Source organism: Halobacteriovorax sp. RT-1-1, assembly GCF_047085455.1.
GTDB lineage: Bacteria > Bdellovibrionota > Bacteriovoracia > Bacteriovoracales > Bacteriovoracaceae > Halobacteriovorax_A.
The window spans coordinates 363,886-825,258 of record NZ_JBKIXZ010000002.1; the positions used below are offsets into that span (position 1 = coordinate 363,886).

Annotated in this window: 438 protein-coding genes, 1 tRNA gene, 1 other RNA gene and 1 pseudogene (2 of these 441 cut by a window edge); 300 read left to right on the forward strand and 141 right to left on the reverse strand. The window is 36.3% G+C overall.

The features are described from left to right. On the forward strand, positions 1–252 hold the 3' portion of the coding sequence (locus ACMAWV_RS12090) for an MATE family efflux transporter (protein ID WP_412470311.1). Its footprint begins 1,164 nt before the window's first position; only the last 252 of its 1,416 coding nucleotides appear in the window; the start codon falls outside the window, past its left edge; it ends in the stop codon at positions 250–252. 88 nt (positions 253–340) lie between these two features. Next, positions 341–1,375 carry a murein L,D-transpeptidase catalytic domain-containing protein gene (locus ACMAWV_RS12095; RefSeq protein ID WP_103217930.1) on the forward strand — a complete coding sequence of 345 codons (1,035 nt, stop codon included), beginning with the start codon at positions 341–343 and terminating at the stop codon, positions 1,373–1,375. Here ACMAWV_RS12095 and ACMAWV_RS12100 read toward each other — a convergent pair. From ACMAWV_RS12100 to ACMAWV_RS12110, 3 genes are all read right to left on the reverse strand, one after another. After that, positions 1,372–2,241 (reverse strand): mechanosensitive ion channel family protein, encoded by an 870-nt coding sequence (locus ACMAWV_RS12100; RefSeq protein WP_158246862.1) that lies wholly within the window; start codon positions 2,239–2,241, stop codon positions 1,372–1,374. The two genes, ACMAWV_RS12095 and ACMAWV_RS12100, sit on opposite strands and share 4 nt — an antisense overlap. 63 nt (positions 2,242–2,304) lie before the next feature. After that, positions 2,305–3,198 carry a patatin-like phospholipase family protein gene (locus tag ACMAWV_RS12105; protein ID WP_103217932.1) on the reverse strand — a complete coding sequence of 298 codons (894 nt, stop codon included), beginning with the start codon at positions 3,196–3,198 and terminating at the stop codon, positions 2,305–2,307. Continuing rightward, complete coding sequence (locus tag ACMAWV_RS12110) at positions 3,173–3,901, reverse strand: hypothetical protein (protein ID WP_412470310.1); 729 nt, start codon at positions 3,899–3,901, stop codon at positions 3,173–3,175. The genes ACMAWV_RS12105 and ACMAWV_RS12110 overlap by 26 nt, the downstream gene beginning before the upstream one ends. Positions 3,902–4,023: 122 nt before the next feature. Between ACMAWV_RS12110 and ACMAWV_RS12115 the strand changes: the two genes are divergently transcribed. Together ACMAWV_RS12115 and ACMAWV_RS12120 are read left to right on the forward strand one after the other, a co-directional pair. Then, entirely contained in the window at positions 4,024–4,476 is a 453-nt protein-coding gene (locus ACMAWV_RS12115) for a PPC domain-containing DNA-binding protein (RefSeq protein WP_103217934.1), read from the forward strand. 3 nt (positions 4,477–4,479) lie between these two features. After that, complete coding sequence (locus ACMAWV_RS12120) at positions 4,480–5,004, forward strand: PepSY domain-containing protein (RefSeq protein ID WP_103217935.1); 525 nt, start codon at positions 4,480–4,482, stop codon at positions 5,002–5,004. A gap of 3 nt (positions 5,005–5,007) precedes the next feature. Here ACMAWV_RS12120 and ACMAWV_RS12125 read toward each other — a convergent pair whose 3' ends face one another. The 3 genes from ACMAWV_RS12125 to ACMAWV_RS12135 form a co-directional block, all read right to left on the reverse strand. Beyond that, positions 5,008–5,562: a hypothetical protein gene (locus tag ACMAWV_RS12125; protein WP_103217936.1), complete on the reverse strand. Its 555-nt coding sequence runs from the start codon at positions 5,560–5,562 to the stop codon at positions 5,008–5,010. A 42-nt stretch (positions 5,563–5,604) separates the two neighbouring features. Next, the gene (locus tag ACMAWV_RS12130) at positions 5,605–5,802 is read right to left on the reverse strand and encodes a YgaP family membrane protein (RefSeq protein WP_103217937.1); all 198 of its coding nucleotides are present in this window, start codon (positions 5,800–5,802) and stop codon (positions 5,605–5,607) included. An 80-nt stretch (positions 5,803–5,882) separates the two neighbouring features. After that, complete coding sequence (locus ACMAWV_RS12135) at positions 5,883–6,485, reverse strand: 2OG-Fe(II) oxygenase (protein WP_103217938.1); 603 nt, start codon at positions 6,483–6,485, stop codon at positions 5,883–5,885. Positions 6,486–6,624: 139 nt separating this feature from the next. Between ACMAWV_RS12135 and ACMAWV_RS12140 the strand changes: the two genes are divergently transcribed. Both ACMAWV_RS12140 and ACMAWV_RS12145 read left to right on the forward strand, forming a co-directional pair. Further along, positions 6,625–7,038: a VOC family protein gene (locus tag ACMAWV_RS12140; RefSeq protein WP_103217939.1), complete on the forward strand. Its 414-nt coding sequence runs from the start codon at positions 6,625–6,627 to the stop codon at positions 7,036–7,038. Between the two features lie 83 nt (positions 7,039–7,121). After that, a complete protein-coding gene (locus ACMAWV_RS12145) occupies positions 7,122–7,493 on the forward strand; it encodes a hypothetical protein (protein WP_392993215.1) in 372 nt (123 codons plus the stop codon). Between the two features lie 12 nt (positions 7,494–7,505). Here ACMAWV_RS12145 and ACMAWV_RS12150 read toward each other — a convergent pair whose 3' ends face one another. After that, positions 7,506–8,816 carry a sensor histidine kinase gene (locus ACMAWV_RS12150; RefSeq protein ID WP_103217941.1) on the reverse strand — a complete coding sequence of 437 codons (1,311 nt, stop codon included), beginning with the start codon at positions 8,814–8,816 and terminating at the stop codon, positions 7,506–7,508. Positions 8,817–9,000: 184 nt separating this feature from the next. Here ACMAWV_RS12150 and ACMAWV_RS12155 point away from each other — a divergent pair, with 184 nt between their 5' ends. From ACMAWV_RS12155 to ACMAWV_RS12180, 6 genes are all read left to right on the forward strand, one after another. Continuing rightward, a complete protein-coding gene (locus tag ACMAWV_RS12155) occupies positions 9,001–9,606 on the forward strand; it encodes a phospholipid scramblase-related protein (RefSeq protein WP_158246863.1) in 606 nt (201 codons plus the stop codon). A gap of 273 nt (positions 9,607–9,879) precedes the next feature. Next, entirely contained in the window at positions 9,880–10,653 is a 774-nt protein-coding gene (locus tag ACMAWV_RS12160; RefSeq protein WP_412470309.1) for a nitroreductase family protein, read from the forward strand. Between the two features lie 57 nt (positions 10,654–10,710). Further along, entirely contained in the window at positions 10,711–11,478 is a 768-nt protein-coding gene (locus ACMAWV_RS12165; protein WP_103217944.1) for an efflux RND transporter periplasmic adaptor subunit, read from the forward strand. Between the two features lie 2 nt (positions 11,479–11,480). After that, positions 11,481–12,722 carry an ABC transporter permease gene (locus ACMAWV_RS12170; RefSeq protein ID WP_103217945.1) on the forward strand — a complete coding sequence of 414 codons (1,242 nt, stop codon included), beginning with the start codon at positions 11,481–11,483 and terminating at the stop codon, positions 12,720–12,722. Continuing rightward, entirely contained in the window at positions 12,722–13,393 is a 672-nt protein-coding gene (locus ACMAWV_RS12175) for an ABC transporter ATP-binding protein (RefSeq protein ID WP_199177540.1), read from the forward strand. The genes ACMAWV_RS12170 and ACMAWV_RS12175 overlap by 1 nt, the downstream gene beginning before the upstream one ends. Positions 13,394–13,462: 69 nt before the next feature. Beyond that, positions 13,463–14,116, forward strand: a complete 654-nt coding sequence (locus ACMAWV_RS12180) for a hypothetical protein (protein ID WP_412463380.1) — start codon at positions 13,463–13,465, stop codon at positions 14,114–14,116. 36 nt (positions 14,117–14,152) lie between these two features. Here ACMAWV_RS12180 and ACMAWV_RS12185 read toward each other — a convergent pair whose 3' ends face one another. Further along, entirely contained in the window at positions 14,153–16,096 is a 1,944-nt protein-coding gene (locus ACMAWV_RS12185; RefSeq protein ID WP_412470308.1) for a methionine--tRNA ligase, read from the reverse strand. A gap of 33 nt (positions 16,097–16,129) precedes the next feature. Next, positions 16,130–16,612 (reverse strand): methylated-DNA--[protein]-cysteine S-methyltransferase, encoded by a 483-nt coding sequence (locus tag ACMAWV_RS12190; protein WP_103217948.1) that lies wholly within the window; start codon positions 16,610–16,612, stop codon positions 16,130–16,132. A 124-nt stretch (positions 16,613–16,736) separates the two neighbouring features. Between ACMAWV_RS12190 and ACMAWV_RS12195 the strand changes: the two genes are divergently transcribed. From ACMAWV_RS12195 to ACMAWV_RS12210, 4 genes are all read left to right on the forward strand, one after another. Then, positions 16,737–17,258, forward strand: coding sequence for a peroxiredoxin (locus tag ACMAWV_RS12195; protein ID WP_103217949.1), 522 nt, complete (start codon positions 16,737–16,739; stop codon positions 17,256–17,258). Between the two features lie 6 nt (positions 17,259–17,264). Beyond that, complete coding sequence (locus tag ACMAWV_RS12200) at positions 17,265–17,852, forward strand: hypothetical protein (RefSeq protein ID WP_412470307.1); 588 nt, start codon at positions 17,265–17,267, stop codon at positions 17,850–17,852. 221 nt (positions 17,853–18,073) lie between these two features. Beyond that, entirely contained in the window at positions 18,074–20,200 is a 2,127-nt protein-coding gene (katG, locus tag ACMAWV_RS12205) for a catalase/peroxidase HPI (protein WP_368667184.1), read from the forward strand. 127 nt (positions 20,201–20,327) lie between these two features. Then, entirely contained in the window at positions 20,328–20,597 is a 270-nt protein-coding gene (locus tag ACMAWV_RS12210) for a cupin domain-containing protein (protein ID WP_412470306.1), read from the forward strand. Here the strand turns inward: ACMAWV_RS12210 and ACMAWV_RS12215 are convergent. The 3 genes from ACMAWV_RS12215 to ACMAWV_RS12225 form a co-directional block, all read right to left on the reverse strand. Further along, positions 20,594–22,537, reverse strand: coding sequence for a hypothetical protein (locus ACMAWV_RS12215; protein WP_412470305.1), 1,944 nt, complete (start codon positions 22,535–22,537; stop codon positions 20,594–20,596). The two genes, ACMAWV_RS12210 and ACMAWV_RS12215, sit on opposite strands and share 4 nt — an antisense overlap. Positions 22,538–22,718: 181 nt before the next feature. Further along, the gene (locus ACMAWV_RS12220) at positions 22,719–23,090 is read right to left on the reverse strand and encodes a hypothetical protein (RefSeq protein WP_103217954.1); all 372 of its coding nucleotides are present in this window, start codon (positions 23,088–23,090) and stop codon (positions 22,719–22,721) included. Positions 23,091–23,105: 15 nt separating this feature from the next. Next, positions 23,106–23,309: a hypothetical protein gene (locus ACMAWV_RS12225; protein ID WP_103217955.1), complete on the reverse strand. Its 204-nt coding sequence runs from the start codon at positions 23,307–23,309 to the stop codon at positions 23,106–23,108. A gap of 199 nt (positions 23,310–23,508) precedes the next feature. On the opposite strand from ACMAWV_RS12225, the gene acnA reads away from it, so the two are divergent. From acnA to ACMAWV_RS12250, 5 genes are all read left to right on the forward strand, one after another. Continuing rightward, on the forward strand, positions 23,509–26,136 hold the full coding sequence (gene acnA / locus ACMAWV_RS12230; RefSeq protein ID WP_412463377.1) for an aconitate hydratase AcnA: 2,628 nt from the start codon (positions 23,509–23,511) through the stop codon (positions 26,134–26,136). Positions 26,137–26,286: 150 nt separating this feature from the next. Next, positions 26,287–27,111, forward strand: coding sequence for a methyltransferase family protein (locus tag ACMAWV_RS12235; protein ID WP_412470304.1), 825 nt, complete (start codon positions 26,287–26,289; stop codon positions 27,109–27,111). Positions 27,112–27,212: 101 nt separating this feature from the next. Then, positions 27,213–27,806: an energy transducer TonB gene (locus tag ACMAWV_RS12240; protein ID WP_392993185.1), complete on the forward strand. Its 594-nt coding sequence runs from the start codon at positions 27,213–27,215 to the stop codon at positions 27,804–27,806. A 79-nt stretch (positions 27,807–27,885) separates the two neighbouring features. Continuing rightward, complete coding sequence (locus ACMAWV_RS12245) at positions 27,886–29,907, forward strand: TonB-dependent receptor domain-containing protein (protein ID WP_412470303.1); 2,022 nt, start codon at positions 27,886–27,888, stop codon at positions 29,905–29,907. Between the two features lie 15 nt (positions 29,908–29,922). Further along, entirely contained in the window at positions 29,923–30,405 is a 483-nt protein-coding gene (locus tag ACMAWV_RS12250; protein ID WP_103217960.1) for a hypothetical protein, read from the forward strand. A 6-nt stretch (positions 30,406–30,411) separates the two neighbouring features. On the opposite strand, the gene fumC is transcribed toward ACMAWV_RS12250, so the two are convergent. After that, positions 30,412–31,800 carry a class II fumarate hydratase gene (fumC, locus tag ACMAWV_RS12255; protein WP_412470415.1) on the reverse strand — a complete coding sequence of 463 codons (1,389 nt, stop codon included), beginning with the start codon at positions 31,798–31,800 and terminating at the stop codon, positions 30,412–30,414. An 81-nt stretch (positions 31,801–31,881) separates the two neighbouring features. After that, positions 31,882–32,682, reverse strand: coding sequence for a TIGR02147 family protein (locus ACMAWV_RS12260; protein ID WP_392993179.1), 801 nt, complete (start codon positions 32,680–32,682; stop codon positions 31,882–31,884). A gap of 111 nt (positions 32,683–32,793) precedes the next feature. On the opposite strand from ACMAWV_RS12260, the gene ACMAWV_RS12265 reads away from it, so the two are divergent. Together ACMAWV_RS12265 and ACMAWV_RS12270 are read left to right on the forward strand one after the other, a co-directional pair. Beyond that, positions 32,794–33,072 (forward strand): hypothetical protein, encoded by a 279-nt coding sequence (locus ACMAWV_RS12265; protein ID WP_392993176.1) that lies wholly within the window; start codon positions 32,794–32,796, stop codon positions 33,070–33,072. Positions 33,073–33,078: 6 nt separating this feature from the next. Further along, a complete protein-coding gene (locus tag ACMAWV_RS12270; protein ID WP_412470302.1) occupies positions 33,079–34,131 on the forward strand; it encodes a hypothetical protein in 1,053 nt (350 codons plus the stop codon). Here ACMAWV_RS12270 and ACMAWV_RS12275 read toward each other — a convergent pair. The 5 genes from ACMAWV_RS12275 to ACMAWV_RS12295 form a co-directional block, all read right to left on the reverse strand. Continuing rightward, a complete protein-coding gene (locus ACMAWV_RS12275; protein ID WP_412470301.1) occupies positions 34,128–35,078 on the reverse strand; it encodes a hypothetical protein in 951 nt (316 codons plus the stop codon). The genes ACMAWV_RS12270 and ACMAWV_RS12275 overlap by 4 nt on opposite strands. A 9-nt stretch (positions 35,079–35,087) precedes the next feature. Beyond that, positions 35,088–35,966, reverse strand: coding sequence for a DUF4423 domain-containing protein (locus tag ACMAWV_RS12280; RefSeq protein ID WP_412470300.1), 879 nt, complete (start codon positions 35,964–35,966; stop codon positions 35,088–35,090). Between the two features lie 40 nt (positions 35,967–36,006). Further along, positions 36,007–36,513, reverse strand: coding sequence for a hypothetical protein (locus ACMAWV_RS12285; protein ID WP_392993165.1), 507 nt, complete (start codon positions 36,511–36,513; stop codon positions 36,007–36,009). Between the two features lie 273 nt (positions 36,514–36,786). Then, positions 36,787–37,758, reverse strand: a complete 972-nt coding sequence (locus ACMAWV_RS12290; protein ID WP_412470299.1) for a cytochrome c peroxidase — start codon at positions 37,756–37,758, stop codon at positions 36,787–36,789. Positions 37,759–37,829: 71 nt separating this feature from the next. Then, positions 37,830–38,363 (reverse strand): hypothetical protein, encoded by a 534-nt coding sequence (locus ACMAWV_RS12295; RefSeq protein WP_412470298.1) that lies wholly within the window; start codon positions 38,361–38,363, stop codon positions 37,830–37,832. A gap of 142 nt (positions 38,364–38,505) precedes the next feature. On the opposite strand from ACMAWV_RS12295, the gene ACMAWV_RS12300 reads away from it, so the two are divergent. The 3 genes from ACMAWV_RS12300 (at position 38,506) to ACMAWV_RS12310 (ending at position 40,339) form a co-directional block, all read left to right on the forward strand. Beyond that, positions 38,506–38,850 carry a rhodanese-like domain-containing protein gene (locus tag ACMAWV_RS12300; protein ID WP_255407616.1) on the forward strand — a complete coding sequence of 115 codons (345 nt, stop codon included), beginning with the start codon at positions 38,506–38,508 and terminating at the stop codon, positions 38,848–38,850. 133 nt (positions 38,851–38,983) lie between these two features. Next, positions 38,984–39,727 carry a helix-turn-helix domain-containing protein gene (locus ACMAWV_RS12305; RefSeq protein WP_412470297.1) on the forward strand — a complete coding sequence of 248 codons (744 nt, stop codon included), beginning with the start codon at positions 38,984–38,986 and terminating at the stop codon, positions 39,725–39,727. Positions 39,728–39,814: 87 nt separating this feature from the next. Next, entirely contained in the window at positions 39,815–40,339 is a 525-nt protein-coding gene (locus ACMAWV_RS12310) for a hypothetical protein (protein WP_412470296.1), read from the forward strand. A 32-nt stretch (positions 40,340–40,371) separates the two neighbouring features. On the opposite strand, the gene ACMAWV_RS12315 is transcribed toward ACMAWV_RS12310, so the two are convergent. After that, complete coding sequence (locus tag ACMAWV_RS12315; protein WP_392993154.1) at positions 40,372–42,765, reverse strand: methyl-accepting chemotaxis protein; 2,394 nt, start codon at positions 42,763–42,765, stop codon at positions 40,372–40,374. Between the two features lie 255 nt (positions 42,766–43,020). Here ACMAWV_RS12315 and ACMAWV_RS12320 point away from each other — a divergent pair, with 255 nt between their 5' ends. From ACMAWV_RS12320 to ACMAWV_RS12345, 6 genes are all read left to right on the forward strand, one after another. After that, a complete protein-coding gene (locus ACMAWV_RS12320; RefSeq protein WP_412470295.1) occupies positions 43,021–43,608 on the forward strand; it encodes a Crp/Fnr family transcriptional regulator in 588 nt (195 codons plus the stop codon). Between the two features lie 54 nt (positions 43,609–43,662). Beyond that, positions 43,663–44,133 (forward strand): DMT family transporter, encoded by a 471-nt coding sequence (locus ACMAWV_RS12325; protein ID WP_158246866.1) that lies wholly within the window; start codon positions 43,663–43,665, stop codon positions 44,131–44,133. Beyond that, positions 44,117–44,866 carry an arylamine N-acetyltransferase family protein gene (locus tag ACMAWV_RS12330; RefSeq protein WP_103217974.1) on the forward strand — a complete coding sequence of 250 codons (750 nt, stop codon included), beginning with the start codon at positions 44,117–44,119 and terminating at the stop codon, positions 44,864–44,866. Before ACMAWV_RS12325 ends, ACMAWV_RS12330 begins: the two co-directional genes overlap by 17 nt. Positions 44,867–44,958: 92 nt before the next feature. Beyond that, complete coding sequence (gene dbpA / locus ACMAWV_RS12335) at positions 44,959–46,338, forward strand: ATP-dependent RNA helicase DbpA (protein ID WP_392993144.1); 1,380 nt, start codon at positions 44,959–44,961, stop codon at positions 46,336–46,338. A 14-nt stretch (positions 46,339–46,352) separates the two neighbouring features. Next, on the forward strand, positions 46,353–46,805 hold the full coding sequence (locus ACMAWV_RS12340) for a YaiI/YqxD family protein (RefSeq protein WP_103217996.1): 453 nt from the start codon (positions 46,353–46,355) through the stop codon (positions 46,803–46,805). 149 nt (positions 46,806–46,954) lie between these two features. Then, positions 46,955–48,244, forward strand: coding sequence for a DEAD/DEAH box helicase (locus ACMAWV_RS12345; RefSeq protein ID WP_103217976.1), 1,290 nt, complete (start codon positions 46,955–46,957; stop codon positions 48,242–48,244). Positions 48,245–48,249: 5 nt separating this feature from the next. Here ACMAWV_RS12345 and ACMAWV_RS12350 read toward each other — a convergent pair whose 3' ends face one another. Then, positions 48,250–48,879, reverse strand: coding sequence for a hypothetical protein (locus ACMAWV_RS12350; RefSeq protein WP_392993139.1), 630 nt, complete (start codon positions 48,877–48,879; stop codon positions 48,250–48,252). Positions 48,880–49,025: 146 nt separating this feature from the next. Between ACMAWV_RS12350 and ACMAWV_RS12355 the strand changes: the two genes are divergently transcribed. Continuing rightward, positions 49,026–49,472 (forward strand): YiiD C-terminal domain-containing protein, encoded by a 447-nt coding sequence (locus tag ACMAWV_RS12355; protein WP_392993137.1) that lies wholly within the window; start codon positions 49,026–49,028, stop codon positions 49,470–49,472. Here the strand turns inward: ACMAWV_RS12355 and ACMAWV_RS12360 are convergent. Then, positions 49,462–50,682 (reverse strand): NAD(P)/FAD-dependent oxidoreductase, encoded by a 1,221-nt coding sequence (locus tag ACMAWV_RS12360; protein ID WP_412463367.1) that lies wholly within the window; start codon positions 50,680–50,682, stop codon positions 49,462–49,464. The two genes, ACMAWV_RS12355 and ACMAWV_RS12360, sit on opposite strands and share 11 nt — an antisense overlap. An 88-nt stretch (positions 50,683–50,770) precedes the next feature. Between ACMAWV_RS12360 and ACMAWV_RS12365 the strand changes: the two genes are divergently transcribed. The 5 genes from ACMAWV_RS12365 (at position 50,771) to ACMAWV_RS12385 (ending at position 54,779) form a co-directional block, all read left to right on the forward strand. Further along, positions 50,771–51,679: a LysR family transcriptional regulator gene (locus ACMAWV_RS12365; protein WP_412470294.1), complete on the forward strand. Its 909-nt coding sequence runs from the start codon at positions 50,771–50,773 to the stop codon at positions 51,677–51,679. Positions 51,680–51,711: 32 nt separating this feature from the next. After that, positions 51,712–52,104: a MepB family protein gene (locus ACMAWV_RS12370; protein WP_412471932.1), complete on the forward strand. Its 393-nt coding sequence runs from the start codon at positions 51,712–51,714 to the stop codon at positions 52,102–52,104. A 16-nt stretch (positions 52,105–52,120) separates the two neighbouring features. Next, positions 52,121–52,966, forward strand: coding sequence for an EamA family transporter (locus ACMAWV_RS12375; protein WP_392993131.1), 846 nt, complete (start codon positions 52,121–52,123; stop codon positions 52,964–52,966). A gap of 62 nt (positions 52,967–53,028) precedes the next feature. Next, positions 53,029–54,291 (forward strand): NCS2 family permease, encoded by a 1,263-nt coding sequence (locus ACMAWV_RS12380; protein ID WP_392993129.1) that lies wholly within the window; start codon positions 53,029–53,031, stop codon positions 54,289–54,291. 56 nt (positions 54,292–54,347) lie between these two features. Continuing rightward, positions 54,348–54,779, forward strand: a complete 432-nt coding sequence (locus ACMAWV_RS12385) for a thioredoxin domain-containing protein (RefSeq protein WP_412470293.1) — start codon at positions 54,348–54,350, stop codon at positions 54,777–54,779. A gap of 5 nt (positions 54,780–54,784) precedes the next feature. On the opposite strand, the gene ACMAWV_RS12390 is transcribed toward ACMAWV_RS12385, so the two are convergent. Continuing rightward, positions 54,785–55,366, reverse strand: a complete 582-nt coding sequence (locus tag ACMAWV_RS12390; RefSeq protein WP_392993128.1) for a TetR family transcriptional regulator — start codon at positions 55,364–55,366, stop codon at positions 54,785–54,787. An 84-nt stretch (positions 55,367–55,450) separates the two neighbouring features. Between ACMAWV_RS12390 and ACMAWV_RS12395 the strand changes: the two genes are divergently transcribed. From ACMAWV_RS12395 to ACMAWV_RS12405, 3 genes are all read left to right on the forward strand, one after another. Next, positions 55,451–55,843, forward strand: a complete 393-nt coding sequence (locus ACMAWV_RS12395) for a hypothetical protein (protein ID WP_412470292.1) — start codon at positions 55,451–55,453, stop codon at positions 55,841–55,843. Beyond that, entirely contained in the window at positions 55,840–56,439 is a 600-nt protein-coding gene (locus tag ACMAWV_RS12400) for a nitroreductase family protein (RefSeq protein WP_392993125.1), read from the forward strand. The genes ACMAWV_RS12395 and ACMAWV_RS12400 overlap by 4 nt, the downstream gene beginning before the upstream one ends. A gap of 321 nt (positions 56,440–56,760) precedes the next feature. Next, positions 56,761–57,579 carry a C1 family peptidase gene (locus ACMAWV_RS12405; RefSeq protein WP_412470291.1) on the forward strand — a complete coding sequence of 273 codons (819 nt, stop codon included), beginning with the start codon at positions 56,761–56,763 and terminating at the stop codon, positions 57,577–57,579. A 2-nt stretch (positions 57,580–57,581) separates the two neighbouring features. Here ACMAWV_RS12405 and ACMAWV_RS12410 read toward each other — a convergent pair whose 3' ends face one another. Then, positions 57,582–58,559 (reverse strand): 2-hydroxyacid dehydrogenase, encoded by a 978-nt coding sequence (locus ACMAWV_RS12410; protein WP_412470290.1) that lies wholly within the window; start codon positions 58,557–58,559, stop codon positions 57,582–57,584. A gap of 91 nt (positions 58,560–58,650) precedes the next feature. On the opposite strand from ACMAWV_RS12410, the gene ACMAWV_RS12415 reads away from it, so the two are divergent. After that, complete coding sequence (locus ACMAWV_RS12415) at positions 58,651–59,178, forward strand: DUF188 domain-containing protein (RefSeq protein WP_412475806.1); 528 nt, start codon at positions 58,651–58,653, stop codon at positions 59,176–59,178. 253 nt (positions 59,179–59,431) lie between these two features. On the opposite strand, the gene ACMAWV_RS12420 is transcribed toward ACMAWV_RS12415, so the two are convergent. Continuing rightward, a complete protein-coding gene (locus tag ACMAWV_RS12420) occupies positions 59,432–60,487 on the reverse strand; it encodes a M4 family metallopeptidase (RefSeq protein WP_412470288.1) in 1,056 nt (351 codons plus the stop codon). Between the two features lie 410 nt (positions 60,488–60,897). Between ACMAWV_RS12420 and ACMAWV_RS12425 the strand changes: the two genes are divergently transcribed. The 3 genes from ACMAWV_RS12425 (at position 60,898) to ACMAWV_RS12435 (ending at position 65,456) form a co-directional block, all read left to right on the forward strand. Continuing rightward, positions 60,898–61,941 (forward strand): S41 family peptidase, encoded by a 1,044-nt coding sequence (locus ACMAWV_RS12425; protein ID WP_412472261.1) that lies wholly within the window; start codon positions 60,898–60,900, stop codon positions 61,939–61,941. Between the two features lie 202 nt (positions 61,942–62,143). Beyond that, positions 62,144–63,067 (forward strand): hypothetical protein, encoded by a 924-nt coding sequence (locus ACMAWV_RS12430; RefSeq protein WP_412470286.1) that lies wholly within the window; start codon positions 62,144–62,146, stop codon positions 63,065–63,067. A 673-nt stretch (positions 63,068–63,740) separates the two neighbouring features. Beyond that, positions 63,741–65,456 carry an amidohydrolase gene (locus ACMAWV_RS12435; protein ID WP_412470285.1) on the forward strand — a complete coding sequence of 572 codons (1,716 nt, stop codon included), beginning with the start codon at positions 63,741–63,743 and terminating at the stop codon, positions 65,454–65,456. A gap of 421 nt (positions 65,457–65,877) precedes the next feature. Here the strand turns inward: ACMAWV_RS12435 and ACMAWV_RS12440 are convergent. After that, positions 65,878–65,954, reverse strand: a tRNA-Asp gene (locus ACMAWV_RS12440). A gap of 180 nt (positions 65,955–66,134) precedes the next feature. Here ACMAWV_RS12440 and ACMAWV_RS12445 point away from each other — a divergent pair. Then, positions 66,135–67,220 carry an SO_0444 family Cu/Zn efflux transporter gene (locus ACMAWV_RS12445; RefSeq protein ID WP_103219178.1) on the forward strand — a complete coding sequence of 362 codons (1,086 nt, stop codon included), beginning with the start codon at positions 66,135–66,137 and terminating at the stop codon, positions 67,218–67,220. A gap of 30 nt (positions 67,221–67,250) precedes the next feature. Here the strand turns inward: ACMAWV_RS12445 and ACMAWV_RS12450 are convergent, their stop codons facing one another. Together ACMAWV_RS12450 and ACMAWV_RS12455 are read right to left on the reverse strand one after the other, a co-directional pair. Then, on the reverse strand, positions 67,251–69,392 hold the full coding sequence (locus ACMAWV_RS12450) for a phospholipase D-like domain-containing protein (protein ID WP_412470284.1): 2,142 nt from the start codon (positions 69,390–69,392) through the stop codon (positions 67,251–67,253). Positions 69,393–69,403: 11 nt separating this feature from the next. Continuing rightward, positions 69,404–70,684 carry a hypothetical protein gene (locus ACMAWV_RS12455; protein WP_103219180.1) on the reverse strand — a complete coding sequence of 427 codons (1,281 nt, stop codon included), beginning with the start codon at positions 70,682–70,684 and terminating at the stop codon, positions 69,404–69,406. A 243-nt stretch (positions 70,685–70,927) separates the two neighbouring features. Between ACMAWV_RS12455 and ACMAWV_RS12460 the strand changes: the two genes are divergently transcribed. Next, complete coding sequence (locus tag ACMAWV_RS12460; RefSeq protein ID WP_103219181.1) at positions 70,928–71,380, forward strand: hypothetical protein; 453 nt, start codon at positions 70,928–70,930, stop codon at positions 71,378–71,380. Between the two features lie 56 nt (positions 71,381–71,436). On the opposite strand, the gene def is transcribed toward ACMAWV_RS12460, so the two are convergent. Next, a complete protein-coding gene (gene def, locus ACMAWV_RS12465; protein WP_103219182.1) occupies positions 71,437–71,949 on the reverse strand; it encodes a peptide deformylase in 513 nt (170 codons plus the stop codon). A gap of 52 nt (positions 71,950–72,001) precedes the next feature. Here def and ACMAWV_RS12470 point away from each other — a divergent pair, with 52 nt between their 5' ends. The 5 genes from ACMAWV_RS12470 to ACMAWV_RS12490 all read left to right on the forward strand — a co-directional run bounded on the left by ACMAWV_RS12470 (position 72,002) and on the right by ACMAWV_RS12490 (position 77,435). Then, positions 72,002–72,478, forward strand: coding sequence for a low molecular weight protein-tyrosine-phosphatase (locus tag ACMAWV_RS12470; RefSeq protein ID WP_103219183.1), 477 nt, complete (start codon positions 72,002–72,004; stop codon positions 72,476–72,478). Beyond that, positions 72,459–72,950 carry a transcription elongation factor GreB gene (gene greB, locus ACMAWV_RS12475; RefSeq protein ID WP_103219184.1) on the forward strand — a complete coding sequence of 164 codons (492 nt, stop codon included), beginning with the start codon at positions 72,459–72,461 and terminating at the stop codon, positions 72,948–72,950. The genes ACMAWV_RS12470 and greB overlap by 20 nt, the downstream gene beginning before the upstream one ends. Position 72,951: 1 nt before the next feature. Beyond that, positions 72,952–73,326: a DUF6165 family protein gene (locus ACMAWV_RS12480; protein WP_103219185.1), complete on the forward strand. Its 375-nt coding sequence runs from the start codon at positions 72,952–72,954 to the stop codon at positions 73,324–73,326. An 18-nt stretch (positions 73,327–73,344) separates the two neighbouring features. Next, on the forward strand, positions 73,345–74,136 hold the full coding sequence (locus ACMAWV_RS12485; RefSeq protein ID WP_103219186.1) for a hypothetical protein: 792 nt from the start codon (positions 73,345–73,347) through the stop codon (positions 74,134–74,136). A gap of 116 nt (positions 74,137–74,252) precedes the next feature. Then, positions 74,253–77,435 carry an efflux RND transporter permease subunit gene (locus ACMAWV_RS12490; protein WP_412470283.1) on the forward strand — a complete coding sequence of 1,061 codons (3,183 nt, stop codon included), beginning with the start codon at positions 74,253–74,255 and terminating at the stop codon, positions 77,433–77,435. On the opposite strand, the gene ACMAWV_RS12495 is transcribed toward ACMAWV_RS12490, so the two are convergent. Continuing rightward, a complete protein-coding gene (locus ACMAWV_RS12495; RefSeq protein WP_146037919.1) occupies positions 77,432–77,950 on the reverse strand; it encodes a hypothetical protein in 519 nt (172 codons plus the stop codon). The genes ACMAWV_RS12490 and ACMAWV_RS12495 overlap by 4 nt on opposite strands. 65 nt (positions 77,951–78,015) lie before the next feature. Between ACMAWV_RS12495 and ACMAWV_RS12500 the strand changes: the two genes are divergently transcribed. After that, entirely contained in the window at positions 78,016–78,981 is a 966-nt protein-coding gene (locus ACMAWV_RS12500; RefSeq protein ID WP_392993097.1) for a KpsF/GutQ family sugar-phosphate isomerase, read from the forward strand. A gap of 2 nt (positions 78,982–78,983) precedes the next feature. On the opposite strand, the gene lnt is transcribed toward ACMAWV_RS12500, so the two are convergent. Then, entirely contained in the window at positions 78,984–80,435 is a 1,452-nt protein-coding gene (gene lnt / locus ACMAWV_RS12505) for an apolipoprotein N-acyltransferase (protein WP_103219190.1), read from the reverse strand. A 63-nt stretch (positions 80,436–80,498) separates the two neighbouring features. Here lnt and ACMAWV_RS12510 point away from each other — a divergent pair, with 63 nt between their 5' ends. After that, complete coding sequence (locus ACMAWV_RS12510) at positions 80,499–81,161, forward strand: hypothetical protein (RefSeq protein WP_146037921.1); 663 nt, start codon at positions 80,499–80,501, stop codon at positions 81,159–81,161. 7 nt (positions 81,162–81,168) lie between these two features. On the opposite strand, the gene ACMAWV_RS12515 is transcribed toward ACMAWV_RS12510, so the two are convergent. Then, positions 81,169–82,308 carry a S8 family serine peptidase gene (locus ACMAWV_RS12515; protein WP_103219192.1) on the reverse strand — a complete coding sequence of 380 codons (1,140 nt, stop codon included), beginning with the start codon at positions 82,306–82,308 and terminating at the stop codon, positions 81,169–81,171. Between the two features lie 290 nt (positions 82,309–82,598). Here ACMAWV_RS12515 and ACMAWV_RS12520 point away from each other — a divergent pair, with 290 nt between their 5' ends. Then, positions 82,599–82,817, forward strand: a complete 219-nt coding sequence (locus ACMAWV_RS12520) for a hypothetical protein (RefSeq protein WP_392993094.1) — start codon at positions 82,599–82,601, stop codon at positions 82,815–82,817. Between the two features lie 52 nt (positions 82,818–82,869). Here the strand turns inward: ACMAWV_RS12520 and ACMAWV_RS12525 are convergent, their stop codons facing one another. The 7 genes from ACMAWV_RS12525 to ruvX form a co-directional block, all read right to left on the reverse strand. Continuing rightward, the gene (locus tag ACMAWV_RS12525; RefSeq protein ID WP_103219194.1) at positions 82,870–83,241 is read right to left on the reverse strand and encodes a TraR/DksA family transcriptional regulator; all 372 of its coding nucleotides are present in this window, start codon (positions 83,239–83,241) and stop codon (positions 82,870–82,872) included. A gap of 340 nt (positions 83,242–83,581) precedes the next feature. After that, positions 83,582–87,154 (reverse strand): hypothetical protein, encoded by a 3,573-nt coding sequence (locus ACMAWV_RS12530; protein WP_412470282.1) that lies wholly within the window; start codon positions 87,152–87,154, stop codon positions 83,582–83,584. 142 nt (positions 87,155–87,296) lie between these two features. Beyond that, positions 87,297–88,814 (reverse strand): hypothetical protein, encoded by a 1,518-nt coding sequence (locus ACMAWV_RS12535; protein WP_412471244.1) that lies wholly within the window; start codon positions 88,812–88,814, stop codon positions 87,297–87,299. A gap of 127 nt (positions 88,815–88,941) precedes the next feature. Next, positions 88,942–89,751 (reverse strand): DUF808 family protein, encoded by an 810-nt coding sequence (locus ACMAWV_RS12540; protein ID WP_146037924.1) that lies wholly within the window; start codon positions 89,749–89,751, stop codon positions 88,942–88,944. Then, positions 89,744–90,841 (reverse strand): FliG C-terminal domain-containing protein, encoded by a 1,098-nt coding sequence (locus ACMAWV_RS12545; RefSeq protein WP_103219198.1) that lies wholly within the window; start codon positions 90,839–90,841, stop codon positions 89,744–89,746. Before ACMAWV_RS12545 ends, ACMAWV_RS12540 begins: the two co-directional genes overlap by 8 nt. Positions 90,842–90,862: 21 nt before the next feature. After that, positions 90,863–91,897 (reverse strand): endolytic transglycosylase MltG, encoded by a 1,035-nt coding sequence (gene mltG / locus ACMAWV_RS12550; protein ID WP_158246950.1) that lies wholly within the window; start codon positions 91,895–91,897, stop codon positions 90,863–90,865. Between the two features lie 41 nt (positions 91,898–91,938). Beyond that, a complete protein-coding gene (gene ruvX, locus ACMAWV_RS12555; protein ID WP_103219200.1) occupies positions 91,939–92,397 on the reverse strand; it encodes a Holliday junction resolvase RuvX in 459 nt (152 codons plus the stop codon). 213 nt (positions 92,398–92,610) lie between these two features. Between ruvX and rho the strand changes: the two genes are divergently transcribed. The 7 genes from rho (at position 92,611) to ACMAWV_RS12590 (ending at position 99,565) form a co-directional block, all read left to right on the forward strand. Further along, complete coding sequence (gene rho / locus ACMAWV_RS12560; RefSeq protein WP_103219201.1) at positions 92,611–93,858, forward strand: transcription termination factor Rho; 1,248 nt, start codon at positions 92,611–92,613, stop codon at positions 93,856–93,858. A gap of 29 nt (positions 93,859–93,887) precedes the next feature. Beyond that, positions 93,888–94,952 carry a peptide chain release factor 1 gene (prfA, locus tag ACMAWV_RS12565; protein ID WP_103219247.1) on the forward strand — a complete coding sequence of 355 codons (1,065 nt, stop codon included), beginning with the start codon at positions 93,888–93,890 and terminating at the stop codon, positions 94,950–94,952. Positions 94,953–94,955: 3 nt separating this feature from the next. After that, positions 94,956–95,840: a N5-glutamine methyltransferase family protein gene (locus tag ACMAWV_RS12570; RefSeq protein ID WP_103219202.1), complete on the forward strand. Its 885-nt coding sequence runs from the start codon at positions 94,956–94,958 to the stop codon at positions 95,838–95,840. Continuing rightward, on the forward strand, positions 95,833–97,083 hold the full coding sequence (gene murA / locus ACMAWV_RS12575; RefSeq protein ID WP_103219203.1) for a UDP-N-acetylglucosamine 1-carboxyvinyltransferase: 1,251 nt from the start codon (positions 95,833–95,835) through the stop codon (positions 97,081–97,083). Before ACMAWV_RS12570 ends, murA begins: the two co-directional genes overlap by 8 nt. 11 nt (positions 97,084–97,094) lie before the next feature. Next, positions 97,095–97,430 (forward strand): HIT domain-containing protein, encoded by a 336-nt coding sequence (locus tag ACMAWV_RS12580; RefSeq protein WP_392993083.1) that lies wholly within the window; start codon positions 97,095–97,097, stop codon positions 97,428–97,430. Between the two features lie 111 nt (positions 97,431–97,541). Then, entirely contained in the window at positions 97,542–98,534 is a 993-nt protein-coding gene (locus tag ACMAWV_RS12585) for a hypothetical protein (RefSeq protein ID WP_412470280.1), read from the forward strand. 8 nt (positions 98,535–98,542) lie between these two features. Beyond that, positions 98,543–99,565: a hypothetical protein gene (locus ACMAWV_RS12590; RefSeq protein WP_412470279.1), complete on the forward strand. Its 1,023-nt coding sequence runs from the start codon at positions 98,543–98,545 to the stop codon at positions 99,563–99,565. A 40-nt stretch (positions 99,566–99,605) separates the two neighbouring features. On the opposite strand, the gene ileS is transcribed toward ACMAWV_RS12590, so the two are convergent. Further along, positions 99,606–102,797, reverse strand: coding sequence for an isoleucine--tRNA ligase (ileS, locus tag ACMAWV_RS12595; protein ID WP_412475805.1), 3,192 nt, complete (start codon positions 102,795–102,797; stop codon positions 99,606–99,608). Between the two features lie 112 nt (positions 102,798–102,909). On the opposite strand from ileS, the gene ACMAWV_RS12600 reads away from it, so the two are divergent. Genes ACMAWV_RS12600 through ACMAWV_RS12615 form a run of 4 tightly spaced genes read left to right on the forward strand, consistent with a single transcriptional unit; the run spans position 102,910 to position 105,719 of the window. Beyond that, entirely contained in the window at positions 102,910–104,349 is a 1,440-nt protein-coding gene (locus tag ACMAWV_RS12600; RefSeq protein ID WP_146037925.1) for a FecR domain-containing protein, read from the forward strand. After that, complete coding sequence (locus ACMAWV_RS12605) at positions 104,327–104,881, forward strand: Maf family protein (protein WP_412463348.1); 555 nt, start codon at positions 104,327–104,329, stop codon at positions 104,879–104,881. The genes ACMAWV_RS12600 and ACMAWV_RS12605 overlap by 23 nt, the downstream gene beginning before the upstream one ends. Next, positions 104,860–105,228 (forward strand): DUF167 domain-containing protein, encoded by a 369-nt coding sequence (locus ACMAWV_RS12610; protein WP_103219209.1) that lies wholly within the window; start codon positions 104,860–104,862, stop codon positions 105,226–105,228. Before ACMAWV_RS12605 ends, ACMAWV_RS12610 begins: the two co-directional genes overlap by 22 nt. Next, positions 105,225–105,719 (forward strand): hypothetical protein, encoded by a 495-nt coding sequence (locus ACMAWV_RS12615; RefSeq protein WP_103219210.1) that lies wholly within the window; start codon positions 105,225–105,227, stop codon positions 105,717–105,719. Before ACMAWV_RS12610 ends, ACMAWV_RS12615 begins: the two co-directional genes overlap by 4 nt. A gap of 26 nt (positions 105,720–105,745) precedes the next feature. On the opposite strand, the gene ACMAWV_RS12620 is transcribed toward ACMAWV_RS12615, so the two are convergent. After that, complete coding sequence (locus ACMAWV_RS12620; RefSeq protein ID WP_103219211.1) at positions 105,746–105,937, reverse strand: hypothetical protein; 192 nt, start codon at positions 105,935–105,937, stop codon at positions 105,746–105,748. Between the two features lie 423 nt (positions 105,938–106,360). Here ACMAWV_RS12620 and ACMAWV_RS12625 point away from each other — a divergent pair, with 423 nt between their 5' ends. From ACMAWV_RS12625 to ACMAWV_RS12645, 5 genes are read left to right on the forward strand one after another with little or no spacing between them, the layout of a single operon-like run. Next, the gene (locus tag ACMAWV_RS12625; RefSeq protein WP_412470278.1) at positions 106,361–107,257 is read left to right on the forward strand and encodes a TRAP transporter TatT component family protein; all 897 of its coding nucleotides are present in this window, start codon (positions 106,361–106,363) and stop codon (positions 107,255–107,257) included. 11 nt (positions 107,258–107,268) lie between these two features. Beyond that, positions 107,269–108,249 (forward strand): TRAP transporter substrate-binding protein DctP, encoded by a 981-nt coding sequence (gene dctP / locus ACMAWV_RS12630; RefSeq protein WP_103219213.1) that lies wholly within the window; start codon positions 107,269–107,271, stop codon positions 108,247–108,249. A 9-nt stretch (positions 108,250–108,258) separates the two neighbouring features. Further along, positions 108,259–108,753: a TRAP transporter small permease gene (locus tag ACMAWV_RS12635; RefSeq protein ID WP_103219214.1), complete on the forward strand. Its 495-nt coding sequence runs from the start codon at positions 108,259–108,261 to the stop codon at positions 108,751–108,753. Next, positions 108,734–109,999 (forward strand): TRAP transporter large permease, encoded by a 1,266-nt coding sequence (locus ACMAWV_RS12640; RefSeq protein WP_103219215.1) that lies wholly within the window; start codon positions 108,734–108,736, stop codon positions 109,997–109,999. The genes ACMAWV_RS12635 and ACMAWV_RS12640 overlap by 20 nt, the downstream gene beginning before the upstream one ends. A gap of 5 nt (positions 110,000–110,004) precedes the next feature. Continuing rightward, positions 110,005–111,468, forward strand: a complete 1,464-nt coding sequence (locus ACMAWV_RS12645) for a hypothetical protein (RefSeq protein ID WP_412470277.1) — start codon at positions 110,005–110,007, stop codon at positions 111,466–111,468. A gap of 172 nt (positions 111,469–111,640) precedes the next feature. Here the strand turns inward: ACMAWV_RS12645 and ACMAWV_RS12650 are convergent, their stop codons facing one another. Both ACMAWV_RS12650 and ACMAWV_RS12655 read right to left on the reverse strand, forming a co-directional pair. Next, entirely contained in the window at positions 111,641–112,273 is a 633-nt protein-coding gene (locus tag ACMAWV_RS12650) for a hypothetical protein (RefSeq protein WP_103219217.1), read from the reverse strand. A 172-nt stretch (positions 112,274–112,445) separates the two neighbouring features. After that, positions 112,446–113,099, reverse strand: coding sequence for a hypothetical protein (locus ACMAWV_RS12655; protein ID WP_103219218.1), 654 nt, complete (start codon positions 113,097–113,099; stop codon positions 112,446–112,448). Between the two features lie 436 nt (positions 113,100–113,535). On the opposite strand from ACMAWV_RS12655, the gene ACMAWV_RS12660 reads away from it, so the two are divergent. Beyond that, a complete protein-coding gene (locus ACMAWV_RS12660; RefSeq protein WP_103219219.1) occupies positions 113,536–114,018 on the forward strand; it encodes a hypothetical protein in 483 nt (160 codons plus the stop codon). 7 nt (positions 114,019–114,025) lie between these two features. On the opposite strand, the gene ACMAWV_RS12665 is transcribed toward ACMAWV_RS12660, so the two are convergent. Further along, complete coding sequence (locus tag ACMAWV_RS12665) at positions 114,026–115,003, reverse strand: DHH family phosphoesterase (protein WP_412470276.1); 978 nt, start codon at positions 115,001–115,003, stop codon at positions 114,026–114,028. Positions 115,004–115,113: 110 nt separating this feature from the next. On the opposite strand from ACMAWV_RS12665, the gene ACMAWV_RS12670 reads away from it, so the two are divergent. The 10 genes from ACMAWV_RS12670 to ACMAWV_RS12715 all read left to right on the forward strand — a co-directional run bounded on the left by ACMAWV_RS12670 (position 115,114) and on the right by ACMAWV_RS12715 (position 123,653). Next, the gene (locus ACMAWV_RS12670) at positions 115,114–116,022 is read left to right on the forward strand and encodes an ABC transporter ATP-binding protein (RefSeq protein ID WP_412470275.1); all 909 of its coding nucleotides are present in this window, start codon (positions 115,114–115,116) and stop codon (positions 116,020–116,022) included. Beyond that, positions 116,015–116,767 (forward strand): ABC transporter permease, encoded by a 753-nt coding sequence (locus ACMAWV_RS12675; RefSeq protein WP_412470274.1) that lies wholly within the window; start codon positions 116,015–116,017, stop codon positions 116,765–116,767. Before ACMAWV_RS12670 ends, ACMAWV_RS12675 begins: the two co-directional genes overlap by 8 nt. After that, entirely contained in the window at positions 116,764–118,275 is a 1,512-nt protein-coding gene (locus ACMAWV_RS12680; protein WP_412470273.1) for a Gldg family protein, read from the forward strand. The genes ACMAWV_RS12675 and ACMAWV_RS12680 overlap by 4 nt, the downstream gene beginning before the upstream one ends. Beyond that, a complete protein-coding gene (locus tag ACMAWV_RS12685) occupies positions 118,275–118,823 on the forward strand; it encodes a hypothetical protein (protein WP_392993055.1) in 549 nt (182 codons plus the stop codon). The genes ACMAWV_RS12680 and ACMAWV_RS12685 overlap by 1 nt, the downstream gene beginning before the upstream one ends. A 47-nt stretch (positions 118,824–118,870) precedes the next feature. Further along, positions 118,871–119,542: a hypothetical protein gene (locus ACMAWV_RS12690; protein WP_103219225.1), complete on the forward strand. Its 672-nt coding sequence runs from the start codon at positions 118,871–118,873 to the stop codon at positions 119,540–119,542. Positions 119,543–119,675: 133 nt separating this feature from the next. Further along, positions 119,676–120,338, forward strand: coding sequence for a thymidine kinase (locus tag ACMAWV_RS12695; protein WP_103219226.1), 663 nt, complete (start codon positions 119,676–119,678; stop codon positions 120,336–120,338). Continuing rightward, a complete protein-coding gene (locus ACMAWV_RS12700; protein WP_103219227.1) occupies positions 120,322–121,137 on the forward strand; it encodes a uracil phosphoribosyltransferase in 816 nt (271 codons plus the stop codon). Before ACMAWV_RS12695 ends, ACMAWV_RS12700 begins: the two co-directional genes overlap by 17 nt. Positions 121,138–121,154: 17 nt before the next feature. Then, on the forward strand, positions 121,155–121,667 hold the full coding sequence (gene hpt / locus ACMAWV_RS12705; protein ID WP_103219228.1) for a hypoxanthine phosphoribosyltransferase: 513 nt from the start codon (positions 121,155–121,157) through the stop codon (positions 121,665–121,667). Further along, positions 121,660–122,682, forward strand: coding sequence for a hypothetical protein (locus ACMAWV_RS12710; protein ID WP_158246952.1), 1,023 nt, complete (start codon positions 121,660–121,662; stop codon positions 122,680–122,682). Before hpt ends, ACMAWV_RS12710 begins: the two co-directional genes overlap by 8 nt. Then, on the forward strand, positions 122,679–123,653 hold the full coding sequence (locus tag ACMAWV_RS12715) for a hypothetical protein (RefSeq protein WP_103219230.1): 975 nt from the start codon (positions 122,679–122,681) through the stop codon (positions 123,651–123,653). The genes ACMAWV_RS12710 and ACMAWV_RS12715 overlap by 4 nt, the downstream gene beginning before the upstream one ends. Here the strand turns inward: ACMAWV_RS12715 and ACMAWV_RS12720 are convergent. Then, a complete protein-coding gene (locus ACMAWV_RS12720; protein WP_392993051.1) occupies positions 123,622–124,131 on the reverse strand; it encodes a hypothetical protein in 510 nt (169 codons plus the stop codon). The two genes, ACMAWV_RS12715 and ACMAWV_RS12720, sit on opposite strands and share 32 nt — an antisense overlap. Positions 124,132–124,154: 23 nt before the next feature. Between ACMAWV_RS12720 and ACMAWV_RS12725 the strand changes: the two genes are divergently transcribed. From ACMAWV_RS12725 to smpB, 5 genes are read left to right on the forward strand one after another with little or no spacing between them, the layout of a single operon-like run. Beyond that, the gene (locus ACMAWV_RS12725; RefSeq protein ID WP_103219232.1) at positions 124,155–125,093 is read left to right on the forward strand and encodes a calcium/sodium antiporter; all 939 of its coding nucleotides are present in this window, start codon (positions 124,155–124,157) and stop codon (positions 125,091–125,093) included. Between the two features lie 51 nt (positions 125,094–125,144). Further along, entirely contained in the window at positions 125,145–126,479 is a 1,335-nt protein-coding gene (locus ACMAWV_RS12730; RefSeq protein ID WP_392993047.1) for an HD domain-containing phosphohydrolase, read from the forward strand. Positions 126,480–126,524: 45 nt separating this feature from the next. Next, positions 126,525–127,607 (forward strand): tRNA (adenosine(37)-N6)-threonylcarbamoyltransferase complex transferase subunit TsaD, encoded by a 1,083-nt coding sequence (tsaD, locus tag ACMAWV_RS12735; RefSeq protein WP_158246953.1) that lies wholly within the window; start codon positions 126,525–126,527, stop codon positions 127,605–127,607. A 2-nt stretch (positions 127,608–127,609) separates the two neighbouring features. Beyond that, positions 127,610–128,416, forward strand: a complete 807-nt coding sequence (rsmA, locus tag ACMAWV_RS12740) for a 16S rRNA (adenine(1518)-N(6)/adenine(1519)-N(6))-dimethyltransferase RsmA (protein WP_412470272.1) — start codon at positions 127,610–127,612, stop codon at positions 128,414–128,416. 3 nt (positions 128,417–128,419) lie between these two features. After that, a complete protein-coding gene (gene smpB / locus ACMAWV_RS12745; RefSeq protein ID WP_103219236.1) occupies positions 128,420–128,869 on the forward strand; it encodes an SsrA-binding protein SmpB in 450 nt (149 codons plus the stop codon). A gap of 24 nt (positions 128,870–128,893) precedes the next feature. Here smpB and ACMAWV_RS12750 read toward each other — a convergent pair whose 3' ends face one another. Genes ACMAWV_RS12750 through pal form a run of 4 tightly spaced genes read right to left on the reverse strand, consistent with a single transcriptional unit; the run spans position 128,894 to position 132,130 of the window. Beyond that, complete coding sequence (locus ACMAWV_RS12750; RefSeq protein WP_412463340.1) at positions 128,894–130,498, reverse strand: multiheme c-type cytochrome; 1,605 nt, start codon at positions 130,496–130,498, stop codon at positions 128,894–128,896. A gap of 8 nt (positions 130,499–130,506) precedes the next feature. Beyond that, complete coding sequence (locus tag ACMAWV_RS12755; RefSeq protein ID WP_103219238.1) at positions 130,507–131,292, reverse strand: tetratricopeptide repeat protein; 786 nt, start codon at positions 131,290–131,292, stop codon at positions 130,507–130,509. A 24-nt stretch (positions 131,293–131,316) separates the two neighbouring features. After that, positions 131,317–131,628 (reverse strand): DUF4398 domain-containing protein, encoded by a 312-nt coding sequence (locus tag ACMAWV_RS12760; RefSeq protein WP_103219239.1) that lies wholly within the window; start codon positions 131,626–131,628, stop codon positions 131,317–131,319. Positions 131,629–131,638: 10 nt separating this feature from the next. Next, positions 131,639–132,130 carry a peptidoglycan-associated lipoprotein Pal gene (gene pal, locus ACMAWV_RS12765; protein WP_103219240.1) on the reverse strand — a complete coding sequence of 164 codons (492 nt, stop codon included), beginning with the start codon at positions 132,128–132,130 and terminating at the stop codon, positions 131,639–131,641. A 520-nt stretch (positions 132,131–132,650) separates the two neighbouring features. Between pal and ACMAWV_RS12770 the strand changes: the two genes are divergently transcribed. Together ACMAWV_RS12770 and ACMAWV_RS12775 are read left to right on the forward strand one after the other, a co-directional pair. Beyond that, the gene (locus tag ACMAWV_RS12770) at positions 132,651–136,325 is read left to right on the forward strand and encodes a hypothetical protein (RefSeq protein ID WP_412470271.1); all 3,675 of its coding nucleotides are present in this window, start codon (positions 132,651–132,653) and stop codon (positions 136,323–136,325) included. Positions 136,326–136,523: 198 nt separating this feature from the next. Beyond that, positions 136,524–140,309, forward strand: coding sequence for a hypothetical protein (locus ACMAWV_RS12775; RefSeq protein ID WP_412470270.1), 3,786 nt, complete (start codon positions 136,524–136,526; stop codon positions 140,307–140,309). A gap of 52 nt (positions 140,310–140,361) precedes the next feature. On the opposite strand, the gene ACMAWV_RS12780 is transcribed toward ACMAWV_RS12775, so the two are convergent. Together ACMAWV_RS12780 and ACMAWV_RS12785 are read right to left on the reverse strand one after the other, a co-directional pair. After that, positions 140,362–141,537 (reverse strand): hypothetical protein, encoded by a 1,176-nt coding sequence (locus ACMAWV_RS12780; protein WP_412470269.1) that lies wholly within the window; start codon positions 141,535–141,537, stop codon positions 140,362–140,364. After that, positions 141,537–142,313 carry a hypothetical protein gene (locus ACMAWV_RS12785; RefSeq protein ID WP_412470268.1) on the reverse strand — a complete coding sequence of 259 codons (777 nt, stop codon included), beginning with the start codon at positions 142,311–142,313 and terminating at the stop codon, positions 141,537–141,539. Before ACMAWV_RS12785 ends, ACMAWV_RS12780 begins: the two co-directional genes overlap by 1 nt. Positions 142,314–142,426: 113 nt before the next feature. Here ACMAWV_RS12785 and ACMAWV_RS12790 point away from each other — a divergent pair, with 113 nt between their 5' ends. The 3 genes from ACMAWV_RS12790 (at position 142,427) to ssrA (ending at position 144,323) form a co-directional block, all read left to right on the forward strand. After that, positions 142,427–143,242 carry a hypothetical protein gene (locus ACMAWV_RS12790; RefSeq protein ID WP_412470267.1) on the forward strand — a complete coding sequence of 272 codons (816 nt, stop codon included), beginning with the start codon at positions 142,427–142,429 and terminating at the stop codon, positions 143,240–143,242. A gap of 10 nt (positions 143,243–143,252) precedes the next feature. After that, on the forward strand, positions 143,253–143,834 hold the full coding sequence (locus ACMAWV_RS12795) for a hypothetical protein (RefSeq protein ID WP_412470266.1): 582 nt from the start codon (positions 143,253–143,255) through the stop codon (positions 143,832–143,834). Between the two features lie 121 nt (positions 143,835–143,955). Then, positions 143,956–144,323: a transfer-messenger RNA gene (gene ssrA / locus ACMAWV_RS12800) on the forward strand. 75 nt (positions 144,324–144,398) lie between these two features. Here the strand turns inward: ssrA and ACMAWV_RS12805 are convergent. From ACMAWV_RS12805 to ACMAWV_RS12835, 7 genes are all read right to left on the reverse strand, one after another. After that, the gene (locus ACMAWV_RS12805; protein WP_412470265.1) at positions 144,399–144,761 is read right to left on the reverse strand and encodes a hypothetical protein; all 363 of its coding nucleotides are present in this window, start codon (positions 144,759–144,761) and stop codon (positions 144,399–144,401) included. After that, complete coding sequence (locus ACMAWV_RS12810; RefSeq protein WP_412470264.1) at positions 144,754–145,230, reverse strand: hypothetical protein; 477 nt, start codon at positions 145,228–145,230, stop codon at positions 144,754–144,756. The genes ACMAWV_RS12805 and ACMAWV_RS12810 overlap by 8 nt, the downstream gene beginning before the upstream one ends. 58 nt (positions 145,231–145,288) lie before the next feature. Continuing rightward, positions 145,289–146,392: a tyrosine-type recombinase/integrase gene (locus ACMAWV_RS12815; protein ID WP_412470263.1), complete on the reverse strand. Its 1,104-nt coding sequence runs from the start codon at positions 146,390–146,392 to the stop codon at positions 145,289–145,291. Positions 146,393–146,509: 117 nt separating this feature from the next. After that, entirely contained in the window at positions 146,510–147,445 is a 936-nt protein-coding gene (locus ACMAWV_RS12820; protein WP_412470262.1) for an ATPase domain-containing protein, read from the reverse strand. Between the two features lie 129 nt (positions 147,446–147,574). Next, positions 147,575–147,883: a helix-turn-helix domain-containing protein gene (locus ACMAWV_RS12825; protein ID WP_412470261.1), complete on the reverse strand. Its 309-nt coding sequence runs from the start codon at positions 147,881–147,883 to the stop codon at positions 147,575–147,577. Continuing rightward, complete coding sequence (locus ACMAWV_RS12830; protein WP_412470260.1) at positions 147,871–148,086, reverse strand: helix-turn-helix domain-containing protein; 216 nt, start codon at positions 148,084–148,086, stop codon at positions 147,871–147,873. The genes ACMAWV_RS12825 and ACMAWV_RS12830 overlap by 13 nt, the downstream gene beginning before the upstream one ends. Positions 148,087–148,188: 102 nt before the next feature. After that, positions 148,189–148,953, reverse strand: a complete 765-nt coding sequence (locus ACMAWV_RS12835) for a hypothetical protein (RefSeq protein ID WP_412470259.1) — start codon at positions 148,951–148,953, stop codon at positions 148,189–148,191. Between the two features lie 178 nt (positions 148,954–149,131). Here ACMAWV_RS12835 and ACMAWV_RS12840 point away from each other — a divergent pair, with 178 nt between their 5' ends. From ACMAWV_RS12840 to ACMAWV_RS12860, 5 genes are all read left to right on the forward strand, one after another. Beyond that, positions 149,132–151,402, forward strand: coding sequence for a P-loop NTPase fold protein (locus ACMAWV_RS12840; RefSeq protein WP_412470258.1), 2,271 nt, complete (start codon positions 149,132–149,134; stop codon positions 151,400–151,402). A 917-nt stretch (positions 151,403–152,319) separates the two neighbouring features. After that, entirely contained in the window at positions 152,320–155,319 is a 3,000-nt protein-coding gene (locus ACMAWV_RS12845; protein WP_412470257.1) for a type I restriction endonuclease subunit R, read from the forward strand. Continuing rightward, entirely contained in the window at positions 155,316–156,938 is a 1,623-nt protein-coding gene (locus tag ACMAWV_RS12850) for a class I SAM-dependent DNA methyltransferase (protein WP_412470256.1), read from the forward strand. Before ACMAWV_RS12845 ends, ACMAWV_RS12850 begins: the two co-directional genes overlap by 4 nt. Then, positions 156,928–158,226 carry a restriction endonuclease subunit S gene (locus tag ACMAWV_RS12855; RefSeq protein WP_412470255.1) on the forward strand — a complete coding sequence of 433 codons (1,299 nt, stop codon included), beginning with the start codon at positions 156,928–156,930 and terminating at the stop codon, positions 158,224–158,226. The genes ACMAWV_RS12850 and ACMAWV_RS12855 overlap by 11 nt, the downstream gene beginning before the upstream one ends. 119 nt (positions 158,227–158,345) lie before the next feature. Continuing rightward, positions 158,346–158,819, forward strand: coding sequence for a thermonuclease family protein (locus tag ACMAWV_RS12860; protein WP_412470254.1), 474 nt, complete (start codon positions 158,346–158,348; stop codon positions 158,817–158,819). Between the two features lie 61 nt (positions 158,820–158,880). Here ACMAWV_RS12860 and ACMAWV_RS12865 read toward each other — a convergent pair whose 3' ends face one another. Next, complete coding sequence (locus tag ACMAWV_RS12865; protein ID WP_392992983.1) at positions 158,881–159,258, reverse strand: hypothetical protein; 378 nt, start codon at positions 159,256–159,258, stop codon at positions 158,881–158,883. 212 nt (positions 159,259–159,470) lie between these two features. Between ACMAWV_RS12865 and ACMAWV_RS12870 the strand changes: the two genes are divergently transcribed. Further along, positions 159,471–159,662, forward strand: coding sequence for a YwbE family protein (locus ACMAWV_RS12870; protein WP_392859120.1), 192 nt, complete (start codon positions 159,471–159,473; stop codon positions 159,660–159,662). Between the two features lie 9 nt (positions 159,663–159,671). Here the strand turns inward: ACMAWV_RS12870 and ACMAWV_RS12875 are convergent, their stop codons facing one another. Then, positions 159,672–160,304 (reverse strand): metallophosphoesterase family protein, encoded by a 633-nt coding sequence (locus ACMAWV_RS12875; RefSeq protein ID WP_412470253.1) that lies wholly within the window; start codon positions 160,302–160,304, stop codon positions 159,672–159,674. 129 nt (positions 160,305–160,433) lie between these two features. On the opposite strand from ACMAWV_RS12875, the gene ACMAWV_RS12880 reads away from it, so the two are divergent. The 4 genes from ACMAWV_RS12880 (at position 160,434) to ACMAWV_RS12895 (ending at position 163,563) form a co-directional block, all read left to right on the forward strand. Continuing rightward, the gene (locus ACMAWV_RS12880; protein ID WP_103218351.1) at positions 160,434–160,754 is read left to right on the forward strand and encodes a hypothetical protein; all 321 of its coding nucleotides are present in this window, start codon (positions 160,434–160,436) and stop codon (positions 160,752–160,754) included. Between the two features lie 3 nt (positions 160,755–160,757). Further along, entirely contained in the window at positions 160,758–161,294 is a 537-nt protein-coding gene (locus ACMAWV_RS12885) for a metalloregulator ArsR/SmtB family transcription factor (RefSeq protein WP_103218350.1), read from the forward strand. A 164-nt stretch (positions 161,295–161,458) separates the two neighbouring features. Further along, positions 161,459–163,078: a C1 family peptidase gene (locus ACMAWV_RS12890; RefSeq protein ID WP_412470252.1), complete on the forward strand. Its 1,620-nt coding sequence runs from the start codon at positions 161,459–161,461 to the stop codon at positions 163,076–163,078. A gap of 158 nt (positions 163,079–163,236) precedes the next feature. Then, on the forward strand, positions 163,237–163,563 hold the full coding sequence (locus ACMAWV_RS12895) for a hypothetical protein (RefSeq protein ID WP_412470251.1): 327 nt from the start codon (positions 163,237–163,239) through the stop codon (positions 163,561–163,563). On the opposite strand, the gene ACMAWV_RS12900 is transcribed toward ACMAWV_RS12895, so the two are convergent. Next, on the reverse strand, positions 163,564–164,367 hold the full coding sequence (locus tag ACMAWV_RS12900) for a TIGR02147 family protein (RefSeq protein ID WP_392859131.1): 804 nt from the start codon (positions 164,365–164,367) through the stop codon (positions 163,564–163,566). It abuts the gene before it with no gap. Positions 164,368–164,530: 163 nt separating this feature from the next. Between ACMAWV_RS12900 and ACMAWV_RS12905 the strand changes: the two genes are divergently transcribed. Together ACMAWV_RS12905 and ACMAWV_RS12910 are read left to right on the forward strand one after the other, a co-directional pair. Beyond that, entirely contained in the window at positions 164,531–165,838 is a 1,308-nt protein-coding gene (locus ACMAWV_RS12905; protein ID WP_412470250.1) for a hypothetical protein, read from the forward strand. A 93-nt stretch (positions 165,839–165,931) separates the two neighbouring features. Then, entirely contained in the window at positions 165,932–166,327 is a 396-nt protein-coding gene (locus ACMAWV_RS12910; protein ID WP_158246897.1) for a DUF3347 domain-containing protein, read from the forward strand. A gap of 20 nt (positions 166,328–166,347) precedes the next feature. Here ACMAWV_RS12910 and ACMAWV_RS12915 read toward each other — a convergent pair whose 3' ends face one another. Then, on the reverse strand, positions 166,348–166,782 hold the full coding sequence (locus tag ACMAWV_RS12915) for a hypothetical protein (protein ID WP_412463305.1): 435 nt from the start codon (positions 166,780–166,782) through the stop codon (positions 166,348–166,350). Positions 166,783–166,914: 132 nt separating this feature from the next. Continuing rightward, the gene (locus ACMAWV_RS12920) at positions 166,915–168,750 is read right to left on the reverse strand and encodes a hypothetical protein (protein ID WP_412463304.1); all 1,836 of its coding nucleotides are present in this window, start codon (positions 168,748–168,750) and stop codon (positions 166,915–166,917) included. Between the two features lie 76 nt (positions 168,751–168,826). On the opposite strand from ACMAWV_RS12920, the gene ACMAWV_RS12925 reads away from it, so the two are divergent. The 6 genes from ACMAWV_RS12925 to ACMAWV_RS12950 all read left to right on the forward strand — a co-directional run bounded on the left by ACMAWV_RS12925 (position 168,827) and on the right by ACMAWV_RS12950 (position 176,086). Then, the gene (locus tag ACMAWV_RS12925) at positions 168,827–169,318 is read left to right on the forward strand and encodes a hypothetical protein (RefSeq protein WP_412470249.1); all 492 of its coding nucleotides are present in this window, start codon (positions 168,827–168,829) and stop codon (positions 169,316–169,318) included. Positions 169,319–169,349: 31 nt separating this feature from the next. Further along, complete coding sequence (locus ACMAWV_RS12930) at positions 169,350–170,195, forward strand: NIF family HAD-type phosphatase (protein ID WP_412470248.1); 846 nt, start codon at positions 169,350–169,352, stop codon at positions 170,193–170,195. A gap of 178 nt (positions 170,196–170,373) precedes the next feature. Further along, positions 170,374–171,255 (forward strand): M14 family metallocarboxypeptidase, encoded by an 882-nt coding sequence (locus tag ACMAWV_RS12935; RefSeq protein ID WP_412470247.1) that lies wholly within the window; start codon positions 170,374–170,376, stop codon positions 171,253–171,255. A 138-nt stretch (positions 171,256–171,393) separates the two neighbouring features. Further along, positions 171,394–171,786: a MarR family winged helix-turn-helix transcriptional regulator gene (locus ACMAWV_RS12940; RefSeq protein WP_412470246.1), complete on the forward strand. Its 393-nt coding sequence runs from the start codon at positions 171,394–171,396 to the stop codon at positions 171,784–171,786. After that, the gene (locus ACMAWV_RS12945; RefSeq protein WP_103218338.1) at positions 171,783–173,012 is read left to right on the forward strand and encodes a TolC family protein; all 1,230 of its coding nucleotides are present in this window, start codon (positions 171,783–171,785) and stop codon (positions 173,010–173,012) included. The genes ACMAWV_RS12940 and ACMAWV_RS12945 overlap by 4 nt, the downstream gene beginning before the upstream one ends. Before the next feature lie 11 nt (positions 173,013–173,023). Further along, positions 173,024–176,086 (forward strand): efflux RND transporter permease subunit, encoded by a 3,063-nt coding sequence (locus ACMAWV_RS12950; RefSeq protein ID WP_412470245.1) that lies wholly within the window; start codon positions 173,024–173,026, stop codon positions 176,084–176,086. A 47-nt stretch (positions 176,087–176,133) separates the two neighbouring features. On the opposite strand, the gene ACMAWV_RS12955 is transcribed toward ACMAWV_RS12950, so the two are convergent. Beyond that, a complete protein-coding gene (locus ACMAWV_RS12955) occupies positions 176,134–177,510 on the reverse strand; it encodes an HD domain-containing protein (protein WP_412470244.1) in 1,377 nt (458 codons plus the stop codon). A 56-nt stretch (positions 177,511–177,566) separates the two neighbouring features. Between ACMAWV_RS12955 and ACMAWV_RS12960 the strand changes: the two genes are divergently transcribed. The 3 genes from ACMAWV_RS12960 (at position 177,567) to ACMAWV_RS12970 (ending at position 183,400) form a co-directional block, all read left to right on the forward strand. Further along, a complete protein-coding gene (locus ACMAWV_RS12960) occupies positions 177,567–178,925 on the forward strand; it encodes a hypothetical protein (protein ID WP_392992954.1) in 1,359 nt (452 codons plus the stop codon). A 275-nt stretch (positions 178,926–179,200) separates the two neighbouring features. Continuing rightward, positions 179,201–180,808 (forward strand): hypothetical protein, encoded by a 1,608-nt coding sequence (locus ACMAWV_RS12965; RefSeq protein ID WP_412470243.1) that lies wholly within the window; start codon positions 179,201–179,203, stop codon positions 180,806–180,808. A gap of 87 nt (positions 180,809–180,895) precedes the next feature. Continuing rightward, positions 180,896–183,400: a cation-translocating P-type ATPase gene (locus ACMAWV_RS12970; RefSeq protein WP_412470242.1), complete on the forward strand. Its 2,505-nt coding sequence runs from the start codon at positions 180,896–180,898 to the stop codon at positions 183,398–183,400. Here the strand turns inward: ACMAWV_RS12970 and ACMAWV_RS12975 are convergent. Next, entirely contained in the window at positions 183,371–183,874 is a 504-nt protein-coding gene (locus ACMAWV_RS12975) for a YgjP-like metallopeptidase domain-containing protein (RefSeq protein ID WP_392992947.1), read from the reverse strand. The two genes, ACMAWV_RS12970 and ACMAWV_RS12975, sit on opposite strands and share 30 nt — an antisense overlap. Before the next feature lie 15 nt (positions 183,875–183,889). Beyond that, positions 183,890–184,414 carry an RNA 2',3'-cyclic phosphodiesterase gene (thpR, locus tag ACMAWV_RS12980; RefSeq protein WP_412470241.1) on the reverse strand — a complete coding sequence of 175 codons (525 nt, stop codon included), beginning with the start codon at positions 184,412–184,414 and terminating at the stop codon, positions 183,890–183,892. A 274-nt stretch (positions 184,415–184,688) separates the two neighbouring features. Between thpR and ACMAWV_RS12985 the strand changes: the two genes are divergently transcribed. The 10 genes from ACMAWV_RS12985 (at position 184,689) to mnhG (ending at position 193,793) form a co-directional block, all read left to right on the forward strand. Continuing rightward, positions 184,689–187,496 carry a G8 domain-containing protein gene (locus tag ACMAWV_RS12985; RefSeq protein WP_412470240.1) on the forward strand — a complete coding sequence of 936 codons (2,808 nt, stop codon included), beginning with the start codon at positions 184,689–184,691 and terminating at the stop codon, positions 187,494–187,496. Beyond that, complete coding sequence (locus ACMAWV_RS12990) at positions 187,496–188,077, forward strand: hypothetical protein (RefSeq protein WP_412470239.1); 582 nt, start codon at positions 187,496–187,498, stop codon at positions 188,075–188,077. Before ACMAWV_RS12985 ends, ACMAWV_RS12990 begins: the two co-directional genes overlap by 1 nt. Positions 188,078–188,226: 149 nt before the next feature. Continuing rightward, positions 188,227–188,445 carry a hypothetical protein gene (locus ACMAWV_RS12995; RefSeq protein WP_392992936.1) on the forward strand — a complete coding sequence of 73 codons (219 nt, stop codon included), beginning with the start codon at positions 188,227–188,229 and terminating at the stop codon, positions 188,443–188,445. Between the two features lie 106 nt (positions 188,446–188,551). Further along, on the forward strand, positions 188,552–190,681 hold the full coding sequence (gene mbhE / locus ACMAWV_RS13000; RefSeq protein WP_412523478.1) for a hydrogen gas-evolving membrane-bound hydrogenase subunit E: 2,130 nt from the start codon (positions 188,552–188,554) through the stop codon (positions 190,679–190,681). Then, positions 190,674–191,099 (forward strand): MnhB domain-containing protein, encoded by a 426-nt coding sequence (locus ACMAWV_RS13005; RefSeq protein WP_412470237.1) that lies wholly within the window; start codon positions 190,674–190,676, stop codon positions 191,097–191,099. The genes mbhE and ACMAWV_RS13005 overlap by 8 nt, the downstream gene beginning before the upstream one ends. Next, a complete protein-coding gene (locus tag ACMAWV_RS13010) occupies positions 191,100–191,411 on the forward strand; it encodes an NADH-quinone oxidoreductase subunit K (protein ID WP_412470236.1) in 312 nt (103 codons plus the stop codon). It begins immediately after the preceding gene. A gap of 86 nt (positions 191,412–191,497) precedes the next feature. Beyond that, positions 191,498–192,886 (forward strand): complex I subunit 5 family protein, encoded by a 1,389-nt coding sequence (locus ACMAWV_RS13015; protein ID WP_412470235.1) that lies wholly within the window; start codon positions 191,498–191,500, stop codon positions 192,884–192,886. A 12-nt stretch (positions 192,887–192,898) separates the two neighbouring features. After that, positions 192,899–193,246 carry a Na+/H+ antiporter subunit E gene (locus tag ACMAWV_RS13020; RefSeq protein ID WP_412470234.1) on the forward strand — a complete coding sequence of 116 codons (348 nt, stop codon included), beginning with the start codon at positions 192,899–192,901 and terminating at the stop codon, positions 193,244–193,246. After that, complete coding sequence (locus ACMAWV_RS13025) at positions 193,243–193,509, forward strand: monovalent cation/H+ antiporter complex subunit F (protein ID WP_103218325.1); 267 nt, start codon at positions 193,243–193,245, stop codon at positions 193,507–193,509. The genes ACMAWV_RS13020 and ACMAWV_RS13025 overlap by 4 nt, the downstream gene beginning before the upstream one ends. Beyond that, positions 193,509–193,793, forward strand: a complete 285-nt coding sequence (gene mnhG, locus ACMAWV_RS13030) for a monovalent cation/H(+) antiporter subunit G (protein WP_103218324.1) — start codon at positions 193,509–193,511, stop codon at positions 193,791–193,793. Before ACMAWV_RS13025 ends, mnhG begins: the two co-directional genes overlap by 1 nt. A gap of 4 nt (positions 193,794–193,797) precedes the next feature. Here the strand turns inward: mnhG and ACMAWV_RS13035 are convergent, their stop codons facing one another. Continuing rightward, positions 193,798–194,811, reverse strand: a complete 1,014-nt coding sequence (locus tag ACMAWV_RS13035; protein WP_412470233.1) for a S8 family serine peptidase — start codon at positions 194,809–194,811, stop codon at positions 193,798–193,800. Between the two features lie 194 nt (positions 194,812–195,005). Here ACMAWV_RS13035 and ACMAWV_RS13040 point away from each other — a divergent pair, with 194 nt between their 5' ends. Beyond that, positions 195,006–195,683, forward strand: coding sequence for a hypothetical protein (locus tag ACMAWV_RS13040; RefSeq protein WP_412470232.1), 678 nt, complete (start codon positions 195,006–195,008; stop codon positions 195,681–195,683). An 80-nt stretch (positions 195,684–195,763) separates the two neighbouring features. Here ACMAWV_RS13040 and ACMAWV_RS13045 read toward each other — a convergent pair whose 3' ends face one another. Beyond that, positions 195,764–196,219 carry a hypothetical protein gene (locus ACMAWV_RS13045; RefSeq protein ID WP_103218321.1) on the reverse strand — a complete coding sequence of 152 codons (456 nt, stop codon included), beginning with the start codon at positions 196,217–196,219 and terminating at the stop codon, positions 195,764–195,766. 416 nt (positions 196,220–196,635) lie between these two features. Here ACMAWV_RS13045 and ACMAWV_RS13050 point away from each other — a divergent pair, with 416 nt between their 5' ends. The 5 genes from ACMAWV_RS13050 to ACMAWV_RS13070 all read left to right on the forward strand — a co-directional run bounded on the left by ACMAWV_RS13050 (position 196,636) and on the right by ACMAWV_RS13070 (position 198,959). Continuing rightward, on the forward strand, positions 196,636–196,908 hold the full coding sequence (locus tag ACMAWV_RS13050) for an RNA recognition motif domain-containing protein (RefSeq protein WP_103218320.1): 273 nt from the start codon (positions 196,636–196,638) through the stop codon (positions 196,906–196,908). Positions 196,909–196,967: 59 nt separating this feature from the next. Continuing rightward, positions 196,968–197,180, forward strand: coding sequence for a hypothetical protein (locus tag ACMAWV_RS13055; RefSeq protein ID WP_103218319.1), 213 nt, complete (start codon positions 196,968–196,970; stop codon positions 197,178–197,180). A gap of 410 nt (positions 197,181–197,590) precedes the next feature. Further along, on the forward strand, positions 197,591–197,860 hold the full coding sequence (locus tag ACMAWV_RS13060) for a PepSY domain-containing protein (RefSeq protein ID WP_103218318.1): 270 nt from the start codon (positions 197,591–197,593) through the stop codon (positions 197,858–197,860). Continuing rightward, positions 197,860–198,282, forward strand: a complete 423-nt coding sequence (locus ACMAWV_RS13065; protein ID WP_103218317.1) for a cytochrome b/b6 domain-containing protein — start codon at positions 197,860–197,862, stop codon at positions 198,280–198,282. The genes ACMAWV_RS13060 and ACMAWV_RS13065 overlap by 1 nt, the downstream gene beginning before the upstream one ends. 176 nt (positions 198,283–198,458) lie before the next feature. Next, positions 198,459–198,959, forward strand: coding sequence for a hypothetical protein (locus ACMAWV_RS13070; RefSeq protein WP_412463289.1), 501 nt, complete (start codon positions 198,459–198,461; stop codon positions 198,957–198,959). 111 nt (positions 198,960–199,070) lie between these two features. On the opposite strand, the gene ACMAWV_RS13075 is transcribed toward ACMAWV_RS13070, so the two are convergent. After that, positions 199,071–199,538 (reverse strand): DUF2938 domain-containing protein, encoded by a 468-nt coding sequence (locus ACMAWV_RS13075; RefSeq protein WP_392992903.1) that lies wholly within the window; start codon positions 199,536–199,538, stop codon positions 199,071–199,073. Between the two features lie 74 nt (positions 199,539–199,612). Here ACMAWV_RS13075 and ACMAWV_RS13080 point away from each other — a divergent pair, with 74 nt between their 5' ends. After that, positions 199,613–199,990: a MerR family DNA-binding protein gene (locus ACMAWV_RS13080; RefSeq protein WP_392992900.1), complete on the forward strand. Its 378-nt coding sequence runs from the start codon at positions 199,613–199,615 to the stop codon at positions 199,988–199,990. Between the two features lie 26 nt (positions 199,991–200,016). Here the strand turns inward: ACMAWV_RS13080 and ACMAWV_RS13085 are convergent, their stop codons facing one another. Next, positions 200,017–201,750, reverse strand: coding sequence for a hypothetical protein (locus ACMAWV_RS13085; RefSeq protein ID WP_412470231.1), 1,734 nt, complete (start codon positions 201,748–201,750; stop codon positions 200,017–200,019). Positions 201,751–201,882: 132 nt separating this feature from the next. On the opposite strand from ACMAWV_RS13085, the gene ACMAWV_RS13090 reads away from it, so the two are divergent. Then, positions 201,883–203,046 carry a lanthionine synthetase C family protein gene (locus tag ACMAWV_RS13090; RefSeq protein ID WP_412470230.1) on the forward strand — a complete coding sequence of 388 codons (1,164 nt, stop codon included), beginning with the start codon at positions 201,883–201,885 and terminating at the stop codon, positions 203,044–203,046. A gap of 14 nt (positions 203,047–203,060) precedes the next feature. After that, entirely contained in the window at positions 203,061–203,681 is a 621-nt protein-coding gene (locus ACMAWV_RS13095) for an HD domain-containing protein (RefSeq protein WP_412470229.1), read from the forward strand. A 13-nt stretch (positions 203,682–203,694) separates the two neighbouring features. Here ACMAWV_RS13095 and ACMAWV_RS13100 read toward each other — a convergent pair whose 3' ends face one another. Next, positions 203,695–204,246 carry a TetR/AcrR family transcriptional regulator gene (locus tag ACMAWV_RS13100; RefSeq protein ID WP_412470228.1) on the reverse strand — a complete coding sequence of 184 codons (552 nt, stop codon included), beginning with the start codon at positions 204,244–204,246 and terminating at the stop codon, positions 203,695–203,697. An 84-nt stretch (positions 204,247–204,330) separates the two neighbouring features. On the opposite strand from ACMAWV_RS13100, the gene ACMAWV_RS13105 reads away from it, so the two are divergent. The 6 genes from ACMAWV_RS13105 to ACMAWV_RS13130 all read left to right on the forward strand — a co-directional run bounded on the left by ACMAWV_RS13105 (position 204,331) and on the right by ACMAWV_RS13130 (position 213,413). Beyond that, on the forward strand, positions 204,331–204,897 hold the full coding sequence (locus ACMAWV_RS13105) for an NAD(P)H-dependent oxidoreductase (RefSeq protein ID WP_412463284.1): 567 nt from the start codon (positions 204,331–204,333) through the stop codon (positions 204,895–204,897). A gap of 92 nt (positions 204,898–204,989) precedes the next feature. After that, positions 204,990–205,988: a hypothetical protein gene (locus ACMAWV_RS13110; RefSeq protein ID WP_412463283.1), complete on the forward strand. Its 999-nt coding sequence runs from the start codon at positions 204,990–204,992 to the stop codon at positions 205,986–205,988. An 18-nt stretch (positions 205,989–206,006) separates the two neighbouring features. Next, positions 206,007–206,663 (forward strand): hypothetical protein, encoded by a 657-nt coding sequence (locus ACMAWV_RS13115; protein WP_103218307.1) that lies wholly within the window; start codon positions 206,007–206,009, stop codon positions 206,661–206,663. Positions 206,664–206,737: 74 nt separating this feature from the next. Next, positions 206,738–207,580, forward strand: a complete 843-nt coding sequence (locus ACMAWV_RS13120; protein ID WP_392992880.1) for a hypothetical protein — start codon at positions 206,738–206,740, stop codon at positions 207,578–207,580. Further along, positions 207,577–209,289 carry an ankyrin repeat domain-containing protein gene (locus tag ACMAWV_RS13125; protein ID WP_412470227.1) on the forward strand — a complete coding sequence of 571 codons (1,713 nt, stop codon included), beginning with the start codon at positions 207,577–207,579 and terminating at the stop codon, positions 209,287–209,289. Before ACMAWV_RS13120 ends, ACMAWV_RS13125 begins: the two co-directional genes overlap by 4 nt. After that, positions 209,286–213,413: a hypothetical protein gene (locus tag ACMAWV_RS13130; RefSeq protein ID WP_412470226.1), complete on the forward strand. Its 4,128-nt coding sequence runs from the start codon at positions 209,286–209,288 to the stop codon at positions 213,411–213,413. The genes ACMAWV_RS13125 and ACMAWV_RS13130 overlap by 4 nt, the downstream gene beginning before the upstream one ends. A 320-nt stretch (positions 213,414–213,733) precedes the next feature. Here ACMAWV_RS13130 and ACMAWV_RS13135 read toward each other — a convergent pair whose 3' ends face one another. Next, positions 213,734–214,633 carry a helix-turn-helix domain-containing protein gene (locus tag ACMAWV_RS13135; RefSeq protein WP_412463280.1) on the reverse strand — a complete coding sequence of 300 codons (900 nt, stop codon included), beginning with the start codon at positions 214,631–214,633 and terminating at the stop codon, positions 213,734–213,736. A 67-nt stretch (positions 214,634–214,700) separates the two neighbouring features. Between ACMAWV_RS13135 and ACMAWV_RS13140 the strand changes: the two genes are divergently transcribed. After that, positions 214,701–215,402, forward strand: a complete 702-nt coding sequence (locus ACMAWV_RS13140; protein ID WP_103218301.1) for a hypothetical protein — start codon at positions 214,701–214,703, stop codon at positions 215,400–215,402. Positions 215,403–215,568: 166 nt separating this feature from the next. Here the strand turns inward: ACMAWV_RS13140 and ACMAWV_RS13145 are convergent, their stop codons facing one another. After that, entirely contained in the window at positions 215,569–216,801 is a 1,233-nt protein-coding gene (locus tag ACMAWV_RS13145) for a hypothetical protein (RefSeq protein WP_412470225.1), read from the reverse strand. A gap of 293 nt (positions 216,802–217,094) precedes the next feature. Here ACMAWV_RS13145 and ACMAWV_RS13150 point away from each other — a divergent pair, with 293 nt between their 5' ends. After that, entirely contained in the window at positions 217,095–218,072 is a 978-nt protein-coding gene (locus ACMAWV_RS13150; RefSeq protein WP_412470224.1) for an SAM-dependent methyltransferase, read from the forward strand. A gap of 10 nt (positions 218,073–218,082) precedes the next feature. Here ACMAWV_RS13150 and ACMAWV_RS13155 read toward each other — a convergent pair whose 3' ends face one another. Further along, positions 218,083–219,048 carry a YeiH family protein gene (locus ACMAWV_RS13155; protein ID WP_412470223.1) on the reverse strand — a complete coding sequence of 322 codons (966 nt, stop codon included), beginning with the start codon at positions 219,046–219,048 and terminating at the stop codon, positions 218,083–218,085. A 45-nt stretch (positions 219,049–219,093) separates the two neighbouring features. Here ACMAWV_RS13155 and ACMAWV_RS13160 point away from each other — a divergent pair, with 45 nt between their 5' ends. From ACMAWV_RS13160 to ACMAWV_RS13180, 5 genes are all read left to right on the forward strand, one after another. Continuing rightward, a complete protein-coding gene (locus tag ACMAWV_RS13160; protein ID WP_392992862.1) occupies positions 219,094–219,597 on the forward strand; it encodes a GrpB family protein in 504 nt (167 codons plus the stop codon). Positions 219,598–219,661: 64 nt separating this feature from the next. Continuing rightward, a complete protein-coding gene (locus tag ACMAWV_RS13165; protein ID WP_392992859.1) occupies positions 219,662–220,990 on the forward strand; it encodes a M23 family metallopeptidase in 1,329 nt (442 codons plus the stop codon). A gap of 37 nt (positions 220,991–221,027) precedes the next feature. Further along, entirely contained in the window at positions 221,028–221,696 is a 669-nt protein-coding gene (locus ACMAWV_RS13170) for a hypothetical protein (RefSeq protein ID WP_412475804.1), read from the forward strand. Between the two features lie 31 nt (positions 221,697–221,727). Beyond that, a complete protein-coding gene (locus ACMAWV_RS13175) occupies positions 221,728–222,267 on the forward strand; it encodes a hypothetical protein (RefSeq protein WP_412470221.1) in 540 nt (179 codons plus the stop codon). A 195-nt stretch (positions 222,268–222,462) separates the two neighbouring features. Beyond that, positions 222,463–223,293, forward strand: a complete 831-nt coding sequence (locus ACMAWV_RS13180; RefSeq protein ID WP_412470220.1) for a hypothetical protein — start codon at positions 222,463–222,465, stop codon at positions 223,291–223,293. A 22-nt stretch (positions 223,294–223,315) separates the two neighbouring features. Here the strand turns inward: ACMAWV_RS13180 and rluF are convergent, their stop codons facing one another. Continuing rightward, positions 223,316–224,203, reverse strand: a complete 888-nt coding sequence (gene rluF, locus ACMAWV_RS13185) for a 23S rRNA pseudouridine(2604) synthase RluF (RefSeq protein ID WP_412470219.1) — start codon at positions 224,201–224,203, stop codon at positions 223,316–223,318. Between the two features lie 119 nt (positions 224,204–224,322). On the opposite strand from rluF, the gene ACMAWV_RS13190 reads away from it, so the two are divergent. After that, positions 224,323–225,489: a hypothetical protein gene (locus ACMAWV_RS13190; RefSeq protein WP_412470218.1), complete on the forward strand. Its 1,167-nt coding sequence runs from the start codon at positions 224,323–224,325 to the stop codon at positions 225,487–225,489. Here the strand turns inward: ACMAWV_RS13190 and ACMAWV_RS13195 are convergent. Then, the gene (locus ACMAWV_RS13195) at positions 225,486–227,114 is read right to left on the reverse strand and encodes an AMP-binding protein (RefSeq protein WP_392992848.1); all 1,629 of its coding nucleotides are present in this window, start codon (positions 227,112–227,114) and stop codon (positions 225,486–225,488) included. The two genes, ACMAWV_RS13190 and ACMAWV_RS13195, sit on opposite strands and share 4 nt — an antisense overlap. 211 nt (positions 227,115–227,325) lie before the next feature. Between ACMAWV_RS13195 and ACMAWV_RS13200 the strand changes: the two genes are divergently transcribed. Further along, positions 227,326–227,658: a hypothetical protein gene (locus ACMAWV_RS13200; protein WP_412463273.1), complete on the forward strand. Its 333-nt coding sequence runs from the start codon at positions 227,326–227,328 to the stop codon at positions 227,656–227,658. 22 nt (positions 227,659–227,680) lie between these two features. Further along, positions 227,681–228,040, forward strand: a complete 360-nt coding sequence (locus ACMAWV_RS13205; RefSeq protein WP_199177551.1) for a nucleotide pyrophosphohydrolase — start codon at positions 227,681–227,683, stop codon at positions 228,038–228,040. A gap of 8 nt (positions 228,041–228,048) precedes the next feature. On the opposite strand, the gene ACMAWV_RS13210 is transcribed toward ACMAWV_RS13205, so the two are convergent. Further along, positions 228,049–228,489: a hypothetical protein gene (locus ACMAWV_RS13210; protein WP_103218288.1), complete on the reverse strand. Its 441-nt coding sequence runs from the start codon at positions 228,487–228,489 to the stop codon at positions 228,049–228,051. Then, positions 228,486–229,274, reverse strand: coding sequence for a hypothetical protein (locus ACMAWV_RS13215; RefSeq protein ID WP_412470217.1), 789 nt, complete (start codon positions 229,272–229,274; stop codon positions 228,486–228,488). Before ACMAWV_RS13215 ends, ACMAWV_RS13210 begins: the two co-directional genes overlap by 4 nt. A gap of 224 nt (positions 229,275–229,498) precedes the next feature. On the opposite strand from ACMAWV_RS13215, the gene ACMAWV_RS13220 reads away from it, so the two are divergent. Continuing rightward, the gene (locus ACMAWV_RS13220; RefSeq protein WP_103218286.1) at positions 229,499–229,990 is read left to right on the forward strand and encodes a hypothetical protein; all 492 of its coding nucleotides are present in this window, start codon (positions 229,499–229,501) and stop codon (positions 229,988–229,990) included. 46 nt (positions 229,991–230,036) lie between these two features. Here the strand turns inward: ACMAWV_RS13220 and rlmF are convergent, their stop codons facing one another. Then, positions 230,037–230,951, reverse strand: coding sequence for a 23S rRNA (adenine(1618)-N(6))-methyltransferase RlmF (rlmF, locus tag ACMAWV_RS13225; protein WP_412470216.1), 915 nt, complete (start codon positions 230,949–230,951; stop codon positions 230,037–230,039). A gap of 163 nt (positions 230,952–231,114) precedes the next feature. On the opposite strand from rlmF, the gene ACMAWV_RS13230 reads away from it, so the two are divergent. From ACMAWV_RS13230 to ACMAWV_RS13240, 3 genes are all read left to right on the forward strand, one after another. Beyond that, entirely contained in the window at positions 231,115–231,543 is a 429-nt protein-coding gene (locus tag ACMAWV_RS13230) for a host attachment protein (RefSeq protein ID WP_103218284.1), read from the forward strand. Between the two features lie 208 nt (positions 231,544–231,751). Next, complete coding sequence (locus ACMAWV_RS13235) at positions 231,752–231,925, forward strand: hypothetical protein (RefSeq protein ID WP_158246892.1); 174 nt, start codon at positions 231,752–231,754, stop codon at positions 231,923–231,925. Between the two features lie 98 nt (positions 231,926–232,023). Continuing rightward, the gene (locus tag ACMAWV_RS13240) at positions 232,024–232,974 is read left to right on the forward strand and encodes a carbon-nitrogen hydrolase family protein (RefSeq protein WP_412475803.1); all 951 of its coding nucleotides are present in this window, start codon (positions 232,024–232,026) and stop codon (positions 232,972–232,974) included. A gap of 30 nt (positions 232,975–233,004) precedes the next feature. Here the strand turns inward: ACMAWV_RS13240 and ACMAWV_RS13245 are convergent, their stop codons facing one another. Further along, positions 233,005–234,477, reverse strand: coding sequence for a carbon starvation protein A (locus ACMAWV_RS13245; protein WP_103218282.1), 1,473 nt, complete (start codon positions 234,475–234,477; stop codon positions 233,005–233,007). 120 nt (positions 234,478–234,597) lie between these two features. On the opposite strand from ACMAWV_RS13245, the gene ACMAWV_RS13250 reads away from it, so the two are divergent. Continuing rightward, a complete protein-coding gene (locus ACMAWV_RS13250; protein WP_103218281.1) occupies positions 234,598–235,203 on the forward strand; it encodes a trimeric intracellular cation channel family protein in 606 nt (201 codons plus the stop codon). A 1-nt stretch (position 235,204) separates the two neighbouring features. Here ACMAWV_RS13250 and ACMAWV_RS13255 read toward each other — a convergent pair whose 3' ends face one another. Next, a complete protein-coding gene (locus ACMAWV_RS13255) occupies positions 235,205–236,047 on the reverse strand; it encodes an MBL fold metallo-hydrolase (protein ID WP_103218280.1) in 843 nt (280 codons plus the stop codon). 78 nt (positions 236,048–236,125) lie between these two features. Between ACMAWV_RS13255 and ACMAWV_RS13260 the strand changes: the two genes are divergently transcribed. Continuing rightward, complete coding sequence (locus ACMAWV_RS13260; RefSeq protein ID WP_103218279.1) at positions 236,126–236,467, forward strand: MerR family transcriptional regulator; 342 nt, start codon at positions 236,126–236,128, stop codon at positions 236,465–236,467. Here the strand turns inward: ACMAWV_RS13260 and ACMAWV_RS13265 are convergent. Beyond that, the gene (locus tag ACMAWV_RS13265) at positions 236,451–236,927 is read right to left on the reverse strand and encodes an RrF2 family transcriptional regulator (protein ID WP_199177549.1); all 477 of its coding nucleotides are present in this window, start codon (positions 236,925–236,927) and stop codon (positions 236,451–236,453) included. The genes ACMAWV_RS13260 and ACMAWV_RS13265 overlap by 17 nt on opposite strands. A 38-nt stretch (positions 236,928–236,965) precedes the next feature. Between ACMAWV_RS13265 and ACMAWV_RS13270 the strand changes: the two genes are divergently transcribed. Both ACMAWV_RS13270 and ACMAWV_RS13275 read left to right on the forward strand, forming a co-directional pair. Beyond that, the gene (locus ACMAWV_RS13270; RefSeq protein ID WP_103218277.1) at positions 236,966–237,331 is read left to right on the forward strand and encodes a group I truncated hemoglobin; all 366 of its coding nucleotides are present in this window, start codon (positions 236,966–236,968) and stop codon (positions 237,329–237,331) included. Between the two features lie 12 nt (positions 237,332–237,343). After that, positions 237,344–238,504 carry an NnrS family protein gene (locus tag ACMAWV_RS13275; protein ID WP_412463470.1) on the forward strand — a complete coding sequence of 387 codons (1,161 nt, stop codon included), beginning with the start codon at positions 237,344–237,346 and terminating at the stop codon, positions 238,502–238,504. On the opposite strand, the gene ACMAWV_RS13280 is transcribed toward ACMAWV_RS13275, so the two are convergent. After that, complete coding sequence (locus ACMAWV_RS13280) at positions 238,501–239,208, reverse strand: TrkA C-terminal domain-containing protein (RefSeq protein ID WP_412470214.1); 708 nt, start codon at positions 239,206–239,208, stop codon at positions 238,501–238,503. The genes ACMAWV_RS13275 and ACMAWV_RS13280 overlap by 4 nt on opposite strands. A gap of 159 nt (positions 239,209–239,367) precedes the next feature. Between ACMAWV_RS13280 and ACMAWV_RS13285 the strand changes: the two genes are divergently transcribed. Further along, positions 239,368–239,826 (forward strand): hypothetical protein, encoded by a 459-nt coding sequence (locus ACMAWV_RS13285; RefSeq protein WP_392992820.1) that lies wholly within the window; start codon positions 239,368–239,370, stop codon positions 239,824–239,826. Positions 239,827–239,840: 14 nt separating this feature from the next. Continuing rightward, a complete protein-coding gene (locus tag ACMAWV_RS13290) occupies positions 239,841–240,671 on the forward strand; it encodes a hypothetical protein (RefSeq protein ID WP_103218273.1) in 831 nt (276 codons plus the stop codon). Here the strand turns inward: ACMAWV_RS13290 and ACMAWV_RS13295 are convergent. Continuing rightward, the gene (locus tag ACMAWV_RS13295; protein WP_103218272.1) at positions 240,664–241,104 is read right to left on the reverse strand and encodes a methylglyoxal synthase; all 441 of its coding nucleotides are present in this window, start codon (positions 241,102–241,104) and stop codon (positions 240,664–240,666) included. The two genes, ACMAWV_RS13290 and ACMAWV_RS13295, sit on opposite strands and share 8 nt — an antisense overlap. 118 nt (positions 241,105–241,222) lie before the next feature. Between ACMAWV_RS13295 and ACMAWV_RS13300 the strand changes: the two genes are divergently transcribed. After that, positions 241,223–241,516: a DUF6172 family protein gene (locus ACMAWV_RS13300; RefSeq protein ID WP_103218271.1), complete on the forward strand. Its 294-nt coding sequence runs from the start codon at positions 241,223–241,225 to the stop codon at positions 241,514–241,516. Positions 241,517–241,582: 66 nt separating this feature from the next. Here ACMAWV_RS13300 and ACMAWV_RS13305 read toward each other — a convergent pair whose 3' ends face one another. The 3 genes from ACMAWV_RS13305 to ACMAWV_RS13315 form a co-directional block, all read right to left on the reverse strand. Beyond that, the gene (locus ACMAWV_RS13305) at positions 241,583–241,936 is read right to left on the reverse strand and encodes a hypothetical protein (RefSeq protein ID WP_412463269.1); all 354 of its coding nucleotides are present in this window, start codon (positions 241,934–241,936) and stop codon (positions 241,583–241,585) included. A gap of 136 nt (positions 241,937–242,072) precedes the next feature. After that, entirely contained in the window at positions 242,073–242,711 is a 639-nt protein-coding gene (locus ACMAWV_RS13310) for a flavin reductase family protein (protein WP_412470213.1), read from the reverse strand. After that, positions 242,705–243,460, reverse strand: a complete 756-nt coding sequence (locus tag ACMAWV_RS13315; RefSeq protein ID WP_412470212.1) for an SDR family NAD(P)-dependent oxidoreductase — start codon at positions 243,458–243,460, stop codon at positions 242,705–242,707. Before ACMAWV_RS13315 ends, ACMAWV_RS13310 begins: the two co-directional genes overlap by 7 nt. Positions 243,461–243,497: 37 nt before the next feature. On the opposite strand from ACMAWV_RS13315, the gene ACMAWV_RS13320 reads away from it, so the two are divergent. Both ACMAWV_RS13320 and ACMAWV_RS13325 read left to right on the forward strand, forming a co-directional pair. Then, the gene (locus tag ACMAWV_RS13320; protein ID WP_158246890.1) at positions 243,498–244,763 is read left to right on the forward strand and encodes an ABC1 kinase family protein; all 1,266 of its coding nucleotides are present in this window, start codon (positions 243,498–243,500) and stop codon (positions 244,761–244,763) included. 313 nt (positions 244,764–245,076) lie between these two features. After that, positions 245,077–252,642, forward strand: coding sequence for a BspA family leucine-rich repeat surface protein (locus ACMAWV_RS13325; protein ID WP_412470211.1), 7,566 nt, complete (start codon positions 245,077–245,079; stop codon positions 252,640–252,642). A gap of 4 nt (positions 252,643–252,646) precedes the next feature. Here the strand turns inward: ACMAWV_RS13325 and ACMAWV_RS13330 are convergent, their stop codons facing one another. Then, positions 252,647–253,519, reverse strand: a complete 873-nt coding sequence (locus ACMAWV_RS13330) for an ArgP/LysG family DNA-binding transcriptional regulator (protein WP_412470210.1) — start codon at positions 253,517–253,519, stop codon at positions 252,647–252,649. A 95-nt stretch (positions 253,520–253,614) separates the two neighbouring features. Here ACMAWV_RS13330 and ACMAWV_RS13335 point away from each other — a divergent pair, with 95 nt between their 5' ends. Continuing rightward, positions 253,615–254,250, forward strand: coding sequence for a LysE/ArgO family amino acid transporter (locus tag ACMAWV_RS13335; protein ID WP_103218264.1), 636 nt, complete (start codon positions 253,615–253,617; stop codon positions 254,248–254,250). A gap of 8 nt (positions 254,251–254,258) precedes the next feature. After that, positions 254,259–254,588 carry a quaternary ammonium compound efflux SMR transporter SugE gene (gene sugE, locus ACMAWV_RS13340; protein WP_103218263.1) on the forward strand — a complete coding sequence of 110 codons (330 nt, stop codon included), beginning with the start codon at positions 254,259–254,261 and terminating at the stop codon, positions 254,586–254,588. On the opposite strand, the gene ACMAWV_RS13345 is transcribed toward sugE, so the two are convergent. Beyond that, positions 254,578–255,564, reverse strand: coding sequence for an LLM class flavin-dependent oxidoreductase (locus ACMAWV_RS13345; protein WP_392992802.1), 987 nt, complete (start codon positions 255,562–255,564; stop codon positions 254,578–254,580). The genes sugE and ACMAWV_RS13345 overlap by 11 nt on opposite strands. After that, positions 255,564–256,625 carry an alkene reductase gene (locus tag ACMAWV_RS13350; RefSeq protein ID WP_412463265.1) on the reverse strand — a complete coding sequence of 354 codons (1,062 nt, stop codon included), beginning with the start codon at positions 256,623–256,625 and terminating at the stop codon, positions 255,564–255,566. The genes ACMAWV_RS13345 and ACMAWV_RS13350 overlap by 1 nt, the downstream gene beginning before the upstream one ends. Before the next feature lie 85 nt (positions 256,626–256,710). On the opposite strand from ACMAWV_RS13350, the gene ACMAWV_RS13355 reads away from it, so the two are divergent. From ACMAWV_RS13355 to ACMAWV_RS13405, 11 genes are all read left to right on the forward strand, one after another. Next, the gene (locus ACMAWV_RS13355) at positions 256,711–257,013 is read left to right on the forward strand and encodes an ArsR/SmtB family transcription factor (protein WP_103218260.1); all 303 of its coding nucleotides are present in this window, start codon (positions 256,711–256,713) and stop codon (positions 257,011–257,013) included. A gap of 151 nt (positions 257,014–257,164) precedes the next feature. Further along, entirely contained in the window at positions 257,165–257,917 is a 753-nt protein-coding gene (locus tag ACMAWV_RS13360; protein ID WP_103218259.1) for a class I SAM-dependent methyltransferase, read from the forward strand. Positions 257,918–257,919: 2 nt separating this feature from the next. Then, on the forward strand, positions 257,920–258,117 hold the full coding sequence (locus tag ACMAWV_RS13365) for a cold-shock protein (RefSeq protein ID WP_103218258.1): 198 nt from the start codon (positions 257,920–257,922) through the stop codon (positions 258,115–258,117). A 166-nt stretch (positions 258,118–258,283) separates the two neighbouring features. Next, positions 258,284–259,111, forward strand: a complete 828-nt coding sequence (locus ACMAWV_RS13370) for an endonuclease (protein ID WP_412470209.1) — start codon at positions 258,284–258,286, stop codon at positions 259,109–259,111. Further along, positions 259,112–259,312: a hypothetical protein gene (locus tag ACMAWV_RS13375; RefSeq protein ID WP_103218256.1), complete on the forward strand. Its 201-nt coding sequence runs from the start codon at positions 259,112–259,114 to the stop codon at positions 259,310–259,312. It abuts the gene before it with no gap. 125 nt (positions 259,313–259,437) lie between these two features. After that, a complete protein-coding gene (locus ACMAWV_RS13380) occupies positions 259,438–260,025 on the forward strand; it encodes a TetR/AcrR family transcriptional regulator (protein WP_103218255.1) in 588 nt (195 codons plus the stop codon). Between the two features lie 20 nt (positions 260,026–260,045). Next, positions 260,046–260,567, forward strand: coding sequence for a GNAT family N-acetyltransferase (locus ACMAWV_RS13385; protein ID WP_146037862.1), 522 nt, complete (start codon positions 260,046–260,048; stop codon positions 260,565–260,567). Between the two features lie 17 nt (positions 260,568–260,584). Further along, positions 260,585–262,237, forward strand: coding sequence for an AMP-binding protein (locus tag ACMAWV_RS13390; RefSeq protein ID WP_412470208.1), 1,653 nt, complete (start codon positions 260,585–260,587; stop codon positions 262,235–262,237). After that, positions 262,206–262,544, forward strand: a complete 339-nt coding sequence (locus ACMAWV_RS13395) for a hypothetical protein (RefSeq protein WP_412470207.1) — start codon at positions 262,206–262,208, stop codon at positions 262,542–262,544. Before ACMAWV_RS13390 ends, ACMAWV_RS13395 begins: the two co-directional genes overlap by 32 nt. Positions 262,545–262,600: 56 nt before the next feature. Then, positions 262,601–263,326 carry a pirin family protein gene (locus ACMAWV_RS13400; RefSeq protein ID WP_412470206.1) on the forward strand — a complete coding sequence of 242 codons (726 nt, stop codon included), beginning with the start codon at positions 262,601–262,603 and terminating at the stop codon, positions 263,324–263,326. Between the two features lie 53 nt (positions 263,327–263,379). After that, the gene (locus ACMAWV_RS13405) at positions 263,380–263,973 is read left to right on the forward strand and encodes a hypothetical protein (RefSeq protein WP_103218250.1); all 594 of its coding nucleotides are present in this window, start codon (positions 263,380–263,382) and stop codon (positions 263,971–263,973) included. A gap of 19 nt (positions 263,974–263,992) precedes the next feature. Here the strand turns inward: ACMAWV_RS13405 and ACMAWV_RS13410 are convergent, their stop codons facing one another. Then, positions 263,993–265,696: a transglutaminase-like domain-containing protein gene (locus ACMAWV_RS13410; protein WP_412470205.1), complete on the reverse strand. Its 1,704-nt coding sequence runs from the start codon at positions 265,694–265,696 to the stop codon at positions 263,993–263,995. A gap of 261 nt (positions 265,697–265,957) precedes the next feature. On the opposite strand from ACMAWV_RS13410, the gene ACMAWV_RS13415 reads away from it, so the two are divergent. The 3 genes from ACMAWV_RS13415 to ACMAWV_RS13425 all read left to right on the forward strand — a co-directional run bounded on the left by ACMAWV_RS13415 (position 265,958) and on the right by ACMAWV_RS13425 (position 268,627). Then, entirely contained in the window at positions 265,958–266,605 is a 648-nt protein-coding gene (locus ACMAWV_RS13415) for a hypothetical protein (RefSeq protein WP_103218248.1), read from the forward strand. Between the two features lie 88 nt (positions 266,606–266,693). After that, entirely contained in the window at positions 266,694–268,271 is a 1,578-nt protein-coding gene (locus tag ACMAWV_RS13420; RefSeq protein WP_412463263.1) for a Na/Pi cotransporter family protein, read from the forward strand. Next, on the forward strand, positions 268,268–268,627 hold the full coding sequence (locus tag ACMAWV_RS13425) for a hypothetical protein (RefSeq protein ID WP_103218246.1): 360 nt from the start codon (positions 268,268–268,270) through the stop codon (positions 268,625–268,627). The genes ACMAWV_RS13420 and ACMAWV_RS13425 overlap by 4 nt, the downstream gene beginning before the upstream one ends. On the opposite strand, the gene ACMAWV_RS13430 is transcribed toward ACMAWV_RS13425, so the two are convergent. Then, positions 268,624–269,499 (reverse strand): LysR family transcriptional regulator, encoded by an 876-nt coding sequence (locus ACMAWV_RS13430; protein WP_412463262.1) that lies wholly within the window; start codon positions 269,497–269,499, stop codon positions 268,624–268,626. The two genes, ACMAWV_RS13425 and ACMAWV_RS13430, sit on opposite strands and share 4 nt — an antisense overlap. A gap of 105 nt (positions 269,500–269,604) precedes the next feature. On the opposite strand from ACMAWV_RS13430, the gene ACMAWV_RS13435 reads away from it, so the two are divergent. Genes ACMAWV_RS13435 through ACMAWV_RS13445 form a run of 3 tightly spaced genes read left to right on the forward strand, consistent with a single transcriptional unit; the run spans position 269,605 to position 271,806 of the window. Next, positions 269,605–270,132, forward strand: coding sequence for a YceI family protein (locus ACMAWV_RS13435; protein ID WP_103218244.1), 528 nt, complete (start codon positions 269,605–269,607; stop codon positions 270,130–270,132). 14 nt (positions 270,133–270,146) lie between these two features. Next, complete coding sequence (ygiD, locus tag ACMAWV_RS13440; RefSeq protein ID WP_103218243.1) at positions 270,147–270,926, forward strand: 4,5-DOPA dioxygenase extradiol; 780 nt, start codon at positions 270,147–270,149, stop codon at positions 270,924–270,926. A 13-nt stretch (positions 270,927–270,939) separates the two neighbouring features. Then, positions 270,940–271,806 carry an SDR family oxidoreductase gene (locus tag ACMAWV_RS13445; protein WP_392992774.1) on the forward strand — a complete coding sequence of 289 codons (867 nt, stop codon included), beginning with the start codon at positions 270,940–270,942 and terminating at the stop codon, positions 271,804–271,806. Here ACMAWV_RS13445 and ACMAWV_RS13450 read toward each other — a convergent pair. Then, entirely contained in the window at positions 271,803–273,011 is a 1,209-nt protein-coding gene (locus ACMAWV_RS13450; protein ID WP_412470204.1) for a PAS domain-containing protein, read from the reverse strand. The genes ACMAWV_RS13445 and ACMAWV_RS13450 overlap by 4 nt on opposite strands. 207 nt (positions 273,012–273,218) lie before the next feature. Here ACMAWV_RS13450 and ACMAWV_RS13455 point away from each other — a divergent pair, with 207 nt between their 5' ends. The 7 genes from ACMAWV_RS13455 (at position 273,219) to ACMAWV_RS13485 (ending at position 280,012) form a co-directional block, all read left to right on the forward strand. After that, entirely contained in the window at positions 273,219–274,409 is a 1,191-nt protein-coding gene (locus ACMAWV_RS13455) for a hypothetical protein (protein ID WP_412470203.1), read from the forward strand. Beyond that, the gene (locus ACMAWV_RS13460) at positions 274,390–275,586 is read left to right on the forward strand and encodes a hypothetical protein (protein WP_412470202.1); all 1,197 of its coding nucleotides are present in this window, start codon (positions 274,390–274,392) and stop codon (positions 275,584–275,586) included. Before ACMAWV_RS13455 ends, ACMAWV_RS13460 begins: the two co-directional genes overlap by 20 nt. A gap of 80 nt (positions 275,587–275,666) precedes the next feature. Further along, positions 275,667–276,179 carry a hypothetical protein gene (locus ACMAWV_RS13465; protein ID WP_103218238.1) on the forward strand — a complete coding sequence of 171 codons (513 nt, stop codon included), beginning with the start codon at positions 275,667–275,669 and terminating at the stop codon, positions 276,177–276,179. Between the two features lie 131 nt (positions 276,180–276,310). Beyond that, complete coding sequence (locus ACMAWV_RS13470; protein ID WP_412470201.1) at positions 276,311–276,778, forward strand: hypothetical protein; 468 nt, start codon at positions 276,311–276,313, stop codon at positions 276,776–276,778. Positions 276,779–276,824: 46 nt separating this feature from the next. Next, a complete protein-coding gene (locus ACMAWV_RS13475) occupies positions 276,825–277,889 on the forward strand; it encodes an AI-2E family transporter (protein ID WP_412463256.1) in 1,065 nt (354 codons plus the stop codon). A 20-nt stretch (positions 277,890–277,909) separates the two neighbouring features. After that, positions 277,910–279,565, forward strand: coding sequence for a Na/Pi cotransporter family protein (locus tag ACMAWV_RS13480; RefSeq protein ID WP_103218235.1), 1,656 nt, complete (start codon positions 277,910–277,912; stop codon positions 279,563–279,565). Between the two features lie 12 nt (positions 279,566–279,577). Beyond that, positions 279,578–280,012, forward strand: coding sequence for an OsmC family protein (locus tag ACMAWV_RS13485; RefSeq protein ID WP_412463255.1), 435 nt, complete (start codon positions 279,578–279,580; stop codon positions 280,010–280,012). A 1-nt stretch (position 280,013) separates the two neighbouring features. Here ACMAWV_RS13485 and ACMAWV_RS13490 read toward each other — a convergent pair whose 3' ends face one another. Further along, on the reverse strand, positions 280,014–281,195 hold the full coding sequence (locus ACMAWV_RS13490) for an FAD-dependent oxidoreductase (protein ID WP_412470200.1): 1,182 nt from the start codon (positions 281,193–281,195) through the stop codon (positions 280,014–280,016). 12 nt (positions 281,196–281,207) lie between these two features. Continuing rightward, entirely contained in the window at positions 281,208–281,720 is a 513-nt protein-coding gene (locus tag ACMAWV_RS13495) for a DUF3365 domain-containing protein (protein ID WP_412470199.1), read from the reverse strand. A 107-nt stretch (positions 281,721–281,827) separates the two neighbouring features. On the opposite strand from ACMAWV_RS13495, the gene yghU reads away from it, so the two are divergent. Then, positions 281,828–282,685, forward strand: a complete 858-nt coding sequence (yghU, locus tag ACMAWV_RS13500) for a glutathione-dependent disulfide-bond oxidoreductase (RefSeq protein ID WP_412470198.1) — start codon at positions 281,828–281,830, stop codon at positions 282,683–282,685. On the opposite strand, the gene ACMAWV_RS13505 is transcribed toward yghU, so the two are convergent. Beyond that, positions 282,682–283,740, reverse strand: a complete 1,059-nt coding sequence (locus ACMAWV_RS13505; protein WP_103218230.1) for a hypothetical protein — start codon at positions 283,738–283,740, stop codon at positions 282,682–282,684. The genes yghU and ACMAWV_RS13505 overlap by 4 nt on opposite strands. 207 nt (positions 283,741–283,947) lie before the next feature. Here ACMAWV_RS13505 and ACMAWV_RS13510 point away from each other — a divergent pair, with 207 nt between their 5' ends. Beyond that, entirely contained in the window at positions 283,948–287,157 is a 3,210-nt protein-coding gene (locus ACMAWV_RS13510) for a hypothetical protein (RefSeq protein ID WP_412470197.1), read from the forward strand. Between the two features lie 16 nt (positions 287,158–287,173). Here ACMAWV_RS13510 and ACMAWV_RS13515 read toward each other — a convergent pair whose 3' ends face one another. Next, entirely contained in the window at positions 287,174–287,953 is a 780-nt protein-coding gene (locus ACMAWV_RS13515) for a hypothetical protein (protein ID WP_412470196.1), read from the reverse strand. 192 nt (positions 287,954–288,145) lie between these two features. Between ACMAWV_RS13515 and egtB the strand changes: the two genes are divergently transcribed. Beyond that, positions 288,146–289,312 carry an ergothioneine biosynthesis protein EgtB gene (egtB, locus tag ACMAWV_RS13520; protein ID WP_412470195.1) on the forward strand — a complete coding sequence of 389 codons (1,167 nt, stop codon included), beginning with the start codon at positions 288,146–288,148 and terminating at the stop codon, positions 289,310–289,312. Continuing rightward, a complete protein-coding gene (egtD, locus tag ACMAWV_RS13525) occupies positions 289,312–290,304 on the forward strand; it encodes an L-histidine N(alpha)-methyltransferase (RefSeq protein ID WP_412475802.1) in 993 nt (330 codons plus the stop codon). The genes egtB and egtD overlap by 1 nt, the downstream gene beginning before the upstream one ends. A 7-nt stretch (positions 290,305–290,311) precedes the next feature. Here egtD and ACMAWV_RS13530 read toward each other — a convergent pair whose 3' ends face one another. Continuing rightward, positions 290,312–290,656 (reverse strand): zinc ribbon domain-containing protein YjdM, encoded by a 345-nt coding sequence (locus ACMAWV_RS13530; RefSeq protein ID WP_103218225.1) that lies wholly within the window; start codon positions 290,654–290,656, stop codon positions 290,312–290,314. Between the two features lie 178 nt (positions 290,657–290,834). Between ACMAWV_RS13530 and rimK the strand changes: the two genes are divergently transcribed. The 6 genes from rimK (at position 290,835) to ACMAWV_RS13560 (ending at position 297,336) form a co-directional block, all read left to right on the forward strand. Beyond that, on the forward strand, positions 290,835–291,728 hold the full coding sequence (rimK, locus tag ACMAWV_RS13535) for a 30S ribosomal protein S6--L-glutamate ligase (protein WP_103218224.1): 894 nt from the start codon (positions 290,835–290,837) through the stop codon (positions 291,726–291,728). After that, positions 291,729–292,754, forward strand: a complete 1,026-nt coding sequence (locus ACMAWV_RS13540; RefSeq protein ID WP_392992743.1) for a succinylglutamate desuccinylase/aspartoacylase family protein — start codon at positions 291,729–291,731, stop codon at positions 292,752–292,754. Between the two features lie 229 nt (positions 292,755–292,983). Next, a complete protein-coding gene (locus ACMAWV_RS13545; protein WP_103218222.1) occupies positions 292,984–294,492 on the forward strand; it encodes a methyl-accepting chemotaxis protein in 1,509 nt (502 codons plus the stop codon). 49 nt (positions 294,493–294,541) lie between these two features. Beyond that, entirely contained in the window at positions 294,542–295,321 is a 780-nt protein-coding gene (locus tag ACMAWV_RS13550) for a CheR family methyltransferase (protein ID WP_412471160.1), read from the forward strand. Between the two features lie 3 nt (positions 295,322–295,324). After that, a complete protein-coding gene (locus ACMAWV_RS13555) occupies positions 295,325–295,822 on the forward strand; it encodes a chemotaxis protein CheD (RefSeq protein ID WP_412470193.1) in 498 nt (165 codons plus the stop codon). Further along, positions 295,819–297,336: a chemotaxis protein CheW gene (locus ACMAWV_RS13560; RefSeq protein ID WP_103218219.1), complete on the forward strand. Its 1,518-nt coding sequence runs from the start codon at positions 295,819–295,821 to the stop codon at positions 297,334–297,336. Before ACMAWV_RS13555 ends, ACMAWV_RS13560 begins: the two co-directional genes overlap by 4 nt. Here the strand turns inward: ACMAWV_RS13560 and ACMAWV_RS13565 are convergent. From ACMAWV_RS13565 to ACMAWV_RS13575, 3 genes are all read right to left on the reverse strand, one after another. Further along, positions 297,333–297,959, reverse strand: a complete 627-nt coding sequence (locus ACMAWV_RS13565) for a TetR/AcrR family transcriptional regulator (RefSeq protein ID WP_412470192.1) — start codon at positions 297,957–297,959, stop codon at positions 297,333–297,335. The genes ACMAWV_RS13560 and ACMAWV_RS13565 overlap by 4 nt on opposite strands. 78 nt (positions 297,960–298,037) lie before the next feature. After that, a complete protein-coding gene (locus tag ACMAWV_RS13570; RefSeq protein ID WP_412470191.1) occupies positions 298,038–298,727 on the reverse strand; it encodes a cupin domain-containing protein in 690 nt (229 codons plus the stop codon). Then, positions 298,724–299,254, reverse strand: coding sequence for a sigma-70 family RNA polymerase sigma factor (locus tag ACMAWV_RS13575; protein WP_158246884.1), 531 nt, complete (start codon positions 299,252–299,254; stop codon positions 298,724–298,726). The genes ACMAWV_RS13570 and ACMAWV_RS13575 overlap by 4 nt, the downstream gene beginning before the upstream one ends. A 355-nt stretch (positions 299,255–299,609) precedes the next feature. Between ACMAWV_RS13575 and ACMAWV_RS13580 the strand changes: the two genes are divergently transcribed. From ACMAWV_RS13580 to ACMAWV_RS13610, 7 genes are read left to right on the forward strand one after another with little or no spacing between them, the layout of a single operon-like run. After that, positions 299,610–300,824, forward strand: coding sequence for a DUF1295 domain-containing protein (locus tag ACMAWV_RS13580; protein ID WP_412470190.1), 1,215 nt, complete (start codon positions 299,610–299,612; stop codon positions 300,822–300,824). Further along, positions 300,824–302,062 carry an NAD(P)/FAD-dependent oxidoreductase gene (locus ACMAWV_RS13585; RefSeq protein WP_412470189.1) on the forward strand — a complete coding sequence of 413 codons (1,239 nt, stop codon included), beginning with the start codon at positions 300,824–300,826 and terminating at the stop codon, positions 302,060–302,062. The genes ACMAWV_RS13580 and ACMAWV_RS13585 overlap by 1 nt, the downstream gene beginning before the upstream one ends. Beyond that, positions 302,059–302,844, forward strand: coding sequence for a DUF1365 domain-containing protein (locus tag ACMAWV_RS13590; protein ID WP_412470188.1), 786 nt, complete (start codon positions 302,059–302,061; stop codon positions 302,842–302,844). The genes ACMAWV_RS13585 and ACMAWV_RS13590 overlap by 4 nt, the downstream gene beginning before the upstream one ends. Positions 302,845–302,846: 2 nt before the next feature. Continuing rightward, on the forward strand, positions 302,847–304,103 hold the full coding sequence (locus ACMAWV_RS13595) for an SAM-dependent methyltransferase (RefSeq protein WP_103218212.1): 1,257 nt from the start codon (positions 302,847–302,849) through the stop codon (positions 304,101–304,103). Between the two features lie 9 nt (positions 304,104–304,112). Continuing rightward, positions 304,113–305,132 carry an SAM-dependent methyltransferase gene (locus tag ACMAWV_RS13600; protein ID WP_103218211.1) on the forward strand — a complete coding sequence of 340 codons (1,020 nt, stop codon included), beginning with the start codon at positions 304,113–304,115 and terminating at the stop codon, positions 305,130–305,132. 21 nt (positions 305,133–305,153) lie between these two features. Beyond that, positions 305,154–305,846, forward strand: a complete 693-nt coding sequence (locus tag ACMAWV_RS13605; protein ID WP_392992714.1) for a fatty acid desaturase — start codon at positions 305,154–305,156, stop codon at positions 305,844–305,846. Continuing rightward, the gene (locus ACMAWV_RS13610) at positions 305,839–306,306 is read left to right on the forward strand and encodes a chalcone isomerase family protein (protein WP_392992712.1); all 468 of its coding nucleotides are present in this window, start codon (positions 305,839–305,841) and stop codon (positions 306,304–306,306) included. The genes ACMAWV_RS13605 and ACMAWV_RS13610 overlap by 8 nt, the downstream gene beginning before the upstream one ends. Here the strand turns inward: ACMAWV_RS13610 and ACMAWV_RS13615 are convergent, their stop codons facing one another. Beyond that, complete coding sequence (locus ACMAWV_RS13615; RefSeq protein WP_412475801.1) at positions 306,307–309,291, reverse strand: hypothetical protein; 2,985 nt, start codon at positions 309,289–309,291, stop codon at positions 306,307–306,309. Between the two features lie 118 nt (positions 309,292–309,409). Here ACMAWV_RS13615 and ACMAWV_RS13620 point away from each other — a divergent pair, with 118 nt between their 5' ends. From ACMAWV_RS13620 to ACMAWV_RS13635, 4 genes are all read left to right on the forward strand, one after another. Beyond that, positions 309,410–310,003 carry a class I SAM-dependent DNA methyltransferase gene (locus tag ACMAWV_RS13620; protein WP_103218207.1) on the forward strand — a complete coding sequence of 198 codons (594 nt, stop codon included), beginning with the start codon at positions 309,410–309,412 and terminating at the stop codon, positions 310,001–310,003. A 5-nt stretch (positions 310,004–310,008) separates the two neighbouring features. Next, a complete protein-coding gene (mtnP, locus tag ACMAWV_RS13625; protein WP_103218206.1) occupies positions 310,009–310,845 on the forward strand; it encodes an S-methyl-5'-thioadenosine phosphorylase in 837 nt (278 codons plus the stop codon). 91 nt (positions 310,846–310,936) lie between these two features. After that, positions 310,937–313,228, forward strand: a complete 2,292-nt coding sequence (locus tag ACMAWV_RS13630; RefSeq protein WP_103218205.1) for a PEP/pyruvate-binding domain-containing protein — start codon at positions 310,937–310,939, stop codon at positions 313,226–313,228. After that, positions 313,182–314,591, forward strand: a complete 1,410-nt coding sequence (locus tag ACMAWV_RS13635) for a PQQ-binding-like beta-propeller repeat protein (protein WP_412470186.1) — start codon at positions 313,182–313,184, stop codon at positions 314,589–314,591. The genes ACMAWV_RS13630 and ACMAWV_RS13635 overlap by 47 nt, the downstream gene beginning before the upstream one ends. A gap of 23 nt (positions 314,592–314,614) precedes the next feature. On the opposite strand, the gene ACMAWV_RS13640 is transcribed toward ACMAWV_RS13635, so the two are convergent. Then, on the reverse strand, positions 314,615–315,118 hold the full coding sequence (locus tag ACMAWV_RS13640; RefSeq protein ID WP_412463238.1) for a hypothetical protein: 504 nt from the start codon (positions 315,116–315,118) through the stop codon (positions 314,615–314,617). A gap of 127 nt (positions 315,119–315,245) precedes the next feature. Beyond that, a complete protein-coding gene (locus tag ACMAWV_RS13645; protein WP_412463237.1) occupies positions 315,246–316,025 on the reverse strand; it encodes a TIGR02147 family protein in 780 nt (259 codons plus the stop codon). 173 nt (positions 316,026–316,198) lie between these two features. On the opposite strand from ACMAWV_RS13645, the gene ACMAWV_RS13650 reads away from it, so the two are divergent. Continuing rightward, the gene (locus ACMAWV_RS13650) at positions 316,199–317,197 is read left to right on the forward strand and encodes a hypothetical protein (RefSeq protein ID WP_412463236.1); all 999 of its coding nucleotides are present in this window, start codon (positions 316,199–316,201) and stop codon (positions 317,195–317,197) included. Here the strand turns inward: ACMAWV_RS13650 and ACMAWV_RS13655 are convergent. Next, a complete protein-coding gene (locus ACMAWV_RS13655) occupies positions 317,194–318,180 on the reverse strand; it encodes a hypothetical protein (protein WP_412470185.1) in 987 nt (328 codons plus the stop codon). The genes ACMAWV_RS13650 and ACMAWV_RS13655 overlap by 4 nt on opposite strands. Positions 318,181–318,264: 84 nt before the next feature. On the opposite strand from ACMAWV_RS13655, the gene ACMAWV_RS13660 reads away from it, so the two are divergent. The 4 genes from ACMAWV_RS13660 to ahpF all read left to right on the forward strand — a co-directional run bounded on the left by ACMAWV_RS13660 (position 318,265) and on the right by ahpF (position 321,879). Then, positions 318,265–318,834 carry a manganese efflux pump MntP family protein gene (locus ACMAWV_RS13660; protein ID WP_412470184.1) on the forward strand — a complete coding sequence of 190 codons (570 nt, stop codon included), beginning with the start codon at positions 318,265–318,267 and terminating at the stop codon, positions 318,832–318,834. Between the two features lie 57 nt (positions 318,835–318,891). After that, positions 318,892–319,518: a carbonic anhydrase gene (locus ACMAWV_RS13665; RefSeq protein ID WP_103218202.1), complete on the forward strand. Its 627-nt coding sequence runs from the start codon at positions 318,892–318,894 to the stop codon at positions 319,516–319,518. A 170-nt stretch (positions 319,519–319,688) separates the two neighbouring features. Next, on the forward strand, positions 319,689–320,255 hold the full coding sequence (gene ahpC / locus ACMAWV_RS13670; RefSeq protein ID WP_103218201.1) for an alkyl hydroperoxide reductase subunit C: 567 nt from the start codon (positions 319,689–319,691) through the stop codon (positions 320,253–320,255). 73 nt (positions 320,256–320,328) lie between these two features. Beyond that, positions 320,329–321,879: an alkyl hydroperoxide reductase subunit F gene (gene ahpF / locus ACMAWV_RS13675; RefSeq protein ID WP_412470183.1), complete on the forward strand. Its 1,551-nt coding sequence runs from the start codon at positions 320,329–320,331 to the stop codon at positions 321,877–321,879. A gap of 100 nt (positions 321,880–321,979) precedes the next feature. Here ahpF and ACMAWV_RS13680 read toward each other — a convergent pair whose 3' ends face one another. Further along, on the reverse strand, positions 321,980–322,507 hold the full coding sequence (locus tag ACMAWV_RS13680) for a hypothetical protein (RefSeq protein WP_103218199.1): 528 nt from the start codon (positions 322,505–322,507) through the stop codon (positions 321,980–321,982). Positions 322,508–322,743: 236 nt separating this feature from the next. Here ACMAWV_RS13680 and ACMAWV_RS13685 point away from each other — a divergent pair, with 236 nt between their 5' ends. Beyond that, a complete protein-coding gene (locus ACMAWV_RS13685; protein WP_412470182.1) occupies positions 322,744–323,706 on the forward strand; it encodes an alpha/beta hydrolase fold domain-containing protein in 963 nt (320 codons plus the stop codon). An 11-nt stretch (positions 323,707–323,717) separates the two neighbouring features. On the opposite strand, the gene ACMAWV_RS13690 is transcribed toward ACMAWV_RS13685, so the two are convergent. Next, entirely contained in the window at positions 323,718–323,903 is a 186-nt protein-coding gene (locus tag ACMAWV_RS13690; RefSeq protein WP_021268045.1) for a hypothetical protein, read from the reverse strand. A 190-nt stretch (positions 323,904–324,093) separates the two neighbouring features. On the opposite strand from ACMAWV_RS13690, the gene ACMAWV_RS13695 reads away from it, so the two are divergent. Next, positions 324,094–324,870 carry a ZIP family metal transporter gene (locus ACMAWV_RS13695; RefSeq protein ID WP_412470181.1) on the forward strand — a complete coding sequence of 259 codons (777 nt, stop codon included), beginning with the start codon at positions 324,094–324,096 and terminating at the stop codon, positions 324,868–324,870. Here the strand turns inward: ACMAWV_RS13695 and hemN are convergent. Continuing rightward, positions 324,865–326,199: an oxygen-independent coproporphyrinogen III oxidase gene (gene hemN, locus ACMAWV_RS13700; protein WP_412470180.1), complete on the reverse strand. Its 1,335-nt coding sequence runs from the start codon at positions 326,197–326,199 to the stop codon at positions 324,865–324,867. The genes ACMAWV_RS13695 and hemN overlap by 6 nt on opposite strands. Positions 326,200–326,419: 220 nt before the next feature. Between hemN and ACMAWV_RS13705 the strand changes: the two genes are divergently transcribed. Further along, a complete protein-coding gene (locus ACMAWV_RS13705) occupies positions 326,420–326,845 on the forward strand; it encodes an OsmC family protein (RefSeq protein ID WP_103218195.1) in 426 nt (141 codons plus the stop codon). Positions 326,846–326,983: 138 nt separating this feature from the next. Then, positions 326,984–328,030, forward strand: a complete 1,047-nt coding sequence (locus ACMAWV_RS13710) for a hypothetical protein (RefSeq protein ID WP_103218194.1) — start codon at positions 326,984–326,986, stop codon at positions 328,028–328,030. A gap of 71 nt (positions 328,031–328,101) precedes the next feature. Here ACMAWV_RS13710 and ACMAWV_RS13715 read toward each other — a convergent pair whose 3' ends face one another. Beyond that, a complete protein-coding gene (locus ACMAWV_RS13715; protein ID WP_412470179.1) occupies positions 328,102–329,115 on the reverse strand; it encodes a hypothetical protein in 1,014 nt (337 codons plus the stop codon). A 324-nt stretch (positions 329,116–329,439) separates the two neighbouring features. On the opposite strand from ACMAWV_RS13715, the gene ACMAWV_RS13720 reads away from it, so the two are divergent. The 4 genes from ACMAWV_RS13720 to ACMAWV_RS13735 all read left to right on the forward strand — a co-directional run bounded on the left by ACMAWV_RS13720 (position 329,440) and on the right by ACMAWV_RS13735 (position 333,080). Further along, positions 329,440–330,636, forward strand: a complete 1,197-nt coding sequence (locus ACMAWV_RS13720) for a sensor histidine kinase (protein ID WP_412471149.1) — start codon at positions 329,440–329,442, stop codon at positions 330,634–330,636. A gap of 38 nt (positions 330,637–330,674) precedes the next feature. Then, complete coding sequence (locus tag ACMAWV_RS13725) at positions 330,675–331,142, forward strand: DUF4442 domain-containing protein (RefSeq protein WP_412470178.1); 468 nt, start codon at positions 330,675–330,677, stop codon at positions 331,140–331,142. Positions 331,143–331,157: 15 nt separating this feature from the next. Continuing rightward, entirely contained in the window at positions 331,158–332,507 is a 1,350-nt protein-coding gene (locus tag ACMAWV_RS13730) for an NAD(P)H-binding protein (protein ID WP_412470177.1), read from the forward strand. 78 nt (positions 332,508–332,585) lie between these two features. Further along, complete coding sequence (locus ACMAWV_RS13735) at positions 332,586–333,080, forward strand: Hsp20/alpha crystallin family protein (protein WP_412470176.1); 495 nt, start codon at positions 332,586–332,588, stop codon at positions 333,078–333,080. A gap of 15 nt (positions 333,081–333,095) precedes the next feature. On the opposite strand, the gene ACMAWV_RS13740 is transcribed toward ACMAWV_RS13735, so the two are convergent. Beyond that, positions 333,096–333,734, reverse strand: coding sequence for a hypothetical protein (locus ACMAWV_RS13740; RefSeq protein WP_412470175.1), 639 nt, complete (start codon positions 333,732–333,734; stop codon positions 333,096–333,098). 33 nt (positions 333,735–333,767) lie between these two features. Next, positions 333,768–334,283 carry a helix-turn-helix transcriptional regulator gene (locus ACMAWV_RS13745; RefSeq protein ID WP_412463223.1) on the reverse strand — a complete coding sequence of 172 codons (516 nt, stop codon included), beginning with the start codon at positions 334,281–334,283 and terminating at the stop codon, positions 333,768–333,770. Between the two features lie 130 nt (positions 334,284–334,413). Here ACMAWV_RS13745 and ACMAWV_RS13750 point away from each other — a divergent pair, with 130 nt between their 5' ends. From ACMAWV_RS13750 to ACMAWV_RS13775, 6 genes are all read left to right on the forward strand, one after another. Continuing rightward, the gene (locus ACMAWV_RS13750; protein ID WP_412470174.1) at positions 334,414–335,472 is read left to right on the forward strand and encodes a type III polyketide synthase; all 1,059 of its coding nucleotides are present in this window, start codon (positions 334,414–334,416) and stop codon (positions 335,470–335,472) included. 56 nt (positions 335,473–335,528) lie between these two features. Then, complete coding sequence (locus tag ACMAWV_RS13755; RefSeq protein ID WP_412470173.1) at positions 335,529–337,490, forward strand: hypothetical protein; 1,962 nt, start codon at positions 335,529–335,531, stop codon at positions 337,488–337,490. Continuing rightward, positions 337,487–338,650, forward strand: coding sequence for an NAD(P)/FAD-dependent oxidoreductase (locus ACMAWV_RS13760; protein ID WP_412470172.1), 1,164 nt, complete (start codon positions 337,487–337,489; stop codon positions 338,648–338,650). The genes ACMAWV_RS13755 and ACMAWV_RS13760 overlap by 4 nt, the downstream gene beginning before the upstream one ends. 7 nt (positions 338,651–338,657) lie before the next feature. Beyond that, positions 338,658–339,227 carry a YceI family protein gene (locus ACMAWV_RS13765; protein ID WP_412470171.1) on the forward strand — a complete coding sequence of 190 codons (570 nt, stop codon included), beginning with the start codon at positions 338,658–338,660 and terminating at the stop codon, positions 339,225–339,227. Between the two features lie 87 nt (positions 339,228–339,314). After that, on the forward strand, positions 339,315–341,201 hold the full coding sequence (locus ACMAWV_RS13770; RefSeq protein WP_412475800.1) for an ATP-binding protein: 1,887 nt from the start codon (positions 339,315–339,317) through the stop codon (positions 341,199–341,201). Between the two features lie 42 nt (positions 341,202–341,243). Beyond that, entirely contained in the window at positions 341,244–343,160 is a 1,917-nt protein-coding gene (locus tag ACMAWV_RS13775) for an ATP-binding protein (RefSeq protein ID WP_412470169.1), read from the forward strand. Between the two features lie 23 nt (positions 343,161–343,183). Here the strand turns inward: ACMAWV_RS13775 and ACMAWV_RS13780 are convergent, their stop codons facing one another. The 3 genes from ACMAWV_RS13780 to ACMAWV_RS13790 are packed head-to-tail and all read right to left on the reverse strand — an operon-like array spanning position 343,184 to position 346,145. Continuing rightward, a complete protein-coding gene (locus ACMAWV_RS13780; RefSeq protein ID WP_412470168.1) occupies positions 343,184–343,699 on the reverse strand; it encodes a hypothetical protein in 516 nt (171 codons plus the stop codon). Further along, positions 343,699–345,063, reverse strand: coding sequence for a di-heme oxidoredictase family protein (locus ACMAWV_RS13785; RefSeq protein ID WP_103218179.1), 1,365 nt, complete (start codon positions 345,061–345,063; stop codon positions 343,699–343,701). The genes ACMAWV_RS13780 and ACMAWV_RS13785 overlap by 1 nt, the downstream gene beginning before the upstream one ends. Then, positions 345,057–346,145 (reverse strand): imelysin family protein, encoded by a 1,089-nt coding sequence (locus tag ACMAWV_RS13790; protein ID WP_103218178.1) that lies wholly within the window; start codon positions 346,143–346,145, stop codon positions 345,057–345,059. The genes ACMAWV_RS13785 and ACMAWV_RS13790 overlap by 7 nt, the downstream gene beginning before the upstream one ends. Positions 346,146–346,281: 136 nt before the next feature. Between ACMAWV_RS13790 and ACMAWV_RS13795 the strand changes: the two genes are divergently transcribed. The 5 genes from ACMAWV_RS13795 to ACMAWV_RS13815 all read left to right on the forward strand — a co-directional run bounded on the left by ACMAWV_RS13795 (position 346,282) and on the right by ACMAWV_RS13815 (position 349,752). Beyond that, complete coding sequence (locus ACMAWV_RS13795; RefSeq protein ID WP_103218177.1) at positions 346,282–347,436, forward strand: hypothetical protein; 1,155 nt, start codon at positions 346,282–346,284, stop codon at positions 347,434–347,436. Between the two features lie 72 nt (positions 347,437–347,508). Next, positions 347,509–348,474, forward strand: a complete 966-nt coding sequence (locus tag ACMAWV_RS13800; protein WP_103218176.1) for a deoxyhypusine synthase family protein — start codon at positions 347,509–347,511, stop codon at positions 348,472–348,474. A 25-nt stretch (positions 348,475–348,499) separates the two neighbouring features. Beyond that, complete coding sequence (locus ACMAWV_RS13805) at positions 348,500–348,856, forward strand: hypothetical protein (RefSeq protein WP_412470167.1); 357 nt, start codon at positions 348,500–348,502, stop codon at positions 348,854–348,856. Then, the gene (locus tag ACMAWV_RS13810; protein WP_412463213.1) at positions 348,853–349,227 is read left to right on the forward strand and encodes a hypothetical protein; all 375 of its coding nucleotides are present in this window, start codon (positions 348,853–348,855) and stop codon (positions 349,225–349,227) included. The genes ACMAWV_RS13805 and ACMAWV_RS13810 overlap by 4 nt, the downstream gene beginning before the upstream one ends. A gap of 18 nt (positions 349,228–349,245) precedes the next feature. After that, positions 349,246–349,752 (forward strand): SRPBCC family protein, encoded by a 507-nt coding sequence (locus tag ACMAWV_RS13815; RefSeq protein ID WP_412470166.1) that lies wholly within the window; start codon positions 349,246–349,248, stop codon positions 349,750–349,752. Here the strand turns inward: ACMAWV_RS13815 and ACMAWV_RS13820 are convergent. After that, positions 349,744–350,481 (reverse strand): sulfite exporter TauE/SafE family protein, encoded by a 738-nt coding sequence (locus tag ACMAWV_RS13820; protein WP_103218172.1) that lies wholly within the window; start codon positions 350,479–350,481, stop codon positions 349,744–349,746. The two genes, ACMAWV_RS13815 and ACMAWV_RS13820, sit on opposite strands and share 9 nt — an antisense overlap. Before the next feature lie 106 nt (positions 350,482–350,587). Here ACMAWV_RS13820 and ACMAWV_RS13825 point away from each other — a divergent pair, with 106 nt between their 5' ends. Beyond that, complete coding sequence (locus tag ACMAWV_RS13825) at positions 350,588–351,454, forward strand: MBL fold metallo-hydrolase (protein WP_103218171.1); 867 nt, start codon at positions 350,588–350,590, stop codon at positions 351,452–351,454. Positions 351,455–351,470: 16 nt separating this feature from the next. Here ACMAWV_RS13825 and ACMAWV_RS13830 read toward each other — a convergent pair whose 3' ends face one another. Continuing rightward, a complete protein-coding gene (locus tag ACMAWV_RS13830) occupies positions 351,471–352,529 on the reverse strand; it encodes a CNNM domain-containing protein (RefSeq protein WP_103218170.1) in 1,059 nt (352 codons plus the stop codon). 183 nt (positions 352,530–352,712) lie between these two features. On the opposite strand from ACMAWV_RS13830, the gene ACMAWV_RS13835 reads away from it, so the two are divergent. Next, positions 352,713–353,162 (forward strand): CBS domain-containing protein, encoded by a 450-nt coding sequence (locus tag ACMAWV_RS13835; RefSeq protein WP_103218169.1) that lies wholly within the window; start codon positions 352,713–352,715, stop codon positions 353,160–353,162. Between the two features lie 31 nt (positions 353,163–353,193). On the opposite strand, the gene ACMAWV_RS13840 is transcribed toward ACMAWV_RS13835, so the two are convergent. Together ACMAWV_RS13840 and ACMAWV_RS13845 are read right to left on the reverse strand one after the other, a co-directional pair. After that, positions 353,194–353,553: a hypothetical protein gene (locus tag ACMAWV_RS13840; protein WP_103218168.1), complete on the reverse strand. Its 360-nt coding sequence runs from the start codon at positions 353,551–353,553 to the stop codon at positions 353,194–353,196. Between the two features lie 33 nt (positions 353,554–353,586). Beyond that, entirely contained in the window at positions 353,587–353,973 is a 387-nt protein-coding gene (locus ACMAWV_RS13845; protein ID WP_392992642.1) for a hypothetical protein, read from the reverse strand. A 99-nt stretch (positions 353,974–354,072) separates the two neighbouring features. On the opposite strand from ACMAWV_RS13845, the gene ACMAWV_RS13850 reads away from it, so the two are divergent. Then, on the forward strand, positions 354,073–354,867 hold the full coding sequence (locus ACMAWV_RS13850; protein WP_103218166.1) for a hypothetical protein: 795 nt from the start codon (positions 354,073–354,075) through the stop codon (positions 354,865–354,867). Here the strand turns inward: ACMAWV_RS13850 and ACMAWV_RS13855 are convergent. From ACMAWV_RS13855 to ACMAWV_RS13875, 5 genes and pseudogenes are all read right to left on the reverse strand, one after another. Beyond that, complete coding sequence (locus tag ACMAWV_RS13855) at positions 354,864–362,117, reverse strand: tandem-95 repeat protein (protein WP_412470165.1); 7,254 nt, start codon at positions 362,115–362,117, stop codon at positions 354,864–354,866. The two genes, ACMAWV_RS13850 and ACMAWV_RS13855, sit on opposite strands and share 4 nt — an antisense overlap. A 355-nt stretch (positions 362,118–362,472) precedes the next feature. Next, positions 362,473–363,525 carry a hypothetical protein gene (locus tag ACMAWV_RS13860; protein WP_412463211.1) on the reverse strand — a complete coding sequence of 351 codons (1,053 nt, stop codon included), beginning with the start codon at positions 363,523–363,525 and terminating at the stop codon, positions 362,473–362,475. A gap of 67 nt (positions 363,526–363,592) precedes the next feature. Continuing rightward, entirely contained in the window at positions 363,593–364,885 is a 1,293-nt protein-coding gene (locus tag ACMAWV_RS13865; RefSeq protein ID WP_412463210.1) for a Na+/H+ antiporter NhaC family protein, read from the reverse strand. Positions 364,886–364,952: 67 nt separating this feature from the next. Next, positions 364,953–365,204 carry a CBS domain-containing protein gene (locus ACMAWV_RS13870; protein WP_393022288.1) on the reverse strand — a complete coding sequence of 84 codons (252 nt, stop codon included), beginning with the start codon at positions 365,202–365,204 and terminating at the stop codon, positions 364,953–364,955. Between the two features lie 87 nt (positions 365,205–365,291). Then, positions 365,292–365,456, reverse strand: a pseudogene (locus ACMAWV_RS13875) (hypothetical protein); the annotation flags it as partial. Between the two features lie 127 nt (positions 365,457–365,583). On the opposite strand from ACMAWV_RS13875, the gene ACMAWV_RS13880 reads away from it, so the two are divergent. From ACMAWV_RS13880 to ACMAWV_RS13935, 12 genes are all read left to right on the forward strand, one after another. Beyond that, entirely contained in the window at positions 365,584–367,566 is a 1,983-nt protein-coding gene (locus tag ACMAWV_RS13880) for a BCCT family transporter (protein ID WP_392993651.1), read from the forward strand. Between the two features lie 142 nt (positions 367,567–367,708). Beyond that, positions 367,709–369,193 (forward strand): hypothetical protein, encoded by a 1,485-nt coding sequence (locus tag ACMAWV_RS13885; RefSeq protein WP_412463209.1) that lies wholly within the window; start codon positions 367,709–367,711, stop codon positions 369,191–369,193. A gap of 139 nt (positions 369,194–369,332) precedes the next feature. After that, complete coding sequence (locus tag ACMAWV_RS13890; protein ID WP_412470164.1) at positions 369,333–375,257, forward strand: tail fiber domain-containing protein; 5,925 nt, start codon at positions 369,333–369,335, stop codon at positions 375,255–375,257. A gap of 149 nt (positions 375,258–375,406) precedes the next feature. Then, positions 375,407–381,562, forward strand: a complete 6,156-nt coding sequence (locus ACMAWV_RS13895) for a tail fiber domain-containing protein (protein ID WP_412470163.1) — start codon at positions 375,407–375,409, stop codon at positions 381,560–381,562. A 145-nt stretch (positions 381,563–381,707) separates the two neighbouring features. After that, entirely contained in the window at positions 381,708–382,124 is a 417-nt protein-coding gene (locus ACMAWV_RS13900) for a hypothetical protein (RefSeq protein ID WP_103218157.1), read from the forward strand. 170 nt (positions 382,125–382,294) lie between these two features. Further along, positions 382,295–382,519: a heavy-metal-associated domain-containing protein gene (locus ACMAWV_RS13905; RefSeq protein ID WP_103218156.1), complete on the forward strand. Its 225-nt coding sequence runs from the start codon at positions 382,295–382,297 to the stop codon at positions 382,517–382,519. An 8-nt stretch (positions 382,520–382,527) separates the two neighbouring features. Beyond that, the gene (locus ACMAWV_RS13910; RefSeq protein WP_103218155.1) at positions 382,528–384,726 is read left to right on the forward strand and encodes a heavy metal translocating P-type ATPase; all 2,199 of its coding nucleotides are present in this window, start codon (positions 382,528–382,530) and stop codon (positions 384,724–384,726) included. Then, positions 384,723–385,004 carry a metal-sensitive transcriptional regulator gene (locus ACMAWV_RS13915; RefSeq protein ID WP_103218154.1) on the forward strand — a complete coding sequence of 94 codons (282 nt, stop codon included), beginning with the start codon at positions 384,723–384,725 and terminating at the stop codon, positions 385,002–385,004. The genes ACMAWV_RS13910 and ACMAWV_RS13915 overlap by 4 nt, the downstream gene beginning before the upstream one ends. 8 nt (positions 385,005–385,012) lie before the next feature. Then, the gene (locus ACMAWV_RS13920; RefSeq protein ID WP_412470162.1) at positions 385,013–386,218 is read left to right on the forward strand and encodes a TolC family protein; all 1,206 of its coding nucleotides are present in this window, start codon (positions 385,013–385,015) and stop codon (positions 386,216–386,218) included. Beyond that, a complete protein-coding gene (locus tag ACMAWV_RS13925) occupies positions 386,211–387,590 on the forward strand; it encodes an efflux RND transporter periplasmic adaptor subunit (protein WP_412470161.1) in 1,380 nt (459 codons plus the stop codon). Before ACMAWV_RS13920 ends, ACMAWV_RS13925 begins: the two co-directional genes overlap by 8 nt. Further along, positions 387,583–390,699, forward strand: coding sequence for an efflux RND transporter permease subunit (locus tag ACMAWV_RS13930; RefSeq protein ID WP_103218151.1), 3,117 nt, complete (start codon positions 387,583–387,585; stop codon positions 390,697–390,699). Before ACMAWV_RS13925 ends, ACMAWV_RS13930 begins: the two co-directional genes overlap by 8 nt. Beyond that, entirely contained in the window at positions 390,692–391,168 is a 477-nt protein-coding gene (locus tag ACMAWV_RS13935) for a hypothetical protein (protein WP_392992611.1), read from the forward strand. The genes ACMAWV_RS13930 and ACMAWV_RS13935 overlap by 8 nt, the downstream gene beginning before the upstream one ends. Here ACMAWV_RS13935 and ACMAWV_RS13940 read toward each other — a convergent pair whose 3' ends face one another. Continuing rightward, positions 391,169–391,681, reverse strand: a complete 513-nt coding sequence (locus ACMAWV_RS13940; RefSeq protein ID WP_103218149.1) for a DUF2391 family protein — start codon at positions 391,679–391,681, stop codon at positions 391,169–391,171. Between the two features lie 77 nt (positions 391,682–391,758). Beyond that, positions 391,759–392,676, reverse strand: a complete 918-nt coding sequence (locus ACMAWV_RS13945; RefSeq protein WP_412470160.1) for a hypothetical protein — start codon at positions 392,674–392,676, stop codon at positions 391,759–391,761. Between the two features lie 238 nt (positions 392,677–392,914). Between ACMAWV_RS13945 and ACMAWV_RS13950 the strand changes: the two genes are divergently transcribed. From ACMAWV_RS13950 to ACMAWV_RS13990, 9 genes are all read left to right on the forward strand, one after another. Beyond that, complete coding sequence (locus ACMAWV_RS13950; protein ID WP_103218147.1) at positions 392,915–393,367, forward strand: ankyrin repeat domain-containing protein; 453 nt, start codon at positions 392,915–392,917, stop codon at positions 393,365–393,367. A 93-nt stretch (positions 393,368–393,460) separates the two neighbouring features. Further along, a complete protein-coding gene (locus ACMAWV_RS13955; RefSeq protein WP_103218146.1) occupies positions 393,461–393,691 on the forward strand; it encodes a hypothetical protein in 231 nt (76 codons plus the stop codon). Between the two features lie 175 nt (positions 393,692–393,866). Continuing rightward, positions 393,867–394,385, forward strand: a complete 519-nt coding sequence (locus ACMAWV_RS13960) for a hypothetical protein (protein ID WP_412470159.1) — start codon at positions 393,867–393,869, stop codon at positions 394,383–394,385. A 71-nt stretch (positions 394,386–394,456) separates the two neighbouring features. Continuing rightward, on the forward strand, positions 394,457–395,740 hold the full coding sequence (locus ACMAWV_RS13965; protein ID WP_412470158.1) for a PepSY-associated TM helix domain-containing protein: 1,284 nt from the start codon (positions 394,457–394,459) through the stop codon (positions 395,738–395,740). Further along, positions 395,737–396,930, forward strand: a complete 1,194-nt coding sequence (locus ACMAWV_RS13970) for a hypothetical protein (RefSeq protein ID WP_412470157.1) — start codon at positions 395,737–395,739, stop codon at positions 396,928–396,930. The genes ACMAWV_RS13965 and ACMAWV_RS13970 overlap by 4 nt, the downstream gene beginning before the upstream one ends. Next, the gene (locus ACMAWV_RS13975) at positions 396,923–399,121 is read left to right on the forward strand and encodes a GNAT family N-acetyltransferase (protein ID WP_412470156.1); all 2,199 of its coding nucleotides are present in this window, start codon (positions 396,923–396,925) and stop codon (positions 399,119–399,121) included. The genes ACMAWV_RS13970 and ACMAWV_RS13975 overlap by 8 nt, the downstream gene beginning before the upstream one ends. Next, positions 399,118–400,842 carry an IucA/IucC family protein gene (locus ACMAWV_RS13980; protein WP_412470155.1) on the forward strand — a complete coding sequence of 575 codons (1,725 nt, stop codon included), beginning with the start codon at positions 399,118–399,120 and terminating at the stop codon, positions 400,840–400,842. The genes ACMAWV_RS13975 and ACMAWV_RS13980 overlap by 4 nt, the downstream gene beginning before the upstream one ends. A gap of 20 nt (positions 400,843–400,862) precedes the next feature. Then, the gene (locus ACMAWV_RS13985; RefSeq protein WP_412463201.1) at positions 400,863–402,134 is read left to right on the forward strand and encodes a lysine N(6)-hydroxylase/L-ornithine N(5)-oxygenase family protein; all 1,272 of its coding nucleotides are present in this window, start codon (positions 400,863–400,865) and stop codon (positions 402,132–402,134) included. Between the two features lie 10 nt (positions 402,135–402,144). Beyond that, positions 402,145–403,095 (forward strand): hypothetical protein, encoded by a 951-nt coding sequence (locus tag ACMAWV_RS13990; protein ID WP_392992595.1) that lies wholly within the window; start codon positions 402,145–402,147, stop codon positions 403,093–403,095. A 32-nt stretch (positions 403,096–403,127) separates the two neighbouring features. Here ACMAWV_RS13990 and ACMAWV_RS13995 read toward each other — a convergent pair whose 3' ends face one another. Both ACMAWV_RS13995 and ACMAWV_RS14000 read right to left on the reverse strand, forming a co-directional pair. Further along, entirely contained in the window at positions 403,128–404,153 is a 1,026-nt protein-coding gene (locus ACMAWV_RS13995) for a succinylglutamate desuccinylase/aspartoacylase family protein (protein WP_103218138.1), read from the reverse strand. 13 nt (positions 404,154–404,166) lie between these two features. After that, entirely contained in the window at positions 404,167–405,603 is a 1,437-nt protein-coding gene (locus ACMAWV_RS14000) for a hypothetical protein (RefSeq protein WP_412463200.1), read from the reverse strand. A gap of 245 nt (positions 405,604–405,848) precedes the next feature. Between ACMAWV_RS14000 and proB the strand changes: the two genes are divergently transcribed. From proB to ACMAWV_RS14065, 13 genes are all read left to right on the forward strand, one after another. Further along, positions 405,849–406,994, forward strand: coding sequence for a glutamate 5-kinase (gene proB, locus ACMAWV_RS14005; RefSeq protein WP_103218136.1), 1,146 nt, complete (start codon positions 405,849–405,851; stop codon positions 406,992–406,994). After that, complete coding sequence (locus ACMAWV_RS14010) at positions 406,978–408,216, forward strand: glutamate-5-semialdehyde dehydrogenase (RefSeq protein ID WP_103218135.1); 1,239 nt, start codon at positions 406,978–406,980, stop codon at positions 408,214–408,216. Before proB ends, ACMAWV_RS14010 begins: the two co-directional genes overlap by 17 nt. Positions 408,217–408,240: 24 nt before the next feature. Continuing rightward, a complete protein-coding gene (locus ACMAWV_RS14015) occupies positions 408,241–409,044 on the forward strand; it encodes a pyrroline-5-carboxylate reductase family protein (RefSeq protein WP_412470154.1) in 804 nt (267 codons plus the stop codon). A gap of 62 nt (positions 409,045–409,106) precedes the next feature. Then, positions 409,107–409,301, forward strand: a complete 195-nt coding sequence (locus tag ACMAWV_RS14020; protein WP_103218133.1) for a hypothetical protein — start codon at positions 409,107–409,109, stop codon at positions 409,299–409,301. Positions 409,302–409,412: 111 nt separating this feature from the next. Continuing rightward, positions 409,413–410,888 (forward strand): sodium/proline symporter, encoded by a 1,476-nt coding sequence (locus ACMAWV_RS14025; RefSeq protein ID WP_103218132.1) that lies wholly within the window; start codon positions 409,413–409,415, stop codon positions 410,886–410,888. 85 nt (positions 410,889–410,973) lie between these two features. Continuing rightward, positions 410,974–411,744 (forward strand): mechanosensitive ion channel family protein, encoded by a 771-nt coding sequence (locus tag ACMAWV_RS14030; RefSeq protein WP_158246879.1) that lies wholly within the window; start codon positions 410,974–410,976, stop codon positions 411,742–411,744. A gap of 185 nt (positions 411,745–411,929) precedes the next feature. Beyond that, positions 411,930–412,907, forward strand: a complete 978-nt coding sequence (locus ACMAWV_RS14035; protein WP_392992586.1) for a LysR family transcriptional regulator — start codon at positions 411,930–411,932, stop codon at positions 412,905–412,907. 61 nt (positions 412,908–412,968) lie between these two features. Next, positions 412,969–414,393 carry a LysM peptidoglycan-binding domain-containing protein gene (locus ACMAWV_RS14040; protein WP_103218129.1) on the forward strand — a complete coding sequence of 475 codons (1,425 nt, stop codon included), beginning with the start codon at positions 412,969–412,971 and terminating at the stop codon, positions 414,391–414,393. A gap of 62 nt (positions 414,394–414,455) precedes the next feature. After that, positions 414,456–414,746, forward strand: a complete 291-nt coding sequence (locus ACMAWV_RS14045) for a hypothetical protein (protein WP_103218128.1) — start codon at positions 414,456–414,458, stop codon at positions 414,744–414,746. 61 nt (positions 414,747–414,807) lie between these two features. Next, positions 414,808–415,863, forward strand: a complete 1,056-nt coding sequence (locus ACMAWV_RS14050) for a hypothetical protein (protein ID WP_103218127.1) — start codon at positions 414,808–414,810, stop codon at positions 415,861–415,863. A 9-nt stretch (positions 415,864–415,872) separates the two neighbouring features. After that, the gene (locus tag ACMAWV_RS14055; RefSeq protein WP_103218126.1) at positions 415,873–416,757 is read left to right on the forward strand and encodes a metal ABC transporter substrate-binding protein; all 885 of its coding nucleotides are present in this window, start codon (positions 415,873–415,875) and stop codon (positions 416,755–416,757) included. Beyond that, a complete protein-coding gene (locus ACMAWV_RS14060; RefSeq protein WP_103218125.1) occupies positions 416,757–417,563 on the forward strand; it encodes a metal ABC transporter permease in 807 nt (268 codons plus the stop codon). Before ACMAWV_RS14055 ends, ACMAWV_RS14060 begins: the two co-directional genes overlap by 1 nt. Positions 417,564–417,770: 207 nt before the next feature. Next, positions 417,771–417,977, forward strand: a complete 207-nt coding sequence (locus tag ACMAWV_RS14065; RefSeq protein WP_103218124.1) for a cold-shock protein — start codon at positions 417,771–417,773, stop codon at positions 417,975–417,977. A gap of 17 nt (positions 417,978–417,994) precedes the next feature. Here ACMAWV_RS14065 and ACMAWV_RS14070 read toward each other — a convergent pair whose 3' ends face one another. Then, a complete protein-coding gene (locus tag ACMAWV_RS14070) occupies positions 417,995–418,399 on the reverse strand; it encodes a hypothetical protein (protein ID WP_103218123.1) in 405 nt (134 codons plus the stop codon). A gap of 108 nt (positions 418,400–418,507) precedes the next feature. Between ACMAWV_RS14070 and ACMAWV_RS14075 the strand changes: the two genes are divergently transcribed. Continuing rightward, positions 418,508–418,675: a hypothetical protein gene (locus tag ACMAWV_RS14075; protein WP_158246878.1), complete on the forward strand. Its 168-nt coding sequence runs from the start codon at positions 418,508–418,510 to the stop codon at positions 418,673–418,675. Positions 418,676–418,683: 8 nt separating this feature from the next. Then, a complete protein-coding gene (locus ACMAWV_RS14080; RefSeq protein ID WP_412470153.1) occupies positions 418,684–420,135 on the forward strand; it encodes a disulfide bond formation protein B in 1,452 nt (483 codons plus the stop codon). A 3-nt stretch (positions 420,136–420,138) separates the two neighbouring features. Here ACMAWV_RS14080 and ACMAWV_RS14085 read toward each other — a convergent pair whose 3' ends face one another. Beyond that, entirely contained in the window at positions 420,139–420,702 is a 564-nt protein-coding gene (locus ACMAWV_RS14085) for a redoxin domain-containing protein (protein ID WP_412470152.1), read from the reverse strand. A 61-nt stretch (positions 420,703–420,763) separates the two neighbouring features. Here ACMAWV_RS14085 and rlmN point away from each other — a divergent pair, with 61 nt between their 5' ends. The 8 genes from rlmN to ACMAWV_RS14125 all read left to right on the forward strand — a co-directional run bounded on the left by rlmN (position 420,764) and on the right by ACMAWV_RS14125 (position 427,637). Then, positions 420,764–421,798, forward strand: a complete 1,035-nt coding sequence (gene rlmN, locus ACMAWV_RS14090; protein ID WP_412470151.1) for a 23S rRNA (adenine(2503)-C(2))-methyltransferase RlmN — start codon at positions 420,764–420,766, stop codon at positions 421,796–421,798. A gap of 96 nt (positions 421,799–421,894) precedes the next feature. Continuing rightward, complete coding sequence (locus tag ACMAWV_RS14095) at positions 421,895–422,827, forward strand: glutathione S-transferase family protein (RefSeq protein ID WP_392992572.1); 933 nt, start codon at positions 421,895–421,897, stop codon at positions 422,825–422,827. Between the two features lie 10 nt (positions 422,828–422,837). Then, positions 422,838–423,704, forward strand: coding sequence for a pirin family protein (locus tag ACMAWV_RS14100; RefSeq protein WP_103218118.1), 867 nt, complete (start codon positions 422,838–422,840; stop codon positions 423,702–423,704). Continuing rightward, positions 423,704–424,906: a multidrug effflux MFS transporter gene (locus ACMAWV_RS14105; RefSeq protein ID WP_199177545.1), complete on the forward strand. Its 1,203-nt coding sequence runs from the start codon at positions 423,704–423,706 to the stop codon at positions 424,904–424,906. The genes ACMAWV_RS14100 and ACMAWV_RS14105 overlap by 1 nt, the downstream gene beginning before the upstream one ends. 36 nt (positions 424,907–424,942) lie before the next feature. Then, positions 424,943–425,716 (forward strand): phosphatase PAP2 family protein, encoded by a 774-nt coding sequence (locus ACMAWV_RS14110; protein ID WP_103218117.1) that lies wholly within the window; start codon positions 424,943–424,945, stop codon positions 425,714–425,716. Next, the gene (locus ACMAWV_RS14115) at positions 425,713–426,639 is read left to right on the forward strand and encodes a hypothetical protein (RefSeq protein ID WP_103218116.1); all 927 of its coding nucleotides are present in this window, start codon (positions 425,713–425,715) and stop codon (positions 426,637–426,639) included. The genes ACMAWV_RS14110 and ACMAWV_RS14115 overlap by 4 nt, the downstream gene beginning before the upstream one ends. Next, a complete protein-coding gene (locus tag ACMAWV_RS14120) occupies positions 426,640–426,861 on the forward strand; it encodes a hypothetical protein (protein ID WP_103218115.1) in 222 nt (73 codons plus the stop codon). It abuts the gene before it with no gap. Then, entirely contained in the window at positions 426,849–427,637 is a 789-nt protein-coding gene (locus ACMAWV_RS14125; protein ID WP_412470150.1) for a hypothetical protein, read from the forward strand. The genes ACMAWV_RS14120 and ACMAWV_RS14125 overlap by 13 nt, the downstream gene beginning before the upstream one ends. Here ACMAWV_RS14125 and ACMAWV_RS14130 read toward each other — a convergent pair. The 8 genes from ACMAWV_RS14130 to ACMAWV_RS14165 form a co-directional block, all read right to left on the reverse strand. Further along, entirely contained in the window at positions 427,615–428,424 is an 810-nt protein-coding gene (locus ACMAWV_RS14130; protein ID WP_412470149.1) for a hypothetical protein, read from the reverse strand. The genes ACMAWV_RS14125 and ACMAWV_RS14130 overlap by 23 nt on opposite strands. A gap of 53 nt (positions 428,425–428,477) precedes the next feature. After that, positions 428,478–430,001, reverse strand: coding sequence for a hypothetical protein (locus ACMAWV_RS14135; protein ID WP_412470148.1), 1,524 nt, complete (start codon positions 429,999–430,001; stop codon positions 428,478–428,480). 143 nt (positions 430,002–430,144) lie between these two features. After that, positions 430,145–430,732 (reverse strand): hypothetical protein, encoded by a 588-nt coding sequence (locus tag ACMAWV_RS14140; protein WP_103218111.1) that lies wholly within the window; start codon positions 430,730–430,732, stop codon positions 430,145–430,147. A gap of 11 nt (positions 430,733–430,743) precedes the next feature. Beyond that, the gene (locus ACMAWV_RS14145) at positions 430,744–431,328 is read right to left on the reverse strand and encodes a hypothetical protein (RefSeq protein WP_103218110.1); all 585 of its coding nucleotides are present in this window, start codon (positions 431,326–431,328) and stop codon (positions 430,744–430,746) included. Positions 431,329–431,343: 15 nt separating this feature from the next. Next, the gene (locus ACMAWV_RS14150) at positions 431,344–432,831 is read right to left on the reverse strand and encodes a DUF4105 domain-containing protein (RefSeq protein ID WP_412470147.1); all 1,488 of its coding nucleotides are present in this window, start codon (positions 432,829–432,831) and stop codon (positions 431,344–431,346) included. Positions 432,832–432,927: 96 nt separating this feature from the next. Beyond that, positions 432,928–433,362, reverse strand: coding sequence for a DUF5522 domain-containing protein (locus ACMAWV_RS14155; RefSeq protein WP_412470146.1), 435 nt, complete (start codon positions 433,360–433,362; stop codon positions 432,928–432,930). Continuing rightward, the gene (locus ACMAWV_RS14160; protein WP_103218107.1) at positions 433,362–434,093 is read right to left on the reverse strand and encodes a YebC/PmpR family DNA-binding transcriptional regulator; all 732 of its coding nucleotides are present in this window, start codon (positions 434,091–434,093) and stop codon (positions 433,362–433,364) included. The genes ACMAWV_RS14155 and ACMAWV_RS14160 overlap by 1 nt, the downstream gene beginning before the upstream one ends. 65 nt (positions 434,094–434,158) lie before the next feature. After that, on the reverse strand, positions 434,159–434,671 hold the full coding sequence (locus tag ACMAWV_RS14165) for a TlpA family protein disulfide reductase (RefSeq protein ID WP_103218106.1): 513 nt from the start codon (positions 434,669–434,671) through the stop codon (positions 434,159–434,161). A 137-nt stretch (positions 434,672–434,808) separates the two neighbouring features. On the opposite strand from ACMAWV_RS14165, the gene ACMAWV_RS14170 reads away from it, so the two are divergent. Both ACMAWV_RS14170 and ACMAWV_RS14175 read left to right on the forward strand, forming a co-directional pair. Then, positions 434,809–435,030: a SlyX family protein gene (locus ACMAWV_RS14170; RefSeq protein WP_103218105.1), complete on the forward strand. Its 222-nt coding sequence runs from the start codon at positions 434,809–434,811 to the stop codon at positions 435,028–435,030. A 6-nt stretch (positions 435,031–435,036) separates the two neighbouring features. Further along, entirely contained in the window at positions 435,037–436,524 is a 1,488-nt protein-coding gene (locus ACMAWV_RS14175; protein WP_412470145.1) for a protein adenylyltransferase SelO, read from the forward strand. Positions 436,525–436,534: 10 nt separating this feature from the next. Here the strand turns inward: ACMAWV_RS14175 and ACMAWV_RS14180 are convergent, their stop codons facing one another. Further along, positions 436,535–436,975: a DUF4430 domain-containing protein gene (locus tag ACMAWV_RS14180; RefSeq protein WP_392992556.1), complete on the reverse strand. Its 441-nt coding sequence runs from the start codon at positions 436,973–436,975 to the stop codon at positions 436,535–436,537. A gap of 80 nt (positions 436,976–437,055) precedes the next feature. On the opposite strand from ACMAWV_RS14180, the gene ACMAWV_RS14185 reads away from it, so the two are divergent. The 7 genes from ACMAWV_RS14185 (at position 437,056) to ACMAWV_RS14215 (ending at position 442,826) form a co-directional block, all read left to right on the forward strand. Continuing rightward, on the forward strand, positions 437,056–438,087 hold the full coding sequence (locus ACMAWV_RS14185) for a serine/threonine protein kinase (protein ID WP_158246876.1): 1,032 nt from the start codon (positions 437,056–437,058) through the stop codon (positions 438,085–438,087). Between the two features lie 73 nt (positions 438,088–438,160). Then, positions 438,161–440,068: an acetate--CoA ligase gene (acs, locus tag ACMAWV_RS14190; RefSeq protein ID WP_412470144.1), complete on the forward strand. Its 1,908-nt coding sequence runs from the start codon at positions 438,161–438,163 to the stop codon at positions 440,066–440,068. A gap of 68 nt (positions 440,069–440,136) precedes the next feature. Beyond that, entirely contained in the window at positions 440,137–441,171 is a 1,035-nt protein-coding gene (locus ACMAWV_RS14195; protein ID WP_412470143.1) for a fatty acid desaturase family protein, read from the forward strand. A 25-nt stretch (positions 441,172–441,196) separates the two neighbouring features. Beyond that, a complete protein-coding gene (locus tag ACMAWV_RS14200; RefSeq protein ID WP_392992550.1) occupies positions 441,197–441,748 on the forward strand; it encodes a hypothetical protein in 552 nt (183 codons plus the stop codon). Then, a complete protein-coding gene (locus ACMAWV_RS14205; protein ID WP_146037858.1) occupies positions 441,738–442,061 on the forward strand; it encodes a hypothetical protein in 324 nt (107 codons plus the stop codon). Before ACMAWV_RS14200 ends, ACMAWV_RS14205 begins: the two co-directional genes overlap by 11 nt. Positions 442,062–442,117: 56 nt before the next feature. Next, complete coding sequence (locus ACMAWV_RS14210; protein ID WP_103218097.1) at positions 442,118–442,297, forward strand: hypothetical protein; 180 nt, start codon at positions 442,118–442,120, stop codon at positions 442,295–442,297. Between the two features lie 124 nt (positions 442,298–442,421). Next, a complete protein-coding gene (locus tag ACMAWV_RS14215) occupies positions 442,422–442,826 on the forward strand; it encodes a hypothetical protein (protein ID WP_412470142.1) in 405 nt (134 codons plus the stop codon). Positions 442,827–442,856: 30 nt separating this feature from the next. Here the strand turns inward: ACMAWV_RS14215 and ACMAWV_RS14220 are convergent, their stop codons facing one another. From ACMAWV_RS14220 to ACMAWV_RS14230, 3 genes are all read right to left on the reverse strand, one after another. After that, on the reverse strand, positions 442,857–443,978 hold the full coding sequence (locus ACMAWV_RS14220) for a lipocalin family protein (RefSeq protein WP_158246875.1): 1,122 nt from the start codon (positions 443,976–443,978) through the stop codon (positions 442,857–442,859). A gap of 125 nt (positions 443,979–444,103) precedes the next feature. Further along, a complete protein-coding gene (locus ACMAWV_RS14225; RefSeq protein ID WP_412463190.1) occupies positions 444,104–444,709 on the reverse strand; it encodes an FKBP-type peptidyl-prolyl cis-trans isomerase in 606 nt (201 codons plus the stop codon). A gap of 83 nt (positions 444,710–444,792) precedes the next feature. Beyond that, a complete protein-coding gene (locus ACMAWV_RS14230) occupies positions 444,793–445,560 on the reverse strand; it encodes a hypothetical protein (RefSeq protein WP_412463189.1) in 768 nt (255 codons plus the stop codon). A gap of 70 nt (positions 445,561–445,630) precedes the next feature. Between ACMAWV_RS14230 and ACMAWV_RS14235 the strand changes: the two genes are divergently transcribed. From ACMAWV_RS14235 to ACMAWV_RS14290, 12 genes are all read left to right on the forward strand, one after another. Beyond that, positions 445,631–446,167: a DUF924 family protein gene (locus ACMAWV_RS14235; protein WP_412470141.1), complete on the forward strand. Its 537-nt coding sequence runs from the start codon at positions 445,631–445,633 to the stop codon at positions 446,165–446,167. A gap of 14 nt (positions 446,168–446,181) precedes the next feature. Next, a complete protein-coding gene (locus tag ACMAWV_RS14240) occupies positions 446,182–446,511 on the forward strand; it encodes a hypothetical protein (RefSeq protein WP_412470140.1) in 330 nt (109 codons plus the stop codon). A 33-nt stretch (positions 446,512–446,544) separates the two neighbouring features. Beyond that, positions 446,545–446,877, forward strand: coding sequence for a hypothetical protein (locus tag ACMAWV_RS14245; RefSeq protein WP_146037857.1), 333 nt, complete (start codon positions 446,545–446,547; stop codon positions 446,875–446,877). 49 nt (positions 446,878–446,926) lie between these two features. Then, entirely contained in the window at positions 446,927–448,150 is a 1,224-nt protein-coding gene (locus ACMAWV_RS14250; protein WP_412470139.1) for a TolC family protein, read from the forward strand. Further along, a complete protein-coding gene (locus ACMAWV_RS14255) occupies positions 448,147–448,620 on the forward strand; it encodes a hypothetical protein (protein WP_412470138.1) in 474 nt (157 codons plus the stop codon). The genes ACMAWV_RS14250 and ACMAWV_RS14255 overlap by 4 nt, the downstream gene beginning before the upstream one ends. A 17-nt stretch (positions 448,621–448,637) precedes the next feature. Then, the gene (locus ACMAWV_RS14260; protein ID WP_412470137.1) at positions 448,638–451,757 is read left to right on the forward strand and encodes an efflux RND transporter permease subunit; all 3,120 of its coding nucleotides are present in this window, start codon (positions 448,638–448,640) and stop codon (positions 451,755–451,757) included. Positions 451,758–451,930: 173 nt separating this feature from the next. Then, a complete protein-coding gene (locus ACMAWV_RS14265) occupies positions 451,931–452,713 on the forward strand; it encodes a hypothetical protein (RefSeq protein ID WP_392992538.1) in 783 nt (260 codons plus the stop codon). A 120-nt stretch (positions 452,714–452,833) separates the two neighbouring features. Continuing rightward, positions 452,834–453,946 carry a hypothetical protein gene (locus ACMAWV_RS14270; RefSeq protein WP_392992536.1) on the forward strand — a complete coding sequence of 371 codons (1,113 nt, stop codon included), beginning with the start codon at positions 452,834–452,836 and terminating at the stop codon, positions 453,944–453,946. Between the two features lie 33 nt (positions 453,947–453,979). Continuing rightward, positions 453,980–454,495, forward strand: a complete 516-nt coding sequence (locus ACMAWV_RS14275; RefSeq protein ID WP_412463184.1) for a hypothetical protein — start codon at positions 453,980–453,982, stop codon at positions 454,493–454,495. 498 nt (positions 454,496–454,993) lie between these two features. Continuing rightward, entirely contained in the window at positions 454,994–455,275 is a 282-nt protein-coding gene (locus ACMAWV_RS14280; RefSeq protein WP_412470136.1) for a hypothetical protein, read from the forward strand. Positions 455,276–455,302: 27 nt separating this feature from the next. Continuing rightward, positions 455,303–461,191 (forward strand): PKD domain-containing protein, encoded by a 5,889-nt coding sequence (locus ACMAWV_RS14285; protein ID WP_412470135.1) that lies wholly within the window; start codon positions 455,303–455,305, stop codon positions 461,189–461,191. Positions 461,192–461,193: 2 nt separating this feature from the next. Continuing rightward, positions 461,194–461,373 carry the 5' portion of a hypothetical protein gene (locus ACMAWV_RS14290; RefSeq protein ID WP_412463180.1) on the forward strand. The gene runs 618 nt beyond the window's last position, so only the first 180 of its 798 coding nucleotides appear in the window; it begins with the start codon at positions 461,194–461,196; the stop codon falls past the right edge of the window.

Sequence of the window (461,373 nt, forward strand, 5' to 3'; positions counted from 1 at the left end):
ATCTCGATGATGGTGGCCATCGTTTCTTTATGGGTCATTCGTTTTCCAATTGCTTATGTTCTTTCAAAGCATACAAGTCTTGGCCAAACAGGAATCTACTTGTCATTTGTTGTAGGTAATATTCTTGGTGCTTCCATTGCGATTTTTATTATTAAACAGAATCGATGGATTAAGAATCTAACGGATCCAATTACTGAAGAAGAGCGAAAGGTAATAGAAGAGACCATTGTTGAAGATGGTGTAATTTCTTGAATTCACTGGAATATAAAGAATAATTGTTAAGTAAGTAACCTAGTCCTCCGATAAGGTATTGAGAGATTTCTTTGAGAGGGGGGAGACGGTGAGAAAGGTTTACTTGATGCTTTGTATGCTGGCCGTACAGGCTTATGCTGATGCCGTTGTTGTAAATACTTACGAGAAAATTTCAACCTCAAACTATGTCGAAGAAGTCACTAATCAAGTTAATAATGTCGTCGATGAAGCAATTGAAGATATGGAAATGGACCCTGTTTCAAATCCTGAAAGTGCCGTCACTTGTAATCCAAATACAGCTATAGATAATCACGCTCCTGAGGCAAAGAGAGTTCTTGAAGAAGGACTTAAGTTAGCAGAAGCTGCCGCAAGAGGAGAGGATTGCCAATTCTATCAAAGATTTATCGATCAGGGTGTTCCTATCGAGGCACTTAAGCAGTCACTTCTTTATTATAAAGAGAATAAGAATAAGTTTAAGAATAAAAATTACATAACTATTGCTGACTACTCTCAGAATTCTAAAAGGAAACGCTTTTTTCTACTTGATATGAAAACTGGTGATGTGAAAAGTTATAAGGTTTCTCATGGTAGTGGAAAAGTTAAAGGAGTTACTTACGCTGATGCAACAATTGCTGATAGTGGTAGAGTGACTAGGGCATCAAATCATGTTGGAAGGTTAGTTCGCTGCCGTGTTCCTGCAAGGGCGAAACCTCAACATGACCAATGGGCGATGACGAGACCAGGCTTTTTTAAGACAGGTGAATTCTATATGTCTAGTAGTCACGACGAAAGAGTAAAAGGTGAGAGAGGATGGCCAACTTTCAAAGCATCTGGAAGAAATTATAACGGTATGCGATTAGATGGTCTTTCAAAAGGTGTAAATGATAAGGCCCGATCGCAAGGTGTTGTGATGCATGAGGCTTATTATAACCGCGGTAATATTATGGGAAGAAGCTTTGGTTGTCCTGCATTCGTACCAGGTGAGGGGCGAGAGATCATGGAGAAAATCAGTAACGGCTCCCTCTATTATTCATATGTTCCTAATGAAGGATGCCGTAGTGATTATAACAAGGCCCTGGGCGATGTTAAGGGTTGGGAAAGAATGTGTACAGGACGTGATTAGCCCTTATTAACATCAAGTGGATTGGAAAACTCAATTGTACGAATTGGAAATGGAATTGAGATACCATTTTGATCGTAGTACTTTTTAATATTAATAACAGCTTGGTGTCGTGCTTTGTAAAAGGCCACTCCTGTCTTGTAGTGAATCCAAACTCTTGCCGTAAGATTAATTGAACTGGCCCCAAATTCTTCAAAGAACACTTCGACTGGAACATTTTCAAGTCTTCCTTCGATTGCCTCTAGTGCTTCTCTAGTAACTTTTTCTACTTTCTCTAAATCATCATGATAAGAGACTCCAACGGAGATATCTACTCGACGTTGTGGGGTACTTGTGTAGTTGATAAAAGGTTTTGTGAACATATCTTTATTTGGAATAAAGACTTCAAGACCTTGATATGTTGTAATCCCCGTCGTTCTTAATTCAATATTTGTAACCTGACCAACGATCTTATCAATTTCGATAATATCTCCAATTTGATAAGGCTCACGAAAAGCAATCAGAACACCTGAAACGAAGTTTGCAGCAATTTCTTGGAAGGCAAAACCTAAGGCCAAACCAATTACCCCGGCCCCTGCAAGAATTGATGTAACGGTTTTTTCAAGACCGATAATTTCTAGTGCTGTAAATATTCCGACGACGATAACGATGACATTTGTCGTTGTTCCAAGAATCTCGTTAACTGATTTTTTATAAGAAACTTTTTGGAGAACTTTCTTAACTAAGTTTCGAAGAGTTTTTCCAAGATAGAAGAAAACAAATAGAGCGACGATAGCAACGATCAAATTAGGAATATTCTTAATAAATGCTTCGTACCAAAAAGTTAACTTTCCAGAAATAAGTGTAAAAACTCTATTTATATCAAACAATGTAAACTCCATTTAAATTATTTCCCTAAATTTTATCGTATTTAAAAGAAATAAAAAAGGAGCTTATTTGATTGAAATCTTTGCAAGCTTTTCTTTATAAAGATTTGAAATGACTTTAGGAACCTTAAATGGAATTGTTTCGATTATAAGCTTCTTAAAAAATTCAATATAACTTGCCCTGCGATACCATGTTAAGCTTGAAAGATTTTGAGTCATTGGCCCGTAGCCTTCATTGATTAACTCTTTAATACACTTTGAATTATCGAGTCTGTTGTATTTACTTAAGTCGAGAGAGAGGATGATGTCAGCATCTTGAATTTGCTCCCTTGTTCTAAGGTCTATTGCAATATCCATAGCATTACTTATGATCGCAAATGTATCATCTGGTTCCTGATATTTTTGTACACCATTCAAATCCACCGCAACGATAATACCCGCGCCCATATCTTCTAGAGGGGAAACCGGAACGTTCTCTGTGATACCTCCATCAACAAGAGTTCTACCATCGATTACTTGAGGAATAAATGCACCGGGAACACAGACAGAAGCACAGAGCGCATCCGCAAGATTACCCTTATAGAAAACAACTTGCTCTCCAGTTGAGATGTCTGTTGTACAAATTGCTAAGGGAATCCTTGCATCTTCAATATTCACATCTCCTAAATCTTTGATGATCATTTCTCGTATGGACTTCGTACTAAAAAATCCTTTTTTTGGTATTGTTAAGCTTATTGTATCTTTATAATTGAGCTTATTGGCCAATGCTAAGAAGTCATCGTAGTTCTTACCAAATGCGTAATAGGAAGCGATTATTGCACCGACACTTGTTCCTGATAAGTAGGAAATAGGAATTCTTTGTTCCTCAAAAGCTTTTAAGACGCCTATATGTGCGATACCTTTTGCAGCACCACCACCAAGAGCAAGACCAATTTTAGTATTTAGAAAGTTCCATCTCATATTCTAATCTTATAGGAATATGAGGGACATCTCCACATAAAATTGTAATACCTCTCTCTTGAAGAAAAGCGGCTTTTTTATCGAGAGAGTGGGAGTATTTAAGGGCGAAAATATTTTTTCTTAAATATTTGTTTAGAAGCTTTCTTGGTGATTTAAGGCCTAGTTTATTGGCATGTTCGATATAGAAGGGAGTCAGAAATGAGCTGCGCCCAAGTGATTCAAGAACATGCTTTAACATACAATTGTAATTTCCATATTTGCTTTTATCAGAGATCTCATTCTCGATATATTCAACCATTCCTAAGTAATCTTCATTTTTTAGTTGTTCGGATAGCTCGGAGCGAAGCTCTTTAATATCGACTGATTCAATATCACTATATTTTAAACGAGGAGCATGTAGCTTTGTTTCAATTTTTGGGGCCTTACTCATTTCGATAAAATCAAGGCAAAGAATTGGAATACCAGCAGTTCTGTATTTATCTAAACTTAGATTTAAGCTCTTTGCATAGATACGTGAGATCTTTTCTGCAAATATTAAGCTATTAGATATTTTCCTGCTTTCTGAATTTGAGATTTTTGAATAGATTTCACGACGTTGGCGATTGTTAGAGATGGCCGCATCGAGATGCTCTTCAAAACATTCCATGGCCATTGAATCTTGGGCCAAGTTTAGGAAAACAAGAATGAAAAGAAGCGCTTTCATGCTCTAGTACTACCACTTGGCCAAATTTGAGTAAAGTGAGCATAGAAGTTTTTCAGGGAGCAACGGGTCGAGACTTTGGTGGTGAAATTGTTATAATTAGTCTGTAAAATCAGGAGCTTACCATGCAATATATCAAGCAAGAAGAATGTTACTTAATTAAATTATATAAGGATGAAGATCTTTTCACATCTCTAGAGGAATTCGCTGCTGCAGAAGAGCTGGGGGCGGGGATGTTAAAAGGCATTGGTGCTCTGAAAGACGTTGAGCTAGGCTTCTACCATCTTGATACTAAAACATATGATCGAAAAGAATTTAGTGGTGATTATGAATTATTAAGTCTTGATGGGAACTTGTCTCATTTGGATGGAAAACCATTCTTTCATATTCATACGGTTTTAGGTGATGAAGATTTTTCTTGTAAAGGCGGACATCTGTTTCGTGCCACTGTTGCGGTTACTACAGAAATCTATTTCTTTCCAATCATGCAAAAAATTGAAAGAAAGATGGATGAAGAAATCGGCTTAAACTTATTATCATTACCACAAGCTTTTTCTCGATGTGGAATTAAAGGATAGAATATGAAATTTAATCGCCCATTTTTTATTAAGATTCACCTATACTTATCGGCCCTCGCTTCGCCGCTACTTTTGATGATGGCCTTTACAGGTGTTTCTTACTTATTAGGTTTTAAAGGAAGTGAAGTTGTTGAACCTATAAAAGTTGTACAACTTTCAAAATCTGAACTTACGAAAGAAAATATTTCAGTTCAATTAAATGAAATCGATGAAAGCTATGACTTTGCCTATGTTAAACAAGTTGGAGATGGTGCAATCACTAGACCAACAACTCGTGACTACTATAAATTCCAAATAAAAGAAGATGGAACACATATCTCTCATGTTAAACCAAATCTTCTAAAAAGATTGATTGAACTACACAAAGGTCATGGCCCACAATTTCTTCGTTATATTGAAAAGATTATTGGGATTTTTTTACTGCTAATTATTTTAAGTGGATTGTACTTAGCTTATACAATGAAAAAGGAAAGAAAGATCGTAGGGATTTTATTTCTTATTGGACTAAGTGTTTACCTTTTTATGTAGAGGTTATTTAATCCATCTTGTGAAGCGCTCGTGATTGCTTAATCTCTTATTTTCTTTTTGGATTTTAAGCTTCACGCGCTCTTGTAAACTCAAATTTTCATAAATTGGAGCTTCTATAACCTTTGTATTGTCTCCAAACTCTAAAGTCTCAAGATCAATATACATAAGCTTATTTTTAGTTATAAAGAAATAGTTAAGTTGCCATTCAAAGTGATAGCCGTATGGAGCGGTCAGTTCATTTAGGCGAATTTGAATTTCGGAAACTTTTTTGGCCAAATCCTCATCAATTTTTTCTTCAACAAGCCTTGCAAGTTTTCCGTTAGGAATGTCATAGAGAATGAGTGAATCGGTTTCTTTTAGTAGGGTAGGAAGTTCAGGAAATTCCTCATTAAATCTTCTCATCAATGGAAGAGCTTCAGGTTCGATTTCATTTTTTAAGAGCACCATATAATTCTCTTTTTCATATTTCATGAAAAAGAAAAACTTACTTCTTTTGTCGATATAAAGTGTAATACCATCAAAGCCCAGCTCTGATTTAATAAGCTCTTTTGGATCCAAAACAATGACCTCTCTTTATGAGAGTATATCATAGTTTATTAGTTAGTGGGCCTTCTTCGATTTACGTGTTGAGAATCCAAGCATTGAATAGCCCGGACAAATTCCAACTGCGCCAGTAATTAGAGGTATCAAACCGATAAGACCCCAATATGTTTTGGGACCGACAAAGACAAGTGAGATTAAAACTAACCCTGCAATAACTCGAATCACTCGATCAGCATTTCCTTCATTCATTTTCATAGATTACTCCTTCATTTTCACTATCATTATAAATTTTTAATCTGTAGCTAGAATGAAGTAATGTTAAAGAATTTTAAGAGTTATGCTCTAAGCCAACCGGTTAAAGAAAGCCTTGGCTTAAATGCTGGGAGAACTTCGTGTGGAAGGTCTTCAGAAAGAAAAATTAAGATTCTTCCAAGCATTGGATTAATGCGAGCAACTTCTTGATCTTGATCGTCGTGATGGTAGATAACGACTTCACCACCATCACCATCATTCATATCACTTAGATAAAGAATAACACTTAAGCGCCTTAGGCCTCTTCCACGGTGTTGATCCACATGCTTGCGATAAAATGCACCTTCATCATAACAAGCAAAGTGGCCTTCATATGAGCGAATACCTAGGTAGAAAATAGGATTAAGTAAATCTTTAAGATCATCGAGAAATTTTAAATATTCTTGTAGTGCCGGTGGATGGTCGGCCATGTCTCCCTCAATCCAAGAAGTGAGGTCTCCACGAATCTTTTCATCTAGGCGCTTTGTTAGCTGTCGTCCAACTTTGGCTTCTTGAAAGTCTCCAATGTGAAAACGTGTCTGGGCCTCGTCCTTTAAAGAACGAGCTAGTTCATTTGAAATAAGCGTATCACTCACGTAGTATCGTTTCTCAGTTAAGGATTCGACTAGCGTTTCAAGCTCTTGCATTAAAATGTTCTCACTAGGCCTAGGGCCTTAAAAGGTGACAGGAAGGATTGGTCACCAAAATAATGGATGAAATCATTTAATCCTAAAGGCTATCTAAGTCAATTTAATTGTTATAACATAAATAGAAATAGGATAAATCATGATCAAGGCACTTTCACATTTAGTCATTACCTCTAAGAATGTTACGAATATTTCGAATTTTTTCACTGATGTCTTTGGTGTTGAAGCGCATTTTGCTAATGAAGACTTTGCTGATTTTGTTCTACCTGACAAAAGCCGTGTGGCCTTTTTTCGTCCAGTAGGTAAAGCTTCTAAGTTCTTTGAATTAGTCGAGAATCCGGCCCAGGTCTCATATGGTGTCACTGTTGAGGATGTTGATGACTTCTACCATAAACTTATGGCGCAAAAGGCTAAGTATGAATTTGAAGTGAGTGGTAAACCAAAAGATCATCCGTGGGGAGAAAAGAGCTTTCTTTTGATTGATCCAGATGGAAATCGTTGGGAAATAACGCAGTCACCCAGTGATGATGGTCATCTCGTAAATATCTCATAATTAGATGAAATCTATATTTTTAATATAATTGATAACTGAACGGCCTCGCGGTAAATAAAGCCTGTGTTTATGTGGAGGTCGTTATGAAATCAGTTGTTGTTCTTTTATCAGTTATTCTTTTAAGCTCGGTCATGGCCTGTCCAGAGTTGAATAATGTTGATCTTGCATCAAGCTATGATCGTGATGAATACACTGAAGTTTACTCTGAGAGACTGCCAAAATTATCAAGAGAGGAATTTGCTAAGTATACAGAATTAGCAGATTTCGAATATGAGTACTGTGCAGACGCCCTAGAGCTTAGAAGAGTAGAGGCGACACAAACTGGCACTGTGTACACAATCGTAGTAACTGTTGAAGATAGCTGCGATGGTGGTAATTCTTATGGAAATATTTTCGATGAGTCTGGAAGTAAGATTCTAGGTAGCATCGGCGATTCGTATATTGCTTGTTTCTAATTTAGAAATAATTCAGCTTGCTTTGGGTATCTTTATCACAAAGCAAGTTGTTTTCTTATTTGGTTCTAAGAATAATTCCCCTTGATGCTTCTCTAAAATCCCTTTTGAAATCGATAGTCCTAATCCCGTTCCTTTCCCAACTTCTTTAGATGTATAGAATGGCTCAAAAATCTTATTTCGAAGATCAAGATTGATTCCGGGGCCAGAATCCATTACATAAACTAAAACGGAATCTTCTGTATTTTTTACGGAGATATCAATCCAAGCAGATTCACTTCCTTCAACGGCATCATAAGCGTTATTTAAAAGATTAATGAAGACTTGAGATAATTGGACTCTATCTACATTTACTTTTATGTTAAAGGCATCGTCGTCGAGATCAAATTTAAGTATAACCCCATGGGCCCTAAACTTCTCTGAACAAATGGCCGTCGCATCAATAATAATATCTCTAAGGGGAATAACTTCTTTTTTTATCTCACCGCTCTCTCGAGAAACAACTTTCAAGCTAGAGATAATGCGAGTAATTCGATCAATTGTATCTAGGATACGATTGATATGAATATCATACGCCTCTTTATTCATCTCACCGATACTTAGAAGTCGCTTGATCTGATAAATTGAGCCGTAAATAACTGTTAAAGGATTATTAATTTCGTGAGCGATTCCACCGGCCATTTCACCAATTGCACTTAGACGAGAACTATAGATAAGATTTTCTTTAGTGCTATTAAGCTTATCCATTGTTTCCTGTAAGGCAATCGACTTATTCACTTCACTTCGATAAGTGCGATCCACAAGACTAAGAAGTCTGTAGAAGAGCAGACTTAACATAATCATAGTCAGAGAATGAATTATGATAAGAGAAGTTTCTGGCTCATCAAGAAGTAAGTAACTTGAAGTAACATAGCTAATAATAGCTAAGAGAGTTATAAGTCCACTATAGATATGTTTACCAGTAACTTCAAAGAAAATATTATTGCTGGCAACGATCATAATGAGGTAGAGATACCAGAACGGTGAAAATGGCCCATCAACGATATAGATTGCAAAAGGACATAGGACACAAATTGCAAAAACTTGTCTGAAGATTTCAATATATAGAGAGTTCTTAACTCGAATACTTATTTGAGAAATTGTGAGATTGAAAATAAGGAAAGCGAAGATTCCAAAGAAGCTATTTAGTCTTTGTGAGATTTGATATTCGTAAACACCCACACAAATTGCAAAGAGCATTGCAAACGGTCCAAGAGTATAATCCATAATTCTCAAGATATCTTTAATACTCTCTGTAGGTCTTTTCGGATTTATTCTTAAATTCATTCTTTTCCTAACTAATTGAAGTCATTATAGATTTACCGCATTAATAAACTGAGTTCAATAATATTTAGATGAATTTGAAGTAATGTAAGGGTAGAGATTCGTACTTTTTCTTGTGAAAGTAACAAGTTAGCACAGAAGTTATGTTAAAATCTGTTCTTAATTTATTAAGAATATGAGGAAAGAAATGGATTTAAATCAGCATAATAAGCTATTGGTACAGCAAGTTAGAGAGAATTGGGAGCTTTTGGGCTATGAAACAAGAAATAAGTATCAATTCTTAGATGAGGCGCAAAACCCTATTGGCTATGCGGCAGAACAACAAAAGGGATTCCTTGGCTTTATCATGCGCCAGTTCCTGGGTCACTGGAGGACTTTTGATCTGCACTTCTTTGACCAAGCTCGTAATGAGTATATGATTGCTAAGCATCCATTTTGCTTCTTTTTTCAGCGTCTTGAAATACAGGATCTGAATGGGCAGTTGATTGGTTCTCTTCAGCAAAGATTTTCTTTAATAACAAAGAAATTTGATGTCTTGGATGCTCAGGGAAATGTCATTATGGAAATGCGCTCACCAATTTGGAAGCCATGGACTTATCCTTTCTATTCTCGAGGGCAAGAGGTTGCACTTGTGTTGAAAAAGTTTTCTGGACTATTTTCAGAGATGTTTACTGATCGAGACAACTTTGCCATTGATTTAAAGAGTCAGACACTAACGGAGCAGGAGAAGAAAATTATTCTCGCGACTTCGATTTTCATTGATCTCGTTTATTTTGAAAGAAAAGCAAAATAAAGAGAGTTCTTGTAAGAAAGAAATTGTTTACGGATAAAGTTGATAATTCTATTTTGTGAAAATGAATTGTCGACTTTGCCGTTATGCAATCTCTATTTCTATCCTTTGGTGGCGCTAGTGCGCCTTTCACACATTATTAGTTAATAATAAATTTCGATCTATTTTTTTAAAAAATTTAAGAGGTAATCATGAAAAAGATTATTTTATGCTTTGTTATATTAGGACAAAGTGATTTTACAAATACGAACTATATTAGAAGAGAGGATTCGTGCCATGAATGACTTTATTCAACAATTACATTCTCATCGTTCAATTAGAAAATTTTCTGATAAGGATATTTCACAAAGTGATTTAGAACTCATTCTAAGTGCAGCAGCAAGCGCATCAAGCTCTGGAAATATGCAATCCTTCTCAGTTGTTGTGACAAAAGATAGAGCAATGAAAGAGAAGATGTACCAGGCCCACTTTGAGCAAAGTATGTTAATGGATGCTCCAATTTTTTTAACATTCTGTGCTGATTTCTATCATATGAGAAGGTGGCTTAAATTAAGTGAGGCGGCCAATAACTTTGATAATTACATGAGCTTTATGATTGCTTCTATTGATGCCATTCTCGCTAGTCAGAATGCGGCATTAGCAGCTGAAAGTCTTGGAATGGGACTCTGTTATATGGGGACAACGTTGGCCAGTGCTGGTGAAATTGGTGAGATCTTAGCGTTGCCTGAGAATGTCGTTCCTGTCGTAGGCTTTGCTCTAGGCTATCCAGATGAGGCACCTGATTTAAGAAAGAGGCTTCCACTTGAATCTCTCGTTCATTATGAGAAATATCATAAATATTCAGATGAAGAAGTGCTAGAAATATATCGAGAAAGAGAAGTCGAGGGGATGAAGCGTTATCGTGACAACCCACGATTAAATCAAATGATTAAAGATGTCGGAGCAAAGAATTTGGCCCAAGTCTATACACAGGCGAAATATACAGAAGAGTCCCATCTTAAATATAGTGAAGATTTAATTGCTTATCTTAAACGTCAAAATTTCTTTTGATATTGGCCACTAGGGTATGCGAAAATAAATAAAAAACGTGTACCCTAGGAGTATTGCTTGAAAAAGATATATATATTTATAATCGTCATTATCTTTGTCGTCTCTGCGATACTTTTAAGAGTTTTCTATTTTAAAAATAATTATGAATTAATCTCCCCTAAAAAGGGTGATGTTGTGGAGGCCATTTATGGCCTCGGACGAGTCGATACAGATAAAGAGTTTAATGTAAAAATTGGAGTCTTATCTCTTGTCGAAAAACTCTATGTAAAAGAAGGCCAAAAAGTTAAAGAAGGTGACCGCCTTGTTAGCTTCGATGGCCGTGTTCTATTTAAAGCACCTTTTGATGGTACGGTTACTCTCGTTGCAAATAAAGAAAAAGAAGTTGTACTTCCACAAGTGACAGTTCTTAGAATGCAAAATCTTAATGAAAAATTTATTGAAGTTTCATTAGAGCAAGAAGCTGCACTGAGAGTTATCCCAAATCAAAAAACAAGAATTATTTTTGAAAGCCAGTCCCAAAGAAAATATGAAGGTTATGTAAAAACAATATATCCAAGGGAAGGAGAGTTCATCACGCGCATCGAGGTGAAGGGGTTGGAGAAAAGTATTCTTCCAGGCATGACTGCGGACGTAGTAATAGAAGTTGGAAAGAAAAAAGGTGTTCTTCTAATACCTGTAAAGGCGATAAGTAACGGAAAGGTTCTTCGTATGCGAGATAAGAAGAGGGAAAAAGTCGAAGTTGTTACAGGAAATAATGATGGAATGTGGGTTGAGGTTATCTCTGGAGATATTAAGCTTTCCGATCTACTTTTTATCAAGAGGTAGTCATGCTGTTCTTGTCGATGAAGCAACTATTTTCTAAAAAGAAGCAAACTCTTCTTATTCTGTTAGGTATTAGTTTCGGTACGATGCTCTACGTTGCTATCTCAGGGATTCAACTAGGACTTAGGCAGTATATCATTAAGGCCCTTTTAAATAATACCGCTCATATCCTGATTTCAGGAAAAGAAGATCTTATTGATCGTCCTCTTGTTAATAAGTGGTTTTATGAAAATAAACAAGTTGATTGGATAACTCCTCCATATGGAAAGAGAAGTGAATCAAAATTAGAAAATTATCAAGGCTGGGCCGATCGTCTTTCTCATCATCCAGATGTCTATGACTTTAGCCCCCGCTTAACAATACAGGTTATGTTAAAGCGTGGTGATCTTACTCACAGTATGGGGCTCATTGGAACAAATGCCAGACGACAAATCAGAATTAGTGATATTCCTGATTACATGGTGGAAGGTGATTTTTCGTCACTTGCCAGTGGAGGAAATAAGATCATTCTTGGTGCCGCTGCTGCTGAAGAAATTGGAGCACGTGTTGGTCAGTATGTAGAGGTCATAGCGGGAAGCCTAACACATAAAAACTCATTTAAAATCGTAGGCCTCTTTTCTTTCGGAGATGATCGAGCAGATAAGTCCATAGCATTCTCTCACCTTGAAGATGTACAAAAACTTAATAAGACACCTGGGCGAGTCTCTGAAATAGCAGTTTCACTATTCGACATGAATAAGTCACAAGAGCTTGCTGATCAGTGGTCTCTATTAAGCCATGATAAAGTTGAAGACTGGAAAGAGTCTAATCCCATGTTTATGGAAATGATAATGATGCAAGATATAGTTCGCTACTTTATTACAATTGCCATTCTCATTGTAGCTGCCTTTGGGGTTTATAATGTTCTAACAATTATGATTAACCAAAAGCGAAAGGAGATCGCTATTCTTCGCTCTATTGGCTATGGCCCCAAACGAATTCTTGAGCTTATTATGTATCAAGGCATATTCCTTGGTGTAAGTGGTGGAGTTGTTGGGCTAATCCTGGGATTCATCATTTGTCGAGCTGTCGAAAGTATTGAGTTAAATATAAATATTGGTGGCGATAATCACTTACTTATGGATTATACACCTTCAACGTATATCATTGCATTTGTTGCGGCCCTTGTTGCTTCACTGGTTGCAAGCTTTCTTCCTGCTCTATCAGCAAGTCGAATGACTCCAATTGATATCATAAGGGGCGAGTAGTGATAAAAGCTGAAAGTATAGTTAAAGAGTTTGGTGATCCTCCACAACGTATTCTTCACAATATCTCCATGGAGATAAATAAGGGAGAGTTTGTTTCTATTTCAGGACGTTCTGGAAGTGGAAAATCAACCCTTCTTTATATTATTAGCTCCCTCGATGAACCAACATTTGGCCATATTTATATTGATGGAAAGAATGTTACTCATATGAGTGTTGATGAAATTCATGAGTTTCGAAATCGCCACATTGGTTTTATTTTTCAATTCCACTACTTACTTCCTGAGCTGACGGCCTTAGAAAATATTCTATTACCTCCTCGAAATCTTGGTCTCTTAAAAAAGTATGAGCCTCGTGCAAATATGCTACTTGAAAAACTCAATATTCCACATACTCGTAATAAGCTTCCAGGGCAACTATCAGGTGGTGAACAGCAACGAGTTGCTATTGCTAGGGCCCTTATTATGGAGCCAAGTTATATTTTTGCGGATGAACCTACGGGGAATCTCGATACGGCAAATGCTGAGATTGTGATGAATATTTTAAAAGAAACTAATAAAGAGAAGGGAACGACAATTGCGCTGGTTACTCACGATCCTGATTATGCTGCTATGGCAGATCGAGAGATTTTCCTTGTTGATGGCCATGTTTCAGATACTTACACCGGTGACTAAGAATTATTCACCCATTAGAAATCTTACCTTATAGCTTATCTCGATCTATTTTTTTGATAAATTTAAGCTATGAAAACACTAAGCCCAAAACTAAAGAAAATTGTTCTAACGGGAGTTCTTTTACTCTCACAACTAAATCAAGCCGCGACATTTATTCAGGCCGAAGAGACTCCTTATAAGTATATTAAGGCAACGGAAATTGTTAATGACCGTTATATCTTCGAAGAATGTCATGGGAATAGAGAAGAGCTTAAATGCCGCAACCTCTTTTCTGATTACAGAACTTTTGCAAGAAGTGACATTAAGAAGATGGCCGATATGAATGGACGCCACGCTCTTTATGCCGCCGGTGCTGATGTCGCAATCTTAGCAGTTTCTGCTTATCTTGGGTTGATTATTGGAGCAAAGGCCACGGCCGCTTACTATATTGGAACAGGTGTGAGTCTTGATGGTGGTGTTGCCGCTGTTGGTGGGTTCTTCTTTGGTGTACCATCGGGAACGGCCGTGGGGACGACATTTGCAGCAGGCCTTGATGAGCTCGATCCATTTGTTCACAGAGATATGTCAATTGCACTTGAGCAAGTTATCGGCGTTGCTGATAGCGACGATCTTGACGATGTGGAAGCAAGACAAATTGATGAAGGGATGATTGTTGAAATTGAAGATATTAATTTTGAACAATTAAAAAATAAAATTAAAACTCAGCTTGAAGATATTGATTAACAAAAAAGGCCTCAAACGAGGCCTTTTCTTTTATCTCTACTCAGCATCAACTGCTGGGAAGTATTCTGCTTGTTCCCCAATCTTGTGATTTTCTGGGAATTCTTTTGCAAGCTCATCAATCGAGTAAACACTCTCAGGAAGATTTAAAGATACGCGAAGCTTCTCCATTGTCTCCGGTGCAAATGGCCTAAGCATTACTAAGATATTTCTTAGAATGTAGAAACAAGAATAAAGAGCATCAGTTCTTTCTTTCTCATCAAAGCGGTCATCGTGAGGCTTGTGTGTATTAAATAGTCCGTTAATAATACGAGCATAGTTTTCAAGGGCACCAAGTGCTTTTGGGTATTCTCCCTTTTCCATGAATTTCGTATACTGTTGAACAATCTTAAGAGTTTCTTTTTCTGTCTTACCAATAAGCTCACCCTTAGGAACCACGCCACCAAATTGCTTATGACAAGCAGAGATTGGTTTTTCAAATGAAGCGTTCATTGGCCCTGCAAGGAATGCATTCTTTGCTTTGAAAACTTCAAAATCAAAGTTTGATGCTTTCTCTGAAAGACTTAGAGTTGATAGGAAGTAGCGAACTTGGTCTGCTGTATATCCCATCTCATCAATTAGCTGATCACCTGTGTAGAAGTTTCCTTTAGACTTACTCATTTTCTCACCATTAATTTGTAGGTGGAAATTAGAGAAGACATCAGTTTGTTGGAATTCACCTTTAACTGCTTGTCTCATTGGGTCTTCTTGAACACCAAACCACATCGCTCCCTGCATAAGAACGTAGAAGAAAACGTTATCAGTTCCAAGGAATTGGAAAACCTTTGCTTCTGGATCAGTCCAAAATTCTTTATGAAGTTCTGGATCAAGTCCTTTCTTTTTAAGGGCAACTTTTGTAAATGAGATCGGTGCAATTAATGACTCTGGCCATACATATAAAGTTTTACCTTCCATACCTGGCTCAATATCTGTCGGAACAGGAATTCCCCATGAAACATCACGAGTAATTGCTCTATGTGCCCAACCATCATTTAGCTCACACTCAATTCCTGCATCTTCAAGAATTTTCTTTCCTGTTGCAAGATCTGCAAGATTTTCAAATTGAACTAGAACTTTTCTTCCTGGAGCATAACGGCTTTTATGAGTTGGAAGAGATTCTTTAATTTCTTTATATGCTGGCTCAGATTTATTTGTGAAAGTTACACATGGATAAACTGTACCAAATGCTTCTTGAAGAATAGGTTTTCTCCAAGTCTTCTGCTTTGTATTTAGCCACTCAATAAGTTGGTCAGTTACTTTCCACATATTTAGATACCAGTGATCAGTATCTCTAAGCTCTGGTGTCGCATCACTTACAGCTGAAACAGGATTCTTTAACTCATGTGGATCGTAGTTTTTGCCACAAACATCACACTCATCACTATATGCTTTAGTATTTGAGCAGTCTGGATTTGGACAATCACCCTGAACATAGCGATCAGGTAGGAACATATTAAGTTTTGGATCAAACCATTGCTGACTTGTTCTCTTATCTAGCATTCCATTAGCGTGCATTTTTCTAAGAAAATCCTGACAAAGTTCTTTATGAGCTTCGTAATTCTCTTCTCTTGAAGTTCCTGTATAAGTATCAAGACCGATTGAGTAGCGCTCCATTGTCTTAGATTGCTTTGCATGAACCTCACTAATGAACTCTTGTGTTGTTTTACCAAGTTTCTTTGCAGCTACTTCACTTGTTGATCCATGATCGTCAGTACCACAAACAAATAGTACGTTATCATCACCAATCAGTAGCCTCATCCAACGCGAGTAAATATCTGCTGGTACGTGGGCACCTGCTAGGTGACCAATGTGAACTGGCCCGTTTGCATATGGCATACCTGCTGTAATAACAGCTTTCTTTGGTCGACTTACACGAGATAGGATTGTTGGAATGTCCTGCTTTGGACGCATGTCTTTTTTGTTTTCTTTTACTTCATTATTCATAGGGAATAATTTAGCATTGCCCTGCGTTTTCGTCTATATAAAGGTACCTTCAAGATTGAGAAGGGCCTCTTTAGTTTGTGCTCCTGCAACGTATCCTGAAAGTTCGCCCGACTTGGCTATGACGCGGTGACAAGGAATTATTAAACAAATTGGATTTTTAGCATTGGCACTACCAACTGCTTGCACAGCGTTGGGGGAACCAACTTTATTTGCAATGTCTGAATAGGTTGTAACTTCACCGTAGGGTATATCAAGAAGCTGGGCCCAAACTTGTTTTTGAAAATCTGTTCCCTTGCTAATACTTAGAGGAATTGAAAACTTCTTACGACTACCTGCAAAGTATTCCTCAAGTTGATCGTGGGCCTCATTGAGATATTTTACAATCCTCTCGTCGTCTTCGTAATGAGGACCATCAAAATCTTGCTCTTGCCAACCCAGGTATGAGACACCGTTTTCATTAGCACAAATATAAATCGTGCCAAATTTTGAATGGAATTCAATTTGTCTATCAGTCATGCCGTGATTATAGCACTATCAAATCTTAAAAAGAACTTATGTTTATGTGATCTGTTTTGAAGTTTATTGCGTATATATAGTTAAGAGAGATAAACTTAACCAATTTTTAATTTCTGGAGGAATTATGAAAGTAATCAGTCGTTTATTTATTGCAATGTGTATCATGTTCTCTTTTGCCCATGGGGAAGAAATTAAATTAGGTCAAAGTGTGCCAGAATTCACAGCAAAGAATCATGAAGGCAAAAACTTTTCAATCGTATCACGCAAAGGAAAGTGGACTGTTCTTTACTTTTACCCAAAGGCGGGGACTCCTGGTTGTACTAAGCAGGCATGTGCCTTTCGCGACAGCATTAAATCAATTAGAAAATTAGGTGCTGAGGTTTATGGGATCAGTATGGACTCTGTAAAAGATCAAGCTGCTTTTCACGAAGAGCATGCTCTGCAATTCGATCTTCTTTCGGATGAAAAAGGTGAAGTGACAAAGAAGTTTGGTGCAAAGATGGCCGTATTTAATATTTCAAAAAGATGGACTTTTATTATTGATCCAAGTTTAAAGATTGTAGCAATTGATCGCGATGTTGATCCAATGTTAGATGCAGATCATGTATCGAAGAAATTAGCTGAACTGCAGAAAACGAAAAAGTAATCATTTATGAGTCAAGCGAGTAGTGCTTTATTATTTTTTCTCGTAAATCACGAAAGGAAATATCCTAATCGTAAATTGGCCGCTGCTATTGAGGCTGCATCAACACATGAAGACTACCTATCTATTTTAAAAACTTTTAACTTCAAAAAAGTTAAAGCAAAGGCCCTCAATGCTCTAATGCATTGGGGGAATAATCAATGGGAGTTTGAACTTCTCGATTATATTCCATCACCATATGAAGTTTTAAAGTTTCAGGCACAGGGGATTCGTCCTGTGACATTAATTGAGCAAGAAAACTTTAAACCGATACTCATGCGTGAAGATTGTTTAGAGTTTTTTCTACATGATCTTGAGCATGGCCATATGTTCTTTCACAATGAAGAATTAAAGAAAATGCAGATCAACTTTTTTAAAAAAGTTGAAGACTCTCTTGAGCGTGGAGAATGGAAAACCTATCTAAAATGTCGAGAATTTAAAGAAAAATTCTTCTACCTCATAAGCGACATGAATAGCCATATTGAGCACTATCGTCACTATCTCAACTCTATGCTTCCTCCGAAAGATATCAATAAATTCGAATACTTGTTTAATTAATTGACCTGTTGCGGTGATAGTTAAGAAAAATTAAGTTTGAGCTTCCATAGTCAAAATCTATCCTGATATAGACAAAATATATTATCTTTACACCTGTCTTTCATCGATACTGATTGCATCGAAAACATAGATTTTCAAAGGAGCCAAATATGAAAAGAAAACTACCTTTGTTAATTGCTGCAGTAACGCTTTTGAGTTGTGCATCGAACTCAAATGATAATATGAAACAGCAATTTGCAAGCGGTGAAGCCAAGCCGAATAACTTTTGGTGGCCTAGCCGAATCGATTTAACACCACTTAGGCAGCACTCTCTCGAGTCAAGTCCATTAGGTCCTAAGTTTAATTATGCAAAAGAATTTAAATCACTAAATCTTTCAGCAGTGAAAAAAGACATCAGAAAAACATTAACAACATCCCAAGATTGGTGGCCAGCAGATTACGGTCACTATGGGCCATTTTTTATTCGTATGGCATGGCACAGTGTTGGAACATATAGATCTCATGATGGTCGCGGAGGCGGCGGTGGTGGTCAACAACGTTTTGAACCACTTAATAGTTGGCCAGATAACGTTTCACTAGACAAGGCCAGGAGATTACTTTGGCCAGTTAAAAAGAAATATGGAAATAAAATTTCATGGGCAGACTTAATGGTTCTTGCTGGTAACGTATCACTTGAAGATATGGGATTTAAAACAATCGGCTTTGCCGGTGGCCGAACAGACGATTGGGAAGCTGATCTTGTTTACTGGGGACCAGAGACTCAGTGGCTTGCTGGTGACAAAAGATATAAAGGTGAGCGCGATCTTGAAAGACCACTTGCCGCAGTACAGATGGGACTAATTTATGTAAACCCTGAAGGGCCAAACGGAAATCCTGATCCATTACTTGCTGCAAAAGATATTCGTGAAACATTTGGAAGAATGGGAATGGATGATGAAGAAACAGTTGCTCTTATCGCTGGTGGACACACTTTTGGTAAGGCACACGGTGCTCATAAACCAGATGACTGTTTAGAAAAAGATCCTGCCGGAGCACCAATTGAGAATCAAGGTTTTGGTTGGAAGAACAAGTGTGGAAAGGGTCACTCAGAAGACACAATTACTTCTGGTCTTGAAGGAGCTTGGAATGCAACACCTACTCAATGGACAACTGGTTACTTAGATAATCTATGGGCATTTGAGTGGAAGCTTACGAAATCTCCAGCGGGTGCACATCAGTGGATTCCAACTGATGAAGGCGCAGCTGATATGGTTCCAGATGCTCACATAAAAGATAAGCGTCACGCACCAATCATGTTCACAACAGATATTGCACTTAAAGAAGATCCTGCATATGCAAAAATCTCTAAGAGCTTTTTAGATGATCCAAAGAAATTTGAATACGCATTTGCTAAAGCATGGTTCAAACTTACTCACCGTGATATGGGGCCACAAGCTCGCTATATTGGTAAGGAAGTTCCAAAAACTTCTTTTAAATGGCAAGATCCAACTCCGAAAGGAAAGAAGATCTCTAATGCAACAGCATCTGCAGTTAAGTCTGATATCTTAAAATCGGGTCTGTCTGTATCAGATCTTGTTAGAACTGCATGGGCCTCAGCTTCTACTTATCGTGGAACTGATATGCGTGGTGGTGCAAATGGTGCACGAATTCGTCTGGCCCCACAAAAAGATTGGGCAATTAATAAGGCCTCAAACGTTGATGCAGTGATTGCTAAGCTTTCAAAAATTAGTAAAAGACATGGAGTTTCTTTAGCTGACACAATTGTTCTTGGGGGAGCTGCTGCAATCGAGAAGGCTTCTGGTAACAAAGTTAAGGTTCCATTCTCTTCAGGGAGAGGGGACGCAACTCAGAGACAAACAGATGTAACATCTTTTGCTTTCTTAGAGCCAAAAGCAGATGCTTTCCGTAACTACTACACAGAAGAGTCTGGAAGAACTCCTATATATATGCTTATTGATAAAGCAAATATGTTAGGTCTAACAGTTCCTGAAATGACAGTTCTTATCGGTGGGATGCGCGCTCTTGATGCAAACGCAGATGGATCTAAAAATGGTGTATTCACAAGTCGTCCTGGAAAACTTACAAATGACTTCTTTGTAAATCTTCTAACGATGGACAATAAGTGGGTTAAATCAAGTACTCCTGGACTATACAATGGTGTGGACAGAAAGTCTGGAAAGGTTAAGTACACTGCGACTCCTGTTGACTTAGTCTTTGGTTCCCATGCTGAGCTAAGAGCTGTCGCTGAAGTTTACGCTGCTAACGATGGTCAAAAGAAATTTATGCAAGACTTCGTTAAGGCTTGGACTAAAGTAATGCAAGCAGATCGTTTTGATTTAAAATACTAATTAGTAATATGCCTGGCCGAGCTTTCTCGGTCAGGTTCTTATGATTCCTCTCTGGAATAGTAAAAATACCGATTATATATTGTTCAGAAAATCTCTCACAAAGTAATGTTAAGCATGGAGAGTCGTCATGTTAGAAACATCATTTGGTCATTTAGTTAAGTTAGATATTAGTCAAGTAAGTGAAGTGAACTTCCTTTCTTTTTCAAAGGGGGGCCGTGCTCATAAGCATCCGCAAAAAGAAGTTGTTTATATTACATCAGGAAGTGGAGCGATTCATATTGAGGGTGAAATTACTAAAGTAAGTAAAGGAGACCTCATCACTATTGATAGAATGAAGTCTCACTATATGGTACCGACAGAAAATGAAGTTTTGGAGTTGATGCTATTTTATAGCTAGAGCCCGTAATACTTACTCATCCAGTAGATTAAAGTGATATCGTAGCCAGGGTTCTCGTCTCTAGCAGCACCTCTTTTTTCATAGCCTACAGTGTATGGTTCTCTTTGCCACATGAATGATCCACCAGGATGGCGATGCCTGATATCAAGTGGGTCTGCGGAAATAGACATGAAACCTTTTCCACCATACTCAGGGTATTGCACAAGTTCAATGTCTTCTAGTGGTGGTTTTACAACACTTACATTTCTTGGAGAGCGTTCTAAGAAGCGTACAAGATTTTCTTGAATTCGTGTGATCTTCTCTTGCGAAACCGCATCAGGATTAAAAGAGTATTCAATTAAATTAAAGAAAGAGTTGTCGTGATTTCCTGTGCTGTACTTAATAACGTTATAGCTTCTAAGCATATCTGCACGGCGCTCTTGGTTCTTTTCAAGTCTAAAGTAATTGTAGAAGTGCATATTAAGTAAGTTGAATTTATAATACTTATTAACATTATCTTTTGCTGTAATATTATGAAAAATATAAGCAGTCTTACTTAATTCAGACATGCGGTTAAGTTCTTGTGTGTATTGTCCAGGAAACATATGTTGTCCAATCAATAACATATTAAGTTGCTGCTCAGGACTTCCAAACCAGACAGTTGGAGCAATTACTTTTGCAGGAGTGATGCTGATTTCACGGTCTTCAGAAATTGTCCAATTATTACGAATAAGATAATCAAGCATCATGCGATAATATGAAGCAGCTTTTGTCTTAATCTCTTCGTCTTCAATAAGATCATAGACGATCGTAAGTCCAAAAATAATTCCTGTGTATTGATCTCTTGTAATACCTTTCTTCTCGTGATGGTTTACCCATTTTTCACCTTTGTAATCGACGATTTCATAATCTAGAGGGTCTCTATTGGCCATCAAAGCACGACCGGCCATGCTGTTAAGGGGTTGTGCAGATCTTGAAAGTAAACCAGTAAACCCATTTACTCCTAATAGATTTCCAATACCATCAAGATTGATTCTAATATTATTTAAGGCTTTTTCATTTTGAGAAACACTATAGCGAAAAGCTTGAGATGCAAGATAGGCACCATTCCAAATCGCAGCATCTGAAAAAGTTCCAAAACCAACTACATTTCCTTTTGTTCCAATACCATTTGGCCCATAAGCATCAAACCAAGAAATATAATCATTTTGATCATAAATTAAATTGAGAACAGTACCATTAATTAAATGTTTTTCTGCTATTTTGTCTTCGATATTTTCAATTGTGTCCTCTAGATCTGAAAAGCTATAAAGTGGAGGAGTTTTTAGGCGTTCAGGAGTTGCTTGTCTAAAGCGCTCATTTAGTACGAATACTGTTTTTAATTGTTCACTACCTTGCGCCAATAATTTATCAAAGGATTTGTTGATTTTCTTTTTTAGAACTTTTTTTGTCGCAACAAGTACTCCGTTTAGAAGTACATTTGAAGCTTTAAGATCAAGTTTTAATTTCTTGTCGATAGTATCAATTGACTTAACTCTGATAACACTATTTTCATCTCTGTCATAATTGATAACGTATTTAAACTTTAGCTCTTTGATATTTAGCTTAATAAGCTTTGTCATGCGAAACCATTTTGTTTTGTATCTTAAACGAGCTCTTAGCTTTAATTTCCATTTATTAGAATCTGGAATACCAACAACAATTTTATTATCCGTAATTTCATAGAATTCTATTGGGAAGTCGAGAATATTTGTTTCAGCAATATTGGCACTCATAAGTTTTAAATTACTGCCAATTTCTTTGTTGTTAAAATTTTCTTTAACTTCTTTATTAATATTGAAAATAATGTCTTCTTTGAATCCATTGAATAATGATTTTAATTCATTATTTAGAGTGCTTTCGTGAGAAAAAGCGAATGAATAACTTTGCGCTAAGATGGCAAGGAATAAAACGTACTTCATACTACTATCCTATGTATTACAAGTTTAATTTATCCCTAAGTCAATTTAGAAATACTATAGTGATTCAATTTATTATTTGCAAATATGATAGATGAATTTTTAGGATGATTCTGTCAAAAGTAAGAAACTTAAGAAAAATTAAGTGATCTGACCAGTTGCCTGGTCAGAATGACATCACTTTCTAGTATTTGATTAGTGTTTTTGTATCCATGATAAACTCACCATCACGATCTGGTGAGTAAACTCTGGCCTTGCCATGAGTATAAATTTCAAGAACAATATCGACTTCGTTGTACTTGTCGATAACTTTATCTTCTACGCAAATTTTTTCAAAACACTCAACTGATTTACCTAGTTCTGAATATGGAAATGAGTATGTACCTGGCCCATGAGTAAGCTCTACCTCAACCATATCTTTTGATTGATCAAAGCTTACAACGTATCCAGACCAACCAAAGACATCCATAACCTTATCATCTTGGCATAGTGATTTATAACATTCACCTGCAAAGATAGGCATAGTGAGCATTAAGGTAAAAATAATTTTTTTCATTTAAACTTCCTTGTTTTATTCTTTTGAAAATGTATCAACAAATTTTTTGATTTCATCAACATGCTCAAGAATGTATTTCGCTTTAGTTAAGCCGAAACTCATTACCGTACCATACTTCTCAAGTTCGTTGCCTTCTTCATCAACTTTATAAATTTTGAATATTTTATTTCCTTTAAACTCTTCTACACCAACATTATGTGGAGGTAAGTCATAGCTCATATTAATCCCTTTATAAAATGTAGTTAATTATTCTTATTCTAACATTTAATTGTAAATTCATTAAACTATAAAAATTTAATATCATAAGTGATTATCCGAAAAGTAAAATATTGAAAAAACCATTTAAACTAATTTGATAACCAAGTTTATCACTAAGATATTTAAATATACTTAATTAAATCTATACCAAGGATTTTTTATGGAAAATAAGATCAAAGAAATTGAAAAAGTTTTAGAATTAAAAAATACAAGCTTATCTTACATAAGTTTAAAGAATCTATGTGAAAAGTATGGCGTAAATATTGAAACACTTCCTCATACAATTAAAATTCTTCTTGAGAATATTGCAAGAAGAGTAGATGGAAAAGATGTTAAACTCACTGATGTTGAAGCTCTCGTAAAATGGGGCAGTGGCTATGATAAAAAAGCCTCTCTTGCTTTTATGCCTGCAAGAGTTCTTATGCAAGACTTCACTGGGGTCCCGGCCGTTGTCGATTTGGCCGCAATGAGAAGTGCAATGGCCAGAGCAGGGGGAGATCCTAAAAAAGTAAATCCATATGTTGGAGTTGATTTAGTTATTGATCACTCTGTCCAAGTTGATAATTTCGGGCATGCTGATTCATATGAAAAGAACTTGGAGCTTGAATATGAGAGAAATGCAGAACGCTATGCTCTTTTAAACTGGGCCCAACAGGCATTTCAAGATTTTCGAGTGGTTCCTCCTGGTATGGGGATTTGCCATCAGGTAAACCTTGAGCACCTTGGTCATGTTGTTCAGAGTAAGAATGGATGGGCGATCCCTGATACTCTAGTGGGGACTGACTCACATACTCCAATGATTAATGGATTGGGTGTACTTGGTTGGGGCGTTGGTGGAATTGAGGCAGAAGCGGCAATGCTTGGACAACCAATGTTCTTACCTGCACCAATTGTTATCGGTATTCGTACAAAAGGGACATTGCCAGCTGGAGCAACTGCTACTGATTTAGTACTAACTCTTACTGAAATGCTTCGTAAACACGGTGTTGTTGGGAAGTTTGTTGAATTTTTCGGAGATGGCCTAAGTAGTTTAAGTATTGCAGATCGAGCCACTCTTTCAAATATGTCACCAGAATTCGGTGCAACTGCAACTTTATTCCCAGTGGATCAAGTGACTCTCGATTACTTAGTTATGACAGGTCGAGGTGATAAAGTAGAGTTGGTTGAAAAGTACACAAAAGAACAAGGCCTATTTAGAAATGATGGAGATAGAGAGCCTCAGTTTACTGAAGTTTTAGACTTAGATTTAAGTAGTGTTGTGCCAAGTCTTGCCGGCCCTAAACTACCTCAGCAGAGAGTTAATCTTAATGATGCTCGTAAATCATTTGATGATAATTTTAAAGTTGGAAAAAATGAGGGAAAAGTTATTAAACATGGTGATGTTGCAATTGCAGCGATAACTAGTTGTACAAATACTTCAAATCCTTCAGTCATGCTTGCCGCAGGGCTTGTTGCAAAGAAGGCAGTTGAAGCAGGTCTTAGTACAAAACCTTGGGTTAAAACTTCTCTTGCTCCTGGTTCTCGTGTTGTTACAAATTATTTAAAAAAGGCAGGGTTACTTCCATATTTAGAGAAACTTGGATTTAACTTAGTAGGGTATGGTTGTACTACATGTATTGGAAACTCTGGGCCACTGCCTGAAGAAGTTTCAAAAGATATTAATGAGAATGAGCTTGCGGTAGTTTCTGTTTTATCAGGTAATCGAAACTTTGAAGGACGAGTTCATAGTCAAATTAAAGCAAGTTACCTGGCCTCACCACCTCTTTGTGTAGCCTATGCTCTGACAGGAACTTTCCTTTGTGACTTATCAACTGAAGCAATAGGGCAAAATAAAGATGGAAAAGATATTTTTCTAAAAGATATTTGGCCGACAGCAAGTGAAATTCAAGACTTGATCGCTTCTTCAGTAAGTTCAGAGCAATACGAGTATGAATACGGACGAATTTTTGCAGGTGATGATAAGTGGAAGAGTATGGCCGTACCAAAAGGTGATCTATTTGAATGGCAAACAAACTCGACATACGTTAGAGAGCCCGACTTCTTTGTAAATTTACCAAAAGATGTAGCACCTCTTAAGAATATCAATGAAGCAAGAGTCATGTGCTTACTTGGAGATTCTATAACGACAGACCATATCTCACCTGCCGGAACAATTGGAAAGGATTCTCCGGCCGGAAAGTATTTAATGGAGCAAGGTGTTTCACAAAAAGACTTTAATAGCTTTGGTTCACGCCGTGGTAATCACGAAGTAATGATTCGTGGAACTTTTGGAAATATTCGATTGAGAAATGATATGGCCCCAGGGACAGAAGGGCCATGGACAACACATCTACCAAGTCGTGAACAGATGAGTATTTATGATGCTTCTAAGCGCTATCAAGAAGATGATATTCCTTTAATTGTCATTGCAGGTAGTGCATATGGCTCGGGAAGTTCTCGAGACTGGGCAGCAAAAGGAACGACATTACTTGGGATAAAGGCCGTCTTAGCTGAAAGTTATGAAAGAATCCACCGCAGTAATCTCGTTTGTATGGGAGTTCTACCGCTGCAGTTTAAAGAAGGTCAAAGTGCTAAAACTTTAAAGATTACTGGTCTAGAAACATTTACGATTAAAGGTATTGAAGAAGGTATCAGTCCACGTAAAGAACTAAGCATAGAAATGAAGCGTGATGATGGAAGTATTGAAGTGTTTGATGTTATTTTAAGAGTCGATGCACAAGCTGAAGTTGACTACTATACTCATGGTGGAATTTTACAAATGGTTCTTAGGGAAATGCAGAGTAAATGATTTTTTAGAAAAACTAATTTTTACTAATTTGACTTAACTTGCTCTGCTATTAGGTGTTTACGTCTATCACGCTGGCCGTTTTGATTCTCTATTTCCGTGTTGTTATTCAATTTATAATGAAGAAACTCACAACAACATAGGAAGGATAATATGACGAACAAAACAGGTGTTTTAACATTCGGAGTGATTAGCTACTTAGTAGGCTTTTCTGCGCTTGTCGGTTGGATTGGTAGTATGCTGGGGCTAATTCCTTTTCAGTATGGAATTGTAAACTATACAACAGACTCTGTGGGAAGTGCCTTTGCAATTGCCATCGGGCTTACTAGTTTATTTGCGATCCAGCATACAGTAATGGCAAGGCAGACATTTAAAAGATTTATTAATCAATATATTCCAGCTGCGGCAGAGAGATCGCTCTATGTTCTGATGTCGGGTATAACACTTCATTGTGCTATTTTATTTTGGCCTAAAAATGGAGTTGTTCTGTGGAATATTGAAAACTCAATTGCCTCGACTCTCATTATGAGTATCGGTGTTGCTGGTTGGGCCTACCTTTTTGTTGCAAGCTTTGCTTTAAATCATTTTGAACTGTTTGGTCTTGAGCAAACTTATAACTATTATCAAGGCAAGCCGCTTCATCGTGTGCCTTTTCAAGAAAGTTGGATGTACAGTTTTGATCGCCACCCAATCATGACAGGTGCACTTATCGGTATGTGGTTTACTCCTCAAATGACAGTTGATCATCTTATGTTTAGCGGAATTTTCTCTGCCTATATTATCGCAGGCGTTTCAGTTGAAGAAAGGGATCTTGTTAGGCAATGGGGGACGCGATACATGGATTATCGAAGTCGTGTAAAAACAATTGTTCCTACTTTTGATATGATTGGGCCAAATGATATCAAGGCCAGTGAGTCTAAACAAAATAAACAAAATAAACAAAAGAAAGGTGAAGATGAAACGAAAAAAGCAGCATAGTAAATAGTGAAGGAGTCTTTGACTCCTTCATGTTTATTGAAAAAACTTCATGAATACGAAAGCATTTGTGAATTTGGTCCTATTTGGTGATAATAAGAGCTATGCGCAGGAATCGTTTTCTCTATTCGACAATTATTTCGATAGGAATTCACGGACTATTGATATTTGGATCAGCTTCGACTTTGAAGCCAGAGTCTTTTAATACGCATTTTTCTACAAATACTGCCCAAGTAATTCAAGTTAGACGTTTGGTGAAGCTGAAGAAGATTACCCAATCACCTAAGAAGACAATTCAAAAGAAGGCCAGATCTAAGCAGGTTGCTAGGCCAATATCAACGAAGCCGCTAGAGCAGTCTCTAGAGAATTCGCCAGTGGTAAATAAAGTCGTTAACACGGGACAGGCCAATGAGAAGGCCAGGTATCTCAAGAGTATTAGAGATCAAATTCTTTCCCAAAAGCGCTATCCAAAAATTGCTAAGATGTTAAAAAAACAAGGAATTGTTGATATTTACTTTGAGGTTTCTTATCCAAGTAATCTTTCAAATATTCAAATTCAAAAGGGGAGTGGCCACGCAATTCTTGATAAATCTGCCCTTGAGACAATAGAGGCACTTGATGAGCTGCCTCAAATGCCAGACTTCCTAAAGTCTGAAATTTTGAAGGTAGCAATACCAATTAAATATGAGTTGTTGTAACACGACTAACGCACTGTAAAAACTAACTTCTTTACTAAAACCATTCCAAAAATCACGTCAAATATGATAGTTTGCCTACATGATAAAAAAGTTTGATGGCCAATACAAGCTAGTCTTTTTAGGCTTTCTCTCAAATTCACTTATCTTTGCGCAAGACGTAAATCGTTTGGAGTCGATATATATTACCGACGAGGCGCAAATCTATGAGGAGGCTCAAAGCACTGCTTTAGGTCTTCAAGATGAAATTACTTCAGACGAGCTTGAAGAGGAAATTGCTCAAAGCATTGATGATGTTTTAAAAAATACCTCTGGTGCTACAACTAAAGGTGGACCACGTGCTATTGGTGAGACTCCGCAGGTTCGTGGCCTTGAGGCCAATAAGCTTTTTGTTAACATTGATGGCGTGAAGCAGACTTTTTATTTTTCGAATCATAATTACTCGCATCTTGCAGTTGATCCAGATAGCATAAAGAAAGTTGATATCTTTAAATCTAATACAGATTATTCTCAAGGAATTAGTCTTGGTGGCGGAATGTCTTTTGCTACGAAAGATGGGCGAGATTATTTAGAGGCCGGTGAGAAGTCTGGAAGTATTGTTAAATACTCATATGAAGAAGCTTCAAATATGAATGCTGAGTCATTGAAAACTTTTGGTTTAATGGATGGTGGTGATTACCTCATAAGCGCTAGCTATAAAGATTCAAATGATCTTAAGCTAAGTGATAAGACAACTCTTAAGAATTCAGCTTTTGAAAATTATAATATTTCTTCAAAGTTCACTTTTGATCTTGGTAAAGGTCAGAAGTTAAAGTTAAGTGGAGAGATTTATGACCTTGAAGATGAGTCGCCATTAAATGCAACTCTTGATCCACCAAGTGATTTAACAACACTTCATGGCAAGACAAGAATCAAACGTGAATCCTTAGGATTAAATTACACAAATAACTCTTACGCAGGAAATCTCTATTATTCTGGCCAGCTTAATAAGCAAGAGCGCGATAGTGATAATCGCCAAGAAGAGCGTAATATTCAAACGCTTGGAGCACGCCTTAAAGATCATATTGAATTTAGAGAAAATCTTAAACTTGTTATTGGTACGGATGCAACGATTGATAAAGTAACTGGAAAAAGCTCTGTAGGTAGTGTTTCTGATTATCCAGATGGACAAATAACTGAAGCCGCTGCATTTGCTCAGCTTAATTATAAGGTAGGTGGACTAACTGTTGCACCTGGGATTCGCTTCAGTGATTATAAACTTGAATCGAAAGATTCTGGTTTTGATGATGTAAAAGATAATAACCTTTCGTCAAAAATTTTATTAAATTACGAGTACAAAGGTTTTAATTTCTTTTCTAACTTTTCTCAGGGCTTTAATTCGCCAGATGTTCAAGAAGTCTATGCAACAGGACTGCACCGCCCGGGAGATGGATTCTTTATTTCAGATAATTACTTTGTGACTAATTTAGACTTAAAGCCTGAAACATCAAATACAATTGAATTTGGAACTGAATTTAAGAAACAACTTTTCTCTGATTTAGATCTTCTGACATTTAGGGCAAGTGGGTATGTATCAAAGGCACACAATTATATTGATCAAGAAATTATCGACTATGCCATTTTTGATGGAAAAAATGGAACGACCCAATTTGTTAACCGAGATAAAGTGACTCTTTATGGTCAAGAGTTTGATCTTAAATATCTTTACGACCAATTTGAGCTTGCCGCAAGTTATTCACGAAGTGTTGGTTGGGATAATTCAAGAAGGATGTGGCTTTCTAATATGCCAGCAAATACTTATACTTTTGGATTTAACTATCACCTTGATCAATACGGTATAAAGCTTGGTTATGATGCACTTATGGCAATGAGGCAAGATCGAGTGAACCCGGCATCACTTGAGAGAACAACGGCAACATCAGGTTATACACTTCACAATGTCTTTGCTTCAAAAGAGTTTGTTTCAGGAGTATTTGAAGGAGTGAAGCTTACGACAAGACTTGATAACTTAAGTGATAAATCATATCGTCGACATGGCTCATATATTAATGAAGTTGGACGAAATTTTAAAATGAGTATTCAATATAAAATAAAGCATTTTTAATAAACGGAGTTTCTAATGAAAACAATTTTAGCCTTTTTAATGGTAACATCAGTATTTGCAACAATCCCTCAAGGGACATATCTTCTTGATCGTATTGAGTGTACGACAGGAGAGACATTAAAGCTTGGTGGTGCCTTTATGAGATATAATGTGACACTTAAAGTTGAAGAAGAGAAAGCTGAAATGACAGCAGTTGCAAAAAGTGCGAAGTGGGCACCGTACTTACTAAATTGTACTCAAGTTAACTCGGGTGACTTTAAATATGTTGGCCCAGGTCAGTATCAAGGTGGACTTGAAATGACTAAAGTTAAATGTAACCTTGGTGTTTGGGAAGGTATTTTAAAGAAGCAACACTTTGGTGTTGAATCAAATGGATCAATCTTTGATTATGAATATAACGACGGAAAGCTTGTCCTAAGTGTTAAAGACACTTTCACAAACTACAAGACATGTCGTGAAGCCGGTGGTTCACCAATTTATCACTATAATAAACAGTAGTATTTTTTATAAAGGTTGTGTCATCTTAGATGGCACAACAAATTTATCAAAATCATCAGCACTTAAAAGCCCTAATTCAATTGCTGATTCCTTAAGAGTAAATCCTTTTTCATGTGCATTCTTTGCAACCTTGGCAGCGTTATCATAACCAATATATTGGTTTAAAGCCGTCACAAGCATTAGAGAATTTCTTAGATGTTTCTCAATATTTTCATGGTTTGGTTCAATTCCAATTGCGCAATTATCATTAAAAGAATCCATTGAATCAGCAAGTAATGTAAGTGAATGGAGAAAGTTATGAATCATAACTGGTTTATAAACATTAAGCTCAAAGTTTCCTTGAGATCCAGCAAAGCCGATTGCAGCATCATTCCCTAGGACTTGTACGCATACCATTGTTAGCGCCTCACATTGTGTGGGGTTTACTTTTCCTGGCATGATAGATGAACCAGGCTCATTAGATGGAATTGAAATTTCTCCAATCCCACAGCGCGGACCACTGGCAAGCCACCTAATATCATTTGCAATTTTCATTAAAGCCGTTGCAAGTCTTCTCATGGCACCAGAACCTGCAACAATCGCATCATGTGCTGCAAGGGATGAAAATTTATTTGGTGCCGTCACAAATTTCTTACCTGATATTATAGTGATTTTTTGTGCTACAAGTTTAGCGTAATCAGGATGTGTATTTAATCCTGTTCCAACTGCCGTTCCACCTAGTGCAAGCTCTCTTAAATTTTCGATAGAATGAAGTATATCTTTCTTTGCTCCTTTAAGCTGAGCTGTGTAACCAGAAAACTCTTGTCCTAAAGTAAGTGGAGTTGCATCCATTAAGTGTGTTCTTCCAATTTTTACGATGTCTTGAAAATCTTCAGATTTAATTTCGAAGGTCTTAATTAAGCGATTGAGTGATGGAATTAATCGTTCTTCGATTTGCTCAATTGCTGCAATATGCATGGCCGTAGGGAAGGTGTCATTTGATGACTGTGACTTGTTGACATCATCATTGGGATGAATTGGAGATTTAGTACCCATGGTACCTCCACTAATTTCAATTGCGCGATTTGAAATAACTTCATTGGTATTCATATTTGTCTGAGTGCCAGAGCCGGTTTGCCAAACAACCAGAGGGAAGTGTTCATCGAGTTTGCCTACAATGACTTCATCCGCTGCCTGTATTATAAGAGTCGCTTTTTCTTTTGAAAGTTTACCGAGTTCTTGGTTCGCAAGAGCGGCACCTTTTTTAAGGATTCCAAATGCTCGTATCATTTCTCGTGTAAAGTGATCTTTACCAATCTTAAAGTTCTCTAATGAACGTTGAGTTTGTGCTCCCCAGTAGCGAGAAGACTCAACTTTTATTTCTCCATTACTATCTGTTTCAATTCTAAAGTCCATCACAATCCCTTCTGTTATTGTTAAGATTTTAGTACAGAAGCATGGCCGGCCATACCTTAAGAAAGGTTAAGTATGGAACTTTTATAACTCAAAAAGGTCTAATGTGAAGACAACAGGGATTTCTTCTCCCGTTTCGTTTAGAACAACTTCAAATTCTTCAAGTAGTTTTAAAACTTTCTCTTTTAGCACTGGTAGATCTTTTCGTGATATACCAAGTAAGCTTGAATAGTGAAGATCATTTTCTCCGACATGATCGACTGACTCCATGGCCTTTTGGCGCCAGTTAACATGATGGCGTGGAAGCATGTCAGAGCCTTGGGGAAGATGGATTCTCGTACTGCCAATGGCAAGTTTTCCATGAGAATCTATCGTGACAAAATTTTTATCGATAAGAAAATCAAGAGCATCTTTAACGACTTTGATATTTAACTTTAAATGAGTCGCTATCTCTTGAGCCCCATTAAATGCAGGAAGTGCTGTTAAGATATGAATTGCAACATAGTACCAGCTTGAGTAGTACTTCATTTGATCTTCAGTAGTTAGTGTATTAGAGGCTTTTATTCGATTCGTAATTTCTTTACGTTTATTTTGTATGTCATTAATTTTTTCTAGAAAATATCTCTCAAGCTCTACACTACCGGCACGATCTTTTTGAACCATAAGAAGAAAATAGTCTTTCTCCTCATCTGTTAATTGGAGATAATTTGAGGTTTTAATTGCATGCTCTAAAGATAAGTGAGAGCGAAATGTGAGTACCTGATTGATAAAGGAGAGCTGGCAATTAAGCTCGTCGCTTAGAGACTTCCTCGTAAAGTTCTTAGACTTTGGGCCAAGACATTCTCTTAAGTATTCTCTGTAATCAGTAAAATCATAAATATTCATATGTTAGTATTTTATAACATAATTAGTAATAAAGTTATAACTTTTATATAGAGTCGTGTCATTTATTTAGATATAAAGCCTTCACAATAATAAATATCAATGGAGGCATAAATGAAAACAGTAACTTATCTATTAATTTCTTTAATTTCACTCTCTGTCGCTGCAACTAGCTCTTCAGATTTAAAGTCACGAGTTCTATTAGATCAGCAATTAATTGAGCAAGAATTTTCAATTAATTTGGACTCAACAACTCTTGAATGTTTCTCTGGGTCTGAGTTTGGACACTGTCTTGTTCAAGGCGATCTTAGGGCCCCTAACTCTAGTTGTGACTTTATGATTTCCGTAAGAGCGTCTTCTTACAATGTGTATACGCTTCAATGTGAAGAGTAATTGTCTATGACACAGACAATGAACGTAATTATTTCAAAAAGTCATGAGTATCACTTAGAAGGTGATAAATTTGGAGATATGATGAAAGGTCTATTTTTAGTAACATCTTTATTCTTAGTTCAATCTGCGTTAGCGGAGCAGGTAAAGTGTATACCGTCTTTAGAAGTTCCTAAGGAGATTAAGAAAGATTTTTATCAGAATTATAAAATTCAAACTCAACGACTTGGTGTCGGAAGCAGTGGTGGTGGTGACAATATTCGCCACTACTTTATTTCTGAAGCTAATGAAATTTTCAATGAGCTAAAAAAACATCCCAAATTGATTAAGGATCTTGTTTCTCTAAATAGCTTAAAGGAAGTCATAGATGTCAAATATATTAAAGTTACTTCAAAAAAGTTAATTGATAATACCGGCTCTATTGTTGATGCCTTTGCAAGTGAAGGTCAGATATCTTTAAATGAAGAAGTTTGGATTAACTATATCGAAAGAAACGATAATGTAAAATGGCTAGTTCTTCATGAGCTTCTTAGAGCAAGTGGAGTTAATGACGATAATTATATAATCTCTAATAAAATCATCGAGCGAGTGCCTGGAATTACTTTTAAAAGTTACTTAGCAAAATGTGGTGATTATAAATTCATATTGAATTCAAGTATTCCTGTTGCTGCTTACGCTGGTGAAAAATATATAAAAATAGATTCTGTTAGTATCCATGATGGGAAAGCAAATATTAGTGTTCACAATAAGAAGTTAACGATAAATGAAAAGTCGTGTGAAAAACAGGCCGTTGAAAACGGTTTAGTTGCACAAATTTTAATTGAGAAAGACAAAATTCAACGAAGCCACAATATTAATCTTGAGACAAATACTTTAACTTGTTTAAAGAAACAGATCTACGGATTTGAAGGTGCATTTACTGGAGTCTGTACAGTAGAAGGAGATTTGAAAGCTCCTAATTCGAATTCGACTTTCTCTTTAAGTGCTTCAATATCAGATGGAACCCCTAGTATTAACTACAATATTTCTGTTATTGATGGTGAAGGGATTGATCCTTTTTAGAATATTAAAACCTTTGCTTGAATCTCTCCATCTTTGAAGGTGAATTCAATTGATAAGTCATTTTGCTTAATTCTCATTTGATTAGTTGGATTCTCACAATAAGTATCTAGCCAAAAGTTCATTCTAAAAATTGACTTTGTCCCATGATAATTTGGCCTTTGCCAGTGACCATTATTTAAATTAAACCCATAAACAACTTCTTCATCTCCACAAGATAATTGCTTGTAGATAAGATTATCTAAACGTTCGACTTTTCCATTGTAGCTGTAACTTAAGTTTGAGCTTATAAAACTTTTTGCATTTGAAAATAGTCGTAGTGTAAGGGGAAGTTCATCGACCTTTATTTCAAATGATTGCCAATTCGAATCCCATTGATTTCTTACCTTAGTACCTAGTTGATCTAGGTAGCTATGACTAATAATCCCAATCTGGTGTCCTAATTCGTGGATAAGAATACTAATCATGGCAGGAATGTCATTAGCTATAATTTCTGACTCTTCAAGATTAATAAATATATGACTTTGTTGACTGAATCCCGTTTTTGCAATACGTGCCGTCATATCAACACTATTATGAAAGAATTCTCCAGCATATTCCTTACTAACAAAAATTAGAGGTCTTTTCATATAGATCTTATTAATAAATAACTGATTGATCTCTCTTAAAATTGCTTCTTCTAGGGCGTCGATTTGGCACTCGTATTTATTTGAGAGGCAATTAAAGATTGCTCTTTGAAGATTGTGGTAGGCAAAACTGAAGTTTTGTTCGATTAGTCCTGATCCATTACCAACGATATCTCCAGAGCCTAGTGCATCCATGATAGGTTTTGATTTTTTATTAAAATTCTTCGTTAAGATATAACTTTGAGAAGGACTTAGCCTTTCAAGTTCTTTTGAAAATATATAATTTGAAAATAGTATTACTGATAAAATTAAGTAACTTTTCATTATTTTTTCCTACTGCTTAACGACTTCCCCAGTATGGGCAAAGAATTGAGTATTTAATTGGTAGAGATTATCTGCTTCATTTGTTGAAAATTTCTCATTGAAGTCTTTTATAAAATCAAATATAAATTTTTTGGCTTCAGATACATCGCTTTGTTTAACTTTCATTGTGACAGATGTAATTTGACGCTCTTCTACTGGTTGTTCTTCGATTGCTTCTAGAGCACGATTAATCATACCGTAGTGATGTCGCTTAATTGCTGAGCTAGGCACATCATTGGTTGTAATAAGACCTTCTTTTTGTACTATCAGGCGGCCATCGTCATTCCTACCAATTGTCTTAGTTTCAAGCATTGTCTCAATAGCGTACTTGATTTGATTGATTGTCGGTTTCTTCCTGAGCTTATGATAGATCCATTCTTCGTCTTCTATAAATGACGGCATTGATATAAGTTGCTTTATTGCCAAAAAATACCAGTCACTAATTGCATTAAACTCTTTGAGGCTAAGAGCGATTGCTTTTCCTCTTGGATTGATTATCGCAATTTTTTCTAGAATCTCTTTTGTATCTTTATTTTTCTTTTGTGCTTTTTCTAGCTGAACAAGAAGCATGAAGTATTGCTTCTCTTTCATATTCATTCCCAAATCTTCACTAAGAGCATTGATCATTTCGAGGCTAGGGGATCTTTGTCCCTTAATGACCATTGTTAAGGAACTTGGCGATCGATAACCAAGTCGATTTGCCCATGTTTTAAGATTATTGGATGTATGAGAGTAGAGGCCATCTGGCATCCCTGCCTTAATGAGGAAGTCACAATAATTTTCAAAGTCGAAAATTGAAACTTTTGGATCTTCAATTTTATGTACTTCTTCCATCTTTGCCCTAATCAAAGAAAGGCCCTCTTAATAAGGGCCTTTAGGTTTTATTTAATTATTCACAAGCTTCAATTGTGTAGTTTTTAGTAAATAGTTTTCTACCCAGTTTATTATCATGTCTTCTACCGTGAAGTGTTTTGTGTACATCGATGTCATATGAAAGTGGGTGAGTATATGAATAAGTTTCATATTCTAGACAGATATCACGTCCATCTCTTCTTCCTTGGAGTGACCATCTTACACATCTTTCTCTTTCTGTAACGATCTCTGCTCTTCCGTAGAAGCTAGTATATGCTGTACAGATACTATCTCTATCGCCACCACGGTGTTGCCACTCAACACATCTCTTAAGCATTTTCTTTGTTCTAATTGTGTCACCATCAATACAACCAAAGAATACTGAGATTGCTCCACCATTATCTAGGTTTAGTGCTGGCTCATTAAAAGTAACTTTCATAAAGTTGTCTTTGATTGTTTCCCATGAATCATTCTCATTAGGCATACCAGCGAATACTGATGTTGTTACGAATAGTGCGGCAATAAACGTGATTAGTTTTTTCATTTAATTCTCCCTATAGTTAGTTTGATTCAGTTGAATCATGTGATTTTGAATCTAAACTAAAAATATGTAGCAGATAAAAGTATGTAAATAAAATTTCACGATAAAGCAAACTATGTTTTCACAAGATGTGAATCTTGTTGTGCAAAGAGATAGTTGAATCTTGAGCCTAAGGAGTTAAGTTGTGGATTATTCAGGCAAGTTAAAATAGTAAAGATTTCGTTCTTTCTACATATGGAAATAAAATAAAGGCGTGATTTCTCACGCCCTATTCAATTACATTTTAGGTAAAGCTTTAGCTTCAAGTGACCCAAGGAAGGCCTTGATACTTTCTCTGTCTTCAGCAGAGATCTCTACACCTAATTGGTGCTTGGCCATAATAGTGATGGCCTCATCAAGAGTCTTTACGCTTCCATCGTGAAAATACGGAGCTGTCTTTGTGATATTTCTTAGAGTAGGTACCTTGAAGAAGAACTTATCATCTTCATTCTTAGTTACTTCAAAACGACCTTCATCTTTAGTCGGATACTCTTCAGCAAGTCCTAGTTTTTGGAACATTCCACCACCAACGTTGGCACCATCATGACATGTTGTACATCCAATCTCGTTAAACTTTTTTAAACCAACTTTTTCTTGGTAGCTAAGAGCTGAATGATCTCCATTTAAGTACTCATCATAGCGACTTGGTGTTAATAGTGTTTTTTCAAAAGCACCAATTGCAACACCAACATTATTAAAGTTGAAAGCTTCTTTATTTCCAAATGCTCTTTCAAAAAGCTCGCGGTACTCTTGTGTATCGATTTTTTTCATCGCATCTGATGCTTGTGCAAGACCATGCTCAACTGGATTTAAAATAGGGCCAAGTGCCTGCTCTTCAACATCTTTCGCTCTACCATCCCAAAACTGTAGGAAGTTTAAAGCTGCATTATAAACAGTAGGAGAGTTACGTCCACCAAGAGTTCCATCGTGACCTGGTGATGTTGGTAGGTTATCAACACCAAATTGATCTAGCTTGTGGCATGAATTACAAGAGATGGTGTCATTAATTGATAACTTCTTTTCAAAGTAAAGTGTCTTACCTAGATGAATAAGATCCTTATTTGATTTTGTATCAATTAGAGAAGCTGGTAGTGGAGCTAGAACTCCATCGATTTCAGTAAGTAATCCTTTGTCATCAAATTGTTTAACCTCTTGCTTGTTACAGCTTACAGCAAGTACGAACATACCTAAAAGCATACACTTTTTCATGTCTTCTCCCTCTTTAAAAATATAGCGTTATCTACTTATTATATAAGATTTATTAAAATCTAAAATAGGAATTATTTCTCATTTAGATATTTAAGAACCTTGTTTTCAAGAGGAGCTTTTGTCAGTCCTGTTCTGCGAGCAAGTTCTGTTGCTTCTTGTTTAGTCATTCCTTCATACTGGTAGAGGTGAGTTAGATACCAAGCTGCTGCACGATTTCCGCTTGAGCAGTGAATATAGATCTTTTTGTCTTTATTAGCATCGATAAGTTTTGATATTTGATAAAGTGAGTTAGCATCAATTTCGCTCTTCTTATTAAAGAATGGGATTTGATGGTATTGAAGATTTAGCATTTTTGCCGTTGCCTCTTCGTTATATCCTTTAAATTCATCTTCTCCTCTTAGGTTTATTACCATTTCATAACCATCTTTTTTGATTTTACTAAGAGTCATTTTCGTCGGTTGCGGAGCAATTGCTAGATTTCCAACAACCTTGGCCTCTTCATAATTCATTACAAGTGGCTCGCTTGTCGAATTACTAGAAGTTGAACAAGCTGTTAAGAAAATTGCCGTAATGATTATTGAAAGAAGTGATGTGATTGATTTCATATATTATTCCTTTTTTTATTTATAATTCACTAATCATACCTCCAAATTATTAAATGATATTTGACCTACATCAAATAATTCTTCAAGATAGTGGAATAGGATGTTTTATATGCAAGAACTTATTCAATTTATACGACACAATATGGTTTTTATTATTATCTCTGCTTTTGTCTTGTGGCGAGTATATCGCTTTTTCAAGTCCAAAAAGGAGGTCGAAAAAATATTGAATTCTAATGATTATCAATTAGTCGATGTTCGTAGTGAAGGTGAGTTTCTCTCTTTTTCAATTCCTAACTCAGTAAATATTCCAATTGATCGACTAGCCTCTGACTATGAAAAGCTTGATAAGAACAAGTCTGTCATTGTTTACTGCGCTTCAGGTGGAAGAAGTGCAATGGCCAAATTACACCTTCAAAGACTCGGCTTTAAGAATGTAGTCAATGCTGGTGGTGTACATGCTTTATCCCGCATTCTACAGCGAAGATAATGGCCGAAAATCGATAATATTTACCCTAAAATACTATTGAAGTACCATATATTGGTACTATTATGATAAGTGTTTAAAATAGTTCTCGCTTGAACTACTTTCTCTTCATTAACTTAATAGCAAGGAGAATGAAATGAGAAATGACGTATTTGTTGCACTAAAAGAAGTAATGAAGGTTCGTAAGGTTAATTATAAGGATCTCGCGGCCCGAATTGATATGTCAGAGTCTGGCCTTAAGAAGCTTATGGCAAGTCAGGATTGTTCTATAAGTAAATTAGATCAAATTTGTGATGTTATTAATATTGATCTAGGAGATCTCTTTGCCATTGCTCAGAATTCAAAAGAACCAACTTTAAAAATCAATGATAAACAAGAAGCTCTATTCTTAAAGAAACCAATTATCTATCACTTCTTTACTGAGCTGCTTTCTGTCGATGGCGATTGGAAGAAAATAGCCTCAAAACATCGACTCGATAAGAATGAATGTCTTTCAATGTTAAGAGATTTAGATAAGGTTAATCTTATTGAATTAGGAGAAAAGGATCGCGTAAAACTCCTGTTTAAATGGAGTGATATCAATATCTCTGCGAAGTTAGGTGCTCTAGTCAGTTTCAATATTGATCGTGCATTCTTCGAGTATGCTCAAGATCAATTTCAAATGGAAGAAAAGACGTCACATGGTTCTAGGGGAAGTTTTTATCTAAAGAAGGAATCAGTATTGGACTATCTTAAGGCCCTGGATGATGTGCAATCGGAATTTGCTAAGAGGTCAAAGAGAGAAGAGCTGCTGTATGGTAAAGAGAATCTTGAAAATATTACTTTCATGACTTATATGGCCACAGACTTTAGAGCAGCGGATTACGTATTCACTAAGTAAATAATTCAAGATCAAAGTTAACTAATGTTATTTAATTTCAAGGTTGCTATATCTCAATAAGTTTATAGAAATCTTTGAGGAGTGAGTATGAGTGGTTTTTTAAATACTATTGGCATAATTGCAATTATTTGCCTTGTTGTTCTGGGGATAGCTGTATTTTCTTCTTTTAAGTATTCAAAAGATGACGATGGTAAGGTTACACTTTCTTTTTTCTGGGGAGCAATTAAAGTTAATGAAAAAGAGCAAAAAGTGAATATCCTAGGGGACTTTATTGCGGTTGACGGTAAGGATGAAAAAGTTAAAGTTGCTGGTATTGTCGATGTTGATGGTAAAGATGAATTGGTAAATATTGATAATGGAAAGATACTTGTAGATGGAAAAGAGAGTGTTATAAAAGTAGAGAAGTCTCTCGTTGTTGAAGTAAAAGAAGATCATGTTATTATTCAAAATAATTTCAATTCTGATATTTTGAAAGTGATTACTTCTTTAAAGAAAAAAGATGATAAAAATTTAAAAGTCGAGGGGAGAGTTGTTGGTGAAGATGATCGCTATCTAATACTTGAGCCTAAGGATGCTTCAAAAATAAATATCAATGTAAAATTTGAGTCTTAATAAAAAAAAACGCCACTTACGTGGCGCCTTTCTTATATAGCATCTTTGAATCTTGAATCATCTGAACTTATTGAGTCAGAGTCAATCAGTTCCAAATTCTTTTTCTTAGAAAATGGCATTTTAATTACTGATGGAGTTACTTTTGACGCTGTCATAGTGCTTGCTCCAGTTTCATTTTCACCAAATACGATCATTTGAATATCTTGAACAATTCTTGAAAGATCGTTTGACTGTTCTTTCAGTTCTGCTGCTTTTGAAGATGATGTGTGGGCAACAGAAGTATTCTGTTGAGTAACCGCATCAAGTTGTTGAACAGCAGTTGTAATTTCGTTAACACCAGCAGATTGCTCTGTTGAAGAAGCTGCAATCTGTCTAACTGAACTATTTACTTCATTGAAGCTTTCTAGGATTTCACTTAGAACAGAGTCACAAGTTTTGATTTCAACTAAACTTTCATCTACTGACTTCTTACCATGCTCGATAATGCCAGACATTTTAGACTTAGAGCTTTCAACTGTACGGTGTACTTGCCCAATACTTCTATCTAGTAGTTCTGTAATTTCTTGTGCTGCTGTACCACTCATTGCTGCAAGAGCACCAACTTCTTCGGCTACGACAGCAAAACCTTTTCCATGTTCCCCGGCTCTGGCCGCTTCAACCGAAGCGTTGAAAGATAGAAGCTTTGTTTGGAACACGATATCGTTGATAACTTTTGTTTTTTCTGAAATTTCATCAATCACTTTAGTGATATTTTGAATTTCAACATTGTTTTCTTCAACACTCTTGATCAGAACTTCGTTATTCTTATGAATATCTTCGATTTTATGTTTTACGCTACTTACATATCTTTTACCTTCTTGAGCCTTTTCCTGACTTTTTTCTGATAGGTCTGAAGTTGTATTAGCATTCTCTGAGTTTCTATCAACCATTGCAGAGATCTCTGTAATTGAAGCCGAAGTCTCTTGTAAGCTGGCCGCTTGTTGCTCTGTTGCTGATGAAAGATCAGATGAACTTTGAGCTAAGGCATTGGCAGAGTTAAGTACATTGTGTGCTCCAATTTTTAACCCCTCAGCAAGCTTAACAAGGCTATTAGAAATTGTTTTAGCAAAAGTCAGGGCAAGTAGTAGAATTGCAATCCCTGAAATTGTAATTAAAGTCATGATAACTTTTCTTACAGTGTAGAGTGAAGATAAAGCTTCATCTTCATCCATTTCACTTAAGATATACCAGTTTAGACCATTTATGTTTAAAGGTTTATATGCACTAATTACATTTACATCTCTATAGTCTTTAAAGATTTCTGCACCAGACTTTCCTGCAATTGCATGATCTGCTCCAAGTGTATCAATCTTAGTTGCAAGCGCTGAAGTCTTCTTAGACTTCATATAATCGATAGCTTCTTTACTTAATCCAACTTCGTGCATTGTCTTAAAAAAGCTAGCTTCATCTTCTACTATTGTTCTAGAGATACTTCTCATAATCTTATCTTTACCGATTATATAAGTTTCTCCAGTATCACCTTGTCCTTGCTCTTTCCACTTTTCACCGCTTGTTAAGATTTGATTAATCTTTGCAACTGGAACTTGGAATACAAGTACTGCGCTAAGTTTGTTATTTTCAAAAATAGGTGCCGAAATAAATTGAGCAGGAGATTCATAACTTGGGTAATACTTTTTGATATCAGTAAAGAATACTTCATCTTTTGATGTCGCATTCATTGCTAAATTGTATGCTTCTGCTAATCCTGAGTCAGAGTAAGGACCAACTTTTAGATTTGTTGCGAAGTCAGCTTCTTTATATACTGAATAAACAACTTCACCCTTTCCCGCATCAATTAAGAAAATATCGTAGTAGCCAAACTTATTTAAGTAAGTACGAAATGCCTGGTGATATCTTTCGTGTGTTTTTGAATAGCTTGTTCCATCATTAAGAGAAATAAGTGCATCCTTTGAACCAAGAGGATTATTATTTGAACTGATGAAAGCATTTTGAAGAAGTAATTCATTCTTGCTCAGTTCTCTGATAATTTCACTAGTCTTATCAAACTCTTTTCCAATATTTGTTTTATTGTATTGTTGCCCAAACTCATTTGCATAAAAAGATGTTAATGAGGATTTTGCAGCATTAAAGTCTGTTCTCGTCTCTATTTCAAATGATTGAAATGAACTTTTGAACTTCCTAGCAGCATCAATCGTTGAAATATTTTGTGCCAATGCAGATGCCTGTCCGGCCATTGTTTTGTAAAGCTCTTCTAGCTGAAAACTTCTTCCCTCGCGGATCGAAACTAACATATTTTCTGCATTTTCATGTAGTGTCTTGTCGACATTACTTAAGACAACAAAAGTAATTGTTAATGAAGGGATGAGCCCGGCCAATAAGAAACCGAGAACTAGTTTTTTATTAAGGGAAAATTTACTTATACTCATTAACTATCCTTTTTCATTAGGCTAAAATAAAATTGTTAACTGAGTTATCGAAAACTTTCTAAATAACTTTATAGTAAATATTGATATTTTTTTTATAGATAAACTTTGTTGAACCCTGGGAGTCTTTTGATAACAGTTAGTTAAAGATTTTTTGAATAAAATTGCTGATTTTAATTATAAAAAAACCCTAATTAAAAATTATTAAGATAGGCAATTATGTTACTCGTGATACGAGTTGGAGATAGAGGACAAACTATGGAAGCTTTAAGTTATTTGAAGAGTGTGATGGATTCGTATCATGAGTTATCGATCGATTGTTGGGGAGAGCTTCAACAAGCATTGCGAATCAAGTCTTTTAAAAAGGGGACTGTTTTAGTCGACTTTGGCGATATTCCAACAAAGTTTTATTTTGTCTACAAAGGGCTTGTTAGGGCCTATTCCATGGGACAAGATGAGGCAGCGAAGGAGATCAATAAGAACTTCTTTGATGAAGGCAGGTTTCCATCTGCTGTCGTTGCAACACTTGATAGGACTCCTTCTGAGATATGTATCGAAACACTTGAGGATTCAACTCTAGTTGAAATAGATCATTCTAAGTATCGTGAACTACTTGAGAAGTATGAAGACCTAAAGTGGTATCACATAAAATATTTAGAAAAACACTGGGTAAAGGAAAAAGAGCCCGTTGAGATATCTTTATTGGATGGGGAAGCAAAGGAGCGCTATCTTTCCTTTATCGCAGAAAATCCTCTATTGGCGAAACGAGTCCCTCTCTATCATTTGGCTTCCAAGCTAGGCATTACACCAACCCAGTTGAGTCGAATCAGAAAAACAATTAATTGATTCTTCTCAACATATGTAAAGGAAATGTTACCTCTATTTTTATATATTAGGGGCATGACAAATTTAGCTTTAGTATTATTATCAATTCTTTCGGGATGTCTTATCCTTTTACAAAGTAGTCTTAATGGGCAACTTTCTAAGTATACGCATAATCCCTTCTTTTCATCGTTTGTGCTTTACTTCTTTAGTGCTGTTTTTATGATGTTCATATTTCTAAGTACACGTCTAAAAATACCTAGCCTAGAAGTTATAAAAGAGGTTCCTCTCTACCTTTGGGGAGCTGGAAGTATTCTGAGTATTGTGGGTCTAACTCTCGTTTATTGGTTAATGCCAATTTTAGGGGTTTCAAAAGTATTAAGTGGTATAATTACAGGACAAATTATTGCTGGAATGATTGTTTCTCATTTCGGTTTTTTTGACTTACCTGTAATTGAAATAAATCGTTACAAAATTCTTGGCGTAGCCTTCTTATTTATAGGTGTATATTTTATCAATTGGAGTGCAATTAATGAAACAGTTAAATAATGAAATTAAAGAGTTTCTTCTAAATAACACATTTAACAACATTGATATTTTAATCAGTGATAGAGAAATTTTAAAACTTGATGATGAGAGTTTAGAAAACAAACTTATTGTGAGAAAGCGTGGAGGTTATTGTTTTGAAAATAATCAATACTTCTACACAAAGTTAAAAAAGAATGGCCTTGAGGTGAAAAGAGTTTTAGGTCGTGTTGTTTACGGTGATACACCTGATGATAAGCCGAGATCTCATCAGGCTACAGTCATAACACATGATGGTAAGTTATACTTAGTGGATGTAGGATTTGGACCATATACACCTGGAGCAGTAATCCCTTTAACTGGTCAGGAAGTCGAGAGCTTCAATAAGCGAACTTATCGAGTTTCTAAAATTAATGATGTTGATTATCAATTAGAAATTAAAAAGGAGGATGGGTTCTTTTCTCTCTATCAATTTAACCTTGCTAATTATAACGATGCTGATTTTAAGGTCGCAAATTACTATACAAATACTCATGATGATTCAAAATTTACGACATCTCTCATCTTGTCTCAACAAATCGAAAATGGAACAAGATTTATCAATAATCTTATCTATTCTGAAATCTATGAAAATGAACGTAAAAGTATTGATATAAACTCAGCAGAGGAGTTATATAAGCTAATTAGTGATTCATTTAACGTTAATATTACAAAAGAAGAATGCTCTTATCTATTCGATATTGTGAGTAATTTTTAATAAGCTAGTATGCCTAAATTGTTTAGGTTGACGGGAAGCTTATAAAAAGAGACTAATGACTTAATAAATATAATAAAAGAGAAATAAACTGTATGAGCAATAGCTTCACTAATTTAAAGATAGATAGCAGATTAAAAAGCAATCTCAAAGATTTAAAGTTTGAGAATATGACACCTATTCAGGAAAAGTCTTTACCAATCATTCTTGAAGGCAAGGATATAATTGCTCAAGCTAAAACAGGTAGCGGGAAAACTGTAGCATTTGGACTTGGTGTCTTAAATACTATTGATGTTAAACAAACAAGACCACAATGTTTAATTTTATGTCCAACAAGAGAATTAGCAGAACAAGTTGCAATGGAGCTAAGGAAACTCGCTCGAGCAATTTCTAACATGAAAGTATTAACAATAACTGGTGGAAGATCAGAGTATCAACAAGAGAAGTCTCTATCTCATGGTGCCCATATTGTGGTAGGAACACCGGGAAGAGTATTGAAGCTTTTAAAAAGAAAAATTCTCGTTCTTGATTTTGTTAAAAATTATGTTCTTGATGAAGCTGACCGTATGCTTGATATGGGCTTTTATGAAGATATCTCGAGAATTTCAGCATTTGTTCCAAAGCAAAGACAGACTTTACTTTTTTCGGCAACATTTCCTGAAGACATCGAAGATTTAAGTAAGAAACTTCAAAACGATGCTATTAGACTTAGTGTTGATGTTGTCCATGAAGAAACAAATATCAAAGAAGAGTTTATTCAACTGGGTTCTCATAAAGATAAAATGGATATGCTTTTTAGAGTTCTTGGAAAGTATCAGTCTAAGCGCTTTATCGTTTTTTGTAAGACAAAGAGAATAACTGATGTTGTTGCTGATGAGCTTTATAAAGCCGGTGTGGCCGTCGAGTCAATTCATGGTGATCTAGACCAAAATGAAAGAACCGCTGTTTTAACGATGTTTTCAAATAAAAGTCTTTCTGGAGTTGCTGCAACTGATGTCGCGGCCAGAGGGATTGACATTAAAGATCTTGATCTTGTTGTTAATTATGATCTCTCTAATGATCCTGAGGTCTATGTTCATCGCATAGGACGTACTGGACGAGCTGGAAATGAAGGAAGGGCCGTTAGTTTCTTTGTTGAACAAGAGATTGATAATTTAGAGAACATAAAAGAGTATCAGTCACGAGATTATGAAATTATTGATCCATCTAATTTTAGTGAAAGCACTGAGTACAATATTAGACCACTTATGGCGACAATCTATATTCATGCAGGGAAAAGAGATAAACTAAGACCTGGTGATATTGTTGGGGCAATCGTCGGTGAGTCTGGAATTGATTCGAAAGAAATTGGTGATATTTCGGTGACTAAGAATATGAGTTATGTTGCTGTAAAAGCTGAGCATATAAAGCATGTCGTTGAAAGTCTTCGAAATGGAAAAATTAAAAAAAGAAAATTTAAGTTAGGAATTCTATGATGAATAAAGAGCTGATGAAGATTTGGGTCGATGCTGATGCCTGTCCTAAAGTTATAAAAGAGGTTTTATTCAAAACATCTATTCGTCTACAAATTCCATTAGTTCTTGTCGCAAACTCTTATATGAATATTCCTCTTCATGAACTTATTACTTTTATAAAAGTTGATAGCGGTGCGGATGTTGCTGATATGTATATTGCTGACAACGCTAAAATTAATGATCTCGTTATTACAGCAGATATTCCTTTAGCTGCAGAGGTCGTAAAAAATGGAACTCTTGCTATAAATCCTAGAGGAGAGCTTTATGATGAAGAAAATGTCGGAGAACGTTTGTCTATGCGTGACTTCATGAAAGAGCTTAGAGATGGTGGTCTTATTACAGGGGGACCTGATGCATTTAGTACTAAGGATAAGGCAAATTTCGCGAACTCGTTAAATAAAATCCTTTCTAAGAAGGGGTTTAAGTAAATATAGTTTACAGAGGGGATTATAAAGGTTGACTTGTATCTCTATTCGGGAGATGAAGAGGGTTGATCTAGATACATTTTAAATATTCGCCTTTGCTAGTATTTGGATTAAGCAATGGCACTAGCGCTTTTTAAGCAAGGATATTTATTATGTCTTCAGTCAAATCTTTTGATTCTTTAAATCTATTACCTGAAATTCTTTCTGCATTAAAAAAGAAAGGTTATACAGCACCAACGCCGATTCAAGCAAATTCAATTCCACACCTATTAGATGGTGGAGATATCTTAGGGATTGCTCAAACGGGAACTGGAAAGACTGCTGCATTCTCTCTTCCTATTTTAAATAATTTAAAAATTAAAAAAATAAAAACAAAACCAGCTCGTATGAGGTGTCTAATCTTAACTCCGACAAGAGAATTAGCATCGCAGATAGAAGAGAATATAAAAGAATACTCTAAAGGATTGGGGATTTCATCCGCAGTTATCTTTGGAGGTGTTAGTCCTAGGCCTCAAGTTCAGAAATTGTCACGTGGAATGGATATTATCGTTGCAACACCAGGCAGACTTCTAGATCTAATGGGTGATGGCCACGTTCGTTTTGAACAACTAGAAACTTTTGTTCTTGATGAAGCCGATCGTATGTTAGATATGGGCTTCATTAGAGACGTTAACAAGATCATTGCTAAACTCCCTGAAAAAAGACAAACTCTCTTATTTTCGGCCACAATGCCTCAGGATATTGTGAACCTTTCTAAGAAATTGCTTGTTAAGCCTAAGAAAGTTGAAGTGACACCTGAGTCGACAACAGTTGAAAAAATTGATCAAAAGATAAATCTTGTTCATAGAACAAATAAGCCGAAGCTTTTAAAGAATATTTTAGAGGATACTACAATTGAGCACGTGCTTGTTTTTACTAAAACTAAGCATGGCGCTAATCGTGTGGTTAAGCATCTGGATCAAGTTGGAATTACGGCCGCTGCAATACATGGCAATAAGTCTCAGGGGGCACGAGAGAAGGCCTTGGGTGGTTTTAGAAAGGGAACTGTTAGGGTGCTTGTTGCTACTGATATTGCTGCTCGTGGAATTGATGTTTCCCATATCACTCATGTTATTAATTATAATCTTCCTGATGATCCTAAGAGTTATGTACATCGTATTGGGAGAACTGCTCGTGCTGGAAGAGAAGGGATTGCTATCTCTTTTTGCGACGATACAGAAACAAAGCTATTAAACGATATTGAAAAAACGATTAACTACAAAATTCCTGTCGACACGAATCATGCTTTTCATGGAGTTGCGGGGCAACCTGACTCACAAGAGGCGCCTAGAGCTCCTAGGACGCCTAGGCTTAGAGCAAAATCTTCTAAAGATAATAACAATAAGCAAAGAAGCGCTAGGCGAAGAAGAGCAAAACAAAAGTCTAAATCATCGTCTCTTTAAGAACACTAAAAACGCGTTAAAAACTCAAAGTAAGTCGCACCATCTAGCATAAAAGTGGTGTAGACTTCTGTGTTTTGACCGATTTTCCCGCCAATTGGGGCAGTATTAATATCTGAGAAATCATAATTCTTATCACCGAATTCCTTAATAACAAAGACGAGTAAACCCGCACCTTGTGAAAGAAATTCTCCAAGTCCATTTTCTTTCGCTACAGCGTAAGCAACTTTAGAAAAGCCTGCATGACACCATTTATTTGAAATATCTCCTTGGTTATGTAAAGCACTACAAGGATCATCATTTTCGATAAAGTAGTCAGACTTAGAATTTGATAAGAAAAGGGCCGATTCACGACTTAGTCCTAGGACTTTAAAATCTTGGGGTCTTTCTTCATTATTCTTTATATATTTTTCAAAAAAGATTGAGGCAGCTCGAGTTGATTGTTCACTGTCTCCAATAACTATATCTTTGTACTTTTCAGAAAGCTCTACATACTCTCTGGCCATTCTAGAATATGAATCTTCTTGCGCCTGCATCATGTTTGGTTTGATGTTAAATCGCATATCACTAATATTTTCAGTGCTCGATAGGGCAGAGAGAGATAGTAAGATACTTAGTGGCATTATCAATTTCTTCATATGTCGTCCTCTTAAATTATTTTGATCATCTTAACTAATTAGTTAGTTTGATGGTGAAAATATGAAAAAATGAGTGCCTGTTCTAAGATTAGACAGACGTGATTTCATATGGTTATACTATGAATTGAGAGTTGGAGGTTATTGATATGAAAAAGATTTCCGAGCAATACAAGCGTGATTTACTGGAGTCGATTCCAGTCGTCTCAGGAATGAAGCTTGAAATTAAGACTGTAGAAGATCAGAAAATCGTACTAAAAGCTCCTTTAAGTAAGAATATTAATTATGAAGGAACTGCATTTGGTGGAAGTATTAATACACTAGCAATTCTTTCTTGCTACCTCTTAACTCATCATACGATGAAAGTTCATAATATTGATTTCAAGTCTCTCGTTATCCAAAATAGTGAGATTGATTATCTTATGCCCGTGGATTCTGACTTTGAGGCCATTGCAGAAATTGATGAAGCTTCAGTAAATAGTTTCATACAATCACTTAAGCGACGCAAAGTCGGCCGCTTAAATGTTCATTCAAAGATTATGGTAGGAGACAGTGTTAGAGCGAGCTTTAAAGGACGCTTTGTTGCTACTTTATAATACGAATTCTTCTCTTATTAGAAAGAAGCGACCACGCCCATTGCATAAAGACCATAACCTTATTTCTAAAGTTGATTAAGAAGAAGATATGGACAAGACTCCACGCAAGCCATGCAATTGGACCTGCTAGCTTAACACCTTTCCATTCTAGTACAGCTTTGTATTTACCTACTGTCGCCATCGATCCTTTATCAAGGTATTTGAAGGCAAAGCGCTTATTTTTTAGTAGTTGCTTGGCAAGATGCTTTCCTTGTTGGGCCGCAACTGGTGCAAGAGAGGGAAGTGGGCTACCGTCTAATGACTGGAAGTTAGCTGCATCTCCTAAAATGAAAATTTCGGGAAAATCTTTTAAACTTAAGTCTTTTTCTACTATTGCACGTCCCATTCTGTCTTGTTCAACACCAAGCTTTGAAATTAACTTTGTTGCGCGATTTCCTGCTGCCCATATGATATTCTTAGATTCAATTTTCTGGCTTTTAGTTTTTATATAATCGTCACCAATTTCTTCAACGACTTCATCTGTTAAAACAATCACACCTAGCTTTTCGAGATAGTTCTTGGCCTTTTCTGAAGTTGGATGGCTATAGCTTGAGAGAATATGTTGACCACCTTCAATTAGATATATCTTTGTTAGTTTTGGATCGAAGTCGTGATATTCGTTAACAAGAGTTTTATAGGCAACTTCTGCAAATGCCCCCGCAAGCTCTACTCCAGTTGGGCCACCACCAATAATAACAATGTTTAACTTCTTTTCTTCTTGATTAAGCTTTATCTCTTCTTTTTCAAATGAGTTAAGGACACGGTCACGAATACTAAGAGCATCAGTTAGAGTCTTTAAGCCAGGGGCACTCTTTTCCCAGTCATCATTGCCAAAGTAGAAAGGTTTTGATCCTGTTGCTACAGCTAGGTAGTCGTATTGATATTCATCACCACTTTTACATTCTATAACTTTTAGATCTTTATCAATTGAGACAACTTCCTGCATGTGTACTTTGATATTTTTAGCATGAGATAAGATTTCACGTATTGGCATTGATATATCTCCTGGAGATAGGGATGCAGATGCTACTTGGTAAAGAAGAGGGTGGAATAAATGATGATTTTTCTTGTCTAGTATCACGACTTCAAAAGAATCTTTATTAGCAAGACCTTTTGCCAGGGCAATTCCTGCAAAGCCAGCTCCAATAATGACCACTTTTATTTTCTTCATGATTTCCCCCTTGTTCTAGTACATTTTAAATTTAATTCAATTTTGCGCTTGAAACAATAAAGCTAATTTGAAATAATTTATTTCTAATATGGAAATAATAGAAAAGACTACATTTGATCGTTTATATGCCCTTCAGGTGGCAACTGTGGTTGCTCGAGAGGGAACATTTACAAAAGCAGCTAAAGTTCTAGGAACATCAGCTTCAAATATAACTAAAGAGATTCAGAAATTAGAGAGTTATCTCGGAGTTGTACTATTTAAAAGAACAACTCGATCTTTTGTTCTTACCGAAGAGGGAATGCTCACTCTTGAGAAGTCTAAAAATCTTTTAGAGGAATTAAATAATCTAGAAGAGCAGTTACATGGAGTTGTTGACTCAGTTAAAGGTGTTATTCGTATTACTGCGCCAACGACAATCGGTCAAAGCTTCTTGGCGTCAATTTTTGCTGAATTTCAGCTTCATTATCCATATGTTGAAATTGATTTGATTTTGACAGATAGAGTACTTGACCCTGTTGAACATAATATCGATTTAAGTATTAGAACGGCATTTCAATTAAAAGATTCAAATCTTTATATGAAAAGAGTTACACAAATCGACCGTGTTATTTGTGCTTCCCCTTACTATATTGATCATTTTAAAAAGCCAACAAACCTTGAATCTTTAAGCAGGCATAACTGCTTGCTATATCTAAGAGGAGATAGCCCTTTTATTTGGAGCTTCAAGAAAGGTCAAAAGATTAGTCATATTCAAGTACAAGGCTCATATAAATCGAATAATTTAATGTCTCTCATAAAGGCTTGTGAGTTAGGAGTTGGGATTCTCAATGTACCTCGTTACTTAGTAGATGAACAAATACAAAGAGGTGAGTTAATTGAATTATTTAAGAGTTGGGAGCTTCCATCTCATAGTCTATTTTTCTTAACCTCTAGAAAACCTTCTAGTTCAAAGAAACTAGAAGTATTAGAAGAGTTTTTATCGGAGAGATTGACATAAAAAAGATAAGTGAAAAACTTGATTCATATATTATTCATGAGGAAGCGCAGGAATATAATGGTTGTTCATATATATATGAAGGAAAGTACTATATTCAACGATCTTCCAAAGTAACACCTAAGAAAGTTGGTCAATTTGTCACATTGTGGAAGAGAGACGAAAGTGGAAAAACAATACCATACCACTTAAATGACCCTCTCGATTATGTTTTGATTATTTGCGATACAGAAAGTGAACAGGGTTACTTCTTATTTCCAAAAGATGCTCTAGTGAAAAAAGGTATTCTCTCTAGTGAATATAAAGAAGGAAAGCGTGGATTTCGTCTTTACCCCAAATGGGATCAACCTACTAGTAAACAGGCTATCAGTTCACAAAAATGGCAACTCGATTATTTCTTTAATGGAACTTTTCAAGGGATTCGTTAGAAGCTAGTATAGCCAAATGAAAAGATTAATACTTGTTACAGTTTTATGGGCATTTTCATTTAGTCTAATAGGGCAATATATTGCTGGTAAGATGGATACCTATCTGGCCATATTTCTAAGACTTTTTTTCGCATTCTTAGTGTTTGTTCCATTTTTAAATTTTAGAAATATTTTTAGAGTAGAATCTCTTAAGACAATGCTCATTGGAATATTGCAAATCGGAGTGATGTACCTCTTTTATTACAATTCCTTTAAGTATCTATCAGTATCAGAAGTAGCACTCTTTACTATTTCAACACCTCTCATTATTTCAATTATTGGAAATATTATTGAGAGACGCTTTATCTTAAGACAGCTCTTCAGTGTTTTCTTAGTTGTTTTTGGTGCGGCCATCATAAAGTGGAGTGAGATCTCAAATGATTATATTATTGGCTTCTTGCTTGTTCAGGGAGCAAATATCTGTTTTGGGCTAGGACAGGTTCTTTATCGCAAGATAATCTCTGAACAAAATCAGATGCAAAAATTTGCACTGTTCTTTTTAGGTGCCCTTATTCCAATCTCATTTGTTTTAATCTCTAGATCAACCTTCGCAAATCTTTCACAAATTACATCCTTGCAGTGGGGAGTCTTGTTGTGGTTAGGCTTTATTGCATCTGGTGTGTGTTACTATCTTTGGAATACTGGTTCTAAGCAAGTTTCATACGGAGAACTCGCTGTTATGAATAATGCAGTTATCCCTGCAGCTATACTTGTTAACGTCTTCTTCTGGGGAGCAAAGATTCAATGGACATCATTTCTACTCGGTGCTTTCATTATAATTTGTGGTATTTTGATTGAAAATAGGAGAACTCAAGATTGTTAATGTAAGAGTTGTGAATATTATTTAAGTTTTTTTGTCCTAAACTGAAATGCTAGAATACATGTATGAAAGCAAATAGTATTCGCACAGAAGTCATAGCAGGAATAACAACCTTCTTAACGATGAGTTATATTATCTTTGTCAATCCGCTCATCTTATCATCAGATGGCACGGGAATGTCTTTTTCTGCTGTTATGACAGGGACTATCCTGGCCAGTTTCGTTGCAACACTTCTTATGGGTCTCATCGCAAAGCTACCTTTTGCCCTTGCTCCTGGAATGGGGCTTAATGCTTTCTTTACTTATACATTAATTCTCGACCAAAAAATTCCCTGGGAGCAAGCCTTGGGCCTGGTCTTTTGGTCAGGTGTTGTCTTTGTTATCTTATCAGTGACGCCATTTAGAGAGAAGTTAGTTAAATCGATTCCAAAGAACTTAAGAATGGCAATGGCCGTTGGGATCGGTATTTTCCTTGCTTTTATTGGACTTAAGAATACCGGTATTATCATTGACCATCCTGTAACACTTGTTCAAACAGCACCGCTTTCAAGTGAGGGGACAGCTGTCATCCTTGGATTTGTTCTAATTATTGCCTTATTTAAGAAGAATATTCCTGGAAGTCTTCTGATAGGGATATTTTTTACTTGGACACTAGGAGCTCTCTTTGGAAAGTCGACTCTTCCTGAAAACTTCTTTGCAACTCCTGACTTTAGCTACTTTATGCAAGCAGATATCTTGGGGGCCTTAAAGATTGCTTATATCCCAAGTATTCTCACTCTTATGATGACTGATCTTTTTGATTCTTTGTCGACTTTTATTGGCGTCGCAGAGACGGCCAATCTTAAAAATGAAAAGGGTGAAATTAAGAATATGAAACAGGCCCTAACTGTTGATGCACTTGCGACTCTCTTTTCTGCATTCTTTGGAACTTCTACGACGACAACCTTTGTCGAAAGTTCCGCTGGTGTCAGTGTCGGTGGCCGCACTGGATTAACATCAGTTATTACAGCGATTTGTTTTCTTCCGTTTCTCTTTCTTGCTCCATTTGCACAGTCCATTCCAAGCTATGCAACGGCCCCTGTTCTTATCTTTGTTGGGATTCTCATGTTTAAGAATATCTCATCAATAAACTTTGAAAAATTTGAAGAAATGATTCCTGCATTCTTATGTATTGTTCTTATTCCACTAAGTTTCTCAATTACAACAGGGATAATGTGGGGATTGTTTGTACATACTATTTTGTATATTGTAGCTGGTCGCATAAAGGACTTAAGTCTAACAGAGTGCTTACTTTCTATTGTTGCCTGTCTATATATAATTTTTCATTGATCTCTATCAAATATTTTTTAAGTTTTTATTGGTATAGTAGGATTAAGGAGTGAAAAATGAAAAAAATTATTATCTGTGAATCATGCGGTGCAATTAATCGAATTGATAAAACAAAACTTTCGGCAAGTGGTGCTGTATGTGGAAAGTGCTCTAAAGATTTGGACACAAGTGCAAAAGTTCAAAGTATTACCTTTGATAAGTTAGAAAAGATCATTCAACACTCTGAGCTTCCTGTCTTTGTTGACGCTTACGCAGATTGGTGTGGCCCGTGTAAAATGTATGGACCAACTTTTACGGAGTTTGCTCAAAAGAATTGGCAGTCTGCAGAGTTTTATAAAATCGATACTGAAAAGAATCCAATGATCTCGGTTAAGTATGGTATTCGTGGCATTCCCACGACTCTAATCTTTAAAGAGGCGAAGTTAGCGCATTCACAAAGTGGTGTTTTACAAGTTGTGCACTTAGATCAAATGCTTTCTAATTTTTAAAATAACTATCTCCAAATGAGCTTAATGAATTTGTCTACTTCTAGTTCAAAATCAAGTCTAGTTTGACTTAAAGAATTAAGCTCCTTCGTATCTAATGTTGCAGGTAATTTAGATGTCTGATAAAGGCCTATGATATATGTATATGTCATGAGAAGATTCTGAGTGGTCTCTTTAATATCACGTTTAAAATGATTAGCAATATTCTTACTTAAATTTAATAAGTCATCTTGGTGGCCCTTTTTAAAAGGGTAGATAATTTCTTTTGTAATATTCTTCTCTAAAATTAGACTTGCTCTGGATAATAATTCTAAGAATTTTGTGTCCTTAGTAAAAGACTTAACAAGCTCTTTAAGGAATGAATCGATACTAGAGGTATTGATGAGTTCATTATTAATATGCTCGAACCACTTCTGATAAAAGTCATAGAGAATATCTAAGTAAACTTCTTCCTTCGTTTTATAGTAGAGGTAGTATGTACCCTTAGCTACTTGGGCCTTGGCCACGATCTGGTTCACGCTAGCAAGTTCAAAATCTGAACTTATAAATAAATCATAAGCACTTGTTTTTATTAATGTTTTCTTATCCATTCTTACCTCTTTTAAAATTTTACTTGATTACTGACCGGTGGTCAATTAAGCTGTGACCACTGGTCATTTTGTAGGAGTGATAAAATGAATTTGAAAAAGCTAAGTAGAAGACTGTTGTATTTTACATTCTTCTATAACTTATTTGGAACAATCTCTTTTGCTTTCCCTGCAGCCTTTAATAATGCTTCCGGGCTTCCTTTTCCACCCCATGCGGTCTATGCAGCATTTGGGGCTGGAAATATTTTTATCTGGTCTTTCGTTTATCTATTTTTGGCCCGTCAAAGAGAATTTAATCGTCCCTTACTATTAGTTGGTGCCATAGGAAAGTTTAACCTTTTCGTTGCTTTGGTATTCGGTTGGTATGCAAAAGAAGTTGGAGGATCAACCCTGGCTCTCGGCTTGGTTGATGTGGCGATGGGAGTCGTTTGGATTAGTTACTTACTAAACTCAAAAAATCAAAAAAAGGAAATGATATGAATTTAATAAAGTATGCACAACAAAGATACTCTGCAAAATTATATGATGAAAGTAAAATGATACCAAAAGAGAAGGTCGATGAATTAAAGTCAGTCCTTCATCTTGCACCTTCATCAATTAATATTCAGCCTTGGAAGTTTACATTTGTTGAAGATAAAAAAGTAAAGTCTGATCTTGCTGATGCCTCACTTTTTAATGCTGATAAAATTAAACAAGCTAGTCTTCTAGTTGTGTTCAGCGTCCCCGAAGATCTTGAAACTTTTGAAGAAATGATTTCTGGAGAAATGCCTGAACGTACACTCGCAATGTACCAAGGTGGCAAAGAACAAATGTCTCCTGAACAGCTTAATGCGTGGTTTACTCGTCAGCTATACATTGCTCTAGGGCAGGCCTTGACTGCGACAGCACAACTTGGTCTAGACTCGACGCCAATGGAGGGGATAGAGGCGGATAAGTACATGGAGATTCTAAAGATGAAAGACTTTAGGCCTGTGGTGGCCCTGGCCGTAGGCTATGCTGCTAGCGATGATTATAATCGTTTAGAAGTTATGCCTAAATCTCGTCGTGCTTTTGAAAAGGTTATTGAGTCGGTATAGGAGTGGTCTAAACGAAGCTCTTAGTTCCATATTTTGGTACTTTGAAATCAGTTGTTCTGCGCTATCTTAATATAGGGTATGGTTTATTCATCATCTAAATCTCATTAGGTGAATATTTGAAGGAGCGTATCATGTTTAACTATTTAGGAACTATCATTATTAAATAATTTCGTAGCCTCCTTAAGCGGAGGCTTTCTTATTTGTACATATTTTCAAACCCTTACAGTTCAACAATATTGTAAAAGTAACTGATTCCTTAGAAGTCATTTGAAGAAGCTCTTCCATTCTATTAAATTCAGCGAGAATAAAGAAGGGAAATTCATGAAAATCATAATCTTAAGCCTATTATTATCTCTTGGTGTTAACGCTGAAATGGTGTCGATTAGACAGTATCAAACTCCAGTTAAAAACCAAAAAGACAGAAATACATGTGCATACTTTGCGGTTACGGCCATGCTTGAGGGTGCCATTAAAAAGAGATTTGATATGGAATTCGATATTTCAGAGCAATTTCAAATCTACTATGGGAAAGAGCACTTTGGAGAGTATCCAAATGCTGAGCATGGGTACACTTACGAGATTGCACGTAATTTTCGCAATCAATACTTCTTTATCGAAGAGGCCCAGCTTCCTTATCAGATGAGTTATTTTGAAAATAATGGCCCTTGCTCGCAATTCGATCCATTTGATGAAAGCGCGCCGTCTTACTGCTTCTCTCATGCTCCAGTCGATACTGGCTCGCTTAAGAGAGTGAAGGTGGATGGGTTAGAAGTTAAAATGGTCACAAATCTGTGGAGCTCTTGGAAATCCAAAACTGATTTATACGAAGATGAGATTAGAAGTGGGAATGGCCTTGTTGCAACAGTTCTCGTTTATTCTCCTCTTTGGGAAAATGCCCATGTGACACTTCCTGATGAAACTTTTGCAAAGTGTGAATCGGGTGAAGTCGCCTGCTATGGCCATGCGATTCACTTTACTGGATACGACAAAGAAAAGAGAATTTTTCAATTTAAAAATAGTTGGTCAAGTGAGTGGGGCGATGAAGGATATGGTTATATGTCTTATGACTATGTCATGAAGCATGCAGTTGATCCCATCTCATTTAGATGGGACCGTTTCTTGGCCGATATCAGAAAATAATATCAAATAAGATATTTAAAATTCTGACTCTCAATTGAATTAATGCTTTCAAATGTTGTCTGTGCAATATTACTTAATGCCTCATGAGTTAAGAAAGCTTGATGAGAAGTAATTAGAACATTTGGAAAAGTCATTAACCTTGCTAGGTCATCATCTTGAAGTACGTCTTGAGAGTGATCGTCAAAGAATAAATTTTCCTCTTCTTCGTAAACATCAAGACCTGCAGCTAAAATCTTCTTTTCTTTCAAGGCTTTTATTAGGGCCTTTGTATCGACAAGCCCACCACGACTTGTGTTGATGAAGACGACACCATCTTGCATCTTCGAAATATTGGCATCATTAATGAGATGATATGAATTTTTATTAAGTGGAATATGAAGTGAGATGATCTTCGATTCTTTTAAAATTTCATCAAATCCAACATACTCAACACCCAGCTTCTCTAACTCAGTGTCTTTTGTTAGGTCAAACGCTAGAACTCGACATCCAAAACCAAGGGCAATCTTACAAAAGGCTTTCCCAATCTTACCCGTACCAATAACTCCAATCGTTTTCTTATAGAGGTCAAAACCAACAAGACCGTCGAGGTTAAAATTACTTTCTCTAACGCGATTATACGCCTTATGAGTTTTTCTATTTAAAGTTAGAATCATTGCCATCGTATGCTCTGCAATGGCCTGAGGAGAGTATTCTGGAACTCTTGTAACAGGGATTTTTTTTGATTTAGCGTATTCCAAATCGACGTTATTAAAACCTGCACATCTTAGTGTGATGAGCTTAATACCAAAATCACTTAGCTGGTCTAGAACTTCTTTACTCACTTTATCATTTGTAAAAATACAAACGACATCATGACCTTTAGCAAGTTGTGCAGTTTCTGGATTAAGTTGCTCTTTGATGAATGTGACATTGTGTCCATTCGCTTGCTTTAATAAATATTCTTTTTCAAAATTGTGGGTACTGAAAACAATTATCTTCATACTTCCTCTCTTAGGCGGTAATAGATTATATCTAGTATATGATACAAATATTGTTAATATTGTAACTTATAATCTTAAAATGAAGTTCTTCATGAAACAAATAATGCTAACACTCTTATCTTTACAAGCATTTGCGCAAGTACCGGCGATTAGACCAAATAACTCTGTTATTATTGAAGATTTTTGTATTTGTAGCGAACAAAAAGATATTCGAGCATCAGCAGGTGAGAGTTGTACTCAAGTATGTCAGAATACTTCTTTTGATATAACAACAATGATTGCTAAAGCTAGCGTAGGAAAAAATATTTCTACCAACCCTGACTTAAGAGATCTTAACGGTTGGTGTTCTCATGATCTTGATAATGGAGCACTTAATCCAGCTTCATGCACATTAGTCGTAACTGATGAAGCAGGGGATCAGTATCGATTACTTCCAAAAACATATAATGGCACGAATTCATTTGAAGTTATTTTAAACGACCTTGCTATTAACCCACGCGGAGAGCTCTATGATGAAGAGAATATTGGAGAGCGCCTTTCAATGAGAGATTTCATGCAAGAGCTGGCCGAGATGGAGTTGCTATTTCATTTTGTGATGACACAGAAAAGAACCTTTTAAAGGATATTGAGAAAACGATTAAGTATCAAATTCCTCAAGATAAGGATCACCCATTTCATGGTGTCGCAGGAGCTCCTACACAACCTCAAAATAATCGACGTCCAGAAAAGAAGAAGCAGGCTTCTTCAAGAAGTGGTGCGAAGTCTAAAGGCAACAAAACGAGTAAGTCGAATAATCAGCAAAGAAGTGCGAGACGCAGACGTGCTGCAAGTAAAGCGAAGTAGATTGAAATAGGTTAGTGGGATTGCTTCTTTTATGGCCCAATATGCTTCCATACAGAAAGCAGGGTTTTAAGTGTTTGCTTATGATTTAAGTCTTGGGCTTCATTTAAATATTTAACTGTTGCCAACTTTATATCCCTGATAGTTGAATTCTTATTAAGATATTTCATGTAAGCATTGAAAAAAACTTCAGTTGCAACCTCATATCCTACACCCTCAAATTCAGCTGTTCCCTCAGACAAGAGATAAAAAGCATTCGTTACTATGCCTGCATTATAATAAACATTAGGGCCATTAGGCTTGTATTCGTCAAAGTTACTTGCTTGACCATTTTGTTCTGGGTTTGAAATATCACGTAAGCAATTACCTTGACCAATATATGCTTCATGTCCTAACCGATAGCAATCTGCACTTGGATTATTTTTAAAGCAAACAAAAACCCCGATAATATCTGCAAATGCTTCATTGAGTGATCCCTGGTCACCTTCGGAAGCAAGTTCTATTGTATTTGCTAACAGCCCATGAGCAAATTCATGGGCAACGATTCCAATACTTGCAGACAAGTGTGTGTGATCTGAAATATCTGAACTCTGCCCGAATGTAATTATATTTTTATCTTTATCCCACCATCTTGCATTATCATTAAATGAGCCTTTTTTTAAAAGCACTGAAATTACTTCCGCGCCTTTATTATCAAAGCTATTAAATCCTAAGTGCTCTTTTACGATTCTTATTGTTTTTATAGTATTAACATGAGTATCTACGAGAGCAGGGTTTGAGAATAAGCAATTTTGTGATTGTACAATTTTTCCTGGTACTCCCCAAAAATCATCAGAGAGGAAATACAATGGATCATTGTTTAGGTTGCCATTGCTGTGACCTGTAGTAGTTGTAACTTTATATTCTTTGGAGTGAAGGTATTGTTGAGCACTATAAATATTTTCAACAACGTCAAACACCTGAATCTGACCACGAGAATCTTTACTATGACATGTGACCATACGGTGATCTTTAAACTGATTAGCAAAGTTATAAGGAAAAGCCTTAAGCGATATGAAAATAGTTACAAGAGCTAATAATTGATACATATGCTCTTATAAGGAATCTAAATATGAGTCGCAACTTATATAGTTATAATTTCAGTGTTTTGTAAAAACTACAGGAGTTCTTAATATAAATATTACAGTACCGAAAGCTTGACCTGCGGTGAGAGCGTAAGCTCTGATCGCTGAGTCTGCATAGGGTTGCGAAAGAATGGAACGAGTGTCAGCTTCGTGAGATTGCAGGGACGCGAAACCGAGATGTAATTACAGTACTTTATGCTAAGTAAATAATTTGATTTATTAAGGAAAGCTGACGAAAAACCGATAATATTTATATGAGATTTTTCATTTTAACATTTTCATTTTTTTCAATATTAGTTTCTTGCTCTTCAACAAATAAGGAAGAGTATTCTTTGGTTTATGATCCATCAAAAAAAGTTAAAGCCCCCCCTATATTGAACAAGGAAAAAATAGATTTAGATGTAAACCTTGTTGAATATATTCTTAAAAATTCCTATTCAGGTTATTTTTTTAAAAATAAAAATAACGTAGAACTAGGAATTAAAAAATTAAAAGAATCTGTTGTAAATATTGAATCGATTAAACCAGGAGATTTTTGTAATGTATTAGGGGAATCATTTTCTCATGTTCAAGATGAGCATTTGACTTTTCAGTTTGGCCCTAGGAAATGTGCGAGAAATACATTCGTTGGAAATGTCGGTAAAAGAATCGATAGTGAAGAGAAGAGACTTTGGACGGTAAAAAAAGTTGTTGAAGGTAATAGTAACGTTCTCGTTATCACTATCTCTTGGTTTGCATCACCCTCTTCAAATAAATGGGATGGGATGCTTAGAGAAATTAAGACGCATTTAGATAAGATCGATTTTGTTGTCGTTGACCTAAGAGGTAATAGTGGAGGAGATGATACTATTGGATATCAGTTAGCAAAATTATTAACTGGTGGCTCTCAGTTTTCTACACCATATGCAAATCAATACAAAGTCGTTACAAGGCCAGGTCTAGAAAGTCGAGCGAACTTATCTTCTTTCTTGGCATATAATGCAGAATCAAAGAAACAAAAAGATTTTTTTTTAGACTTCATAAAAAGAGATAAGCAAAAATATACTAACTATAAAAAAGAGACCGCTATTGTAAATAAAGTGTTACCTAAAGTTGTTAAGGCCAAGGCATTAAAGCCAGTCGTGATTTTACAAGATCGTGCTTGTGCATCTTCATGTGAAAGTACAATAGACTTTTTTGAATATATTGATGATGTAACAAGAGTCGGTGAGAACACAGCTGGTCAGGTTCAATTTGGTAATCTTGGGTTTGTCGTACTTCCTGAAAGTCGCATTCAGATAAATATACCTTCAACATTTAATAGCTATAGAGATAACAGATTTATAGAGTCTATAGGTATAAAGCCCGATGTTAATGTTCCAAAGGGTCAAGATGCATATGACTTTGCGATAACATATATGAAGAATAGACGTAAGTAATAGAATGTACGGTTAGTTATTAGAATTCCCACTATTTACGATTATTTCAATAATCTGATCATCAAAACCATCAGATTCTTATGTATACTTTTTAGACACTTTTACTTTCTCCATAAAAATTCTTCAATAGGACTGTCTCTCGATCAAGATAATCTATAAAATTGATTCGTATTCACATTTTTACTTTGGCCGAGGAGACACTATGAACAAGATTATTATTGGTTTTTCACTACTTTTAACATTACCAAGCATTACAGCTCAAGCAACACCTGTGTTGACATTTGACTCACTAGTAAACCCTGCAAAAGTAAAGCTTGTAGAAGAAAAAGTAACGAACATTTTAACTACGTCATTAGAGCGATCTAAAGTCTTAAAAGAAAACAACGAATCTGATTATAGAGACCTTGTTGAGCATATTAATATGTCATTCAATGGAGAACTTAAGCTTCTTCTAAAAAATAAAATCAAAACTGTATACGAAAGAAGAAAGAATACTTACACAGCAGATGAATCACTAGAAAGTGATGTTGCAGAATTCTTCCAGGAGATTAATGAAATTCATTCAGAAATGTCTGAACTTAGAACTAAGTCTGAAGGAGTTAATGGATGGGAAAAAGATGTCGAGAATAGAACTCACAAGAAAATTGCACAGCTTTGTAAATCTAAAACTTCAAACCTTTGCAATACCTTAGAGAGCCTAATCAGAGGTAGAACATTACATGCAGGTAATAAATGTATTTCGACTTCTCTTTCAAACTGTACTATTGATATTATTAAAGACATTGCTCGTTTAGAAGACAAGCCAGTACGTGAGTACGATAAATCTAAATATATTCCACATAGAAGTATGTATCTTCTTCCGATTAGTTTCTTATCAGAAAATAGCTATATTGATTCTTTAAAAGAAATTCATAGAAATAAGACAGAGATCAAAGTGTCTCATAGTACTTTCTTCAATAACACTATTTCTTATTCAGCTGAGGAAGTAAGTTTCAAGCTTAGTCGTAATGGAGCTTCTAGAGTTATATTTGGAGGCCAATATAGTAAAGTAGAAGATTCATTAGGGTATTTTTATGAACTATACTCTCAAAAAGAAACAACACCGAATATGTCAGCTTCATATTAATCAAGAAAAAGTTATATAGAACTTAAAAACAGTGCTTTAGGGTACTGTTTTTTTGTTTTTACTCGAAAAGAATTTTTATCAAATTCATTAAGAAGAACCCTTTAAAGGGGAGACTAATGATTTTGCCATACTGGCATTTCTTATTTGAAATTTAGTGATATTGAAAATGTTAGTGGGATTGCTTAGTTGGTTACCCTCTCTCGCTCCCATCGTGGTCGCTCATCAGGGTTGCACGGCTTCAATTAGCATACTGCTTTTCTTGTAAGAAAATAGTCATTCAAAAAGTGTTCGTGGGATTGCTTAGTTGGTTACCCGAAAGCTCCCATCGTGGTCGCTTCTGGGTTGAATTGCGTCATCTGCTCCTGCAGATGGCCGCAAACAAAAAAAAAGCCGAGTGGGTTAACTCGGCTTTTAATATCTTAGTCTCCGAAGAGATTAAAACTTGAATGTTACGAAATGAAAATGGCGGGAGCGTAAAGACACGATACCGAGTTAAAATACATATCTTGCAGTTCATTTAGATTTAAATTTAACAAAGAGTATAACAATTTGTGTGGTCATTTTTCTAAAGCTATCTAAGTAGGATAATTTTATGCTATTATTATTCTCAATAGTTTATATTTGTGTGCTCGACAAAATAGCAATTTTTTATAACCTTTGAAAAGGAACTTTTATGAGACTTCTAATTTTAGTTTTCATTGTGTTGTTATCTTCATGTGTGAAAAAAAATAACTTAAATACAAATAAACAAGTATCAATCTTATATGGTGGAGATATTATCACAATGGCCGGTGAGAAGATTGATTATGTTGAGGCACTTGCTCATAGTGATGGAAAGATCTTATATGTAGGAAATAAGGTCGAAGTTCAAGAGAAATATAAAAACGCAAAGATGATAGACTTAAAAGGTGGGACACTAATGCCAGGCTTTATTGAACCTCACTTACATGGTTCATTAGCAGCAGTCTTTCTACAAAATGAAATCATTGCTCCTTATGATTGGGTGATACCATCTGGAGTAAAAAAAGGTGTTGTTGGGCATAAAGCGTATATTAAAAGAATTACGGATTCTATAAAGGCGAATGCTAAAAAAGATAAAATATACTTTATCTGGGGATACCACCAATTATGGCATGGTGATATGTCTCGACAGATTCTAAACAACATTACAAAAGAATATCCCGTTGCTATTTTACATCGTTCATTTCATGAGATTTTCTTAAATGATGCTGCTATAAAAAAACTAGGAATTAAGGAAGAAGACTATAAAGCTAATCCTCAAGTAGAGTGGGGAAGAGGACACTTTTATGAAGGTGGTTGGTTAGCGCTGGTACCTAAAATGGCACCATATCTATTAGAACCTAATAGTTACTTGGCAGGCCTTAGTAATCTATCTAAGCTTCTACTATTAAATGGAGTAACAACTGCTGCAGACCCTGGCTTTCCAAACTCAAACTTTGAACAAGAGCTAAGTCTGCTTATGAAAGAAATGAGTAAGAATCCCCCTTATGATTTCTATCTTATTCCAAATGGTACTCAATTATATTCAATGAAAGGTGGAAACAAAAATACATTAAAGTTCATTGAAACTCTTAGTACAAATCCAGAATATAATAGTACTAATCTGAAGTTTCTTCCAAAGCAGGTAAAGCTCTTTGCAGATGGTGCCATATATTCTCAACTAATGCAGATGAAAGAAAACTATACTGATGGCCATAAAGGTGAATGGATGACTCCACTTGATCTACTTAAAGAACAGATTGAAATGTATTGGAAAAATTCTTACAAAATTCATATGCACTCGAATGGAGACCTTGGTCAGCAACAAGTGATTGATTATGTTAGAATTGCTAAGAAAAAATATCCACGTAATAATCATCGCTTTACACTTCATCACATGGGGTATTTTGATGAAAAGATTGCAAATGATATGTCTGAATTAAATATGGAAGCATCTGTGAATCCTTATTACTTATGGGCCTTAGCAGATAAATACACAGACTATGGTCTAGGAAAAAAAAGAGGTCACAATTTAGTGGCCATGAAGTTATTAATTGACAGAAAAATACCCTTATCTTTTCACTCCGATTTTTCGATGTCACCAGTCGAGCCCTTAACCTTAGCTTGGACAGCAGTCAATCGAGTTACGTCTGAAGGAAGTTCTGTTTCACAAGATCAGAAAATTTCTGTCTTTGATGCTATGAAGGCCATCACGATTACAGCAGCACGAACACTCGATCTTGAAAATGAAATTGGAAGTATTGAAGTAGGTAAAAGAGCAAATTTTACACTTCTAAAAGAGAACCCTTTTAAAGTCAAACCAATAAAGATTAAAGATATTAAAGTTGAAGGTGTGATTTATAATAGTGTCACTTATCTGAATGAATAGCTTATAAAAATGTTATTGAGATTGCTTAGTTGGTTCTCCTGACCTTATGATCAGGATGATCGGTATGTCTGTGAGAGGCTGGAGCCGAAGCAGACCCCCTTCCGGGTCGGTCATGAGTTGTTCGTCGTCATTTTGCCATCGTGGCATCTTTAGTTTGAAATTAAGTGTTATCGAAAATGTGATTGAGGTTTCAGAGTTGGTTACTCGAATCGTCCCATCATCGTGTATACGTATAAATGTAGGTTGGAAATTTTGCGGAGAACCCTCTCTCCCTCGCATCCTGCTCGGTCGTGCAGGGTTGTTCCGCGCAAAATGCCTTCGTGGCATTTTTCGCGTCCAAAAAAAAAGCCGAGTGGGTTAACTCGGCTTTTAATATCTTAGTCTCCGAAGAGATTAAAACTTGAATGTTACGAAATGAAAATGGCGGGAGCGAAGGGACTCGAACCCTCGGCCTTCTGCGTGACAGGCAGACGTTATAACCAACTTAACTACGCCCCCGCATTTCGTAAGACTTAATATAGGGATTTCGGTTTCATTCGTCAATAGAAAAATTTAAAAAAAGTTCAATTTTTTTAGCCTGTCTATAAAATTTGTCTATGGTTGTGTGAAAAAGCCAGTAATAAAGGACGTTTCAGAATAATTCTGCTAAGATTGGTCAACGAAAAAAAGGTAAATTTTATGAGTTTTTTAACGTCACTTTGGAATTATATATTAGTATCGGCTCCGTTTTTAATGTTTGGGCTTCTTGCTGCAGGAGTTATTAAAGCTTTTATCTCTGTTGAGCGCATAAAGAAGGCAATGGGTGGTAAGGGATTAAAGGGAGCGGTAAAAGCCTCTGTCTTAGGTATTCCACTTCCTCTTTGTAGTTGCGCTGTTATTCCTACTGCGGCCACATTAAAAAAGCAGGGGGCTTCAAATTCGGCCACTTCTGCGTTTTTGATTGCAACACCTGAGTCTGGGGTTGATTCAATAGCCATGACTTATGGAATGATGGATATCCCAATGACGATCATCCGCCCAGTCGCTGCTTTTGTGTCGGCGTTTGTTGCTGGTGCTCTTCAATTAGTTTTTAAAACAGATAAAGATGTTGAACAGGTTAGTGGGGAAGTTAAGCCTAGTTGTTGTGGAAGTTCAAAAAAGAAAGATGAAAGTGTTATTGTAAAGCAAAGCTTTGCAAAGAAGGCGCAAGCTTCTGTTCACTTTGGATTTGTTGAGCTTGTTGATGATATGGCCATCTGGCTTGCCTTTGGTATTGTGGCCGGAGCATTCATTGACTTTGCACTTCCTGCTAATTTCTTTGATGGCCTTTCTGGTTGGGGTGGAAGAGGGGCAATTCTACTTGTAGGGATTCCTCTTTATATTTGTGCATCAGCGACGACACCTATTGCAGCTTCTCTTGTAATGAAGGGAATGAGTCCTGGTATGGCATTACTTTTTCTTTTAGTAGGTCCAGCGACGAATATCTCAAATATTTTAGTTATCGGGCAGTATATTGGAAAAAAAGGTGTTGTGATCAACCTTCTTTCAATTGCTCTTGTTGCGCTAGGTTTTTCTTTCTTAACGGACTACCTTTACAGTGCATTTTCATGGCCTCTTAACTTTAATGTTTCTCATCACAATCACGAGACATCAAGCTGGTGGGAAGTTTCATTAGCGGTAGTGTTTACACTTCTACTTCTTCGCTCACTACTATTTGTCGAGCTACCTAAGAGAGTAAAGAAGTATTTTGAAGATAAAGGAAATTCAGGTAGCTGTTGCGGTTAACAGCTACCTGTTTGAATATAGAACTCTTTATTATTTGTGGCGTTTTTCGATATCGTCTTTTGACTTATAGATCATACTTCCAAGAGCATTGATAATTGAAGATGAGCGTTTTCCAAAAGCAACCCCTTGAACATTTGCCTCAAAATTTTCGATATCAAAGATCTCCATCTTTTCTGAGTCATGCCAGTCTCGACTAAAGCGTCTTTCAAAGCTTGCTACTTCTTTCTTATCAAAGATCTGTGCACCAAATTCTCTAAATGAACCTTGGAGAGTATCTGGATTAATATTTGATGAACCACCTAGAACAGTGATTCCATCAATCGATGTAATCTTTCTATGGTTTTCTTGGTGATATTCTTTAGTTGAGCCGTCTGGAAAGTTTGCTGTAATACCATAAGTCTTACGTGCACGTACTTGAATTCCTGCATCAACAAGCTTTTTAACGAATAGGGTATTTGGGAGGCCGTTCATTCCAAAGTTTCCGTTGTGATCGATAACTAGCTTAATATCGAGAAGAGGGTTCTGTCTCTTGGCCTTTACAAGGGCATCGATTACATATGAGTCATATAGGAATAGCTGTTCCATAAAAATATTCTTTTCTGCCTTTGAGATCATATCAACGAGGATATTTCGAACATTCTTAATTGTTCCATCAACATCGGCTTCGGCAAGGCGAATAACGGAGTCACCTTTAATTTCATACTTTTCTTTCTTGATTCGCATATCTTCTAAGATTTGATCTTTTTGAGAGAGGTAGGCACGGTTATCGAAACCTTGTTCTTTATAGTAGAAACCTACTAGCTCTTTTGGGTCTTCCGTAAGTGCCGCTTGAAGATCGCGGTAGTAAGAAGCTTGAACAAGTCCTGCTGCAGCACCTGTTACGTAGATAGCATCATCGTAGTAGTAACCACCACTATGGTCAGTCCAGTTTTTTGAACCAAAATATGCTTGTGCATTTTCAGTGTTTCCATCAACGACAATTACTTTAGAGTGATCAATTTTTGATTCAAAATATGTACTGCCTGACTCAAAATATTTGATCGCTTCAGCAGTTTTTGGGATTAGTTTTGTAATTCCAAAAGGGATACCTGGAGGGTGACGCTGAATATTTGCCTGAAGTAATGAGACACTTTTCTTTAAAATAGGGTCTTTTTCACGACGCTCTTTAATGTATTCAAAGATCGGCATCATCTCATCTAACATATTATAGTTAGTAGCATAGTCGTGTAGTAGGACAACTTTAAAATTAGGGTTTTCTTTAAGCTTCTCTTTCGTTTGATCTAAAAGATACTCTGATAGAGTTGCTCCAAGAGTTCCTCCGAAGAGAAAAATATCGATAAAGATTGAGTCCTTAGAACTTGCAATCATATCACGAATCTTAATGTAAATCGGATCCTGTTGAAAAATGATATTTCCTGTAGGATCTTCAGGTGTTGGCATCTTAATATAATCAGAATCGAAGTCTAGAGTCCCACCTGCAAAGATAACTCTTTGATTCAGCCAATCGATACGCTCTAGCGAACGCTCGTTCTCCGAGACGATTTCTGTTTTATTTGAAGGAACAAAACCAAGCGCTGAAAGAGAGTAGTTATTAATATCACTAAATGTTTCTGAAAAATCAATTGTTGCAATTTCATTCTCTTTAATACTTCCGATTACATCTTTACTGCTTGCGATTTTCATTGCCTGTAGCTTTAATGTTGGAAAATAAGTTGAAATAGAATTTGATGTGATTCCTTTTCTCGTGATCTTTGTAAGAAGCTCTTGTGCAGCTTTTTTATCCTTATCCTTCGTTAGAGGATTATCAATAAAGTCTCTGAGTATAAATAGTTTATAGGCCAGGAAGTAGTAGAGAACCTTACCAAGCTCTTTTTCATTTGGAGAAACTTTTGTCCAGTAAGTAACAGGCATTGCTATTTTATTTGGCAAAACTTCGTCAATATTCTTTAAGAACTTTACTGCTTGTTTCTCTTTCGATTTATCGAGCTCTTTTATCGCATCAAAGAAAGTCGGAGCATGAGCATAGTCACGTTTTCCATAGACTGATTCGTAAGACTCTAGAAATAGTTTCTGTGAGTCGAGACGGTCTTTGATATTAAAGCTTGCTGCAAATGATTGCGTAGCAAGAGTTGAAAGTAGAGCTGTTGTTAATAATTTCTTTGTCGATTTCATTGTCGATCCTATTATTTAATAAATTTCTCTAGATTAAGTTTTTGTACAAGAAAGTCTGTATTTTCTTGTAGAAGAGTTTTTCTGATTGCATCTTTAACATGCATTCTTAAATCAAAATCTCTTGGGTTTGTCGTAATGCGACTCTTGCTCGTAAACTTCTTGTCTTTATGACTGTAAACTAAAGTTTTTAGCTCACCGTTGAAGTTTGTACGGATTGTGCCATTAGAGTAGTCTCCTTGAAATTTGAATTTGGAAGTTCTAATGTCGTTCTTTTTATCAAATACACTAAAAAGTCTTTTGAAGAAGCTATCGTACTTCTTATCAAGGGAAACAATCTCGCCAAAGTGAAAGATCGTTTTAGTTTTCTTAGGAACCAAGCTATCAAGATTGTATTCATAGATTGTATCAACAGTAAGAACTTGTGGTTCTTCATTCTTTGCTTCAAATTCCTGCTCTGTGATATTCAAATATTTTGATTTAAATGAATCTATTTTTAAGTCTGTAGGGTAGTTGATACGATAATACTTACGAAGTCGTACATATCCCTTTATTCCATTCTTTTTTGGATTTGGAATAGGTTGAGATATCTTCCAGTCTGTATCAATTAGCTCTGATGTCAGTGTAATTGCCCCACCGATATATTGATAAATATCGTTAGAAATTGGGATTTGTGTATCTAGGACACGATGTGAGAAATTCTTATTATAAGTTTGGAAAGCTTCATAAAGTGATCCTTGAGTCTCAAGGTTTATAAGTTGATTTGTTTGTAACTCATCCTTATATGAAACAGAGTCTTTATTGTAAGGTGTAAACATAATATCGAACTCAAAATTAGAATCGATAAGCTTATGAACCTTAACTGTATAAACAAAAGTATTGAGGAATTCTTTTGTTAATTCAGGAAGTAGTTCCGATTTTAAAGTCGTCCCTTCCTTATTTCCTTTTTCGATAAGTCTTTTGAATCCAGCACTAAGGCCTTTTTCAATTGCTTCTTTACCGTTTTTTGTGAAGTATTTAGCGCCTTTGTCTGACCAGAAGTCTACAGACATCTTGTAGTCGACATTTCCATTGAAGTCTTCATAGATGACATACTCTTCAAAAGGGAATAGTTGTGGGAACTCTTTGTATTCGCCAGGAACTTTTTGAGACGCTGGAGCTCTTCGTTCATGGATTTTTTCTTTCGAATAGACGTTATCAAACTTAGATGTTGAAAAGAATTGATATGCAACAAATGCATTAACACTAAGTACGCACGCTAAAGCAATAAAACTTTGTTTCTTACCTTCACTCATAGTATGTCTCTCTCATTAGTATTTATCCTTCTTATCTTGTCGGATTTTAAATGCAAAAACTTTACTTTAAATTCGTAATCTCTTGAAAATACTTGATAGAAGTAAAGTCAGACTCTATCACTTGTAAAAATAGCGAGTTGTTTTTTATAAAATCTCGCTCGACATATTACCTTTATTTAAGTTTAGAAAAATCTAGTTGGGCGTTATCGTTATTTACAACCAAAAAAAACATGGAGGAAAAAAATGAAAAAGGTAATTCTAAGTCTACTTCTTGCAACAGGTCTTTCTTTTAATGCGTCTGCAGCAGTTGGTATGTTAACAGGTAACTGCTACATCGCTTATACTGGACTACTGGCAATGAAAGTAGGTGTTGGTTACTCAGTAAAAGCAATCTTCTCAGGTGACCAAAAAGATTGGGCAAAAGCCGCTAAGATTGGTCTTGCTGGATTAATTGTTCTTGATAATGAAGGACTAGCAGAGTTTGGTCCTGTGTATGGAACAATTAAAGGTGTGAGTGCAGATCAAATTGCTATCTACAACTCTGAAGTTGAAGAAGCAAATTTAATCCTTGAAGAAGTTGTTGCTCAAATGGATCGAGACACTTCTGTAGCAGAGACTAAAGAAATTTGGGCACGCTACGAATCATCACTATCTCCTGAAACATTAGATGTAATGCGTGCAATTGTTTCAGAATAATAAATAAAACCTTCTACAAAAAGAAAGGCCCTCTTTATTAAGAGGGCCTTTTTATTTTATAAATTTTCTTCGTAAACGAGCTTTTTTATATCCTTTACATTATCTACGTAAAGTTTCCCATATAGATGGTCGATCTCATGTTGAAAAACTGTTGCTAAAAAGTCTTGTGCTTCAAAAACGACTTCCTCTGCCTTTTCATTTAAATATGTCACACGAATATGATTTGGTCTTTCTACATATCCTCTCAGTCCAGGAACCGAAAGACACCCTTCCCAATATCCATCTTCTTGTTCTGTTAAGAACTCAATTCTTGGATTGAAAATAATGAGCTTTCCACTTGGTGTTGCATCTTCGTATCGTGAATCCTCAGGTACATCAATTATTGTAACTTTCTTAGAAACACCAATTTGGGGAGCAGCAATTCCTATTCCACCTACTGCTAGCATTGAATCATTCATATCTTCTAGAAGTTGCTTTGTCTCTTCACTAAGAATTTCTTCTTTAGTAAAATCTTGTGCTATTTCTCTTAGAACTGGATCTCCCATTGTTCTGATTCTTTGTACTGTCATAATTTTATTCCTTTAAATTTACTTTCACCCTCGATTCTATCATAATTTCGTAATGAAAATCTTATTTGTTTGTCTTGGAAATATATGTCGTTCACCGGCCGCTGATGGGGTACTTCTACATCGTATTCAGGAGCTGGCCTTAGAAGAACAGATTCAGGTTGATTCTGCAGGTACTAGTGCCTATCACGCAGGAGAAGGTGCCGATAGACGTATGCAGGAGCATGCCTTGAAAAGAGGATATAAGCTTCCAAGTATTTCAAGAGGTTTCACAAAAAGAGATTTTGAAGAGTTTGATCTTATCGTTGCTATGGATAAGTCTAATTATCGAAATATTTTAAAACTTGACCCTGAGGAAAATTATAAAAATAAAGTTAAATTATTTTGTAGTTTTTGTAGTGGTCCATATACTTCATATGAAGAAGTACCCGATCCATACTTTGGTGGTGCAAGAGGCTTTGAGGAAGTGATGGACCTCGTTGAAAATGGAGTAGAAGGAATTCTAAGTCAATATGGCAATAAAGAAAGATAATTATATTACTCCCAAAGGCTTTGCAAAGCTTGAAGAAGAGTTAAATTTTTTAATGAAAACTGAAAGACCAGAGATAACTGAAACAGTTAAATGGGCTGCTTCACTTGGAGATCGATCTGAAAATGCTGATTATCAGTATGGAAAGAAGAGGTTGCGTGAGATCGATCGTCGCATTCGCTTTCTAAATACAAGAATCAATGCCGCCTTAATTGTTGATCCTCTCTCTGTCACAACTGATAAGATTCAATTTGGTGCAACGGTTACCTTAGAAGATGAGAATGGAAAAGAGAAGAAATATTCAATTGTAGGCGTCGATGAAGTGGACACGACAAAAGGATATGTCAGTTGGAAGTCTCCAATTGCTAGGGCCATGATTGGAAAAGAAGAAGGTGATGAGGTTATTGTTCAGGCACCAGGGGATGATTTTGAGTACACTATTATAGAAATTAATTATATTGATATTGAGGTATAAGATGATTATTGAATGTCCTGTTTCACTTGGTGAGCTCGTTGATAAGATGACTATCTTAAAAATTAAGACAGAGCGTATAGAAGACAATGAGCGCGTATCTTTGGCACAGGCCGAATATGATGAATTAGCGAAAACTTTGGCCGAACTAAATTTAGAAGGAATAGAATCTTTTATGAGTGAGCTTAAAGAGATTAATGAGAGGCTCTGGGTAATTGAAGATGATATCCGTCTTAAGGAAAAAGAAGCAGACTTTGGTGAGGAGTTTATCTCTCTGGCACGTAGTGTCTATAAAACAAATGATTTAAGATTTAAGGTTAAAAATTCAATCAATATGAGTTACAATTCAGGCATAAAAGAAGTCAAATCATATAAATAAATAACAAAAGAGTATTTAATGTCGAAAATTCCAACGAATTTAAAGTACGAACTTTATGAAAAGTCAGTCCAAAATCACGAAGTTGATATTGAATTTATCAACAAAGAATATAAGAAGATTTTTGGCCGCTCTCCAAGATCTCTACGTGAAGACTTTGGTGGTACAGCTGCAATGGCCTGTGACTGGGTAAAAGAAGGGAAAGATCGTGAAGCTTGGGGTATTGATCTTGATGAAGAGCCACAGGCATATGGAATGGAAAATCACTACTCTCGTTTAACAGAAGAAGAAAAAACACGTATGCATTATATTAATGGAAACGTGCTTGATGATTATGAATTTAAAGCTGACGTTACGGTTGCTTTTAATTTTTCGTATTTCATCTTCAAAGAAAGAAATGTTCTTCTTAATTATTTTAAACAAGTAAAAAAGAATATGGGACCTGAAAGTATCTTTATGGTGGATATCTTTGGTGGTGAAGAATGTCGTCAAGAGCTAGAAGAAGAGACTGAGCACGATGATCACACTTACTACTGGGATTGTGATAGTTACAATCCATTAACAGAGGAAGTTCAGTACTATATTCACTTTAAAACACATAAAGATGGAAAAATGTATCGTAAGGCCTTCTCATATGATTGGAGACATTGGTCAATTGGCGAGATCAAAGACATCATGAAGGATGCTGGATTTGAAAATATCATTACTTTCTGGGAAGGTGAGGATGATGATGGTTCAGGTGATGGTATCTTCTATCGTTCAACTGTTGAAGAGAACTGTGAGTCTTGGGTGACTTATATCATGGCCTACTAACGTATTTTCAATGCCTTAGTTAGTGTAAATTCGACAGAATTTCTTAAAACCTAAATAAATTCACATTTTTAGTGCTACAAGCTACTGTTTTTAAAATCTAAATAGGACAGTAGCTTGTGAAAAAACTAGTTTCATACTTTGTAGGAAATAGCTTTCTAGTAAACTTATTAAGTATCATGATGGTGCTCTTTGGGATTATCTCCCTTGCCCATATGAAACGAGATCTAATTTCAAATTGGTCATCAAAGAGAATTCAAATCACTGCCACATTGACTGGTGCAGGTGCATCTCAAATTGAAAGGTTTTTAACTTACCCAATTGAGCGTGCAATTAAAGGTAGTGCTGGTATCGATAAAATTTGGTCAAACTCGCAACAAGGGTATATGCGTATCAATGTTGATGTGAAAGATGAGTTTGAGGAAATAGGTGATTTAGAGACTCGAATTAAAGATGCTATTGAAACAATCCGTGGAGATCTTCCATCTGAAACTAAAGATATTGTCGTTCGCCATATTAAGCAAACAGATTCTTGGTTTAATTATTATGCAATTTTAAATTTTGAACAAAGTAATGACTTACACCAGAACTGGTTATTGAAAATAGAAGAAGAGCTTGAAAGAGTCGATGGAGTATCAAGAGTCGATACATATGGATATACAAAAGATCTTTATATTAAACTTAATGTCGATAATATGGCCCGCTATAGAATAGCGCCATCAGATGTTTATAATAAGATTAAAGAAACTTTTAGAATTTACCCTTTAGGAAGTATCCGTAAAGGAAGTGATTCTTATTCGATTGAAATTGAAAACTTAAACTACGATATTGAATCACTTAATAATCTTTTGATTCGTTCAAATAATTCAAGCCATACTTTGCGTCTAAGGGACTTAGCAACTCTTGAGTATCGCTTACCTAAAATTAAACGATCTAATTACATAAATGGGAAGCCAGGGATTAACTTTAATATCTTTAAAGATGTTGAAGCCGATTCAATTACACTAAAGGAAAAACTAGAAGAGAAGCTTAAAAAGATTAATGAGCAAGCTCCTGAAGGTGTGAATATCATAAGTGTTGAAGATGGTCCGGCATTCATTGAAAGACAAATTAATGCTCTACAATCAAATGCTCTAATGGGAATCGTTCTTGTTTTGATCACGCTTTGTTTATTTTTAGGTTTTAGAACTGCAATTATGACTTCTCTTGGGATGCCTCTTGCATACTTTTTTACATTTACAGTTCTTGAAACAATGGGGATTTCAATTGATCTAATCTCTGTTGTAGGGATGCTTCTTGTTATTGGGATCCTAGTTGATGATGCTATTATTATCTCTGAACAGTATATGCAAAATCTTGAAAACGGTGCCAGTTCAAAAGATGCGGCCGTAGGTGCTGTTCTTTCGACTTGGAAACCTATTTGTGGAACTGTTGCAACGACACTGATTGCCTTTGCCCCAATTCTTGTTGGGAAGGATTCAATGTCAAATATCTTAATGGCGATTCCTGTTGTGGTTTTCTCGGCGCTTCTTTTAAGTTTATTTGAAAGTTTCTTTATCCTTCCAAACCACTTAAAGCACTTTGTAACAAAAGCAAATGCACATCATGAGTCTAATTACTTCCAGCGCTTTAAAAGAGGGTATCTTAAATTACTCGATGGAGCACTAAGATGGCGCTATATTGTTTTAACAGGTTTCATTGTGGCAATGATTGGCTCAATAATCTTTGCGAGCAAGAATATTAACTTCAATTTCAATTTAAATATTTCTTCTGAAACAGTTGAATTTGTCGGTACTTTGAAAGAATCAAAAAATCTTGAAGACTCATATAAACAACTGACTCCTGTAGAAGAGGTTATGAGTAAGATTGACAAAAATAAGTATAATAACTACCAATTCTCAATTGGACAAAATTATACAAATGGTAAGAAGCAAGAGGGGCCACAGTATTTTAGTTATAGAGTTTCTTTTTCACAGCTTGATAATAATGTTGAGGCCAACAAGAAAGATGTACAAGACTTCCTTAAGGAACAACTTAAAGAGCTTGAGAAAACTGGTAAGTTTGAAAGGCTAGAGGTTAAGATTGCAAAGGGTGGAGATGATGAAAGTCGTGAAAACCTTGTCGAAGTAACAATTCAATCTCTTTCTCCATTTAATGTTGAAGAAGTGACAGAGTATACTAAAAAATCGATTGAGGATTTAAAAATTGAGGGAATTAAATCAGTTGATCTTGATGATTCGCTTTTTAAAGACGCTTGGATTTTTACACCTCATAAAAATGAGATTCAATCACGAGGACTTTCTCTGGCTCAAGTCTCAAGTCAATTAGTTCAGTTCATTAGTAAGAATGAAGTTTATGAGTATACAAGTGGTAATCGAAAGATTCGCTTTTTAACTTATGCAGCTGATGGCGATGATCTAAATTTCGAAGAACTAGGTAACCTTCCTGTCGTTCTGGCAAATGGTGAGATCATAAAGTCATCTGATATTGGAGTTTGGAAAAAAGAAAAGAAGCAATCGACAATTAGGCACTCAAATTTAATGAGAAAAGTTGTTGTTGATCTTCCGTTTGATAAAGAAATTATTAAAAAAGAAGTTCTAATTAAAAAGGTTGATCTACTAACTCAAAAGCTTTCAAAGAAGTATCCAGATTTAATGTTTAATGCACAGGATGCTGATGAGCAGTCGAGAAAGAATAAGAGTTCAATGGTTAAGAAATTTGCTTTTGCTCTTCTTGGTATCTTCTTTATTTTAGCGATTGTTTTAAGAAGTATTATGCAGCCGATCTTAATCTGTTCGGCCATTCCTTTTGGAGTGATAGGTGTTATCTGGGCATTCTACTTCCAAGGACTCGACATTAGTTTAATGGCGATTATTGGTATTATTGGTATGGCCGGAGTTGTTGTAAATGACAGCTTACTTCTTGTTGTTACAATTAATGAGAAAAGAAGTGATTGGTTTAGCTTTCATCGTCCAGAGATTTTAGAAGGGGCAGGAAGTCGTCTAAGAGCGATCATATTAACAAGTATTACAACACTTGGTGGTGTATTCCCAATGGCATATGCAATCGGTGGAGATGCCGGATTTACGAAAGGCCTTGCCATGAGTATGGGGTGGGGACTTCTATTTGCGACAGTTTTAACTCTTGTGGTTCTTCCATGTATGCTTCTTATCCAAAGAGACTTCATGGTTTTCTTTAAGCGCAAAATTTTAAGAATGAATAGAGTAGAAGAAGTTGAAGAAGATATTGATGATGTTGTTATCGTGACAAATAAATTAGAAGAAGAAAGTGTTATTCATTAGAATAACTCTTTCTCTGCTTCTTTCGCTTTTTGTTCTTCAATCTTTTTAATCATTGATTCACGTTTTAGAATTCGTTCAATTCTATAGAGGATAGTTTTCTCTAGAATTCCATCCGAACGTACAAGGCGCCAACCTTGTAGAAAATCTTTTTCAATCATTTGGCGTCGGTAAATTGAAACCTTAGAAACCTCTTGTTTTCCGCGATATCCTTTAATGACATTGATAACTAATTTAAATTGGGCCGCTTTAACCATCTCTTTTGAGCCGAAGGCATCGGAGAAGTTAATTTGACTCGTGTTGTTGATCCAACGTGTTTTTACGACTCCAGCTTCTTGATTTTTTACTGAAATATCATACTGTTGCATGATCTCAAGAACAGCTTGCCATGTCTGGTTAAAATTCGACTTATAAGTTTTTGAAGGTATTTCTGATTCTTCAACTAATTGTTCAAATTGTTCATATGAACTACAACTAAATAGCAGGGAAAAAAGCACTATTATTTTTAACATTTTCATATAATTATAATAACATAGTCGTAGACTCGATCGAGATAGAAAAATTGACACTAAAGGAGATGGTAGTGGAGCATTTTGGTCAGATGAAGGAAGTTTTAAAACTTGAAGCTGATTCAATTCTAAGAGTAATAGATCTTTTAGATGAGAAGATGTGTAACAAACTGACTGGTGTCTTCGAATATCTGCATGCTCATAACGGCCAGATGGTTTTATGTGGCGTTGGTAAGTCAGGCCTTATTGGAGAGAAACTATCTTCTACATTTAGCTCTCTTGGCCTTCGCTCAATTTTTCTTCATCCAACTGAGGCCCTTCACGGAGACCTTGGGAGAGTTAGTGAAAACGATGCCATTATCTTTTTATCAAAATCTGGTACCACAAGTGAGATCTTAAAATTAATACCATTTCTAAGAATAAGAAAAGAGAACCGTATTGCTCTAGTAGGTGATTTAACAAAACAAATTGCACTTGAGTGTGGGATTTCTTTTGATTGCTCGGTAGAGCGCGAAGCCTGTATTAATGATCTTGCCCCAACTACTTCATCAACTGTTGCTCTGGCAATGGGAGATGCCATTGCTGTTGCCTATGAGAAATTTGTGGGTCTATCACGTGAAGGATTTGCTATTAATCACCCTGGTGGGAAATTGGGTAAGTCTCTTACGATGAAAGTAAAAGATTTAATGTGGGTGGCGAAAGAGTGCCCAATCCTTAAACCATCAAATCTTTTAAAAGATGCCGTTCTTGAAATGACGAATAAACCTCTTGGGGCCCTTGCTGTTATTGAGAATAATAGCTTTAGTGGAATTCTTGTCGAAGGTGATATCAGACGCTCGATTGCTAAAAATGCTAATGCACTTGAAACGGCTCTTAGCGAGATTATGACGAAAGAGCCTAAGAAAGTTTCTTCTGATGACCTTGCTATCGATGCCCTAACATCAATGGAGCAAAATAAGATTTATGTACTCCCTGTGATTGATGGAAATGAATTCAAGGGATTCATTCGAATGCATGATCTTCTTAAAGAAGGTTTTTAATTTTAAAGAGAAAAATCTTTTATTTCTTGTTTAAAATTTTCTGTACGAATTAACTCTCGACCATCTTGTTTGATGACGGCCGAGATTCCAGTATTGGTCGCTCTAATAATTGGAAGATTAAATTCCACAGCTCTCCACTTTGCTAAGAATAGGTGCTGCTCTTGTTCTGAGTAAGGCCCATACCATGAATCGTTTGTCACATTGACGATGAAATCAATTTTTTCTCCACGCTTCTTCACTTCTTTAATGTATCTTCCAACATAGCGAGGAAATAGGACTTCATAACAGATGAGTGAAATAAAGTGTTTATCTTTAACTTCAAAGTTTGTGTACTTAGTTCCACTCGCAAAGAATGAGATATTTGTTAAGTAAGGCGCCAGGTATTGGTTAAGTGGCCCAAAAGGTAGTCCTTCTCCAAAAGGAATGAGTACTTGCTTATGATAGACCTGATCAATAATTCCTTCACCTCGAGATAGTACTGTCGCATTATACGTATTCTCTAAGACACTTGGATTTGTTGAAGCAAGATCGTATGTTCCAAAGAAGTAGCTAGCATTACTCTTAATAAAGAGATCCATTAGCTCGTCTGACAACTTTTTACTTTTTTCTGAGAAAACAAATCTAGGATAAGAAGTCTCCGGCCAAATAACCAAATCGATATCTTCAATTCCTTCGGCCAAGCTTAGTCCTTTATAGATATTAATAACTTCTGATGAGGCAAGCTTTATGCCCTGTTCAGATTTAAGCTTTAGGTCATTTCCAATATTTCCTTGAACAATTCGAATCTTAAGATCGTTACTTATATTAGACTTTATTGGGCCTACTCCAAAATTCATCAGTAAAAGTGCAAGGATGATTCCACCTTGAACTCTTGGAAGCTTTTGTTTTTGGTAGAACATAAAAATAAGATGCCCAATGAATAAACTTAAGAAGCTATAGAAGGGAACTCCTAGGAGTCGTGCTGGTTTTAAGAATGGAGATATCTTAAGCCACGGATGGCCAAAAAGAGCTGGGAATTGTTGTGGCGTAAAATATTCAAGAATAACGAAGATTAGCGAATAAAGGATTCCTCCCGCTAATGTATCGATCTTCACATACTTCTTTAAAAAGAAAAAGATAATAAGAAAGAGATAGAATTGTGGCGCAATAATAACCGAAAAGAGCTGCCACAGGATAAAGTTAAATGGAAAAAATAGGTTTCCAAACTCGTTTAGTGTGAATGTTAACCAATAGTATCCTGCAAAATTATAACCCCAACAGAATAAGAAAATATTTATGAGGTTATACTTAAAACGAATTTCACTTTTAAGCCCGTAGAATAAAACGGCCGCACTAAAAAAGATTGTTGGAAAGATTGTGAACTTTCCTATGAATGGAAAATTTAATGCGTAAATGATACCTGCAAGAATATGAAGCACAGGTAGAAAGAATTTATTTTTCAGCAGGCTAGACATACTTTATTGTCGTATATGATTTAACATTTGCCAATACTAAGCTTATGAAATTACAATATTCTTATGGATAGAGAATTCTTAAACGACATACAAAAACATCAACATCTCTTCATGGAAGATAATATTGCACAGGATGTGCAACTTATAACATGTCCTAAGTGCGAAAGTGAAAATATTATTGAAGAACGCTGCCAAGATTGTGACTTCGATTTAACTTTTAATCCATTAGGAGAACCATTAGGGGAGAAGAGCTTCTATACTTTTCGTGAAAAGTATTGGCTGACACTTTCTCCTCTTGAAATGGAAAACCCTGCAATTTTCCAAGGTGATGTGAAGTTTAAGAAATTTATGATTAAAGTGCGTCGCCGTTATAATAATCTTCTTGATTACTTCTATAGTGAGCACTCAAAGACTGATAAGCTGAGAGCGCTTTATCTTCAAGAGTTAGTGGATATCGTTATTGAAATGATGAACTCTGGAGTGAGCGAGCAAGAAATTTGGCAACCATATACGCAAAAGGGTATCGAAGAGGTTTCTCTTTATGAGCGTATTAAGGAAGCAATATCTGAAACACGCGAGCTAAATAATAAGAGTCAAATTGAAAGTTTTCTTGATTATAAGATGATGGGATTTTTTAAGGTGTCTTATTTATTGTATGGAATGCTAGGAGTGATCTTTATTATGGGGACGACCCTTGCGCTTACGTCCTATTTTAGGGCCATCTAGGAATTAATTATTTTCTGATAATTACTTTTGGAGTGTTTGCTACTTCTCTTTTGCTTTCTTTGTAGTTAGCTAGTTGACCATTTGTCTTTGTGTTTAGCTTTTCAGCAAGTTCAACAGCTGCTGTAGCATCAACACGTCCTGAAGACTTAACCTTTCCATTAAAAGTGATCTCTTTCTTTGCAGTGATTGAGATGATCTTCTTAATTTGCTTTGCTGAAAGACCTGGGTATCCAGCTTTTAACATTGCTGCTACTCCAGAAACAAAAGCAGTAGCTTGTGAAGTTCCTGTTAGCAGACCGTTTCTTGAAGTCGGGATAGCAGAGTTGATCTTATATCCTGGTGCAGAAACGTCTACTGTTTGTGCTCCCCAGTTTGAAGAGTTAAGAATCTTCATCGACTGATCGTGAGCAGTTACAGTAATAATATTTGATAACTTGTAGCTTGCTGGGAAGTAAGCAGTATTCTTGTTATCGATATTTTCTTGCTCGTTTCCTGCTGCTGCAACTACGATGATTCCTTTTCTTTCTGCTTTCTTTAGAATTTCAAGTTCTTCTAAATCCGGCTCTGGTCCACCACCTGAGTAGTTAATGATATCAACACCAAGATCAACTGCGTAACGTAGAGCCTTGATTGTTGAGTTTAAGTTGTCCTTACCTGAAGCGTGACGGTTGTAGTACTTCAGTGAAAGAATCTTAACATTTGGAAATACTGACTTAATAATTCCCGAAACGTGAGTTCCGTGACGATTCTTATCGTAAGGAGTATTTACATTATCAGCACCTTTAGAGAAATCTAGTCCAAAATTAGAAATGCTAGCATCTCCTTTAGGTACGTAGATATTATCTTTAAGGAATGGGTGAGTTGGATCAATACCTGTATCAATAACAGCTACAACAACTTCTTTTTGTGTCTTTAATTTTTTAAGTGCACCTGGAAGATTAATTGATCCTTGTGCAAAGTTATTTTTGATACCCCAGCTTGAAAAGCGTGAGTGTAGTACGTCAGTATTTGATGTTTCCTGTTGGTATTCTTTTTTGAAAACACGTTGTCTTAGTTGATCAAATGATAATTTCTGACCTTCACCAGCTCCAAAAGCAAAAGAGCTAGCAATTAAAGTAGAAAGTAGTAGAAAAGATTTTAGTTTCAAAAAGTGCTCCTTAGTAACTCAAACTCACTGTTATAGAATGCACAGCTTGTGCCAACACTATGACAGGATTCTACCTACTTAAGTTGTTCACCTATAGCCCATATGGATACTTTATAGATAGGTGTCAAAATCTTATACACTATTTTAAAAGTGGTGGTAGAAAATAAGGCCAAAAAGCCACCGTGTTCATTACTCCACTAAGTTAAGTTGCCGTAATCATTGTACCAGAATTTGGCATGGGCCGTGCTTAATTATGAACAGAAGAAGAACTTACCATGGAGGGTAATTCAGTGAAAACTATTTGGACATTATCAATCAGTATTTTTGTGTTTGCATATGTCATGATCGTCGCGCCAATTAATAATACGAACTCAAGTACAATAAGTCCTAAAGTGGAAGAAGTACTTAAAACAAATGAACAGGTTAAGAAAGTGCTTAAGAGAGACATATCGAAGTATGTCTATATAAAGAAGGAGACCTTTAGTGTAGACGAGGGGATGGCCCTATAAAAAAAGCCTGCATAAGCAGGCTTTTTTACTAACATTTGGAATATGAAAAAAGCTATACGGCTCTTCGCATGTGTTGTTCTTCACGCTCTCTTTCTTCTGCGTGTGTGATACAAAGATCGGCCCATGGTTGATTTTCAAGCCTTTTCTTACCGATTGGCTCGTCACAATCTTCACAGTGCCCATAAGTACCTTCTTCAATTCGGTGAAGGGCCTCTTCGATTTGTCTTAGCTTAGTCATTGCTCGAGCACGCATATTAAATGTAACCTGTTGGTTAATTACTGCGTTTGCTACATCACCTTCATCAGGTAGATCATCTGTCGACATCTTAAGGTCTTCAGTACTTGTTAGAATACCACCGTTAAGAATCTCAGCTTTAGCGGCCAATAACTTCTTTTTAAAATATTCTAGTCTTTCAGCTTCCATTTAGTCCTCCTCCTTAACGAAGTAAAACAAGCAAAGTTTGTTGGTTAAACTATTACGCGACACTTAATTTTAACCCTGAATTTATTTAGTTCAAAAGTCTTCTTAAAAGTCGGCAATTGTTGCTTTTAATACATATTCAATAGTTGCCCTAAAACCTCAGCCTTTGCTTCGCTCTGAAGCTTCATGGGAACCTATTGTAGGCACTCTTCGTGTTTGGCGGGAAAATAATTAAGTTAATTTCTTTTTACCAGTAATATCGGTAAGTTCTGCCGATAATAAAAAAAGGACGCTGAACGCGTCCTTATTTTTTTCGCCTAAATTTATTGGCATTAAACTATGCTTATCGTTGTTCGAACTCTTCTTGAATCATTGGACGATTTAAATCGACAGCTCCTGTTGTTGAATTCACTAGGAAGTACTTATCAAAAGCCGTTGTCGCCATATCTGCAAGAGCGTAATTCGTCCCATTGGTTAGTATCGCTGTATCAAGAACACCTGCAAATGAAGTAGGGTTAATGAATACGTAATGATTCTTTACTAACATTGCTGAACCAGCATTATTCGTGCTGTGAATATCTGTTGGATTGTGTCCATCTTTATGTCCCACGTAGAGAACATTTTCGAAGCTAACATCAAATGTATTATTTCCTTTATTTGAGAAGAATGCATATGTATTGACTGGCGCAGGATCAGTGAACTTATTGCCAATAAATTCAAGATTCTTAAATGCAAACATTTCTGAGCTAGACATTGAATAATCAATGCGATCAACAAGAAGAGAACCTGTAGGTGAGCCAAATGTATTATTTTTCACACTAATATTTTCAAATACTGGCCCATCTCCGCTATTCTCTGTTGAGTAGGCTCCTGCAACTAGTCCTGTTGCTGTACATCCGATACTACTTTCAATCGTATTATTATCGAATTGAATATTATGAAATTGCGCTCGATCATCACCAGAGTTATTGTAGCGACTAATTCTTCCCATGAGAATTCCGGCATCCCCTGTAGAAGTACAATTAAACTTTACTGTAGAGTTTGCAATTCGGAGATTTTTAATTCGTCCGTGTTCAACATATGGAAAGATACCATTAAACATTTGATTGGCACCAGTGTAGTCATTGTAGAAATTTGAAATAGTGAAGCCATTTCCATCAAGAGAGCCATTGTATGAATTATTAAAGTCTGATAACTGAAGTGATTGTCCACCCATATCAATGTTATTCATTAGTTTAAAACTAAAATTACTTAGGAATAAATTATTCTTAATGAATGTTAAATCACTTGCATTTGAAATAAGGAATGGACTTTCCTCTAATCCTGTTACGATTGCACGACCGTTAGTTGCAAATTTCATAAAACGATTAAATGCTACGTTTAGTTTTGAGTCTCCAGTTGCTGTAAAGTACTGACTTCCAGCAAAAGTCGAAGGAAGAGATTTATTGGCAAGATCATTGAAAGTAAGGCTTATTTCGCCCCCTGGTGTTCCATACTTTAAAGTACTTTGAGCAAGTGCTGTTGTACTATCACTATAGCCATTGTAAACAACATGATTTGCTGTGATTCTGTCTAGGACGTTTGATAGAGTAGAGTCATTGATAAATCCAATGAAGTCGATAATGTGAGAAGTACTCGTTCCCCATCTTGTATAATGGTGTCCATTAACTATAACGAATGTGTTGATGTCTGGCATAACTCCAACAAGAGATCCACTTGAATTTCCAGTAGCATAGCCAAGGTTATTAAAAAGTAGTCCTGAATAATAATTATTATCAAAGTTTGCTGAGGAAAGATTTGTCGTTGATGAAAGTGTCCCTAGGGCACCACCAACACCTTCAAGTCCTGCTGATCCCGCAGCTGCACCTGTGACTGAACTTGTTGCGATATGATTAAGTGCAAAATTTGCAGAAGTTCCATCGAGATTTAGTCTTCCAATTAAGCCTCCAGCGCTTCCATCTGCACTAACGCTTACTCTTGTTGCTGAAGAATAAATTCCAAGTGTGTTACCAGGATTAGTAAAAGCAGCATGACCAATAAACCCACCTGCATTTTTTAATGTCGTATCAATACTTCCTGTTGTAATAGATGAGTGAATCTGAAAAGTTTCAGGATTAAATATCTTTCCAGCAATTCCGCCAGCACCTTGAATCGTACTATATGGAAGATCACTTGAAATTGCTAAGTGAATATTATTTTCACCAAGCTCTAGACGGCCTAGATAGTTTGCGGCCGTTGACTGATGTTGTCCTAGAAGGCCACCAATAATCGCTGGTGCCGCTGAAGTATATGAGTTAGTAAAAACATAACTATTACTATAAGTACTAATATTAGTAAGATTTTCTGAGAAGCCGATTAGGCCACCAACTGATTGTTGTGGATTAGCTGCATCAACTTCGATATTAATATTTCCATTAACATCATAAATTTTAACTTCACGACTATTAGTTGCAGTATCAGTTGAGCCACTTGTTAGGGCACCAATAAGGGAGCCTACGTAAGCACTATCAGAACCAGGAAGTCCCGTACATTTTAAACTAAAGTTACTAAAAGTGATTCTTTCAACTTGTGCGAATACATTCTTTGTTGATGTTCCATCATAGTAAGACTGATTAAATAATCCACCGCACGAGTAACCAAAGCTTGAACCAGGTGGTGTTGTTGATGGATTCGAGTTTGTCATTGAACCTGAGATTATTAATTCATGAAGATTTGAAGAATCGCCTAAGTACTTTGCAAGTGCCGGCCCTGCTGTTAACGAATTAACATTGATATTTAAGTTACTAAGTCCTGACTCAGCGTTAGCAACCGTGCTTCCAATACTATTAAATAATGAGTCAGATGCTCCAATAATATGTGGAAGCTTCTTAAGACTTATAAGAATATCTCCCTCTAATTTTCCACTAAAGTCAGTAGCGCCCGTTGCTGGTGCTGAACCTGCAAAATCAATTGTTCTCGCAACAATATAATTCTCTGAAGGGTAGGAAGCGATATTATTAAATTGATCGGCCGTACAAATAATATTAAATCCTCTTGATCCAGCGCTATCAGCTGCAAATGGAGAGCTTGTTGCCGCTCCTGCAAACGCACAAGAATCAAAGCCTGCAAGTAGAGTAAGACCTGTCGCTGAATCTTCTGTTGCTAGTAGATACTCCTCTGAAGGAAGTCCTGCTGTTCTTGGAATCCTTTTAACTTGAGAGGCTCCAGAGCAAGCAGTATCATAGTAGGCTACAATTTCAACTGGATTATAAAAACCACTATCACTAGTAACAACGTTATAGTCGGCAGTTAGGTCATAGGTGAAAATATCTCCAGCATTTGGTGTTAAGCATTTTGATTCAAGAGTTAAGCTTGGATCGACGACACCTTCAGCATTAATTGAAGGGTAGCGAATCTTAAGTGATTGAGCGTTACTTGGAGCTTCATCGCAGCTTTCTCTTTTTCCTTTCCCAAAAACTTGGACAACCCCGTGACAAGTTTCAACCTTGAACTGATTTCCTGTCGTACTGTCATGAACAACTGTATTAGTTAGTGATGCACAATTGGCCGTTGTCATTACTAGATTCATTGGAGTTTCAGTAGAGTCAACTTGAGTATTAATTTGAGAACAATACTTTGTTCCAACTAGATTCGTTGGAGTCGTTCCTTGGTGCCAACCGATGGCCTTTACATCGTAGTTTCCAAAAGGAAGCTCAATTTCGATTTCAGAAGGGGAGCTTGGATCAAGACCAATTTGAAAAACTTGTTTTGTATCGTTATTTCTTCCAAAGATAAGTACACCACCATCAAAGTTTGAGTTTAAGTCTCCAACTAAGAATTGTGATTTTGAAAAAGTAACTTTTGTGTTTGATGTTTTTACTCCACATGAAGTGAGAAGAAGTGAAACAAGAAATAATCCAAAAATATGACGGTGCATACGGTCCCCAAATTCAATTTAATCCACAAAACTCATCGGTTAAGCAAATCTTAACCTTTAAAGAATTGGGGACAAAAACTTACGGGATTTCAGTTGGTTATGGTTTTAACCTCAATAGTGAATGCCATTTCTTAGTGCCATATTAATAATATGTGTAATTAAAAAGCTGACCATTGGCATTTAAGTCAAAATTTCCTGTACCTGCAGGAGAGCCTGTGATTGTAAGTGTACAAGTCGTATAGGGAGAACATGAAATGTCTCCTGAGATTGATAAGGTGTCTGGTGTTGAATAGATACTAAAATTCACAATTCCATCAGTGTTATTATTAAATGTAATTGTCGTGCTTCCACCTGTTGTAATATCAACATTTGATCCAGGTGCTGGTATGAAATCTGAATCCGGAATCATAACAATAGGGTTTGCCATTACGCTAAAGCGCTTCTCTGGAGAATAGATTAATCTACTTGAAGCGTCATCAAAATACGATCCAATCATTCTAAACTCAAAAGTATCTCCAAGATTAAAATTAGTAGTATTACCGTCGAGAACAACATCTCCTGACGTCGTATCAAATGATATAGGGCCTGAACCGATTGGATATCCACAGGCAACAAAAGTTGAATCATCTGTTCCAGCGACTTTGTACTCACAAGTATAGTTCATCGAGTTGCCAAGATAAGTATCGTTTCCAACATCATATGGGCCACCAACCTGTACTGTCGTTGCAGAGTTTCTTTCAAATGAATAACTCGAATTTGTAAGAGAAAGTTCAAATGGAGTAGGTGGCATAATATAAGTGAAGTAAGTGCCATCGTAGAAGTGACGATCGTTTCCTGCTAGGTCTTTTTCACCGATACTGTTCATGGTCATAAGTGTACCAACTGGCCCGGTAGAGCAGTCAGTTGTTCCACTATCTTTATCTTCATATCCTTCTATTCTAAGAGGTAAGTGGAATCCGCCTGTTAGCCTTACTGGAAGAACCATTCCAACAGAAGCATCAAGAACCATTTTAGCGTAGTCGACTCCATCGAGTAAATTTCCATTAACATTGCTATAGCAAGTATTCATCGATTCATTAAATCTTGATTGAGTATAGATTAGATCCTTATTAATTGGTCCTTCATAGTGAGGAATACCAAATTTAATAGATAGGTCAGTTGAATTAAATCTTATGTATTCACCAACATTACAAGCTGAAGTTTCACAAACAGACATATACTTGGCCGTTTGTAGACCATCAATAAACTCAGCACAAGGGTGACCTATATCAACGACGTTGGCCGGTGCCACAGTATCGACTTGAGTTAGATTGAAAGTAAAAGTTGTCTGCTCTGGGATTGCTGCGTTTTTTACGACTGAACAATAAAGGCTTCCTTCCATCATCTCGCCTGCAGTTGAACCATGCCAACCAAGAATCATAATATTCCAATTTCCATTATCAAATTCGTGATCAAGTGTTGCTTGTGAAAGAGGAACAACATAGAGAAGAGGAGGTTTATCCGCTGGCCCACCAACTGCTAGCATGACCGCACCATTATCAAAGAGTCCTGCTACTTGAGAGAACGCACCTTGAAGCTTTACTTCGACGTTTGAGGACTTTCCTCCACATGAAGTAAGGATAATTGCGAATGATATTAGTAGCATATTGATAATTTTCATAATTCCCTCAGGCAGTTAACTAAATAAATTATCGTCTATAGCTATAATAAACTTTAATTTAGTGTGGACTAAATTTCTCGTGATTCTAGGTGTTTAGTAGGATTCTCATAAAGAGATCTGCCAATAATTAGCGCAAGAACTTCGATTTAATATGCGTGAGGATACTGAAAACGATAAGGGCCGAAAAACCACCAATGACACCTAAGAATAGGTTTTGCAGTATTTCATAGGTATAGAGGTCTAAGTGAAAGCTATGAGCAAAGATTCCGCCAGCTACGAGAAACATTGCAATTGTCCCAACTATTCCAAGTCCTCTCATAATCCAAGGCATTGAACTGACACAAGCGTAGCCAAGTCTCTTATACTCTTTTCTTATAAGGTAGAGCCCAAGATCATCAATTTTAACTAAGACAGCGACAAGTCCATAGATAAGGACAGATGCTAAAAGCCCCACAATTACAAGAGTCATTAGCTGATTTACAAAAGGTCCACTAATGCTATTTTGTGCAATTACGATAATTTCAATTGAAAGAATTAAATCTGTGCGAATCGCTCCTGAAACTTTTTTCTCTTCACTAATTTCGGCCAGGATCTTCTTGCTATCTTGCTTGGTAATCTTTTCGACCACTTTGTGGGCGCCTTCATATGCTAAATAAATTCCACCAATTAGAAGAACGATTTTTAGAGCTGGAGGATAAAAATAGGTAAGGGCAACAACGCCTAAGATGCTGTAGACTTTATTTAAAAGTGAGCCTACAAAAATCTTCCAGACCATTGGAAGCTCCTGATCGGCGTTTACTCCATGGATAACACCTGCATTAACTGCAAGATCATCACTCATTAGAGCACTGGTTTTCTTGATGGCAACTTTAGACATGATGGCCACGTCATCAAATGTTGTTGCAATATCATCGAGAAGAGACAGGAGACTAAACATACTTAACAAATGACTTCGGGCTTAAAACAAGCTCGCCCGAGCGCTCCTTTTCATGAATATACTTTCTTAACTCGTCTTGTGCTTTATTGATTGCTGAAGCTGGCTTTGGTTGATCATACTTCATAAGAAATTCTTCTCTTACACCAGCAGTAACTTCAGAAAGAAGATCATTGATTAATTCTTTAGACGACATTCTTAAAGCACAGGCCATAAGATCAAGACTAAATTGTAAAAAGAACTCACGCTTCATATCGATTGTCATATAGCGAAGGCGATCGATATCTTCTACTGACTCTGAGATATTGATAGCGAGTTGAGGGTTCTTCTCATGTATCTTAGCTAGTTGCTTTTGATAATCATCAGGATTTAGGCCATTGAATAGATTTGTATCAAGACCTTTTAATTTATTTTGTCTCTTTTTAACAAGAGAGCCAATTGAATCATATGTAATTGAGTTTAGCGTTTGTGTGAATTCAACTCCAATGCGTAGGAGGTGAGTTTGAAGTCCTTCTCCTGAAACACGGTAGCGATTAACTGAGGCAATCTTAGCTTCGTGTAGCTCAGGTAATTCCTGATCTGTAATTGAAGTAATAAAAATTGATTTTCCTATTTCGTACTTCGCTTTTCTTTTCGCATCGATAACAAATGCAAGACCTCTTAAAGAGATATCGAGAATAATATCATGTTGAGTTTCATCTTCACCCTCAACTTTGTATGAGATATTTTTGAAGTCTGGATATTTATAATTGAATCTCTCCACACTTCGTCGATCGCGCATACGAACTTCACTAGGAGTCTTGAACGAAAGACCACCATTTTCAAGTTTGAAAATATCTTTTTTGAAAATCATATCCCCAGCAGGATAGTGAAAAAAGACAGGTGAAAGAGGTGCTATTCGAGTATAAAAAGGAGCACTTTCTTTTGTGAGCCTGATAGAGCATTTTTCAATTGTAACTGAGCTGAAAGTTGCAGTGTATTCTTCGCGCATGTCTTCATTGTTTTGCCAAAATTTCAAAACTGCGCCTTCCTCATAAAGTTCAGTAAGCCTCTTGAGGATATATTCCTGATCGAATGATGACCATAGTTTCATAGTTAATTACTTCTTTAAGTTTTATTGTTTTTTATTTAAGTCTCGCCAGCTACGCCCCTTACGGTTCGCTCTGTTCTTTTGCCAGTAATCTACTGCCTGACTGTGTTCTTTGTATGTTTTTGAAAAAACGTGTGTTCCATCATTTTTAGAAACAAAGTAAATATATTCGTGCTTCTTTGGGTTTAGGGCAGCTTTAAGTGCCTCTAGCCCAGGGTTTGCAATTGGCCCAACTGGAAGACCTGAAATCTTATAAGTATTATAAGGAGTTTTCTGTCTTAGGTGCTTTTTGCTGATATTACCTTTATACGACTCCCAAATCCCGTAAATTGTCGTTGGATCTGATTGAAGACGCATTCTCTTTTTTAAACGATTGTGAAAAACACCAGAAATTGTTGGTCTTTCAAATTTTGCACCAGTTTCTTTTTCTACCATTGAAGCAAGAGTTACTAGTTGGTGCTTTGTTAGTCTTACTTTAGAAAAATCAAGTTCTTTCGTTTTATCTTTAAAGTTGTCATACATGCGGTGAATGATTGCACGTGCTTTCATCTTCTCGTGAAATTGATATGTATCAGGGTAAAGGTATCCTTCAACTCGATCAGCTGGAATTCCTAGTGAGTGAACAAATTTCTTATCTTTTGCTTCTTTGATAAATTCATTTTCATCAACAATTTTCTCGTCGGCCAGAACTTTAGCAATTTGGAATAAGTTATATCCTTCTGGAATTGTCACGCGAACAGTTAAACTCTTTCCGCTAATTAAAAGGTCTACTAGCTCATCCATAGTGATCCCTTTTGGGATGATGTAGCGTCCGGCCTTGAAGCTGGTTAGTTTACCCTCGAATTTCACATAGCGGTGAAAGAGGCGAGGAGAGTAGATAATTTTATCTTGGGCAAGACGGTAGTTGATTGTTCCAAAAGTGTCGCCACTATTAATTTGGAATTCAGTCTCTGGACCGTTGTATTGCCAATGATAAATGTTGTAATAAGTGTGGGCCACTAAAAGGCAGATCGATAATGCTGGTGCTAGCACCAAAAATACAAATAAGTTTTTCTTCATCATAATGATAATAGGATATCTTATTTTTATATTTTGTGAAATTAACTTCTTATGAAATCTTCTAAGATGATCACCGCACTAAGCTCATCAATTTTTGTTGGATCAAATTGAAAATTATATTCCGGAGAGTTAAGCATTCTCTCTTTTGCCGACTTAGTCGTAAGTGTTTCATCTTGTTGATAGAACTTTATACTAGGAAATTTCTCAACTAAAGCGTTAAAGATGGCCTTGTGCTCTTTTGTTTTCTCACTCTCATTGCCATCAACATAATAAGGTATTCCCATAACAATAACTTCTACCACTTGATCATCGATCACTTGTTCAAGTTCTGTATAGAAATGTGCAATTCCCTTATTAATGATACGTCCTGCGCCTATTGGGAAAGGCTCACGTCCTGGGCAGAAGAAGCCAAGGCCTATGACTTTTTCACCGTAGTCGATGGAAAGGATGTTGAGACCACGTAATTCTTCAAATTTTGGATAGCTAGAAAACTCATTCATATTAGGTAGTTATGCCCATTTTGGCGCCTCAAGTCAATCTCTAAAGTCAGCTTGACTAGGAAAGGGTGAAGGTTTATGATGAGTTTATCTAATTAAATCAATACCAACCAATTTAATCTTATAAAATCCATGCCATTAATGGATCATTAATAGAGGCAAATTCTAAACCAATCCAATTTTATATATTCAGATATTTCAGGAGTAGTACATTTTATGCATTTAAGTGAATTGAGAGAGATGGAAATCAAAGAGTTAAACAAGATTGCGGAAAAAGCAAAAATTGAAAACTCTGCGGGTATGAAAAAACATGAACTAATCTTTGCTATCCTAAAAGCACATGCAAAAGAGAAGCAGGACATTTTCGGAAACGGTGTTCTTGAAATTTTACCAGATGGTTTCGGTTTCTTAAGGTCTCCAGGCTATAACTACCTTCCTGGTGCCGATGATATTTATGTATCTCCAAGTCAGATTAGAAAATTCGCTCTTAAAAAGGGTGACTCTGTAGAAGGACAAATTCGTCCACCAAAAGACAACGAGAGATACTTTGCTCTTCTAAAGGTTAGCACAATCAATGACCAAACACCTGAAGCGCACAAAAAGACAGTACTATTCGATAACTTAACTCCACTATATCCACAAAAGAAAATCAACCTTGAGTTTAATCCAAGCAATTACTCAACTCGTATGATTGATATGTTCGTACCACAAGGTTTTGGTCAGCGTTGTCTAATCGTTGCACCTCCAAAAGCTGGTAAGACGCATTTACTACAAGAAGTTGCTAACGCAATTACTGAAAATCACCCAGATTCAGTTCTAATCGTTCTTCTAATTGATGAAAGACCGGAAGAAGTAACTGACATGAAGAGAAATGTTAACGCAGAAGTTGTTTCATCAACATTTGATGAGCCAGCAAACCGTCACGTTCAAGTAGCAGAGATGGTTCTTGAAAAAGCGAAGCGTTTAACTGAAGCAGGAAAAGATGTAATCATCCTTCTTGACTCAATTACTCGTCTTGCTCGTGCATATAACACTGTTGTTCCACCGTCTGGAAAGATCCTTTCTGGTGGGGTTGACTCAAATGCTCTACACAGACCAAAGAGATTCTTCGGTGCTGCTAGAAATATTGAAAATGGTGGATCACTTACAATTATCGCAACAGCTCTTGTTGATACAGGTTCAAGAATGGATGAAGTTATCTTTGAAGAATTCAAAGGTACAGGTAACTCTGAAATTCAACTTGATCGTAAGCTTCTTGAAAAGAGAATCTTCCCAGCACTTGATATCAATAAGTCATCGACTCGTAAGGAAGATCTACTTATGGATCAACTTGATCTTCAAAGAACATATGTACTTAGAAAGGTTCTACACCCAATGAGTACAATTGATGCAATGGAGTTCATGCTACAAAGAATTACGAAGACTAAAACTAATGCTGAATTCATGGATTCAATGAATAGCTAAGAAGCAGCTAAAAGGATTTTCAAATGAGCATGTTTGATAAGCTTGATTCAGTTGTACAGCGCTTTGAAGTACTAACTGAAAAAATGGCAGACCCAACATTATATGATAGGCAAGAGGAGTTCAAAAAGATTTCAGCTGAGCGCTCAAATCTTGAAGAAGTTGTTATTGCTTACAAGAAATATAAGCAGATCAAAGAAGATATTGCGGAAGCAAAAGAGATGCTTAAGGAAAATGATCCTGATATGAAGGAGATGGCAAAAGAAGTTCTTGATGAGAACGAGCCATTAATTCCTGAACTTGAAGATGAGTTAAAGATTCTTCTTCTGCCAAAAGACCCATTAGATGATAAGAACGTTATGGTTGAAATTCGTGCCGGTGCTGGTGGGGATGAGGCTTCGATCTTCTCTGGTGATGTTCTAAGAATGTATCAAAACTACGCTCGCTCAGTTGGATGGAAAGTTGAAATTGATTCTCTTTCTGAAAACGATGAGGGGATTAAAGAAGTTATCTTCTCAATCTCTGGTGAGAAAGTTTACTCAAAAATGAAATATGAGTCTGGAGTACATAGAGTTCAACGTGTTCCAAAGACTGAGTCTCAGGGACGTGTTCACACATCAACAATCACTGTTGCAGTTATGCCAGAGACTGAAGATCTTGAGTGGGAACTTGATATGAATGATGTTCGTGTTGAAGTTATGCGCGCATCTGGTTCAGGTGGACAGCACGTTAACACGACAGACTCTGCGGTTCGTATGACTCACATTCCAACAGGAATTGCAGTTTATAACCAGGATCAAAAGTCACAGTTAAAAAATAAAGAGAAGGCGAAGAAGATTCTTGCGGCTCGTATCTTTGATAAAATGCTTCAAGAAAAAAATGCTTCTGAAGCAGCTGAGAGAAAAGGTCTAATTGGTACTGGTGATCGTTCTGAGCGTATTAGAACTTATAACTATCCACAAGGTCGTTTAACTGACCACCGTATTGGCCTGACTCTTTACTCTCTCGATAAAATCGTAGAAGGTGATTTAGCTCCAGTTCTTGATGCTCTTATTGCTCATAACCAAGCTGAACTCTTAAAGGGCCAAGAAGAGTAGTAAATGAGTTTTACAACTCTCGGTGACTACATTAGCTCGTTCTTTAATGAGAATAAAAAATTCTTAGAGGCAAATTACCCTGGAATTACAATTTCTCGCTTAAAGGGTGAGCTAAAAGATTTCTGTCGCATCCTTGAATCTCAATTCGATGACATTTATATTTCTGAAAATAAAGGTGTCATCGAGCAATTCTTAAAAAAAGTCAGGCAGGGGATTCCCCTCGAATATATTAGTAATCGTGCATTCTTTTATCGTTCTTCATTTTACATAAATGAGAATGTTCTTATTCCACGTAGTGAAACTGAAATCATGGTGGAGTGGACTTCTGAATATATTAAAAAAAATAAGCTAAATGATATTTCAATTGCAGATATCGGCACGGGAAGTGGCGCTATTGCCTTAAGTTTAGCAGGTGAGATTGGTGAAATAGAAGCGCGTATTGTGGCCAGTGACATTAGTCCAAAGGCCCTTGAAGTTGCTCGTGCCAATAAATTCTTTCACCGTTACCGTTATCCAAAGACTGTGAAAATAGTCTTTGAAGAGTCTGATTTATTAACTAACCTCAATGAAAATTTTGATATCATCATTAGTAACCCTCCATATATAAAGGAGAGTGCTGACTTAAGTGAAGTGCATGGACAGGTTCATCGTTTTGAGCCACATCTGGCCCTTTACTTAAAAGATGAAGATTACGATAATTGGTTTAAAAATTTCTTCCAACAGGTGGAGGAAAAGCTGAAAGCAGGTGGACTGTTCATAATGGAAGGTAGTGAATTGCATTTAGAACACTTAAAAGATATTTTGAGTGAATATGAATTTACTAATCTCGAGTTGATTAAGGACTACACAGACCGCTACCGTTTTCTAAAAGGAATTAAAAATGGATAAGATTATAGTTAAAGGACCAGCTCGTCTTTCTGGTGAAGTTGAAATTTCTCCTGCAAAGAACGCGTACCTGCCAATTTTAGCAGCAATCCTTTTAACAGATAAGAAAGTAACACTAACGAATCTTCCAAAGCTTCGTGACATCAATACAATGCTTAAGCTTCTTGAAATGATGGGAGTTGAGTGTAATCGTGATGGTAAGAATGTGACTTTCGATGCATCAACTCTAAGTTCTCACGAAGCAACTTATGAGCTTGTTAAAACAATGCGTGCATCAATCTTTGTTCTAGGACCGCTTTTATCACGTCTTGGAAAAGCAAAGGTTTCTCTTCCTGGAGGGTGCGCAATTGGGACACGTCCAATTGATATCCACCTAGATAATCTAGAGAAGATGAATGTAAAAATCGAAATGAAGAATGGTTTTGTTTTTGCTGAAACTGATCATTTAAAAGGCGCACATGTGAAACTTAAGTTTCCATCAGTCGGTGCCACTGAGAATTTAATGATGGCCGGTGTCTTTGCTGATGGTCAGACTATTATTGAAAACGCAGCGATGGAGCCAGAAATTGACGATCTTGCAAACTTCCTAAATACATTAGGTGCAAAAGTTTCAGGTATCGGTACATCTCGTATCGTTGTTGATGGAATTAAAGAATTAAGCGGTGGAACGTACCAAGCAATTGGTGATCGTATTGAAGCTGCTACTTATATTATTGGTGGCCTTATGACAAAGTCAGAGGTTACGGTAAAGAACTTTAATCCTAAGCATCTTTTTAATGTTCTTGAAAACCTTCAAGGCATGGGAGCCAAGCTTGAGATCGGTGATGACTTCGTTAAGACATACCCATCATCACTAAAAGGTTCTAAAGTAATTACTGAGCCATTTCCTGGATTCCCAACTGATGTGCAGGCACAAATGGTTGCACTTTTAACAGTTGTAGAAGGGAACTCTCTTGTAACAGAAAATATTTTTGAAAATCGTTTCATGCACGTACCAGAACTAACTCGTCTTGGTGCAAGTATTGAACAACTTGGTAGCTCTGTCTTTATTGAAGGTGGTAAACCTCTAACAGCTGCACCAGTTATGTGTACAGACCTAAGAGCGTCTGCGGCCCTTGTTCTTGCTGCTCTTTGTGCATATGGTGAAACAAAAATTGATCGTGTCTACCACTTACAACGTGGTTATGAAGACCTACCTGAAAAGCTTAAGAAACTTGGTGCAAGTGTCGAACTCGTAAACGAATAGGGAGAAGCGTAATGAGTGATTGTTTATTTTGCAAAATTCTAAATGGTGAGATTCCTTCAACGAAGGTATTTGAAAATGAAAATGTTTATGCATTTCAAGATATTCAACCGCTAGCAAAAGAGCACTACTTATTTATTCACCGCAATCACTCTAAGAATATTAATGAGATGAACCGCGATGATATGGCCCAAGTTTTTGATGCCATCAAAGAATTCTCTCAATCAAATGAGCTTGAAAAGAATGGCTTCCGCGTAGTCTCAAATATCAACCAACATGGCTGTCAAAGTGTATTTCATACGCATTTTCACGTACTTGGCGGGGAACAGCTTAAAGGTTTTGGGTCTTAAGTCGCTTTTTAGTATTCCAAATTAAAAAACAACTATTTCAAAATAGAAAAAATATCTCCTTTGGATTGATTTTCGCTATAACGGCAAAAATTAATTTTAAGGAGATTTTTTATGCGTTCATTTTTTCTGATTCCCATGATCCTACTTCTTTCATGTGGGAAATCTAACGAAAGAGCATTTTATGGCCAAAATCTTAATCCAAGCTTTAAAGGCCAGTCACTTACTGCAACACAAATTCAATGTGAATCAATAAAAACGAATATTACAGACATGGAAATTACGTGCCCTATGTCTTTTATCAATGAAGATAAACAATTTCTTTTCTCTATTGATATGGACGAGCAAGCTATCGATATGAAGAAGTATCCAGAGCTTGGCGAAGTAGAACTTGAAATTTCAATTAAAGAAATGATTCATGCAAGATTCTACCTTGTATCTAAATATGGAAAAAGACTAAGTGAAGATACTTTATTTGACGGAAGTCGTACTCTTAAGTTTCAAGAGTTAAATCGTGGAGATTTTGCGGCCCATGAAATTTACTTAAAGATTAATAATTATTTTACTGGAGATCGTCCGAAAGTCGTATCACCAGAGGAAGATCTAAATTGTAATACAGGTATTTTTAATATTAATGATGTGAATCTTGCAGATCTTAAAGGTCAGTGTGAAAATTTAAAATTCATTCCTCTTGTAAAGGCCAAGGTTATTATTCCAAAAGTGGAGACTGTTTCGATCAATGGAAGGCTTTCAGCACTTACTACAGCAAATAGTCCAATAAAATTACCAAATCGAGATCTCGTAAATTTTAAATATGTATCAGTAAGTGATTTAGAAGAAGGTGAAGTCGATCCAAGTTTATTTTATCTTGAAAGTATTGACCAATATGGCCTTCACTACTTTTTAAATGATTCAAGTTACTGTGTAACTGTAGGAGTGATGGAAGTTTTTAAAGTTAATATCGACAAGAGCTTACATCGTTTGAACATTAGTCATTATGAAGGTCTTAATATCATAAAAGATAAATCTAGCTATAAAATAAGTCGTCAAAAAAAGTGTTATCCTGTTGAGCCTGTTTTAACTGGATTTGTAGTAGTTAAGGAATAGGGAGAGTTATGAAAGTATTAAGTTTAGTTATGTTATTTGTATTAGTTTCTTGTGGCTCAGGTAGTGACAAAAGTAAAGAAAGTGCTAATCAAGCAATGATCTCAAGCAAATCATTTCTACTTGAATGTAATAAGTTAGAGAGTTCTCTATTTATCGATAGTGAGTGTAATAAGATCGGTATTACAAACCAAAAATTATTTCTATTTAATTTTGATTATTCTAACAATCAAAACATTTATGAAGATGGAGTAGAGAACTTCGTAAATCTTAAAATAAATCTAGGTGAATATGTTATTGAAGGCCGTTTCATATTGATTTCAAAATATGGGAAGGTTTTATCAAATGAAGCTGTTTATAATCAAAACGAAGGAAAACTTTCGTTTTTTGAACTTGAAGAAGGAAATTTTCTTTCACATGAAGTCTATCTGCAGACAAAGTCCCTAATTCTTACTAATGGGGAAAATATTAAATATGATTTAGGAAAATCTTTAAAGTGTGTAACAGGAAAAGTGAATTTTGAAGAGTTTCAAAATTTAGTTCAACCTGACGGATGTGAAAACTTGAGGATGGAAAAAATCTATACTGGTGCTCTTGTTCAAAAAGCTGAGTTTTATGAAGCTGAAGAAACAAGGTTAGTTACACGCGTAATGAAAAATGGAGTGATTTCTAAGCCTAAGAAAGGGCAAGAATTTGTAAGTATTTCAGTTTTATCAAAATATGAGGTGAAGTTATTTAATCATTTCTCTAAAGAAGTGAAAGAATTTTCTGAAGTATATGAAATAGATGAAGAGTCAGGGACACTTTTTATTAAAAAGGAGAAACAGTGTTTAACAACTGGAATCTTGAAATATACAGATCGAGAAGTTAGAACTGGGAAATGGTTTGTCGTAGCAGATGAGATTGTGATGAAAGCTGTTTCGGGAAGTATTGAAGTTCAAGGTACTATTTTAGATGCAAAAGAAGATTATAAACGAAATGAATGTTTTGATCTAAATCCACAACCGATTGGATATATGTTAATTAAAGAATAAAAAAAGCCTCCGTAATGGAGGCTTTCTTTTTATATGCTGATTAAGCTTTAACAATTGTCATTTTTAGATTTTCATCATCAACCTTAAACTCATGCTCAAGTTCCCCTGTGCTAACAGTTAGAGAGTTAGCAAGAGTTTCTTTTGTGATGTAATCAGTATGAGTCGTGATTGCTTTTGCAAGAAGATCAGTAGCTGCAAAAGTTACTTCAATTCTATCTTCAACATTGAAACCAGAATCTTTTCTTGTTCTTTGGATTCTGTTTACAACCTCACGAGCAAGACCTTCAAGGATTAGCTCTTCTGAAAGGTTCGTGTCGATATCAATTGAGATATAACGATTTGATAGGGCCTGAGTACCTTCTTTTGCTTCACGGAAGATTAAGATATCTGAAGGCTCAAATGTTTCTCCAGCAAGTTCTAGGCTTCCTTTTTCTTCAAGCTCATTCAGCTCAGCTGCTCCAAGCTTTGAGATGATCCCCATAAACTTACCAAAATCTTTTCCTAGACGTTTTCCTAGAACAGGAGAATTTGGTTTAGCGTATAGTTTGATGTAGTGGTCTTCATCAGTAGTATACTCAACAGTTTTAACGTTAAGTTCTGACTGGATATATCCTTCAAGCTTCTTGATTTCATCAAGTAAAGCTTGGTCTTTGTGGATTACACTTAGACGAGCAAGTGGAGTCTTAACCTTGATTTGTACTTGATTACGCTTTTGACGTCCAAGAAGAATAATCTGTTGCATTCTATCAACTGCATCTTCAAGGATTGAATTTTTAAGTTCTTTATTAGCAACAGGGTAGTCACAAAGGTGAACTGAAAGATTCTTTTCACTTGAATCAAATTTCTTAAGTTCACTAAAGATATGCTCAGATAAGAATGGCGCAAATGGTGCCATTGCAATTGTAACTTCTTTTAGTGTTGTGAAAAGTGCAGTGTATGCTTGTTTCTTATCTGATGTTAGTCCTTCGCCCCAGAAACGTGATCGGTTAAGGCGAATATACCAATTCGTTAAATCTTCAATGAAGTGGAATAGGGCAGGAACAACGTTGTAAAGTTGGTACTGTGCCATTTCAGCTTCGATATTTTCTTTAAGAGTTTGTAGTTTTGAGATTACCCAATTGTCAGTAATATTGTCGCCACTTTCAGCATGCTCACTTAAATTCCATCCATCAATTGATGCATATGTTTGGAAGAATTTGAAAGAGTTTAGCCATGGTAGAAGGGCACGACGAACCATGTCCTTAACACCTGCATCTGTAAAGCGTTGTTCTTCACCTTTCACAAGTCCTGAGTTGATTAGGTATAGTCTTAGAGCGTCTGATCCGAATTCTTCCATAAGCTCATCTGGAGCAGTGAAGTTTCTTAGAGACTTACTCATTTTCTTTCCATCTTCAGCAAGAACTAAACCATTAACAATTACGTTCTTGAAAGCTGGCTTATCAAATAGCGCAGTTGAAAGGATTGTTAGTGTGTAGAACCAACCACGTGTCTGGTCTAGACCTTCAGCAATAAACTCTGCAGGGAATCCATTTTCAAACATTTCTTGGTTTTCAAATGGGTAGTGAAGTTGAGCATAAGGCATTGATCCTGATTCGAACCAACAGTCGAATACATCAGGAATACGCTTATAAGTTCCAGCTTCACCTTCGATTGTAAATGTCACTTCATCTGTGTACTCACGGTGAAGATCAGTAAGTTCAACTCCTGAAAGCTCTTTAAGCTCTGCAATTGAGCCAAGGCATTTCATATTTCCTGTTTCATCGTTGATCCAAACTGGAAGAGGAGTTCCCCAAACACGTGTACGAGAGACTGCCCAGTCACGAGCGTTCTCAAGCCACTTACCAAAACGACCTGCTTTGATGTGACCAGGTACCCAGTGGATTTGCTCGTTATTTGCAACAAGCTTATCAACGATCTCTTCTACTTTTACATACCACTGTGGGATTGTACGATAGATTAGTGGAGTTCCTGAGCGGTAGCAGAATGGGTAGCTGTGCACTAGGTTTCCGTGATCGTATAATTTTGTATTATCTTTTAGTTCTTTGATGATTTCTTTATCAGCATCTTTTACATAAAGACCTGCATAAGTTGAAACTTCTTTTGTAAATTGACCAGCATCATCGATAGGGCAAACTTCTGCCATCATGCCAGCTTCTTTACAAATTCTATTATCGTCTTCCCCGAATGCCGGTGCTTGGTGAACAATACCAGTACCACTGTCAGTTGTTACGTAGTCGTCATTTAAGATTTTGAAAGCACCTTCAGCTTTGAGATCAGCGAAGAAGTCAAAAAGTGGCTCATAAGTAAGACCTAGAAGTTCGCTTCCTTTGAATGATTCCCCAACAACTTCAAGGTTGCGCTTCTTTGCAAAAGCTTCAACTCTTGCTTCAGCGAAGATGATTGTTACACCACGGTCGTTATCTTTTACACGAACGTAATCAACATCTGGCCCAACACAAAGAGCAAGGTTCGATGGAAGCGTCCATGGAGTTGTCGTCCATGCGGCAACATAATCTGCACCTGCTTTAGCTGGATCATCTAATTTGAAAAGTACAGTTACGGCCGGATCTTGAACGTCACGGTAATCAAGACCTGCTTCAAAGTTTGATAGACCTGTTCCTAGACCAGTTGAGTAAGGAACAACTTTTGTTCCCTTGTAGACCATATTCTTATCCCAAAGAGATTTGAAAACCCACCAACATGATTCCATGAAAGTTGGATCCATTGTCTTATAGTCATTGTCAAAGTCTACCCAACGTCCAAGGCGTGTTACAGTTTTACGCCATTCAGTTGTGTAGCGATCAACAATTGAGCGACACTCTTGGTTGTAACCAGCAACACCAAGTTTCTCTAGTGCTTCGTGTGCAGTCATTTCTAATTTTTTATTAATTTCTTGCTCGATCGGTAGACCGTGAGTATCCCATCCAAATCTTCTTTGAACGTAGCGACCTTTCATTGTCCAATATCTTGGAACGATATCTTTTAGCGTTCCAGCAAGTAGGTGACCGTGGTGAGGAAGACCTGTGGCAAATGGAGGGCCATCGTAGAAAATATATGGCTCTTTCTCTTTTGTTTGTTCTAGTGATTTTTGGAAAATTTCATTCTCTTCCCAAAATTTTAAGACTTCATGTTCTGTGTTAACAAAAGAAAATTGTCCGTTATCCTGACTCATCGTATCAACCTTGTCTGTTATAGTTTTGTGTAAATTAATATTTGGCCCAAAATTTAACATGAAACCCATGATTTTGACAGTTTAGATGGGCCTGAAAGTGGCAATTCTTACCGAAAAACTTGCAAATTTGCGGCACAGTTAGGGCCGGTGGCCGAAATTGTCGATAAAGTTCATGATGCTACGTATTTTATTTATTTTAACCATTACACTTTCAACTTTTGCTAGCTCATCAGAGTTAGAAACAAAGTTTAAGGACGACCGTAAGTCTCTAATCAAATGGGATGAGCTTAAGGCCCAGAAGTGGCTAGACTTTGATGAGTGGAAAGAGGAATTACGCTTCAAAGAAAGCTATCCACTTTGGCGTGATCTTGAAAAAATCTCAGGTATCGATGAAGAGATTGGCCGTGTGATCAAATGTGTGGGGGAGTGTACTCTCTTTCGAAAGCTTGGAAATAATAAAATTGGTTTTCGATCTCTGATAAAAGAAAATGATGATATTGAAACTGGTATCGATAGCTACCTTTGGCTTATGCTCTTTGATGGTACATTGATTCGTATAGCACCTGAAAGTTCAATCTCACTAAAAGAAATGAATATTTTAAAAGACGAAGTATTTTTCAATATTCGTATGAATGTAGGAAATGTTCTTTTGATTTCACGCTCAAAAGAAAAACTTAAAGAGTTGGACCAAAGAGATACTGATTCTGTTTTCTTTCCTCTTCCTATTAATAAAACCAATCCCGTCGTCTTTGATAAAGATGTTTCTATGAATGAGTATCTTTTTGAAGATGGACTACGTTATAAATCTCGTACTCGCTTTATTAATGAGGCGATAGAAAAGAACAATAAAAATGTCATAAGAAAGAGTCGATTCTTTATACAATCTCCATTGTATTCATTTGAAGCCTATTCTCCATCATTTGAAACTTATGTTTCAATTGGTGATGATAGCTACCTTAAATTCAGAGATGATGAACAGTTAGGATACAAAAATGACTTGGCCTCATCTCCAAAAGTAAACTTACGTGGTTATGAAAATGATAGTTTTGAAGAGTTAGAATATGGAAGTTGGTATAAATTTTCTTTCATTAATCGAAATGTTTTTGTCACGAAAGACTCTGAAGTTTTAAGTCAAAATGAATTATTTACGAAGCGAATTTACGGAATCTACTATACTCGTGAAATCTTTTTAGAACGCTACGGAAAGCCATTATTTGCTGAAGGTGATGAGGTTCAGTTAGCCAAAAATTATGGTTTGAGACTTTGGAAAAAAGAAGAATTAGAAAAGCGTCTAAAATTTCTATGGACTCATGTTAGAGAGGTTGAAACGACAAATCTTGCGATCGCTGATCGTTATCGAAAATCTGTTTTAAATCGAGCAAACCGTCGTGATAAAGATGTCCTACGAAAAGATTTTTACACGAAGGCACAAGAAAGTTACTATAAAGTCGGTGCGATGGAGAATTCGAGAAGTTATTTTCCAAAGCTTAATTCAGAAAAACAAGAACTATGGAAGAAGTTAAATGGTATCTACACTGAAATTTATCCTGGCCTCAGGGAGTCCACGTCGAAAGGAACTACTATCTTGGATGAAAGTTCCGATTCAAATTAAGCCTTCAGCTGTTGAAGAAATAACAACTAAAGAACATCCAAAAGATATTGTCGAAGAATTGGCCGAGCTAAAGGGAAGAGATATCTTTACGCAAGAATTTCCAAAAGATGGAAATGTCTTTGTTGTCGCTTCTGATACTCTCGTTGCTATAGGTGATAAAGTTTTAGGAAAACCTAATGATCGCGACCATGCAAGGCAGATGCTACTAGAGTTATCTGGTAAAGAGCACGATGTTTTTACAGCTGTATATATGGCCTATAGAGACAAGGAATATACTTTTTCAAGATGTTCAAAAGTAAAGTTCACAGATATTTCACCGGAAATTTTAGAACTTTATTTAGAAAGTGATGAGGCCCTTGATAAGGCGGGGTCATACGGAATTCAAGGACAAGGTCTACTCTTTGTTGAACATATGAGTGGCTCGTATTCAAATGTTGTAGGTTTTCCTCTAGCTGACTTTATTGCTGAAATGAAAACTTTTCTTGATGAGCTTGGATTTGAGAGCAACAATTGGAGAGAATTATTTCAATAAAAGACTATTTAAAAACACAATGCCTGAACTTCATTACTCTTTCGAATAGTGAAAGTGAATTAATAGTTGAACTTGAAGTTTGGGCAAAGCCTGGTGCAAAAGTTGAAAAGGTGAGTGTTGCGGAAACTGGGCAACTTATCGTTAGCACTCAGGCCCCACCTGAAGATGGAAAGGCCAATGCTGGTATTGAAAAGTTAGTTGCAAAGAAATTCGGCGTAGCAAAAAATCAAGTTCAACTTACTCAAGGACTTCAGTCTAAGTTTAAAAAAATGGCCATAAGCTTCGTCTTTGCGCATAATAAAGATACTGAATATTACTTAGCTAAGATAAAAAAGGCCCTAAATTGAAATCAGTTTTAATGACTCTTTTATTCATACCGACTTTGACTGTCTATGCTCAAGCAGACAAAGGTGAGACTCAATCTGAAAAAGAGATGAGTAAAGTAATGTATGCGAAAATTGAAGAGGTGAAGAATATCCCTCCAAAAGATTACGTAACAAAGACTCAAATCATAAGAAAAGAAATTGATCATTATATTGATCTTAAAAAGGGTGTTTGCTCTGGGGATTACTCGACATTTGTTTTAGATCATAAGGATATCGAGGCCAGTCAGCATAAACTAACTAAAATAGAAAAAGATCTTTGCTACAGAGAGCTTAGAGGCTTTCAAGTTACTTATATCAATAACTTATTCATAGCCAAAAAGAATTATCTCAATCATTTACATGAAGAGAGACTGAAAAAACTGGAAGAGATACGCGAGGAAACACTACGTAGCTTAAAAGCTACGTACGACAAGCAGCTGATTTCTCCTAAGGGAAATCGCAAGAAAAGATAAATAAGAAAAAAGCTGTGGGCCTATTCTTATTCCGCGTCTTCTTGTGTTGCTGTTCTACCAAGAACTGCACGAGTTGGTCTTAAGCTTCTCACTTTTAATAGTGATTTTCTTGGCTTTAGTGAAGCTGACTTACGAATAGTCTTTAGCTTAATTTGACCAATTACGCTGTTGTTCGTGTTAGACGATAATTTTTCGTTAGATGTTTCTTGTGATGACATCTCCATCTCCTTATTAAACGATTAAAGGTTAAAAAATCACTTACCTTAATCGTAATAAGATTCAAGAGACTCCAGAACTTAAATCCGATTAGGTAAGTAGTTCATCTACTCGTAGAAAAACTACTCTCAATGGTCACTCCGTGACAAAGTTTAGTAACTTAAATATATACTCGGCACAAATTAGCAAAAAATTGAGCCTTTCAAAATATTTCCCTAATCATATCACGAGGTTAGAAATGGTGCAACACGGCTATCACTAAGGGATTTGGGCGTCAATGAAAATGCATTAACCACTTGTAATTACTGAATAGATAAGGCAAATTACTACTATATTAATTATAAGGATCGCCTGTGAATTGCAAAAAAATGTTGGCATTGCTGATATTGTTCATAAATCTAGTTTCTTGCTCAAGTATAAAGAAAGTGGCCACTAACCAGATGGGGGATATGATCTTTGAGACATCTGAGGCCGTTTTTACTGAAGATAACTGGGACTTATTTGAATCGACAATTGATAGCAATATTAAATTAGTTGAAAACCTCTACGCCGCTGATCGCGAAAATCCTGAATTCATTGTTACTCTCATAAAAGCATATAGCGGTAAGGCATTTGCCATCGATGAAACTTACTATCTTAAAGATCAACTTAAAGAACTATCAAATTCAAAATACCGAGTTAATGCTCTTGCAAATTACACTCGTGCTCTAAATTATTCTGCGCTATTTTTTGAAGTACGAGGATTTAAAGATTTTGATTTCACTCGCTACATTTCTTCACCAGAAGATTTTAAAAAATTACTTGATGAAAACTTAAGTGATAACGCTACAAATATCGAAGGTGTTTTTTATACAGGACAAACGCTTGCTTCAATCATTAATCTACAAAGAGATAATATGAGGGCCGTCGCTTATCTTCCTCTTGCAAAGGTTATGTACGATTGGTCATGTGAAAAGAATGGAAATTTAGCGCAAGGTGCTTGTGATATTTTCAATGCTTCTTACGCTGCTTCAAGACCTCGTGGACTTGGTGGGGACCCTGTAACTGGTAAGCGCTTATTTGAAGAAGCTATTCAAAAATGGCCAAATAATATGTTAGTTAGACTTTCATTTATTCAGTTTTATGCAGTTCCAATGTTTGAAGAAAATATCTATCGTAATCAGAAATTAGAAATGAATAAATTTCACCGTGAGCAGATGGAGCCAACTTATTGGAGTGGTGGAAAAATTGAAACACCAAAGGTTGATTACAATAACCTTTTTAATTTAATTGCACGTAAGAGATTAAAAATAATTGAAGGCTTAGAAGAAGAGATCTTCTAATTGGAAAAATCATGTCAAAATTTAAAGCATTATTAATTCTACTATTAACGACGAATGTAATGGCCCTAACTTTAAAAGTTGGTGTTCTAACTCCTGAGGGAACGAACTGGGCAAAGAATCTTAAGAAAATGGCAAAGGCCATTAAGAAAGAAACAAATGGTGAAGTAAAAGTGAAGTTCTACTTCGGTGGATCTCAAGGAGATGAACCAGATGTTTTAAGAAAGATTCGCGTTGGACAACTTCACGGTGGAGTTTTTACTGCTAAGACACTTGGTGATATCAATGGTGATGTTCGTGTTGTGGAAATTCCTTTTAACTTTTTTCATGATCGCAAGAAGGCCCTAAAGACACTTGATGATTTAACGCCATTTTTAAATAAGAAAATTAATGAAAGTAATTTCGTTAATCTTGGCTTCTTTGATATTGGGATGGTTTACTTTGTTTCAAAAACAAAGATTTCTTCTATTGATAGTCTAAAAGGTGTAAAAATCTGGTCTTGGGAAGGGGATCCTCTTGTTGAAACTATTCTTGGGGAGATGAAACTTGTTTCGGTACAGCTACCTCTTCCTGATGTTTTGTCTTCTCTTTCAACTGGAATCATTGAAGCAGCTTATGCACCACCTTTAGCGATTCTATCAATGCAGTGGAATACTAAAGTTAAATATCTTATTGATTTCCCTCTTACAATGTCTGTTGGAGCCTTCTTAGTAAATGATAAAGTCTTTAATAAGATCTCTCCTGCAAACCAAAAGAAGGTATTAGCAATTTCTAAGAAGTATATTGATCTTGTTAAGGCGACAAATGAAAAAGACAATCAAGATGCTCTTGATCTGATGAAGGCATCTGGTGTTGAATTTGTTAAATTTAGTGATGCCGATATTAAACGTGGATATGAAGTACGTGAGGCAACAATTAAAAAGTTAAAAGGAAAATTATTTTCTGAAGAAGCATATAATAGACTTGAAAAAAGTTTAAAAGCTCAAAAGAAGTAGAAAGAACTCATGATACGCAAGATAGAAGAAGTTACAGATCTCGTTGTAGGCTGGCTAGTTGTGGCCAATGTTGCTGTTATGCTAGGCTTAAGTGTTTTAGCCATTATCTTTCGTTGGTTTGATATTTCATTTTCTTGGGTTGATCCACTTGTTCGACATCTCGTATTTGCTCTGGCCTTCTTAGGTGCAACACTTGCCAGTGGAAAGTCGAGGCATATTGCAATTGAGATTTTACCAAAATTTTTAGAGAGTGAAGGTAAACACCGTTCTTTATTCATTCTAAATAAGATAACTCAAGTGTGTATTATTGTTGGAACAACTTGGCTTTTTGCTTCAGGTGTTCAGTTCTATAATGTCGAGAAACAATTTGGAAACTTAACTTCACTGGGATTGCACTCTTCTGTTTTAGTCGCAATCATTCCAATTGGCTTCGCCCTGATCTTCATTCGCACGATCTTGGCATTTTTAAATTTTAAGGAAGATTATGAGCCTCATAACAATTAGTATTGCCGCATTTATTTTGGCACTAATTGGAGTGCCACTCTTTGTTGTTCTTGGAAGTCTTGCCCTTGCAGCTTTCTTTCATAATGGAATTGAGCCGTCGGCCGTCTCTGTTGAAATTTACCGTCTCGCATCGGCCCCGACAATTCTAACGATACCTCTTTTTACTTTTGCTGGTTACTTACTTGCTGAATCGAATGCACCAAAAAGACTATTTCGTTTCACGAATGCGCTACTTTCATGGATGCCTGGAGGAGTTGCTATTGTTGGACTCGTTCTTTGTGCTTTCTTTACTGCCTTTACTGGTGCTAGTGGGGTAACGATTGTTGCTTTAGGTGGATTAATTTATCCAATTCTTATGAATCGCGGTCACGATGATAAATTCACGATGGGATTTATTACGACTTCAGGTTCTTTAGGTCTTCTCTTTCCACCAAGCTTACCAATTATTCTCTATGGAATTGTAGCAGGAGTGGATATTGATCAGCTTTTTAAGGCCGGTATTGTTCCAGGAATGCTTCTCATCATTGGTTTAGCAATTTATTCAATCTTAAAGGCTCCGAAGAACCATAGTGAAAGAGGGAAGTTTGATTTGAAAGAGGCGCTTCTTTCTTTAAAGGGCGCAGCGTTTGAATTATTTTTGGCCCCTGCTGTACTTGTCGGAATTTACGGTGGGATTGTAACGGTTACAGAAGCAGCTGCCTTTACTGCGTTTTATATTTTAATGATCGAGTGCTTTGTCTATCGTGATCTAAGCTTTACAAAGGATGTACCTAAAATCGTTGTGGATTCAATGACAATGGTAGGTGCTATTTTAATTATTCTCTGTTGTGCTCTTGGCTTAACTAATTTCTTAGTAGATGAAGAGGTGCCTAATCAACTCTTTGGTGCTTTTAACCACATTCTTACGAACAAGTACGCTTTTCTTGCTTTCTTGAACATCTTCCTTTTAATTGTTGGAAGTTTAATGGATATATTTAGTGCGATAATTGTCGTCGTACCTCTCATCCTTCCATTAGCTCAAGAGTTTGATATTCATCCAATTCACTTGGCCATCGTCTTTTTAACAAATTTAGAGATCGGCTATATAACTCCTCCAGTGGGAATAAACCTCTTTATTAGTTCTATTCGATTTAAGAGACCGATTACTGAACTGTATCGCTCGGCCTTACCTTTTCTTCTTATTTTACTAATTTGTTTGGCCATTATTACCTATGTTCCTGCCCTGAGTCTTATCTGGGTAAAATAAAGAGGATGAATATTTTTAAATACTTACAAATTTTGGCCTTGGGTTTTACTGCCTCGGCCTTAGACGTGAAAAAAGGTGAGTGGGACTTTGAAGTCTATGAAGGACCACTGGACCCTCGATTAGTTATTGATTATCAAAACGATAAACAAGAGTTCCTTGATGAGGTTACAGGACGGACATACTTTAGTGTAATGCTTGAGCCTGCTATCTTTGATTTAACTCAAGAATTTGATCGCTATATCTATCCTAACTTTGCTTGTTCAAAGCATGAGATGACTGAAAATATTGAGTATATGCGCTACCTAGTGCGACTAACAAGTATTGCAAGTCTTTATGAGTTTTACCGTCAATCAAGTATTGCTCTTTATCAGTTAGGTGATGAAAAGAGTTGCGCTCTTAGCTATGATGCAATTTTTAAATCATGTAAGCCGAAGTCTAAAGATATGAAACTCTTTACTAAAAGAGTATCTGACTACTTTCCCGATATCGTTGACTGGGGGAAGTATCCTATTAAGCTCCAAACGGATCGACGTTTTGATTTAGCAAATTACCATCCAACTTTAGTTAAGATTCTTAGCAGTCACTTTGGTGGTGATAGCAAGACTTCTATTATTAACAGCTGCCAATTCGTTAAGAGTGAAATTCAAAGCTTGTGTAGTGAGGAAGATAGCTATTTATCTGCGCTAAATGTTGAAGAGATTAAGAAAGAAATTTTAACGACGAGTGCCTATAAAATTATCAATGCTAGTGGAAAAGGTGAGTCTTGTTTTTCTCGTTATGAAGAGATGACAAAGGATCAAGTTTCTATCGATAAGAAGAGTGCTGAGATTATTCGTACCGCATTAAAGGGTGAGGATGATTTAAAAGTTTTCTGGTTTGGTTCTTTGCGAGAGTTTGATGAGAAGGGAATTACTTTAGTTGAAGAAAAGGTTGTTAAAGAAGAACCTAAAATTGTAGCAAAGGTTGAAGTTAAAGAGCCTAAGGTTATCAAAACGGTTGATATAAAAACAATTAAAATCATTAGAAAACCTAAGCCTGAACCAAAGAAGCCTGAGCCAGTTAAAGAGATTGTTTTTTCTGCGTTTGAAACGGCCGTCTTAAATTATGAGAAGTCTAAGAAACAAACTGAAGTAGCAATGCCTTCTTTTAAAGACGATTATAAATTCTCAAAGAAGACTCTTGAAAGATTTAATGGTTCATTAAGAAGCTATCAAACAAGAAAACAACTTTCTAAAATGAAGAGAGTTGATAACCTTGGAAGCCTTCAGGCCCCAATGAGTTTAACGTTTATTAAGTATCTAATCGATTATAACCTTCATCAAGGTCTTTATAATATGACAAGTATTCTAGGAAATGAATTCTTTGTTATTAACGATCTAGAGGGGAGAACTCGTCCAATTAAGATTGTTCTTGATAATAATGAAGAGACGAAGTTTAGATGGAAGATTTGGGTTACTCAAGCTGAATAAGAAAGGCCCGCTATAAGCGGGCCTTGTTTTTTGTGCTTTAATTTTCCCATTGCTCCTGAGTCGAACCGCTCGGGCTTGAACCCTCGCTCTCGCTCCTATTGTCTAGCTAAAGAGCAGGGGAGCTAGCACCGCAAACAATAGACTGGTCTATGCCAGTCAATTTTGCGGATGCTTAATACTTACGTGATAGCTTCTTAAGTCTCTTCTCGTATGCAGATTTAACTGATAGAGCTAGGAAGAAACCTGCGTTTTCACCATTCTCATCTTGACCAAATAGTGAGATGTTACCAACTCTCTTGTCACCAGCTTTGAATGATTTTGTCCATGCAAATCCGTAAAGGTTAAAGTTTTGTAGTGGTACCCAAATACCAAAAACTTTTGGACCAACATAGAATGCCATGTTTTTAACTTTTTCAACAGTAAATGCTACTGCTGGTAGAGCACCTGCTGCTACACCTGGGATCATACGTCCACCAGGAAGAGTCTTAGGGTCTAGTCTATTTACATCTGATGAGAAAATATCATCAAGTGAAACAGTAAACGTTAGAACTGAACCAGCACCTTCTAGGTTAGGGTTAAGTCCGATAAATGACTTCTTGTACTTTGGTACTTTGTAAGTAGCACCTGCCATAATTGAAACATCTTCAAGTACCATTGAAACGACAACGTTATCTTCAAGTAGATTAACATTCGGTCCATCAACACCTGGGATTTCAACATTTCCTTCTCCACAAGAAACAGAGAAGAAAGAGAAGCTTAGTAGAGCCACGACTGTCAGTAGTCTTTTTCTTAATGTGATTTCCATATCCATACCTCACTAGTTTATAGGAAAAAATTCTCTCGTATGTTCATCTATCGACAGATATGAAGGGGTTCTTAATTTTTTTTGAAGAAAAAAAAAGCCCCTAGATTCCTAGGGGCATTTTTCCTGTATAGAATGTTTTGGTCAGTTATTACAGAATTTTTAAAACTTCTGATTAGTATCTATCAGCAAGTCTTTCAAGTGATCTTTCTTGTGAGCTTGAAACTGTAAGCGCTAAGAAGAAACCACCGTTTTCACCATTTGCATCTTCACCAACAAGTGAAAGGTTACCAACTCTCTTGCTATCAGTATAGAAACGAGTTGTAAGCATTGCACCTGCCATATTAAGGTTATTTACTGGAACCCAAATACCAAAGATTTGTGGACCTACGTAAAAAGCAATATTCTTAATACTTGGTACTGAGAAAGCAACTGCTGGAAGGGCACCACCAGAAACACCTGGAATTGCACGTCCACCTGGTAGAGTAAGTGGATCAAGACGATCAACTTTTCCGCCAAAAATATCATCTAACGATACAGAGAAAGCAAGTAGTGTACCGTTTGATTGAAGGTCTGGTGAAATTTCAACATAAGAATTTGTGTAGTTAGGGATATTGAAACGAGCTCCACCCTCAACAACAACGTTTTCTAAAATAATATCAACTAAGATATCATCACCTAGAAGGACTACTTTTGGTCCATCTACACCTGGAATGTCCATGTTTCTAGAACTGTCCCCCGAACCACATGACGTCGTTAATAGTGACAGGGCCATAAGTGCAGAAGTGATTAAAAGTTTTGATTGCTTAAATACTACAGAATTTTTCATAATTACCTCAAATGACTTTCTATTGATTATTCATTTTCCTTTTAATAGAAGTCTCTTTGAAGGCTTGTGCTCTTTTACAACTAATTGAACTCCACTGACGTACGACAAAGACCACAAATCGTTCTCTCTTCAATTTCGATAAATGCATTATGAAGAAATCAAGAATTTAAACAAGGTGATGTTGATCTGAATTTACTTTTTTTGAAAAAAATGTAAATTTTTTCAGAAATGGTCTTGTTATTTCAAATACTTAGTGGTGCTCTACATGACTTTTTTTGAGGGTGATCGCCTCGGATGGTCGTTTAGAATTTTACTTTCAAAACTGCCGTAGAAAATGGACACTGCCTTTGTAACTAGTCGAAACCTTAATCGAAAAGGTCCATCCCCCGAAATTTTCCACCTAACATCTCAAGTGAGAAAAGGTTAAAATATAGGGGTGAGATTATTAAGTGACAGAACAAATTTACGAACTAATTCAACAACGGCCACTAAGAAAGTAGGGCGTAGTAATGCCGCTGCAGACTTACCTGTTGCTTCAAAATCTACTGGTGGTCAAAGTATCGTTCGACGTGAAAGGCCTTCTGAGCTAAGTAGAGGCGAAATTAAGGCAAAAATAGAAAATCACAAAAGAGAAAAAGAAGAAAAAATGAAGGCCGCAATTGCTGAACATAAAGCTACTAAACAAGGGCAAGCAGTGCAAAAAGCGTCTTCACCTGTAGAGAAAAAAGCGCAGGCCATTAAAGAGGCGACAAAGGCGGAAGTAAAGATCACTCCTGAAGGAGAGCCTTTTGGTGATATCGCAAAGAATGATCCAAAAGATCCAGCTACTCAAGAAAAGCTTAAGGGTGTACTAACAGCAGGGGCATTTAATTTTTCTGATAAAGAAAGAGATGTTCTGGCAAAAATTCTTAATCAGTAGAGTCTACTTACTCAATCATTAATTCAATTTTTTCAATCACCTCAGGAATGACCTTTGCAAGGTTTCCATCAATGATTGTAGCTGCTGAGTGGTTGTGTCCACCACCACCAAGGGCCTGGGCAATCACGCCAACGTCAACTGTTTGATTGACTGAGCGAAATGAGATCTTAACTTTGTCACCAACTTCTCTAAACATACAAGCAACTTCAATACCTTCAAGAATGAGTAGGTGATTGATAAAGCCGTGAGTGTCTTCAGTTTCACAACCAAAGCTTTCAATCTCTTCTTCTGTTAGAGAAATCCAAGCAACCTTGCCATTAGGACTCATTTGACAAGAGGATAGAACCTTTCCTATGAGCTTCATGTATTCAACTTGTTTAACACCGTTGATTTGATTAAATGCTTGAGGAGGAGAAATTCCAGTATCCATAAGTTTTGCAACAATACGATGCGTATTACCTGTTACAGTAGGATAGCGGAATGAGCTTGTGTCGATAATAATTGAAGTATAAAGGGCCAAGGCCATTTTCTTATCAAATTTTACACCAAGCGCCTCAATTAACTCGCCAACTAGTTCTCCTGTTGCTGCCTTTGAAGAATCGACACAGTGGATGGCCGCAATTTCTTTTGGGCAAGGGTGGTGATCGATAAATAGAAGCTCGCTTGATTTTAAAACAAGCTCTTGAACGTTCTTACCAATGCGAGGAAGAGCGTTAGTATCTGTTACGATAAATAAATCAATTTTATCAAAGTAGTCTTTTGAATCATTGTAATTTGTAATCACACCATCTGGATCTAGGTAGCGATAGCGATCGAATAATTTTTCTTCATTAATGCAGATTGCATTCTTCCCAAGGTTTCTTAAGGCCATGCAAAGGGCAATCTCACTTCCGATACCATCGGCGTCTGGAAAGATGTGAGTTGTAATAACAATATTATTAGCTTTTTCAATAAGCTTCTTGAAGCGTTCTACATTTCTGGTCATATTTATCCTAGTCGGCAGAGTTAGGTAAATGATTAAATTTTAAGACTTTTCTTATTGTTTCATTTTTTGCTAGGATTTTAAAGAAGGATTTTTAATTAAGGACTTATGGAATGAGTGACAATAACCTTGTAGAGTTGTCGGACATTAGAAAAACATTTCCTGGTAAAGATGTTCTCAAAGGGGTGAATCTCACAATTGGTCGCAAAGGAGTTTTAGGATTCCTTGGACCAAATGGTGCAGGTAAGTCGACTCTAATGAAAATCATCCTTGAAGAACAGGAGTATACGGGGGGAAGTCTCGTTAAAGATAGCGAACTAACGATTGGCTACCTTCCTGAAGAGCCAGCGCTCTATCGCCATATGTGTGTTAGGCCATTTCTAAAATTCGTCCAAGAAATTTATCAAGTTGAAGAAAATATCTATTCAATCGAAGAAGTTATTGAGAAGTGCGGACTTAAAGAAGTTGCTCATCAAAGAATTGAGAATTTATCTAAAGGTTATAAACAAAAAGTAGGGATTGCTGCTGCAATTTGCCACAATCCAAAGCTTCTTGTGCTAGATGAACCACTTGTTGGGCTTGACCCACATGCCATTATTCAAATTAAGGACGTGATTAAGGATCTTTCAAAAGATCACACGATCTTCATTTCTTCTCATCAGTTAAGTGATCTTGCTTCGATTTGTGATGATATTGCAATCCTTAATGAAGGTATCATTGTTGCTCATGGGCCTATAGGTGATATTGAAAAGCAGCTTGAAGTTGATCAAAGAGTTGAAGTTGAGTTTGAATCAGTTGATGAAAATAAGCTTCAAGGCCTAAAAGAGATGGGAATAAGCTTTATTAAAAAGAATGATATTTATGAGTTTAGCGGACAAACACAAGACAGTGATTTAAGAATTACACTATCTAAATATTTTGCTCAAAATGATTTAGCTATTTTATCGCAGCAAAATATTAAGGTAGGACTTGAGGATATCTTTAAAAAGCTAACAGCAAAAAAGGAGGGAACTCATGAATAAGAAGCTTCCTCTGTTTAAAGGTATTAAGTTGATTTATAAGAAAGAAATTAGCGAAAGCTTTTCTTCTCCAATTATTTATATCTTTGCGGCCATCTCAAATTTTATTATGTCTGCAATCTTTTACAATAATCTACAAATGGCACCGCAATTAACAAATAAGACAATAGTGGACTTTGTTATTGCACCGACATTTTCAGCACTTAATTTTATTCTTCTCTTCTTTGCTCCAATGCTAACGATGGGAGCCTTTGTGAAGGAGAAGAGAGAAAATACTTTTGGGCTTTTAAAGCTTTCAAATTTAACTGACGATTCAATCTTCTTTGCAAAGTATTTTGCAGCTGCAACGAAGCTCGTCTTTATTACTTTACCTATTTTTATACTTCCTCTTTTCTTAGCGCCAAAAGGCTTTAACGACTTTGCCATTTTATTTACAAATATGCTGGGAATTTATGGACTAGGGCTTTGTTACTTAATTGTTGGGCTTAACGCTTCATTATTAAGTCGCTCTTATATTGCATCCATTGTTATTTCATTTGGTGCACTTTTTTCTTTCTTAATTATTTATGCAAGCTCGAATGTTATTGATAATGAAATGATTCAGGCCATGATGAGATACTTTAGTTTTAGCTCACATATCTTCTATTTCGCTAGAGGAGCTGTTTCTAGTTTTGACTTAGTTTATATCCTTTCTTTCGTTGGCTTCTTTAGCTTTATTGGTATTCGAAACTTGGGAGTTAGAAAATGAAGAGAATTACCCTAAGCCTCTGTGCCATTTTTTATCTTATTGCTTGTTTTCTATTTCTTATAATTCCTGAGCATATTTTTTTAGTTGGCGCGACATTTATCATTGCTCTTTGTTTAACTCTTCTAACTTTTTACTTTCATCTTGAAGAAGTTAAAAATTTTGTTAAGAGTACATTTGGAAAAAATCTTCTATCAAACTTTACTGCCTTCTTTCTAATATTTTGTATCCTTGCAGTATTAAACCTAATTGTTTTTAAACGAGGACCAATCTGGGACTTAAGTAAAAGACAATTAAATACTCTTTCTGAACTAACAATTAAAACTGTTAAGAAGATTGATGATAAGGTTGAAATGGTGGTCTTTTCTAATAAAGAATCAAAGAATGCTATTCTTTCACTACTTGAACTTTATAAGAATCAAAATCCTTCACTTGTGACTAAGTTTTATGATCCTGAGTTAAGGCCAGATATGATTGCTCAATATGGAGTGACAGTTTCTCCTTCAATTGTATTAGCAAAACAAGATGGACAAGAACTTAAGAAAGTTGTGGTGACTCGTATTCTTGAGTTAGGAATTACTAATGGTCTCATTCGACTTGAAAGAGATAAGGATCCGACTATTTGTTTTAATTATAATGCGAAATTTCAAGACAGTTCTGATAATGGTTTTACAGGACTATTACATGTTCTTAAGCAGTCGGCTTATCGTTTAAATGTAGTTGATCTTTTAAAAGCAAATGAAATTCCTAAGTCTTGTGATGTCTTTACGATTCTTGAGCCAACAAATGATTTCTCAAAAGAAGAAATCTCAAAACTAGAAAATTACTACTTCGATGGTGGTCGAGTTTTTGCAGCGATTATGCCGAATTTCCACGGAGAAAAGCTGGCAAATATAAAGAAATTCTTTTCGGATAACGGACTTAATATTGCAAATGACATCGTGATGGATCCTGTTAATGGACTTGAGTCATCAAAAGGGACTGCGCCGATTATTTCTCGCTACGATTCTTTAAATATCAATTCAGACTTTACTGAGAGAGTTTTCTTTCCGCTTGTTTCGTCCATAACTTCAACTCTACCACAAGAAGAGAAGGGAAGTTTCCACGCCCTGGCAACCTCGACGCCTGAAGGCTGGGCAGAGAAGAAGATGATTTCTGTTATCGCTGGGGATGTAAAAAAAGATAGTGAGGATATTGAAGGACCTATTGATATGGCCGCGGCCATTACAAGAGATGGAGTTCCTGCAATTGTTGCTATTGGAAACTCTGCCTTTATTTCAAATAAGTTCTTTAGTTATCAAAGTAATTTTAAATATGTATCAAATCTTTATCACTGGTTATCAGGTCAAGGACAACTGACTTCTCTACACTCAGTCGTATTTAAAGAAATTCCACTTTTAGTTTCAGATATTGAAAAGAAAGTGATTTTTTATTTCTCTATTGTTGTTCTGCCTCTTGTTTATCTTGTGATCGCTCTAGTTCTTTACCAGAGAAGGAAGTTTGCAGCTTAATGAAGAATCGTTATCTCTTTGTCATATTAGTTCTTTCTATTTTTGCAGCGTATTTCTTAGTTGAAAAAGATGAGCAAAAGGAAGTTGCCTTAATAACTCAGAAAAGAAATATTCTTAGCTTCTCTACTTATGGAAAGATTAAATCTATTACTGTTGCTGGAAATACAATTGAGATAAAAGAAGCAATTGAAGATAATCTTAACCTTTTCTATGATGAATTACAGAAGCTGAAAGTTGATCGCATCCTTGAAAGTGATGAAGTAGACGAGAATCTTTTAAAATTTGATGGGGCAGAGACTATCACATTTAATTTTACTAGCGGAAAAGCTGTCAGCTTCTTAGTGGGAAAGAAGATTGAATTAAATCAGTCTTTTTATATGGCCGTAATTGATGGACAAAAGTCGACATGGCTTATTGCTCGCTTCGAAACAGCTTTTCCAGCAGATGCTAACGATAAGAATCGCGATCGCTCAAGTATTCCTTATGAGAAATTTCGTGAAGTTTTACAAACACCTAAAGAGTTTTTTTATACTAAACTTAAAGAGTAGGTCATTGCCTAGTTTCAATTTATGAGGAACTCGATTAAAATAGAGACGTGCTAGAAATATATATTCAATACATTAAATTTCTTCTTTATCCGAAACTTGTGAACTCTAATATAGCTCACCACAGGTTAGAGATAGAACGCATCAAAGAAGCGAGGCTTTTTGAGATCGTTAAAGAGGAGAGTGAGCGTGGAGTTAATTTAAAGTTTGCAGACTTCGCTCTAGCTTCATGGCCCTTTGTTTTCATTTATGGCCTATACTCTCTTGCACAAATTCATATTGGAATAAATCTTGCGGGGAAAATGGCCGAAGATGGTTTCTTGCCAGCAATCTTTTCTTCAAGTGAATTTCAACAGAAGCTTTTTCTCTTTTCGACACTTTTTAAAGTCGTCTTCTTTCCACTTTCTGCTTGGGTATTTGTTAAGTTCTGGCGTTTAATTATCACAATGTTTGCAAGTCTATTCGATAAAGACCTAAAGGATATTGAGTTAGAAGATGTGATAGCAGGTGCGTTAGTTGGGAATTTCTTCTTAATCATCCCAATTTTTGGAGATTTTTTAAAATTTATTTCTCAAGTGATCTACTTGTACTTTGGACTGCGTTATAATCTGCAATTCTCATTTGTGCAGAGCTTCTTCATCCTTATGTCTCCGTTATTACTCATCGTGGGCTTCATGCTCTTTATGGTGATGTACCTAACGCTCATGATAAGCTTTATTTAGTCTTTACGCGTTGAGCGCATTGCCTTCCTTTTTTGAAAGAAGATGTAAGTGGCCTAAAACTGGCCCGGCCGTCATAATAGAATTTAGAGACACAACACAAAAAAATATCTGACATTAAGAGGAGTTTAAGTCAATGTACGCAAGTCACGCACACGCAACTGGTGGCATTGAAGTCGTATGCGGCCCAATGTTTTCTGGAAAAACGGAAGAACTTATCCGTCGAGTAACTAGAGCACAAATTGCTCGTCAAAAAGTTCAAATTTTCAAGCCTGTTATTGATGATCGCTATCACAAGACAAATGTCGTAAGTCACTCGTCACGTCATGTGGAAGCTGAGCCTGTCAAAGACGCAGTTGAAATCTTACAGAAGGTTTATGATTCAACTCGTATCGTGGCAATTGATGAGGTTCAATTCTTTGATGCAACAATTATCAAAGTTGTTTCAAAGTTAGCACGTCGTGGTATTCGCGTTATCTGTGCTGGTCTTGATCAAGATTTCAAATCAAAGCCATTTGGTCCAATGCCTGAGCTTTTATGTATTGCTGATGATGTTATGAAGATTCAAGCGATTTGTACTGTTTGTGGCGCACCTGCTTCGAAGTCTTACAGACTACCATCTGACAATAATAAAACAGTATTAGTAGGTGAGGCCGATCTTTACGAAGCTCGTTGTCGTGCTCACTTCGATTACTACGAAGAAGATGAAGATGTTAAGGCATTTTCGATTTCACTTGGAGGCCTAAAAGAGGTAAACTCTAATGGCGAGGTGAAATTGAACAATGAAAACACAATCTAAAAATTCGAACCAATATAAAATTAGTCAAATCGAACATAAGTATGGAGAGAATGTTTTTATTCTCTCCAATCCTCTTGCTGAAAGTTTACTTGCACGCTTCTCAAGCGAAGGTGTTATTCAGCCAGAATTAAATCACTTAATTCATAAACTCTATTTCATTTTATTAGAATCTGTTTTAGGAAACTCGTTTCCTAAAGAAGTCGTGGAAGTGCGCTCTCGTATGGCCGGATTAACAGAGAAGGCCATCTTTAAACAAGAGGTGATAAAAAGGGAACAGCCAGTTCTTTGTGTAGACCTTGCTCGCGCGGGAACTTTTCCAAGTCATATCTGTTTTGAGAATTTAAATTACTTTTTAAATCCTGAACTAATTCGCCAAGACCATTTCTATGTTCAGCGCAAAGTCGATGAGAATGAGCAGGTCATTGGTGTTGATGTTTCGGGCTCAAAAATTGGTGGTGGCCAAGAAAATGCAATTGTTCTGCTTCCTGATCCAATGGGAGCAACTGGTGGCTCAATGTCGTTTGCCGTTGGTCATTATAAAGACAAAGTTAAAGGGCGTGCACTTAAGTATATTTCACTTAATCTTATCGTAACTCCTGAGTATATTAAGAGAATGCAAAAAGATCATCCAGATGTTGAAATCTATGCTCTTAGACTTGATCGTGGGCTATCTCCAGATCATGTTCTTAAAACAATTCCTGGAACACTGTGGGATGAAGAAGTTGGGCTTACTGGAAAGCAATATATTGTTCCGGGCGCAGGTGGCGTTGGGGAAATTTTAAATAATTCATTTGTATAGGAATTGGGGAAGAATTCATGGCAATCGAAACTTATTTTTCTGAAGAGAAAATTAACGAAAGAATCAAAGAGCTTGCAACTAAGATTGATTCAGACTTTCAAGGTGAGGAAGTTGTGATCATTGGCGTGCTTAACGGAGCCTTCGTTTTTGTGGCAGATCTAATTCGCCAAATGAGTTCTCCTGTATATTTTGACTTCATTGGAGCAAGTTCTTACAAAGGGACCGAAAGTACTGGAAAGGTTTCCATTACAAAAGATATTAAAGTCGATATCAAAGATAAGAATGTTATTCTTGTTGAAGATATCGTGGACACAGGTCTTACAATTAGTGAGCTAACGAAAATGTTAAAAGAAAGAGGACCTAAGACAATTAAGCTAGCGACTCTTTTACATAAGAAAGTAAAAACACAACACGAAGTTCAAATTGATTACCTCGGCTTTGAAATTGAGGATAAATTTGTTATCGGCTATGGGCTTGACTTTGATGGCCGCTACCGAGAGCTTCCGTTTATTGGAATTTATAATGGATAATATGATTGCCAAGGCCGAAGGATCGGTTCGCGTTGACCTTCTTGGTGGAACTCTTGATATTGTTCCACTAAATCAGGTCTTAAGACATACAATTACTCTTAATCTTGCAACTTCTCTTAAGGCCAAGGTTAAGGTTGAAGAAATAGAATTTGAGGGTGTTGAGTTTGTTTCAGTAGATTACGATTCGGTAACAAGACACTCTAGCGTAGAATTCACATACGAAGACTTTGATAGTGATACATTTGGAGCTTTATCTTTTCTGGCCCAAATTCTTCATCACTTTAAATTAACTAGTGGTATTCGTTTAACGACAGAGTCTGGTTCTCCTCCGGGGGCAGGCCTTGGTGGTTCGTCTTCTATGGGAGTAACTGTTTATAAGGCCCTGTGTGACTATTGTGGAGTTGAGTTTCATCGCCAAACTGCGATTAATACAGTTCAAAATATTGAGGCCAAGATTTTAAATAAGGGCCCTTGTGGGTATCAGGATTATTATCCTGCTCTTTATGGTGGGGTACTTGCTCTAAAGGCGACAAATAGTTGTATTGAAGTTGAGCAGCTCTACAATGAAGAATTTAAGAGCTTTGTGGAGTCACACTTAACACTTGTGTATTCAGGACAACTTAGACTTTCGGCCATTAATAATTGGCAAGTTTATAAAGACTTCTTTGATAATCAAAATGGTGTAAGAGAAGGGCTTGGAAAAATTCGTGATTTAACTTTTAGCGCATACAATGCAATTCGAAATGGTGAGTACGATGACTTTCTTGGAATGCTTTGCCAAGAGGGTGCGCAAAGAGAAAAGCTATTTTCGGGTATTGTTACAGATGATATGCGAGATATTTATAATAAACTTCGTGAAAAAGACTTGGTTATTGGAATGAAGGTTTGTGGAGCTGGCGGAGGCGGATGTTTCTTACTGGCACATGGCCCTCAGCATAAGTCCCAGGTTTTAAAAGAACTAGCACGTGTAAAAGATATGCAAGTGTTAGAGTTTAGTGTTGAGAAACCGCTATGAATTTAAGCTTCAATCGTGTTGCAGGACTATCAATGAAAGGTGGACGAAGAGATAATTTCTTCTTCTGTCTTCTTGATCATCACGAGGGAAGCGGACGCTGGTTTTTAAAATCAATTCTACATGTAAAAGATGAAGTTCGTGATGAAGACGTTGAAGATGGTGATGATATCCTCAATCAGTGGATAGATAAGTATAATCTTAAGCACGTTATTATCGACTTTCCATTATCGAAGCCTCCTTGTCATAACTGTGACCTTAAGTGTCCAGGTGTTGCAAAATGCCCCGTTGGCGATGTGAAGCAGGTTCGTGAAGATATTGCATCGATCTTAGAGATGGATCGAAAGATGGAAGAGGAAAATCCAAAAGAGTATGAGCGAAGGAGAAATTTTGAAGACCTCACTCATTTTGATCGCGATACATTTGTAAAAGAGTCTAATGATTTCATGCTTTCGAAGTCTTTTAAGAGAAGATTAAAGAAAGGCTTTATTCCTTACTGGAATCGCTCTCTTGATTTTTGGATATGGTGCTCTTATCACGATCAGCTATTAGAGCTCTTCAATACAACTTTTGATTCATTTGGAAATACATCTCTTATGATGCTTTCACGCTTCTCATATATGAAGAGACACTTTCCTGAAGAGTGCCAATTCTATGAAGGACATGTAAACCTCATTCTATTAGAGCTTCTAAAAAGTCGCATTGTCCTTAAAAAAAATATCGTCAATTTAACGGATCTTGATCTTGGAGTTGAGGCACGCCTTGATATCGTTAAAAAGATTGAGAATAAATTGGGAATCTTTATTTACGATAATGATCTTGAAGTTATTGTAAAAAATGTAAGGGCCTTTGACTCATTCTTACTTGCAGTTTGTGGATTGCAAAAAGCAAAGGGACAAGCTCGCAGTATGCCAGATTGGACTCTTCCTCACTTAACAAATTTTATTCTTCCTTCATTTGATCCACGTGCTTAAAGCCTAGTGCATTAAATAAAAGTAAAACCCCTGGAATCATAAACATGGCCACTCTTGGAGTATCAAGATTGAAGAGCGCTATAGAGATCATAAGCACGCCACCTGTCCATGAATAGAGTTTGATATAACTCTGTGCAAACTTTTTATTATAGAGGCGAAAGATATAAATAATTAGGTGAATAATTAAGTAGACACAAATAATTGAGATCACCGTATGGACCATTAATTGGATAACTTGATCTTGAAAGTGAGGATCTTTTATTCCATTTGCAATATTCGGATCAACAAGCCTTAGTGATTGATAAGCAATCTTAAAGCTTTCTCGATAGGTTTGCGGATTTGCGTAAACTAAATAAAGATAAAAAGCGACAAAAGCATCTGCAATCATACATGTCGAAATACTTAGAAATTTGAATTTCTTTTTGCTAAACTTAGAAAAAATATTTTTTAGAAATGAAGAGTTATTTGAATTAGTCATAAGCTAATTATTGGAAATAAAATATGGTTTTACAAGTTGTGTTATTAATTCTTGCTATTGTTATGCTTTACTATGGTGCAGAGTTCGCTCTGGAGTCAGCTGAAAAGATTGGACTTGCTCTAGGGTTATCACCACTTGTTATCGGTTTATTAATTGTGGGCTTTGGGACTTCGCTTCCAGAATTCTTCGTTTCTCAACTTGCAAGTTATCGCGGTGAGCCGGGAATTGCTCTGGGAAATATTGTCGGCTCTAATATTGCCAACCTTTTTCTTATTCTTGGTGTATCTGGATTAATGGGACGTCTTTTCATCTCTGGAACAGAAATCAAGAAACAACTTCTTCTACACCTAGCACTTACAGTAATTCTTGGGATCGTTCTTCTACAAGATCAAATCTACTGGTGGGGAAGTGCTCTACTAATTGGTTTTATGCTTTTCTATCTATGGGACACATTTGCTTCGATGAAAAAAGAACGTGCTCACCTAGGTAATCAAGAACAGCCTCATCACATGGATGAGAAAATAGGGCCAAAAGAAATCATTCACCTTTTTGCTGGCTTTGCCCTTTTATATGGAGGGGGAGAGTTACTGGTTAAAAGTGGAACAGCCGTTGCTCTTGAGTTTGGAATTTCAAATTATGTTATTTCGGCAATCTTCGTCGCCTTTGGTACTTCGTTCCCTGAACTGGTTACGGCAATCATGACAAGTCGTAAGGGAAAGAACTCGGATATCATTACAGGAAATATTATCGGTTCAAATATTTTCAATGCGGCTTTTGTTTTAGGTAGTTTAGTGTTCTATAAAATCAAGATTGCGGAAAACTTTATACCGGAGATGTCCGCTCTACTATTTGCTTCACTATTTTTACTAGCAATCTGTTTTGCAAAAAGGGCCTTCTACCGCATCGCTGGTGGAGTTTTCCTGGCCTGCTATATTGCCATGGTCCTATACTGGGTTCGTTAAAGCACAAAGTTCCTTCTAGTTTATAAACATGGAAGTGTTAAAATAACTCCTATGAGCTTTAACGTACTAGTGGCCGAACCAGATTTTGAACTAAGTGATATTTATGTCTTGGGTATTGAAAATGCATTTCAAGGTGTAAATGTCATTCGTGTTTCAAACTTTCGCGAATTAAAATTAAAGCTTCAATCATCAAAAGATTATAAATTAATTGTCACAGACTATTTTAGAGAAGGTGATGATGATATCTTCTCATTCTATGATTCAATTGATTGTAATATCCCATCTCTTGTCATTACTTCATACACTGAAGCAGAGTTTGTTAACTTTGAAAGAGATGTAACTTATCATAAGAAAAGAGAACATCTACCAAAGCCATTTTCATTTGTTAAATTTGAAAAGCTTCTAACTCAATTAGGTGGTGTTTCTACTTTTGTTCAATCAAGTAGTGCATATAAGAAAATTAATACAGAGTACTTCTTAAGAGGAACTCTGGCCATTTGTGATACATACGTAAAGCTTAGTGACTCTAAATTCGTAAAGGTTATTCACCGCGGAGACACATTTACGATTTCACAAATTGAGAGCTATCTTGATCGCGATATAAACTACCTCTATATCAACAAAGACGATATCGATGAGTACGTTAAGAAAGCAGGAGAGGTTTCATTTTTAAAGTATGATCCTTCAACTCCAGCAGAGCATCTTGATATAGCTCAAAAGTCCATGATGACTCTAAAGCGCCTCGTTGGCCGCTATGGAATTAGCACAGGAACATCTACTGTTGTTGATAGCTATGTTTCAAATATTTCAAAACTTGCGCAGGGAAGTCCAAAACTTCGAAACCTTTTAAAAGAGCGCGAGAATATGACAAATTATCTCTACGATCATTGTTATCTAACAAGCCTCTTTGCCGTTGAAATTTCAAAGCAACTAGAGTGGGGGAAGAAAGATAATATTGAAACTCTTATTCGAACAGCTGTCTTTCATGATCTTCTACTTGAAGATGAGGCCCTTGCTCGTATTTCGTCACAAGAAGAATTACTTAAGGCCGAGCTTACAGATTATGATAAGAACCTTGTCCTTGGGCACGGGCGCTTAATTAGTGAGATGCTTGAGAAGGAAGGGCTGGCAGATCAGAATATGTATGAGATTCTGATTAACCACCACGAAAGGCCAGATGGGTCCGGATTTCCTCGTGGACTTTATGCGAATCAGATTAAGCCACTAACGGCCGTCTTTATTGTTGCCCATGAACTTGCTAAGCAAATTGAGCTTCGAAACTACAATCTCGACGAAAGCCGTACTATTTATCAGTACTTAGCGGATAATTTCGGGCGCGATCACTTTGAAAAAATCATCAAAATTGTCGATAAAATCTTAAAATAATGATAGGGTGCATCTTATTATTTAATCGTAAGAACGGAATATTTCGTGGCCACTAAATATATTTTAGGTATTGAAACAAGTTGTGATGATACATCAGTAGCAGTTCTAAAGGGAGATCCTGATAAGATTTCTCAAGGTGAAGTGCCTGAGGTGTTGGCCTTTGAGCTATTTTCTCAAGAACAAATGCTCGCCCAATGGGGTGGAGTTGTTCCAGAAATTGCCTCTCGAAATCATCTTGAAAAATTAGCACCTCTTATCAAGCAAACAATTGGTAAGGCCGGTGTAAACCTTTCTGATATTGATCTTGTTGGTGTGACGACTTTCCCTGGACTGCTAGGGCCATTACTTACAGGACTTAATGCTGCTAAGACAATTTCTCTTTTAAAGAAAGTTGATCTCTTTGCAGTAAACCATCTCTTTGCTCACCTGGAAGCAATCCACTTAACAGAAAAAGTCTCATATCCATACTTAGGACTTCTCGTAAGTGGAGGCCACAGCCTCTACACACTTGTGAGCGCAAGTGATGAGATTGAAGTTCTTGGCTCAACAATTGATGACGCCGCTGGTGAAGCATATGACAAAGGTGGAAAGCTAATGGGGCTAGGCTATCCTGCTGGTCGCATTATTGATGATCTTGCAAAAGAAGGTGATATTAATCGCTTTGAGTTTCCAATAGGGCTTAAGACATCAAAAGATTGTAACTTAAGCTTCTCTGGTGTGAAGACATCTTTAAGAACCTTCCTCGATAAGAATCCTCAGTATCTTGTAAAGTCGCCAGAAGATATTAATCAAGATACAAAAGATATTTGTGCTTCTTATCAGCATGCTATCGTTTCAGCTCTTAAGCTTAAGCTACGTTATGCACTTGAAGCAGCAAAAGAGAAGGGATTTAATAATCTTCCAATTGTTGTTGGTGGTGGAGTTGCTTGTAATAGCTATCTTAGAAAAGTGCTTCAAGAAAAGTATAAGCAGGTACATTTTGTACAGCCGAAATTTTGTACCGACAATGGTGCAATGATCGCTAATTATGCTTTTAGAAACTATAATAGTCGTATCCAGTATCCTGATACACTAAGTATCGATGCCAGATCACGATTTATTAATAAGAAAGAACATAGGAAGGCCTAATCATGGAAGAATCAAAATCAAAACTACCTTGGGCCAATAAAGAACTCGGTCAGCACTTTTTAAATAATCAAAATATCATTACTAAAATTACAGATGATTATGCAGATGTTGCAAAGAATATCATCGAAGTTGGACCTGGTCCTGGAATCCTAACAAAGCATCTTGCTGCTCATGATGGCAATCTTAACGTTGTTGAAATGGATACTCGTATGATCGAATATCTTGGACCAATCGTTAAAGAAGAAAATATTCTTTTCACAGATGCCCTTGCGCTAGATTTTGATCAATTTATTAGCGATAAGAATATTAGTGACGAGTTATGGCTGGTTTCAAACCTACCATACAATATCTCGACACCACTTCTTTTAAAATTTCTTCAAACACCAGCAATTAAGTATATGACGCTGATGTTTCAAAAAGAAGTTGCTGATAAGGTTTTTGCCTTTGCTTCAAAGAAGAATTTCATGGGGTCTTTAATGGCCCTATCACAAACATATTTTAAGACATCTTTGCTTGTAAAAGCGCCTCCAGGTGCCTTTACACCTCCGCCAAAGGTTGACTCTGCTGTAATTAGCTTTGAGCGCCTGGAGAGTCCAGTGATTCCTCTGTCTGAATTTAGTAAATTTGAGAAATTCTTAAGAGCTGTCTTTCAATTTAAGAGAAAACAGCTTGGAAAAGTTCTTAAAACTTATGCTCCAGCAGATAAGATTGCCGAGGCCCTGGCCAAAATCAATCAGCCTTTGACAGTTAGAGCAGAAGCGCTAAAATTAGATGACCTTCAAAATTTATATAAGTATCTAAATGAGTAAATAATGGGAAAGAAAATAATCGCCAAAAATAAAAGAGCAAAGTTCGACTATCAAATACTTGAACTTTACGAAGCAGGAATGATGTTAGTGGGAACTGAGGTTAAGTCTTTGCGCGCTGGAAAAGTCTCAATTGGTGAGTCCCATATTACAATTGATAAGAACGGCGAAGTTTGGGCCAATAATATCAAAATCCCTGAATACGAATTTGGGAATCAATTCAATCACGAAGAGGCGAGAAAGAGAAAACTTCTTTTAAATGAAAAGGAAATTGCTGAAATCGCTCACCGTGTGAAGGCCGAAAGGCTTACGATTGTTCCAACGATCATCTATTTTAAAGGCTCACGTGTTAAGCTTGAAATTGCTCTTGCAAAAGGGAAGAAGCTTCATGATAAGAGATCTGATCAGCAGAAAAAAGATGTTGAGAAGAAGCTAAGAAAAGGGGACTATCAGTAAGAAACTGAAGTCCCCGTCGTATTTTTAGTGTGTCATTTTTTGATACATTTTATCGAAGTACTCGTCATTTACTCCAGAATAAATTCCATCGCGATCTTTCTTATACCACTCTGGTGATTGGTCACTAGTGTGACAACCAAGACATTTATTCTTAATGGCCGCTTTTGTATGGGCCTTTTTTTGTGTCTCATCTTCAATGGCAAATGGGTGATCTGTTACCATCGAGTGGCAGTTTAGACACTGAACATTAGCAAATGAGTGCTCCACATTGTGTTTCTCATTGGCCTTATCCCATGCAACGCGAATTGATTTTATTTTTTTAGGATCAAGCTTGCGAACAGAAGCAACACCACTAAAGGCCTTTGATACATCCTGCCAGTACTTTTGTTTGTGAGCGTTAAATTTGGCATCACTTGTTTTTAAATCTTTAAAGTGCACGATATCGTTGTGGTTGATATAGCCACCTTCTTCATTCATTCCAAGAGAGTGACACTGCATACAGCTCGTTTTATTCTCTTCTTTGGCAATCATAAGAGTTCCAAAAGAAATCGCGTGAGGTGTCTTGGCCCAGTGATCACCTTGATCTGAGTGACACTCAAGACAGCTTTTTGTATCGGCAAGCTTTTTAATACCACTATCAGCAAAGCTTAGGCTTTTTTGTTCTTTATCGCGAATGCTATCAAGCTCTTGTTTGTGATTATTGATGTAGCTTGTAAAAGGGTTATTTGGAATCCTCTCTCCCAACTGCTCACGCATTTCATGGTAAGAGAATTCTTTTTCAATTTTTTCAGTCCCTGCAGAGAAGGCGACTTCTCCGATATAGTGGTTCTTTGAGAGAACTTGAACGATTTGTGTTGTACCAACGTCAATAGAGTAATTTGTAAAACTTTGTGAGTGTGAACCAATAATCCAATCGATCATCGGGTATGTTTCAGCAAATTTCTTATCGTAATCAAGTCCAGCATGGGACATAAGAACTAGTTTATGGAGTGGATTCTTATCATCAAAGCCAGCTTCTTTAAGCGTTGTTAATGTATTTTTAAAGTTTTTAACTGGATTGATAAATAGATCTCTAAACTCTGATTGCAAGCTTCCGGCCGCCACGATTCCTGTTAGAAAGATTGTGCTCTTTCCAAATTGAATCTTTGCATATTCTTGGTGGGGTAGGGACTTCTTATCAGCAAGGTTTGAAACGAGAACTTTAAAACTTACTTGTGAAAGTACTTCTTTGTAGAAATCAAGTCCAGCAGCTAGATCCTGATCTCCTGGGATTGTGTATTTAAGCCCAAGTTTATCTAATCCTTTTGCAAGTGATAAGGCCGCAAATTTCTGAGACTTTTCAATATGGCCAGGAACAACTGATGAAGGAAAGAGCATATCACCAGTGTCAATATAGAGGTATTGATGATCCTTTTTAAAATCACTCATAAAGCCTGCAACTTGCGGAAGACCTCCTAATGGAAATTGGCGGCATCCACATGGGTGAGTCTCTCCAGAGATCGAGTGAGAGAAGAGGATTGAAAATTTTGGTCCTTCAATTTTTAACTCTTCACTGTCGCGATCCAGGTCAATAATACTTTGACACGAAAGTGCGAAAGTTAAGCTTAGGAGTCCTAAAATTTTTTTCATGCTATTCCTTATTTTTTGTAGCTTGCTAATAACTTTTTAGCAGTAGGGACGTGGCGACTTTTTGGGAATGACTTAAGCATCTCCTCAAGTGTCACAACTGCTTGTTCGGCTTGGCCTTGTCTTTTAAAAGTTCTGGCCAAATAAACTAGTCCATTAGCATTGTAAGCAGACGAAGGCATTGATGTATAAAGAGTTGAAAAGTATGTGACAGCATCGTCATTTCTTTTTTGGATATACGAGATCATTCCTAGATTGTGAATGATACGACCTCTTCTTTTACCTTTGATTTTATTTTCATTATAGAGTTTTTCAAGAATAGGACGAGCTTCGCTGTATTTACCTTTTCCATAAAGAAACATGGCCTGATCATAAGGTGAGCGACTTTTTGCTTTCGCTATCTCTTTTCTTTCAGTTTCTTTTTTTTTTAGGAGTGCTAATACTTCCTTGATGAACTTATCTTGTTCTTCAATCTTAGCTGTAAGCTTTGTTACCTCATCAGTTAAGACAGTATTCTGTTCTTCTAGTTTTAGAAGTTTTTGATCAACTGTTTCTAGCTTTTGATCCTTACCGTTTGTGTACTCTTCAAGTTGTCCTTGAAATTGAAGAACGCTATCTTGTAGCTCTTGTACTTTTGAGAGTGAATCAGCATTAAGCTTTTGATTCTGTTGCATTTGCACAGACATCGTATTGATCTTTTGTTCGCGCTCAATTTGTTCTTGTGTTTTACAAGATGTCATTGAAGCACCCATTAAAATTGTTAATGTAATCGTTGTAAGTAGGGAAGGTTTCTTCATGAGAAATTCTCCGAATAAGATATATTAAATGCTATCGAGAGTTTTCTTACGATATGCCTTGAACTCGGCCTTTTCTGAGAATTGCTTAGATAGAATGGCGTACTTCTTAGCTTTGTTAAAGAATTTTCTCTTGTAGCTTGATTTTGCTTTTAAGTAGTAGAATTCGGCTTTTCGGTAAAGGTTAGGGGCGAGTGTTTGTCCGCCAGCTTCCTTGGCCGCAAGGAAAGCAACCTGTGCATAAGTCATTTCTAACTTCGGGCGTACGGTCGTTAGACCGCAGCTACCCAAAGATAGAAGTAAAATTAAAAATGTGATTTTATTTTTTAATTCTTTCATTTTTTAAAGATTACTTAGCAATAATTACGAAGTTTCCTCTTCTGTTTTGTGACCAAGAATCTTCATTGTGACCAAATGAAATTGGTCTTTCTTTACCGTAAGAAGTAGTAGAGATTCTTGAAGCATCAACACCAAGAGCTACTAGGTAGTTCTTAATTGCACGTGCACGGTTTTCACCAAGTGCCATGTTGTACTCACGTCCACCTCTTTCATCAGCGTGACCTTCTACTTGTACTTCAACAGAAGTATTTCCTTTAAGGAAGTCAGCGTTTGCTTCAAGAGTTGCTTTAGTTGATGAGCTAAGTCCTGATGAATTAAATGCAAAATAAACAGTTCTTAGTGCACCAGCTTTACCTGAATCTGAGTCACCATTCACTTCAAGAGAAGCATTGCTGTAATCAACAGATTCTACAGAAGTTGTGTCATCAGTTTTTGATGATGAACCACATGAAGTCATAACTAGTGCAGAACCTAAAAGTAATAGTGTAAAAAGCTTTTTCATTTGTTCCCCCTTTCCATTTTATGTAGAGATTTTATTGTTATCTGGAAAATAGCTATACCTATAAAGTATATAATAAATTTAGGTGTTTAGATACCGGCAGAAAAGGAGATTTCACTAGAGTAATTTGCTCGGGTTATTAAAAACCCATACTTGATTGACTTTATCTTTTGAAAAATGTCTTTTTCCAAAATAAGGAAATCTTCAAATAATTGCCAAGTATTTAAGTAAAGAAAAAGTAAAGTTTAACAAGAGCTATTTACAATGTGATTCGCTCAAAATAATGTTTATTTGAGGTTATTGAAAAGTCCTTATCTTGTGTGTAAAAGCCTGGCCGCCGTCTTTTCCTGTCTCTGCTTAAGTTGCGGCCAGGCATTTTTCAATCCTCAAATTTATAATTAAATCTCAAGTTGCTTTAATACTCCTCACAAAATTTAGATGCACTGAGACTGTTGGTAATACCAATGGGCGGTTTTTTGTGCATAAAGTTAGTCTTTTGAACTTTTAGAAGAAGGGGAGAAATATGAATACAATTGGAATTAGTAAAAAATTAGTTATTTTATCACTTATGGCCGTTGCTTCACATGCAACATTACCTGATGAAATTGATTATCAAAAGTATTCGAAGCTTTATGATACTTCGAAGGCCCAAAGCCATTCAGCGATGTTTAAAGTAGAAGAGCTAAAAGCTGAAATTATGAAAATCGCTGAGCTTCTTGAAGTTAATACTCACGATGTTGAATTAACTCAGAAAATCGTTGCTGATGCGACTGCTATGATTGATCAATTAAGCGGGGAAAGCGAAATTCTCGAAGTTAACTTAAATGAGCTAGTTAGAGAACAGGGGCAAGTAGAAGAGCTCTTAGTTTCTGTAAAAAAGGAACTGAGTGAAGGTCAAGTCATCATTAGTAATAATGAGGCCATGCTTACATCTCTTAAAAAGAGTGTTGAACTTGAGCAGTCAATTCTAAAAGAAACAATTGCACAACTTGATGCTAATAGTCGTTTAGCTAAAGAGAATGAAGATCAACTTATCTCTTTAAAGGCAAGAGTTACTCTTTTAAGTAAGCAAACTGATAATAAGTCTGTTGAAGTGAAGAGCTTAACGAATGAGTACAGTAGTGTACTTAGTAAAGTCTCTAAGAATAAGAAGCAGCTCGATACTCTTTTACCAAAAGTTAGACCATTAGAATTAGAAATGGAAAAGCTTGATAATTTTGTTGCCCGAAAAAGAGAAATCTTTCGTTCAGCAAAACTTAAGGCCGAAGAAATTAATATCGACTATAACGAGCAAACAAGTAATATTCGTCCTCTTTTAAGAAAGAGAGATACAATTCTTGCAAATCTTAGTGTTGAAAAGAAAGAATATTCTAAAACTCATGTTGCCCTCATTAAGTACCAAGAAATTATGGATACTGTTAAAGAAGAAGCAACTGCTCTTGAAGCTGAGATTGAAAGAATTGAAGCAGATCAAACGATTAAAAAACATGAATTAGAAAAGATCGAAATCGACTTACTACAGTTAGGTGATGATCAGACTTCTCAAAGAAAAGATTTACTAGCTAGAAAGTTACTCGTTGAAGGTGAAATTAAAGCATTAAATGATGATTTCCAAGCTGTTAAAAAGAAACTTTCAGTAGTTGAGTACAGGATTAAAGAAGGCGATTTAAAGCTAATGTTCCTTGAAAAACAATATATTAGTGCTGAGAAGAAACTAAGATATCAAGAGTCACTACTTGTCTCTGTTGATGAGAGGATTATTAGAACTGCTCCACGATTTAAACAAGTCGAAGCTGCTCTAGAAGAAGCTAAGTTAGAGTTAAAACGTTCTCAAGATGATCTTGGTGCATCGATCAATGATTATGAAGAAGTGAAGCATAAACTTACTGTTTTAAATGGTGAGATTAAAGTGCTTAGTGAAGAAGGTGCTGATCTTAGAAAGAAAGAGCTTCTTGCAAAGGATAAGCTAAGAGTTGCTCAAGTGTCTCTTAAAGAACTTAAAGAAGAGCATGTAAATACTCAAAATAAACTCGTTGAAACTGAAGTGAATTCAGGAAAGATCTCAAGAAATCAAACGACTCTTGAATCAAATCGTGACTTACATCAGAAGAAAATTTCAAGTCTTAATGACAAGATTTTTGAAACTAAAAAAATGTCTGAAGATACTGCTAAGAGAACAGAAGAGTTAAATATCATTGTTTCTGAAAAGACTAAGAGAAAATCTGAGCTAACAGATGAAATCATAACAACACGTTCTCGTCTTAGAACAAATTCTTCTGCTATCGTTGAAAATCAAGCGGAACTTAAGGCCGGTCAGGATTTCTTGGCCAAGCTAGAAAAAGAAAGTACAGAACTTCTTATGCGTAAGACTAAGAGTGAAGAAACTCTAATTGTCTCTGAAGCAAGAGCAGAAGAATTAGAGCAAAAAACTCAAGATGCTCGAATTAAGTTTGAAACTCGTCAAAATCTATTCAATGAGTATGTAAGTGAGTCTAAGGTTCTTGGACAAGTTGATGCTATTACTGATGGTGCAAGTATAGGTTCTGAAACAGCATCTGCAGATGCAACAGCGGATGCTAATAAGTACGGTGGTCTAAATGGTCAAAGCGTAGGAGAGTTAGATAGCTACCTTGTTGGTCTTGAAGAAGGACTTGAGCAAGGGAAGACTGATGGCTATGAGCAAGGTGTTAATTCAAAAGAAGATTACGACCTAGGACATAATGAAGGTTATGCAATAGGGCTTCAAAATGCCAAAAATATTGCTATGGAAGAAGACTTTCACACTGCGTTTACGCAAGCAAAAGAGCTTAAGATGTCAGTTCTTCCAGACAGTCATGTTGTTCTTGTTAATAAAGTACAAGAAAAAGCTTTCTTTATGGGTGCTGTGGAAATGCCATATCTTGCTAGCCTTGATGAGAACACATCTGATGATACTCATTCAGATCATGTTCCATTTGATCTTGGAAATTCAAAAGATACTTATGAGGAAGAAGTTACTCGTATCCAAGCTGAAATAGAATCTCTTACAAGTAATATTGAAGAGATCAAAGGAAGTGCTGAATATGTATATACAGCGCCAGCTAAGATTGCAGAAGGTAAGGCAGAGCTTCGTTGTCAAAAAGTATATAAAGCGGTTGCTGAGCTAAGGGCCATTTGTGAATCTTCTTATCATGAGCTTTACGGGCAAGAGTTCCTAGCTTCACATCGAAAGGTATACTTTGAAGAGTACGATCAACTCTTTGTCGATGCCAGAGAAGAAGCGAGAACTAACGATCATGCTGACACTCGTAAGATTGGTTTTGATCGTGGACACCGTTATGGATTTGGTGATGCGATGGTTGAAGGTAAGAACGTGGCCTTCGAAAATGGAAAGAAAGATGGAGCACTTTTAGCTGAAGAGGAAAATCTTGGAGAGCTACGCGAACAAATGGCAATGGAAGGAAAAGAGAAAGGAAACGCTCTTTTTGAAGAACAAGCTGTTGTAAGAGTTGATAAGTCGAGAGGGGCCATTTTAACAAGTGGAGATCCTAGAGGACTTGCTCAAGATAGTAACTTTGGAGTTGGACTTGGACTTGTAAACTTCGGAAAGATGGCAAGTGAGAAAGGCGCTATCTCTGCAAAGGTTATTTCTACAACTGATAACGTTGAAGTTTTCGATAAGAAGGTAAACCTTATTGATCTTCCAGCAGAAACTAAGATGGATCTAAAAGATGTGATTTTTGCGAAAATTGCAAATAATGCTCAACCAGGTTCTGAAGTAATTATGGATATTGAACTTACTTATCCAGGTGATAGCTTAAAAGATAAGTATACTGAAGTGACAACTTTCAAATCTGTTGTTCTTCCTAATCCTGACATTAGATATGCGGTTTCATTCGATGAAACTGTCGAGTACGGGAAGTGTTGGCTAGGATGTAAGTATAAAACTCACGATGTTAAGTTCCAACTTAAGGGAGTACGTGACAATATCCCTGGTGAATTTAATGTTAGATTAGAGGTTCTAGAAGGTGGTAAGTATATAGATTTAAAAGAATCAGCACTTACTCTTGGGGTTCCTGGGCAAGGTAAAATTGAGTCAGGAAAACTTTCTTACAAATTTAAAGAGAAGGCTTCTGGAAAAGAGTTAAAATTCAAATTTGAAGTCCTCTATAAGGGGAGCGTACTGCATACCAAAGTTTTCAATGTTAAAGTAAAGTAATGTCAAAAGGGCCCACTTAGTAAATAGGTGGGCCTTTTTGGCCTTTAGATCCTGTAAATATTTCAAATCACAATGTCATATTCTGATAAAAACTTACAATTGCCTCGATAAATTAATTTCTTTTTGAAGTGCCCTCAACATTCTCAATAGGGAATTATAAAACAATTCTTATCAAAGTGATCAAAAGGAGAGGGAATCATGATGAGATCAATTGCTGAAGTAGCAAAGAAGAGAAATGTTGTTTTATTAGCTGTTATGGCCATGGCCGCCAATGCACATGCGGGACTTCCATCGGGACTTCCAGACGAGATTGATTACCGTACCTATCTTTCCTCATACAACTCAGCTAAGTCTCAAAGTGATGCTGCTAGAATGTCTGCCACTCAAATCAGTGATCTTATCCTTGAAATCGTTGCTAGGCTTGAGGCCAATGGAAGTGAGATCTCAATCTCAAAAAGAGAGATCGAAGAGGCCATCCTTCTTGTTTCTGATTTAAGTACACAAAATATGAATCTTGAAACGACAATTTCAGAGCTAAGCTTTGAAAACCAAGGCCTAGAACAAGAACTTCAAAGACTTGCTGACTCACTAAGCGATGTAAACGGAGAAATTAATCGCACTGAATCTGATCTTTCAGGCCCTCGCAATACGGCCCGCAACCTTAAGCGTGCTCTAGACTCTGTTCTCTCAAGTCTAAGAGCTAATGGAGATCGACTCGATAAAGCACAAAAGAAATTAGACCGCACAAGAGATCAGATCAAATCACTAGAATCAAATATCTCTAAAGCAATAGATGAGCGCGACCGCTTAAATATCAAACTTCCAAAAATCCAAGAAGAAATAAAATCAAAGAAACAAGATCTTGCGCAAGCAACTTCTAAGGTTTCTACTTTTGAGTCACAAGTCGTAAATGCTCGCACAAAACTTCAAACGGCAAATTCTGAAGTTAGTGAAGCACAAGCGCAAGTAACTCAAATCGAAAATAAGATCAGTAAACAAGAACAAGCAGTTAAGCCACTAGTTCAAAAAAGAAGTAATTTACAGTCTCAATTAAGTACTGCTCAAACAGCATTATCTGCTAAAACAAGCGAACTTGAAAAAGCGAAGAGGGAACTTGAGAGTGCAAAGTCACAAATCGATGGACTTAAATCACAAAGAGGTCCTCTTGCTTCTCAAAAGACTAATCTTGATAATAAGAGATCTGTACTAGAAGCTGAAATGGTACAAGTTGAGGAGGCCCTTAAAACTCTAATGGCCGGTGATCGCAACGATCGAGGTAATGCTAATCAAATCAAAAACCTTAGAGAGCGTCGTAAAATTTTAAGAGATAAAATCCAAGAAACAAAAACACGCCTAACTCAAGTGACTACAGAGCTTGAGCAACTTGCTAAAAAGATTGCTAAGGCCGAAAGTACAATCAGTGGTGGTAGCAATCAGATTGCTATCCTTGAGTCTGAAATAAATACGAAAAAGGGTGAGGTTAGAAGTCTTCGCCAAGATATTAAAGATGTTGAAGCTGAGATCGCACAAGCGGCACCTCAGCTTGAAAAGCTAAGGCAAAGACTAGTTGCAGCTCAAAATAGTTTAAATAGTGCAAAGACAGCTCAAGCATCGGCCAAGTCTGATCTTGATAAGGCACAAGCTAAGCTTGCCCTAGTTAAATCTGATATAAAGCGTCTTGAAGTTGATATCGCTTCACTTCAAGATCAAAAGCAAAAAGCATCACAAAGAGTTGCACTCATTGATTCAGATCTAAAGAAATTTAGAAATGAACTAAATCGTGAGAAGAATCAGTTTGATAGTCAGCGCCGTGAAGTTGGCTCACTAAGAAATACTCAAAATGCACTCGTGGCAGAACGTGATTCATATGAAAGAAGACTATCAGTAGTTGAGTCAGACATTAAATTACTTGTTGATCGTCTTGATTCACTTCACGTAACTCGCTTAGAGTTAGAAGAGCAGTCTCAAGCAAGAAGTGAAAGACTTGTTGCCAACCAAAATATCATCGCTGATTCATCACAACGAATCATGCAAAACTCAAGTGTTATCGCTTCGAAAAGATCACAGATGGCAAGTAACGAAGACCGTATCGCAGATCTTGAAGTTGAAAGAAGTCGTCTTCTTGAAGATAAGCTAGTTAAAGAGCAAGAGTTTGCAAGAGCAGACACTGTTGCAAGTGATCTTGAAAATATCACAAATAATAAGTACCAAGCATACCAAGGCCGCAGCAACCTTTATGTTCAATATGAAAGAGATGCAAAAGCTCTTGGAGCATCTCAAGGTGAAGCCGCTGGAGCAACTGCAGGTGAGTACAAGGCAAGTGCTGATGTACAAGAAGATGCAAGTTTCTTTGGGGGTGCCAACGGGAAGAAGCTAGGTGAGTTACGTGGCTACCTTGCGGGACTTGTGGATGGAAAAGAAGATGGTCTTACAAAGGGGTATGAGGCCGGTGTTAATTCTCAAGCAAGCTATGATGAAGGTTTTGCAAAAGGGTATGAAGCTGGTGTTGCAAAAGCTAAGAGCTTAGCAAAGTCACAAGAATTTCCAAAAGGATATGAGCAAGTTAAGAGCGAGACTTTCTCTAATAAACCAACAAATAGAGTGATGTTATCAAATAGTGTTAACGGAAGCCTTTTCTTAGAGAAAGCATTCTCAATGGCACAAGAATTTGTTTCTCCAGCTTTTGAAGCATTAGATTTTGTCGCTCCTGAATACACAGCGACTACTGAATCATTAGGTTCAAGATTTACTTCAAAAGTAGATCAAGAGATCGCCAAAACACAAAGAGAGATCGAGTCATATGAAAATGATAGTGCAAAAACAAAAGCGCTTCCTCAGTATGCCTACACTGCGCCAACTCGTATCGATATCGATGAAGACTTCAAAAATTGCTTTGATGTTTACAAAGGTGTTAATGAGTTCAAGAAAGCGTGTGGTGCTTCTTACGATGCCGCTTATAAAGCTGAATTTAGTGTTAGTCACAAAGATACTTACTTCGCAGGCTACGTGGACTTCTTTGAGAGTTCTCGTGATGAAGCTGCCGCTGGTAATTTTGAAGAAGAAACGCAAAAAGGTTTCGACAAAGCTTACAAGACAGCCTTTGCTGAGGCTCGCCTAGAAGGAGAAGGTGTTGCCTTCAAAAATGGTGTTGCAGATGGTGAGGAAGCTGGATTTGATGAAAATATCCAAGCAGCAAAAGAAGAAATGCTTGCTCTTGGTAAGGCCCAAGCAAAGAAGCTATTTGCTAGTAACGCTGTTGTTCGCCTTAACCAAGCAGCACAAACAAGTGTAAAAACTGAAGATGCAAAAGGTCTAACTCAAGATGGAAAATTCTCTGTAGGTCTTGGGCTTGTAAACTTTGGAAAACTTGCTTCAAACCGCGGTGCGATTAGTGCAAAAGTAGTTGCAGCAACTTCAAATGTTGAAATCGTAAACTCTCGTACAAACTTAAGAGTTCTACCAGCACAAGCACAAATTGAGCTAACAGATGTTATCCAAGCGAAAGTTGCAAATAACGCTCGTCCAGGTTCAGATATCGAAATGAAGATCGAGTTAACTTACCCAGGTGATGAGCTAAGTGGAAGCTACACTGAGATTGCAACATTCAATGCAAATGTTGTCGTTAACCCAGAGGTTCAAGTTGCCCTTGATTTTGAAGATAAGGTTAAGGATCGCAAGTGTGCGCTAGGTCTATTTAACTGTAAGTTTAGAAGCCACGATGTAAAAGTTAAGCTAACAGGTCTACGTGACTTTGTTCCTGGAAGCTACGATGTTGCAATCAGTGTACTAGAAGGGGATAAGTTTGTTGAACTTAAGAAAGGATCAACTAAGGTTGCAGCTCCTGGTCGCGGTGTAACAGCAACTGGTGCCCTAACTTACAAGTTTAAGAAAAAGACAAAAGACGACAAACTTAAGTTTAAAGTCGATGTTTCTTACAAAGGCGAATTACTACAAAGTAAAGTAATCGATGTAAAAGCAAAATAAGAATCAAAGAAATTTATAATTAAAATTAGACCCCTCGTCCAAGGGGTCTTTTTTATTCATTTAGTGGACAATCTTTTTCACTTGCACAATGACTTCTTAACTCATGAAATTGAACAGCAGCATCAGCATTATCATTGTGAGCGATTGTCGCTCCTCCAAGCTCTCCCCAATTTGGAAAGTTGTAGTAAAGGCCGCCATTCTCATTGATTTTAATTCTATTGTGACACATGTGATTTAAAAAAGGTTCGTTGTCGTTGTCTCGTACGCAAAGTTCGATATTTCCATCGACGATTCGATAATCAGAAATTAGGGTTGTATGAGTAAAACCAGCGCTTTCTTTTCTTGTGAAGACAAGTTGTGGCTGTTGGTTATTGTCAATTTTCTTCTTTATATCCTCAAGTAGCTTTTGAGAATCTTCACGCTTCATTGGTGACGTTGACAAAGTTGTCTTTAGGCCTTGAAAAGTCATGGCCTTGTTGGCCCACTCTTTTGACATTTTCGTCGCAAGATATGATTGAAGATCTGGGTGATATGAGAGCTCAAAAAGGTTATTAAAACCAGGGATTTTTCGAACTTTATTATCGGCAATATCATCAATAATCTTCTTGTAGTATTCAAGGGATTCTTTGCGCTCTTTTGAATCTGGAGCAGCATCCAAGTTAGCGCGAGCTTCTTTCTTACTGCCATCAAAGAAGGCAAGGCGATTAAACTTTGATGTTAGAGAAGCATGTCCCCAGCAATACCCCTGAGTCCCTTCAATATCTGATAATGTGATGGAATCGTAATTTCTAAAGGCCATAGAATTATTTAGTTTGCTATTTTCAATTATGGGATCGCGTCTTTTGAAAATATCAAAGTTATTTGGACATAGGGTTTCACATGAGCAAGTCTCACTTGTGCAGCTTCCCCAGCTCTTACACGAACAAACCTGCTGGCGAACTTCTTTAAGGATATTTCCAAAGTCTTCAAAAGCTGTCTCTCTTGTCGGACGCTGACAATCCACTTGTTCAGATGACAGAAGTTGTACATGTTGCTGAAATGAAAGTCTCTTGGTTTCCTCAGCGGTTTTAATTTGATTGTATTGATAATTACTAATGGCCGACTTCGCTCCACGATAAGGAGTTGTGATAAGATTTTTTACCGCCGTAACAGCTCCTAGTCCTGCTTGGTTACACGAGCCGAGAGCTAGTAAAGAAATAAGAAAGAAAGTGGATACCAGTAACTTCATTACTTAATATCCTTAAGAGCAGAGGCTATATGCACCAGAGCAGGAGCTTCTTTCTTTGCTCTTTCAATTAACTCATCTAATCCCTTATGCTTTAGCTTTCCTGATTTTAAATAGCGACAGATCTCCATCGAGACTGCGTAGGAATTTGGAAACTCTTTAAGCATTTGCTCACAGTAGAAGCCATGCTTTTTACCCTTTAGACGTGAAAGAGTGTCGTATTCAAGCTTGGCATTTATATTTGCATGTTCTAGTCCTGAAGGATTTCTAAGAGCTAGGGCCTTTGAGTATTTCTTCTTGGCCATGAGTTCTTTGACATTCTTATCTTTAAAGAATTGGCCATAGAATCCACTTTGAATTTGTTTTGAATTAGAAAAGACATTCTTCCAAAAACGCAGAATCTCGTCTTTATCGGAATCTTTAGAAGAAGCAATCGCTTTTTGATATGACTTAAAATAGCTCTTGGCCTTGGCCTGATCGAATTTATAAAGCGCAAAGAGGTAGGACGTTTCTAACTCTAATGGGTCAACTTTTTTAGGTTTAAGTTTTTGGGCCTTTTCATAGAAGCTTATGGCCTTGTCTAAGTGGCCGTAGGTTTCAAGCTCAAATGCTAAGACGATATAGGCATTAAACTTTTCTTCATTAGTTAGACTTTTTTCAATGCCGTGTTTTTTTATAATTTCTTGGGCACTACTTAATAGGGCAGCATCTAATGCTGAGGCCGTGGCATTAAGTAGCATTAAGAGGAGTAAAAGTATTGAAATTACATATTTCTTCACAGACTTCTTATCGGAATCTGTTCGAATATATTGATAGGGTAAGTACTTGATATGTCATTAGATGTCATAAGTTTTTATTAGGCGATGGGACCAGAATTTGGGAGGATATTCCTATGAAAAAACTAATCCTAATCGCAATTTTAAGTCTTAGCTCTTACGCAAATAACTGCTCAAATCTTGAGGTCATCGCAGACACTTACAAAAGTGATCTTAAGGCCGAGCTTCAAAAGACATTTTATCCCGAAGACGCCGAAGGCCAGGCCAAGTTTCGCACAAGAGTTGGCCAGAAGCTTAACTACCTAAAGGCCCTAAAGCATCAAGTGGATGTGTGCTATCAAGACTATCAAATGAAGGATGAGGTTTATAATTGCAGTCTATCTGCTGATCTTCTAAAGTCACGCCATCCTGGAGGTCTAACGACAAGTTATACTGGAGCGATCTCTACTGATGGTGATTGCATGGCCTATCTCTTTCTTGGGCATACCATGACTCGAAATCGAGAAGGCAAAGTCGTGCTAAAAAACCTTGGTGGGAAATTTGAAATCAACACGCTTTATAAGTGCAGTGGCGCTTATACAACTGAGGAAGATTCATTTCGTAAGATGATCTTATCAGGTGATAATTTCTTTGTGATGGATCAGTACATGATTTATCGCACCGATGTGAAGGTACTTGGCAAAAAGTATGTGACGCAAAACCTTCTTGAGATTAATTATAAAGATTCTGAAATAGTCTTTCATTACGGCGCAGCTGAACTTGCTATATCGACAAAGGATGGAAGTGTCATTCGCACAAACTTCCTGACGATGGATGAGGTGAGTGAGGGACGTTGTGAGACTTCGTATAGTGAAAAGAATAACTCAATCTATCCACGCACAAATATTGACGAAGAGGCGTGGGGATTTAAGTTAGAATACGTGGCATACTGAGATTTATGATATGAGAGCAAAGAAAGTTTTAATCACAGGCTTTGATGCCTTTGGAAATAATCTCATTAATCCAAGCGGCGAAGTGGTTCAAGCAACCACGGCCAATTTCTCACACCTTGAGGTTCACAAATTAATTCTTCCAACAGTTTTTGAAAAGAGCTTGGCCATCTTAAAGAAGGAGGCCTTCTTTTTAAATCCCGACTATATCATCTGCTTTGGCCTTAACGAAAAGGCCCGCGAAATAAACCTCGAAGTTCTGGCCCACAACCTTAACGATGCAAGCATCGCAGATAACGAAGGCAATTGCCCGGTAAACGAAGTGATCTTTGAGGGAGCAGCCGCAACTTATGATTCCACTCTTCCTATAGGGGAGATTGAAGACGCCCTTCTTGCGGCCCAAATTCCCGTGGCCATCTCTCGCGACTGCGGACGCTTCGTGTGCAATCACGTCTTCTATGGCATTCGCCACATTATCGAAGAAAAGAAGATGCGCGCCAAGGCCGGCTTCGTTCATCTTCCAAGCTTTGAGACCATGGGGCTCAGTGATCAGGTTGAGGCGCTTGAAGTGATTTTGGCGGTGGTTAATCACTAAGTGAATCTAATCGCGGAAGCGTTGCGCAAACTATGAACCGTTTTCTTTCCACTTTTGAAATGCTGTGCTATACTGCCGCTTACGTATATTTGTTCCAAATATCCGCAAGTCAAAATCTAATGGGGGTGCCCTGGTTTCGACGGGATGGTTGACAGGTATCCGGGCGTGTCCAGGTTGGTCTCCACGGTCCTGGTAAAAAGGAGTCCACCGTTAATTGCAGACGATTATGCAATGCCAATGGCTGCCTAATTAATTAGGAATAGTCTTGTGAGGCGCTACTGCCAAGAAACAGAATGTAGCAATCCAGTTGAATCTGCTGGTTAACTAGGTTTCGAGCCTGCCGGGGCATCTCGTTAATCACTCACCGGGGTTTGCCGAGGTCACGTATCACGGACAGTCTTGTCTTCCGACGATAAATGAAGACTACACACGTAGGCCGCTATCAAGACGCTATTTCGGACGTGGGTTCGATTCCCACCACCTCCACCACGATCTTCTAACTATTTAATATTATTCAGCTTTTCGTGGTGGTTGCCTTGTCGTGTGGCAACGGTGTGGCAGGGTTTACTCGTCATTTAATATGTCATCTAGAGTCTCGTCCATGTTATATAGTTTTGACTTAACAGTAGAGTAGAGCTCTTTAAATGATTGAATAGCTTCAGGTGAGTCGTACGATGAAGTAGAGTGAGTTACAAATTTTATGTCGGTCTGTTCGTATTTCATAGCATCAACAAGATATTTCACGTCAGACTGATCAGGATAGTAAAACAAAGAATAGTTAGTTGAAGTTATATATGATATGCCCCAGACATATTGTTTGTACTTGAAGAAAATCTCATTATCCGAGTAACCAGAGCCTTCACGTGCATCTTTAATTAAGTCTTTTTTATCAATCATCTTATTAATTACTTTTATAATTTTATCCATTTCTATCTACCTCTGTTCTATCTAATCCATTTACTGTACTGAGACTAAGATGTCTAATTACCTCAAATAACTCATGTCCAATCACTCTCTTTTGTGGTTCTGTTAGAGAGTTGGGATTATTAATATGACTATCAAGTTGTGCAATGAGGTCAGCGCATTTTGTCCTTAATAAGGGGTTACCTTTTAACTGGCCTGATATTTCACTCATTAAGTTTATTATTTCGTTTCTATTGGTTTTAACTTTATTGTCTTCATCTATTTTAAATCTTTCTAAAGAGTGTAGCTTTGCTCTTAGATCACTGAGTGCCACTTGCTGGGTATAGTTTTTAAGAACATTATACAAATTTGTAAATTGCTCTTTTTTTGTAAAAAATAAATATATTACTATACCAGATGCAAAAATAGCCGTTATAAAATTAAGGTACTCTAGCAACGATTTTAAATTTGCTAAGGTTATCAAATTTGACATTATACAAACTCCTTTTCCTGATATATCGGACTATAAAGAAAAGGAGTTTAATAAAAAATCAAAATGAAACAACGTTAGCGGCTTCAATCATAAAATCTTTGTCTAAGTGAGCATAGATCATTGTCGTCTTGATGTCGGAGTGCCCTAATAATTTCTGCAACGTATAGAGGTTTCCTCCATTCATCATAAAGTGACTCGCAAATGTATGCCTTAGATCGTGAAAGCGAATTATTTTTGAAAGGCCCGCAACTCGTTGTGCTTTTTTAAAGTGTCTTTGGTTAATATGGCTGTAGGGTAGAGGTTCGCCATTAGGTGTAGAAAAAACGAACTGCGAATTTCGTGTTTTAAGACGATTTTCGAGTATGGCCCTTACCTTATCATTCATTGGAATGTATCGGCCTTTATGGGTCTTTGTCGTGTTTCTAAGGCCCTCTCTTGTTAGAGAGCGATTGATGCTTATGAAGCCACCATTGAAGTCAACTCTATCCCAACATAAACCACAAATCTCGCCAAGTCTTAGTCCTGTGTTAAGAGTCATCTGATAAAAGTCGAGCAAAGGATTATTTTGATTCTTGTCGATGAATTGTTGTATCTCTTCCTTAGACCAGTATTCAAGTTGTGAAGGGTCTTCCTTTAATTCCTTAAAGCCACGAATAGGGCTTCGAACTAAGTAATCAAGTTTAACCGCTTCATTGATAACAGTTTTTAAAACCATCATCACTTTATTAACTGTTCTATTCTTTTTGCCTTGCTTGAGAACGTAGCTCTCAAGTTTCTTAGCATGGTGATAGTTGATGTGTTTTAATTTCACTTCACCAAGAACAGGAAGGATATACATTTTAAAATTCGACTTATATCCACGAATCGTTTTCTCTGCTTTTCGTCCTATGACGTGTTCTCTAAGCCACATTTCTGCAAACTTTTTAAACGTGATTTCGCCGTCTATGTTTACACCTGTGTCGATAATACGTTGCCTTTCTACGAGCATCTTTGCTCGGAATTGATCAGCATCGTACTTTCGGTAAAAAACTTTTGATATACGCTTGCCGTGAGGCATACGAATATCAACTCGGTACTTTTTTTGTTTTTGAGCGTTTTCGCTCATTTTCGAACACTTTTTGTTCGTTTTAGTACCTTTTTTGTCCTCGTCTAATTTAGCCATTTTTGCTCCTTTTTTGAAAAAAGGATTTGTGGCCTACTGTCGTCCTCATTATTCGAATGTGAAAGAGCACTAGACTTATACCAAATATAGAAAATAAGAAAAGGCCTTTCATACTTTTTACCAACTCTTTTGGAAGCTTTTTGTAGAAAAACGTTGCGATTTGTTGCGAAAAAACAGCTCTTTAGCGATTTTGTTATCTATTTGCTGATCTTTTACATAAAAACCTTCATTTTTGTACTTTTTGTAGCTCAAATCATAGTAGTTACCGATGATATCGCCATCGAGACGTGATTTTAGAATTGATAAGACACGCTTAGATTGATCTTCAAAATGACAAAAGTTATTCAAGGCATACACGAATGAAGGAGAGTTCATAAAAGCTGAATTTGCACGTATATCTTCAATTGTGAGTTCTTTATCAGGTGCAACGGACTTGGCCTGATGGACAACTCCAATTAGTGCAATCTGATATCTTTGTGTTGTAGCACAAAGTGTCTTCATAAAATTCGCTTGAATTTCGGGGGAAGAATCACCAAAAGAGCAAGTTGAGAAATTATCAATATAAGCTAAATCAATCTCATACTCTTTCACAAACTTAAATAGAGAAGCTACCCATGATTGTGGGTCATAAATAGTCGCTTGATCTAAGTCGGATTCATCTATAAGAATAAGCCTACGCATGATGTGATTACGTTCTTCAATAGATTTATACTTAAGAGATAACATTGTATCGAATCGACGTTTTACATCGCCTTTCTCGCCTTCTGAAAGAAAGAGTAGGGTTTTGTAACCATTGACGATATTCTCGCAAGCTAGAGACTGTACAAGAGCTGACTTGCCTTTATTTGTTCTTCCTAAGAAGACATGAGTGTGTCCTCTTTGAAAACCTTTGTGAGCTTTTAAGAAATTGTACTTCGTTTTAAAATCTTCTTTTAATTCTTTTATTTTAATTTGATCGAGACTATGTCTCTTTATTTGTTCTTTTGGTTTTAATACTGCTTCGTCTAGCGAAAATCTTATATCTGAAACAGATATCTTTTTTAATCTTTTCATTTTTTAAATTCCTTTTTAAATAAATATTAATCTTTATGTTTTAGTTTTTTAGGAATGTTCAAAATGAGCACTATATTTATTATCTTATATTTATATAGGCATCATTTTGAACACTATATAGTAGTCATTTTAGCCACTATCTATGTTCGGAATGTTAGGTACTAAGAGCTTATAGTCGCTATTTCCTGTATAAATTGAGCCTTTTTTCCATTCTAGAAAACCATTAACTACAAGTTCTCTAATTAGATTTCTTAGAGTCCTGTGTGTACCAATCTTTAAGTCTTTCATGATCTTTTTCTGACTCGGAAATGACCTTCTCGCATTGCCTGAGTAAGAACGAAACTTAAGGTAAGCATAAAGGCCCATGGCCTTAGCGCTTAGATTCTGACTCTGAAAAATCTCATTTGGGATTTGCGTGAAATTTCTTACCAAAGCCATGACGAATCCTCTTCTTCTGCTTTGATAGTTTTCGAGTCAATCCACTTGATAAGCTCTTCTTGTTTGAAACGTACAAGACGACCGATCTTTACGAATGGAATCTCTTTTCGAAATACCGCTGTACGAAGTCGTGAGACTTTGACTGAGAGGAAGCTAGATGCTTCTTCGATACTTAATAACGCTTTTACTTGTAATTGTGACATTTAAGTCCTCCTTTATATCGTGGCCAACGTCATTGTTGGCTCGTTTATAAAGGTATGACTTAATTAATTGTTCTATAACGGGAGAAACGTGTAAGAGTTTTTTTACACGATTCCTGTGGCCCTTTCTTTAATAATTTCGGTAAGTTGCTTGATGCAGGTTTTTTTGTAGTGATTAAGCTTATTTTCTAAATTTGCTTTATTATCGTAGCTCCACTCGAGCTTTTTTTGGAATAATTGGTCAAAGAAGTATTCATGTGTAATGGCCATATAATCAATATAAGTCGCCCAATAGTTTCTATATTGCTCTTTGAATCGGTCTTTTAAAAACAAATAGAATCTATATTCGAATACGTGTTTGTGCTTATAATTGATTAAATAGAAATGTGATTGCTCTACACCATCTTTGATTCCATCATAGTCATAGCCTGTAGGTGTGCCTGAAATAAGCTGTTCGATAATAGCTTCTTCAATATTTACAGCTCTCATTCGTTCTACCGCATCTTGCGATAGATACTCTTTCATATCTCTTGTCGAAGGATTCTTCATCATTGGTCTACGAAACTTTTGTTTTGAATATAACTTGTTGCTGTATAGTAAGAATATAGATGACCTAAAATATCTTTGAACGTTCTCTGAGAACTTTTTGTCTTTACCAATTAGCCTTTCAATTTTTTCTTCGTATTCCTCTAGTTTCTTTAGATTTGGGAGAAATGTTTGAAGGTAGTCGTATAATTCTTGAGAGTTAATAAGTGTGTCTACTTCTTCTTGAGTGAAGCCGTCGCTAAATAGGTTTCTAATAGAGTTTGGTGGAATGTATAGATTTCCATTTTTATTGATGAAGTCTTGAAATATCTTGTTTGTATTCATTCTTCTAGTTAGCACTCCATTGTTAAAATATCAAAATTATGTAGGATGTAACCTACTGTTAATATGTATTTAAAGTGAATCTTTTCATGTTTTTTTGTTTATCGGTCGATGAGTCTCTCAAATTAATTTATGTTATTTTAATTTCTCTTTGAGGGTTTAGGGATTATTTGGTGTATAAATGGATAAAAAAACAAAGCATATATTTGCCTCAGATCAACCAATAGTTAGTAAAAATGATGACCTGTTAAATAGATCAAAGTTTTCAATCGAATTGTCCAAGTCAATTGCCAGTTGGAATGAAGAAGATAGTCTTGTTCTTGCAATTTATGGAGAATGGGGTGAAGGAAAATCGTCTGTAAAAAATATGGTTAAAGAATACTTCACAAGCGAAGAAAGCTCCAAAGATGTAACCATTTTAGAATTTAATCCATGGCAATGGGGCGACTCTGAGAAAATAACAAATGGATTTTTTAAAGAGTTAGGTAATTGCTTTAAAAACAGTAAAGATAGTAAGGGGCAAGAGCTTGCCGAAAAATTTGATGGATACGTTGAATATTTAAAACTGGGGACAAACTTTTTAGAAAAATTTAAAAAATTATTAAAAGGGGCTTTCGCAACATTAGGAACCGTTGGATTAGTTTCAACAAATATATTAGAGAGCTACAATAAGGAAGTATTTTATGTTTCATCTAGTTTCCTAGTTTTTTACTTATTATTAGATTTTCTTTTTTTATTAGTTAGTACGAAAGCTACTTATCTTAATATTAAGTTTGGATATAGAAAGAATATGTCTCTTGATACTTTAAAGGAAGAAATAAAAGGTGATCTAAAAGAGATGAAATCCACTATTGTGGTTGTATTGGATGATATTGACAGACTGACTAAGACTGAAATTCGTGAACTCTTTAAGCTAGTAAAGGCAAATGCTGACTTTCCGAATATTGTATATTTGGCTCTATTTCAACGAGATATTGTGGAGAAGAGTTTAGATGAAAAGGATGTCTACAGAGGGTTTGATTATTTAAAAAAAATTGTTCAGGTTGGCTTTAGTTTACCAAAAGTATCTAAAAGTACTGTATATTCAGTCTTATTTCAAAAACTGGATGAGTTAATAGATGAAGATTCTATTAATCACCAGTTTGAAGAGGATCGTTGGAATAATATTTTTCAAGAGGGAATTGATTATTATTTTAAAAACCTTAGGGATGTTAATCGATTTATATCAACTTTTACTTTCCAACTTGGCTTATTAAAAACAAAGAAAACTTCTGAGATTAATTTTGTTGATTTAATAGGAATGGAAGTTTTAAGACAATATGAGCCCGAAACATATGAGTTTATTTACACACAAAGAGAAGTATTCACAAAAAGTAGAGATGAGCATTTCGATACTACAAAGAAGTATTTAGAAGCCTTAGTTAGTGGACATTTAGAAAAATGTCATAACCCTGATGTTATAAAAAAATTATTCAGTGTTCTTTTTCCAAATGTTGAATGGTGTTACTCGAATAGAATTGACAATATTAAAAGTGATAGCTTTGTAAATCTTCATGTCAGACATCCAGGGATTTTTGATAGATATTTTATGCTTTATTTATCTGATAAAGATATATCAAAGTCTGAATTTGAATATGTATTATCGATAACAAAAAATAAAGAAGAGTTTTTAAACTATTTAAATTCTCTTATACAGAAGGGACAAGTTCATAATTTTCTTGTTTTATTTGATAATTATAAAGAAGTTGTATCAAAAGCTGATGCTATCCCCTTTATAACTGCACTCTTTGATATTTCGGATGATTTGGAAGATGAAATGTCTGGTATTTTTTACACCTCTTCAATTGGTTACGTTCGAAGGATAATTCATTGGTATTTTATTAAAAGGGACTTTAGTGACGCAAAGAAAAGTATTTTCTTAGAATGCTTAAAATCGACTAGAGGTGTTTTTCTTCCTATTGATGTCATTCATGATCAAATTGTTACTAGAGATGTTAAAAAATATCCAGATCATTATATATTTGAGGAAGATGATTTTGATGAGTTAAAGGGGATTGCAACCTCTATAGTTAGAAGAGAAATGAAGAATGATACATTGTTTAAAAATAAGTTTGTACCGCAAATTTTGTTTATGTGGAAAAAGATTGATGAACACAATAATGTGAAAGAATGGGTAAGTGAAAAAACTCAAGATATAGAATCATTAATTTATTTTCTTGAGAAATTATTGTCCAAGTCTATTTCAAGTAGTGGTGGTAAATCTAAAACAACTTATCGTATTGAAGATTCTTGGCTTGCTGAGTTCTTCGATGATATCTATGTCGTTTATAATCGAATTGGAGAAATATCAGAATACTTAAAAGATGATGCAAACAAAATACTAATTAAAGCATTAATTGAAAGTAAGGATTTATTTGAGAATCCTGATAAGAAAAAGGGGAGGCGCTTATAACTCTTATATTTCAGTAAGGTGTATGAGTTTAAATGTGGCAAGCTGTGTGGCAGGTTTAATTCAAATTTGACAAAATAACTCTATAATACTTCAACTGATAATGTTTTTATTGGTGAGATATTTTTAGGACCGTCGCCATATGCTGTTTTTCGTGTGGCAGATATGTGGCAAAGTAGAATATTGCCCTCCACACTAGAATAATGAAGGAGACAGTAGGCCCAAACCCTTATGTGATTTTGGTTAGTTATTTGATTGTGGTCTAGTTTTGCCACACGTGTTCTGTTGTAATCGTCGATTATTAGCTGTGTTTGGCCGTTCTTGGCAATCCCACCACCTCCACCATGCGCTCGCGCGTTAAGACTCCTAAGGAGTTTTAACGAGCCGCTATCTCCCCAACATTTGGAAGTTTGAGCTACGCCGAGAGGAGTGCATTTATGCACGACGGTTCGGTAATGGAGGTATGGGAAAGGCTTTTGGCTGTTCGTGATGACTCAGCTTTACCGTTGTACATTCGCGACGTTACAACGTCAGCGATGCATGGGCGGAGACCAGCTCTCTTAATGACTCCATTCAAATGTGGCAAATTTGTGGCAGGGTTTTCTTCTTACTTCATTAAAAAATGTCTTAATCGTTAATTTGTTTAGCTTTTTCTTAGTTACATGAAGAACCATTCATCCGTATTTCTAGATACTTCTGGCCCAAAACATATTGTTTTATTAAGTAGTTGATTTTGTTCAACTTTCTTCACTAAGTTGTCGATTAATAGCTAACTCTATTTTTAAAATTGGCTATATGGTGTCAACTAATAGCAGTCGATGCTATTACTTAACAATTATTCCTTATTAAATATAGAATGTTCAAGCAGGTAGTTCTTATACATTGAGAAACTACTTATATATTACGAATAAGAAGGGTAAATGAAATTTAATGAAGATTCTAGAGTCAAGATACCGACGTTATTACATTTAATCAGACTTGGTTATGACTATATATCCTTATCGAAAAGCAAGTGGGATGAAGACACTAATATCTTTACTGATATATTTTACAACAAAATTAAAGAGCTAAATCCAGAATTAAGCGATGAAGATGTAAGCCGTTTATATAGTGAACTTTCATTAAGCTTAGAGAACGAAGATTTAGGTAAAGTGTTTTATGAGAAGCTGACAAGTAAGTCGGGAGTTAAACTCATAGACTTTGAAGACTTTGATAGGAATCAATTCAATGTCGTTACTGAGTTACCTTGTAAAAAAGATGATGAGGAGTTTAGACCAGACATTACTATTCTGGTTAATGGCTTGCCCCTAGTGTTTATAGAAGTTAAAAAACCAAATAATAGAGAAGGGATAATTGCTGAACACAAGAGGATTCATAAACGATTTCAAAATAAGAAATTTAGGAAATTCATAAATATAACTCAGTTAATGATATTTTCAAATAATATGGAGTATGATGATACAACTCCACAAACTATCCAAGGTGCATTTTACTCAACGACCTCCTATGAAAAACCTCCATTTAACTATTTTAGAGAAGAGGAAAATTTTAATTTAGAAGAAGTCTTGAAAAATGTAACTGATGACGAGGAAAACTTCGTTTTGAAAGATACAAATCTAGTTGGAATTAAAAACTCACCAGAATTTGTAACCAATAAAAGTCCAGATAAGCCCACAAATAGAATTTGCACTTCATTACTTAAGAAAGACAGATTGGCGTTTATTCTTCAGTATGCGATTGCATATGTAAAAGAAGCGAGTGGCTTACAGAAACATGTTATGAGATATCCTCAAATGTTTGCTGTAAAAGAGATTGAAAAGAGGATTGAAGAGGGCGAAGACAAAGGAATTATTTGGCATACCCAAGGAAGTGGAAAAACAGCTCTTTCATATTATTCTGTAGGATATCTAAGAGATTACTTTTCTAAAAAAGGAATAGTACCGAAGTTCTATTTTATAGTTGATAGATTAGACCTTCTAAATCAAGCAAGTAAAGAGTTTAGAAAGAGGTCTTTGAGAGTTCATAACATTGATAGTAAAGAAGATTTTGCAAAAGATATCAAATCTAATGAAGCTGTTCACAATGATGATGGCAAGAGTGAGATTACTGTAGTTAATATTCACAAATTTAAAGATGATCCAAGTGTAGTAAAAAATGAGGATTATAACTTGAAGATTCAAAGAATTTTCTTCTTAGATGAAGCACATCGAAGTTATGACCCAAAAGGAAGTTTTTTAGCAAATTTGATGTTGGCAGATAATAGTTCAGTTAAAATTGCTTTGACAGGAACGCCATTACTCGGAAAAGAAGTAAATTCAAGAAAGATTTGGGGTCCGTATTTTCATAAATATTATTATAATCTTTCAATTAAGGATGGATATACACTCAGATTATTGAGAGAGCCAATAGAGAAAGGTTATGTTCTAAAACTTAAAAAAACCTTAGAACAGATTAGGGTTTTAGAAAAAAATATTAAAAATAAACAAGTATACTCTCATCCTAGCTATGTCTCCCCAATGCTTGAATATATTGTAGAAGATTTATCAATGACGAAAGTGAAATTAAATGATAATTCTATTGGAGCAATGGTTGTATGTGACTCTTCAGAACAAGCTAAGGAAATGTTTAAGATATTTAATGAAAAGTATAATGAAAAAGATGGAAGGGTCACAACATCGAAACTTATTCTTCATGATATTGGAACCAAACAAGAACGAGAAGGTTATGTTGAAGACTTCAAAGATGGAAAAATAGACCTTCTTTTCGTCTATAATATGCTACTAACTGGCTTTGATGCTCCTAGGCTGAAGAAATTATATCTTGGGAGAGTTGTAAAATCTCACAACCTTTTACAGACCTTAACAAGAGTAAACAGAACTTATAAAGATTTTAGATATGGTTATGTTGTAGACTTTGCAGATATCAAAAGAGAATTTGATAAAACGAATAGGGCCTACTTTGATGAATTACAATCAGAGTTAGGTGATGAAATGGAACACTATTCAAACCTTTTCAAATCACAAGAAGAAATTGAAGAAGAAATAGATGAGATTAAAAGAGTTCTTTTTCAATTTGATACAACAAACGCTGAAACTTTCTCGGAACAAATTAATCAAATCTCAGATAGAAAAGAGATGCTTAAGATTACTAAAGTTCTAAATAACGCAAAGAGTTTATATAATTTGATTCGTCTCTCTGGTGACACGGAACTTCTGGATAAATTAGACTTTAAAAAATTAACAATATTGGCTCGTGAAGCTAACAATCACTTAGCGATGATTAACGCTAAGGAAGCCTTAGAAAAGAACGTGGATACAACTAATTTATTGAACATCGCATTAGAAGATGTTATCTTTACATTCGCAAAAGTTAAGGAAGAAGAATTAGTTTTAGCTGACCAGCTAAAGGATATCCTCCAAAAAACTCGTGAAGGCCTTGCTGGTAATTTTGACCAAAAAGACCCAGAGTTTGTCTCCCTCAAAGAAGAGCTAGAAAGGCTCTTTAAAAAGAAAAACTTAAATGAAGTTACTAAAGAGGAGATGGAGAAAAACATCCAAGAGCTGGAGAAGATTTATAGCGAGGCTAAAGAGTTAGAAAGAAAAAATCAACTTCTACGAGCAAAATATGAGAATGATGAAAAGTATGCTCGACTACATAAAAGACTAATGGAGAAGCAAATATTAACCAAAGATGAGGTGAAATTATTTGAGGCTCTACATAGTCTAAAAACAGAAGTTGATTCTAAAATACTTCAAAACTCTAGTATGTTGGATAATGAAGGCTTTATTCAACGTATGATTCAAAAGCTCGTTATATCTCAATTCAAGGGGAGATTTGACCTTGATGCAGCTAAGTCTAGGGCTATCAATAATATGATAGTTAAAGAATATTTAGATGAATATAACGGCAGGATTGAATGACAAAGAAATTTGAAATACAAACTAAAGAGTTAATTGATGGTTTAAAAAGTGTTTGTGCCAATTATGGTCTTGGAAATGATGGTAATGAATTTAAAATTATCACTCAGGTCTTTCTCTATAAATTTTTGAATGACAAATTCATTTATGAAGTGAAAAAAAATGATGAAAAAGCTTTAGAGTCAGAAAGTGTTGAGGCGTATATTTCCTCTCTCTCTAAAGATGATTATGAAATGCTTTGTATGCAACTTGGAGAAAGCACTGCGATTCTTAAGCCAGAACAACTTATTTCTAAATTATATCAAAAACAAGATACAAGTGACTTTTCCGACTTGTTTGATAGTACCTTGATGGAGATTGCTAAAAACAATAGCGATATTTTTTCAGTTCTTACAAATGATGGAAAGAAAATAGTTCTTTTTGAGAATATTAGTAAATATGTTACTGATAAAAAAGATGAGTTTTGTAAAGCAGTTATAAATAAACTTACAAATTTTAGCTTCGAACATATCTTTGAAGAAAAGTACGATTTCTTTGCAACAATTTTTGAATATTTAATTAAAGACTATAACTCTAATAGTGGGGGGAAGTACGCAGAGTATTTTACACCACATGCTGTTGCAAAAATAATGGCAAAATGTTTAGTTCAAGATGAAGTCTCAAATGTTACGTGCTATGACCCTTCTGCTGGCTCTGGTACACTTCTGATGAACCTTGCTCACGAGATAGGAGAAGATAAATGCTCTATTTTTTCTCAAGATATTTCTCAAAAATCATCTGGATTATTAAGATTAAACTTAATTCTTAATAATCTAGTTCATTCAATTCATAACATAGTTACAGGGAATACCATTTTAGAACCTTACCATAAAAGTGAAAATGGAAAATTAAAACAGTTTGATTATATAGTTTCAAACCCTCCTTTTAAATTAGACTTTAGTGGATATGTTCATCAACTTGACTCGAAAGAGAATAGTGAGCGATTCTTTGCAGGCTTTCCAAACATCCCAAAGAAAGACAAAGATAAGATGGCAATATATCCATTATTTGTTCAACATGTTATTCACTCTCTCTCTAGTTCTGGTAAAGCAGCAATCGTCGTTCCAACGGGCTTCATAGCTACTCAAAGTAAAATAGAGAAGAAAATAAGAAAGAAACTTGTAGACGAAAAAATGTTAAAGGGTGTTGTAAGTATGCCTAGCAATATTTTTGCCTCTACTGGTACAAATGTATCAATCTTATTTATCGATAAAAATGATAATTCTGACTCAGTGGTTTTGATTGATGCGAGTGAACTAGGAGAAAAAGTTAAGGAAGGGAAAAATCAAAAAACAGTACTTAAAAAAGAAGAGGAAGATAGAATTATAAATTGTTTTAATAATAAAGTTGAAGAGGATGATTTTTCAGCTGTCGTAAACTATTCCGATATGGAACCAAAGGACTACTCTTTTAGTGCAGGCCAATACTTTAAAATTAAAGTTGATTTTGTGGAAATATCAGAGGAAGAATTTCTTGACGAAAATAAAAACAAAATTGAAAAATTAACAGAATTGTTTAGAGAGTCACATTCACTAGATTCAGAAATTTTAAAACAGTTGGGAAAATTAAAGTATGAAAACTGAATGGGGGATAACGAGTCTTGAAGAGATTTTAGATGAGTTGATTGATTATAGAGGAAAAACTCCAAAAAAGCTTGGAGGGGATTGGGGTGAATCTGGGTACAAAGCTATTTCTGCAAACAATGTAAAATTCAGCGGGTTAGTAAATACTGAAACTATTAGATATGTAAATCATGAAATTTATAAAAAATGGATGAAAAGTGAAGTTAGGTGTGGTGATTTATTGTTAACTTCTGAGGCGCCTTCAGGACAAGTAATGTATTGGGACTCCGATGAAAAGATAGTTCTTAGTCAGCGCCTCTATGGATTGCGAATAAAGAAAGATTTTTGCCCAAAATTTATAAAGTATTACTTGCAATCTGCTCTCGGTCAAAAAGAGATTTTTAAAAATAATTCAGGTTCTACTGTTGCTGGAATTTCTGCAAAAACTTTTAAAAATATTATGGTGCGTCATCCTCTGGAGTACAAACATCAAGAAGAAATAGGAGAAATCCTTTATAATATAGATAAAAAGATATCAATAAATAATAGTATTATAGAAGAGTTGGAAGACTCAGTAGAAAACTATTTCCAAAGATGGTTTTTACAATTTGAGTTTCCAAGTGAAAATCAAATGTTTTACAAGAAAGAAGGTGGAGAATTTGTTTTTTGTGAACATTTACATCAAGACATACCTAAAGGCTGGAGCACTGAAGAGTTAAAAGATGTAGTGTCAGATATTATTGACCACAGAGGGAAAACTCCTAAAAAACTCGGTGGAGATTGGACAGATGATGTCGATGGTATCCTTGCTTTGTCTGCAAAGCTAATTAAAGATGGTCGATTAGTTAACATTGAAAAAGCAAACAAAGTAAGCAAAGAACTGTATACAAAATGGATGAAAGAAGAGCTATGTGACGGAGATGTAATTATGACCTCAGAAGCACCTGCTGGAGAATTCTTTTATGTTCATGGTTTTAATAAGTATTGTATGAGTCAAAGAGTTTTTGCTATTAGAGCAAACAAAAAGAAAGTTATGTCGACGTATATGTATTGTCAGTTACGTTTTGGACACACTTTCTCACAAATTCAATCTAATCTAAGTGGTAGTACTGTCGCTGGAATAAGACAAGATGTGTTAAAGAAGTTAAAATTTCTTACTCCTGACTTAAAGGTTCAATCGAGCTTCAATGAGATTGTTTCTCCCAAGCTTGCAACGATTAGAAGCTTAGAAAGAGAGATTTTTCGATTGAATGAAATTCGAGATTGGTTAATTCCCTTTCTAATATACGGCCAGGTATCTAGTAAGTAATATTTTGTAATTTTATTAAACTGGGTTGTAGCAAAATTAATAGCTTGCATCGAGCCCACCACCTCCACCATTCTTCGTATTGGTTAAACAAACTCACAAGTTTAACCGATACACTATGTATGAAATACATAAATATCGCAATTCTTATATCATTTATTCAATTCGTAACGTTTGCAGCATCAGACTGCACCCACGACGCCAATAACTTCCGCTGCGTAAAGTATGTGAAGAATTACGACGCGGACACGGTGACGTTTGATATTCCAAATGTGCATCCGCTGATTGGAAGTCGAATCAATGTGCGAGTGAGTGGGGTGGATACGCCGGAGATTCGAACGAAGAATGCGTGCGAGAAGAGCAAGGGGCGAGATGCGAAGAAGATTGTGACGAATCTTTTAAAGCACGCCAAGCGCATTGATCTAGAGAATGTGCAAAGAGGTAAGTACTTTCGCGTGGTGGCCGATGTGAAAATCGATGGCCAGTCCCTGTCATACTATCTTCTTAAAAATGGCCTTGCCTATGCTTATGATGGCGGCACGAAGAAGAAGGTGGATTGGTGTAAGACGAATCGCGAGATTGCGTCGGAGAACTAGGATGCTGGGACGCATCCCGAAAAGGTTCCAGGAACCATTTACATTTTAGGAACCTTCAAGCTTACAGGTTTATATATTTACTTTCTTTTAAGCATTTTAAGGCACTACCTGCTCTAGATGACCAGCTGACCTTCTTGTAACAAGATTCAAGCTGTCTTGAATTTTCAAATTCTTTATTTTTTATAAATGAAAGGCAATCATTAGCTTCTCCAATTTGAGAGCTCCAACTTTCAGAAATGGCATAACATACTGCCACAGCATTTCGATCAAAGAATCCAACATCTACGATCTCCATGCACTTTTCATAACCGTCACTAGATTGACTTGTCCAAGAGCTATCTTGAGAGTCACAAACGTCATACGTAGACATTGGAGTAAACTCACCAGCAAAGCTTAAAAAGTTTCCAAGGACAAGAAGTGTAACTAATAACATTCTCATTATATTCTCCTATCATCTATGTAATGTTTAATGACAAATATTTGTATTGATTATCCCTACTTTTATGATTAGTTTCATTCATTTTGAAGAATTTTTATAGGCCGTTAGAAAGCTAACACTTAATAACTTTTCCAATAAATTAAGGTTTTTATGTGTACAACCTGTTAAAATCACTTTTAAGGAAGCTAAGGTAAGACTATAAAAGGAATAAAGTGGAAGGCAACGTAAGAGACCATATCGAAATAGGCGAGCGAGTCCGCATAGTACTTAAAAAAGATCAACGAACAGGAAACCTTACTGAAGGTATCGTAAAAGATATTTTAACGAAGTCAGATTATCATCCGCATGGGATCAAGGTTCGTCTTGAAAGCGGAGAGGTTGGACGCGTAAAAGAAATTCTTTAGCATCTCTTGTTAGCTTAACTCCAACGTAATCGGCGGATTGTTGTACTTGTAACTCTCATCCAAGCTACAAGAGTTTACAAATATGATTCCACCAAAAATATCAGTGCCGTAACCTTCGTGGATATGGCCAAAGGCATGCACGCGAGGCTGAACTCGTTGGATAGTTTTGAGCAGGTCTGTGCATCCGACACGTTCGCCATTTGCACATAAGTCCATCACGGCGCGAGGTGGCCCGTGGGTGAGGAGGATATCAGTATCATTTGGGATTAAGTCCCAATGTTTTTGAATCTCAGGACCTCGGTGCCTGTTAAATGCCCAGTCATGAAACCACGGCTGAATCGGTGAGCCCCAGATTTTAAATCCTTCAATTTCAATTCCTGAATCATTTAAGTAGATGATGTCGTTGTCTTTTAAGATTGCTTCGGCCTCTTCCTTTCTTTCATCATCAAAGCAGAAGTCGTGGTTGCCAGCGATGACGATCTTGTGTTTGAAGTCAAGGCCTGCTACAAATTCTGCAAATGCTCTCGTATCTTCCAGCGAGCCACGGCGTGTGAAGTCTCCTGTGTGAAAAAGGATATCCCCTGATTCGAAGGGAACTTCGCCGTGGCGATTATGAGTGTCTGAGAAGAAAGTTAGTTTCATTTAGGTATAATAGCATATGTTTTAATATACTGGTTTTAAATCTAATTTGATAAATATCAAAATAAATATTGACCTTTCTATTTCTTGAGTCTATTTTGACAAGTATCAAAACAGATTCAGGAGGTAAAAATGAATTTTTTGGATGAATTGAAAGAACTTTCAAAGCAGGCATCGAACCTTTCAAGAGGAAAAATCGATATCAACGTTGAAAGAAAGATTAGAGAGAATGTTTTTGAAATTATGGAAGAGCTTTACGGAAATGCTACGACTGCTAATTTCATCAAGACGACAAAACTTATGTACCGTGATTGGTCACAGAGCTATAGCGAAGACATCAGATTTGGACGTGATGAAGATGCAGACAAGGCGATGGTTAAGCTTAGTACATTTGAGTGGATCGTATCTCTTCCATCTGTGCAAGAAATGCGCGCATCCCTTGGCGAAGGTTAAGAGATGAGTCTTGCGAACGTATTTAAAGTTTTAGGTGATGAGGCGAGATTAAGTATTATCAGAAGCCTGGCAGAGAAAGATCTCTATGCAGAAGTTCTTGCAGAAAGACTTTCTCTGTCTCCTGGAACGATTACGCATCACTTGAAAAAGCTTGAAGCTGTAGGACTTATTAAGTCGCGCAAGGAGCAGTACTACAAAGTCTTCTCACTACAAAAGAAGATGCTTGATAAGAATATCCTAAGTTCAATTTTAGAGGTTTCAATTTCAAACGAAGATGAAAATGAAGTTCAATATGAACAGAAGATCATCAAGTCATTTTTTAAAAATGGTGTGCTTAAGTCGATCCCTGTACAACGTAAAAAACGACTCGTTATTTTAAAGCATCTCTTACAAGAATTTAAAAAGGGCCGTGATTACACAGAAGCTGAAGTTAACGAAAGGATTGAAAAGTATAACGAAGACTTTTGTACCATTAGACGTGAGTTTATTGCAGAGAAGCTAATGGAGAGAAAGGCCGGCATCTACCGCGTAAAAGCTTAATGCTGGCCAATTTTTGTACACTCACAATTCTTTCAACACTTTTCCTAACCAACAACCCATAACTAGCTGATTATCCACACCTCAAAAGCCCACTTCTTTGCAAAAACTGGCTTCTGTCTTGCTGTATCTAATTACTGATACAACTCTTTTAAAAGTTTGGAATTATGAAGCACTCATTATTTTTATTCAAAGTTTTGCTCTTGCAGTTATCTGTTTGCAATTTCGCAATAGCGAGTGAGTCTGCAATACCGGCATCACTTGATTTAAGTAGCATTCAGTCTTCAGTTAAAAATCAAGGAAATCGAGGGGCGTGTACATTCTTTAGTGCTACCTCTTTATTAGAAAGTGAAATCATTAAACAGCAAAATATTGAGATAAATATCTCTGAACAATTTTTGATTTATGCTACCAAGAACTATGCTCGTTATGGAGAATTAGAAGAGGGCTCTAGTGTCATTAGGAATCTTTATGCAGCAAAAAAGTATGGGATCACTTTTGAGCAGGATCTACCTTACCAGCAAAGCTGGTTCTCACCGGGGATGCCATGCTCGGAAGACGCCCCTGTTAGATCATCTGGTTATGAATGCTACCACCATAATAGCAGTGTCGATAAAAATAGAATTATCTCATTAGGGAATAATTTAGAAATTATTGACATAGACGATTATGAAAATCAAAGATCTGATCTAATTATTTCATACCTCGCTAAAAATAAACGGCCAGTATCTGTTAATATCGTAATTAATGATGACATCATGCTTAGTTCGAAAAATGGAGAGATCAAATATAATACGAGGCTAAGAGATGAGTGCAATATTTCTAATCATTGTTTTGCTCACTCCATCGTCATTACAGGTTATAACCTAAAAGATAAAACTTTTAAGTTCAAAAATAGCTATGGAAAAAGCTGGGGAAGTAATGGGTATGGAACAATTACCTTTGAGTATATTAATAAACTCTATGGGGCCCCTGAAATTATGGCCGTCGAGCTAAAGAAAAAATTGAAGCTTATTAAGCCGAAAGTGCCAGCAGCTATATCTCCTAAGGTATCAGTGAAGTCAGATATTGATTTTGATGGTAGTGACATAAATATAAAAGTCAATGGAAGGGTAGAGTACTTACCAAAAACACAGTTTAAAATTCAGTTTGCAATTGTAAGAATTGATGAAGCCGGTGAGCCAAAAATCATCACACTTGATGAAAGGTTTGCTACGTTGTTTCACTATGCAACAACAGATGATTCTGGAAATCTAGATTTAGATGAAATTAAAGAAGTAAGTTTTAAAAACGTAAGACATAAACTCAAAAAGCTAAAAGAAGAGCTCTACCTATTCACTCTTGTTAATAAAGTAAGTGATAAAGAAGATGAAAATATTGACTATACCTTTAGTAAGCTCACTTTTCCTGCTTATGTGGAAACATTCAAAGACTGTTCTGAAGCATCAAAAATAGGCCCTAATCCTGACAAGCAAAAATGTTTTGATAAATTTAAGGGCAGCTACACGCTCCAAGAGTGTCTATCTCATGCAACGCTTTTTGATATTATCTATATGGATAAGGTTGCTAGTTGCTTTAAAGAGCTTAAGGGGCAATCTAACTTTTCTCAATGTAGCAGTCTCATTAGATCGATTCCTAAGAGCATGGACAAGTACACTCAACTTGAAAATTGCAAAGACATTTATGAGGGCGAATACACCGTATACGAGTGTAAGAGTGCTGCAAGATTAATGTCTGATGGCTACTATAGAGATCAACAGCTAACGAGATGTGAGCTAGGGTTTTAAAAATGATCTATCGTAAGTTGTTGTAATTATATTGTTTTAAGTGGTTTTTCATAGCTGAGCTTAAGAAAGGCTGATTTTTTTAATTAATTTAATCTATCAGTGCGTCATCTGTTGGTCTATAACTCCTTCAACAAAACAAAAAGAAAAGGAGAATACAAATGAAAAAGACAATGATGATTTTACTTAGTAGCTTAATTCTTTCACTAAACACTTTTGCTTCTACAGAGGTTGAAAACTCAAGACTTGTTAATATCGTTACTCAACTTGAGACGTTTATTGGTGAAGATAGTGAGCTTATGGCCGATTCTCAGATTAAGCTAATCTTTGAAGAGAGTTTAAATAATTTAGATGATTCGAAAGTTATTCTTTCAAATATCCTCGAACTTGATGAGAGATTTGAAGTAACAATGGATGATGAATTCGCCAATAAGTTAGCGATTTTTTCAGCACTACTTCATGAAGTGATGCTAGCGACTAGACCTTAACTAAACTTTAAAGAGATCCATCGTGTAACAGAAGACATCCTCTTGGGTTGTCTTCTTTACTACCTCACGTATCTCTTCAATGGCCTTTACCATGATGCCATTAACCTTTGGTAGATCTTCCTTAGAAAGAGTGATAACAGAGGAATAGTGAAGCTCATCTTCAGTTGCTCGGTCCATACTTTCCATCGCACGCAGACGCCAATTTGAGTGATGTCTTGCAATCATTGGAGAGTTCTTTCCAAGGTGAAAACTTTTTGATGTAAGCTTTATTTTATCACCGTCATTAGTAATAAGCCCCGCATCCAAAAGGAAGTCGATAACCTTTGCCACAGTCTCTGTGGAAATTGAAAAAGTTGCAGCGATCACTTCTCTGTCGTACTGCTTTGTGATTGAGAGGTAGGCGTGGATCGCAAGATAGTGCCAGCTTGAGTAGTATTCGTATTGCTGCTCTTTTGTTAGCTCTTTCTTATCAGTTAGGCGTTTACTGAGATCTTTTGAGTCTTTGACAAGCTCATCTATCTTGAGCTTGTAATAGTCACTTAATCTCTTATTTCCAGCGCGCTGATAATTAACCAGCGTTAAATAGAACTCCGTCTGCTTATTTGATAGAGACAGAAAATCTGCTGTGAGCAGTGCCTGCTCAAGACTAAAGTGAGCATCTTTGTTTAGGACTTGTGAGATATAGGCCGTTTGGCAGGCCAGTTTTTCAGCAAGTCTTGACCTTGTTCCGCGCACCCGTTTTCCAAGCTCTTCAAGAGCATCAATAGTGAAATCTTTGTAATTTTGATAACTGAAAATATCCATAAGTTCTCGTTATTATTGGCTTGTGTTCTCTTCTTCGTAGTATTAGTTAATACTTTAGCATATTTTTAGTTAGCCTTGGCATCGTTGTGTATTTATTAAATACAGGGCCTATAAATTAAACACTTTCCCCTTTGCTAAATTGCTTTTGGTCTATATTGAAACCATGAAGACACAAAAACTTATTTCACTAATTGGACTATGCTTATGCTTGAATCACCAGGCCTTTGGTGTAGAAAGTTTGGATATTAAGCATAAAGTTCATGTGGATTTATCAAAGTATAAGACACTTCTTGATATTAAGAAGTTTAATCTTCATAAGGAAAAGCCTCAGCAACTAGATTTAAATTCTTTTTTAAAAAAGAGTGTGCAGGACAATTCAGATGAGGGTGGCTTTGAGAGTTCTGGTGGAGGAACGATTGTTAAAACAGGAGTCGGTGCACCTATCTTATTAGACATTGCTGTTTATGATCAAAACTTTGTTGATGAATTTAATTATTCTCAAGGTTCATCAGTTGTCTTGAAAAAACATGCCAGTGTTCTTGGTTATGAGAAATTCACTTTTGATCGCATTAAAGAAATGGAAATATATACACTTTTAGAAGAGAGAATCGAGAAGTGGCAAGAGAGTAGTCCTTTGATTACTCATGGGATTAAGTCCGCCCTAAAGGGAGCTGATTGGAGATTTACTCCACATCGAGTTAGAAGCTTTTATGAGGGTGAGATTTTTGAAGGTGCAGTTTTTTATTCTGGAGATAAAGGCGCTTGGATTTCTACTCCTGTTTGGAATAGTGTCGGTGACTTTTCAAAAATAGGGCTTCTTATTCATGAAGCCTTAAGACATATGAGTATTAGCTATGGTGATAAGTTAAGTGAAGAAGTAATCCATGATATCACTTACCGAATTACCCTTACTGAACCTATCGAAGGTGAGACTCTTGATTCTAGGGCCTATTATCATAAAGACTCAATTACGGCGCTACATTATAAGAGTAAGGATAAGCTTGCTCAAAGCAAAGAAAGACTAAGAAATCTTATTTTAGATGAGAGATTAACTAACGATCCTGAGCTCCTTTCTCTTATTCAAAATAGCATCGATAATATTGATAACTCTAGTGTTCTAATGGAGAGCGTAACGGCCCTTGATAAACTTTATGAAGTAACATTTGAAGATAAGAAGGCAAATCTCTTACTTGATCTCTCTAGTGGCATTCACGAAGTCATTACTAGTCAACTTCGTGTAAAAGCTTCAAGGCCTGCCTTAGAGTTAACGGATGCTATTCGATCAATGAACTCAATTATCAGTCTAGAAACAATAAGTGAGAGCTTAATAATTGATTATATTGAAAGTGGTAAGATTCCTTATGAGTTCTATCAAGTGAAGGAGCGCCTTCAATTTTTAAATGAAATTCAGAAACTAAAACAGCGACATAAAAAGCTACTTGAGAGAGGTGCCTTAATTGAAGCTTACTAGTTCTAGAGATAATAAGTATTAATTTGATTTTATAGTTTTTACGATATACCCTAGGGGGGTATGTGTAATATCATGCTACCCATAGGAGAAATTATGAAATTATTTATAGCTTTTATATTATCTTTTAACGTTTTTTGCCATGAGCTAGAATATCAAAATTACCTAAGTCTTCAGAAGTCATTAGTTGAGGGAAATCTCGACCAGGGCCTAAAGTCTTGGAAAACGATGTGTAAGAAAGAACTTGGCCACTATGCTAAAGATTATAAATACGGTGACTGTGATAAGAATATAAAAAGTGTCAGTGCTTTAAGAGATTCATTTAAGCTTCTTTCTGAAATTTACATCAAGAATGGAAAATCACTTGAAAATAGCGACCTGAAGATCGTGAAATGCCCAATGGCAAAGGCCCGTTGGATTCAAAAAGGATCTTCTGTTAAGAATCCATATTACGGAAAGAAGATGCTTACTTGTGGTGAAGTAGAATCATAAGAAGTAAGCATCTAAATTTTTTATAAGTGTATACAACGGTAAGTATCAAAAGTTTGAGACTCGATATCGTAAAGATAGAGTGCTTCCGAATATCTCTTTGTGTAAGCAACGTAGAGTCCACCTGATTGTGGATTTCCACAATAGTAGCGCTTGTCGTGTTCGAGTCGATAAACAGCAGTAGATGCTGAGCTAAATTGTTCAACATCTTTTTGTGCCTCAAGATAGGCGCTTTGAACTTCATCGTAGAATGGAAGATCTGGCGTGAACTCGACACATTTGTATTCTTTTAGATTTCTCAAATCAGTATTGTCGATATAGTAGTAAAGCTTAGAACTTTCTTTGTAATAGATCTTAATGTGAGACTCGTGTTTCCCGCAGTAAAGGGCACCGTCATTAGAGTGATGAAAGGCCATCGCAGAAAGTTGTAGTAATACAGCTAGACTGATTAATTTCATAAAATCTCCTTAATATTTCTACTTTATACACCAAATTCAATATATTGAGTCAGAGATTGTACTTTTAACAAGGTTTGAAAAGGAAGAATCCAGGAACCTCGTTAGAAGTTCCCGGAATTATTAGATCTTATCTTAGTTCTTTTCGATTGAAGATGTCTTAGCGTAGTTAATCGCTGTTGTAAGCAGAAGCCCAACAAAGAATAAGACGCTTAGGCTTGTTTGGTAATTAAAGCCTTCAACTCCAGCGATCTCCATTCCACCAATGGCAAGGATTCCAAAAAGAAGAGCAAATAAAGCGTCTCCTGTGATAAGTCCTGCGGCAGTTAAGATTCCTCGGTGAGTGATCTTTGTCACAGACTTTGTTCCAGAAAGTCTTGCAAGCGATCCCAGAAGAATTCCTGTACCGATATATGAAGGAAGATAGATTCCAACTGCAAAAGCAAGTGAGCTTAGAATAATACCTTTACGCTTTCCGATGATTTCAATGATCACAGCTAATAGTCCAAGGCCTGCTCCGGCAAGTACTGGCATCATTGGAATATCACTTTGAATAAATAGTGATTTTAGAACTGTTGCAAAGAAGGCCGCCTGTGGTGCAGGAAGGGCCTCGCTTCCAAGTGTTCCTGTTTCATGAGCAACGTAAACCGCTAGAGGTACAGAGATTGCACCACCAAGAAGACCAACAAGTTGTCCGATGAAAGAGCTTGAAACCTTAAGGCCATTAAATTGCATTGTCTTATAATCTTGAGATGAGTCATTAGATGCACAGATGGCAACACAAGCTGCAACAATAATTGGAACTAGAAAGTAAACACCTTGGATACCTTCAAGACCAATTGCAAGTCCAACCAAACTTAGAACTAGCATTCCCATAAAAACAGTTCCACTAACAGGTGAAGCAGATGATCCAACTTGAAGTGATAAAAGTGCACCTAGGCCACTTAGGAAAAAGATGAGTAGTAGGGCAACAATTCCAAGTGCAACAAGACCTACGAGTGTTGCTCCTGAATACAGCATCATCGCAATTAGTAAGAATGCACCAAACCCAATCGATGCTAGAAGTTGCTTTCTTACGCTTGCTGGAATTTCTAATTGTTCAGCATCAAAGTCTGCTTCTTTATTAGCTAGAGCATTGCGAGTTTTTCTACCTTCAATAATATAAGCAATTAATGAGTAAACAACTGCAACAACCATAGCTGCTCCACCAACCCAACGAAAAGTTGTTCCTGGCATATTTTGAGCGGCCGACATTCCTTTAACAACTGCATTTAAAAGTCCTCCAAAGAAGATTAGGATTGCAGTAGGAACAGTTAGAAGTGCTCCAATACCAAAGTATAGTGGGTTAATTGGAAGTGGAAGTTTTGTTTCAACGCCACTTAGTGTGAACTTTAGGTCATATATACTTGCCTTTAAAACTTTAATTTGACTTAGGAAGGCCATGACAAATCCAAATGCTAGCCCTGGAATAAGTGAAAATTTTAAAGGTGGTCGTGCCTGAGGATTTTCTGCTGCTGTCTGAATTAGACGGTCACAGGCAACGGCCTCTGGCGCTGGAAGTTTTGGATCAGTTAAGAATCTCTGTGTTGCAAGACCAACAAATCCCCAACCTAGGAAACATCCTGCAGCTGAAGCTAAAATGAGAGATAAAATATCGACTGGTGGAACAGCTACTCCAAGTTCTGCTGCTAAGATTTGAACGATTGGTGCAACAAATGCGACACCTGCTGTTACGGCAACTCCTGCTGAGCCTGTTACTTGGGCCATGGCAAGAAAGCCTTTCATATCGTCTTTAAAGAAGGTACCCATTGCGACCCAGCCAAACAGAACGACGAGGGGACTGATCCCCGGTGTAATTCCAGCCTTTAGTGCTGAAAAGACAAATGCTGATCCGAGAACAAAGGAGATGACGAAGCCGAAGACAATTCCAGCTCTTTTCGATTTTAACGATGGTTCGTTAGCATTACTCATAAACTTTCTCCAGTTATTATTTAGTTATAATTATAGAATTACTTTACTGCTTAGATTTAGCAAGTATTATGTATATATGACGAAAATTGATAAAGAAAAGCTAACAGAAGAAATGAATTCTAAGAATCGTGAATGGCTAATTGAGTCTGATGGTGTTTCAGCTCTCTTCATTCATAATCTCGAAAACTTCGCTTATCGCTACCTTGAAACATCGACTGATAAAGGAATTAAGTGTGTTGTTGATGGTGAGCTCTATCAAGTCAAATCAACTGAGCCTTCAATCATTGAGGCCCTTAAGTGGGATAATCCAGAGCTTAAGAAATCCCTTATCGATTTATGTAAGAAGTATCCAGGAAAAGCTTCTAAAGAGCTTAGAGTTAATCTAAGTTTAGAGACGAAAATGCTAGGGGAGCATAAGAATGAATGCTATGCTCATATCACGTGCTTACTGCCAAATGGAGAGAATTTAATTCTCTTTGAAAAGACAACGTCTATGAGTTTTGATGATCCGATTGAGCTTCGAAATAAGCATGCGGCCCTTCTAGAAGAGGTTTCAGTAATTTTTTAAGTATTTGACTAAAATGGTCGATAAGATATCAGTGAGATATCTTATTTTCATCCTAATATTCATTTCATGCTCTAAAGTTCTTAGGGGCCCAGCTCAGCTAAAGCAGAAGCATATTGTCTTTGATCTGGACCACACGCTCGTGGCCGAAATAGAAGAGGGTGAAACATTTAATCCGAAAAGAACTATTACCATCCAAGGCATTCACTATAGGATTATTCCATACGCCCAGGAACTCATCACTGAGTTATCAAAACGAGAAGATGTTTCAATTTCTTTTTTTAGTGGTGGGAGCGAGGATCGAAATCTTGAATTGTTAAAATCGCTCAAACTTTCAGACGGAAGTGATAAAAGTTTTCATGATATTTCTTATCGCATTCTTTCAAAGCGCCACCTTTTCGATAATAGAAAAAATGTCCCCGAAGATTCTCGCTTTGTTCATAAGTGGAAGAAAGATATCTCCCTTGTAAGTGATGATCTTGATTCAATCATTCTCGTGGATGACCATAAAGACTTCTACTATCAAGGTCAAAAAAACAATACAGCATGGTTAGGAGAGTGGTTTAATAATTTTGAAAGCTATTCAGATGTGGAAGATTACAGGAAAAGAATTGGAGATGCTAAGGGCTTCAGACTTCCTCCATCATATAAAGACTGGTGGATGAATCGCAATAAACTGGCACTTGTTGGAAGCGCCATTAAAGAGGCTTTGGATAACGATGAAGTCTTTGTGGAATCAATGAGAATTCATCTCAAGCATCTAGATGAGCAAAGAGCTGGAAGCCTTGAGAGTTTAAAAGATCGAGTTCATACCTTTGGAATACGTTTTGCGCCGGAGTCTTGTTCCTCGGCGCTTGGAAGTTTTCTTCAAATCCGATAGAAATGATATGTATGCAAGGAATTGGTCATATGAAAATAAGCGAAGTTGCCCAGACAACAAATCCTCGATACGTGTAACCAAAGACAGTTGGTAAAATTCTAATTGAGATTCAAGATATTGAAGAAATAAAAAAATAGTGCCAAAATCTTTTTGTTGTGAAGTTTAGTATGAGGCACTTATGTGGAATGACGAACAAAAGAATATCTGGTTTGAAGAACAAGAGATAAAAAGATCGTATCGAGAAGAAGTCGTAACAAAGATTAAGAATCTAGAAGCTCTCTTTGATATCTCTCAGTATGGAGCACTTCCGTATGATGAGAATAGGTATCCGCTGTTCTTAATAAAAAGCAAGAATTTCTTACCTGAGAATAAAACGATTCTAATTACTGGTGGTGTTCATGGTTATGAAACTAGTGGTGTTCATGGAGCTCTCGCTTTTTTAGAAACACAAGCTTTAAACTACACAAACGATTTTAATATTATCGTTGCTCCATGTATTAGTCCTTGGGGTTATGAAACAATTAATCGTTGGAACCCAATGACCGTCGATCCTAATCGTTCATTCTTCAATGATGGTCCTGCGCCCGAATGCAACCTTTTCATGAAGGCCATTTCTGAATTAAATCTTGAGATTTTTGCTCATTTCGATCTTCATGAGACAACGGATACTGATAATACTGTCTTTAGGCCGGCCCTCGAAAAAAGAGATGGAATACCTCAAGATATTTGGGATATTCCAGATGGTTTCTATCTGGTGGGAGATAGTGAGAATCCAACACCTGAATTTCAAAAAGCAATTATTGAATCTGTTCGTAAAGTTACACATATCGCACCAGCTGATATAAATGGGAATATTATTGGAGAGAAGCTAGAACAAGAGGGTGTGATTAATTATCCTTTGAAGAAGCTTCATCTTTGTGCATCTTTTTCTGATGCAAAATTTTGTACGACAACAGAGGTGTATCCAGATAGCCCAAGGGTTAGTGCTGAAAATTGTGTGGATGCACAAGTGGCCGCAATTATTGGTGGCATGGATTTTTTAGTTAATTCGATTAAATAAGCTGAAATCTTTCTAATGAATTATATTTGAAATCTTAAGATATCTTTGTAGAATACTTAACAAAGTTAAATATTAACAAGGTTACGTATTATTAAAGATTCATTATCTCGTAAATTTATCGAAGTCATCCCATCATCTATGGGCATTATTAGATCGTATATTAAAAGTGCTAGTGAGTCAGAGCTTAGCTTTCCAAAATATCGAATCCTTGCAAGAGTTGATAATGGCACATGTTCAGTAAGTGACCTAGCTGAAGTCATGTGTGTATCTTGTGCGGCCATTTCAAAATTAGTAGATACTTTGGTCAACGATAAATACATATCTCGTGAGACTTGTAAAACAGATCGAAGAATCACGAATCTAAAAATTACATCAAAAGGCAAAAAGAAATTTGAAAAAGTCAGAAGTGCTGCTAGCTGTCGCTTTTTAGAAAACCTAGATGATATTGATTCATCTGAGGTTAAAAAAGTAACAGATGCACTACTGGTAATTGAAAAATTTGTTAAAAATATACAGGAGACTAATTCTTGAAGTTTTATAAAATTGGATTATTGTTTTTTACACTTGTTCCTTGCTTAAGCAGCGCTTCAGTTGAGGATCTTTATTTAAAATCTTTAAAAAAGTCAAAACAAGTTGAAGTATTCGATCTTACAGAGAAGAAGACTATTTCAGACCTTGAAACTGTAGAGTCAACACTTTATCCGTCAGTTGATATTGTAAATACTAACACTTATAGTGAAGAGTATCGCAATGTTACAACTCGTAATAATGAAGTTGATTCAGAAGTTTTCCTTTCTTTAAATCAGAAACTATTTCAAGGTGGAGCTGAGTTTGCTCTATATGACTATAATAAAATTGTACCAAAGCAAGCTAAAGCTCTTACTGATAGAAGTCTTGCAGAGTACTACTCTCAATTCACGTCGCTATTCTTTCAAATGTCTTCCGCTATTGAAGAAAAAGAAAGAGTCGATGCATTATTAGAGAACCTAAGAAAGAGGGTTAGTATTGTTAGAGGTAGAACAAAAATTGGACGAGATCGCAAGGCCGATCTATTTGCTCTAGAGTCCCAACTTCACCGCCTCGAAGCAGGACTTGTACAAAGTAAGGCACAGGTAAAGACTTCGATGACTGATCTTATGAATTTTTCTGGACTCGATAATATTGCTGAAGTGAAAGATAGTGTTGATCCATTGAAGTTAACGCTTTCATTAAATGTCGATCTTGAGAACACACCTGAACTTAAAAGTTTGAAGTATGATTATGAAGCTTCTATTGCAGAAGCAAAGATCGAAAAGGCCGCATATTATCCCCAGGTTGATCTTAGGGCCAATTACAATATTGATAAGAACGAGATTGGAGAGCGTGATTGGGGTGTAAGTCTCAATGTCTCTTTAAACTTATTAGACTTTGGTGAAAGAAAGTCTCGAGTTGTAAGTAAGAGAATCGCTTCACAAATCAACAAGGCCCAAATTGATTTCAGTAGACGTAATACGAAAAATCGTTGGAATGCATTTGTTCAAAATTTTGAATATAAGAAAAATGAATTAAAAACACTTAGAAAAGCATTGTTTCGAAGTCGTGCTTCGTATCAAGAGCAGTTGAAAGATCTTAATAAAGGCCTTGTTACACAGATTGAAGTTATTAGGTCACTAGATGATGTCATTGATCTTGAGAAGTTAGCGATTAGATCGTCTCTTGAAGTTAAGTCTTTATATTATCAAGCGAATGCTTACTTAGGTAATATCCCTAAAAATTAAGAAGGTTATATATGAGTTTATCATCATTATCGATAAGAAATCCTGTATTTGCATGGATGTTAATGTTCTCTCTCATTCTCTTTGGAATCTTAGGATTTAGAGAATTAGGAATTAATGAAAACCCAGATGTTGATTACCCATCAATTTCAATCGCCTACCAATATGAAGGGGCAACTCCAGAAGTTGTGGAAAAAGACGTATTAGAGCCGGCCGAATCTATTCTTGTTTCAATGCAAGGGATTAAAGATATGACATCTACTGCTGGACGTGGGCAAGGGCGAATTGATTTAGAGTTTACACTTGATAAAGATATTGATTTCGCACTTCAGGAAGTTCAAACTCTTCTAGGACGTGCTCAAAGACAGCTTCCTGACGATGTCGAAACTCCAACAGTGACAAAGTCCAACGCAGCTGATGATCCAATTCTCTATTTAGCTCTTGTTTCAGATACTTTGTCTGAAAGAGAACTTAATATTTTGTTTAAAGATGGTGTTATTGATCAGCTGACTACAATCGAGGGGGTCTCTGAAGTTCGTGCTTTTGGTGCGAGAGAGCCTATGATGAGAATTGATGTTATCGCTGATAAGCTAGAAGCGTATCAATTAACTCTCTCTGATATTGTTCTTACACTCCAACGAGAAAGTGTTGAGCTACCTGCTGGTAAGTTTGAAACGGTTTCAAATGAGAAGAGTTTAAGAGTCTTAGGTGAAGGACGAACAGTTGAAGACTTCAAGAATATGATTATTAATCGACGTGGTGGCCAAGCTAATTACGTACCGATAAGACTTTCTGAAGTTGCAAATATTTACGCTGGTGTTGAGAATCGTACGCGTATCTCACGTGTTAACCAAAAACCATCACTATCGATGCCAATTTACAAGCAAAGAGGTGTTAACGCAGTTGATGTTGCGGATAGAGTTAAGGCGAGAGTTGAGGAGATTTCTAAGAACTTGCCTGAAGGGACAAATCTTTCTGTAAACTTCGATAGAACTTCTTTTATTAGGTTATCAATTGATGAACTTCTTCAAAACCTAGTGCTATCAGTCATCTTAACTTCTTTAGTGTGTTGGCTGTTTTTGAACTCAATGTCGGCAACGATAAATATTCTTCTGGCCATTCCTACTGCCATTATTGGAACGTTTTCTTTTATGTACTTAATGGGATTCTCATTAAATACATTCTCACTTCTTGGACTAACCCTAGCAATCGGTATTGTCGTTGATGATGCTATTGTTATGTTGGAAAATATTGTTCGCTACGCCAAGAAGGGACATGATAAGGTACAGGCAGCTTTTAAAGGAAGTCGTGAGATTGCATTTGCTGTTCTTGCCACGACCGCTGTTCTTGTTGCAATCTTTGCACCTATTACACTAATGCCTGGAATTGAAGGAAGGTTCTTTAAAGAGTTTGCTTTAACAATCTGTATTGCTGTATCTCTATCTTCTCTAGAGGCCCTGACTCTAGCACCAATGAGATGTTCACAATTCTTAAATGTTGCTTCAAAAGGAATCTTTGTTCACGTTTGGGTTGATAAGGCCGTAGAGTTTGGAAATAAAGTTTACATGGGAATTCTTAAGTTCGCACTAGGTCATAGAATTAAAGTTCTTCTTGTATCAACAGCACTGATTCTTGTCGCTTTCTTATCTCTTAATCATATCGATAAAGAATTTGCACCTGAGTCTGATCGTAGCTTCATGTTTGTAATTTTCATCGCTCCAGATGGAAAAAGCTTAGATTACACAAATGAGAAAGTTAAAGAGTACGAAGAAATCGTTTCTAAAAATGAAAATATTCAAAGAATGATTGTTGCAGTTGGTGGTGGACGAGGTGCTACTTCTGGAAACCGTGGTTTTGGTGTTTTAATTCTTAAAGACCGCGATCAGAGAAAGCTCACTCAATTTGAAGTTGCAGCTCAGTTGAGAAAAGAATTATCTGTTATAAAAGGTCTAAAGATTATCATTAGAGATCGTATGGGATCTGCCATTGGTGGCCGAAGAGGAAGTCCAATTGAGTTTACAATTACGGGGCCAGATGCCGCAATTCAAGCACAATTATATGAACAACTTGAAAAGGGGATGAAAGAATCTGATCTAATGGTTGGAATTCGCTCCGATGACATCGGACAGCTTCCTGAAGTTCACATTATTCCTGATCGAATTAAAGCACAACAACGTGGTGTTGAAGTTAATACTATTGCAACTGCTCTTAATGTCGGAGTTGCTGGTTCGGCCGCAACAAAGTATACGGAGCGTGGTAGACGTTACGATGTATTTGTTCAATTAGCAGAGGAAGATCGTACACGCGAAAATATCTCGTCACTACTACTTCAAAATAATCGCGGAGAATTTGTAACTCTAAATGATGTTGTAAAGATCGAAGATGCATTTGGACCACAGTCTATTTATCGTGAAAATAGGGCCAGAGGGATTCGAGTTGATGCCAATTTAAAAACTGGTGTTGCTCAAAGTAGGGCAATTGATTATATCAAAGAACTTGGTGAGAAAGTATTGCCAAAGGGTTATTACTTAAAGTTTTCAAAGGATCTAAATGAATCACTCTTTAGTGTTTTAATGATCATGGTTTTAGGACTTGTTATTGCCTATATGGTTCTGGCCAGTCAGTTTAATTCTTTTTCAGATCCACTAACTGTCTTTCTGGCGATACCTTTTGGATTAGCTGGCTCATTCATCGCACTATGGTTGTCTGGAAGTACTCTAAATATCTACTCGATGATTGGTATCTTACTCACAATGGGGATTGTTAAGAAAACTTCTATTCTTATTGTTGAATTTTCAAATCAACTAAGAGATGAAGGCAAAGAGTTAAAGAATGCCATCTTAGAGGCATGTGAAACACGCTTTAGACCTATCATTATGACTACTTTCACAACTCTTGCATCTGCTGTTCCAGCGGCAGTCATTGTGGGAGCGGGCTCTGAAACAAGAAGACCTATGGCCCTAGTTATTATTGGTGGGGTTTTTCTTTCAACTATTTTTACTCTAGTTGTTGTTCCTTGCTTTTATTCACTAATAGCAAGACCTCGAAGAAAAATTTTAGAAGAAGTTGAATCATAAATATAAATACCGGAGGATCTTTTCATGGATCCTCTGGTATATTTTATTTATTTTAGGTCTTTTAAGATAGCAATAAGCTTACGATAACTTTTATTAGTATATTGTTGGTTTAGAAAAGTAATTAATTGTTCATTTGAAAAGTTTTGTCCCTTATCCTTTGTTTCAAAGAAGAAGTTCACAAATGACTCTGAGATCATCATAACTTTTGAAAGAGGGGAGATATCATCTCCTGGATCCATGGCAAAGCCTTCCCCATTTCGTGTACCGTGGTGTTGCAGGATAATCTGATCAACACCATTAGGAAGCTTCTTAAGCTTTGAGACTTGCTCTGCTGCTAGCTTGGCATGCATTAAAATATAATTTAAGTTCTGTTCACTAACATCAAGTTTATATGCAAGATCTTCAACTTCAAATGCATCAGGATGTTCTTTGTAGACTGGTGCTAGGTAAATATCATGAAAGAAGAAAGCGCAGGCCATCTTCTCTTCTTGAGCAGAGTTACCCCACGAAACTTGTTTTAAGATAAACTGACTTACATATGTTGCAAGAATAGAGTGGGTATAAAGATATGATGATTTATTTGCAAGAAGATATGCTAATAATTTTTCAAGTTCACTCGATTCTTCAATAACTTCCTTGATGATTTTTATACAAGTTTGGCTTACTTTTGATACCTCTTCGAGGTTTGCTTCATCGCTTAAGAGTACAGAAGCAAGAGATTCTAATGAGACTTCAACGGCCTTAAGCTTTTCTTCTGGCGTAGCTGTTGTTTTTAAGTGCATGATTAATTGCATCGTTAAAAAGTTGATACACTGAAGTCTTTTTTCTGATCTCACATAGACTTGATCATCTTCTGCACTTATGTCTTTTTCATTAATCTTATCATCCTTTGAATATACTAATTCAAATTCATCTTCATCTTTTTGTTCTTTTCGAAGATAAATATCACAGAAGGCTTGATCAGTTAATTTAAGTAGATCTAGTGGAAGTGGGTAAAAATCTCCAACATCTAATGCAACCATATCTTTTGCCGTAACATTCATTAGCTTTGCTGATGATCTAACGATTGATTTAATATCATATCGATTAGGAATGTAAATAACAGATGGTGGGATTGCGACTGTTGAATTTTGTTCAGTTAAATTATTAAACATAATAATATTAGACTTCAATTTCACAGAAGAAATGAGGTTTAATATTTCATCAGAAATATTTGGGAAATCTTCAAGAAAGTTTGCACAAACAATTAGATTTACGTAATCTCTACGACCTAAGTAGTTTTGAATTTCACTTTTTGTTTTTGCAACGATTACTTTTAAACCGACGTATGCACTTAAGTTCGCAGCATAAACGGAACTTAAGATATTTTCATCAGAAATAATCAAAACTCTAGATCGCATATAATTCCCATCGTAATAATTCATATGTATTATATACTATTATTTAATTTAATTAAGCTAAAGTTGTTAGGAGATCAGAAATGATAAGAGCATTATATATTACTGATGAAGATATCAATAAAGACAATTATCTAAGAAGTAACCTTCCTAAAGAAATCGAGATAGTAAAGGTGAACTCTAAAGATGAGGCTATCGATCAAGTATTGAGTAAAGGTCCATTTCATATTGCTTTAATTGATGTTGAAAATAAGGATATAGAAGCGCTTGATCTAATGACTGCATATAGTGAACTTGTCGATAGTATTGATTTTGTATTCTTTGGAAACTCATCGCTATATGCTGGAAATGTAGAATCCCAACTCGATGAAGAGATGATGGCCGTGGCCCATCACCTTGAATATCCTTTTAATGAAGACGCACTAGAAAATGTGTTTATGGATATCATATTAAAATATAAAAGAATTGAAGAAAGTGCGGCCTTGATTGAAATCGATGAATCTGAATTTGCTCCATTAAAGCTTCGAAGTTTATATTTATTTAAATCAATACCAGCGGATGCATATATTAAATTTTCTTCAAATAAATTTATGAAAGTGATTAAGAAAAATACTCTTATCACTGAAGCTTTAATTCAAAGTTTTGTTAAAAGAAAAGTTAAGTTTGTATATCTCTATAAAAGTGATCAGCTACAAGTTCTAGAAGATGCTATTACAGAGATGTATATTACGCTTGATAAGTATAAGGATACAAAAGTATTGCTTGAGAACCTTATTCGATCAGTTGGTATCATCCATTCGTACTTAAGATGGATTGGTACTGGGGATGCAGTTTTATCTCTAGTTGATAAGGTGATTGAAAAATGTGAGTACGTAATTGAAAAGGAGCCGGATTTATTGGCCCTGCTAGGAAAGTTTCCATTCAGCGCGGGAGACGTTGCTGAAAAGAGCATTCTTACATCACTATTTGGATGTAGTATCCTAGAATCCATCAATTATAAGGCAAGTGGGACAAGATCTAAAATTATACTCAGTGCACTCTTGTGTGATTCAACATTAGAAAATGATGACTTGTGTAAGATAAATTCAGTTAAAGATCCAAATCTAAGAATGTTTTCTGAAGATGAACAGGAAGAGTTTAAGATTCACCCTGTGAGAGAAGGTGAGTTAGCAAGTTTATTTACTAAATACCCAGAGGTTGATTTTATTCTTCATCAGCATCATGAACAGCCTGATGGAAGTGGTTTTCCTGTTGGTCTTCGTGGAAAGAAAATAACTTTAATTTCTGCAATTTTTATTCTTTGTAATGATCTTGCTTCTTATATAATTCAAAGAGGGCTAAAGAGATCTGTTCTTAGAAAGGCCGCAGAGGTATTAGAAGAGAAGTATTCGTACGTTCCCTTTAAAGAACCTTTCAAAATGTTAACGAAAAAATTCTCTTGATAATAAAGGCCTTGATTATGCACAAGTGAGTATCATTTAACTAATGATAGTGTAAGCTTTAGTGCTAACTTTCAAGGCTAATTCTCCCTAATTCTAGTAATCTATAATTGTAAGCTTTTCAGAAACTCAAGTTGATGATTTTGTTCAACTTTTATCGTTTAATACCGAATATATTTCTATGACCACTCGTTAAGGAGCATTGAATCTATAAGTATATTCTTATCATATTTCTACTTACTTTCTCTAGTAGATCATTTGCTGAGACCGGCAGTTGTTTGGCCAATTCTGAAGTGGTCAAAGATAAAATAAGTTACTTAAGAACAAGTGTTATTTGCGCAAACTCTTCATCGTTAAATGATTGTCTTGAACTTGTGCAGTTAAGAGATATTGAGCATTCTCATTTAATTGATGCCGCTATTAAAGAGGATTCAGCTCTTGTTTGCTCTCTACCTGTTACTGGCTATCCTGTTGTTACATCTACTTTTCTTGCTCTTCAAAAATCTTCGATGCAAGTCATCTCAGAAAAACTTGCTCCTAGAAAGTATGTAAATGATGCACTTGATTTTTATCAACATATGCAAGCTCATAAGAAGCGTGTTGTCGAGATGGGAATGAGACTACTTAAGGAATTTCCTGACGAATTTAAAGGCTTGGATGAAAATATTTTAAAGAGTGTTTTGTCCGTACATGATAATGCCAAAGTAAGAACCACTAGTCGCTATAACGGACGTCCTTTTTATGAAGTGCTCTATAATGAAGGATATGGAAAAAAACTAGATCGTAAAATTGTTGATGCTTTAAATAATCAGGATGAAAAATTTGTTAAAGAAGTCTTTGATCAGTTTAATCTTAATGATTCGACACGTGAAAAAATACTACGTATTGAAAAAATCGCAGACTTTGTTGATAGAGGTATGAGTCCTGTTGCAACTGAGGAATTTGGAAGGAAGACAACTCTGGCAAGTCAAAGTGACTTTTTTCTTAAAGATAAGATGGATAGAAATTTAGCGAAGTATCTGGAAGATAATTATCAAGATATCAATAAGGACCTTCATTATAAGAAATTGAGTGTTCTCGAAAAGGCAAAACTTAAGTCTAGGTTAGATGTTAAGCTAAAGTATGGTGAGCTTGTCAATGAAAAGAAAGCTGGGGTGTTTGCAATTAGTAGGGCCGCACTAGCTTCACAAATTAAGAGTCATGCGAAATCTTTAGGAAGTCGAATTGCTGGACTTTTATCTAACACGAAATTTATTAAAGGAGTTACAGGTGTTGATTTAATGTTAACTTCGATAAAGACTGGATGTCAGGAAATCGGTTATCACGACTGGGTACAGGATCCTAATTGTGGGCCATTAATTGGCTTAGGTCCTAATGTAATCAAATTTTTAGATGAGCCTTGGCTGAGACAAGAAATGGCCTTGCAGCATGGCCAGCATATGTGCAGTGTTGTTGATGGCATATATAATGATCTTCAATCAAATCGTGTTAATAGGAAATCATGCCTTAGGGATGGAAAGGTAAAACTTAATGGCCTCGATAAAAGAAATATTCTCGTAACTAGTGAAGATAATAAGATTGATAAAGTCCAGTTTTATGAAAGAAAATACGGACGTATGGGAGTTACGATACCCGTTCTTAGTAATTTAGAATTTGATCCAAATGGGGAAATTGAGAAGGCCTGTTTTAGTGTTCAAAATGGTACAAAGAATCTATGTAAGAATAAATATGAGATAAAGTCTAATAGTTTAAATAATGTTTACAGAAATGCTATTAGCAAAGCTCAGGAATATTTGAAAAAGAACTCTTTTGATATTGCGCGTTCTATTTCTTGTTGTCTTAGAGAAACTCAGGACCCTTCGTTAAAAGCCTTCTGTGCAAATTGAACAGATAAACTTTAGTCCTCTTAAGTATTTTTACGCATGCTACTCTTGCTAGAATATGATCAACTTTAATGATTGGTGAACGTCAGTATGCAAAAGAAAGTCTCATTTAGTAGTTTAGTCGGTCTTACTGGAACACCTAATGGATTAGATGAAAAAGAAGTTAACAAGCAACGTTTAAAGTTTGGACCAAATGAGATTGTCGAACGCATAGGAAATCCATGGATTGATATCATTATTGATACGCTCAAGGACCCTATGGTATGGTTTCTCGTTGGGATATCTGCCGTATTTTATCTTGTTGGTGATTATACTGAGTCTCTCATTCTAATGCTTGCAACACTACCGTTAATCTTTATGGATGCCTTTTTACATTTGCGTACACAAGTCTCAACGGCAGCTCTACGGAGTCAATTATCGTCAAAAGTTATATTAATTCGTAATGGTAAAAAAGTAGAAGTTGATTCATATGAAATTGTACCTGGCGATCTTGTGGTTCTCTCCTCTGAAGGAGCCTACTTGCCTGCAGATGGTTTTTGGGAGGAGACAGATTCACTTCAAGTAGATGAATCTGTACTAACAGGGGAAGCCTTCCCGATAAAGAAAAATCCCATACATTTTGATCCATTTAAAAATACAGCTGATACTTTAGTTGAAACAAATATATTAGGCTTTGCTGGAACACGAGTTTTAGCTGGAAAGGGAAATCTTAGAATACTATCGACTGGTAGGAATACTTCATATGGAGAGATCGTTCAGTCTGTCGCTCAGATCGCTCACGAAAGAACTCCTTTACAGTCTGCGATATTAGAGCTCACACGATTTCTAATATATGCTGCTGTCATGCTCTGTTTTATCATTGCAGCGGTTAGGCTCTACCAAGGTCATGGTTGGCTTGATGCTCTCTTAAGTGCAGCAGTATTGGCGGTTGCTGCTATCCCTGAAGAGTTTCCAGTAGTCTTCTCCTTTTTCTTAGGAGTCGGTGTCTATCGTTTAGCGAAACACAATGCACTTGTTCGAAGAGCGGTATCGGTCGAAAATATTGGTCGAGTCACTCAAATTTGTACGGATAAAACAGGCACGATAACGGTTGGTAATTTAGAGTTGACCCACTTTGTGAATACATCTGATACTTCAGAGTCTCATCTTCTTACAATGGCACTTGCGGCATCTAATAGGCAGGGGGCCGATCCTGTTGATATTGCAATTATTAATGAAGCGAAGAATAGAAATACGACAATACTTAATCGTTTGTCGGTAATTCCTTTTACAGAGGATAGAAAGAGAGAGACGGCATTTATTGAATATGAAAATACCTTAAGGTGTGTCATCAAGGGTGCCCCTGAAATTGTTTTATCTAAATCATCTCTTAATGACGAAGAAAAGAAGATGTGGGGAAAAGAAATTGAGACATTGGCCAAAGGTGGTCACAAGGTCTTGGCCGTTGCAGCTCTTGTGGTTAATGACGAGCTTGTGGAGTCTTGTTTAGAGCCTGAAGAAGGATTTCACTTTTATGGGCTTTTGGCATTTGAAGATCCAGCCCGTCCCGAAGTAAAAGAAGCCTTAAAGTATTGCATGAAAAATGAAATTAAAGTTTTAATGATTACGGGAGATCATCCCGATACCGCCCGCGCAATAGCGAAAGATATTGGCCTAATACAAGAATCAGCTGTCATTATTTCTGCCGAGAGTGAGCCTCATAAACTTGAAGAAGAGTGGTTACAAGATAATCCAGGGTTCTTTAAAGGTGTTGATGTTGTTGCAAGATGTAATCCTGTACAGAAATTTAAGATTGTTGAGAGTCTAAAGAAGGCCGGGGAGCTCGTTGTCGTCACTGGTGATGGAGTAAATGATGTTCCAGCACTTAAGGCCGCTGATATTGGTGTTGCAATGGGGCTTCGTGGGACGAGAAGTGCCAGAGAGGTATCTTCAATCATTTTGAGTGACGATAATTTTAGCACAATTGTAAATGCAATTCGTGAGGGCAAGCAATTATTTGAAAATCTCAGAATGAGTTTTAAATACTTACTACTTATTCATATACCATTTGTTCTATCAGCTGCCTTAATACCGCTACTTGGCTATAAACTTCTTTATTTGCCAATTCATGTAGTATGGCTTGAATTAGTTATTCATCCTACTGCTCTTTTTGCTTTTCAACAAAATATTAATTTAGATACGCAAAAGGATCTTTCACATCGAAGATCATTTTTTAATAAAAAAGAGTTAATGACTATTTTAACATTGGGATTGAGTTTGACTGCAATACTCATTATCTCTTATATTAGTGCGGTCTCTGAGAGTCAAGATGTCGCTCACGGGCGTGCTAAAGCGATGGCACTGCTTTCTCTTTGGAGTGCTGGCATAGTTATAGCATTAACAAAGTGTCGAACAACTGTCGCTAATTTGATCATACTGTGCACAATCTTATTATCTCTCGTTCTCACACAATATAACTTAATGGCAAATGCGTTGCACTTATCTCCACTTCATCTCATGGATTGGATTAGGGTGATTTTCATCGCTTTTGTATTTGTCTTGATTTTATTTCTTTTGGATAGTCCTTTAAAAAAGAACTTCTCCCTGATCAAGTAGCACAAGATAGAGTCTTAAATCGAACTCAACTTGGTGATAGTTTGGTTGCATATATTCACAAAGTTTATAGAATGCTTTGTTATGATCTTTTTCTTTAAAATGGGCAAGTTCGTGTACCACAAGCATTTCGAGCATCTCTTTTGGTGCGTCTTTAAGAACTCGTGAGATTCTCATTTCATGCTTCTTTTTTAACTTTCCTCCGTGGTTTCGACTAATGTAGGTATGTGTACCAAGTGCATCATTTACAAGATCTTTCTGTTTTTCGTAAATAACCTTACTAAGCTGAGGAACATTACGCATATACTTATCTTTAAGCTCATTTGCATATTTATAAAGTAATTTATCAGAATTTATTTCATGCTTGTTTGGATATTTTTTTTGCAGGTAAGATTTGAGATTTCCACTAGCAATGAGGTCTTCAATTTGTTGTTTGATATGTTCTGGATAGTATTTAAAGTACTTCTCAATAGGCATATATACTCCAATTCCTCAAAAAGTTGCTAGAGGAATGTATTCAACACCATTTTTGGTTGAATGACTATGAAATAAAGTAAACTCATTAACTAGAATGTTGAAGTCATGTATTTCTACCGTCTTAAGGAAGCTTCTTATCTCTTCTTCACCAATACCTTTATCCATTCTGCCTATGGTGAGATGAGGAGTGTACTTCATATTATCCAATTTTAAATCTAATGTTTGTAGCTTTTGTTCAATCTGAGTTTGTAGCTTTTCGAGCTGTGGATTATGTTCGACTCCAATCCATAACGGTGTTCCTCTACGGTGCGGATGAAAATACCCTAAAGATTGAAACGTAAGGGGAAAAGGTGAAAACTTAATCGTTACCATTAATTTGTTAATTTGAGCTAATAATGCATCAGAGACTTCACCAATATATTTTAAAGTTAGATGTAAGTTGGCAGCAGGGTAGCGATTGAAATATTGATGTGCAAAGCTTATTTGATCTATATGCTCTTTGATATCTTTAGGTAAATCAATTGCCACAAAAACTCTCATCTCACAACATTCCTAATTTAGTATTAGTTTAAAAAAAGCCTCACAATTTGAATGGTTAAATATACTGAAGTATTACCTATTAAAACATGAACCTACTTTTGTTTGCACATTTTTGTGCATATTACTTTCTTGATTATTTGCTCTATTGCAATATCTAAACTGCTGAAATTACTGTCTTTAATTAAATGTTCTTTAGAAAAGTTAAAATCACTTTTGTTCCACGATTAAAATACCAAAGGATCTATTCTAACTGGTTTTATTATAAGGGAATTAAATGAGAGATTTATTTAGAACGTTTGTGGTTATTAGTTTTGGAATACTAAGTTTAAATAATGTATATGCTGAGATTAAAGGTCATATTGATGCTGTAAAGCTTGTAAATAATAAATTGGTGGTAAGTGGTTGGGCCTGTGATCAGACAGTAAATCAATCCATTAATGTTCATATTTACGCCGGTGATTCATTAAGCAGCAAGAAAATACTTTCAAACTTTAAAGCAAGTAATCCAAGTGAAGCCGCTGTTTCAAATGTTTGCCAAAATACATTTAATAAACATCGTTTTGCTCACGTATTTTCTGACGATCAATGGAAAGCAAATGCTGGAAAGCTTGTTTTTGGATTCGGTATCTCTCTAACTGGTGGAGCGAATCTTCAGATTGGAAAAAGTGGTTACTTTCGAATTCCAACCTATGTTACTGATAGAAAGATTAGTGACTTCTATACAACGAGTGGACAAAATTTAACGATACCAAATGGGATTACTGCTACTCTTGATCGTGATATTAACGTCGGTTTATTGCAAGTTGATGGAGAGTTCAGGTGCCCAGATAATACATCAAGCTATCAAATTATAGCCAAAGGTATTTTAGTGAATGGTAAGTTTATATGTGGAACAAGTTCTAAAAGATTTCAAGGAAATTTAAGAATTGAGCTTGCTGATGGACTAGAGTTAAATAGTGGAAACCACTCAATGGGAAAGAGGGCCTTTGCTGTTCATGGTCAAGGACAATTACACCTGCATGGAGCTTATAAGAATAGTGGAATCATCAAGTTAGCAAGTCACGCTAATCCTGGTGATACATCAATTACACTTTCAACAAATGTTAACTGGAAGAAAAATGATGAGATTATTATTTCTTCGACTTCATTTGATATGAATGAAGCTGAAAGAGTAAAAGTTGTTTCAGTAAATAATAATGTCGTCGTACTTAATCGAGCTCTCTATCACAAACACTGGGGTGTTAATCGTACTCTTAGTCATAGTGGGAAAAGTTGGACGCTTGATAATAGAGCAACTGTTGCAAACCTAACTCGTAATATTTTGATTACTTCATATGGTGGCGGACATGAGTCATCATATCTTGGTGGTCATGTTATGGTGATGGGAAATGCTAAGGCATATGTTGACTCTGTCCAATTTTCAAAATTAGGAAGAATGGGGGAGATGGCAAGATATCCATTCCATTGGCATATGGTTGGAAATGCAAGTGGACAATACATTAAAAACTCGTCTGTAACAGATAGTTATCAAAGATGTATCACCGTTCACGCAACTAACTACGTAAGCGTTATTGGTAATGTTTGTTATAATCACTTCGGACATGGTTACTTTTTAGAAGATGGTAATGAAGTAAAGAATACGCTTAGTCATAATATCGGTCTGGTTTCAAAGAAAGTTCCAGAATCTCGTGCTTTATTAATTTCAGATGTAAGAGGTGTTGCAGCAAGATTTCCTAGTCCATCAACATTTTGGATTTCTAACCCAGATAATACTGTAGCATACAACGTAGCGGCCGGATCTGAAGGTACTGGATTCTGGATGGCTTTTGAAAAAAATAGAATTTGTTCTCCTGACGGATTATGTTCGACTCCGATAACGAATAATACTCTAAGATATGACAATAATACGGCCCACTCAAGTAAGGTTGGTCACACATGGGATGGGGCACCTGATGGGGCCTTAAGAAATAATCCAAATAATCCCGAAGATAGAGAGCTTGTAAGTGCTCATTATGGGCCATCTACTTATCCTGTGTTTAAAAACCTGGTTGCTTTCAAGAATACAGAGAGTGGAATCTATTTTAGAGGAAGGGCCGCTCAATTTGATAATGCTGTACTAGCAGATAATCGTTGGGCAATCTTTACTGCTTACTCTCAGCGTTTTACTAATTCGGCAATTGTTGGGCAATCAGCAAATAACTCTAATAAAGATAAAGGGATTCTCGCAAGTGCTCTACCTGGTAATTCTTTTGTTTCCGGAATCGTTGTCTATGATGGGCCTTTTGAATTAGATAATGTAACTTTCTTTGATTACCCAAATACACAACAAAGTTACAATGGTAAAAATATTACTCCAATTCCAATCACTAATATTGGAGGAGCGAATCGATTTGAAAATAAGGTACGCGGTCTGAAATTTGCCACAACACCTTGGAAAAGATTTTACTATGAAACGAATAATCAAAACTGGATTGATTCACCTTATTCAATGTCGGTTAGAGACCTTGATGGTTCCCTTACTGGCGTTAGTGGTTCAGTCGTTGTTCCTTATAATAGTTTTAATAATAATGGCTGTAGCGCTAGAACGAATTGGAATGCTTACGTTTGTAACTATAATCTTGGTCTTTTTACTTTCCGTTCTGTTAAGGGGAGAAACGGCGTAGAAGATAATAATAAGATCTACTTTACTTTAAAAAGAGGAGCACAAGCTAAGGTTCTAACTTCAATTGCTTCTAGTAATTGGAGTAATAAATTTAATACTATTGTAGGGACAAATGATATTTATCAAGTTGATTTTGAATCGGTTCCTTCTCAAGATAAACAGTTTAAAATTAACTACCAAGCTGAAAGTAATCAGGCCACAAGTGCTGTTGTTCAAATCGTTGGTGGAAATAATTGTGATCTCATTGGAGCAACAAAGTTACAAAGCTTATCTGCCCTAAGAGGCCATAATGGAAATGGGTATTATGTCTCTGCTAATTCTATGTATCTTAGAATGAAAGCTACTATTGTACACCCATGGCATGCTAAAGCTCCACTTAGTAACTCGTTTTATAGAACTATGGATATAACTTGTAGGTAATGATGAAAAAAGTTGCCATCTTTTTTATAATCACATTTTCAGGAGTTATGCTTATCGACACTGATGTTGAAACGGCAAATGTATCAGTTGTTGAAAGAGCTAATGAAGAGGCATTTTCAAATGAAATAATCTTGAGTGATGATCATAATTCTTTCGAAGAAGTAGAAATTGTTAATATTGAAGAAAGGATCGAAAAGATCGAGATAGAAATTTATGAGTCAGATGATCTTTCAAGTGCAATTGCTAATGATCTTAGTAAAACTATTTTAAGTCTAAAAGAAAGTTCTGGAGTCGAGGTTGATACTTTGGATAAGCTTTCAAATGCAGAGAGGGCATATATTATTTTGAAGAATATAGAGCCTGAAGACTTCTACCAATTGTCGTATCAAGACAAGGATATTTTAATGGAAGAGTTTGGTGGACGAGCAGTTCTTAGTGAATATTATTATAAGAATGAAGTTCTCGGTGAAAATTATGATTTACCAAATCCAAATCAAATAAGGCAATTACGTAGTCTCGCACAATCACAGATCATTGATGAAGGGGATTCAACAATGATGGTGTATGAAGGTAATAATTGATCATTTTTTTAGCTCCTCAAAATCACACATTAGTAAAAAAAGTTAAGATTTAGTTTTGAATAAATTAATACAATCTATTGTCAATATATATATTATTGATGTCTAAAAATCCGGTATAGTTATAGGAAGTGTTAACGAAGGAGCATTGCATGAATGTCAATGAAATCATTTTCCTAATTTCATGCCTCGCATTGATTGGAGTGTATATTACGATTGAGAAGTTTATCAAAATAAAATCTTCAAAAAGAGAATATTATACTAATGCAAGTAAATTGAGTGATTCAAAGAATCGTAGCGCAAAGGTTACAACTGATCACTTGGTTGCCATGAAAAAGAAAAGTCAATTATCGGCTAAGAAAAGTGCTTAGAAAAAGAAAGATTCATTTTTTGAGGTCATACTAGATTTTGTATGACCTCATATTTCAAACACACACTCACTGAAAATTAAACTCGTAATTTATACGAAGGATTGTTTTGAAGATACTAGTGGAAGGTATATTTTCGTTTTCAAGTGTGAATAATCTATTTGGTGCTCTTGTCGCCATCATAGGTATAGGTGTCTTTATTTATAGTCTCATCTATATGAAGAGCTTTAGTTCTAAAGATAAGCTAATCTACTATCTTTCTCTAATTCTTTTTTCAATATCGATGTTTGGGATAATATACTCTTCAAATCTCTTATTTCTCTATCTGTTTTGGGAGATGACTAGTGTTACATCCTTTTTTCTTATCGGCCTAAAAAATGAAGATTCGCAAGTTAGAGAAAAAGCAAAATGGGCACTCTATACAACCGTTGGAGGAGGGCTTTTTCTTCTTTTTGGAATATTACTTATTTCTCAAATAGGTGCTGATTTTGGCCTGTCATTTTATGACTCATTTAATTTAACTAAGTTGATGGAATTGAAGAACTTTGAAAATCATATTTATTTCAGAGTCTCTTTAATCGCACTCTTTATAGGTATTTGTTCTAAATCAGCTCTTTTTCCATTCTCTTTTTGGCTTCCTTTGGCCATGGCGGGGCCTACTCCAGTGAGCAGCTTTCTTCATTCTGCAACAATGGTAAAGGCGGGCCTGATCTTAGGATTAAAGGTATTTCCATTATACGCACAAGACTCACTTTGGCAGATGCTCTTTATTAGTGTTGGTGCCATTACAGTTCTTCTTGGTGGTTTTCAGTGCTTACTTCAAAGTAATTTTAAGACAATGCTAGCATATTCTACTATTTGTATTCTTGGTATGTTGGCCATCCTTTTAGGAATTGCTAACGAATATTCAATTATAAGTTTCGTCTTATTAGTTATTGCTCACGCGTTTTATAAAGCAAGTCTCTTTCAATATGTTGGCTATTTTGCAAAGGCCTTAAAAACGATGGAACGAAAAGAGCTCTTAAATGGTGATCGAGTTGGAATATTATCTTTCATTATTGCACTTCTTAGTACCATGAGTATGATTGGATTTCCCTTAAGTATTGGCTTTTATGCAAAGGAGTATATCTATTTAACAAGTATCAAGACATACTTACCTTGGATTATCATTCCTACTTTTTTTATCGGTAATCTATTTATGGGAATACAAGCGGTGAATCTTCTTCGGGTATCGTGGCCTACAAGAAAGAGTTATGTGATAAATTATAAGGGACTCCTTATATCTCCCTTCATTTATTCAGTCTTGGCCCTCGTTATTGCACTAGTACCTAATCTAACTGGTGTCGGCCTTATTGCTGAAAAAGCATTAGGAGAAATTGGTTTAAGAGAGCAAAGTGTTCATATTAAGTTATGGCACGGTATTCAATATCCATATAATCTTGTTCTTTTTCTGAGTGTTTTGACTATTTTAGGTAGTGTTGGAGGAAGTTTCTTTCTCGATAAATACTTTATTAAGCTTGATGAATTTTCAAAGAAGTATTCAGAGTTTAGTCTGTGGCCTCACTTAGAAAAAATACTTTATTTGATTTTGGATTATTTTAAAAAAATGAATTTGTTGATGCAAAATGGAAGTTTTGCACACTATATACGCATAACATTAAGCTTTTTAACCTTACTTACTATTCTTTCTCAATTTGGTATAACAAATTTTGTCTTTCCAAAAATAGAATTTACTCTTTCAAAATTCTTAAGTTTGTCAGGAATTCTAACTGGATTAGTATTTGCATATATAAGTAAGTCAAATCTTAAGGCTATTCTATATTTTGTACTTTCTGGTTTCTTCCTAGTGCTCTTCTTTGGTTATCATAGTGCTGCAGATGTTAGCATGACTCAACTTATGGTTGAGACACTTTCTTTATTTTTTGTTTTCTTCCTTATAAAGGCCGTTCCAATAGATGGACGTGATCTAAGAATCAATATTAAGCCTATAAACTTTATCATTGCTTTTCTTTATGGCTTCTCAATTATGATTTTTTCTCTAACAAAGAAATTGGATTTTGATATGAGTGCTAGTCGCTATTTTTTTGAAAACTCAAAACTTTTGGCAAAAGGAGAAAATGTTGTCAATGTGATTCTCGTGGACTATCGGGCAATGGATACTTTTGGTGAAGTTCTTGTTGTTGCTATCGCTATTGTTGGTGTATTAGCTATTTTTTCTAAAAGAGGTGAGCGTGAATGAAGCACTAATTCGAGGTAGCTTTAAGCTTGTTTGTCCACTTCTGGTCATTTTATCTGTCTTGTTACTTTTAAGAGGACATGATTTGTCAGGTGGAGGATTCATAGGAGGCTTACTTTTATCTTTGGCCATGATTCTGCACTTTATATCCCACCATGACTCAAGACTAAGAAAATGGATTTACGATAATTACACTTATATTATAGGATTTAGCATTTTAGCTCTTGTTTTTATCTTCTCATTTCCTGTTTTTTTAGGAAAGGCACCACTTAGTTCAATGTGGTCAAGTATTCCTTTCCCCATAGCTGGAAAAATTAGTTCTGTTCTTGTTTTTGATACCCTCGTTTATATTATTGTTTCTTTGAGTACAACGATGGCCTATGTGAAGTTTATTAGCTTTTCAAAGGAAAATGGTAACTAGATGACGTTCTTAGTTGGTTGTATATTTTTAATTATCGGTTTTCTTTTTTTATTAAAGAATACTTGGGTCAATAGTATCTTTGCGATTATTACTTTAGGTAATGGTGCTAATCTAATTATCTTCTCAATTGGAAAAGTCGTCTCCCATGGTTATCCATTTGCTAAAGTCGGAGCGAAGTTTGAGTCTAGTATTGCCGATCCATTAACTCAAGCACTCATCTTAACTGCGATTGTTATTTCTTTTGCAACACTTTGCTTTGTCATCTCAGTTATAAAGAAAATCAATGATTCAAGAGAAAAGGGGAAAGCGTAGTGATACATCAGAACTTTTTTATCGTCTTTCTTATACTACCTCTTGTTTCAGCTGCCTTTTCTCTTTTGTTTAAGGAGTCAGACAAATTGATCTTATTCTTTTCAAATTTATTTGCACTTCTATATTTTATAATTTCTGGATTATTCCTTTTTTCATTTAAACAAACATCAACATTTGTAGTAGGAAGCTGGGAAAGTGGAATTGGAATATCTTTAAGTTATGATATTTTTTCAGGAGTTATGATTTTCGTTGTCGGCGCAATATACTTCACTGGTGTGCTTTACGCTTATCCTGGTGTTACTGTTGAGAAAAAAAGCATTTATCATTTCTTGTACAATACACTCTTTCTGGGATTGACTGGTGCCTTTCTTACTCGCGATCTTTTTAATTTATTTGTGTGGTTTGAAATTACGCTAATGAGTAGTTACGTACTTGTTGTCCTTGATTCATCTCGTAAAAGACTTAAAAGCGGTCTTAAGTATATACTCCTAAATTTCATTAGTGGACTTATCTTCTTGATTTCAATTGCACTCATTTATAAGTTTACAAATACATTAGACTTTAAGGTTTTAAGCGAAAGATTGGCACAATTATACGCTAGTGACCCCGGCCTTGTTCGCTCTCTTGCGATCTGTCTCTTTGGTGCTTTTGCAATTAAGTCAGCATTTTTTCCATTATTTTTCTGGCTACCAGAAAGTTATCCAAAACTTTCAGCTGGACTTAGCGGAGTCTTGGCGGGACTTCTGACAAAACTTGGCCTCTATGCAATGATTAGAGTCTTCGGTCAGGTTTTTCCTTCTGATCTTCAACTGTTTTGGACAATTCTAATTTTAGCGATTCTTACTCTTCTTGTCGGTGTATGGTTTGCAGTTGTTCAAAACAAATTAAGAGAGATCTTAAGTTATCATATTATTAGTCAGGTTGGTTTTATTGGAGTAGGTGTAAGTTTTTGTCTTCACCCTGATTTAGCAATAAAGAAGCTTGGTTTCTCTTGTTCTCTTTTTTATATCTTTCATCACATTTTAGTTAAAACAAATCTATTCTTCGTTTCTGGCTTAATAAGAAATTTTGCATATACTGAGAAAATATCAAGGCTTGGAGGTTTACTTAAGACTTCTCCCATTATTGCGATTCTTTTTTTGATTCCTGCTGCTAGCCTGATTGGAATACCACCATTTTCTGGATTTTGGGCGAAACTTGGTCTCTTTAAAATAGCAACTGAGAGCCGTCTTATTTGGATCATTATTCCCATGATTATAGGAAGCTTCTTTACTTTATATAGTATGGTGAAAATATGGAGTGGAGTGTTTTGGGGTGAGTATCATGAGTTTATTGTGTCTTTTCCAAAGGTCTCTATTATTCGATCATATATCTCCTGTATCTTGCTTTGTATTTTTACTTTAATTATTAGTTTTAACCCACTACTAATTTATGAGCTTGCCCTGGAAGTCGGTAAGATCGGACTAATTTATTAACGAGGTTCTCCTATGAGATTATGGTATATCTTAGAATTTATTATTCTCTATTTATGGGATCTTACTCTAGGTGCTCTTAGAGTCGCTCAAGATGTAGTGACACCTCAGAACTTATCAACTCCAGGAATTATCAAATTTCCACTAGAAGTACAGAGTGATTTTGAAATTGCTTTGTTATCAAATCTCATTACTTTCTCTCCTGGGACCATGGTTATTGATTTAGATGCAGATAAAAAACATCTCTTTATTCACATGATGTTTTTAGAAAATGAAGAGGAGGCCATTAAGGAATTCAAAGAAGTTATTGAGAGTCGTGTTTTAAGAATTCTAAGGGGAGCTTCAAATGGAGGAGTTAAATGAGTGTTCTGCTAATGATCTCTATTGGCCTTGTTGTCTTGACCTTCTTTCTTCTCATTCTAGAAGCAAAAAGAGAAAAGGAAGTCCTTGTTAAGGTCCTTGCTTTTGACTTAATTGGAATCTCTGGTGTTAGCCTTTTTCTAATTCTTTATACATTATACGGAGATCTCTTTTTTTATAATATTGCTTTGTTATTTGCTGTCGTTGGCTTTGTAACAGCATTTGTATTTGCAGTTTATTTATCTGATATGAGTAAGGAGAATTAATGATAAATCTTATCGGTGAAGTTTTAATCTTTTTAGGATCTATCTTTGTTTTCCTTGCTGTCGTGGGATTTATGAAAATGCCAGACTTTTATATGAAGCTTCAGGCCGCAAGTAAGGCCAGTGCATTTGGAGCAGGTTTAATCTTGTTAGGAACAGCAATGATATTTGCTAATCTTAATATCGTAATAACTAACTTCTTTCTTTTTATATTCTTATTGATTACGACACCGATTGCAACACATGCAATGGCCTATGCTTATACTAAGAAAAATGAAACTTCATAATTTGTTATTTAAGTGCCTCATAGGCATCTACAATTCCACCAGATACACTCAGGCCTTCAAGGCTTTTTAGTGGACGACTTGTCTTAATTAGTCGCTCTCTCATTGTCCATCTCGACTGTGGCCCATGTGTTGCCAAAACCATGGCCGCAACTGCTGCAACTAGTGGTGTTGAAAAGCTTGTACCACTCGATGGACCATAGGTATTTGATAGGTGTGTTGTTAGAATTTTATCACCAGGTGCAAAGAGGTGAACTGATTGATCTCCATAATTAGAAGACTTTACTCTATTACCATTCTTATCATTTGAGCCCACGACAATAATATTTGAAAATTCCTCTGCATAAGCACCTGGGTATCGATTCGTCGAGTTTTCAACTCCAACATTTCCAGAAGAGGCAATGACGAGAATCCCTTTGTCATTTAGTTCTCTGAGTACTTTCTTAAATGCCGGTGACGTTACTTTAAGCCTCGCAGAAAAGCTTATAATATCAGCTCCTCTCTCCATTGCGTATCTCATTGCCTCTATAAGGTGTGGAAGCTTATCCTTTCTCTTTGCCATAGGCTCTGGTTTTACGATAGGAATGATCTTTATACCTTTTGCAACGCCCTTGATACCGAGGCCATTGTCATGCTTTGCTGCAATGACGCCTGCTACGGCAGTGCCGTGTTTTGTTTGAAAGTCATAATCTCCTGAAAGATCACCATTTTTCTTATTCGCATTATAACCATAATAATCGTCTGTATAGCCGTTATTATCGTCATCAATCCCATTGTTTGGAATTTCCTCTTTATTAATAAGAATACTGTCTTTTAAATCTTCATGATCAATATCAAATCCAGCATCGATAATTGCAATAACGGGTTGATAATTTGACTCGAGAATTTTCCAGGCCTTTTCAATATTTGCACCCTTGTTTTTAGCGTTATATTTCAGATGCCACTGATCTTTTTCTAGTGGGTCATTTGCAAGAGCGGTATTTAATGTGAAAAGAGTAAGAAGAATTGAAATTTTCTTCATTGATATTCCTTGTCGCTTCTAAATTGAATTCAAGCCGATTTATAGTATTTTTAATTACTTGGAACAAGCTAGGTGGTAATAATGACACGCTTTGAAAAGTGCATTATCCTGAAGATTTTACAATTTGGATGTCTTTAATATTAGATCTGCTATAAAGACAAAACTTTCAAGACATTATTTATTTAGGGATTATTATGAGAAAATTATCACTTTCAATTTTATTGCTAGCTCTTGGTCTTAATACTTATGCAATGGACTACAAGAGATATAAAGGTGGATGTGAATTCACTGCTTCTTACCAAGATATCTTTACTTACGAGACTCTTTTTAAGGATAAGAAACTCTCTTTTCGTAATAATTTCGTATACACTAAAACTAGACTAGGGCCTGTTGAAGTTCTTCACTTAGACAGAGGCTTTACTCCTGAGAATGTGGAGCTTCCTCTTGCTGATTATAAATATTTATATCAACGTTTTGTCTATCAAACTGCTCCAAGTCTATATACATTCTTTGCAGGACTTCCTTTAAGTAACTTTAAAAAACCTTACTCAGAGAGTGAAGGCAAGCAGCTATTAGTTTCTCTTATCAAATCACTTGTTGACGAAGAATATAGTGCTCCTTTGGATGATGTCGATTACTTCGAGTCATATGTTGATTTTGATAAGCTATACGCAAGAGATACAGGGATTGATAATTATAGTTATCTTGTTAATGACAGAAATTTTGTTGGCCTAACAACAGATCATACAAAGCGTAGTGTAACGATTCGCTACCAACTTCACTTCTCGCCAAAAGTTCACAACGGTGCATCTTATCACTTATATATGAGATGTTTTGGAGGAGAAGAGATGAAAAGAGTTGTACGACAATAGAAAATAAAGTTATCAAAGAAATTTAGGGAAGCCTTGGCATCAGTACTTAGACTTCCCCAATATGATTAGAATTTATTATTTTATTTGCAAAGGTTTTCTAGCTCTCTCAGCGTTCTCTTCGCTGTCTTTGCACTTGATGAGCTTCTGTACCATAGGATGTAGTGAGAACGTTTCTTTGTATCGACATCACCATCTTCGTATTTTGTGTACGTAACTTCATTTGAATCGAAATAAATTGCTAGTCCGTAGTAACCATAGCCACTGTCTTGTACTTCAGTTCTATATCCGCCATTTCCTAGGTAGATCGTTACTTCTTGTTTTGAAGTCCAGTAATATAACTCTTGTGAGCTTTTAAGTTGAATTACACATACATCAATATCATTCACTGTATTGCTGTAGTTATCGTCATTATTTCTAAAGCCTGTTGGTGTATAATAGTCTAACTGATCGTATAGTTCGTAGAATTGATTATAACTAACAGATGAAAATGAGTTTAAAGAGAATAGTAACGAGAAAATGATAGCTAGTTGTTTCATTAAAAATACCTATGAATTATTGTTAAAATTATTTTTGGTTAACTATCATTCTATTAAAAGTATGTAAATTAATTTTTATTACTTGAGTTATTTTATTATTTTCTAATAATTATCATTTAAGCCTGTGTATTTACACAAAGATTACTCTATTTGCTAATAACGCATTGATAGGCTATACTTATAAAGTCGAGATGTTCTTTATGGCCATGTAGCTGGCAATCACTGAATAATAAATATCTTTTTGACTATAGGATTAATACAAAAATGATCCTAGGTTATTTTCTCTATTAGCAACAGTTTAAATAATTTTATTAAGAAAATGTACTTACACAATCTTGTGTAGCAGGGACAGTAGTCTCTTTATACTCTTAGCATGGATCCTATCTTGTTAAGAGCGATTTACCTTGGAGGTAAAAATGAAATCTAATATTTATGTAGGAAATTTATCATACGATATCGAAAATTCTGATCTTGAAAAGCTTTTTGCTGATGTTGGAAACGTTGTAGCAGTTAATGTTATTAGAGACCAAGAGTCAGGCAGAGCAAGAGGGTTTGGATTTGTTGAAATGGAAACAGCAAGTGATGCTGAAAAGGCGATCAGTAACCTTAACGATAAAAACTTTATGGGAAGATCGTTAATTGTGAACATGGCCAAAACTACAAAGAAAAAATCGCACGATCGCTACTAGTTTCTGAATAAATCGGGCGTCATTTTTTGGCGCCTTTACAATTTTACTAGGAGAAACTTATGATTATAGATTTTGAAAAACATATTGAAAATAAAACTGAAGTATATTCTCACGAATTTGGAGTAGGTAAAGTTATAAGTATATTTAAGCTATATGATGGAGTGTTTGATTATTTTGAGGTTCAATTCGAGAGAAATAATTTCAAAAAATTCTTTATTATGAGAGCAAGTGAAGAGATACGTATTTACTCTAATTCAATTATTTTGTTATAAGCATCTTTATTATACAAGAAGCTAATGTGATTTATCATTAGCTTAAAATATCTTAATTTTTTTTCCAGAATTCATTTATGAACCTTGACTGTATAAAATTATCACTTTAAAATTTTTATAGTTAGGGAGTAGTCAGTTGCCACCCAAAAAGGCAAAAGTTACGTCGACATAATGGGGAAACCCCGGTGTAACTGCAAGAAATTATCTTGTTGACGAGACTAGCACTAGTAATTAATTGTAATTGCTGTGTTGTCTCGTACCCATCTATAGGACTCACTGCAATTCATGTAGTGAGGATAAAATTCAAAAATTTAAATTCAATTTAATCCGAAAACGTCTTCTATATGCCGATATATTATTGGTTTATATAGTTATGTTTTCATTAATATCAATCTAGAAAGGAGTATTAGATGAAAAAATTATTACTATTAGCAACAGTTGGTTTAACTCTTGTTTCATGCTCGTCAAAGAAAACTCAGTGTACAACTGAAGATAAGAGTAAATGGCAAAATGAAGAAGATTTTCAAGCAAAGTTAGTTGCCGAAGGTTACAAAATTAATAAATTTAAAGTAACCGAGGGAAATTGCTACGAGATTTACGGATGGGATAAAGAGCAAAATAAAGTTGAAATTTATTTTAGTCCAATTGATGGATCGATCGTTAAGAAAGAGATGCATTAATGGGTGAGATAAGACTCCCACTTATTTTTAGAGTCTTACATTGGGGGGTGGCCATTGCGGTCATCCTCAATGCTTTTATTCTTGAAGAAGGTAAGCAAGCTCACCGTTATCTCGGCTACATTGCGGTCTCATTCGTCTTGCTAAGATTATTAATTCATAAGAAGAATCCAATCACTCATTATAATCCAAAGGCCAAGTATGTTTATTGGCTGATGTGGACAGCAATCATAGGATTGGCCACGACGGGATTTCTAATGGGACTTGATCGATTCTTTGGAAATGACTTATTAGAGGATATTCACGAAGTATTTTCTAATATTCTTATTTTCCTGTCTCTACTTCATTTAGGGGGAGTATTTTTTGATGCTTACAAGATGAAGAGAAGAACATGGATGGTTATGATAAGTGGGGAAAAAGAGTAGTAGGTAGCATTAAGTTTTAAAAACTTAGTGCTACTTTTTTTAATTTTCTCTTATACTTCATTGAAATCATAATCTCTAGGTATAAAATAATCTTATTGCCGTGATTAATAATAATCATTTTATTTATTTTAATATGAATTATAGATTCTCTCTAGAACCTAACCAAGGAGAGAGAGATGAAGAAGTTATTATTAGGTCTATTAATTGCAGCAACTACTCAAGCAGGCGTTATTCATAGTGACCTTGATTGTCGCGACTCGAGTTTCGCTTATAATAAGATGTCAGTTCTTGAAACTGAAAATAGTCTAAATATTAGTCTAACAGGTGCAACAGTCTTTAAGCTTTTTAATCACTGGGAAGCTCGAGCTCTTACAAGCTTTAGTCTAGATAAGTCTAAATGTCGTTTCAGTGAAGATAGGCTTCTAATCAGTTGTCGAAATATTGAGAATATTACTGTGACACGTACTAATCCACTATTTGGCCAACCTCATGAAACAGATAAGGTTGAAGTCGTTAATCTAAAAAATTTAATGTTTGAAGTTCGCTTTGAAGAACGTGCAAATTACTCTCGATTTGTACTGGAAACACAATACGTAATTGAAGGCTCTGAAGAGGTTACTAGTAACAAAGTTAGTTTCTCTGGTGCTCGAGAAGTTGGTTGTGAAAGAGAATTTTAATACATTCGCACCTATTCAAAGTAATAATTAAACTAGGATAGGTGCGAAATTCGTTCTGTTGAAAAAATCCTGAAAGTGTGTCTGCTCTTGCTTTTAAGCTTCCTGAAATTTTTAAAGAGATAAAGTAAGTCCTGCTAAGTATAAACCTACTCCATATGAGGTATGTGCCATAATGCTCTTTACTCGTGTCTGAAAAGGAGCCGGGGTTAGAGATGCTGCGACGCCAAATCCAAATGCTGGTTGCATGATATAAAAAGGTGCCAGTAATGTAATTAAACCAACGATAAGAGCAGGAATTAATTGAGGGGCAAGAAGCCAATCACTTCCGAAAATTATAATTAAGACAATTGCAAAAAATATTCCGATTAAATAGTGAATACTCCAGCCAATGAGTGATTCATTTGGAGCAGGCTTTGTTTGAATAATTGTTTGGTGGAAAAAAGTACCTTGGGTTATATAATATGCCCAACGGCCAACGAGCTTGTAATCAAGTCCTTTAATATTAAAGGTAATTTTCATCATATATGCCCATAAATCCATAAATAAAGTAGCGAGAATTCCTAGTATTATAATTTTCATAAAATATTCCTTTGTTATATTCACTCTACAAGTTAAAGTTAACTTCAAGTCAATTAGTGTTATCAAGGATTAATATGGATATAAGTGAATTATCAAAAGTTACATCTCTTGCTTCATCTAAGATTCGTTATTACGAGAAGATTGGTCTAATAAAGTCGATAGGTAGACATGGCCTAAAGCGAGTGTTTCCAAAGGGTGTTATTCATAATCTCTCATTTATTTCATTGGCACAATCTTGTGGCCTAAGTCTAGAGGAGATTTCCTCAATGCTTACAGCTAACGGAAAGTTTAAAGTTAGACGTTCACTTTTTACAAAGAAGATTAATGAAATTGATGAGCAGATTGAGAAACTAAAGAAAATGAAGAATAGCCTAGAACACTTGAATAATTGTAAGGAAAAAGATCATTTTGAGTGTGCAAATTTTCAAAAGTTATTGAAGGATGCCTTATAGGAGAAGTACGCGCTAGGCGCGTACTATTAGTAAGCTTCTTTTACAAATCTCTTAAAGACTTCCTGATGTTTTTTTAGATCAAAGTCAGCAGCAACAGAGACGCGAACGATATAGTCTTTGTCGCTCTCTTTTGTCGTCCCTTGAGTTGAGGTTGCAGGAACTGTCCAGTAACAGCCTTTTAATTGGCCGTAGCTTACACAATGCTTACTTTCTTCAGGGATTGCTTCAATCATCATTCGGATAAGTTTGTGGTTAAGTTCACGTTTATGCTCTTCACTAGTCGCTGGAAGGTCTAGTGAGAAAACAGAAGGAGTAAAAGTTGCATCTGCAAGTTCATGCGAAACAAAATTGATCTTTGCCTTTGGAAGATGTTTTTGAATATAGTCAACAAGCCCACGTGTATTTGCGTAGGCCTTAGCGATTCTTTCATTCATACCTGGCATTTCACGAGTTAAAATTTGAAGTTGTAGATTAGTTGCTACGTTATCACAAAGTTTCAGATGATTTTCAATATAGCTCATATACTCAGCAGCACTATCACTTGCAACTGCATAGCCTGCAGTACAAAGGCCACCACTTGGAAATTTTGATCCACTTACATATGAAATAACTTTCACGTCATTTAGGTAGCCGTGATCCCCAAAGAATTTTACATTTGGGCAAAAAGTTTGATCGAGATTGAAAACTGCACCAACTGCAGTTGCTCCATCATCAGTAAATCTTGGCTTCTTAAGAGTTTCACGCAGTTTAATTAAGTCTGGGATTTCAACACGTGGGTTAGTTGGAATCTCACCAATAATATATGGAACACCATCCGCATGAGCAACGTCTGTTAGAATACGCTCAAGCTCTGTTACCATATCTTTTCCACTATCAACTGGAAGGTCAATAATTTCGACGTTATCAATACAAGCAGCTACACGTCTTGCTTGGTCATTTGTTCCACCGTAACAATTCGGCGGTACAATGAACTTAATATCTTTTCCAGGATGGTTTACATTAGCAAAGTGCACTTGTCCCATCATGATTGCATATTGTGCGGATAGACCGCAGTTACTAAATGCAACTTGTGTCTTAGAGTTTGTGATATCTTGAATTGTTTTTGTTAGCTCTGTTGTATCAACAGTATTCATCTCACTTGGACTTTCTCCAAGCATTGCCTTAATAACTGTAAGACAATTTTGCGGAGTCATGGCAATCGATTCACGACGTCTTACGTGTTGAATCTCTTTAATATATGCTTCATCATTACTATTTACAGTTATGATACTTCCTAGCTTTGGATAACGAGCAACATTGATATCAGCTTTTTCACTTCCATCGATTACAATTGTAGTTCCATCAAAATCCTTATCCATTTGTTGTGATTGAATAAAGTCGTACTGATAAACTGATTGAAATAATTCTGATAATGGCCTTTCACTAACGATTAGAGTGCGCTTTCCTAGAAACTTATTTGCGCGAAGAACGGCGAGGATTGGCATTGTTTCAGATGAAAATGAAATAACACTTTCAGCATTAAGTCCCGCTTCTTTTGCAATGGCCCACTCAAGAACACATGAAAGTGGATGACCAAGACGAATATAATCATATGCAGTTGGAAGTTCTTCTAGCTCAACTCCAGCTTCTAATTTTTGAAGAAATTCAACTTTGGCAAGTGACTCATTATAGATATCAAGTCTGTGTGTCGTTAAGCGCAGCCAGTCTGTCGGCATATTATTTACGATTTGCGTTAGTCTTTCTTTTATATTTGTGTCCATATGGAACTCCGTAATTGATTCAATATTTAGTGAGATTCTACGATATAAAATATCAGATGTCGGCCTTTGGCAGAGGATTTTTTTTGAACACAATGTTAAAATTATCCTAATAATACAGTGATAGGGATAATTATGTTGTTTGAACCAACAAAGCACGAAACTTTGATCGATGCTGGATGGAATTTAGAGAAAGTAAACGAAGTTATTGAGTTAATCTTTAATGACACTCTGAGAAATTTTGATGCTAAAAAGTATTGGATTGCAGACAAGAATGAAGATGCGCAAATCGAAAGTAATAAGACGATTTATTATGGCGCTGCAGGTACTGTTTGGGCGTTGAATAAAGTTTCAAAATTTCTTAATCGTGACCTCCCTTTCAATAAAGTAGAATTATTAAATCAAATTCATGAGGACTATCTTCGTCGCCCAGATACTAAAAATGTAGTTCCTTCTCTTTTTCTTGGAGAAGTCGGGATTCTTCTCGTTCAAAACCAGTTTTCTCCTGCAAAAGTAACTCAAGATAAAATATTTGAGTTAGTTGAGTCTAATATCGAAAATGCAACCATTGAGGCCCTATGGGGTGCTCCTGGAACTATGCTTGCAGCTTCTTTTCTTTATCGAGAAACAAAAGAAGAGCGTTGGGCGAAACTCTTCCTAAAAAATGTCGATTTTTTAATTAAAAAACTGAAAGAAGAAGAGGCCAAAGGTGAGCTTGTTTGGGAACAAGATATGTATGGCAAGAAGGTTCGCTATATTGGAGCAGGTCACGGCTACTTTGGAAATATTTTTGGAATCTTAAAAGAGATTAATCTTCTCTCTCAAGGTGATAGGGATTATCTCCTTGCTCACGTTAAAAAAGTTATGAAAGCTGTTAGCAAGGAAGAAGGTGAGATGATGAATTATGAAGTTGTCTATCCACCAATGCCGCAAATAAAGCAGTTAACACAATGGTGTCATGGAGCTCCTGGGGTAGTGACTTCACTTGTAAATTATCCTCGCGATGAATTTGTTGATGATTGCCTTTTAAAATCAGCTGAGGTTATCTGGCAAGCTGGGCCACTTGATAAAGGGGTTTCTCTTTGTCATGGAACAGATGGAAATGGTTATGCTTTCTTACAACTCTATAAAAGAACTGGTGATAAGAAATGGCTTGATCGCGCTCGTTCATTTGCCATGCATGCACTAACTCAAAGAAATGGCCGTGCTACTCTTTTTACAGGAGAGATGGGACTTGCTCTTTATCTTATCGATTGTATCAAAGAGGGAAGTGATTTTCCGTTTCTCGATAGTATTTGATGGGAGAGTATTAGATGTTTAAAAAAGAATTGCTAGATAAGATTAGGTCATACTATGACCACGATGATCCGAGTCACGACTGGTCTCATGTTATTAGAGTTGCAAATTTATGTGAAAAACTTTCTCATGGCCAGGAAGTCAATTTAAGAGTCTTAAATACTTCGGCCTATTTACACGATATTATTAATATTCCTAAAAATAGTGAACATCGTAGTAAGGCCAGCGCTCTTGCTGCACAAAAGGCTAAGTCCTTACTTAGTGAATATAATTATACTGATAATGAAGTAGAGCATATTGCACAAGTTATCTTAGAGCATTCTTATAGTGCCAACTTAAAGGCCAGCTCTATAGAATCTGAAATCTTACAAGATGCGGACAAGCTCGATGCAATGGGTGCAATCGGAGTGATGAGATGGGCCAGTTGTGGAACTAAGATGAAATCTAAGTATTATCATCTTGATGATCCATGGGCTCAAGAGCGCACTTTAGATGATAAGAGCTATTCTCTAGATCATTTTGAAAAAAAGTTGTTAAAACTAAATGATCGTCTTAACACGCAAGCAGGAAAAGAAGAAGGAATGAGAAGGCTTGCTTTCTTTCATGCCTTCTTAGATCAACTTAAATTTGAAATATAATATAGCTATCGGCTTAGATGACATCTTTCAGGATTTTATCAATTTCCTTTTCAGAAAATTCTGCACAATTATCTATGATAAGAAACGAAACGCCGTGGATACAGGCGAGTATTTTCTTTATTTTATAATCATCTTTCTTAAGCGATGTCTTTGTATCGATTGATTCTAAAAGGTATGCATAGAGTTGATCTGTAATGCTTTCAACTTCTTGAAACTCACCCATTGAACAAATTTTCTTAAAATAAATGGCCCTAAAGTGTCCCTCGTTTTCTTTTGCAAAATTAATATAAGCTTTACAGTATTTCAAAAGGCCAGGGGACTTTGAGTTTGAAATAAGATCAAACTCTTCTTTAAGAAGACTTACTCCTTGAAGAGCAAGTTTCACTGCAATTTCATTTCTTGATTTAAAGTGCTTATAAATTGCAGCAGGAGATACTTTACAAGCATTGCTAATATCTCTGATTGAGAAATCGACACTTCCATTCTCTGCAATGATTTGACTTGCATTCAATAGGATTGATTCTTTAAGTGCGCCATGATGATAAGTATCCGATTTTTTTCTCATTTCTTCATTTTGCCTTCTTTTGTCTTGAAAGTAAACAAGTGTTAACTTATATTATGTAAACAAGTGTTAACATTTGAGGAGCATATGAAAAATATATTAGTTATCCAAGGTCATTCTGATTCAACATCTCTCACATATTCTCTTGCTAAGTCTTATCTTGAGGCACAGGAGGCCAAGGGAAATCGTGTGAGCTTAATTGATCTATCTGAAATTGAATTCAATCCTATTTTAGACAAAGGATATAAAGAAATAGTTCCTCTTGAAGATGTGCTTATTTCTGCACAGGCATCAATACAAGAGGCCAGTCATATCGCTATCTTCTACCCAACATGGTGGGGGAGTCTACCTTCCAAATTAAAGGGTTTCTTTGATCGTGTTTTCTTGCCAGGATTTGCCTTTAAGTTTGAGCCAGGGCAGAGCTTTCAAACAAAACTTCTGAGTGGTAAGACTGCGACAATTGTTACGACAATGGATACGCCACCATTTTACTACAAGTATGTTCAAGGGAATTTAGGGCCAAAGCTGCTTAAAAGTTTAATTCTTAGCTTTTCAGGGATAAAAACTAAGAGAACGGTTTTGGTAGGGCCTGTACGCAATTTCGATGATAACAAGACGAGGTCTTGGATTGAGAAAATGAAGTATATTGATTAATCATTATTCACCCTGTGTAAATAATCATGTAACACACAAACTAAAATTTATTCATGCTAACTTTAAGCAATAGTAAACTATTAGGAGTTAGAATGAAGCATTTTTTCGTTTTATCATTAGTCTTACCTTCACTTTTAATTGCATGTAAAGATAAGACAAATAGTCGTATAAATCATGAAAGTAACTCTACAGAAGTCTCTTCTGTTGCGAATACAAGCAAATTCAATTTAGAAAATATTGATATTTTGAAGCGAGTAAAATACGAAGATGTATCGATATCTTACAGTCCTGTAAATCTAGTTAGTGAATTTAGCGAGGGCAATATAATTTTAAAGAATCGTGATACATCCAAGGTTGTTGCACAGTTAAGTGTTTCTGATTTATCTAATATTGAAGAACTAGATATCTCTGGGACTAATCCAGTCTTTAGAAAAAAAGGCTCTAACAAAGAACTTATTCTTGAAGTATTCGATGTAATTGAAGCTGAAAGTATTCTTCGTCATAGCTTTTATGACAGTACACCGAATTCAAAATCATTAGAAAATGGGACAATCATCTTGAAGAGAAGGGATGATAGTGAAAACCTTAAAAACTATGTTGCTCATATTTCAGATGCACCTATTCAGTATCTCGCTGCACGCCGAGTCGGAAATCTCGATCAAAATGGAACCTATGAGTTTTGGTTTGATAATGAATTGAAGATGGTTAGAGAAGTTTCAAGTGACAATATTTCTAGAAAAGAATTTGAAATCATTGAGTCTATTAATATTGATAATGCTCTTAGTGAAAACTTTAAAATCGATTTTAATATTGAAGAATTAGACAAGGATTATAATAAAATTTCGTTTAAAGTAATTAACGAAACTGATAAAGGGGCCTTTGTTACATCAAACCCTATTACAGGATTAAGCCACAAGTGCGTTGAGATGAATTATAAAACCGGGATGATTTCAAAGAGAATCGAAAATGGCGTTTTATATACAATGGCCTTTAAAAAAGGCCTGCACCCAGAGTGTCTAACAAGTAAACATGAAGATAAATCAATATACATTTTTGATAAAGACCTTAACTATATCAAAGTTAAATACTAGTAATTCCAGGAGTTTAGAATGAGAACAACAATAGTAATTGGCATACTACTTGCTTTGTTTAGTAATAACAGCTTTGCCCAAAATTATTGTGATATAAGCCTAAAACAGATGGATGAATTTCTATCAAATAATTCTGGTTTTGCTCCATTTATAGAATATAGCTGTTTAGAAGGTAACCCAAAATATGTAAAGAGTGCTTTATCGATCTTTGCTCAAAACCTTCAAAAGCAATTTGATAAGTTAGAAAATCTTGAAAAGAGTGCGAAAGATTTTAAAAAGTCAAAAATGAAGGAAGCTAAAGAAATTGAAGATATGATGATCATTGATATTGGAAATAACGTCTTTCAAAATAAGAAAAACTTCTATTTCCAAAAGCTAATCAATATTAGCCAAGATATTGCAGTAAAGGAAAGAAACTTCATTAATGAAATTGATAATATGCGAGCAACGGGAGCATTACTTGAAAAATTTGTTCCACACCTAGAAGGTGATGTTGAATTGGTTAAAGCTAAATTCGGATATGACAGCATTGATGAAGTAAAGGAATTGAAAGAGTATCTATTTGACTACGGACAAGACTTAAGAGACACGCCACTTGAAATACAAATGGCACTAGACCAACTAAAGGAAACGCAAAAGCATTTGACGCCAGTATGGGAAAATTTAAAACTATAACTATATTTTTTTGTTTATTAAGCTCTTTTGTTTTTGCAGAAGAGCTTTTTGTAAAACCTAATCAAACAGTCTATTTGAATCTAAAAAAATTTAAGAAAGAAAGTGACTCTGTTTACTCTCTCTACATCAAAAAACTTACTCTAAACAACGAGTCTGTTTTATTCCTTCCAAGAGATCTCTCTAACAAAATAGCAAAAATAACTATTGATGAACTCCATATTCATGGCAAAGGCTATATTGCTCAGTCAGTAAGAAGCAATGTGAATATTGTACGTCATAAGGGAGAAGTTGGATTAAAAGAGTATTTCGAAGATTTAATTCCAAGGGCAGAGAAAGGGAAAGATGGGGAGCGTGTAAATCATGAGCGTGCTAAAAGTGGTGATGGAGATAAAGGCCGTGATGGAAAAGATGGAAAAAATGGTCGAAGCGGAATCAGTGGAATTAAAGAGTTAAATTTAGATATTAATATTGCCTCATTCGGACAGCTTGATGTCGTCTTAGTTGGAGAAAGTGGAGGTCATGGTGGAAATGGATCAGACGGTCAAGGTGGTAGCCATGCAGAGTGTGATAGAAATCGCGGTGCCAACGGTGGACATGGCGGAAATGGTGGACAAGGTGGATTCCCTGGAAGTGTCGGTGCAATAAATATCACATGGCAAAGTGACTTACCTCTTATTACAACAGGACAAATACCATTTGGATTAAATGTAAGACAATACGCGGGACTTGCTGGCAATCCTGGAAATGGTGGTGCAGGTGGCTCTGGTGGTGACTCTGTAAGATGCGGACTGTGGAAACGAAGTGGTGGTAATCCAGGTGAGCCAGGACGAATAGGAACATCTTTAAGAGGTGGTGGTGATTATATCTTTTTTGGCCGAGTTGGAGATGTCTCTATCATCAATAAGGATATGCAATGAGAATGATACCTTTATTAATTTTTCTCTATTCGAACCTTTCTTTTGGAAAATCAATTGCTGTAACTGGAAAGCCAGCAAATAGCGACTTATTCAGATCTGTTTATACTTTAGAGAATCAGGGGACATCAAGCTATTATTGTCGAAATATTTATCTTTATGGTATCGATTATTCATCAGATGGAGAGTTCGTTTATTCCTTAGACGATAAGATTCAAAATAAGTTAATCAATGCTAAGAGCTCAGTTGAAGTTGATCAAGGTTTATCACAAGATCTTATCGATATGGTTGATCTATTTCCAGACTTAACGGTCAGTCATACAAATATGACTTACAGTCATGACTGTGAAGTTAAGAGTGTTCGTATGAATAATATCTTTGTACTTGATGATGGTTCTCAATGTGGGACAGGTCTTTCATTAAAGAAGTATGTTTTAGATAATGGAAATAGGAATTTAATTAGTATTGAAGAAAAGGAAATAAACTTCACTAAAGATAGCATTTATACAAAATTAAATGTAGTTGATGCAATTCTTGTTTTAGATAAGGGAAACTTTCAAGTACTAGATACTAAAGATAATTCTGTTACTCCTGTTTCATTTGATCTAGCGGATCAGTACTTTATTTCTGCTTTTGGGATATCTAAAGATAAGTTTGTCATTGTATCTTATGATAGAGAAGGAATGAAACTAAATCTTGTTATAAAATATAATGATAAATTTGAATCTGTTAAAGAAATTGTAACGAGTGTTGGAACATTAAGATTTAATGAAGCTAACGAAAAATTAATAAATGTAGAAGATTCCAAATATAAACTCTTTAAACAAGCCGAAAGAATCAGTAAAACAATTAGTGTCTATATTAAAGAAGAGATGTCATTTGAGTCTCTTGAAATTTTGATTTCATACCGTTTTCCAAAAACAAGAATGTTACAAACTAGTTATTCTCTAACTGAAAATCAGTTCACTAAGTATAAATATGATGTAAGTGATGTTTTTAGTGATAGTAATATTGGCTTTAAAAAGTATGTATTAGACCTCGGACAGGAGTTTAGAATTTTAAAAGATTTAAATATTAGCTTTGATAAGGTTCAAAATGAGATTTCAGAAGGTATGTATAAAAAAGCTGCACCTTCTAGTCGTGTATTAAGATATGGGGACTACAATATCAGCGCACGTAATGATTCGCTTAAATTATCATTCGATCAAAAGAGTATTGAAGTCGCAGGGACATGTCGTCCACAGCTGATTTTTTCAGATAAGAAGTATCTCTTCAAAAACGCTGACATTAATACTCTTTATCAAGGTAAAACACTATTGACGATGAGAGTGAGAAGTTCAAATTATAGTGAAGCATTAAAGTTAATCGCAAATGGTGCACGAGTCGATGAAAAGGATATTAGAGGAAAGCTTCCAATAGACTACGCGGTCTATAAAAGAGACTTGAAGATGATCAGATTATTACTTGAAAATGGTGCAACACTAAGTAGTTCAAAGTCATTCAATCTCAATGACCAGTTTGAGAGAACATTTGATGACTATGAATATCAGAGTCAAGTTACTCAAAAGGAAAATATTGAATATTTTAGCTATCTTGTAAAGACAGCTTTAGAAAAAGAATATTTTCACTTGAGTAAGAGTGAAAGAAGAATGTTAAAAGATAATATAGCTTCTATCACGGATCTCAATAAAGTCTTAAGTGGTGTTCTATGAGTAAATTATTAATTTTATTTTTATTTTCTCTGAATATTCTTGCTATATCTGATAGTGTTAAAAGTGCTATTGATATTGATAGTGTTGAAAAACTTGCAAAACATAAGTATGAAGAACTATCAAGTAGTTCAAGAGATAGGGCCGGACAAACACCATTAATTTATGCTCTCCATAAAAGAAAACTAAATGTAGCGAAGTATTTAATCACGAGAAAATTAGGTGTTAATGCAAAAGATTATATTAGTAGGTCACCTATAACGATTGCTCTTAGTAAGTTTGATGATCTCGAATTAATTGAACTGTTTATGGCAAATGGTGTTGATCTAAAAGTTAAAGATAAGCATCAGCGTGATATTTTCTATTATCTAGAAAAGAATAGTAATGAATCAATAAAAAAGTTTATTAAGGCCGAGTATAAAAAAATTCAAGATGTTTCAATTAGTCAAATAGATGAGTTGAAGAGTTCTCTTGTTAATGGAGAGTCAAAAAAACTTGAGCAGTACCTAAGTAAGTACCGTACGATTAATATTAAAATAAATAATACTTCTGTTTTAGATTTTCTGATTAAATCAAATTCTCTTAATAAGTGGTCAATGTCTTATCTTGCATCACTTGGTTTGGATGTATTTGAAACAGGATTTATCTATCAGCTTATTATTACAAAAAATTTCGAGGCTTATAAAGAATTATCGAATTATCGTACAAATATCATAAGTGGTCCAAAAGGGGAGAGTCTTCTTGAGATTGCGCTTAAAAATGATGCTCCAGATGATATTTTATTAAATATTATTAAGAAACAAAAAGATCTTAAGATTAAAGATATTGAAGGTAACTCATACCTACATCTAGCAATTATCAAAAATCGTCCATTAATCGTAGATTCTTTGATTAAAAGAGGACTTAAACTTAGCCTTCGTAATAGAAATGGTGATACAGCATTAATGCTTATAATTGATAATTTTGATAATGCTAATGCCGAAAATTATATAAAGGACAATCTTGATTTAATCAATATCCAAAATAATGATGGTACTGATGCTGTTATTAAACTTGCAAAGTATAAGCCTGAGCTATTAAATTCTATTCTAAAAGAATTGAAAGGAAAGTATGATTTCACACATGTGGACAAATTCGGAAACCGTGCCGTTGTCTTAGCAGACGTAACAACTCCACGTGCAAATCCTGCAGAGGTTGGAGCGACTTTAAATGAATTACCTAGAGTTGATTCAGCACAATTAAATACACCTAATCTAAATGCTGATATTAAAACTGTTGACCAAGTTGCTAAGGACTTAAACAGTATCGACTCTTATATCGGCGATCGTTTATTTGACAGATTTGTTAATGATAACGTTGATGCATATATTGCAAAATCAGTATCTAATTTTAAATCACATATCCTAAAATTAAAATCAGTTGAAGATGAAGACTTTTCTTTTGCATTAAAAGAAATTGAAGATCTTAAATCGAATTTGAGAAATACACAGAATTCTTTAAATGCTATAAAACTAAAGAAGATTGAAACAGTCGCATCTTATCAAAAGCTTAAGGCCAGTCTAGATGGTTTTGATAGTGAGGGGTTTAATCGAACGATTAATTCTAGTGTTTCTCAGTTAAAAGGGGAACTCAGTAATATCATCAACTTTGTAAATGATGTTAATTTTGAATTGAAAGAGTTTAGCTCTCATCGTAATGAGCTAGAAGGTGTTCTTAAGCAATTTAAAGAGGGCAAAGATAAAATCTCTCTTGAAATTGATATCGTTAGACAAGAATTTACTCAAACTAAGAAGCAACTTTTAGCTTCTATTGAAGAAACTAAGTTTTACTATAGTGGTGAATTATTATCTCTTGAATCTAATGTACGACATGAAAAAGGTAAGCTAGATCATGCTAAATCAAATCTGGATGAAGATGACAAGCTAATACGACAGGCGAATGCGAACATAGCTTCTGCTGTTTGGAGTAAAGAAGATTATAAGAGAAGAGAAAATCACCCGGGGCATGACCCAAATACTTGCCAGTGGACGACAAAACGTAGGGCAATGGTTAAGCGAATTGAAGAATTAGATAAACAAATTGAAAATTTAAATGAGAAGCGTAGAAGATCAAACCGAATATTTAACGATATGTTAAAGAATTATAATTTTACAAAGAATGAATATGCAAAATTTAAAGCATTTTCTAGTCAGAAAATACAAGAGTTTAGAACAAAAATTAATAATGAAATCAAATTAAAAGAAAATAATGTTAGAAATGAACTTGCTGCTCTTGAATATGGGAGAGACCTAGAGTTTGATGATGTAAGGATAGAAGTCGAAGGCTTAAAGAATGAAATAGAGAAGCGTTTTGGGGATATTTCTAGTGTTGAAAATACTTGGAATAATCTTTATTCTTCTGTGCAGAAACTAAACTCAATAGCATCTTTAAAGGATGCTATGAGGTGTGGGATGTTGGGGTGTGCTCCAAGCATTTTACTTCCTGATAATGGTACTAAGCTCGCAAAAGATTTCAATGATAAAGTTATGTCCCTTTCATTGAAATATGCAAGTTATTCTTCGGTTTATGATTCACAACATACATATCGTTATCAAGTTAATAATCTTGATAAAATGGCGCTTGAAATTGAAAACCTTAAGACACAAGAAGCTTCTTTATTAGATAGTGCCAGAATAATAAGTAATGATATAGTTTTAAAATCAAAAGAATTAAAAGAGATTAAGTCTCCTGATAATCAAGTATTAAATGAGCTAATTTCAATTGAGGAACTAGTTTTTAAGAATCAATTTCTAAAAACGACGGTAGAAGTTAATGCTAGTGAGCGAAGTGAATTAAAAGATGAGTTAGGAATCGATAGAGAGCTCACTGTTGAGTCTTTGATCGTTAAAGAAGAGCATAAATATGCCCCTTTAGTAATAAATTCAATATCTCTTAACTTCGAGAATTTAGAAACGCTTGAATCTTATTCTAAAGAAAATATTCCTTCATTATTAGGTCAGTGGTTCGATATTCTAGCTACAAATATGAAGGACTCTCAGGGTCTTTATACTATTGAAGGTCGTGATTTATTTATTCGTTCTTTAAAGGATAAAGTGACAATTGAAAAGGTAACAGATGGTGAACTTACTTCAGTTAAGATCCTTACTAGCTATGGTGATTTTGTTGTAGATGAATCAGGAATGCCAATTTCTGTAGATGAAGAGGATAAGTCTCCACTAGATTTTGAACTTACTTCAACAGGTATCGTAAGAGAGCGTATTTTAGAAGTAATTTCTAAATTTCGTAAGATCTACCCTGATGCTAAAATGGAAGATTTAAAGCAAAATCAAAATCTTTCAATTATTGTTTCTCTGTTAAAAATGGCCGATCAGATTAACGATGCAAAAAGAGCTGAAGAGATAATTGATGTAATATTTGTTATTGCTAATCCTATTCTTCATGCTGTTCCAGGTGGGCCAGTTGTTGCAAAAAGTCTTGGTATGCTTAAATGTAGTTATGAGTATTTCAACCGCATTCGCTTAGGGATACACACTTCATCTCTTGAAGATGGTACGCGAATCGTTTCATGTTTGAGTGACGTGATATTATCGATTCCTTTTAGTAAACAGTTTAAGGGGCAACTATCAAGTTTTTTTGATGATGTAATCCCATCTAAGCTATTAGTTAATTTAACAAAAACCATTTTTGGAACTGGTGCTGATAAGTTATTTTCAGTTAAATCAATAGAGATTCTTTTTGAAGGCATCTTTGGTTTAGCTGTTTCTGATTTAAATGAAAAACTGTTTGTTGAAAATGGTAATGTGTTTAAGAACATTGTATCTTCTTATCATTTTTACGATAGTGGAGTATCATTCAATGGTGAAACTGAAATAGTGAAGGCCGGACTCAAATTCAAAGCATTAGAAATGTTGTTAACATCCAATTTCAATGGTTCAGTTTATATTATAAATAGAAGTTTGAAGATTCTGAATGTTTGTAATTATAGTAAATCTCAAATAACTGAAAAAGTTTCCGAAAGTCTAGATGTGAAGATTAGTACAGTAGAGTTAAATCCTTCTGTAGTTCTAAATAAAGGTGACAGTTCTTATTTGATAAAAGGAAGTTTATGTCTATTAGTAATCGACTAATTAAAGTTTTGAAAATTATCTTGTATTTGATTGGTTTTTATAACTTCTTCTATTTATCGACATTTGCTAACTTCGTGTGGCCCTATGTTATTGTTTACTTAAGTTTTCACTACATTTTGGGAAAGTATTTGCAGAAAAATGGATCTGCACAGTTCGAAACGATAAGGATTATAAGTACGAATATATTTTATATATTACCAATCATTATCTATTTCTCAATGGAGAATACTGATAAGTCTATTTATGACTTCTTATTCAGTGCAAATTTCTACAAAAATATTTATACAATTATAAAAAGTATGTTTTAGGTAGAACAGAATCTATATGTTCAATAAGAGAAGGTCTCTGTATTGAGAAATTGGCATTTTCATTTCTTTCTTAAAGAAACGCCTAAAGCTCATATCATCTATAAAACCAAGTCTGAAAGAGATTTCTTTTATAGGAATATTTTTTAGAATATATTCTTGAACTTTCTTTAGACGATATTTTTTTAGGCTGTCGCGAAAAGTTATTCCGTACTTCTCATTAAGATGGCGTTGAAAACCTCGAGGTGACATACCCATGTCTTGTGCAATATTTGTTAAGGAAATATCTTCGCCTTTTAGCTTGTCGTATATTGCAAACAAATTATTTAACTCAGGGTTACCATCTCTTTTCTGCTTTGGTATTTGATACTCACGAATCCCTGGCCCTTGGATAATTTCGTTATACTTTCTGGCCGTCTTTTTCCCCAGCTCTTTCTTTATTATTAGGCAAATGACATCAAGGTAACTAAGAACTCCGCCTGCCGTAATAATCTTTCCTGATTCAATGATTGTTCTGTGGGCCTCGACATTAACTTTTGGATACTCTGTTTTTAACTTCTTTTCAAATAGCCAATGTGTTGTTGCTTTTCTTCTATCAAGTGCTCCTGTGGATGCTAGTTTAAGTGCTCCACCACAGCATGCTACTATTTTTGATTTTTCTGATGATATATGGGCACTTATTATTCTAGCTTCCTCTTTTGTGGCCTTTTGAGGCTTGTAGCAAGGGGGAAGGATAAGGTAGTCCGCTACTTTTCCTGCTGTTATTTTTGTGTTCATTTGGTTAGTGATATTAAATATAACCTTATCATTTATATATCTTAGTATTTCAAAGTAATCGATAAAGTTTTGTGTTGTGCTTTTTAAAGAATCTTTACAATCTAGAATATGAATATTTAATGTTGTCGTATTTTGCATAGTTTATGTCATAAGTGACAATGTAGTTTAAGTCAAGACTTAGGTATAGTTTACTTAAGGAGTTACTATGAACACAATTAAACCTCCTCACAAGTGTGGGGTAATCAAGAGCTTAATCAAATATGACTTAAAAGAAACTATTTATCGTAGCAAGATGGCGTTAACGAGAAGAAGTGCGAGCTATATCAATTCCGTTGAGTGGAGTATTCCAAAGAGCGAAAAGGTACAAAATATTATTGCTCTTGCTGATAAGCTCTATGATGGACCGCTCTTCAATCATGGAATAAGAAGTTACGCCTTTGGAAAGATTTTAATGAGTTTAAATGATGAAAAGGTTGATAACGAAGTTTTCTTTATTGGATCGCTTCTGCATGATCTGGGGCTAATCAAGGATTGTACTGGTACGACTTTTGAGCTTGTTGGTGCAGATGATGCATGTGCTCATTGTAAGGATATCTTAACACCAAGGCAGCTTGATATTATTCATGAAATGATTCTTCTTCATGGAGCGATAGGGCATGCAGAGAATAAAAGTAACGAACTTAAATATCTTCACTATGGGGCAGGTGTGGACGTTGCAGATTTGTGGAGTCATCGCTTGAATGAAAAAAATTATTCTGAAGTATATGCTAAGTATCCTTCTCAGGGTCATATTCCGTATATGATTGATCTTCTCAAAAAGAGAATGAACGAAAACCCAAATATGTACCTGTCTACAGTCATCAATTTAGGTTTCTTAGGTAAAATGAAAAGCAAGGAGCGCTCCTAAAAGGGGCGCGGGTACTTTTCGAGATTACGAAGAGTTATATATGCCTTTAAAAGTCATTTGAGGGCCCATATTAGCTAGATTACTAAAGTTTCAATGGATAATTGTCGTGAAATGGGTCGGGATTACGTGTAAGTACCTAAAATTTCCATTTGTACCCGCGCCCTTTTCACAGGGGATTGCTTACCAGTTGGCGAAGTACATCAACGCAATTATTGCTTGTCTCAATGTCCAATCGTTCGCGCTTTATCCACGCCTTTGCATAGCTTGTAACAAAGTTATGATTGAGAAGCTTCCTATAAAGATTGATAGGTGTGTTGGAGTCACTATTTGTGATTATTTTTTGAATTTTCATTTCAAGATTCCAATCAATCTTCATGCCGAGGCTGTCTTTCAAATTTAGAAGTGTCACAAGATCATCAATTGAATCTGTGCGCTCAAGAAATTTCTCCAAAAGATATTTAAAGTCTCCATGGTTGGCAATAAGATATTCGGGTAATTCATTTGGTACGTTCATTAATGAGAGACGATCGATTATCCCTAGTGTCAGGTTATTTGAGTAACCTTTGGGAGGATTTTGAATCGCACCCATAAATTCTTCTGTACTAAGTGAACTTAGACTTTCTAGGAAGAGCTTATCATTATCCAAAATAGTATTTCGTTTATTTTGCATACGTGATTCAATTCTTTTAAAAAGATCTTTAAACTCCTCAGTTAACTTAAATGTCTTTTCATATTTTTCAGCTTGAATCTTTACCGAATCAACTGTGAATGGAAGTTTGTCTTGGCCATCTTTAAATAGTTCATGTGAGTGGGTCCAGTCCATGAGAATCCACCTTCCATCTTGAGGAGAGTAGACGAGCTGCCCGAGGTGGAAATCTTTCACTAATGTGTAGGCTGCAATCGATTCGAAAAAGTCTGGAAGTTTATCTAAGGCCTTTGCAAAATCTTCTGGATTTATCGCTTCTTTGTTTAAGAAGAATGCATCAAGATCAAAAGAATCTTTGAGATTTAATTTTTCAACGAGTAGGTAATTCTCTTTCTCATATGCATAGATCTCAGGAATTGAAACTCCTTGGCTTTCAAGACTCGCATGTCCTAGATAGAAGGCATCGATATAATTCGAATATTTTGAAAACGTGTTAAATGCTCCGTGATATTTTGGAACTCTTAGGGCGTAGATATTATTCCCTGATTTTACTTCATGGATGGTTGTTGTATTTCCAGCACCAAGGATTTTGATAAACTCGACCTTTTCACCATTCATAAGTTCAATGATTTGTCCTGAAGCTAGGTCTTTACCACGGGATTCAATTAGGTCATTAAGACTTATATCAGAGGCAATGCTGGACGTTGCGAAGAAAGTCGCTAGTAGTAAATATCTAAATAGTCTTATAAACATGAGATTTATAGAGCAACTTAAATGCCAACGGTTATGATTTAAGTTGTTATAATCACGAAGGCCGGGGTGTCATTTTCTGTATATTTGAAGAAAGTTTAAACGATCTTTGATTTCAATAATCCCATAGGAAGATTTTTAAAAATAATAAAGACTAGGTTGGGCCGGTAAGGAATATCAGTGAGAACAAGAATAAATATTGGATTGAGTAGTATAAATATATACATAAATGAAATTAGATATGTGATAAGATTGGTCTTTAAATGTATATCATCCGATAAGTGTCCAGGAGACATATGAGTCAGCAACAATTTATTTTTATTTGTACGAACCCAGGTAATGAAATTCTTTTAAAAGAAGAAGTTAAAAACTTCTATCCAGAATTTACCTTTAGCTTTTCAAAGAAGGGCTTTGTTACATTTAAAAATACTGGTGTCGTTTATGACTTAAAAACCATCTCTCAACTACAGCTTACTTTTGCTACACGTTGTGGGATTTTTTATGGAAAGTCGAAACCGGAGACGATCGTTGAAGATGTAAAGAGTAGCGGCCTTGATATCGACAATTTTATGATTCATAGCTTTGCAATTGGCTGCGAAACTGACTTTGATGCTGAGGCGGCTTTTGGACGAGAGGTGAATGCTTACAGTGCTGAAGGAAAGACTGTTATTGATTTAATTAGTCTTGGCCCTGATGAAATTTGGTTTGGTGCCCACTCTGTTGCAAGTGGTTGTACTCGCTATCCTAATTCAATGGTGGAAGTTGATGTTCCTGAGAATACAGTTTCTAAAGGATATTTAAAACTTGCTCAAATTGTAAAACTCTATGCCGTTAAATTATTCAAAGGTGATTTATGGCTAGACTTTGGTTGTGCCCCTGGTGGAGCGTCACAGTTTCTTTTGAATGAAGGCTGCAAGGTTGTGGGAATTGATCCTGCAAAAATTGATCCAAGTTTAGCTAATAATAAAAACTTCTCACATATCAAAAGATCGGTTCAAGACCTTTCTCATGAAGACCTACCAGAAGAGGTTCGTTGGATTCATGCAGATATTAATATAAATCCAAAACAATCCATCAAAGAGGTTTTGCGTCTTGCTAAGAAGTATAACCGCACACTAAAAGGTGTTATTTTCACCGTACAGGTTGTGAAGATGGAATATATTGAGAATATCGAATCGTTTGAAGATCAATTCTATGATTGGGGATTCAACAATATTATTAGCCGCCAAGTTCCATCACATAAGAAAGAGTATATTATCTTAGCTACAAGATAGATCTCCTTTCTTATTTGAAATTTATAATATTAGTCATGATTAAAGTAAGTGTTGAGATTGCTGTGAAACACCAAAGTATCACACCTTGAAGCATAGGCTTAATTCCTGCCTCTTTAATATGATCTAATGTAATACTCGAACCGATATAAAAGAGAGTTAAAACCATAAGCTTTTTTGCTCCGGCGTAAATCATTAGTCCTGGCGACTTTAATTCTGGGATAAAAGTGACAAGTGCTGCTGCCGTGATGAATCCTAAAATAAACCAAGGCTTCTTTGTTTTTGTTTGAACAGATGCACCTTGCTTTTTAAGTTGCATGGCAGTTGTAACACTAAAGATAAGTGCTAATGGAATAATCCAAAGTGCACGAACTAATTTGACAATTGTTCCAACCTCAAGTGCCTGCGGTCCATAACTTAGAGATGCTCCAACAACGGAACTGGTGTCGTGAATCGCCAAAGCCGACCAAAGTCCAAATGATGTCTGATCTATTTTTAATAAGTGACCAACCCATGGAAAAACAAAGAGAGCAACGGCGTTTAATGTAAATACCACGGCCAATGAGACTGTTACCTCATGATTCTTTGCTTTGATAACAGGAGCGACAGCTGCAATTGCACTACCTCCACATATGGCCGTTCCGGAGTTTATTAAAAGTGTTGTATTTAGCGGTGTTTTAAAAAGTTTTCCTAGTAAAGTTCCTACAACAAATACTGCCAGTATACTAAGTGCTGTAAACCCAACTGACTGCAATCCAACTTTTGTCACTACATTCAAATCCATTCCCGCTCCTAGACCAATTACAGCTAGGGCCAATAACTTCTTTACTGCTTTTGTAGTCCATTCTTGAAATGGATTTCCTATAAATAGTGAGAATATGATTCCTGCAAAAAGGGCCGTTGCTGAAGACACCCACGGAGTTAAACATAGGATAGAGAGGACGATGAATAGTAATTTCTTTACGCTTTGATTTTTCATAACTTTACTATCGCACTCTTTTTATGATTATGCTAAGTTCGCTTCATGGAAAATAAGATAGAATTAGTAGAATATAATGATTTTTGGTTAAAAGTATTTGAAAAAGAGAGTCAGTCTCTGGCAAAGCTTTTGAGAAATAATTTAATGGGTTGTGAGCATATTGGCTCGACTGCTATGCCAAAAGTTGTTGCTCGTCCAACCCTTGATATTCTATGTGTTGTCCATACTCTTGATGGCATTGAAATGTTTCGAAATGAATTCAAGGCCCAAGGATTTTCCCTAACTTCAAATGATTCAAAACATTTCTTATTTGAGCGTAAAGCACCTGAAGGCAATAGAGTGCTGACAAGTGTGCGTATTCTTAAGAAAGGTGATGAAAGTATCAGTGATATCTTAGACTTTAGAGATTATTTAAATGCAGAGCCTATGATTGCGACTGAGTATAAGAATGCAAAGTTGAATCTCATACAAAATCACTCAAATGATATTGCTCTTTATGAAGAAATGAAGACAAGATTTATTGAGGCCGTATTATCTAAGATCAGTTAGAAATTATTGAGTTTTTAAGTTAAGAGTTGGTTAAGATTTTTTGGTAAATTCCGATAAGTTTGCTATGCTTATTAGTAAGATGTCGAAATTATTTATTAGCTTAATTCTATTAAGTGGCCTTACTGGCTGCCAACAAGTTTATGTGTCTCAAAATGTAGAAGCATCTAGCTCTACTACTATGATTCCTAAGAGTCCTCTTATTCATACAACTATTGTTAAGAAGGGTGAGATCAAAAGAGGCCAAGGTCTATATCAGGCACTACAAAATATTAATATCGATAATAAGCAGGCCCTTAATCTAATCAATCAACTTAGAGATGAAGTTGAGTTTTCAAAGCTGAAAGTAGGGGATCGATTAGAAGCAACATTCGACGAATACAACAAACTTATTAAATTTTCTTTTGCTCAAAATGACTATGAAACTCACTTGGTTTCTTTAAATGAAGATACTGGTAAGTGGGATTACTCACTAAGTGAGTTAGATACGTATTGGCAACCTCGTATGATCGAGGGACAACTAAACTCTGGCTCAACACTACAAGATGATCTTTTGGCCATGGGGCTAGAAAGATCAGTTGTTAATGAAGTTGTTAACGTTTTACTTTGCAAGGTTAACTTTAGAATGAATGCTCGTGCGGGAGACAATTACAGAGTTCTTCTTAGTGAAAGAAAACATTCTAAAAAAACAGTTCAAACGAAAGTTCTTTTTACTTCTTATAGTGGAGTAAAAGCTGGCAGTCATGAAGCTTATTTCTATGAAGACCAAGAGAAAAGTTCGACTTATACAGCACACTATACACCAAATGGTCAGGCCTTAATTAATTCTGGGCTTCGCTATCCACTTCCAAGACTTCACATTCGTTCAAGCTATGGCTGGCGTATGCACCCTGTAACGGGTAAGCGAGCTATGCACAGAGGAATTGATTTAAGAGGAAGAACTGGAGAGAGGGTTCATGCCGTTGCAGCTGGAAAAGTAATCATGTCTACTTACAATGAATTTGCGGGAAATAAGATTGGGATTAGACACAGAGACGGGTCAACTTCACTTTACTATCACCTTCACCGCCGTAATGTGAAAGTAGGTGCATGGGTTAGGTCTCATGAAGTGATTGGAACAGTAGGAGCTACTGGAAGAGTTACTGGACCACACCTACATTTTGGATTTAAAGATTCGAGAGGTAGATGGCTGAATCCTTTAAATAAAAGAATGATCGCAACTCCTAAGCTTACTGGAGAGCGCCTTGCTAATTTACAAAATCAAGTGAGTAAAATTAAAGGTGTGGTTGCTGATTTACAAATTAGTAAAGAATCAAAATATCTTGTCGCTAATTTAGATAAGATCAAGCGTTTCCCGAGTGCTCTTGATAATTTTAGCTTTTTACCTAAAGAATAAGCTCAACTATTATTAAAGATTGTCGATAAACGTTCATATGCGTTTAAAGCTCTTTGTACTATCAATTCAATCTATAGTTCTTTTTTGCCTTGTTGGCCTAGGTTTTTATTCTTCTAATATTAAAGAAGGCCAACGATCAATAAGCTCTTACTCAACTTCAAGATCAGTTTCTGAAATAAGTTGTTCAAGTGCTCTTCGAACTTTTCTTTCTCCCTTAAATATTGAAGAGAATATTATGCTATGGCATATCTTTAAAGAGCAGGGAGCATCTGTGAACCCAAAGTATCTTTCACATGAAGACTTTGATTCTCTCGCATCAGATCCGGACCATAACTTTAAGCAAACTCAGACGAGTCAGTTAGAGGCCGTAAGTGGTCTTTATGCTCAAGAGAGGGGAATTATTGCTGCAGGAATTGAAAGAGGTCCTGAGGGAACGGAGTTTGTTGATGGTAATGGCATCTTCTGGGATGTCAAAACTCCAATTTCTCCACTTCTAACTCATTCATGGCGCTTTAATATTGAAAATGCTGGCAACAGTATTAAGCATAAGCTTGAGGCCGGAGGCAATATCCACATTCTTGTGGATCTCTCTTATATGAGACAGAGAAATGTAAGTGACCTAAAGAAATGGATTAAAAATAATATCTCTCAAGATCTACAACATAGAATTCGCTATGTTACAGTTCCTGATGCAATTGTTGATTAAAGCTTAGCAATAATTATTACGATAAGTAGGTATGAGATTAATTAAAGCACTTCTCATATTTCAATTTGTATTCTTTGGTCTTGCTGATGAGACCGAAATGAATACATTAACAATTCGCACCTCTAGCGAAAAGAGTAAGACTTATAAGATTAAAAAAATTGTTAAGACTAGGCTTTCAGCAGATAGTGGGCGTGTCATCGTTATAGAAACCTATGGAAAAGATAAATGTGTTATTCCCTTGGATAAGGTTGTGAATACTCCACGACCAAATTATGAAGGCTGTACACATTGCTTTGCCGATGATGCTGAGGTCGAAAATTATTATACTCAAATGTTTTTAAATCGCAGGAATCCTAGGATTACTTGTGATATTACGAATGGGGAAGCAGTTGGATTCAATTTTATTGGTGGAACAACTATTAACGGCGAATCAAAACTTGTTTCTTCTGGCCTTGTTCTAGAGTCTGCAGTTTATTCCGATGGACCATTTCTTCACAAAGAGACGAAACCTAATGCTCTTGAGAGGTTATTGGATGGAACAGCCGATCTTCTTCTCGACGCTGCATTTTAATATATTTTTTTTCTTTTTAAGTTTTATTAGTTCTTATAAGTATTCATGCACATTCATCATTTTAATCTTTAGATAACCTAAAGAATCACGTCTTATTCTGTCTCTTATGCATTTTTAGACGGTTGACAAAGCTTCTTACCGGCCAGTATTGGTGTCATCTATATTTATTTACAGAGAAATTTATCGGAGAGAAAAATGTTTCGTAGCTTATTAACGATTATGATTACTATTGCCTTTGCATCATCTGTTGTTGCACAAACTCAAGTACCAGCTGAGTTTGAAAAGATTAACACTTACAGAGAAATGAAGAATTATGCGCAAAATAACTTCGCCGCAAATACAACGTGTATGGATGAATATCATCAAAGAGTTAGGAAGCTTAGAAAAGATCTACTTATGCAACCAGTGAAGCTTACACTGGGGCTAGTTCAACTTCCAATTGTTGCGACAATCGGTGGATTTGTTCTTGGTGGTATTGCAGATGGTGGTCCAATCACTGAGTTCGGTGAAAAAATTCTAGAACTACTTGATATTGATTTAACAGAGACGATTGACGCTGAAACGGCCCAAAAGATTATGGATGATTTTGGAATTAAGCCAATTGAAGCAATTCAAACTGGAGCTGGTGCAGGGATTGGTGCTATTGGTATTGTTCTTGTATATAACGTTGTAAAGTTTGGTGTTATTAGCTCTAAAATTATTGCTGCTAAGAATGCCGCTAAAATGTCATTTACTGGTTATATTGGCGGTGGAAAGAAGTTTGATAAACTTGTTGCTAAGGTTAATAGAAGAGTAAATCGCGTTCTAAAAAAAGAAGGACTTGAAGAAATTGAGATTGCACCAGAAAGAATCTCTGATCTACTTATTGAGGCAGATCAAAAATCATTGTTTTGTACTGGAGAGCTTAGAAGGTCAAAGAGTGCAAAGAAGTTTGGAGCACCTCTTAGAAAGAGACTTGCAAAGAAGTCTGATATCTATCGATACCTAAAGAATACAATTTTAGCAGAGTACGGAATTACTAAGTAATTTATGCGGGCAAGCACTTGGTTTAGCGACGACGGTGTTTGCCTTTAGCATTTTGCTTGCGCTTCTCTTCACGTTTTGTTGTCTTACCACTGAAGTTAAACTCCTTATCTAAATCTTTAAAGAGTTTGTCATACTTACTTTTTTTCTTTTTCTGTGGCTGTTGCGGTTTCTTAGCAGGAGTTTTTTTAATAGCTTTTGCATCTTCTGATGAAGAACCCTCAATTAATTTGTAGAGAGTCGCAATTTCTCTCTCATTTAACTCACGCCAGTCTCCAACACCAAGGCCATCAAGACCTACATTCATGATACGAACACGATCAAGCTTAGTGACATTGTAGCCAAAGTATTCACACATACGACGAATCTGACGATTTAGCCCCTGAACAAGAGTAATTTTAAAAACCATTAAACTCATTTGTTCAACTTTACATTTCTTCGTCATCGTTCCTAGAATTGGAACACCTGCGCCCATACCATTAATGAAGTTATCATTGATTGGCTTATCAACTGTGACGACATACTCTTTTTCGTGATTATTTCCAGCACGTAAGATTTTGTTAACGATGTCACCGTTATTTGTTAGAAAGATGAGTCCTTGTGAGTCCTTGTCTAGGCGTCCAATAGGAAAGATTCTTTCCACGTGATTAACGTAGTCGACAATATTGTCTTTCTCACTACTTTCAGTTGTTGAGACAATACCGCGAGGCTTATTTAGAGCAATAATAATTTCTTTTTCAGCAACCTTTGGTTTAACGACCTGGCCACGAACTTCAACAATATCTCCTTCATTAACTGTGGCACCGATGTCTGCAAGAACACCGTTGATCTTAACAACTTGCTGTTCAATTAATTCGTCAACTTCACGACGAGAGCAGATACCACTTTGGCTAATGTATTTATTGATTCTCATTGCTGAATAAACCTTATCTAAGTAAATAATTGTGGGCCAATCTATCACATTTTTATGTCATAAATATAGCATCTTGAAATAATTCTCTCTTTTTGTGATCAATATGTTATCAAGAGCTTATGAGTAAAAAGAAAAAGACAACAATGGCATTACAAGGTGTAGGTATTGCACCAAATATTCTTCTCCAACATGTTGAAAATACAGCTCCTTTCTTATTCCAGGGAGAGCTTGATACGACAGGGGACAAACGTGCATTCCTTGAGAAGCTAAGGTTTTATAAGAAGAACCTTAAACAGCTAAATAATATCAATCTAGCAGAATACTTTCATATTTGTATCAGTGCTCACTGGGCAACGGCGGGAACATTTGTTCCTACAGATGTGGATAATCAGATTAGAGAGTCTTTGTGGAAGCATGGGCACATCTCAAAGCATATTGATAAGATGGCCAGGCTTACAATTGAGTCTTGGACTTGGGACTACTCTCAGGTAACGAGTCGCAAGGCCTATAATAACGATAATAATACTGTCATGAGTACCCACGAAGGAACATGGTTAAGTGTTGCTATTGGTGCTTACTGTGCTCTTGTTAAAAATCGTAAGACTGAGCTTGCACAGGAGATGGCCGATATCATCTTAGAAGAGATTAAAAAAGAAGAGCTAATTATGCAAAAGCTTCGTGAGGAAAGAGATCATATCAATTTCCTAAGAGCTGCTCCTCTAATGGCCCATAATTTTGGGGATCTGGACCGAGTGATGGTTCAGTGGAATATGAACCCTGAAGATGCTTTCTATAAGCGTATCTTTAAATTAGGTCATCAACTAAATGAAAATTACGATCCAATTCTTGTGTATACAGGAAAGGTGAATAAAGAGTTTTCTTCAAAAGAAAACCACCGTCACATGGCAATGAGACAGCCTAAGTGTTTAAGAAAATCTTCTAAGTTTTTAATTCCAGTAGGGCCATTTATGGATGACTGGGGAAGAATTCTTGGGGAGAGTGATCTTCTTTCGATGGAAGAGAAGGCCGAGATTGTAACGGCTTTCTATGATGGTTATAAGAGACAAGATGAAGCCTTTGGTTATATTCGCGGGTATAAGAATCTTGTTGATTCTATCGATGGAGGACTTGCTGCTTTAGAGATGTATCTTCCATTTGATCTTGTGGCAGAAATGAAGAAGTCAGAGTTTAGCGAACTCGCTAAATTATCTCGTGAAGAGTTTGAGGCAGACTACAAGAAGCGTCTTGAAGAATTCATCTGCCCCGTAACTAATTTAAAGTTTTAATCTTCACGTCTTTTTAAAAGAAAGCGCTGAATCTTCCCACTTGGAGTTTTTGGAAGTTCGTCAATGAACTCTATTTCACGTGGGTAGGCATGGGCAGCTAGTCCTTTTTTTACAAATTGACTTAATTCATCTTCTAATTCTTTTGACGCGACAAAGCCTTTGTTTAAGACAACAAATGCTTTAACGATTTCAGTTCTTTTTGGATCAGGCTTTCCAATGACGGCCGTCTCTAAAACACAAGGATGCTCAAGAAGAACACTTTCAACATCAAATGGCCCAATTCGATAACCTGATGAAGTGATAACATCATCGTTTCGACCGACATAAGTTATACGTCCATCTTCTGTTTGTTCTGCCGTATCACCAGTTGTGTAAAAACCATTTGCGATGGCCGGTGTATCGGCCTTTAGATAACCTTTAAACCACATAATGGGAGAGTTTGCGATATCAACAGCAATGACTCCTGGAGTATTTGGTGGTGCAACTTTTCCGTTCTCATCAAGAATGACAACGGTATAGCCAGGCATAGCATAGCCCATACTTCCTGGCTTAATTTCATGCTCGAGTTCATGGTGATTATTTACCGTCATTCCAGTTTCAGTTTGGCCGTAGTGATCGTTAATAACAACATCAAGCTTATCTTTAAACCAGTTTATAACTTCTGGGTTAAGAGGTTCTCCTGCACTACTGACAGCTCTTAACTGTCCCTTTATCGCCTTTGATACTTCTTCTCCATTTCCGATTAATAACCTAAAGGCCGTTGGAGAGCCTGCTAAATTTGTTATCTTATATTTTTGAATTACTCTAACTGTACTTTCAGCACTAAACCCACCTTCATAAAAAAGCAGTGCATTTCCATTTACAAGTGGACCAATAACTGAATAATAAAGTCCATAGGCCCAGCCTGGATCGGCCAGGTTCCAAAAGCGATCAGTTGGTTTTAGGTCAACTGCAAGATCCATATATTGCTTAAACGAAGAGAGGGCAAATAGTGGAACAGGTACGGCCTTTGGCAGTCCTGTGGTTCCAGAAGTTGAAAGAAGACAGAAAGTATCTTCGCCCTTTCTCATGACTGGTGCAAAATTTGTACTTTGCTCATCCATGGCCTTCTTAAAATTAATATCGTCTTGTGCCAATTGGTAATCATCAGATCGAACAAGCACACACTTCTTAGGATTCATCGGTAGTTCATCTAATTTTGCACGATTGGTATCATCGGTAAAAACGATTTTGGCCTGACTTGAATTTAGTCTTTGCTCAATTGCCTTCGGACCAAAAGCTGTAAAGAGTGGTTGATAGACAACACCAGCTTTCCACGCACCTAGGATTGTATAAAGAAGCTCTGGAGTTCGTGGCAGAAGTCCTGAAATGACGTCTCCTGGTTTTACTCCTTGGGCCACAAGAAAGTTTGCAAGTCTTGAAGTTTCTTCTTTTAACTTCTTAAATGTGATGACTTCTTCCTCACCATTAACTCCCTCCCAGTAGAGAGCAACCTTATCTGTAGCCGCATAGCGATCACAACACTCGACAGCAGCATTGATTGAGTTATTGATATCTCCATCGAAGAACTTATTAAACTCATTAATGTTGAAACTACTATAGTGATCTACGTATTTTCTTTTCATAACTTCTCCTTAAGGTATTAGTTTAATTATAAGGGGAAATTGATCTGTGTAAAACTTAATATGGTTAAGATGGTTAACTTTAAACTGTATTATTAGGTGTTTAGTGAAGATTTCTCCTTGTTATAAAATTATCTTATTAGATATTACTCATAAATTTATTGTATTTATTAAGTATGATTATCTATCTTACTCTTAACCGAAGGGAGGAGAGATGAAGAATTTTCTACTAATCACACTTACAGTTTTTACGTCTGCAAGTCTGCTCGCAAGTGATGGGAGTATCGCTCGCAAAGATTTTGAGGTTCAAAACTACGCTTGTTACACAGATAGTATCGGGGCGCTAAGCGGTGCTGTGGATATGATTCTACATGATGCTCAGAAATGGTGTGATAGCTTAAATGGAGAGCTAAGCCGCCTGAATAGTAATGATCTAGAGGTCGTTGTTCACAATGAATCGCCATTTCCTGGTGGATGTAGTGGTGATGTTACTGTGAAATCGACATTTACTTGCTTTGCTAATGGGAAAATTACTATAATCGAATAGAAGACTTGAAGAAAAGGCCTATATGAAATCGATTAATGTTGAAAAGATAAACTCTGAAGTAAGTAAATTTATAAGTGAGAGAGATTGGGATCAATTTCACTCAATTAAAAATTTAGCAATGGCACTTAGTGTGGAGACTTCTGAACTTGTGGAAATCTTTCAATGGCTAAAGGAATGCGAATCCAATGATATTGCTTCTAATTCAATTCTAAAAGAAAAGCTAGAGGATGAGATTGCTGATATCTTTGTTTACCTGATGAGAATTGCAATTAAGGCCGATATTGATATTGAAGAGGTGACTCTTAGAAAAATACAAAAGAATGCCAAGAAATATCCAATTGAAAAAGCGAAGGGCTCAGCAAAGAAATATACTGAGCTCTAAGCCTATTTTTATTTTAAGTTTACTTCAAAGTACTTTTTATCTGGATCAATATTTACTTGATCTGTAACTTCATCAATTGTGAAGTATTCATTCACAAGCTTTTTATACTTAGACTTAAAGATAGTAATTGGACCACGACCTTTTAATTCATCAATTAAGTCTTGATTGAATAATTCTTTGTCGTAATTAACTCTAACTTCAGCGTATTTTCCATACATCAGTTTATTAGCATCCTTTTCACTTAAGAAAGGATCAAATTTTGTAACTCGTTTTTGATAGATAACTGTCAGTTCAATCTTATCTTTATTCCTAGAGAGCTTGATGTCTCCGAGCTGAACAGAGTGGTCGAGTTTGTTTAGTGCTACAACTTTAGGGCCACCACCATAGTCTCCACCAGCTAATATAGTCGTTGCTAAACTTGCTAGGATTATCCATTTTAAAACTTTCATAATTCACTCTTTGTAAATGTATCAGTCGTCATATAAGTAAAGACCCTCTTGCCTTTTACATTAGTGCGATACTGCTTCGCTATTTCAGCTTTCTTTATAAATGCTTCTTTATCGATCTCAAGCCATTTCTGATAAGCTTCCTCTGGTAGCGAATCAACATAAAGTCCGATGAAGTTATCACCAGTAATTTCACAGTTTTGGTGTTTAGAATACTTCTGCGATAGAGTTAAGCCGGCCTTCTTAATTATTTCAGCATCTAGCTGCACCCTAGATGTTCCAAGAGCGATCGCTCCATCATCGAGGTATTTAATAGCATTAAGAGAAAACATATTATCAAGAATATGTAGTCCATGCTCTCCGTATTTGAACATGATGAGATCACGAGTAACAGGTGCTGTATCAATTAGAAAGTAAATCTCGCAAAAGACATCATTCTTTAGGATTTCACTTTTAATAACTGCTGAGTAATCAATGTCAGTTTCAGGTAGATCGATTCCATCTTTAAGTACAACTTCTTTGATTGCAGTTGGAAGTAGGGGAAGTAGTTTTGAAGTATTACTTTCTCCAAGAAGGACGCGGTAAATTTTTAGAATTGTAATATGCCCAGGAGTATTCTCTTGGCGACAAATTCTTTGGATCGTCTTTGGATGAATATCAGCACTTTCAGCAAGCTTTCTTTGCCCAATCTTAGCATCCTTGAAGTTCACAAGGTAGCGATTGATATCGGCTTGTACTTGTGCCCTAAGGCCAAGCTTTGAATGGGAAGTAGAAATGCTATTTTGCATGGATATATAACTATCGTTCACTATTCATTTAATCAATAATTGTTGTGAAACTATGAAAATTTTGGACAAAAACATAGGATTTGTCCGTTCTAGGGCCTTGAAATTACGATATTGGACAAATGTCTTTGAAAATTTGGACAAAATTTGAAGAATATATATTTTTTGTCGTGCTTAGTTCAAATTACCCCCATAGAAAACATTGCTAACCAATTCTTGGAGGATTTATGAAAAACTTATTAATCGCACTTACACTAATCGCTGGACTTTCAACTCAAGCAAAAACAATCTCATACGATGTATTCGCAACTGAGAAAACTGTTGAATCTTCTAGAAAAGTAAACGTAAACGTATTTGACTTCAAACTAACTGAAGTTGTTGAATCAAAGAATGTTGTTGTTACTAACTGTAACTCAAATGGTCCAGTTAGAGATAGAGCTCAAACTGGTCTTTGTAGCGAAGTAACTCTTTCAAAAGTTCAAGTTGCTCAAGTTATTCTTAGCTTCAAGCCATTTGGTACAGCTGATCGTCACGGTGAAGTAAATAACGGAAAAAGAACTGAATTTGTAGCTTTCAATATCTCTCTAGATAAGCTATCAAGCTCTGACTTAGAAATCCTATCAAATGCTAAGAGATCTGATCGTAAAGCTCTTGCTCTTGAAATGTTTGAATTTGAAGTTGTTAGAGAAGGTGCTGTTCACACAATCATCCTTCTTTAATACATATGTCCATACCTTGATTTCCCTAAGGTCAAGGTATGGACTTCTAAAATTTCCAAGCAAGAATATGAGCAATCTTGTGTCCATGAATCATTTCAATAACTCGACTATCACTTACACCTTGTCTCTTAAGCTCTTTATTTAAATCAACTAGATTCTCTTTTTGAGAAATAAGAGTCGTAAACCAGTGACATTGTTGCTTAAATTCAACACTTTCTTGAATCATATTTGAGACAAATGCTTTCTCTCCACCTTCACACCAGAGCTCATTTTTTACTCCCCCAAAATTCGATTTTGCCGTGGGGTTATGTCCTTTCTTGATTTTGTTTGCATTCAGATTTTTAAGCTTCTTAGCTCTCTCTTTATCGGCTTCTTCTTGTGATGAATAAAAAGGTGGATTACACATCGTGAAATCAAACTTCTCATCACTTTTAATTAGTTCTTTAAAAATATGTTGAGGTGATTTTTGAAAGCGTGCCTTTATATTCTTTTTTAAAGATGAATTTGCTTTAAGAATTGTATTGGCATGATTTATTGCTTCAGAGCTAATATCACTTCCAACAAATTTCCAACCATAGATACTATTACCAAGAATAGGGTAGATACAACTCGTTCCAGTTCCAATATCAAGTCCTTTTATTTTTGGACCAACTGGAACTTTTCCGTTATTTTCCTCTGCTAAAAGGTCGGCAATATAATGAATATAGTCGACTCGTCCTGGAATAGGCGGTACAAGATTTCCTTGGGGAACACTCCAATTAGTCACTTTATAGTAATGAGCTAAAAGTGCCTGATTAAGACATAAAAGTGCTCCAGCATCCGAGAAGTTTACACTTTGATTTCCGTATTGATTTGCTTTTACATAACTTTCAAGAGTCGGAAAGCTCTTTATTAAAGCATTAAAATCATAGCTCTTATTGTGAAGATTTCTTGGATGTAGTTCTTTGTTATCTGTTTTCATTCAATATTTTTAACATACTTTTAACAGTTTATAAGAAAAAAGAACCTGCTCTGAAATTAGGAACAGTTCACATGGAGTTGTGATAAGAAATATTTACTATTTATTTGTTGGAATTATTTTTGAATTAGGGCGATGATAAAAAAAATATCTCGTGGAGGTAGATATGCATCGATCATGGGTTGTTGTTGCAAGCAAGTCTAATGCACGTATTTATGAGCGAAAAAAAAGAAATACCTTAAAGCTAATTAAATCCCTTGAAAATCCTAGGATTAAATTAAAAGAGGGAGAGGTGAATTCGGACCGCCATGGCTCAATGGCCAATAGTAGTGCTCACGGTTATCAATCTTTTACACCTAAGAAAACAAATAAGCAGCATCGTGAAGAATTATTTGCAAAAGAGATTAATCAGTTCTTAAATCAAAATCATGATAAGCATAATTTTGATGAGCTTGTGATAGTAGCGGAGAACTCTTTTTTAGGAGTGATAAGAAATAACTTGAATAGCAAGTTGAATAAGCAGGTTAGCAATTATTTAAATAAGGACCTCGGAAACTTGCCTGATAGTGAAATTGAAAAAATTATGGCCGCTTAGTGCAGCGTAATGGTTATAAAATTGTAAAACAAAAGGGTCAGGTAATGGCCCTTCTTTTTATTCTCTGATTACCTCGTCTTATCTCTATTTATTGACTTTAGTTATTTTTGTTAAATCTTTTATCGTAGTGTGAAATCTTCGTAAGGTTCCTATATATAAGTGGTTTCAAGTGTTATCTTTTTGAAAGAGACTTAACAAGGGAATAGATATGAAGAAACTTATACTGTGTTGTGCTGTACTTTTATCAATGACTTCTATTGCTTCGCAGGAGAAGGTAAAAGAAGTAAAAAAAGAAAAGGTTAACAAAGATTCATCAAAAGATTGTAAAAGTCACAATAAAGCTGGAATTAAAGAATATCGAAGTGAGTTTTTTGGAAAATAATTTGGAGGTTTAACATCCAAATTTAAGAGAGGTTAAATATCTTTCTATTCAATTATATGTTTAAATTAAAATACTCTGAGAGGTGCTGACTTAAGGAGATGAAAGTGAAAAAACTTGCAATCGTTCAGCTTCCACCTGTATTTTTAAATTTAACAAAATCAATCGAAATAGCTTGTGATTCTATCACTGAAGCAGCTAGAGAAGGCGCTCAGCTAGTCATGTTCCCTGAGGCATATTTACCAGGTTATCCTTCTTGGGTATGGCGGCTTCGACCTGGTGGAGATATGCTGATGTTTAAAGAACTTCACCATGTTCTTTTTAAAAACTCAATTGATCTCTCTAAAAATCAACTATCAGATATTCAAGAAACAGCTAAGAAGAAAAACGTAACCGTTGCAATTGGCTTTAATGAAATTAACTCTGAAGCAAGTGGCTCAACACTATTTAATTCATATGCCATTATTGGCCCAGATGGTGAAATTCTAAATCTACATCGAAAGTTAATTCCAACTAACCCTGAACGCATGGTTTGGGGCTGGGGAGATGCTCGTGGCCTAAATGTTGTGGATACTCCGGCCGGAAAAATTGGAAGCCTCATATGTTGGGAAAATTATATGCCACTTTCTCGCTTTAGTTTATATGCCCAAGGGGTCGAGGTTTACTTGGCCCCAACTTGGGACTGTGGGGAATCTTGGCTTGGAACTCTTAAGCATATAGCTAGAGAGGGAGGCTGCTGGGTCGCAGGATGTTCTACAGCTATTCAATGTTGTGATATTCCTGATGATGTACCTTTTAAAGATGATGTTTTCCCAGAGCCTGATGATTGGTTATCTGATGGTGATGCTGTTTTATTTAAACCATTTGGATGTGCCGTTGCTGGTCCAATGTCACGGGAAAAAGGAATTCTTTATGCAGAATATGATTTAGAGGAAGTTATTGATGCAAGAAGATCTCTTGATATTGGAGGTCATTATTCTCGACCAGACATTTTTAATTTAACAGTAGATAAAAGCAAAATGGATTCATTTCATTTGAAAAAAGCAAGTTAGCATAGGTCCTTTATTAAAGGACCTACGTGATCATACTTGGGCCTTAAGTGAGTATTTTTTACGATGAAAAACGATAAGGATAATTAAGCAAATGATTCCAACTATAACTCCAATTGGCTGGGCCTGCTCTTTTGAAAGATTAACTCCTATAGGAGCAGTCAGAATATATGAAATTGTAACTGCCGTTCCAACAATTGCTGGTAAGCTAACTATCCAGTGTATTGCTTTGCGATCAAATAAATACTTCGTTGCAAGCCAGAGAACACTTGTTGATAAGAGCATATTTGAAAAGGCAAAGTAGCGCCAAATAAGAGAGAAGTCGATTTTTGTCATAAAGTAGGCGACAGTTAGAATTGGTATTGAAACCAATAGTCGATTCCTTATGCTTTGATGAATATTAAATGCATCAATAATCGTTAATCTTAATGAGCGAAATGCAGTATCTCCTGAAGTTATAGGGAAGACTGCAACCGCCAAAACGGCCATAACACCACCAAGAGCACCTAGGTATGTTGAGGAGATCTGTTTCACGACTAGCCCTGGACCACCTTGTGCAATAACGGCCTTTAGTTGTACGTAACCTTCTGGAAACGCAGATATTCCGGCAAGGGCCCAAACACATGCCACAACACCTTCAGCTAACATCGCTCCATAGTAAACTGGCCTTACATATTTTTCATTTCCAAGACATCTTGCAATGATTGGAGCTTGTGTTGAATGAAATCCACTAATTGCACCACAAGTAATTGTCACGAATAAGAGTGGCCATACAGGGGGTCCATTAGGATCTCTGTTTAATAATTCATAGTTAATATGTGAATGCGATATGTATGCAAAGATATTCTCTATTTTTGGTAACATTGGTGCGTGAAGAATTAATGAAATTGCTATCAAGACGGTCATTACAACCATTAATAGACCAAATAATGGATAAAATTTTGTAATAATTTTATCGATAGGAAGTAGTGTCGCTAGTAGATAGTAAGCGAGAATGACTAGTACCCAGAAGTTATTACTGGCAAACATCGTGTCTTTAAAGGCATCGAGATTGCTGATTAGGCCGGCGGGGCTCATGATAAATACAACACCAACAAAGAAGAGGAGCATTGCTGTAAAAAGTAGCATGATCGCTTTGAAGTATGTGTTTAAATAGTGACCTGCTATTTCAGGTAAACTTTTTCCATCCTCCTTAATACTAAGTACTCCCGAGTAGAAGTCATGGACAGAGCCTCCAATGATATTTCCCAATACAATCCAAACGAGTGCGATAGGTCCATAAATAGCACCTAGAATTGGTCCAAAAATAGGGCCAACTCCCGCGATATTTAGAAATTGAATTAGGAACGCCTTTGTAGGTGATACTTCAACATAATCAACACCATCTTCAAATTTTTTAACTGGTGTTAGATTCTGAGAGTCGATACCTGCTTGTTTTTCAACAAATGGGCTATAGAATTTATAAGCAAAAGCAAGCATCAAAAGACAAATGATAAAAATAAGCACTTAACACATCCATGGTTAAAAGTTTTCTTTATTCATTATAACTGGATAATAGTAATTATTTGGTAAATTCTAAAAGTAAATTTTATTGAAATATATGCTAAACTCTTTATAGAGGAAAATATGACAAATGAATTTATCTATATTGACTACCTTGGTACCTTTGCCTTCGCTGTTACAGGTGCTTCAGTTGGTGGAAAATCAAAGCTTGATCTATTTGGAATGCTATTCTTGGCCTTCCTAACTGCTGTTGGGGGAGGTACGGTAAGAGACCTTATTATAGCTGAGCCTGTTTTTTGGACTAAGAACCCAATTTATCTTTATATCATTATCATTGCAACTCTCTCGACTTTTTTCATGAGAAAGTTTTATGAGCGCCAAAGTTCATTACTATTATTTCTGGATACACTAGGACTTGGTTTCTTCGTTGTAATTGGAACTCAAAAGACTTTGCTTTTGGGATTTAATAATGAAACGTCATTATTGATGGGAGTTGTGACTGCAGTGCTAGGAGGGATCTTACGATCGGCATTCAGCGGAGAATTATCAATTCTCTATCAGAAGGAACTATATGCGACAGTAGCTGCGATTTCGTCTGTTGTCTTCATCATTCTTTCTCAAATTGATTTTGATCCTCTATACCCAGCGCTGGCAGTAATGATCACAACATTTGTTTTAAGGTATGGTGCTATTAAATTTGGCTTGAAGCTCCCAACGATGAAAGAATAGCTCAATTCCATTTTGGATAATAGCCAAGTGATTCATGCACGTAGAAGTCGTGTGTTGGTACAATGATGTAGCCTTTTTGTTGCATTAGTTTTACGATCTCAATTTTCTTACGTGCCATCGCCTTGTCTGTATCAACTAACTTAGAAGAAAGATAGGGCTTGTTTTGAAGTGGACTAAGTTGTCTTGTTGTCCAAATAGCATCGCCGACAAAGAAATACTTCTTACCATCTTTAGCATTATTGAGAATAATTCCAAGTGAGCCATGGGTATGTCCAAAAAGAGGTACAATTATGACATTCCTGTCCCCAAATACATCATAGTATTTGTGAAAACTAAGGTATTCTTCTTCTTTCCATTTAAAAGCTTTTGTTTTGATATTTTTAAATTGAGAAGGAAATGTACGATTTGGAGTAGGGTGAATTACTTCATGCATTTCTTCTTCGCTTACAAGTGTTGTAATTTCTGGATAATCGATAAGGCCACTAGCATGGTCCCAATGAGCATGAGAAAGAATAATATTTTCAATCTTATAGTGATCCTTGATTTGATCTTTAATTGAATCAAGCTTATGGTAAGCAAATATAGGCTTTGCCCACCAAGACATATCGAGTGCAAATTGATCATGCACATCATCGCCTAGGCCAGTTTCAAAAAGAATGTACTTACCTTTATTTTCTATGAGAAAACCGGCATGATTCACCATCATTGTTTTAAAAAGACTACCTTCTTCATAAATTAGGGCCTCTAATGTCTTTGCTGTGCCTGTTTGAATAATTGAAAAGCGAGGAGCTTCACTTGCCGCTAGAATATTAAATGCTAATAGTACTGTAAAAAAATATTTCACTTGTTTTCCTTTTTATGATTAGTTTAGATTAGTATAAACCTTAAACCATACTTTAAGGTCAAGCTCTGGAGTAAAAAAATGAAAATAGGTGATTTATCTAAGCAGACGGGAATACCTTCATCGGCCATTCGTTATTATGAAAAGATGGAGCTTCTTGTTCCTAAAAGAGGTGATAATGGCTATCGAGTTTATCCTGTTGAAGCTGTCGAACTTTTAAAACTAATTGTGCAGGCAAAAGAGCTTGGTTTTTCACTTTCTGAAATTAAGTCAATGGCAAAAGTACTCGCCTCTAAAAATCCAAATGGTAGACTTCGAAAACAACTTGAAGAAAAATTAACTCAACTAGATGAGCAAATAAAAGTTATCAGAAAATTTCAAAAGAATATTAGGGGACTGTTAGAGTCTAATTGTCCGCTGTAAAGATTTCGACTAATTTTGCTTTATTAGAAATAAGATCGTCCAATGTGTATTCATTGAGTGCTTCATAGAATTTATTTTGAGCAATTATCAGTGCACTCTTTAACTTACAAGTTGGATTAATTATACAATTTCCTGAATTACCAAAGCACTCAACAAGTGGAGAGTCCTCTTCTAATTGGCGTACTAAGTTTCCAATTACTATTTGGCCAGGTGCAGTGGAAAGCGTGATGCCTCCACCTTTTCCTTTATAGGAGTCAATGATTCCCATTGAGGAAAGATTGTGAACGACTTTCACAAGATGATTTCTTGAGATTTTATACTTGTCGGCTATCTCTGCTACAGTAGAGCGTTCATCGCCCTTTAGAGCGATATATATAAGTACTCGTAAACTATAATCTGTAAAACTGGCCAAACGCATATTAATTTTCCTGTTTACTTTAATACCATTTAAGTCTAGCATACATAATATGTATTTCAGATATATATTAAGGAGATGAAATGACAAAGTTATTTGAAAGAATTGGCGGTAGAGAAGCAGTTAACGCAGCTGTCGATGTTTTTTATAATAAGGTTCTAGCTGATGAGCGCATTAGGCACTTTTTTGAAGGAATCGATATGGCCGCTCAAAGAAGAAAGCAAATTATGTTTTTAACTTATGCCTTTGGTGGTCCAAATACATATGATGGAAAGGGAATGAGAGAAGCTCACGAGGCCCTTGTTGCTCAAGGATTAAATGATGAGCATTTCAATGCCGTTGTTGAAAATCTTGGCGCTACTTTACAAGAGCTGGGTGTGGCAGATGAGCTAATTAAAGAAGCTGCAGCAATTGCTGAGTCGACTAGGGCCGACGTTCTTCTTAAGTAAGCAGAGAGAGTGATGGGATTAAGAGCACTATTTTCAATCAGTTTTAGGCCATTTTTTCTTATGGCCGGATTAATGGCGGCCCTTAATCCCATTATTTGGGTTCTTTCTTATCTTGGGCACATCGATGTACCACTGAACTCGCTTGATACGATATTTTGGCACTCGCATGAAATGCTCTTTGGTTTTTGTGGTGCCTTGATCGCTGGATTTTTGTTAACAGCAAGTGCTAATTGGACTGGTTCTAGGCCTTATCAAGGAAAGTGGTTGGCTTTCTTACTTCTCATTTGGGGCCTTGAAAGGTTGGCCTATTTTATTCCTCTTGGGCCCTCTAGCTTGCTTATTAACTTAAATCTTTTTTTCCCTATATTATTAATAATGCTTTTAGTTAAACTATGGCATTTTCCAAAGCAGAAATTTGTTTTTATTCCTCTACTATTAGGCTTTTCTTTGAGTAGTTTTTTGCACACGTGGGGAAATTTATTTCAAGAAGCTGTCGTGGCAGATTATGGAAGAGACCTTGCGATTGGGCTAATACGTTTTATTATTTTGTTGATCGCTGGAAGGGTAATACCTTTCTTTTCCAGAAGTAAAATATCAAATATTAGTATTGATGTTCCTAATTGGCTAAACCTTCTTAGCTTAGGTTCTGTTTTGATGCTGGCCGTTTTATGGAATCAAGACAATCTTTCATCTATTAACCTCGCAATTCTTATTATTGCTATTGTCTCAAATTGCTTTAGACAATATTTATGGCGTCCTTTAGCAACTATAAGCATTCCGATCCTCTTTATTCTGCACATAGGAATTGCACTAATTAATCTTGAGTTAATTCTACGATTTGTAGGTATTTTTAATATGCGTGTTAATGAGACAAATGCAGCCTTACATTTACTTCTTGCTGGGGGGCTAGCAGTCGTTGCAATAGGGATAATGACACGTGTTTCGCTAGGACATACTGGTCGATCAATTCAAGCAGATACTTGGACGAAGTTATCTTATCTACTAATCATAATTGGTGCACTAACACGTTCGTTAATTCCAATCATATCGTCACAGTATTATTTTACTAGTTTGTATGTGGCCGTATTATTTTGGTGTGGTGGGTTTGCTATTTTTCTTCTTAAGTACTTTAAAATTCTAATAGCACCAAGACCAGATGGAAGAGAGTATTAGCTTGCTTCACGGGTTTCAACAATTTCCTCTTCTCTAACTTTTTCTTCTTTTCGAATTTCTGCTAATTTTTCGATGGCCTCTTTTCGTTCTGTATCACCAATATCAACTGTTCTCGTACTTATCTCACTAAGCATATCTGCTCTTCCGTATAAAATGGCCGTATCACCAGTCGTTATGACATAGTCTTTTGAAGGAAGTCCTAAGTATTCTCCGTTAGCTACTTGCACTCCGAGGACAATAAGTCCCTCTCTCGGAAGTGAGAGCTCTCTTACAGTTTTATTAGCAAACCAGTGATTATCTGAAACATACACTTCTCCAATACCAAAACTATCTCCAAGATGTAGGAGATTTGCGTAATCCACGAGTTCCACATTTGATAGTTTTCCTAAGTAAACTTTAAGTTTCTTATTAAGCCACTTATTAAAGAAATTGCTTTGTGTGATGTATATAATTATTGAAAAAAGAGTGATCGCAACTGCAAAACGACTAAGTCCTTCAACTGTTGTATCGATATTAACAAATGATAAAATAGCGGTTGATATAACAGAGATTATACCTACATTACTAATAGTCATCAGAAAACTGAGAACGCGCCTTCTCAAAGGATGATTAACAAGACTTTCAGACTCACTGGTCGTGTATCCTGTTCCAGTAAGAGCTGACTTTGCCTGAAATCTTGCTACCTCATCACTTAATCCCGTCAATACCAGTATTTTTGTGGCAACTTTCACAATGGTTATTGAAGTAAATAAAATGATCGTTAACGTAAGTAAGGCCAGCATGATAAAACTCCACTTTTCATTATAGAGAAAAAACAGCTAAACTTATCTATAAATGAAGTTAAATATACTTAAGGAAGACTAATGAATCATCGCAATTTAAAATTCTCAATTTTAAGCCTAATTTCTCTTAGCTCGTTTGCCAATTGCCCAGCACTTACTGGTACATGGGAAGGGCTTTGTGATCGAGATGGATCAGTTAAAGTTGAAAAACTCTACATTAAGCAGGAGAGCTGTGAGCACATAAATTTTTATGGGATGGATTATAAGATAGGTAAGCCTTATAGTGAACAATATGAGAATAAATATGAAAAGACATTTAATGTTCACAACCTATACTGGGGCAGAGATGGGCAGAGTCTTTACTTTAATGTCGATCGTGTTCAATGGATGAAAGATCGTAATCAAACTTCCAATGCACAGGGAGTGGGATTTCTTAAAGTCGATGGTGAGGAAATGAGCTATTCAAGAATCTATAGTGGAAGAAGTCGTGATGGCCAGTATTTTAAGAAAACAAGAATGTGTAATTTTACACGAATTTAAAAATGAGAATTTAAATGAATATAAAAGACCTTTTGAATATTGGAAAAGAAATAGAAGCCTTGAGGCCAAGTGAAGAAGACTTTTCAAGAGTATGTACTGATTATCTTTTGAAGTCTAAGTTTGATTTTGAACTTGAAGAGATTGAATCATTTATTGCGCAGTGGAGTTTAGAGCAAGAGACTCTTCCTGAGCAAGTTAATGTTTATAACGGATTTGGTCAGCCACCTGTTACAATCTTCAATAACGGACACTTTGTTGTTGATCTATATTTCTGGCAGACTTTAGATACTTCAATCCATTCACATTCTTTTTGTGGAGCTTTTCAAGTTGTGGCCGGAGAGTCAAGACATGAAGTATTTAAGGTTCATATGAAAGAAGAATTCTTTCCTGATATCTACACAAGTGAAATCGAATGTGTAATCGATGAAACTTTGGTTAAGGGTGATATCCGTGAGATTAAAAGAGGGCTGGAGTTCTCACATCGTGTACTTCACGAGCAAAACCCAACCGTTACCCTTTGTATTCGAACAGTAAATGATAAAACTCCTCAATGGCATCACTTTGATAATGGACTTAGTATTCAAAAACGCTCTGCAGAGGCATGTGATATTAAAAGATTATCAATCTATGATTATCTTCTTACACGCAATCCTCAACAAGGCTTAGCTTATCTAGAAAAACTTATGGATTCATTTACACCAAGTCTTATCATGAATCTTTATGAGCAGCTTTCATATGACCAAATGGGCCTAACTGAAGAAGGTGTTGAAGTCTTCTTTGATAAAGTAGTTGAGCGCTTTGGAGATACTCCTTGGTTTAAGGTGTATATGGACTTTTTTAATTAATTCCTTTTCGTGCTTGATTGTAATTATTGAGCACAGAAAGTTTTCTCTCATATTCAGAGTCCATTAAACTTGAGTTGATGAAATAGTCAGCGCTTGTTTGATTGCAGGCCATTGGGATATTGTAAAGTGTAGCAATTCTTAGCAAGGCCTTGATATCTGGATCGTGTGCCATTGACTCTAATGGGTCCCAAAAGAAAATAAGCATATCAACTTGATCTTCAACAATTGCACTTCCAATTTGAAAGTCTCCGCCAATAGGCCCACTTAGGTACTTATGAATATTAATGCCTAATTTTTCTTCTAAAAGTCTTCCAGTTGTTCCCGTTGCACAAAGATTATGATTAGTTAGTTTATCTTTGTGATCTAAAGTCCATTGGATTAGGTCATTCTTTCTACTATCGTGTGCCACGAGGGCAATTGTTTTTTTCTTCATAGTCTTATTCTATTCCTGTCCTTAATTTAAGTAAAGTGAACTAGGTTGTGATTAATAGGGTGTGTTCCGAGATTTTCCATGCTAAAAGCTTCTATTACATATAAATAGTGAGATTAAAGTGAAGAAAACATTTAAATTAGTGGATGAAAAGCGCTCAGCTGAAAGAGTCGCAGATAAAATTAAATTTGAAGTAAAGAAGTATATTAAAAGAGAGCGTCGAAAAGAGTTGCCTGAAGGTTCTGACTTTTGGGATTTCGACTGTCGTATTGGTGAAAGTGCAGAATCTGCTCAAGCGATTCATGAAAAAGAAATCAACAAAAAGATTGATTTACTCGTAAGTGAAAAAGCTGAGTCATTCTATTTAGAAATTATGGCAAAACAAGCTCGCCGTAATCCTCGTTCAAAAGAATAGATCTAATTAAGTTCCAGGAACCATAATTGGTTCCTGGAGATGTCAGGAGTTTTGCCAAGGGATAAATTACGCGACTTGCGGTCCACGTAAATTACTTGCTAAGCTATTACTAAATCTTTCTCTTTTCCATTTTAATAATTGCTCATCGATTTCCTCCTCTAAAAGGAGAAATGCCTGATATGGGGTATGTGCAACTTTTTTTGCATAGAAGTTTTTCGAATAGGACTTAATACTGAGCTGAGCTATATAATTCGACTCATGCTTCTTAAATTCAAGCTGATAGTGGCCATGATTAGGGCATCGGTCCATAAGCCTATCGAGTCGTGCTTTTATTTTCTGATGCTGTTTATATGTCAGCTCAATACCGAAGTCAGAAAATAAAGGTTTTGAAAAATCACATAAATTAGTTTTCTTTAACATAAAGTCTCCTTGATACGGTTTGTAGTAAAAAAGATTCTTTAGAGGTCGAAAAATTAGTTATTTACCTCTCGTAATAAAAAAATGGTAGCAAAAAAAATAGTGTCAATGCTAGCTAGGAAAATTTTTGTATTTTTCTCTAAAGCCAACTTGGTGGGCGATCGGCCTTTGCATAGCTGAGGCGACCTAGAGCACTCGTCGTAAAGTAAGCATCTAGACCTGACACACAGATTGTAGAGGCTTTATGAATATCGATATGGCCATCTTCCTCAAGGCAATCTTGTGGTAAGTGAACACTTTTAATTTCACCAATTAAAAAATGTGTACCATTTTCCTCGATTTTAATTTCACGCACAAATTTTATCGCCATTTTAATTTTTGCTTCTAAAACAAATGGTGCAAGAAATTTATCTTTGTACTCTTCAGTTAGGCCACAGGCATCAAATTCACTTTGATCTTGAGGATAGCGTGCACTTGTTTGATGGGCCTTTTCTACAATTGTTTCATTAACATGGTTAATCGTAAAAAAGCCATTTTTACGAATATTTTCTAGTGTATCTCTTCTGGCCGTATCAGGTCTAATCACGAGGCCAATAAGAGCTGGAGACGCACCTAGATGAACGACAGAACTGATAATTGAAAGATTAGTTTGTCCTTCATTATTGATTGTACCGACAAGATTTGCTGACTTAAATCCTGATAAAGCATTTATGAATTTTATTCTCTTTCTCTCATCAAAGTTTTTAAAATCAGTATCATTAATTGTTGTCGTTACCATCGAATTTCTCCGCCGTCCCAAGATAGAAACTTTCCAGTTTCACTAAGTTCTCTATTATTAATGGTATTAAGTATATTAGAAGCTGTTTCGTGTGTCTCGTGAATTATGTAGGAAGTTCTACCTATAAATGGTTCGGATAACTTTGTTTTAGTCGTTCCTGGATGAATAGCAAGAACTACACATTTTTTTCTCTTTCTTTCGAATTCGATAGAGATATTTTTTATAAGCATATTCAGTGCCGCTTTTGAAGTTCGGTAGCTGTACCAACCACCAATCTTATTATCTTCGATACTTCCCACTTTTGCTGAAATGCTTGCAAACAGGCTAGGAGTATTACTTAGATTCTTTTCAAAATACTTTCCAATGAGTGGTGTAACCATTGCGTTCACTTGTATAATTCTAATAAAATTCTCAGGATCAAATTCTTTAAGAGATTTTTCTGGATTGAGTTCTTTGTCATGGAGCATTCCGACGCTATTAATTATCAGCTCAAAAGAGCTATCAACAAGTTCTAGGGCCATGTTTTTTATCTGCTCTTCTTTAGTAGGATCTATCTGGTATACATGTAAGTTATTAGGAAATAACTTTTCTAGGCTTAATAAATCTAAGGCACTTTCTCTTTTTCGATAGGTTGCTGTGACGTGCATACCTGAGTAATTCTCTAATAAATTTTGCACTATCCCAAGTCCAATTCCATGACCGGCACCAATTATTAGGGCATGCTTACAGTTATTGAGTCGAAAATACATCCATTCTCCTTTAGTTAATGTTAGAATAAGAATGCTAATGAAGAAAATAAATAAAATAAAAAATAAGTTCATCTCAAGACAAGTAGGGGTTGCAAAACTCGCTTTAAAAATGGGAAAAGACGTTTGGTCTAAACGTAATGAAGATTTAAAAAATAAATTGAGTGGTGGTATTGGTCCTCACGTGGAACTCATTGTAAATGAGCTCGGTGTGATGAAGGGCTCTCTCATGAAAGCTGGTCAATTACTATCGACTTATGCAAGTGCGTTCCTGCCGCCTGAAGCGCAAAAAGTATTAAAGCAGTTAGAGAGTCAGTCTTACTATCTAGAGTGGGAACAAATTAAAGATCAAGTTCCTAAAAGTTTTTTAGAACAACTTGAGATAGAAGAGAAACCAATCGCGGCTGCAAGTCTTGGCCAAGTTCATCTTGCTCACTATAACGGTGTTGATTACGCCATGAAGATTCAGTACAAGGGTGTCAGAAAGGCAATCAAGAATGATGTGAAGGCCCTAAAAATCTTAATGAAGTTACTCAATGTCATACCAAAAGAAGTAGACTTAAAAGAAATCTATAGTGAAATTGAAGAGATGCTCTTTCTTGAAACTGATTATCAAGCAGAGGCTAAGTCTATAAATGAGTTTCGAAAATTATTAAGTGAATACCCGCAATACAAAATACCTGAAGTCTTAGAGGATTTTAGTAATGAGCAGGTTTTAACGATGGAATATCTTGATGGCCATAGCCTAAGAGATCTTGACCAATTAAATCTATCTCAAGAAGATCGAAACGAGCTTGGTAGAGACTTCATGAGACTAATGTTCTTAGAGCTTTTCCAGTTTAAAAAAGTTCAGACAGATGTTCATATGGGTAATTATATTTTATTACCAAATAACCGCTGGGGTTTAATTGATTTTGGTGCTTCAAAAACTCCACCAGACAATTTCTTGAAGGGCTATCAAACTCTAATCATCGCCTGCGCTAATCTTGATCGCGAGTTATTCTTCTCAAACCTCTATGAGATGGAATACCTATCTAAGAATAAAAAAACAAATGAAGACTTCTTCTGGGAGTATGCCAAAATTATAGCTGCACCTTTTCAGGGTGGAGTCTATGATTGGGGTCGCTCCAACGTTGCAGATAAGGTTATGGAAATGGCCCCTCAGCTAATGAAGGAGGTCGCCGTAGGAAATCCTTCAAGACATACCGTTTTTCTAGATCGAAAGATAGGTGGTGTTTTCTTTGTTCTTCACAAACTAGGTGCTCAATTTGATGTACGTGCCCTGCTTGATGAGTGTCTTCTTTAGTTTCAGATAGTTAGGCTCATTTTAAAAAATTTATCAAAGCAAAGAGAATTTGTTCATAATTCAATAAATACTACCGATAAGTTATTTAATTAATTTGCCTTAGGGTGAGTTGGTAGATGTTGATTAATTTAGGGGTTTTCATCATTGCACTTGGCCTAAATTTTAGGCGCGCTTTTTTTTAAGAGAGCGAATGATTTTAATTACTTAGCTACAAAATTAGTTTGATTTTTAGCCTTAAGTTATTATTTTTGTAGTGCACATTAAATTTTCTTTAGCATAGAAAATTTAGTGCAGTAGGTGGGGGATCTTTAAATTGAGGAATAATTCAAGATTATTCAAATTCTCATTTATCGCATCGGCTATTTTCTTAGTTTATTATTTCTCATTTTCATTCAACGAAAATCAATCTGTAAAATCTAAAGAAGAAGTTAATCAAGAAGTAACAAATAACTCAAAGCTTTCCTTAAAGAACGAGCAAAAAAATCAAAGCTATCCATTCAAGGATATCTCTCAATCTTCACAGGATGAATTCAAGAAAGAGCAAGATCGTAATGTGGCCAGTACATTAGTGGCCGAGCAGTATAACGAAGAGGAAAATGTCGGATACTATTCGATTGGACAAAAGCAGGGCGGCTATAGTTCTGCATTAAGTAGTGATCCTGTAAAAAAAGTCTCTTCATCGGATGAACGTTTTTTTGAAACTCCGCCGCAAGATTTTGATTCGCCAAGTTTTGCTCCAAGTAATAAAAATAAAGAAGAGAAAGAACTTGGGATTAAAGTGACAAGTGTCTTCAATCCTTCTGAAGATTCTGAAGCAGACAGTCGTGAAGAAAGTTCAAGTAATTCTTCTGGAAGCTCAAATACTTTTATCGGAAGAGTGAATCTAACTCTTTCAACGAACTCTATTAGTAACTTAAATATTTCAGGAGGAGCTTCTCCTGGTCCTAGTGAAACGCTAACGTTAAAAAATTCAGGAACTGTTAAGAGTGCTGCGCTGATGGCACCAGTTATCGTTGGTGCGGATGCTGAGCATATTGAAGTTATCAATGATAATTGTGAGGGAGTTGTCTTAGCTCCTAATGATACATGTACTTTCGATATAAGGCCTGTTGCCTCAAATAATGGAAGTTATAGTGTTTCAATGTATACAAGTGACTCTAAGGAGAGTTCTGATATTGCCACAGTAAGTGGTACGCTTTCAGGCTTTGTTCCTCCTGTTGTTGATGTTATTGCTGATCAAGGGCCAATTGCGGAAGGAAGTCCAATTGCAACTATTGATGCCGGTGATGGTGGAGACGATTTTGATAGTGGAGGTGAGCCTCTTACTTATACATGTACTTATGACATGATTGCTGACGGAAATGTGAATTCGGGAATTGATTGTACTACGATAGCCGGAGTTTCATTAAATCCTTCTTCTGGTGTTTTCGATTGGACGCCAAATTACTTTCAAAGTGGAAGTTACGAGTTTATGGTTGTCGCCTCAGATGGAAACCTTGTAGATGATGAGATTTTCGTTATAAATGTTGCCAATAATAATCGTGCACCTGTCATTGATAGTATTGCAAACCTAACTGTAAATGAAAATTCGGCAATGACAACGATTGACGTAGCTGATGGTGGGGATGATCTTGATATTGATCTTGAGGCCATCACTTATTCGTGTGAATTTGATACTGTTGTCGATGGAAGTGTTTCAGGGACAAGTTGTTCAACACTTTCTGGGTTTAATCTCGATCCAACGACTGGAATTATTAACTGGACGCCTAGTTTTATCCAGGCCGGTGGTTATGAATTTAAGATCATTGCGAGTGATGGAAGTCTTAGTGATGAAGAGATATTTACAGTCACTGTTAACAATGTGAATCGTGCACCAGTACTGGATACTATCTCAAATATCATAGTTGCTGAAAATAGTGCCATCGCAACAGTTAATGCTGGTGATGGTGGTGATGATTTTGATATTGATCTCGAAACAATTACTTATTCTTGTTCATTTGATACTACAATTGATGAAAGTGTTACTGGAGCTGACTGTTCAACATTAACAGGGATTTCGTTTGATATTAACTCTGGAGAGTTTAACTGGACACCAAGTTACTCTCAATCAGGTGATTATGAATTTAAGATTACGGGAACAGATGGTGGCCTTAGTGATGATGAAATCTTTTCGATTGTTGTAAATGATGTAAATGTTGCTCCTGTATTAGATGCTATTTCAGACATTATCGTAAGTGAAAATAATGCTATCACAACTGTTGATGCGGGAGATGGTGGGGACGATCTCGATTTTGACTTAAATACGATTTCTTATTCGTGTTCATTTGATACGACAATTGATGGAAGTGTTATAGGAGCTGACTGTTCAACATTAACAGGAGTATCGTTTAATTCTGTTACTGGTGAGTTAGATTGGACTCCTAATTTTGACCAAGAGGGGAGTTACGAGTTTAGGATCACGGGAGGTGATGGCAGCTTAAGTGATGATGAAATCTTTGTGGTTACTGTTACAAATACTAATCGTGCTCCTGTGCTTGATGCTATTGCCGATTTTAGTGTCTCTGAAAACTCTGCAATAACTACAGTTGATGCAGGTGATGGAGGCGATGATAGTGATATTGATTTAGATACAATTTCATACACTTGCTTTTATGATACAACAGTTGATGGCAGCGTCGGTGTAACAAGTTGTCTAGGACTTTCCGGGGTAAGTTTTAATTCTACAACAGGAGAACTCAATTGGACTCCTGATTTTACACAAAGTGGATTGTACGAGTTCAGAATCAATGGTAGCGACACAAGTTTAAGTGATGATGAGGTCTTTGTTATCACTGTTAATAATGTTAATCAACCACCGGTTCTTGATAATATTTCAGACTTTAGTGTTGCTGAAAATAGTGCAATAACAACTGTTAATGCAAACGACTCCGGTGATGATTTAGATGGTGACTTTGAGGCCATCTCATACTCATGTCTATATGACACTATTATTGATGGTACGGTATCAATAGGCTCTAACTGTACTTCATTATCAGGTGTTAGTTTTAATGTGGCAACAGGGGAGCTAGACTGGACTCCTGATTATGACCAATCTGGAAATTATGAATTTAGAATTATAGGTAGTGATGGTACGTTAGATGATGATGAAATATTTGTTATCAATGTAACGAATACTAATCGTGCACCAGTCTTAGATTCAATTGGTGATCAAACAGTTGCAGAAAACTCTTCGATAACTACTGTTAATGCTGCCGATGGTGGGGACGATTTAGATGTTGATTTAGATACTATTTCTTATAGCTGTGAGTACGATACTGCTATTAATGGATCTGTATCAAGTGGAACTGATTGTTCTTTACTTACAGGGGTGTCTTTTGTTGCCTCAACTGGGGTTCTCAATTGGACACCTGATTTCTCTCAGTCAGGAACTTATGAGTTTAAGATTGTTGGGAGTGATGGAAGCTTAAGTGATGATGAGATATTTTCAATCACTGTAAACAATGCCAATCGTGCCCCTGTATTAGATAGTATTTCCGATGCATCAGTAAATGAGAATTCAGCTTTAACTACGATTAATGCAGCTGACGGTGCTGATGATTTAGATATTGATTTAGATACAATTACTTATTCATGTACTTTCGATACTACTGTTGATGGAAGTGTCGCAGGTGCCAATTGTTCGACTCTAACAGGTGTTACATTTAATACCTCAACAGGGGAGCTTGATTGGACGCCAAACTATAGTCAAGCCGGAAGCTATGAGTTTCAAGTTAATGGTAGTGATGGAAGCTTAAGTGATAATGAAATATTTGTCGTTACTGTTAATAACGTCAATCAGCCACCTGTCCTAGATAGTATTTCAAATCAATCTATCGCGGAAAACTCTGTGATGACTCCAATTAATGCCGGTGATGGTGGAGACGACTTAGATAATGACTCTGATACGATCTCTTACACATGTATTTATGACACTGTCGTAAATGGTAGCGTCAGTGGTGCAAATTGTGCGTCTCTTACTGGAGCTAGCTTTAATGGTACGACAGGAGTTTTAAATTGGACTCCTAATTATGATCAGTCTGGTTCATATGAGTTTCAAATTACTGGATCAGATGGAAGTTTAAGTGACTCTGAGATTTTTAGTGTCACGGTTACAAATACAAATCGTGCTCCTGTGCTTGATTCTATCGCAGATATCGTTGCTTCTGAAAACTCTGCGATGTCGAGTGTAAATGCTGCTGACGGGGGAGATGATTTAGATGCTGATTTAGATTCTATTTCATATTCATGTACATATGACACAGTTGTTGATGGTGCTGTTGTAAGTGCTACTTCTTGTACATCGTTGTCAGGGGTTTCATTCTCTGCGACGACCGGGGTAATGGATTGGACACCTGATTATACTCAATCTGGTAATTATGAATTTAAAATTGTCGCTAGTGATGGAAGCTTAAGTGATGATGAAATCTTTAGTGTAACAGTTAATAATGTAAATGCTCCTCCTGTTCTTGATGCAATCGCTGATCAAAATAGTGCAATTGAAAATACTCCTATTACAACTGTTAATGCATCAGATGGGGGAGACGATCTTGATCTCGATGGTCAGGCGCTAACTTATTCATGTACATACGATATCAATATTGATGGTAGTGTTTCAGGCTCAAGCTGTACGAGCTTAACAGGAGTCAGCTTTAACACCTCGACAGGTGTTATGGACTGGACACCTGATTTAACTCAAGATGGTGAATACGAATTTAGAATTATCGCTTCTGATGGAAGTCTGACGGATAACGAAATATTTGCAATCGTTGTGGCCGACCTTCCTGGGCCTTCTTATAATGAAACATTTGCTTCGACAGGGGTTACGACGTGGACTCAGTCTGTAACTGATGATGGAAATTGGTCTGTCGATCCTGATACTACTCCAAGCTCTGGAACTGGTCCTAGTTCTCCAACTGATGGTACTTATTATGCTTTCATTGAATCATCGAGTAATTATAATAATACTCATGTCATAGAAAGTCCGGTTTTCAATACGGTTACTGATAAGTATGTGCTTGAATTTGATTGGCATATGTATGGTGCCGCGATGGGAGAGTTAAATTTAGAGTATTCTCTTGATGGTGGAAGTACATGGGAGCCAAGCATTCTTTGGGGCCAATCTGGAGATCAAGGAAATTCATGGTTCTCTGAAAGTATTAATTTATGTGAATCTTTCCCAGGTTCAACAACTACAATGGTTCGCTTTAGAGGAGTGACAGGTAGTACCTATACCTCAGATATGGCCTTAGATAATATTCGACTTACTGCAGGACATCCATGTGATATCCCTCCTGTTATTTCTTCAGTTGCCGATCAAAATTCGTTAATTAGTACAGCAACAAATCCGATTCCATTTACTATTGGTGATGCTGATTCGACGATAACTTGTTCTGGTTCAGTAACTGGAAGTTCTAGTAATACTGCTCTACTTAGTAATGCAAATATTGTTATTGGTGGAACGGCCCCTAACTGTACAGTTACACTAACTCCAAATGCTGGTGTAAAAGATACGAGCGTTGTTACACTTGCTCTTACAGATGGAAACTCGACCGTTTACGAAATATTTAATTATCAAACGGTTGAGCAATTTGACATTTCTCCAGAGGTTTTAAGTAGTCTTGATATTGAACCCGGAGAAATTGGAGATGAGTCTATTTTAACTGTGACGAATAATGGAACGATTTCAACAGGTACAATTCAATCTCCAGTTATTACTGGAGATACAAGTAATTTTGAAGTCGTTGTCGATAATTGTACGGGAATCTCTTTAGGAGCAGGAGCAAGTTGTACAATCAGTGTTCGTGGTGTTGAGACGGCCGCAACAACATACACAGGTAGTTTAACTGTTTCAGATGGAACATATACAACACCTGCTGTTTCACTATCTGGTAAACAAATCAATCCATTTAAGACGACTTGGAGAACGACAGCAGTGAATGAAGTTGTCACTTTACCACTTGTAGCAACTTATAATTATAATTTTACAGTTGATTGGGGTGACGGAACACCTGTTCAGACAATTACATCAGATGCTGATGCAAATAAGGCCCATACTTATGCAAGTGCTGGTGACTATCAAGTGAAGATTGTTGGTACATTTGAGGGAATGGATTTTCTCAATGGTGCTTATACTAATCAACATCAATTAATTTCAGTCGAATCTCTTGGAGAAGTTGGTTGGGTAAGTTTATCTCGAGCATTTTACAATTGTAATCAACTTACGACTTTTGTTGCAGGTACGGCGTCAACTGGAATTACGTCGCTTGAATATACTTTTATGAATAATACGTCTTTAACTTCAGTTGATATGACCGGGCTTGATACAAGTAGTGTTGTAACAATGTCCTATATGTTTAATGGGGCGACAGCTTTGACAACACTTGATTTATCTGGATTTAATACTTCAAATGTTGATTCGATGACACAGGTTTTTTCTAATATGGGGAGTCTGACTAGTTTAAATATTTCTAATTTCGATACAAGTAATGTTTTAAGTTTCATTAGTATGTTTCAGGGAGTTACTAATCTGACTTCTCTTGATCTGTCTCACTTTGATACTTCTAGTGCTCTTTATATGACTGCGATGTTTAAAGACATGAGAAATCTTACGTCTCTTAATATCTCAAATTTTAACACTGCAAGTGTGACGAATATGAAGGAGATGTTTAAGTATGTTCAAAGTTTAACGACTTTAAACCTATCAAATTTTAATACAGGAAATGTAACGAATATGGAGGGGATGTTCTTCCATGTGGATTCTCTCACAACATTAGACTTATCAAGTTTTGATACGAGTAAAGTTACTAATATGAGAGATATGTTTTACTGGAACACTAATATGCTTTCAATGAATCTCTCTTCATTTAATACTGCAAATGTCACTACGATGGAGAGAATGTTTGCAAGTAATACTCTTTTATCTAGTCTTAATGTTTCTAATTTTGACACGACAAAAGTTACGACAATGAAGAGTATGTTCTCTGGTCTTGATACACTAACAACATTAGATCTTTCAAGTTTCAATACTGCCAATGTTACTGATATGTCTTATATGTTTTCATCGGGCATTAGTTTAACTTCGCTAAATATTTCAAGCTTTAATACTTCTAAGGTTAGGTATATGCAGTATCTATTTAGCAATCTCAATTCTCTACCAAGTTTAAGTGTGGCCCACTTTGATACTGCCATTGTTGAAAATATGGATCGAATGTTTAGTGGGATGAGTACTATTACAACTTTAGACCTAAGTATGCTCGATACATCGAATGTTACGAATATGACGGCTACTTTTTCAAATATGACTGCATTAACTTCTTTAAATCTTACAGGCTTCGAAACTAATAGTGTGACGAGAATGGAGAGGATGTTTGATGGCACCTCTTCTTTAGCAACTCTTGATTTGACAAGTTTTGATACTTCTCTCGTTACAACAATGACGTATATGTTTTCTGGTATGGACTCTTTAACAAGTCTTGATATTTCAACATTTGACACTTCATCTGTGACAAATTTTGCTTATATGTTTAGAGATACTATTTTATCAGTTATTGATCTAACGCATTTTAATACTTCAAGTGCAACTAGCTTTGTCGGGATGTTCTATTTCGCTAATGGAGTTTCATCAATTAATATGGCAGGACTTAATACATCAAGTGTAACATCGATGACTTGGATGTTTAGATATGCGGATGTCTTGGCCGTTGATGCAACAGGATGGGATCTTACAAGTGTAGCAAGTAGTACTGATATGTGGACGTCTTCAAATGCTTTTCTTGTTTTAACATGTGACCAAGGAGGCTCGCCTGGTACAGGTGATATCTTCGGAGAGCCTTGTAATTAATTTTCTATAATTTTTGTGCGGCCTTGATTAGCTTCTCATTAAAGAGCTTAATGTGTTCTCTTTGATATTCCCATTGGTGCAGAAAGAGTGAAACACTAAAATTCTTAGATGGATTTAATTGAACGAATTTTCTCTTCTTCATCTCTTTTTCCATATCAATGAAGGGAAGGAGTCCATAGCCGTATCCTCCTAGGATTGCTTTTTTAAAACTTTGAACAGATGGCATTAAGTTTATCTTAGTTAGCTTATCTAATTTGAAATTCTCTTTTAGATAAGTGTGTTGGGCCTTATCATACTTGTCAAAAACTACGAGTGGAGCTTCAGATAGTGTCTTCTTAGTAACTCCTTCGCTAAAATATTCCTTATAAAACTTCTTAGAACAAACTAGCGAGTAGACCATATCTCCTAGATGAGTCGAGGTGTGGTTAGGAAGAGGCTTCTTTTCAGAGCTAATACACATATCAACCTGACCACTCTTTAAATACTTCAATGTATTGTCTTGGTCATCAGCAATAATTTGTAGTGTTAATACTTGTGAGACTTTTGTATCTGTAAGGACATCGAGAAAAAACAAGTCGAGGCTATCTCGGTTCATGGCAATCTTTAAAGTAGGCTTTGCTTTTTTGATATCATCATCTTCTAGAATTTCATTTTCTAAGCTAGTTACTTTCCGAAGTAGGTTTAAATAAGATTTTCCTTTTTCAGTTGCACGGTAGGGCGTCTTTCTAATTAATAATTTTGTTCCTAAAAAAGATTCAAAGTTTTGTATACGTTGCGTAACTGCGGACTGAGAAATTCCAATCGCTTTAGAAGCAAGCTCAAAGCTTTGATATTCAATGACGGCCTGTAAGGCCCTGAGTGCATGGTAATCAATCATTATTTACTCTCATAAGTTTTACTAATTAATAATTAAAAAGATTAATTTAACTTATATCATGATTTGCATTAAATTACGCCTCAGGAGCAGGTATTATGGAATTTTTTACTCAAGGTTTTTTATTGCAGGCAAGTCTTATTCTAGCACTGGGTGCACAGAACCTTTTTCTTATTGATATTGGCACTAAGAAAAAGAATCACTACCTAGCAGCAGCTATTTGTTCAGTGTGTGATATGGCGCTAATTCTATTGGCCGTTCTCGGTGTTTCTGGTGTTCTTGTAAAAACTGTTGAGTTTAAAGTCGGTATCGGACTTCTTGGAGCTTCTTTTCTGCTTTACTATGCGGTAATGAAATTTATTGACTCTGTGAAGGGTGTTAAGGAAGTTGAAGAGAGTAAGAAATTTGCGCTTTCGCGTCGTCTTGTGATTTTAACGACGCTTAGTTTTACCCTGCTTAATCCTCACGTCTATATTGATGCCTTTTTCTTAATTGGTGGATACTCAACACGCTTTAATTTAGTTCAAGATCGTTTTCTTTTTGGACTTGGTGCCGGTGTTTTTTCAATTATATGGTTTTACTTTCTAGTGACTTTTTCTTCTAAGTTCTCTCATATTTTAACTAAAGAGAAGAACTTAAGAATCTCGTCACTTGCTACCGCTATTGTACTGGGCTATCTTGCTCATAAGCTTGGAAGTGAATCTGTAACAGAGTTTATTCAACTACTCTCATAGGAGTTCTTATGGCCTCGACAACTACTGCATGGGTTATTCTTGTTATTGCAGGTCTTCTTGAAGTATGTTGGGCAATTGGACTTAAATATACTGAAGGCTTTACGAAACTGATTCCAAGTATATTCACTCTTGTAACTCTAGCTGCAAGCATGTTCTTACTTGCTAAGGCCAGTCAAACTCTTCCTATTGGAACGGCCTACGGTGTATGGGTTGGAATAGGAGCGCTAGGTGCTGCAATCTTAGGAATAGTTCTCTTCAATGAGCCAATTACTCTTGCACGTACAGCTTTTCTAGCGCTACTGCTTATTTCAATTATTGGTCTAAAACTTACTGCTTAAAAATTTCAGACAGAAGCTTTAGAGATTTTATCTTTTTCTCATTATCGAAAATTGAGGTCACAACCATTAACTCATCTGGACGGTAACGTTCGATAAACTGATCAAGGCCTCTTTTAACAGTTTCTTTGGAACCAACAAAAGAGAAGTGAAGCATATGTTGGGCCATCATCTTCTCGTGCATATCCCAATAGGTATCCATATCTTCAATAGGAGCTTGGAATTTCTTCTTTAATCCACGACGAAGATTGGCAAATGATTGTTTCTGGCTTGTTGAGAGAAATTGTGCTTCCTCATCAGTATCTGCAATGATGATATTCACACCCAACATAACATAGGGTTTGTCTTGTTGAGCCGATGGTTCAAAGCCCGCATGATAAAGAGATAGTGCTTCTTGAATTGCATCAGGGGCAAAGTGCGAAGCAAAGGCATATGGTAATCCAAGGTGTGCAGCAAGCTGTGCTCCAAAAGTACTTGATCCTAGAATCCATAAGGGAACTTGTGATCCTAGCCCAGGAGTGGCGACTATTGGATCGTTTGCACTTTCCATTGAGAGTAGACGCTGAAGCTCAACAATATCTTGTGGGAAATTATTTGAACTTTGAGCTGTTGTTCTTAAAGCCTGCACGGTCATTTGATCAGTTCCTGGAGCGCGGCCAAGACCTAAATCAATACGTCCAGGATAAAGTGCTTCTAGTGTTCCAAACTGCTCAGCAATAACAAGAGGAGAGTGATTTGGAAGCATTATTCCACCAGCTCCAATACGAATTGTTTTTGTTTGACTTGCTAGTAATCCAATAACTACTGAAGTTGCTGCACTTGCGATGGCAGGCATATTGTGGTGCTCGGCCACCCAAATACGATTGTAGCCATATTCTTCTGCTGCTTGCGCGCTACGAACTGAATTATCAAAAGCATCTTTTACTTCCTGGCCTTCATTAACGAAGACCAAGTCTAGTATCGATAGTTTTGGTGTCATCACAGCTCCTTCAATGTCGGGTAATCTGTATAACCAACATGATCAGGTCCATAGAATGTATCAAAGATTGGCTCATTTAATGGTGCATCAATTCTTAGTCTTTCAACTAAGTCTGGGTTTGCAATAAATGGAACACCAAAAGAGATGGCATCAGCAATTTTATCTTCCAATGCTTTTTCAGCTGTTATCTTTGTAAATTTTTGATTGGCAATTAGAACACCATCAAATTTTTCTTTTAACTTTGGGAAGAGACTTTGCTCATCTAGTGGGTCGCGAGTAAATATGAAAGCAATCTTTCTCTTATTTAATTCTTCTACCACATGGCCAAAAAGTTCCAGGGGATTAGAGTCACCCATGTCGTGGCTATCGCAGCGAGGAGCAAGATGAACGCCGACGCGATCAGCGCCCCATACTTCAATGAGTTGGTCTGTAATTTCAAGCAAGAATCTTGTACGGTTTTCAATCGTCCCTCCGTAGATATCGTCTCTCTTATTAGTTGAGTCTTGTAAGAATTGGTCAATTAGGTAGCCATTGGCAGCGTGTACTTCAACTCCGTCAAAGCCAGCTTCCATCGCATTGATGGCCGCTTGACGATAGTCTTTTACAATTGCTTTCACTTCTTCAGTTTCAAGTGCACGAGGTACTTCGTAGTTAGTAATTGGTCGTACTAGTGATACATGTCCCGCAGGCTGGATAGCACTTGGTGCAACAGGCTTTTGCTCATTTAAAAAACTTGAGTGAGAGATCCTTCCCACATGCCAAAGTTGCATATAAATTTTTGAACCTTTTGCGTGAACTGCATCTGTTACTTTACGCCAGCCATCGATTTGATCCTTCGACCAAATTCCTGGTGTATTTGCGTAACCAACGGCAGAGGGTGTAATTGCCGTTGCTTCTGTAAGGATCATTCCTGCATCAGCTCGTTGTTCATAGTATTTCACCATGAGGTCATTAGGAATTCGTTCAGCTCCTGCTCTGGCACGAGTTAGAGGGGCCATAATAATTCTATTTTTTAGCTCAACACTTCCAAGCTTTATCGGTGTAAATAAATTCGTACTCAATTGAGACTCCTTTAGTTTGATGTTTATCAAACAATAGGCCTGCCCTTGATAAAAATCAAGTCCTTTGTTAGAATTTTATCTAACTATGAATGATTGCACACAAATACCATTAGATAAGATCTTTAAATCACTAGGCGATCCCATTCGCATGAGTGTGATAAAGCAGTTAATTGCATATGAAGAAGAGCATGGTCACAAGGAGATTACTTGTGGAGGCTTCGATTATTGCGTAAATAAGGCCACTTTTTCTCATCATATTAAGATTCTTATTGAGGCCCATATCATTTGCCAAAGAACAGAAGGGGTGAAGAAGTACCTATTTCTCAACCCTAATATCAAAAAGTATTACCCTGGCTTGATCGAAACAATTAAAAAAACATGCGAATAAAATACAGTAAGAAGAATCTCGCTTGTATTAGAGCTTTGGACATAGTATCTTGTGTCAAATTAGGTTTCCTATAGTTCACTTCCTTATTTCGGTTCTGTCTATTTTTAATCTTTTATTATTTAGAAACGACAGAATTGCAGGGAATACCTTAGTGAACGAAGTGCTTAATGCAGACTCAGTACCATTGAAAGATCTTATTAAAAATCCGCGTACATTTATGAGAAGCAATAATCATCCTCTGGAGCATGCAAAGGATTTAGACCGAACACTTGGTTTTCGTATTCCAAGAATAGAGGGGAAACTTCTACAAAAATACAAAGCTTATTATAAGCAAAATGATGGAACAAAGGGAAAGCAGCACTTTCAGGGGACACAGACTTGGATTGGACTGCATCCACAAGTTCTACAAACACCGTATAATGATATCTTTGAGGCCCTTTATCTTTTAAAAGACTTTGAAGTAAATAAAGTGGTGGATATTGGTGCAGGTTATGGACGCGTAGGCATTGTGATGAACTCTGTCTTTCCTGAGGCCCGCTTCATTGGATATGAGATTCTTAAACAAAGAGAGAGTGAGGGAAATCGCCTCTTTGAGAGATTAGAATTGCTCAATTGTGAGATTCTCTTAGAAGATGTTTTAGAAGATGACTTTATTTTGCCAAAAGCACAGATCTATTTTATCTATGACTTTAGTGAAATTGAGGATATTTCTAAGATTTTAGACGAGCTTGTGGCCCGTGTTGATGATTACAGCTTTTTTCTGGTAACGAGAGGCGATCGAATCGATTTCTTACTAGAGAGAAAATATAAAAAATTATGGAATGCCAATGGGCGCTTAAGCTCTGGCGAATTAAAAATATATAGTTCTAACGTAGACCTAAAGAAGCTTAAACATAAGGAGTAAGTATGAAAACAGGTAAAGTTAAGTTTTTTAATGATGAGAAAGGTTTTGGATTTATCGTTCCAGACGATGGAAGCAAAGATCTTTTCGTACACATTTCAGCAGTAAACGGTAACACTCTAAGTGAAAATGACGCTGTTGAATTTGAAGTAGGTGAAGGACAAAAAGGTCCTTGTGCTGTTTCAGTAAGCGTTCTTTCTTAATCTTAAGAATGACTCGTCGTACCTTTTAAGAAAGCGAAGAATTTCAGCTTCTTAGAAGGTACACCTTCTTATAAAGTCCATTTATTTATAAGAATCCCTAATACCTCCTATAAGATTTAGTAAATTTTTCATTGTGTTCATGTATTTTAGTAGATACTCTCTTGGCATGAAAATCACACACATCGCAACACTACTTATTTTAATCTCAAGCGCGGCCTTAGGCTCATCTTGTGATCAAGAATTTTTTTACTCAGGACTTTCAACTGCTTCATCTGGATATGTATTTAAGTCACAGCTTTCTTCTCTTTTAAGAAGAACTCATCGTGGTATCTCGTATGATGACCTTCTTAAGGCGTATCGTAGCACTGATCTCGATACTACTTACGATGGTGATCGCACGATAATGGATATGTATTCTGAGAACCCAAACGGAAAAGATCCATATCGCTACCAACCTGGCCGTCGTACTTGTGGCCAGTATAAAGGTGAAGGGGATTGCTACAATCGTGAACACCTATTTCCACAAGGGCTTTTTAACAAGAGACGCCCAATGAAGACAGATATCTTTCATGTTTATCCAACAGATGGAAAGGTAAATGGCCACCGTGGTTCTTACCCATTTGGAGAAGTTGGAAAAGCTTCATGGGTTTCTAAAAATGGTTCTAAGATTGGTACAAGCTCGACAAGTGGATATCGTGGAAGAGTTTTCGAACCTATTGATGAATTTAAAGGTGATATCGCTAGAGCAATGCTTTACTTTGCTGTTCGTTATGAAGCTGAGATTCCTAGGTTTAAAGATAATCCAATGACAAATGGCTCTCGTGAACAAACTTATAGCTCTTGGTTTATTAAGCTTCTTTTGAAGTGGCACAAGCAAGATCCTGTAAGTGAGCACGAAAGAAGAAGAAATGATATCGCATGCGAATATCAAAAGAATCGTAATCCTTTCATTGATCACCCTGAGTGGGCAATGGCCATTTGGGAAGTTCAATAGATGTTTCGAATTCTAATTACAGTTATTCTAACATTTATTTTTCTCGTTCCGTTCTTCTCCACACCAGTTGGAGAAGAACTGTATCTAGAATATCAAGATACGGAACTCTACAGATCAATCTATTGCCAATATGTTGAGTGGTTTGGTGCTGAAGGTTTTGATAAAATTAAGTTTGCTGTAAAGTGCCAACTGCTAAAATAAGTCTATAAAATCAAAAAACTAAAATGTAATTTCAGTAAGTTATATCATTTAACTTGAGTCTACTCGTGTCTTGTGGCATATTTTAGAGTCTACGTCTAGACAAGTTGTCTATAAATGGAGTGGCGGTGAAACAGGACTCAAAAGAGGCCATTTTTGAAGGTGTGTTAGAGCTTCTGAAAGAAGAGGCCATCTTAGATATTTCCGTATCAAAACTTAAAAAACAGACCGGCCTTTCAACTGGAACTTTCTATTATCATTTTCCAAATGGAATAGAAGATATCTATAAATCCTTATTCATTAAACTATCTACTAAGATTAGAAATAAAGCTTTTATTGCGGCCAGTGCGGCCAAGACAGTAGAAGAAACTCTAATTGATTTAGTTAGTGTTTATTTTGACTGGCATGAGTCGAAAGTGAAAGAAAGCGACTTTTTTTGGAAGGCTTCAATGTCTGGCTACCAAGAAATTAGAGAACTTCTAATTAGTGAGTATGAGATTTTATCGACAAAAATTTATGACGTTCTTACCACTCAAGCTGAAGTCGAAAATATTAGAATTGTTGATCGTCGAATACTAGATGCCATGTTATTTGGCGCTGCTAGAGAGCTTGTTTATTCTTGGATAAGACGAGGTAGAGATAAGAAAGAATTTGAAGTCATTAAAGAACAATTTATAAAGACGCTGTATAGAGCATGTGTCATTGAAAGATCTTGAAAAAGACTGTGAGCGAAACTGTGAAGTATAACGAAAAGTTCTTTGAAAAATTTGAGCATCTTGGTGAAAAGTACGTCATTAGAAGTGTCAGTGAAAATGATCAAGAGAAGTTGATTGAAGCATTTAAAATGGCCTCTCACCGAACACTTAATAGTCGTTTTCTTGCGGCCAAGAAAAGCTTATCTAAGAAGGACTTAGAGCTATTTACTTGCCCTGATTATATTAATCACGTTGCCTTAACTGTAATGCAGGAAAGTGAGGACGGCGAAAAGCCTGTAGGTTCTACAAGATTTTATCGTGACTCGGATAATTCTCCGACGGCCGAGTTTGCCGTAACAGTAATAGATAAGTATCACCGAAAAGGCTTTGGTGGGATCTTGATAGATCATTTAATCAAGGCAGCTAAAGAGCGTGATATAAAAGAAATATATGGAACTGCTAGCACTGGAAATCATGCTGTGCTTGGACTGCTAAAGAGTCGCGGTGACGTTGTCGTTGAAACTGAAACAATGGGAATTGTGAATATTAGATTAAAGCTATAAGAAAAAAGGATATATAAATGAATAGAGTATGGTTGGATAATTATCCAAAGAACGCCGCCACAGAAATTAACCCTGATCAATATAATAATATTGTTGAAATGATTGATGAAACTTGTGGAAAGTTTTCGACGAGAAAAGCTTTTATCAATATGAATGCAAGCATGACTTATAGTGAAGTCAAAGAGAAGTCAGAAGCCTTTGCTAATTACCTTATCAATGATTTGAAACTTAAAAAAGGTGATGTCATCATGATTCAGATGCCAAACCTTCTGCAATACCCGGTTGCTCTTTTTGGTGCTTTCAAAGCAGGGCTAATTGTTGTTAATACAAACCCTCTCTACACTACGAGAGAAGTAAAAAAGGTACTTGAAGATAGTGGGGCAAAAGCAATTGTTATCTGTACAAACTTTGTTGCTAATCTTGAAGAGGCCATTGAAGGAAGTCAGATCGAGCATATTATTACGACAGAAATTGGTGATTTTTTTCCATTAGTAAAAAGGAAGCTAACAAATTTTGTTATTAAGCATGTAAAGAAAATGATTCCTACTTATAAAGGTAGTTACTTAACTCTTAATGAAGCAATCGAAAAAGGACAAGGACTGAGTGTAACTTATCCAACAGTGGAAAGAGAGGAAACTGCGCTCTTTCAATATACTGGTGGAACAACGGGGAAAACAAAAGCGGCTATCCTAACTCACCGAAATATTATCGCGAATATGCTACAAATGGATGTTTGGATTAAGGCAGGACTTGGAACAGAGCCTGCAAATATCCTCGCTCCACTACCTATCTATCATGTCTTTACTTTATCAGTTAATATCTTTGGTTTCTTTAAGATGGGTATGACTAACGTTCTTGTAACAAATCCTCGTGATTTAAATTCACTTATCAAAGATGTGTATACACACAAGCCGAAAGTTCTAATTGTTGTCAACACTCTACTGCAAGCGCTACTTGCAAATGAAAATTTCAGAAAACAGAATTTGAGCTTTATTGAGTTTAGTGTTGCAGGTGGAATGGCCCTTAAGCCAGCTGTTAAGCAAGACTGGGAGAAAATTACAAAGACAAGAGTTATTGAAGGATATGGCCTTACTGAAGCATCTCCTGTTGTCAGTTGTAACCCAACAGATGGGACGGATGAAATAGGTTCTATTGGGCTTCCTCTTCCTTCAACTGATATTAAAATCATTGATGCTGATGAGAATGAGTTAGGTTTTAATGAAGAAGGAGAGCTTTGTGTAAAAGGGCCTCAGGTTATGAAAGGGTATTGGAATCAACCAGAGGAAACAAGTAAGACCTTTACTAAAGATGGTTGGCTTAAAACAGGAGACTATGCCACGGTTGATGAAAAAGGTTTCCTAAGAATTTTAGATCGTAAGAAAGACATGATTGTTGTTTCTGGATTTAATGTTTATCCAAATGAAGTTGAAGGAGTTCTATTAGAGCTAGATGGTGTACAGGATGTTGCTGCTATTGGAATTGAAAGTGAAAAGTCAGGACAAGTTGTAAAAGTCTTTATTGTTAAATCAAAAGCAAATTTAACAGAAGAAGATATTAAGGCTTATGCAAAGAAAAATCTTGCTGGCTATAAAGTTCCAAAGCAAATTGCTTTTGTGGACGATTTACCGAAGAATAATGTTGGGAAAGTTCTTCGCCGAGAGCTTCGCTAAGATGTACTCTAGCTCAAGAAGATACCGAAAAAACGATTGGTGGGATCTGGTGGCCGTCATTGACCAAGAACTGGGGAGAGATGATGGCCCACAAACTTACTACTATATTTTTGATGAATTAAAATGGAGAATGGTTGAGTCGATTTCAGAGGGCTCAACCTTCAAAATTAAAAAGAAAGCAAATGAGCTTTATGATCGAATTCAGGTTAGTCAAAAAAATTGGACTAATATAGAACCTGATTTAGTAAAAGAAATCGAATTACTTTTAGAGTTCTTACTTGATCCCCCAACTAAAATTTTAATTTAATTTACCTACATTGAAGTATTGAAGATCGCTATAATAATCAAAATGTAGGAGGAAAGATGACAAACGTACTTCATCGTGCTGATTCACGTGGTCATGCAGAACACGGTTGGCTAAAAAGCAATCATACTTTTAGTTTTGCCGATTACTATGATCCTGAAAGAATCCATTTTGGAGCGCTAAGGGTTATTAATGATGATGTTGTTGCACCTGGAAAAGGCTTTGGAACTCATCCTCACCGTAATATGGAAATTATCTCAGTGCCTTTAAAAGGCGCCCTTCATCATAAAGATACTATTGGAAATGACTTTATCATTAAGAAAGGTGAGATACAGGTTATGTCGGCCGGTTCAGGAATTTCTCATAGCGAGTATAATAACTCTGACAGGGAAGAAGTACACTTCCTACAAATTTGGGTATTGCCTAAAGAGCATAATATAACACCCACTTATTCTCAAAAGTACTTCAAAGAATCAGATCGTAGAGGAGAGTTTCAATTAATTGTCTCTCCTGATGGCCGAAGTAATTCAGTTAGTATTAATCAAAATGCTTTTTTCTCATTAGCTAGTTTAGAGGAAGGTCAAAACTTAACCTATAAAAAGTTTATGGAATCAAATGGTGTTTATATCTTTGTGATTAGTGGTGAAGTTAGAGTAAATGATCTAACTCTTTCTGCTCGAGATGGACTTGGTATCGATCCAGGTAATAATATTGGGATAAGGTCATTTAATGACTCAGAATTTCTTGTTATGGAAGTTCCAATGGATGTGGAAAAATATAACTGAAAATACTGATTTTAATCAGGTTAAACTAATAAAATTGTTTGCTAAAATAAAGTATGAAAAAAGAAAATATCGTACTTCTAGTTCTTATCACTTTAATTTCATTTGCAGGTGTTGCGTATTACGCAAATAACCTAAATGAAGATACACAAGTTGAAAGGTGGGTGTTCTTTGATTTGGGAGATACCATCATCAATACTAAAAAAAGTGGTAATTATCACTATTACGAAGGCTCTCTTGAGTATATTAAATCACTGAAGGATATGGGGATTCATGTTGCCATTATCTCAAATATTCCAGAGTCGTTTGGTGAAACTTACGAACAAAAAATTACGACTTTGAAGGAATATGTAAGAGCACACTGGAATGATTCTGTTGAGTTTGATTGGAGTGTGTTTGAAAAAATCTATATTCCTATGAGTAATGAAGAATTAAAGCCTGCGCCTTATATTTTTAATAAGGCCCTCGATGAGACTGGCCGCTACCCAAGTCTTTATATATCGGAGTCTTTAAAAGAGGTGGATGCGGCAAGACAACTTGGACTTGCTGGTTTTCATTTTAAAGAAGGTAATTTAAACAAGGCTAAGCGTAATATTTATATTCATTTAGATGAGATTATTGATTATATAGATAGTAATAGTCACCTCTAAGAGGTGACTATTATATTTATTAAAAAATGTATTCACCTTCAAATTTGTAAGTCGCTTCTTGATTATCCTTTTTTATATATTTAATACCTAAACTTAAACTATCTTTTAAAACTTTTGTTTGAGCAGAAATGTATGTCGATTTTTGATTTCCTTTTACCCAAAATCCTGTTCGACCATATAGAGGAGCTTTCATTCCTATTTCAAAAGAGTGGCGTCCATCCTCTGAGTATAGTGTAATACTATAGTCTGCAGTTGCACCTTCTTGTCGAATATAGATAATATTTTGAATTCCAACTCCATACTCTTTCATAATTTGTTTTTTGATTTCGTTTTTAATTGTTCCACCAATTACGGCCATCGTGTATTTACCTTCTTCTCTAACGTCTGCTTTCATAATTGAAGCATGGGCCGTAACAATTCCTTTCCAATCAAATCCCAGATAGTCTGAATCAGCATAAAGTGAAGATGAGAACATATTTTGACTGTCACTAAAATCACCTTCTGTTTGGAAATTATCTGCTTTTATCTTTCCATTCCCCACAGTGATACTAACGTGGGATTTTACGTCAGCATAAACATTTCGAAGAATTCCTAAGTCTACTTTTCCTGACTTAAGGCGAGCATCCATTCCAAAATAAATACTCGTACTATCCTTTATAAAATCTCTGTGTTCAAGTTTCTTCTGTTCTCTTTGAATAGCAATTCCCGCATCAAACTTAATTCGATTACCTTGGTTTTTTAACGTTGCAGCAACACCAGATGCTGTTAAGCCGCTTGATGATTCAGCGTAGTAGCTTTTTGCATGAATTGCGCCATTTTCATAATTCATTGAGATAACATCGATATTATCAAACTCTACACCTGGGGCAATCATCTCAACGTCCAGACCTACTGCTTGATTTAATAGGTAACCAACTTCACTTGGTACACGATCAACAGGCTCACCATCAGCGTTAAAGATTCTATAATTTATTCCAAAATCTGCTAGGGTTGTATCTTGTGCTAACCCCTGAGCACTTTGGCTTTCGTTGATTCTTGTTTCACCGTAATTAAAATTGATAATACGATCTTTATTACCAGGGTCTTGTACGACAACAGTAGCGTGACCAACATCTCTTGTATTATATGCAACAACATAGACGTCATCTATATTAAGCTTTTTAAGAACATTTGCTTGAGCTACCGCAATGTCACGACAAACTCCTGCTTTGCTTCCTTCTCTAATTGCTTGGAAAAGATCTTCAGTGGTTACAACACCTTCCTTATCACGTTGAAAATCGTAGTGATTGTTCATAATGGTACCAAGGATATGGGCGAGGTAGATCTTTTGGTTGAAGCTTAAAAGTAGCTTTGCTGAAGAATAGATATTATCCCTTCTCACCTCAGGAGAGCCAATAATTAATCCGGCAACTACATTGGTAAAGTACATTTCACCTTCTTCTTTACCAAATTGTGCCACAGACTCTTTAAAGATATCTGACATGTCCATTTCATTAAAATAGGCACAGTTTTCGCTAAGGCAGCCTACGATGGATTTTACAACAGCTGTTCTTCGCACGGTATCGGTCCAGTACGATTTGGTATTGAATTCGTCTGTTTGAATGAGCGGTCTCGTCTCATACTTTCGTTTATTTACTTCAACACCCGAGCCTTGATAGCCAATGCTAAAATCTGCTTGAGTATTAAAAGATAATAGTAAGCCTAGAAAAAAGAATTTCTTCATTACAAACAACTCCATAGTTTAGTTCAAATGTATAATTTGCAAGGAGGGTGCCATTATTTTTCTCGTATATTCATTTAGTTGGCCTAATTTCGATGTCGAGAAATTAAGCGGCCGTACAATGTTCATTCATTTATTCATAGTAATTCTAGATATATAGAAGAGGTATCTGTAGTGACTCTAAGTGGTTGAAATTCCTTAATGTTCTAAAGAGAATTAGTCGATAAATCTTCAATGAACTTATTCAAGATGGAGGAATATCAAATGAGAAAGATTTCAGTACTTGCCCTTTTTGCACTATTTATTGGTTGTGCAAACTCACCAAAAGACTTTAAGGCCGATGCACTAGGAGATAATGAAGGAGTATTTTTCGGAAAATTCTCCCTGTACTTTGATGGTGCGAAATTTGCAAACACTTGTAACTTGATTTTTACAGATAAGGCGAAGAATGAGGATACTGTCTTAACAACTGATGAGTCTGGATTCTTTGTCGGTAAATTTCAAAAAGGAGATACTTATCTAAGTCAGATTGGTTGTACTTCGGGAATGACGACAAAGATTTATATGTTTGAAGAGAGTAATACAGTGAAGTTTTCAAATGTTGGAAATGGAAAGAAAACTTATGTTGGAAATATCTCAACTTTCTTTTCCTCTGCTGAAGAATATAGTAATCCGGCCAAATATGTTGTTGGTGGACTATTTGCTGGGGCGATTATAGCAGATGAGGCAAAAGAGAATGCTAAGAAAGTTAGATTCGATATTCAAAATGATATTGAAGCTGATGAGATGCAATTTAAAGCAACAATTTTAAAGGCCAGACCTATGAAGACTGTCTTTAAATCGCTTAAGTATCCTAAGAAAAATAGAATGCCAGCAAGTACGGCAACAAAAATCATCAAACTTAATAAGTAATTTGATGGGCTAGGTAACTCGTTTACTGTTATCATTTAAAGATATCACTTTACGTTAGCGTAAATAATACTTAGTAGAGAGTTAGTTAATGAAGGATTTTCAAATTATCTTGGCCGCGACATCGAGTGTAATACTCTTTGTCTTTGGCCTTGAGAACTTTTCCAAAGAAGTTCAAAATATTACTGGAGAGAAATTTAGAAAATTTCTAGGTAGTGCAACAATGTATCCTGTTGTTGGGGTATTAATTGGTGCTATTATTACTGCCTTAATTCAATCGAGTTCTGCAACCTCTGTCATTGCAATCAGTCTTGTAAACGCTGGGGTCATGTCTTTTAAAAATAGTGTTGGAATTATTTTTGGAGCTAATGTCGGAACGACGGTAACGGCACAGCTTGTAGCGTTTAAATTGACTGCCTTTGCACCGATCTTCATTATTTTGGGATTTCTACTTTCATTTACGAGATCACGTTACGCTATTTTTGGTAAAACATTCTTTTACTTTGGTTTTGTTTTCTTTAGTTTAAATTTGATTTCTTCTGCACTTGCTCCACTTCAATCAGATTCTCGATTAATCGAGTTTTTAACACAGGCCCATAATCCTTTACTTGGAGTATTGGTAGGGGCCGTTATTACGGCAATTGTTCAATCTAGTTCGGTGACAACTGGTTTGGCAATCATTTTCACTCAGCAAGGTTTGATGAGTCTCGATAATGCGATTCCCATTTTAATGGGTTCAAATCTAGGAACAACTGTTACTGCGCTTATTTCAATTATCAATATGGATATTTCTGCAAAGAAGACGGCCCTGGCGCACTTCCTTTTCAATTTAGGGGGCGTCTTAATCTTTCTTCCAATTATAATCTTTTGGGGGGATCGATTGCCATTAATGTCAAATATACCAGCTATTGCTCTTGCAAATTTTCATTTAATTTTCAATGTGACGACGAGCTTAATCTTTATTGTCTTCTTAAATCCTTTTTCGAGTCTTATTGATCGTATGTTAGGAGAAGGGCAAATGGACTTTGAACGTATTGAGCTGGGATTAAAAGAAGAAACACAATTTGATGAAATTGAAAAAAATCTGATGGTGGATCTTGAAAAAACTTTTCGATTTGTTCAAGAAAATTACAATTTAGTAACATTGAGTATCGAAACAAATTATCGAGGAATCTATGAAGCCGCAAAGAAGCGTATCGAGTATATGGACTTTCTTAAAGCTGAACTTTTAGGATTCTTTTCTAAGTTTATTTCAAAATGTAACAATGAAGACGAGATTGATCGTATTGTGAATGTAATGGCAATGTATGAGTATATCTTCCAAATGCATGACTCAGTTAAAGATATTGCAGGTGTAAAAGAGTCTATGGACAATAATTATATTGAGCTTAAAAGTGATGTGCTTATGATTGTCCGAGAAATAGCAAGTACGACACTTTCTGTTTTTGAGAATATCACTAGTGAAGACCAAAAGGATAAAGATTTAAAGAAGATCTCACAAGAGTTTCAAAGAGATCTTGAGGGTTTTGGAAAGAAGGTTTTTATTTTAATGGCCAAACCGGAACGTAATGATGCTGGCGCAATTATGCATCTTTTAACTTATTCTCAGCGTCTAAAAGATAAGTTAATGAATTTTCATCATCTTAAAGAAGGACATATTGCTCCATGAGTCTACTAAGGAAACTTGAAGATTTATATCTTGATTCTCTTGTATACTTTGCTTCAAAGAAGAAAGGGATGCTCTTAAAGATTAGGAAGTCTTTGATCGTTCTACGTGATGGCCTAGAAAAAGAAGGTGCTGAAACAAGAGAAATGTTTGTCATATATGGACGATATACTCAGGGGCGGGCTTCTAATGAAGAAATGAAAGAAGCAAATAAGCAATTTCTCGAAATTATCAAAGGCTTAGGAGTCGGTGCATTGCTTGTTCTTCCTTTTGCTCCGTTAACTATTCCCTTTGTTGTAAAACTTGGACAAAGGCTAGGGGTTGATATTATTCCTTCTTCCTTTCGATCTAAAGATTAGCTCTCTAAGCTACGCTTTAGATTCTCATAAAGATAGTCTTTAAATATTTTTACATGCTTTGGCGTATGCTTTGAAGGCTTAGATAGTAGAAATAGAGTTCTTGCAAGGTACTTTAAATCTGGTAAAACTTTGATGAAGCTATTTTCCACAAGCTCCCTCTTACAATAGAAGCTAGGAATCATCGCTGGGCCTTTATTCTTTGCAACGTAATCTTTTAATATGGGGAATGAGTTACTAGCAAATTGTGGAACAACCTCTTTAAAACATGACTTATTTAAAGGATTACCATAAAGATCAGTTAAAATTGCTACAGGATGTTTTTGAAGATCATTTACTTCATTAACCTTTGTCGAAGTTTTTAAATATTGTGCTGAGGCAACGAGTCCGACTTCAATATCACATACTTTCTTTTGTATTAACGATGAATCCTTCAGTTTTCCAATTCGAAGGGCCATATCAAGTTTATGTTCTTTGAAATCCATGAGTATATTAGTGGAGTACAACTCAATTCTTATTCCTGGATACTTATCCATAAATTCGCAGACGATATCTGTAAGTATGAGTTGGGAAAGGTCTTCTGGCGCTGTGATTTTTATGAGTCCTTTCATTTCATTAGTTTGATTTTTAATTTTTAAAACGGAAGCATCTAATGACTCAAGTGGTGTTCTTATTAATTGTAAAAGACTTAAGCCTTTTTCTGTAAGCACAATTCCTCTTGGCCCGCGAATTAATAAAGTCTGTTCAAGTTCATCCTCTAACTTAACGAGATCACGACTTATTTTAGACTTGGGGTGTCCTAGTACTGTTGACGCCTTTGTTAAACTTCCAACTTCTGCAACTTTTTCAAATATCTTAAGTAAATTTAGATCCATAGAGTGTTCCTTATATGGAACATTATATTGCAATATTGTGGTCTTATGCAACACTCCCTTTTTCCCCATAATAGAATACATAACAAAGCAAATCAGGAGAAAATAATGAAAGCTAAATTTATAATTCTAGGACTAATTTTAACTTCTTTTACGGCAATGGCCGATAATATTGACTTAGCTAGAAGCTCTTTTGTGTGGAAAGGAACAAAGATCACAGGTGATTTTCACTCTGGCCCAATTAAAATGAAAAGTGCAAGTTTAGATAATGGAAGAGGTTCTTTTGTCGCAGATATGAGTTCAATTGACGATACAACTCTTAAAGGGGAATGGAAGTCTAAGTTCTTATCGCATATTAAGAGTAGTGACTTCTTTGATGTTGAAAAGTATCCAACAGCAAAGTTGAAGATTGATAAAATTGATAATGGCCATTTATACGGGAAGTTAACAATAAAAGGTAAGACTAATGCCGTTACAGTTCCTGTAACTAAAAAAGGTAAGGTTTACTCTGGTGTATTAGCTTTTGATCGTACAGAGTTTGATATGGTCTATGGTTCTGGAAGTTTTTTTAAGAACCTTGGTGATAAGGTAATTTCAGATACAGTAACTCTCACATTTAAAGTCGTAACAAAGTAATTGAGGGGATAGTCATGACTAAAAAGAGAATACCAACACTATTTTTAGGACATGGCTCTCCTATGAATGCTGTTGCAAGTAATGACTTTACTGAGCAGCTTAGAAGCATAGGAGAGGAACTTCCGAAACCAAGAGCAATACTCATGATATCTGCGCATTGGGAAACTCAAGGTACTTGGGTCACGGCGATGGATAAACCAAAAACAATTCATGATTTCTACGGTTTTCCAAAAGAATTATATGAGATCGAATATCCTGCACCAGGCTCTCAAGAACTTGCCAGAGAAATAGTTGATCTTATTGGTGAAAGCATCAAGCTTGATAATGAAAATTGGGGCCTTGATCATGGCACATGGTCATTATTGAAATTTATGTACCCTAAGGCGGATATTCCAGTTGTTCAGTTGAGTCTGGATATGAGAAAGCCACCTCAGTATCATTTTGATTTAGGTAAGAAGCTTAGCGTTTTAAGAGAAAAAGGTGTTCTGATCATAGGAAGTGGAAATATTGTTCATAACTTAAGAGCAATAAGCTGGAGTCAAGACGCCCAAGTTTCAAATTGGGCAAAAGAATATGATGAGCTTATTAAAGAAAAAATTATTGAAAAAGATTTTGATTATTTAATAAACAAATTTCAAAAAACAGACATTGGTAAAATGAGTGTACCTTCGATTGAACACTACTTACCGCTCTTATATATCATCGGAGCATCAAGTAATGATGATCAGTTGAAATTTGATTTTGAAGGAATTCAAAACGCTTCCATTTCGATGAGAAGCTTTAGCTATAGATAAAAAGGAGAATTATATGATTGCATTAACAGGAGCATCTGGACAACTCGGCCAGTTAGTAATTAAGGCGTTATTAGATGAAGGTGTTAAGGCCAATGAGATTGTTGCAATTGCAAGATCGACAGATAAGTTAAGTGATTATGAAAAACAAGGTGTACAAGTAAGATTTGGGGATTATGAAAAACCAGATACTCTTGATAAGGCACTCGCAGGAGTTGATAAATTACTATTAATATCAGCTAGTGAAGTAGGGAAGCGATTACCTCAACATAAGAATGTAATTGAAGCAGTTAAAAGATCTTCAGTTAAGCATCTTACTTATACAAGTATACTCCACGCTGATAAGTCGCCTTTGGGACTTGCAAAGGAGCATGTTGAAACTGAACAACTTATTAATGAGCTCAATATTGCAACAACTATTCTTCGTAATGGTTGGTATTCTGAAAACTATACAATGGGCCTACCTAATATCATTGAGCACTCTACTGTAATCGGTTGTGCTGGAGATGGAAAACTATCAACTGCTGCACGAGAGGACTATGCTTTAGCGGCAGCAAAGGTATTAACGAGTGAAGGACATTCTGGAAAGGTTTATGAGCTAGCAGGAGATGAGGCCTTTACACTTTCTGAATTTGCAGAGGTCGTAGGAAAAGAATTTGAGCGTGAGATTAAATATCAAAATTTAAGTGAAGTAGAGTTTAAGTCCGCTCTAATGCAGGCCGGACTACCTGAAGGTTTTGCACAGCTCTTGGCCGACTCTGAAAAAGGTGCATCCAATGGAGGCTTATTTGATAATCAAAGACAATTATCAAAGCTCATTGGACGCCCAACGACAACAATCTCAAAATCAATTAGAGATTTTAAAGAAAGTTATCAGTCTTAATTATTTTGACTAGCTAAGGACTCATTCATGCGAGACACCTGATGAACTAGATCGCTTCCGATATCGTTTATCTCTTTTAGTGATTGCTTGAGTGAGTCTTTAAAATTTGTTAGTTGATCGAGTAGACTTGAAAGTTCTCCTGAATTTCGGTTTAACTTTGCCGCTTCAATCTTACCACTTATGCTTACCATCTCTAATCCAATTGATAGCTTCTTCACATCATTACAGACTCTTTTGAATTCACTAAATTCTTTTTGAATATCAATTAGGCTCGATTTAGCGTTCAAATTCTGTTGATTTTGTAAGTGTGCTAAGATTCTCATTTCGTTTTCTTTTTGAATAGGCGAGGGTTTAGTCTCCTTTTCAAAGAAGCTGTAAATTTCTCTTTGCAAAATTGAGTTACAAACGAAGAACTGGCAGTCTTTAACTTTGTCTTGAACGAGCTTTCCCGAAACCATAAACTTATTAATTTCCTCTTGAATCTCTTTTGCAAGATTATCGTATTGTGTTGAGATAGTTGCGATCGAAGCTGCATCTTCTCCAATCTTTGCCGCCTGAAGTTCTAAGTTCATAGGGACAAGCGAAGTCTTTTGATACTCCTCAAAAATACCTTCTGACTGCTCTTGTAAAAACGATCCTGACTTTAAGGCCTTGCGTAAAAGATTCAGTTCCTCAATTGGTTCTTCTCCAAGTGCTTTCTGTCTCGATTCAAGCTCTTGCATAAGCGCCTCAATCATAAAGTTTTCGTAAGACTCAAACCCTAATTCGCCAATCATTTCAAGAAGCTTCTCCTGAGATTGTGCTGGTGTAAGCTTCTTGCGCTTCTCTAGTAGAGTTAGCTCAATGTACTTCTCTTTTACGATCTCAAAGAAATGACTACTAGGCTTTAGTCTTACTGATAGATAGCCATCGTCAATAGGTGAGACGAGGGCATAGACCCAATAATTACTTCCATCCTTGGCCTGATTGTTTACGTAGGCGCCGATCATCTTACCTTTGGCAATAGTGTCCCAAAGAAGTGAGAAAACCCCTCGGGGCATCTCTGGATGTCTTACAACCTTGTGGGGCTTGCCAAGCATTTCCTCCCACTCGTACTGACTGACTCGTTGAAATACTGAATTTCCAGACGCGATAACTCCTCGCTTATCGGTCCTGGAAAAGAATAGTTCATCAAAATCGAAGTTACTCTCTCTCTCCTTCGACATGCGTCCTCCCTTTTCTGAAAAAATGATGAATATTTTCTGTTTAGAATACAAAAACTAAACAAAATATGATCTATGTCATAAATTGTTGAAATTATTGATTTCTTAACGGAGTTATCTTAACTAGTTGGATTAAATTTACAACTAAATAATTAGTGTATAAATTTCACCACTTATTTTCTTTGTTGAGTGTTCAGGGTAGATAGGCATATGCAAAATCGTCTACTTATCCTTATTCTGTCTTTGAATATGAGCTTTCAAGCATGTGGGTTAAATCTCGCAGGGCAAAGTGCGTACTTTGATAAGGAAGATATAGCAAAGGCCCAAGCAGGTCTGAGTTCTCAGGAAATGTCTCTGTTAGGAGAAGTTGATCTTTCTAAGCAGAGTTGCGAGTACGATGTGCTAGAAGAGATTAATCAAGTAGCGAATCATAAACTTTATGAGGCGTTAATATACTTGCGCTCGTCTTCGAAAATGGATGATACACAATATCGTCTATTGCTAAGAACGATGAAGTCATTTGAGAAGTCGAAGAAAGAAAAATTTCTAGTACCTCTTAATCCTATTGTTAAAGATTTTAGATCACAACCTTTTGATAACTTCCAAAGGGCACAAGAGAGAGGACTGTGCTTTAATCTCGCAGCGATGAGTCTTTTTAAAGAACTTGCACAAAAGAAGCCAATCAAATTTTTAAAGAAGGCATATCATGAGGAGCTTATAAGTAAGCGTACATATTGGATGCTAAAAAGACTAGCTCAAGAAGACTATCATCTTGAGCCACAGACGTTGGCCGAGTATTTGAAAGAACAGGCATTTTTAACAAAACAATTTCCCGAACGACTAGATATAAAAGGTACAAACTTTATTTCAAGTCGACGTGATAAGAGTAAGGTTTCTCGAAGAGAGGCATTACTTGCAAAGTACAATCAATTTCAAATTATCTATCTTCGAGGAATGACTCAAAGATTGTTAAATCGACTTAATGCAGATGAAGTTATTATCAATGTGATAATTGATGATGAAAGTGTTGAAGAGATTATTCTTGATCCAATGGAGCAGTATCGATTTGCTGCAAAGATGGTTAGAAAAGAACTTGGAGATCTTCAAATGATGAATTTATTTGAAGGTGTTAATGTTTCCTTTGAGGATATTCTCTCTGCTTCTTATGAAACAGGACTTGTGTCAGGAGATGATTTAACTACTCTTGCACTTGTCGATGATGTTTGGAATCCAGAGCTAACCAAAGCAGAAAAGAGAAAAAGATTTATTAGAAGATATGGAACAATTTTTGTTGCAGCAATTCCTACTACTTTCTACTTTGTGAAGGTATTATCTTTAGTGGGAATTGAGATGTTAACAGAGACAAAACAGGAGCCAGCACGTGATCACTCAATTTTCTAAGTTGCTTCTTGTTTCATTTCTTACAGTAACTACTTTTGCAAGTCACAAGGCCCAGGTTATTACGCGAGATAATGACATGGATCTGATTAAGAAAGAAGTTGAGCTTGATCTAGTTAATGCTCCAATCCTAGAAAACAAAAGTTTTAAAATTGTTTATGGGAAATCAAATGAAGCAATCAATCTTGAGAGTTTAACGGACGAAGTTGAAAAGCTAAGGGCCGCAAGTGTCTTTTATCACTTAACAAAGGCAAAACGTTATTTTCTTAATGTCGTTAAGTCTGATTACGTAAAAGATTTACCTCAACTTATCGTTCGCTTAAATATAACAAATCAATTTAATTCAATTGGTCACTTCGCTCACGATAATTTATCACCTGAATATAATAATGCTCTTTCAATTCCACCTGGAGAGGGTAGAGAAAGGTTTGGGATTAAGCCTTGGAATTATGAAATTTGGTTTCGTCCGGCAAAAGAAATCAACCTTCCACAGGAAGGGTTAAAGAATGACTTTGAACAAACTGCTGCTATCTTTAGTGAGTTTAGGAATCAATCAAGATTAGCAAGTTTTCAAAAATTTATAAGTGACTTATTTTTACTTTCTGGAGATGCTCTTGCGCAGAGTGGTTTAAATATTCTTGGATCGACTGCAATTATTGAAGCTTCTTTTTATGCAATGAAAAAGCTTTACGGACTTCTTCAAGGAAAGAAGTTCTTTTTAGATACAAGCTTTATCCCAGAAGTTGTTTATCATGAGTTTGCTCATGTTGCTTTGAGTGATCATCTTGGCCTTAGTCATTCTTCTCCTGTTAATGAAGGTATGGCAGACTTCTTTGCGGCATCAATCGCTGATAGCGCAACGATTGCTGATAATGTGAAAGATTATGCGAAAAGAGTCCGTGAAAAAGATGCCTTTCGCGATGAAGTTTATAGTGCAGGATTTGAAACAAATGCTTACGCCAATATTGATTTTGTCTTGGGCGTATTATGGCAAGTACGCGAACTTGATAAAGAATCAAGTCATGGTCTTGTTTATGATGTTCGTAAGAATATCACGAGCAGTTCAAATATTAGAGGAGATTTATTGAAGTCGATTCTCAAAGAGTGTCGTAAATCATGTAAGTCACCTTTGAGGGATCGTATAAACCTTCTAAATGCCTATCACGAGATGGGTTTATAAAGTAAGTAGGCTTTTATTAAATTGACAAAATATGTTTAGATAGGGTAGTTACCCATAACGTTATTAATAGGGAGATGTTCATGTTAAGAAAATTAGCTGCTGTAGCACTTGTATGCTTTTCGTTCTCGGCTCTTGCAAATGTTGAAGCTAAAATCGCACCAATCTTTGAAGAAGTTGAGTTTAAATTATCTGTAGAATGGGATCAAAAAGATCAAAACTTCTACAATGAAACTGTTAAATCATTTGAAAAACAATTAGGTGATCTAGCTCAAGAAGGTGTTAAGCCATCTGAAGTTTTAAATTACCTACAAGCAAATATTAAAGATAAGAAAGTTGCTACTGAACTTTCTAATCTTGTTGGTTCAATCAACGTAGAAAATATGACTCTTGAAGAATCAAAGTCACTAATTCAAGATTATGTTGATGGTATGAAAAATACAGGTGCTAACTACTCTGGTTACTATAGCTACGACTATGGACTATACTTTGTAGTGTTTGGTGGTGTTGCATTTTATTACTACTGGTATGCATTTCACTATACTTACTACTATGATTGTTACCGTGATTACTGGGGTAACTACTACTGTTACTAGAATCAAATTCTAATATAATAAAGGCTCCTTTCGGAGCCTTTTCATTTTTAAGCTCTTCCAAACAAATAATCTCTAAGTAAAGTTGTCCAGTATATTACCGATAATAGCCTAATAATTTTAAGGGCCCAAATATGGTTTTGAATTTGAAATCGACAGTTATTGGTTGTGGAACTTCAACACAAAGTGGAAATGATCGCGTATTTAGTTTTGTTGAGTTCAGCGATGGAACTAGAATTGAAAATGTGATTACTTCAGCTTCTATTGCGGAATTCTTCGATAGTGATGAAGAGATAGAGTTAGCATATTTCAAAGTCGGACAGTACTACTATATCGCGAGGGCAAAGGTAGCAAAGGATGTTAAGGTCGCGACAACTACGCCAATTCTCGTAAGTATGATCGTTAATTTCATTTCTATCTTCTTTTGCTTTGGTATTTTATCTTTCATTATTACTTTTATTGTAATTATGTACTTTCTAAAAGATTTCAAAATGGCATTAACTTATGCTGCCATCATAGGCGTTATGCCTGGGGCCTATTATCTTACGAAGTTATTAAAACTATTTATTGAACTCAGACAGTGTCGAGCACTAATAAAGTAGGGGAATTAAAATTGCCTATTAATCAATTCAAACATACAATATTTATATGCAAAATAAATATAATGTAACGTACGTATTCTTCGGTTTTATCTTTCTTTTAGTCTGTTATCTTGTATGGATGATGGCCAAGCAAATGATTGCTCCAATCATCTTTGGCTTTGTTCTGGCTGGAGTATTTAATCCTCTAAATACTAAGATAATTGAAAAATTTAAAGTCTCTGACAATATGGCCGCATCGATAACAAGTTGTTTAATTATTCTACTTGTTCTTATTCCTCTAATCTTCTTATCAATTGCTCTTAGTAAAGAAGCTCTAAGCCTTTATCAAACGATAATGAAGGCAATGTCTCATCATGAAGTTAACGACTTTTTATTTGGTGATGGGCCAGTCGCTGCTCTTATTAAAAGTGTTTCAGATATCACTGGAGTTGATATTGATATGGAACAAGTTAAGACGACAGTATTTGGTACTCTTAAAGGAATATCGGGAACTGTTATTTCGAGTATCAATTCAATTGTAGGAAATATCATCACATTCATTTTTGATCTCGCAATTATGATGATTGTGGTTTTTGGTGTTTTTGTTGAAGGAAAGAGGTTAAAGACATATATATTTGATCTTTCGCCACTTCCATCAGACCAAGAACAAAAAATCCTCGATAAGTTTAATCAAATGAATTATGTAACACTGGTTTGTAATGGTGTTGGTGGAGTGATTCAAGGAGTTCTTGGTGGACTCGCTCTTTGGGTGGCAGGAATTGAATCAGTTGTTCTTTGGACTGTTCTTATGATTTTCTTGGCCTTCGTTCCTTTAGTTGGTATCTCTGTTGTTACGATACCTGCAAGTCTTTATCTCGTCCTTACAGGAAGTCCTACTTCAGGTGTCATCCTTTTTATTTTCACAGCGCTAGTTGGTCTTGTTGTGGAAAATTGGTTTAAGCCAAAATTCATTGGTAACCGTATTCAAATTAATTCAACTTTCGTTCTTCTTTCGATTATAGGAGGAATGGGTGTTTTTGGTATGGGAGGAATCTTCTATGGACCAATTATTGGAATACTATTTCTAACGATTGTTGAAATTTATCACGATCAATATAACGTCGTTTCATAGGCGAAAGGAAGTGGAGAGCAGTGGAAGTTTTTAAACTTATTTATTCTGTCCTTGGTGGGCTTGGTATTTTCTTCTATGGAATGAAGAATATGTCAGAGGCACTACAATCAGTCGCTGGCGACGTCGTTAAAAATACGATTAATAAAATTACAACAAATCGCTTCTCTGCTGTCATCGTTGGAACTCTTGTTACCATCTTTGTTCAAAGTTCATCTGTAACTACTGTTATGACTGTTGGTTTCGTTAATGCTGGTTTAATGAATTTAGGACAGGCCATTGGAGTTATTCTAGGGGCCAATATCGGGACAACAGTTACTGGTTGGATCATTTCAATAAAAGTAGGGAAGTATGGACTTCTCTTTATCGGTCTTGGAATCTTTCCTTTGCTATTTGCTAAAACTAATCGCTATCGCCAAATTGGGCGTATCCTTTTTTCAGTTGGTATGATCTTCTTTGGTTTAAGTATTATGTCCAATGCATTTAAACCACTTAGAACAATGCCTGAATTTTTAAGTATGATTTCATATTTCTCTGAACAGAATTACGGAGCATACTTTGCGTGTATTATTGTCGGCTGTATATTAACTGTCGTAATTCAATCTTCTTCTGCAATGTTGGGTATTACAATAGCCCTAGCTGGATCAGGTGTTATTCAATTTCATACGGCCGCTGCTCTGGTATTAGGGGAAAATATTGGAACAACCATTACCGCTCTTTTAGCGAGTGTTGGGGCTAATATAACCGCCAAAAGGGCAGCTCGAGCTCACGCTATATTTAATCTCTTGGGTGTACTTGTTATCTTTTTATTCTTTCCATTCTATGTTGAATTTATCGATTACTTAGTTCCAGGTGCTGCAAATGCTGTCAATGCAGATGGTGACTTTATCAATGTTGCTGTTCATATTGCTACAGGACATACTATCTTCAATGTCGCGGCCACGATTATTTTTATTCCTTTCTTAACTCAGTTAGCAAATTTTGTGACAAGGATTACTCCTGCTACCGGAGAGAAGGAGCAACACCACCTTGTCATGTTAGGTGATCCAAGCCAAATGGTAACTGCGGCTGCGCTTGCACAAGCACAGGCCGAGGTTAATAAAATGAAAGATATCGTTTCTAGACTTTATGCTTTAGCAGAAGAGATTTATATTAAACAGAACTTTGGCGAAAGGGAGAAGATTGCTCTTAAGGCCAAGGATTATGAGAGAATTACAGACAATATACAAAAAGAAGTTACCATTTTTATCGTTAAACTTATGGTTAATCCTTTAAGTGAAGATGAGTCACGCCGTTCTCAGTCGATGATTAAGGAAGTCGATGAATTAGAGAGTATTGCTGATTATATCGAAAGGCTCATTGCTTATAGTGATCGAGGTGATATATCAAAACTTATGAGAGATGAGGCAAAGAAAGACTTTGATGACTTATTTGTTAATGTAAAGGCATTCTATGATTCAGTCTCAAATCAAATTTCTCTTGATAAGGTTGATTATAGTGTTGCTGAAAGAAAGTCTAAGGAATTAAGAGACCAGGCTGAGCAAATAAGAAAGAAGCACTTAGATCGTGTTTCAAGTGGAGAGTATGATGCACTTGGTGCACTTACTTATTCTGATATGATTGTGGCCCTTCGAAAAATTAGAAGTCATACTGAAAATGCTGCTCAAGCACATGTTTAATTAGGAGTATTTATGGGTACGTATACAACTATTACTAAGGGAAACTCTGAAAGTATCGAGTTAAGCCTTACGGCAGATAAAAAACAGACCATTACAATTACTCCGCCGCCTGAATTTAATGGTGTCGAGAGTGAGTGGAGCCCTGAAGACCTTTTTAGTGCAAGTATCTCTAGTTGCTATATTCTAACATTCAAGTCTTTTGCTTCTTTTAAAAAACTTGCTTTTAATAATATTGAAGTAAAGGCAGATGCTCATCTCGAAAAAGTGGCCAAGGGCTATGAATTTACGAAATGTGATATTCACGTTCATTTAGAAATTTGTTGTGAGTCAGATGTTGATCCTTATTTAGATCTTCTTTACAAGGCCAAGGATAATTGTCTTGTTACAAAGTCAATGAAGTGTGAGTTTACTCTACATCCTAAAATTAAAAACCTTGCAAAGAAGTAACTTACATTCTTCCTTTAAGCATTCCATGCCAGTAAACAATTGGCAAAATATGTGCTTTTAGAAAGTACATGCTCCAGCGAGGCTTTGCTTGATCAAATGGGAAAGTCTCACATGGATTTCCGTCGTAATCAAATTCTGCAAGAATTAGTTGTCCGTAGCCAGTTACAATCGGACATGAGGTATAACCATTATAGCTTGTATTGAAATTAGTTTTATTATTAATGAATTTCACAATATTTTCGACAAGAACTGGAGCCTGCTTTCTTACTGCCGCACCTGTTTTGGCCGTTGGGACATTTGTCGCATCGCCAATCGCAAAAACATTGGAATATTTCTTATGTTGAAACGTATGCTTATCAACATCAATCCAGCCCGTGCTATCAAGTAGATCACTATCCTTTAAGAAGTCTGGCGCTGACATCGGCGGAACAATATGAATAAAAGAATAATCTTTTTCTATCAGTTCATTTGTTTGGAGATCTCTAAAATAGGCCTTGTTATTTTCACCATCTAGTTTTTCTAAATTGATGTGAAAGTGTGTTTTGATATCTCTTTCTTTTATAATCTTTTCAAGTGCAGCTTTATATTTTGGAATTCCAAAAATTGCCTGACCTGGACTTGCAAACTCAATCGTTACATTGTCTCTATTGCCATGTTTACGTACATAGTCTTCAACAAGGTACATGATCTTTTGAGGAGCACCACCACATTTTAGTGGGGAGTTTGGAAAGGTAAATAGCGCGTTGCCATTTTTAAGCGCTTGGAGAAATTTCCAAGTATAATCCACATAGTCATAGCTATAATTTGAACAAACACCTTTCTTTCCGATGGAGTCTTTTAGGCCTTCAATTTCATTCCAATTAATTTGAATTCCTGGTGCAACTACCAGGATATCGTAGTTTAGTGTTCCATGCTCAAGAGTTTCAACTTCCTTCTTATCTGGTCGGATTTGTTGACAACGATCCTTGATCCATTCAACACCATCTGGCATGACTGAAGCAGTTGTACGTCTTGTATCTTCTTTTTTTCCGATACCAGCGCCATTAAGAGTCCAATAAGGTTGGTAGTAATGATACTCAGAAGGTTCAATGACAGAAATAGTATATGAAGGGCTTAATTCATTTCTTAAGCGTGCCGCCATTGTAATACCGGCCGTTCCACCACCAACAATAATAATTTTCATAATTATTTTCTCTTATTTATTTGCTTTAAATGTTGCCCAAAAGTATCCACGAATATCACCGCTCTTATATCCAGTGGCCTTATCACTCGGATAAAGCTGAGTGATCTTTGACTGTACTTCAGGTTTTAGGTTATCTCCATGGCAGTTAAGACAAAGAGGCATTGTTTTGATTGGCATGATAATACCATTCTTATCTGAGTCGATTCTTACAACGGAATATTTCTTCTTATTTTTTCCTGACTCATAACTCATAATTGTGTCATTCATCCAACCCTTTACAGTATTGTTTGGATTTCTATTCTTAAGACTGACACGGCCGACTTCGACTCCGTCTTCATGAAACTTCTTAGTGATCGGCATGGCCTTTGTATTACAAACGGATACAGCGTTAACTGGAGAGACTTTCATTGCTGCTTGAAGCTCTTTCTTAAGTGCCATTGCTGTTTTCTGTATTGCTTGGACGGCTTGCTGCTCAGAGGCAAATAAACTTGATGTAAATAGTAGGGAAATGATTATCTTTTTCATATATATATCCTACCATAAACTCTATTGAGTAAGTTTGATCCTCATCAAGTTTAGATTTTTTTTAACCTTCATGCTTGTTATAATCTAGAAATTACTAGGAGAAGATTATGAATCAAAAATATATACCACCAAAGGTTTGGACATTTACAGAAGGAAATGGGGGACAGTTTGCAAGTATTAATCGCCCAACTGCAGGAGCGCGCTTTGAAAAGGAACTTCCTCAAGGAGAGCATCCGTTTCAACTGTACTCTCTAGGTACACCAAATGGAGTTAAGGTTACGATTATGTTTGAGGAGCTATTAGAGCTTGGAATTAAAGAAGCCGAGTATGATGCTTACTTAATTAATATTGGAGAAGCAGACCAGTTTGGTTCTGACTTTGTTGCTATTAATCCAAACTCTAAGATTCCAGCTTTACTTGATAAGAATAATGGTCAACCAATTCGAGTATTCGAATCAGCATCAATTCTTGTTCACTTGGCAGAAAAGTTTGGACACTTCTTACCAAAGGATCCGGCCAAGAGAGCTGAGGTATTTAATTGGCTTTTTTGGCAAATGGGAAGTGCTCCTTATTTAGGGGGAGGCTTTGGTCATTTCTATGCTTATGCTCCTGAGAAATTTGAGTATCCGATTGATCGATTTGCGATGGAAACAAAAAGACAGCTAGATGTACTTGATAAGCAATTAGAAAATAATAAATACATTGCAGGAGATGAATACTCGATTGCAGATATAGCGATCTTTCCATGGTATGGGGCACTTGTTAAAGGCAAGCTCTATGATGCAGCAGAGTTCTTGTCAGTACATGAATATAAGAATGTTATTCGTTGGGCAGATGAATTGATTAAGAGGCCGGCGGTATTAAGAGGAAGGCTAGTTAATCGAGCTTGGGGAGATGAAGATCAACAAATCCTTGAGCGCCATGGCCAAAGTGACTTTGACGCTAAGGATATTACATATCGTTAGAATTTATAACCAAATCCAAGGCCCAGTCGATTTACTGATAAATCGGTTGGGCCATCCATAAAGTGCATTTTGAAAATTGCATGAGCAAAAATTTTCTTTGTGATATCGCCCATTACATAGGCCATAATCTTGCCTCCAGTAAACTCTTGTTTATCACTTGTGTTAGCGTAACCTATGTCTCGACTTGAAAGTAGTGAGTGAGAGTAGCTAAATTTTGCTAAGAAGTTTCTTCTGTATAACTTAAAGTTTTTTTGTACACCAACAGTTAAAAAGAAGATTTGGTTCTTATCAAATTTAACTTGATCGGCTTCTGTTAATCCATCAAAATTGAAAGTATTAAAACGCTCGAAATCTAGACCAGCATATGCTTCTAGTCCATAGTCTGCAAATTTATACGTACCGTATAGGTTAAAACCAATCTCTGGATCAACTGAAACATTATCAAGATACTGATTTGCAGAAGCAGTATTTAGGTGAGAGTAGTAAAGACTTGCTTGAGCACCATACTTGGCATTCACTTGATATACTGACGTAAGGCCCAGGGAAACGGAAGAGTTTTGCTTGAACTCAACAGATCCTGGTGCACTTTTCTGGTTAAATTCTCCAAGAGAAGTCATGTAAAAAACTGAAAATTTTAGTGGGCCAGAATCGTTTTGTTTTTTAGGTGTTGGTCTATCTGATTTAACGACTCCAAATAACGCCTTAATTTGCTCATCAGTTAAGTTTAGAATATTCATGAACTTATTTATATCAATGAGTTCAATCTCGACATAGAGTCTAAAGCTTTTATCTTTTAAATTATTCCAGTCCTTGATATGCCCATTTTCACGTCTTGTTTTCTTGGCCATGAAATCTTCTTCTTCATAGTTATAAGAATCAATTAGAAGTTGTTCATAGATTGTTTGAAGTTTTTCACTATTCACTGATTGATATGAAAGTCTAAGATATTGATGCTTAGAATTTCTCTTTGATTCCTCTAAGTTTATTGAATCAGCATATAAATAATTAAATGATAAAAAGAAAAGGCAGGTTAGTTTTAAAAATTTTTGTTTCATTAATTCTCACTTTTATTTACTTTAGTTAAATTATTTTAGTTGAAGATAATCCTTCATCCTATAGAGCGATTTCTGCAGTCTATAAAAAGATATCTGATGTAAAAGCTCGTTTTTTCTAAACTTTTTTTATCCCTCATATGATTTTGTTTAAATAACTTAAAAGTATTTACCGATAGTAAAAATATTGAGTTTAAAAAGTGGGGGAGAATGCAAAACATTCTATTATTGTCGGTTATTGTTTTATTGACCAGTTGTTTAAAAGAGTCGGAGGTTAGCTTTAATTTTGGAATTGAAGTAGCGGCACTAGAAGTTATTTTAAGTGACAGTAGTTCTGGTTCAACAACCCATTCAAATATTAATAGTATTGATATGACAAAAAGTGGTGGAGACGATCTAACTCAGTACTGTATTAGTGAAACGCAAACAACTCCTCCAGTCGATACAAGTGCAGGATCATGTGGAGGAGGAAATTGGGTCACAGGATTTCCAGCTTCATTTGCTTTATCAGGTGGTGATGGACTAAAGACTGTCTATATTTTTGGAGCAGATGATTCAAATGCAATTTCTTCTGAATCCGTGACAAAATCAATTACCCTCGATACGACTGATCCGACTGCTGTTTCCGCATTAACACTTGGAGCAGTTCCTGCCAGTTTATCAATGACTCCTACGGTGACATGGACAACGGACTCAACTGATAACTTAGTTCTTGTGGGTTATCAGGTAAGAGTCATTAAAGTTTCAGACTCTTCTGTTGAGCAGGATTGGACTTCTTTCACAAAAGGAGATTCTGTCAGTGGTTTATCTTTAGATGGAGCAGAAGATTATCGAATCGAAATTCGTGCCATAGACGAAGCTGGAAATACAAGTGTTGTGGTCTCTGATACATTTACAACTTTAAATGTTGCAGGTGGGCTTACATTAGGAGCAACAGAGTTCTCTCTGTTATATCAACCAGGAGGAGCAGGGCCTGGTGAGACTGAGTCGATTACACTAACAAACTCAGGCGGAATAACTACTGGTCTATTACAGGCGCCCCTTATTTATGGAAGTTCAGGGAATTTTCAAGTTACAAACGATACTTGTACTGGAACAACTTTAAATCCTGGTGAGACTTGTACTATTGATATGACGATTAATGCTTCTGCGGATGGATATTATTTTGCCAATATTTATATTACAGATGGAGCGATTGTTTCCTCTGAACATCGTGTGCAGGGAATGGCCACAGGCTATAGTGCTGGAAATTTATATTACTTTGGTTCTTGGGATGTTGGTGCGCCTATTGATGTTTATGATCCACAAAAATTTCAATCTCTTTATCCAAATGATCTCAACAAAGTAGTTGGAAATTTAACTTGGTCAAAAATTGTTGGTGGTTCACAACATTCATGTGGAATTACAACTCAGTCTAAGCTCTATTGTTGGGGTGAAGGTTGGTATGGTGAAATTGGTTATGGTGTTGATGAGCCAAAGTATATTCCTCATATTGTTGATGGTGAAAAGACTTGGAAAGATGTTGCTCCTGGATACCGAATCACATGTGGGATTGATGGAAGCGATGATATGTATTGCTGGGGTGATAATACTTATAATCGTTTTGCAGATGGAACGACAACAGACTCTTTTGTACCAAAGCTCATTCCCGGGGGACTAAAGTGGAAGTCAGTTTCAACTCATAGTTTTCATATCTGTGGAATTGATAGCAATGATGATCTTTATTGTTGGGGAAGAAATCACTACGGCCAAATTGGAATGGGAGATAACACGACAGTTATTACTGGACCAACACAAGTCAGCCCAGGAACAAAGTGGAAGTGGGTTGCGGCCGGAGAGTTGTCAACTTGTGCCGTAACAACAGCGGGAGTTGGCTATTGTTGGGGTTATGGAATAAATGATGTTTTAGGAAATGGTGTTACGGCCCATGCTTATTCTCCAACACCTATTAGTGGTGGACTTGTTTTTGATAAAATCGATATGTTCTGGTTTCATGCTTGCGGCCTTACGACTTCAAATGAAATTTACTGCTGGGGTAGTGACTTCGGTGGAGAAGGAACTTTAGGAGATGGCCTTGGGACAACTTCAAGTGTTCCCGTAAAAGTTGCAGGGGCCCAGACATGGGTTGATCTTACAGCAAGAGGGAGGCACTCTTGTGGGATTGATAATACTCAACAAATGTATTGTTGGGGTGAAGGTGAAGATGGAGAAATTGGAGATGGAGATATCCTTAATCGTCTGACACCTACTCAGGTAATTGGTGGGCATAGTTGGGCCTCGGCATCAGGTTCTGATTATATGAGTTGTGGTGTCACAACAAGTGGTGATGGCTACTGCTGGGGACAATACTGGAACTGGGGACAGGCCGGAACCGGAATGGGGAACGCTGGTCTTTTTATGCCTAAGAAAGTTCCTTTGGCAAAAACTTGGAAGTCTATGGCCGCTGGTTATATGCTTTTTTGTGGTATTGATGACTCCGACGATGCGTATTGCATGGGACGAGACCTCGATGGGGCGCTTGGAAACGGCGCAGCTGATACGGCCACTTATTCTCATCCATCGACAATAGTTACAGGTGGTCACAAGTGGGACGCTCTTAGTGTCAATGAGCGCTCAGTTTGTGGTGTAACAACTTCTAACGATGCTTATTGTTGGGGTAATAATAGTTATGGAAATCTTGGAAGTGGAAATACAACAAGCTCCTTCCATGATCCTAACTTAGTTGTTGGTGGTCATAGTTGGAGTAAAGTTTCGGCGGGTTATTATCATACTTGTGGAATGCGTACCGATGGTGCTGTTTACTGCTGGGGAGCAAATCGTTTCGGTGGTCTAGGAAATGGAGTGGCCACTGGAAATACGACTACCCTTACGACAACACCTACTGCTGTCAACGGTGGCCTTATCTTCACTGATATTGGAGTTGGAGATCACTTTACTTGCGGGTTGGCAACAGATAGTAAAATCTATTGCTGGGGACTCGATTCTCAAGGACAGTTAGGAAATGATACATCTTACACAAGCTCTTCTACACCTGTTGAAGTTGTTGGTGGAGCAGTTTGGACGAGTTTATCTGTTGGGGCATCTCACGTGTGCGCTCTTCAGGCCAGTGGTAATGGATATTGTTGGGGTGGTGGTAATAATGGAGCACTTGGGCAAGGGGATTCTTCAAACCGACCTGAGCCTGCAATCATAGCGGGACATTCATGGAATAAGCTCGTTTCTGGCATGTGGCATACTTGTGGGATCGAAAATGTAACAGGAGATTTGTACTGCTTTGGTTATGGTCAAGGTGGGGAGGTCGGAAATTATCCAGACACTTTCTGGGGCACTATTGAAACACCACTACTATACGATCGAGGAATTAAATTCTCAGAGATCTTCTTAGGAGGGTCAGCGACATTTGGAATCGCCGCCCCTTAAAAGATAAAGTGATTAATTAGAATTGATAGTTAAATTCGATTCTGTGGTCACCGTCAGCAATGTCTACTAGGTTACTCCAATTCGCAAAGTAGCGAAGGTTAAAGCGTGAAGTAAACTGGTAGCTTGCTGCAAATTCGTGAAGAAGAATATTATCTTTTCCACCATATGCTGATGACTCATAAAGGTCAGAACCCGCAAGGGCCGCTGCCCAGATAGGGTTATAATTAAACCAAATTTTATCAGTGATCGTAAATTTTCCGTAGAAGCCAACCACACTATTGATACCAATAACAGAGAAGCCACTATCAATTGAGCTATCGTCTTCTACAGTATTCTTTCCAAATTCAACACCAACTCCTGCTAGAGGATAGAGGTTAACAATCCAAAACTTTGGAAGTGCTTGTAGGATAGAGTAGGAAGCATTTCCTGTTCTTTCTGCTAGAAATGATTCTTTAAGACTATAGTTTATATCTAATTGTGAGCCACTACCTGTTTTTATATTTGCGCTAAAATTTCTGAAGCGAAAACTATCAAGTCGATTAGATCTTTTAGATGTACCATCCCATCCAAGTTCTTCTCCAAGAAAACCCTTGAATTCGATAACATTCATCGCTGCTACATTTTGAATGCCTGTATCATAAGAAATTCCAATCTTAGCATTTAAGCCTTTATTTGTTGCGCCAAGACCTGCTTGAGTATAGACCGCTAAAGGATCAGACATATCTTGAACTTCCTTTGCTAGGGCCGATGAGCATAGAAGTAGTGAACTAATTGCAAGTGATAAAATACGTTTCATATCAATTCCTTTATTTCTTTTCTAAATAACAATTATTATTGCTGAGTTCGTTACGCATGCCAAATTATTCTTTAAAAAATTTTAATATTCTTAAGTTTTTATCCAATAGTGCAGAAGGTAAAAATTTATAGTTTTAAAATTTTATGATGTTGTGGAGTAAGTATCGAAGCATTTAGCGATAAATTATTAGATATGATTGAGCGTAAGTCTTGGTGTGTCGAAAAGTATCGACTCACAAGAGATGCCACTTTAAAGACTTGTGTTGGTCTTAAGATCGAGGACTTCACAGTGCAGTCTGCTCCTGAGGTAAGTCCTCCTAAGTGGCATCTTGCTCATACAACTTGGTTTTTTGAGGAATTTATTCTCGTTAAGTATTTATCAAATTATAAAAGATTTAATGCCGATTATAGTCTCTTATTTAATTCATATTATAAGTCTGTAGGCACCCATTGGAAGCAGGAGAGCAGAGGGCTTCTTTCCCGACCTACTGTTCAAGAAATTCTGAGCTATCGAAATTACGTCGATAGAGCAATGCTGTCATTATTAGAGCTGACGGAAAGTATTGATGAAGTCGAATCGTTATTAGAGGTTGGACTTAATCATGAACAACAGCATCAAGAGCTTCTGCTAATGGATATAAAGCATATCTTAAGTTTGGGGCCAATTGATTCAGTCTACTCCCAAAAGCGACTTGAGAACTTTTCCGCAGGCTCATTAAAATGGCGGCACTTTAAAGAAGGGCTCTATACTTTTGGTCAAGATGAAAGTGAATTTTCATACGATAATGAAGGTCCAGCTCATAAAAGGTATCTTACTTCTTTTGCGATTCGTGAAAGTTATATTTCAAATGGAGAGTACTTAGAATTTATTAATTCAGGTGGCTATCAAAACTTTCAATACTGGCTTAGTGACGGATGGGATTGGATAAATGAGCAAAGAATAATTACGCCTCTTTATTGGCGACTTATTGATGGACAGTGGTATGAGTTTTCCTTACACGGCTTAGTGCCATTAGATATGTATGCACCTGTTTCTCATATTAGTTTGTATGAAGCTCAGGCATTTGCAAAATGGGCGGGTCATCGTCTACCAACTGAATTTGAGTTAGAGTTGGCCCTTGGGGATAAGAAATTACCTCTTTGGTGTTGGAGCTCATCTCATTACTCACCGTATCCAGCCTATGAGTCCTATAAAGGGGAGCTAGGTGAGTACAATAGTAAATTTATGTGTAATCAATTTGTTCTTCGTGGAGGATGTTTTGCAACCCCTGAAGAGCATTATCGTAAAACTTATCGTAATTTCTATCGCGCTCATCAGAGATGGATGTTTGCGGGAATTAGGATTGCAAAGGATATATAATGGAAGTGTCTATACTGAGAGAAGTAAGTGAGAATCAAGAATCAGAATTCTTAGAAGAGTTTGCCATTGATGTTTTAACAGGCTTATCTAAGACTGAAAAAAAGCTATCAACTAAATACTTCTATGATGATCGAGGAAGTGACCTTTTTCAAAAGATTACTCAACATGGTGATTATTATTTAACTAGAACAGAATTTGAAATTTTACTTCAATCAGGTTCTAAACTAGCTAGTTTAATAAGTCATGAAGAAATCGACATTATTGAATTAGGAGCAGGTGACGGCCACAAGAGTGAGTTAGTTATCGATGCCTTTTTAAAAGAAGATAGGAAAGTTAATTATTTTCCAATCGACATCTCAGCACAAGCCTTAAAGCAAATGCAGGCCCATATAACTCATAAGTCTAATTTATCTGTACATGGTATTGTTGCAGATTATTTACAGGGGTTAAAATTTTTGAAGCAGAAGTCAAAGCGACGTAAGCTTGTCTTATTTCTCGGCTCTAATATTGGAAACTTTGATAGGGCCCAGAGTGAAAGCTTTCTTAGACAACTTTGGAAGCACCTCGATAATGATGACTATTTATTAATTGGTTTTGATCTAAAGAAAGATGTTGAAAAGCTACATGCTGCTTATAATGACTCAAGTGGATATACTCGTGACTTTAATTTAAATCTATTAGATAGAATTAATCGTGAGCTAGGTGGAAATTTCAATAAAGAGAAATTTCAGCATGTCGGAGTTTTTAATCCGAAGTTAGGAGCAATGGAGAGTTACTTACTTCCAAAAGAGAAGCAGGAAGTTTATATCGAAGAGTTAGAGCACCTCTTTGAATTCGAAGCCTATGAGCCACTACATCTCGAATACTCATTTAAGTACTCGAAAGAAGATATAGAAAGAACGTGTCAGCACACGGGCTTCAAATTAAAAGAACACTTTATTGATAAAGAAGAGTTATTTATCGATTCTCTTTGGCAAGTTGTAAAAAGATAGTCTTATATTAAGCTTTTTTTACAACTGAGCACTTAAGATACATCGAACCATGGCCATCGACTTTACAAGAAATGTCGTGTCCATTTACTGGCTCTTCTAGTAGGCGGATATTCTTTACTTTTGTTCCTGACTTAATCGTACCTTTTCCGGCCTTTAGGTCTTTAACAACTGTTACAGAGTCACCATTTTGTAATTGTGCACCGTTAACATCAACAAATTGAGGAGTACTATCTTCTTCAGAGCTAGCATCCAGACTCCATTCATTGAAGCATTCTGGGCAAATCCATAATTGGCCATCGCTATAAGCGTAAGGTGAGCTACATTTTGGGCATGTTTGATTTTCTTCTGTCATGGCATAAGAGTAATACTTAGAACGTTTATTGTAAATATGACTTATCCCCATCAATAAAAAAGTTATTAAAATTTAATTAAAAATTTATGAATTATGTTGACTTTTATCCTCACTGTTCAGTGATTCTGGACTATATTATATAGGTGCAAGATTAGTTTGCTATTTTTATGGAGCATAAATGAATATTTTGATTTTATCTTCTAATAAGAATCTTTACTCTACAAAGAGACTAGTAGAAGAAGCCAAACTTAGAGGTCACCATGTCGAAGTCGCTCGTCCAGACAAATGTTATATGGATGTGGCAACTGGTTCTCCAATGGTTTACTACCGCAAGAGAAAATTAGACAAGGTTGATATTGTTATTCCAAGAATTGGGGCCAGCGTAAGTGCCTATGGTATGGCGATTGTTCGTCAGTTTGAGATGATGGGAGTGTACTGCTTGAACTCGTCCAATGCAATTGGACGCTCAAGAGATAAATTACGCTCACTCCAAATCCTATCTCAAAAGCATCTACCCCTTCCAAAGACAGGAATGGCAAATAATACTCAACAAACTGAGAGCTTAATCAAGCTTGTTGGTGGAGCGCCAATGGTTGTTAAACTTATTGAAGGCTCTCAAGGTAAAGGTGTTATTTTGGCCGAAACGAAGAAAGCTGCAGAGAGTTTGATTGATGCTTTTAGAATTTTAAAGGCAAATTTTCTTGTTCAAGAATTTATTAAAGATGCAAATGGCGCAGATATTCGTTGTTTTGTTGTTGGAGGCAAGGTTATTGGCACAATGATGAGACAAGCGAAAGAAGGTGAGTTCCGCTCAAATATTCATAGAGGTGGAATTGGATCACCTGTGAAGATTACACCGGAAGAAAGAAAAGTTGCTATTGCTGCCGCAAAGGCAATGAAGCTTAATATGGCCGGGGTTGATATAATTCGTTCTGGTACAGGTCCTAAAATATTAGAGGTTAATTCTTCTCCGGGGCTTGAGGGAATTGAAGGTTGTACGAATAAGAATATTGCCGTTCAAATCATCGATTACGTAGAGAAGAATTATACAAAAGTCATAAAGGATAACTAATTGACGGATCAATTATTTAAATTAAAAGTTGAAGAAGTTGAAATTGGCAGACCAATCGTTGAGTTTGTCAATTTCCCTTCTTTTTACGGGCTTCAAAAAGTAAAAGCTCCTATTTATATCTATCGTGCAACAAAGGAGATCTCTCCCTGTGTTGTAGTCACTGCATGTATGCACGGTGATGAAATCAATGGATTAAGAGCTGCCCAACTTTTAATGAAAGGTAAATTGAAACTTTTAAAAGGGACTTTAATAATCATTCCAGCTGTAAATATTTACGGCTTTTTGAATAAGCAACGATACCTTCCTGATCGTAAGGATCTTAATCGTTGTTTTCCTGGTAAAGCAAAGGGGAGCTTTGGTGCTCGCTTTGCAAATTTTATCTTTAAGCAAATAACGAAGTATGGTGATGTCTTTGTCGATCTCCATTCTGGAGGTCCTGGCCGTTTCAATATTCCACAAATCCGATGTGATTTAGAAACAAAGGGAATGCTAGAGCTTGTTAACAATATTAGTATTCCATTGGTCGTTAATAGCACGCTTAGGGATGGTTCTCTAAGAGAGGCCATTAATGATTTAGGTAGGCCTTGTATTGTCTTTGAAGGTGGAGAAGGCTTACGCATTGATGAAACAATTGCAAAATATGGTGTTAACCTCGTTAAGAGTATTCTTAGTCACTATGGCATGATTAGAACTAAAATGAGTTTTAAAGAAGAAAAATTCATTATTAGAAAAACGAAGTGGATGAGAGCGGCCAAAGGTGGACTATTAATTAATAAGGCCCATCATGGAAAAATTGTAAAAGAAGGCGAGATCGTTGGGGAGTTGCGCCAACTTACAGGTGAGCTTATTAGTCGAATCACAATGGAGCACGATGGAGTTATTTTGGGTATAAGCAAGTCATCTGTTGTTATGGCCGGAGATGCTCTCTACAATATTGGCTTCCTAGGTGAAGAATCGCATGAAGAAATCGACGACCTTCAAGAAGGTGATGGTGAGCTTTCAGACTACTTTGATTTTGAAGTTTAAAAATTATTAGTCGTCGTTCTTAATTCCCATTAAATGTGAAAATGAGTAAGTGAATTGCTCAGGTATAATTTTCTTATGTAATTCTATAGTTTAGATACTTAACTTATTGTTTTTACACATGTCACATAAACAACTTACATTTCGATAAAACTGAGTAGTTTAAAATATATGGAGTCATATAATTTCTTTAATAGAAATAACTTTCTCTATGAGGATGTAGGAGACTTATATGACCATGGCAAAAATAAACCAAGAACTTGATTGTCGAAATGTATTTGAAGGAAGTGGAGCTATTTACGATATGCTAGATAAGCTACCGTTTAATGTTATGTATTGCGGAACTGATTTAGTAATCAAATACATTAATCCAAAAAGTTTTGAGAGTTTAAGGGCCATTGAATCTCTTCTGCCTATTCCTGTTGCAGAAATTATTGGTTCAAAAATCGATGTCTTCCATGAGAATCCTATTCATCAACAAAAGCTTTTAGCAAATCCTAAAAATTTACCAATTAAGACTCAGATTAGAATTGGTGATGAATCACTTGAACTAAATGTTGTTGCTGTTATGGATGGTAATGACTACATAGGTGCGATGGTTACATGGGATATCATTACAGATAAGTTAGTCGCTGATAATCGCAATGCTCAATACAGCTCAATGCTTGATAATATGCCAATCAACGTAATGCTTTCAGATCGAGACTTTAATATCACATATATTAATCCAAAATCGAGACAAACACTTACTTCAATTGAAGGACTACTGCCAATTAAGGTTTCTGAGATTGTTGGAAGTAGTATCGATGTTTTTCATAAGAATCCTGCACACCAAAGAAAAATGTTATCTGATCCATCTAATCTTCCTCATGAAACAAAAATTCATGTTGGAGATGAAATATTAAACTTATTAGTAAGTCCAGTAATGGATATGAATAATACTTACCAGGGAGCAATGGTTACTTGGGATGTTATTACAGAAGATGAAAGAATTAAAAAGGCCATCAATGAACTGGCCAAGGAAATGAAAGATAGCACAGAGGATATTTCGACAAAATCATCGAATGTTGCTGAAGGTGCTGTATCTCTTGGTGCAACAACTGAGGAGATGAACGCTTCAGTTGAAGAGTTAACTGCATCGATTAATTCGATCGCTCAAAACGCTAAATCTGCTAATGAAATTGCCGAGCTTACTTCTACAGAAGCACAAGAGGGAGCGAAGTCAATACATGAAGCTGTTGAAGCAATGGAAATTATAACAAGATCATCGGAAGAGATTAGTGAGATTGTAGAAGTTATTCGTGAAATCGCAAGTCAAACAAATCTTTTAGCATTCAATGCTGCTATTGAAGCGGCAAGAGCTGGAGAGCATGGCGCTGGCTTCTCTGTTGTTGCAGATGAGGTTAGAAAGTTAGCAGAGCGCTCTTCACAAGCAACGAAAGAGATCTCAAAGCTTATTAATGATTCTGTTAAGAAAATTTCTGAGGGGAGTCAAATCTCTAAGAAGGCCGGCGAGGCATTTTCAAAAATTGTCGACGGGGTTAATAATACGAATCACTCAATTGCTGAAATTTCTAGTGCCACGCAAGAACAACTTCTTGCAGCAAAAGAGGTAAGTGAAGCCGTACAACAAGTTGCATCTGAAACAGAAAACTCAGCTGCGGCATCTGAGTCAATTGCCATGGCCACTCGCAGTCTAGCTGATGGTGCAAAAAGACTTAGTGACTTAATCCAAGATTAAGAGAAAGGTTTTGCGAATGATTTACTTAATGGAGCTAAATAGTAATCAAATGGAAAAGATTATTGACCTCGTTCACTTCCATACAGGAATTACTATTTCTCCATCAAAAAAAAGTATGCTGCAAGGTCGAATTAGACAGAGGCTTAAGGCACTGGAGTTAGAAAGTTATGATGATTATATTGCTTATCTACAAACTGATATTAATGAAAAGCAAGAATTCATCAATATTATAACGACTAATGAGACAACATTTTTTAGAACTGAGAAAGTATGGAAATACTTTCAAGAAGAATTTTTGATTAATTGGAAAAATTCTTTACCAGTAAAAATTTGGTCAGCAGCATCTTCTACGGGTGAAGAAGCTTATTCTATTGCGATGTCTTGTGAAGAGCATAAAAAGATTAAGTCTAGCTTTCAATATGAAATCGTTGGGACAGATATTTCGACAAAAGTTTTAAAATATGCCCAAGACGCAAGATATAGTGGTCGAAATATTAATAATTTTAAGGAACGACATACAAAACTCTTTCAAACTTACTTCAATGAAGATGATGAGTTTGCAGAAGTTGTTCCCGAGTTGAAGAAGAATACGTCTTTCTCAAGTCACAATTTATTTTCAATTCCTAAAGGTAATATTGCTCAATTTGATATTGTCTTTTTAAGAAATGTTTTGATTTATTTTAAGCAAGAAGATCAAAAACAAGTAATTAATAATATTTCAAGAGCAATGAAGCCTGGAGCAATTCTAATTCTTGGAGAATCAGAAAGCTTGAACGGACTTTCTAGTGAATTTGAGTATGTGCATCCTCAAACTTATAAAAAGAAGTAGGGTATGAGAAGAAATGAGCGAGAGTATATTCATGTACGTATCGGCGAAATAAAATTCGGTAAAGCTGGAGCTATCTTACAGGCTACTTTGGGTTCATGTTTAGGGATCGCTATCATCGATAAGGTTAAAAGAACATGTGGTCTAGCTCATTGTTTCTTGCCACAAGGAGAAGAATCATCTCCTGAACACCAGCCTGGAAAGTACGTTGTTGATGCAATTCCATACCTTTTAGATAAATTACATCTAAATGAAAGAGCTGAAACAGATTTTGATATCTATCTTGCGGGTGGGGGAAATATGATGGCCCAACTTAAACAAAGAAATGTCGATCATATTGGAAAGTTGAATAAGGCCAAGGCCCTCGAAGTATTAAAAGAAAGAAACCTTCCAATTCGAAAAATTATGGATGGGGAAGAGCTTGCCAGTAAAATTATAATTGATTGTGATAGCTTAGAAATAAAAATGATTCGTATTAACGAGAAGTTGGAAAAGAAGATATGAATGAATTAAAAGAAGTTGAAGTTTTAGATACAATTGAAAAATATGAATCAAATATATTTGCTTCATTTACTTTAATGGGTAATGAGTTTGTTCTTGATATTACTGCAGTTCAAGAAGTTGTCAATTATCCAGAGTCTCTATTTCCAATGCCTCTTGCTCCAGACTATCTAGAGGGGATATTTAACTTAAGAGGGATGATTATCCCGATTTTAAGCTTATCCAAGTTATTAAATCTTTCAGGTGATAATCAGCAAGACTTAACAGCTTCTAAAGTAGCAATTGTTAATGTCCACGGCATTAGTGTTGGAGTTTCTTTCGATTCGACAGGAGAGATCTTAAGAGCTGAGAAGTCAGAAATCAGTATGTTTGAAATTACTGATAGTAGTGATATTACTCAAGTTGTTAAAGGTGCAATTAAAAGAGATATGGGAAAGCGTATTTATCAAATCCTTGAACCATCTCAGATTATTAAGATTAGAAATTTGGCCAGACTTGGGAGCTACGATTCATTCAGACAAGAAGTAGATCGACGACTTAAGGTTCAAAGCCAACATAAAAAATGTATTTCATTTCGAGTTAATGAAGTTCCTTTGGCAATAGAAATTACTTCTATTAATGAGATTATCAATATGCAAGATATTGAACATTCGGCATTTGCATCGAAGCTCTGTTTAGGATTAGTAAATTTGAGAGGAACGACGATTCCTGTGTTAAGTTTTTCTCGCATTCTAGGTCTAGAGTCGACAGATAAAGAAGGGATTGATCAAAAAATCCTAATAATCAAAATCGATAGTGAATACTTTGGTCTTGTCGTTGATTCTCTTGATGCGATTACTTTCTATGATGATGAGGGAGTCATGCCTGTTCCTGTTTTTTCGTCAAAGCGCTCCAATATGTTTCTTGGGGGAATTGAGACTAGTGAAAATGGAATGACTTTCTTAATCGATCATATGGAAATTTTAAATAACAGTGAAATTAAAGAGATTACAAAAAGCCATTCTGAGATTTATAAAGCCTCACATGAGGAAGAAGAAATGAAGAAGGTTGAAATGAAGTTAGAATCATTTGTTACATTTGATTTTGGTTATCATTTCGGACTTGCCGTAAGTGAGGTGCGTGAAATTATTGAAAAACCACAAGATATTCTCACAACTCCAGGTGCTCCTTCACATGTTATTGGAGTCTATAACTTACGTGATCAACTAATTACTATTATTGATGCTCGTCGTATGTATGGAATTAAGGAAGATCGTGAAGAGCAGGTTAGTAAGTCTAAAAAGGTTATTATTTTAGAGGCCGATGAGAGAGGTGAGAATTACGCTCTTTTAGTAGATGAAATTGATAGTATTGTAAAAATCGATATGCTTAACAAAATGAAGATGCCAAGTATATTATCTAAAATCTCAGGTCAACTTGATCAGGATGTTTCTGAAATTATCCGTGATACTAACGGATCAGGTGTTGTGATTTTAAACCATGAAGCAATTATTAGAAGAATTGAAACATCTGTTTAGTAGCGTCTTTCAATAAGGAGTGAATTTCTAATATATGATGTGATAAGAATATCTAGTTCTCTATCAAGTTCAAAATTATGAAACTTATCTGGGCTAAACTCAAGATAGCTTCTTATCACTCCTCTCAAAGAGCTAATGATGATATCGATGGGGAGTTCTGATTTAATCTCAGAGCTTTTATAAAAGTGATTCTCAATAAGGGTTTGAGTTTCACGAGTTACATATATGAATTTTTTCTCAACTTTAGGATGTCTTTTATAGAATAGGATAAGTTTCCTTAGCTCAAGATTTCGTCGATAATTATCTAAAACAAGCTTTAAAAATTTATGAAACTCTGCTTCAATATTCTCTCTTATTGAGTCGTCATTAAAGAAATTTCCATAGGTAAGAAGGTCTTGATCGAGCTGATTGTTGATTAGCTCAACAATGATTTCATCTTTATTTTTAAAGTGATTGTAGACACTTCCAATACTAACTCCGGCCATGCGTGCAATCTTATTTGTCGTTAACTTACATGCTGGGTTATGCTGCAAAAATAGGTCTGTAGCCTGTAGTATACAGTTATGGGTATTGGCCGTGCGAACTTGCTCATGCTTATATTGTGAATTTAGTCTATCTTCCATACTCGTCATAAGAGTATTCTACTTTATCTAAAACAATATTGAAATAAAAACCGTTTAGTGATTTTTAGTTTAGTTCAACTATGAACGCTTTAAGTACCACCAGAGAAGTCGATTTAGCGGCGCAAAAACTCCGTGGAGAAAGTTCAAACGATTTTCAACCCAAGATATTACCAAGCAGCCATCTTCACTTGTTGTCGATGGTTCATGAGTATCAGATTCTTCAAATGTAGAGAAATCTCCAGTTTCAAGCTTGTGGCCATCACTGCTATAGTAACCGTCAAGAACATAGCTATACTCTCTGCCATGGTGACCGTGTTTAGGAATTGTTTCCCCTGGCCCAAGGTAGATAAAGAATAGACCACCGGCCTTGCCTGAAGTAACTTGTGCAACGGCGCTATTTTGTCCGAACTCTTTCCAGTGAATTTCCTTATCGGAAATAAAAGAGAGAGTGTCTGGTAATGTGAAGACCTTATTGTGAAAGCTTATCTTCGAAGGCCCTGGTGCAGGTTTCTTAAGCTTCGGTTCAGAGGCTTCAATACTGTTAAATAAATTATTGAAAATGTCATCACTATCTTCTTGAGTTAATTTGACATGTGAACTTGAGTGAAAGAATTCATCTGCTTGTTTTTCAAGCTCAGAGGCTGCTTGCATACGACATGCTTCACATCCATTTAAATGAGTCTTTACTAGAAGACCTAGTCCGGCATCTAGTTCACCAGATTCATATTTTTTTATTAAATCAATGCCTGGATGATAAAGTTTTCTCACTTTTCCTCCAATATAATCTTTAAGTTTTTAATGGCCAAGCGAATACGGGACTTAACGGTTCCTAGAGGGAGCTTCTCTTGATCGGCATATTCTTTTTGCGTTAATCCTTGTTGGTAAACTCCATTAAGGACTTCCTGTTGTTCACTTGAAAGTTTAGTTATCATTTCTTTTGTATATGCTAGGTGATAGATATCTTCACTATTGTAGTCTTCATCTTCTTGCTGCAGAAGATGTTCATCATCAAAAATATCATCAGCACCAATAATACTTAAGGGGTCACGACTTTGTTTTCTGAGCATATCGTACTTTTGATTTCTCACAATCGCATAAACCCAAGTATTAATATTTCCTTTTTCATTATTGTAAAGTTGGGCATTCTTCCATATTTTAAGCATGACCTCTTGGGCCATGTCGGCAGCTTGCTCCTTAGAAAGTCCTCCCTTAATTCCATATCCAATTATTTTTGGATAATAGAAATCAAAAAGCTTTTTAAAAGCTTCCTTTGATTTCTCATTCGCAATTTGCATAAGCAAATGCTCTATATCGATAAGACTTAACTGCACTTTTTCTGCTCTCCCAATAATAGGAATTATTGTAGCATAATTTATGCACGTGTTACTTAGTAAGTCATTTGCTGCACTAAATGCCTTCATATTACTTGATACGTCAAACTCTCATATTTGGATCACAGCAAAAAAAAAAATAATTATAAGTAGCTAATAATAGTGGCAGAAATGACTTTTTTTTTCAGGAAGTGATCCATTCTCTTTGATCCGCCGTACCTATAAGCATAAGACAAATAAAGGATCGACCGTGTTTGAACTAATCATGCTTATTCTATTTTTAGTGCTTCTATATTTCACGATAGGGTGGTTCATTTCTTTGAATATTAAAATATTCTCATATTTAGACTTTTACTGGAGCTCAAGTTTTCTGATCGTTGTTGGCACACTATTATTTTCTCGACCGCAATTAGCAGAATCGGCCAATGCTCTAATACTATGTCTACTTTATACATTTTGGTCTCTTCGCTTAAGTTCACATTTATTTCAAAGAATTAGAAAAACGGGGGAAGATAGCCGCTATTTAAATTTAAAGAAAAAGTGGAAGGTCATGTATGGTGTCTATCTCTATGGACTCTTTGTCGCAGAGGGCGTTTTAACAGTGATCTTATCGGCTCCTCTGTTTCTTTTAGGGCCAGGGGAGATTACAATTTTTAATCTTGTGGCAATACTTCTTTTTGCTGGCGCTCTTATTGGAGAGCTAATAGCAGATGGCCAACTAAAACGTTTTGTATCCAATAAGGATAATAAAGGTAAAGTTTGTGATATCGGATTATGGAAGTACTCTCGTCATCCGAATTACTTCTTTGAAACATTAATCTGGTTATCGTATGGGATTTATGGACTAGATCTGAGCCGCCCCATCTCTCTTGCCGGCTTCGTCCCATATATTATCATGCTCTACCTAATTACTTGTGTAACAGGGGTTCCTCCAGCGGAGGAGTCGTCATTGAAGACTAAAGGTGAACGTTATCGAGATTATCAATTAAGAACAAATCGCTTCTTAATATGGTTTCCAAAGAAAGTTGTAAAAGTAGCCTTAATCGTTTGTTTAATTGGAGGAGTTACAGTGAAGGAATTAAGAGCGCAAGGTCTAAATACTCAAAATCAACAAGCACAGAGAATTGAAAAGGTATTTAATGAGCTAAGAGCAGATAATATTGATATTCTTGATGGCTTTTATGCCCAAAAAACTCTCTTCATTGACCCAATAGGAGAACATAAAGGGCTTAAAGAGGTAAAGGCTTACTATCAGGGAATTTATCAGGGAGTTGAAGACATTCGTTTCGAATTTTCTGAAATTATTTCAAATGGTAATCATCATGTTGCAGTTTGGAAGATGATTCTAACTACTCCTAATTTGAACTCTGGTAAACCAGTTATCTTACATGGAAACTCTGTTATTAAATTTAATGATGATGGACTAGTTAGTTATCATCGAGACTATTTTGATATGGGTGAATTTATCTATCAGCATATACCAGTACTAGGTTCACTTATAAAGTACATCAAAAATAGGCTAAAGGGGCAGTAATGAGAATTGCAATTATTGGCTCTGGTATTTCTGGGCTTACATGTGCCTATAAACTTTCGAAAAAGAACGATATAACGCTATTTGAGGCCAATGATTATCTTGGTGGTCACACTCATACACATGAAATTGATTATGAAGGAGAAGAGTTTAGAATAGATACCGGCTTTATTGTTTTTAATAAGAAGACTTATCCTAATTTCTTGCGCCTAATGGAAGAGCTTGATGTCGCTTATAAGCCTACAACCATGAGCTTTAGTGTTCATTGCGACAAGACTGGGCTGGAATATAATGGAACGACACTAAATACTTTATTTGCTCAAAGAAGAAATCTCTTTAGACCTTGGTTTTATTCGATGATTAATGGAATTATTGACTTTAATAAGAAGGCCAAGGAATTCTTGTCTAATGATTCTGGCGATATTTCCCTTTCTCATTTCTTTGAAACAAGAGGTGTAAAGAAGAGTGTCATTGAATATTATATCGTACCAATGATGGCCGCCGTGTGGTCGACTGACCCTATTGATGTTTGGCGCTTTCCTGCAAAATTTGTTTTACGTTTCTTTGAAAACCATGGTTTTTTAGAAGTTGATGATAGACCTCAATGGTATGTCATTGATGGTGGCTCAAATTCTTATATAAAGAAAATGCTGGCCCATTTTAAGGATTCAGTAAGGCTAAACACTCCAGTGAAAAGTATTACTCGTGAGCAAGGTCAAGTAATTATTGAAACCAATATAGGACGTGAAAGCTTCGATCAAGTTATCATTGCAACACATTCTGATACAGCATTAAAGTTATTAGCTGATCCTTCAGAGAAAGAAGCTGAGTTACTTTCTGCAATTCCTTATGTTGCGAATCCAACATTCTTGCATACTGACGACAGTTTTCTACCTAAGAGATCTCTTGCAGTAGCGGCATGGAACTATCAATTACCTGTTGAAAAGTCTGTTGGCTCCACTGTGACTTACAATATGAATATTCTACAAGGAATAAATTTTCATAAGAATTTCAATGTTACCTTAAATCCATATCGACCAATTAAGAATGAAGCAATTCTAAAAGAACTAAATTATATGCACCCCTTATTTACTCTCGACGGGATGAGGGCGCAGGCCAAATGGCACGAGATTAGTGGGCATAATCGCACACATTATTGTGGTGCCTATTGGAGAAATGGATTCCATGAAGATGGTGTCTTTAGTGCATTAAGAGTTATCGAGAAATTGGAGGAGTTATGAACTCATGTCTTTATCAAGGCAGTGTCGTGCATTCTCGCTCCTTACCAAAGAAACATTACTTTAAATATAATCTTTTTCTCGTTTATTTAGATCTAGATGAGATTGAAAATTTTTTTTCTATGTCACGCTTTTGGTCATATCTTAAACGTAACCTTTGCTATTTTAAAAGAAGTGACTATCACGGTGATACAAGTAAGGACCTTAAGGACGAAGTATTAAATACTGTTGCAAAACATCTAGGGCGCAACACTGATGGCCCAGTTAGAATGTTGACTAGCCTAAGGTACTTTGGCCATTGCTTTAATCCTGTAACATTCTACTACTGCTTTAATAAGAACAATGAGATTGAAGCGATCATGGCCGAGATTGAAAATACTCCATGGGGTGAAAGGTTTTGCTATGTTGTGGATGCAAGAAAAAGTCTTTCCGTAAATGACATTGAAGCTGCTTTCAAGAAAGAATTTCATGTCTCACCATTTTTTCCAATGTCTCTTGCATATCAGTGGAGTTTTTCTCTTCCTAGTGAAGTTTTGAAAATCAAAATGGATACATTTGATAAGGATGAAAGTGCTTTCTTCGCAAGCATGAATCTTAAGAAAGTACAGGCATCAAAAAAATCTCTCAATAGAATGTTACTAAAATTTCCATTTATGACAGTGAAGGTAGTTTTAGGAATATATTTTCAAGCATTCAAGTTGTGGGTAAAAGGAATTCCTTTTTATGATCACCCAAATCCAGATAGTCGAAGAAGTCTATTTTCACAAGCGAATATAAAGGAGTAGTTATGAAACCAGATATAAAAACAATAGAGAAATCACAATTGCTCAATAAGGATCAAAGGCCAGGTATTCTTCTTAGAACTCTTCGAGATGGGATTATAAAGAAATTGGCCTTACTAGAAAATGTTCGTCTAACGATATATGTTGGCGATGAAAAACATATCCTAGGTCGAGGAGAGCAACGAATTAGTGCTGAAATGATCATTCATGACCAAACTTTCTTCACAGATATTTTTATCAAAGGCTCAATTGGAGCAGCAGAATCCTATATCTTAAAGAAGTGGGATACACCGAATTTAAGTAATGTCATGAGAGCTTTTGCTATTAATAAGACACTTTTAAGTGAAATGGATGCAGGGTTTGTAAACCTTTTAAAGCCAGCTCGTTTTATTGAGTATTGGCAAAACAGAAATACAATTGATGGTTCAAAAAAGAATATTGAGGCCCATTATGATTTACCTGACGAATTATTTAAGCACTTTCTCGATGACTCGATGATGTATTCAAGTGCAATTTTTGCAAATGAAAATTCAACGCTAGAAGAGGCCCAGCAGTATAAGCTTAAAACTATCGGTGAAAGACTCAATATTAGAGCAGGTGATCATATTCTTGAAATTGGTACGGGTTGGGGTGCACTTGCCATTCATCTGGCCCAAGCATATGACTGCCATGTAACAACAACAACGATTTCGGAAAATCAATATATTGAAGCAGAAAGAAGGATTAAAGCAGCAGGTCTTGAGGATCGAATTACACTTTTAAAAAAGGATTATCGTCTCTTAGAAGGTAAGTATGATCGAGTTGTTTCTATTGAGATGATTGAAGCAGTTGGTGAGAAGTTCTTGAACACTTATATTCAAAAAATATCAGATGTATTAAAGGAAGATGGTCTTGCCCTTTTACAAATTATTACGATTAATGACCAAGAATATGATCGTGCAGTGAAAGAATTAGATTTTATTAAGAAATTTATTTTTCCTGGAAGCTTTATACCTTCAATTCATGCGGTCTTAGGTTCTGCAAAGAAAGTAACTGATTTACGTTTATACTCTCAAATTGACTTTGCTCAGGATTATGTACGAACACTTGAAGAATGGCAAAATCGTTTTAATCACGAAACTTATAAAATTCCAAAGCTCGGTGAGGATGAACAATTTAAAAGACTTTGGAACTTTTATTTTTCATATTGCATTGGCGGATTTAGTGAAAGGGCCATTGGTGTTTCTCACTTAGTATTTGGAAAACCACTATACAGATCTTAGGAGGATAAGATGTCTATATTAATGAATGCCGCAGAAAGAGGTTATATACCTGATCCATTAATTAGAATGGGGATTAGAAAGCTCATTAAGCAAAGAAAGGATGAGATTAATAAAAATTTAGAATTTCACAAGTCTGGAATTATAAATGACTTTAATAAATCACTAATTGCCGAGGACGTTGATAAAGCAAATGAACAACATTATGAGCTACCTCCTGAATTTTTTAAATTAGTTCTAGGTGCTAATCTTAAGTACTCAAGTGCATTATTTGATAATGGAATAACATCACTTGATGAGGCAGAGAGTGCGATGCTTGAAAAGTATTGTGAAAGAGCGCAAATTGTCGATGGAATGGACATTCTGGAGCTTGGTTGTGGGTGGGGTTCTCTGAGTCTTTTTCTTGCAAGAAAATTCCCAAACTCAAAAATTACAGCTATCTCAAATTCAAATGGACAAAGAGAGTTTATTGAAGAGCGTATTAAAGAGCGTTCATTAAATAATTTAGAGATTAAAACTTGCGACATAAATGATTTTAATATCGAAAATAAGTTTGATCGAATTGTCTCAATTGAAATGTTCGAACATATGAGAAATTATAATTCGTTATTTAAGAAAGTCGCGTCCTGGCTAAAAGATGACGGAAGATTATTTATCCATATCTTCTGTCATAAAGATGCTTCTTATTTCTTTGAAACACAAGGTGAAGACAATTGGATGGGCCGCTACTTCTTTACTGGTGGTGTTATGCCAAGTTTTGATCTTTTTGAAAAGGTTCAGGATAGCTTTAAATTAGTTGAAAAATGGAAAGTTAATGGCGCTAATTATCAAGAAACTTCTGAGCAGTGGTTTCTGAATATGGAAAAAAAGCGCAGTGAAATTATGAAAGTCATGGCCAATACATACGGTGAAGATCAGGCAAATATTTGGTTTCATCGTTGGAAAATTTTCTTTGCTTCATGCGCGGAGCTTTTTGGTTATGACAATGGTGAAGAGTGGTTTGTAGGACACTTCCTATTTGAAAAGAAGTAGTCGAATTCGACGGAGAAAGTAATGGTTTTTGCAATAAGCTTTTTAGTTATACATTGGTACTTATCGCTGTTTTGTCAGTCTTTCTATTTACATCGCTATATTTCGCATGGCCTTTGTAAGCTAACTCCTGCATGGGATAAGTTTTTCTTAATCTTGACGATTCTCTCGCAAGGTCCAAGCTTTCTTCGTCCACAGCATTACCGTACTTTGCATTTAAATCATCACAAGCATTCAGATGAAATTGGAGACCCGCATTCTCCTGTTGTTAGTAAAAATATTATCTCTATGATGTTACAAACTTATAGAGAGTACATGAGCGCAGAGACACAAGAAGAGAGGTATCCTAGTGTTGTTGCTATTGCCGATTCCGTATTCGTCAGGTTGCTCTTTGTCGTGTTATATGCGCTCATGTATTTATTATTCACTGATTCATATTGGTATCTATTACTTGTTCCTATCCATAGCTTTTTAGGTCCTATTCATGGTGCTATTGTGAACTGGTGTGGTCATAAATATGGGTATCGTAATCATGATCTCGATGATCATTCAAAGAATACACTTATAATTGATTTTCTTATGATGGGGGAGCTGTATCAAAATAATCATCATGCAAACGAGCATAGCTTGAATTTTGCAGATAAGAAATTTGAGTTTGATTTCACTTTTATTGCTCTTAAGTTTTTGAAAAAGGCAAAGGTGGTGAGCTATGAATAGATTAATTAGTAAACTTTTATTGCTTGGAGTTCTTTCCTTGTATGCAAGTGCTGTCAGTAATGATTTACGCTTAGTTGGGAAAGGCGTACTTTCCTATTTTGTTTGGGATGTCTATGAGGTGTCTTATTTAACAAGTGTTGATAAAAAGGTAGAGCTAATAAAGATTAAGTATTTGCGAGACATTGATAAGTCTTTATCTCAAAAGGGGTGGAGAGAATCTTTAAAGAACTACAAAGATGTTGATAAGCAACTTAAGGATCTTGTCGAAAGTAGTGTCGATGTAACAGAAGGGGATATTATATCTATCTATAAGATTAATGGTGACGATGTAATTATTAAAAAAAATGAAAAAGTTATTCTAGAGAAAAAAGATGATAAGAAACTTTATTCATTGGCCCACGCTCCATGGATTGGTGAATATCCTGTGGATTCAGATTTAAAGAGAGACCTCCTAAAGTAATTATATCCAGGCCAAGGCACCTGCACTATAGTTACTCGTATTCTTCTGTGTTTCTCTATCTAGGTCTTTATTTACCTTCTCAACAGAGTCGTTCAATGCTTTTTGGATGAGGAGTTGTTCTTGTCTTGTAAATTCAAGTCGCTCTTTTACACCTATAATAAGATCTATTTTTCCCTTATTGATTTGAGATGGCATTTTAGTAGCTATCGTAAGGTTCTTAAGCTTTGAGTGAGGAATTTTTCCATCTCCAATACCTGTTAAAATCTTTCTAAGATGCTTTTCAACTAATTCACCGTGGACGGCCAAATTTGTACGTTCACTTTGTTTTACACCTGATGGAATAAAGCTTAGTCGATATTGCGATGGATTTTCTTGGGCAGAAAACCGACTAACAAGTGCAATCTCATCCTTAGCTGTTAGTTGTTTTGAAGGTATCATGACACAATCGTCACCACTGCAAGCGTCAAAATATTCAATTTGTCTTTCATCTAAGACATCTTTTACGATTTGGTTAAATTTAGTTTTAATCTGATCAAATGTAGCTGTAACCTGTTGTTCACCTGCTCTCGTTGCTTTAATGATATCCCTAGGGGATTGGTTTTCAGTTCTCAATATATCAAGTGCAACTTGACGTATATTTCTTGCACCCATTCCTGTGATATCACCTGACATGCCACCAAAATTTGCTGTGTTAAGGTTTGCGTTTACTCGTTGCTTTAACCAAAGTCCAGGAGTTAAAGAATCGAGATTTCTGATGTAATTCATAAGATCTTGGCCATCTTGGATTGATAGCTTGCTTCCAAAGCGACGATTGAGTTCATTTGCCAGTGTTTCGCCATGGCCATTTAGTGGACCAGTTATTTTTCTTGCAACCTCAAATACTTCAAGTGTTGGAATATAGTTTTGTGATTGCCCAACCTTCTCAATAAGTCCTACTCTAGATAGTGGATGGTTTGTATTGAGTTTAGTATTGTACTTAGTGATATTCTTAACTTCTTCCTCTATTGTGAATTTTACTTTTTGAAAATTTGCAATCTGTCCTGAACGATCTATTGAGCGACTTCTCTTTGCTGCCTGTCCTGCTTCGTCTGCAGTTTCTCCAATGCCGGCCTGAAACCAACCCCTTATGTTTTCATTTGCTGGTATTCCTTCCATTGTCTTTACCATGTTGGCAAATTCACTATTTGCTTCTTGGTAGACGCTATTTAATTCTTTAGTTAGTTTTGCTTTAATATCACTTGATAGTTCTTTTGGTGCAAATGCAAAACGCATCGACTTGAAGTCCGAATATACTTCAATATCAATATTTGGGTACTTCTTTAAAAGCTCATTTATTTTAGTTGCAACAATAGTTTTATGTGCATTTGTTAGAGCTGTGACAAGACTTTTATCTCCAATCGTATCATTAAGTCTTTTAAGTGCTGAATTTTCAATATCTAAATAGAGAGATGCATTTGTTGCGCTGGCATTTTTAATCCAACGTCCGTTCAGCTCTACTCCTGTAAGGACATAGTTTTCATACTTTGTGATAAAGTCTGTCTTAGATGTTATTTTATAACTTGGGTCATTAAATACAGACTGACGATAGAGGTCTCTTTTCCTTATTCCATTTAAGTCATAATCGATACCTGTGCCTGAAGGAGTGTAGCGAATTGCTTTTGTTGCAACTTTTACGCCGCTACCTACGAGTTCTCCTGTTACTGAAAGAGGGGCAAGTAGAAGGGTGAAATCTCTTTCAAATTTTCGATCTTCATATTGTCTGACGGTTGTTAAACCTGAATTGAATGCTAATGCCGCATCTTCATAACGATTTTGCGCAATACTTATCCCAATCGTTTCGGAAGCAATACCAACTCCAATAATACATCCAACACCGGCCGTGAAGGCACAAATTCCACCGCCTATTAAGGCAGCACCAGCAAGAGCAAGGTCTGTTTTTATCTCATTGAAGTCTTCTTGATCCTTCAAGTCTTGCGAAATATCGCACAAAACTTTCGTCGCACCACGATTTTTTATAAATGAGTTTAGGATATTATCATTTCGAATTAACGTTACATCATCCTCTTTATCTTGTTGTGTAAGCTTATCAATTGATTGTTTCGTTTGCTCACTCAACTTTGAAATTACTTTTGTAACTTCATTAAGTATCTCTTTGTTGTCTTCGTTACCTCTAAGATCGATATGTGCGAGTATTGGGTTTTTTGCTAATTTTTCGTGATATTCACTTTTTAACTGATCACGGTACTTTGACATTTTATTTTTCACTGCTTTAGTGAGTTTATTTTGATGAAAGGACTCACAAGTGTATCGCCCCTTTGAGGGGATAAAGCGATATGAAGTAGGAGATATTTGTTCAATACACTTATTCTTATCAGCATTTTCTTTGAACCAGCTTTGTGTAAAGTGATGTTTTATCGCGTTTGCTTCTTCTTCAATTTTTAATTTCTCGTCTTTAGTAAGAGATTTCAAATCTTTATTTTGAAACTTATGCTTTATTGAAGCATTATAAAGTGTTGGCATCATCCCTTGATAATTAGGTGGTGGAACCATCATGGACATGGTTGCTCTTAGTTTTGGAATTTCCGTTCTAATTGTCTTAAGTATTGTCTCTCTAATCTTAAGACATTCCGGACGAGAATTGTGTAAGCATTCTCTTAGTTTCTCTAAGTATGATTTGTTTCTCTTTAGCTCACTAATGGTATATTCTTTAAGTTCACTTAGAATGTTGTCTTCATAAATACTTCTTTCTATTGCACTTGCAGTCTTAGACAGTGAGGTTAAATTATCAAAGTAATTGATACGTCCATTTTCGCATCCAATATAGTATTCATCGTTATGATTATTTGAAGTGATTCTTTGGCAGGCCGCTATTTCATATTCTTGGTGAGACTCTATGGACGAGCTACTTTGCACTGAAGTATTTATTGAAATAATACCTGTAAATAGCAGTAAGAGCCTCATCCTCATGTCCATATTATCGACCATTTATGTTTTTTTTCTTAGCTTTATCTTAAGGTGAACAGGATGAAAAAATATGACTTTTAACATGTTTTTTGATTAGATATTATAACGTTTAGAAATTAGTCATTTATGGAGAAAAAATATGTCACATTTTAATCATGCGGCCAACACTTGGGACTCTGAAGATAAGATTGCCCTAATGCAAACACTTGCAGAGAAAACTAGAGAACGTCTGAAACTGACTCAAAAAGTTGACCTTCTTGACTTTGGTTGTGGAACTGGTCTCTTTGGTCTTGAGTTCATTGATGATGCAAAAAGTATTACAGGTGTTGATACTTCGACAGGAATGTTAGAGGTATTTGATAAAAAATCGAGTGACTTTGATCATATTAATTCGATTAATATTGATTTAGAAAATCAAGAGCTTGATAAAAAATTTGATCTAATTATTAGCTCAATGACATTTCATCATCTCGATTCGCCAGCAAAAATGACTGCAAAACTTGCTGCCATGTTAAATGAAGGTGGTCAGATGGCCATCGTTGATCTTGAATCAGAAGATGGAAGCTTTCATCCAGACCCTAAAGGGATGGGTGTCAAACATTTCGGATTTTCTAATGATGAAATCGTTTCATGGGCAGATAAAGCAAATCTAAATGTAAAGATCGAAACAATTAATTCACGTACAAAGAACGGTCGTGAGTACAATCAATTCTTAGCAGTGTTTTATAAGTAGGTAATATGAAAATAGGTGTAATTGGTGGAAGTGGTGTTTATGATCTTGACCTTATGGAACAAGTCGAATCATTAAATATTGAAACTCCTTTTGGCATGCCAAGTAGTCATGTTGATCATTTGAGAATCAATGGGAGTGAATTCTACTTTATTACACGCCATGGGAAAGGACATCATATTAGTCCTTCTGATATTAATTATCGTGCAAATATTTACGCGCTAAAATCACTTGGCGTTACACATGTTATTTCTATATCTGCAGTAGGTTCTTTAAAAGAAGAAGTTGCTCCTGGTGACTTCTTTCTTCCTGATCAATTCATTGATTGGACTAAAGGACTACGTAAAAGGTCTTTCTTTGAAAATGGTATTGTGGGGCATGTTTCTGTTGCTGGGCCAATTGAAATGGGGCTTGTTGAGCGAATTAAAACATTAGCAGATAAGATCGAAACAAAATTTCACTTTGGTGGAAGCTATATTTGTATTGAAGGGCCACAATATTCATCACGAGCAGAGTCTGAGCTTTTTCGCAGCTTTGGTGCAAGTGTTATCGGCATGACGAATGTTCCTGAAAGCTATCTTGCAAAGGAAGCAGGGATGGCATACGCAACAGTTGCTCTTGTGACGGACTATGATTGCTGGAAAGATGAGGCATGTTCTCTTGAGGAGATCACAAATGTCATTAATAAGAATGTCTCGAATGTTAAAGAATTGTTAATTCATTTAATACCGAGCTTAGTTAATGATGAAGTTAAGTTTGAGAGATCCAATGAGAATGCCATCGTAACTGAACCGTCTTTTTGGCCTAAGGATTCAACAGATATAATTAAGACGCTAATTTCCTGATTTTTGGCATTTTATGTGACAAAAGGTGACGATTGTCATGTAATGACTGTCTCGTAAACGATATAAATTTATCAAGAAGAGGAAGGCGTTTATGTTGTATTATTTTAAGGATCTCCCTGAAGAGAAGAAAGAAGTTGGCGGCAAGGCCTATATGCTAGCAATGATGGCCCAAATGGGGATTGTTGTTCCTAATGGGATTATCTTAGACGCTCTACCAACCAAAGAAGAATTAGCTGAAATTTTTAGCTTTGCTCGCGATGGAGAATACTCACTTGCTGTCAGAAGTTCAGCAACGGGTGAAGATTCAAAAGAGAATAGTTTTGCAGGTCAAAACTCAACTTTCTTATATGTGAATAACGATACAGATCTTGAGCACGCAATTGAAAATTGTTTCAATTCTATTCATAAAGAGTCCTCAAAAGCTTATCGAAAACATTTTTTAGGATCTGATAAAGAAGTTCCTATGAATGTTGTTGTTCAGCGTATGATTGACCCTTCATATTCAGGTGTCTACTTTTCTAAAGATCCAAGAGGTAAGTATAAAACTTGGATGCTTGAATATATTGATGGAGTCGGTGAGGACCTAGTTTCTGGTAAACGTACTCCAATTATTCTAAGTGAAGAAGATTCACAGAGTGAACATATCACTCAAGATCAAGTAAAAGAGATTGTTGCTTTCGCTAATCTTGTGGAAGATAAATATCAAGATGACTTTGATATTGAATGGGCAATTGATAAAGCAGGTAAGGTTTATCTTTTGCAAGCGAGGCCAATTACTGCCAAGGCTTCAATTACAAATCTTAAAAAACTGGCCCATGATGAACTTGAAAGACTATCTCACTCATTTTCTGATGATACAGTATGGGATGGCCAGACATTTGCAGAATGGACTGTTTCTCCTACGACTTTAACTACTCAGATATGGTCAGAGTCATTTAAAAAAGATCAAGCCTTTGATAAGGCCCTTCGTAAATTAGGCTATGTTGGCTTTAAAGGTAATGAATCCATTATGGATGAAGTCTTTGGACGAAATTATATCAATCTGAGCAAACTTGGGCAGATGTACTTTGGACCTATTCCTTATTCGATTGAACCAATGCCAAGGCCACACTTAAAGTTTCATTTCTCAAAAATAACTCCAAAGGTTCTTTTTAGCACACCACAAACAATGTGGCGTATGCTCAAGGTTGGACTCTCGATTAATACTCATCGTCAGGAAGTTATTGATCAAGCTTCAAAAGAGCTGCTGGAGATTACAACAATTTCAAAGCGACCGAACGATCCTTCAATCTATAAAGACTGGAGTGAGGAAGATATTAATGGCCGTCTTTCTAAAGAGATTACAATTTTCAGTAATCGAACTTTAGAGTGGCCGTACATTTTAATATCGCTAACTGAAACAACAATTCAAACATTGATTTCTCTTCTTAAAAGTATTTATTCTGAGCAAGAAGCAGATCAAATGATTAAGAAGTGGTCTGGAGCGGGAATCAATTCTGAAACATACAATATGGGGCTTTACTTCAAAAAAGCTTGTGCAAAGCCTAATGTCAGACCCCTTTTTCTTGCTCGCTACGGCCATCGTGGACCAGGTGAATTAGATTTAAGTGCTAAGCGCTGGTCAGAAATAGGTGATGATGCATTTTATGATTATCCCTTAGAAAAATATGTACAGGATAAAAACTCTCACTCCTTTATTGATGTTGAAGAAGAAATTATGGGGATGAGGTCTTTTAAGAAGACTCTTATCTTAGAAGAATGGAAAATTTTAAAGCAATTACTTGAGCTTAGAGAGAAGTGGAAGATGGCCATTCTAAGACCTTATGCTCATATACGCTTTCTTGCTCTTGAAAAGGCAAGAAGGATTAATTTAGAAGATGAAAATGATATTTTCTTTCTTACTAAAGAAGAAATATTAAGTTTTGAATCATCAATGCTTGAGCTAATTAAAGAAAGAAAAGAGCGAGCAGCATTATTTAAGAACTTTAATTTTTCAACTGTTACTTCTTTGCAAGAAATTAAGGCCGTCATTGATGGCAAAGAAGATAGTAGCTCAAATGATCTCATTGGTGAGGGGCTCTCTTCTGGTGTTGTTAGAGGAAAGATCGTGGTGGTTAGTAACCCTGCAAGTTGGAAAGAAATTGATTGGCCTCAAAATGCAATTGTTGTGGCCCAGTCAACAGATCCAGGATGGACACCTGTCTTTACTAAGGCAAGTGGAATAATAGTTGAGCGTGGAGGAGTTTTATCTCACTGTGCAATTGTGGCCAGAGAGATGGGAATCCCTGCAGTAAGTGGAATTAAACAGTGTCATTTAAAATTTAAAGGTGGAGAAGATGTTTTCGTTGATGGAAATACTGGATCAATTAAACTCATGCAATAATTTATGTAGTGACTTTAGTTACTCAATTGTTCCTACTGTTTTATTACCTCTTGCTTTCCTAAGTACTGGTATCACTGTCGTTGCAACATTTATTGCAGGTCTTTTTGGTATTAAGTTAAAGGCCGAGGGCCCTAAGAAGTTACTTGAGGTCTTACTAAAACCAAAGATTCTAATCTCTGCTATGATCTTTAACGTTCTTATTTATGGCGGGATGGAAGCATATCAATACTTAAAGCATGGCCCAGTGCCTCTTTTGGTGCAGGAGTTGGTGAATAAAGATACTAGTTTTTCAAAAGCTCCTTTAAAAGCACAGGAAGGAATGATTTGGCAACAAAGTGTCGAAGAAGGAATTTTTGCTTCTGGTGTTGTGGTTGGTGATGAGTTATTTGTTGGCTCAAAAGAGGGAAATCTCTTTGTCATTGATATTAATTCTGGTGCTATTAAAAATAAGATTTTCTTTGGGAAGTTTCTGTCTCCAACTCCAGTCTATTATAAAGGATACCTATATTTTGGAGAAGGTCTTCACGCTTCTCATCATATGAGGGTTTATAAATTTGATCCTACTGCTAAGAAAGTAGTGGGTTCTTTTCAAACTAAAGGTCACACTGAAATTTTTCCTGTTATTACAGAAATTGATGGGAAGGATTACCTCTTTCAATCTGCTGGTGGTGACGGTCTTTATGCAATTGATCCAAATTCAATGGAGCTAATCTGGCAATACAAAGGTGGACACATGGATGCCTTTGTTCTTGTGAAGGATAATGCAGTCTATGTAGCAAGTGGAGTTCCTGAAGAGGATATTGGTAAAGCAAGACCTTATGCTTACAAACTAGATGTAAAGTCTGGAAAGCTTTTATGGAAAGAAGAACTACCACTTTCAAGTTGGTATGGGCCAGTGGCCACAAGAGATAATATCTGCTTTATTCAGGGGGAGCTTCACGTTAAGTCTGAACTAGGTGGACTTGTCTGTTTAAATTCTATTGGCCAACAAGTTAGTTCTATCAGTATCGATTCTCCTGTCATTGGTAAGCCAATTGTTTTTGATGACCTTATTGTCTTTAATGACTTTGATGGAAGAGTCTATGCGTGGAATAGCATTACTTCTAAACTAGAGTGGAAGTACGCCAGTCGTGAGAAGAAAATTGGCTACAACTATTCGTCAGTTAAGTATGACGGTGAAAAGCTTATTTTCTCTGATCGCAAGGGTAAAATTTCTTATCTTAGCCTAAATGACGGGAAAGTGATTAATTCCATTGAGTTTGGGGATGAAAGTGTTTTTGCGGATTCTCTGATTCTCGACCAAGGTCATTTGATCTTTGGAATGAAGGGTAGTATCAAATATTATAAGAATACAGTTAATTAGAAGAGGGCCTTAGAGGCCCTTTTTTATTTGATCTCACATTTTGGAATCGATTTTTTGAAATTTCTAAATACTTTATTACAAATTGATTTTCTGTACTGATTTTTAAATAAGCTTACTTCAGTACTTGTTGTTACTTCCTTAGAGATCACTTTATAATTATTTTTATAAAGCTCCACACTCATACGGCATAAGTGGTCATCTGAGCTTTCACCTCTAAGATCTCCGGAGATGATTTGGTAAGTAGCACGATAAAAGAAAGCTAGGGCCTTTTGATCATTAGCATTTTGATGAACATATGGATGATCATGATAAGTTCCGATGCTCATTTGATCGACAACATTATATCCCTTACTTTCAAAAGCTTGTCTAAATTTATCAAAGTAATCTTTTGGCATATCATAATTTGCAAATGTTCCGTAATAAGGACCTTTTGCCATCACAACATTACAAGTTTCATGTTTGATTTTTCCGGCAGCAAATGATTGGATCGATAGGATTAATGTTGCAATTAAAATTAAAGTTTTCATGTTGTTCTCCTTTTGTTTTTTGCCAATGTAATCGAAAGGAGGACTGCGCTCAATATGAGCAGGGGCCAATGTGTTGACCCTCGATTGTCATCATATAAATACTACAGCTTTTAATAATTTTAAGGAGTTATTTCTTCTTTTTCCCACTGAGCGGAAAAAGTGAAAGACTTAACTGATAGATTGAATCATATTCATTTGTGTCTTCTAGAAAATCACAAAGCTTACGCCTGAAGTCCCTAATCAGCACCTTTGCCTCTTCAATTTTTTTCTTATTAGTTGCCATCATCATTGATGATTGCTCACGAAACTCGGGAGTGACTTCGTCAATGGCAAGCTTTGCAAGATCAAGAATACGACGTTGTGATTCTTTGTTGGCCATATTGATATCTTCATCACTAAGAGCATGAGTAGAGCTTCCTTCCGTAAGATCTAGCCAATCACCATCATCACGAACTTCTAACAACTTTGCTTCAACAAGGTCATCAATTAGGCTTTGTGCATACTCTTCAGTCGTATGGAGCTCTCCCGCAATCCACTTTGCTGTTGGATCGAAGCCTTTAACTTTCATTAGCTCGAGGATAGCGTAATACTGCCAATTCTTAATGACCTCTTGGTGAATCATATCGACACGAGTATATTCTTCTTTTGGATTTTTTAGGCGAAATGACTTTATAACCTCTTTAGATCTTACTTCTTTTTTAATCTTAGAAAGCTCTTCTTCTGTAATTCCCAGTAGTTTAGCTCTTGATTCAATGAAGGCATCCGGAATTTCACGTTTACCATTTAAGTATTTAGAAAGAAGACCTGGGTCCATATCGAGGTAATTAGCAAAGGAGCGCATTGAAAAGCGTTTATTCTTTGATTTCTTTTCTTCAAGTATTTTTGTGAGTAATTCTAAATAATCCATTAGCTATAAGTATGAGGCATCTTTGAAGGAAGTTCCAGATAAAGTTATCGTCACAAAATCTATAATAAAAGTCTGTGAAATCAGTAACTTGGCATTTGCTTAAGATATGGACACCATGGAGATATTTTACATAAGGGCCTAATATTTCTTAGTTGGCCGATATGATTTAGCTTATGAAAATGAAACTTATTATTTTATCGATTCTTCTAACTCAGATGCTTTCTGCTTCAGCAAACGAAAAGGCAAAACAAATTCGTGCAAGTCTAAGGGTTGCAAGGCCTGAGATTAATTTACAAGAAACAAAGATTAATAAGAGCTTTCTATTAAAGAAAAATATCGAAGAAAGAATTCAAGTTTTAGAGATATTAAAAGATCGTCCAGAAGATTTTAATATTGACGAAAATATTCTTGATCAGGCATTGCGCCTTGGAAGAGAAGGAAATGGTGGTGATGATATCGCAGCTGAATTCTTTGAAATTGGAGCGAAGCTTCGTGATCAAATTGAAGGGCAACAGGCACTTCTTTTCTCAAAGCATAGTATCTTTGATGATATCAATCTTGATCTATTGGATTTAATTGTTGAAAAGACGGCAGTCTTCTCTGTGAATTATAAACTTTGCTCAAGGGCCGGTGATTACCGTTGTCGTAATGAGCGTGGCTTTGTTGCAAAGAACTTTCCTGAGACCTTAGAAATTCACGTTAATCAACAGCGTTGGGAGTCACTTAATGATCATGAAAAGTTAAAGATCGTTTTTCATGAATACTTAGGTCTATTAGGGCTTGAAGAAGGAACTTATAATCTAAGCTCTCTTCTCGTTGTCGATGCAAAAGAGCAATCATCTTTCAATAATGTATCTTGTTCTTTTTCATATATTGATCAGTTAAATCGTCTCCACTCAGGTGCCGCTTCTGGTGTAAAGCATAGCATTCTCTCTGGTGGAGTTCCTTTGATGATGGGAAATCATTTCAATTATATGATCTCTTATGTCATCTCAACTGGGTACCTTCGCATTGAATTAAGAGAAGGAAAGCCCTTCGCAAACTCAGTAATGCCTAAGTTTGAAGTAGAACCTATTCTTCCTGAAGTTATCGTTTTTGATGGAGCTGTAGAAGGGCGTAAGTCAATTGAGTTTGATAAAGGTAAACTTGTTATAAGCTGTACTGGTGTTTAATTGTAGAGACAAGACATAAGCTTCTTTAGATTATTCTTTGTCGAGTTCTGTAGTGGCCCAAAATGATTGTATGACCAACCTGCATAGAAGTGAGGAGTGACACATCTTTCACTTGCGCCCTTAAGTTTTCCACCTTCTTGATTTTGTGGATGAGTGAATCTTTTTTCTGAAGTATTTAATTGTACTGAAAATGCTTCAATGACTTTATGAACTCCACAATAAGCATTGAAATGCTGAGTAGTGGAACCGAAAGCATTAATCAACGCATCTTTCTTTTTATTCTTTATCTGACAACTTTCATTTGAATAATAATGATTCCATGAATCTACACAAGGTTTTATATTTCCACCATAGTTTGGCGTGAATTGATAGAGGCCAATATTTAAACGACTCACTTTTGGCTGCCATTTATCGTAATAGAATTTTACCCCTTGAGGTCTTTTGTAATTTTTTGGAGCATATTTCTTTGCGAGTTTCTCACTCGCAGCGAAGTCCGCTGTCGTTAAACTTTCAGTGTAAGCAAGGCAGCCAAAGAATTTTCCCCATAGCTGTTGAAGCTCTTCGCGATCTTCTTGCTCTCTAAGCTCATTATGTTCACGAGCAAAACGATTGGCCAATTCAATCGTCATCTCATCTGGTATATTCTTAATCGTCTTTAATAGAGATTCTTTTGTTACGGGACATAGCGGATGACTTAAAAGTCCGACTCGCTCTTGATCTTCCATCTTTGTAGGCATCTTATAAATACTGCTTACGTGAAGAAACGTTGATCTCTTTGATGATAAGTCCTTTATGAAATAGTGGAGAGTCTCACCAAAGGAGTTTTGGTTTTCTAATTGAGTGTGACACTTATCGATTTGAAACTCAGACTGATTTCGAACTTTAGTTAATTCATTACTTTGAAAGTAAGTATCAACTTCATCAACAAAAGAATTTGTTGCCAACGAGAAGGTTGAGATAAGCAGTGCTATTAATATTTTCATCTATAAGGACAATAGTAAATATTTAACAAATCGAATAGTATTTTAATAATTGCCTGTAATAGCTCTACGTATTATAAAGGTTCTATGATTAATTATTTTGAAGTTATAGTTATTGGGCTTGTTCTGTGTGCCGACTCTTTTTCTGCTGCTGTTGCAATGGGGGCAAGACCTCATAAATTCAGCGATACTCTGAAATTTGCGTTCTCATCTGGTGGTGCTGAAGCTCTTGTTGCTTTCATTGGTGCTATCGCTGGTGCGAAAGTTATTGCTCAATTCGATTATATCGATCATTGGATTTCGTTTGGTCTCTTAACAGCTGTTGCTATACACATGGCCTATGAGGGCTATGAAGAGCTAAGTGGTAAGAATGGTGATGAAGAAGAGAAGCCAAAACAATTCCATAGTCTGTTAAAGGTTATCCTCGTCTCATTTGCCACAAGCCTTGACGCATTTGCTGTTGGGGTGACAATTGGCGCATCGGGTAAAGTTTTAACTCCGTATATTACTTCAATTGGAGTTTGGGCATTTTGTTCGACAATCGTGGGAATGAGCATTGCTAAACGTGCTTCTGATAAGTTAGGGCCAGTTTTTAGCATCATTGCAGCGATAATTTTACAAAGCCTTGCAGTGAAATTCCTGCTAGAAGGGCTATAATTGGCAAATCCAATTTATTCACTTATGATTTTGCAAAAAAAGAAATAGGTGAGTTATATGGATATCAAAAAGATTTTTGAAAATAACAAAGAATGGGTTCAGTCTAAATTAAAGCAAGACGAAAAATACTTCGATAAATTAGGTGCAGGACAAAATCCTAATTTTCTTTATATCGGATGCTCTGACTCTCGTGTTACGGCCGAAGAGGTAATGGGTGCCGGGCCTGGTGAGATCTTCGTTCACAGAAATATCGCCAATATGGTTATCAGTATCGATCTTAATGTAATGAGTGTTCTAAACTATGCTGTTGATCACTTAAAAGTTGATCATATCATTGTTTGTGGGCACTACGGTTGTGGTGGTGTTAAGGCCGCAATGGAAAGCCAAGACCTTGGAATTCTAAATCCATGGCTTAGAAATATTCGCGATGTTTATCGTACTCATAAAAATGAACTTAATGCAATTGAAGATGAAGACAAGCGCTATGAGCGTCTAGTTGAGCTTAATGTTCAAGAGCAATGTATCAATGCTATTAAAACGGCTGCCGTACAAAAAGCGAACCGTGAAAGAGGCCTAAAAGTTTATGGTTGGGTCTTTGATGTTCACTCGGGAGAGCTTAAAGATTTAAATATCGACTTTGAAAAAACTCTAGAAAATATCATGGAAATCTATCATCTAGATTAAACTAATTAAGTTTTAAACGATTACAATTACATATGCACCTGTGTTGCTGCATGGCTTCATAGGTGTCATCTATCAAGCATTAGATAATTAATATTAGATAAAAATCACCTCTGATGGAAGAATCTTATAAGTAGAATATCACTTATTAAAACTTCTAAAGGAGATGAATAGTGCAAACTTTAATTAACACAAAAGTACAAGATTTCAGTGTACAAGCTTACCACAATGAAGAGTTCAAAACTGTTACTGCTAATGATCTAGAAGGAAAATGGTCAATCCTTTTCTTCTATCCAGCAGACTTTACATTTGTATGCCCAACTGAACTTGGTGACATGGCAGATAAGTATGAAGAATTCCAAAAAATGGGTGTAGAGGTTTACTCTGTATCAACTGATACTCACTTCACACACAAAGCTTGGCATGACACTTCAGATACAATCAAGAAAATTAAGTATCCAATGCTAGCTGACCCAACTGGTAAGCTTACAAGAGCATTTGGTGTTCATATCGAAGAAGAAGGTCTTGCTTACAGAGGGACTTTCCTAATCAACCCAGCAGGTGAAATCAAACTTGCTGAAATTCACGACAATGGAATTGGACGTAATGCTGACGAACTAATGAGAAAGGTGCAAGCTGCTCAGTTCATCGCAGCTCACCCTGATGAAGTATGTCCAGCTAAGTGGAAGCCAGGTGCTGAAACACTTAAGCCAGGTTTAGACCTTGTAGGAAAAATCTAAGATTTTTTCTCAACGATATTTTGGGCCCAGGCTTTATTGCTTGGGCCTGTCCTAAAATTTGATTGGAGTAATTATGTTAGATAGTGGAATCATTGAACAATTAAAGTCAGTCTATGCTCAGCTAGAGAGTGAGATTGGTCTTGTCTACAATGAGTCAGCACATGCTAAACAACAAGAGCTTGTTGAGATGCTAGAGAGTATTGCGACGACTTCTCCAAAGGTTGTGGCAAAGTCTAGTGGACAAAATTACGACTATCCACATTTTGAAATTCATGTGAACGGCAAGGCAAATGGAATTAAGTTTTCAGGAATTCCAGGTGGGCATGAGTTTACTTCACTTATCCTTGCTATCTTAAATAGTGATCTTAAAGGAAAGCTTCCTGATGAGATGATTATTAATCGAATTAAAGCACTTAAAGGTGAGATAAGCCTTAAAACATATATTTCACTATCTTGTGAAAATTGTCCTGATATCGTTCAGGCGCTAAATCTAATGGCCATCTTTAAAGAGGACTTCTCTCACGAAATGGTTGATGGAGAGTTTGAGCAAGATGAGATTGCAAGACTTAAGATACAAGGTGTTCCAAGTGTTATTGATGGCGATGATCTCGTACACTCTGGAAAGTCATCACTTGTTGATTTACTTGAAAAGCTAGAAGCACGCTTTGGTAAAGAAGAAGCATCTATTTCAAGTGAAACGAAAGATCTTGGCCTATACGATGTTATCGTTATTGGAGGAGGCCCTGCTGGAGTTTCATCTGCAATCTACTCATCTCGTAAAGGGCTTAAAACGGCCGTTATTACTGATCGCATTGGTGGTCAGATGCAAGATACTAAAGGTATCGAAAACTTTATTTCAATTCCATATACAGAAGGTCCGCACTTATCTGCGGCCCTTAATGAACATATGTCACAGTATGATATTAAAACACTTGAGCATCGCCGCGTTGATAATATTGAAAATGGTGATGTGAAAACATTATTTCTAAATAGTGGAGAAACTGTTCAAACTAAAGCACTTATTATTGCAACAGGTGCTAAATGGCGTGAGCTTGGTGTTGACGGTGAAAAAGAATATATCGGTCGCGGTGTTGCTTATTGCCCACACTGTGATGGGCCTTACTACAAAGGCAAAGACATTAGCGTTATCGGTGGTGGTAACTCTGGTGTTGAAGCGGCGATTGACCTTGCAGGGATTGTGAAGTCTGTTACTCTTTTTGAATTTGCACCTGAGCTTAAAGCTGACTCTGTTCTTATAAAGAAATTAGAATCTCTATCAAATGTTACGATTGTTAAAAATGCTCGTACAGAAAGAGTTGTAGGGGACGGGGAAAAAGTAATTGGTCTAGAGTATGAAGACCGAGCATCAGGTGAGATGAAAAAAGTTGACCTTGATGGTGTCTTTGTTCAGATCGGTCTTGTGCCAAATAGTGGCTTCCTTGGGGATCTTGTTGAAAAGAATAAGTTTGGGGAAATTGTTGTAACTGATAAGTGTCGTACAAGTCAGAAAGGTATTTATGCGGCCGGAGATGTAACAATCGTACCTTATAAACAAATTATTATCGCAATGGGAGAAGGGGCCAAAGCAGGTCTTTCTGCCTTTGAAGATTTAATGCTTGTGTAAACGCAATAACTCTCTCTGCGTTACATAAATAATCTAGAGAAATCTAGGGGGCCCCTCATCTTCTACTCATGCGTGAGGGGCTTTTTAAATTTTAGATTCATTAATCGATTGAAGCACTTACGCTATATCTTCCAAGTAATTCACCCGCTTTATTAAGTAGAAAGTACTTCGTTGTTATGTGCATATTATCCCATTCTCCACCTGTCGACTCGTATTGAAAAAGGTAGAGGTCGCCAACTTTATATGCATTTTTAAAACCTGTTGATGATCCGTACTCACCATCTGGTGAAGTATAGCGTCCACCCATATAGTCTTTTGAGCGAAGTGCCTTTGCCAAAGTGAACTTCATATCAAAGCTTGTATCGTCATGGATATTAATTAGCTCAAGTTCTCCGCCTAGGATCTCAGCAACTTTAAATGTTATTTTCGTGATTTTGAATTCATAACATTTTTGTGCTTCATCACCAGCGCTTAGATCTTGATTACTGTAAATGTCATATAGGTTACAGTCTTTGAATAATTTGTAGTCATTTCTTAGATCATTAAAGTAGCTCTTTAGCTCTGGAGCATTTGCGCTAGCAAAAGCAGGAATTAACATTGATAAAACAATTAGCGATAAAGTTTTCATAGATAAGCTCCTAAGTTACTACTCTACATAGTACAGCGGGTTAAAATTGACAAAACATTGTGTTTTGTAAGTTGTGACACTAGATACAATTTACTTAGTTTTAGGACAATATTTTTGAAATATTAGTGTTTTGTGAGGTTCTGTGAGTCGTGTTGCAGCGAGTCTTAATTCTGGGTTAAAGAGAATTTGGCCATTCTTATCTGTGGCCCCATGGGTATCTCACCGATATTAAACTTATGGGAAATAAGGCATTAAAAAAAGATCACTATCCAATCGATACAGAGTTTCGTTACCAAGAGGATGAAAGTTTTGGTTCCTTTGTTTCAAAAGGTAGTCTTCGAATTCTACAGTTAAGAAAAATTTTTTCTAAAATTATTGAAAAGAAAAAAGAAGACCCAATACCAAATGAAGCAAGCATACCTCGTGCTTTTTATCACGAGTTTGATATTCATTGTATGCAAGTTCAAAATAGAAATCTCTTTCAATTTCGTCCAATAAAAAAAGAATGCCTAAAAACAGTTTTCTATATTCACGGTGGAGCATTTATCTACAATATGAATGTTGGCCAATTTCATTTGTTAACTCAATTGATGAGAAATATTGATATCGAAATCATCGTGCCTGATTACCCGCTCGTTCCTCATGGCAGTGTTTTAGACGCTCTGTCGATGATTAGGGAGTCTTTTGAGAAAACAGCACAAAGAGTAGGGGCCGAAAATATTATTGTCATGGGAGATGCGGCAGGAGGCTGTCTTGCACTTGCACTATGTGAGCAAATGAGAAATGAAGGTAATCCTCTTCCATCTTCGATCATATTACTTTCTCCTTGGCTTGATATTAGTATGAGTAATCCTGAAATTGAGGATATTAATGAGCATGAAATGGTATTGGATCGAAAGGGGATAAGAGAATTAGGTCATATCTTCGCTGAAGATCTTGCAGAGGATGATTATCGTATTAGTCCACTTCGAGGGGAGTTAGATGATCTGCCTGAGATAAATATTTTTACAGGTACTCACGATATTCTTTACCCAGATGCCAAGGAATTAAAGAATCGTCTAAAAGAAGAAAATAGGCCATACCGCTATTTCGAATACCCTAAGATGATGCACGGATTTATTGAAATGCCTCATCTTAGGGAGTCCAGATTCGCTATTAATCAGATTATATCTTTATTAAAAAGTGAGTTTGATCGTTAGGTTAAGTTTTTTTATGAACCACAACCGATACAATCGATAAAACTTTCTGGTGGTTTTACGCCATCAAGCTTCATTTTAATATTGTGAATTCTGCCACGAATATCCATATCTTCCATCATATTTCCAGTAAGTTGTCCTTCTAGAAGTGTGATTTCCGCTAGTAATTCTTCTTTTTGTTGTGGCGTCAATTGACTCATGTGTGCTCCCTGTCGATGTGTGTTGTGTGACTTAAATTATCCATTAGATTGTAAAAATATGCAAATTATCAAGAGCTTATAGTTGATAGTTAATAACTATCAAAGCTTTAGTTTAATCGAATATTGTCTGGCGCAGAATTTCCGTAAAATTAATATATTCTCCTTTAAACAGAGGGGAAGAGGAGAGTTTATGAGTGCAAATTATATGGCCATCTCTGGAGTATTAGTTGCGGGCCTTGCAACAGGAATAGGTGCATTACCTATCTATTTGAAGAAGCATTATTCAAAAGAAATACTTGATATCGCAATGGGCTTTAGTGCAGGAGTCATGCTAGTTGCATCATTTGTTTCACTGATAACCCCTGGTTTGGAAGAGGCAAAGAAACTCTATTCTGCTTCAATGGCAATTCCTATTTTTCTATTAAGTCTATTCTTAGGCTATGTCTTCATCATTTTTGTTCATGATCTAATACCCCATAAACATATTAATAAGAAAAGCGATATGGAGCTTGGTGGCCAAGAGCGCAAACTAAGTCGGGTTATGTTAATCACTTTGGCCATCGCGCTTCATAATATACCTGAGGGCCTTGCTGTTGGAGTGGGCTTCGGTGGTGGAAACCATGCTGGAGGAATGGCGCTTGCTCTGGCCATTGCTTTACAAAATATTCCTGAAGGACTTGTTATTGCTTTTGGAATTTTAAATGAAGGTGCAACTAAGAACCGTGCTTTCTTGATGGCCTTACTTTCTGGCCTTGTAGAACCAGTTGCTGCAGGTGTTGGTTTTTTAGCAACTAGTATATCAACTCAAAGTCTTCCGATTGCACTAGGTTTTGCTGCAGGGACAATGTTATTTGTAATTTGCCAAGAGATGCTACCCGAGCTTTTTAGGCAAGGGCATGAGAGAAATGCAACTCTTGGCGTAATTATTGGTGTGATGACAATGCTTACGATAGATTTCTATCTATAGTGCACGTGAACCACTATTTTGTTTTGATCTCATCAAATGATGATCAAAGATACTCGCAATATTTCTCATAAATGGTCTGCCATCATCAGTGACAATTATTTTATCACTATTTGTAATCAGGCCATCTTCTTCTAGTTCGCAAATTTTACTATTAATGTGTGAAGCATTCTTGAGGCTTTGCCAGTCTTTCTTTGAAACGCTATTTGTCGCAAAGAAATTTTGTAAGATCTCTTCTACAACGATATCTTCTTGCGTGTGGATATGGCCTGTGGAAATGGCAAGCCTTCTCTTACTTATTGATTCGAAATAAGTTTTTACGTTCTTCTCATTTTGTACAAAGCTTTTTGCTGAAGAAGATATTGAAGAGCAACCAAGGCCAATAATTATTGGTGAACTTTTATGAGTATGACCCATAAAGTTTCTTCTTAGTTTTCCTTCCTGCTTTGCTTGATAAAGCTGTGAATTTGATTTTGCAAAGTGATCTAGCCCAATCTCTTTGTAAGAATGATTTTCAAGTAGACCTTTGCCATGTTCATAAAGAGCTCGCTTAAGTGCTCCTTCTGGAAGAGCCTCCTCTGGGATTAACTTTTGATTTTTAATCTTAGATGGAAGGTGGGCATAGCTATAGAATGCAATTTGTAACGGCTTAAGTGAAATGACCTTCTCGATTGTTGCTTCAACTGTATCGAGTGTCTGATAAGGAAGGCCGTAGATTAAATCAAAGTTTATGTCATCAATTCCAATTTCACGACAATAGTCCACAAGCTCTTTTACTTTTTCAAAAGGTTGGATACGCCCAATTGCCTCTTGAACAACTGGATCAAAATCTTGTATTCCCATTGATAATCGACTAAATCCAAGCTTCTTATAAAGGTCTAGTTGCGATTTTGAACAAGTACGTGGGTCTATCTCAATTGAGCCTTTAAACTCTTTAGCATCAATCGACTCCTTTAATTTATCTAATAAAGTAGAAAATGCTTCTTCATTTAAGAAATTAGGTGTTCCGCCACCAAGGTGAATTGACGAGATATTAATATCACCCATTTGTTCGAGATAGAGTTCCCATTCTCTTAAGAGAAAATCAACATATTCAATACCGCGATTTTTATTCTTAGAAATAACTCGATGGCAACCGCAGTAGTAACAAAGTTTTTCACAGAATGGGACATGGATATAGAGTTCTACTCCTTGAGACTTATCGTAACCTTCTTTGAGGTGTTCAAACCACATCTCCTGAGATGGTGCTCCCGTCCAATAGGGCACTGCTGGAAAGCTTGTGTAGCGTGGAACTGGTACATTATATTTTTGAACAAGACTGTCTTTAATCATATTTTTTACTCCTAAGGGCAATATTAGAAGAATATGAGCAAAAAAAAGATGACGTAGCTTAGGTTTTTGCTTGTAGTGCAAGTTGAATCTGTTTTCAATTCTTTCAAGCTTCAAAGATTATGGCCTTGTTTAGTTGTTAAACAAAAATAAGGAATTCTTTAAGGCCACTGCTTCCCAAAAGACTTTAAGATAGCAAGATAACGAGAACATTGGAGTATATATGAGTATTTACAGTACCAACACCCACGGTGAGAGAAATGATGGAAGAATGAAGATTTCTTCTAAAGGTAAACAGAATTTGGAAGCGACAGCTCCTCCTGAATTTAAAGGACCAGAAGGAGAGTGGTCTCCTGAAGATTTATTTTCAGCAAGTATTTCAAGTTGCTACCTCTTAAGCTTTAAGGCCCTGGCCCAGGCGCGAAAAATGGATTGGGATACCCTCGATGTAAAAGCAGATGCCAAGCTCGAAAGAAAAGATGGGAAGCTTACATTCACAACAGTTGAAATTCAACCACACCTTGTTGTTCGCGGTAAGGAAAATGTAGATGATTACTTAAAGTTATTGGAAGAAACTCAGCACAAATGCTTGGTAACTAATTCAATGAATTGTAAATTTACTTTAAATCCAAAAATCAAAGTAGCTTAACCTCGCAGTATCGATAAGTGGGGAATATTCCCCACTTATAGGATGTCTAAATCTTGAACGGCCATGTAAATAAAGCCATTTAGCCTAAGTAGGTTATTGAAATATGGTTAAATGAAAAAAAAATAACAAGGCCAAAATATGAATAAATTATTTAATAAGTTCCTAGCAGTCACCTTGCTGGCAAGCGGAGTGTTTGCCTCCAATCTCGAATTAACTCTTTCAAATGAAATTAAAGTTTTAAATGCGGAATATGGAAATGTTAAAAACTATCCAATCGTTATTTTTGATAAGAGTGAAGTCGTACCAATTCTTAAGGGGCATTCTGAGGAGCAACAAATTAAGCTTCTTAGCGAATATATGATTCAAAAGTTTGGTATTGAACTGGAAAGAAATGAGGCCATCAATCTCATCCCATATTTTGGCGTATTAAATGGCTCTGCTTCAGCTCTACCTTTTATGAAAGGAGGATGGAGTAGGGAATTTAAATTTTGTGCAGTTCTTCCAAATGGAATAATTAATGATTTGCCAAGTGAAGTGAGAAGATCTCTTGGGCATGATGACAGAGTTGATGTTTATAAAGACTTTGACTTCTCAAAAATTGAGCGACTATTCTCCCTTGAAGAACTATATTATTTTTCTCTCTATCATGAGCTTTCACATTGCTTAGATGATATTTATCTTCCAATAAATTATCAATCGCCTCCAAGTGGACATGGTGTCCATGAGTCTGAGTCCTTTGCTGAGGTTAATGCATTATTTCTTTTGGCCCAAAAGAAAGGATTAAAGCGAATTGGAATGAATAGAGCGCTTTTGAGAAAAACATATAGTCAGTATATGGGGCCTTACTTGGCAAGTGATAAGGTGAGTCCTTTTGCTGGTGAAATAGTAAAACAGGGAGGTGGAGTTTATCTGCTTTCACCTGTGTTAATAGCTGCGCAAAGAGAGATTGAAAATTATAATAAAAATGTTTTGAAATATGATCTTAATGAGACTCTGAAGTTATCGGCAACGATTGTAGGACATCATTCAATTAATTCACGTAGCTTTCGTGCTCTCGTAAAGTACTTTGAGGATGGAAAAGAAGACACATTTGAATATTATAAAGGTCTTGCAGATCGTGATCCTGACTTATTCTTAGCTACTTATTATGATTTAATCTATCTCACATCAATTCTTGAAAACTAATACAAATAATTAAGATAAGTACAGCTTTATGATAAAGCTGTACTTTTGAATTTAATAAATGAAATGGGTAGCTATTTTGTTGTTTGGTATCGCTCTTTAATTTCTTCAATTAAGGCGGTATTACTTTGCATCGGTGAAATTTTGTAGGCAGACTTACGAATTCGCATATCCATTTGTGACTCAATTGAGTCTAGAACTATTTCAATCAAATCTTTCTTTAGTTGTTCTTCATTTTCTTTCTTGAAAATATTTGGAAGTATTTCTTCTCCAATATACTGGCGAACTAATGCTAATTCACCGTGTTCTTCGTATAAACCGCGGTTATCATACTTTGTATTTTGGTCTTCAAAAGATCTCAGTTTTGTTAGTTGGTAGGCATCGTCTGTCATTTCATCATAATAAAGAGCATTGAAAATTGCATTGCGATTATTTGTTACAAGCACGGCCACTAAATCAGCAAATAACTCGTTATAAGAAGAAGAAAGGTGGTATTTTTCAAGTTCACTATGATTTTTAATTCTCTCTTCAATGACTTCAATTTGCTTTGTATAGTATTGGACAACATTTCGAGGATTCCCCTCAGCATATGCCTTATGGCGATTCACTTTGAAGCGAGATAGTCTTTCTGCTAGTGCCTTTAGTTTAGGATAAAACTTTTTTCCAATTCTTTCGCCAAAGATTGCGTGAGAATACTCGTGATATAAAATTGCATCAGTACCAATGCTATAAGAATTAAAGACTTGTCCCCATTGGTTAGTAAAGGTTAGATGAAGTGGGATACGAATTGTTTCTCCTATATCAAATGAGGCTCCATTATCGCGGGAGAGAAGTTCTAAGTTTACGACAGGAGAGTCTTCTCTAAGTTTTGCGACTTTAGCTATAGCATTATTGGCCCACTCTACATCTGAACAGTTGATGGAGTCCGATTTTTTCACCTTAAATGCAGAAGATATATAAGTGAAGTCACTTTCGCATTTCAACTCTTCTTGTATTTGGTGAAAGTCTAGTAGCTTTGACTTAATATCAATTGCAAAGACATTAAGGGTTAATAGAGGTGCAATGATTATAGGTGTAATTTTCTTCATATTTATGAATAACACGCTAAATTCAGCTTCTTATCCCAATTGAAAGATTTCCCTGGCCGACTAAATGTCGAACAAAATAATCATTTGTTTAATGTAGTCTAAGTATCTGTTTTTATGAGAATAACAAGCCTGTAAATTTTTACAGCACAATCTTTTTTCTCGAATCTCTTGTATAAATGTAGTAAAGACTAATTGTTTACGTATTGAAATTTAAAGGATTAACTATTGGAAACCCTAATCAATTCCTTTGGGGAATTTAAGTCTCGTGTTGAAGAGAGAAATTATCTTCAAACGTCTTGGCCCAAGGATAGAACATACACGTTATTGTCGTATTTAGTTTGCTGTATTCTGCTGTTATTTGCAGGAATTCTTGCGGACTATCAACGTATCTATACTTTTGGATCAGCAAATATTCTCACATTCTTTAGGGCCTTACTTGTTGTATACGGATTAGGGTTCTTCATCGCTTTTAGAAAGAGTGATTATAATGACAAAATTGAAGTACACTTATTCTTTATAAAATTAGCTTCTGTAGTGATTGTCGCTTTAATGACTTTTATGATTATGGGGACAAGTACCACACTTCTTGCTGGTATTATGATTATGACAACCTCTTTCTATGTCATGCTACCGGGAAGATTAAATGGTATTATTATTAATTGTGTAATTCTCTTTGCTTTATTTGTCATCGTACCTATTTTAAATGAATCAGTTGAATTAAATAAACATTTCTACAAAATCTTTATTCTTCTTTCTCTTAATATCGTTCTCTTCGCATTTCGCTCAATGTTTAATAGAGCTTGGAGATTATTTTATATTTCGAATCGTCGTCTTGAAGAACTTAATAAAACAAAAGATGATGTAATCTCAACAATTGCTCATGATTTAAAAAGTCCATTACAAGTAATTCTTTCTTCAGCATCTCTTGTTTCTAAAAGAAATGAAGAGTTATCTGTTGAGAGAATTAAGCTCTATCAAGATCGTATTATTAAGTCGGCCAAAAAGACAGATGCGCTACTTAAAGATTTACTGGCATGGGCACTCACAAGTAATGAGAGTCTGGGATATAGTCCGAAAGAGTTAAATATAAAAGATACAATTACAAGTGCTGTCGAATTTGCTTATGAATTGGCCCAGACCAAGGATCTTGTAATCGAGGTTGATTTAGAGGATTATATCTTTGATCACGATAGTAATATGATTGAAACTTGTGTGCGCAATATTATCTCAAATGCAATTAAGTTCTCTCCTGAGGGAAAGAGGATTGTTGTTAAGGGTGCAGTTAAAGATGGTTATGCTATCGAGATTTGTGACGAAGGAGAAGGGGTTCCTGATATTGTTATTGATGGAATTCAAAGTGGCCAAACATTTCATGTAAAGACTGGAACAAAAGGTGAGAAAGGTACAGGCGTAGGTTTAAAACTTGTTCATTCTTTTCTTAAAAAGCATGGAGCAGCTCTCTTTATCGAAAATATGCCAAATAGTGGCTCACGCGTGACTTTAAAATTTCCAATGATATAATAAGTACTTTATTATTTAGTTGAATTTTAAGGTGTGGCATGAGTTTTTGGCAAAAAATACCTCCAGAAAAGGCCATTAAATTATTAAATTATTGGCCTCCTTACCTCGGTGCAGGAATTAAAGTTCTATCAATCAACGATGAACGCACGAAGATCTGTGTTCAAATGAAACAAACATTTCTTAATACTAATTATGTTGGAGTTCACTTCGGCGGAAGCTTATACTCTATGTGTGATCCATTCTATATGCTCTTACTAAGTTTTCACCTTGGTAAAGATCATATTATTTGGGATAAAGCTGCTGAGATCGAATTCTTAAGTCCAGGCAAAGATATCGTCAAGGCCGAGTTCGAGATAAAGATGGAAGAAGTGAACAGGATTAAGCAAGAGGCAAGCGAAGCCAGAAAGGCTCTTCCTGTATTTGAAACTTTTATTTACGACAAAGACAATAAGAAAGTAGCCAGAGTAAAGAAAACACTCTACGTACGACGAAAGAGAAATGATTGAAAATAGTTGTTCATTATGAAAATAGCAATTGCCGGGGCCAATGGATTTATTGGTAGGAATCTCATTCAAAAGATTAAGGATAAGCATCTCGTAAGGGCCTTAGGCCGTAGTGAAGTTTATTCTGATGATAAAGTTGAATTCTCTAAGACGGATCTATTCTCTTATCATAGTACAAAAGAAGCTTTAAAAGATATCGATATCGCCATTTATCTTGTTCATTCAATGCTGCCTTCTTCAAGGTTATTTCAAGGAAGCTTTCGAGATACAGACCTGCTCTTGGCAGATAATTTTGCAAAGGCATGCCTACATAATAATGTGAAACATATTATCTATCTCGGTGGTTTAGTACCTACGGGTGAGAGTAGTGAACATCTTAAAAGTCGTCTTGAAGTTGAAGAAGTTTTCAAGTCGACAGGAATTCCCTATACGATCTTACGAGCAGGTATGATCGTTGGCGATGGTGGCTCATCATTTGAAATTTTAAAAAATCTTGTGATAAATTTACCTGCTATGATTTTACCAAAGTGGACTAAGAGTCGCACCCAAGTGGTATTTATCGATGACTTATTAAGAGTTATCACTCAGCTTATTGGCGATGACAGATTTTATAATCGTATTATAAATATCGTTAATGGTGAAGATGTAACCTATGAACAATTAATTCGAAAAACTTCAAAGCGTTTCAGAAAATTCTGTCCAATGATTCCTGTACCGATTAATTACTTAAAATTATCTAAGTGGTGGGTTAGTGTTTTTGGTGAATCAGAAATTGAATTGGTTTCTCCATTAGTTGATAGTTTAAAATGTCATCTACCTAAAGTTGAAATTGACAGTGATATCGATAATTTAATAAAGATTCGAACATATGATCAAATGCTTGATCTAGTAAGAATTGAAAAGACAAAGAGAAAACCTCGTGTAGCACGACGTAAAGAAGAGAGGACTGTTCGTTCAATTCAACGTCTTGATAATCCTAGTCACCTTGAAATGAAAGAGTTAGCAAGTACCTATATAAAGTGGCTTCCGCGTTTTATTAGATTCATTATCTATGTTCACGAAGATAGGGGAAATATTACTTTTAATATTATTTGTATTAGGGCCCCATTGTTAACACTCAAATACATTGAGAATAAATCTAACTTAAGAAGGGCCAAGTTTCATATTATTGGGGGATTGTTAAGTGCATCTACTAATACAGGATGGCTTGAGTTTAGAAGCGTGGCCAATGGTAAGTTTACGCTTGTCTCAATCAATGATTTCCGACCGTCTCTTCCTTGGTATATCTATTGTTACACACAAGCTCCTATTCATCTTATTGTTATGAAGTCCTTTAGTTCTCATTTGAAGCATTTAAAAATATCTTAAGTTTATCCGACTCCTTTACAGTGATAAAATTGGCTCATCTATAAGAGAAGATACACACGAAACTTAAAGGAGATTACCATGATTAGACGTTCGATTGTCCCACGAAAAAGCTCAGCATTTAATTCTGATTTCTTCGGTAGTGCTAATTTTGACAATGAGTTTAGAGATATCATCTCTGGCCTTGAAGATATTTGGCAAGGTCGAGGAAGTGGAAATTCTAATGCCTTTGGAGAGATGAAGGAAACTGAAAGTGCTTACTTACTCAGCATTGATATGCCTGGTGTAAAAAAAGAAGATCTGAATATTCAAGTCGATGATGGCCTAGTTACTATTGAAGCCGAACGTAAGACATTATTTGAAGATGGTGGTGGAGAGACTCGTCGTATCTCGCGCAGCTTAACTGTACCTCATTTCATTAATCGAAGTGAAGTTCAGGCGCAACTTCAAGACGGAATCCTCTATCTCGCTCTACCAAAAAGTGCTGAGAAAAAGGCGCATAAAATTGAAGTTTCCGATGCGACAGAAAATTTTGTTAAGCTATTTGCTGATGAAAAAGAGAAATCATCTCATTAAAAAAAAATGAAAGTGCTAGGCATTGTTGCCTGGCACTTCTTTATCTAGTAAGTAGACAAAAATAGGGTGTTTAGATGTTATATGGACTTCACCGTAGGCTTTATTCGAAAGAGTAAGGCAACTAAGAGTTTTTACTCCTTTATCGTCATTGAGGGGATAATCACAAGCACCACTTATTGTTATTTCTTGTTCTTCAAGACTAAGAATTGAAAAAATACCTTCATGTGTAAAAGAGAAGTTACCGCTTGAATTTGCGATAATTTTCTTTTCAAAATGACACCTTGTTTGGTGTTTTCTTTCTTTTAGAAAGTGGTGGATCGAGCCTAAAGTCACCATTTGATGATCTAGTCTTCCTCCTAAAAATCCAAAGAGCTTTATTTCGGTAATATTATCAGGGATAAGAGTTAATGCGTAAGTTAGATCTGAAAAGTCTTTGTTTTCATCCAACGTTATATCAAGATTATCGCTAGTTGTATTTGAATCATTATCACCAACTGAAAGGTAAGGATGATCGTCACTTGGCCTATGATTTAGGCCACCATCAACGTAAATGATTGGAGAATTAATAATATAGGGCAATGTTAGGGCCATTGGTCCAATAATTACTAATTTATTCGTTTTTGCTAATTCTTCATTAAACTCTGTAAGATTCATGATCACTTGTTCTTGATTATTTTTCTATAGAGATTATAACCTATCAATGATTAAAATATCCTCTAAAAAGAATGCCGATAATTCACTACGTCCACTGAGGTTTGATTTACTATAGATATTAGTGCAGTGTTGCTTAATTGTTTTCTCTGATGTGGATCTAATATCAGCAATCTCTTTTATTGTTAGGCCTTTTAACAATAAAAGTGAGATGTCTTTCTCTGATTTTGTTAATGCCCATTCATTTAATTGATCATTAATTTTTTCAGAGAGACCGCGTGAAAGATCTTGAGTTTTTCGTTTATAACTTTCTAGGTCAGATTTTAACTTTGTAACGTCTGAATTAATTCTTAAGTTTTCTTTTTTTGTAAATAGCCACTTGAACCATAGAACACCAGTTCCGATGAGACCTATGAACATTATGATGCCTTCTTCGATAACGTGCTCATATGTCGAGCCATCACTGATGTCCTCATAAATATCAAAAATAAGAAAAAGAGAGATAAAGAGGAAGAGTAATCCAGTAATTAGGCGTTCACGTTTATTAAGCATAGTTCTAGGACCTTAGTCGTATAAATATTGTATCTATCTGATAATACACATTTTATTTGGAATTAGGACTTTCGTCCAGTTACAAAATTTAAGGTTTTGAACGATTCTTTCTCTACGAAAGGAGGAACAAATGACTCGTATTGTTCACATGGAAACTTATAAACCAGATTACACTTACAAAACAGAAGAGATCATTGAAGCTGCCCAACGCCTGTGGCTGAAGAATGTTGATGAAATGACAAAACGTAAGGCCCTGAAAATATTTAAGGGCTCCAAAATAGATCAGCGTAGTGCGGTTGTCGATCTTGAGACTGTATTTTCAGATATAAGTTTTGAAGAGAAGAATAATATCTATAAAGCCAAAATGGTTGAGTACGGTAAGAGGTTATTGAAACGAACTTTTGAAAGATCTAATATTGATCCAAGTGAAGTTGACTATATCATCACAACTAGTTGCACAGGCTTCATGATCCCTTCAGTTGATGCTTATCTCGTCAATGAATTTGGTTTACGAAAAGATGTCGTTCGTTTGCCAGTAACAGAGATGGGATGTGCAGGAGGAACGTCGGCATTAATTTATGCAGATGAATTCTTAAAGGCCAATCCTGATAAAACAGCACTTGTTTTAACAATGGAAATACCAAGTATCACTTTCCAACTAAATGATCTTGATGCTGCCAATCTTGTTTCAACAGCAATTTTCTCTGACGGTTTTGCTTGTGCTGTCTTAAAAGGTGGCGAAGGTAAAGGTGCTCATATTATCGATACAGATATGTATAACTTTTCTCATGGTGAATACCTGATGGGATTTGAGTTAATTAACTCAGGACTTAAAATTGTTTTAGATAAAGACGTACCTAGTGCAATTGAAGGAAATTTTGAAAATATTTTCTTACCGTTTTTAGAGCGCAATGGCCTAAAGATTGAAGATATAGATAATTATATGTTTCATCCAGGTGGAAAGAAAATCATTCAAATGGTTGAAGACTATATTGGTGATTACAACAAAGATATTTCAGAGTCTAAATGGGTTCTTGAAAATTGTGGAAATATGTCTTCTGCGACAATTCTTCATATCTTTGACAAGGTTACAAGAGAAAGAGTTATTGAAAGTGGGCAGCGTGGTTATATGCTAGCATTCGGCCCTGGCTTTATGGCCCAAAGTATTCTTTTAGAGTGGAGGTCATAATAAAAGCGATCTTTAGGTCTCTATTTATTATCCTATTTCTAGGGGTCTTCGCTGGAATGTTGTTTTATACAAAGGATTTAAAACAAAAGAATCCGGAATCAATCTTCTTAACAGATAAGGGGATAGAACAGTTTAAGGCATTTCAGCAAGATTACCCAGAAGTGGACTCTCTTGTTGTTTACGCAAATGACACTCCAAGTATCGAAGCTTATTCAAGACTTCTAAATTTTGGTAAAAAGCTTGAGGATTTATGTAGTGATGAATGTTACTTTGTTTATCCACATGATCTTACAAAAGAGCGTCGGGAACTGGATGTTGAACTTCAAAAAGGAAAACTAGCGAAAGCTGACCTTATTTCTTCCAATCGAATTGGTTTTCTAATTTTTAATAATGGCGAAAAAAGTCAACTGAAAGAGATCATCAAAAGAGTGGAGGATGAAAAGAACTTCTACTGTGCTGGACATGAGTATACGAATTATCATCTCGATCAATCCTCGGCACTTGTTCAAGAAAAGCTCTTTCCGATTTTATTTACATTTTCATTTTTTCTTTTACTTGTATTTATAAAAGATTTTCTGACAACCTTAATGCTCTTTATCCCATGTATTTTTAGTGCGCTCTTTAGTTTGAGTGTTATTAAATACTTCTTTGTCACAATGAATATGGTGACCTCTATAGTACCGTTAATGACATTTGTGATCATTTTGTCTCTTGGACAGCATATATACTTTTCAGCAAAGAAAGATGGTTCATTATCTGGTGCTTTAAAGCATAAAACTCGTCCAATAGCACTAATGCTTGTTACCACCTTTATAGGATTCCTATCACTTTATGTAAGTGAGATTTATGTTATTCGTATCTTTGGGGTGCTTAGTAGTATCATGATTTTGCTAAGCTCTCTTCTGTCAATCGTTTGGTTACTTAGTGTTGAAAATTTCTTAAAGCTAAAAGAATCGAAGGGGGGAGAATTAAAAAGATATCCAACGAGAAGCTTTTCGGGTCTGAGTTTTATTGTAATTGGCCTTTTATCGATCATCTTAGGAATTTGGGGAGCAGTAAATGTTGCTATCGTAACTGATGCAACTAAGTACTTTCCAAAGGAAACAAATATTGCGAAGAGCTTTAATGATATCTCAACGATAGCTGGAGGAGTACCACTGTTAGAGATTGGTATGGGGGATTTATCATATGAAGCTTTGAAAAATCTTACACAAGTTGAAGATGAGTTAGAGAAAATTAAAGGTGTAAGAGTATTATCTCGAAACCTTGTTGTTAGAAAAATTAATGAAGCCTATAGTGGAAATTATTCTTTACCGGATAATAAATTTGCTTATGTGACACTTTATTCGAAAGCGGCCGAAGGCATTAGAGAAGCTTACCCAATAGATTCTCAATATAAGGTAACTCTTCTTGGAACTCCTTTAAATGTTGATCAATACGAAATCCTATTGAATAAAGTTAAAAGTATTATTGGAGAGAAAACTTATCGCTTAGATGGCCTGTACTACAATTTAATGATTTCTCAAAAAGCAATGGTTCATACTCTTTCAAAGAGCTTTTTGTTAAGTTTGGTTATCATGGCCCTCATTGCTGTTATTTTTTTAAAACAGATAAAGCTTTTTGCCATTTTTATTCTAGTCAATACAATGCCACTTGGTTTGTCGCTAGGTTTTTTGAATATCATGGGGATGTCGTTAAATATTGCAACTGTTATGACTTATAGTGTGGGGCTCGGGATTGTCGTAGACAGTACTTTTCATCTACTACATTTCTTTGACCAAAAACAAGGTGACTTTAGCATTTATGTTGAAACAATCGTTAAGCCTATTCTAACGAGTTCGCTTACTCTTATTATCGCATTCTTATTATTTGGAATTTATGACTTTCTTCCTATTAGAGAGTTTGGGGTGAATTTATCTTTCATCTTGTTTTGTGGAATGATTTTCGATCTCTTTGTTCTGCCAACACTTTACTTAGGTAATGCGTCTCTAAGAGAGATTGTTGAGGAGTGGAAATGAATATTTATGATGTACTTATCATTGGTGGTGGTCCCGCAGGGGCATTACTTGGACACTTAATGGCTCAAAAGAATTCAAAAGTACTGATTCTTGAAAGAAATAAAGAGGTCGGTCGTAAAGTATGCGGCGAATATCTTTGTCCTCAAGGGGTAAAGCTTCTTGATGAACTTAATTTACAATCAGTTTATGATGGCTTCTTACCTCTTAATGGGATGATGATACATACGCCAAAAGGCTGTCGTGTTAATAGCACATTCCCTACAAGTGAGGGAGGAAGGAGAAATTTTGGTGTCAGTGTTAATCGAAAAATTCTTGATCAGAGACTGGCCAAGCTAGCAAGTGAAAGTGGTGCAGACTTACGATTTGGTCAAAGTGTTGTGAGTTTTGAGTATTTAGGAACATATTGGAGAGTCGAAACAGCTGATAAAGAAGTTTATTATTCTCGTCTTCTTGTCGGTGCAGATGGACGAAACTCAATCGTTGCACGTCAATTGAAGCTTCAGTTACCCAATTCTAAAAAACGTATTGCTCTTCATGCTTGGCTCAATACTGACAAAGTTCCTATTCGAAAAGGACAGATGTTTATTTTTGAAAGAGGAAGCTATATTGGTGTCGATCCTATCTCGAATACTGAACTAAACCTCTCTCTTGTTTGTGGAGCTGATGAAATCAAGAAATATGGAAGTGCACGCAATGCTTTCAAGTATTATCTTGAAAGTATTAAAGATGAGCTAGGGGTTACACTAGACGAAGAAGATAAGATCCATACAAGTTTTCCAATTGAGCACAGTGTAAGAGATGTTATTGGAAATAATGTGGCCCTAATTGGTGATGCCGCAGGCTTTATTGACCCAATTACTGGAGAAGGTATCTTTAATGCTTTATTAACAGCGAATATGCTTTTCGAAAGTATCAATATTTCAAAAGTTTGTTTTGATTATAACTCTTCCTTACAAGTTTATAGGCACAAAAAAGAAAAATACTTTCGTGAAAAAACATTTCTTAATATTGGCTTCCAGTGGCTGATCCGCCGTTCATGGTTGGTTGAGCTTATTGCAAAATTTTTGAATCATAGTAAAAAAAGAAGAGATACCTTCATCGGAATCATTGGAAATATATATACTCCATTAAAAGGTCTTTTCAGAATTATTTTCTCATGAGGTTTATATGAAATATTATAAAATCGTTTTTATTTTAATTTTTTTACAAGTAAGTAATATTTCAGCATCACAGTTGAGCTTGAAGTATGAAAGCTTTGAGCAAGCCGTCAATGCTCAAAATCGAATCATATTTAATATGTCGTCGACAAAGGCCGGTGTGATAACTACTGATTTTCAAGGTGTCGTTAAAGTCGCTAGTATTACGTATAAAAAAAATAAAAATGGAAGATACAAAGATATTTCAATTAAAATCGATGCCAAAGAATTAGATACAGATAATGAGTCTCGTAATGAGAAAATGTATGAGAAGTGTCTTGAAGTGAATCAGAATCCTTATATTATTGTTCGTATTCCTGGACCGGTTAGACTAGGTGAGTTAAATTCGGGAATTATAGAGGTTCGAAATAAGAAACATTCTGTGGATATTTTCATTGAAAAAAATATTGCTGCAGATGGTAAAACCTCACTGGTTGGAAAATCTGTACTGTCTTTAAAGAAGCTCGAAATCCCGGATCCATCGATATGGATCGCAACTGTGCATGATGATATTGAGGTTAATTTTTACTTAATTCTATAGTGTGATTTCAGCGCTTTATGAAGATTTATTGCTAAATCGATAAATTTTATCAATACATTTTAGCGATAAAATGTTAATTATAAAGTTGTGAACTGGGCCAGGGCATTAATTTTAACATTCACGTTTTTCCTATCAATCTTTCCAAGCTTAGCGATGGATAAGTACGAGATACTTATACTGCACTCTTACTCTCGAGATAGTATTTGGACAGATCTTATTGATCAGTCGATTAAGAAAAACCTTCATAGTGAAAGCAATCACTTAGATGTTTATACAGAGTATATGGACTCTAAGCGATTCTACGGGCGAGACTATGGTGAGAGGCTCTATAATCTATTCTCAATAAAGTACTCTGATCGAAATATTAAATTAATTATTACTTCAGATGACAATGCGTTTGCCTTTGCCATGAAGTATCGAGACAAACTTTTTCAAAATAGTCAGATTATTTTTACCGGTGTTAACGGCTACAGTGATGAATTTAAACAGAAATATCGACTCGAAAAAAATTACACCGGACTCGTTGAGAGTTTCAAAATTGATAAAATGCTCGAGCTTTCTCAAAGCCTGCATCCAAAAGCTAAAAAATTCTATGTAATTAATACGATTCATACACCATCAGGTAAGTATTTAAAGAAAGAATTTCAAAAATCAATTTCCAAGTTAGGACTCGCAGATAAAGTTGAATACCTAGAGGATATATCAGCAGATAGCCTTTATAAGAAAGTTGAAAATTTAGAAAAAGGATCGTTTGCTCTTTATGGCGGTTTTTCTCGTGATCGTGATGGAAATTTTTTAGACTTTGAAAAAAACCTTCGTGAGTTAGCAAGGCGCTCAAACGTGCCAATTTATGGTTTCTTGAAATACTATTTGCCTTACGGCTTGACTGGTGGATATTTTACAAGTGGTGAGCTCTACGGGAAGAAAGCAGCTTTAATTGCTAATCAGATTATTGCTGGTGAAGACATTAATTCGATTGCTATAGTTGAGGATGTCGAGGCACCAGCTATTTTTGATTACGCTAAAATTGTTAAATTTGGTCTTGATTTCCATAAGCTACCAGTTAATTCACAAATTATAAATCGTAATAATAAATTGCTGCGCTTCTATGAAGAGTATACTTTCGAGTTTTGGTTTATTCTTTTTTCTTTTGCGTGTTTATTTATTAGTTTAGTTGTTCTTGCTTATCATTTTGAGCAACAAAAGAAGCATAAGAAAGAAGTTCTTCGAATCAATGAACAATTAGAGGATAGAGTTGAAAAAAGAACAAGACAGTTAATTGAGCAGCAGTCGAAACTTATCAATTCTGCAAAGCTTGCTTCGATTGGAGAGATGGCAAGTGGGATCGCTCATGAAATTAATAACCCACTAACAATCATTGATTTAAGTGCTTATCGAATTATTCAATTGTCAGATAATGAAGTTGTCTTAAAGTCGGCAGAAAAAATCAAACTAACTGTTGATCGTATTTCAAAAATTATTAAAGGACTCAAGCAACTGGCCAAAGAGGATGCTAGTCTAACTAGTGAACTCGTGAATATTAAGGTTGCTATTGAAGATGTCATTTCAATTTGTCAGGCAAGATTTAAAGAGAACGAAATTCACTTTAAGATTGATGTCGACGAGAACCTAAAGGTTCATGGGGCACCAGTACAGATTTCACAAGTGGTTTTGAACCTTCTCAATAATTCTTTTGATGAATTAGTTCAGGGAGATAGTGAGCGCTGGATCAAGCTCGAAGGAAGAAAAGAAAAGGATATCGTTGAAATTTCAGTGACAGATTCTGGAAAAGGCATTTCTGAAGAGATATTTGAAAGAATCATGGAGCCATTCTTTACTACTAAGGTTGATCAAAGAGGTACTGGACTAGGTCTAAGTATTTGTAAGAATATAATTGAGCATCATAAAGGCCGTATCTTCGTGGATAGGTCGAGCCCTAACACCCGTTTCGTTATTCAGCTACCAACTGCCTAAATAACTGATTACAATACGAAGATTAAGTGATATTTATTTAGAATGATTTTACTTAAGGCCGTCTATCGACTAATTTTCATTTTATTTATTCTTATTTCTTCACTTACTAGTGCGGCAGGTTCTTATGATATTCTTATGCTCCACTCATATGAAAAAGGGAATATTTGGACGGAAGAAATTGATAGCTCCTTTCGTTTTCACTTACAGAGTCGTCATAAATATTCAATGAATTTTTATACAGAGTATATGGATTCTAAAAGATTTTTTGGACGCGATTATGATGAAGCCTTAGCAGAACTCTACGCGACAAAATTTAGCTCTCATAAAATTGATTTAATTGTAACAACTGATGATTATGCCTTTGATTTTGCAATCAAGTATCGAAGAGAGATTTTCAATGATGCTCCCATAATTTTTAGTGGTGTAAATGGCTATGATAAGTTTAAGCGTGATATCTACCGAACTGAAAAGAACTTTACTGGAGTTGTTGAAACATTTGATGTGATACCTACAGTTAAGGGTGCTCTGAAAATTAATCCTACTGCCACTAAGATATATGTGATAAATACGCAGTTTTCTCCCTCTGGTCGTTATCTTAAAAAACAATTTGAAAGCTCGTTTGAAAAAATGCAGCTAAAGCAAAAAGTTATCTATATTGAAAATTACAATATGGAAGAAATCTATGAAATGGCCAAGCATTTTGAAGATGATTCAATAGTTCTCTTTGGGGTTTATGCTAGAGATCGTGATGGAAAGTACTTTAAATTCGATGAAAATATTAGGACTCTTAGCAAGTACTCTAAGCAACCAATCTATGGTTTTCTAAAGTTCCTACTTAATAAAGGGATAGTTGGGGGAAATCTCTCTGATGGTAGGGCCTATGGCCGAGAAATCGCTCGTATGGCCGATGAGTACATCTATGGAGAAAAGAAAATTTCAGAAATTCCTATCATAACTCATTCTATTAATGATCTTGTTTTTGATCTGGATCAGTTAAAGAGATATAAGATTAATATCAATAAATTGCCGGAAAACTCTAAGATCATTAGTTACTCGTCTAGCTTTTTCCAATTCTATCACGAGTATAAATCAGAGCTTCTCGTTGTTTTTGCTTGTTTTGTTTGTCTTTGTATTTTCTTTTTTATTTTACTTTATTTCTTCGAAAAACAGCGCAGTTATAAGGATTCGCTTATTAAAGTGAATGAGAAACTGGAAAGAAATGTCCATGACCGAACTGTACAGCTTGTTCAGCAGCAATCTCAAATTATTAACTCGGCAAGACTGGCATCGATTGGTGAGATGGCAAGTGGTATTGCTCATGAAATTAATAATCCTCTCACGATTATTGATTTAAGTGCTAATCGAATTTATCAAAGAACCGGTCTCGAAAGTATCAAGAAAAATGCTGGGCGTATTTCAAGCACGGCATTTAGGATTTCAAAGATCATCAAAGGCCTAAAGCATCTCGCAAAAGATGGAGACAAGTCACGATTTGAAGACTTCCACCTTATTGAAGCAGTTGAGGATGTAACATCACTTTGTTATGAGAAATTTAAAGAAAATGATATTGAATTCAACATTAATGTAGATGAGTCAATTGTTATTCATGGCTCAATTGTTCAGATTGCACAAGTTCTTTTAAACCTAATTAATAACTCATTTGATGAACTCATTAAAGTTAACGGGGAAAGAAGGATTAACCTAAAGGCAATACCTATTAGAAAGTATGACAATGACTATGTTGAAGTTTCGATTACAGATACTGGAAGAGGCATCCCAGATGATATAAAGGCCAAGATAATGGAGCCATTCTTTACAACTAAGAAGAAGAATAGGGGAACGGGATTAGGTCTTAGTATTTCAAAAAGTAATATCGAAAAACATGGAGGGGAGTTTTACCTTGATGAAGACTCTTTTTTAACTCGTTTTGTGTTCACTCTTCCACTTAAAAGAGCGTAGTGGCACATTAGTGCCACCGATTATTAGTTAGCTCGTCTATCAAAAATTAGTCTAACACGCTCTCCGTCGCAGACTTCAGTTTTTTCATTCAGAATATCTACGGCTATATAGCGAATACCTCTTTTTGATGCTTCATAAGCTGATGATTGAAGCTTGCTCTTTAGTAGCTCTTCATTTGCAACACATTCACTTGCATCCCCATCTGACATTGATTTTGTATAATCAAGCTCTAATGTTCTTGTCTCTCTGGCACGATTAAAGAAGAGGCCGAAGTTACAAGTCTGACCTGATGTCGTTACCCAAGATGACTCAATTGAGAAAACATTTAGGTCACTATCTGCCGTTAAAAGATCAAAGTTAATTCCTGCATCTGAAAAAAGTTTTGGAGTCGTTGTATATTCAACTTTATAACGACTAATGAATGTTCCACAATCATAACCAGTACCTTTTACAAGGTAAGTAGTGCCTGTTGGTAGTGGCCATATTTGAGCAATGGCCGGACTCGATAGAAGTGTTACTAATAGAATTAGTTTCTTCATTACAAACTCCTAAGAAATTTAATGAGATCGTTACGATCTTTCTTTGTTAACTTTATAAAATTATTCTTTGCTTGCTTGGCCTCTCCACCATGCCAGAGTATGGCCTCTTGTAAATTACGTGCTCGTCCATCATGAAGATAGCGAGTATGACCATTGACTGTTTTTACAAGGCCAAGTCCCCAGAGTGGCGGAGTACGCCATTCTCTTGTCGTGGCCTTAGCTTCAAATTGATATGAACGAGTATCATCGGCCAATTCATCACCCATGTCGTGTAGTAGCATATCTGTATATGGGTAGATTTTTTGATTATTTAATACTTCAAATTTCGAATTTGTACCTGTTGTAAACTCAGGTCTGTGGCATGCTTGACAATTTATTTGATGAAAAACTTTTTTACCATTTAATACACTCGGACTATTGAAATCTCTTCTTACTGGGACTGAAATTAATTGCGTATAAAGTGTAACTTTATCTAAAAGTTCATTAGAGATATCTTGCTGTGTTTGTTTCTCTAGGCAGTCAATTTGGACAAGACTACACTCCTCAGTTGGAAAGAGGGAACTTGTTATACCGAGATCACCATTGAAAGCTGCAGCATTTTGTTCTAGCAGGTTTGGACGTGAAGCTTTCCAGCCAAAGCGTCCAAGAGTTTGTCTTTGTTCAACTATTGAAAAGACATAATTTGCACGGCCTGAAATACCGTCATTATCTAAGTCCTCGGGATCAGCTCCTGCAAGGATATCTTCTTCATTTATATTCTCAAGAAGTCCAAGTCCAATCATTTGTGGAGCGACTCTCGGTGAGACAATTGTGTTGTTGCCTAATTTTCCATAAGCTAGTTTTCTAAAGATGTAATTTGGTTTTTTTAGTTCATAGGCTTGGCCATCAGCAAATTTGCCCTTTATGGTTTCAAACTTAGCGAAGACTTCACCTTCGCCTTTAACACCTTCAATACTGTGAGGTTGAAATTGATCTCCATATTTTGAATGTGGAGTGGTTTCTCCATTAGCACCAATTTTTTTTAAGCGAAAGAGAAGAGAGATATCAGTTTTTCCGTCAACATCTGGAAGGCCTCGTCCACGTCCATCAAGTAGGTGGCATGCTGTACAAGATGTTGCATTAAAAATTGGACCAAGGCCATCTCTTAATGGAGTAGATGAAGGTGAGGTAACCCAAGCTCCTTTAAAAAAGCTATTACCTACTTGAAACTGACGCCTTAACATTCCACGTGTCCCACTCATAGGGTGTGAGAAAGCATTAACTGAGAGGTCCAGTGTAGTCCCGGCACCGGCCGGGAACTTATCACTGGAGTAAGTATTGAGACTAAATACGCACAAAAATGTAAGAAGGAGAGCTCTTACCATTGTACTGGCGTCTCAAGTTCTTCAGAAATTTCTACAAGCTCAATTGCAAGTTGTTCCATCTCTTCGATAGAAGCTAGGATTTCTGGTCTTGCATTCTCGTCAAGGATTGCTTGATCAAATGGTACAGGAAGACCAGCTAGCATTTTATTGATCTTTGCAACTCTGTTATCAATTGTAGTTGCAAGAACAGTGTTGTCTGTTAGTGCTAGGATTCCTGTTGCTTTAAGTACATTTGCAATACCCCAGAAATTCCACTGGATATCCATATGAGTCATATCTGAGAAACATGAGTGCTCATCTTCTTGGCCTTGAGTTTCCCAAGCTACGAACATTCTTTCACCTGAAAGCTCATCACCAGACATGAAGATCATTCCTGAAAGAATATTATTAAGAGATTCTTTTTGATCTTTTGCTACAAATTCAGCTCTATAGTTAGCTTTATTTGGTGCCCAAGCATCAACAAGTGTTTGAAGGTGATCTATTAAAAGATCTGTTGCTGTTGAAAGGTATACAGCTCGTCTTTGTGCGTTCTTTCCAAGACCGATTACATAGTCTGTATGAGGTCTGTCACCAGCACCATCAATAGATAGATCTTGTCCCCATAGTAGGAATTCAATTGCATGGTAACCAGTTGAAACATTCTTTTCACCGTTAAGCTCGTTAAGTGATGAAAGAAGTTCTTTATTAATTACTGGGTAATCAGCAATATTATTTACGATACCTGCATTAGGAGCACCTTCAACATAGTCGATATATGCTTCATCAAGTGGCCATGCATTTAGTAATCCTTCTGGTCCTTCATCGCTATCGATAGGGCCATTGTAGAATCTAAAAACTTCTGATTGGCCATATGGAGCTCTTGCTTGTCTCCAAGACTCTCTCGCCATCTCTAGAGTCATTACCCCAGGGTTAGAGATGAAGAATTCGACGTCTTCCTGAAGTACAATCGCCTTATCAAGAGACTCTGAGTAAGTTTTATAAACAAGATTTGAGTAAGCTTCAATTACTGACTGCGCAGTTGTTGCAGCAGTGGCATTCATACCTAAGCCTAATGAAATCAATAAGATAGATCTTTTTAACATATTATATCCTTTGTTAGTAAGATTGGTTGCTTGTTTGAACTATGGTTTGATACATCAAACTAAAGTTAATATCAACGATTAAGTTCATTTTTTATAGGAATAGACTTTATTTACTTAGGGTGATTTAATTTTTCCTATGTATTTCACTAGATTTCTCATACTTATACTTATTTCATTTAATGTATTCTCCTTACCAATTGGTCATGAAGCAGGATTTCTTGGAAATACAACTGCACGTCCTGGTGACATAGGCGCGGCCTTGGTATTTCCATCGGCCACGGCCTACCTCAAACACGATGAGATTAAAATTTATTTTGGCCTCATGTACGCTAGACAAGATATTGATGTAGAGGGAACAGCTGGTAGCGATTTTGAGAGTCAGTTCATTCCTTATTTCACAGGTTTTGCAGGGGACTTCTTTGGCATAACATTCACGAATTTTGTTACCTATAGTGGAACAAATAATGGAACGATCAATTTTAGTACGAATGAATTTAAAGGAAGTGCAGATATTCAGGCCGAAGAAACGGTGCTTGGAATTAGCGCAGCAAAGAAGCTAAATGATAAATTCGCCGTCGGTTTTTCTGGTAGTCTTGATATTCAGTCTTCAAAAACATTTGCTACTTTCTATGGGAATATTGCTGGTAGCGAATATCTTGAAACAGTAAATGATCGAACAAAGTATATTATTATTAATACTCTTTTAAGTGCATCTTATATCGAAAGGAAGCACTTTTTGAGTGCTTCGGTTCTCTTTCCTGGGATCAAATATTCTTCATCAAGTACTCAGGAGAGCTTTTCTCGTGTTGATGCAGATCCGGCCGTATTTAATAGAGTTGTAAGTAAACCGAGTTATAAGAGTAATACGGGATTAAATATTGGCTACAGTTACTTATCATCAGATAGTTGGTCGCCTTCATTTGAAATATTCTATGATATTTCTAAAGATATTATTTCTTTTGATCCGAACCAAGAGCAAAATCGAAATAACTTTTCAGATGATATATGGCTTAAATTTGGATTGAGTACTCCTGAATATACGATGTCTAAATTTTACAAAGGAACAACTTACTCATTTTTATTTGGCCTTCAATACCGTGAGATAGAGAATCGTGTTACGGAAGACTTACCGAGCAGTATCTCTCGAACGTATGAAGCTTCGCTTGGATTTAAGCTTTCCAATCGAAAAGCTAGCCCAATTTTTGGCCTTTACTACCAGAAACAAGACAGTACTTCTGATAATAGTGTGGTAGGGCTCATGTACTCTTCTAATTACAATATTTTTGACTAATTTATGTAGACTTGGATCTATATTGTGGTGTAATAAGTCTCGTTCTATTTAGGCTTTCTCTGGAGAATTATTATGAGCACAATGGCCCAATTTTTTAGCAACAACTATCGTCACTTTAATGCCGCTTCACTTGTTGATGCATCAAAGGCATATGTTGATCATTTAAAGAGTGGGAAGAAGATGATGATCACTCTTGCTGGTGCCATGAGTACGGCCGAACTTGGGGTTTCTCTTGCTGAAATGATCCGCCAAGATAAAGTCCAAATTATCTCTTGTACTGGTGCAAACCTTGAAGAAGATATCATGAACTTAATCGCATATAATCACTACAAGCGTATTCCAAACTATAGAGACCTAAGTCCTGAAGAGGAAGAAGAGCTACTTGCTCAAGGTTTCAACCGCGTAACAGATACATGTATTCCAGAAGAGACTGCATTTAGAAAGTTACAAAAATATCTTTTTGAAGAGTGGTCAAACGCTGCTAAAGCAGGGGAGAGACTTTTTCCTCACGAGTTCCTATATCGAATTCTTCGTCGTGAAGACTTTGCAAAAGAGTTTGAAACAGATGTTGCAAATTCTTGGGTTATGGCCGCTTGTGAAAAGAACCTTCCAATTATCGTTCCAGGTTGGGAAGATTCAACGACAGCAAATATTTTTGCTTCATACTGCTTAACAGGAGAGCTTGAGCCTTCTCTTGTTAAGAATGGTATCGAATATATGATGTTCCTTGCTAAGTGGTACCCTGAAAATTGTGGAGATGGCGGAATCGGCTTCTTCCAAATTGGAGGAGGGATCGCGGGAGACTTCCCAATTTGTGTTGTTCCAATGCTTAACCAAGATATGGAAGATGATGTTCCTCTATGGTCATACTTCTGCCAGATCTCTGATTCGACTACAAGTTATGGTTCGTACTCAGGTGCTGTTCCAAATGAAAAAATCACTTGGGGGAAACTATCTTCAAAGACTCCAAGGTTCATTATCGAATCTGATGCGACAATCGTTGCACCACTTGTTTTCCATTACGTATTGGAAAACTAAGATCATTGCTCTAAGATAGATGGGCATGAGAATACAATTTTTATACAAATTTGGGGCATTCTTTTTAGGATGCCTTTTTTGTTTCATCTTACATTCACAACTAGGCTGGTCTCCAGTCTTGGCCTCCGCTTCTGTAGGTTTGATTGCAGGTCTTATTCCAATGAGAATGACATTGCAAGCAGCGGTCTATAGTGGAAGCTTTGCAGGAATGTGCTCAAGTGAGTTAGTGACTAATTACTGGGAAATTCTTGGGATCTCTCTCATTGGTGCAATTTTATATTTTTATACTTTAAGAATCTTTCAAGGTTTTGGTGGAAAGCTTGGAACAATTGCCTTTGTTAGCGTTGCTTTATTCTTCTTTATCAAGGGGAGTATTATATGATAACCGCAATTGGAGTTTCTCTTATTGGAGCGCTTTCGACTTTTCATCTGTCTCGTCTAAAGACGTTTGGGGCCATTAGAGCTTCCGCTCTTTTAACAATAATTGCCTACGCAATTTTATATCTTACAGTTCCTAACTACGAAATGATGGCCGTGATATTCTTTGGTTCTACTTTTGTTGGAATGAGCTGTCCCACAAAAATGCATAATTATACTATTGTCATTGGTTCAGTTTTCTTTGCTCTTTTTTTTCAATACCTTGTTCCGCACCTTAAAGGTTATGGTGGAGCACTTGGAATAAGCGCATTCTTGAGCGTTTTAGTCATTCAATTGGTTTTGTATTTTGGACGTAAACTTGCCAGATTAAGTTAAGATTGCCATCATTTTTATATGAGACAACTTATTCTAATTATAGCAGCAACAATATCTACACTTTCTTATGCACTGGAGACAGTCCAAGTTACTGGCAGTATCGAAATCGATGCACCTATTGAAGAGGTGTTTGAATTTGTAGCGGATCCAATGAATGATCATCATTGGCGAAGTGAAGTTAATGATATGGCCACAAACTCAAGAACATTTGAAGTTGGTAGCATATTTAGAGAAGATGCTTGGATCGGAATTCGTAAAAACTTTATAACAACAACAGAGCTAATTAAATTGAATGCTCCTTATCAGGCATTATTTGAAACTGTTAGATCAAATCCATACTTTTTAAGAAGCAACCGCATGTTTAATGAAAGTGAAAACGGAACTCTTTTTACTTATGTGGTGGACTTTGACCGTCGTATGATTAAAGAGACCTTTGGCTTTAATGCAAAGCCAGAGGTCGTCGTTAAATTATATGGTGTTCTGATGAAGAAATATTTGAAGAAATTAAAAAAGAGACTAGAGTAGTGTTTCTCTAACTATCATAAAGATCCCCATTACAATTAAGAAGTAGCCAAAAATCTTTTTTAATTTATCTTGTGGAAGTTTATGAGTCAGTGCTGATCCAAGTTGTGATCCAACAATGGCAAGAGCTGTAAAGATTGCAATAAATTGGTAATCTAACTCAAGATTAGGAGAGTTGATAATATTTCCTACAAATCCAATGAGAGAGTTAATTGCAATAATTAGAAGAGAAGTTCCAATGGCCTTCTTCATTGGTACGTTAAAAAAGTTTACAAGTGCTGGAACAATTAAGAACCCACCTCCAACTCCAATGAGACCAGTGACAATACCGACAACACTCGCTGCCCCAAAAATTGTTAGATTTGATGATGATTTAACCTTGATATTCTTGCCATTTTTAAGCATTGAAACTGAGGCCAGTAGCATAATTCCTGCAAAGATATAAAGTTGAACTTGTCCACTAATGAAAGAAGCGAGATAGGTACCAAGATAAGTGGAAAGCATTGTCATAGCACCAAATTGAAAGGCAAGTTTAACCATAACATTACCATTCTTATGATGTCTTAGTGTCCCCATAAAGCCTGTTAGACCTACAATTGCTAAACTCATTGTAATTGCGATTTTAGGGTCAATTTTTACAATATAAACCAGAATTGGAACCACTAGAATTGAGCCCCCGCCGCCTAAAAGACCAAGAGTTGTTCCTGCAATAAGTGCTAATAGATATGCCATGTTAATTTCCTCCTGAAATCAGTATAGGGGATTAATTTTTCTTAAACCTTGATGGGGGTCAATGTATTTTCCCATAAATTTATTTACTCTATGATAGGAGGAAATTATGGATAATTTAAATATAAAAACATTCTTTGATGAGCAAACTTACACACTAACTTATGTTGTTTATGATGAAGTGACGAAGGATGCTGTGATTATCGATCCAGTTCTTGATTATGATCAGGCATCATCAACTATCACAACAGAGTCAGTTGAAAAGGTTGCTATCTTTGTTAAAGAAGCGGGACTTAAGCCTCACTATATTCTAGAAACTCACGCTCACGCGGATCACCTTACAGGAGCATTAAAGCTCAAGGATTTCTTTCCTGGTGTGAAAGTGGCAATAAACGAGAATATCAAGATTGTTCAAGAAGTATTTGGTGAACGATTTAATATTCTAAAAGAGATTAAACTTGAGGACTTCGATGCTTTCTTAAATGAAGAAGCGCCACTTGTTGCTGGAACTATTGAGATCAAAACGATTTTCACTCCTGGACATACTCCGGCATGTTCTTCATTTGTAATTGGAAATAATGTTTTTACGGGAGATGCTCTTTTTATGCCAGATTATGGTACAGGAAGATGTGACTTTCCTGGTGGGGACGCAAATGCTCTTTATGATTCAATTACAAATAAACTTTACACTCTACCAGACGAGACTAATGTCTATACTGGACACGACTATCAGCCAGGTGGAAGGGAGTTAAGGTATAAGAGTACAATCGGTGAGAATAAGAAAACGAATGTGCATCTTAAGGCCGAAACTAGTCGCGAAGAGTTTGTAAAATTTCGCACAAGTCGCGATAAGACGCTTGCTGCTCCAAAACTTCTGCTACCGAGTATACAAGTAAATATTCGTGGCGGGCATATGCCTGCACCTCAGGATAATGGTGTAAGATACCTTCAAATGCCACTAACATTTAAAGATTAAGGTTCATATGAGGGCACTATAAGTGCTCTCTTTTTTTTTCTTCTGCTAAAATCTCATCTTTTGCCTGACTCTGTAGATCTTCTACTTCATCAAATTCATCCATGATTTCAATCCCAAAGAAGGTCTCAACAATATCTTCAAGTGTGATTACCCCAAGTATTGTGCCGTAATCATCACTAACCATGGCGATATGTTCTTTTTCTCGAATGAAGCGTTTGAAGAGGTTTCGAAGAGGAGTCTGGCGATTAATAATAGCAATGGGCCTGATGATATCTAATTCATAAAGCTTTTTAGCGCTATTGTCTTCGATAATTGATTTGGCAATATCCTCTTTATGGATGTAGCCACTGATGTCGTTAACATTCTCACCATAACATGGGATACGTGTAACAGGTGCCTTTAGATCGTAAACAGATGAGATAGTGTCTTCAATATTAACCATGAAGACCTTGCGTGCGGGAGTCATAACTTCTTCAATCACTTTTCGTGAAGCGAGTAGGGACTCTTTTAAAAACTCACCTTCATCTTTGGCAAGGGCCTTCGTTTGCACACCTAGCTCAATCATTGATTCGACTTCTTCACGACTCATTTTATGCTCAGGATCAGTTTTTAACATCCTCATTAATGTCATTGAAATAAATAGAATCGGCTTAAGGATAAAGATTAGTGGCGGTAGAATCTTTAATAAAAATGGAGTTAAACTTTTCCAATAATGGTGTCCGAGAGACTTTGGAATAATTTCTGAAAGATAGAGAATGGCCAAAGTTAAGACAATAGAAACAGCGGAAAGATAATACTCTAGGTTTGCACCACTTATTCCCATATCTTTAAATATTTGAATCGACTCTGAACCTACACCTGCTGCACCAAGAGTATGGGCAAAAGTATTAAGTGTGAGGATTGCGGAGATGGCCTCATCTTTATTTGAGGCATACTTCTTTAATGCTGAGGCATAGCTGCGGTTCTGACGCTGAGACGCTAAGATGAAACTAGGGGTAATTGATAGCAGAACTGCTTCCATGATCGAGCATACAAAGGAGACGCCAATCGAGATGACTATATAAACAATTAGCATTTTTATACTTTAAATTGGCTTTAATTTTGTGTCAAATTAAGTAACGGCCAAAAATGATGCATAATGTATATTAATTTTTAGTACCTTATCGTTTTTCTCGGTTTTGGGCACTTGTTCATAATGATAGCTAAGGGGCCAAGTTTAAGTTAAAATAGTGAGGATTAATACAAAATTGAGGTTTATATGAAAGTAACTGAATTTATGACTAAAGATGTAACAACTTGTCGCGATACTCAAACTGTTGCAGATGCAGCAAAAGCAATGCTTGATCTAGGTGTGAGTGTTATGCCAATCTTAGATAGCGCTGACAAATTAGTTGGTATTGTAACTCAATCGGACTTCATCGGTAGAGAAGTAGAAATCCCACATGCTCTTGCTTCTATTAAGAGACTATTTGGAATGGACTATAATCTTGGTGACGTTGAAGATATTTATAAGAAAGCTAAGAATAAGCCTCTTTCAGAGATTATGACAAAGAATGTAACGACTGTTACTTCTGACTACTCTCTAACAGCTGTAGTAGAGCTTATGATGAAAAAACAACTTAAGAGAATTCCTGTTTGTGATGGGGATAAGCTAGTTGGTATTATTACTAGAAAAGATATTTTAAAAGCTTTCGAAAGCGTAAAATAATAAAAAAGGCCTCGTGTGAGGCCTTTCTATTTTATTGCATCTCTGCTGTCATTTCACATTCAACTGAATCTACATAGTACCAGTTAGCTTCTTTTGTATTGTGGTCATAACCATCAAATAGCCAAGACTCAACTGTAATTTCGTAGTGATCAAACATATTTTGATCGTATCTTTGCTTTCCTGTGAAAGTTGATACGAACTTGTAATCTACGATCCCTTGATCAACAACAACTTTTTCTTTCTTTGTTGCTACAAGAGTAAGGTCTTTCATTACGTTACACTCGTTGATGATTGCATCAACGATTTTGTCGTTGTGACGAGCTTCAAAAGTTGAGTTGATAATTGAAGCTGATGCCGAAAGTGTCATTAGTGCTACTAAAATAAATTTCATTTTTTTCTCCGTTGTTTATACGTGTATTAATAATTAAAGATTACAATTTCCTTTCACATCAGATAGTAATTGAATGGAAAGCTTCTCTTCGTAACGGCGCCAGTTACTATAATCAGCATCTTCAATTTCGATCTTGATGTCATTAAGGTTATTTCCAATATTATCTAAGTGTGTAAGCTCAATTTTGTAGTAGTAATCAGTAATACCCTGATCAACTTTATCTTTTGTAATTGCAATGTTTTTAATATTAAAGCGCTCTTGTGCTATTCCTAGAGAGCACTTCGTCAGTTCTTTTGAAAGATAATTTCTAATTTCTTTTTGAATCTCAAACTGTCCTGTTAGGATTACTTTTCCACGCTCAACACCGTTTCCAGCATAAGTTGTAAGGCAAATTAGTAGCAGAGCAATTAGCTTTCTCATTAATTATTATCTCCAAATTTTATTAATGAATGAGTTCTATAATTCCGATAATCCATTGAAAAGTATTCTATTAGGCGATAATCGCCTGTCAGGAGATTTATGGTTCACTTTGGTCAAGATTTGGTTAAGATTAGAAAGGCATACGGGCATAAGAGTGCGAAATCATTCTATGAAATGTTGGCGAAGAAGGGATTGGAGTGCAATTATCAATATTTCGTTAAGATTGAAAAGGGGAGTGCATTTCCTTCGTCTGTTATCGTTAATCAAATTGCAAAGTGTTTAAAAACAAAAGATGCAAATGCACTTATTCTGAGCTTTTGTCGTAATCAATTTTCTTCTTTTGATTATTTATTCAAGGAGAGTAACCAGGAAGAGGAGAAGCTGGAAGAAGTTATCTCAAAGGCCAATCAGGGGCAACGCTACCTTTCTGTTATGCAAATAAATGCTCTAGCACAAACAAAGTCTCATTACTTCCTATTTCTCATTTTAACTCTTTCAAGAAGTGCTCTCGATATTAGGGAGCTTAAAACATACTCCATTAAAAAGAGTGTTGTTAATGATCTTATCAAGGCCGAAATTGCCTTTGAACAAGATGGCCTAATCTATGCTAGATCAACTGAATTTCGCTTTCCAAAAGAAGAAAGTGAGACAATTAGCAAGGCATATGGGAAGTTTGATGATTGGGATATGGAGTTTGGTAAAAACTTTAAGTTTCAAAATCTAGTGAATAAAATGATGATTCGTAGAATATCACCAAGATATCTTTCTCTTATTAAGAATCAAATTGATTCGATATCAGATATTGTGCGTTTATCAGATGAATCAGATAATCGTTATAATAACGAGGTTCTCCACTTACATATCTCTCTTAATAGAGGGCAGTTACCTGGTTAGTTTAGGAAGTACTCTGCGATACCATGTAAACCATTTTGGTGGAATGGGAAAACGATACGATTTGGTTTTCCATTTGCCGCAGGCTTGTAGAGGATACGATAACCGTGACAAGCGGCCGTTCCTGGAATCGGAAGAACTGTTCGTAAATCACTAACTGTATCCCACTTAATTAGTTCGTAGTCTTCTGTACAGCCATAAATGATGCTTCCTACTTTTACAATAGAACTGAAACTTGTCGCACCGTAGTTAAACGATGAGAAAGAAGTATAGTTATTTGATAAATGTCTAAATGTTTTAGCACCACTTCTATCGTATTCCATTTCAAAAAGTATTTTTCCAGCACTACTATCCCAAGTCGATGCATTCCAGTGTTGTCTAACATTTTTTAAAACACAATTTTCCCCTGGCCCTACTGGACAAGAACCTGCTCCAGCATGGACGCCTCCACCTGTTCCTGCAATAAATTGAGACATTCCATCCGTTGTTGTATAGCGGAAGATCGAGTTATTATTTGCAGTTCCCGACCAAGAGTAGTGTCCAGTTAAAATACCGCCATTGTAGAAACCATTAACAGAAGGGGTATAGTTACCCATATCAATTGTTAAGCCATCTACTGTGGCCGTTGTGGTCCAACTTCCTCCACCGTTTAGACCCATAAAGTGTGACCACTGATTTGTAGCTCTTGAAAGGAGGCAGACATTATCCCAACGACAAGGGAAGTAGATGTCACCATTGGCCGGATTTGTTGCCATAGAGAAGTTTTGCGACCATCCTCCTGTATCAAGCATTTGTGTTCGTGGGTCAGCACTAATACTAAAAGAGCCGCGAGCAAGAACTCCATTTCCGGCCACTCGAATAACTTGGTTGATTGATTCGTTTGGTTGAACTTCTCGAATGATTCTTTCTTGTGAGTCAACAAGAATGATATTATCTCCAACACCATGGTCAATAAATTGAATATTTCCAAAGCGAGCATCCTGACCGAGTCCATTGTCTCCAAATGACTGTGTTTGTCCATAGAGTGTTTGGACCTTTCCTTGAGCATCAATTACTCTGATCGTATTGGCATCGACAAAGAAGAAGACTCCATCTTTGTTAACGAAGAAGTCTTGTAATCTAATTGGACAACTCGTTGCAAGTGTTCCATCTGGGCAAGTACCATGAATACCATTTCCTAGTTTTGTCGCTTCATAAGAGTTTGTTGTAGGGTTATAACGATTAACTCGTGTAGGGTAACCGATGTGATAACTCCATCCCCATGTACTTCCATCATTCGTAGATCTTCCATACGCATCTACACAAGTTGTATCGTGGCTTGGAATCGCTACACCAGTTGCAACAAATGTAGAAGGGTCAATCTCTTCTCGCATATAGTATGAACAACCATTTAGACCACGGTAGTATTTTGCAAAAAGTGAAGTAACTTCACTCGTATTAACGTCAAAGCCAATTTGATAAGCAGAGATGATTTCTGTATCCATTTCGGCCGTGGCAGAAGTGTTTCCACTAATTGCACTTGTTGGAGGAGAGCTTCCACCAGTACCTGAAATTCGTCTAGATTCTAAACGTGGTGAAGAAAGAGAGCCTTTGTAAATTCTAATTAAGTTATTGTTGCTTACACGATTTGTTTGATCGTTAAACCAAATATCACCATTAGGTAGTGGCTGGAACATTGAATATGAATTACCACGGTTTAAATTGAAATCTCTTGGGTCTAGAATAATATCACTACGATTTGTACCAATCGTTCCATCAGCTTTCATTCCAATAATTGTTTCAATAGTCATGGGAACGACTGTTGTATCGACACGACGAATTGAATTCTCGTCCCAAATCAGGAGGCGATCTTGAAAATCCATTGTGATTTTTTGTACATCTTTTACAGATGCTTGATCAACAGTTACACCGTCACCAACCTCATCTCCAATTGGGATTAGTTGCTCAAGAACGTTTGTGAAAGGATTGATATAAAGAATACCTCGAACCTTATCGTTAAAGAATATCTTCCCATCACTTGTAACTGCAAGGGAGTATGGTGCTTGTGTTGATTTTGGAAAAAGTTGGGCAGACTTGGCCGATGAGCCAGTTCCTGGGTCAACATTTCCTGCAAGAATTTTAAACTTCGTCGAGTTAAGTGCAACAGATGTTGCTGAGGTATCTTGATTTGCACTATCTGCAGCGGTAACACTTAGCCTAAAATACTGTCCATCAGCAAGAGGGAAAGTCCACTGGTAGCATGCTGTTGCATTGTCATCAAGTGGATTTGTTGCAGAGTTAACTTGCGGGCAATTATTTGCACTATTATTTAGATTTTGTGCCGAGACAATAGGGTGAAACTCGATGTCATCAGTTGTATAATATAATTTTGTTGTTCCAGCTGGAATCGTTTTATTATCGACTGTTCTCCATGAGATATATACTGTATCACCATTATTAAATGTTAGATCAATATCTTCTACTGGACTACTTGGTGAATCAGAATTAGTAACAAAGAATTCCGAGATAACAGGAGCCTGATCTGGAGTATAGTTCATTGTTACAAAGTCTTTACCAAGAGTTGCATCAGGGTTAGATGAAATATTTCCAGCTAGATCTTTTACCCAAACAGATACTTTAAAGTTTGATGGAGCAAAACCTAGAAGGAAGCTATAGTCGCGAACAGGCATAAACGTATTTAGAGTAAGCCCTGGTGAAGGAGCATCCATAGCTTTCCAGCACTCGTCATTAGCGCTTGGCAGAGTTGTATCATTTCCTTTAAGGCAGAAATGAGTAATGACTGTATCGAGGTCTTCTGCATCGAATTCAACGCTTACATACTTAACTGCCGTAGGAGTCGGCGTCGTCGATCCATTAATTTTGAAAGTTGCTGTGTGAATGAATGGGGCACCTAAGTCCTCAACGATCCTAAATGAGTTAGAGATCGCTTCGCCTGTCATGCCATTATCATCCGTAAGAGTTACCTTAAAGCGAACATCATTATATAGTGTTCCTGAAGGGACAGTGTAATTATAGCTAAATGGTGTATCAGAGTGAGGGCCATCAGTCGCTACAGAAGTAAGCCCAAGTTGTGTCCATGTAGAACCACCATTATATGAGACTGAAAAAGTATGATTCTTTGTTGCACTGACAGTGGCCTCTGTTGTTTTCCATTTTATTGCGTAGTTTATTCCCCAAGGAAGTGTCGGAACATTATCAAAAGATAGTGATGGAGCAAGGGAGTCATAAATAAAGTCGATACTGTCGTAAGCTGAAATATTACCCACAGGATCTTTTCCGTAGATACGCAGAGTTCGGTATCCTTGAGTATTTAATACACTTGGGTCATAAGATATAGTGCCAATGGCCGTCGAACAATTTTGCCAAGCTGAATCAGAAGCTAGTGGTGTTGTCGTTGATTCACTAATTAAAACTTGAGATATATCATCACAGCTCGCTGCAGTCAGAGTCATCGGGTTCGAACTTGTTGACGTACCGGCAGTAAAGTTTACTGGTGTAAGAGATGGTACTGTCGAAGTCTCATCATTAACAGTAATAGTTAGAGTTGTTTCTGTCGTTGACTCTAGTTGACCATCATATACAACGTACTTAATTGTAACTGTTGTATTTGTGTTTACAGGTGCAATATAGTCACATACTAGATCACTTCCATAGCTTATCTGGTCAATACAGTTCGAAAGTGTCCCAACGGCAGGAGCTTGAGTGATCTTATATTGTAGTGAGCCAGTTGCTGTCTCAACATCACTTCCTGGGTCTAAGTTTATTGTGTATAAAGTATTATCTCTAAAAATTAATGAACTATCTGCCGCTGCAACTGGTGCATCATTTAAGGCGTTAACAGTAATGTTAACAGTGGCCGTTGTTGAGTTATATTCTCCATCACTAACTTGGTAAGTAAAATCATCTGAACCATTAAAATTAGAAGAAGGAGTATAAGTACAAGATCGACTAGTACCTTCATCACAAGTTAAGAAACCATTACCGGTAGAAAGAGTGATCGTATAGTTTAGAATATCACCATCAATGTCTGCACCAGCATTAAGATCAAATGTAATAGGCGTATCTTCATCTGTCGTTATTGACTGTGTCTCTGCTAGAGTTGGGGCGTCGTTAACAGGAGTAATATTAATTGTTACTGTTGTGACAGTTGCTGAATCGGCTACTCCATCGTTTGCACGATATGTAAAAGTATCCACGCCGTTATAATTAAAATTTGGAGAATAGTCACAGTTCAGGTCTCCATCTGCTGCCATACAATTTGTAAGTAGACCATTAGATGGGGGAGTCACAATCGTATATGTTAGAGTGTCTGGATCAACGTCTGTAGCAGATTCGACACTAAAGTTTATCGGTGTGTCTTCTGGCGTTGTTATGCTGAAGTCAGCGGCCATGACCGGAAGGTCATTAATAGCATTTATCGTAATCGTAACAGTTGCTGTCGATGAGTTAATTGTGCCATCATTTACATAATAAGTGAATGTGTCGACTCCGTTATAGTTTAAACTTGGAGTGTAGGTACAACTTCTATTTGTACCCCCTGTACATGAAAGAATTCCATTACTTGTCGTTGAGGAAACATGATAAGTTAGCGTATCACCATCTATATCGGAACCAATGTTTAAATCAAATGTAACAGGTATATCTTCATCTGTTGCAACAGCTTGTGTTGTCGGAATGGTTGGAGTGTCATTAATTGAGTTTACAGTAATCGTAACAGTTGTGACTCCTGAGGAATCAGCAGTTCCATCATTTGATTTATATGTAAAACTATCTGTTCCGAAATAATTAGCACTCGGCGTATAGTCACAGTTTAGGTCATTGTTACTTGCTAGACAATTTGTTAGTGCTCCATTAGTAGGAGGTGTAACAATCGTATAAGTAATAGGATCACCATCTGTATCAGATGATGGATTAACATCAAAGTTTATCGGAGTGTCTTCGTCTGTCGTAATAGAAAGATTGCTTGCGGTAGTTGGGATAACGTTTTCTGAAGTATAGTTTAAATTTACTGACGTAATGTCAGTATCGCACGTCCAAGTCAATGTCGCAGATTTTGCACCTTTAGTTGCTGGTATTGCTTGTACTTGATATGAACAGCTCTGATTGACACTTAAGTTGTTTGACCCACAGTTGTCATTTATAATTTGGAATTCACTCGCATTTGTCCCTGAAAGCTGTGGGAAAGTACAATTCTTTGTAACTCCCGTTCCTGAGTTGGTAATTGTAAATGTTTGGGCCATTGAGATTGAATTATTTGGTACTCCATTAAAATTGTGACTTGAAGGAGTTGTTGAAAGGAGTGCTTTTTGTAATTCAAAAGTATTCGATTCAATTGTCGAAGTATTTCCTAGAGCATCAGATAAGCTTATTCTAATTTTAGCATTCGTTTGTGCTCGATCGGGTAGTGTAAAACCATGATTAAAGGAGTTATTTATTAGCACTCCATCTGCAGAAGGTGTACTCGACGAAATTGTTGTCCAACTTGTTCCATTTGAGTCAAGAAACTCAATTGTATGAGGAAGAATGGCAAGGCCATGTTGCTCTGAAATATTCCAAACGAGATTAAAGTAAGTATCTGCCCTAAGGGCCACAATACTAGGAATTGTGATTTCTGGAGGTGTCTGATCAATGACAAAATCTATTTCTTTTGGTGAGCTTATTTTTGAATTATGATCAACTGCCCATAAGTAGAGTTTTCTCGACCCATCTCCAGTAGTAATTATTTTTATGATATTTTGAAAATTCTCATCCGTACAATCTATATTAAACTCAGGAGCTGTTGGTGCAGATGAGCTCTCTGTTATTGCAAGTTTTGAAAAGGTTTCACAATTTGTCATTAGACCTGGAGATATCTCAGTTCCTGTTAAAACCTCAAGGTTTATTGCTAGATTATTCGTCGGATTATTTTGAGAGGCTGCAAGTTGTATTGACGGTGCTGTAACAGGGGAGGTATCAGTAAAGGTCGTTCCAATTGTTGCATCTGGGTATTTCCATGAAAATTCATGATATGGTATGTCTGCATTTCCTCGAATTACATTTCCAGATCCATCGCTTTTACCTATAAAGAGAGAAATAATAAATTCATCACTATGGTTTGCTGATGGTGTGTAAGACCAGCTTGCAGACTTTGACATCAATACTGGTGCCGATGGTGTTTTCAAATCTTCTAAATACCACTCATATGCTATTTCATAATTCACAGACCAATGGTCATATGCTTGGATTGTAAAGAGGTAGCTTTTCTTCTCCTCAAGTGTCTGAGGAACTGTTATTTCTTTAATATCAGGTAGTGAGTTCTCAAGAATTGTATGGGCATCACTAAATGAATTATCAAATGTATCACTTATCGTTGTGTTGCTTTGTAGTTTTGAATATGTCTCACTAAGATTATCATCTGCATTTATTTGTTGCTCTAATTCACTAATCATTAAAGAAACTGTATGATTGTTAATCGTATTTACTTCATCTTTTAATTTCGTTTTAACGACCTGTGAAATAATAGTCGAAGCTTGGGTAATATTTTGAGGGTCAGTGAAACTCGTTACAATTCTTTCAAAAACATAATTACAGCCAGAAGTTCTAAGAAAGTATTTTGTTGGGGCCAGCATATCAAGGCTTAGATCAAATGGATCAAATTCAAATAGTGTCTCTTCTTCTACTGCATTTCCTGAAAGAGGATTGTCTGCAAGAGGCGTCATTGTTGCTAAGTCAAAGAGTTCAACTTTTGCATCACTACAGTTTATATCAATTGGCGCCGCATATGCCTTCGAAATAAGAGAGATTGATGTGGTCTTAAAGTACTCTTTAAGAGGTGGGATTGTTCCATAGATATTAGGTCTTTTTGGAATATAAGAACTGCCACTTCCTTTTTTACTTTCTGTCGTTTCTTCTTGTTGAGCTACTTGCTCTTCTTGTACTTTTAGTCCACCAGTTGAGACTATATCTTCATTTTTATCTTGCTGCTCATTTCTATTCTCTTTAGATGGTGACTCGCTAAAGTATTCCATTGATTGTTGATAGTAATCAGGTGAGGTGATTAGAGGAGTTGCATTTGCTACCTTAGAAAAGTTTCTGGCCACCTGTGCAGAAACTTTTGAGACTCGAGCATCTTGTTCGTAGTTGTCATATGAATTTGAATTATTTGGTGTTGTTGCCTCTGAAGCAATTCCTCTTCTATATCGACTTTTGAAACTTTCAGATTTTGACTTTTTTGACTTATTTGTAATGCCATTTTTTTTATAGTTTTTTAACAAGTGTTTATTTTGAATTTTATTACTAGAATATTCTTTCTTTTGATTTTCTGAAAAAATAAAAACATAACACACTATAATTGCGAGTGATAATATAAGTAGCTTTGGTTTGAATATCAGCTGGCCTATTTTTTTCATATCGCTGTCTAAATTCCCCCAGATAATTTTATTTACTTAAGTGTCACTAAAATTTATCGGAATTCTTAACTTTTTATTAAGTTATCATGACTTCAATAGTCTATTTACTATCTGTGTAAGTACTTAAAAATTGGTTGAAGATGCTTTTAGTAGAAATATGTAAGTGATAAAAATAGTTTGCGATGGCCACTAAATAGAAATTAATGGCCAACAGAGTAATTTATAGAAAATTTTCTAGGAATGTATCTTTTGCTTTTAAAAAGTGAGGATATTTCTCATCTTTAGCAATTGCTTTCTTTAAATATTTAAGAGTGCACTCATTTGTACTACACTTAAGTTTTGACTCTTTGATTAATGAGTTTAGGTAATCTTCGACAGGACGAATGTGACATTTACTTTCTTGTAAATACTCCTGGCCAAGAAAAATGTAATCACGAATAAATGCATACTTCTTAGGAGAAACTTTTTTTAAGTGTGATGGATTTAAACGGTAAGCAGCGATACTTTCGGCCGCATCTTCACTTGGATTTGTTTGACCGTATAAAGAAACCATTTCGTTACGATTGTATCTCCATCCCATTGGATGGTCGATCCAACCTGACATATCCCACCAAAATGAGGAATAGTTTAGGTTGTAAAAATAAGCGAGGTTATGGCCAAGCTCATGAAAAAGGCTGTAAGCCTTTCCATCTTCATCAAGTTCTCTATCCCATGGAGCATAAAGTTCAATAGAAGCATTTGCAAAGATCATCCCATGAGTACCGTATCCTATATCTTCTTTTATATGACGAACTAATCGTTTGCTGCTCCATAATTTGGGAAGGTGAAGAGGCAGTAGGTTAACACCTTTAATAATGGCATCCATTTGTTCTAGATCAAGAAGTGCTGCATCTTTATTTGCGTAAGGAGAAGTGTTGAGTCCATATTTAAAAAGTAGAAAGATGGACTTTTCAATAAGTTCATCACTTTCAAATAGCTCTTTAAGTTTACAGCTTTTAGATTGGCACTTACTTGCTGCTAATATCTTGTCTTTAAAATCTTCTTTAGATCTTAATCCATCGTAAACATAGTTTTTAACTAGGAGAGAGTATGCCTCATCTAGTTTAGTTGTTAAGTATGGTTTTGCAAATTGAGAGATCTGCCAATTCGTTGGAATCTTTGTACTACATTTTGCACTATTTACTGTATCAAAGCTTGCGGCATATTCGCTTAAAGCTAGTGTTTGGATTGATAGGGCAATGAATAATAAATACTTAACTAGGGAATTTTGCATAGGTCTTTATGACAAAAATACCCATTCATCTCAATTGAAATAGAAGAAATCGCAAAAATTATACGCTCTAACGTCTTGTAAAGATGAAACCTAGAGCAATAAATGGAAGAATCATACAATAATAAGAGTTTGTAACGACTTCCCATGGAGATATCTTAAAAGTAACTCCAAGTAGTAGTGCCTGGGCGCCATAAGGAAGTAGCCCTTGAACCACACAGCTAAAAATATCAATTAAAGATGCGCTTCTTTTTGGGGAAATATCACCTTGTATAGCAAGCCTTCTTGCAATAGGTCCAACGATGATAATCGATACAGTGTTATTAGCAACACATATATTTGTAAGTGCAGATAAAAGCCCAATTCCAATTTGGTCTGCCGCTTTTTTATTTATATGGGCAAGTTTAGAAATTAGTTTTTGAATCTTTCCAGAAATGTAGTCAAGGCCGCCCTCTGATCTAATAAACTCACTTAGACCGCCAATTAGAAGAGAGAGAAGAAAGATCTCTTGCATACTACTGAAGCCTCGATATGTAAGTCCGATAATAGTTGAAAAATCAAAACCATTGAAAAGAGCAACGATTCCAGCAAGAATAATCCCGCCAGATAAAACGACAAATACATTTACTCCTAAGATGGCCAGGAGAAGGATGAATATATATGGAATTCCCAAATAGAGATTTGTTGGTTTATCAATCGTGACATTTGGTGCAGAGATTAGAAAGAAGTAGAGAATGATAGCTATAAGTGCCGCAAATGAAGCAATCTTAAAGTTCTCTTGAAACTTATCTCGCATATTACAACCTTGGGTTCTTGTGGCCGCAATCGTTGTGTCTGAAATAACTGAAAGGTTATCCCCAAACATTGCACCAGACATTACTGCACCTGCTAGGATACCAAGGTTGATATCTGTTTTGGTCGCCATTGAAAGAGCTATTGGACCAATTGCACCGATTGTACCCATTGATGTACCCATGGCAGTTGAAACTAGCGCTGAAATAACGAAAACACCTGGAAGAATGAGAGTGGTAGGAATTATTGATAGGCCTAAGTTAACAATTGCATCAACTCCACCTGTCTCCGTCGCAATTGTAGAAAATGCTCCAGCAAGAAGGTAAATTAGGCACATTGTAATAATATCCGGATGCCCAATTCCTTTTACAAACTTTGAAACATTATTATTAAGCGTATCCTTAGTAATAAAAAATGCAAGAAAGATTGCTGGGAGAATGGCAATTGGTGCAGGTACTTGATAAAAAGCATGTTTAACACCTTTCATTTGAAAGTAAATACCAGTTCCTAAGTAAATAACAACAAAAAGTAGAAGTGGAAGTAGAGATATTTTTTGCTTAATATGTGACATAGAAGTACCTTCAATACAGTTTTTTCTTATGTATTATACTCCATTATCATAAGCCAATAAATTGCGTCTAGAGAAATGACTTTATAATATCCTTACGTGTAACAATTCCCACAAGTTTATTATCTTTTATAACTGGAACACGTTTAATATGTTTCTCTATCATGAACTGTACATAGCCTTCTAGGTCAGTATCTTCTGTTAGTGACTTAACGTTTCTACTCATGACATCGCCAACTCTTATTTCTTTTATTTGCTCGTACGATTTTTCAAGCTGAGTAAAATTTAAATTCTGACCAAAGGCCTGTTTGAGTTTGGCCATAGCATGAGGGACTTCAACTTCTTTTCCAACAAAGTCTGATTCAGTGATAATTCCAACGACATCTCCATCGTCATTGAGAACGGGTAATGCACTTATTTTTTTATCGCACATTAGCTTTGCCGCATCCCTGATTGATTTATTCTCTGTGATAGTAATTGGTGTTTTTGTCATGATGTTTTTAATGTCCATATTTTCCTCGTTTTTGTAACAAGGGTTATAACGGACGTTTAGAGAGATGTGTTGAGTTATCATTTTGTTAAAGTAAATCAAAGAAATTTAACTTTAAAATAATTAACTAATTTGTCGATAGGTAGGTATTGGTTTTTATACGTTATTTTGTGTTGGATCCGTTACGGGCCCAATTAAAGGGGAGTTTGTTATCAATAAAGAATCGAAATCGACTAATGAAGTCGAATCAACTATCAACAAGAATGTTTTCTTTTCTTCTGCCTTCTTTATTCTCTTAATCACTGCAATCGGCTCAATTTGGCCTGGTCACTTAAGTCAGTTTTTTAAAGGAATTCAAGCTTGGCTAATTGCTAAGACAAGTTGGGTTTATGTTTTATCAATGGGAATCATTTTATTTACTTCACTTTGGCTTATGGTCAGCCGCCTTGGTGACATTAAGTTAGGACCTGATCATTCTGAGCCTGGTTATACAAACCTTTCTTGGTTTGCCATGCTCTTTTCTGCAGGAATGGGAATTGGATTGCTCTTTTTTGGAGTGGCCGAACCTATTATGCACTTCTCTTCACCTCCTGTAGGGGAAGCTCAAACAATTGAGAGTGCACGTGAAGCAATGAAGATTACCTTCTTTCACTGGGGCCTTCATGCTTGGGGTGTTTATGCTCTTTTAGCAGTTTGTCTTGCTTACTTTTGTTATCGAAAGAATCTCCCTCTTCTTCCTCGCTCTGCTTTTTATCCAATACTAGGCGACAAAGTACATGGTGTTGCAGGTGATGTCGTGGATACATTTGCCGTTATTGGAACGATGTTTGGTGTTGCGACTTCCTTGGGTTTTGGTGTTGCTCAAGTCAATGCAGGTCTTCACTATTTAATTGGCATTCCTCAATCGGAAACAATCCAAGTCATTCTCATCGCGATTATTACAGGGATGGCGACAATTTCAGTTGTTCTTGGATTAGACGGAGGAATTAAGAAATTATCTAATATCAATCTTGTTGTCGCAGTCATCTTACTTGTTGCGGTCATGGCATTAGGTGATACAGTACACTTATTTCAGCAGTATGTTCAAAATACAGGATCATATCTTTCAGATATTATCTATAAAACTTTTAATCTTTATGCTTATGAAAAGAAAGAAAAGTGGATTGGTGGTTGGACACTTCTATATTGGGGATGGTGGATTTCATGGTCACCATTTGTAGGAATGTTTATTGCACGTATCTCAAGAGGACGCACGATTCGAGAATTTATGATTGGAGTTCTCTTTGTACCGGCCGGTTTTACATTTCTTTGGATGACGGTTTTTGGAAACTCTGCAATTAGTATTGCCTTAAAAGATACGAGTGGAAAATTTGTCGAAGCGGTTAATGGTAATGTTCCAGTCGCACTATTTCGCTTCTTTGAATATTTTCCTTTTTCTGCGGCACTCTCTGTCTTAGGAGTTCTTCTCGTTGTGACTTTCTTTGTGAGCTCTTCTGACTCTGGTTCTTTAGTTATTGATACACTTGCTTCTGGTGGTCAAGAAGAGCCACCGGTTTGGCAAAGAATTTTTTGGGCGGTTACAGAAGGTGTTGTTGCAGCAATTCTTCTTCACTCTGGTGGTTTGGATGCGCTACAGACGATGACTATTGCTTCCGCCTTTCCGATGATCATTCTCTTAATGATAGCAATTTATTGTTTGGTGAAATCGTTACGTGCTGATTTACTCTTGATGAAACAAGTTCAAAATCACACCACGACTATTCAATATGAGCAGTCCAATACAACATGGCAGGAAAGACTTGATTCTCTACTTAGCCATCCAAAGTTTAAAGAAGCTGATAAGTTTTTAAATGAAGTAGTTGAACCTGGCTTAGTTGAGCTTCAGGAAGAATTTAAAAAGAGAGGACTTGATGCTAGATTAAATACTAACAAAAAGGATTCTATCTCTTTAGTTATTCACAATGAAGAAGTGGAAGACTTTAAGTATGAGGTATTTCTTCGCTCATTTGAAGTTCCTGAGTATGCACCCGATGAAGAGCATGAAAAGTACTATCGTGCTGAGGTTTTTCTACTAAGTGGTGGGCAGGAATATGATGTTTTTGGTTACACGAAGAATCAAATTGTTGCCGATGCGGTAACTCAATACGAGAAGCATTTTCACTTTCTTCACCTTTCAAACTCAGAGCTCGTTTAATGAAGATAGGTCATGCTGACTCTAAAATTTGGCAAATAATATTAGCTATTTACTAATTTATACGCCTTTTCCTACTAAATTATTGTTCTTTTTAAAGATGTATTAAAATTAACCGATAAGAAAAGTAGGGGAAGGTGTAACTTTGAGTTCAGAATTTCGTTCGCTATTAAGAAATATTTTTGGTGCAGGTGTAATCGCTGCAGTTGTTTCTTATTTTAGCTTCCTGGCCCCCGAATCAGGAACTTCTCCTGAAGATAAAATGCTATCTAAGTCTAGTGATGCTCAGGAGAATATAGCAGAGTTTGAAAGAGACGAAGCTGGCCGCTCTAAGCGTCGACCTTCTTCTTACGAAGAAGAGATCAGTCGCCAATTTCCAACAAGAAAAAGAAAGGAAGAATCATCACGAGTTTCAGTAGGTGGCAAGGTTGTAAGAGATCCTGCTTACGAGGCCCAGCAACTTGAAGGCTCTGGCCACGAAGAAAATTATGGTGGCCCAAGTGGGAGTGGAAGTATTTCTGCAGGAGGAGGCTCAGCTTATATTGGCTCTTCTGATAGTGGTGGAGATGCTGGAAGCCTAGTAGGAGAGGGTTCTTCTTCAAATAATTTCTCGTCAGATAGTGGTAGTAGCGCAAGTGATGGCCCTAGTACTTCAAGCTCAATTGCCTCAATCACTAATAATGATTTAGGTGTTAAGACAGGCGCTTCAAGCTCAACGAATGATGATAATGATAACACTAGTAGCTCATCTTCTTCTAGTTCAAGTGGAAGTAGTAGTTCAAATGATCCAGTTATCACTCCTGTAACTTGTTCTGTGGATCGTGCAGAAGGGATGTATTCAACAACAATCAATGTCACTATTACTTGTAGTGAGTTTTCTAAAATTTCATATTGTTTACAAACTGGTGGGGGATTTTGTGACCCTGTCTCATCTCCAACAATTTACTCTGGGCCGATTGCTGTTGGTTCAGTAGATGGAGAATATGGCCTATCGTTCTTTGCAGAGTCGATGAGCACGACAAGTTCAACAGAGGTGGCCGAGTTTACATATACTATTGATTCAACTCCGCCAGACTTATTGGTAACTTTCCCAAAAGTTTATGCTCAAACAACTGCTAATGCCCTCCCTAATTATACTCAGTCGGGTGATTTTGGTAAGGCCAATTACTACTATCATCAAATCAATTTTAAAGGGACAAACCCAGGAGCAGGGGGACTAAATTGGACCTGTGATCAAATTTATCATGACTACGGTACTTCTGGCTTTTCATCAATCGCGACAAATGTCGATGTCTCATCTCTTAATCCTGCTACTGAGCAGATTGATCAATTGATCGGCATTGGTGATTTTGCTACTGGTGATAATTATATTGCAACAGTTTTGGAAGATCGAAATTTAGGGATTATCTCATGTCAGGTGCAAAATGTTGTGATTCGTGATTTCAATATTGCTGCATTCACGGCAACTGGAGCAACTCCTGTTATTTCTGGTATTCGCACAACTTATGGAAGCTTTGTCGGTTATGGCCACTTCCAAGCTACTCCAAATACTTCTAATTCAGGTCAGTTAAGTAATGACCAAGGAATCACCTCAAATAAACAAGGTCTCTATACTGTAACTCATCAGTAGATTAATTAATAAGTTACTCATTTTATTGGCGGCTTTCTTAAGGCTGTGAAGATTCTTCCTTTCTAAGTCATTAAATTTCTTTCATTTAATCAATTGATCTAAAATGTCGATATGCCACTGTATTAACAGAGGAAGTTAGTTGTACGTTAGTAGAAATTTAACATTCTTTTTATTTCTTTTCTTAAGTCTATTCTTAAGTCATAGCGTAATTGCATCCACAACTAAGCTCGGCTACTCAGGCCGACTAGTTCTAGCAAACGGAACACCAGTAACAGGAACTCCTAATTTAAAATTTGATCTCTATTACTCTGGCTCTACTGGAGTAAGTAGGGGAACTGAGACAATCAACGCCGTTGCTCTTTCCAATGGTATTTACACTGTCGAGTTAGACTTTGCTGGCATTGCTGGGGTGATTGATGGTATCCCTTCAGGAGAATCTTTAGTCATACAAGTAACAGACATAACTGATGTTGGTAATCCTGTTGTTTATGATTTTCAAAATGTACTAGCAACTCCAATTTCGGTATATGCTAATCATGCTGCTCTTTCGAATAATTTAGTTATCGCAGCTACTTGCTCTCCTGGTCAGGTGGTTTCAGTAAACGCATCAAATGAACTTGAGTGCGTGGACCAAACGGCCGCTGTCGCTGTTGATTCAACGCTTGTTAACAATGCGGGAGTGATAGGATTACCAAGCCTTGTGACTGATAATACAACTTACTATTCTGTTGTTGTGGATGCGCAGGGACGTGTGAAGAGTGGTAATACAACACCGCCTTCAACAACGGCAAATGATATTCAGGACAATTTAATTGTTGATGCTGATATCAATACAAACGCTGGAATTTCTTGGACAAAGATCGATAAGACTGGAGCAACTCCTGGTGATGTAGGCTTAACTATTAATAGTGCAGGACCTCTAGGGACAACGACTGCTGTTGCAACAGAGAATGTTGTTAAGAGTTATGTTGATGCAACGGCCACAGCTATTGCAGATGCGAAAGTGATTAATGATATGAGTGGTGTGCAGACAACAATTGCACCTTCAGTTGATTCAGTAAAAAATTATGTAACGGCCCAAACTAGTGCTATTACATCATCTCAATGGACGGATTCAGGACTCGATATTTACTTTAATACTGGACATGTTGGTATTGGAACAAATTCTCCAACAGGACCGCTGCATGTTGTTGGAACAGCAAATGATGTTAATACAATGCGCTTTGGTGCCACCGACGCAGATGTGGCCGCTATTACAGATTATGCGAATATGGCAGGCCTTCTCATAGCCTCTGAGGGAATTTCAAATAGCTATCACAGTTTTAGAATTGTAAGTGATATTGATGGAGCAGATATTGAAAGTCTTGCTGTAACAAATGCTGGGCGAGTTGGTGTCGGTGTTCTTAATCCAACAGAGAAGTTAGAAGTTGCAGGTAATGTGAAGGGGACAGGGCTTTGTATTGGAGCTGACTGTCGAACTTCTTGGCCAACAGGAAATGCTGGAACTGTGACGTCAGTAACTGGAGGAGCTGGTCTTACTGGTGGAACAATCACTTCTTCTGGAACTCTTGCGGTTGATGTTGGGACAACGAATGGCAAGATTGCTCAGGTTGGAGTAGGTGATAAGTTAGCTGATTCAATTATCAATTATAACCCGGCCCTTGATGTTGCCTTAACTGGTTATACAACGGGCGCCGCTTCAAGTATTGCTGCTACCGATACAATTTTGCAAGCCTTTGGTAAAATTCAAGGACAACTCGATGCTCACGCATCCTCGATTGCGGGATCTGTAACATCGGTTACAGGTGGGACAGGACTTACTGGTGGAACAATCACTTCTACTGGAACGCTTGCGGTTGATGTAGGGACAACAAATGGAAAGATTGCTCAAGTTGGTGCAGGTGATAAGTTAGCAGATTCAATTATAAATTATAACCCTGCCATTGATGTTGCTCTTACTGGATACACGACAGGGGCTGCCTCAAGTGTTGTAGCGACAGATACAGTGTTAGAAGCTTTTGGAAAAATTCAGGCACAACTTAACTCACAAGCAACTTCCATTGCTGCAAACTCATCTTTAGTTATTAATTCAATGGCCGGAACGGAGACGACTCAGGCACCTTCAGTAGACTCAGTAAAGAATTACGTTGATGCTCGTGCGAGCCAGTGGACAACGTTAGCAAGTGATATTTATTATTCAACAGGCATGGTGGGAATTGGAACAGCTTCTCCACGCACGAAATTACATGTAACAGATACACTGATAAATAATGCAAATGTCGATGAGTCGGGACTTTATTCTCAGACTGTTCATTCGATTGATACGAATGGAGCTTACTCTTCTCGTGGAGCTTATGTTATTAATACGACTCAAATTGATTCCGGCATTACATCTTCAGGTATGCAAGTTGGGCAATTAACTCAGGCCCTAAGAAACGCAGGTGTAAGCGGAGATAATGGAACTTTAGCTGTGCAAACAGCATCTAATGTAGCTTATGGACATCATAGCTTTGATGGTACAGCTAATCCGATTACTACTGATGCATACGGGATCAAGGTAACAAATTATAATCGTTCAGGTACTGTGACAAATGCCTATGATCTTCATATTGGAAATAATAGTGGAGCAGGTGGAACAATTACAAATCGATTTGGGCTTTATCAAGTCGGTGCAACTTATAAGAACTACTTTCAAGGAAGTGTGGGAATTGGGACTAATTCTCCAACAACAGCATTAGAGGTTAATGGAATTGTTTCAGCAAATAATATTGGCTTAAGTCTTCCAGCATCAAACTCTCTTGATAGCAATGCACTACCTGCTGGTCTATATCGTACAAATACTTCAACGACTGGATCGCCAACTCCGGGAGAAAGTGGTGCGACCCTTAATATGCAAAGTGGTGTTGCAAGTGGTGCTGTTGCTCAGCTTCACATAAAGGCAAATAATACAGAAGATCCTCGTGCCTTTATTCGTCACAGTGATAACACTGGAGACTTTAAAGATTGGCAAGAAATTGTAACAGCAGATGCCACAGGTAATGTTGGAATTGGAACAACTGCAACGCAGAAGCTAACTGTTGATGGAAGTATCAATGTGACGGCCACTAATGATATTTGTATTGATGGTAGTGGTTGTTTATCAAGTGTCGTTGCTGCAAGTGGTGAACAAAATACGGCCTCAAGTGCTGGTGGTACATCAATTTATAAAACAAAAACTGGAACAGATTTAGTCTTTAAAGGTCTAACAAGTTCAAGTGATATTACACTTACGGAAAATGCCAATGATGTTGGCCTTGCTATCAATACAGCAAATGGAGCAAATGAACTCTTAAGATTAGATGCAAGTGGGCGTGTGCCAGCTTCTAATGTCATGGGCACTCCTCTTACTGGTTATACTGTAGGAACAAATTCAGTGCTTGCTCCAACTGATTCAATTGTAGATGCTTATGGAAAGCTCCAAGCACAACTGAATGCTCAATTTACTTCTATTACTGGCCTTGACACTGATGATGTGGCCGAAGCTGGTAACTTATATTTTACGGATGTGCGTGCTCAAACTGCGGCCGTTGTTAATTCAACTGCAGGTAGTGAAACAACTCAGGCTCCTTCAGTGAGTGCTGTTAAAAATTATGTGGATGCAAGAGCAACTCAATGGTCGACTTCGGGAAGTCATATTTACTATAATTCTGGAAGTGTTGGAATTGGAACTGCATCACCGATTGATAAATTTGAAGTGAATGGAAATATGACTTTAAAAGGTGGATACCTTACTTTACAAAGACCCGTAACCACAGGTAGTTGGGCCCGTGGTATGCACTATACACCAGACGGAAGTGTTGATTCTACTAGTAATGGGCTTGCAGGTTTTGGGCTACTGGGAAGTGCAACAACTCAACAGAAACTTTATATGACATTTGGAACTGCTCCTTGGAATAGTACAACTGGTATAATTGTTGAAAACACTGGGCGAGTAGGTATCGGGACGAATACTCCTCAAGGTCAAATTCATACATTCGGAACAGAGCCTATCTTCTTTGACCGCGTTTCAGGTAATCCTTCTCACTTACTCCTACGTGGAGCTAAGGGGACTATTGGTGCAGAGACAGCTCCATTAGAGAATCATGAAGTGGGACGAATATCTTTTACTGGATTTGATGGCACAAATTGGGCGACAACTGCGCTGGCCGGAATTTCAGGGCGAGCATCAGAAGACTGGAGCCCGACGACTAGAGGGACTGATCTCGATTTTAAAACTGTAACGAACGGTTCTCTATCAGAGCAAACAAGAATGATCATCGCAAATGATGGTAAGGTTGGTATCGGTTCATCTGAGCCTATTTCAAAACTTACGGTACGTGGAGCTGATGATGTCACTAATGGGCCAACACTAACTCTTGCTGGAGATGTAAGTAATCAATTTGAAGGCGGTCGTATTCGTTTTGCTGAGCCTAATAATACATTCCAAGGTGGATATATTCACTATGATGGAACGGGGCCAGACTATCTTCATATTGGTGTTCATGATACGGCCGACCTTTTAACATCAAGTGATGTAAATGCTATCAGCATTAGTCGCCAAACGGCGAATGTTGGGATTGGGACAAGTACTCCATCATCGCGCCTACACGTTTATGAAAATGGTAAACACTATCATGTTAATCGTAAGATTGATGGTTACTCACAAACTGAAAACTCGACTGGTGTAAATTATATTCTTCTTCACCGTGCCTATGATGGAGCTCTCTTAGACGAGCACTATGTAAATGGTGAAATTAATTTAAGGCGAGGTGGAACGGCTGCATGGAATCGAAAAGTTTCAGCACAAGTTAATACGGCCTGTGCGTATGATAGCTGTCGAGGAAATATTATCAATTACGGTGAATATACATACCTTGCTTATGTTACTTATAGCGGCGTAAAGTATGTTGCTCTTGCTATTCCTGATAACTCTACGATGTATAACGCAACTTTTACTGGTTATGCGTATAATGCTACAGGAGTAGAGCAATTAAGACTTGTCTATGATACAGATGTCACAAACGTTACAACATTCTCACAAAACGCTATACATACTAATGCTATAAATGTTGCGGCCGGGAATATATCAATGGCCTCTGATTATGCTCTTGGATATAATCTAACTTCAACAACTGATAAGTATGCAATCTACCCACATCTGTTGGGACAACAGTCGAAAACCGGATTAGGGCCATCTCTTCCATATGATAATGCTATGAGTATTGAGTCTGATGCTCAGATAACTTTTGTTGAAACAGACTCAGACAAAGTTTCTGGATTTATGGATTTAAATACCAATACATTTGTGTGGGATGGAAATGTTGGGATTGGAACTATCGCACCAACTCATGCTCTTGAGGTCGCAGGAACATTTTCAGCGATGTCGACAACTGGAACTAAATTGTACTCAACTCGAGCTGACTCAGACTTTGATATAGCTCAAGGAAGTACATCGACTAAAAGGGCCTTTACAATACATGCAGGAGAAAATGGAACTGAAGTATTTGGCGCATATGCGAAAAGTGGAGCGAGTTACGTACCAGGAATTCATCTTAAAAATGTGTCGGGGAATGTTGGTATTGGTACAACCACACCATCTTATAAATTGCATGTTGCTGGGACAGTTGCAGGTAATGCAGCCTATGTGAATACATCTGATAAGCGCTATAAGAAGAATATCTCAGTCATTGAAGATCCAATTGAGAAAATATTGGCACTTGATGGTGTATACTTTGATTGGCGTAATGACGAATTTCCAGATATGAATTTTGTTGAAGTTAGAGATGTTGGTGTTATCGCTCAAAATGTAGAAGAAATATTTCCTGAAGCAGTAGTGGAAGATGAAGCTGGATATAAGTCTGTTGCTTACTCAAAATTAGTCGCACCTTTGATTGAAGCAACCAAAGCACAACAGATTTTAATTGAGGAAAATAGTCGAGAAATCGCAAACCTTAAAGAAGAGAATACTGAGTTTAAGGCCGAAAATAAGATGCTTAAAGACTATCTATGTTCAAAAGATCCTGAAGCTCCTTTCTGTGGACAATAATTCTTATTCTTTTGGCCCAAAATCAAGGCGAATTTAGGCTACTTAGAATCATCACCGGCAGATAAGTCCTCTAAATGACATTTAATTATTGATCTTAACGAAACCATTCTATACTGACGATAAGCCACTGTATTAACAGGGGATCTTGGTTGTACGTTAGTCGAAAATTAACATTTATTTTAGCAATTTGTTTAGGGGTATTCTTAAACCTAAGTGCTATTGCATCGACGACTAAGCTTGGCTACTCTGGCCGCCTTGTTCTAACAAATGGCACACCGGTTACAGGAACTCCTGATCTTAAATTTGATCTCTATTACTCTGGCTCTCCTGGTAGTAATAGGGGAACTCAGACAATCAATGCAGTTGCTCTTTCAAATGGTATTTATACTGTTGAGTTAGACTTCGCAGGTATTGCTACTGTGATCGATGGTATTCCAACAAATGAAACTTTAGTGATTCAGGTAACAGACATAACGGATACGATGAATCCAGTTGTCTATGATTCTCAAAATATCTTAGCGACACCAATTGCGGTCTATGCCAATCATGCTGCTCTTGCCGAAACTATTGCAAATGATGCTATCACACCAGATAGCGTTGATTTCAAAAGTACGTGTTCAGATGGACAAGTTGTTTCAATTAATAATTTAAATGAATTTGTGTGTGTGGATCAAACTGCTTCTGTAAGTGTTGATTCTACTCTTGTTAATAATGCTGGAGTGATTGGTCTTCCAACTGTTGTGACAGGGGATACATATTATTCAGTAACTGTTGACGACTATGGACGTGTTACTAGTGGTACAACAACACCACCTTCAACAACGGCAAGTGATATTCAAGATAACTTAATTGTGGATGCTGATATCAATACGAATGCAGCGATTTCTTGGTCAAAGATTAACAAGACTGGCGCAACTCCAGGTGATGTTGGTTTGACTGTTAATAGTGCAGGCCCTCTTGGAACGACTTCTGCTGTTGCGACAGAGAATGTTGTTAAGACTTATGTTGATACAACGGCCGGGACAATTGCAGATGCAAAAGTAACTGATGATATGAGTGGGGTGCAAACGACAATTGCTCCTTCTGTAAATGCTGTTAAAACTTATGTGACTTCTCAGACTGGAGGGATCACTTCTTCGCAGTGGACAGATTCGGGATTGGATATTTATTTTAACACTGGCTATGTTGGTGTTGGAACAAATACTCCGATGGGGCCACTACACGTCGTTGGGACGGCCAATGACTTAAATATCATGCGCTTTGGTGCAACTGATGCTGATATCTCAAGTCTTACAAATCTTTCTAATATGTCGGGTCTTCTTATTGCAAACGAAGGTGTTAATAATGCCTATCACTCACTAAGAATTGTAAGTGATGTGGATGCAACTCAAATTGAAAGTTTAGCAGTTACAAATGCAGGGCGAGTAGGTATTGGTGTTTTAGTGCCAACACAAAAATTAGATGTTGCAGGAAATATAAAAGCAACAGGAGTTTGTATTGGGGCCGACTGTCGCACAGCTTGGCCAACAGGAAATGCAGGAACTGTAACTTCTGTAACTGGTGGCACGGGACTTACTGGTGGAACGATCACTTCTTCAGGAACTCTTGCAGTTGATGTGGGAACAACAAATGGCAAGATTGCTCAAGTTGGAGCAGGGGATAAGCTAGCAGATTCAATTATTAATTATAATCCTGCACTTGATGTTGCCTTGACTGGATATGTAACAGGAGCTGCTTCAAGTATTGTAGCTACAGATACAATCTTACAGGCATTTGCTAAAGTACAGGGACAACTTGATGCCCATGCATCTTCCATAGCCTCAAATTCAACACTCGTTATTAACTCGACAGCGGGAAGTGAGACTGGGCAAGCTGCTTCTGTGGCCGCCATGAAAAATTATGTCACAACTGAGATTGCAGGTGTTAATCAATCTCAATGGACTAATTCGGCAAGTGATATCTACTTTGATAGCGGACGAGTTGGTATTGGAACGAACTCGCCATTAACAGCACTTGAAGTTGATGGACAAATTACAGGTGGTTTTGGTGCAAGAACAACTTCTGGAGTTCTTGATTGGAATGATATTAGTAACGCAAGGCCTGGAAGTGGTAACACTCTTTTAATGGGGGATGCACCAAATGGGCCAGGACCTTCATATTATTTCCATACATTCTCATACGAATATATTACAAAAAATGGTAGTGGTAATCTGACTCAATATGCGATTCCTTACAATGGTACAGATATGTACTTACGTTATCGCTATAATGGTACTTGGTCTGGATGGAGTAAAGTTCTAACGACAAATTCTAATGGGCGTGTTGGTATTGGGACAATCAATCCATCTGAGATGCTTGAAGTTATTGGTAGAGTAAAAGGGACAGAACTTTGTATCGGTGGTGATTGTCGAACATCGTGGCCTACTGGAAGTGGCGGAACTGTAACTTCTGTTGTTGGTGGAACAGGTCTAACTGGTGGAACCATTACTTCAACTGGAACTCTTGCGGTTGATGTGGGGACAACAAACGGCAAGATTGCTCAAGTTGGAGCAGGAGATAAGCTTGCTGATTCAATCATTAATTATAACCCTGCTCTTGATGTTGCACTTACTGGATATGCAATAGGAGTCGCTTCAAGTGTTGTGGCAACAGATACAATCTTAGAAGCATTTGGAAAAGTTCAAGGGCAATTAAGTGCTCATGCTACTTCCATTGCAGCAAACTCTAATCTTGTGATTAACTCAATGGCCGGAACAGAAACTGGTCAAGCACCTTCTGTTAGTTCGATTAAAACTTATGTTGATGATCGCGCAACTCAGTGGGCGACTAGTGGAAGTGATATTTCATACACTGGTGGCAATGTTGGTATTGGGACGGCAAGTCCTACAAGAAAACTTCATGTTGTTGCTGATGATGCAGTCGACGGAAATGATTTTATCGCTTTATTTCAAGAGCCTGGAGTTACGCCAGAAGCTTCTGCAACAGTTGGTATTGCGGCCGATCGAATGGTTATGGTTCAAGGAAGTGGTGGGGCATTCTATGGTGGTCGAGATGTAGCAAATGATATTGAATTTGCAATGGGAACAAGTATCGCAGGAGAAGCCTTCTCTGGGGCCATGACAAATCATAAGTACGGACTAAGAACAAATAATATTACGAGAATGACAATTGATGAAACAGGAAATGTCGGAATTGGTATAACGGCACCAACTGCAAAATTATCAGTTGATGGTGATGCTGAGTTTTCTGGTTTTTATACAAGTGAGCAGGTCACTTACGCTAATTACGATTATACTAATCTTTCTTACTTCTTACTTGCTAAGTCATCTAGTGAAGACAAGGTCTATGGACGCATCTACGGACATCGTGGAAGTGCCACGGCCATCCCTCGTCCTTACTTTGTTGATGTTGTGATTGATACATCATCTGTTTATACAGATGTAGGAGAGATCACAAACGCTTATCGCGTTGATGCAAAAATTGCTCTAGCTGAAATTACTTATAAAGGTGAGACATGGTGGGCACTACGCTACGATGCGGATAGTACATTTCATGCTAATAATATTGGTTTTCAAGGCTTTCGATCACAAGCAGATGCTGATGCCTTTAAGTTTATCAATGAAGACGATGTTGACTTAACAGCCGTTTTAAATGTTAAAGAGTACTCTCGAATTCGTGGAAGTCTTTATTATACAAAAGCAGGTAATCTCGGTCTTGGAACAACGACTCCAAGTGAAAAACTGGAAGTTAGCGGTAATGTAAAAGCAACAGCTTTTATAGGGGATGGTTCAAGTCTAACTGGGGTTAACTCGTCATCATCTTCTAATATTGCAGATAATACAATCTCTGCTGATACTGATGTCAATGGAACAGGAGTGATCAATTTTCAAACTGGTGGCACAACTAAGATGACAGTTGATAACTCAGGTAATGTAGGTATCGGAACAGCTACTCCTGGTTCACTATTAAATGTCGCTTCAACTGCTCCAACATTTAGATTAACGGATACAGATCAAGGTGGAACTAATGAGCATCTTGTTATTGGAATTGATGGTGGGAATGCTACATTTGATGTTTCTGATGCTGGTGCAGGAAGTTCGATGATTTTACAAGGTGATGGTGATGTCATCCTTGCAGAGAGTGTTGGGAAGGTAGGGATTGGAACAACAACACCAGCGACGACATTAGATGTCGTGGGAACAATTAAGGGAACAAGTGTCCAATCAGTTGACCCAATGTTTCTTGTTGCAGCTAGTGAGTGGAGTAATACGACTTACGACTTTTCTGCTGGTGCTTCGGCCACTGGAATTAATATTACATTTGATTTCGATAGTACGGGCTCTGATCCATTTCAATTTGGTTTAGACAGCAATAATTACTACCGTGTTTCACATGAAAGTGATAATGAGCAGACGATTAGAAAGACAATCGCTGGTGCTTCAACTGTCCTTGGAAATGTTGGACATACCTATGTTTCAGGCCAGAAGGGTCTAAAAGGTCATGTGAATATTACTAATAATATTATCACGTGGAAGATAACAAAGCCTAATGGTGCTTTTACCCAATCAAGCGGTGCTGTGGATACAGGAAGCTTACCGCTTTCAAATTTTAAAATTAGAGCAAATGCAAATCTAAGAAATGTAAAAATATTTACGGGGCAAAAAGAAGATCTTGCGGGTAGTAAGAGTCTTGTTGTGGATCATGCATCAGGAAAGATTGGTATGGGAACGACTGCTCCTTCTGCTCGTCTTTCAATTCAGCAAAGTGGAGTCGCTGATAATTATGAAGGTATTCGACTAATCGCTGATAAGAATAGTGATGGGACAAATGATGAGTACCTTGATGTTTATATCGATTCTGCCGGAAAGAAGATTATTCAAACTCAATCTTCAGGGGCAGCAGTACATGACCTTCTTTTAAATCCGGCCATTGGTAATGTTGGGATTGGAAAAACGATACCACGTACAACTTTAGATGTTGGTACTAACGGTAATGTTGCACTTTTTGGAGATGGTAGCTTAAATGATAAATATATTTCTGTAAGAGATAATAATCAAGGTCTATATATGGGACTTGATGTAAGTCTTAATGGTGGAAATGGTGCAGGACTTATTCAATCAGGTCAAAGTAAAGGACTGGGACTTAAGGCCAATACTGCAACTTTTGGCGATGCTGATCCAGATTTTTATATAAGTGAATCTGCAAATGTTGGAGTCGGAACAGTGACACCAAGTTCAAAATTTGAAGTAAGACGAGTTTCTGATAATGGAAATTCAATGGCGCTTTTTGAAGATGCTACTGCTGCCAATAATACATCAGATGTTAGAATTTTTGCCTATAGGCCAGGGCTTGTTCTAGAAGATAATTCAGTTAATGCAGATGACTTTAGGCTTGGACTTGATGAAGGCAAGCTCTATTTTACTTTTGATACAGATGATGATGGTTCAAAAGATGCGACCTCTCAGTTTGATGATATGTATGCAATGACTTTAAGTTCGTCAAGAAAGCTAGGAGTGGGAACGACAAACCCTGCGGCCACGATGCACGCTCATGCGGGAGACAATACTGCTTCATATCCAACTAGTATTGCACAAGGTAATATTGTTGCGAAATTTTCTAATAGTAATAACGCCGTTGAGATCGGGACTAATGGCGATTTAAACGGAAGAAGGGCGTGGATCCTCGCTAGACATACTACAACGGACACGTATGGCGGCTACTTTTCAACACTTCATCTTCAACCAGATGTTGGTGATAGCACTCACTATCGTGGGGTTGCTATTGGTACGTCTGCAAGTGTTCAATTGGCCGAAGCCGGAGAAAGACTTGTTGTTAACGGAACGGCCGCAAAACCAGGTGGTGGTTCTTGGGCCACATACTCTGATGCACGCTTAAAAGATATCACTGGTGAGTTTAGCTACGGCCTAGATGCTATTATGGGTATTGATACAATAAAGTATCGTTACAAAGAAGATAACGCTCTTGGAATTTTAAACGAAAGGGAGCACTCTGGTTTCATTGCACAAGAGATTCAAAAAGTGATTCCTGAAGCAGTTAGAACGACAACTGATGATTATCTAACAGTTGATAACGATCCAATCTTCTTGGCCCTTATTAATGCGACAAAAGAGCAGCAAAGTCAGATTGAAGAAAATAAGCGTATGCTAAATCTTATGCAAGAAGGGATTTCTCGTCGAGTAGCATCCTTAGAAGAGCAAGTTGAAACTCTAAAAGAAGAGAATGAGATTCTCAAGGCCTACCTCTGTCAGAAAGATCCTGACATGCCTCTTTGCCCGAAAAACTAGTCAAAAATTATTGTTAACATATTAACGTTAGTATTGAGATTTCAGTAGCTTAGAATCTTATCTTATTGATTTTCAAAAGAAGGTTACAATATACATTATTGATCATCTTGCTAACTTGAATGTTGTACGTTGGCCAGGAGGAAGCATGATCTTGATTAAATTCGGTATTCTCTATTTTGCACTGGCATATTCGTCAATTAGTTTCGCACAGGACTCGCAATTGGATAATTTACTTCGCTGTGGTGAAGTTGCACAAGTTCGCTGTCTTGAAGTTCAGGAGTTTGGACAAGAATTTGTCGGCCCCATACAAGAGGAAACAGTGATAGAGGTAAAGTCGAATGAAGTAGCAGGACCTAGTATTAGAGAGCTTATTTGTTGTGAAGATGATGACAAGCTTAGAAAATCAATTATTGGACATATTTTTAATCAAATGAAACCAGATGAGATGATCGTAGCATTATTGGCCCATAAAACCGTTGAGGAATTACGAGGCCCTTCAAGTGTTGATATGGTCTATAATGATGATCGTTTTGTTGGCCCCAAATTACCGAGTCAGAAATAACTATTTAGATATAAATTAATTCAGTTACTTAGGGCCCTTTTCTTAGGGCCTTTGTCATTTCTATGTCAATTAACCAATCTTTAATTGCTTTATTTTTAGGAGAGGCGTAATATTTTAATATACCCTATAGGGGTATATGGTTTTAGTTATTCTTAGAGAGGAGAGATGAAGTGAAAACAGTTAAATTTGTTGTCAGTGGAATTAAGTGTGGGGGATGTGTAGGTAAGGTTGAAAAACAACTAAAGGAGCTTACAGGAGTGACAAATATAAATGTTGATATCGAAAACCAAGAAGTTCTTGTTAGTGGAGAGCAAGGTTTTTCAAATATGCAAATCAAGTCAATGCTAGGGGAAATCGGATTTCCTGTAACAAGCATGAAAAAACTTGAGGCTTAGGAGACTGAGTGGAAACACAAAATAGTGTAAACTTAAAAATTTCAGGTATGAGCTGTGCAAGTTGTGCAGCTTCTATTGAAAGTGAAGTTTCAAAAATTGATGGAGTTAAACTTTCAAGTGTAAATTATGCAATTGAAAGTGGTCACTTTGAATTTGAGAATAAGAATGTCTTAGATGATATTGAAAATAAAATTGTTGAACTTGGTTATACAATTCAATCCGAAGAAGAGATGCTAAGTGAGTCAGCTCCTGTAAAATCAATTGAAAAGGATAATTTCCATAAGTTTGTGATTGGGATGACTCTTGCTATTGCGGTCTTTATGTTTGAGATGGGACCACTTAAAGGATGGCCAAGTAAAAAAGCTAATTGGTATATTCAGCTAGTTTTAACGACACCAATTTGGGCATGGATTGGTTTAAAATTCCAACGCTCACTTCTACAATTTCTAAAAAGTGGTCGCTCCAATATGAATACCCTTATTGGATTAGGGACAACAGCGGCTTTTCTTTATAGTGTTTTTATCACAGTATTTACAAATTTAAGCGTTGAACTAGGCTTAACAACTAGAGTCTATTTTGAAGCCGTTGGATTCATTACTTCATTTGTTTTCTTAGGACAGTACTTTGAAGAAAGAGCGAAGAAGAAAACGAAAGAGGCCCTTAATGATCTCTTTAAATTGTCAGCAAAAAAAGCGACGATCTTAAAAGGTGACTCATTTGTGGAAGTTGCTATCAGTGAAGTTCAGGCTGGGGATACTTTAAGAGTTCGTCCTGGTGAGAAATTTGCAGTTGATGGGAAGATCATTAAAGGTAGTAGTGCTATTGATGAATCGATGATTTCTGGAGAACCTCTACCTGTCACTAAAGGAGAGGGGGAGCAAGTCTTTGCTGGAACAATCAATGGTGATCATGTCATTGATTATAAAGCCACAAAAGTTGGTAGTGATACTTTCCTTTCTCAGATTATCAAGTTCGTTGAAGAGGCCCAGTCTTCTAAACCAAATATTCAAAAATATGCAGATAAAATTAGTGGAGTCTTCACTCCAGTGGTTATTGTTATAGCTGTTGTGACTTTTCTTGCTTGGTACTTCTATGGAGGAGAGCCAAGATGGGGGAATTCAATTTCTAATTTTATTGCAGTTCTTGTTATTGCCTGTCCTTGTGCTCTTGGACTCGCAACACCTACTGCTGTTGTTGTTTCAACTGGTCGAGCCTCTTTAAAAGGTCTCCTTATTGGTGGAGGAGAAGTGATTGAGAAGGCCGTTGAAATTGATACAGTGATCTTTGATAAAACAGGGACAATTACATTTGGACGCCCAAGTGTTATTGATTCACTTTATAAAGAAGGAGAGGATGAAAAACAAATTCTTGCTCACCTTGCTTCTATTGAGCAATTTTCAGAGCACCCTCTTGCAAAGGCCGTTTTAAATTTTGCAAAAGAAAAAGGTGTTAACTTAAATGAACCAGATGGTTTTGAAGTTATAAAAGGTAAGGGAATTATCGCTGATATCGACGATATCGAATACCAAATTGGAAACGAGTCGCTCTTAGATGATTTAAGAATCAAACGCGATGTTGATTTGGAATCGGATAAGATCGGAAGTTTCATCTTTGTTGCTCGAAATAAAGAACATGTTGCTACACTGATTGTAGGTGATGAGATTAAGCCTAGTGCGAAAGAGGCCATCGATCATTTCAAATCTCTTGGAATTGAGACTTGGATGATTACTGGTGATAACGAAATCGTTGCAAAAAGTGTTAGTGAAGAAGTGGGTGTTGATCACTTTATCGCTAGAGCACTGCCTCTTGGAAAAGCTTCTCAAATTGAGCGTCTACAAAAAGAAGGACGTAAGGTTGCTATGATTGGTGATGGAATTAACGATGCGCCAGCTCTCGCAAAGGCAAATCTTTCAATGGCAATGGGAACTGGAACTGATGTTGCTATTAGTGCATCAGATGTGACGATTGTTAAAGGTGATATAGCCAAGGCAGTTGAATTCATTGAACTTGCTAAAGGGACAATGAAGATCATCAAGCAAAATCTCTTCTTATCAATGATTTATAATACATTACTAATTCCAATTGCCGCTGGTGTGCTTGTTATCTTCGGTGGGCCGACAATGCCTCCAGTACTTGCAAGTGTTGCCATGGGACTAAGTAGTATTTCAGTTGTTTCAAATAGTTTAAGAATAAGGAAATTAATATGAGTAAGCACCCAGATCACAAATCAACATTAACAAGAGTTAATCGTATTGAAGGTCAAGTTCGTGGAATTAAGAATATGATTGAAGATGGTAAGTATTGTGTGGATATTCTGACTCAGATCAAGTCGATTAGAAGTGCTCTTAAAGGCCTTGAACACGTGATTCTAGAATCTCACCTAAATAGCTGTGTCATGAAGGCCATAAAGTCTGGTTCAGAAAAAGATTCTGAAGAGAAAATCAGTGAGATTATGGAACTTTTAAAAAAATCAGCAAAGTCGTAGGTTTTATTATGCTTAAATTAGCTTTAGTTACTTTCATTTCCACATGCTCAATGGCCTTTTCTTTTAAACAGGCAGTAGGGCAGTTGAGTAAACATAATAGTGTTGAAGCAATTAAAGGGAGTGCTAAGTCTCTTGTTGAATCTTCAAAACAAAAAAGTTCTTGGGGAGACCCAATGTTTAAAGTTGCTGCAAAGAACTTTCCTGTTGAAACATTGGATTATAACCAAACTCCAATGACGGGGCTAGAGCTTGGAATTTCTCAAAAGATTGCCCTTTCAAATAAGTATGGAAAGGCATCTGAAAGCGTCAATGCTCAAGCAAGAGCGATGAATTATTCGGCACTAGATTATGAGCAGGCATTGGTTAAGGCGTTGTGGGGAAATGTTATTGGAAATCGTAAAATTGAAAGCGAGCTATTCATTTTAAAAGAAAACATAGCATGGATTAATAATATTCTGAAAGTAAGTAAGAAGCTCTATTCAAATGGACGCATTACTCAGCAAGCTCTACTTGATATTCAAATTAGAAAGTCAGAAATTGAAAGTGAACTAAGTAATAAGACTTTCGAATTAAAACAGAATAAGGCACAGCTCAAATACTTACTTGGAGATCGTGCTACTAGCTTTGATTACAAAAGTGTTCCTTGGAGTTTATTAGATAAGTCTATGAAAGAGGATATAAAAGATAATCGTCTTAAGGCCCTCGAAGAAGGAAAGATCGCAGGAGAGTTTGCTGTTGAACAAGCTAATCTTGCTTTTATTCCAGATATTACAGTCTCTTTAGGTTATACATTTCGTTCAGATGAAATAGATAAGAATGGTGACTTCGTTGGAGCACAAATAACATTTCCTATTCCGGTTTCAGATGACAAAAGTGGTGGAAAAGGTGCAGCTGTTGCAAATCGCTATGCCGCAATCAAGAAATTGGAAGATTACAAGCTTAAGAAGAATCGTGATTTAAATATTATTAAAGATGATATTGAGAAATTAAAAGCGGAGTTACAAATTATTACTAAGAAGTCTGTAAACTTCGCTAAAAACTCGCGATCAATCACTTCAAAATCTTACGGTCGTGGCAATAGCTCATATGTAGAGCTTTTGCAGAGTGAATTGCGACTTCAAACAATTTTATTAAAAAAAGTCATGCTAGAAGCACAATTAGCAACTTCTAAAGTTGATTATAAATACACTCTTGGAGAGTCTCTCTATGAATAAATTACTTAAAATTATTACTTTCACAACACTTTTAGGATTTGTTGCTTGTTCGCCGAAAGAGGAAACTAGTACACATAGTGAATCTAAGGTTAAAACTTATTATACATGCTCAATGCACCCACAGATTAAGGAAGATAAGCCTGGAAAGTGTCCAATCTGTCATATGAACTTAACTAAAGTTGAAGTTGAAGATGATCATGACCATTCTGCCATGATACAAAATGAACCACAAAAGGACCTTTGGCGTTGTAAGGACTTTCCAGATGTAACAAGTGAGAAAGAAGATGTCTGTCCAATGGATGGGTCTCCAATGGTTAAAGTTAATACACAAAAAGAGAATGCTTCTAAAGTTGTTGCTAGTGTGAAACTTAGAAAGTCTCAACTAAAACATTTTAATCCATCTTACTTTCCAGTAACGACAATGAAGATGACTAAGAAAATTAGACTTCTAGGTCAAGTACTCCAATCAGAAGAAAAGGAAAGTAATATACCGGCAAGAATCGATGGCCGTGTTGAGAAAGTATATGTGAAATCAACAGGAAGTTTTGTTAAAACAGGTGATCCAGTTGTTGATATTTACAGTCCAAAATTAATTTCAGCAGGAGAAGAATACATTCTAGCTCGAAAGACATACTTAAAGAATAAAGGACGTGAGTTCCGTGATCTTTATTTACAAAGTCAGGAAAGACTTGAGCTGTGGGGGATAAAAAAAGAACAATATGAAGCATGGGCAAAGTCTGGTGCTGTTCCGAATAAGATCACAATCTATTCGCCTGCTACAGGAATTGTACAAAAAAGAAGTGCTACAGTTGGTACATATTTTAAAGAAGGACAAAACTTCTTTGAACTTTCAAACCTAAGTGATGTTTGGGTCGAACTCGATGTCTATGAGCAGGATTCTGCCCTAGTACAATTAGGTCAAACTGTTGAATTAGAATTTATTGCAATCCCTGGAAAGACGACAAAGGGTGAGGTGGATTTTATTAGCCCTGTTCTTGATCAACAGTCTCGAACATTAAAGGTTCGCGCTACGATTCAAAATGAGGAAGGGAAACTAAAGCCTGGAATGGTTGCAAATGCTCAAATTACTTTTGAATTAGAGGGAATGCCTCTCGTAATTCCACGATCTGCTGTTATTGATACTGGAAAGAGAAAAGTTGCATGGGTAAAGGTTAGTGATAAAGAGTTTAAGTCAGTCGTTATTAAAACGGGGCATGAGTCAGAAGGCTATGTTGAGGTTAAAGAGGGACTTAAAGATGGGGATCAAGTTGTTATCGAAGGAAACTTTCTTCTTGATGCTCAAGCACAACTTTTTGGTGGATATGAGGATATGAGTACATCTGATCCTCATCAAGGGCATACTAATGATTAAGAATATTATTGAATTATCCATTCGAAATCGTGTCACTGTAGTACTAATCTTTATCTTAGTTGCACTACTTTCTGTCTTTAGCTTATCGACAGCACGAATTGATGCAATTCCAGATATTGGAGAAAATCAGCAAATTGTTTTCACAAATTGGGCAGGAAGATCACCTAAGGATATTGAAGAACAAATTACTTATCCTTTAAGTGTTCTTCTTCAGGGAATTCCTGGAGTTAAAAATATTCGCGGAACTTCTGCATTCGGTTTCTCTACGATTTATGTCATTTTTAATGATGATGTTGATTTTTACTGGTCGAGATCTCGTGTTTTAGAAAAGCTTACAAGTGCAAAGAATGAACTACCTGAAGGCGTAAATCCTGCAATGGGACCGGATGCAACAGGTCTTGGCCAAGTTTATATGTATACACTCGAGAACGCTTCAGATAATGAAAAGCCGTTGTCATTAGAAGAGTTGAGAACATTACAAGACTTCTACGTTCGTTATCTTCTTCAAAGTGTGGAGGGAGTAAGTGAAGTCGCAAGTATTGGTGGATTTGTTAAAGAGTATCAAATCGATGTTGATCCTAATAAACTTATTGCCTATGACATTCATCTGACATCTATTATTCAAGCTATTCAAGATAGTAATATTGATGTTGGAGCAGAAGTTATTGAAGATGGTGATCGTGAATTTATTGTTCGTGGTAAAGGATTCTTCAAGTCACTTACAGATATTGAAAATGTTGTCGTTGCTGTAAAGAATAAGTCTCCTATTCGAATTAAAGACATGGCAAGTGTTGGTACAGGTCCTGCTTTTCGTCGTGGAGCACTTGATAAAGACGGAACAGAAGCTGTTGGTGGTATCGTTACAATGCGATTTGGAGAAAATCCAAAAGAAGTCATTGATAATGTAAAAGAGAAAATTGAAATTGTTAAGGCCGGACTTCCAAAAGGCGTTATTTTTAGTCCTTTCTACGACCGAACAGAGGTAATTGAAAGAACAATTGGAACAGTTTATTCTGCCTTAGCGCAAGAGATTGTGATAACTGTTATTGTTATTTTACTATTCTTACTTCACTTTAAATCTTCAATCTTAGTATCGCTAACTCTACCATTTGGTGTTGGTATAAGTTTCATTCTCATGAAATTTATTGGTATTGACTCTAATGTTATGAGTTTATCTGGGCTTGTTATTGCTATTGGTTCAATGGTGGATATGGGTATTATCATGACTGAAAATATCTATTCAAGCCTTGCAAGTGAAGATCGAGATCTTTCTAAGTCTGAGCGTGTTGAAATTGTAGTTAAGGCTGCCCGTGAGGTTGGTCCAGCTATTTTAACAGCTGTTGCCACAACAATTGTAACTTTCTTACCTGTATTTGGATTAGAAGGAAGTGAAGGGAAACTCTTTGGTCCACTTGCTTGGGCAAAGACACTGGCAATGTTTGGCTCTGTTGTGGTTGCTATTATTCTTGTTCCGGCCCTAAGTGTTTTCTTCTTAAAAGGAAAGCTTAAGCCGATAGAGAAAAACCCTGTCAGCTTAAAAATTATTAATACTTATCAGCCAGTGCTTAGTTGGCTTCTGGATAATCGAAAGTTCTTTGCAATTTTCCCAACTCTAATTTTCATCCTCGGAGGAATTGCATATTCTCAACTTGGTAAAGAGTTTATGCCTTCACTTAATGAGGGGGAAATTCTTTATATGCCTGTAACTACTGCTGATGTTGGGATGACAAAGGCACGAGAACTTTTGGCCTATACAGACAAGGAGCTAGTTAAGCATCCTCTTGTTGCGAGTGCGATAGGAAAACTAGGGCGTGCTGAAACGGCACTCGATCCTGCTCCGGTTGCAATGTTTGAAACAGTTGTAAAACTTATCCCTCAAGATCAGTGGCCAAGTGGAACTTCGATTTACGATATTATGGCTGAGCTTGATCAACAGCTACAAGTTCCTGGCCTTGTAAATGCGTGGCTATTTCCAATTGAGAATAGAATCGCCATGATTTCTACAGGAATTAAAACGCAAATTGGTGTGAAAATCTTTGGGGATAACCTCGAAAAGCTAGAAAAGATTGGACAAGAAATTGGCCATGTTCTTGAGGGCATCAAAGGTGCAAGTGGGGTCTATGCACAACAGATCACAGGTAAACCTTATATTGAATTTGATATTGATCGTGTGGCCGCAAGTCGCTATGGGATTAATACTGGAACGATAAATAAAATTCTTCAAACTGCAGTCGGCGGTATGACGATCGGGCAATTTTATGATGGCAGACAAAGATTTCCAATTCGCGTACGTTATAAGAAAGAGCTAAGAGATCGTATTGACGAGTTAAAGAAGGTACTTGTACCTAGTCCACTTGGTCAGCATATTCCATTAGAACAGCTTGCTAAGATTGAAGTTGTAACTGGTCCTGCTATGATTCAATCTGAAGATGGAATGCTGCGCTCACTTGTACTTTTAAATGTTCAAGATCGTGATCTAATTGGTTTTGTGGAAGAAGCTAAGAAGGCGGTAGAAGAAAAAGTAGAACTCCCTAAAGGATATTCTTTAGTTTGGGCCGGGCAATATGAAAATCAGGTACGATCTAATAATCGACTGATGCTTCTTGTTCCTCTAGCGCTTGTTATAAATTTAATCATTATTTATTTTGGGATTAAAAATCTACGTAATGCTGCAATTGTTTTTAGTGCCGTTCCAATCGCATTTGCAGGTGGTCTAATTCTGCTTTGGATTGGAGGCTTTAATACGTCTGTTGCCGTTTGGGTTGGTTTTATTGCCTTATTTGGTATTGCTGTCGATGATGGTGTCGTTATGATGACCTATCTGCAAGAAGAGTTTAAAACAATTAAACCAAGAAATTGGAGTGAGCTTAAGGAAGTAATCGTCAATGCAGGTTCTAGACGTATTAGACCTCTTGTTATGACAACGACAACGACTGTCGTGGCCTTAGTTCCTATTATGTGGTCGACAAGTACAGGAAGCGAAGTTATGAAGCCGATGGCCATTCCTACGCTTGGAGGGATGCTTGTTGAGTTAATTACATTATTTGTTGTTCCTATTACATATTCATATTTTGAACAAAAGAACCTTAAAGGAGAAACACATGAATAAATTTATTATTGTAAGTATGATTGCTTTTAATTTATTTGCTGCTGGCCGTATTGAGATGGCACCAAACACAAAAAAAGAAGTTGTTAAAGTTCTCGAATTAAATGAAACACTTCATGCAAGCTTCTTTGAATACGATGGGGCAAAAGTTGAGGAAGCTGCAAAGAAGCTTTCAACAGCAATTGATAAGATTAGTGATGAGAAAATTAAGAAGCTTCTAACTTTTTCAAAAACAAAGCTTTCTGAAATTCAAGCTTCAAAAACAACTGCTGAAAACAATCAAAGTTACCACTTAGTTTCAATGGCACTAATTCATATCATTAATACATATGATGTAGGTGAGAAGTATAATGCTTACTCATGTCCTATGGTTAAGAAGAAGTGGGTACAAAACTCATCTAAACAGGATAAAGTTCACAATCCATATGCATCAAATATGCCACACTGTGGACAAAAAGATACTAAGTTCTAATTACTTCAAATAATCTGTGATGGCCGCTCCAAAGATGCTTGGGAATGCAATAATTACTGTGCGTTTAAAAGCTAGAATTGGATCGGTCATTACGGGAAATTTATCAATCAAAAATAGAATGAATACAACACTGGAAGTTGTGATTAAGTAAATCGCAAAAATTCTCTTAATAAACTCTGCGACATTTCCCTTAAGCTTAAAACGGTAGAAGTTAAAGTAGACAAAGCAAGTAACAATAACAATTGAAGATGCTAGTAGATAATAGATATTATCAAACTTCAAACTTACACTAAGATTCCATACTTCTTCAGTAAAACACAATGGTGAGGCCACAAGAAAGGCCCCTACAAAAATTTGTGAGACATCACGTAGTCTTAATTCAACCATTAGTGGATTGATAACATGACCAATTGGCTTACCGGTATCATCTAAGAATGTAACAACTTCTTTGAGATAGCCATTGATTCGTTTGATTTCAGTATGTGTATTCTTTAAACCTTTAAAAACATCCATACTAAAATTATAGAGAGATTTTGGAATTTAAGCAAAAAAAAAGGCCCGGATAACCGGGCCTGTATATTAACTTTAATTTAGAATAAGTTAATTGTTGCTGAGAAACCGAAGTTTGTTTTGTCTTTGTCGAAGTCATCAGCAAGGAATTGGATATTTGGGTAAAGGTAAATATCACGAGTAACAGAGATACCTACACCAACTGATTGGTATTCGTAAGCTCTAAGAAGTTTTGCATCTTTTCCTCTTGATTTTTGGTAGTTAAAGTAACCAAATACTGTTCTGAATGAGAAAGTATCATTGAATACGTATTCAAGTTGAGGGTAAAGACCAATTGCCATTTCTGTCTGGTAGTCTTTTAAGAATGGTTGTCCTGTTTTTGCTTGAAAGTCAGCTCTGTACTTAGAGTCAGCTAGACCACCAGAGAAGTAAAAGCTTGCTGAAACACTTGCACCAAGAGTCCAACCTGAGTCTCCAAATTTTTTCATCATATACTGAGATACACCTAGAATTTGATCTAGATTTTGATTCTTGTATGAATCTTTTGTACCAAAAGTTAAATCTGCTGACGTAATTGTTTGGATACCTGCGATTGTGTAAACACGAGAGTAACCAATGTATGGGTTAGAAATGTCACCTTTAGCGTGGTGAAATGGCGTTAGAACTGAGTAACCAGCACCAACTGTAATAGAATCATTCTTAGAAAGTCTATAACGACCAGAGATTGATCCACTCATCGATGTTTCAGTTTCGTTTTCTGGGTCAGCATAAATATTTGGTCTTTCTTTACCAAATGGGTCATCAAGAGATCCACCATTGTAACCAAGTGAGAGACTCATGCTCAGTGGTGATTTCGATCCAGATTCAGCTCTCATACGAGCATTTGTAATCTCTTCATCGATATCCTTTTTATCAGTAGTTGTTTTCTTTTCTTCTGCTTGCGCGTTTGAAAGTCCCAGCCCTAGCATCAAGATTGCAAGTGCAATGTTCTTTTTCATAATCACTCCATGTGTATGTTTTTATAGACTAATATTGTCTAAAGACTGATGTAAAAGATCAATGAAATTCTTAATAAAATCTTAATATACAACAAGAAAGATTTTTGCGTATGGCGCCAATATAGCTTAATTCAATAAATAATAGGCAAATAACAATTAAGGGGCTTAATTAATCTTATCCCTTCTTCACTTTATAGACGAGATGACTTCTCCGTAGAATTATCTATCAGGAGAAGTTATGACTAAAATTTTTGATTGGGCACGAAGTGGTGATGTAGGCGAATTGAGTATTTACTTACTCACAAATGAAGAATGTAACTTAGAGGTCAAAAATGAAAAAGGTTATACGCCACTCTTAGAGGCTACCCAACGTGGTCACTTTGACTTTTGTCATACACTACTTAGCGCTGGAGCAAATCCAATCGCTAAAGACGGCCTTGGCAATACTGCATTGATGCTAGCTTGCTTAAAAGGTGATTTAAAAATCGTAAAATTACTTATTCAATATGGAGCAAAGCTTTGCGAAATAAATGATTCTGGAATGAGTGCACATGATTGGGCAATGGCATTTAATCGAAAAAAAATAGTCTCATTTATTAGTGAAACACACCATTTTCAAAATGATCGAATCAAGAGCTATTATGGCCTCGTCAAAAATGGACTTAAGTCTATTGCATGGTTTAATAGGTGATGTCTATGGCGCCATAAAGACTCAGTATTTTATTTTAATCCTATTTCTTGCGAAGATTAATTAACGGATAATTAATCATCAAAGGAGATGGATATGAAAGTTCATACATTATTTACGACACTAATTATTGGTGCAAGTATGGTGAGCCTTTCGGCAACAGCTGAATCCCTTTGTGAACATAAATACGATTCACAAGAGGTGAGCTCTCATCGTAACCTAGAGAATGAAGTTGTTCATTCTTCTAATTCATTTAAATCAAAGTTTAAAAAGTCTGGCGAAACTCGCATCCTTAGTAAGATCGAAGGGCGTGATCCAATTCGCTAAATCTAACAAAGAGGCCCTGTTGATGTCTCCAAATAGGGCCACTTCCACCAAATTTCATGTATTTATTTCAAAAAGTGTCTTTGTTAGCAATCATTTGTTTAAATATGTAGATTATTGTTTGACACCTCAAACTCGTTCAGATATTTATTCTTCATAAACTTAAAGGAGAATAAACATGATGAAAAAATCACTTATAGCTTTATTATCACTACTATCAGTTTCAGCTATCGCAAACACTGACCTTGTTCTTGAAGGTGAGAGATGGCTTGCACAGCATAAAGGTTATGTATGTGCAGCATTTACTGACTACACAAATGCACCGGCTTCTCACAACAACATGAATGTTAAATTTGAAAAGCTTTCAACTGATTACACACTAGATAATATTCTAATCAAGGCAACTTTTGAGAATGTAGATGGTGTTGAGTGTTCATACTCTTCAATCCTATTTGCAGACAACGCAGCTTCTACAATTGACCTAGTCGATTCAAGAGCTTTCTCTAAGTTTGATGCTTCAGCAGATTGTTCAGAAGGTAAGGCAGTTCTTGATGCTCAACTTGCAAACAATGATTACCTATACTGGGGACACCCTCACCACGCAACAATTATGGTTCCTGCAACTGGTGCAGCTGAAGTTTGCGGCGAAGGTGCAACACATATTGGTATCGATTTTATGGTTTATAAAAGACTATAAAAAATCCTTGATATTAAGCAGGGCCTTTCTTTCGTAAGAAAGTATAAGGTTCCTGCTTTTTACTTAATTTTATGAGTTCATTAGTAAGAAAATTTTTAAAAATTCATCGTATACTAGGCTTAGTCCTAGCGATTAACTTTCTCTTGTTAGGCTTAACAGGAGTTGTTCTCGTTTGGCGTCACGAATTATCTCCTGTTCATTCGGTAGAACAGCAGAGCGCTTTTGTTTCAGATCAATCCTCTCTTTCAAAAATTGAAAATTACATACGCGAAAATGAAATTTACAAAGATAAAAAAGTACTTTCAATTTTTAAAGGTGATGATGGTGATATTCAAGCACGAATAACAGAGCCAGGTGTTGAAAAGTTTAAAGGTGCAACAAGATTAAAATTTGATCTTGCTGGTAATGTGCTGACATCAAATCAAGTCAAGCCTACGGTCTTTATTGATTTCGTCTTAAAGCTACATCGTGAGTTACTCTTAGGTGGAAAAGGTAAAATTTTAATAGGGCTTATGGGAGTGTTCTTTCTCGTTGCTCTTCTAAGTGGTGCTTTTATTGCAAATAAGTTCTACCGTAACGTAAGAACAATGAACTCTCGAATTATGCTTGGGCGTCTTCATAAAATAATCGGCGTTAAAACACTTGCATGGCTTTTTATTGTTACTTTTACTGGAGCGATCTTAGCATTCAATAGTACATTAATTGGTCTCTTTTTAAGAGGAAATGTAAAGGCCCAGCAAGAGAATGCAATTGTCATCGAAAATGCAAAGTATGTATCGGTCACAACAATTTTAAAAGAACTAGAATCAAAACTTGCTCATTTAGAATATGACTTTATTTCTTTTCCTGATAATGAATTCTCAGTACCAAATCAATTTGTTGTATTGATGGAAAATGAAAGTCATCATCACGAGATCGCTTATATTGATGGAATAACAGGAAAGTTAAACCGCACAGTAACGTTACCATGGTACTTAGAACTTCTCATTCTTTCAGAACCTCTGCATTTTGGCGATTATGGTGGAGTCATTCTTAAGATTATTTGGAGTCTTTTCGGTCTTATTTCTTCTTTTATACCAATTAGTGGAATCTATATTTTCTTATTTAGAAAAAAATACTTAGTAGCAAGGAGTGAGCAGTATAATGGTAATTTAATAAGTGATGTAAATATTTCGTTTACTGAGATTCTACTTCCTAGCTTATTTGTTTTTGTCATTTTCTTTGTTACTTCTGATTTTAAATGGATTTTAAGTGCACTATTTTTAGTCTACTTAGTTTTCTCTTGGCGTGATTTGATAGTTTTTATTTCTTCTCTAAGAAAAAAGAAGAGAATTCAGAAGGAGAGTATCTCTTGAGTTCTCAACTTCAAATAAGTGACAATTTTACTAAGGCCATCTCATGCCTTTGTTTTGTTTTTGGTGCGGCCCAAACTATACTTCTTGGTCTTATACCGAAAATTGCTATGGTAACGAATCTTGATATTACATCAATCATAATTATCTATGGGTTTTCGATCTTCTTCTTTCTTTTTATGACAAAGGAGTGGGCCGCACTTTTTTCTAAACTTAAGGCCAAGACTATCTATCGAATTGCTCAGTTTGGATTGCTCATGTCGAATCTGGCCCTTTTAGCAACATTTACTTCTGGTAATGTTAGGCTGTCTCTCATTTTCTTTGTTATATCTCGAATTATTTATGCATTGAGTGCAAGCTCTATTATTCCTTTTTCTCAAATTGTTAAGATTGGCCGATACAAAGATACTCATAGTGGTATTCTTGAAACAACTATTTTTCTAAATGCTGGAAGGCTTGTTGGATTGGTACTAGGTGGACTTCTCGCATTTAATCTCAATTTGAGCTTAGTGGTTTTGATCGTTATGCTTCTTTTAACAATTCCATTTGATTTTAAGAGCGGAATCAACGAAATTCAAACTATCGCTGGAAAGAAAGATTCTGATACTAAGCAATTGATAATGCCACTTCTTTTTATTCCATTGATTTATACATTTATGACTTCATTTTTTCACACTAGTATCACGAGTGTGGTTGGAGACATATTAATCGGCCAAATTAAGCAATCAGCTACTATCTATTGGCTACTAACTCTTGCATCTCTTGTCATAATTCTTACACAGTTAATTTTAAAGAAGTTAAAACTTATTAACTCTAAAATATTCTCTACTTTGGCAATTGTTTCTCTTTTATTTAGTTTCTACTCATTCTCTAGAGTAAATAGCTTAGAAACACTTTACGGATTCATCCTTCTATTCTCATTTGGAGCTGCAATTATTCCAATTTTATATATGGGACATATTTATAACTTGAACCCTAGTTCTCCAAAGCAGATTGTTGCCAGTGAGATCAGTTTTTATCAAACCCTAGGCAACGCTCTTGGAGCGATAATGTCAGGTGTAATTATTAAGTACAACTTTACAAATTATATTCTTTTTCTATTTGTGGCCTTAGTAGTAGGGGCGATCTCAATAAGTTTCAAATACAGTACTTCAGATACGAGCGAAGAACTAAGCGGAGCGACTAATGGTTAATATAAATTATAGGCAGCTTGCTGATAAATATAGTATTCGTGCATTAGTTAACTCAATGATAAGAGATTATTCAGAAGATAATCTTGTTAAAGTTGATGTTGAAAATAGTGATGTATTGATTGGTGATCTTGTTTTTGAACTTGAGTCATATTCTCCTCTCGGTGGGCATCGTTATACTGGTGATATTTACTTCAATAAAACAAAGCTCACTTTTGATGAGATGCTTGTTCACTTAGTGCCTTATTTTTCTAATGTTGATTCTACTTTTATCGAAAATATAATTAACTCTCGCGATAATATCGAGTTGATTCTTAAATATAATCCACAAGTGAATATTGATAGCTACCTTACTAGTGAACAAAAGATGCTTCTTGGACATCCATTTCACCCTTATCCTAAATGTAAAAAGGGAATGAGTGAAGAGGATCTCAAACTTTATTCACCTGAATTCTCTAATGGATTTAAGTTGATCTGGATAAAGTGTAGAGAAGAATCAATCCATACTAATGCAGAGCTATTTGCAGTTTCTACAGCTATGAATAAGCTTGCTCAATTTGATTTAGAAGATATCGATGACTCTTTCGTCTATATTCCAATGCATCCTTGGCAGTGGCGTCGTTTAAAAGAGAAAGAATTAGTTAATGGCATAGTGGAAGTTGCAAGTGGTGTTAATGATTGGTATGCACTTTCTTCCCTTAGATCTCTATATTCATATGGAGCACCTTTCTTAGTTAAGTATTCAATGGATGTAAAGCTAACAAACTCGATAAGGCATCTTCAACCAGAAGAAGCTATTCGTGGAATGCAGATGGAAACTGTATTCAAAAATGAAGGGGTCGCAAACTTTAGTGATAAATTTCATATTCTTTATGAACCATTCTATGTTGCTCTTAAGGGACAAGATGGTAATGCTATTATTGAATCGACAATTCAGTTACGTGAAAATTTTGAGACAGATAATTGTTTTCTACTAGGTAGCCTTGCTGAAGAGAATCCTTATACAGGAAAGTCACATCTTTTAAGCTTAGTAGAGGGAAATGCAAAGAAGGCTTGCGGGAATATCTTTTTAGCAAGAAAGTACTGGTTTGAAGCCTTTCTTGAAAATGTCATAGGGGAGTTTATTACTCTTTCTGAAGAGCACGGAATTCTTCTAGGTGCTCATATGCAAAATATCATCTTGAAAATGAAAGATGGGTTACCTGTTGGGACAATATACCGTGATTGTCAGGGGACTGGATTTACAACAAAGAGTGTGGAAAAATTTGGTTCTAAGTATGAATTTATTAGTGGCACAAAGGGAAATATTCTTTCACCTGATGATGTTAACAAAGTATATACATACTACTTAATTATCAACTCAGTATTTAATACCATTATCTCGCTTGCAAATGGTGATGCTAAGGCCGAGCTATTTCATTTAGGACAATTTAGAAATTTTATTTTTAAAGCGCATCATAAATCAACATTTCTAAATTATTTGATTAACAGTGACTTTCTCTATCAAAAAGGGAATTTCAGATGTTGTGTAAGCAATATTAACGAAAATACAATTGAAAACCCTTGGGATATATATAATAAAATACCTAATCCTATTAGTACTCTTCTAAGAAAACCTCGTGTCTATGAAGGCGAGCTTTATCGTGCAATATCTAAGCATAATCACGAGATAACTCTTCGTGCATTTGATTTGAATGAAGATCTTGAAAAGTTTCATGAATGGCATAATAAGAAGTATGTTTATGAATTTTGGGAAATGAATAAGTCGATAGAGGAACTAAGAGCTTATGTACAGGGCCTGAAAGATTCTCCATACCAACTTCCAATGATTGTGGATATCGATGGAGAACAAGCTGGATACTTCGAAGTTTATTGGAGCTTTGATGATAGGATTGCTCCTTATTGTGATGCTTCACTATATGATAGAGGAATTCACATTTTAATTGGAGAAGAGAAGTTCTTAGGTACTCGTGCCGTTTTTGATTCAATTTTTCATTTAACTAAATTCTTATTTGAAGATGATGAAAGAACTCAAAAGGTGTGGGGGGAGCCTCGTGTTGATAATAAGAAGGTCTTAACTTTAGCAAGGCTTCTTCCGGGATGGGAACATAGAGGAGTTTTTGATTTTCCACATAAAACATCAAATCTCTTAGAAGCTGATCGTACAAGGTTTTTGCGCGAGGTTCAATCATGATCAATACTCAGCTATTCTATGAATTACATAAAAACCTAATCATTAAGGCCATTGAAGAACTTCAGTTTGAAGAACTATTTAATGTTGAGTTTATTGATGATCGTTTTTATTTTAGGATAAATGATAGCATCTATTATAGTTTTCATGGCCGTATTGGTGCATGGGGAAACCTTCAAATTGATAAAAGTACTTTTCATAAAGTAAGTGGTGAAAAGGTTATCGTGGAGTTTACTCTGGCAGATTTCTTCTACGAGACTCAATACCTTACAAAGATGAGTGATGAAACATTGGCACAATTTATCGAAGAAGGTAATCAGACTATTTATGGAGATATCCTTCATTATCACTCTCTAGAGAATCTTTCTCTTAATGAGATTGCACAGTTTAATTTTAATAAAATTGATCAAATTCTTTCAGGGCACCCAAAAATTATTATGAATAAGGGACGCCTCGGATGGGGAAGTGATGAACTCTTAAAATATGCACCAGAAACACGAAACAGCTACAAGCTACATTGGTGTGCAATAAAAAAAGAGTATCTTGAATTAGGCCTTGATCAAGAACAATTAAATCTAAATGATCTCTATAAAGACTCCCTGTCGATCAGCGAAGTTGAATTTGCTAAAGGGCTAGTTCATGAAACTGGCGCAAATAGTGATGATTTTGTTTTCATCCCTGTACATCCTTGGCAGTGGAGTAAATATATAAGTGTTCAATTTGCACACTTAATTTATCAAAATGCGCTTATACCACTTGGAGTCATGGGAAGAGAATATACTCCACAGGTTTCTATTAGAACCTTATCTTCTAATTCTCGTGAGAGTAAATTTGACTTAAAAGTCGCAATTTCAATTTTAAATACATCTAGTGTTAGAGGAATTCCTCAAAAATATATCTCAAAAGGTCATCTTTTATCACAGAAGGTTGAGAGCATCATTAAGTCAGATAGCTTTCTTGCTGATAAGGTCGATATATTAAAAGAAGTTGCAGCAATGAGCTGTCCGCTACCTGAGTTTAACCGTATCGACGGAGGCTCATATCGCTATAAGGAATTACTTGGGTGTGTATGGCGAGAAAGTGTAGAGAATAAGATTGCTGATGATGAGCTCGCAATTCCTACAGCGGCACTATTATTCACTAAAGATAACCAATCTCTTGTTAGTGAATATATTAAATTATCGGGGCTAGGTACTAAGGAATGGTTAAAAGAATACTTTGAAGTTGTTGTCATTCCTCTTTATCACTTACAAGTAGAACATGGATTGGGCCTTGTTGCTCACGGACAAAATACGATACTGACTCTTAAAGGTGCAAGGCCTAATAAACTTATTATTAAAGACTTTCATGGTGACTTTAGAATGGCATCTGATTCAAAGCATAGCGAAGCTGATTTTGGTGTTGAGCTTGATAAGTTACCACCAGAGTATTTGATTCACGATCTTATCACAGGACACTTTATCACAGTCTTACGCTACTTCTCGAGAGTAGTTGAAGAATGTCTAGGTTTTAAAGAAAAGGACTTTTATCACTTACTTGGTGAAGTTGTAGCAAACTATCAAGTCGATTGTTCTCCTGTTGGTAAGGTTAATTTATTAAGAAATGAATTTGAAAAGGTATTGGTTAATACTGTTCGCTTTGTAGCTGGTTACAGCGAAACAGGGGAAAGGCTTAAACCAATGCTTGGAAGTAATATTAAAAATCCTCTTGTTAAAAATAGTTAGGGTTGAGTTGAGGTAGTTAAATGCAGAATATATATGACATTGTTGGAATCGGTTTAGGACCGTTTAATTTGAGTTTAGCAGCTCTTTTAAATCCTTTAAGTGAAATTAATAGTAAATTCTTAGATAACAAACCAGAATTTAGTTGGCATCCTGAGTTGATGTTTGGTGATGCGATGATGCAAACTTCTTTCTTAAAGGATCTTGTCACTCCTGTTGATCCTAAAAGTATCTTTAGTTTTCTAAATTACTTAGTTGAAAATGGACAATTTTATCACTTCTTAAATACGGATCGTAAGGCGATTAACCGTTATGAGTTTCAAGACTATTGCAAGTGGGTTTCAAAACAACTTTGCGATGATATTGATTTCGACTCTAAGGTAATTGATATAAAGCACGATGGTGAAAAATTTGAGGTGATTAAGGAAGGTGGGAGTTACTTTACGAAAAATATTTGTGTCGCTTCTGGCCCAACTAAAAATATACCAGAATGTGCAAGGCCATTCCTGTCTGAGACTCTTTTTCACGCTAAGTCTAAGCAAATGAAGAAACTTGATCTTAAAGGTAAGAAAGTTGTTGTTATCGGTGGGGGACAGACGGGAGTCGAAACATTTAGAAATGCTCTTAATGGAATGTGGGGAAAAGTAGAGAAGGTTACCTTGTTAAGCGGAAGACATAATTTACAACCACTTGATGAAGCTCCATTTACAAATGAAATATTTACACCTGAATTTGTACTTAATTTTCACTCTCTATCTCAAGAGCAAAAAGATTCATATACTCAAAGCCAGCTATTAGCTAGTGATGGTAACACTCCTCAATACTTACAAGAAATGTATAATGAACTATATCTTGACCGATTCTATTTAAAGAAACTTCCTGATTATACAATTTCTCCAATGCGCTGGCTTAAGGCGATTGAGAAACAAGGAGAATCATATAAATTAGTCGTTGATAATTTACTTAATCAAAACGAAGAATTTATCGATGCCGATATTGTTATCTTGGCGACAGGTTTTAAAAGTGTTCTACCTAGTTTTCTGGATGGAATTGCGGATAAGATTACAAAGGATTCTAAGGGGCGCATAATTGTAGGACAGGATTATAGCATCCAGACTACGATTGAAAACGGGAAGATCTATTCAATGAATTTTAGTCGCCATGGCCATGGTGTAGCAGATCCACAAACAAGTTTAATGTCTTGGCGCTCGGCCATGATTGCTAATGACCTCGTTGGCGAAACTAAATACAAAACTACAAATAATAGCGAAAGCTTTTTAAGCTTTTTTAACTAACGGAGAGACAATGAAGCTAGTAACGTTACTATTTTTCTCAATACTTTCAATTACTATATCTGCTGCCCCGGCAAATGAGTCAAAGGCAGAAGTAAAAAAGGCCGAATCTTTTAATACAAAAGAAGAAGTTATCGAAAACCCAACTTTAAAGACTTTGTCGGGCTCTCTTAAGCGTTGGTCATTTTACTCAACTTTTGCTTACAAAGGTGGTGCAATTAATGACTTAACAAGTGCAGAAAGACCTAATATTAAGAATGCAGAAGGTAATCCTTCTTTGACAAATATATCTGGTGTCTTTGGTGCTAAATATCGCCTCACGAAATCAGATAATATTTCTCTTCAAGCTGGAATGTATATGGCAACGCCATTTCATTCAAACCACACGGCATCGACAGCTTCTATTCAAAAAGAATTTGATGACAACTCACAAGAGCTTGATATTGATAATCCTGTTCTTTCATACTTTAAAACATACACAATTGGTGAATTACAAAATGTTTCATTTCTAAAGTATCAGTATGTAACTCGTGGAACAGAAAAAGATTATGGTTATCATTCTGCTGCCGCTTTTTCACAAGCAATGGCGTACCGTATTTCTAAATTCGCTTATATTGCGGCAACTGCCACTTTGACTCAGTACTTCTTTGATAAGTCGACGACAAAGTATATGGGTTTTGATATCTCGCTTCTTCCATATCAAAGAGAAAGAGAGTATCAGATAAGTTTATCAACTGAAATGTACTTGAAGCGCAATATTTCTTTAAGACTTATTTCAGATATCTTCTCTCGCTATACACTAAGACGTGAGAGTAAACTTGAAAAGCGCGTTCTTCAACAAACTATTGCAGCTACATACTTCTTTAATCGCGATATCTCAATTGCACCTAATATTCGCTTCATTGCAGAAGATATTCGTGCCGATCGCACAAATGTTGGACTAACACTTAATGTGAATTTATAAAAAAAGGGGGATTGAATCCCCCTTGGTTTTTTTTATTTCTCTGAAATTTCAAAATCATCGTGGCCAGGAATTTCTTCCGGTAATGCTTCTTTTAGGTCTACTCCAAGGTGCACAATACGTTGTCCGGCCTCGCAGTTAGGTCTAACATTCTTTCCAATAACAACTCCAGAACGGTCAGCACAAATGACTTCTTTAACTTGTCCAAAGACATCGTAAACTTTTGCGATGACTTCGCCTTTTTGCACTCGATGAGTAAGTTTTGGAAGGACATCAACAATTCCACCTTTTGTTGAATAAATCCAGTAAGAATGGTCACAAATTGTTGCATCAGTAATCATATCTTTCACATCGCCTTCAATCATAGAGAAGTAGCGAAGTGTGTTCTTAATTCCATCGAGAGTTTCATCAATTAGAGCATGTTGGAAAGCATTTGGATTACCGATTTCAACAGTAATAGCATGAATACCTTGTTCATTTGCCCATGCTCTTAGTGTTCCTTCTTCATCATATTTTTGAACAATAATTTGTGGGTTTTGCAAGAAGGCCAGGGTTCTTGTTTCTTCTTTTTCAAGATCGGCCCTTAAGTAAAGACTGTTCACACGGCCATGACTTGCTGTATGAAGATCGAGTAGGTAGTCAAACTTCGAAACAATTTTTTGAGTGAAGTAGTAAGCATAAACATTACTAGGGTTCCCAGTAAGTTTACCTGGCATAATACGATTTAAGTCAACATTATCAATAAAGCGACGCTGATTTGTAAGGTAACCAGGTACGTTACTAATAGGAACCATGATGAGAGTTCCTTTCAAGTTCTTCGGATCAATCTCTTCAATAACTTTAAAAATTGTTGAGATACCATTTAGTTCATTTCCGTGAACAGCTGCTGTAATCCCAACAACTGGCCCATCCTCAATTCCTTTCATAATAATGATCGGCACGCGCCAAGGTACTCCTAGTGCGTTATCTGAAAGGTGTATTTGTAAACGGTGTACTTCACCTTTTGCAAAAGAGTTTAAATCAATTTCTTCAGTGGTCTTAATGACTTGTATTCCACCCATTGTACTTCCTATGCTATGAGATCATGATCTCGTTAAAGAGAGAGTTATCATTATCTAAACTTCTAAAAAGTTTTGTTCTGAAAGTCCCTTTCTTACTTATAAGTTGTTCTGCCATCTTATCAATGGCCACAATTGTTAGAATTGTTTGTATGTAGGCCTCAATTAGATCGTCAGTACCAATTCCTAGTGAATTAAAATCTTTTTGATCCATTAGCATTAGTCTTGATGTGTCAGAGTCCCATAGGTTTTCACCTTTCTTTACTGATAAGTTTGTTCCTAGAACTTCCCAACTATTTTTTGGGTATGTTGCTTCAAGAGGTTTACTCGCTCGACGAGCATAAACTGCACATGGCATAAAGCCTTTAGGTGAAGAGTAGACCATAAGTCTTAGATCGGCGATATAAATATTTCCTTTCTTATTTGGAACCGTCCCAATATGGAAGAATTTCCCATACTCACTTGTTGAACTCCACTCATAGTGACCAATTAAACTTTGAACGATAAATTGGTCATATGGATAATCCATTTGCATGAAGGCATCTAGCTCATCTTGGTTTGTGATTGTAAATACACCTTGGCCAGCATTTGAATAAGGAATTTTAATAACTGCTTTTCCACCAAACTTTTGAACCCATAAAGGAATTTCTAATTTATTAACATCCTTAATTGTTTCAGGCATATTGATTTTTAAACCTGATTCTGCAATTTGTGAGTTATAGAGTTCGTAGGCTTTATTTGCGAGAAGCTTATTGCGTCCACCTGAAAGACAAACAAGAGTCGAGTTAAAGATGAAGGTCTTCGTTGTCGTTGGAATTCTATTCCATGGCTTTTGAGTTACATATCTAAAAGCCGCACGAATAGGAATTCTTTCTCCTGTTTCAAGAGTGATGTGAAGAACTCCGTTTTCAAAATCGGCCATTTGTTCTTCACCATTGAAGTGAGGAACGAGATAAACTTCTTCTCCTGTCAGGTCTGCAATAGTTGAAGCATATCCCGATGTTTCCATGTAGTTCTTATCATAGATAACAGCTAGTGCTCCGGGTGGGAGTTTCTTCTTTCTTTTCTTTAGTGCTGGTATGAATGAGTTTTCGATTAGAAATTTATAACCTCTGTGCTCATCTGCATCTGTTCTTGGTGGCATCGACTTCTGTCCTGAAGGGCAAGAGTTTGTTTCAAGAACTACCATGCGGCGATTACCTGCTTGAGTTGTTACATAAAATAAGTCAGAGCCACCCCAGAAGAAGTGCTTACTTTCATAAGATAGAATATCTCTCAACGTGTCAGTACAAATTTGTGGATTTAAATGACTATATCTTTTGATAATTCTTTCGTGATCTAAATTAAAAAAGTGACTCACTAGAGGGTGTAGTTGTGAGTTCAAGGCCTTCGGATAAAAGTGATTCTCTTGTTCAAAATTATCAGGCTTAATAACTTCAATTCTTCTTTTCAAGTTCTCTCCAAATTGTATTTTCTAAAGCATAAGTTAATGGAAATATTATAATCTCAATCCCTAATTCTGTAGGGAATATTTTGTAATTTTTATTAAATTTTTAAGAGCTCTAAACAATATACTAGTATATGTTGACTACTCTAGTCAGAGACTTGCTTGTTCGGTTATCCCTAATCTTGAAATGTCTCACTTTTGGTTTATTGGAATTTATGTCATGTTGTTTTTAAACAAGATAAGGGGAAGGAATGAGACTTCGTAAAGAACTACAGGGTGTGAAGCGCCTTGTTGTAAAAGTTGGAAGTAACGTTATTACAAAAGACAGCGGAAAATTAGATACAAGGAAGGTTAGAAAAATAGTAGAGGATATATGTGAGCTAATTGATGAAGGGATCGAAATCGTCCTAGTAAGCTCTGGTGCAGTTAGTGTGGGGAAGTCTTTTCTTAAGGAGCACTTACCAAGAAGAGGTCAAATTGATCTTCAGCACTCTGCAAGTGCCGTGGGGCAGCCAAAGCTTATCAATACATACTCAAGACTATTTGAAGAGAATCAAAAAATATGTTCACAAATTCTTCTAACCCATGATGACTTTAGAAATAGAAAGCGCAACCTACATGCAAAGCAAAGTATAAATGTACTTTTGAAAAATAATATTACGCCTATTCTTAACGAAAATGACACGATCTCTTTTACCGAAATTGCCTTAGGAGACAATGATCACCTTGCTGCGCAAACTGCTCAGATGATTAATGCCGATGCATTGCTTATGATCACTTCAACAAATGGCCTATATGATAAAGATCCTGCTTTTAGTGATGCAAAGAGAATCGCTATTGTTCCATTTGGAAGTGATGTTCTTGAGGACGTGGATTATCAAGGAAAGACTGCTGTAGGAAAAGGTGGAATGGAATCAAAAGTTCACGCCATCACAAAAATTACTCCTATAGGTATAAAGGCGATTATTAGTTCAATGGAAAATGAGCGCCTAATTTTAGATCCACTCACTAAAGACATAGGAACCTACTTTGCACCTAAAAATGCCTATGACCCAGAAGAGCGCAAAGCATGGCTGCTCTCAATGAAAAAACCAAATTGTTATATTGAAGTTGATCGAGGTGCATTCGAAGCTCTTAATGAAAATAAGTCACTCTTACCAAAAGGGATTATTGATGTTTTTGGCCAATTTTATAAAGGGGACTGTGTTGATATTCTTTGTGATGGAGAAGTTTTTGCTTCCGGGGTTTGTGAGTATGGCCACTGTGAAGTTGAACAAATTATGGGACGCCATAGTGATGAAATCGAAGAAGTTATTGGTTTTCGAACATCAATCGAGGTTGTCCATACAATAAACTTAATTTTAGAAAAGGAAATAATTGATGAAAAAATTAGCTAGTACAGTAAAGAAGGCGTCAAGAGAATTACTACAATTGAGTAGTGAAACAAAAGAAATGATTTTTGATGATCTTATTAGGGCCCTTGATAAAAATCGTGAGTTAATTCTACAAAAGAATCAACTTGATTTAGATGCTGCTTTTAAAAATGATCTTTCTAAAGCAATGGTTGATCGCCTAAAGCTCTCTAATGAAAGAATTGATGACATTATCTCTGGAGTTAAAACGATTAAGGAACAACCTGAAATCGTTGGTACTTTTTATAACGAATTTACTAATGATCTCGGTTTAAAGATAAAGCGTCAGAGGGTTCCACTAGGGGTGATCCTAATGATTTTTGAAAGTCGACCAAATGTTGTTGTTGATTGCGCTGCCTTGGCGCTTAAATCTTCAAATGCCATCATCTTAAAAGGTGGAAAAGAGGCCAAGCATTCAAATGAGGTTCTAGGACAGATCATTCAGGAGGCGATATCGAAATATGTTGATAAGAGTGTCGTTGAAGTTTTAGCATCAGATAATCGCGAAGTTTTAAATGATTTACTAAGTCTTAAAGAAGAGATTGATGTTGTTATACCACGTGGTGGACATGGCCTAATTAATCATGTTTTTGAAAATGCCAAAATGCCAGTCATTGCTCATTACCAGGGCCTTTGTCATATGTATATTGATAGCGAAGCTGATATTGAGAAGGCCGTGACATTAGTAGAGAATGCAAAAACACAAAGAACCGGTGTATGTAATGCAATTGAAACACTACTAATTCATAAAGACATTCTTCCTAAAGTAAATGAAAAAATTGCGAAAAGACTTTTGGCAAAAGGATGTGAATTAAGAGTTGATGAAGAATTTGCAAAACAGACAAAAGGTTCATTCATTAAAGCAACTTCTGAAGACTGGGCGACAGAATATTTAGATAATATTTTATCAATCAAAACAGTTTCTTCTCTTGATGATGCTATTGAGCATATTGGAGAGTATGGAAGTAATCACTCAGAATGTATTATTTCAACTAATGAAGACAATTGTCTTAAGTTCTTAAAAAGCGTTGATGCAAGTTGTGTCATGGTTAATGCCTCAACTCGTTTTAACGACGGTGCTCAACTAGGCCTTGGTGCTGAACTTGGAATCTCAACAACGAAACTACATGCTTATGGGCCAATGGGTGTCGAACAAATGACGACTTCTCGCTATGTTGTCGTCGGTGATGGACAAGTCAGATCATAATTTAATAGAGCAAGGAGAGTAGTGATGAAGAAAATTGCAGTAATTGGTTGCGGAAATATGGCCAGCGCAGTTGTTCGTGCAATGTATAGAGGCCAAAAAGTAAAAAATGAATTTCTCACTTATACGCCAAGTCACACTCGAGCAGTTGAACTAGCTAAAGAAGTAGAGGGAAAGGCAATTGTTGATTTAGAAGAAGCTTGTGATGCAGACTATTTCTTGATTGGCTGTAAACCTCAACAATTTGAAGAATTAGCAAAGTCTCTAAAGAGTATGGACCTTTCAAAGAAAGTTATCATTTCTATCATGGCCGGAATCGATCAAGAAAAGATTTGTAGGCTCTTAAATACGACAAAGGTAATCAGATTGATGCCAAGTTTACCTATGGAATACTCTGAAGGAATCTGTCTTCTTAGTTCTTCGAAGAATGTGGAAGTAGATGAACTTGATTTTATTAAAATGCTTCTCTCTGATAGCTCTTTAATTTTAAAAATGAGTACCGAGGAACTCTTTGATCAGGTAACCATTGTTTCGGCATCTGGCCCGGCCTTTGTTTATTATTTTATGAATACTCTAGAAGACTCTTTGAAGGATTGGGGATTAGGATCAGTTGAATCCAGAGCAATCGTTAGCCAATTATTTCGAGGAAGTGCAAAGAGTGCATTGATTAATTGCGAGAGTGAACTAGATGAATTAATCAGGAAAGTAACGTCTAAAAGGGGCGTTACGATAGAGGCGATTGAAAGTTTTAAGGATAATGGTGTCGATGCATTTGTGAGGATGGGAATTGATAAAGCGATCCTTCGCTCGGCCCAACTACGTGAGTCTTAGGGATAACCTAATTAGTAAATTAATCAATTCTTAATGAATCTAGACAATGTTAAGGTAATTAAATGAACAATAAGAAATCTGAAAAATTAGTACAATTAGTAAGTTATAGTATCGTTGATAAGAAACAGTCCCGCAAAACTAAAGTACAAAAGAAGACTTCTATTTGTGAAGAGGGGCATGGTAAGGCGCTAAGAGAGACATCTTTCCTTCGTCGAAGCCTAATTGAAGATGAAGAGAATTGCCTCTCGATACTCTAATGAATAAGTTTTTAATTTAGTATTTTATTAATAAGCAAGAGCTCATCTTGTTCGCTAGCGCTTTGTATTCTTTAAGTGAACGGATAGCTGTGCCAAAAAAAGGATTGTTAAATGATTGTTTACAGTTTCCTCTTTTTTTTACTCCTCTTTGTTTTGATTGGAGTTTCTTCAAGTTTAAAAAGTAAGAAAAATAATTCTGACTATTTATTAGCAGGACATTCCACACCACCATGGCTTGCAGCTTTATCTGCTGTGGCAACAAATAATAGTGGATATATGTTTATTGGCCTTATTGGCTATACCTATACGAGTGGACTTCAATCTTCTTGGGTAATGATTGGTTGGATTGTTGGTGATATGGTCATGAGTTTCTTTGTTCACAAGAAGCTAAGAGATGTTACTGAAAAAGAAAACCTATTAAGCTTTGGGGGTGTTCTTTCTCGTTGGCAACGTGGAACAAGTTTTAAGAAACTTAGATTGTTAGTCGGTATCATTACTATCTTATTTTTAGGTGTTTATGCTGCTGCTCAATTCAAGGCAGGGTCTAAGGCCTTACACGTTCTCTTTGGATGGGATTATAGTACTGGTGCTATTATCGGTGCAGTCATTGTTTTTGCTTACTGTCTATCAGGTGGGATTCGCGCATCAATTTGGACAGATGCAGCTCAATCATTTGTCATGATTATTGCAATGGGGCTACTTTTCTTTGTTGGAATCAATGAAGTTGGTGGATTTAATTCATATGTGACAAAACTAGATGCTGTATCTCCTGGGTTTTTGAGTTTCACTCCAACTGGACTTAATGTACCAGGTGGAACGGGAATCGGTTTATTTATATTAGGTTGGGTATTTGCTGGTTTTGGTGTTATTGGACAACCACATATCATGATTAGATTTATGACAATTGATGATACTAAGAATATGGCAAAGACTAAATTGTATTACTATGCATGGTTTATTGCTTTTACAATTTTAACAATTGGTGTTGGTCTAACTGCAAGACTTCTCTTACCAAGCTCAGCAAATTTTGATGCTGAACTCGCACTACCTTTAATGAGTCAAAAACTTCTACCTGAGTTACTGATTGGTGTTGTCCTTGCAGGTATTTTTGCTGCAACAATGTCGACGGCCGACTCTCAGGTACTTAGTTGTTCTGCAGCTTTTACGAGAGATATTTTACCTAAAAAATCAGATAATATTTATCTAACAAAGCTAGCAACAGCAGGTACGACAATTATTGCTCTTTGTGTTGCCCTTTTTGGAAGCAAGAATGTGTTTGAGTTGGTTCTTCTTTCTTGGTCAATACTAGCTGCTTGCTTTGGCCCACTCCTTTTTATCTATGCAATTGGTAAGAAGGTATCTGAAATAACTGCTATTTCTATGGTTATTGTTGGTGGAGTCGTGACAATCGTTTGGATGAATCTTGGTTACGGTGCGACTATCTATGAAGTTGCCCCAGGTATCATGGCAGGACTAATCACATACTTTGTTCTTTCAAACACACCATTAAATGAAATCGTTTCTAGTAATAAGGTTGTTGATAATCGAATGAAAAATTCAAAGCTTGTAAATGAAGCCAATAGCTAACTCCTTGGTCGATTATTTATACCCAATTACGGTTACCCTCCTATTTTTAGGAGGGTACTTTCTTTCTCTTTTTAATATTAAAAGAGTGCAAAAAAGAAAGCTCAAAAATATTCGCAAAAGAGATATTTCTGATGCAGTTGAAACAGATTCACCTGTTGACGATCAAGAAAAAGAATTAAAGTCTCATGGTGCTGAGGGCATAGAAGGTCGCTTCTCATTTATGATGAAAGCACTGCCAGTTTTATTTTTTATTTTATGGTCTCTATTTGTTTCAATTCCGTACTTAGGTGAAATTCCAACAGTCTACGTTTCAATTATCGCTGCCATTGTATCTGTGATTGCTGGTTTTTCTTTAAGGCCTTTTCTAGAAAATCTCTTTGCAGGTGTCATTATCTCTTTTTTTAAATCAATCAAGATAGGAGATACCGTTACGATCGATGGACATTATGGGCTAATTGAAGAGATTGGATTGACTTATTCAGTAATAAAAAAATGGAATTGGATTAGATTAGTAATTCCGAATTCAAAGTTACTCCAGAAAGAAATCCAGAATTTTACAATGAATGATCATTATGTTTGGACACACGTTGAATTTTTCGTTGCGCCAAATGTCGACTTGAAGTTGGTAAAGGAAATAGCTCACAAGGTTGCAAAAAGATCGGAATACTTCAGCGATGTTGAAGAGCCAACGATGTGGGTCATGAAATTAGATAAGGATGCTATTGAGTGTTGGTTAGCTGCTTGGGCCGATAATCCAAGTGATGCTTGGGAGTTAAGAAATGATATGCGCACACAGCTCTATATTGAGCTTCAAAGTGCAGGGATTGAGTTTCATAAACTCAATATTAAGAGTTAATAATTTAGAGGTTGATATGATTTTAAATATAATAAGTAACTTATTTGAACAGGTTTTAAAGATGATCATTTTCATTTTAGACCAATTTTTCCCCCTTTCTTCCGACTCCTAGGTACTTAGCGCGACTAGGTAGTTCGGTTTTTGCTAATTGATGATCGTCTTGTTAAGGTAAGGAGCAAAGCTAAATGAATCGAGGAATAAACTTGGAAAAACTAAAAGATATTAATTGGAATCATCTCTATTGTTTTTATGAAGTCGCCAAAGTTCAATCTTTAAAAAAAGGTGCCGAAATCATAGGTACTTCATCACCAACACTTAGTGAACAATTAAAGCGTCTTGAAAATAAATTCAATATGAAGCTATTTAATCGCAGCTCAAAGGGGCTATCTCTAACACCTGAAGGCCTACAATTATTCGAAAGAACAAAAGGCATTTTTGAAGAGGGGAGTAAGTTACTTGAACACTTCTCAGAAGATGTTGTTGGTGGTTATCCTGTTTCAATTGGTATTGAAGAGACTATTTCATATGATCTTGCTACTGAGTTTGCATCTCAATACTGGGATCTTTATACGAAATATGGAACAGTTAACACAATACGCCAGGCCGACCATGAAGTTCTTGTGGATAATATTTTACGAGGAAATATCGATTGGGGAATCTCTCTTCGAAAACCTAAGAGAAAAAGTCTAAATGTTGCTGAAATAGGTTCATTCGAAATTGTCTTCTGTTGCTCAACAGAACTTTATGACAAGTTTAAGGATGAAAAGGATCTACTTGTAAATATTCCATTTGCAGAGAGTAATTGGGATAAGAATCTAAATCGTGTTATTTACCAACACTTAAGAAAGAATGGTGTCATACCTAAAGAGAAGGTCTATAGCGATCATATCGACTTTGTTCATAAGTTGTGTTTGAGAGGACGTTGTGTGATGTTCTTGCCTAAGAATCCGCTTGAAGAATACCTCGGACTCAAAACATTTAATCTTGGAGAGCCTCTTAAAATGTCTCTCTATGCTATTTGGAAGAAATCAGATGAAGGCCTTATTTCTATTCGTAAGCTACAAGAACTCTTTCAGTCAAAATTATCGAATGTTCCTGACCGTTATGAAGATGTGGATTTACAGATTGAAGTGTCTGATGTTTCAGATGATTTATTGAATTAGGATAAAACTAATTTGTGTTTGATCATATTTTATTTCGTGAAAATTCCCTTAGAATTTTTATATGAAAAAAAATACTCTTTTAAATTCAATTAAGTTCTTCTCTATTTTTACACTCTTATTCACTTTGTTCTCATGTGTTTCTTCAGAGAAAGAGAATATTACACCTGCTGTTGCTGGAAGCAATACGATCTCTTATCAAGATGAAGATACAATTAAGCATGAGATGGAGCTCTATCAAAATGAACGTGTCCAAAAATGGATAAATTATTTTGCAGTAAAAGATCGTGCTCGTTTTGAACAATTTATTAAAAAGGGAATGTATTACAAAGAAGTTATTCAAACAGTACTTGAAGAAGAAGAGCTTCCATATCAATTATATTACCTACCTCTAATTGAAAGTGGCTATAACAAAACTGCACTGTCTCATGCTGGGGCCGTTGGGCCATGGCAATTTATTAAGGCCACGGGAAAGAGATATGGACTAGCTGTTAACCGTGTTGTTGATGAAAGAAGAGACCCTGTTCATAGTACAGAGGCCGCAACGAAGTATCTGAAAGATCTATATACCGTTTTTAATTCTTGGGAACTTGCAATTGCAGCTTATAATTGTGGGGAGCTTCGAGTTTTACGTGCCATTATGAAGGGGAGAACACGTAATTTTTGGGAACTTGCAGATCGAAAACTACTTCCAAGAGAAACGAGAAATTATGTCCCTAAGTTTTTGGCAGCAGCCTACGTTGGTGAAAATCTTGCTCAATTTGGCTTTGACGAAGAGACGATTGCACAATCTCCGACTTACCCTGATTTAAAATTAGTGGAGGTTCCTGGGGGCGTGCACATTAAAGATGTTGCAAAACATTTTAATATTGATCGCAGTGAAATTGAAAAAATTAATCCCGCCCTTAAACATAAGCGTACACCTAATTGGATTAAGCAATATGCGATTTGGATGCCTCGTAAGGATTATGAGAATATAGAAGAAATTCAACAGAAATTGGCAAGTAACCGTCAATGGGGAAAACTTAATTCCTTTCCAACTCACTATCGAGTTAAAAGAGGGGACTCATTAACAAAGATCTCTCGTCGTTACAAAATTTCACTTAACAGGCTTAAGCGAATTAATAATTTAAGAAGCAGCCGAATTTATCCAGGTCAAAAACTTGCCCTAAGAGCAAATGAGTATAAGAGTGTTGTTGGGAAGAGATTCTACTTTGTGAAAAAGAATGATTATCTAGGAAAGATTGCAAGTCGCTCGGGCCTAAGCGTATCTTACTTAAGACGCTTAAATGGAATTCATGGCAATAGTATCTACGTAGGGCAAAAGTTAGATATCACTAGAGGTGTAAGAGTATTTCGCTATCGTGTTAAAAAGGGTGATAACTTAACACGTATTGCCAAACTCTATAATACGACTACATACGAAATAAGAAAGAGAAACTCTCTTCGATCGAGTAATCTCTTTATTGGACAGATGTTAAGTATCTAAATAGATTGTCTTGTTAAAAAAAAACGAGACAATTTAAATTTAGTATTGCTAGTATTGAGCTAATGCAGAAATTTTTTAGATTCATATTTGCGGCAACCTTTCTTGTAAGCTTTCTTACAGCAAGCATCCATTTCCATGAAAATGAGCATGAGACTAGTAAGTTAGATCAAGCTTGCCATTTCTGTATTAAAGTTTCTCAATTCAAATATGATGCTAGTAATTCTGATTTCTCTGAAGAACTTGAAGCAAGTTTTCTTTTTCTCGTTACAGATCGTTATCAGACCCTAGTCGGTCACACATTACAATCTCTATCTATTCAAACAGCTCCTCGTGGGCCACCAACTCATTGTTAATTAAATTACATTCACTTTTTATTTTTTAAATTTAATTAATTAATTTTCAATGAGGTTTATTTTGAAAAACTTATTTTATATTTCTATTTTATTACTAGGCTCAAACACTTTTGCGCAATCTCTTTCTGACAATTCAAGAGGCAATGGGTTTAATCCTGCCATCGGTTTAAATGCTTTAACTATCTATAAAAACTCGTCTCGTGATAATGATCACGATGGATTTTCTCTACAAGAAGCAGAGCTTCAGTTTAGTGCAGATGTTGATGCATACTTTAGAGCTGAGGCGACTTTTGCTGTTCACAAGGAACATCATGAAGAGGGTGGCGAGGAAGAGCATGGTTATGCATTTGAGCCTGAAGAAGTATTTGCTGAAACAATTTCAATTCCTGATTTTACAGTAAAGTTAGGGAAGTTCTATGCCCAATTTGGTAAGTACAATATGGTACATACTCACGCTCAGCCATTCATTTACCGTGGTCTTGTTCAAGAGTATATGTTTGGAGAAGAAGGACTAAATGAAGTTGGTGTAAGTGTATCATATCTAGCGCCACTGCCATGGTATAGTGATTTAACTGTTCAGTTTCTTCAGCCAACAAATGAAGAATTATTTGTTGAAGATCCACACTCGATCACCACAGTCGCTAACCTAAAAAACCTTTGGGATTTATCTGAGTCACTAACTCTAGAGTGGGGTCTTTCAGGTCTTTATTTTGAAGAACAAGCTGAGAAGTCAACTGTCCTAGGAACAGACTTAACATTAAAATGGCGTCCAGTTAAAAAAGGTAAGTATTCGTCATTTGTTTGGTCAACTGAGTTTATCCACAAAGATGTTCAGGGAACAAACGAAGTTAAAAATGGTGGTTATTCGACATTCTTACGTTATCAATTTGCACCACGCTGGTTTGCTCAAGCACAATATGAATTCCTAGGTGTTGCTAAGGATGAGTCAATTGCAGATCAAAATGCATATACTGCACTTTTAGCATTTGTTCCTACTGAATTCTCAGCTGTAAGAATGCAATACGATGAAATTCATGATGGTGAAGATCGTCCTGAAAAAAGAGTAAGTCTTCAGTTAAGCTTTAGTATCGGTGCCCACCCGGCACACCAGTACTAGGTCGCTAAAATGAAGTCAATTCTTATAGGGTTGTTACTTGTTCTAGGTATGAGCTCTTACGCTCAATTGAGAATTGTAACAACGACGACAAATTTAGCAGATATTGCAAAAAAAATTGGTGGAGAGAGTGTGAGTGTACACTCTCTTGCTAAAGGTACTCAAGATCCTCACTTCCTAGAAGCAAAACCTAGCTATACTTTTAAAGTAGCTAAGGCCGATCTGTTAATTAGTATCGGTGCGGGCCTTGAAGTCGGTTGGCTCCCGCTTGTTGTTAGAGGAAGTCGCAATCCAAAAGTTCGTATCGGACAAGAAGGAAGACTTGAAGCATACGCTCTTGTGAAACTAACAGATGAGGTTAAGGGGAAGCTAACGCGTGCTCATGGTGATGTTCATCCGGAAGGAAATCCTCACTTTATGCTTTCACCGAGTAAGGCCCTTGAAGTTGCGAAGGGAGTTCGTGATCGATTCATTAAGTTAGATGAAAGTAATAGGCAGGCTTACGAAAATAATTACATAGCATATGAAAAACGCACTAAAGAATTGATAAAAGATCTTAGCGCCAAGATTAAGAAAGGAACTAAGATTATAACGTTTCACCGTACGCTAACTTATTTTTTAGATGAATTTGGAATTCAAGTTCAAAATGTTCTTGAACCTAAGCCAGGAATTCCTCCAACTGCTTCACACATTATCAGTGTTATTGAACAGATGAAAAAAGAAGGAATTCGTCATATCTTAGTTGAAAATTACTTCGATGATAGTGTCGCTAAAAGAATTAGTAAGAGTATCAAAAATGTAAAAATCAACAATGTCGCAGTTGCTGTTGACGGTAGCTCACAAGTGAAAGATATTTTCTCTCTTTATGAGAGCCTCGCTCTAGCACTGGAGGATTAATGGAAGTTATTTCTTTTTTAGCTGCACCATTTGTCATGTGTTTAATTCTTGTAGGGATACACTGCTATCTAGGATTACATGTCTTAAGAAGAGGAGTTATCTTCGTTGATCTCTCCTTAGCACAAGTGGCAAGCCTAGGCTCAACAGTAGCTTTACTCCTTCATCTCGATCACCATAGTGGCCTTAATTACTTTGTTTCTTTAGGTTTCACTTTTGTGGCCGCAGCTTACTTTGCTTGGGCCAAGAAGTTTGAAAAGTATATCTCGCAAGAAGTGTTAATCGCTCTTGTTTATGCTTTCGCTTCTTCCGCTGTTATTCTCGTTGTTAACATGATGGCCCATGGTGCAGAACATATTAAAGAAATACTCATTGGTAAGATCCTCTGGGTAACTTGGGCAGATGTTATAAAGACAGGTGCTATTTATAGTATTGTTGCTACAATTCACTATATTTTTAGAAAACAAATTCTTAGGTCAACTTTAGATAAAGATAATAGTTCTGCATTTTGGGATTTTATTTTCTTTTCGTTGTTTGGTGTTGTAATTACCTCATCTGTTGGAATAGCTGGTATTCTACTTGTTTTCTCATTTCTTGTTGTCCCTGCATTGATCAGTACATTACTCTCTCAACGTATTCGATCACAGCTGTTTATCGGTTGGGGGATTGGCTTAATTTTGAGCTTACTTGGAATGGCCCTCAGTTACTTCTTTGATCTTCCTGCTGGAGCAATTATCGTGGTGGTCTTTACTATTGTTCCAATAGTGTTCCTACCATTTTTGATAAAATTTAAAATGAGTCGCACTTAATTTAGTGCGACTTTTTTATTTTCTCTCATTTATTTCCATTAAAAACGACTATCACGATTGTTTATGCAATATGTCCAAGTAATCTTTTGATTTGAAAAACTTAACCTATTTTAAATTCTCAAATCTCAATGTTTTGGCGATAACTTTTCTATTGTTAATTTAGTTCCCGGCAACTGATTGTCGGTCTTGGAAAAAATAGGGAAGAATATGAATACAGAGCAAACAGGTAAAGTTAAGTTTTTTAATGAAACAAAGGGTTTTGGGTTTATTAAACCAGATAGTGGGGAAGGGGACTTATTTGTTCATATCTCTGCTGTTGAAACTGGCAATAAGTTAAACAATAATGATAAAGTTACTTATATGCTTGGGGAAGGTAAACGTGGACCTTGTGCAACTCAAGTTAAAAAAGTTTAATTTTTGAAGAGGGACATTTATTGTCCCTCTACTGCCTTACATGACCAATCAAATGAATGAATATCATATTCTGGAATACGGACAAAGGCCCAAATATTTCCATCGATACCACCTACGACATGATCAAGTCTTATTCTGAAACTTCCAGTTGTGAAAGACTCAACTTTGGCATCATATTTTGGAATATAGTTAACTTTTTTACGGTATGAGAATTCCTTGTTTTGATTAGTATCTTCAACATAAACTTCAATTTCATGAAAGATTGGCCCTCTTCCGTATTGTGATTCATATATCATCGCATCAGTAACTTTTGATTGCTCATCATAATTCACACAATGATAGAGAGGTTGAGATTTTGATCCAAATTTTGCCAATGTCACACTAGAAATTAGTATTAAGAAAATTAGCTTAAGACTATTCATAACAACTCCTTTTGTTATCTTTCTATTTTACTGCAAAGCTAAAATTAAGGGAATTTAACTTAGCTTAAATTAAACACAAGCCGAAATAAGCTGATAGAAGGAGTCTGTATGGAATTTTTAGAAATGGTACTGTTAATAATTGCCGGTTTTCTAGTATGGAAGAAGCCTCAAAATCAAAGGCAAGCAGAAAAGTTTCTTTATAGTGCTACATTCTTAATGTTCTTAATTTGGTTTGTTGCAACAAAATCGATGATTCTTCCGCCTGGTAACTACTAGAGGTGTCCATGACAAATAAATCAGAACGTTTCTATAATATCGTGGCCCTGGCATCAATGGCCCTGATTATTCTACCTGTTGGAATCGCATGTCTCATTCTAGGGTTTGGTTTAGGTGATAATCCTTGTATTCTCTGTTGGCAGGAAAGAGCAATCCTTATTTTTGTTACATTAACAACTCTCTTTATTATGCGCTATGGCCTTAGACCAAAGTATCTTGGTTTATTAATTCTGTATTGTACGATTGGAATCTTCATGACCTTAAGGCATACAGGAGGTCACTTCTTAAGAGATCTTGGTCAGGGATTTTCTTTAGAAATATTTGGACTCCACACATATACGTGGGGTGTTGTTATATGCTGGTCAATTTTATTAATTCTCTCAATTATACTTATATTCTTTGGTAATAATTTAGTTGATAATGAAGACGGAGAAGTTCGCTATCTTAGTAAGTTTCAATCATTGGCATTTATCTCTTATTTCATTATTTTATTTTTTAATTCGGTACAAGCATTTACCCAAGTTGGTCCTCCACCATTCATTGGACATAGTGATCCCGTGAGATTTTCTTGGGTTCCTAAAAACTGGCATTGGTCGACTAAGAATTGGAGTGGCCTATTAAAACCATTTAGCTTAAGGGGAAACTACTCAATTGATAAACCTTACTTTAAGCATGATGAAAGGCGAAAGATTGCAATGTTTCAAAGTGGTGATGAATTAATGAAGGTTAAGGAGGTTAGTCTTCCTAGTGAGATTAGGGGTGGGATTAGAGATATCGATTATAATAGTGAGTCAAAGCTTTTTGCCATTGTTACAGATCAATATTTTATTTATATCTTAGATGATAAATTAAAAAGTATTCTCTACTACGTACGAATAGATCCTCTTTATAGTATCGACATAAAAACTCTTGTTGGTATAAGCTTCATTGGCCCACGTCGTCTTATGGTTACAGGATATAATAAGTCATATGTTGTCATCCGTATTGATGAGGGAGCGAAAATTGTTGATCACTATGCAGGTTTTTTAGAGGGAACAAATGGAATTTCTGAGAAATATCGAGGACGTCTTTCAAGTGTTCGCTCGAAATACTCTTATATTCGCTGTTTAGCATATGATAAGAAAACTCAAGAACTCGTTATCGTTTCAATACCCAATGAAAAGAATAATAAAGTTATTGCAACTAGATTTTCTAGTGCAGATTTTCTTTTGAATAGTGAAAAAGAAATCTTCATTGATGATAATGATCTAGGCCCAGTTATCTCAAGCCTTAAGGTTATTGACTCAATTTTATATGGCCTAGATCCAAATAGTAGTGAAATACTTATTCTCGATAATGAGCTAGATGCATTCTCTGGCTCTATAAAATTACCTAAAGGTAATTATCATGGCCTTGCTGTTTTTGAGGGCAAACAATTTGTTCTCATTGAGCAAAAGCGTGCAACATTTTATACAAAGTAAGCCTTATTCTAGCGCTGCTAAAATATCATCATTCTTTGTACGATCTTTATATTCTTTGTGTATATCTTGATAAGTGATCTTACCATTTCTTATGACAAAAACTGCAGGGTGAGCAACCATGTGATGTGTCTGGCCTGAGTCTCCCTCAATATCAATTTTATAAGACTGCTTATATTTTTGAACAAGCTTGTCGTCGAGTTTGTTAACAATATTAAAGGCCAAGAGAAGACTCGCTTTAGGATCTGAGACAATGTCAAAAGTGTATTGATATTTCTTTTTCATTTTATGAGCAATTATCTTCTTATCCACACTAATGGCCACTAGCTTAGAGCTCTTATCAAGTTTTGGCATAACTTCTGTTTGAATACTTTGAAGTTGTTTCATGCAATATGGACACCAAGAACCACGATAAAAAACAAGTACCGTTTTCTTGTCGCTATCATCTAGAATTATTTCCGTACCTTCAATATTTTTAATCTCTATATTAGGGGACTTGGTTCCGACACCTAGGCCAAGTTCTTGGGAAAAAGTAAGAATTGAAAATAAGCTGATTAATAAAACTTTCATAATTGACCCCTTTTGATTCTTTAGCATGGACTATATGTGTTAATTCTTATAATGTGACTTGGTGAAGCAGTCATTTTATCAACTTACATTCAATGAGTTACAGCAGTTACTAGAGCAAAATGGGCTCAATATATCGGCCGCTAATCTACTATATAATTGGTATTATAAAAGAAAAAATCATTACAGCAATTCAATCACTGATATTGCTAAGAGTACGATGTCTTTTATTGATGCTAATTTTAACTTTAATTTACCTCGTCCTGTAAAAGTTCAGCAGGCAGACGATAAAACGGTAAAATTTCTTTTTGAATTATCAGATGGTTCTAAAGTAGAAAGTGTTTTAATTCCTTTTAATAAGAAGTATTCAATTTGCCTCTCTTCTCAAGTTGGTTGTGCCATGAAGTGTTCTTTTTGTTTCACTGGTACGCAAGGGCTAAAAAGAAATCTTTCAGCTAGTGAGATTATTGGTCAATTTCTAGCTGCCTGGCATTGGCTAAGAGATCATCGCCCAGGTGAAGAGAGAATTCTTAATATCGTTTTTATGGGACAAGGCGAGCCATTACATAATTTTGATGAAGTAAAGAAGGCCTGTGATATTTTTACTTCTCAATATGGAACTTCGATTGGCCATCAAAAGATAACGATCTCGACAAGTGGCTATATCCCAGGACTAAAAAGATGGAAAGATGAGATACCTGGAGTTAATTTAGCACTTTCCCTACATTCACCATTTGATGAAATACGTGACGAGCTAATTCCAATTAATAGAAAGTATCCTCTTAAAGAAGTACTTGATTACATTGATGGTATACCTCTTCGTTATAAGCAATTTGTTACATATGAGTATTTGATAATTAAAGATTTAAACGATGGAAATGAAGATGCGAAGGCCTTAGGTGAGCTTCTTAGAGATCGACGTGCTTTAATAAATCTCATTCCTTTCAATGAATTCCCTGGCACAAAATATAAGAGGCCAGAGCTTCAAAGTGTTCAGGATTTCAAATTAATCCTGGAAGAATTCAAAATCCCGACGATGGTTCGTACCACTAAAGGTGATGATGTCCTTGCGGCCTGTGGCCAGCTAAATACTAAATGATCTAAAGTTAGAACAAGTTGATCTGGTAAATGATCTTTTAATCGATCCATTTGTTCGTTATTCTATACCCGTTAATAATCAAACAAAGGTTTAGTAATGGGACGTTTAGTCGATGGAAAATGGGTCAAGTCTTCGGTCATCACAAGTGACGAAAGTGGGGCATATGATCGCGTACCACGCTCGTTTAGAGACACAATAAGTAGCAATCACTCAAAGTATCAACCTGAAAGTGGGCGCTATCACTTATATGTTAGCTATGCTTGTCCTTGGGCCCATCGTACTCTTATCTATCGCAAGTTAAAATCACTTGAGTCTCATATTAGTGTAAGTGTCGTTTCTCCTGATATGTTAGAGATGGGATGGACTTTTGATAAGTCAATCGCTGGTGCAACAGGGGATGATCTATACGGCTTAAACTATCTTCAAGAAATTTACTTAAAAGCGGATCCTAAGGTAAGCACAACTGTGACAGTACCAATCCTATGGGACAAGAAAACACAAACGATTGTTAATAATGAGTCATCAGAAATTATTAGAATTTTTAATTCTGAGTTTAATGAACTTACTGGTAATCATGAAGATTTTTATCCTGAAGATTTAGCAGATAAAATTGATGAGTTAAATGAATTTATATATAGCAATATCAACAATGGTGTCTACCGTAGTGGCTTTGCAAAAACTCAAGAAGCTTATGAATCAGCTGTGACGAAGTTATTTACATCTCTTGATCGAGTCGAAGAAATACTTGAAGGCCAAAAATACTTACTAGGTGACAGGTTAACAGAAGCTGACCTTAGGTTAGTGCCAACTCTTTTACGCTTTGATTGTGTTTACGTAACTCATTTCAAGTGCAACCTAAAGAGAATCAAAGATTATAAGAATCTTTCTCGCTATGTGAGAGACCTTTATTCAATCGAAGGTATTAAAGAGACTACTAATATTGAACATATCAAAAGACACTACTTCTATAGCCACGATGATTTAAATCCATATCGTATTGTCGCTTTAGGGCCAAGTGAAATTTTTTAAGGATAATTAAATGAAACAAAAAGCTATTAAATATATTTTAAATCCTCCGCAAAAACATTGGGTAGGAAATGGATTTCATGTTCACACAATGTTTCACCCAGGTTTTGATATTTACTATTACACAACTCCATTTTTAATGATGGACTTTGCTGCTCCTAAAAAGTTTTCACCAACGCAAACAAAAAGAGGAGTGGGTGAGCACCCGCACCGCGGTTTTGAAACTGTAACTTTTGCCTTTGAAGGTGAAATTGAACATCGCGACTCTGCTGGTGGCGGCGGTATCATTGGCAGTGGAGATGTCCAGTGGATGACTGCAGCAAGTGGTGTTGTACATGAAGAATTTCATTCACAAAAATTTGCAAGGGAAGGTGGATTATTTGAGATGGTTCAAATGTGGGTAAATCTTCCTAAGAAAGATAAGATGACAGCTCCACGCTATCAGGGGGTAAAGGGGGAGAAGTTCCCTGTAATCAATCCTAGTGAAGGTGTTGAATTAAAATTAGTTTCAGGAAAATATGCGGATAAAGTAGGGCCTTGTCAGACCTTTACACCAATAAATCTTATTCAAACGAAAATGCAAAAAGATTCTAACTTCCTACTTTCATTAGATGATAAAACAAACTTACTTGTTCTTATTCGAAAAGGAAGTGTTGCAATAAATGGTAATCAAGTTAACGAACACCAATTAGTGATCTTTGAAAGAGATGGCCAAGAGGTTGAGTTATCAAGTAATGTAGGCGCAGAGCTATTGATCTTAAATGGTGAGCCTATTGATGAGCCTGTCTTTTCACATGGCCCTTTTGTCATGAATACAAGAGAAGAGATCATTCAAGCTTTTGAAGATTATCAATCAGGAAAAATGGGACATTTAAGCTAGTGGATTTATCAGTAGAAGAAGTTGGAAAAAAAATTGGTCGTCGTGAATTTATAACTCTGATGGCAGCACTTATGTCATTTGCAGCATTATCAATTGATGCGATGTTGCCGGCGCTTAATCTTATTGGTCAGAGTTTAGGAGTTCAAAACCCTAATGATAACCAGATGATTATTTCCTTCATTTTCTTGGGCATGGGTGTTGGTCAACTCTTTTTTGGTCCAATCTCTGATGCCATTGGAAGAAAGCCTGCAATGTATATTGGTATAGCGATCTTCTTTGTTGGTGGACTTATTTCTTTAAATGCTCATACTTTTACAATGATGTTAGTTGGACGCTTTACTCAGGGCTTAGGAGCGGCATCAGCTAAAATTATTTCAACAGCAATGGTTAGAGATCGCTTTAGCGGAAAGCTAATGGCCAAGACGATGTCGTTAATTATGATTATCTTTGTTCTTGTTCCGGCCCTTGCTCCAACTATTGGACAAGTTATTTTAAGTTTTGGTGGATGGCGTGATATCTTCCTTATTATGCTTGTTCTTGCAGTTCTGTGCCTAGCTTGGTTTACTGTGAGACAAGAAGAAACTTTACACGAAGAGTATCGACGCCCTCTTTCTTATAAGAAGATTAAAGATGCTGCCATTGAAACTTTAAGCCATCCTATAACAATTAGTTATACTCTTGCTTCTGGTCTAGTTTTTGGTGCTTTTATTGGTTATCTAAATACTTCTCAGCAGATTCTACAAATTAAGTATGGACTAGGTGAGGACTTCCCATTGGCCTTTGGTGTACTGGCTTCATTTATCGGTCTTTCTTCATTTTTAAATTCTAGACTTGTGGAAGAGTTTGGAATGAAAAAATTATGTCGCCTAGCTCTAACGACAATTTCTTTTATCGCAATTACGTTTAATATTATTTTATTCTTTACTGGAGGACTTCCTCCATTTTTCCTTTTTTATGGCTTTTTACTATTAAGCCTTTTCAGCTTTGGTCTTCTTTTTGGAAATTTCATTGCTTTAGCATTGGAGCCAATGGGACATATTGCGGGAACTGCAAATTCGGTTGTTAGCTCCGTGCAGATTATCATTTCTGCGACAATAGGTGGGGTAATTGGTCAGATGTATAGTGGTGATGTAACGCCAATTGCATTAGGGTTTTTAATCTGCAGTACTCTTTCTTTATTTATCGTTCTAAAAGTAAAATAAATAGACGAATTAGCTGTTTTTTGTTTTCATTAATAGATGTTAAAAGCATTTATTCTTTGTATATTCATTAGCTTCAGCACAAGTGCTTTCGTTGCACCATCCGAGCATATTAGAAAATCTAAGTGGGATATTTCTCCTATTCAAATTCGCTTTATGTCGGCCTTCTTTGCTTTAGAGCTCATTACTTACTCAATCATCTCTCCATCTTTTGTAAAAACAGAATTTGAGGGAGGAGACTTTGATTATAATGAAGATGATCTATCTGTCCCAAAGTGGTTGTATGAGTTAGGTAATCATGGACCTGAGTTATTAACGGTTGGTATGTATGGTTACTACTTACTTGGTAGCGATGAGTATGCTCTAGAGAAAGCATTTGTTTTTACGGAGTCGTTGCTTATTTCTCAAGGAATAACTTTTGGTATCAAGTATACGGCCAATAAAGAAAGACCTGATAGTTCAAACTATCTTTCTTTTCCTAGTGGCCATACCACTCATGCTTTTGCTGTTGGAATGTGGATGAGTAGGGATATCTTTAATAGTGAAAGATTTTATCGAAATTACCTGGTTGCTTCACTTCCTCTTGTCTATGCTTCATATATTGGTTGGAGTCGTATTGATGCAAAGAAACACAGTTTTAAAGATGTCTCTATGGGGGCATTCATTGGCGGGCTTACAAGTTATTTAATGTATGACTTCCACTTTGATAATCGTGGTAATTATCGCTTTAATGAAAAGAGTAAGATTGTCGTAGCGCCAGCAATTGATATAATCAATGAACGCTACGCTCTAAGCTTTGGGATGATGTTATGAGATATTTCTTAATCTTTTTCCTGACAATTTCTACATTCGCTGAAAATAGATTGGATTACCTTTATCGTTTTCCTCAAAAGGGAGAGAGTGTTTTAACTTATTCACTCTATTGGTCTATTGACGAGATGGAGTTTGATAATCGTAGTGCAGGAGTTGAAGAGTTTTTTGAAGTTGACCGCTCTGTTCTTGTTGCCGGACTTGAGTATCGTTATGCTTTTTCAGATAAGTTCTTAGCTGCTTTTAGTACTCATGCTGAAATTGCTGATTTTGAAACGCATCTTGAAAATGAGTTGGATGAAGAAACTCCTGAGCAGAGCCCTTTTGGAATTTACGATCCTGCCATAGAGCTTAGATATCGCTTTATCGACTTAAATGAGGTTTTCTTCGACTTGAGTACTAAAGTCGTATGGGGAGCAACAAACTCCGGGAAAACACCACTTAGTAAAACTGTTAGCCCCTTTGATGGACAAGATTACTATCAAGTAAGTGCCATTGCAGGAATTGATTTTAATACTTTCTATCTACTTAGTTATGTCGGGGCCATTTTTTACAATGGTGGATTAAATCAATTTGAATTTGGAAATGAGAGCTTAAAGGCCGAAGATAGTTATCAAGTTGCAATAGGATTTCAAGCACAAATTGATCTTTCAAAGCACTTGAAAGCAAGTCTTGGAATTTCATTTTTATCTGCTGATACTTTTTCGCTTTCAGGTCAGACTCAAAACGTTAATGTTGAGAAATCAACTCAACAAAACTATTTTCTTAAGTTTGATTATCTAAAATATGAGAATAGAATTGGAATATTAACTTTTAAAGTTAATCAGAGAATCGATCGCTATGATCTTCAAGTTGATAATAGTGACCTTTACGTTGCTGATAATTCTTATTTAGATTTTATCTTTCAAGTTGAGAAGTGGTTTTAAATGAAGTTATTTATTATCTTCCTATTTATATTGAGCTGTTCTGAATTTGTTGTCAGAAGGAAACCTAATACTTGTTTAACAAGTAAGGAGTATCCAGAAATTTACCAAGTTATGCGACAATGGGGATGGGATGTTTGGCTGAAGCAAGTCGATATTGAAAATGCTCCGACATTTCGTTATACAAATGATTCTAAATGGAAGGAAGTTGAGTGTCCAAAATAGTTGTTAAGTTTCTCTCATTATTACTTATTCTCTCCCTTGCTAGTTGTAGTTATCGTGAAGTTATTTTAAAAAAGGCTCCTGATTTCTTAAGCGAGAAGATTGATGACTATCTTTCTTTAGATGATGAACAAGAAAAAGAATTAAGAGTTAAAGTGACTAATGCCTTCTTTGAACATCATAAAGAAGTTCTCGAGTTAAAGGCAATTATTAAAGACTATGAAATTCAAAATGACTCATTAAAAGCAGCTATTGTGAAAGGTTATTCTCCGTATTCTCTTATCATGAAGAAAGTAAATATAATATCTGTGGAAGTGTTGTCAGGACTTAGTTTTGAACAAAGACAGAAGCTTGTAAAAAAGAGAGTCGAAGACCGTAAGGACTATGAGGAGAGTTATGAGCAAAGGGGTGTGAAACGCCTTGAGAATGTATTTGGGAAGCTCTCAGAAAATCAAATTAAACTCGTCAATGAATTTGCTCTTGAATATCAAAAAGATCGTGTTGAGAACCGAAGCTGGCATAATGAATTTATTTCGGCGCTAAATTTACAAGATCAAAAAGCATATCAGGATTACCTTAAAAAGAATTTTCAAGATATTGTTCCATTAAAAGAAGTTTTAAAACAAAATAAGTCTTTCTTTAAGTTCTTTGATAAATTTTCAAAAACACTAAGCCAGGACCAAATTGCACTTTTTAATAAAAAGAGAAAAGATTTATTAAATTGGATTGAGCTTTACTTAAAAATCTACCAGGCCCCTATAATTCGTAGCGCATCCTAGCAATTAGTGAATTATTTCCAAAATTGAGCTCTCCACCAACCTCTGCATCAAAGACATCGGAGCTTTCTGACATATCGACTTTTAACTTGAAAGCTTCAAAACCAAGTCCAATAGAGAATGATTTATAGAATTGATAGTCAACAAAGAGGCTTGTTGCAATTACACTTCCGGTATAATCTCCGATTTGTATGTAGAAGATATTAAATTCATTTGAAAGGGTCCATTTAGGGGTAATCTTAACTTCTGACTTGAGTTGTAGAGTAGGTAGTGGTGCTATAAAGTCACTCTCAGTCTTGGTTGTGCCTGTTTCACCAATGCCAAATTCAAGGGGCATAATATAGAAACCTATTCCGGTAGAAATATTAATGCGATCATCTAGGAAAAAGGCGTAAGAATAGGCGAGTCGAACGATGTCAAAATTTAAGATTGTTTCTACTGAAGTTCCTGCGCTAATGACTACTTCGTTATTATTCTTATCGAAGTATTTTATATCTTGATCAAGAATTCTTCTTCCACTCCTATGCTGACTATACCAGCCTGTCGTTATTGAGTGCCTCTTGTTCTGACTAAATCGCCATTCATAATTTAAGCGAATCGAAGATTGGGTGTCATCAAGTCCTAGTGTGTCTTCGGTACTCAATATGAGTGCACCTAAGGATTTCTTTCCAACCTGTATTGTCGTGTCATGATATGTGTATCCTAGACCTAGAGAGAAACGATGAGTACTCCACTCTGCGTATGAGAAAAATGGGGCCAGTAGTAGAATGAGTATTAAGGGCTTAGTCATGAAAACTCCTAAACCCTATCTTCTCAGGATAGGAGTTTAGGAGAAAGTTAATTTTAATCTATTCTGTATAGTAGTTCGTTAATTTGTTTTTGATCCTCTTCTTTAGTCGGAGCATTTGCTAGAATTGACTTGGCCTCTTCTAATTGTTGTGCGGTCGCATTTGGATCTTTTAATGTCATACGAGCATTCTCTTCTTTTTCAAGTCTAAGAAGTCTCTCTTCTTTGAAATCGATAATTTTCTTTCCTTCTGATAGAACTTCATCATAAGAGATCCCACCAGTCGGTCTCTGTGAAGGTGTTTGTGGTAAGAAAATATAATCAGTTCTTTTAAGCTTTAGTCTTTTACTTTGATAAACCATTGCCTTAGCAAACGATTCAAATGCTTTTCTTGGTACATAATGCTCAGTATCTCTCTTTAAGATATAACGTAGCTGAGATAGAGTTGATGCATTTGTTCCATCTTTTGGTGCTTTTGAGCTCATTGGTAAATATGTTTGGTAATCAAGGATATTACTAATCGCAAATTCATGTGCTCCCTTAATCCCAATTGTTCTCATTGTATCATTTGATGTTGTTGTACAATTATAGAAAGGAGTAATTTCAAGTCCTACTTCTGTACGCACTCGGTGTAGTTGCTCTTCAAATATATCTCTAACCTTAAGCATATCTTCTTTTGAGCGTGCGTATCCAATAAGAGTATAAGTTGGCCTATAGTTAACTTGACCTTGAATTAAGTGGCCATAGTAACTTACTAGATCAGTATTACTTGCTAGAACTTCTTTTTCACCTTTAAAGTAAAAGTTAAATGTTTCACCTTTTATCGATAGATCATTTTGAACTTCACCCATACCTATTGCAAAATGTCCTGCTGCCGCTCCTGGTTCATCTCCTTGGCGTCCGCTTAGAGTTACGATAAAGACATGATCACCTGGAGTTGCTTCGTAATTATCACGATATCTGATTGTACCTCTAAAAGGCACCTTAGATTGTGAGTTCTTATTCTTTGGCATCTCATTCAAAATATACTTTAGGGGATTCTTATTAAATTTTTCACTTGCTGGATATGGGTTCTCTCCAACAGTAAAAAGATCCGCTGGAATAATTGCATTGATAATGAAGGTATCATCTTGCATATGTCCCTGAGTGTGAACTTTCTTATTTTTAAAGTAGTGGCGTGAGATATAATCAAACTCACTTCCGTAAATCTTTTTAGAACGACCAAACTCAACACGTTGATCATCGATATAATAGTTGCCATCTTTTGCTCTTGTTAGAACACCGATACGATCTTCAAGATCAGCGACAACTCTTGGCATTTTATCAATTACTAACTTGTCTCCTGAAATTTCACCGTCAAATTCAAAGACATAATCTGGAGAGTTCTTAAGAACTTTATCCATATACCTGTCATAGCGCTTATCGAGCTCTAGTGAGAGGTCTTGGTCTTGGCCGTCTACTTTTACAATTGCTCTGGCCTTGCCATCTTTATCATAAATCTTCCCACGTAGATTTTGCGCATACGTGTTTGTATTTAAGAATAGAATGGTAAGAAGTCCCAAGCAGTAGACGTTTTTCATTTCTCTCTCCTAATTTAGTTAGTCTTTATATTTAATGCAATGATAGTGCCAATTAGGTTATGTGATTTGAGGAGTTTAGGGGAGGATAGTGTTTAGAACTTAAACAATAGGCCCTAGAAGAGGGCCTATTATTTAAACACTTATTAAAGTTGATTATTGATGTAGTTACGGATTTCTGACATCGACATCATATCATCAACGTCCATACAGAATTCACCACGAGCATCAGCTACGCGGATTTCGTCAGCAACTTGCTCAGCAGTAACTTTATCATTTGAAGATCTTCTATCATTTAGATCTTCTGTAAACTCAGCTAGAGTTGATCCTGTCACTTTTGGTGAAAGTTGTGCATCTTGGATTAATTCAATTTGTCCTCTAAAGTTTCTCTTACTGTCATCAATAACACCAGTTGCAGCTAGTGTACTAGATGATCCGTGGTAAACAGCATGAGTTGAAGATGAAAGTCCATCCTCAATAATATCAAGAGCGATTAGGTCGATAATGATATTTCCTGAATCTTCTAGAAGCGCAGTACCTGCAGCGATTGTTGTTGAAGCGAGCTCAACACCACCATAGATCACGGCCACACCAGTTGTACTTAGGGCCGCACCAGTTGCAAGGGCCTTGTCTGTTGGAGCATTATTTCTTTCTTTGTATAGCTCAAGACAAGATGCTTGCGTTGAAGCTGCTACTGAACATAGTAGTCCAAGGGCAATTAACGATTTTTTCATTGTTTTCTCCTTTATAGTTGTTCACCAATATATTTTTGTATTTGATCTACTGTCATAAGATTTTCACTATCGAGACAGAATTCCATTCTTTCATTTGCTAGTTGAATTTCATTTGCAACTTCATTAACTGAAACTCTCTTATCTAGAGGACGTGTATCATTGATCATTCCTGTCATTTCGATAATGTCGCCACTAATAAGCTTTGGAGCAAGCTCAGAAGCTTGGATAAGCTTAATTTGCTTTCTATAATCTCTGTCTTTAATGATTCCCATGGCCGCAGATGTACTTGAGGCACCATAAAAAAGTGTATCAACAGTTGAAGAAGCTGCGCCTTTGATTGACTTAGAAATTGTAAGATCACTAAGAGCACTATCGGGATGAAGAATACCCACTGCACTTGTCGTTGATAAACCTAGAGCAATCTCTCCACCAGCTACTGTGACACCTGAAATCGTAGAAGAAATCCCAACGACGGCCCCTAATTGTTGATAGTCAGGCGCACGATGATTTTCTTGATAAATTTCAAGGCATGATGCTCTTGTACTAAATCCCATTAAAATAGAAATTAGACATGTTAAAAGCATAATCTTTCTCATTGAATTCTCCTATTTCTACCACCTCGAATCGAGTAGGTAGAATCTCTTTTGATGATCTAATATTTTCTTATTAACTAATAAACCTTTGTAAGGGCGAGTGATGACCCTCTCTCTTCTTTTTGTGTCGTGATCTCGCTTCCATCTTGTGATGGACTTTAGAGACTTCTCTTTATTAATCTCTTTGATCTTAGAAAAGCTACCTGTCCCGTAAAACTCTTCTAGTCCTTTAATCACATCTTGTTCACATTTAGAGTTATTGCATATTTCATAAAGTGCATCTGGTGCTTTAGTAATGCCATGAAGCTCGTCAAATGAAATGGCCTTCGTTTCTTGAATTTGAGATGCATAATACTTGAAAGCTTCTAAATCAAGTGTTGCGATTTCATTAAGTTTTCTAAACTCATTAAGGCTAAGTTTTTTCTGTAGTTTCTTTACTTGAGCTGTGTCGATATCGTATTGCAGATATGTCTCATCTTTTAATTCAAGAATATTAGCTACTTTATCTTTAAGCTCTCTTAGAGAGTGAATCTTAATAATTGGGTATGGGTTAATTAAGGCCCTTTGCAAATAATCTGGAAGAGCGAGAGGAATACGTCCTTTAAAGCCCATCTTCTTATGATATGGATAACCAACTTGCTTTAGAAAATTAACAAGTGCTCCAGCGCAATTATTAGAGAAGAAAGTGTAGTCTCCTAATTCACTACTTTCAGGTAGTTCATATTTAACAGGAAAAACTTCTTCGACAGTTGTCTTAAATGTTGAAGTCAGATTATTTGGAACGGGTGTTAGGGCAAATACCGAACCTGTACCTGAGCGTAGTGGAAGGATTCCATAATTACCTTGGCCATACTTTTCAGTTGAAAACTTATTTAATTCATCAAGGGTATTTTGAAGTACCGATTTTTGAGTTTCTATTCTGTGCTTAGTAACTTGTTCCCACTGAGTTTTAAGTTCTCTAATGATATTACTTCTAATTTCTTCATTAGAAATTATGATGTAGCGATCAAGGTCTCGTCTTTGCTTGTTATTGTATTCATCCATAAACATACGAAGACTTTTCACTTGAGGAAAGACAGGATAGCCACCAAAAATTCCCTTAAAGTAATTAAGCTTTAAAGTGTCGACGTTTGCAACGAAGCTTAGAACAACGTCATCTGCTTCAGTTCCTACATTGTCGACAAAACGTAGCATTGTGTGGCCAAAGCCACTTTCAATATTAGACCAAGAGCTTGAGGCAATAACGAGCTCAAGTCCTACGATATTTCCATTTTCATAGCGATCAAATAGTCTTTTGAAGAAGCGAGAATTCTCGTTTAGAAGGTCTTGGTAATTTGCTCCCCAATTGATTTGATTGGCCCTCTTTTCGAGTTCTTTCTGCTTACGACGCTCCTCCATACGTTCACGCTGCCTTCTTTCAAAAGGCGATTCGTCTCGTCTGGCCTGAGTTGTCAGTGAGCTAAGAAGTGCCATGAGCACTACTGAAAGTAGAGTAATCTTCTTCATATTTTCTCCATTTAATCTGCTTCAATATAAATTGATTACAGAGGTTTCACAGAGAAATTGAAAAAAAGACGAGCGTGTAAAAACAGTGAACAGTGTCTATATAACTGAATTTACTGTATCGAGATCGAGACCTTGCTCTTTAAATTGTTCTTTGAGATAGAGCTTCTTGGCCTGTAATCCACCTTTTTCAATAAGGCCAAAAATCTCACCCTTAAGCTCAACAAAGGCAAAATCACACGAATTTGATTCTGTTATTGTTAATTTCTTAGGCTTGCTACCGCCAAAAGCTGCACCCATTAAAGAAGAGGCAACAGATAGAGATTCTTGTTGGTTGGCATCGACGATGGCCTGGGCCTTCGTTATGTCATTTGCTGAAATTTCTTGGCTTTGAATACCGTGTTTATTTAAGGTAAAGCCGTAAGGGCAGTGAAGACATGAAGTCTTACAGCAAGAGCCGCGATTTTTTAAGAACTGAGAGGTTTTCACCTCTCGTCCTTGTTCATTTGTATATGTTAGTTTTGCTTTATCCATTATAAACTTTCGAAACGCTCATCAAATTCTATATTGTGGTAAACCTTTAGAACGTCTTCATCACTTTCAAGGCCATCCACCATCTTCATTATAGTTAAATACGTTTCATCATCAACTTCTTTGAATGTTTGTGGAATCTGTTCAAGAGTCGCTTCTTCTGGAGTAATTCCCATCTCTTCTAATTTCTTAGAGATAGAGCCGAATACTTCCATTGGCCCAGTGATTGAAAAGTAGCCATCTTCCACTTCAATATCTTCCGCTCCAGCATCTATCATCTCAAGAGTGAATTCATCTTCATCAAGGTCTGCAACTGGAACCTCAAAAAGCGCCTTTCTAGAAAATACATATTGTAGAGTACCAGTTGTTCCAATTGAGCCGCCGGCCTTCTTGAAGTGAACTCTTACGTTAGCAATTGTACGAGTAGGGTTATTTGTTGAAGCTTCTACAAATACCGCAACACCATTTGGCCCATAACCCTCATAGTTGATTTCTTCATATCCATCATCTTCACCGCCAAGACCTTTCTTGATGGCACGATCAATATTATCTTTTGGAACATTATTTGCCTTACACTTATCAAGAGCAATTTTAAGGATAAAGTTTGAGCCTGGGTCGTCGCCACCTGATTTTACTGCTTTTGTTACTTCAAATAATAGCTTTGTGTAAATCTGACTTTTCGCCTTATCAAGAGCGCCTTTCTTCTTGACGATATTGGCCCATTTTCTTCCCATAGAATCCTCGTTTAATAATAAAGTATTGTTAATAGTAGCTAGTGAGGAACTATTTGTCGAGAATTCTACTTCTTAGCAAGGTATTGCTCTGCGCGCCAAATACCAATAAAGCTTAATCCTGAACTCATGGAACTAACGTGTGGGCCTTCAAGTAGAATTGTTGTCGGTGTTGATTTTACATCAAGAGTTTTTACTGCGTAAGGTGAAGAGATAAAGCGAAACTCGTATGGAGATTGACCGATAAATCTTCTGATTGTTGATTCATTTTCAAATGAATTGATGGCATAGATCTGATCTGGCGAGAGCTTGCCCTCCAAAACAGATTGATGAAGTCGTTTCATTTCCACTTTACAAGGAGCGCACCATGTCGCCCAAAAGATAGCAAGGCTTCTATCTCTTAAATCCTTACTAGGGAAATCGACTTTTTGATTTGTGCGAAGGTCAACATACTCTTGTGGAGTAAGAGTGCTTCCTTCTTTTTTAAAGTTATTGAGTACAGCAGGTGCCTGCTTGTAAATAATAAACCCAATAAGAAGGATGGAGATGAAATTTGTGGCAATATTCCACTTCTTTTTCATGGCAGTAATTGTACCATGTAAAGGAAGGGGAGTTATTAATAAAATCCTAATATTTTTGACGTCTGTAAGCGCCCAAAACTACAGTATTCATCGACTAAGAAATGGACGCTACTTGAGTAATGTAGTATTTTATAGACATGAATAATGAAGAACTTGAAAAGAAAATAATCGCATTAGAAGAAAAGTTTTGTCACCAAGATCATTTACTTGGCCAACTAAACGAAGTTGTCACGAAACAAGAATTTATCATTGATGAACTTGTCACACATATTAGGAACCTCCTTGCTAATCAAGGAGAGGATTCTGCAGAGCAATTGACACTTGATAATCTTAGGGATTTCAAGCCACCACATTATTAGGTAACTATGATTAAGTTAGAAACTGCATATAAAGGACTACGTGAGTTTAAAAATCTCACAGGTCGTCCACAACAAACTCCTGGTGCACACTTTAGTCGTGTCACACCAGAAAAATCCCCAGCTCCTAAAGAGCTTTGCTGGTCTGGCGATCTTGCTAGGGCCATGGGAATAACTGAAGAACATAAGTCATCTTGGCTTTCTCTGCTAAGTGGCAACCAAGAATCATATAATCCAGCTCCAATTGCGACTCGCTATGGTGGTCATCAATTTGGTCACTGGGCCGGCCAGCTAGGTGATGGCCGTGCCATGACTTTAGGTCTTTATGAAGGACTTGAAGTACAATTAAAAGGAGCAGGTCTGACTCCTTATTCAAGAGGTGCCGATGGTAAGGCAGTTCTTCGCTCATCTTTAAGAGAGTATATTTGTTCGGAGGCCATGTATAATTTGGGTGTTCCAACAACCAGAGCACTATGTCTTGTTGAAACAGGTGAACAAGTCTTACGTGATATGTTCTATGATGGAAATGCTGCTTATGAAAAAGGTGCTATTTGCACAAGAGTTGCTCCTAGCTTTCTTCGCTTTGGGCACTATCAGATCCATGCGGCCAATCACGAATTAGAAGAGTTGACTGAGCTCGTAAACTTTACGATTGATAATTACTTTCCAGGCATGAGCATTGCCCAAATGTTTAAAGAAGTTGTGCGCAGAAGTGCATTTCTTATGAGTGAGTGGATGCGTGTGGGCTTCGTCCACGGTGTCATGAATACTGATAACCTTTCAATCTTAGGCCTTACAATTGATTATGGTCCATATGGTTGGCTTGATCGCTTCGATCCGAATTGGACGCCAAATACAACGGACTTTAGAGAAAGACGCTACCGTTTTATAAATCAAGTAAGTATTGCATATTGGAATCTTGCTCAACTTAAGGAGGCCCTGCAAGCAGTTTGCCTTGAAAGTTTAGATGAAGCTCTTGATCAATACCCTGAGTATTTTCATGGCTTTTATCAGGAGAGTGTGGCAAAGAAGCTGGGGCTTAAAACATGTTCTCGTGAATTCATCGATGAACTCTTTGATTTAAAATATGAGCTACAAGCTGATATGACTCTCTTTTATCGAACACTAATGAGTGTGATGGAAGGGCAGGAAGTTACATGGCAAGATGCTTTCTATAAAGATTTAAGTGATGCAGATCTTACTCGAATTAATACTTGGGTTACTAAGTGGCAACGAGAGCAGAAGCTTCAAAGAGTCGATCCAATGATTGCCTTTGGAGTTATGAATGAAGCGAATCCTGTTTTTATACCACGTAACTATATTGTGCAGATGGTTTTAGATGACTTAGATAAAGGGGATGAGACGTCTTTAAGAAATCTTGAAAAGGCCATTGCTAATCCATATGAGTTAAATGAATTCACAAGACCTTTTCTTGTTAAGGCACCTGATTGGTCCACATCAAGGCCAGGTTGCTCGACACTAAGTTGTTCGAGCTAATTGCAACAGCTTAGTTACAAAATTGTGAAGGTGCACGCATCCAAGTTGGCTCACATTGTGTTAGCCATTCACCACTATCGTAGTGAGCATAGCCAAACCACCACATAACGTGATCACCGTTTCCTAGGGGAACTTCATCTGGATATACTTCTGGGCTTTGACCGTTTACTGAGTAGCACCAACCGTGGGCATTCATTTGTGTATCACTTAAGACTTCCATGGCATCAAGTCCTGTTGGCGTATCAAAGATCGAGTTCATTGCTCTTTGAGTTCCTTTATAAGCAATACCAAAGTTATTTAGAAGATCAATCGTAGCACTTCCTACAGTTGAACCTTTTTTAAGCTGCATCTCAGTCTTAAAAAGAGCTCCTCTTTTACATGGGCCTACAAATTCAAAAGTTGCGGCAAAGCTAAAAGTTGAAATAAGTGCTAAAAGTGCAAATTTGTACATAATCTCTCCTAAGTATAAGGCTTTCTAACACCCTAGGTTTTCATTGCCATGGCACTGTGCGCAAGCATATGATTTTTTACATGACTGATTATGTATGGGGTAGTGAAGAAACCCAATATTTCTTCCAATTGAATCCAGAGGCCATTCTAGACGCTATTGATGCTGTCGGTTTTAAGACAACAGGGCGCTGCCTACCACTAAATAGTATTGAAAACCGCGTTTATGAGATTGAGGTGGATCGCCCAGAAGCAGAGATTAAGTCTCCAAGTGATAATTTCATTGTGGCCAAGTTCTACCGTCCTGGACGCTGGACGAAAGATCAGATCATTGATGAGCATGACTTCATAAAGGATCTAGATGATGCGGAGATTCCTGTAATTGCTCCACTTAAAATTGACGGCACAACTATCTTTGAAATGCCGAACCACAAAATTTTCTATTGTCTCTATGAAAAGAGAGGGGGACGAAACCCTGAAGAGATGAATATCGAGCAGCTTGAAATTATGGGCCGCTCACTTGCTCGTATTCACAGTGTTGGTGCCTTAAAAAGTGCTGACCACAGAATTAAGCTTACTCCTGAGACTTATGGAGTCGCTAACTTAAAGTTCTTAGCTTCAACAAATTATATTCCAACTGATATTCGCGAGCACTTCATTACAATTTGCGAACAAATCATTGCTGAATCAAAACCACTTTTTGAAAATGTAAGTTATCAAAGAGTTCACGGAGACTTTCATAAGGGTAATATCATCCTTCGAGGGGATGACTCATTCTTTGTTGATTTTGACGATATGGTAATGGGCCCAGTGGTTCAAGATGTTTGGCCTATATGCCCTGGAGATGACCAACAGTCTGTCATTGATCGCAATATCTTTCTAGAAGCCTACGATAGCATTCGCTCATTTCCATACGAGCAACTAAAGCTCATTCCTTCTCTTCGTGCATTAAGGCTAATACACTTTAGTGCCTGGATAGCAAAGCGCTGGGATGACCCTTCATTCAAGTATACTTTTGGCTATTTTGAATCGCCAAATTACTGGTATGGGCAGATGAATGATTTAAGGGCCTTACTATCTAAGATAATAGAAGTTAAGAATCCTTACCAGTACTAGACGTATCTTAAAAGTTGCGAGAAAATTTACCTCTGACATAAAAATTAATAAGTAATTTAGCGAGGTAATGAATATGGATATTCGTTTAAAGACTTTCGAAGAATATGAAGCTGCCTATGAGCAGGCCAAAAATAATCCAACAGAATACTGGGGATCTATTGCAGAAAATTTTAAATTTTCTAAGAAGTGGGATGAAGTAACTCTAGGTAATTTTAAAGACGGAGATATCCGTTGGTTCCATGGAGCAAAATTAAATATCACAGAAAATTGTCTTGATCGCCATCTTGCAACTAAGGGTGATAAGAAAGCGATGGTCTTTGTGGCCAACGATCCGAATGAGGCCAATCAAGAATTTACATATAAAGAACTTCACGCTCAAGTTTGTAAAACAGCAAATATGCTAGAAGAGCTTGGCGTAAAAAAAGGGGATCGCGTTTGTATTTATATGTCGATGGTTCCAGAGCTTATGTTTACTGTTCTAGCTTGCGCAAGAATTGGTGCCATCCACTCAGTTGTCTTCGGTGGATTTTCTGCACAAGCACTTGCTGGAAGAGTTGAAGATGCTCAGTGTAGTGTGCTTGTCACTAACGATGGGGGACTTCGCGGAACGAAAGTGACAGAGCTTAAGCCTATTGTTGATGAGGCCCTAGAAGATAGTGCATGTAAGAGTGTAAAAACTGTCATCGTTCATAAGCGCGCTGGAAATGAAGTGGCCATGAAAGAGGGACGCGATATTTGGTGGCATGATGTTTTTGATAAAGCATCAGACAAACACGAGGCACCTCAGCATGATGCCGAAGATCCATTATTCATTCTTTATACATCTGGTTCAACTGGAACACCTAAGGGAGTTCTTCATACTCAAGCTGGGTATATGGTTTGGGCAGCATATACTTTTGCAAACGTTTTCCAAGTTGACCCAGGAGAGTCGAGTAAAGATATGTATTGGTGTACGGCCGACATTGGCTGGATCACTGGTCATACGTACATTACTTATGGGCCACTACTAAACGGCGCCACAACAATGATGTTTGAAGGTGTTCCAACATATCCAGATGCGGGACGTTTTTGGGACATTGTTGAAAAGAATAAGGTAACACATTTCTATACAGCACCAACTGCGGTTCGTGCTCTGATGGCCGCGGGAGATGATGTACCTGCTAAGTACGATCTTTCAACTCTTAAGGTTCTAGGTTCAGTTGGTGAGCCAATTAATGCGGAAGCTTGGCATTGGTATAATGAATTTATTGGAAAGAAGAAATGCCCAATTGTTGATACTTGGTGGCAGACTGAAACTGGTGGGATTTTAATCTCTCCACTTGCAGGGCTTACGAAAACAAAACCATGTAAGGCAACTCTTCCTCTTCCGGGAATTGTTCCAGTGTTAGTTGATGATAATGGGCATGAAATTGGTGAAACAATGGCCGAAGGAAAGCTTTGTATTAAGTATCCGTGGCCAGGAATGCTACGTACGGTTTACAAGAATCATGAGCGTTTTATGAATGCTTATCTCAGAACGTACAAAGGCTATTACTTTTCAGGTGATGGCGCAAAACGTGATGTTGAAGGATATTTTAGGATCACTGGACGTGTTGACGATGTTATCAATGTTTCAGGACACCGCTTTGGAACGGCCGAAATTGAAAATGCTATTGGTAAGAATCATGCCATCGCTGAAAGTGCTGTTGTCGGTTTTCCACATGACGTTAAAGGTGAGGGGATCTACGCATACGTTGTAACTAATCTTACTGACGAGGCCGAGGTAACAAAGCTTATTAACGCAACTGTTGTAAAAGAAATCGGTGCTGTTGCTCGCCCTGATAAAATTCAAATTGTTCCAGGACTTCCAAAAACTCGCTCTGGAAAAATTATGCGTCGTATTCTTAGAAAGATTGCGGCCCATGACTTCAATAACTTTGGCGATACTTCAACACTTCTTGATCCATCAGTGGTTGAAGAAATTAAAAATGGTGTGAAGTAGCACTTAATTTAAGTTAAGTTTTCAATTCTTATATTATGTATGTCTCTCTTATGTGCTAGAAAAGTATAATGAGAGAGACAACTATCAATAGAGATGACATTCAGTTAATGAAGGAGATCTTAAAGAATCATCATGCCTTAAAAAAAGGTAGGATTTGGTTTGACCTTCTTTCTAATGCTCTAATTGGATGGAGTGCTTTCTTTTATACTTGTTTTCACTTTAATATCTTCACATTCATTCTTGCTATCTTCTTTATCTATCGTGGAACCATCTTAGTCCATGAAGTAAGTCATATTGCAAAGAAGGTAAAAGGCTATCGTACAGCCTTTAATATCCTGTTTGGATGGCCTAATGCTTATCCTGTCTATCTTGGAGATGCCCATCTGTTTCACCATGGTAAAAAAACTTATGGCACTGAAAGAGACCCTGAATATAAGTATATTTCTGAGTTTCGATTCCTAACCTTAACAAGGCCGTTCTTAGCTTCAGTTGCTTTACCTATCATTCAAGTCATTCGTTTTGGAATTCTCCCTCTGACATATATCTTTTTAAATACAGAACAAAAGAAATGGGTCTATCAGAATATTTCAACTCTTGCATTTTCGATGGACTATAAAAGGCCAATAAGAAATGAAAAAAAAGATATTGCTCGCATGGTGAGAAATGATCTTATGTGTGTACTTTATAAAATTGTAATTGGACTATTGATTTTTCTGGAAGTTCTTCCTTTGCAGACGATATGGATTTGGTTTTCAATCGTTGTGATTTCTTCGACGCTGAATATGTATCGAGCACTCTTTAATCATCTCTATACGAACGAGAGTCTTGTTCCGATGACATGGGAGGAGCATTTACTTGATACAGTGACAATTGAGTCTGGATTAAGTTCATTTTTTATCTTTGTTAATGGACTTAATTATCATGCTATTCACCACCTCTTTCCAGAGCTGCCGTATACGAATTTAGCTGCTGCTCATAAAGAGTTAATGGAGAAACTTCCTGCGGATCATATTTATAAAAGTAATACTTATTCTAGTATTTTCCATGTTTTAGTGACTTCTCTCTCAATACAAAGATTTGACAAAGAAATGATTAGGCCATAATTAGGCCAGCGTGTATACTGTTAGAATGAAACGATTTGTAATTCTACTAATTTTAATTTCTTCACTCGTAAGCTGCTCTAAGCCTACTCCTGAACAAACAGTTGAAACTGTTATTAGAGAAACTTTTTCAGCGAATTTTGAAGAAACTTTTAATTACTACGACCCTGGTTTTGGTAGTCAGCAGCAGATTGCAGACTATCGCGGTTTCGTAAATGATGTCGTTGCTTGGGAAAAGAATATCAAGAAGACAAAGAAAGAGGTTCTTTCTGCTATTCAAGGTTTACTGTCTTTCAAAGTGGTTGATGTCAAAGTTGAAGGAAATCGAGCGACAGTAAGAACTGTCATTATTGTTCCAGAGTTTGATAATAAATTTGATATGCAAATTGCCTTATTGAAATTAACTAGGCCACCACTTGTTTCCAATCGTGCGGAAACAAATGCAATTATTTTGAAAAATATCAATGAAGGCCAATATGAGCTTAAGCCAGTTGAAGTTATTTTCAGCTTAATGAAGAAAGATAAGTGGCGCGTAAATGGCGTAACAAATGTTAGAGGACTATGGCGCTTTGAAAATTAAGCAAATACTTCTATTTAGCTGGATCTTCTTTCTTGGAAGTATCGCAAGTGCATCTTCAACTCAAATTGATGTTGAGGATAGTGCAAAAATATTCTTAGACTTTAATCATGAGACTAGCTCTTCTATCGAAAATCGAACAAGGGCGCCAGAGCTCAAGTCTTTGGAAGACTTTCCTGATGATTATTCTCATTTAAAAAATGATGAAAGTGATTTAGTTATTTCTGTCTTTGGTCACTTTTCATTACCTTATATCAATCTCGATTCAAAATTCTATCAAGGAATTCATTCTGGACTCAGTCCACCATTGTCTTAGATCAATTTATAACTTTTTATTTTTTATTTTTTTGATTTAAATCCAATGGAGGATGTATGGAAAACACATCAGTAGATACTTCTGTCGAAGTAAAGAAATACGATTATGAAGGTAAGGTTAAACAACACTATAATAATGATGAAGAGCAGGGAAGTGTCTGGGGATTCTATTTCTGTGTGGGCCTTTTTCTAGCAATCTTTTTTGCGGTAATCATTGTTCAAATGTATTCCCTATAATTACAGTTACTTAAGGGGGCGTTGCCCCCTTGTTTAAAATCTAATCACCATAATATTTCTTACTCACTTCATATGATTTGAATTTGATTTCTGTTAGATTCAAAAAAAAATTATGAGGTTCACAATGAAAATTACTTTAGTAACATTACTTGCGCTAGTTTCACTTAATTCTTTTGCCGCAAAATTAGAAGGCAATTATGAGAGCTCTAGTGGCTGTACCGTTAGTATTGAATGTGAAGATGGATACTGTCATGCAACTGTTGAAAAAGGAGATAAGTCTCTTGTGCTTGAAGGCGAGCTAGAAACAGATAAGTCAGATGAGTTTAGACTCTATCGTCAGTATACAGGGATTGAGACTCGTTGGTTTCATGATGACGAATTCACAGGCTTTAATGATCTTGTTTTAGAGAAACAAAAGAATGGTAAATTCATGGTTGATTCTCTTGATTCAAAATATAATCTCTTTCCCCATTTCCCAAAGAAAGAGAGAAATATCATCGTTTGTAAAAATCTTGTAAGAGTTCAATAAAAAAGGGCCAGAATCTGGCCCTTCTTTTTTCTAAAATATTACTTCAGTCTCAACTGGATCTGTAATTACAATATCCCCATCATGATCACCGTCATGATTGTCACCATCTGTATGATCATTAGGCTCAGTTGGTTCTACTGTCGGTTCAGTTGGCTCAGCAGGCTCAACAACTTCATATACTGGAGTTCTCTTAATATACTCCGGTCTAAAACCTTGATTTACAGCAATTTGTACTAATTCTTCATATTTTGACTCAGCAATTTCTCTGTCACGAGTCAAAATGAAGAGCGTATTTCTATTTCTATCAGCTACGATAGCTTCAGTATATTCTTCATCGAGGTGGATGATTTGGTAGTCGCCAGCGCCAACACCAAAGTATCCAAGTAGAGGAACAAAGCTAACCTTAAGTTTTGCATTTGAAATCTTATCCACTACTTTTGCATAAGCTTTATCAACTTTTTCTTCACCATTAACTAGCTGACATGAGTTTTTAACTCTAATGCGGTTGTGCTTAAGCTTATACTCTGCTTTTGTTCCCTGACATCTTAGGTTAAAGAAGGCGTCATATGCACCTTGTTGGTACCAAGTACCAAGGTAGCGAGATAGGTCAACATACTCAACTGTTTGGAAGTTGTTTGCAGGAAGCTCTTCAGAAGGAAGTAATACTTCATTGATTTCATGAACAATGATATTTCTATCGTGTTTCTTTAATGTTCCAAGACGTAGTGTACTTGAGTTTAGGATAAACTCTTCGCTGTCTTGATCCACAAGAATAACTCTTCCGTGGAATGTCTTAACTTCTTTCTTTTGTCTAAGATCGCTTTTTTCATGGCGGCCATATCCAATGTGATAAAGTAAAAGCTTTCTTAGCTCAAGTGGATTTGCTAGAAGGTACTCAACTGTTTCAGGTGGTAACTTAGCAAATGCTGCATCATTCGGTGCAAAGATAGTGATCGGGTGATCGATTGTTACGATATCATCAAGGCCTGCAATTTTGGCCGCGCTTAAGAAATTTCTAAAACGTTTTGTGTGCTTCATTGCACCGACTGTCTCTGTTGTTGATAATTTTACTTCTTCTCCGCTTTTTCTTTCTGCAAGAGCAGTATTAAAGAAAAATGGTAGTGTTGCCAAAAAGATTAATACTTTTTTCATGAATCCTCCCATAAGTTATGGATGGAAATGTAGCTTTTTATTAACAATTTAGAAGTTTAAGTTTGGTTAAGAAAGGTTATGAGAGAGTTAAGAAAAAAGGGCCAATGACTTGGCCCCTATGAAACTTATACGTTTGCTTTGATAAGTTGTACTTTGAAAATAAGAGTTGAGTGTGGAGGAATCTTTGCTCCTGCACCGTGCTCACCGTAAGCAAGCTCAGATGGGATTGTTAGTTCCCAAGAGTCTCCCTCTTTCATCAGTTGAAGAGCTTCTGTCCAACCCTTAATTACACCACCAACAGGGAATTGAATTGTTTGTCCTCTTTGGTATGAAGAATCAAAAACAGTTCCATCAATTAGTTTACCTTCGTAGTGAACTTCTACAGTAGACTCTGCAGTTGGAGTTGCTCCTGAACCTGCTTCTAGAACTTTATATTGTAGACCTGAAGCTGTTGTTGATACACCTTCGGCTGCTTTATTAGTTTCAAGGTATGCACGACCTTCTTCAGCTAGCTTGTTCGCTGCTTCAGCAAGTTGTCTTGCCATGTGCTCTTGGAACTCAGTCATTGTTTTTTGAGTTTCTTCTGGTGATAGTTGGCTTGCTTCACCTTTCATTGCAGATGCTACAGCATTTGCGAAAATTTCAGCATTGATTTCCATTCCTTGTGCAACAAAATCAGATCCAATTTGGCGACCGATAATGTAGCTTACTTTTTCCATATGAGTTTCCATTAAATACCCTTTGTTTGGTTAAATTCTACTAATAGTGGGCACCTTAGCATTTAATAGAGAACATGTCGAAAAATAGGAGGTATTTAGCGCAATGTTCCGTTTTTCTCGCCACCTGGGTACCAACATTCTGGACGCTCTAGGTCTAAGATTCCGTTAATCATCGTATCAAAACGACATTGGGCACTAGGATAAAATGACGGGGCAGTATTTAGCTCAGTCGCTACATTTGAAGAGTATGTCGCAAAACTTACTTCATCACCATTGCTTTTAAAGAAGGCCTGATCTGCTTCCATAGCAGTTAGAAGTCTTAGACAAGTAAAGTACTCATGCTTATCTTGTTTTGAGCATAGATCTTTGTAGATTGATTTCTCTTTTACTTCACGTAATTCTGGAAGGTATTTAAAGACGATCGCCAAGCAGTCTTTTGTTGCAAAGTAATCAGATTGACCTTCCATTGAAGAGTGATAGCCCATATTCATTGGATCATCTTTCTTTGGAGCTCCACCGATACCGTGTCCGATCTCGTGACATGCCGTTAGGGCCAGCCCGTCAGGAGTCATTCCAGCAAGTCGACCAAAGCCACCCATTAAGTAAATACGGTGTTCAATTTGATCTTCTTGATTTGTGGCCTGAACATATGAGGCATGGATCATATCAATATCCCACCAATACGAATCAGGTAAACCTGCAATTGGTAAGTTAATTTGTAAAACTTCATTTTGTGACGGGGCAAGTTCACTATAAGCTTGGTAAAGAGCAGTTTTTACTTGCTCATACTCATCCTTGCTAACGGCCGCAAAGACTGATTTTGTTAATGTAAATAAACACGCTAGAAGGATTAATTGTTTCATGACAAGGTTCTACCTAGATTTCAAATTTTGAACAAGATATCGGGTAATTTTTCATTAAGTAGGAGAGTTTATGTATCACGAAGTACTTGATTTTTGGTTTGATGAGCTTACTGAAGAGCAAAAGTGGATGAAAGATGCTCGAATTGATCGCGAGATTGAAGAGCGCTTTGGCAGACTTCATACAAAGGCAGCAAAAGGAGAGTTATTTGAATGGAGGGAGGAGCATCTGGGTCGTTTGGCCGAAATTATTATCCTCGATCAATTTTCTCGTAATATCTATCGTGGTGATGCACGCTCCTTTGCAAGTGATGATATGGCCTTGGTCTTGGCCCAAGAGGCAATCCTCCAAAAAGCCGATGAAGGTTTTACGACTAGAAAGAAACACTTTCTCTACATGCCCTATATGCACAGTGAATCTCTTACCATTCAAAAAGAGGGATTGAGACTATTTGAAAAATTAGATAACGACATGGCCCTTCAATATATGCATCAGCATATGGCCATCATTGAGCGTTTTGGCCGCTATCCACATCGCAATGGAGTTCTTGGTCGAGAGTCAACACCAGAAGAGATTGAATTTTTGAAAATGCCAAATTCTAGTTTCTAAGTTATGATTAAAGAATGAAAGATGCAAAACTAGTGTGGTCTGATGAGGCCGGTGATTTAAGAAAAAAAAATAGTAAAAATAATTCTAATGAAGAAGTTAATGAATCTGAACTTGTTTTAAAAATTAGAAGACTAACTTCAGGAAAGGGAAGAGCGATTATTGAAATTAGCGATCTTCCTGCAAATAAAAAATGGTGTCAGAAACTTGCTAAGGATTTAAAAAAATCTCTTGGTGTTGGAGGTGCCTTTAAAAACGACTATATCGAGGTTCACGGCGAAAAGCTTGATCAAGTTAAGGCGCACTTCGATAAAAAAAATTTAAAGTGGAAACAGATTGGAGGCTAGACTCCAATATCTGAGCATGTTAGTATTTTACTCATGATGCGAATTCTACTTTCACTATTCACAGTCTTTATGATTTTTGTGAGCTTCACTCATGAGGCCCATGAAATTAAATTGTCTGTAAATAATATGGAGAGTACCAAAGTCGAAAAATCTAAATTGGACCATCCAGATCATTGCGACGATCACGACAGCGGTTCTGATCACTGTCATATTCATTGTACAGGTCTTCACTTCTTGGCCAATCTCGAACATACTGTCGAAATTAAATTACCTCTAATTGAAATTAATATCACACAAACACCAAGATTGGATTTCTTCAAATCCCCATACCTCGACCCGGCAAAGAAGCCACCTTCTTTATCGTAAATTTTCAAATTTAAAGTTTTAACATTCTTATTTAAAAAGGATTAATGCGATGAATACTAGTCGAAGTAGCATCGTGATTCTTGCAATGTGCATAGGCTTAAACACCTATGGACAGAGTTGTCGTATCACTGATGCCAATGAATTTTTGAAGAAAATTAAGTCAAATCATCAAGTCAATTACTTGGCAAAGGCCAATGAAGAAATACTTGATGGTGAAATCAATTCGGCCAATCAGGTTTATAACCCTGAGGTTGAAACAGAAGTCGTCTCTGCAGGGAGTAATGAAATCTCTTCCATGATTAAGCTAACTCAAACTTTTGAGCTAGGGGGAAAGAGAGGTTCACGTAAAGCATGGGCACAGAGATTAAAAGAGCTTGGAAGTCTTGAGTCTAAAGGTGAAAAGGAAAAGGTTGTTTTAGAAAATATTCTAAATATGTATCGCCTTAGACAAATTCAAGAACTCATTCCCGTTTATCAAGAATCTTACGATTCTCTAAAGAAAGTTCTTGATAAGAAGAGCAAGATTAGAAAGTCATTATCACCAAGCCAAGAAGTCGAGTATGAGACTCTTTCGTTTGCGATGGATGATTACTACATCAGGCTATCAGAACTGATTGCTGAAAAAGCAAATCTACAAGTCCATTTAAAATTAAATGCAGGAAAGAATTGTGTTGTCACAAAAAGTGCTCTGCCAAAATTATTTAAGTTTAAAAAGATCAACTTAAAATCACTAGAGTTAAAAGATAGCACTGACTATAAGAAAGGACTCGCACAACTTGCCGTTGCAAAGGCCGAGTATGATGTGGCCAAGTCCAATGCTTATAGTGATCTTTCGATTGGGCCTATGTATGAATACTCCAAAGTTGATGATGAGAAAGAGCATGCCTTTGGTCTAAGCCTTACTTTTGACTTACCAGTATTTAATACAAATGATGGAGCAAAGGCCAAGGGGATGGCCGCAGTTAAAAAGGGTGAGTTCCAAATTCGTTACGATGAACTTGATCTTCAAATTGATCTTAAGAATTGGATTCAAAAATATGAACGCTATCAATCAGTATATAAGAAAATGGTTTCTCAGGCCGTCTTAGAAAAGAAGCATAAGAGAATAGAAAAGCTCTTTGATCGCGGTGTGATTTCAACATCGCTGATTATTGAGGCCCACAGACAAATGGTGGACTTTTCCATTAGGCGAAATGACTACGAAATGGGAGCAGTCGAAGCTTTATGGAATATCTATTTACTAAGAGGAACAATTTTAGAGGAACAAATATGAAAAAAATATTCTTACTAATATTACTGATCGGTTTAGTTGGTTGTGAGTCTCATCATGACGAACACAAACATGATGAACACAAGCATGAGGAACATTCTGACCATGACGATCACGACGACCACGACGATCATCATGGACACGGGGAAGAGAAAACTGGTGAAGGCAAGGCCATCACGAAAGTTGATGAAAGGCACGGTTTTCAGTTGTCTAATGAAGCGCAGAAGAGACTTGCTATTAAAACAACTACGTACACAAAGGGATTTGTAAATATCCCAGATAGTGCCTACGTTGTGGTTGGTAAAGAGCGTGCGCTTTATCGTAAAAGAGCTGGCTTCTTTAAGTTAATAGACGAGCATGAGCTGACTGGAGCATTCACTAAAGGGGATGAAATTGTTGTTAGCGGAATTGGTCTTCTTCGCGTTTCAGATATCTTCTCAACAGATGAGTCTGAATATGGCCACGCACATTAAGGACGGGGGCAAGAATCATGATGAATAAAATAATTGAATTCAGTGTTCATAACCGTCTCTTTGTTTTTATTGCCACAGCAATTCTCATCATTGGCGGTATTTACTCTTTTGATAAATTATCAATTGATGCTGTTCCAGATATCACAAATACCCAGGTGCAGGTTAATACTCCTGTTGAAGGGCTAACTCCTGAAGAAATCGAAAGAATGGTAACGTTTCCAATTGAGTCGGCCTTAACGGGAATGCCAGGAGTTGAGCAAACTCGATCTGTATCGAAGTACGGTATCTCTCAGGTTACTGTCATCTTTAATGATGATGTGGATATTTTTCGAGCAAGACAATTAACTTCTGAAAAACTTGTTAATATTGATCTTCCTATTGGAATAAAACCTGAGATGGGGCCAATTAGTACGGGCCTTGGAGAGATCTTTCACTACTCTTTAAGTTTTAAGGGAGAGGTAAAAACTGAAGAAGAGGAGATGCTGAAGCTTATGGAGCTTCGCTCAATCCAAGATTGGTTGATTAAGCCAAGACTTCTAACTGTTAAAGGTGTGACAGAAGTTAACACAATTGGTGGTTATGAGAAGCAATATTTCATCCAGCCTGATATTGATAAAATGGCCCGCTTTGGAATTCACTTTGATGATATTGAAAATGCCATTGAGAGTACGAACCAAAATGTTGGGGGAGGATATATTCCTCAAACTGGTGAGCAACTTCTTGTTCGCGGTGTTGGTCTTTTAAAGAATATCTCTGATATCGAAAATATTGTTATCAAACGCCTTGGTTCTCTTGATATCATCCGTGTTAAAGATGTGGCCGTTGTTAAGTTTGATAAAGAGATTCGCACAGGAGCAGCAACTCATAATGGAAAAGAAGTTGTCATCGGCACGGCCTTTATGCTTCTTGGGGAAAACTCTCGTGCTGTATCAATTAGACTTGAAGAGCGTATCAACGAGATTAAAAAGGATCTTCCTTCATGGGTAAATCTCGAAATCGTTTATAATCGTTCGAATATGGTTAATGCTACCTTAAGTACTGTTGAGCATAACCTAATTGTAGGGGCCGGACTTGTCATGGCCTTTCTCATGCTACTTGTGGGGAATATTAGGGCCGCAATTATTGTTGCTGCAACAATTCCAATTTCACTTTTAATTACTTTCATTCTAATGCGCTGGCAGAATGTTTCAGGAAACTTAATGAGCCTTGGTGCTCTGGACTTTGGGATCATTGTTGACGGTGCCGTTATTGTTATTGAAAATTGTGTCCACCGCTTACAAAAGAGAACAAAGGAAATTGGGCGCGCCTTAACACGCGCTGAAATCAAAGATCTTGTTGTAGAAAGTGCAATAGAAATTCGTTCTGCCGCAGGCTTCGGTGAGATCATTGTCATTACTGTTTTCATCCCTCTATTTGCCCTAACTGGAGTTGAAGGGAAGATGTTTGGTCCAATGGCGACAACTTTCATTATGGCCCTTGGTTCGGCCCTCGTTCTATCTTTTACTTTAGTACCAGCATTGGCCGCAACATTCTTAAATTCAAATACTAAAGATCGTGAACCTAAGATCATGCTTCTTGCCAAGCAAGCTTTTGCTCCAATTTTAGAATTGGCCCTTAAGTTTAAAAAGACTGTCCTTGGCTTTGGCGTATCTGCTATTGCTCTGGGGGGAGTTCTTTTTATGGGCCTAGGATCTGAGTTTATTCCTCAATTAGATGAGGGGGACTTTGCGGTTCAGTTTATTCGCCCAGCAAATATCAACATTGAAAATTCCATCCATCTTCAAAGATTAAGTGAAGATGTCATCAAAGAATTTCCACAAGTCAAAACAGTTTTTGGGAGAACTGGAGCAGGTGAGATTAGTACTGACCCTATGGGTGTTAATATTTCGGATTCATATGTCATGCTTAAGCCAGTTGATGAATGGCCAAAAAGTGATCTTATTCAAAATAAGAATGATCTAATGGAGGAAGTGAAGAAGGCCCTCGCTTTAAATATACCAGCTCAAGTGGCAATGTTCTCTCAACCAGTAGAGCTTCGCTTTAACGAGTTACTTGAAGGAACAAGGGCATCTGTTTCAGCGAAAGTTTTCGGGGAAGATTTAAAAGTCATAGAAGAGATTGCCAATAAGGTTTCTGAAGCCATTGCAAAAACACCTGGAGCAGGTGAGGTTGAAGTTGAATCAAAGGGGCTTTCTCCAATGATTCAATACACGCCAAAGCTTGAGGAGCTTGCAAAGTTAGGCGTTAGTAGCAAACCTGTTCTTGATGTTATCTCAACGGCCATTGGTGGTAGCAAGGTTGGTGATATTTATGATGGTGTTAAGAAGTATCCAATCATGACTCGCTTATCTGCTAATGAGAGATCTGATGTGGAAACAATTTCAAATCTTCCGGTGGGGATTTCTGAAGGGTACACTGTTAAAATAAAAGATGTCGCAGATATTGAACTTTCTGAGACATACTCATCGATTAATCGTGAGAATTCAACTCGAAGATTGGCCATTTTAATTAATCCACAAACTCGTGATATTGAAAACTTTGTTAATGTAGCAAAAGAGATTGTTGAGAAAGAAGTAACTCTTCCTGAAGGTTATTATATCGAATGGGGTGGAAGTTTTAAGAATCTTATTTCTGCTAAAGAAAGACTAAGTATTCTGGTTCCATTGGCTCTGCTTCTCATTTTAGTGATGCTCTATGCGGCCTTTAAAAACTACGCCCAAGTCTTATTGATTTTTCTATGCGCACCAATGGCACTCATCGGTGGAGTTCTATCACTAAAGATTTTAGGATTACCATTTAGTATTTCTGCTGGTGTTGGATTTATCGCTCTGTGTGGGATTAGTATTCTAAATGGTGTTGTTCTTGTGACTTACTTTAATAGACTCTTAGCAGATGGAAAATCACCAGATGACGTTGTGAGGGAGGGGACAATGGTTAGACTTCGTCCAGTTCTTATGACGGCCTTAACGGATATCTTTGGTTTCCTACCGATGATTTTTTCAACTGGGCTAGGGGCAGAGGTTCAAAAACCGCTAGCGACAGTAGTCGTTGGAGGGATTATTTCAGCAACTCTTCTGACTCTTGTCGTTTTACCTTCATTATATCGATTATTTATTGAGCAAATGAAGACAGAATAAGCTCTAAGGTCTTGAAATTTAAGAATATTCTTAAGTTTCAAGACCATTTTTCCTTGTTTAAAATAGGCGTCTAAATCTAAGACATCCATTGGTAAATTTTCAAATTACTCGATAGATTTGCTGGATGTGCTATTTTATTGCCAATCTTTTAAGAAGGTAGCAGGGAGCCTGAATTGAATAAGTTTATTATTGCCACAGCAATCACTTTATTAAGCACTCAAGCATTTGCATCATTATCTGTTAATGATGGATTATCAAGTTGTCGCTTTTCAAATAATGAGGCGGCAATAAATTATGCCCGTGCCTTAGACGGCTCTACTAAGGCGGCAGCTCTTTTAAAGAGAGGAGATCTTGGTCAGGTTGAATCATGTTCGACGGCCATGACAGAAGCTCTTGCAAAGGGTGTAAGCTATAATGAATTAGCTAAGACTGTTAACACAAATTTCAATCACCTTGAAAATGGTATGGAAATTACGATCGAGCTTCGTGGTAAGGACTTCTATGAGGTTAAGGGAGATGCTCTTACTGGAACAAAGTCGACAATTGAAGGTGACTTCGACATGGTTATTAGTGTTGAAGGCTCACGTAATGAAATCTCGCAAGGAGTTCCTACTAAGCAAATACTTAATAAAATGAAATTAAACGTTGTCTCTAAAAAAGCAGTTCAAATTATCTTTGAAGAGCATGAAATTGATATTGTGGTACCAGCAGTGGTTAAGAAGACTTTATTTGGTAAGCTAAAACAAATCTCAATTAGTGCAGAGAACTTAGAAAGAGCAATCGCTCCAGCTCTTACGGCCCAAGGCCTTGATTTAGCAGAGGGCTTCAAATTGAATACGGAAAAAGGGTCTTTCACAATGGACTACTCTGTTTCAGCAATGGATTGTGGAGTCAATCAGCTCGATGAATTCGAGTGTGGCTCATCTTTTATCTTTCAATTATCAGCACAATTTTAATTGGCATAACTAGGGCGAGGCCATGTCGATGGCCTTGCTATCTTATTGATATCTTTAGATCTCTGACATAAAGATTTAATAATTGATATAATTACTCCGTTAAGCGTATGGGAGATAATTATGAGGAATTCAGTTATTAAGTTCTTGGTACTTGTTGGCCTTTTGGCGACAGTGTCCCAATCTCATGCAAAAATGATTGTGGAGAAAGAAGAATATTCTGGAGAAGCAATCGTTGAAGACTTCGCTTTAAAGAATTTTTACCGAAGGTTTGTGAATATCACAGATAGTTACAATCAGAGGCGCAAGGATCCAGAGTCTTATGCGCAATCCTTTAAAAATATCAAAGAACAGCATAAGTACTTTCGCTGGTTAAAGAAGAACAAAATTGGTGAACTTCCACCAGCAACTATTAGTAATGGTATAGCTACCATTAGGGTTGGAAATTATAAATTACAATATTCGATTCAAACCCTAGTTAAAAACCAGTTCCTCTTAAATGAGCGTCCTATCGACCTTCAGAAGCTCGACTTTAATAAGGCGTTTAATGAGTTAACGGATAAAGTTAAGGCCACTCGTAGGTTTACTGTCCTTGATTTATTAATTCCGACGGCCCATGCTGATGCCATGAGTGGACTTGAAAATACTCTCTTAGCAACCATGCTCTATGTGAATTCTGACTTCGCAGAAAGAGAGTGGTGTATTTCTTGTGATGATGAAAATGCAGAGGTGACTAAAAAGAATCTAGAGAGACTTCTAACAAGAGTCGATCAAATGCTTAACTCGTGTGAAAATGAAACAGCTAAGATAGAAGATATTTATTCAAACCTTTCATTCTTTGCAGGGGACGATGATCAAGGTGGTTTCCGTTCTCAATCAGCATCAACTTTAAAGAATCACTTTCCTGCTATTGAAGGTGAGCTTAAGGATGTTTCTTGCGAGAAGCTCGTTTACAATGTGTACAAAGATGAAATTAATCCAGCGGATAGAAATCTCTTTGTTGAATACTACCGCTTAACACCAGAAAGACAGGCCCGTAATCAAAAAGCGGTGGCCAATTATAAAAGAATTGTTAAATCAAAATGCGATCGTATCGCAGCTCTTAATGTCTGTATGATCAGTAATTATTATGGAGCTGAGGATATTTACAATGATTCACGCTCTCCAGGACAAAAGGAATACGATCGCCGTCGTAAGCCTTCGAAAGAGTATCAGATTCGCGGTATTACTCAATAGGCAGCTTAGGAATTATGTGATAGAAAGACGACTATGGAACAATTACAAGAAACATTAGAAGAAATATTAGAAAGAGTAGAATTTAAGAAAATGGATCAATTTGAAGAACTTCTTCATAAATGTATCCACGTCTCTAATGACTCATCAAAAAGTACATATGCAATCTATGAAAATATGGTTTTCAAATTAGATGCATTCTTTAAAGGCTTTGTTAATTTTCAAAACGAATTCGGTAAAGATAAGAAATACATTGCTGCAGTTCATGCACTAAGTGCCATCTGCTATGGCCTAGGAATCGAGCTTGAAGACGAAGAGCTTTTCATCATTTACCATCTAAAAGACCAAGGTAAATTCAGAAAAAGAGAAAAAGATCTTCATGCTGAACTTAAAAATCTTTGGGCCGGCTATCCTTACAAAGAATTTGCCATGGCCGATGTGGACTTCTCTCACTCATTAAAAAACTTAATGCGTGCAAAATTCATCGACTACCGTCGCGGCAACCTTCATATCAATCAATCTTTGATTATACGTTTTAAAGATCGCTATTAAGCACCCGCAAAATTGGCCGCCCTCGTCAGCTTCGGCTCCTGCCTCTCGCTGACATACCGGTCATCCTGACCATAAAGCCAGTCTATTGTTTGCGGTGCTAGGCCCCCCACTCTTTAGCTAGAGATTAGCGTCGAGAGCGAGGGTCCAAGCCCGAGCGGTTCGTCTCAGGGCCAATGGGAAAGTCTCCTCAATAAAAAACGATATCTCATAACATTTTTGGCTGTTTCAATACTTAACAATTTTGCCAAATTTTTGTGGATTTTTTTTAATTTAGTCATCTAATTTTATAAAAATCACTCCATTTCTAAAGGTTCTCTTTAGGAATAGGTCAGGAAGTTTCGGTATAGATTAATATAATTATTAAGACATCAGTTTTTTCCTGAATTTCACCTTAAGTATCTAATAATATTGATATTTCTAATGAAAAGTTATTTTGTTTTTCAGAAAAATTTATTGTGCCCGATACTCAGTTAAATAGAAATATTTGATGAGGGATAAATGAAAAATTCATTCATAGTTTTAGTATTTTGTAGTTTTTTACTGATTAGCTGCATTGAGAAAGAAACATCAATTTCAAAAGACAAGAACTCAGAAGTTTCTTCAAGCTCTTCTTTCGTTCAGGAAAGAAAAGAGGAGCTAACAGAGCTTAAAAAAGAGTTAAATGATACGCCTTATTCTTTATCGAGGTCGGAACTTGATGAGTTAAAGGCCGATGGTGCTATCTCTGAAGAGGATTATCAGGAACTACTTCTTTTAACTAGTAATCAAAACTCAAATTAATACTTAATTTAAGCGGGACGTTTGATCATGTGTAGATATACATTAGCAAAGTTTATTCTTTTACTATCACTTACTATTAGTTCTTTTAATTCAATGGCTGGAGTTGGCACGAATTATAATCGAAAAGGTGTTGTCATTAAGTACAATACACCACAAGCAAGTCATGTGAAGTATGACTCAGGTGAGACAGCACAATTAAATGGTTCTATCTGTGTATCTAAATATTCTTCAATTTTTAATAAGCTAAAGTGTCGTGCAACTCTTCAAGGAAATGTTTCAATTAGAGCATATTTTCCAGATGCCATGACTGAAGTAACAGATCAGCTTGCGGTCAAAAAGAAAGGGCAAGAGTATCAGTGGTCATTCAATACACCTGAGCTTATCTCTGGAAATGAGAATACGCTTCATATCTTAGTTGCTAAGGAAGATCCTAAGATTAAGAAATACGAGAGGCTTCAAGCTAAGCTCAATAAGAGAATTGTTCTCTTAGAAAAGCGAATTCAACAGCGAAATAAAAGAGGCTCAAGCATTCATCTTATAAGTTGGTTAAACGATTTAAAAGATAGACTTGAAAGAGTTTCCAAAAATATTGATGAGCTAATTGAAGAAGATGCGTCTGTTTTAGCGCAGATCAAGATTCCACTTCAAGTTGATAATGATGTGGCCTTTCCATTTTATTACTCAAGCTTCTTTTCAGGGCATAAAATGTCACTGAGAGCGCCTATTGGCTCTGCAATTGAGGGTGATAGGGTAACAGTCGAAGCTGCATCAAAAAACCTCTCGAGTAAGAGTTTTTGGTTTCCTGGAATTGATGACAAGAATGATAAAAATGATGAATCTTTTAATGACGATGGCCTTAATCAGTATAAGCTAGACCTCTATTTTAATAATGCTTTAAAAGTATCGAGTGGTTTTTCTGAAATTGCATATGGGCAGGAGAATAAAATAACTTTCGATACAGATAAGTTAAGTATTTCTGATCTAAATAATTTCGACCTTAAACTTACAAAGAAATTAAATCTCCATTTTAAATTATTTAAAAAGAAAGTTTCTCTTGATTTTCCTTATGGAGAAATTGGATTTACTCTTCCTGTATCAATCGATGACGTAAAACCTATAATTTCTACTGATTTCTATAAAGAAGGTGAAACATCCCTAAGTAAATTTGAAAATGTAAAGTATCTTGCAAAAGATAGCTTTGGTCATCTCGTTAATGATTCAATTTCAATTGAAATTAAGAATGCTCAAGATGAGGCCGTCACGGGTACATCTGTAACCTCAGCGAAAATTAGCGCCGAAGAAGTTGAATATAATGTTTCAAATTTAAGCCTAGCTGATGGGTCATATCAAATTACGGCCCTGATTAAGGATAATGCAGGAAATGAAAGTACAAAGCTTTTAAATGAATTCTTTGTTGATAATTCTGCACCCACTTTAATTGAAAATAATACACCAAATGGGTTCATTACAGGTGATGAACTTGATCTCGACTTTAAGGTGAGTGATGTATCAAGCGTTGAGGTGATTGTTTTTAGTAACGGTGAGAAGTTATTAACAACATCTAATAAGCATGTACAAGAAAGTATCACTTTATCTAGTGGTGAAAATATCATTAGTGCGAAGGTAACTGATTCTCTTAGGAATACTGTGATAGTTGATATTGCGACAGTTTCAATTGATAATGATGCACCTGTTTTAGCAAATAACAGTACATCTAGTGGGTATACAGCAAATTCAAGTTTAACACTGAACTTCTCTGTTACAGATATCTCAACAGTAACAACTGATGTCTTTAATAATGGGATTAAAGTTCTATCTACAACGAATAAGAGTGTAAATGAAAGTATAACGCTTAGTAGCGGTATCAACAATATCTCTGTTGTGATGACTGATGCTGCGGGTAACGTAAGTAATGCTGAGATATCAAGTATCACTCTTGATAATGTGTCACCAAAACTTTTAAGAAACGCAAACTCAGATAGTATTTTGTCTACAGAAACATATAAGCTAGACTTTACTGTTCAAGACTCAACTCTTGCAACAACTACTATATATAATAATGGTTCAAAAATTTTAGAGACAAATGAAAATTTAGTAAATAATACAATTTCTTTAAATTATGGCGTAAATGAGATAACAGTCTCGATGTCCGATTTAGCAGGAAATACTAGTAGCACAAATATAGCAAAGTTAACGCTTGATAATAAGAAACCTGTATTGGCACAAAATAATACTCAAGGTGGACTTACTGCCAATAAGAGTCTTTCACTAGATTTTAGTATTGAAGATATAACTGCAGTTGATATTAAGGTTTTAAGAAATGGTGTTGAAGTACTTTCTTCAATTGAAAAAGTTATAAACACTAGTATCGAATTAGTAGAGGGGAGTAATGAAATCACAGCTATCGTTCTTGATCAAGCTGGAAATACTGAATCATTTACGATCGCTCAAGTAATCTACGATGGAATAAAACCAACGATTTCATCAATTAATCTCGTAGAAGGTCAAAGTCTTGATTCATTAAATTATGAATTAAATGGTATCGTAAGTGAAGAATTAAGCAGCCTAAGCATTAATGGAGATAGTGTTACAGTAAATGAAAGCTCATTTTCATATAAACTTTCAAATACAGAAGAAGGTGCAAAATCCATCGTTATTACAATGACTGACCTTGCAGGAAATACAAATGAATTAACAATCAACTATAGTATTCAGCTCGCTCCTGAGGAGTTTGAGTGTTTAAAGCAAGACTTTAGTGAAGCTACAGCTTGTAGTGGAGAATATATAGCTCAATCTTTTTCAGATGTAGAAAGTTATAAATCAAGTAGTGACTTAAATAGTAAGAACCTAGTACTAGCATTTAGCTATTCTGGAGAGGAGCATCTAATTGTTCATACTCCATGTTCAATAAATGTCGCTGAAAACTTTAGTTTTTCAACAACTGGCGGAATCTGTCTTGATTCTCGTGCTGGACTAAATATTCAAAAGCAAAGTCAGATTTCAGCAAATGAAGTGAATCTTTTTTCTGATGGCCTAATTAATATTGAGGAAAATGCTTCTTTAAACTCTGTGGATTCATTCTCAGCTTCTTCACCAGAGTGTACATTAAAAAATACAGCTCTTACAGGATCTGGAAATTGTTTTGATCCATCAAGACCGGTAGTTAACGTTTCTACAACAAAGACAAACCTTGAAATTGGTGAGACCTTAAGCTTTTCAACATCTGAGTCTGTTGTTCCAAATGGTATTTCAACAGTTGAATTCTTTATAAATAACTTGAAACAAGAAATCTCAACTAATAGCTTTAATCATACTTTTAATGAAGAAGGTATCTTCTATGTTAAGGCCAAGGTTACTGACTCAAATGGGTATATCTCAAGTGATGAGATTAAAATTATTGTTTCCGCACCAATTATTAATACGCGAGAAGCTTTCTTTAAGTATGCGGTTGAAGATGAGATGCTTGAGCTTATCTTTGTTCAAAGTATTCCACGTGATCAAATTAAAACGGCTAAATTTGTCGTTGATGGTCAGGACTACGTTCTTCCAAATTATTATCACTTAGATTCTATTTATATAAATGATATCTCTCTTGGAAATCATGATGTAATTTTAGAAGTAACTGACATCTATAATCGAGTCTTTAAGTATCAAAGAAGCGTATTTGTAGGTACAAATGAAGAGATGGCCCAACTTCCACCAGTTATGGAATTTGAAGTCGTTCCTTCAGCTCCTCGAAAAGTCTTTATTGAGTTTAGAGATGTTTTTGACCCTGCTAAACTATTTGATGGACTAGTTATTAATTGGGGTGATGGACAAGAGTCTGAGCATTGGATTCCAGATGAAGGTGGAGTAAAACACCAGTATGCAAGTGCAGGAACTTATGAAGTTAGCGTTGAATTTGTAAAATATGGTGATGAAGTACTTGTAACAACACTTACAAAAGAGGTGGTTGTGACTGATGATGAAGTTTCTCCTGCGCCTCCAATTGTAAACTTTAGATATGAAAAACAATACTTTGCTCCACACGTAACTTTTAATGTGGACCTTTCAATGTCTCCAACTGGTGAGATCGTAAGTCGTACCTTTGATTATGGCGATGGCACTGTCTACACTGGAAATGAGCCAGTCCATACGCATTTCTATGAACCAGGAACATATTATCCAACTCTAACAATCGTTGATGAATATGGAATGACAGCTTCGCAAACAGCAAGAGTTATTATTGCTGAAGAAGGTGAGGAATTTATTTCGCATCTTGAGTGTTTTGATGAAGGTGGACTCTTCGTTGGGTGTGATGTTGTTGCACTTGCTAAAGATGAAGAAATTCAGTCCATTGAAATTGACTGGGGTGATGGTAATACGGAAACATTTGAACCTGCTTTTTCTAGTTGGACGTGGGATTTCTTTGACTATGAATATAGTGAGCCTGATAATTATGTTATTCAGATGACGGTTAGGACTAGTTATGGGAGCTATGCCGACTCAGTGGAATACAATAATCAAGAAGTAAAAGATGATATAGCTCCTTATGTAAGCTTTAATTGTCATTCACCAAGTTCTTTAAAATTATCATGTCAAAATCACTCAACAGATGATGGTGTAATTGTTTCAAGTATATGGAAAATTAATGGAGTTGAATATACAAGCCTTAATCTTGATGAAGTATCAGTATCAGCGAGTGGAAATGTAGATGTTTCATTAACTGTGACTGATGATAGCGGAAAAAGTTCTACTTCTAATCAAGTTGTTCTAATAAGTGAAAACATTCTGCCTGTCGTAGCTTTTAACTGCGTACAGGCAAGTCAAACTCAGTTAAGTTGTAATTCAACTTCATATGATCCTGATGGGTATATTACTTCTTCAAATTTTTATGTAAATGAAGTCTTATACAGTGGTGAATCAGTCTTGATTGAAGTTGATGGCCAAGAATCAGTAAAAGTTACCTTAATAATTGAAGATAATGAAGGTCAAGTTTCAACTTTTAATAAGTTGATCGCACTAAATAAGGCTCCTGTTGCAGCTTTTTCATGTACTCAAAAAAATAAGGAATCAGTAATTACATGTAATGCTCAGGAGACACAGGATGAAGATATTTCTAGTTTAAATTATTCATGGGTTATAAGCGAAACGATTCATTCTGGATTGAGTTTCGATTCACAAGTAAGCTATGGAACCCATATTGTTGTTTTAACAGTTTCTGATTCTTTTGGTTTACAATCAACACTAGAGAAAGAAGTTATTTTGTATAACTATGATAATGTTCCTGAACCAATGTTCGCACACTATTTTGAAGTTGGAAACGTAGGGGTTTTTAATGGATCACTATCTCTAAGTGAGAATAGAGAAGTCGCTCTTTATACATGGTTTGTGGATGGACAAGAGGTTCAGTCTTCAAGTGACTTTAATTTTCAATATAGTTTTGCTGATAATAACGAACATAGTGTAAAATTAATTGTTAAAGACTCTCTTGATAGAAGTGCTGAATATTCTGAAACGATTAGGCCATATGATCCGGAAGTTCTAGTCCCTGACATCGTAGAAAATTTTGAAAATCTGTTAGGTGTTGATTCAGATAATAATGGGATAAGAGATGATATTCAAAGGTTTTATATTCCTATTTCGTTAAATAACTCTGATTACAGAAGATATCTCGATAAAGTTGTGCGAAACTTACAACTTATCTTTAAAAATCAAGAGGATCATAATTTTATTAGAATGCTTATCCAAGAAAATAAGGATGTATATAGCTGTATTCAAAAATTAGAGGATCCAAATATCTATAAGAGTATGATCGATAAGCATTTGCATACATTGAACTATAATTCAAAGAAAAGACTAGAGTTCTACTATACAATTAAATACATCTATCAAGAAGATTATGAAAATGGGAGTTTTGATTGTGAAGGAGTATAAAATTGAAATTTAAAGAAGTTGTTAAAGCTATGTTGGCGTGGTTTTCGCTACCATTTATCTTAGCGCACATTAAGTATTTTATCCCATTGATTACCGCTATACCGTTTCTTTTTGGAATGGCATTAATATGGTTTACTAATGAGTATCGACGTACATATGACATAGATTATGAAGACAAAAGT

Bases quoted from the DNA above. Each gene is read 5' to 3' on its own strand.
- ACMAWV_RS12825 (WP_412470261.1), bottom strand. From the start codon at position 147,883: ATGGCTTTGGTAAGAAATTTCACGCAAATCCCAAATGAGATTTTTCAG.
- ACMAWV_RS13985 (WP_412463201.1), top strand. From the start codon at position 400,863: ATGCAGAATATATATGACATTGTTGGAATCGGTTTAGGACCGTTTAAT.
- ACMAWV_RS13490 (WP_412470200.1), bottom strand. From the start codon at position 281,195: ATGAAAATTATTATTGTTGGTGGTGGAACGGCCGGTATTACAATGGCG.
- ACMAWV_RS13510 (WP_412470197.1), top strand. From the start codon at position 283,948: ATGCAAAACATTCTATTATTGTCGGTTATTGTTTTATTGACCAGTTGT.
- ACMAWV_RS12620 (WP_103219211.1), bottom strand. From the start codon at position 105,937: ATGTCATCACAAGAAACATCTAACGAAAAATTATCGTCTAACACGAAC.
- ACMAWV_RS12160 (WP_412470309.1), top strand. From the start codon at position 9,880: ATGAATGACTTTATTCAACAATTACATTCTCATCGTTCAATTAGAAAA.
- ACMAWV_RS12140 (WP_103217939.1), top strand. From the start codon at position 6,625: ATGATCAAGGCACTTTCACATTTAGTCATTACCTCTAAGAATGTTACG.
- ACMAWV_RS12525 (WP_103219194.1), bottom strand. From the start codon at position 83,241: ATGGAAGCTGAAAGACTAGAATATTTTAAAAAGAAGTTATTGGCCGCT.
- ACMAWV_RS12675 (WP_412470274.1), top strand. From the start codon at position 116,015: ATGAATAAGAAGCTTCCTCTGTTTAAAGGTATTAAGTTGATTTATAAG.
- ACMAWV_RS13430 (WP_412463262.1), bottom strand. From the start codon at position 269,499: ATGGATCTAAATTTACTTAAGATATTTGAAAAAGTTGCAGAAGTTGGA.
- ACMAWV_RS13740 (WP_412470175.1), bottom strand. From the start codon at position 333,734: ATGAATCTTACAGAGTTTAATGAAGAATTAGCAAAAACGAATAAATTA.
- ACMAWV_RS13995 (WP_103218138.1), bottom strand. From the start codon at position 404,153: ATGGGTGGAATACAAGTCATTAAGACCACTGAAGAAATTGATTTAAAC.
- ACMAWV_RS13475 (WP_412463256.1), top strand. From the start codon at position 276,825: ATGCAAAATAAATATAATGTAACGTACGTATTCTTCGGTTTTATCTTT.
- ACMAWV_RS12995 (WP_392992936.1), top strand. From the start codon at position 188,227: ATGAATGTCAATGAAATCATTTTCCTAATTTCATGCCTCGCATTGATT.
- ACMAWV_RS13445 (WP_392992774.1), top strand. From the start codon at position 270,940: ATGATTGCATTAACAGGAGCATCTGGACAACTCGGCCAGTTAGTAATT.
- ACMAWV_RS13425 (WP_103218246.1), top strand. From the start codon at position 268,268: ATGAGTCTACTAAGGAAACTTGAAGATTTATATCTTGATTCTCTTGTA.
- ACMAWV_RS14095 (WP_392992572.1), top strand. From the start codon at position 421,895: ATGGGACGTTTAGTCGATGGAAAATGGGTCAAGTCTTCGGTCATCACA.
- ACMAWV_RS13345 (WP_392992802.1), bottom strand. From the start codon at position 255,564: ATGACACCAAAACTATCGATACTAGACTTGGTCTTCGTTAATGAAGGC.
- ACMAWV_RS12645 (WP_412470277.1), top strand. From the start codon at position 110,005: ATGAATATTTTTAAATACTTACAAATTTTGGCCTTGGGTTTTACTGCC.
- ACMAWV_RS13275 (WP_412463470.1), top strand. From the start codon at position 237,344: ATGGGATTAAGAGCACTATTTTCAATCAGTTTTAGGCCATTTTTTCTT.
- ACMAWV_RS13175 (WP_412470221.1), top strand. From the start codon at position 221,728: ATGAGATTAATTAAAGCACTTCTCATATTTCAATTTGTATTCTTTGGT.
- egtB (WP_412470195.1), top strand. From the start codon at position 288,146: ATGATTGAGCGTAAGTCTTGGTGTGTCGAAAAGTATCGACTCACAAGA.
- ACMAWV_RS12400 (WP_392993125.1), top strand. From the start codon at position 55,840: ATGAATTTAATAAAGTATGCACAACAAAGATACTCTGCAAAATTATAT.
- ACMAWV_RS12790 (WP_412470267.1), top strand. From the start codon at position 142,427: ATGAAAAAACTAATCCTAATCGCAATTTTAAGTCTTAGCTCTTACGCA.
- ACMAWV_RS12665 (WP_412470276.1), bottom strand. From the start codon at position 115,003: ATGACCAGAAATGTAGAACGCTTCAAGAAGCTTATTGAAAAAGCTAAT.
- ACMAWV_RS12905 (WP_412470250.1), top strand. From the start codon at position 164,531: ATGAAGACACAAAAACTTATTTCACTAATTGGACTATGCTTATGCTTG.
- ACMAWV_RS12605 (WP_412463348.1), top strand. From the start codon at position 104,327: ATGAAAGTTCCGATTCAAATTAAGCCTTCAGCTGTTGAAGAAATAACA.
- ACMAWV_RS14150 (WP_412470147.1), bottom strand. From the start codon at position 432,831: ATGAAGAAGATTACTCTACTTTCAGTAGTGCTCATGGCACTTCTTAGC.
- ACMAWV_RS12275 (WP_412470301.1), bottom strand. From the start codon at position 35,078: ATGAAAAGTTACTTAATTTTATCAGTAATACTATTTTCAAATTATATA.
- ACMAWV_RS13265 (WP_199177549.1), bottom strand. From the start codon at position 236,927: ATGCTAGACTTAAATGGTATTAAAGTAAACAGGAAAATTAATATGCGT.
- ACMAWV_RS13290 (WP_103218273.1), top strand. From the start codon at position 239,841: ATGAATATAAAAGACCTTTTGAATATTGGAAAAGAAATAGAAGCCTTG.
- ACMAWV_RS13615 (WP_412475801.1), bottom strand. From the start codon at position 309,291: ATGGTCGATAATATGGACATGAGGATGAGGCTCTTACTGCTATTTACA.
- ACMAWV_RS12155 (WP_158246863.1), top strand. From the start codon at position 9,001: ATGGATTTAAATCAGCATAATAAGCTATTGGTACAGCAAGTTAGAGAG.
- ACMAWV_RS12485 (WP_103219186.1), top strand. From the start codon at position 73,345: ATGTCGAAAATTCCAACGAATTTAAAGTACGAACTTTATGAAAAGTCA.
- ACMAWV_RS13530 (WP_103218225.1), bottom strand. From the start codon at position 290,656: ATGACAGAAGAAAATCAAACATGCCCAAAATGTAGCTCACCTTACGCT.
- ACMAWV_RS14015 (WP_412470154.1), top strand. From the start codon at position 408,241: ATGAAGAAAATTGCAGTAATTGGTTGCGGAAATATGGCCAGCGCAGTT.
- ACMAWV_RS12270 (WP_412470302.1), top strand. From the start codon at position 33,079: ATGACACAGACAATGAACGTAATTATTTCAAAAAGTCATGAGTATCAC.
- ACMAWV_RS13270 (WP_103218277.1), top strand. From the start codon at position 236,966: ATGACAAAGTTATTTGAAAGAATTGGCGGTAGAGAAGCAGTTAACGCA.
- ACMAWV_RS12720 (WP_392993051.1), bottom strand. From the start codon at position 124,131: ATGACTAATTCAAATAACTCTTCATTTCTAAAAAATATTTTTTCTAAG.
- smpB (WP_103219236.1), top strand. From the start codon at position 128,420: ATGGGAAAGAAAATAATCGCCAAAAATAAAAGAGCAAAGTTCGACTAT.
- ACMAWV_RS13200 (WP_412463273.1), top strand. From the start codon at position 227,326: ATGAAGAATTTTCTACTAATCACACTTACAGTTTTTACGTCTGCAAGT.
- ACMAWV_RS12840 (WP_412470258.1), top strand. From the start codon at position 149,132: ATGGATAAAAAAACAAAGCATATATTTGCCTCAGATCAACCAATAGTT.
- ACMAWV_RS13565 (WP_412470192.1), bottom strand. From the start codon at position 297,959: ATGGAAGATAGACTAAATTCACAATATAAGCATGAGCAAGTTCGCACG.
- ACMAWV_RS13665 (WP_103218202.1), top strand. From the start codon at position 318,892: ATGGATATCAAAAAGATTTTTGAAAATAACAAAGAATGGGTTCAGTCT.
- ACMAWV_RS13070 (WP_412463289.1), top strand. From the start codon at position 198,459: ATGAAGAAGTTATTATTAGGTCTATTAATTGCAGCAACTACTCAAGCA.
- ACMAWV_RS14195 (WP_412470143.1), top strand. From the start codon at position 440,137: ATGAGAGAGACAACTATCAATAGAGATGACATTCAGTTAATGAAGGAG.
- ACMAWV_RS12115 (WP_103217934.1), top strand. From the start codon at position 4,024: ATGCAATATATCAAGCAAGAAGAATGTTACTTAATTAAATTATATAAG.
- ACMAWV_RS13410 (WP_412470205.1), bottom strand. From the start codon at position 265,696: ATGAAGAAATTCTTTTTTCTAGGCTTACTATTATCTTTTAATACTCAA.
- ACMAWV_RS13655 (WP_412470185.1), bottom strand. From the start codon at position 318,180: ATGAAAATATTAATAGCACTGCTTATCTCAACCTTCTCGTTGGCAACA.
- ACMAWV_RS13590 (WP_412470188.1), top strand. From the start codon at position 302,059: ATGAACTCATGTCTTTATCAAGGCAGTGTCGTGCATTCTCGCTCCTTA.
- ACMAWV_RS12405 (WP_412470291.1), top strand. From the start codon at position 56,761: ATGAAAATCATAATCTTAAGCCTATTATTATCTCTTGGTGTTAACGCT.
- ACMAWV_RS12150 (WP_103217941.1), bottom strand. From the start codon at position 8,816: ATGAATTTAAGAATAAATCCGAAAAGACCTACAGAGAGTATTAAAGAT.
- ACMAWV_RS12590 (WP_412470279.1), top strand. From the start codon at position 98,543: ATGAAAGTATTAAGTTTAGTTATGTTATTTGTATTAGTTTCTTGTGGC.
- ACMAWV_RS13060 (WP_103218318.1), top strand. From the start codon at position 197,591: ATGAAAAAATTATTACTATTAGCAACAGTTGGTTTAACTCTTGTTTCA.
- ACMAWV_RS13055 (WP_103218319.1), top strand. From the start codon at position 196,968: ATGATTATAGATTTTGAAAAACATATTGAAAATAAAACTGAAGTATAT.
- ACMAWV_RS13435 (WP_103218244.1), top strand. From the start codon at position 269,605: ATGAAAGCTAAATTTATAATTCTAGGACTAATTTTAACTTCTTTTACG.
- ACMAWV_RS13135 (WP_412463280.1), bottom strand. From the start codon at position 214,633: ATGCAAAATACGACAACATTAAATATTCATATTCTAGATTGTAAAGAT.
- ACMAWV_RS12390 (WP_392993128.1), bottom strand. From the start codon at position 55,366: ATGGATAAGAAAACATTAATAAAAACAAGTGCTTATGATTTATTTATA.
- egtD (WP_412475802.1), top strand. From the start codon at position 289,312: ATGGAAGTGTCTATACTGAGAGAAGTAAGTGAGAATCAAGAATCAGAA.
- ACMAWV_RS13335 (WP_103218264.1), top strand. From the start codon at position 253,615: ATGGAATTTTTTACTCAAGGTTTTTTATTGCAGGCAAGTCTTATTCTA.
- ACMAWV_RS12795 (WP_412470266.1), top strand. From the start codon at position 143,253: ATGAGAGCAAAGAAAGTTTTAATCACAGGCTTTGATGCCTTTGGAAAT.
- ACMAWV_RS12330 (WP_103217974.1), top strand. From the start codon at position 44,117: ATGAAACAGTTAAATAATGAAATTAAAGAGTTTCTTCTAAATAACACA.
- ACMAWV_RS14060 (WP_103218125.1), top strand. From the start codon at position 416,757: ATGGAAGTTATTTCTTTTTTAGCTGCACCATTTGTCATGTGTTTAATT.
- ACMAWV_RS12295 (WP_412470298.1), bottom strand. From the start codon at position 38,363: ATGAAATCAATCACATCACTTCTTTCAATAATCATTACGGCAATTTTC.
- ACMAWV_RS14110 (WP_103218117.1), top strand. From the start codon at position 424,943: ATGTTAAAAGCATTTATTCTTTGTATATTCATTAGCTTCAGCACAAGT.
- ACMAWV_RS13020 (WP_412470234.1), top strand. From the start codon at position 192,899: ATGAGATTATGGTATATCTTAGAATTTATTATTCTCTATTTATGGGAT.
- ACMAWV_RS12305 (WP_412470297.1), top strand. From the start codon at position 38,984: ATGAGAAATGACGTATTTGTTGCACTAAAAGAAGTAATGAAGGTTCGT.
- ACMAWV_RS13915 (WP_103218154.1), top strand. From the start codon at position 384,723: ATGAGTAAGCACCCAGATCACAAATCAACATTAACAAGAGTTAATCGT.
- ACMAWV_RS13415 (WP_103218248.1), top strand. From the start codon at position 265,958: ATGAGAAAGATTTCAGTACTTGCCCTTTTTGCACTATTTATTGGTTGT.
- ACMAWV_RS14065 (WP_103218124.1), top strand. From the start codon at position 417,771: ATGAATACAGAGCAAACAGGTAAAGTTAAGTTTTTTAATGAAACAAAG.
- pal (WP_103219240.1), bottom strand. From the start codon at position 132,130: ATGAAAAAGCTTTTTACACTATTACTTTTAGGTTCTGCACTAGTTATG.
- rho (WP_103219201.1), top strand. From the start codon at position 92,611: ATGCATTTAAGTGAATTGAGAGAGATGGAAATCAAAGAGTTAAACAAG.
- ACMAWV_RS13050 (WP_103218320.1), top strand. From the start codon at position 196,636: ATGAAATCTAATATTTATGTAGGAAATTTATCATACGATATCGAAAAT.
- ACMAWV_RS13730 (WP_412470177.1), top strand. From the start codon at position 331,158: ATGAAAATAGCAATTGCCGGGGCCAATGGATTTATTGGTAGGAATCTC.
- ACMAWV_RS13040 (WP_412470232.1), top strand. From the start codon at position 195,006: ATGAGAAAATTATCACTTTCAATTTTATTGCTAGCTCTTGGTCTTAAT.
- ACMAWV_RS13940 (WP_103218149.1), bottom strand. From the start codon at position 391,681: ATGGATGTTTTTAAAGGTTTAAAGAATACACATACTGAAATCAAACGA.
- ACMAWV_RS13695 (WP_412470181.1), top strand. From the start codon at position 324,094: ATGAGTGCAAATTATATGGCCATCTCTGGAGTATTAGTTGCGGGCCTT.
- mltG (WP_158246950.1), bottom strand. From the start codon at position 91,897: ATGAAGAAAAACTTATTTGTATTTTTGGTGCTAGCACCAGCATTATCG.
- ACMAWV_RS13790 (WP_103218178.1), bottom strand. From the start codon at position 346,145: ATGTTAAAAAGATCTATCTTATTGATTTCATTAGGCTTAGGTATGAAT.
- ACMAWV_RS13810 (WP_412463213.1), top strand. From the start codon at position 348,853: ATGATAACCGCAATTGGAGTTTCTCTTATTGGAGCGCTTTCGACTTTT.
- ACMAWV_RS12970 (WP_412470242.1), top strand. From the start codon at position 180,896: ATGCAAAAGAAAGTCTCATTTAGTAGTTTAGTCGGTCTTACTGGAACA.
- ACMAWV_RS13035 (WP_412470233.1), bottom strand. From the start codon at position 194,811: ATGAAGAAAATTTCAATTCTTCTTACTCTTTTCACATTAAATACCGCT.
- thpR (WP_412470241.1), bottom strand. From the start codon at position 184,414: ATGAGAGTTTTTGTGGCAATTGATTTACCTAAAGATATCAAAGAGCAT.
- ACMAWV_RS12355 (WP_392993137.1), top strand. From the start codon at position 49,026: ATGAAAAAGATTTCCGAGCAATACAAGCGTGATTTACTGGAGTCGATT.
- ACMAWV_RS12775 (WP_412470270.1), top strand. From the start codon at position 136,524: ATGATGAGATCAATTGCTGAAGTAGCAAAGAAGAGAAATGTTGTTTTA.
- ACMAWV_RS13930 (WP_103218151.1), top strand. From the start codon at position 387,583: ATGATTAAGAATATTATTGAATTATCCATTCGAAATCGTGTCACTGTA.
- ACMAWV_RS12260 (WP_392993179.1), bottom strand. From the start codon at position 32,682: ATGAATATTTATGATTTTACTGATTACAGAGAATACTTAAGAGAATGT.
- fumC (WP_412470415.1), bottom strand. From the start codon at position 31,800: ATGGACTTTAGAATTGAAACAGATAGTAATGGAGAAATAAAAGTTGAG.
- ACMAWV_RS12815 (WP_412470263.1), bottom strand. From the start codon at position 146,392: ATGGCTAAATTAGACGAGGACAAAAAAGGTACTAAAACGAACAAAAAG.
- ACMAWV_RS13960 (WP_412470159.1), top strand. From the start codon at position 393,867: ATGATGAAAAAATCACTTATAGCTTTATTATCACTACTATCAGTTTCA.
- ACMAWV_RS12545 (WP_103219198.1), bottom strand. From the start codon at position 90,841: ATGAAACTATGGTCATCATTCGATCAGGAATATATCCTCAAGAGGCTT.
- ACMAWV_RS14135 (WP_412470148.1), bottom strand. From the start codon at position 430,001: ATGAAAAACGTCTACTGCTTGGGACTTCTTACCATTCTATTCTTAAAT.
- ACMAWV_RS12880 (WP_103218351.1), top strand. From the start codon at position 160,434: ATGAATTTTTTGGATGAATTGAAAGAACTTTCAAAGCAGGCATCGAAC.
- ACMAWV_RS14075 (WP_158246878.1), top strand. From the start codon at position 418,508: ATGGAATTTTTAGAAATGGTACTGTTAATAATTGCCGGTTTTCTAGTA.
- ACMAWV_RS12900 (WP_392859131.1), bottom strand. From the start codon at position 164,367: ATGGATATTTTCAGTTATCAAAATTACAAAGATTTCACTATTGATGCT.
- ACMAWV_RS12860 (WP_412470254.1), top strand. From the start codon at position 158,346: ATGAAATACATAAATATCGCAATTCTTATATCATTTATTCAATTCGTA.
- ACMAWV_RS12950 (WP_412470245.1), top strand. From the start codon at position 173,024: ATGAGTTTATCATCATTATCGATAAGAAATCCTGTATTTGCATGGATG.
- ACMAWV_RS13820 (WP_103218172.1), bottom strand. From the start codon at position 350,481: ATGGCATATCTATTAGCACTTATTGCAGGAACAACTCTTGGTCTTTTA.
- ACMAWV_RS13550 (WP_412471160.1), top strand. From the start codon at position 294,542: ATGGAAAAGATTATTGACCTCGTTCACTTCCATACAGGAATTACTATT.
- ACMAWV_RS13595 (WP_103218212.1), top strand. From the start codon at position 302,847: ATGAAACCAGATATAAAAACAATAGAGAAATCACAATTGCTCAATAAG.
- ACMAWV_RS14055 (WP_103218126.1), top strand. From the start codon at position 415,873: ATGAAGTCAATTCTTATAGGGTTGTTACTTGTTCTAGGTATGAGCTCT.
- ACMAWV_RS12385 (WP_412470293.1), top strand. From the start codon at position 54,348: ATGAAAAAAATTATTATCTGTGAATCATGCGGTGCAATTAATCGAATT.
- ACMAWV_RS13800 (WP_103218176.1), top strand. From the start codon at position 347,509: ATGAGCACAATGGCCCAATTTTTTAGCAACAACTATCGTCACTTTAAT.
- proB (WP_103218136.1), top strand. From the start codon at position 405,849: ATGAGACTTCGTAAAGAACTACAGGGTGTGAAGCGCCTTGTTGTAAAA.
- dbpA (WP_392993144.1), top strand. From the start codon at position 44,959: ATGAGCAATAGCTTCACTAATTTAAAGATAGATAGCAGATTAAAAAGC.
- yghU (WP_412470198.1), top strand. From the start codon at position 281,828: ATGAATCAAAAATATATACCACCAAAGGTTTGGACATTTACAGAAGGA.
- ACMAWV_RS13230 (WP_103218284.1), top strand. From the start codon at position 231,115: ATGCATCGATCATGGGTTGTTGTTGCAAGCAAGTCTAATGCACGTATT.
- ACMAWV_RS12375 (WP_392993131.1), top strand. From the start codon at position 52,121: ATGAAAAGATTAATACTTGTTACAGTTTTATGGGCATTTTCATTTAGT.
- ACMAWV_RS13140 (WP_103218301.1), top strand. From the start codon at position 214,701: ATGAACACAATTAAACCTCCTCACAAGTGTGGGGTAATCAAGAGCTTA.
- ACMAWV_RS12120 (WP_103217935.1), top strand. From the start codon at position 4,480: ATGAAATTTAATCGCCCATTTTTTATTAAGATTCACCTATACTTATCG.
- ACMAWV_RS12750 (WP_412463340.1), bottom strand. From the start codon at position 130,498: ATGAAAAAAATTTTAGGACTCCTAAGCTTAACTTTCGCACTTTCGTGT.
- ACMAWV_RS14140 (WP_103218111.1), bottom strand. From the start codon at position 430,732: ATGAAAAAATCGTTAATTGCCCTTGGACTACTATGTTCAGTAGCAGCT.
- ACMAWV_RS12910 (WP_158246897.1), top strand. From the start codon at position 165,932: ATGAAATTATTTATAGCTTTTATATTATCTTTTAACGTTTTTTGCCAT.
- ACMAWV_RS14245 (WP_146037857.1), top strand. From the start codon at position 446,545: ATGATGCGAATTCTACTTTCACTATTCACAGTCTTTATGATTTTTGTG.
- ACMAWV_RS12600 (WP_146037925.1), top strand. From the start codon at position 102,910: ATGATGCTACGTATTTTATTTATTTTAACCATTACACTTTCAACTTTT.
- ACMAWV_RS13420 (WP_412463263.1), top strand. From the start codon at position 266,694: ATGAAGGATTTTCAAATTATCTTGGCCGCGACATCGAGTGTAATACTC.
- rlmF (WP_412470216.1), bottom strand. From the start codon at position 230,951: ATGAAAACAGATAACAAAGAACTACATCCAAGAAATCTTCACAATAAG.
- ACMAWV_RS12570 (WP_103219202.1), top strand. From the start codon at position 94,956: ATGAGTTTTACAACTCTCGGTGACTACATTAGCTCGTTCTTTAATGAG.
- ACMAWV_RS12285 (WP_392993165.1), bottom strand. From the start codon at position 36,513: ATGAAAAAACTAATCACGTTTATTGCCGCACTATTCGTAACAACATCA.
- ACMAWV_RS13660 (WP_412470184.1), top strand. From the start codon at position 318,265: ATGATTAATTATTTTGAAGTTATAGTTATTGGGCTTGTTCTGTGTGCC.
- ACMAWV_RS14170 (WP_103218105.1), top strand. From the start codon at position 434,809: ATGAATAATGAAGAACTTGAAAAGAAAATAATCGCATTAGAAGAAAAG.
- ACMAWV_RS13605 (WP_392992714.1), top strand. From the start codon at position 305,154: ATGGTTTTTGCAATAAGCTTTTTAGTTATACATTGGTACTTATCGCTG.
- ACMAWV_RS13100 (WP_412470228.1), bottom strand. From the start codon at position 204,246: ATGAGAAAAAAATCGGATACTTATCATCATGGCGCACTTAAAGAATCA.
- ACMAWV_RS12655 (WP_103219218.1), bottom strand. From the start codon at position 113,099: ATGAAAAATTCTGTAGTATTTAAGCAATCAAAACTTTTAATCACTTCT.
- ACMAWV_RS14260 (WP_412470137.1), top strand. From the start codon at position 448,638: ATGATGAATAAAATAATTGAATTCAGTGTTCATAACCGTCTCTTTGTT.
- ACMAWV_RS13920 (WP_412470162.1), top strand. From the start codon at position 385,013: ATGCTTAAATTAGCTTTAGTTACTTTCATTTCCACATGCTCAATGGCC.
- ACMAWV_RS14020 (WP_103218133.1), top strand. From the start codon at position 409,107: ATGAACAATAAGAAATCTGAAAAATTAGTACAATTAGTAAGTTATAGT.
- ACMAWV_RS13450 (WP_412470204.1), bottom strand. From the start codon at position 273,011: ATGTCGAAGGAGAGAGAGAGTAACTTCGATTTTGATGAACTATTCTTT.
- ACMAWV_RS13845 (WP_392992642.1), bottom strand. From the start codon at position 353,973: ATGAGAAAGCTAATTGCTCTGCTACTAATTTGCCTTACAACTTATGCT.
- ACMAWV_RS13575 (WP_158246884.1), bottom strand. From the start codon at position 299,254: ATGCAAATTGCGAATGAGAAATCAAAGGAAGCTTTTAAAAAGCTTTTT.
- ACMAWV_RS12510 (WP_146037921.1), top strand. From the start codon at position 80,499: ATGGATAGAGAATTCTTAAACGACATACAAAAACATCAACATCTCTTC.
- ACMAWV_RS13545 (WP_103218222.1), top strand. From the start codon at position 292,984: ATGACCATGGCAAAAATAAACCAAGAACTTGATTGTCGAAATGTATTT.
- ACMAWV_RS13965 (WP_412470158.1), top strand. From the start codon at position 394,457: ATGAGTTCATTAGTAAGAAAATTTTTAAAAATTCATCGTATACTAGGC.
- ACMAWV_RS13080 (WP_392992900.1), top strand. From the start codon at position 199,613: ATGGATATAAGTGAATTATCAAAAGTTACATCTCTTGCTTCATCTAAG.
- ACMAWV_RS12580 (WP_392993083.1), top strand. From the start codon at position 97,095: ATGAGTGATTGTTTATTTTGCAAAATTCTAAATGGTGAGATTCCTTCA.
- ACMAWV_RS12190 (WP_103217948.1), bottom strand. From the start codon at position 16,612: ATGACTGATAGACAAATTGAATTCCATTCAAAATTTGGCACGATTTAT.
- ACMAWV_RS12875 (WP_412470253.1), bottom strand. From the start codon at position 160,304: ATGAAACTAACTTTCTTCTCAGACACTCATAATCGCCACGGCGAAGTT.
- ACMAWV_RS12865 (WP_392992983.1), bottom strand. From the start codon at position 159,258: ATGAGAATGTTATTAGTTACACTTCTTGTCCTTGGAAACTTTTTAAGC.
- ACMAWV_RS13980 (WP_412470155.1), top strand. From the start codon at position 399,118: ATGATCAATACTCAGCTATTCTATGAATTACATAAAAACCTAATCATT.
- ACMAWV_RS13470 (WP_412470201.1), top strand. From the start codon at position 276,311: ATGGTTTTGAATTTGAAATCGACAGTTATTGGTTGTGGAACTTCAACA.
- ACMAWV_RS13285 (WP_392992820.1), top strand. From the start codon at position 239,368: ATGAATCATCGCAATTTAAAATTCTCAATTTTAAGCCTAATTTCTCTT.
- ACMAWV_RS13155 (WP_412470223.1), bottom strand. From the start codon at position 219,048: ATGAAAAATCAAAGCGTAAAGAAATTACTATTCATCGTCCTCTCTATC.
- ACMAWV_RS12245 (WP_412470303.1), top strand. From the start codon at position 27,886: ATGATAAAAAAGTTTGATGGCCAATACAAGCTAGTCTTTTTAGGCTTT.
- ACMAWV_RS13295 (WP_103218272.1), bottom strand. From the start codon at position 241,104: ATGAAGAAAAAAACAATTGCCCTCGTGGCACACGATAGTAGAAAGAAT.
- ACMAWV_RS12885 (WP_103218350.1), top strand. From the start codon at position 160,758: ATGAGTCTTGCGAACGTATTTAAAGTTTTAGGTGATGAGGCGAGATTA.
- ACMAWV_RS13315 (WP_412470212.1), bottom strand. From the start codon at position 243,460: ATGTATTTTCGACTCAATAACTGTAAGCATGCCCTAATAATTGGTGCC.
- ACMAWV_RS13705 (WP_103218195.1), top strand. From the start codon at position 326,420: ATGAGTATTTACAGTACCAACACCCACGGTGAGAGAAATGATGGAAGA.
- ACMAWV_RS14235 (WP_412470141.1), top strand. From the start codon at position 445,631: ATGTATCACGAAGTACTTGATTTTTGGTTTGATGAGCTTACTGAAGAG.
- ACMAWV_RS12250 (WP_103217960.1), top strand. From the start codon at position 29,923: ATGAAAACAATTTTAGCCTTTTTAATGGTAACATCAGTATTTGCAACA.
- ACMAWV_RS12805 (WP_412470265.1), bottom strand. From the start codon at position 144,761: ATGGATAAAATTATAAAAGTAATTAATAAGATGATTGATAAAAAAGAC.
- ACMAWV_RS14230 (WP_412463189.1), bottom strand. From the start codon at position 445,560: ATGAAACAATTAATCCTTCTAGCGTGTTTATTTACATTAACAAAATCA.
- ACMAWV_RS12640 (WP_103219215.1), top strand. From the start codon at position 108,734: ATGAGCCTCATAACAATTAGTATTGCCGCATTTATTTTGGCACTAATT.
- ACMAWV_RS14175 (WP_412470145.1), top strand. From the start codon at position 435,037: ATGATTAAGTTAGAAACTGCATATAAAGGACTACGTGAGTTTAAAAAT.
- ACMAWV_RS14185 (WP_158246876.1), top strand. From the start codon at position 437,056: ATGACTGATTATGTATGGGGTAGTGAAGAAACCCAATATTTCTTCCAA.
- ACMAWV_RS13620 (WP_103218207.1), top strand. From the start codon at position 309,410: ATGTCACATTTTAATCATGCGGCCAACACTTGGGACTCTGAAGATAAG.
- dctP (WP_103219213.1), top strand. From the start codon at position 107,269: ATGTCAAAATTTAAAGCATTATTAATTCTACTATTAACGACGAATGTA.
- ACMAWV_RS13690 (WP_021268045.1), bottom strand. From the start codon at position 323,903: ATGAGTCAATTGACGCCACAACAAAAAGAAGAATTACTAGCGGAAATC.
- ACMAWV_RS13825 (WP_103218171.1), top strand. From the start codon at position 350,588: ATGGATAATTTAAATATAAAAACATTCTTTGATGAGCAAACTTACACA.
- ygiD (WP_103218243.1), top strand. From the start codon at position 270,147: ATGACTAAAAAGAGAATACCAACACTATTTTTAGGACATGGCTCTCCT.
- rluF (WP_412470219.1), bottom strand. From the start codon at position 224,203: ATGAGAATCAATAAATACATTAGCCAAAGTGGTATCTGCTCTCGTCGT.
- ACMAWV_RS12240 (WP_392993185.1), top strand. From the start codon at position 27,213: ATGCGCAGGAATCGTTTTCTCTATTCGACAATTATTTCGATAGGAATT.
- ACMAWV_RS12215 (WP_412470305.1), bottom strand. From the start codon at position 22,537: ATGAAGTACGTTTTATTCCTTGCCATCTTAGCGCAAAGTTATTCATTC.
- ACMAWV_RS14165 (WP_103218106.1), bottom strand. From the start codon at position 434,671: ATGAAAAAGAAGTGGAATATTGCCACAAATTTCATCTCCATCCTTCTT.
- ACMAWV_RS13180 (WP_412470220.1), top strand. From the start codon at position 222,463: ATGTTTCGTAGCTTATTAACGATTATGATTACTATTGCCTTTGCATCA.
- ACMAWV_RS14200 (WP_392992550.1), top strand. From the start codon at position 441,197: ATGAAACGATTTGTAATTCTACTAATTTTAATTTCTTCACTCGTAAGC.
- ACMAWV_RS12710 (WP_158246952.1), top strand. From the start codon at position 121,660: ATGGATAATATGATTGCCAAGGCCGAAGGATCGGTTCGCGTTGACCTT.
- ACMAWV_RS13505 (WP_103218230.1), bottom strand. From the start codon at position 283,740: ATGAAACAAAAATTTTTAAAACTAACCTGCCTTTTCTTTTTATCATTT.
- ACMAWV_RS13765 (WP_412470171.1), top strand. From the start codon at position 338,658: ATGAAATATTATAAAATCGTTTTTATTTTAATTTTTTTACAAGTAAGT.
- ACMAWV_RS13650 (WP_412463236.1), top strand. From the start codon at position 316,199: ATGAAAATGAAACTTATTATTTTATCGATTCTTCTAACTCAGATGCTT.
- ACMAWV_RS12170 (WP_103217945.1), top strand. From the start codon at position 11,481: ATGCTGTTCTTGTCGATGAAGCAACTATTTTCTAAAAAGAAGCAAACT.
- ACMAWV_RS13750 (WP_412470174.1), top strand. From the start codon at position 334,414: ATGACTCGTATTGTTCACATGGAAACTTATAAACCAGATTACACTTAC.
- ACMAWV_RS12845 (WP_412470257.1), top strand. From the start codon at position 152,320: ATGAAATTTAATGAAGATTCTAGAGTCAAGATACCGACGTTATTACAT.
- ACMAWV_RS12360 (WP_412463367.1), bottom strand. From the start codon at position 50,682: ATGAAGAAAATAAAAGTGGTCATTATTGGAGCTGGCTTTGCAGGAATT.
- ACMAWV_RS12700 (WP_103219227.1), top strand. From the start codon at position 120,322: ATGAAAACACAATCTAAAAATTCGAACCAATATAAAATTAGTCAAATC.
- ACMAWV_RS13085 (WP_412470231.1), bottom strand. From the start codon at position 201,750: ATGGACACAAATATAAAAGAAAGACTAACGCAAATCGTAAATAATATG.
- ACMAWV_RS12780 (WP_412470269.1), bottom strand. From the start codon at position 141,537: ATGAAGTTACTGGTATCCACTTTCTTTCTTATTTCTTTACTAGCTCTC.
- ACMAWV_RS12300 (WP_255407616.1), top strand. From the start codon at position 38,506: ATGGTTTTTATTATTATCTCTGCTTTTGTCTTGTGGCGAGTATATCGC.
- ACMAWV_RS12265 (WP_392993176.1), top strand. From the start codon at position 32,794: ATGAAAACAGTAACTTATCTATTAATTTCTTTAATTTCACTCTCTGTC.
- ACMAWV_RS12420 (WP_412470288.1), bottom strand. From the start codon at position 60,487: ATGTATCAATTATTAGCTCTTGTAACTATTTTCATATCGCTTAAGGCT.
- ACMAWV_RS14220 (WP_158246875.1), bottom strand. From the start codon at position 443,978: ATGAAAAAAGTATTAATCTTTTTGGCAACACTACCATTTTTCTTTAAT.
- ACMAWV_RS12540 (WP_146037924.1), bottom strand. From the start codon at position 89,751: ATGTTTAGTCTCCTGTCTCTTCTCGATGATATTGCAACAACATTTGAT.
- ACMAWV_RS13610 (WP_392992712.1), top strand. From the start codon at position 305,839: ATGAATAGATTAATTAGTAAACTTTTATTGCTTGGAGTTCTTTCCTTG.
- ACMAWV_RS13310 (WP_412470213.1), bottom strand. From the start codon at position 242,711: ATGGTAACGACAACAATTAATGATACTGATTTTAAAAACTTTGATGAG.
- ACMAWV_RS12925 (WP_412470249.1), top strand. From the start codon at position 168,827: ATGACGAAAATTGATAAAGAAAAGCTAACAGAAGAAATGAATTCTAAG.
- hemN (WP_412470180.1), bottom strand. From the start codon at position 326,199: ATGATTAAAGACAGTCTTGTTCAAAAATATAATGTACCAGTTCCACGC.
- ACMAWV_RS13785 (WP_103218179.1), bottom strand. From the start codon at position 345,063: ATGGTAAGAGCTCTCCTTCTTACATTTTTGTGCGTATTTAGTCTCAAT.
- ACMAWV_RS14100 (WP_103218118.1), top strand. From the start codon at position 422,838: ATGAAACAAAAAGCTATTAAATATATTTTAAATCCTCCGCAAAAACAT.
- ACMAWV_RS14215 (WP_412470142.1), top strand. From the start codon at position 442,422: ATGAAAATTACTTTAGTAACATTACTTGCGCTAGTTTCACTTAATTCT.
- ACMAWV_RS13095 (WP_412470229.1), top strand. From the start codon at position 203,061: ATGTTTAAAAAAGAATTGCTAGATAAGATTAGGTCATACTATGACCAC.
- ACMAWV_RS12445 (WP_103219178.1), top strand. From the start codon at position 66,135: ATGAGTTTTTTAACGTCACTTTGGAATTATATATTAGTATCGGCTCCG.
- ACMAWV_RS13760 (WP_412470172.1), top strand. From the start codon at position 337,487: ATGAATATTTATGATGTACTTATCATTGGTGGTGGTCCCGCAGGGGCA.
- ACMAWV_RS13105 (WP_412463284.1), top strand. From the start codon at position 204,331: ATGAAAAATATATTAGTTATCCAAGGTCATTCTGATTCAACATCTCTC.
- ACMAWV_RS13780 (WP_412470168.1), bottom strand. From the start codon at position 343,699: ATGAAGAAACTAATTCTATTAGTAACACTTCTATCGAGTCCGGCCATT.
- ACMAWV_RS12450 (WP_412470284.1), bottom strand. From the start codon at position 69,392: ATGAAATCGACAAAGAAATTATTAACAACAGCTCTACTTTCAACTCTT.
- ACMAWV_RS12310 (WP_412470296.1), top strand. From the start codon at position 39,815: ATGAGTGGTTTTTTAAATACTATTGGCATAATTGCAATTATTTGCCTT.
- katG (WP_368667184.1), top strand. From the start codon at position 18,074: ATGAAACAGCAATTTGCAAGCGGTGAAGCCAAGCCGAATAACTTTTGG.
- ACMAWV_RS14010 (WP_103218135.1), top strand. From the start codon at position 406,978: ATGAAAAAATTAGCTAGTACAGTAAAGAAGGCGTCAAGAGAATTACTA.
- ACMAWV_RS12830 (WP_412470260.1), bottom strand. From the start codon at position 148,086: ATGTCACAATTACAAGTAAAAGCGTTATTAAGTATCGAAGAAGCATCT.
- ACMAWV_RS13950 (WP_103218147.1), top strand. From the start codon at position 392,915: ATGACTAAAATTTTTGATTGGGCACGAAGTGGTGATGTAGGCGAATTG.
- ACMAWV_RS13710 (WP_103218194.1), top strand. From the start codon at position 326,984: ATGAATAAATTATTTAATAAGTTCCTAGCAGTCACCTTGCTGGCAAGC.
- ACMAWV_RS13320 (WP_158246890.1), top strand. From the start codon at position 243,498: ATGAAGAAAATAAATAAAATAAAAAATAAGTTCATCTCAAGACAAGTA.
- ACMAWV_RS13235 (WP_158246892.1), top strand. From the start codon at position 231,752: ATGAAGAAACTTATACTGTGTTGTGCTGTACTTTTATCAATGACTTCT.
- ACMAWV_RS13755 (WP_412470173.1), top strand. From the start codon at position 335,529: ATGTTGTTTTATACAAAGGATTTAAAACAAAAGAATCCGGAATCAATC.
- ACMAWV_RS12890 (WP_412470252.1), top strand. From the start codon at position 161,459: ATGAAGCACTCATTATTTTTATTCAAAGTTTTGCTCTTGCAGTTATCT.
- ACMAWV_RS13680 (WP_103218199.1), bottom strand. From the start codon at position 322,507: ATGAAAACTTTATCGCTAATTGTTTTATCAATGTTAATTCCTGCTTTT.
- ACMAWV_RS14045 (WP_103218128.1), top strand. From the start codon at position 414,456: ATGCAGAAATTTTTTAGATTCATATTTGCGGCAACCTTTCTTGTAAGC.
- ACMAWV_RS14280 (WP_412470136.1), top strand. From the start codon at position 454,994: ATGAAAAATTCATTCATAGTTTTAGTATTTTGTAGTTTTTTACTGATT.
- ACMAWV_RS13160 (WP_392992862.1), top strand. From the start codon at position 219,094: ATGGAAAATAAGATAGAATTAGTAGAATATAATGATTTTTGGTTAAAA.
- ACMAWV_RS13735 (WP_412470176.1), top strand. From the start codon at position 332,586: ATGATTAGACGTTCGATTGTCCCACGAAAAAGCTCAGCATTTAATTCT.
- ACMAWV_RS14025 (WP_103218132.1), top strand. From the start codon at position 409,413: ATGATTGTTTACAGTTTCCTCTTTTTTTTACTCCTCTTTGTTTTGATT.
- ACMAWV_RS13925 (WP_412470161.1), top strand. From the start codon at position 386,211: ATGAATAAATTACTTAAAATTATTACTTTCACAACACTTTTAGGATTT.
- ACMAWV_RS12850 (WP_412470256.1), top strand. From the start codon at position 155,316: ATGACAAAGAAATTTGAAATACAAACTAAAGAGTTAATTGATGGTTTA.
- ACMAWV_RS13355 (WP_103218260.1), top strand. From the start codon at position 256,711: ATGAATGATTGCACACAAATACCATTAGATAAGATCTTTAAATCACTA.
- ACMAWV_RS13975 (WP_412470156.1), top strand. From the start codon at position 396,923: ATGGTTAATATAAATTATAGGCAGCTTGCTGATAAATATAGTATTCGT.
- ACMAWV_RS13045 (WP_103218321.1), bottom strand. From the start codon at position 196,219: ATGAAACAACTAGCTATCATTTTCTCGTTACTATTCTCTTTAAACTCA.
- ACMAWV_RS13775 (WP_412470169.1), top strand. From the start codon at position 341,244: ATGATTTTACTTAAGGCCGTCTATCGACTAATTTTCATTTTATTTATT.
- ACMAWV_RS13110 (WP_412463283.1), top strand. From the start codon at position 204,990: ATGAAGCATTTTTTCGTTTTATCATTAGTCTTACCTTCACTTTTAATT.
- ACMAWV_RS13945 (WP_412470160.1), bottom strand. From the start codon at position 392,676: ATGAAAAAGAACATTGCACTTGCAATCTTGATGCTAGGGCTGGGACTT.
- ACMAWV_RS14270 (WP_392992536.1), top strand. From the start codon at position 452,834: ATGAGGAATTCAGTTATTAAGTTCTTGGTACTTGTTGGCCTTTTGGCG.
- ACMAWV_RS12210 (WP_412470306.1), top strand. From the start codon at position 20,328: ATGTTAGAAACATCATTTGGTCATTTAGTTAAGTTAGATATTAGTCAA.
- ACMAWV_RS13850 (WP_103218166.1), top strand. From the start codon at position 354,073: ATGGTTCACTTTGGTCAAGATTTGGTTAAGATTAGAAAGGCATACGGG.
- ACMAWV_RS12225 (WP_103217955.1), bottom strand. From the start codon at position 23,309: ATGAGCTATGACTTACCTCCACATAATGTTGGTGTAGAAGAGTTTAAA.
- ACMAWV_RS12685 (WP_392993055.1), top strand. From the start codon at position 118,275: ATGAAGAATCGTTATCTCTTTGTCATATTAGTTCTTTCTATTTTTGCA.
- ACMAWV_RS12650 (WP_103219217.1), bottom strand. From the start codon at position 112,273: ATGGAAATCACATTAAGAAAAAGACTACTGACAGTCGTGGCTCTACTA.
- ACMAWV_RS14275 (WP_412463184.1), top strand. From the start codon at position 453,980: ATGGAACAATTACAAGAAACATTAGAAGAAATATTAGAAAGAGTAGAA.
- ACMAWV_RS12955 (WP_412470244.1), bottom strand. From the start codon at position 177,510: ATGAATTATTACGATGGGAATTATATGCGATCTAGAGTTTTGATTATT.
- ACMAWV_RS14145 (WP_103218110.1), bottom strand. From the start codon at position 431,328: ATGAGAAAGATTATGCTTTTAACATGTCTAATTTCTATTTTAATGGGA.
- ACMAWV_RS13205 (WP_199177551.1), top strand. From the start codon at position 227,681: ATGAAATCGATTAATGTTGAAAAGATAAACTCTGAAGTAAGTAAATTT.
- ACMAWV_RS12180 (WP_412463380.1), top strand. From the start codon at position 13,463: ATGAAAACACTAAGCCCAAAACTAAAGAAAATTGTTCTAACGGGAGTT.
- ACMAWV_RS13745 (WP_412463223.1), bottom strand. From the start codon at position 334,283: ATGCTTAATAAACGTGAACGCCTAATTACTGGATTACTCTTCCTCTTT.
- ACMAWV_RS13250 (WP_103218281.1), top strand. From the start codon at position 234,598: ATGACAAATGAATTTATCTATATTGACTACCTTGGTACCTTTGCCTTC.
- ACMAWV_RS12345 (WP_103217976.1), top strand. From the start codon at position 46,955: ATGTCTTCAGTCAAATCTTTTGATTCTTTAAATCTATTACCTGAAATT.
- ACMAWV_RS12220 (WP_103217954.1), bottom strand. From the start codon at position 23,090: ATGAAAAAAATTATTTTTACCTTAATGCTCACTATGCCTATCTTTGCA.
- ACMAWV_RS12110 (WP_412470310.1), bottom strand. From the start codon at position 3,901: ATGAAAGCGCTTCTTTTCATTCTTGTTTTCCTAAACTTGGCCCAAGAT.
- ACMAWV_RS13305 (WP_412463269.1), bottom strand. From the start codon at position 241,936: ATGTTAAAGAAAACTAATTTATGTGATTTTTCAAAACCTTTATTTTCT.
- ACMAWV_RS12940 (WP_412470246.1), top strand. From the start codon at position 171,394: ATGGGCATTATTAGATCGTATATTAAAAGTGCTAGTGAGTCAGAGCTT.
- ACMAWV_RS12480 (WP_103219185.1), top strand. From the start codon at position 72,952: ATGATTATTGAATGTCCTGTTTCACTTGGTGAGCTCGTTGATAAGATG.
- ACMAWV_RS13955 (WP_103218146.1), top strand. From the start codon at position 393,461: ATGAAAGTTCATACATTATTTACGACACTAATTATTGGTGCAAGTATG.
- ACMAWV_RS12290 (WP_412470299.1), bottom strand. From the start codon at position 37,758: ATGAAAAAGTGTATGCTTTTAGGTATGTTCGTACTTGCTGTAAGCTGT.
- ACMAWV_RS12470 (WP_103219183.1), top strand. From the start codon at position 72,002: ATGAAAATCTTATTTGTTTGTCTTGGAAATATATGTCGTTCACCGGCC.
- ACMAWV_RS13210 (WP_103218288.1), bottom strand. From the start codon at position 228,489: ATGAAAGTTTTAAAATGGATAATCCTAGCAAGTTTAGCAACGACTATA.
- acnA (WP_412463377.1), top strand. From the start codon at position 23,509: ATGGAAAATAAGATCAAAGAAATTGAAAAAGTTTTAGAATTAAAAAAT.
- ACMAWV_RS12325 (WP_158246866.1), top strand. From the start codon at position 43,663: ATGACAAATTTAGCTTTAGTATTATTATCAATTCTTTCGGGATGTCTT.
- ACMAWV_RS12495 (WP_146037919.1), bottom strand. From the start codon at position 77,950: ATGAAAATGTTAAAAATAATAGTGCTTTTTTCCCTGCTATTTAGTTGT.
- ahpF (WP_412470183.1), top strand. From the start codon at position 320,329: ATGTTAGATAGTGGAATCATTGAACAATTAAAGTCAGTCTATGCTCAG.
- murA (WP_103219203.1), top strand. From the start codon at position 95,833: ATGGATAAGATTATAGTTAAAGGACCAGCTCGTCTTTCTGGTGAAGTT.
- ACMAWV_RS12985 (WP_412470240.1), top strand. From the start codon at position 184,689: ATGAGAGATTTATTTAGAACGTTTGTGGTTATTAGTTTTGGAATACTA.
- acs (WP_412470144.1), top strand. From the start codon at position 438,161: ATGGATATTCGTTTAAAGACTTTCGAAGAATATGAAGCTGCCTATGAG.
- ACMAWV_RS12430 (WP_412470286.1), top strand. From the start codon at position 62,144: ATGAACAAGATTATTATTGGTTTTTCACTACTTTTAACATTACCAAGC.
- ACMAWV_RS12770 (WP_412470271.1), top strand. From the start codon at position 132,651: ATGAATACAATTGGAATTAGTAAAAAATTAGTTATTTTATCACTTATG.
- ACMAWV_RS14210 (WP_103218097.1), top strand. From the start codon at position 442,118: ATGGAAAACACATCAGTAGATACTTCTGTCGAAGTAAAGAAATACGAT.
- ACMAWV_RS12135 (WP_103217938.1), bottom strand. From the start codon at position 6,485: ATGCAAGAGCTTGAAACGCTAGTCGAATCCTTAACTGAGAAACGATAC.
- ACMAWV_RS12975 (WP_392992947.1), bottom strand. From the start codon at position 183,874: ATGCCTATTGAGAAGTACTTTAAATACTATCCAGAACATATCAAACAA.
- ACMAWV_RS12680 (WP_412470273.1), top strand. From the start codon at position 116,764: ATGAAGAGAATTACCCTAAGCCTCTGTGCCATTTTTTATCTTATTGCT.
- ACMAWV_RS12755 (WP_103219238.1), bottom strand. From the start codon at position 131,292: ATGAAGAAACCTTCCCTACTTACAACGATTACATTAACAATTTTAATG.
- ACMAWV_RS13860 (WP_412463211.1), bottom strand. From the start codon at position 363,525: ATGCAAAATTCCCTAGTTAAGTATTTATTATTCATTGCCCTATCAATC.
- mtnP (WP_103218206.1), top strand. From the start codon at position 310,009: ATGAAAATAGGTGTAATTGGTGGAAGTGGTGTTTATGATCTTGACCTT.
- ACMAWV_RS12670 (WP_412470275.1), top strand. From the start codon at position 115,114: ATGAGTGACAATAACCTTGTAGAGTTGTCGGACATTAGAAAAACATTT.
- ACMAWV_RS12235 (WP_412470304.1), top strand. From the start codon at position 26,287: ATGACGAACAAAACAGGTGTTTTAACATTCGGAGTGATTAGCTACTTA.
- ACMAWV_RS13645 (WP_412463237.1), bottom strand. From the start codon at position 316,025: ATGGATTATTTAGAATTACTCACAAAAATACTTGAAGAAAAGAAATCA.
- ACMAWV_RS14155 (WP_412470146.1), bottom strand. From the start codon at position 433,362: ATGGATAAAGCAAAACTAACATATACAAATGAACAAGGACGAGAGGTG.
- ACMAWV_RS13935 (WP_392992611.1), top strand. From the start codon at position 390,692: ATGAATAAATTTATTATTGTAAGTATGATTGCTTTTAATTTATTTGCT.
- ACMAWV_RS12895 (WP_412470251.1), top strand. From the start codon at position 163,237: ATGAAAAAGACAATGATGATTTTACTTAGTAGCTTAATTCTTTCACTA.
- ACMAWV_RS13130 (WP_412470226.1), top strand. From the start codon at position 209,286: ATGAGTAAATTATTAATTTTATTTTTATTTTCTCTGAATATTCTTGCT.
- ACMAWV_RS12535 (WP_412471244.1), bottom strand. From the start codon at position 88,814: ATGAAAATTATCAATATGCTACTAATATCATTCGCAATTATCCTTACT.
- ACMAWV_RS12395 (WP_412470292.1), top strand. From the start codon at position 55,451: ATGAATTTGAAAAAGCTAAGTAGAAGACTGTTGTATTTTACATTCTTC.
- ACMAWV_RS13400 (WP_412470206.1), top strand. From the start codon at position 262,601: ATGACAAACGTACTTCATCGTGCTGATTCACGTGGTCATGCAGAACAC.
- ruvX (WP_103219200.1), bottom strand. From the start codon at position 92,397: ATGAATGAGTTTTCTAGCTATCCAAAATTTGAAGAATTACGTGGTCTC.
- ACMAWV_RS14255 (WP_412470138.1), top strand. From the start codon at position 448,147: ATGAAAAAAATATTCTTACTAATATTACTGATCGGTTTAGTTGGTTGT.
- ACMAWV_RS13455 (WP_412470203.1), top strand. From the start codon at position 273,219: ATGCAAAATCGTCTACTTATCCTTATTCTGTCTTTGAATATGAGCTTT.
- ACMAWV_RS12410 (WP_412470290.1), bottom strand. From the start codon at position 58,559: ATGAAGATAATTGTTTTCAGTACCCACAATTTTGAAAAAGAATATTTA.
- ACMAWV_RS13165 (WP_392992859.1), top strand. From the start codon at position 219,662: ATGCTTATTAGTAAGATGTCGAAATTATTTATTAGCTTAATTCTATTA.
- prfA (WP_103219247.1), top strand. From the start codon at position 93,888: ATGTTTGATAAGCTTGATTCAGTTGTACAGCGCTTTGAAGTACTAACT.
- ACMAWV_RS13405 (WP_103218250.1), top strand. From the start codon at position 263,380: ATGAAAAAAGAAAATATCGTACTTCTAGTTCTTATCACTTTAATTTCA.
- ACMAWV_RS12960 (WP_392992954.1), top strand. From the start codon at position 177,567: ATGATAAGAGCATTATATATTACTGATGAAGATATCAATAAAGACAAT.
- ACMAWV_RS12460 (WP_103219181.1), top strand. From the start codon at position 70,928: ATGAAAAAGGTAATTCTAAGTCTACTTCTTGCAACAGGTCTTTCTTTT.
- ACMAWV_RS12990 (WP_412470239.1), top strand. From the start codon at position 187,496: ATGATGAAAAAAGTTGCCATCTTTTTTATAATCACATTTTCAGGAGTT.
- ACMAWV_RS13485 (WP_412463255.1), top strand. From the start codon at position 279,578: ATGGGTACGTATACAACTATTACTAAGGGAAACTCTGAAAGTATCGAG.
- ACMAWV_RS14035 (WP_392992586.1), top strand. From the start codon at position 411,930: ATGAATCGAGGAATAAACTTGGAAAAACTAAAAGATATTAATTGGAAT.
- ACMAWV_RS14085 (WP_412470152.1), bottom strand. From the start codon at position 420,702: ATGAAAGTTTTATTAATCAGCTTATTTTCAATTCTTACTTTTTCCCAA.
- ACMAWV_RS13840 (WP_103218168.1), bottom strand. From the start codon at position 353,553: ATGAAATTTATTTTAGTAGCACTAATGACACTTTCGGCATCAGCTTCA.
- ACMAWV_RS14250 (WP_412470139.1), top strand. From the start codon at position 446,927: ATGAATACTAGTCGAAGTAGCATCGTGATTCTTGCAATGTGCATAGGC.
- ACMAWV_RS14040 (WP_103218129.1), top strand. From the start codon at position 412,969: ATGAAAAAAAATACTCTTTTAAATTCAATTAAGTTCTTCTCTATTTTT.
- ACMAWV_RS12920 (WP_412463304.1), bottom strand. From the start codon at position 168,750: ATGAGTAATGCTAACGAACCATCGTTAAAATCGAAAAGAGCTGGAATT.
- ACMAWV_RS14080 (WP_412470153.1), top strand. From the start codon at position 418,684: ATGACAAATAAATCAGAACGTTTCTATAATATCGTGGCCCTGGCATCA.
- ACMAWV_RS12695 (WP_103219226.1), top strand. From the start codon at position 119,676: ATGTACGCAAGTCACGCACACGCAACTGGTGGCATTGAAGTCGTATGC.
- ACMAWV_RS13900 (WP_103218157.1), top strand. From the start codon at position 381,708: ATGATCTTGATTAAATTCGGTATTCTCTATTTTGCACTGGCATATTCG.
- ACMAWV_RS13555 (WP_412470193.1), top strand. From the start codon at position 295,325: ATGAGAAGAAATGAGCGAGAGTATATTCATGTACGTATCGGCGAAATA.
- ACMAWV_RS12810 (WP_412470264.1), bottom strand. From the start codon at position 145,230: ATGTCAAATTTGATAACCTTAGCAAATTTAAAATCGTTGCTAGAGTAC.
- ACMAWV_RS13215 (WP_412470217.1), bottom strand. From the start codon at position 229,274: ATGCAAAATAGCATTTCTACTTCCCATTCAAAGCTTGGCCTTAGGGCA.
- ACMAWV_RS13145 (WP_412470225.1), bottom strand. From the start codon at position 216,801: ATGTTTATAAGACTATTTAGATATTTACTACTAGCGACTTTCTTCGCA.
- ACMAWV_RS13990 (WP_392992595.1), top strand. From the start codon at position 402,145: ATGAAGCTAGTAACGTTACTATTTTTCTCAATACTTTCAATTACTATA.
- ACMAWV_RS13375 (WP_103218256.1), top strand. From the start codon at position 259,112: ATGTTTCGAATTCTAATTACAGTTATTCTAACATTTATTTTTCTCGTT.
- ACMAWV_RS14285 (WP_412470135.1), top strand. From the start codon at position 455,303: ATGTGTAGATATACATTAGCAAAGTTTATTCTTTTACTATCACTTACT.
- greB (WP_103219184.1), top strand. From the start codon at position 72,459: ATGGCAATAAAGAAAGATAATTATATTACTCCCAAAGGCTTTGCAAAG.
- ACMAWV_RS14160 (WP_103218107.1), bottom strand. From the start codon at position 434,093: ATGGGAAGAAAATGGGCCAATATCGTCAAGAAGAAAGGCGCTCTTGAT.
- ACMAWV_RS13795 (WP_103218177.1), top strand. From the start codon at position 346,282: ATGTATTTCACTAGATTTCTCATACTTATACTTATTTCATTTAATGTA.
- ACMAWV_RS13365 (WP_103218258.1), top strand. From the start codon at position 257,920: ATGAAAACAGGTAAAGTTAAGTTTTTTAATGATGAGAAAGGTTTTGGA.
- ACMAWV_RS13600 (WP_103218211.1), top strand. From the start codon at position 304,113: ATGTCTATATTAATGAATGCCGCAGAAAGAGGTTATATACCTGATCCA.
- ACMAWV_RS14070 (WP_103218123.1), bottom strand. From the start codon at position 418,399: ATGAATAGTCTTAAGCTAATTTTCTTAATACTAATTTCTAGTGTGACA.
- ACMAWV_RS12320 (WP_412470295.1), top strand. From the start codon at position 43,021: ATGGAAGCTTTAAGTTATTTGAAGAGTGTGATGGATTCGTATCATGAG.
- ACMAWV_RS13240 (WP_412475803.1), top strand. From the start codon at position 232,024: ATGAAAGTGAAAAAACTTGCAATCGTTCAGCTTCCACCTGTATTTTTA.
- ACMAWV_RS13725 (WP_412470178.1), top strand. From the start codon at position 330,675: ATGAGTTTTTGGCAAAAAATACCTCCAGAAAAGGCCATTAAATTATTA.
- ACMAWV_RS12185 (WP_412470308.1), bottom strand. From the start codon at position 16,096: ATGAATAATGAAGTAAAAGAAAACAAAAAAGACATGCGTCCAAAGCAG.
- ACMAWV_RS13715 (WP_412470179.1), bottom strand. From the start codon at position 329,115: ATGAAGAAAATTACACCTATAATCATTGCACCTCTATTAACCCTTAAT.
- ACMAWV_RS12195 (WP_103217949.1), top strand. From the start codon at position 16,737: ATGAAAGTAATCAGTCGTTTATTTATTGCAATGTGTATCATGTTCTCT.
- ACMAWV_RS12855 (WP_412470255.1), top strand. From the start codon at position 156,928: ATGAAAACTGAATGGGGGATAACGAGTCTTGAAGAGATTTTAGATGAG.
- ACMAWV_RS12350 (WP_392993139.1), bottom strand. From the start codon at position 48,879: ATGAAGAAATTGATAATGCCACTAAGTATCTTACTATCTCTCTCTGCC.
- ACMAWV_RS12200 (WP_412470307.1), top strand. From the start codon at position 17,265: ATGAGTCAAGCGAGTAGTGCTTTATTATTTTTTCTCGTAAATCACGAA.
- ACMAWV_RS13390 (WP_412470208.1), top strand. From the start codon at position 260,585: ATGAATAGAGTATGGTTGGATAATTATCCAAAGAACGCCGCCACAGAA.
- mnhG (WP_103218324.1), top strand. From the start codon at position 193,509: ATGATAAATCTTATCGGTGAAGTTTTAATCTTTTTAGGATCTATCTTT.
- ACMAWV_RS13260 (WP_103218279.1), top strand. From the start codon at position 236,126: ATGAAAATAGGTGATTTATCTAAGCAGACGGGAATACCTTCATCGGCC.
- ACMAWV_RS13220 (WP_103218286.1), top strand. From the start codon at position 229,499: ATGAAAAACTTATTAATCGCACTTACACTAATCGCTGGACTTTCAACT.
- ACMAWV_RS12530 (WP_412470282.1), bottom strand. From the start codon at position 87,154: ATGCACCGTCATATTTTTGGATTATTTCTTGTTTCACTTCTTCTCACT.
- ACMAWV_RS12380 (WP_392993129.1), top strand. From the start codon at position 53,029: ATGAAAGCAAATAGTATTCGCACAGAAGTCATAGCAGGAATAACAACC.
- ACMAWV_RS13150 (WP_412470224.1), top strand. From the start codon at position 217,095: ATGAGTCAGCAACAATTTATTTTTATTTGTACGAACCCAGGTAATGAA.
- ACMAWV_RS14130 (WP_412470149.1), bottom strand. From the start codon at position 428,424: ATGACTAAGCCCTTAATACTCATTCTACTACTGGCCCCATTTTTCTCA.
- ACMAWV_RS14225 (WP_412463190.1), bottom strand. From the start codon at position 444,709: ATGGAAACTCATATGGAAAAAGTAAGCTACATTATCGGTCGCCAAATT.
- ACMAWV_RS12415 (WP_412475806.1), top strand. From the start codon at position 58,651: ATGAAACAAATAATGCTAACACTCTTATCTTTACAAGCATTTGCGCAA.
- ACMAWV_RS12820 (WP_412470262.1), bottom strand. From the start codon at position 147,445: ATGAAAAGATTAAAAAAGATATCTGTTTCAGATATAAGATTTTCGCTA.
- ACMAWV_RS12365 (WP_412470294.1), top strand. From the start codon at position 50,771: ATGGAAATAATAGAAAAGACTACATTTGATCGTTTATATGCCCTTCAG.
- ACMAWV_RS13075 (WP_392992903.1), bottom strand. From the start codon at position 199,538: ATGAAAATTATAATACTAGGAATTCTCGCTACTTTATTTATGGATTTA.
- ACMAWV_RS12760 (WP_103219239.1), bottom strand. From the start codon at position 131,628: ATGAAAGAATTAAAAAATAAAATCACATTTTTAATTTTACTTCTATCT.
- def (WP_103219182.1), bottom strand. From the start codon at position 71,949: ATGACAGTACAAAGAATCAGAACAATGGGAGATCCAGTTCTAAGAGAA.
- ileS (WP_412475805.1), bottom strand. From the start codon at position 102,797: ATGTTAAATTTTGGGCCAAATATTAATTTACACAAAACTATAACAGAC.
- ACMAWV_RS13560 (WP_103218219.1), top strand. From the start codon at position 295,819: ATGAATGAATTAAAAGAAGTTGAAGTTTTAGATACAATTGAAAAATAT.
- ACMAWV_RS12635 (WP_103219214.1), top strand. From the start codon at position 108,259: ATGATACGCAAGATAGAAGAAGTTACAGATCTCGTTGTAGGCTGGCTA.
- ACMAWV_RS12730 (WP_392993047.1), top strand. From the start codon at position 125,145: ATGAGCTTTAACGTACTAGTGGCCGAACCAGATTTTGAACTAAGTGAT.
- ACMAWV_RS13815 (WP_412470166.1), top strand. From the start codon at position 349,246: ATGAGACAACTTATTCTAATTATAGCAGCAACAATATCTACACTTTCT.
- ACMAWV_RS13630 (WP_103218205.1), top strand. From the start codon at position 310,937: ATGTTGTATTATTTTAAGGATCTCCCTGAAGAGAAGAAAGAAGTTGGC.
- sugE (WP_103218263.1), top strand. From the start codon at position 254,259: ATGGCCTCGACAACTACTGCATGGGTTATTCTTGTTATTGCAGGTCTT.
- ACMAWV_RS12315 (WP_392993154.1), bottom strand. From the start codon at position 42,765: ATGAGTATAAGTAAATTTTCCCTTAATAAAAAACTAGTTCTCGGTTTC.
- ACMAWV_RS13025 (WP_103218325.1), top strand. From the start codon at position 193,243: ATGAGTGTTCTGCTAATGATCTCTATTGGCCTTGTTGTCTTGACCTTC.
- ACMAWV_RS12835 (WP_412470259.1), bottom strand. From the start codon at position 148,953: ATGAATACAAACAAGATATTTCAAGACTTCATCAATAAAAATGGAAAT.
- ACMAWV_RS13370 (WP_412470209.1), top strand. From the start codon at position 258,284: ATGAAAATCACACACATCGCAACACTACTTATTTTAATCTCAAGCGCG.
- ACMAWV_RS13170 (WP_412475804.1), top strand. From the start codon at position 221,028: ATGCGTTTAAAGCTCTTTGTACTATCAATTCAATCTATAGTTCTTTTT.
- ACMAWV_RS13330 (WP_412470210.1), bottom strand. From the start codon at position 253,519: ATGATTGATTACCATGCACTCAGGGCCTTACAGGCCGTCATTGAATAT.
- ACMAWV_RS13635 (WP_412470186.1), top strand. From the start codon at position 313,182: ATGTTTTCGTTGATGGAAATACTGGATCAATTAAACTCATGCAATAAT.
- ACMAWV_RS12915 (WP_412463305.1), bottom strand. From the start codon at position 166,782: ATGAAATTAATCAGTCTAGCTGTATTACTACAACTTTCTGCGATGGCC.
- ACMAWV_RS13010 (WP_412470236.1), top strand. From the start codon at position 191,100: ATGACGTTCTTAGTTGGTTGTATATTTTTAATTATCGGTTTTCTTTTT.
- ACMAWV_RS12435 (WP_412470285.1), top strand. From the start codon at position 63,741: ATGAGACTTCTAATTTTAGTTTTCATTGTGTTGTTATCTTCATGTGTG.
- ACMAWV_RS13515 (WP_412470196.1), bottom strand. From the start codon at position 287,953: ATGAAACGTATTTTATCACTTGCAATTAGTTCACTACTTCTATGCTCA.
- ACMAWV_RS13125 (WP_412470227.1), top strand. From the start codon at position 207,577: ATGAGAATGATACCTTTATTAATTTTTCTCTATTCGAACCTTTCTTTT.
- ACMAWV_RS13190 (WP_412470218.1), top strand. From the start codon at position 224,323: ATGAGTAAAAAGAAAAAGACAACAATGGCATTACAAGGTGTAGGTATT.
- ACMAWV_RS13090 (WP_412470230.1), top strand. From the start codon at position 201,883: ATGTTGTTTGAACCAACAAAGCACGAAACTTTGATCGATGCTGGATGG.
- ACMAWV_RS13865 (WP_412463210.1), bottom strand. From the start codon at position 364,885: ATGTCACATATTAAGCAAAAAATATCTCTACTTCCACTTCTACTTTTT.
- hpt (WP_103219228.1), top strand. From the start codon at position 121,155: ATGGCAATCGAAACTTATTTTTCTGAAGAGAAAATTAACGAAAGAATC.
- ACMAWV_RS13465 (WP_103218238.1), top strand. From the start codon at position 275,667: ATGTTAAGAAAATTAGCTGCTGTAGCACTTGTATGCTTTTCGTTCTCG.
- lnt (WP_103219190.1), bottom strand. From the start codon at position 80,435: ATGTCTAGCCTGCTGAAAAATAAATTCTTTCTACCTGTGCTTCATATT.
- ACMAWV_RS13585 (WP_412470189.1), top strand. From the start codon at position 300,824: ATGAGAATTGCAATTATTGGCTCTGGTATTTCTGGGCTTACATGTGCC.
- ACMAWV_RS14180 (WP_392992556.1), bottom strand. From the start codon at position 436,975: ATGTACAAATTTGCACTTTTAGCACTTATTTCAACTTTTAGCTTTGCC.
- ACMAWV_RS12935 (WP_412470247.1), top strand. From the start codon at position 170,374: ATGTGGAATGACGAACAAAAGAATATCTGGTTTGAAGAACAAGAGATA.
- ACMAWV_RS13685 (WP_412470182.1), top strand. From the start codon at position 322,744: ATGGGAAATAAGGCATTAAAAAAAGATCACTATCCAATCGATACAGAG.
- rsmA (WP_412470272.1), top strand. From the start codon at position 127,610: ATGGAAGAATCAAAATCAAAACTACCTTGGGCCAATAAAGAACTCGGT.
- ACMAWV_RS12105 (WP_103217932.1), bottom strand. From the start codon at position 3,198: ATGAGATGGAACTTTCTAAATACTAAAATTGGTCTTGCTCTTGGTGGT.
- ACMAWV_RS12585 (WP_412470280.1), top strand. From the start codon at position 97,542: ATGCGTTCATTTTTTCTGATTCCCATGATCCTACTTCTTTCATGTGGG.
- ACMAWV_RS13870 (WP_393022288.1), bottom strand. From the start codon at position 365,204: ATGGCCAAACTCAAACAGGCCTTTGGTCAGAATTTAAATTTTACTCAG.
- ACMAWV_RS13830 (WP_103218170.1), bottom strand. From the start codon at position 352,529: ATGCTAATTGTTTATATAGTCATCTCGATTGGCGTCTCCTTTGTATGC.
- ACMAWV_RS12455 (WP_103219180.1), bottom strand. From the start codon at position 70,684: ATGAGTGAAGGTAAGAAACAAAGTTTTATTGCTTTAGCGTGCGTACTT.
- ACMAWV_RS12715 (WP_103219230.1), top strand. From the start codon at position 122,679: ATGAATTTAAGCTTCAATCGTGTTGCAGGACTATCAATGAAAGGTGGA.
- ACMAWV_RS13835 (WP_103218169.1), top strand. From the start codon at position 352,713: ATGAAAGTAACTGAATTTATGACTAAAGATGTAACAACTTGTCGCGAT.
- ACMAWV_RS13640 (WP_412463238.1), bottom strand. From the start codon at position 315,118: ATGAAAACTTTAATTTTAATTGCAACATTAATCCTATCGATCCAATCA.
- ACMAWV_RS12340 (WP_103217996.1), top strand. From the start codon at position 46,353: ATGAAGATTTGGGTCGATGCTGATGCCTGTCCTAAAGTTATAAAAGAG.
- ACMAWV_RS13495 (WP_412470199.1), bottom strand. From the start codon at position 281,720: ATGAAAAAGATAATCATTTCCCTACTATTTACATCAAGTTTATTTGCC.
- rimK (WP_103218224.1), top strand. From the start codon at position 290,835: ATGAATATTTTGATTTTATCTTCTAATAAGAATCTTTACTCTACAAAG.
- ACMAWV_RS12725 (WP_103219232.1), top strand. From the start codon at position 124,155: ATGGTTTTACAAGTTGTGTTATTAATTCTTGCTATTGTTATGCTTTAC.
- ACMAWV_RS14115 (WP_103218116.1), top strand. From the start codon at position 425,713: ATGAGATATTTCTTAATCTTTTTCCTGACAATTTCTACATTCGCTGAA.
- ACMAWV_RS14120 (WP_103218115.1), top strand. From the start codon at position 426,640: ATGAAGTTATTTATTATCTTCCTATTTATATTGAGCTGTTCTGAATTT.
- ACMAWV_RS13065 (WP_103218317.1), top strand. From the start codon at position 197,860: ATGGGTGAGATAAGACTCCCACTTATTTTTAGAGTCTTACATTGGGGG.
- ACMAWV_RS12130 (WP_103217937.1), bottom strand. From the start codon at position 5,802: ATGAAAATGAATGAAGGAAATGCTGATCGAGTGATTCGAGTTATTGCA.
- ACMAWV_RS13805 (WP_412470167.1), top strand. From the start codon at position 348,500: ATGAGAATACAATTTTTATACAAATTTGGGGCATTCTTTTTAGGATGC.
- ACMAWV_RS13195 (WP_392992848.1), bottom strand. From the start codon at position 227,114: ATGAAAAGAAAATACGTAGATCACTATAGTAGTTTCAACATTAATGAG.
- ACMAWV_RS14240 (WP_412470140.1), top strand. From the start codon at position 446,182: ATGAAAGATGCAAAACTAGTGTGGTCTGATGAGGCCGGTGATTTAAGA.
- ACMAWV_RS13115 (WP_103218307.1), top strand. From the start codon at position 206,007: ATGAGAACAACAATAGTAATTGGCATACTACTTGCTTTGTTTAGTAAT.
- ACMAWV_RS12145 (WP_392993215.1), top strand. From the start codon at position 7,122: ATGAAATCAGTTGTTGTTCTTTTATCAGTTATTCTTTTAAGCTCGGTC.